Below are 447,858 nucleotides of genomic sequence, written 5' to 3'. Positions count from 1 at the left end.
CCGTGCATTTCGCCGAGCCCGGCAGCGTGCTCGGGAGCGGGCCGGAGCCCTGGTATCCGGAGCGGCTCCGGCGGGTCGAAGCCGACTTCCTCGATCGCGCCCCGGCCGACCTGAAGACCCACGAGCGGCTGTTCTTCGGGCGGCGCCATCTGCACAGCGGCAGCCTGATGGGGGAAGGCTACTTCGCCGCCCGTCTCGCCCGGCGCGGCTTCCACGCCATCCAGCCGGAGCGATACCCCCTCGCGGCGCAGATCCGGCTCCTGAAGGCGGCGCGCGAGATCGTCTTCACGGAGGGCAGCGCAGTCCATCTCGCCGAGGTCACGGCCGCCCTGTCGGCGGAGCGGGTCACGATCCTCCTGCGGCGGCCGGGGGGCGACATCCCCCTGCGGCCGCATCTCGACCCGCGCCTGCGCCGCCCGACCGATGTGATCGGGCGCCAGTCGGGCCTGTTCCGCATCCATCACGATCCCGAGCGGCGGGCCGGGCCCAACTCGCTGTCCTACATGGTCGATCCGTCGGCGGTGTACGACGACCTCGTGCGGCTCGGCTACGCCGAGCCGGGCGGCTTCGACCTGCACGACTTCGTCCGCGCCGAGCGCATCGAGCAGGCGGAATGCGTCGGCGCCGACCCCCGGCGTCTGGCCACCCACATCGCCCAGGTCGCGCAGGAGCGCCTGAAGCACGGCCTCGCGACGCCGGACCTCTCCGAGCGCCGCCCCGCCCTGGCGCGGCTCCGCTCGCTGCTGCCTCGCCGGAAAACGACGAAGGGGGCGTGACGGGACGCCCCCTTCGTGGATCGGATGAGGCTTCCGCGCCTCGGAACTCGAGCGCGTCCGCGCCTCAGAGGCGGTAGCGGATCTGGTCGGTCCGGAAGCGCGCACAAGTCCGGTGTTCCGGACTTGTGTCTCCTTGCCGAACTTGAGCGCTTCCGCGCCTCAGAGGCGGTAGCGGATCTGGTCGGTCCAGAAGCGCTCGAGGCGGGTCAGCGACTGGTTGAGGCGGCCGAAATCGTCGTCGGAGATGCCGCCGATCGGCTGGATCGTGCGGGAATGCTTGTCGTAGAGGCCCTGGATCACGTCGTGGATCTCGCGGCCCTTGGTGGTGAGGCTGATGCGCACCGAGCGGCGGTCGGTCTTGGAGCGGGCGTGGTGGAGGAAGCCCGCCTCGACCAGCTTCTTGACGTTGTAGGAGACGTTCGAGCCGAGATAGTAGCCCTTGGAGCGCAGCTCGCTCGCGGTCAGCTCCTTGTCGCCGATGTTGTAGAGCAGCAGCGCCTGGACGCTGTTGACGTCCTCGCGACCGCGGCGGTCGAACTCGTCCTTGATCACGTCGAGCAGGCGGCGATGCAGGCGCTCCACGAGGTGCAGGGCCTCGAGGTAGGAGCCGGCGGCGCCCGTCTCGGGGGCGGCGGTCTCGGCGGGCTTGCGGGCGGTGTTGGCGGCCTTCGTGCTCATCGGTCTTGCCTCTCTGTCGGGTCGTGCCGGCTGCTTCGTCCGGCATCGCTTATGGGCTTGAACCTACGGGCCTCGAATGAAAGCCGATTTAAGCGACAGGATGAACTTCCGATTTACTTCTGTCGGTAAATGCAAAATGAAGCGGTCGTTTTTACCGCTCGTTCAGCCAACATCGCGCGCGGCGAGCCAGGATAACACGAAGTAAATCGCCACGATGCTTGCCTGCACTGCGATGAGCGGCGCCGACATCGGCAGGAGCTGCGGCGTCAGCGCGGCGAGCGTCAGCGCCGAGGTGGCGGCGAGCAGCCAGACCACCCCGCCCCAGGCGCTGGTCAGCCACAGCCCGACCGCGGCCACGAAATCGATCACCGCGAAGTAGACGATCGCCGCCTGCCGCCCGGCGGAGAGTTCGGCGAAGGGCGTCGCGCCCGGCCACAGATCGAGGATCTGGCCCCAGGTGGCGAGCCCCTTGGCGACCCAGGCGAGCGCGGTGATGCGCATGAACCAGACCAGCACCACGTCCCAGCGGGTCTGCTGGCGCGGCGCCGCCTCCTCGATGCGATCGACCGGACCCGAGCCCGCGCTCGGGCGCCCGCGCCCGTCGCGCGTCGTGCCGACCTTGGCGAGCGCCCTCATGGCCGCGGTCCCTCGCTGCCGTCGAAGCGGGGGATGTCCGCCCCCTCGTCCGCGAAGGCCGCCTCGATCGCCGCGAGGTCCACCGCCTCCAGCGTCGGCGGGCGCCAATCGGGCCGGTTGTCCTTGTCGACGATGACGGCGCGCACGCCCTCGTAGAAGTCGGGGCCGCGCATCACCTGCCCGCACAGCCGGTACTCGGCGCGCATCGCTTCGGAGAAGCTCAAGGACGGCCCCCGCTGCATCTGCGCCAGCGCGATGGTGAGGCTGGTGGGCGAGCGGGTGCGGATCGTCGCCGCGGTTTTTTTGGCGAAGTCCGAGCCGTCCGCGTCGAGGCGTTCAAGGATGTCCGCCACCGTGTCGGCGGAAAAGCAGGCGTCGATGGTGGCGCGCTCAAGCGTCAGCGGGCCGGTCTCCGGCGCGGGCGCGGCGAACGCGGACAGCGTTTCGGCGATGTCGCCGCCCTCGGCGAGCGCATCGAGCAACCCCCCGAAATCCTCGGCCCGGACCGAGTGGGTCGCGAGCCCGACCTGAAGCGCGTCCCCCGCCCCGATGCGGTTGCCGGTGAGCGCGAGATAGGCGCCGGTGCGGCCGGGCAGGCGCGGCAGCGCGTAGGTCGCGCCGATATCGGGGAAGAAGCCGATGCCGGTCTCCGGCATGGCGAAGCTGTAAGTCTCGGCCGCGACCCGCACGTCGCCGTGCAGCGAGATGCCGACGCCGCCGCCCATGACGATGCCCTCGATCAGGGCGACGAAGGGCTTGGGGTAGGTCTTCACGGTGGCGTCGAGCAGGTATTCCGCCTGCCAGAAGGCCATCACCTCGGGGAGCCGCCCGGCCTGGCCGAGCGCGTGGATGCGGCGGATGTCGCCGCCCGCGCAGAAGGCGCGGCCCCCCGACCCCCGCACCGCGACGCGGGTGACGCTCGCGTCGTCGGCCCAGGCCCGGAGCTGCCGGTGCATCGCCTCGACCATCGGCAGGGTGAGGGCGTTGAGCGCCTTCGGCCGCGCCAGGGTGACGATCCCCGCCGCCCCGCGCCGCTCGAACGTGATCTCGGGCTCCGCCGCGTCCGCCATGCCGATCCTTTCTCAACCCCGCCCGATTGGCTTCGACCGTCCCACGCAACCCCTCATCCCAGCCAACCCCCTCATCCTGAGGTGCCGCGTGAGCAGCCTCGAAGGAGGGCTCCAGAAGTCTCAGCGATCCCTGGAACCCTCCTTCGAGGCCTCCGCTTCGCTGCGGCACCTCAGGATGAGGGGGAGGATGGGATCGGGCGGACTTGCCATGAGAGGCTCGGGTCCGTGTGACGCGTGTCTTAGACGAAGTCCGGGCGAGGGCGTCAATCGGCGGGCCCGACACGTCCCCCGCCCTGCGGCGATGACGGCTTTCGGGGGTGATTCGGGATGTGCTAGGCCCCTGCCCGCTCACCCGAATGTTTCGGAGCCGCCCATGTCGAACGAACCGCGTCCGCTCGCCGTCGAGACCGCGCGGGAGGCCGCGCCCGGCGCCGGGCCCCTGAGCCTGACCCAGCGCCCACGCCGCAACCGCAAGGCCGAGTGGTCGCGCCGCCTCGTGCGCGAGCATACGCTCACCGTGGACGATCTGATCTGGCCGCTCTTCGTCATTGAGGGCACGGGCCGGCGCGAGCCGATCGCCTCCATGCCGGGCGTCGAGCGCCTCAGCGTCGACGAGGCCGTGCGCGAGGCCGAGCGGGCGGCGCGCCTCGGCATCCCGGCGATCTCGTTCTTCCCCTACACCGAGCCGAGCTTGCGCGACCCCACCGGCTCCGAGGCGCTGAACCGCGAGAACCTCGTCTGCCGGGCGGTGCGGGCGGTGAAGAAGGCGGTCCCCGAGATCGGCGTGATGACCGATGTCGCCCTCGATCCCTACACCAGCCACGGCCATGACGGCTTGATCGAGGACGGCGCCATCCTCAACGACGAGACGGTGGCGGTGCTGGTCGAGCAGAGCCTGATCCAGGCCGAGGCCGGCACCGACATCATCGCGCCCTCCGACATGATGGACGGGCGCGTCGGCGCGATCCGCACCGGGCTCGACCGGGCGGGATTCCGCGACGTGCAGATCATGGCCTATGCGGCCAAGTACGCCTCCGCCTTCTACGGGCCGTTCCGCGACGCCATCGGCACCAAGGCGGCGCTGGTGGGCGACAAGCGCACCTATCAGATGGACCCCGGCAACGCGGCGGAAGCCCTGCGCGAGGTCGCCCTCGACGTGGCCGAGGGCGCCGATTCGGTGATGGTGAAGCCGGGCCTGCCCTATCTCGACATCATCACCCGGGTGAAGACGGAGTTCGGCGTGCCGACCTTCGCCTATCAGGTGTCGGGCGAGTACGCGATGATCGAGGCCGCCGCCCGCAACGGCTGGCTCGACGGGGACCGCGCCATGACCGAGAGCCTGCTCGCCTTCAAGCGCGCGGGCGCCGACGGGGTGCTGACCTACTACGCGCCCCGCGTCGCCGAGCGCCTGCGCGCGGGCCTCTGACGCGGCGCCTCCCCTTGAGCCCCGCGGCCCGGCGGGCGCTTCTGGCCCTCGGCCTCGCGCTGGGCTGGCTCGCCGCCGGATTCGGTTGCGACACCGCCACCGACGCGCGCCGCGCCGCCCTGTGCCGCCGCGCCCTGCCCGCGCTCGTGCCCGAGGGCACCACGGCGCGGCTGCTGCGGGTCGGCCCCGGCGCGGGACCCCGCAGCGTGCGCGTCGATTACCGGCTGGCCGACGCCGGCGGCGCGCTCCTCAAGGGCGAGGAGGCCCGCGTGCGCTTCCTCGGTTGCGCCTTCGGCCCCGGCACCGAGATGACCGGGCTGACCACCGAGCGCGGACCGGTCAACGGCGCCTCGCTCTACCTGCTGCGGCGCTACTTCCTGGAGACGCCGGACGCCGAGGCGGCCGATCCGGGCAAATCCTCCGACGGCGCGGCCAAACGCTGACGATTCTCAGTCGTTGTGTCGCATCGGCTTTTCCGAAAGCCGGTTCCCACCTTTCGGGCCGATGCTCGGACTCCCTTGCAGCGCCGGCCACGGCCCCCACCTCATGGGTATGTTTCTCCATCACTGCGGAGCCCCGGCATGACGAACCCGTATTTCGACCCCCGGCCGGGCTACACCGACCCCGCCGGCTATCCGCCCTATGGCGGCGTGCCGGTGCCGTATGTCCGGGCGAGCCTCGGCGGGCGGGCGGTCGCCTACCTGCTCGACCTCCTGTTCATCCTCGTCTTCACCGCGATCCTCGGCACGGCGATCTTCTTCGTCGGTATCGTCACCTTCGGCCTCGGCTGGACGCTGTTCCCGGTCCTCGGCATCAGCGGCATCCTCTACAGCGCCATCACCGTCGGCGGCTCGAAGCAGAGCACCATCGGCATGCGGATGGTGGGCCTGCGGGTGGTGGCCCCCGAGAGCGGGCGCCCCGTCGACATGCTGACCGCGGCGGTCCACGCGCTGCTGTTCTACGTGGCGATCTCGACCTTCCTCCTGTGGTGCCTCGACATCCTGTTCGGCCTCGTGCGCGCCGACCGGCGCCTCGGCCACGACGTGCTGCTCGGGCTCGCCGTCGTGCGGGTCTAACCCTCGCGGGGGCGCGCCCCGCCCCCGCCCATGCGGCGCAATCGCTCGAATCGCGCGATTGCCTCATCCTTTCCCATCATCCCAGTTGAGCGCCGCCGCGATCCCGCTACATTGGCTTCCGGCGGTGCGGTCGCTCGTGCCGCCGGCCCCGAGGGCGAGCCTTTCCAGCGTGACCAGCCATCCGCGCGACACCCCGCAGTTCTATCTGACGGCCCCCTCCCCCTGCCCCTATCTGCCGGGCCAGGAGGAGCGGAAGGTGTTCACCCACCTCGTCGGGCGCCGCGCCCGCGACCTCAACGAGATCCTGACCCAGGGCGGCTTCCGCCGCTCGCAGACCATCGCCTACCGCCCGGCCTGCGAGACCTGCCGCGCCTGCGTCTCGGTGCGGGTGGTGGTCGAGGACTTCTCCATCACCGGCAGCCAGCGCCGGGTGATGCAGCGCAATGCCGGCCTCATCGGCACGCCGGAGCCGAACCGCCCGGCCTCGGAGCAATACGCCCTGTTCCGCCGCTACCTCGACGCCCGCCACGGCGACGGCGGCATGGTCGACATGACCGTGCTTGACTACGCCATGATGATCGAGGACAGCCACGTCGACACCCATCTCGTGGTCTACCGCGAGCGGGGCCCCGACTCCGCGATCCACGGCCGCGGCGTCGGCGCCCCGGTCGCCGTCTGCCTCACCGACGTCCTCGCCGACGGCCTGTCGATGGTCTACTCGTTCTACGACCCCCGGATGGCCGACCGGTCGCTCGGGACGTACATGATCCTCGACCACATCCGCCGCGCCCGGGCGCTCGGCCTGCCGTATCTCTATCTCGGCTACTGGGTCGATGGCTCCCGCAAGATGGACTACAAGGCCAAGTTCCGGCCGCAGGAACGGCTGATGCCGCAGGGCTGGGTGCGGGTGGAGTAGGGCCGCCTGCGGGGCGGCGCCGCTCCCGATCAATCGACCCGCCGGATCAGGGCCGCGTCGAACGTCACGGTGCAGCCGGCATTCTGGGTGTTGCGCTCGAACCAGTTGCCGATCGTCGCCTTGATGACGACGAAGCGCGTCGTCGCCGTGACCGTGCTGACGCCCGCCGGCAAGGTGAGCGCCACCGCGGCCGTGTTCGCGGAAGTCGGGCCGACCGTGACGCTGCGCGCGAAGCCATCGACCCAGGTGGCGTTGTAGAGACCGGTCGCGCCGAACTTGCCGTTGCTGTTGGCCGTGGTCATCAGCATCGACGAGCGGGGCCCGAGGATGTGGAACGCATCCGCCGGGTCGGTCGTCGCGATCTTGGGCCGGTACTCGATGGTCCAGTAATCGCCGACCGCAGCGACCGTGGCGTTGGTGCAGGCCGCGTTGACCGCGCTGACGTAGAGCGTGCCCTGCCATGTCGGCGGGGCGGCGGCTGCCGCGCAGCCCGCGCTCAACACCAGTCCGGCCGCCGCCAGGATACCGCGCGTGATCAACATGGGCTTCCCTCCCGAGCCTCGGATGACGGCCTTCGTCGGCCCGTGAGGCCGAGGTTTCAGCTCAGCCAGTCCGGAGCGTGGCGGTAAAGCCCCATTTCACGAAAACTTGCTTGTATGGCGGGATTAGACGGCTTTCGCACACGTGGGGATAGATGCTTGTTGTCCTTCGTCCGATCGGAAGACCACGGGTTGTCGGGGAGACTGCATCATGGCCGGTTCGGCGCGTAGGATCGTCTCGGTTCCGGCGATGGCGTTGGCCGGCCTCGTCCCAGGTGATGACTCTCGTCGATCACCAAGCCGTGCCGACGATCTCGCGGTCACGCAGGGCCGCCCTCGACGGGCTACCGGCCGCCGATGCCATGCAACGGCACAACATGCTTATCGTCGAATGGCCGCTGTTCGATGATAGCATCATGGAAATACTCGATGTGCTGCCGATCGGATAGATTCGATGCGCAAAGTCCGCGCCTGTGTGGATAGGCGTGACTGGCAACAGTTGCTCTGTCGAGAACGACAGAAAACGAAGCGGAAACCTTAGCTTTCGCTCCGGAACCGGATGGTATGATTGCTCAGATTTGGCCCAGTGCACGTGTAGCAAGGTCGAAAGAAAAGCGGCGATGTCAAACGATGCCAAGGTTCGATCATCCAAGAGGGCAAGAGGGCATCTCGATAGTGCGTTCGGGCGCATTTTTGCCGTCATGGGTGGTGCATTTCTGCTCCTTTACATAGCAAGATATGCACAGCATCGGCGACCGGATATAGATTTTTTATTTATAGCTGAGATTGCTCTGCCTACAATCTTGATACCCCTTATCTATTGGCCCTTAACCTATCTTAGAAGTAATTTCCATTACATATATAGATACTTTGTGCTGAGATCAAGAGAATACAATAAATATTTATTTTGTTTTTTTATCTTCCCCGTCATGCTGATAGGGCAATTGATATGGATCTTCATTATGTTTCTAAGGTATCCTAGTATAATTGAAGATTTCTTTTATAGTGGCAATCCGCGGCCAATCTTTGGAGTTCTTGCTGGACCCCCTTTGGCATTTTTATCTATTGTGGCTGGCCGATGCATGGTTATTGCACGAAAAAGAGGCATAGTTCTTTAGCAAAAATTCACTCCGTGAAAGCAAGCTCACCGTCTTTAAGGGAGAGTAGTCATAGAAAATATCAGATCATCTCTTGGTTTCGGCCTCTTGTCGGACGGTTTCGAAATTGGAACCTCATATTACAATATAACAAGTAAGGTTTTAGAGGCGTGATCCGACCCTACGGGGTCGGGCACGGCTCTAGGATCGTGGCTTTCCATCGGCGATCGGCACCATGATCAAGGCTCTCTCCGTCCCACTCGCGATTCTCATGCTGGCGTCGAACGGGCCGGCCTCGGCCGAGACGTTCGACGAATGGCGGCGCAGCCTCGCCGAACACATCCGCTGCCATCTGGTCTATCCGCATGGGCCGGGCCGGCCGGATTCGCCGAGGACGGCGCGGGTCGTGTTCAATGTCGGCGCGAACGGCGCCCTGAGCGACGTCAACATCGAGCAGAGTTCGGGCGTGATGGTGTTCGACCGCGCCGCGCTCGCCGCCGTGGAGAGTTCGACGCCCGCCCCGCCCCCGCCCCCGGACATCAGGCTGCCGATCACCGCGATCCTGCCGCTGCGCTTCGATCCGCCGCCCAAGGCGCCCCTCTCGGCGCCGTCCCAGGTCGAGACGCCGCGACCGGACGAAGCGAAGAAGGAGCTCCCGGTCTGCCGGGATATCGGGATCATGTGAGAGTCTGTTGGCCGGTTCGTCCAACCCTACCCCCTCATCCTGAGGTGCCGCGAAGCGGCCTCGAAGGAGGGCTCCAGTAGACGCGCGATCCCTGGAGCCCTCCTTCGAGGCTACGCTTCGCTCCGCACCTCAGGATGAGGATGAGGGGTGGATCGATCGTCGTATCGAGCCCGCTCGGTCGAAGGGCCGAATCGAACGGGCTCTCAGTTCCGCGCCGCCCGGAACGTGTCGCACGACTTCGTCTGCCCGCTCTTGTAGCCGGTGAGGAACCAGCGCATCCGCTGCTCGGACGAGCCGTGGGTGAACGAGTCCGGCACGGCGTAGCCCTGCGCCTTCTCCTGCAGCTTGTCGTCGCCGATGGCGCTGGCGGCGTTCAGCGCCTCCTGGATGTCGCTCTGGTCGAGCGAGTTCCAGCGGTCGTTGGAGTTCTTGGCCCAGACGCCCGCGAGGCAATCGGCCATCAGCTCGACGCGCACGGAGAGCTGGTTGGCCTCGCGCTCGCTGCCCGCGGATTGCTTGCGGCTGTCGACCTTGCCGAGGATGCCGAGCACGTCCTGCACGTGGTGGCCGACCTCGTGGGCGATGACGTAGGCGTAGGCGAAATCGCCCTTCACGCCGAACTTCTGCTGCATCTCCTTGAAGAAGCTCGTGTCGAGATAGACCTTCTTGTCGAGCGGGCAGTAGAACGGGCCCATCGCGGCCTGCGCCTGGCCGCAGCCGGAGCGGGTGCCGCCCTGGTAGAGCACCATCGTGGTCGGCGTGTATTGCCGCCCGGTCTGGTTCGGCAGGATTTCCTTCCACACGTCCTCGGTGTTGCCGAGGATCTTGGCCGCGAACTGGCCGGTCTGGTCGGTCGGGGCCTGACGGCGCTTGGCCTGGGTGTCGGGATCGACACGCTCCTCGCGCGGGCGTCCGCCGCCGGTGATCTGCTCGGCGCCGCCCATCAGGATCGCCGGATTGATGCCGGTGACCCAGGAGATGATGAGCACGATGACGATGGCGCCGATGCCGAGGCCCCCCGCGCCGCCGCCGGGGAAGCCGAAGCCGCCGCCTCCGCCGCCCTCGCCGCGCCGGTCCTCGACGTTGTCGGAGGCGCGAAAGTCATCCCAGCGCATGGCGCTCCCTTACCCTCTTCGCCCGCGGGCGCGGCTGCCCTGTAGAATGAATCCGCGGACGGTACGGTTCCGCTTAAACGGCTCTAGCGGTTCCCGTCGAGGGCCGCTTTCAGCATGCGGAAGTCGCGCCAGGCGAGGCGCTTCTGCACCGGCTGGCGCAGCAGGTAGGCCGGATGGAGGGTGGCGAGCGCCTTGATCTCGCGCCCGTCGCTCAAGCGATACGGGTAGAAGCGCCCGCGCGCCTTGAGGATGCCGTCCTTGGTGCCCGTCAGCGTCTGGGTCGCCGGGGCGCCGAGGCAGACGAGGAGTTCGGGGTCGGCGAGTTCGATCTGCCGCTCGATGAACGGCCGGCAGATCGAGATCTCCTGCGGGGTCGGGTTGCGGTTGCCCGGCGGGCGCCAGGGCACGACGTTGGTGATGTAGGCCCCCGTCCGGTCGAGGCCGATCGCCGCCATCATCCGGTCGAGGAGCTGGCCCGAGCGGCCCATGAACGGCTTGCCGATGCGGTCCTCGTCGGCGCCCGGCGCCTCGCCGACGAACATCACCCGCGCCTGCGGATTGCCGTCGGCGAACACGAGGTTTTTCGCCGTGAAGCGCAGGCCGCAGCCCTCGAAGCCGCGCAGCAGCGCCTCCAGATCTTCGAGCGTCTGCATCTGCGCCGCCCGCGCGCGGGCGTCGTCGGCGGCCTCGTTCGGCTTGGCGGAGGCCGCGTTGCCGTAGGTGCGGGGCGGCTCCTTCGGGGGAGCCTCGCGGCTCGGCAGCTCGCGCCGGAAGCGGTCGTCACCCGGCGCTTCGTCCCGTGCCGGCGCGGGGGGCGGCGCGCGACGGGGTGCCGGCTCGCGCTGCGGGGCGGGGCCTTCGGCCTCGCCGAAGCGGTCGTGCGGCTGCTCGTCCAGGGCCGCGTCCACGCCCGCCTCGACGTGGAAGTCGAGGTAGGAGATCAGGTCGGCCCTGGCGTCTTGCTCGGGATGGCTCGGACTCATGATCCCCATGTGGCGTGTCGCCGCCCGGCGGGCAACGCCCACGGAACGCCGCAGGTGATCCGTTCCGTGTATATCGTATTCAGGAAGACGTGCGCGGCCCCTGGTCTTGCGGATGCGGGCGCGGTCAATCCGTCTTTACGGCGATGCTTCATCATCGCGCAGAGCTGCCGCTACCCGGACGCGCTTGCCTTCCTACCTTGGAATCGATTGAGAGAAATCCAGACCGTTGAAGCGGGCCGTCAAGAGCGCGTCGGCGCCCGGCATACCACAGGAGGAACCAGGATGGCGCTGCCCGAACGCGAAGGCATGGATTTCGACGTGGTGATCGTGGGCGCCGGCCCGGCCGGGCTCGCCGCCGCGATCCGCCTCAAGCAGCTCTCCGCGCAGAAGGGCGAGGAAGTCTCCGTCGTCGTGGTCGAGAAGGGCGGCGAGGTCGGCGCGCATATCCTGTCCGGCGCGGTGGTCGATCCGCTCGGCCTCGACACCCTGCTGCCCGAATGGCGCGACGACCCGGACCGCCCGCTCAAGACCGCGGTGGAGCGCGACGAGTTCCTGTTCCTGACGAAGAACAGCGGCGTGACGATGCCGAACCTGTTCTTCCCCAAGCTCCTGTCGAACCACGGCAACTTCGTCGGCTCGCTGTCCAACACCGTGAAGTGGCTGGGTGCCCAGGCCGAGGGGCTCGGCGTCGAGATCTATCCGGGCTTCCCGGCCTCGGAAGTGCTCTACGACGACCGCGGCACGGTGCAGGGCGTGGCGACGGGCGACCTCGGCATCTCCCGCTCGGGCGAGCCGCGCGACGACTTCACCCGCGGCATGGAGCTGCGCGCCAAGTACACGGTGTTCGGCGAGGGCGCGCGGGGCTCACTGACTAAGACGCTGATCGACAAGTTCGGGTTGAACAAGAACAGTGACCACCAAAAATATGGACTGGGCGTCAAGGAACTCTGGCAGCTCTCTCCAGAAAAATTCCAGCCGGGGCTGGTGCAGCACACGATGGGCTGGCCGCTGCCCAACAAGGCCGGCGGCGGCTCGTGGCTCTACCATTTCGACGACCACCTGCTCTCGGTCGGCTTCGTCACGCACCTGAACTACGAGAACCCGACCCTGTCGCCGTTCGAGGAGTTCCAGCGCTTCAAGACCCACCCGATGATCGCCGAGACCTTCGAGGGGGCCAAGCGCATCGGCTACGGGGCGCGGGCCATCATGGAGGGCGGCTGGCAGTCGGTGCCCAAGCTCGTCTTCCCCGGCGGCTGTCTCGTCGGCGACTCGGCGGGCTTCGTGAACGTGCCGCGCATCAAGGGCTCGCACAACGCGATCCTGTCGGGGATCCAGGCGGCGGACGCGATCTTCGACGCGCTGGCCCAGGGCCGCCAGGGCGACGAGCTGACCGCCTACGAGGAGGGCTGGCGCGACAGCCCGATCGGGCGCGACCTGAAGCCGGTGCGCAACGTCAAGCCGCTCTGGTCGAAGTACGGCACGCTGGTCGGCGTGGGGCTGGGTGGTCTCGACATGTGGACCAACACGATTGCGAACGCGTCGCTGTTCGGCACGCTCGGCCACGGCAAGCCGGACCATGCCTGCCTCAAGCCGCTCGCGGAGGTGACGCCGATCGTCTACCCGAAGCCCGACGGCAAGTTGACCTTCGACCGCCTGTCGTCGGTCTACCTGTCGAACACCAACCACGAGGAGGACCAGCCGGTCCATCTCAAGGTGAAGAACATGGAGCTGCAGAAGACCTCGGAGCACGACGTCTACGGCGGTCCCTCGGGCCGCTACTGCCCGGCGGGCGTCTACGAGTGGGTCGAGGACAAGGCGGCGAGCGACGGCGTGCGCTTTCAGATCAACGCGCAGAACTGCGTTCACTGCAAGACGTGCGATATCAAGGACCCGAACCAGAACATCAACTGGGTCACGCCCGAGGGCCCTGGCGGGCCCAACTATACGAACCTGTAAGCCTAAGGCTCACGCCCAAGTCGAGGTTTCGAAAGGACAAGTCCTTTCGCGGGTCCAGGGCGGAGCCCTGGTTGGAAGGGAAACCGGGGCTCTGCCCCGGTGCCCCGCCAAAGGGATGATCCCTTTGGAATCTCAGGACTTGAGTTCGTTCCAGGCCGGGAGGTCGAGGCAGGGTAGGCGCGTCGCCTCGTGGACGCCGATTGCGACGGCGCGGGCCAGGGTGTCGGCGGCGGCCACGGCGAGGCGGGCCATGTCGGCGACCGGCCGGCGTCCGGTCGAGACCGCGAACACCACGTCGCCGTCGAGCGGGGTGTGGACCGGGTGGATCGCCCGCGCGAGGCCGTCATGGGCGGCGATCGCGAGGCGCTTGGCCTGCGCCTTGGTGAGCGCCGCATCGGTGGCGACGACCGCGAGCGTCGTGCTCGCCCCCGGCGGAGCCTCCCGCGGCCACGACAGGAGGTCCGGCGGCGGCGACGCCGGCAGGCCGAGGCCGCCGAACTCGCCGTCGCGCTCGAACGGCGCGGCCCAGAAATGGGGCCCCTGCCCCATCGTCACCCGGCCGAAGGCGTTGACCGCCACCAGCGCGCCGACCTGCACGCCGTCGAGGCCGATCACTTCGGACGAGGCCGAGCCGAGGCCGCCCTTGAGGTTGGCGGTGCGCGCGCCGTAGCCCGCCCCGACCGAGCCGAGCGCGAAGGCGCCGTCGCGGGCGCTCTCCGCCGCCGCGTAGCCGAGTTCACGGTAGGGCGGGAAACGGCCCCAGTGCTTGTCGCCGCCGTTGAGGAGGTCGAACAGGATCGCGCCCGGCACGATCGGCACCCGCACGTCGCCGACCGGAAAGCCACGGCCCTGCTCGGCGAGCCACGCCACGGCACCGGCCGCCGCATCGAGCCCGAAGGCCGAGCCGCCCGACAGCACCAGCCCATCGACGGCCGGCACGGTCGCGGCCGGGTCGAGCAGGTCGGTCTCCCGCGTGCCGGGCCCGCCGCCGCGGACATCGACCGCGGTGACGAAGGGTTGGTCGAAGATCAGCGCGGTGACGCCGCTCGCGACCTGCTGATCCTCCGCGTGGCCGACGCGGATGCCGGCGATGTCGGTGATGCGGTTGAGCCGGGTCATCGCATTCGCCTCTGGCGGCTGTGGCGGAGCGCGTCGGTGGCGTAGAGCATCAGCGCGATCCAGATCAGCGCGAACAGCACGATCCGATCCTGGCTCAGGGTCTCGCCGTAGGCCAGCGTGCTGAGCAGCATCAGGCAGGTCGGGGCGAGGTACTGCATCAGCCCGAGCGTCGCGAGCGTCAGGCGGGTGGCAGCCGCCGCGAACCAGATCAGCGGCAGGGCGGTGGTGACGCCGGTCAGCGCCAGCAGCGACCATGTCGTGGCGTCGTTCTGCACCGGGGGCGCGGCGAGCAGCAGGTAGCCGAGGGCCGCGGGCAGCAGCAGAAAGGTCTCGGCGCAGAAGCCGACGGTGCCGTCGACGCCGACGATCTTCCGCGTCAGCCCGTAGAGCGCGAAGCTGACCGCGAGGCCGAGCGAGAGCAGCGGCAGGCGCCCGGCCATCACCACCGCGATGACGACGCCGAGCACCGCGATCCCGACCGCCACCGTCTGGAGCGGGCGCAGGCGCTCACCGAAGACGAGGGCGCCGAGCGCCACCGAGACCAGCGGGTTGATGTAGTAGCCGAGACTCGCATCGAGCAGGTGCCCGGTCTCGACCGCCCGCAGGTAGAGCAGCCAGTTGAACGCGATCAGCCCGGCCGAGACGGCGAGCAGGGCGTGGCGGGGCTTGAGCGGGAACGGGTTGGCGAGGCGGTGGCGCAGCAGCGCGATCAGCCCGGTGACGAACAGCGCCGACCACGCGATGCGCTGGGCCAGGATCGTCTCGGCGGGGATGCCGGCGAGCAGCCGGAAATGCACCGGGACGACGAGGCCCCAGCTCAGGTAGGCGGCGAGCGCGTAGAGGAGGCCCAACGGTCACGTCCCGGCGGTGGCGGGGCGCCGCTTGTAGCGTGAGAGAAGCCGCCGGTCAGCGTCATCGGATGTATCGTGCGGCAGCTCCGTATGGCCCGGCGCGAAGAGCGCCGCGCGCAGCGGCCTCGGCGCCAGCCGAGGCGTCTAGCGGAGCGAGCAGCCTAAGGCCGCGGACGCGGCCGCCGGCGCTTGAGGCCCAACCAAGAAAATCAGCGCTTCTTGGCGCTGACCAGGGTTTCGCCGCGCATGAGGGCGTTCAGCCGCTCGGTGTCGAAGCCGGTCATCGCCCGCGCCTTCGGCGGCTCGACCGCCGGTCCCTGCGTGACCGTGCCGGTGGTGGTGGGCTCGGGGAGGGCGGGCACGGCCCGCGCCATCACCGGCGGCGCGGTGGCGGCGATGGCCGGATGGGCGAGCCGGTCGGCGGCGACGAAAACGACGCTCAGGCTGCCGAGGCCGGTGATCGTCCCGAAGGCGATGACGCGCGACAGACTCACTGGAGACACTTCCCGAATACGCAACGCAGGGAACGGAAACACCATAGCGCCGACCCCGTTAACGAACCGAAGTCGAGGGGCGGCGCCATACCGGCCCCTTTCAGGACATTTCGGAGCACATCCATGAACGAGCAGGCGACGGCGAGCGACAGCCCCTTCATCCAGGGCCGCAACGCCCGGCTCTACGGCAAGAGCGCGGATTCCTGCCCCTATCCGGAAGGCTCGCAGGACCGGGACGCGTGGCTCCAGGCCTACGAGGAGGCGGCGGCCGACGATCCGGAGCAGAAGGGCTGAGGCGCCCAGCTTGACGCTCCCCGTCTCGGGAGGCTGAAAGGGCACCAACCCCGCTCTCTCGTCCCTCCCCGAGGCCCATGTCCAAAACCCCTCCCCGCGACCGTGCCCGCTTCGGGGCCGACACCCGCCTCGTGCTGGCCGGGCGCGATCCGTCCGAGCAGCACGGCTTCGTCAACACGCCGATCTATCGCGGCTCGACGGTGCTGTTTCCGACCTACGACGACATCAAGCACCGCCGCGGCCAGTATCAGTACGGCACGTCGGGCACGCCGACGATGGACGCCCTGTGCGAGGCGTGGAGCGAGGTCGCGGGCGCGGCCGGCACGGTGCTGGCGCCGTCGGGCCTCTCCGCGCTGACGCTGGCGCTGATGACCTGCGTCAGCGCGGGCGATCACCTGCTCGTCACCGATTCCGCCTACCGCCCGACCCGCATTTTTTGCGATGGGGTGCTCAAACGCTACGGCGTGGAGGTGGAGTACTACGATCCCCTGATCGGCGCCGGGATCGCGGCGCTGATGCGTGGCAACACTAAGGCCGTGCTGGTCGAGGCGCCGGGCTCGCAGACCTTCGAGATGCAGGACGTGCCGGCCATCGCCGAGGCCATGCACGCCCGCGGCGGCACGGTGGTGATGGACAACACCTGGGCGACGCCGCTGCTGTTTCCGCCGCACGCGCGCGGCGTCGATCTCGCGGTGGAGGCCGGCACCAAGTATCTCAGCGGCGGCTCCGACCTGCTGCTCGGCCTCGTCTCGGCGAATGCCAAGCATTACCCGGCGCTCAAGCGCACCTACGAGCACTTCGCCAACTGCCCCGGCCCCGAGGACATCTTTTTGGGACTCCGGGGCCTGCGCACCATGGGCCTGCGGCTGCGCGAGCACGGCGCGCGCGGGCTCGACATGGCGGCGTGGTTCCAGAGCCGGCCCGAGGTGCTGCGGGTGCTGCATCCCGGCCTGCCCGACGATCCCGGCCACGCCCTCTGGAAGCGCGACTTCTCCGGTGCCTCGGGCCTGTTCGGCGTCATCCTGAAGCCGGTCTCGGAGGAGGCGCTCGCCGCCTTCCTTGACGGGCTGGAGCTGTTCGGGATGGGCTTTTCCTGGGGCGGCTTCGAGAGCCTCGTGATCCCGTTCGACCCGACCCTCTACCGCACGGCGACGCAGTGGCAGCCCGGCGGGCCATGCCTGCGCTTCCATATCGGCCTGGAAGATATCGCCGACCTCAAGGCGGATCTGGAGGCCGGGTTCGCGCGGATGGCGGCGGAGCGGGGCTGAACCCGATCGATTGTCTCCTGGGTCAGAGGTTCGACAAGGTGCGCCCTCGGGCCGCCTCGATGACCTCGTGCGCGGGGACGTTGACCCATGTCGCGCCGTCAGGGGCGATGCCCGTCTCCAGCCAATCGCCGACGATCCGGTAGCCGAGGGTGTAGCCGAGCCAGCGGGGATACCGCCCGCCGAACCCGAAGAACCAAGCTCGATGGTCGTGGCCGTTGCCGACCAGCGTCGCGTCGTCCGGGAGGTTCGCCTTGAGCACGTCGTCGGTGACGGCGCACTCCCACGGCTCGGGCGGCGAACCGAACAGGCGGCTCACGAATTGGCCTGCCAAGCCCTCGCTCACGAGAGCTTCGCCGAGCGTCCAGCCGTAGCCGGGGCCGGCCATGCGCATGCAATGGTGCGCCTCGTGCGCTACGGTCCGGCGCAGGTCCCCATCGCGCAGCGAACGCTCGAAATTGGGATTGGCAGGATCGAGGGTGAGAGAGAACAGGCTCTCCCGCAGCGCTCGTCCGGTCGTTCCCCTCTCCGGGATCACCTCGCCGGGCAGGCGCTGCACGATGATGTCGAGCGGCGATGGCGGCAGCAGTTCCGACACGGCCTTTCGCGCGATCGCGACTTCCTCGGCGATGATCGCATGCCAGGGGCTCAGGTCGCCGGAGGCTTCGAGCCAGTGCAGTTGCCACGACATCGCAACGCCTCGTCGGGGCGCGTCAGCGGAATGAGCCCCGCAGACCCATCGACCGGGAGGGATCCTAGGGCGCTACCCACCGCTCGGTCCACCCCTCCCCCTCGCGCGAAAACACCGCCCGGCGGTGGCCGCGGCGGTCGAGGTAGAGCAGGTCGAGGCGCATGACCCGCACCACCACGGCGGAAAAGTTCTCACGGCCGATGCGGCTGTCCGGGCTCTCGTCCGGCATGGAGTAGGCGTCGCCTAGCGCCAGCGGCGTGCCGGGGGCGGGATCGACCCCGTAGCAGACCCGGCTCATCGCCCGCGAGCCGGTCCAGGCGGCCTCGGCCAGCGCGTCGTCGCGGTGGAGGCGGGCCGTGCCCTCGATCCGCAGTTGCAGCTTGGCGCCCGCATCGTAGACGTGAAGCGCGGCGCCAGAGCCGGCCTCGATCTCGCGGGCCTTGTCCGAGCGGGCGTCGCAGTGGAAGCGCAGGGTGCCGCCCGCCCCGTCGGCGGCGCGCAGCACGACGGTCCGCAGCCGCGGCTGCCCCCGCGCATCGACCGTGGCGAGTGCGGGCGTGTGGAACGGGCTGCGGCCGGTCTCTGCCCCCTCGGCCAGCCGCCGCCACGCCTCCGCGCGGAAGGCGGCGAGGTCGTCGTAGAACGGGGGCAGCGGGGGCAAGCGGGGCTCCGGGCGAAGGCCGGCGGATGCTGGGCGCTTCGGCGGCGGCGCGCAAGCCGGGCCTTGCCTTCTCCGGCGCGGCGTGATCCGGACAGGCGGCAAAACATGCGCCGGGCACAAGGCACGCGGGCCGCCCTCGTGCGTTGAAGAACCCGAGCGTCTTGCCGTCACGCTCGCGCCGCCCCTTCCGTCCGGTCCCCCGCGTCAGGCGAACACCGTCCCCTTGGCCCGCTTCCCCGCCGCTCCCCCGTGTCCCGCCCGCCGGACGCCGCCCCGTGGCTGAGGTCCCGTTCTTCCTGACGGGCGGCGGCGCGTGCGGGGCGCTGATGCGCGGGCTCGACTGGGCCGCGACCCCGCTGGGCGCTCCCGAGGGCTGGCCCGCCCCGCTCAAGACGCTGGTCGGCGTGATGCTGGCCTCGCACCAGCCGATGCTGATCGTCTGGGGCCCCGCCCACACCACCCTCTACAACGACGGCTACGCCGCCATGTGCGGCACCCGCCATCCGGAGGCGATGGGGCGGTCCTTCGACGACCTCTGGCACGACATCTGGGATCAGGTGGAGCCGATCCTGTCCGCGGCCTATGCGGGCGAGGCGACGCAGATGGACGACATCGCCTTCGTCATGCACCGCAACGGCTTCCCCGAGGAGACCCACTTCTCCTTCGGCTACACCCCCGTGCGGGGCGAGGACGGCACGGTCGCCGGCATGTTCTGCGCCTGCGCCGAGACCACCTCCGCCGTGAAGTCCGGCCGGCAGATGGCCGCCGAGCGCGAGCGGCTGCACCGCCTGTTCGAGCAGTCGCCGAGCTTCGTCGCGGTGCTGTCCGGCCCCGATCACGTCTTCGAGTTCGCCAACCCGGCCTACCGCCAGCTCGTCGCCCACCGCGATGTGGTGGGCAAGCCCGTGCGTGAGGCCCTGCCCGAGATCGAGGGCCAGGGTTTCTTCGAATTGCTTGACGAGGTGTTTCGCAGCGGGAAGGGCTACACCGCCCACACCGCCCCGCTCACCATCCTGCGCGAGCCCGGCGGGCGGCCCGAACAGCGCTATCTCGACTTCGTCTACCAGCCGATGCGGGACGCGGCCGGGGCCATCACCGGCGTGTTCGTGGAAGGCTCCGACGTCACCGAGCGGGTCCAGGGCAACGCGGCGCTGGCCGAGAGCGAGACCCGCTTCCGCACCATGGCCGACGACGCACCGGTGATGATGTGGATCACCGACGCGGCGGGCGCCTGCCTCTATCTCAACCGGCGCTGGTACGAGTTCACCGGCCAGGAGGAGGCGCAGGCTTTGGGCTTCGGCTGGCTCGACGCGGTCCATCCCGAGGACCGCGGCTGGTCCGGCGACCTCTTTCTCGCCGCCAACGCCCGGCGCGAGGGGTTTCGCCTCGAATACCGCCTGCGCCACGTCGACGGCGGCTACCGCTGGGCGATCGATTCCGCGAGCCCGCGATTTTCCGCCGACGGGACCTATCTCGGCTATGTCGGCTCGGTCGTCGACATCCACGAGCGCCGCGCCGCCGAGCAGGCGCTCGCCGAGAGCGAGGAGCGGGTGCGGCTCGCCGCCGAGAACGCCGAGATCGGCCTGTGGGATGTCGATCCGATCGCCGACACCCTGTTCTGGCCGGCCCGCGTCAAGGCGATGTTCGGTATCTCGCCCGACGTGCCGGTCTCGATGGCCGACTACTATGCCGGCCTCCATCCGGAGGACCGCGCGCGGGCCAGCGCCGCCTTCGCCGCCGCGGTCGATCCCGCCCGGCGCGCCCTCTACGATGTCGAGTACCGTACCGTCGGCCGGGAGGACGGCTTGATCCGCTGGGTCGCCGCCAAGGGCCGCGGCGTGTTCGAGGGCGAAAGATGCGTGCGCGTGCTCGGCACCGCGGTCGACATCACCGACCGCAAGAGCACGGAAGCCCGCCTCGTCGAGACCACGCGCCGGCTCGACGCCGTGCTCGACAACGCCACGCAAGCCGTCTTCATGATGGATGAGCACCAGCACTGCGCCTACATGAACCGCGCCGCCGAGCGGCTGACCGGCTATGCCCTGGAGGAGACGCAGGGGCGGCCGCTCCACGACGTGGTCCACCACACCCGGCCCGACGGCAGCCCCTACCCGCTGCACGAATGCCCGATCGATCAGGCCTTCCCCGAGAACAATCAGGAGCAGGGCCAGGAGATCTTCGTCCACCGCGACGGCTCGTTCTACCCCGTCGCCTTCACGGCGAGCCCGATCCGCGACGAGCGGGGCCTGCCCGTCGGCACGGTGATCGAGGCGCGCAACATCGAGGCGGAGCTGCGGGCCAAGGCGCAGTTGGAGGCCTTCAACGCCAGCCTCGAACAGCAGGTCGCCGAGCGCACCGCCGAGCTGATGCGTACCGAAGAGGCCCTGCGCCAGTCGCAGAAGATGGAGGCCGTCGGCCAGCTCACCGGCGGGCTGGCGCACGACTTCAACAACCTGCTCACCGGCATCACCGGCTCGCTCGAACTCCTGCAGACCCGCCTCGCGCAGGGGCGGCTGGGCGAGATCGACCGCTACGTCAACGCCGCGCAAGGGGCGGCCAAGCGCGCCGCCGCGCTGACCCACCGGCTGCTCGCCTTCTCCCGCCGCCAGACGCTGGACCCCAAGCCCACCGACGTGAACCGCCTCGTCTCCGGCATGGAGGAGCTGATCCGCCGCACCATCGGCCCGGCCATCACCCTGGAGGTGGTCACCGCGGGCGGCCTGTGGTCGGCGCTGGTCGATCCGGGCCAGCTCGAGAACGCGCTCCTGAACCTCTGCATCAACGCCCGCGACGCCATGCCGGAGGGCGGGCGCATCACCATCGAGACCGCCAACAAGTGGCTCGACGCCCACGCCGCCCGCGAGCGCGACCTCGACCCCGGCCAGTACCTCTCGCTCTGCGTCACCGACACCGGCACCGGCATGAGCCCGGACGTGATCGCCAAGGCGTTCGACCCGTTCTTCACGACGAAGCCGCTCGGCCAGGGCACGGGCCTGGGCCTCTCGATGATCTACGGTTTCGTGCGCCAGTCGGGCGGGCAGGTGCGGATCTATTCCGAACTCGGCCAGGGCACGACCATGTGCCTCTACCTGCCCCGCCATTACGGCGCGGCGGAGGAGGACGACCTGCTGGCGCCGAGCGCCGCGCCGCGCGCCGAGCAGGGCGAGACGGTGCTGATCGTCGACGACGAGCCGACCGTGCGCATGCTCGTCACCGAGGTTCTGGAAGACCTCGGCTACACCGCCATCGAAGCCGCCGACGGCCCCGCCGGCCTCAAGGTGCTGCAATCCGACGTGCGCATCGACCTGCTCGTGACCGACGTGGGGCTCCCCGGCGGCATGAACGGCCGCCAAGTGGCCGATGCCGGGCGCCTGCTGCGGCCGGGCCTGCGGGTGCTGTTCATCACCGGCTACGCCGAGAACGCCGTCGTCGGCAACGGCCACCTCGAGCCCGGCATGGCGGTCATCACCAAGCCGTTCGTGATGGAAACGCTGGCCAGCCGCATCAAGGAGATGATCGACGCCCGCTGATTTTTTGGGAGCCGCCGCGCCTCGACGCGCCGACGCCGCATCCCACCCTCCCCCTCATCCTGAGGTGCTCCGCGCAGCGGAGCCTCGAAGGAGGGCGTCCCGAGGATCGCGCGGCGGGCTGGAGCCCTCCTTCGAGGCTGAGCTGACGCTCAGCACCTCAGGATGAGGGGATTTGATGGGAAGATCGGCCTGACCGGCTTCGGTCCGCCCACACCAAACCCCCGGCGCCTGATCGGCGTCGGGTGGGGCCGCCCGTGGCCCGTCCGAAGGGGTGACGCGGGATGCCGGGAAACCCCGGCAGACCAAGCGCTTGTGTCTCAAAAGATCCGGTTTCCCGGCATCCCGCGGACCGGTGCGCTGTCCGCGTCCCGAGCCGATTTTTCGCCGCGGTGTCGTCGGCCGTGGCCCGGCGGGCGTATCGGCATCCGGGTCTCCCATGCGAGCCCCGGGTCACCGCAATCGCACCTGCCGCGAACGGGCGCCCCGTCGTGAGCGCCGCCGCCCCTCACGCGTCCGAACCCAGACCGGGGTCGCGCGCCGGGCATTTCCTCCCGAACTGCGCTGTCGCGCCTGAACACGCCCCGCTCCGAGTCCGGTGTGTCGCCGAACCCGCCGCCCGGAGCGAGGAGACCGAATCCCCACCGCAAGGCACCGCCCCCACCCCCCGACTTGAGCGCTTCGATCGGTCACCGGAGCGCTCCCCCGTGCGGGTGGTGGGTGATGGGAGGGTTAGCGTAGGATAGGAAATTTTTCAAAGTAAGTCGAGGTGAATCAATTTGGGTGCGCTCAATATTGTCATATTGTAAAATTCGGATTGTTTTTAGCAGAGCGATATTCGAACTGGACAAGATAGCTGCGATAATTTGTTTTCACAAAATTTGGTATAAAATTTCATTTGGTGGGCCTTGGTGCATCAGGTGCTCCAAAAATTTTACCTGTCTCCAAGGCTTCACACGGACCATGATTTGTGATCCATTTGCTGCAGTAGGAGCGCTGGCATCGGAGGACCTCAAAATGAGGCGATATTTGATATTGCTCTTTGCGCTTATGTCGATTCTAACTATATCTCCTGCGCTGGCCGGCCCAGGCGGCGGTGGAGGAGGAGCAGGTGCTCCGGAAGGTGGACAAGGTGCAGGTGGAAGTGGCGGTGGTGGTTCGTAGTTACGTCGAGCCTATCATATAAGTATCATATTCCGCCCTAGAGTTGAAAAGGATTTACTATTCTAAAAAAGGCTATCTTGATCGCATCGATCATGAATTTGGTAATGGCGCCTGCAGTTATTGCTCGGCCTGGGCAATCAGGCGGACAGCCACCTCAGGAAGGAGGTCAGGGCGGCGGTGGAAGTGGTGGCGGCGGCCAGCATCACGGCGGTAACGGCGGTAGATAAAGCTTGAGAGCATAATCGTCGTGGAGAGCAGGCATGCCCTCGTATGTAAGTGGAACTATAGAGATAGATAAGCTTTTAGCGTTTGTGTTTGGGTGCGTGTTTGTGCTGTTGATGTTAGTGCTTGCTCTTGTTGTGCCAAATCCTACCGAATTTACACTCTTTGTATTTCGGGTTGTGTTAGCGCTAGCTGCTGCTGGGATCGGGGCAGTGCTTCCTGGCTTGTTTGAGGTCAAGTTGCCTCTTGTTCGAGCTGGCGGAGCATTGGCGCTTGCTGCGGTTGTTTATTTTGTTAACCCACCCACCTTGCTTCGAGACAGCCTGGAGCAGAAAGCCAGGGCATCCCTCAATGATGCATACTCGTATATATCTCGGGGCAATATAGAGCTGGCTCGAGATTACATTGAAAAGAGCAAGATTCTGGACCCGGAGCCAGCTGATGTCCCTTTCTTACTGGCATCATACACAAAAGACTTCATGAGTATGATATAGCGAGTTTTTATTTTCAGAACGCGTTGGAGAAGCTAAAAAATGGCGCTGGCTTCTTAACAAATAGGAACGAAGTTTCTATCAAGTTCGAAATTGCGATGGCCCTAGATGGGGAGAAAAGGACAGAAGAAGCGTTGAAGCATTACAGCGATCTTCTCCCGGCAGTCGATATCGATTCGTATTACGAGCTTAATATAAGATATGAGATTGCGAGGTTAAATTTAAAGCTTTGGCTCCAAAACAAAATCAAGGACTATGCACCTAATTTGAGGCAGGCTGCTAGTGATTGGCGGTTTTGGCTAAACAGAGATTGGCACAAGGAAACTACCAAATTATGGGGGTACTACCATGCTGCTTGCGCAGAAAAAGAACTTGCAAGTTTAGGCGGGCCAGAAAAGAGTTTAAGAGAGCATAGATATGCCGAAAACATAGAAAGATTTTTGCAAATAGCTAGGCAAGCGAAAGGTATAAAGCGATATGAGGTGAGATTCACTTCATTTTTCCTTGAAATTTTTGACTACGAAGAATTCCCTGGTGAGCCCCTAAAATGTGGTCTGGCGGGAGTTCTCAAAGAATTCATGATAAGATAGTTAGGGCCTGTTAATTAATTCATTCATGAAATTGGACATTTGTGATTATTTAACTATAATTTTAAAACTCCGCGCTGATTGATGTTGCAATCAATAAAACGTAAGAGTCTAATTTTATTGGCGTCATTCGGTCTTCGCGTCAGTGGGTGCCAACCCCGCCGTCATCCTAACCCCCCGCCCAGCCAACAAAATCTCCACCAAAAACGCCAGAATCGCCCCGATCGTACACCCCAGCGCCAACCCAAAACAAACGAACAACACCGACGCCGCCGAGGCGTCGCGCAGCGCCCCCAAGAACAGCGTCAGCACCGCGATCCCGGTGAGCACGCCGCCGAGGCTCGCCAGGATCACGGCGAGGTCGAGGAGGAGCGAGCGGCGGCGGAGATAGGCGAGGCGGTGGGACAGTTCGGCGGCCTCGTCCGGGCCGGCGCCGATCAGGTCGGCGCGGAGCTTGTCGACCTTGTCGGCGACGCGGCCCAGCCGGGTCGAGAACACGTTGAGAAGAGTGGCCAGCCCCGAGAGCAGGAAGGCGGGGGCGAGCGCCACCTGGATGATGTGGGCGATGGTGTCGGGGTTGCTCGCCTCGGGTGGGAACACGGCGCTCAGGCTTTCGCGCCGCGCGCGCGGCGTCGTTCGCGAAAGATCAGGACGAGGTTGCGCACGTAGATCACCGTCGAGAGGCCCTGCCCGATGATGATGACGGGCTCGCGCCGCACGAAGCCGTAGACCAGCGTCATGATCCCGCCGACGATCGACAGGAACCAGAACGAGAGCGGCATCACGCTTTTGCCCGCCCGCTCGCTCGCCCACCATTGCAGGATGAAGCGCGAGCCGAACACGAGCTGCGCGCCCACGCCGAACACCAGCCAGAAATCGAAGCGGGTGACGAACACGTCGTAGAAATAGGCCGGGAGATCCTCGGCGAGCTGGATCAGCATGGCTCAGCCTCCGCGCTCTTCCGTCGCCAGCGGCGCCGGGCGCCGCCGCCGGATCAGCCACCACACGCCGGCCATGTCGAGCAGGCCGACCCAGAGCCGGTCGAACATCCCGTATTTCGAGCGGCCGGTGAAGCGCGGCCGGTCGATCACGTCGCGGTGGACGACCCCGAACCCCTCGCGGGTGACGAGCGCGGGCATGAAGCGGTGCAGCGCATCGAAGTAGGGCAGGCTGAGATAGACCTCGCGGTGGAACACCTTGAGGCCGCAGCCGGTGTCGCGGGTGGCGTCCTTCAAAATCTTGCCGCGCACGCCGTTGGCGACCTTGGATTGGAACCGCTTCCAGCGCCCCTTTCGGCCGACGCGCTGGCCCTGGGCGAGGCCGACGCGTGCGCCGCCCTCGTGCAGGGCGCCGTAGAGCGCCGGGATGAAGGCCGGATCGTTCTGGCCGTCGCCGTCGAGCGTCGCGATGACGGGGGCGCGGGCGCGCAGCACGCCGCTGCGCACCGCCGCGCTCTGGCCGCCGCTCCGGTCGTGCCGGACGATGCGCAGCCACGGATGGCTCTGCTGCGCCAGCACCAGGGCGGCCTGCGTCCCGTCGGTCGAGCCGTCATCGACGTAGATGACCTCGAACGGACCCAAGGGTTCGCAGGCGCGGCCGATCTCGGCCACCAGCCCCGCGATGTTGCCGGCCTCGTTCTTCACCGGCACGACGACCGAGAGATGGAGGGTCTGGGTGTCGCTCATGGTGTTGGGCCCGGCAGGACGGCCCAGGCGGAGATTCCGACCGGCTTGCCGCCGTTGATGTTGAAGCCGGTGACGCGCCCGACCGGCTGTTTTGGCGCCCCCGTCGCGGCGAAGGCGTCGGCGAAGCGGTCCTCGACGAGGACGAGGCGGCAGCCGCCGGCCGCGAGGAAGTCGCGCGCCTCCTCGCCGGTGCTCAGCATGGCGAGATCGGTGCCGAGCGTGAAGACGAGGCTCGGCTCGCGCAGGCCCAAGGTGCCGGTGCGGACGCCTTCGCAGGGCAGGCTGTTCCGCAAAGCGGCGAGCCGCGGGGCGAGCTTGAGGCTCTGGAGCACCGGCTGGGTCAGGCCGAACACCGCGGGCGAGACGATCAGCGAGGAAAGGATCGCCAGCACCAGCGCCCCATCCCCCGCGCCGCGGCGGAAGGCGGCGAGCGCCGTCGCGGCGAGCGCGCAAGCCGCGAGCAGGAACGGCAGGGCGAGAAGCGGCAGCACCCCGTCGAGGCGCCACGCGGCGGCACTCAGGCCCAAGGTGAGCCCCACCGGGATCAGCACGACGAGGCCGGCGACCCAGGTGGCGCCGGGCCGGCGCGGATCGAGGGCGCCGCGATACAGGGCCAGCACGGTCAGGATGGCGACCGCCGGCATCAGCGGCAGAACATAGTGCGGGAGCTTGGTCGGCAGGACCTCGAAGATCAGCCATGTCGGCACGATCCAGGCGAGGAGCAGCGCCACCGCCTCCTCGCCGCGTCTGGCCCAGGCGAACGGAATGGCCAAAGCCGCGAAGGCCGCACCGGGCCAGAAGGTGGCGAAGAAGGCGAGCGCGTAGGCGCCGGGCGGCCCCCAATGCTTCTCGGCCGCGCCGCCGACCTTGCCGAGCATGTCCTTACCCACCGCCTCGCCGAAGAAGGCGCCGCCGCTCTTCCAGGCAATGGCCGCAAACCACGGCGCCACCACCGCGAGGACGAGGAGAAGGCCGAGCCGCGGGCGCAGATCGAGCAGCCAGCGGGCCGAGCCCTCGCGGATCGACAGCATCAGCGCTGCGAGCCCGGCGAAGAGCGGCACCATCGGCCCCTTGATCAGGATGCCGAGCGCGACTCCCAGCCAGAAGATCACGGCCGTGAACAGGCTCGCCGGCCCGCGCCGCCGCTCCAGCCGGGCGCGGCCCAGCCACGCGCGGGCGAGCGCGCCGAAGCTCGCCACCGCGCAGGCGGTGAGCAGCGCGTCGGTCTTGGCGAGCCGGGCTTCGGCCGAGAGCATCACGCAGGCGCCGAACAGGGCGGCGGCGAGGAGCGCCCCGCGCCGGGGCAGGATCGCCAGCGCGGCCCAGTAGGTCAGCAGGATCGCCGCGAGTGCGCCGATCAGCGAGGGGATGCGGTAGAGGCCGATCGCGGTGCGGGCATCGGGCACGCCGAGCCGCTCGGCCGCGGCGACGGTCGCGGCCTGCGCCCAGTAGATGCCGACCGGCTTCTTGTGGCGGGCCTCCGCCTGGAAGCGGATATCGACGAGATCGCCCGTCTCCAGCATCTGCTTCGAGGCTTGGGCGAAGCGCGGCTCGTCCCGATCCATCGGCTGGAGCGACGCGAGGCCGGGCAGGAAGCAGACGAGGCCGAGCAGGAGCAGCAGCGCGCAGGCGCGCCCGTGGCTCACGGCACCGAAGGCGAGCAGGCCGTCCGCCGCCCGCAGCAGGCGCGCCGGCGGACCGAAGGGGGCGCGCGCCGTCATGGACGGGCGGGAGAGGACGGGCATCGGCGGCTCGGGGCGCGGACCTTGTCGAGGCCGACGGATGGCCCCGGCCCGGCCGGGCGCCGTGTCGGTGATCCCGCCGGGATTGTCAAATTCCCGGCCGACCCAGTGGCTCGGTCAGCCCAGCTTCGTGCGCTCCCGCACATGAGCGTCCAATCCAGGGCAAGGCAAACATGCACCGGGCGGGTAGCCGGAGCGGAAGGCCGGTCCTATATTCGCTGCATGGCAAACAACAGCGCAAATCCCTACACCCTCGAAATCGAAGCCTGCGAGCGCCCGGCCGGGCACTTCACCTGGGCGATCCGGCGGAACGGCAAGCTGTTCCAGCGCGCCGACCGGGTCCAAACCACGGAAGAGGCAGCCGAGCGCAGCGGGCTCGCCGCCCTGGAAAAGCTCCTGAGCGGCCGCGAGCGCTGATCCGGTCGGCCGCGTCGGCGGCCCACCGTCGCTCAAGAAACCCCTGACGAACCGCGAAAAGGCTCCCGGGTCCGACCCCCGCGGGGCCTTTTCCGTCGTTGATCGCGCGTGAGCCTCGTCTAAGCTCCCGGAAAACGGGAGGCGACGCCGTGGCGCGCGAGACGATTTACGACCGGGACCTCGACAAGAACCCGGCCAATTACCAGCCGCTGACGCCGCTGACCTATCTCGACCGCGCCGCCCGCACCTTTCCGGATCGGGTCGCGGTGATCCACGGCTCCCTGCGGCGCCCCTACGCCGAACTCTACGCGCGCACCCGCTGCCTCGCCTCGGCGCTGGCCGCCCGCGGCATCGGGCGCGGCGACACGGTCGCGGTTCTGCTCGCCAACACCCCCGCGATGATCGAGTGCCACTACGGCGTGCCGATGACGGGGGCGGTGCTCAACACCCTCAACACCCGCCTCGACGCCGAGGCCATCGGCTTCTGCCTCGACCACGGCGAGGCCAAGGTCTTCGTGGTTGACCGCGAGTTCTCGAAACTCGCCCGCGGCGCGCTCGAAAAGGCGGGCGTGACGCCGTTCGTCATCGATTATGACGACCCGGAATTCACCGGCGAGGGCTCCGCTCTCGGCGAGACGGACTACGAAAAATTCCTGGCGTCCGGCGATCCCGAGCACGATTGGGCCATGCCTGCCGACGAGTGGGACGCGATCTCGCTCAACTACACCTCGGGCACCACGGGCGATCCGAAGGGCGTGGTCTACCACCATCGCGGCGCGGCGCTGCTGGCGCTCGGCAACGTCATCACCGCGGGGATGGGCCAGCACGCCGTCTATCTCTGGACGCTGCCGATGTTTCACTGCAACGGCTGGTGTTTTCCGTGGTCGCTCTCGGTGGTGGCCGGCACCCATGTCTGCCTGCGGCAAGTGCGGGCGCCCGCGATGTACGCAGCCCTCGCCGAGCACAGCGTGACGCATCTCTCGGGCGCGCCGATCGTGATGTCGACGCTGCTCAACGCCCCCGACGACCAGAAGCGCCCGCTGCCGCAACGCGTCCACTTCCTCACGGCGGCCGCGCCCCCGCCCGAGGCGGTGCTCGCCGCCATGGGCGAGGCGGGCTTCGACGTGACCCATCTCTACGGCCTGACCGAGACCTACGGCCCGGCGGTGGTCAACGCGTGGCACGAGGAATGGAGCGAACTGCCCTCCGACGAACGCGCGCGGAAGAAGGCTCGCCAGGGCGTGCGCTATCCGGTGCTGGAAGGCCTCGACGTGCGCGACCCCGACAGCATGGCCTCCCTGCCCGCCGACGGCGAGACCATCGGCGAGGTGATGTTCCGCGGCAACGTGGTGATGCGCGGCTACCTGAAGAACCCGAAATCGACGAACGAGGCCTTCCAGGGCGGCTGGTTCCGCTCCGGCGACCTCGGGGTGAAGCACCCCGATGGCTACATCCAGCTGAAAGACCGCTCGAAGGACATCATCATTTCGGGCGGCGAGAACATCTCCTCCATCGAGGTCGAGGACGCCCTGTTCAAGCACCCGGCGGTTGCCGCGGCCGCCGTGGTCGCCAAGCCCGACGACAAATGGGGCGAGACCCCGTGCGCCTTCGTCGAGCTGAAGGAGGGGCAGGAGGTCTCGCCCGAAGACCTGATCGCGTGGTGCCGCGAGCGGCTGGCCCCCTACAAGCTGCCGCGTCACGTGGTGTTCGGCGAGCTGCCGAAGACGTCCACGGGGAAGGTGCAGAAGTTCGTGCTGCGGGAGAAGGCGCGGGAGGGGTAGGCCCGCTTCATCCCGCGCGTGGGCCGTGTATCATGATGCCATGACGGAGCTTCTGGACAAGGCGTTCACGACGGCGCGGGCTCTCCCCCCGGAGATGCAGGATGAGATCGCGCGCGTCGTGCTGGCCCTGGCCGGCGACGACAAACAGCCGGTCTACCAGTTCACGCCCGAAGAGGAGGCGGAACTGGACGAGTCCGAAGCCGCCGCGCAACGCGGGGACTTCGCCTCCGACGAAGAGGTGCGCGCCATCTGGGCGAAGCATGGCCTGTGAGGCTGCGTCTCACCACGCCTGCCGCGCGTCAGCTCGATCGTGTGCTGACTTACATCGCACAGCATAATCCACAGGGTGCGCGCAATGTGCAGGAGCGTCTGTCCGACGTGCTGAATGTGCTGCTGCACCATCCCTATGCCGGACACCGCACGGCTCGGCCCGGCATCCACCGCATGGTGGTGTCGCCCTATCCTTACGCCGTCACCTATCGCGTGATGGGCGATGAGATCGTCGTTCTCGGGGTTCGCCACACTGCGCGGCGGCCGCTGGCCTGATCCGCAGGGCACCGGCCTCGCCAGGGGCGCGGGAGAGGCGAGACCGCTTCGCCCGTTCTGCGGACCGTGTCTCATGGCGCCATGACGGAGCTTCTCGAACAGGCGTTCGCGACCGCGCGGACGTTCAGGCGCCGGGCGTGCTAGAATGTCATCGGAGGTAACCCCATGACCGACCTGCTCGAAAAGGCCGTCGCCGCCGTTCGGCAAATGCCCGCCGCCGAACAGGACAACATCGCGCAGGTCATGCTCAGCATGGCGAAGATTGCCGAACCGCTCGACATTGAACCCGAGCATCTGGCTGCCGTCATGGTGGGGCTGGCGCAGGCCGACCGGGGCGAGTTCGTGGAAGGCGAGGCCACCGAGATCGTGGCCCGTGCTTTTGCCCGCGGCCGTGCGCGCGCCCTCGGCACCAAATGAGACTGCGCCTCACGCCGCAGGCCGAGACCGATCTTGAGGACATTGCCGCCTATCTGGAGCCGCGCAACCCGCAAGGCGCACAGCGAGTCGAGGACGCGATCCTGGACGTGTTCGCGCTCCTCATTCAGTACCCGGAGGCGGGCCACCTGCGTGGGCAGCGGGTGCGCCGCTTCGCCCTGCCTCGCTATCCCTATCTGGTGTTCTACCGGGTGAATGAAGGGGCCGACGAGATCGAAGTGCTCACTGTGCGCCATGCCGCCCGGCGGGAAGAGAATTAGACTGTGGCCTGAGCCCGCGGGGATCTGACTACGTGGACGTGTCGCAGACGAGCGCCGCCCCCTCCCCCGCCGGGACGATCCGGGCGGAGAGGCCGAGGGTCGCCTCCATCGCGTCGGCCGCGAAGGCCTGCATCGTCCGGGCGACGTCCGGGCCGATCACCGCCTCGACCGCCCGGATCGGTGTCGCGAAGGCGAGCGTGGTGACGCCGACGCCGTTGCTGTGGCCGATGTCGAAGGTGATCGAGCGGGTGCGCAGCCCGTGATAGGTGCCGACCAGCGGGACGTGGATGCGGGTGTGGTAGGGGTGCCGCTCCGCCGAGGCGCGCCCGACGGCTCGGGCGATCACGGGTGGAATGCGGACCGTGGCGGTCAACCGCTTGTGGCCGTCCTCGAAGGAGTAGCGGGCGTTCAGGTCGGCGCGGAAGGCCGCCAGCGGGCCGGAGGGACGGCATCCCCTCGCGAGGCCGCCGATGAACGCGTCCAGCTTCGGCCCTTCCGCGCCGAGGGCCGATCCGGCGGTCAGGACCAATCCCGTGACGGCGACCCATTTTCTGAGCAGATCGTGCATGCGGCACGACTCATAAAGCGAGTTCGGTCCGTGGGCCGAATCAAAAAAGAGGCGGCGTATGATCCGCCGCCTCCCTCATCGCGAAACTCGGGCCGTTCAGTAAGCCGGACCGCCCGAGGTGTTGCCGAGGTTCGGCACGGCGAGTTCCGGCCGGGCGGCGTTGCCGGCCTTGGCCGACCAGTCGGGGTGGCGGGGGGCGATCGAGCCGGTGGCGACCACGTCGTCGTCCGATTCGAGGGCGTAGACGGACTGGGCCGTGGCGGCGGGGATGCCGGCGGGCGCGGTGTAGCTCTGGGCGAGGGCGGAACCGGCGGGGGCGGCGAGCGCGAGGGCCAGGGCGGCGGTGGCGGCGAGACGGGTGTTCATTGGATCTTTAGTCCTTACGCTGTGCGCGGTCTCCGTAAGGATGTCGGGGGCCGTGACTTGGTGACCCTCAGATCGGATCGCCCCGGCCGGATCGCCGTGCCATCGCGCACCTGCGAAGCGCCTGCTCCGGGAGGGTCACGCCACCCCGAGCCGGCGGGCTACGTCGATGATTGCGGCCATGCGGTAGGGCTTCATCACCAACACGCTCTCGGCCACCTGCCGCGGCTCCTCGGCGCTGTAGCCGGTCACGTAGATCACCGGCAGGGCGGGCTGGAGCGCGCGGGCGCGCTCGGCGAGGTCCCAGCCGTCGAGCTGGCCCGGCAGGCGGATGTCGGTGAACAGGAGATCGACTTCGGGCCGCTCCCGCAGCAGGTCGTAGGCCTCCTCCGCCGTGCCGGCGCAGAGCACGTCGAAGCCGGCATCCTCGAACTCCATCGAGACGGCGCTGAGCAGCATCTCCTCGTCCTCGACGACGAGCACGGTCCGCTTGTCGGACATTGTTTTCGGTCTCCCCCGTCTCTCGTCTTCGTGCGTCCCGCCCGAGCGGGACGAGTTTATCCCGCCGTCGCGAGCCCCGGCGCGAAGCCGAAGCCCGGCGCCTCCGTCCGGTCGGGGACGGGCGCGGGCCGGGGCGGCGCGGCGGGGAAGCACAGGCGCACCGTGGTGCCCCGCTCGCGCCCCGACACGATGGCCGCCGACCCGCCCGACTGCTCGGTGATGCCGAACACCTGGGACAGGCCGAGCCCCGTGCCCTGGCCGAGCGGCTTCGTGGTGAAGAACGGCTCAAAGGCCCGCGCCTCCACCTCCGGCGCCATGCCGGTGCCGGTATCCGTCACCTCGACGCTGACGCCTTCACCCGCCCTTGCGCCGTCCGGCGCCGGGCCGGTGCGGATCGTCAGCGTGCCGCCGTCCGGCATCGCGTCGCGGGCGTTGACCGCGAGGTTGAGAATCGCGTTCTCGAGCTGGTTCGGATCGATGCTGAGCGGCGGCAGGCCCGGCGCCAGATCGGTCTCCAGCCGGATCTTGGCGCCGATGGTCCCGCGCAAGAGTTCGGCGAAGGCGCCGATCAGCGCGTTGACGTCGGTGCTGACCGGCGAGAGCGGGTGCTTGCGGGCGAACGCCAGCAGCTTGTGGGTGACGGAGGCCCCCCGCGCCGCGCCGCGCATGGCGTCGCGCAGGGGCTTCAGCAGCGGGCTGTCGGCGGGCAGGCCGCGCTCGACCCGGTCGAGGTTGAGCAGCACCACGTTGAGCAGGTTGTTGAAGTCGTGCGCCACGCCCCCGGTGAGTTGGCCGACCGCCTCCATCTTCTGCGACTGGCGCATCAGCGCCTCGGTGCGCTGGCGCTCCTCGGTGGCCTGCTTCAGGGCGGCGAGCGCCTCGTCGCGCTCTCGGACGCGGGCGCGCAGCGCCTCGTTGGCCCGGCGCAGCTGCGTCGGCGAGGGCAGGCTGAGTGCGCGGGGCATCAGGTGCCACAGGGCCAGCGCCGTGCCGATCGAGGCCGCGGCGGTGACGATCTTGACCATCGCCTCCAGCCCGTAATCCGGCACGTAGAGCGTCCAGATCGCCATCAGGTGGGTGGCGCCGCAGGCGGTGATGAACACCGCGAACGACCAGAACACCCAGCCGAACACCACGTCGCGGCGGCGGGAGACGAAGGTCGCGAGCGCCACCGGAATCGAGAAATAGGCCAGCGCGATCAGCGTGTCGGAGATGATGTGGGTCCAGATCAGCTCCGGGCGCCACAGCAGGCAGATGCCGTGGGGCGACAGGTTCTCGACCTCCCAGAGTCGCCGCAGACCGTCGAGCATCGGACCCTTCTTCCCTGGTAGGAACCGCGCCGGCTCATTGGTGCCGCGCATGGGCACAGTTGGCAATCCCGGCGCGATTCCCCGCCGTGGCACCGCTTGAGGCGATCGGCCGGGCTTTTTTGCGGCGCCTTCCGTGCGCGGGAAGCTTCCGCAGGCAACCGATTAAGGGTCGCTTAACCATAACGGCCCCAAACCAAGCGGGAATCGAGGGGCAGCGCGTGTCGGCGCATCGGGCGATCACGCAGGAACTGTTATCCGGAGAGGCCGTCCCGTCGGCCCCTCCGAGCGCGCCGCTTCGCCGGATCGGCCTCGGCAGCCTGCTGGCGGCGACCGCCCGGCACCATCCCGACCGCATCGCGGTAATCGACCCCGCCGACAAGCCGGCCTGGAGCGGGCGGCCCGCCATCACCTGGACCTACGCGGCGGCCGCCGAGATCGTCGAGCGCCTCGCCCGCGGTTTGCGCGGCTGGCGGCTGCCGCCGGGCAGCCGCATCGGCCTGTGCCTGCCGGGCTCGGCCGAGAGCGTGCTCGCCATCCTCGCTGTCGAGGCCGCGGGCCACGTCGCCGTGATGCTGCCGGTCTCGTGGGACGAGGAGCGCCTGCTCGCCGCCGCCCAGGGCGTGGGCCTTGCCGCGGTGCTGACCCAGGCGCGGCTCGGCGGCGCGGCGACCGCCGAGCGGCTTTGCAGCGTGGCGATGCGCTATTTCGGCCTGCGCTACCTCGCGGCCTTCGGCCCCGACGTGCCCGACGGGGTGATCAACCTCGACCGCTTCGTCCTCGACGGCCCGGCCGGGCCCGCGCCCGAGCGCCCGCCCGCGCCCGCCGGATACGTCACCTTCGCCGGCGGCGATCCCGACCGCCCGGTGTTCCGCAGCAGCGAGGCACTGGTGGCCGCCGCCGCCGCCCATCTGGTGGCGGCCCGCGTCGCGCCGGGCGAGCGCATCCTCAGCCTGATCGGCCCGCACGACCTGCGCGGGCTCGCGACCGGGCTGGCCGCCGCGATCGTGGCCGGGGCGACGCTGGAAGTGCTGCCGCTGTTCGACGGCACCGCCTTCGCCACGGCGCTCCGCCGCCCCGGCCCGACCCATCTCGTCGCCCCGGCCTTTCTCGAGAACAACCTCGCGGGCCGCGACCTGCCGCCGGAGCTGCGCTCGGGCGTCTTCGTCCACCGGGCGCCCGCGCGCCTGCCGAGCCGCAGCCGGGCGCCGGGCGGGGCCCAGGCGCTGCGGCTCGACACGGTGATCGACACGGTGGCCTTCGACGAGACCGCCCTGCTCTCGGGCCGGCGCGGGGGGCCGAGCGACGTCTCGCAGGTGCTGGGCCGGCCCGAGCGGCTGGCGCTGCCGGCCGGCCTGATGGAGATGCGCCACGGCGACGACGCGCGCCTCGCCTTCCGCGGACAGGCCTGCGCCGCCGCGGCGCTGCAGCGGGGGACGCCCCGCAGTGCAAACCCGGCGGCGTGGCACGAGACCCCCTACGCCGCTATCCTGTTCGCCGGGCTCGCCACCGGGGTGGACGTGGCGGCGCTGCGCATCGAGGCCGACCCGGTGGAAACGACTTTTTTTGCGCGCGCGTAAGAATCGCCTGTGGAGCGTCCCGGCCACGGGCGTCGGGCCGACGTGGCACAGTTAAAAATGATTTAATTGCAACGGCTTGTTGGAGTCCTGCGGTGACTTCCTTGCCCTGATCCCGGATGCTGCGGCGCCGTTCAGAGCCGCTTCTTTGCGCCCGCTCTAGCGTTTCCGCGTCTCGATGGTCGGCGAACCAATCGCGGCGGTGCGGGTTATGGTCTGTGCCCCTTCACACGGGGTGCGACATGGGATAACGCTGAAGCCTATGGGTGCGCTGCAACAAGTGCTTGTCGTCGACGATGGCCGCCGGGCCGTCGACCGCTCCCTCGCTGCCGACCTCGCGGGGCTCGGGTTTGCGAGCGTCACCGCTTCGATCGAAGCCGCCGACGACGTGCTGGCGGTGATCGCCCGCCCCGCCGCCATCCTGTTCCAGCTCTCCGGCCGCGCTAGCCCGGAGATCGCTGCGCTCGCTGCCCGCCTGCGCGAGCAGATGCGCGCGGGCGGCATCCCGGTGATCGACATCGACGACGCAGGGTTTCGCCCCGGCGCGCCGGTCGATCTCAAGAGCCGGATCGGCCCTTACGTGCTCAACGAGCCGGAGCTGTAGCGGCGTTCCATGGCGGGACGGTGACGGGCGGGCCGAACGGTCCGCCTTTTTTCATAGCTGCAGTGCCGCATCGGCTTTTTCCGAAAGCCGGTTCCCACCTTTCGGGCCGATGCTCTCGTCAGGGGGCGAGGCTGATCTCGCTCTCGCGCACCGCCCGCTCGGCCGCGCCGGAGCGCATGCGGTAGGACGGCTCGCCGGTCGGGTCGTCGGGCATCAGCCGGACGATCTCGCCGACCTCGCCGAAGCCGAGGCGCTCGTCGGTCTGGTGCGTCCGGTTGCGGCGGACACGCTGGCCGAGCTTGAACTTGTGGGACATCGAAGGACTCCGGTCTCAGACGCGGAAGGGGCCGCGGGTCGGCGAGCGACCCGCGCAGCGGACGCGTCAGCGCCGCAGCTTGATCTTGGCCTTGCGCGCGGCGTAGCGGGCGTCGCGCTCTTCCTTCTGCTTGGCCTGGGCGAGTCGGGCGCGCTCGGCGGCGGCCTCGATCTCGGCGGCCTTGCGGGCTTCCTCCGCCGCGCGCTCGGCGGCGGCGAGGGCCTCCAGCCGCTCGGCCTCCAGGCGCCGTTGCAGCTCGCGCTCCTGGGCGCGCTCCTCGCGGGCGGCGGCGATGGCGCGGCGCTCGGCCTGGCGGGCCAGCACGGCCGGATCGTCGCCGGCGGGGCGGGCGCGGAAGCGGTTCAGCATCGCCTCACGGGCGGAGGCCGAATTCTGGCGACGGTCGTCGAACGAGTTCTGCTTGGCGAAGCTCACGTACATTCCTTGAACGGGCCGGGCTCGGGGTGAGACCCGGCGAAAACGCGTGAAGCCGCCCCGGGCGGAGCGGCTTCGACATCAGCGGGAAAAGCGGATCAGGCGACCTGAAGCTGGCCGGCCGACTGCTTGCCGGAGCGGCGATCGGTCTCCATCACGAAGGAGACCTTCTGGCCCTCGGCGAGCCCGCGCAGGCCGGCGCGCTCGACCGCCGAGATGTGCACGAACACGTCCTTCGAGCCGTCCTCCGGCTGGATGAAGCCGAAGCCCTTCTGATCGTTGAACCACTTGACGGTGCCGGTCTGCATGTAATGTCCTTGTCTCCGCAGGATGTAGGCAGAGAGCCCCTGCGCCTCATGGCGCCGAGCCCATACAGATCACCGATGACGAAGGAAAAAGAGAACCGCCCTGCGGAGGCGTCACGGCCCAGAGAATCCGGCCTCGTATCGATGCCGTGGACCATGCGCCTCGAAAGATGATTTAGCAAGGCGCGATTTTTATTGAGTGATTTTTGAGCGGAATCAGAATCGGCGGCACGGATAGGCCGTGAGGAAGCGGGCTGTATCGTCTGGCGTGACTTCCCATACGGTGCGGACCCGCGGCGTGCGGCCATCGGGTGTCGTAAGCGGCCCTTCGAACGTGAGCCGGGGCAGACCGACCGGCGGCGTCACGAGCCGTCCTTGCGGGTTGAGCCAAGGATGTGCCGCGAGGGCGGAGGCGAACGCCGCCGGTTCCGCAGGAGAGAAGCCGAAGCCGAGGAAGAACTTCGCCTTGGAGCCACCTACGGGGTGGTCGATATCCAGCAGGTATTTGACGAGCTTGTCCTCGGCGACCTGCCAGAGGCTCGGCCAAGGGATCGCGCTCAAGCGGCGCGCGCGACGAGGTGAAGGGCGTCACCCTGGACGGTCGCCAGCGCGCCGACCGGCTCGGCGAATTCGACCACATAGGCCACGCCGTCCCGGTAGACGCTGAGCACGACGCCTTCGCTGCCCGCGGGCATGGTTATGCCGTCATCGGTCGCGACGTCGGCCGTCAATCTCACTCGGTCGAGATCGCGAAACGTGTCGAGCGGCGCGGCCTGACGGAAATGGTAGAACGCTTCGCGTGTCATGCGCGTCCCCTCCCCGCGGCACAGGCCCTCAACGTACATCGCGGGTGGAGACTGACAAGACGCCGCGATACCGGACGCGCCGCCTCACGCCGCCTTCTTCTTCCCCCGCCCCGCGATCGTCACCAATCCTCGCATAATCTGCGTCGTCACCTTCAGGCGCTCGGGGATGGTGTCGAGTTCGCGGATGAAGACCACGCTCATGTCGGGGCGGACTTTGGCGAAGGAACCCTGCTCCACCACCATGGCGGCGAGACCCTGCGGGTTGGCGAAGGACTTGTCGCGGAAGTGGACGACGACGCCCTTCGGGCCGGCCTCGACCTTCTCGACGTTGGCGTCGCGGCACAGGATCTTGATCGTCACGATCTTGAGGAGCTGTTCCACCTCCGGCGGCAGCGGGCCGAAGCGGTCGATCAGCTCGGCGCCGAAACTCTCCATCTCGGCGTCGTTCTCGATGGTCGAGAGGCGGCGGTAGAGGCCCAGCCGCACCGTCAGGTCCTCGACGTAATCCTCGGGGATGGTGACGGGGGCGCCGAGCGCGATGGTGGGCGACCACGCCTCCGCCTGCGGCTCCTCGATGCCGGCCTTGAGCGCGGTGACGGCGTCCTCCAGCATCTGCTGGTAGAGTTCGTAGCCCACCTCCTTGATGTGGCCGGACTGGGCGTCGCCCAAGAGGTTGCCCGCGCCGCGGATGTCGAGGTCGTGGGAGGCGAGCTGGAAGCCGGCGCCCAGCGTGTCGAGGCTCTGGAGCACCTTCAGGCGCTGCTCGGCCTGAGCGGTGAGCTGGCGGTTGGCCGGGGTCGTGAACAGGGCGTAGGCGCGCGCCTTGGAGCGGCCGACGCGGCCGCGGAGCTGGTAGAGCGCGGCGAGACCGAACATATCGGCGCGGTGGACGATCAGGGTGTTGGCGGTCGGGATGTCGAGGCCGGATTCGACGATCGTGGTCGAGAGCAGCACGTCGTACTTGCCCTCGTAGAACGCCGTCATGACGTCCTCCAGCTGCCCCGCCGCCATCTGGCCGTGGGCGACCGCGACCGTGGTCTCGGGCATCTCGGTGTCGAGGAAGCGTTTGACTTCCGCCAGATCCTCGATGCGGGGCACGACATAGAACGACTGGCCGCCGCGGTAGCGCTCGCGCAGCAGCGCCTCGCGGACCAGCAGCGGATCGAACGGGGTCACGAAGGTGCGCACCGCCAAGCGGTCCATCGGCGGCGTGGCGATGATCGAGAGTTCGCGCACGCCGGTCATGGCGAGCTGCAGCGTGCGGGGAATCGGGGTCGCCGAGAGCGTCAGCACATGGACGTCGGCCTGGAGCGCCTTCAGCCGCTCCTTGTGGGCCACGCCGAAATGCTGCTCCTCGTCGACGATGATGAGGCCGAGATCCTTGAACGCGACGTTTTTCGCCAGCAGCGCGTGGGTGCCGACGACGATGTCGACCTTGCCCTCGGTGAGCCCCGCCCGGTTCTGGCGCTGATCGCCCGCGGAGACGAAGCGCGAGAGCTGGGCGATGTTGATCGGCAGGCCTTTGAAGCGCTCCACGAACGTCCGGTAGTGCTGGCGGGCGAGAAGCGTGGTCGGCACCACCACGGCGACCTGCTTGCCGGAGATGGCGGCGGCGAAGGCCGCGCGGAGCGCCACCTCGGTCTTGCCGAAGCCGACATCGCCGCAGACGAGGCGGTCCATCGGGCGCCCGGCGTTGAGGTCGTCCAGCACCGCGTCGATGGCGTTGGCTTGGTCCTCGGTCTCCTGGAAGGCGAAGCGGGCGGCGAATTCCTCGTAGAGGCCCTCCGGCGCCTTGAGCGAGGGGGCGGGCTTCACGAAGCGGGCGGCGGCGACCTTGATGAGCTCGCCCGCCATCTCGAGGATGCGGCGCTTCATCTTGGCCTTGCGGGCCTGCCACGCCCCGCCGCCGAGGCGGTCGAGCGCGACCTCGGAATCCTCCGAGCCGTAGCGGGTCAGGAGTTCGATGTTCTCGACCGGCAGCAGCAGCAGGCCGCCGGTGTATTGCAGTTCCAGGCAATCGTGGGGCGCGCCCGCCGCCGTCACGGTCTTGAGGCCGACGAAGCGGCCGATGCCGTGATCGGAATGGACCACGAGGTCGCCGGGCTGGAGCGCCTGGACTTCGAGGATGATGTCCTGGGGCCGCTTGGACTTGCGCTTCTGGCGCACCAGCCGGTCGCCCAGGATGTCGCCCTCGGCGATGACGGCGAGCCGGTCGATGACGAAGCCGGATTCCAGCCCCCAGACCGCCACCGCCACGTCGGTGCCGCGCTTGAGCGCATTCACCGCCGTCAGCGTGTTGATCTCCATCGGCTTCTTGAGACCGTGGTCGGAGAGCACGCCGCAGAGCCGGTCGCGCGAGCCGTCGGACCACGATCCCAGAATCACGTGATGCCCGGATCCTTGGAGGTCGCGGATATGGGCCACCGCGGCGTCGAACACGCTGGCCGCCTCGTCCGCCCGCTCGGGGGCGAAGTTTCGGCCGGGCTTGGCGCCGCAATCGATGATCGCGCGCTCATCCGAGTCGGGCTGCGCGAACGGCGTGAGCCGCGCGACCGCGGCGGCCTCGACCTTGGCCTTCCACTCGTTCGGCGTGAGGTAGAGCGCGCGCGGCGGCAGCGGCTTGTAGGGCGCGACCCCGGATTGCGGGTTCTTCAGCGCGCTCTCGCGGGCGAGGAAATAGTCCTGGATGAGCGACAGGCGTTCGGTCGCCGCCTCCTCCACCTGCGCGTCGAACACCAGCGGCACGTCGCCGAGGTAATCGAACACGGTGTCCAACTGCTCGTAGAACAGCGGCATCCAGTGCTCGAGGCCGGCATAGCGGCGGCCCTCGCTGACGGTCTCGTAGAGCCGGTCGTCGCGGGTCGCGGCGCCGAAGCTCGTCAGATAGCCCTGGCGGAAGCGCCGGATCGTCTCGGTGGTGAGCTGCACCTCGCTCATCGGCACGAGGTCGAGGGAGCGCAGGGACCCCACTGTGCGCTGCGTCTCGGGATCGAAGGCGCGGATCGTCTCGAGCGTGTCGCCGAAGAAGTCGAGGCGGATCGGGTTCGGCAGGCCGGGCGGCGAGAGGTCCAGAATGCCGCCGCGCACGGCGTATTCGCCGGTGTCGCGCACGGTGCCGGTGCGCAGAAACCCGTTGGCCTCGACCCAGGCCACGACCTTGTCCATCGGCACCACGTTGCCGATCGCGGCCGAGAAGGTCTCGACCGCCACCCGGGCGCGGGGCGGCACGCGCTGCACCAGGGCGTTGACGGTGGTGCAGAGGATGCGGGGCTTCTCCTCCGACGAGCGCGAGCGGGTGAGGCGCGACAGCGCCGTCATGCGCTGCGCGGCGATGGCGCCGTTGGGCGAGACGCGGTCGTAGGGCTGGCAGTCCCAGGCCGGAAAACTCATCGCCTCGATCTCGGGGGCGACGAATTTCAGCGCGGTCTGGAACGCGTTGGAGCGCCCCGAATCGCGGGCGACGTGCACCAGCACCGCCGGGCCCTCGAAGCTGCCGGACAGCGCGCGGGCGAGGTCGGCGACGACGAGCGCGTCGAACCCGTCGGGCACGGAAGCGAGCGTCGGACTGTCGCCGCGCTTGAGCGCCTCGAGCGCCTTGGTCAGGGGCGCGGATTTCGGCAGCGCGAACCGGGCGGTCTGCGGCTTGGGCGCGGGGGCCGAGGATTTGGGCTGGGGCTTGGCCATCGGATCGTTGGTTTCTTGAAACTCGACGTCACGTCCCTCCCCCCTCTGCGGGGGAGGGTGGCCCCCGAAGGGGGGCGGGAGAGGGGAGCGACGGTTCCTGAGAGTTCGCGTCGATGGCGGCCAAGCGGGACCGTCGCGCTGCCCCTCTCCCGCCCGCTCCGCGGGCACCCTCCCCCGCAGAGGGGGGAGGGTTATTCCCGCGCGTAACAGGAAGCCGCGTGTAACGGCAATGTTCAGTTATGGATCGGCGCGTCGTGCCGATGGAACGCCTTGAGCCGGCGGTAGACCGGGGTGTCGTAGTTCACCGGGGTTTCGTCCTCGCCGGTGAGCCAGCGGAACAGGTCGCGGTCGGGGACCTCGATCAGCGCCTCGAACTGCGTCAGCTCCTCCTCCGTCAGCTCGCCGATCTCGGCGTCGGCGAAGCGGCCCATGATCAGGTCCATCTCGCGGATGCCCCGGTGCCACGCCCGGAACAGGGTGCGGCGGCGGCGCGGGTCGAGGTCGGCGCTGGAGCGGGTGGTGCCGGACATGGGAAAGAAGCCCTCCGAGATGGCTCTCGTGGTGACTACAGGCATGTAGAGGCGTGTTCGCCCAGGGGCAAACGGCTTCGGGCAAACCGTGCCGCGCGTGATGCCATCTGCGCGGATGCGAGGAAACGCGGTATCGTGGCGCCCGCGGCCCGGTCCAAAAGCCTCGCTCCCATCCACGTCCTCATCCTGAGGTGCCGCAGCGTAGCGGAGGCTTTGAGGGAGGGCTCCAGTGTATCGCGCGATCCCTGGAGCCCTCCTTCGAGGCCGCTGACGCGGCACCTCAGGATGAGGGGGTTGGATGGGAAAGGCCGTCGCCGTCGTTCTCTCGCGCCACAAAGGCTCATGATCCCCGACTCCGAACCGGCCCTCGCGACCGATCCCGCCCCGCCCCCGCGGGACGAGGCTCCGTCGCTGCGGCCCAGCATCCTCGACGCGCTGTTCGCCCCCGCCCGCGGCCTGCCCGGCGTCGGCCCGAAGATCGCGCCGCTCATCGAAAAGCTGCTCGGCACCGAGGAGCGCCCGGCCCGCGTCGCCGACCTGCTGTTCCACCTGCCGCAGAGCGGGGTCGCCCGGCCGCTCTGCGGCTCGATCCGCGACGCGCCGACCGGCGAGCCGGTGACGCTCGGCGTCACCGTGGTGGCGCATCGCCCACCGGGGCTCGGCAAGCGCGCGTTCCGGGTGCTGGTCGAGGACGGGACCGGCGACATCAGCCTCGTGTTCTTCGGCATGCCGCGGGGCCGCATCGAGAAGATGCTGCCATTGGGGAGCCACCGCTACGTCTCCGGCCGGATCGACCTGTGGGACGGCTACCGGCAGATGGTGCACCCCACCCGCATCCTCGACGAGGCGGGGCTCGCGAGCCTGCCCGCGGTCGAGCCGATCTACGGCGCGACCGAGGGCCTGACCTCGCGGGTGATCGGCAAGATCGTCCACGCGGCGCTGGAGCGGCTGCCCGTCCTGCCCGAGTGGCAGGACCCGGCCTATCTCGCCCGCAACCGTTTTCCGGCGTTTGCCGAGGCGCTGCGGATCGAGCACCGCCCGGAGGAGGCGCCCCCGCCGCCGCGCGAGGGCGAGACCCCGCCGCCGAGCCCGTCGCGGCGGCGGCTGGCCTACGACGAACTGCTGGCCTCGCAGCTGGCACTGGCCCTGCTGCGCGCCCGCCAGCGGCGCAAGCCCGGCCGGGTGAATGCCGGCGACGGGCAACTGAAGGCGCGGATCGAGGCCGCCCTGCCCTTCGGGCTCACCGGCGCGCAGAGCCGCGCGGTCGTGGAAATCCGCGCCGACATGGGCTCCGACCGGCGCATGCTGCGCCTGCTCCAGGGCGATGTCGGCTCGGGCAAGACGGCGGTCGCGCTGCTCGCCATGGCCTCCGCGGTCGAGGCCGGGCGGCAGGCCGCGCTGATGGCGCCGACCGAGATCCTGGCGCGCCAGCACTACGAACGCCTCGTTCCCCTCACCGAAGGTTTGCGCCTTCGCCTGCTGACCGGGCGCGACCGGGCCTCCGAGCGCCGGGCGACGCTGGCCGATCTGGCGGCCGGCACCATCGACATCGTGGTCGGCACCCACGCGCTGTTCCAGGAGGCGGTGGCGTTCCGCGATCTCGGCCTCGCGGTGGTGGACGAGCAGCACCGCTTCGGCGTCCACCAGCGCCTCGCGCTCGGCGCCAAGGGCGAGGCGGTCGACATTCTGGTGATGACCGCGACGCCGATCCCGCGGACGCTCGCGCTCACCTTCTTCGGCGACATGGACGTCTCGGTGCTCGACGAGAAGCCCGCCGGGCGCCAGCCGATCAAGACCATCACGATCCCCAACGAGCGCATCGGCGACGTGGTGGACGGGCTGCATCGGGCGCTCGCCGCGGGTGATCGGGTCTACTGGATCTGCCCGCTTGTGGCCGAATCCGAGTTCGTGGACCTCGCCGCGGCGGAAGAGCGGTTCGAGGACCTGAAGCAGCATTTCGGCGACGAGGTCGGCCTGATCCACGGCAAGATGCCGGGGCCGGACAAGGATGCCGCGATGGAGGCGTTCGCCGCGGGCCGCACCCGCGTGCTCGTGTCCACCACCGTGGTCGAGGTCGGCGTGGACGTACCCGAGGCCACCATCATGGTGATCGAGCATGCCGAGCGCTTCGGGCTCGCCCAGCTCCACCAGCTCCGCGGCCGGGTGGGCCGCGGCTCGAAGGCCTCGTCCTGCCTGCTGCTCTACCGCGGGCCGCTCGGTCAGGTCGCCAAGGCGCGGCTGGAGATGATGCGGGCGAGCGAGGACGGGTTCCGCATCGCCGAGGAAGACCTGCGCCTGCGCGGCGAGGGCGAGGTGCTCGGCACGCGCCAGTCCGGCATGGCGGCGTTTCGCCTCGCCCGGCTGGAGAGCGACGGCGACCTCTTGGAGGCCGCGCGCGACGACGCCCGCCTCATCGTCGAGCGCGACCCGCGGCTCCAGAGCGAGCGCGGCCGGGCGCTGCGGGTGCTGCTCTACCTGTTCGAGCGCGAGGCGGCGATTCGGCTGATCGGGGCGGGGTGATGCCGTGTCCGGTCGCTCGCGTGGAAGGCCGCCCCAACCCCGTCATCGCGAGGCGAAGCCGAAGCGATCCAGGGCGCGCGTTCTCCAGAAGGGGCGAGACCGTACCGACGAAACGGCCACGTACGCGCTCCTTCCAGCCCCTGCGGAGCGCTGGATTGCTTCGGCTTCGCCTCGCAATGACGGGGAGAGGTGGCCGCCGAATCGATCGGCCGGGGGCCGTGGGAACCGGCCTGAGAACGCCCGGGTGGAACGCGAATCCGTTCAGGTTCGTTCAGGACACCCGCGAAACTGAACGGCCCGTTCAGGAAAACGGGGGCGGCGGAAAGGGACAGCAGAATGTCGCAGCACCGACGCATTCTATCGGCGTTTTGCTAACGAAAACAGTCATTTATCGGGGAAAGCAGAGGGCCCGGATGAGCTGGGCAATAGGCGGAAAATCGGGAATTACCTTGTATCTGCCCCAATTGCCGCTTAACTGGAGATGAACAACGGCCTCGTAGACCGGGGTGCCACTGGAAAAAAGGAGGGTCGCCATGTCGATCGCACCGTTCCAACGCCTGCCGGGTTCCTCCGAGAGTTGGGGAGCCGACGCGCTGTCAGCCGAGCCCTGGCTGATGCCGATCAGCGACCGCGTGAGCCGCGACGAGACCACCGCCGAGGCGCTCATGAGCGCGGTGAAGCAGTCCTCGCGCCGGTTCTGGATCGCGGCCAACGCGCTCTGCGCCGTGCTGGCGCTGCTGCTGACCGCCCAGGTCGCGACCGACTGGAACAGTCCGGTCGCCCGCCCGGCGGCCACGGGACAGGTCGCCGACGCCTCGCCGCCGACCATCGCGGCCGAGAAGGCCTCGCTGCAGCACTGATCTTTATTTCGAGTTCAGCTATTCTGGCGCGCCGGCTCCCGGCGCGCCTTTTCCATGTCCGGCGTCTGCGTCTGGCGTAAGCTGGCCGCCATGGCGTTGAGGCGGGCCTGCGGGTCCTCGGGCTGGATCACGCCCGCCGACATCACCAGCTTGGCCGCGTCGTCCACGCTGATGCCGACCTCCACGATCTCGGAGCGCGGCAGGTAGAAGAAGAACCCCGTGGTCGGGTTCGGCGCGCAGGGCAGGAACACGCCGACATAATCGTGCGCCCCGCCCTCCTTCGCCTGGAGCGCGTCCCGCACCTCGGTCGCGGCGGGCGCGGACAGGAACACCACCGACCACGTGCCCTTCACCGGGAACTCCACGAGCCCCACGGTGCGGAACGAGGTGCCGTTGGCCGAGAACAGCGTCTCGAAGATCTGGCGCAGGCCCCGGTACAGCCCGGAGATGACCGGGGTGCGCGCGAGCAGCACCTCGCCGAACTCGATGACCGAGCGCCCGACGAGGTTGGCGGTGAGGAAGCCCAGCATCGTCAGGGCGACGAAGGCGATGACGAGGCCGATGCCGGGCAGCGAGAACGGCAGGTAATGGTCCGGCAGGTAATTGGCCGGCACCAGCGGCTTCACCCAGCCGTCGATCAGCGCGATGAACCACCACGTGATGTAGATCGTGATCGCGAGCGGCCCCGCGACGATGATGCCGGTGAGGAAGTAGGTCCGCAGCCGCCCTCTCGCGCTGACGCGCTTCTTCGAGGACGCGGCGTCCGGGGCCTCGGGGATCGGCGACAGGGTGGGCGCCACGCATGCACCTCGGGCGACGGAGCCGGGACGATGGACGTGTCTTCCGCTTGTCCCCGGGCAGAGACGTAGCGGCTGGGGCCGGGCGGCTCAAGGCTCGAACGGCCGCGCTGCGCCGTGGAAGATCGCGAAAAAATCGATGGCGCGCGAGGCGACTTGATCGAGCGTGGCCGGCCCATACCTCGGCCTTTGGGCCCGCGAGGCCCTGCGTTTACGGAGGACACGCCATGCACGTCACCATCGAGCAGGCCGAGAAGGCGATTGAGGCCGCCCGCGTCAAGGCGGTGGAACTCGGCACCCAGATGTGCATCGCGGTGGTCGATTCCGGCGGCAACCTCAAGGCGTTCCACCGCATGGACGGCGCTTGGGTCGGCTCCATCGACATCGCCCAGAAGAAGGCCAAGACGGCGGTGTTCTTCGGCATGAAGACCGGCGCCATCGGCGGGCTGTCGCAGCCCGGCGGCTCGCTCTACGGCATCGAGCACTCGAACGACGGCCTCATCACCTTCCCCGGCGGCATCCCGATCGTCGATTCCGACGGCGAGATGTCCGGTGCCATCGGGGTCAGCGGCTCCTCGGTGGAGAACGACGACGCGGTGGCGCTGGCCGGCGCCCAGGCCGTCGGCGATACGGAGCTGCCGGACCACCCCTGGCGGACCTGATTCTTTTCTTTTGTAAGTTCGAGGGTCGCCTCGGACCCGCCTCGCAATGACGGTGTGAGCGTCGGGGCCGGGCGTTCAGCCCGTCCCCTCACCCCTTCCGCGCCCGCCGCGGCCACGGCGCCTCGGGCATCGGCGACGGGGCGATCCCGTTGGTCGGGCCGCCGCGACACCTGCCCGATCGGCGGCCGGAGCGGTTCGATCTTGGCCCGGAGATCGTCGGGAAGCAGAAGTCGGTCACGCTCTGCCCACTGCTTCGTATCGTTCTGCTGAACACTCCAAGCAGAAGTTGTGCAGGTGGAGCTTGCGGTGGCTGTCGGGCGTCTCCGGCCGAGCCACAGCGTCGACCGGCACCTACGATGGTGCTTCGACTTTATTGGCGGGCAAAAGCTCCCTCTTGATGAGATCTTGCGGTGCCGTTTTCGTCACGAAAATTCTAAAATTGAATTGATTCTTGTAAGGACCGCATGAGCCGACTGAGTGCGGTCGGGCAAATTGTCATTTCCGCCTCCGAAAAGCAGAATAATACAGTGTGTAAAAATACGTAGGCGGTCGTTCCGGCTTGGCAGCAGGGCTGCGCTTGCTATGTCTCGACCAATGTGGGTTTGCAGGAGGATTGAACATGGCGAAATATCTGACGGCCGCGTGTGCCACCCTGGTCGCCACACTGAGCTTTTACGGCAGTTCGACGGAGGCGAGTGCCGGCTGCCGGGGATGCGGTCCGGTGCCTCCGGTCTATAATTATCGTACCGTCAACAAGGTCGTGAACAGGACCCAGTTTCGCGACGTGCAGCGCACGCATTACGTGCACAGAACCCGCCACATCTTCAATATCACGCGTGTGCAGCCTATCGTGCGCGTCCACACGGTCACGCGCGTTCACCATCACAGCGTCCCGGTGACCCACAACGTCAACGTCTCCCGGGTCCAGCATCTGCCGGCGCATTACGTGCATACAAGCAGCGTTCGCAACATTCAGCACGGCTGCGGCTGCAACTGAGATCCCGCATCGGCGGGCGGCGCCACGCCGCCCGTTGACGGGTCACTCGCGACTCGCCGTTTTCGGCCCGACCACCAGACAGGCCCTGGGGCAGACCGGCGCTCGACCGAGAAGCCGGCCGAGCGCCGCCTGCGGGCCGGCGCCGCAGAGCTTGCCGAGAAAGCTCCGGTCCTCGCTGCCGATCTCCGGAATGCCGCAGGAGGCCAGCATCGTGCGCTCCGCCTGATCCCACAGGGACACGAAGGCCGTCCTGATCGGCCGATCCCTGAGGGCGGTCCACGTCGCCGTGTTCTGTCCGGCCGCCTCCACGTAGAGCGCGACGAAGCTCATCAGCGCCGCCAAGCCGTCGCGATGGGACAGCTGCACATCGGGGTTGCGCCGGTCGGCCAAGGCGATGGCCGTGTCGAGATCGTGCGTGTAGGCGTTCAACTCGTCGAGCAGGTAGCGGAAATCGGACGCCGCGGTGGCGTTGCCCGGTTGCAGGTACGTGGAGACGAAGACGCTCGGGCGGAACTGGTGGGCGATCCTCGACGGTGCCGGCAGCGTCCTGTTCTCGGGCGGACGCTTCAGCATCCCACCCCCGATCAGCGGGTAGGCGTCCGCCTCGCCCGTGATGTGGTGCAGCGACTCGTGCACGGCCGTCGGCAGGCCGTACTGGGCGTCGTCGCAGTCGAGCCAAGCGTGGAAGAAGGCCTTGTCGCCGACCTGCTGGAAGACCGCGTAACCGTTCGGCGAGGCGGCTTTCAGAACCTTGATCGCTTGCGCCTTGCAGTCGCCGGCAGCCGCGGGCTCGGCGCTGAAAACGGCAGCCGCCTGCAAGGCGAGGCCGCACAGGACGGCCCGGACGACTCGGCGCATCTGTCGGTATCCCATGAGATGACGACGATGCGCGCGGGATGGTTAACGCATCGTTTCGGGCCGATGCTCTAAGACCTCGTTTTTGCCGCGCATTCTTTCGCCGAACCGGTATCCACTTCGTCGGAAAGCGCTCCGAGGCGGGTCTCCTGGCTCGCGGGTCGGGGGCCCGGCCTCGCCTTCCCGGTGCGCGGCACCAGTGATCCGGACGGCAGGGGTTCGCCGCTCACAGTTGCGGGGGCAGCTTCGGCCTCGCTCCGCAGAGCCCACCGAATTCCCTCTTTGCCCACGGACCGAAACCCGTGGGAACCTTGGCCCTGTCAACCGCGCCGATAGGGCCGGCCCGGTCGATACACTGTGGCGCATAATGCAACAGTATTACATCTTTTGTGGCCATCGGGACACAGGCGACTCGGCCCGCCGGTCGACCGGCGTCGCGCGATGGCTCGCCTCTCCTGTCACATCGATGCAACAGCGCTGCGAATTGAGTCCATCATTTTAATTATTCCAAATCATACCTTTCCGCCCCACAAAGTTTTCATTCGAAATGCCAACGTCTTGGCCGGCCGAAAAGACCAATTTGGAAGCTATTTAAACTATCCGACCATCTGCACAAGTCTTGCTTCATAGCTCACGCGACCGCAGGAGAACGACGGCGACGCGAGGGGCCGTGGGCGACAGGACTTGGGGAATGGACGGCATATCGGTCGATGCGCTTCATCGCCGCGAGGGATCGAAGCTGCAGCGCTTCCTCCTGCGCCGGCTCGGCAACCCGACCGACGCCGCCGACGCGACGCAGGAGACCTATCTGCGCATGCTCGCGGCCCTGTCGCGCACGCGGGTGGAGCACCCGACCGCGTTGCTGTTCCGGATCGCCCACAACGTCGCGCTTCGCACCCGCAACCGCCGCCGGCTCGAGCAAAGGCTGTTCGCCGACGAGGGCGAGGTGGACTTGGCGGAGGCCGTCGACGGCTTCGCGCTGCCCGAGCGGCAATCGATCGCGCGGCAGGAACTGAAGCGCCTCGCCGCAGCGGTCGATGAACTGCCGCCGCGCTGCCGCGAGGTGTTTCTGCTGAGCCGGTTCGACGGTCTCGCGAACGGCGAGATCGCGACGCGCCTCGGCATCTCGCGCAACATGGTCGAGAAGCACATCATCAAGGCGCTGCTGCAGTGCCGCCGCCGGCTCGACGATTTTTGAGACCACGACCTCAGGATGTCGGCGCCTCGTTGATCTAAAGGTCGGAGAACATCGCCGGGCACACGGCGGGATCCGGGGGGAGACGGCGTGGCCGGCAACGAAGATACCGACACGGGCGACGACCCGATCCTCGAGGCCGCCGCGGGCTGGGTCGCCCGCCTGTCCTCCGCCGATGCCACCGAGGCCGACCGGGCCGCGTTCGAGGCTTGGCGGGCCGCCGACCCGGCCCATGCCGGAGCCCATGCCGAGATGGAGAGCCTGTGGCGCCGGCTCGGGCAGTTGCCCGACCGCCGCCCGGCGCCGTCCGGGGCGCGGCGCGGGCGGGCCTCCAAGATCGTGCCGGCCCTCGCCGCCGCGGCCCTACTCGCGGGCGCCCTGTCCTACCAGTACGGCCTCATGGATCGCCTGCGGGCGGACCTGTGGAGCGGCGTCGGCGACATCACCCACGCGACGCTGCCCGACGGCAGCCGCGTCGATCTCAACACCGACACCGCCCTGGTGCTGCGCTTCACCGCGGGGGAGCGCCGGATTACGCTGCTGCGCGGCGAGGCGAGCTTCGACGTAGTGTCGGACCCGAGCCGGCCGTTCACCGTCGAGGCCGGGGGCTTGAGCGCGCGGGCGGTCGGAACCCGCTTCTTCGTGCGCGCCGACGGGAGCGACAGCCCGGTCGGCGTCGCCGAGGGCCGCGTCGAGGTCGCGGAGGCGGGCCGCCGGGCCCTGGTCTCGGCGGGCCAAGCCGTCCAGCGCGGCGAGGATTCCTCGCTGACCGCGACGGCGGCGAACGTGGAGCGCGGCCTAGCGTGGCGCGAGGGCCGGCTGCTCTTCGCCGGCCAGACGCTGGCGACGGTGCTGACCGAACTCGGCCGCTACCGCCACGGCCGCATCCTCCTGCTCGACCGCCGCCTCGGCGAGCGGCGCGTGACCGGCGCGTTCGATGCCCGCGATACCGACGAGGCCCTCGACGCCGTCGCCGCCACGATGGGCGCGCGGGTCCGGCGCGTCTCGCCCCTGCTGGTCCTCGTCGGATCGCCCTTCTGAAAAAAAGTCGGCGCCCGACGTCAGGAGATCGCGCCCCCGTTGATCTTGATCGGTGAGGAGCGAGAGAACGCGAAGCGCGCCGCCCCTCGACGGATCGATGGGGCACGGACATGGCGTTACGAGTCGGCAGGGTTTCACGGGGCCGGATGGCGGCGATGGCGCTGGCCGGCGTCTCGTGCGCGGCGATGGTGCAGGCCGCCGCCGCGCAGACGCCCGCGCCGGCCCTGCGCTCCACGAAGGCGGGGACCAGCGTCCGGCTCGCCATCCCGAAGGGCCCGCTGGAGAGCGGCCTCGTCGCCTTCACCGAGCAGGCCGGGGTCAAGCTGGTCTATCCGACCGCGCTGACCGCGACGCTGGAGACCGGCGGCGTCGAGGGCGAGTTCTCCCCGCTCGACGCCCTGACCCGGCTCCTGGACGGCACCGGCCTGATCCACCGGCCGGCGGGCGCCTCGACGATCACGCTGATCAACCCGCGCTACGTCCAGCTCGGCCCGGAGCCGACGACGGCCGTGCGCCTCGAAGAGTTGAGCGTCGCGGGCGAAGGCGGGGGAACCGTGATCGCCGCCGGCCTGCCGCCCCGCTCCGGCACCGTCGGCCAGCCCCCGGTGCCCTATGTCGGCGGGCAGGTCGCGACCGGAACCCGGATCGGCCTTCTCGGCAACCGCTCCGTCATGAAGACGCCGTTCAGCACCACCGGCTTCACCGAAAAGCTCATCCGCAACCAGGAGGGGCGCTCGGCGGCCGACATCGTCACCAACGACCCCTCCGTGCGTTCGGACGCACCCGTCTTCAGCGACCGCGACTCGTTCTTCATCCGCGGCTTCTCGGTCACCAGCGTCGACACCGCTTTCGACGGCCTGTTCTACCTCGCGAACCCACGCCGGATGCAGCTCGACGGCATCGAGCGCGTCGAACTGCTGAAGGGGCCGACGGCGCTGCTCACCGGCGGCGTCGGCCGCGTCGGCGGCACGATCAACCTCATCCCCAAGCGCGCCTACGACGAGCCGCTGACGCGGATCACCAACTCCTACTTCAGCAACGCCAATTTCGGAACGCATCTCGACATCGGCCGCCGCTACGGCGACGCCAAGGAATGGGGCGTTCGCTTCAACGGCGCCTATCGCGCGGGCGACACGGCGCTGGACAACCACGCCCTCGAAGTGGGCAACGCGACGCTCGGGCTCGATTATCGCGGCGAGCGCTTCCGCGCCTCGCTCGACATGAGCCATCAGCGGCAGAACGTCACCGCGCCAGCGTCGCTGTTCAGCGCGGTCGCGCCCGGCATCGCCATCCCCCGCGCCCCGAACGGCCGGATCAACACGGCGAGCCGGTTCGAGTACAACGACAGCGTCTACGACATGGTCGCCGGCCGGGTGGAGTACGACATCCTGCCGGAGACGACGGTCTACGTCGCGGGCGGCGTCAGCCGCTTCCGCGAGAACTCGCTGTCCTCGTTCTTCACGATCACCGACCCGAACGGCAGCGCCCTCAACTCCTACGCGATCGCGCCGACCGGGATCGAGGGCTATACCGGCGATGTCGGGTTCCGCAGCCGCTTCGAGACCGGCTTCATCGGGCATTACCTCACGGTCTCAGCCGTCGAAGCCAACAACAAGATCTTCCGGAACGGCTTCATCCCGGGAGCCTTGGGCTTGCCGCAGAATGTGCCGACCAACATCTACGACCCGACCTACCTCCCGTTCGGCAGCATTCCGAACGTCTTCCCGCGCGCTGGCGCGCAGCCGCTCCAGGCCGACGGCCTGTACCGCAGCGTGGGCATTTCCGACACCCTGTCCGTCATGGACGACCGCATCCTGCTGACGCTCGGCGGTCGCTTCCAGGAAGTCGTCTCGAAGGCATTCCAGACCCGGCCGGGCGGTGTGTTCCCCGTGGGGACGCAGACGTATGGCTACGCCGAGGGCCGCTTCAGCCCCGCCGTCGCATTGGCGGTGCAGCCGTTCGACAATCTCACGCTCTACGGCAACTACATCGAGGCGCTTCTCGAGGGGCCGACCGCGCCCGGTGTCGGCGTGGACAACCCCGGCGCGGTCTTCGCTCCGATCGTGAGCAAGCAGAAGGAGGTCGGCGTCAAGATCGATTTCGGTACGGCCATGCTCACGACCGGTCTGTTCGAGATCGAGCTGCCCAATGCCTTCGCTGTCCCCTCCGCCGCTCCCGGGCGGCTGCCGATCTTCGGGGTGAACGGCCTGCAGCGCAACCGTGGCGTCGAGGTCAACCTCTACGGCGAACCCCTGGAAGGCGTGCGCCTGCTCGGCGGCGTCTCTTTCATCGATGCGAAGCAAGCCAAGACGGCGGGAGGCACCTTGGACGGCAACGACGTGCCCGGAGTGCCGGACACCTCGATCAGCCTCTATGGGGAGGTCGATCTGCCGCCGTGGATGCTTCCGGGACTGACCCTGACCGGCCGCGTCCTCTATTCCAGCAGCGTGTTCTACGATCCGGAGAACACGCAGGCCGTGCCGGGCTGGACCCGGTTCGACGCGGGTTTGCGCTATGCCTTCGAGGGCTATGCCGGCAGGCCCGTCTTGCTCAGGGCTACCGTCCAGAACCTGTTCGACGAGGCGTATTATACCTCGGCCGCGCGGGGTTTCCTCGGTATCGGCGCGCCGCGCACCTTCATCCTGTCCGCATCGGTCGATTTCTGAGGCCCGATGGCCACACGCGACAGACCGATCACCCTGCGCGAGCGGGCCTCCGTCGCCGGCCGGGTCGTGCTGGCGGCGGGGGGCGGCTACGGGATCGCGGCGCTCAGTGCCGCGCTCCTGTCGCTCGCGCTGCCGCTGGCGCGGCCCGAGGCGGTGGCCGCCGCGACGCTGGCGAGCTTCGTCTTGATGCCCGCCATCGTCGTCGCCGTCTTCGCGATGCGCTCGCTCCGGCGGGCGGCGCTCATGCTGGCGGGCACGGCCCTCGTGCTCGGCAGCGCGCTCGCGCTCGCGATGCGGGGCGCGCCGTGAAGGGCCGCTTCCGCCCGTCGATGGCGTGGTTGCACACGTGGTCCGGCCTCGTGGTCGGCTGGGTGCTGTTTGTGATCTTCGTCACCGGCACCGCGAGCTACTACCGCGCCGACATCACCCGCTGGATGCGGCCCGAACTGGTGCAGGCCGCGCCCGTCGCGGCGGCCGAGCTGCCGAAGGCCGCCGAGCGGGCCGTCGCCTATCTGGAGACGCATGCGTTGAAGGCGAGGACATGGTTCATCGGGATGCCGCAGCCCGACCGGCCGCTCCTCGACCTGTTCTGGCGCACCCGCCCCGGCGCGCCGCCCGGCCACGTGCTGCTCGATCCGCACACCGGCAGAGAGGCGATGGTGCGCGACACCGAAGGCGGCGACTTCCTCTACCGCTTCCACTACGAGCTGCACCTGCCGCCGCTCTGGGGGCGCTGGATCGTCGGCTTCTGCGCGATGATCATGCTGGTAGCGCTGGTCTCCGGCATCGTCACCCACAAGCGGATTTTTGCCGATTTCTTCACCTTCCGCCGGGGCAAGGCCCCGCGGCGCAGCTTCCTCGACGCGCACAACGTCACCGGCGTGCTGGCGCTGCCGTTCCACCTGATGATCACCTATACGGGCGTCGTCGCGCTCACGACGTTCTACATGCCCTGGGGCGTCACGACCGCCTACAAGGGCGACACCCGCGCCTTCTTCGCGGAGGCCGGCTGGATCACGACGCCGCGCCCGCCCGTCGGGCGACCCGCCGCGCTGGCCCCGGTCGGGCCGATGATCGCGCAGGCGCTCGCCACCGTGCCGGAGCGGCTCGAACGGCTGACCGTCACGAATTTCGGCGACGCCGGGGCCACCATCGTCGCGCTGTTCGAGGAGCCGCACGGCCTCGCCCACACCCCGACCCACATCGCCTTCGACGGGGCGAGCGGGGCGCTGCTGGAAATCCGCGGCGGCGACCTGAAGCCCGCGGCCAAGACGATTTCCACCCTGATCGGCCTGCACGTGGCGCATTTCGCCGATACCGGCTTGCGGCTGCTGTTCTTCCTCTGCGGCGTGATGGGCTCCGCCATGGTGGCGACCGGCCTCGTGCTGTGGTCGCTCGCCCGGCTGCCGAAGCCGGACGCGACACCGTCCTTCGGGCTGCGCCTCGTCCAGGCGCTCAACATCGGTAGCATCGCCGGCCTGCCCGCGGCGGTCGCCGTGTACTTCCTCGCCAACCGGCTGCTGCCCCTCGGGCTCGCCGACCGCGGGGAGTGGGAGATCCGTGCCTTCTTCGCCGCCTGGATCGTGGCGGCCCTGATCCCGCTCGCCCGGCCGCACCGCCGGGCCTGGAGCGAGATGTCGATGCTGGTCGCTGGCCTCTGCCTCGCTGTCGTGGCGGCCGACATCGCCACGGTCGAGGCGCATCCCCTACGCCGCCTCGGCGAGGGCGAGGCGCTGTTCCTGTGGTTCGACGGGGCGATGCTGGCGCTCGCCGCCCTGTTCGCCTTCGCCGCCCGGAAGGTCGCGCGCCACCGGGGCCCGTCCCGCTCCGAGCCTCGGCGCGAGCCCGTGCTCGCGGCCCCGGCGGAGCGAGCTTGCGCATGACGCCCGCGATCCTCGCGCTCGATCTCGGCCTGAGCTTCGCCGCGCTCGTCGCGCTCTGCCTTAGCCTGAACCGGCACCATGCGGAGATCTCTGGGACCAGGCCGAGCGGGCGGCGGGTCGCCCTGCTGCGCGTCCTCGGCTGGGCCGGCCTCGCGCTCGGCCTGCTCGTCGCCGGGGAGGCGGAGGGCTGGAGCTTCGGGCCGGTGCGGTGGGTCGGCGCGCTGTCGGGCGCCGGCGCCGGCCTCGTCCTGCTCCTCTCCTACCGCCCGCGCCTCGTCGCCCCGGCGGGTGCCGCCGCCCTCGGCCTCGCCCTGGCGGGGGGCGCGCTCCTGCACGTCGCTTGACCGCGGAGTTCGCGTCGGATCGACGGGCTCGACCCAGGATCATCGGGTCAGTCGGCGAAGGCCCCGCTCGCCCGTTGCTCCACCGCGATCTGGATCAGTCCGGCCCGCGTGGCGACGCCGAGTTTGTTGCGCATCACCGCGCTGGCGTTGACGATGGTGCGGTAGCTCACCGAGAGCGTGTCGGCGATGGTCTCGTAGGATTTGCCCCGGCTCATCAGCGAGAGGATCTGCAGCTCGCGCACCGACAGGGTCGCGAGCGGCGCGGGCCGGACCGTCCGGTTGAGCATCGCGACCTCGGTGGCGAGCGCGTGCGGCAGGCTGACCCGGCCGGCGCGGACCGCGGCGAGCGCGTCGAGGAAGGCGCCGCTGCCGGCATCCTTCAGCACGAAGCCGAGCGCGCCGCCCTCCAACGCGCGGGCGACCACGATCGGGTCGGCGTGCATGCTGAAGGCGAGGATGCGGACCTCCGGCTCCAGCGCCTTGAGGCGCCGGATCAGCGACAGGCCCGAGAGGCCGCTGTCGCGGAAGCTCAAATCGGTCACGACGAGGGGCGGCCGATGGCGGTGGAAGGTGCGGAAGCCCGAGACGATGTCGGTGGCCTCATGGATCGTGCGGAAGCCGGCCTGTCCGGCGAGCGAGCGGACGCCGCCCAGCACCACCGGATGGTCGTCGACCACGAGGAGGGCGTTCGCGCGGTCGCATGCCGGGACGGGGCCGGCGGGGGCGGAGACGGGTCTGTCGATCAGGGCTGTGGTCACGGTTGGGGCGTCACCCGGATGTCGTGAGTGGTGAGCTGCGCCAGCGCCGCCTCGTGGTCGGCGCCCTGGGCGCGGGCGTTGTAATAGTGCTGGACCATCTCGCCGTAGAGGCTCTTGTGGCGACCGCGCATCTGCGCGATGCCGCCGAGGCCGTCGATCAGCCGGCGATAGGGCTCGGGCCTGCCGATCTCGGCGAGCATCTGCCCGAGCTGCACCGTGCGGTTGGCCATCATCCGCGGGTCCTCGACGAAGCCCGTGCGGGCGGTCCTGAGCGAGGCCCGCATCGCCGCGACCTCGGGGGCGTCGTCCGCCAGCGGGCGGCCCGCCTCGCGGCCGGCGAGCCAGCGGGCCGGGTCGGTCCCGTCGGTCGGGGTGAGCCAGCCGGGCAACTCGCCCTCCGCGGTGCGGGCGACGACCGACTGGCCCTCGTCCTGGCTCTCTTGCCGCGGCTCCTCGCTGCCGCAGGCGGCGAGAAGCAGCGGCAGGAGCAGGAGGGACCGCTTCATCGGCCGCCCTCCCCCGCGACCGTGAGGCTGCGCGGCCCCTCGGCCACGGGCAGGCGCGCCACCACCTTCAGGCTCGTCAGATCGATCACGCTGACGTCGTCCGAGAACCAGTTGGCGACGTAGGCGCGGGCCGCCCCGCCCTCGCCCGCCACCACGATCCCTTCCGGGTAGCGGCCGACGCCGATGGTCGCCGCGATCTTCATCGTCTGCGCATTGAGCACCGTGACGGTCCCGGCGCCCTGGTTGGTCACCAGCACCCGCGCCCCGTCGGGGCCGACCGCGACGCCGTAGGGCATCGCCCCCGCCGGCACGGTGGCGACGGGTTTCAACGCGGCGGTGTCGATCACGGTGAGGCTGTTGCCGCGCACGTTGCCGACGTAGAGGCGCGCCTGCGCCGGGTCGAGCGCGAGCGCGAACGGCGCCTCGCCGACGGGGATCGTCGCGATCCGCTCCATCCGCGCGGCATCGATCACGCTGACCTGACGGCTCTCCCGGTCGGCGACGAACAGCCGCCCGGCCCGGTCGAGGACGAGATGCGCCGGATCGCGCCCCGTCGCCGCGGAACCCTCGACGCGCCCGTCCTCGGCGGAAATGCGATCGACGCGGTGGCCCGACCAGTCGGTGGCGAACACCGTCCTGCCGTCCGCCGAGGCCGCGAGGCCGAACACCTGGCCGGCGTAGGATAGGCGCCGCAGCACCCGGCCGGTGCCGGCCTCCGCCACCGTGATCGCGCGCCCGTCGGGATGGCTGAGGAACAGCAGCCGGCCGCCCGCCGCCACCGTCGCGGGGGCCGACGGCACGGCGGCGCCCTCAGTGACCGCGCCCGCCTCGATCCGCGACAGCCGCGCCCCCTGTTGGCTCGCGACCCAGACCGTGCCAGCGAGCGCGGGCGCGCCGGAGAGAGCGAGAAAGAGGGCGGATGCCATGAGGGGACGGCTCCGCTTCGGTCGTCTCGGCCTCTGCCCGTCATTGCGAGCGATAGCGAAGCAATCCAGCGGCGCGACCTTTCCGGATCGTGCGGAGCCCTGGATTGCTTCGGCTTCGCCTCGCAATGACGGCGAGAGGGAAGCACCGTAGCGATCGACCCGAGATCGCATCATTGCGTCGCCTTGCCCCCTTCCGCGGCGGCCTTGAGGCCCTTCAGCCCGTCCGAGAAGAAGCGGTTCATCGCCTCGCGGCCGGCATCGTCGCTGAGGTCGGCCGGCGGCTCGTTGCCGGTGTCGCCGCGATAGAACCGGCCCATCCACTCGACCTTCGAGCCGTCGCCTTCCGGCGAGACCGTGAAAGTCGCCGAGTAGGAGGAGACCGGCAGCGCCTTCAGGTCCGGCTCGCCCGACATGCGGTAGGAATAGGTGCGCGCCTCCGCCTTCCACTCGTCGAGGCCCTCGGTGAGGGTGCCGCCGCTCTTCAGCGTGAGGGTGCGGCTGCCCCCATCCTTGTTGCCCCCCTGGCCCTCGGCCTTGGCGATGTCCGGGTGCCATTTGCCGATGCCGGCGAAATCGCCCGCGAGCTTCCACACCGCGTCGGGGCTCGCCTTGATCGTGATCGACTGGCTGACCTTCTGCGGCGTCGGGCCGTGGGCGAGCGCCGCGGTGGCGGCGAGCGCGAGAGGCCAAGTCAACGAGGCGCTGAGGAACGAGAGACGCATGGTTACATCCTAGTGGGCTGAGGGGAGCGGGCCGGCCGCAGGCCCGCGAGGAAGGCGGCGAGCGCCAGCGCGAGCGCGAGGCCGCCCAGCAGCGGTCGCGGATCGATCCGTCCGGGCAGCGGGCGCGGCGTCGCGGCGGCCATGAGCGCGGCGGCGAGGCCGTCGGGCCCGTTGAGATGGGCGTAAGTCAGCCCGGTCTGCGAACCGAGCGCATTCAGATGCGGCTCGCGCACGGAGGACAGGTGCTCGGTGCCCCTCGCCGCGGACGCGCCGAAGGGGGCGTTGCGCGGGTTGTAGCCTTCGCGCGATTCCGCATCCTCCGGCGGCGGGCCGAAGCGGTTCTCCTGTTGCACGTCGGTCTCGCCGTAGAACCCGGCCTCCCGACCGCGGTCGTTGTATTTCGGGATCGGCGACAGGCCGTGCCCCCCCGCCCCGACGATCAGGCCGCGCACCGCGCCGGGCCGGCCGTCGAACGGCGGCAGTCCGGCGGAGGGGAGCGGCGGCGTCTCCTGCCCGTCGGTGACGAACAGGAGGTCGGTGTCGAGTTCACCCGCCATCTGCACGGCCCGGTGCAGCCCCGCCGCGACGCGGCTGTCGCCCTCCCAGGCCATGCGCCAGTCGAGCCCGGCGAGCGCGCCGTCCAGCGGCGCGAAGTCGGCGCAGACCTCGATCGGCGTGAACAGGAGGAACGGGCGGCGCTCGGTGAACAAAGCCAGCGCGAGCCGCGAGCCGCAGGGCAGCTCCGCCACCATCCGCCGAAGCGCCGCCTTGGCGATGTCGAGCCGGCTCGCGGGTTTGCCGTCCAGCGTGTAGTCGCGCACGTTCATGCTGCCGGTGATGTCCACCACCGCCAGCACCGCGACGCCGGAGCGGGTCAGCGGCAGCGGCCCGGCGACGACGGCGGCCAGCGCCAGCACGAGGGCGGCGGCGAGCGCCTGGAAGCGGCGGTCGCGCAGGTTCTTTCGCAGCGGCAGTTGCCGAAGCGCGCTCACGGCCCACCCCGCGGTTGGCCGGGGATGTCGGTCCAGATCTGCTTGGGCTCGGCCTTCAGCTCGTCGCCGAATTTGCGGTCGAACTCGGGAAAGTCGCGGATCAGACGCGAGGCGACGTCGAAGTTGAACTTCGCGTCCCAGAAATCCGGCCGCGCCTGGAGCGCCCGGCGGTAATCCTGGCGCGCCAGCGTCACCTGCGGCCCGGCCTTGTCGAGATCGCCCCGGCCGATCAGCTCGAAGGCCTTTCGCACGCGGGCGTTGGCGAGCACGTAGCGGGCGCGGGCCGCGCCGTCGGTCGCGCCGCTGCGGTCGAGGCTTTCCAAGAGCGGTTCGGCTTCCTCCGGCCGGTCGCGCGCCGCCAGGAATTTGACCCGCGCGACGAGCAGCGCGGCGGGGACGTCCGGGGCGACGGCGATCTCGTGCCCGGCCTCCAGCGCGGCGATGGCGGCGTTGGTCCGCGACGCGTTCCAGGCGGCGACACCTGCCGCGACGGCGCCGGCGAGCAGCAGGATCGGCAGCAGGACGAGCAGGTGCGGGCGCACGGTCCGCCATGCGGTGCCGAGGCCGGCGGTGAGGCGGGTGCGCCACGAAGCGGTGGGGTGCGCAACGGTGAGCGAGGTCATGCGGCCTCCCGGTGATCGATGGGGCTACAGAACCGGGCGCGGGTCCCCTCCCCCTTGCGGGGAGGGGTTCGGGGTGGGGGTGGTTCAGGATGGAACGGAGCGGTGCCTCCTGCACCACCCCCACCTCCTCCCTCCTCCCCGCAAGGGGGAGGAGAAGCGCCCCGTCCGGCAACACCGGAGCGGTCCGAACGCGTCGGCCGCGGGCGGAGATGTGGCATGCACGCATGCACGGGAAACCGGCTCATGCCGCCCTCCTCCGCTCGGCCCGCTCCGGCACGACCGGCGCGGCGCGCTCGCCCGAGGCGCGCGAGCGCTCTCTCAAAAAATCCGCCTCCGCCAGCTTGGCCAACACCAGCACCAGCAGCCCGAGCACGGCCGCCGCGTAGGCGTACCCGGTCAGATCCCGCCGCGGGCGGATCTCGGTGTAGGGGATGGGGTCGCGCTCCAGCGCCTCGATCTGGCGCACGGCGCCGGCGACCGCTTCGGCGCCCTCGGCCTCGAAGGCGCGGTAGGGCACGGCGAGGCTCTTGAAGAACAGGTCGAGATGGCGCTCCGGCGCCGCCTGGGGCGTGTCCTCGCCCGCGGGCTTGTCGTGGATCGAAGGGGAGCCCTTGGTGCGCAGAAAAAGCCAGTAGAGGTTGGGGCGCACCTTGGCGAACTCGGCCCGCAACTGCGCCTGGATGCGCGGATCGATCACCGCCGCCCCGTCGGAGACCAGCAGCAGCGCGCGTGACACGCCGGGCGCGGCGGGGCCGAACTGCGACAGCGCCATGCCTAGACCCCGGGCGACGTTGGTGTAGTCGAGGCCCGGCCGGTCGATGGCGGCGATCGCCGCGCGCACCGCGTCGCGCCGGTCGGTCATCGGCACCACCAGCATCGGCGCGGTGGAGAAGGCGGTGACGGCGAAGAGGTCGTGGGCGCGCTCGCCGACGAAGGCGCCGAGGATGCGCCGGGAGGCCGCCGCCTTCGATTCCTCCTCGCCCGAGGGCTGACGGCCGGCAAACGTCTCGTTCATGCTGCCCGAGCGGTCGATCAGCATCGACACCTGCGCGCCGATGCCGGTGCGGGTCACGCGCTCCCCCGCCCGGTAGGGGCCGGCCAGCGCCACGATCAGGCCGGCCAGCGCCAGGATGCCGGCCCCCGTCAGCACGGCGGCGAGGGCCGCCGAGAGCGGGTCGGCGGGTGCGGCCGAGACCGCGGAGATCGCGGTACGACGCGTCGCCGAGCGCAGCAGCGGCAGCAGCGCCAGCGGCAGCAGCCACAGCAGCCAGGGCGTCGCGACGCCGAGGGAGGCGAACGGCGCGCCCATCAGGCGCTCCGCTCGGCAGCGGCGAGGCGGGCGAGCAGGGACTCGACCTCGCTCATCGGAAAGGCGCGGGCGGCGGCCTCGGTCTCCCGGCCGAAGAACGCCCGCCGCGACGCCGCGAAGAATTTTTTGAGACTTTGCTCCTGCCCGCGGAAGGCCGGGTGGTCCGCGAGGAACAGGGAGAGGTCGTCGGCGAGCACCCGGCGGCCGGCGGTCGCGTCGAGGGCGCGGTGCAGGATCAGGAACACCTCGCGGGTGAGGTCGTCCCCGTGCGCCTTGCGCTTCACCCGGCGCAACGCCTTCAGCCCGAGGGCGAAGGGCCGCCCGCGGCGCGGCGCGAACGGGCCCCAGGCGCGGTCGCGGGCGAGCGGCACCAGGGCGAGGCATGCCAGCGCCAGCAGCCCGAGCGCCGTGACGGTGGCGGGCTGCGGATCGAGGCGCGGGGCGCGCCCGTCGGGCAGCAGGTACTCGGCCGGGTCGTCGCGGCGCTCGGGCTGCACCGCGCGCAACGGCGAGACGCCGATCTTCCAGGCCGGCACCTGCGCCGTCGCGGTGGTGAGCCCGCCCTGGCCGTCGCTCTCGACGGTGAGCGAAAAACCCGGCACGTCGAGGGTGCGGGAATCCAGCGCCGCGTAGAAGTCCTGATAGGTCAGGCGCAGGCGGATCAGCGTGGCATCGCCCTCGCGCCGCTCCTCCACCGCGACCGAGCGCAGGTCGAGCCAATAGGTGACCGGGCCGGGTTTGGGCAGCGACGGGCGCTGCACCGTGAAGCCCGGATCGACCCGGATGTCGGCCTGCACCTGCACGAGGTCGCCGAGGAAGTAGCCGAAGGCGCGCGGGACCCGCAGTTCGACGCCGCGGACCTGGGCGAGCGCGGGCACAGACAGGACGAGCGCCGCGAACAGCACGAGGCTGCCGAACGACCGCCGCACGATCCACGCGCGCTCTCCTCCCCCTTGCGGGGAGGAGGGAGGAGGTGGGGGGGGTGCAGGAGACACCGCACCCTCCGCATCCTGCCCGACCCCCACCCCTACCCCTCCCCGCAAGGGGGAGGGGAAGAGCGCGGGACGGCCGGCGCCAAACCATGCTCGGCTGAGGATCGGAGAGAGCCGCATCGTCACGTCGTCAGCAGGTGACGGGTCAGCGCTTCCGCGTCGAAGCGGTCGGCGAGACGGAAGGGGGGGCGGGCGAAGGGGGTGCAGAGGGCGCGCAGGGTCTCGATCCGGGCGGCCTCGCGCTGGCGCCAGCGGCGGCGCAAGCTCGGGCGCAGGAACACGAGGCGGCGGCCGGCGCCCTCCAGATCGTCGAGTTCGACGAGGCCGAAGGCCGGCAGGCCGTCGTCCTCCGCCGTGTCGGCGAGCAGCACCGGGGTCACGTCGTGCAGCGCCAGCGCCGAGAGGACGCGGGTGATCGTGGCCTCCGGCCAGCGGAAATCCGAGACGAGGAAGACGAGTTTCGGCCGGCCCGCGAGCCGGCGCGCGGCCTCCATCAGCCCCTCGGCGCTGGCGCCCGCGCAGGCGGCCTCGCCGATCCGGGCGGCGGCCAGCGTCGCAGCAGTTCGGTGACGGGTGGCCGGCAAGAAAAGGTCTTCGCGGAAGGTAGCGTCGGCGGCCATCAGGCCGAAGCCGTCGCCGATGCGCGTGGCCGAGCGGGCGAGCGACGCGCAGAGCGACGCCGCGAGCCCGAGCCGGTCGGCCCGGCCGCGGAAGCGCATGGAGGCCGAGAGGTCGATCAGCGCGTAGGTCTCGACGGGGCTGCGCGCCTCGAACCGGCGCACCGCCACGCCCTCAAACGGATCGCGCAAGGAGGCCCGGATATCGATGCGCCGGGCGTCCGGCAGGCGCAGGAAGCTCACCGTGTCGCGGAACGTGCCGAGCCCCCCGGCGTCGCGCCCGCGATGGGCGCCGACCCGGTGGCCGCCCGGCCGCCAGCGCGGCCAGTAGACGATGTCGGCCCCGTCGTCTCGGGCGCTCACGGGGCCGGCACCGTGTCGAACACGGCGCGGATCAACTCGGGCACGATCTCGGCGCGGCGCATCTCGTAGACGGGCTCGAGGAAGACGCGGTGCGCCATCACCTCGGGGAAGACCGCGCGGATGTCCTCCGGCACCAGCCAGTCGCGACCCTCCAACCACGCCCGGACGCGTGCGGCGCGGACCAGAAAGGCGACGCCGCGGGGCGAGGCGCCGCCCTGGACCAGTCGCTCGATGTCGATGCCGGACAACCGGATGCCCGCACTGGCCGGGCGCACCAGCGCCTCCCACAGGCCGACGACGTAGGCCTCGATCGCGGCTTCCGCGCGGACCGAATGCTGGATCGCGCTGGCGATGGCACCGATGCGGTCGTGGTCGAGCACGCTTGCTCCGACGGCGTCCATCAGGCGGTCGGTGTCGTGGAAGCGCGGGTCGAACACCAGCGCCCGGCGGGCCTCGGCGTCCCGCGGCGCCTCCATCCCGATCTCCATCAGGAAGCGGTCGCGGGCGGCGGCCGGCAGTTCGAAGGTCTCCTCGCGCTCGACGCGGTTGCGGTCGGCGAAGACTTGGAGGTTCGGAAAGCGGTACTCGCGGTTGAACGCCGCAACGCTGCGCTCGGCCATGATCCGCAGCAGCAGCGCGTGGACCTGAGGCCGGGCGCGGTTGATCTCATTGAAGAAGAAGACGGACAGATCCTGCGCCTGCCGCAGCACCGGGCCGGGCTCGACCCGCGGGCGCCCGTCCTCGCCGAGGTAGGTGTGATAGATCAGGTCGGTCGGCATCATGTCGACCGTGCCCTCGACGCGCTCGTAGGCACCGCCCAAGGCCTTTGCCACCGCGCGCAGCAGCGTGGTCTTGCCGACGCCGACATCGCCTTCGAGCATGACGTGGCCGCGGGCGAAGATCGCGATGGTGACGAGGCGGATCGCCCGCTCCTGGCCGACCACCGCCTTGGCGATCTCGCGCTCGAAGCGCGTGGCGGCCTCCCGCCAGTCGGTCAGCATCGCGTCGCCGGGGCGCAGGGTGTTCATTCGCCGGATGGGCCCTTTTTCGTTTTTACGGGCGCAACGCGCCCCTCCCTCTCTCCTCCGCGGGAGAGGGTGGCCCCCAAAGGGGGGCGGGTGAGGGGCTGGCTCCGCACTTTCCGGAAGCGTCGCTCCCCTCTCCCGCCCGCTCCGCGGGCACCCTCCCCCGCAGAGGGGGAGGGTTTTTCGCGCGCGTGCGTGTAAAAAATCAGTTCGCCGCGATCTTGCTCACGTCGTATTCCCACTTGCCGGTCTTCTTGAAGTTGTCGACGCGCTTCTTGTTGCGCTCTTCCATCTGCTTGATGGAATCGGCCTGCTTGTTCAGCTCCTTGGGGTCGTGCTTGGGGTCGTACTTCGAGCCGGCGATCTTGTCCGGGAAGCCGGGCTTGGGCTCCCAGCAATTGCCCGGCGCCTTGCACTTGGTGCCGTCATAGGCGGCGGCGGGCGCGGCGAAGCCCGCGGCGGCGATGACGGACACGGCGGCGATGAGCACGGTCTTCATGGTTTCCTCCGTTTTTTGGATGTGTCGGTCGCGAGCTTCCGCCCGCCCCCGCGGTCGCGCCGGTCGAGGACCGGCCCCGAACCCCGATAAGGATCACTCCTCCAGCGGCTTGCACTGGCCCTTGGCGTCCTTCGGGATGACTTCGCCCTGCTTGTAGGGCGTGTAGTTCGACTTCTGAGCATCGCTGAGCCAGAGCGCGTCCTGCTTCGGCCCCGTGTAGAGATGGCGAATCCAGGCGATGGTCTGCAGCATCTCGTCGGGCGTCAGGTTCTCGTTGTGCGGGCCCATCATGCCGTTGGCGCCGCCGAAGATCGTGGCGAACAGGCCGACATCGGTCGTGTTCGACGGGTAGGTCCAGTAATTGTCGTTGAGGCCCGGCCCGAGCTTGCCCTCCGCCAAGTGACCGTGGCAGCCCGAGCACGAGGTGGCGAACAGGCTCTCGCCGTTCCGCAGGCACGACTTGTCGTCGATGTAGAGGTTTTCGCCGGTCTCGAGGAACTTCTTCACGGCGGGTGTGTCGCGGCCGCCTTCCTTGCCCTGGCTGACGTCGAGGGTCTCGCCTGTCACGGTGTTGCGGAACACGACGCCCGATTGCGGGGCCGATTGCGGCTGGGCGAGCGCGGGAAGACTCGCCGCGCCGAGGACGAGGAGGCTGGCGAGGGCGGTTCCGATCGTTGTTGTTCGCGTCATCGGGATGAGTGTCGCTTCCTGAGATCTTTTGGGATTTTTCTTGGGTCGAGCCGATCAGTTCGAGACCGGGAGGACGGGCACGCCCTCCTCCTTCAGGATCGCCTCGATGCGGGGCTTGGCCCGGGCGATGGCCGCGTCGAGTTCGGTCTTCAGCGCGGTGTCGGCGCGGCGCACGCCCATGGCCTGGTCGAAGCTCTGGGGCATCTTCCGGCCGTCGCTGCGGGTGGTGTCGTCGGGCACGCGCGTCACGCGCAGCTTGGTCGAGGAATCGCGCACGTAGCGGGCGACGTCGGGCCCGAAGGCCACCGCCACGTCGGCCTTGCCGGTGGCGACCTCGGAGACCATCCGGCCCGGATCGATCTGCGTGTATTGATTGCGGGGCGCGCGAAAATTCACCAGCGAGTAGAGGTAGGCCATGTCCTCCTCGTAGCGGCCGATGTCCTTGAGCATCGCCTCGCCGGGGGTGCCGAAGCCGACCACCATGTGGTCGATCTCCTTCAGCCGCGGATCGCTCCAGGACTGGATGTCGAGGTCGCGGTCGGCGCGGGTGATGAAGACGTAGCCCGAGCGGTAATAGGGCTTCGTGGTCAGCACGCGCTCGTCGTCGGCGTCCAGGCCCACCACCACGTCGCAGGCGTTCTTCTCCAGCCCGTCGCGCACGAGGTAGATCGCAGGCTTGCCGATCCAGACGAACTGGGCCTTGCGGTCCATGGCCTCGGCCACCGCGGTGGCGATCCGGTTCTCCAGCCCCGAGCCGTCCTTCATCGAGAGCGGCGGCTGCTCGGCGGCGCAGATACGCAGGGTGCCGGCCTCGGGTTTGGCCGAAGGTGTCGCGGCCTTCTCCTGCGCCGGGGCAGGCCCGCCGAGACCGAGGAGGGCGGCCAGGACGGCAGCGGGGGCGGTCGCGCGGCGGCGTCCGTTCGCGAGCGGCATCGTTCGTTTCCTCTGAGATTCTTTTGGGTCGTCGTCTCGCAGAGACGGTTCCGGTGCCGGCTTATGCTGCCGTCATCCGGGGGCTTGCCTTTTCGCCGGAGGCGGAAGGCGGGAGCGGCGCGGCTTCGAGGGGGACGAGAGCCGCGCCGTCCTTGAGTCCTCCCTCTCTCCCGCAGGAGAGAGGGAGGTTTCCGTGCGCCTTACTTGGCGGCCGACTTCCACTCGCCGACGTTCGGATCGTCGTAGGGACCCTTGCCGTCGAGGGAGAACACGATCACGCCGCCGCCCATCTGGGTGTAGTTGGCGAGCTTCTTGAAAGCGCCCACCGCGCCGAGGCCGGCGGTCGGGTCGGCGAGGTCGAACACGAGGCCCACGCCCGGCCAGCCGCCGACGCCGTAGTAGATGGCGACGTACTGCGTGCCCTTATGGGAGTAGGTCATCGGGTAGCCGATGGCACCGGACGGGATCTTGAACTTCCAGAGAAGATCGCCGTTGTCGGAGTCGCGCGCCTTCAGGTAGCCGTCGAGCGTGCCGTAGAAGACGAGGTCGCCCGCGGTCGCCATGGTGCCGCCCCACACCGCGAAGCGCTCCATCTTCTCCCACTTGTACTCGCCGGTGATCGAGTTGTACGCCTTGATCTGGCCGAGTCCCTCGTAGTTCTGACGGTCGCCCTTCGGGCCCGGATACATGTTCAGCGTCGCGCCGACGAAGAACTGACCCGCACGGTAGGGGAGCATGAAGGGCTCCCAATCCATGCAGATGTGGTTGATGCCCATGAAGAACAGTTCACGCTTCGGATCGTAGGAATCGTGACCCTGGTTGTGGTAGCCCATCGCCGAGGGGCAGATGTCCTTGGCGAGGTGATCCATCCGGGTGCCGTATTCCGGATCGCGCACCGGCTGGCCGGTCTTCAGATCGACCGACTTGAACACGTTGACCGTGTCGTCGAGCTTGTCGGCCGAGACCAGCGAGCCGTCGGTGCGGTCGAGGGTGTAGACGATGCCGTTGCGGTCCGGGTGGGTCAGCAGCTTGCGGACCTTGCCCGACTTGTCCTTCTGCTCGGACAGCATCATGACGTTGACGCCGGCATAGTCCCATTCGTCGTGCGGGGTCTTCTGGTAGCCGAACTTGGCTTCACCCGTGTCGGCGTCGCGGCCGAAGATCGTCATGGTCCACTTGTTGTCGCCCGGACGCATGGTCTCGTTCCACGGCGCCGGGTTGCCGGTGCCGAAGTAGATCAGGTTGGTGCCCGGATCGTAGGCGTACCAGCCCCAGTTGGTGCCGCCGCCGATCTTCCAGGCGTCTCCTTCCCAGGTCGCGGTGCCGAGGCCCTTCTGGCCGTAATGGGCGTTCTTGACGTTGAAGTCGTCGGCGAGCAGCAGGTCCTTGTCCGGGCCCGTCGCGTAGGCGCGCCACACCTGGGCGCCGGTCTTGACGTCGTAGGCGGTGAGGTAGCCGCGCACGCCGAGTTCGGCGCCGGACGAGCCGATGATCACCTTGTCCTTCACCACGTAGGGGGCGATGGTGAGCGTCGAGCCGACCTTGATGTCGGAGTTCTCGACCTTCCACACCGTCTCGCCGGTCTCGGCGTTCAGCGCCGCGACGTGGCCGTCGAGCTGCGTCTTGAGGATCAGCGCCGGGGTCTTGCCGTCGCCCGGCCAGTAGGCGAGGCCGCGGTTGACGAGGTCGCAGCAGGCGACCGCGCGGGCGGCCGGGTTCTGCTTCGGCTTGTCCTGCCACAGGATCGTGCCCGGATCGTCCAGGCCCAGCGCGAACGTGTTGTTCGGGAACGAGGTGTGGATGTACATCTTGCCGTCGACGACGAGCGGCGCGCCCTCGTGGCCGTTCAGCAGGCCGGTGGAGAAGGTCCAGGCCGGCCGGAGCTGCTTCACGTTGCCTTTGTTGATCTGCTTCAGATCGCTGAAGTTGTTCGAATCGTAGTTCTTGCCGGGCATCACCCAGTTGTCGTCGTTCTTCGACAGCTCGACCAGCTTGTCGTTGGCGAACGCCCCGCTCGACAGGGCCACCGGCGCGAGCGCCAGCATCGCCAGTGCCGAGACCGATGTCACGTATCTGCTCATCCTGCGTCTCCTCGCTCAACCGCCACGCCTTTCGGCCTCGCGGCACCACTCAGATTTCTCAAGTCCGAGGTCCAGGCTCGCTTCCGAGTCGATCGGGGTCCGCGTCGTATCTCTAAGCATTACCTTAGAGCAAGGCGGCCTTATGAAAGACTTATTAGCGCCCCTTCGCCCATAATTTCTATGACTTTATTGGAGGATATGTCTTCAGGTGGTCGGACATTTGTTGGCAGGAGCATAAGGCAAACTTAAGTTTGCCGTCCGGTAGGTGCAGTGCACACTTGACCGACTTTGCTCTGCGCGCCACCACTTCGCTGCAACGGGCCTTCGCGAAGCGGCCCGACCGGGAGCCGGGGAGACGTCTGGTCCATGGGCGGAAGCGGTTCGGCTCTTCTGCGATCCCTCTGCCGACCCCGCGCGGCACGCGTCTGGCTGGCCGGGCTGGCGGCGGGGCTCGCCCTGTTCGCGGCGCGGGCGGCCGATCGCATCGATGTGGAGGAGACCGGCGCGCTCTATCCCCGCGACGGGCGCCGCGACCTCACCGCCGAGGACCGCCGACGCTTTCCCGGCGCGGGCGTGCTGTGGTGCCGCCGCCCCGACGGGGTGCCGCGCAAGGCCGCCGCCGCTTGGCTGATCGGCGCGCCGACGCTGGTGATGCTGAACGCCCACAACTTCCGCAACCGCCAACTGGAGACGACGCGGATCGTGGCGGATTGCTACTTCCAGATCGGCGGGCGCAACTACGACTTCGTCGCCGACAGCCTCGCGCTCGGCGTGGCCCGCGACGCCGAGCGGCTGCACATCACCGACGACTGGGCGCTCCTGCGCCTCGCCCAGGCCGCCGAGGCGCCGGCCCAGCCCCTCCCCGAGGCGCCCCCCGATCTGACGACGGGCGACATGACGCTTCACGTCACCATGGTCTCGCCGGGCGGCCACGGCAACTACTCAGGCGAGGCCAGCCTGGAGACCTGCACGATCCGCCGGGTCGATCCGCCGACCGAGGGCGGCACGCGGCGTGCGCGCCACGATTGCAACGACGGCTACGGCGGCTCAGGCTCGGGCCTGTTCGACGAGGCGGGCCGGATGGTGGCGATGCAGAGCGCCTCGCTCTCGATGAACTCACGCCACGCCTTCGATATCGAGTTCCATTACGGCTCGGCCCTGCTGATCGAGGGCGCCCTGCTCGACGCCCTGCGCGCGGCAGTGAAACGGCCCGATGCCGTGCCGTGATGCGGGCTGCGCCGAGGCTATCGCGTTCCGGCGGCCTGACGGGGCCGGTGCCGTTCCGAGGAACCGCCGATCCCTGCCGCAAGAATTGCCGGTTTATCCCGGGACCGGCGAGACCGTATACCTGTCCAATCGATTGATTTGATTTACGGATTGCCGAATCTACCCGGGTCTTGACGAGTCGCGATTCGTCCTGCTCAAGTCACGCCGGGTGAGAACGGGACAGCCGCATCGCCACCGGACACGTGCGTTTCGACCGACCCGCGGCCGATGAGCGTGTCCGGGATCCCGCGCGACGAGGAAAGTCACGGCGGAGACTTTGCCCCGCCGTGAAAGTGAGACTTCTCATGAGAGCGGCACCGCCGTTCGAAGTCTTCGTCGCACCCATGGCGTACCTGATCGGCGTTCGGAGGGTCAATCTGGGGTGGGGTCGAAATCGATAAATCGCTCCATAGAATGTTCTCAAATGATTCCGGCATGAATTGACGGGATAAATAGGCAAGTTCCGGTAGGTTTTTACGCAGTTTGCACTGCTTTGTCTGCAATGGCAGAGGAAATTCTGTCGCACTTAGGGTTTTCTTATTGCTCCGGCCTTAGAATGCTCTACGTTCCGACTCGGCCGCGCCAGTCGGTCCCGACGATCCGGGCGGGACAAACGGGCTCGGTGAGCGATCAGCCAGCGGTGACGGGGCGTCGGAGTGCGACCGGGCGCCGGCCGATCATCGTTCCCCAAAGTGACCGGGCATAACGGTCAGGAACACAGCAGAGATCGCGGGAGCGACCGGCGTCGGTCAGGCCCGTCGGCTCAATGCGGAGGAAATCCATGAGAGCAGCCCATTGTCTCGCCCTCGGTGCCGGCCTCGCCGCCGCCACCCCGGCGCTGGCCAACGACAGCGTCCTGAAGTCCATCGCCAACCCGGCGGAGCAGGCGCTCCAGACGGTCGATTACGCCAACACCCGCTATTCCAAGCTCGACCAGATCAACGCGTCCAACGTCAAGAACCTCCAGGTCGCCTGGACCTTCTCGACCGGCGTGCTGCGCGGCCACGAGGGTTCGCCGGTGGTCGTCGGCAACATGATGTACGTCCACACCCCCTTCCCGAACATCGTCTACGCGCTGAACCTCGACGAGGGCGCCAAGATCGTGTGGAAGTACGAGCCGAAGCAGGACCCGGCGGTCATCCCGGTGATGTGCTGTGACACCGTCAACCGCGGTCTGGCCTACGCCGACGGCGCGATCCTGCTGCATCAGGCCGACACCACCCTGGTCTCGCTCGATGCCAAGACCGGCAAGGTGAACTGGTCGGTCAAGAACGGCGACCCGTCGAAGGGCGAGACCAACACCGCCACCGTGCTGCCGGTGAAGGACAAGGTCATCGTCGGCATCTCCGGCGGCGAGTTCGGCGTGCAGTGCCACGTCACCGCCTACAACCTCAAGGACGGCAAGAAGGCGTGGCGCGGCTACTCGGTCGGCCCGGACGACCAGCTCCTCGTCGACCCCGAGAAGACCACCCATCTCGGCAAGCCGGTCGGCAAGGATTCGTCGCTGACCACCTGGGAGGGCGAGCAGTGGAAGACCGGCGGCGGCTGCACCTGGGGCTGGTTCTCCTACGATCCGAAGTTGAACCTGATGTATTACGGCTCGGGCAACCCCTCGACCTGGAACCCGAAGCAGCGCCCCGGTGACAACAAGTGGTCGATGACGATCTGGGGCCGCGACGTGGACACGGGCGTCGCCAAATGGGTCTACCAGATGACCCCGCACGACGAGTGGGACTTCGACGGCGTCAACGAGATGATCCTCACGGATCAGAAGGTCGGCGGCAAGGATCGCCCGCTGCTGACGCACTTCGACCGGAACGGCTTCGGCTACACCCTCGACCGCGCCACCGGCGAACTGCTGGTGGCGGAAAAGTTCGACCCGGTGGTGAACTGGGCCACCAAGGTCGACATGGACAAGGGCTCGAAGACTTACGGCCGCCCGCTGGTCGTGTCGAAGTACTCGACCGAGCAGAACGGCGAGGACGTGAACTCCAAGGGCATCTGCCCGGCGGCGCTCGGCACCAAGGACCAGCAGCCGGCGGCGTTCTCGCCCAAGACCAACCTGTTCTACGTGCCGACCAACCACGTCTGCATGGACTACGAGCCCTTCAAGGTGACCTACACCCCGGGCCAGCCCTATGTCGGCGCGACCCTGTCGATGTACCCGGCCCCCGGCTCGCACGGCGGCATGGGCAACTTCATCGCTTGGGACGGCGTGAAGGGTAAGATCGTCTGGTCGAACCCCGAGCAGTTCTCGGCCTGGGGCGGCGCGCTCGCCACCGCCGGCGACGTGGTGTTCTACGGCACGCTGGAAGGCTACCTGAAGGGGATCGACGCGAAGACGGGCAAGGAACTGTACAAGTTCAAGACCCCGTCGGGCATCATCGGCAACGTGATGACCTACGAGCACAAGGGCAAGCAGTACGTGGGCGTCCTGTCGGGCGTCGGCGGCTGGGCCGGCATCGGCTTGGCGGCCGGCCTGACCGACCCGAACGCCGGTCTCGGCGCGGTCGGCGGCTACGCCGCCCTGTCGAGCTACACCAATCTCGGCGGTCAGCTCACCGTGTTCGCTCTGCCGAACAACTAAGGCGCTTGACCCTTCCGGGGTGATCGGTGCCGGCGCGGGAAACCGCGCCGGCACGCCTGTTTCCACCAGCGCAGGCGTAGTGGAATGCTTCGAGCGACCCTCTGCCTCGCCGGCCTGATCTGGGCGATGCCGGTCACGGCCTCCGCGAGTCGGACCGAGCCGGACGCCTTCGGCTGCCAGTCGATGGTGAATGCCGCGCAGCTTCTCGCATTGCGGCAGGCCACCGACCCGTCAGACTACGAGACCCGCCTGCACAAGCTGATGCGCGCCGGCGAATGCCGCGTCTGGTCCGCTGCCGAAGCGGTGACCGTCGAGGACGAAGGCGACGGGCTCGTGTGCCTCGCGCCCACCGACGCCCGCGGTCGCTGCTACTGGTCGGCGCCGGGGTCCGGCCGCCCGTTGCAGCCGTAGGGGCCGACGTGCTCGTCGCCGTCACGCGGAGGGCCTGCGCAATGATGGAATTGCGTCGGCTCGCACGATCCCGGTCGCGCCGGGAACGGAGGCACGGCCGAAACCTCGCCCCCTACTCCACCGTCACCGACTTCGCCAGATTGCGCGGCTGATCCACGTCTTTCCCCATGAAGACGGCGGTGTGGTAGGCGATGAGCTGCACCGGCACCGCGTAGACGATCGGGGCCACCACCGGGTCCACGTCCGGCATGGTGAGTGTCGCGAGCGTGTCGAGACCGGCGGCGGCCGCCCCCCGGGCGTCGCCGACGAGGATGATCTTGCCGCCGCGCGCGGCGACCTCCTGCATGTTCGACACCGTCTTCTCGAAGATCGCGTCGTGCGGGGCGATGACGATGACCGGCACGCTCTCGTCGATCAGGGCGATGGGGCCGTGCTTGAGTTCGCCCGCCGCGTAGCCCTCGGCGTGGATGTAGCTGATTTCCTTGAGCTTCAGCGCGCCCTCCAGCGCCATCGGGTAGGAGGTGCCGCGGCCGAGGTAGAGCACGTCGCGGGCCTTGGCGATCTCGCGGGCGAGCGCCTCGACCTGCGGCTCCAGCGTGACCGATTCCGCCATCAGCCCCGGCACGGTGATGAGCGCATCGACCAGCGCCCGCTCGCGCGCGGCGTCGAGGGTGCCGCGCGCCCGGCCTGCCGCGATGGCGAGGCAGAGCAGCACCGTGAGCTGGCACGAGAAGGCTTTCGTCGAGGCCACGCCGATCTCGGGGCCGGCGAGCGTCGGCATCACCGCGGAGGATTCCCGCGCGATGGTCGAGGTCGGCACGTTGACGACGCTGAGCGTGTGCTGGCCTTGCGCCTTGGCATAGCGCAGCGAGGCCAGGGTGTCGGCGGTCTCGCCCGATTGCGAGATGACGAGCGTCAGCCCGTCCCGCTCCAGCGGCGGCTCGCGGTAGCGGGTCTCGGAGGCGACATCGATCTCGACGGGGAGCCGCGCGATCGTCTCGAACCAGTATTTGGCGACCAAGCCGGCATAGAAGGCGGTGCCGCAGGCGGTGATCGACAGGCGCGAGAGCTTTTCGAATTTGAACGGCAACTCGCCGGGGAGCGCGATGCGCCCGTTCGCCATGTCGACGTAGTGGGCGAGCGTGCGGCCCACCACCTCCGGCTGCTCGTGAATCTCCTTCGCCATGAAGTGGCGGTGGTTGCCCTTGTCGACGAGGTAGGCCTGCGTGGCGATGCGCTGGCGCGGGCGCTTGACGGTCGTGCCCTCGATGTCGCGGATCTCGGCGCCGTCGCGGGTCAGGATCGCCCAGTCGCCCTCTTCGAGATAGGTGATCTCGTCGGTGAAGGGGGCGAGCGCGAGCGCGTCGGAGCCGAGATAGGTCTCACCCCGGCCGAAGCCGATGGCGAGCGGCGCGCCGTGGCGGGCGCCGATCAGGAAGTCCTCTTGCCCCGCGAACAGGAAGCCCAGCGCGAAGGCGCCGCGCAGGCGCGGGAGGGCTGCGGCGACCGCCTCCACGGCCCCGAGCCCCTGCCCCATCAGATGGTGGACGAGCTGAGCCACGACCTCGGTGTCGGTGTCGGATTCGAACCGGGCGCCGGTGGCCTCAAGCTCTTCCTTCAGCTCGCGAAAGTTCTCGATGATGCCGTTATGGACCACGGCCAGCCGCTCGGTGGCGTGCGGGTGGGCGTTGGTCTCGTTGGGGCGCCCATGCGTCGCCCAGCGGGTATGGCCGATGCCGATGGCCCCCGACAGCGGCGCCTGCGACAGCTTGATCTGAAGGTTCGAGAGCTTGCCCTCGGCGCGCCGCCGCTCCAGCCGGCCGTGCTCCAGCGTGGCGACGCCGGCGGAATCGTAGCCGCGATATTCGAGCCGCCGCAGCGCCTCGACCAGCCCATCCGCCACCGACTCGCGCCCGACGATGCCCACGATTCCGCACATCAGCCCTGTCCTCGCGCCACCCGTGAGACCGTCCGTTGTCCCGCCATCGGTCGATGAGATCGCCCCATGTCCATCCTGGGCAAGAACCGGACCCAGGATCGAAGTCGCCGACCATCGCGGGCCTTGTATCGGAACGATACGATGCCGGGCTTGCGCTAGCACATCGGGATGTCGCGCGTCGCGGCTTCGCTTCTGCATGCGACGCCGTTCGGCCATGCGCCCTTCCGCGCCGGCCGGTCGTGAGAGGCGCGCTGCACCTACAGGCACTTGCCGGAATAGTCGCCTTGGACCGACGTGATGCGCCCTTGCGGATCTGCATGCCAACTGACGGCCCAGATCAAATTACAAAAGCCATACGGGCGTTGGAACGTGGCGTAATTGCCGTCGTCGCCAACGGCGTCGTGCCTGAATCCCTCCTGATCCAAGCGGGTGGCGAGGTCGGATGCCGACGATCCGATCGGAAAAGTCTTCTGGATTCTCTCGTTGAACGCGAAGTCGGCGGTGGCGAAGTCGGCGGGCAGATTCTGCCCGATGGGAGGCGCAGGTATGGGTTCCGGCGGCGACATCGCAGCCTTGACGAAAACGATGAGGATCGCGATTGTCAATATAAAGACAATCGATGCCAATATCTTTGCGATTTTTCGATTCGTCATGAGGCGTGATCGCCAGCTGAGTTTTTATATTCTGGTAAAATTGCTGCCAAAGGGAAGCGTGTCAGTTCCTTTTTAGTCGGTCTGTCCATCCCAATCCCCTCATCCTGAGGTGCCGCGCAGCGGCCTCGAAGGATGAGGGCGAGGACTGGACAAAGCGCAGCATCGAACCGGCCGTCTGCCGGCTCAGTCCTGTTTCGCAGCCTTCGCGGCTTTCGCCGCCTTCAGCGTCTGCCGCAGCGTCTTGGCCGCGCCCTCCCGCGTCATCTGCCGCCCGCGGGCGAGCGCCAGGGCGTCGGCGGGGACGTCGCGGGTGATGACCGAGCCGGCGCCGACGAGCGCGCCGTCGCCGATGCTCACGGGGGCGACCAGCGCCGAATTCGAGCCGATGAAGGCGCCCGCGCCGATCACCGTCCGATGCTTCGACACGCCGTCGTAATTGCAGGTGATGGTGCCCGCGCCGATATTGGCGCCCGCGCCGACCTCGGCGTCGCCGAGATAGGTCAGGTGCGAGGCCTTGGCGCCCGCGTGCAGGGTGGCGTTCTTCACCTCGACGAAGTTGCCGAGATGGACACCTTCCTCCAGCACCGCGCCGCCGCGCAGGCGCACATGCGGGCCGATATCGGCGCCCGCCATCAGCCGGGCGTCGTGCAGATGCGAGAAGGCGCGGATCGTGCAGCCGTCGCCGATGACGACGCCGGGGCCGAACACGCAATGCGGCTCCACCAGCACGTCGCGGCCGAGCACGGTGTCGGCGCTCAAGAAAACGGTCTCGGGGGCGATCAGCGTCGCGCCGCCGAGCTGGGCCGCGCGGCGCAGGCGCGCCTGGATCGCGGCCTCGGCCACCGAGAGCTGGACCCGGTCGTTGACGCCGAGCGCCTCGTCCTCGGCGACGTCCACCACCGTCACTGGGAGGCCGTCGGCGACGGCGAGGGCGACCGCGTCGGTGAGGTAGTATTCGCGGTTGGCGTTGTCGTTGCCGATCCGCGACAGCAGCGACAGGGCGTGCTGGCCCGACAAGGCCATCAGCCCGGCATTGGACAGCCGCACCGCCCGCTCGTCGGCGCTCGCGTCCTTCTCCTCGCGGATCGCCACGACGCGCCCGTTCTCGGTGAGCACCCTTCCGTAGCCGGTCGGGTCGCGCGCCTCGAAGGCCAGCACCGCGACCGCCGCGCCCTCGCGTAACGGCGCCCGCAGGCGGGCATAGGTCTCGGCGGTGATGAGCGGCGTGTCGCCGAAGGCCACCAGCACGTCGGCCGGACGGCCCTCGATCGCCGCGCGGGCGGCGAGCACGGCATGCGCCGTGCCGAGGCGCTCGGCCTGGGGATGGGTGCTGGCGCCCGGCGCCATGCGGGCGACCTCGTCGGCGACGTCCGCGCGGCCGGGCTCGACCACCACGGCGAGGTTTTGCGCGCCCGCCTCCTGCACGGCCGCGAGCACGTGGCCGAGCATCGTGCGGTGGGCCAGCGCGTGCAGCACCTTGGGCCGCTCCGAGCGCATCCGCGTGCCCTTGCCGGCGGCGAGCACAATCGCGGTGAACCCGCCCCCCGCCGTGCCGTGATCCGCGCTCATCCGTCCGGTCCCTGCCGCTGATCCTGTCGGCGGCGGTGTAGCCGATCCGCGAGCGGGCGCGAAGGCTCGGCGTCCCGCGACCCTGACATTTGCCTGACAGCGCCCGTCAGGCGCGCGCGGGGCGCGCGGCGCTATCGGGGCGGAGTCTTCTTCCAACGCTGGAGTTTTCGATGACCCGGATGTTCACCGCCAAGACCCTCGCCCTCGGCCTCGTCGCCGCCGGCCTCCTCACCGCCCCGGCGCTCGCCGACGACCGGCCCGGTCCCGACTGGATGCCGATCGAAGGCGCGGTGCGCGCCCTCGAAGGGGCCGGCTATTCCGGCGTGCGCGGCCTGGAGGCCGACGACGGCATGTGGGAGGGCAAGGCCGTGAAGGACGGCCGCAGCGTCAAGGTGAAGGTCGATCCCCACAGCGGCGCCGTCACCGAGAAGGCTGCCAAGAAGGCGGAGAAGCGCGACCGGGACGGCGATGACGACTGAGTCGGGCCGCGGCCGCGTTGCCCCTCTCCGACCGGCGCGGCCGATCGGGGAGGCGCACCCATTTGCCTTTCCCCCCACCCCTGGCGCTTCCCGCGGTTTCGTGTATGGTCCGCTCCGCCTCGACCCGGCTGACGGGCGGGGCTTGTGCCGCTTGCGGCTGACCGTGCTGGACGACATCCCGGCACCGGCCCGACCGCGAGCTTTCGAGCGCCAAAAGCCCCGTTGCGGGCGGCGCTCCCGACCAAACCCCATCTGAAAGGCAAGCCGATGTCGATCACGGCCGAGCGCAAGACCGCGCTCATCAAGGAATATGCGCAGGGCGGCAAGGATACCGGTTCGCCGGAGGTCCAGATCGCGCTGCTCACCGAGCGGATCACCAACCTGACCGCCCACTTCAAGACCCACGGCAAGGACAACCACTCCCGCCGCGGCCTCCTGAAGCTGGTCTCGCAGCGCCGCTCGCTGCTCGACTACCTCAAGCGCAAGGAAGAGAGCCGCTACCGCTCCCTGATCGAGCGCCTCGGCATCCGCCGCTAAAACTATCGCGCGGTCCTTCGGGGCCGCGTTTGACTATGGACCGTCCGGGCATGGGGCCCGGCCGGTCCGCACGGGCGGCTTCGAGGCGCGAGGCGCCGGGGCAGGATCGCAAGGCACTCGGGTCCGAGTGCCTCGCCGTCTTGCCTCTGGCGGCGCCGGGCCAAGCCCACGCATGCATGAAGGCAGAAGACAAATGTTCGACGTTCAACGCGAAGAGCTGATCTGGGGCGACCGCAAGCTCGTTCTGGAAACCGGCAAGACCGCCCGCCAGGCCGACGGCGCCGTGGTCGCCACCTACGGCGAGACCACCGTGCTGGCGACCGTCGTCGCCGCCAAGGAGCCCAAGGCCGGCATCGATTTCATGCCGCTCACGGTCAACTACCAAGAGCGCGCCTACGCCGCCGGCCGCATTCCGGGCGGCTACTTCAAGCGCGAGGGCCGTCCCTCCGAGAAGGAGACGCTGGTCTCCCGCCTGATCGACCGGCCGATCCGCCCGCTCTTCGTCGAGGGCTGGCGCAACGACACCCAGGTCGTCGTCACCGTCCTCAGCCACGACCTTGAGAACGATCCCGACATCGTCTCGATGGTCGCGGCGTCCGCCGCGCTCACGCTGTCGGGCGTCCCGTTCATGGGCCCGATCGGCGCCGCCCGCGTCGGCTACGTCAACGGCTCCTACAAGCTGAACCCGCTGGTCGGCGAGACCAAGGAGGAGTCGGTCCTCGACCTCGTCGTCGCCGGCACGCAGGACGCCGTGCTGATGGTCGAGTCCGAGGCCAAGGAACTCTCGGAGGAGATCATGCTCGGGGCCGTGATGTTCGGCCACAAGCACTTCCAGCCGGTCATCGAGGCGATCATCCGCCTTGCCGAGAAGGCCGCCAAGGAGCCGCGCAACTTCTCCCCGCCGGAGAACGCCGACGTCGAGAAGGCAGTGCTCGACATCGCCGAGACGGAGCTGCGCGAGGCCTACAAGATCACGGTCAAGCAGGAGCGCTACAAGGCCGTCGACGCCGTGAAGGCGAAGGTGGTCGAGGCGCTGTGCCCCACTGACGGCGAGCAGAAGTTCGCGCCCGAGAAGGTCAAGGCCGCCTTCAAGGAGGCCCAATCGAAGGTCGTCCGCTGGAACGTCCTCGACACCGGCTCGCGCATCGACGGTCGCGACGTGAAGACGGTCCGCTCGATCGTGTCGGAAGTCGGCGTGCTGCCGCGCGCCCACGGCTCGGCGATCTTCACCCGCGGCGAGACGCAGGCGCTGGTCGTCGCGACGCTCGGCACCGGCGAGGACGAGCAGTTCATCGACGCGCTGGAAGGCACCTACAAGGAGCGCTTCCTGCTCCACTACAACTTCCCTCCCTATTCCGTCGGCGAGACCGGCCGCATGGGCTCGCCCGGCCGCCGCGAGATCGGCCACGGCAAGCTGGCGTGGCGCGCGATCCGTCCGGTGCTGCCGCCGGCCCACGAGTTCCCGTACACGATCCGCGTCGTGTCCGAGATCACCGAGTCGAACGGCTCCTCCTCGATGGCTAGCGTCTGCGGCGGCTCGCTGTCGCTGATGGATGCGGGCGTGCCGCTGCGTCGTCCGGTCGCCGGCATCGCCATGGGCCTCATCCTCGAGGGTGAGCGCTTCGCGGTGCTGTCCGACATCCTCGGCGACGAGGATCACCTCGGCGACATGGACTTCAAGGTGGCCGGCACGGACGAGGGCATCACCTCGCTCCAGATGGACATCAAGATCGCCGGCATCACCGAGGAGATCATGAAGATCGCCCTCGCCCAGGCGAAGGACGGTCGCGCCCACATCCTCGGCGAGATGGCCAACGCGCTCACCGCGGCCCGTCCGGAGCTCGGCGAGTACGCGCCGCGCATCGAGACGATGCAGATCCCCACCGACAAGATCCGCGACGTGATCGGCACCGGCGGCAAGATCATCCGCGAGATCGTCGAGAAGACGGGCGCCAAGATCAACATCGAGGACACCGGCATCGTGAAGATCGCCTCGTCCGACGGCAAGGCGATCAAGGCGGCCTACAACTGGATCCGCTCCATCGTCGCCGAGCCCGAGGCCGGCACGATCTACGACGGCACGATCGTCAAGATCATGGAGTTCGGCGCCTTCGTGAACTTCTTCGGCGCCAAGGACGGCCTCGTCCACATCTCGGAGCTCGCCCCGCAGCGCGTCGCCAAGGTCGGCGACGTCGTCAAGGAAGGCCAGAAGGTCAAGGTGAAGTTCTTGGGCGCCGACGAGCGCGGCAAGATCCGCCTGTCGATGAAGGTCGTCGATCAGGAGACCGGCGAGGACATCACCGAGCGCCTGAAGGCCGAGCGCGCGGAGCGCGGCGAGCCGGAGCGCGAGGAGCGCTCCGACCGGGGTGACCGCGGCGACCGCGGCCCCCGCCGCGACCGCGGCGAGCGCCGCCGCGAGGCGGGCGAGTAAGACGGAAAAAGGAAGGGGCGGCCCGGTGGCCGCCCCTTCTTCATTTGGGGGGCATGCATCAACTCCCACTCTCTCCCCTCATCCTGAGGTGCCCGCGCAAGCGGGCCTCGAAGGAGGGCTCCAGGGATCGCAGTGATTTCTGGAGCCCTCCTTCGAGGCCGCTGGCGCGGCACCTCAGGATGAGGGGGATGGATCGGATGAATCCGTCAAGCCGGCCTCCAGGCACCCTGAATTCCCATCCAACTCACGGCCCGTTCCAGCCTCGGGGCGGACGATGCGGCCGATCCGCTGGCGGAAATCGGCCGTCAGGGCGGCGGCGTGCGTCTCGATTTCGGAACGGCGCTCCGGCGCGACCTCCCGCATCATCTCGTCCAGGGATACCGGCATGGATCAAATCCTCCGTATCGGTGCCGCATGCGGATGACCCTCTCGGAAACGCCGGCTCGGGCCGCCTCGGCCGGGAACAGCAGCCGCGCTGCGACGCCGCGGCGCCTCACGCCACCCGCCCCACCCGAGGGCCCCCCAGCGCCTCCACCGTCTCGACGATGGTGCGGGCGCGGTGGTCGAAGGTGTGGGCGGACAGCACGATGTCGCGGGCGCGGGCTGCGCGGGCGCGGGCGGCCTGCGGGTCGGACAGCATGGCCTGCGCCTCGGCGGCCAGTTCCTCGGCGCTCGCGACCGTGGGGATCGTGTCGCCGAACACGGCGCTGAGGCCCGCGACCGGATCGGTGAGGATGGGGGCGCCCGCCGCACTCCCGTCGAACAGCCGGTTCGACAGGAAGCCGTGGTCGCGCATCGCGTCCCAGTGGTCGTTGAGCAGCACGCCCGCGCCCGCATAGGCCGCGGCGAGGCGCTCGTTGGGGATGTGGGTGCCGCGGATCAGTTCGGGCGGCACGATGCCCTCCCACATTCCCCCCCAGATCGCCAGCGGCAGCCGTCGCTCGATGCACCAGCGCACCATCGTGCGGTACTCGCGCCGGGAATTGCCGACGAACAGCAGCGGCGTGTCGATTCCCGCCGCCGCGCCGGGGGCGAACACGGCTGGGTCGGTCGCCTGATGCAGGGCCGAGCACGGCACGCCGGTGCGGCGCAGGGTCGGCAGGTAGACGTCGGAGGCGACGAAGACGTGGTCGAACTGCGCCGGCTCGTCCGCCGCGACCCGGTTCGGATGGCTGATGAGCCACATCAGGTTGAGCCGCTCGGGATCGACCCGGTATCGCTCCAGGCCGCGCAGCACGAGATCGACATCGACGGCCTCGCCGCCGTACCACGCATCGACCGTGTCGATCCGCACGATCCAGCCGAGCCGCTCCAGCGCCGCCTTGAGCCCTTTCGCGAAGTGGGTGTCGCCCCATTGCGGCGCCTCGCGCAGGTCGGGCGCGGCGATCTTGATCGCCATCCGCAGGGCCCGCGCGGCGCGGCGACGGCGCGGCGCGGAGGCCGCCGTGGGCGTGCCGACGCGGACCGGGCCGCCGTCGAACGGGCCGGAGCCGCCGGCCAGCGCCAGATTCACGAAGGCGGGCCGCCCCTCGGTGACGGCGAGCGGCAGCAGCAGCACGAAGGACAGTTCCGGCGTCGCCCCGGCCCGGCGGGCGACGGCGTGGGCCACGACCGTGCCGTCGATGAAGGCCAGGACGGTCGCCTCGTCCGTCGTCGCTTCCCCTTGGCCCTCCACCGTGCCGAACACGAAGCGGCCGGCGACCCGCGCGATGCGACCGCGCCGGTCCGGCGGCTGCAGGGCGACGGGGCTGCCGTCGAGATCGGCACCCGTTGCGGGATCGACCGCCCGCAGCACGGCACCAGGGGTGAAGGCCGGGGCCGGCACGAAACGGCACCGCTCGCGTAAGGCCCCCGTCGGCGCGATCCGGGCGAAGACGGCGCCGTCGAGCCGGAGCTCGGCCCCGCGCCCGCCGGGCAGGCGCACGGTCAGCAGGCCGCCGCGCAGCACCGGCAGGAGCGAGCCCAGGGGTTCCGAACCGTTCGCGCCCGCGCCCATCAGCGATCCTCCTCGAAGCAGCGCCGGTACAGGTAGAAGCGCAGCCGCTCGGCGATCAGCTCGGCGTGGAAGGCGAGCCCGTGGGTGCGCGCGCCGCCTGCCGCCCGCGGGTGGGCGGAGGCCTCCGCGCCGAGGCCGGCGACGGCGCCCGCGGCGATCAGCGGGTCGGCGAAGGCGGAGGGCGCCAGCGTCACGGGCAGGCCGCGCCGCATCGCCTCGGTGACGAGGCAGAGGCCCAGCACGCCGATCTCCTCGACCGGGGTGAGGCTCGCCACCGCCTCCGCCTCGGCCAGGGCGCGGGCGAGCGCCGCGGGGCCGCGCTCGGACCAGGGCTCGACGCCCCCCGGCCCGGTCCGCCGCCAGGGCCCGGAGGCGAGGTCGGCGGGAGCGAGGATCGCGTCGCCCGTCGCGGGAAGGGAGTCGTCCGCCCCGCCGAGCCGGACCAGGGCCGGGCGGTCCGGCGGCGCGGGCGGCTCGGCCGGGAGCGGCAGCGTGCCGAGATGGAACGGCCGGGCGAGGTCGGGCCCGGTGAGGCCGAGCCCGTCCGCGTCGAGGACCAGCCCATCGACCGGCCGTCCGAGCCGGTGGGACAGGCCTTCGACCACGCCCGGCGGCAGGCCGAGGGCGAGCACGGCGCCCTCGCGGGGCAGGAACGGGGCGAGGGCCGCCGAAAGCCGCTCGGCCGAGGCGAAGGCGTCGGACCCCAGCGGCAGGTCGGCGACCGGGTCGGCGGGGTGGAGCGGGCGCGGTGCGGGCCCGCGGCCGGCATGGGCCAGGGTGACCTCGGCGCCGTCCGCGACCGGATGGATCAGCAGCTCGGCCAGCAGGGCGGCTTCCGGCCCGGGGCCGAGGATCACGGTGAGCCGCGGGTCGGCGGGCCAGTCGATGTCGAGGCGCAGATGGCCCTCGTCGAGCCGCGCGAGGTTCTTGCGGGCGACGAGGCTGTTGACGTCCTGCGGCAGGGCCGCCGTCGTCACCTGCCCCCAGGCGACGTTGCGCCGGTAGAACGCCAGCAGCTCGGGCACGTGGAGCGGGCGGAAGATCGATAAGTAGCGCAAGGCCAGATCCCAGTCCTGCACCCGCGGCAGCGTCTCGTCGAAGCCGCCGAGCCAGTCGTACAGGTGGCGGTGGTGGCAGATGGTGTTGAGGTCGATGAAGTTGGCCGCCGCCAACCGGACGGGATCGAACGGCGTGACCGCGAGCGCCTGCAATTCGATCCGCGTGCCGACGATCTCGGTGTCGATATAGGCCGCGTAGGCGCAAGGCCGGCTCGGCGCGGCGAGCAGCGCCCGCAGCATCGCGTCGAGGAACGACGGGTGCCAGAGGTTGTCGGAATCGAGGTAGGCGATGTACGCGCCGCGGGCCATGGCGAGGCCCCGGTTGCGGGCGACGGCGCCGTTCGCCTTCTCCAGGGCGAGGAAGCGGATGCGCGGATCGGCCATCTGGGCCACGACCTGGGCGGTGCGGTCGGTGCTGCCGTCGTCGCAGACCAGAAGCTCCCAGTTGGGATAGCTCTGCTCCAGCACGCTGCCGATCGCCTCGGCGATGGTGTGGGCCCGGTTGAAGGTCGGCATGATCACCGAGACCAGGGGCGTCGCCGGCAGCGGCGCCGCGAGGCGCGCCCGGATCGCGCGGTCGCTGGCCGTGATCGCCGCCGCGGTCCCCTCCTCCGCCTGCCGCAGCAGCCGGGCGATCCAGTCGCCGTAGAGGCTATGTGACGGGTCGCGCGGCTCGGAAGGTGCCGCCGGGGGCTCGGGCGCGACCGGTTCCGCTGCCGGCGGCTCGGTAGGGGCGCGGCTCGGACCGGCGGCGAGCGGCGCGCCCGCCGTTCCCGCGCGCACGGCCTCGACCAGGGCCGGATCGGCGGCCAGCGCGTCGAGGCCCGGCACGGGATCGAAGCCGGCTCCCGCCCCGAAGGCGAGGTAATGGGCGAAGCCGCAGGGGATTTTCCGGGCCGCGACCGCCCGGCCGACGCTCGGCCAGCGGCGGCGATACCAAGCCTCGTCGAACAGGGGCGAGGGCGAGCGGCCCTCGGCGTGGCCGCGGGCGCGGTAATGGGCGAAGGCGTCCCCGTCGCCCTCCGCGGCGCGGCCGATATCGGGATAGGTCAGGCGATACCAAGCGGCGTCGAAGCGCGCGCCGGGGGCGTCGAGGAAGGCCGCGAAGGCCGCGCGGATCGCCGCGACGAAGGCGGGGTCGGCAAAGCGCGCCGCGTCATGGAGCGCGGCGTCGTCGGCCTCCGCCGGCCGGGCCTCGCCCTCGCCGAGCGAGAAGCTGGCGAACGGCGTCTCCGGCGTGTGCGCCAGGGCGAAGTCGAGCCGGCGCGCGGCCCGCGGCAGGCCGAACGCGAAGTTTTTGGCCGGACGGCCGGGGGCGTCGGCGCGGACGCGGTCGGCCACGACCTCGCCGAGGGCCGCGCCGTCGGCGAAGACGGCGAGTCGCACCGGTTCGTCGGGGGCGAGGGCATCCGTAACCCAGCCCTCGACCAGCCGGCCGGACGAGCGGGTCAGTCCCAGCCGCACCGGCGGCGTGCGCAAGCGGAACTCGAACGGGCTGCCCGACAGCTCCTCCCCGCTGTCGGCGAAGCGCACGGAGGCCGCGTGCCACGCCCCGTCGAGGCCGGCGGGCGGGACCGGGCTGCGGAAGCCGCACGCAGCCATCGGCGTCGATTCGTTGCCGAAGCCGGGCACGATCCGGCGCGCGCTGACCCGGAGCGGCGGGCCGTCGTCGTAGCGGATCTCCACGTCCGCCCCTTGGGTCGCCCAGCCGGCGAGGCAGGCCGCGGCACGGTCGAGATAGGCCACGCCGGAGCGGGGCTGCTGCAGGACGTGCGGCCCGCCCCGGAGCCGGATGCCCGTGCCGGCCAGCGCCACTTCGACTTTGTGGGGCCGGTCGTCGTAGGCCCAGGCCGGAATCCGCCCGGCAAAGCCGTGGAAGCCGTCGCCGTAGCCCGCCGCGGCGACATCCAGGCGCGAGGTGTCGGCGACGAAGAGGCCGCACGGGGCGTCGTCGACGAAGAGTTCCAGTTCGACCCGCGCCAGCGGGGCGTCCGGATCGTAGGCCCAGCCGAAGGCGGCGCCGTTGGCCACGCCCTCGTGATAGCCGAGGATGCGCGTCTCCCCCTCGCCCAAAGCCTCGGGCGCCGGGCGGTCGGCGCGGTAGGCGAGCGGACCGCCCGGCAGCGCGGCCTCGCCGACGATCGCCTCGACCCGGTGCTCGGCCCCGTCGGCGAAGGCGTCGGGGATGCGTAAGGAGAAGCCGCCGAGCCCCTGCCCGAAGCCCGCCGCCTGCACGTCCGGCCGCGGCCGGTCGGCGGGGCCTTCCGCCACGATCCGCCCGTCGATCCGCAGGGACACGGTGACGACGCGCTCCGGCGCCTGCCGGTCGGTCGCCCAGCCGAACGCACGGCCGCCGCGGATCTCGTCGAGGCGCCCGGGGAAGCGCTCCGGCCCGGCGCTCGGACGCCGACGGGAGCCGAGGAGGCGCCGGAGGAGGGGCATGGAGCGAAGGTTTCCGTCTTCGGGACGGCGGGAGGCGCGGGCGCCCGGGTTTTCCCCCGCCCCCTCCCCCGCGTCAAGGCAGCGCCGAAACCTCGCGCCGCGCACGAACGTCCCCGCCTAAAACACTGAAAAATCGCAAAAGAATCAGGAGCGGTCGGCGCGTTCGATCACGGCGCAGAGGGTGAGCGGACCCTTGTCGTTCTTCATGGTCGAGCAGGTGACGAGCGCCCCGCCCGCCTCGACGTTGCTGTGGCGCATCCGCCCGGCGGCGTCGCGGGCACGCTTGGCGGCCTCGCGCAGGGTGTCGGCGCCGATGCCGGTGACAGCCTGACCCGCCTTGGCGAACAGCTCGTAATACGCCTCCGGCGGGCTGTCGCTCCGGTGCTGCGCGCCGACCGAGGACGGGTGCACGCCGCCGCAGGACAGGGTCAGGGAAGAATTCTCGCCCGCGTCGAACCGGGCGAAGTCGGCACTGCGCTCGGCCACCGTCGCCCCGGTCGCCGCGGTGACCCGGTCGATCAGGTCGGTGCAGGACGGCTCGGCGCGGGCGGCACTCGCGCAGAGCAGGAGGGCGGGGAGAAGCAGGAGCGGGCGCATGGCCTTCAAGGTAGCGCCTGCCTTGAGCCTTGGGGTGGGCCGGCGCTGAGGCCTAACGCCGCTCTTGGTTTACGGCTGCCAGGGCGCCGCCGGCTCCGCGGTCTCGGCTTCCTCCGCGGCGCCCGCGTCGAGCCGGGCCTGGATCGCGCGCAGCGCCTCCTGCACGCCCTCCCCCGAGGCCGCCGAGAGCACCATGGCGTTGCGGCCCGCCGCGCGCTTCAGCCGGGCGAGTTGCTGCTTGCGGGTCTCGGGGTCCAACGCGTCGGCCTTGGAGAGCGCGACGATCTCGGGCTTGTCCTCCAGGCCGCCGCCATAGGCCTCCAGTTCGCGCCGGACCAGCTTGTACGCCTTGCCGGCGTGTTCGCTGGTGCCCTCGACGAGATGGAGCAGCACCCGGCAGCGCTCGACATGCGCCAGGAAGCGATCACCGAGGCCTACGCCCTCGTGCGCGCCCTCGATCAGGCCGGGGATGTCGGCGAGCACGAACTCGCGCTCGTCCGAGCGCACCACGCCGAGGCCCGGATGCAGCGTGGTGAAGGGATAGTCGGCGATCTTGGGCTTGGCCGCCGTGACGGTGGCCAGGAACGTCGACTTGCCCGCGTTCGGCAGGCCGACGAGGCCGGCGTCGGCAATGAGCTTGAGCCGCAGGATCACCCACATCTCCTGGCCTTCGAGGCCGGGATTGGCGTGGCGCGGGGCGCGGTTGGTCGAGGTGGTGAAGTAGGCGTTGCCGAAGCCGCCGTTGCCGCCCTTGGCGAGCCGCACCCGCTGTCCGACTTCCGTCATGTCGGCGATCAGGGTCTCGCCGTCCTCGGACAGCACTTGCGTGCCCGCCGGCACCTGCAGCACCACGTCCTCGCCCTTGGCGCCGTGGCAGTTCGAGCCCATGCCGTGCTCGCCCTTGCGGGCCTTGAAGTGCTGGCGGTAGCGGTAGTCGATCAGGGTGTTGAGGCCCTGCACGCACTCGATCCAGACATCGCCGCCGCGTCCGCCGTCGCCGCCGTTCGGCCCGCCGAACTCGATGAACTTTTCCCGCCGGAACGAGACGCAGCCCGGGCCGCCGTCGCCCGAGCGCACGTAGACCTTGGCCTCATCCAGGAACTTCACGGTAACACGTCTTTCGGTTGGGTCAGGTCGCCGTGCGGCGGCACTGGCCTTCGAGGTTGAGGTAGCGGGTGCTGCGCAGGCCCGCCTCGAACCAGCCGCCGGAGGCAACTGAGGCCGGGCGGGTCGCGCCCTTCGCATCCCCGTACAGGTTGATCGTGATCGCCCCGTCGGGCGAATTCAGGGTCGGCGGATCGCCGTCCCGGACATGGGTCCAGGCCGGCCGCGGATCGAAGATGCTCTGCTCCCCGTCCGCCTCCTTCTGGAAGATCTGGGCGTACTCGCCGCCGCCGGTCGGCGCGGTGAAGTAGAACCCGACCTTCGGGGTGCGGCTCGCGAAGTTGTAGAACTCGCAGTAGAGCCGCGGCTCCGCGGACGCTGCCGGCCGCGACGCCTCGGGCGCGGGCCTCGGCGGCGGCACGTGTTCGCGGTCGATCGAGGCGAGGAACACCGCGAGCGCCGCCGCCGTGAGCCCGGCACCGATCCCGGCGACGGCCTTCGTCCTCACGATGCCCTCCCGCGCCGGTCGAGCCAGCCCGCCCGGTCGAGGTGGAAGGCATCGGCCGCCACCGTCTCGCCGCGGGCCACCGAGAAGAACGCCCCCCGCCCGGCCGGCACGAAGCCGCAGCGCTCCAGGGTGCGCCGCGAGGCCGGGTTGTCGAGCATCACCGAGGAGGCCAGCGCCCGCCCGTTCGCGTAGGCGAAATAGGCCTCGACCATCGCCTCAGTTGCCTCCGCCATCAGCCCCTCGCCCCAGGCGGGGCGCCCGAGCCAGTAGCCGAGATGTGGCGCCTCCGCCTCGGGCTTCGGCTCGATGCTGATGATCCCGATCGCCTGCGCCGGGCTCGACCGGCGGCAGAGCGCCATGATCAGCCCCTCCCCCGTGCTGTTCCCAGCCCGCGCCCGCAGGACGAAGTCTTGCGCCTCGTGCAGCGGCAGCGGCGAGGGGATCGGCGCCGTCATCCGGGCGACCGCGGGGTCGCCGGCCAGCCGCGAGACGGCCTCGGCGTCGCGGGCGGTGGGCCAGCGCAGCCACAGCCGCCGGGTCTCGATGCGGAAGACGTCGTCTCGGGTCAGGTCGGGGAACATCCGCGTCCGCTCTCGATATTGGCGCCGAGCGCCCGTGCGGGACGACGAAGGGGGAGGATGGCGGCCCATCCTCCCCCGTGTTCCGATCCGTCGGCTTCCTAACGAAGCTTACGAGACCGTCCGCCGGTTCGGTGTGGGACACCGGCGGGACGCTCGCTTCGTCGCGGGGAAGCGTCCGCCGTTACTCTGCGGCCTGGGCCACCGGTACGACCGTCACGAAGGCGCGGCCGCGACGGGTCTCGAACTGCACCTTGCCCTCGACGAGCGCGAACAGGGTGTGGTCCTTGCCCATGCCGACGTTGACGCCGGGGTGCCACTTCGTGCCGCGCTGGCGCACGATGATGTTGCCCGGGATGACGGCTTCCGAGCCGAACTTCTTCACGCCGAGGCGCTGGCCGGCGGAGTCGCGGCCGTTGCGGGACGAGCCGCCTGCTTTTTTATGTGCCATGGGATTGCTCCGGAATTCTTTTGGGTATCGGCGTTCGGACGATCAGTCGATCACTCGGCAGCAGCCGGGGCGGGCTCGGCCTCGGCCTTGCGGGCCTTGCGCGGCTCGGCCTTCGAGGACTTGCCGCCAGCGCTGATCTCGGTGATGCGCACGACCGTGAAGTCCTGGCGGTGACCGCGGCGGCGGCGCGAGTTCTGGCGGCGGCGCTTCTTGAAGGCGATGACCTTGCGGGTGCGGCCGTGCTGGACGATCTCGCCGGTCACGCCGACGCCCGACAGCAGCGGGGTGCCGACCTGGGTGGCCTCGCCGTCGCCGAACAGGAGCACGTCGCCGAAGGTGACGGAGGCGCCGGCCTCGCCCTCGAGGGTCGCGATGGTGATGACGTCGTTGGCGGCAACGCGATACTGCTTGCCGCCGGTCTTGATGACTGCGAACATCGTTGGTCTTTCGTGTTCTCTGCCGACCTCCGGCGCCGGCAAGCGCCTGGGTCGTCTTCTTGTTCAGGTCATCCGCGCGTCATCGGCTGGGCCGTGCGCGCGAACGCGAAACGCGCGGACTTCGTCGAGGAAGCCGCGCGTTGGGAGGGCGGATAGTGGCAAGAGGCCGATCTGTCAATCAGCCGGCGAAGATGCGGGTCTAGGACTCGACCGGCTCCAGGAACCAATCGTATCGCTCCTGGCTCATCGGCAGGCCGAGCATCGCCGACAGCCGCGCCACGGCGGAGCCGCTGAGCGGGAAGGCGCCCGGCGCCTGTTCGGGATCGTCAGGTGCGTCCGCAAGCCGACGCGCTTCCGCGACGAGATCGGCCGGGATGTCGGCCTCCCGCTCCAGCACTTCCGTGTGCTTGTCGTACCCGGCTACCCGATGAACCACGCTCATGGCTCAATAGGCCTCGTGCGGTCGGCCTCCCTGCCCGGTTACTTCTTCGTCAGCCCGCCCAGCACATTCCGCAGGATCGCGTTCCCCACCTCGGTCCCGACCTTGCGCGCCATGGACCGCGCGGCGTTCCCCAAAACCTGCTCGGCGAGGCTCGGCGGCGGGCGGCGGGCGCGGCCCTTGCCCTTCGGGGCTTCCTCGCCGCCGCCGAGCACGGAGCCGAGCCAGCCGCCGAGCATCCCGCTTAAGCCCCCCTCCGTCTGCGCGGCGGCTTCCGCCGGGGCGCTGTCGAGGTCCTTGCGCTTGGCCAGCATCTCGTAGGCGCTCTCGTTGTCGACCGCCTCGTCGTACTTTCCGCGGTAGGGGCTCGCCCCGATGATCGCGGCGCGCTCCTGCGGGGTCAGCGGGCCCACCCGCCCCTGCGGCGGGGCGATCAGCGCCCGCTCGACGATGGAGGGCGTGCCCTTGGCCTCCAGAAAGCTCACCAGCGCCTCGCCGACGGCGAGTTCGGTGATGGCCTTGGCCACGTCGAAGCCGGGGTTCTGGCGAAAGGTCTCGGCGGCGGCGCGCACGGCGCGCTGGTCGCGGGGGGTGAAGGCGCGCAGCGCGTGCTGCACCCGGTTGCCGAGCTGGCCCAGCACGGTCTCCGGCACGTCGAGGGGGTTCTGGGTGACGAAGTAGACGCCGACGCCCTTGGAGCGGATCAGGCGCACCACCTGCTCCACCGCATCGAGCAGGGCTTTGGGCGCATCGTTGAACAGCAGGTGCGCCTCGTCGAAGAAGAACACGAGCTTGGGCTTGTCGAGGTCGCCGACCTCGGGCAGCTGCTCGAACAGCTCGGAGAGCATCCACAGCAGGAACGAGGCGTAGAGGCGCGGCCGCTGCATCAGCTTGTCGGCGGCCAGGATGTTGACGAAGCCCCGGCCCTCCCGGTCGGTGCGCATGAAGTCCGACAGGTTCAGCGCCGGCTCGCCCAAAAACTTGTCGGCGCCCTGGTTCTCCAGCACCAGCAACGCCCGCTGGATCGCCCCGATCGAGGAACTCGCGACGTTGCCGTAGGTCGCCGACAACTCCTTGGCGTTCTCCGACAGGAAGGTGAGGAGCGCGCGCAGATCCTTCAGGTCGATCAGCGGCCACTGGTTCTCATCGGCGACCCGAAAGGCGATGTTGAGCACGCCTTCCTGGGTGTCGTTGAGCTCCAGCAGCCGCGCCAGCAGCAGCGGGCCCATCTCGGTGATGGTGCCGCGGATCGGATGGCCCTGCTCGCCGAACAGGTCCCAGAACACGGTGGGGAAGCGGTCGGGCTCGTAGGGAATCCCGAGTTCCTCGGCCCGCTTGACGAAATGCGGCTTGGCCTCGCCCGCCGCCGCGAGGCCGGACAGGTCGCCCTTGATGTCGGCGGCGAAGACCGGGACGCCCGCATTCGAAAACCCCTCGGCCAGCACCTGCAGGGTCACGGTCTTGCCGGTGCCGGTGGCGCCCGCGACGAGGCCGTGGCGGTTGGCGAGCCGCAGGGTCAGCACCTCGGGCTTCGGGTTCGGGCCCGTGCTCCGGCCGACCAGGATGGTGCCCGCTTCGCTCATCGTGTGCCCTGCCCCGACGTGATGGCCTGCCGCGGCGAAGGTTATGGCGGCGGGCGGTCATGATCCAGGGGGGCCCGCGAACACCAACCCTTGATTTCGCAGGCCCCGCATCGGACAGACGTTCCGCACCGAGGAGGACGAGGTTCATGGAAGAGCTGATTGCCCGCGTCACCAACCGCACGGGACTCGACGCGGCGACCGCCAGCACCGCGATCGGCCATATCCTGGCCTTCCTGCAGAAGGAGGGGCCGGCGACCGAGGTGAGCAAGATGCTCGCAGCCCTGCCCGGCTCCGAGGCCGCCATCGCCCAGGCGAACGCCCAGGACAGCGGCGGCGGGGGCCTGATGGGCATGCTCGGCGGCATGATGGGCGGGGGCGGCGTGATGGCGCTCGGCCAGAAGCTGATCTCGGCCGGCGTGCCGATGAACCAGATGCAGCCGCTCGGCCAGGAGCTGTTCGCCTATGGCCGCGAGACGGTGGGCGAGGACACGATGGGGCCGATCGTCGCCTCGATCCCGGGCCTGAACCAGTTCGTGTGAGGGGCGCTCTAAGTCCCTGATATCGTTAGCCGGTTTCGTTCGCCGGCTACCGCGTCAGGCTTGCGCGGGCTCACCCCGCGGTGCCGCGCAAGCCCCTGTCGATCCAGAAGAATTTCCGTCATAAAAGCGTGCGGCCCCTGTGGTGTTGTCGCCCCGCGTCGACAGGGGGCCGCGCAGGGGCGCGCCTCGACGCGACGGGTCGGACCAACATGCTGCCGAATTTTTCCCCGCGCGAGGCCGGTGCGGCGTGGAAGGCCGGCTGGGAGTCGAAGGTGCAGGCCCCCTTCGCCCGCTTCCGCCAGACGTTCGAGGGCAGCGACATCGCGCTGCCCGGCGGCGCCCCGATCCTCTTGAGCCCGCGTAAGCTGCGTCTCGCCGAGCCGGGGCTCGATCCCTGCCTCGGCCGCATCGGCCAACTGGAGGTGCGGCTCGCCACCACCAAGGCCGAGATCCGCCGGGCGCAGCGGCTGCGCTTCCGCGTGTTCTACGAGGAGATGTCGGCGGTGCCGACGGGCCTCGCCGCGCTCAAGCGCCGCGACGTCGATGCCTACGACGCGGTCTGCGACCATCTCCTCGTCATCGATCATGCCGCGACCGAGGCGCAGCCCTTCCGCAAGGCCCGGCCGAAGGTGGTCGGCACCTACCGCCTGCTGCGCCAGGACCGGGCGGAGGCGCATTTCGGCTTCTACTCCGCGGGCGAGTACGACCTCGGCCCGCTGATCGAGCGCCACCCGGAAAAACGCTTCCTCGAACTCGGCCGCTCCTGCGTGCTCAAGCCCTACCGCACCAAGCGGACGGTGGAGCTGCTGTGGCACGGCATCTGGGCCTACGTGCTGCATCACCGCATCGACGCGATGCTCGGCTGCGCGAGTCTCGAAGGCACCGACCCGGACCGCCTCGCCGTGCCCTTGAGCTTCCTCCACCACCACGCCCGCGCCCCCGAGGCGTGGCGGGCGCGCGCCCTCTCCGAGCGCTACGTCGCCATGGACCGGCTCGCCCGCGAGGCGGTCGATCCCAAGGCGGCGCTGGCGAGCCTGCCGCCGCTGATGAAGGGCTATCTGCGGGTCGGCGCCACCTTCGGCGACGGCGCGGTGATCGACCGCCAGTTCGGCACCACCGACGTCTTCGTGGTGCTCCCGGTCGCGGCCATCGCGGCGCGCTACATCGGCCATTTCGGCGCGGGTGCGGATCGGCACGCGGCCTAATTTCTTTGGGTTGCGGGCGGGGGTCCAACCCGCCCATACCGTCTTTCAATCATTCGATCCGGTTCAGCCGCATATCCCCTCTCCCCGCACGCGGGGAGAGGCCTGTCTGCACCTCGTTGTGCAGACAGGAAGCGGAGGCGAAGCCGGAGCGGCGGTGAGGGGGACTCGACGGAAGAGTCTCCTGCGGACAAGCCCCCTTACCTTCGGCTGCCGCCTCGCTTCATGCCCCGGCAAGGGGGCATGAAGCCCTCTCCCCGCGTGCGGGGAGAGGGGATGCGCGGGCGGCTACGAAGATCAATCTGAAACAGGATCGAAGCGCTCGCGCGCCCGTCCGCTGCGTACCAAAGAAATGCTCGCCCCCACTGTCTCTTCCGACCGCGACCGCCTCGGCGCGATGGCTGCGGCCATCGCCTGCGTCGCGGTGGTCGGGATCGGGCTCGGGCTGTCGATCCCGCTGCTGTCGCTGGAGATGGAGCGGATGGGCGCCTCCAGCGTCGTCATCGGCCTCAACACCGCCGTGGCGGGCTTGGCCGCCATCCTCACCGTGCCGTTCGTGCCGCGGCTCGCCGCGCGGCTCGGCGTGGTGCGGCTGCTGGCCTCGGCGATCGCGCTCGGGGGCCTGTGCCTCGTCGCCTTCAAGCTCCTGCCGCACCTCGCCCTGTGGTTCCCCTTGCGCTTCGTCTTCTCGACGACGCTCGGCGTGCTGTTCGTGCTCTCCGAGTTCTGGATCAACGACGCGGCGCCGCCGCAGCGCCGCGGCCTCGTCATGGGCGTCTACGCCACGGTGCTGGCACTGGGCTTTGCCATCGGCCCGGCGCTGCTGACGGGGCTCGGCACGGAAGGCTTCGCCCCCTACCTCGCGGGCGCCGGGCTGTTCTTCCTCGGGCTGCTGCCGCTCGGGCTTGCCCGCAACCTCTCGCCCGCGCTCGGCCACGGCGAGGGCGGCGGGCTCGCGCGCTACCTGCGCCTCGCCCCCGTGGCGGTGCTCGCCGCCGCGCTCTACGGCGCCGTCGAGGCCGGCGCCTTCGCGATCCTGCCGCTCTACGGCCTGAGGATCGGCCTGGACGCCACCAGCGCGGCGGCGCTGGTCAGCGCGGCGGCCCTCGGCAACGTGGTTTTTCAGATCCCCGTGGGGCTGCTCGCCGACCGGATCGACCGCCGCGCGGTGATGCTGGGGGCGAGCCTCCTCGGGGCGCTCGGCGCCGGGCTGATCCCGTGGGCCGCGGCGTCCTGGGTGGGGCTCGCCGCGCTGGTCTTCGTCTGGGGCGGCATCGCCGGCACGCTCTACACCGTCGGCCTCGCCCATCTCGGCGCCACCCTGCGGGGGCCGGACCTCGCGGGCGCCAACGCCGCCTTCGTGATGCTCTACAATGTCGGGCTGATGCTCGGGCCGCCCCTCGTCGGCGGCGGCATGGACCTCGCGCCCCCGCACGGCTTCGCCTTCGCGCTCGGCCTGATGTTCCTGGCCTTCGTCGGGCCGGTGGCGGCGAGCCTGTGGCGCCGCCCCGCCTGAGACGGAACGCCGCCGCGGGCCGGGCCGTTAACGGTCACAAGCTGCACCGTTCCCCTCACCCGCGGAGCCCGCCATGAGCCTGATCGGCCGCCTCGTCACCAAGATCCTCGGCACCGAGGACCGCCCCGTCGTCCGCGACGACCGCAACGCCGGATCGAGCTCCCCGATCGGCCGGCTGGTGACGAAAATTCTTCGGAAGTAGTTTTTTGCGACGGGCGGGGCGCCCTGCCCCGCCCAGGGCCTGCCGCGATCAGGAGGCGTCCGGCTTAGGCATCGTGGCGGGATCGCGCGCCGCATGTCGGATGCCGATGATGACGACTTCCTTCGCATCGACGCGATAGAAGATCAGATACGGATACGGCGCGACCACGATGCGGCGCAGGGTCTGAATGCTCGTGCGCTGGCCGCTATAGGGGTGGTCGCTCAGAAGGCCGACCGCCTTGCGGAAACGGGAGCGCACGCGCCGCGCTCCTGGCGGAGAGTGCTCCGCGATGTCGGCGAGCACCTGCGCCAACTCGGAGACGGCCTCTTTCGTGTAGCGCAGCCTCACAGGCCGTACTTGGCCCAGACCGCCCGCACCTCCTCGTCGCTGGCGAACTCGCCGCGCTCGGCCTGTTCGAGCGAGGTCGCGAGCGAGGCCTGCTCTTCCGGTGTGAGTTGATACACGTCGCCCTCGTCGTCGTCCGTGAGGCGGAGCAGGACGCGGGCATACTCGTCCTGCGTCTCGGCGGGGAGCGCGCGGACACGCTCAAGGGCGCGGTCGAGAAGTCGTGTCATGCCGGCATGATACACGGGATGCGGCTGCGTTGAAGCGTGCGGCCGTCCTGATGACTTCCTCACGCCGCGGGCCCGTCACCCCGCTCGAATCCTCACGCCCCCGCGCTCAGATTCCCGTCGCGGTCCGCTTCCCCGACCGCGTCAGCCCCTGCCCGATCATGTCCGTTTCGATTGTGTCCGCCGAGCCGCCTCCGGCCCGCGTCGCCCTGAACTACGTCGTCGGCCAGGATTGCCGCGGGCGCTGGGTCGCGCTGGAGAGCCACGGCCTCGGCGGCGGCTACTTTCGGGATCGCGAGGCGGCGATCCGCTACGCCGCCGCCGAGAGCGGGTGCCCGGCCGGCGCCGTGCGGCTCAGCCCGGAGCCGCTGGCGATCATCCTGTAGAGGTCTCAGCGCCTGGCCACTGCCGTCTGCACCACGTCCTTCACCAGGGGCGCCGCCGGTACCTCGCGGTGCCAGAAGTTGCCGGTGCGGCCGGTCTCGTAGCCGGACTGGTAGAGGCTGCGCATGTAGCCGGTGTCGAAGCCGCGCGCCGTGGTGGTCTGCGGCGCGCGCTCGTCGATGTAGGTGAGGTTGAAGCCGATGCCGTTGCGGCGGGCGAAGGCGTCGGTGGCCACCAGCGTGGCCCGCGAGCGCGCCCGGCTCGCGGTGGTGAACGACTTCTCGACGATCGACAGGGTGTTGTTCTTGGTCACGTCGAATTCGGGCTCCAGCCGTCCGTTGATGACGACGTAGATGTCGGCCTTGCCCGCGCTCTTGATGCGCCCGTCGCGCACGAGGAACGACTGCGGCAGGGTGAAGACCGGCGTCACCACCGAGCCGTCGACATGCATCTCTTGGAAGGCGCGGCCCTCGGCCTGCACGTCGAGGAGCTGGGGCGGAAACACCGCCGGGATGCTGGCGGACGCCGTCAGCACGTCGGTGAACAGCCCCACGGCGTTCGGCGCCCCGCTCGCCGCGATGGCGCCCATGTTCCAGATCACGGCGCGCTGGCTGTCGAGGTTCGTCGTCACCACGAGCAGGCGGCGGCCCTTGGCGTGCTCCTCGGCGACCGCCCGCAGCAGGTCGGGGGTGACGTAGCGGGCGATCAGGTCGCGCAGGCGCCCGTCGCCGAAGAGACCCGAGCCGAACAGCACGTTGGCCAGGCTCGCCCCCTGCACCAGCGAGCCCGCGACGCCGCTGGTGTAGATCTCGGTGAGATACGAATCGTAGGCCGGCCCCAGGAAGGCGAAGGGCGCGATCAGCGCGCCGGTCGAGACGCCCGACACGATGGTGAATTCCGGCCGGGTGCCGGATGCCGTCCAGCCGTTGAGCACGCCCGCGCCGTAGGCCCCGTCGCCGCCGCCGCCCGACAAGGCGAGGTAGCTGAAGGCCTGCCGCTTGCGCTCCGGCGCCGCCGTCATCGTGACGAACTCCGCCGCGGTGGCGTCGGCATAGGCGCGCACGCCCACCATCCCCGGCACGGTGGCGGCCTCGGCCTCGGCCTTGGTGTAGGCGGTGCGCGGCAGCGAGGCGCAGGACGCGGCCTGGGCCCCGACGAGGGCGACCGCGAGCAGGCGAGACCAGCGGGAGCGAGGAGACATCGGTTCGGTCCAATGAGCCCGTGCGAACGGCTCAGCTTATACCAGAGAACGAGCTTGGCCGTATCGCGTTCCCGCACGCCGCGCGCGGACGATGCCCGGCATGGTGCGGTGCGGCCACAGCCGCCCGGACCGGGAGCCCGGCGGGTTGCGCGCAAGCGGCCTGTGCACAGGCCGCTTTTCGGTAGTGGGTCAGTTTGAAATTTGTGCCGGTTGACCCGCCCTTGGTCCCGGCGGGTGCTCGTGGCATGCTGGGGTATGAGCGAGCGCATCATACGGCTTTGGTCCGTCGAAACGTTCCCGTGCCCTGAGCAGTGGGGCTATTTCCGCTATCGCCTCAAACCGTCTGACGGCGGGCCAGCGCAAAGCGGGTCGTCAAATTCGTATCCAAACGAAGAAGCTGCGCGACTTCAAGGCAAGGGTGCGGCCGACCTGCTCAATCATCAAGTGGCGCGCGCGATTGAGGGTGGACGGTAAAATGACCACCCCCAAGCGCCCCCGCGATCCCAACCAGCTCGCCAAGTTCATCGTGGACGTGGCGACGGGGGATGAACAATCGACTCGACAACCTGAGAATGCTGTTCCAATTTCTCCCGCAACCGAGTTCGCACGAAGAGGCGGCTTGAAGGGAGGAAGAGCGCGGGCCGAAAGTATGTCGGCCGAAGAGCGCTCGCGTATCGCTCGTCAGGCCGCCACCGCAAGGTGGCGCAAGGATGACGGCTGAAATTGCAATTCTAAACAAAACCGCTGTTTCTCTGGCCGCAGATAGTGCGGTTAGCATCGGCCAGTACCCAAATCTGAAGATTTACAACACAGTTAACAAAATATTCGAGCTTAGTTGCCGATATCCGGTTGGCATTATGATCTACGGTCGCCTGGATTATATGGGGCTGCCCCTAGAAACCGTAATAAAAGAGTATAGAAGACTTCGCAAAGGCAGGTCGTTTGATAGGATATCAGATTACAAAAATGATTTTCTCAATTATCTGAATTCTGAGGTCCCGCGCAGCATTAAGGATGAAGAAGATAACATACATTTATTGATTTACGACCTCTATTCGCGGGCCGCGAAAGATATCGAAGAACTGATTCTCAAAGACATACTAACTAGAGGATCGTTCCATAAAAGCAAAACCAACGGATTTGCACAAACATACATTAAAGGTGAAATTGACCGCCTTAAGAAACTTAGTTTCATTGGTACGCGTAAGAGCACGCGCTTGCCTTCATCTTACATTGCCATCATTGATGGTCTTGCTGATGCATTAATGGCGAAAATTGCTCCTAATGAAGAAACGAAACGGTTGCTTAGATCTTATGCTGGATTGTTTTTGAATAAGAATGAATTCTCTTCTTACCGAACCGGTATCGTCTTTGCTGGATTTGGAGACAGAGACATTTGCCCTTCACTGGAAGCTGTGCAGATTGATGGCATAGTCAACGGGGCCTTGAAAAACAGCACTACCAACAGTGTTGATATTGGACGGCAGCCGCCACAAGCAGACATACTTGGCTTTGCACAAGATGATATGATGAAAAGCTTCCTAGATGGTGTTGATCCTCGTTTCAGAAATTACATCAACGGCTTAGTGAGTGATATAATCACTGACACATGCCGGGAAATATTGAATGCAACGATTACTGATCCAGTTAAAGCGTCATCTGCGATGTCAAGATTGGATAGTGTTATTCAAAGTATGACTAAAAGTTATACGACGAAAATTGATAAATTCATCGATAAGAATTCATCGTTGCCTATCAAAGAGATGATCCGTTCAATGCCTCGGCAAGAAATGGCAACCTTGGCAGAATCGCTGATAGAAATCACATCGCTCAAAAGAAAAGTGACCCGTCAACAGGAAACTGTTGGCGGGGAAGTCGATGTTGCTATAATATCCAAATCTGAGGGATTCGTCTGGGTCAAGCGTAAGCATTATTTCCCGTCTGAGCTAAACCAAAGATTCTTCACAAGACGCGAAGAGGCGGAGCAGGAGGGACGTCATGCGACAGCACGAAAGTGAGGCGCCGTCGGTGTCAGTCGATGAGCGAAATCAGCGAGTTATGCCATCTACCTTCGTGATGGCCCCTTCTCTTCCGCCTGAAGAGGCGGCGCGGCGAGACTCCCAAGAGGTCGTTGCGTCCCACCGGGATGAACTTCGGAAGGCGCTAGCCAAAGTGACTCTTGATGCTTGACTGACAAGCATAAGGGTCATATTGAAGGAGAGCCATGAACAAGCTCTCCGCAGACGACCGCGCGCGCATCCTCCAGCTTCTCTGTGAGGGCATGTCGATCCGCGCGGTCACGCGGGTGACGGGCGTGAGCAAGAACACCGTCGCCAAGCTGCTCGCCGATGCGGGCGAGGCGTGCGCGATCTATCAGAACCAAGCCTTCCGCGAGTTGCCCTGCACCCGCATCCAGGTCGATGAGATTTGGAGCTTCGTCTACGCGAAGGAGAAGAACGTCATCACGGCCAAGGCCGCACCGGAAGGCGCGGGGGATGTGTGGACGTGGACGGCCCTGTGCGCCGATACGAAGCTGTTGTTCTCGTGGCTGGTCGGTGGTCGCGATGCTGAGTACGCCGCCGCGTTCATGCTCGACATCCGCGACCGGCTCCTAGAGCGCCCGCAGATCACCTCAGACGGCCATTACGCCTACCTGTCCGCCGTCGATAACGCGTTCGGCAAGCAGGTCGATTACGCGCAGATCATCAAGACGTATGGCGAGGCGGCTGACAGCCCCCGTCGCTATAGCCCGCCGGTCTGCACGGGCGTGAAGAAGCGCACCGTCACCGGCAACCCGGACATCGATCACGTCTCCACGTCGTTCGTAGAGCGTCAAAACCTCACGATGCGGATGCATATGCGCCGCTTCACCCGACTGACGAACGGCTTTTCAAAGAAGGTCGAGAACCACGCTCACGCCATCGCGCTCCACGCGATGTACTACAACTTCGTCAAGGAGCAGCGGGGCATCCGCATGACCCCGGCCATGAAGGCGGGCGTGACGGACACGCTCTGGACAATTGATCACATTGTCCGAGTCGTAGAGCTGTTCGACGCCAAACCGGGGAAGCGCGGTCCTTATAAAAAGCAATCGCGCGAAGAAGCTTAGGCCGCCTCTAAAGACGCGGCTTGGATGAGGCGTCCTTTAATCATGTCATTGATCTGCGATGTGGAGTTGATTATTTTTACTTTGCGCTTGATATCGTCAAGGGTGTAATGCGCTAACAGGTCCACAAAGCAAACATTTACAAACGACGAAGTTGCCGTGTTAATGCCTGCGAAGCTAACAGAAGCCGTTGATCCAGAACGCATCGCAGACGCGATCATATCGCGTATGATTGCACCCTGCGCTCCCGTGTCCGCAGCTGGGACAGAGTCGAGAACACGAATTACCATTCCAAATCCCTCCTCTCGTCCGGCAGCTGAACAATGGTGTCAGTGCGAAGGTTAATATCTATGGTTGTGCCAGGGCAGAACCCATCAACCGACGCACCAGCATGTACGATCCCAGATGAATGGGACGTGAACGTCACGAAGCTGGTGAGGGAGTAGATGGTCACGCTGCCTTCGTTGGTCCCTACGGCGGTCTGAAGCAAAAAGTCCAGCCCCGCACCGCGGTTCCCAGGCACGCTTTGAGAGGTAAATCCACGCTGCACCGCTCGGACAATGGCCTCCTCGTCGGTTATGCCGGGTGCCACTTTGCGCACCGTAGTCGGTATACCGTTGCCAAAATCTGCAATTGATATATTGACGGTTTTCTGCTGCGGAAAGTGCTGTACAAACACACTTCCAATATCAATCGAACTGTGATCTTTGATGTTATTGAATATCTCTGAAGCTGCAACTTGAAATGCAGCTAAGGATGGCTCGTTCATGTTTAGTCTTGCCGTTAGCCACGGCATCAATGTCATGCGCAGCCAAGCATGGCTATATTCATTGGCAATCTCAACAAGAGGCTGTGTCGTCGGCCTCGGACAAGCGTCTGGGTTAATCTTTTCACCAAGAAAACGCTCAAAGAATAATGAGTCGTCCAAAAATCTGATAGCCTGAACGTTGCGCCTATGGTTCACGAAGCAGGTGTCTATTTGTCTGCTATTAGCCCATCTAATAAAATTGCCAAGAAAAGTTACACCTGCCGGACGAACAAACGAAAGAACTGCAAAATCAAATATTAGAGTCGTCGGCAAGCGGTCGCCGCACCCATCAAGGAAAAGCTTCGTAAGCCCAAATAGGCCAGGACCGTCTAAGCGCGCCGGCAGTAACAGGGTGAGGCTGGACATGATACGCGTGCTGGAGGATGAAAACCTTCTTAGCGGATCGCACGCGTATCCGTCACCCCTTCAACCGAGGGGAGCGGCGCTCGGGCTCCCTAACCCGTCCGTCTACAGAAAAAGGCAACCCGCCCCGCCCCATCCGAAATTTCAAACTGACCCACTACCCGCTTTTCTCAATTCCCCTCATATGTTCGCCGTGCCTGAAGGCCCTAAGATCATCCTGAGAGCGTGACGCGGCGGGTCGCGCCGGTTCCGCGCCGAGTTCGAGCGCCCGGAACGTCTTTCGGGGGGAGGGCTCGAATGCTCAGCGGCTCGGCGATCCTGCGCGTCCTGCTCGTGCTGGTGGCGGCGGCGGGCATCGCCGGCATCGTCCAGTTCGTCTGGATGCGCGGCACCCCCACGCCCACGACGACCGAGCCCGCGACGCAGCCCGCGGCCCGGCCGGAGCCGAGCCGGCCCGCCCCGCCGCCGGAACCCGTTCCCCCTGAGCCCGCCCCGCCCCCGGTGGCCGCCGCGCCCCCCGCCGCGCCGTTGTCCCTGCCCCGGCGCGAGCCGACCCCGCTGCCCGCGCCGGCCCCCGCTCCGCCTCCGGTCGCGCCCGATCCGACCGAGGCGGCGGCGGAGAACGCGCCCCCGGCCGCGGTCGCGCTGGTCGATCTCAACACCGCCTCGCTGACTGAGCTGAACAACCTGAAGGGCGGCGGCGCGATCGGCCGGACGATCATCGCGCACCGGCCCTACACGTCGATCGACCAGCTCCTGTCGAAGCGCGTGCTCAACCGCGCCACCTACCAGCGGATCAAGGATCAGGTGACGGTCAGGTAGTTGCCTTGGCCTCAAGCGCCGGCGTCCGCGTCCGCGGCCTTAGGCTGTTCGCTCCGCTAGACGCCTCGGCTGGCGCCGAGGCCGCTGCGCGGGGCGCTCTTCGCGCCCGGAATGCGGCCAATCGCTTTTCGAGCGATGCCGCCATGGAGCGACGATGCCAGGGCCGGACGCCCGCCGTCACGGGAATGGGCGTCCCCGTCTGGTGCCCCGCCGCCGCAGGCCTTAAGACGGGAGGCGCGAGACACCCGACGCGAGGCGATCCATGCACACGACATCCGGCGCACCGATCCTCCGCCAGGATCTGGGCGTCGAGGAGACGACCGAATCCGACAACATCGTGCGCTGGGACGGCGAGCGCCTCTACGTCGAGCAGGACATCTACCACAACGGGCAGTTGGTCCACCGCAAGTACCGGCGCACCGTCACCGAGCCGGTGGCCCGCGCCCTGCAGGCGATCATCAACCGCTCGCACCAATGAGGCGGGCGCTCCGGGCGCTCGCTCTCCTGGCCGCGCTGGCCGCCCCGCTGCCGGCGCTGGCTGAAGTCCAAGGGCCGGTGCAAGGGCAGGTGAACGTCCGCTTCGTCGCGCCCGAGCGCTACACCGATGCCGAGAGCCGCTTCGGCTCCGGGCCTTCCCTGCGGGTGACGCTCGCCGAGATGCGCCGCCTGTTCGAGACCCTTGGCGCCCGCGTGCTGGCGCCGGGCCAGAGCCTCGACATCGACGTGCTCGACATCGATCTCGCCGGCTTCGACCAGCCGGGGGCGGGCGTCCCGTTCGGCCTGCGCGTCGTCAACGACGTCACCCCGCCGCGCTTCCGCCTGCGCTACGTCCTGCGGGAGGGGCGCCGCACCGTGCTGTCGGCGGAGGAGGCGGTCTCCGACCTCAATTTTCTGACGCGCTACGCCCGCTCCTCCTCCGGGCAGACCTTCTATTACGAGCGGGAATTGCTGCGGGACTGGTTCCAGGCGCGCATCGCCGAGCGGCGCCCGCCGCGGGGTTAGAACACCCTCCGCCGTCATTCCGGGGCCGCGCAGCGGAACCCGGACCCGGAGGGGCGCGCCGGAGGCGTGCGATCCACCCGTGATGCGCGGCTGTGACAAGCGTCGCGGCCAGTCGTGGATTCCGGGTTCGCTTCGCGCCCCGGAATGACGGCGCGGGTAGGCCGGGCTCCGCATCCGCCGGGCACCGCCCTGCATCGCAGCCCGTCATCGGGCCGACAGCCGCCTCTGCCATGTCCGGGCGTCGCCCCCGCCCGGACCCCCTCCCCCATGCGCATCGTCCTCGTCGCTAACGCCGCGTCGGGCTCCTTTCGGGACGGCCTCACGCCCGACGCGATCCGCGCGCGGCTCGCCGCCGCCGGGTTCGATCTCGCGCCTGAGCCCGATCCCGGCCTGCCGCTGCCCGAGCGCCTGGAGCGCGCCGCCCGCAGCGAGGGCGTCGCCGCGGTCGCGGTGGCCGGCGGCGACGGCACGCTCAACTGCGCCGCGGGGATCCTGGCCGGCACCGGCGTGGCGCTGGCGGTGCTGCCGTTGGGCACCATGAACCTGCTGGCCAAGGATCTCGGCCTCCCGCTCGATCTCGACGGCGCCATCGCGGCCCTGCGAACAGGACGACCCCGCGCCGTCGATCTCGGCGAGGTCAACGGACACGTCTTCCTCATCAATTCGGTGATCGGCATGCCGGCCCGCGTCGCGCGCCACCGCGAACGTTTTCGCGGGCGGCGCCTCAGCCCCCTCGGGCTCGCGCGGCTCATGCTCGCCACCCTGCGCCATCTCGGCCCCTACCCGCGGCTGCGCGCCACGGTGAGCGTCGGGGGCGGGCGCGAGCGGCTGGCCCTGCGTCTGCTGTGCGTCGTCAACAACGACTACGCCGAGGGGTTCGGCAAGATCCTGGAGCGCGAGCGGGTCGATGGCGGGGGGCTGGCGCTCTACATCGCTCGCCGGCTGCCGCCGTGGCGGCTCGCGCGGCTGGCGCTCGGCTTCGCCGCCGGGAACTGGCGCGGCGTGAGCGGCCTCGAACGACATGAGGGGACGGGGCTCGCGATCTCGGCGGGCCGCCGCGCGTTGAGGGTGATGAACGATGGGGAAATCCGCTTGATCGCTTCGCCCTTGCGCTACCGCCTCCGGCCCCGCGCGCTCACCGTGATCGTACCTGTGCAGGCCCCTCGGGAGGACCGGCCGTGAGACGGATCGCGCATATCTCCGACCTGCATTTCGGCCGCACCGATCCGGCCGTGGTCGAGGGGCTGTTGGACGAGATCAACCGCGCGCCGCCCGACCTCATCATCGCGTCGGGCGACTTCACCATGCGGGCGCGCCGCCGCGAATACGCCGAGGCGCGCGCCTTCCTGTCCCGGCTCGCGGCGCCCTGGGTCGCAGTGCCGGGCAACCACGACATCGCCCATTTCAAGCTGTTTTCGCGCTTCTTCCATCCGTTCCGCCGCTACCGGAACTACATCCACCCCGAGACCGAGCCGACCTTTTTGGACGACGAGATCGCGGTGATCTGCCTCAACACCGTGCGCACCTGGGCGCCGGAGACCGACTGGTCGCAAGGAAAGATCACCCGCTCGCAGATCGCCCGCACCGAGGCGCGGCTGGCATGCCTGCCGAAGGGGGTGTTCCGCATCGTGGTCGGCCACCACCCGTTCATGCCGCCGCCCTGGGACGAGGAGGCCCGCCTCGTCGGCCGGGCCGACGAGGCGCTCGACGCCTTCCGCCGCCACGGCGTCGGCCTGACCCTCGCCGGCCATCTCCACCGCCACTACGCCCGCTTCGTCGCGGCCCCGGAGACGGGCGCCGAGCCCCACACCGAGGCGGTCGATCACGGGATCGCCGAGGCGCCGGGCACGCGGCTGCTCGCGGTCCAGGCGGGCTCGGCCACCTCGACGCGGCTTCGCGGCAACGAGCCCAACGCCTACAACCGCATCCGCATCGAGGACGGCCGGGCGATCGTGACGGTGCGGGTGTGGACCGGGAGTGGGTGGGCCGATGCCGAGGGGGCGCCGGAAGCAGGCTGAGCGACGCCTTTTTCTCCCTCCCACCCCTCCCCCTCATCCTGAGGTGCTGGAGCGAAGCGGAAGCCTCGAAGGAGGGCTCCAGGGATCGCGCGCTCCACTGGAGCCCTCCTTCGAGGCCGCTGCGCGGCACCTCAGGATGAGGGTGTGGGTGGGATGGACGGGGTTGGCGCTTATTCCTCGTCGTCGTCCTCGAACGCGTCGCCCAATCCGAACGGATACGCCGCCTCGACCAGATACGGCCCGCCGCCCCGCGAGGTGCGGGCCGAATACAAAGCCGCGCGCTGCGCCGTGAAAGCGAGCGGCGGAAACACTCCGGCCTCGCTCAGATACCGCGCCACCGCGCCCGCATCCGCTTCGCGGTTGAGGCGGGCGAGCGTCACGTGCGGGGTGAAGCGGCGGCGCTCCGGTTCGGCGCCGGCCCGGCGGGCGATGCGCTCGTGCTCCTCCTGCAGGTCGGCCAGTTCCGGCGTCAGCGCGACGGAGGCGTAGACCGCCCGCGGCCGGTCGCCGCCGAAGCTCGCCAGCCCGTCGAGGGTCACGGTGAAGGGTGCGCGGGCGCGGGCCTCGGCCAGACCCGCGTCGAGATCGGCGGCGAGCGCGCCGTCCATCTCGCCGAGGAAGCGCAGCGTCACGTGGTAGTCGGACGGCTCGATCCAGCGCGCGCCGGGCAGGCCGCCGCGAAACAGCGTCAGCCGCTGCGCGATCTTGGAGGGGATTTCCAGGCCGGTGAACAGCCGCGCCATCGCCTCAGCGCCCCCGCTTCAGCGTGTCGAGAAACCTCTCGACGGTGGGCAGGATGCCGGCCACCACCGTCTCGACGCCCCGGGCGTTCGGGTGCAGCCCGTCCTCCATGGTGTGGGCGCGGTTGCCGGTCACGCCCTCCAGAAAGAACGGGTAGAGCACGAGGCCGTGCGCACGCGCGAGATCGGGATAGATCGCGTCGAACCGGGCGCGGTACTCGGCGCCGAGATTGGGCGCCGCCAGCATCCCGGCGAGCAGCACCGGGATGCCGCGTTCCTTCAACCGCACGACGATGGTCTCCAACGCCTTGCGGGCGACCGCCGGGTCGGTGCCGCGCAGCATGTCGTTGGCGCCGAGTTCGAGGATCACCCCGTCGGTCCCGTCCGGCACCGACCAGTCGAGCCGGTCGAGCCCGCCCGTGGTGGTGTCGCCCGACACGCCCGCATTGGCGATCTCGACCGAACGCCCCTTGGCCTTCAGCGCCCGTTCCAGCACGGCGGGGAAGGCGGCGTCGGACGGCAGGCGGTAGCCCGCGGTGAGGCTGTCGCCGAGCGCCACGAGCTTGACCGGACCCTCGGCGGCGCGGGCCATGCTGCCCCCGAGCGCGGCGGCGGCGAGCACGACCATCACGAAAACCCTTCGTAAGCCCCGCAGAGCACCCATATCCAGGCCGCGCCGCACGTCGCGCGCCCGGCCTGTCCGTGAGACAAGCCGCGTCCCAAAAGAATCCCGGCCGGGCCGGGACGGAGAGCCCCTGTCTGCTGCGTCCGCCGTGTCGTTCGCGCTGCGCAAGGCCGCCGTCCTCCGTTCGGTCCCGTCCATCCTGGCTGCAAGATCGGTCCCTCCGCGATGTCGAACAAGGCCGTCTCCCTGTCGCAGATCGAGCTGAGCCTCGGGCGCGGCCCCGCGCGGGTCCACGTGTTGCGCGGCATCTCGCTCGATGTCGAGCGGGGCGAGGCGGTGGGGCTCGTCGGCCCCTCGGGCTCGGGCAAGTCGACCCTGCTCACCGTCATGGCCGGGCTGGAACGGCCGGATACGGGCCGCGTCACCATCGCGGGCACCGATCTCTCCGGCCTCGACGAGGACGGCCTGGCGCGCTTTCGCGGTCGCAACATCGGCATCGTGTTCCAGGCCTTCCATCTCGTGCCGACCATGACGGCGCTGGAGAACGTCGCGCTCCCGCTCGAACTCGCCGGCGCCCCCGACCCGCACGGCCGGGCGGCGGCGGAACTGGAGGCGGTGGGCTTGGGCCATCGCCTCAAGCACTACCCGGCGCAGCTCTCGGGCGGCGAGCAGCAGCGCGTCGCCATCGCCCGCGCGCTCGCCCCCGATCCGGCGATTCTCGTCGCCGACGAGCCCACCGGCAACCTCGACGAGGCCACCGGCCGCCAGATCGTGGACCTGCTGTTCGGGCTCAAGCGCGACCGCGGCGCGACGCTCGTCCTCGTCACCCACGACCCCGGCCTCGCCCGGCTGTGCGACCGCACCGTGGCGCTGAGGGCCGGCCGCATCGAGACGCCGGCGGTGGTGTGAGGGTCGCTTGCGACTCCTCGCGGACGGTTGGATTCGCGGTAAAACCTCATGATGATATCGCCGCCCTCACTTGGTCCCGTTGTCCGCTCACGAGCCTTCCATGCAGCGAATGGCGAGTTGGGCGTGCTGCTGGCGGACGCGGCATCGTTCCTCGCCGCGTGCCGAGAGGATCGCATCGAGGTGCTTGGCTGGGAGCTTTGGGTGGTCGATCACACCTGGGACCGGCAGTTCAACCGACCGGTTCCAGCACTGGGGCTGTGGTGCGGCGCCATACCCGTGAAAGGGCACAAAATTCCGGTCGTATTTGGATTCGATGGCGAGGCGGATGAAGTGGAGCGCCAACTCGATAGCCTTGATCTATCGAGCCAAGTGCTTCCCGAGTGGCTGCCGCACGTCAGGGTCAACTTCACACTCGGGGTATGATCTGCGTTCGCTTCCTACCTGCGCGGCCCGGCGCATAATCGGCCCAAACGAGTTTCAATCCCAATAGTGTTAACCATTTCTGCGCGCTGATCCGCTCCATCGGTAGTCTCCGCCGTGCATCCCGCCCCGATCGATTAAGGTTGATGCAGCGTGAAGATTGACGGTTCGGTTACGATGATCGACGGATACGGGGCACAATAATTCCGAAAGCCGAGGGGCGGACGATGTCGAAGCGTGGGGGGACGCGCTCTGCCGGTCTCGGCCTCGCCTGCGCGTTCGCCCTGTTGCTGGCGGCGGGGCCGGCATCCGCGCAGATCCGCATCCCCGACGCGCCCGACCCGCTGATGGCGGGGCTCGCGATTCCGGCTTCCGCCCCGGAGCGGGGGATGTGGTCGGCGGTCCATCCCTGGCCGCTCATCGCCATGCATGCGGTGCTGACGCCCTCGGGCTCGGTGCTGACCTTCGGCGCCCCGCCCGGCGCGCAGCGCCAGGACGGGCGCGTGTTCGCCATCTGGGACCCGGACCGCGGCCTCGGCAGTGGCGCCCACACCCTCCTGCCGAACGCGGAAGCCGTGGACAGCTTCTGCGCCAGTGCCACCACCCTGCCGAGCGGGGCGATGCTGATCTCCGGCGGCGCCGGCTACGATTCGGGTCTTACCTCGAAGGAGAGCGCCGTCTTCGATCCGGCCCGGCGCACGGCGGCCGCGGTGGTCTCGCAGCTCCGCTTCCCCCGCTGGTACGGCACGCTGATCACGCTGACCGACGGGCGCGCCCTGATGGCGGGCGGCGGCAAGCCCTACGCGCCGGGCGTCTACGATGTCGGCGGCAGCCTGAAGCGCGGCGAGGTCTCGATGACCCCCGAGATCTACGAGCCGGGCTCCGGCTGGCGGCTCCTCCCCCGCGCCGGCAGCCGCGAGGCGTTCGGCCCCGATCTCAATCGGTGGTGGTATCCGCGGATGTGGGTCGGGCCCCGCGGGGCGGTGTTCGGCATCTCCTCGGACCGGACCTGGGTGCTCGACCCGACGGGGGCAGGCGCGATCGTCACCTTCCCGTTCAAGACGCCTGCCAACGCCGACACCCGCCCGAACATCGGCCCGACCTCGACGGCGGTGATGTACGACACCGGCCGCATCCTGCAGGTCGGCGGCAACGGCTACAGCAACGGCTACCCGATGCCGTCGAGCAACCGGGCGACGGTGTTCGACCTGAACGGCACGCGGCTGACCACCGCCGATGTCGCGCCGATGACCCATCCGCGGCAATGGGCCAACGCGACGGTGCTGTCCGACGGGCGCGTCCTCGTCACCGGCGGCTCGCGCTACGCCGACAACGACGGCGCCGATGCGGTCACCCAGGCCGAGATCTGGAACCCGGCCACCCGCGCCTGGACGCTCGGCGCCAGCGCACGCACCTATCGCGGCTACCATTCCTCCGCGATCCTCCTGCCCAACGGCACGGTGCTGACGGCGGGCGGCGGCGTGAAGGGGCCGGTCGCCAACCTCAACGCCGAGATCTACTATCCGCCCGCCCTGTTCACCCGCGTGAACGGCCGGGCCGTGCCGGCCCCGCGCCCGCGCCTCGCCACGATCAGCGCGAGCCAGTTCGATTACGGCGGGCGCGCCACGCTGACCCTCGCCGCCGACAGCCCGATCGCCCGCGTGGCCCTGATCGGCCTCGCCTCGGCGACGCACAGCTTCGATTCCGGCCAGCGCTACCAGCGCCTGAGCTTCACCCAGGACGGGCGCACCTTGCGCATCGCGATGCCGGCCCATGCCGCCCTCGCGCCGCCGGGCTACTACCAGCTCGTCGTGCTCGACCGGGCCGGCGTGCCGTCGCGCGGCGTCATCCTCGCCATGGCGGCGGCCCCGCCCCAGCCCCGCGGGAGCGTGCGTTTCTCCACCTTGCGCCCGGTGGCGATGCCCGATCTGCGCATGCGCCTGTCGGGCTCGCTCGCGGGCCTCGCGCCCGCGGATGCGGCGGCCGACCGGCTCGACGGCGCCTTCCTCGTGCGGGCGGGCCTCGCCGACCCGGCCTGCGTCTCGTTCGAATCGCGTCGCTTCGGCGGGCGCTTCCTGCGCCAGTCGAGCCGGCGGCTGCGGCTGAGCCCGTTCGAGCGCAGCACCGCCTATCGCGAGGACGCCACCTTCTGCCTGCAGCCGGGTTTGTCCGGGCGCGGCACCTCCTACGCGCTGAAGGCGCGGCCCGGTACGTATCTCCGCGCCCGCGGCACGCAGCTCTGGCTCGATCCCTCGTCGGCGGACGAGGCCTACGCCGCCGCGGCGAGCTTCGAGACGGTGGACGCGCCCCCGTAACCCGCACCCCTCGCAGGCGAGCCGGGCCGTTCCCACATCCGCACCGGGCCGCCCGCACGACGGTGCGGAGCGCGAAACGGGAGGGAACGATGGGTCTGCTCGACGGGCTTCTGGGACACGGCAGCGATCTCGCCGCGGGCGAGGTCGATCAGCAGCTCGCGGGCGTGCTGGTGCCGGGCGAGAGCGTGCGCGTCGCCTTCAAGGTGATCCGCGACCTGATCGTCTTCACCGACCGCCGCCTGATCTTGGTCGATCGCCAGGGCATGACCGGCCGCAAGGTCGAGTATCTCACCGTCCCCTACCGCGCGATCACCTCCTTCTCGGTCGAGACCGCAGGCAGCTTCGACATGGATTCCGAGCTGAAGATCTGGGTCTCGGGCCGGCCCGACCCGATCCAGCGCACGCTCAAGCGCGGCGCCGACATTTTGGGAATCCAGCAGGCCATCGCCGGCTCGCTGAAATAGGCCTCGATCCGGTCCGCGGGCTCCGTGCCCCCGCCCTGCATCAGGTGGGATCGTCGGCAGGTGCGGTTTTCTGCGGCGCGGGGTTTGTCGGCGCGGGCGCGGGTGTGGTCGGCGCAGGGGGCGTCGGCTGCGGCGCGGCCTGGGCTTCCTGCTCGGCCATCTGCTTCTCCATCAACGCGACGAAGGCGTCCGTGCTCATATCGAGGTAGTGGCCGAGACGCGTCCGGAACTTCGCCTCCTTCTCCGGCGTGTCCGGGCAGCTCGGCTTGTCCGCGGCGACGTGCGTCCGGATCTCCTCGGCTGCGGTGGCGGGCTGCGGGTCGAAGGCCGCGACCTTGGCATCCAGCGCCGACCGCTGCCGGGCGGTGGTCGCGAGATCGCATTCCTTGATCGTGCGCTGGAACATCAGCCCGGCGAAGTAGGCCTTGAGCTGCGTCGGCGACGACGGGGCGGGCGCCGGCACCGAGGTGAAGGGGAGCGAACCCGTCGCGGTCCGGCCGTCGAGCTTGTCGTGCAGCGTGTAGGCCAGGGTGTAGGCGCCGGGCTCCAGCCCGGTCAGGTTGAGGCCGGCATTGAGATACATCGTCGGGACCGGCGGTACCTGCGCATCCAGGGTGAAGTCCTGATCGAACGCCCCCTTCTGCCCGGCGAGCACGCGGTCGCCGGCCAGAACCTCGTAATCGAGGCGCAGCCCGAACTTGCGCTGCCCGGGCGCCGCGGGCCGGATCGTCTGGCCCGTGACTTCGAGATAGATCTGCATCTTCTCGCCCGCCGGAAACGCGTTGGAGCCGCGGGCCGCGATGTCGCCGAACTCGGCCGCCGGCCGCGTGACGAATTGCAGCTTGGCGATCGCCAGAGGCTGCGCGGCGGGGCCGGGCTTCGGGCCTTCCGCGACCTGAGGCGCGTTGCTCTGGGCTTGAGGAGCGGTGCTCGGGGGCGGCGCGGCGTTGCAGCGCCGCAGCGACTCGTAGGCCGGCGCGAAGTCGGGGATGTCGAACTCGGCCGCGGCATCCTTGATGCGGACCTCGATCGTCTTGGATGCCATCAGCTGCGGGACGATGGTGACCGGGAAGCTGCTGTGCATCATCTCGCCCTCGCCGACCCAGGTCGACTTGGCGTTGATCACCTTCTTGCCGATGGCGAACGGCGCCCGGATCTTCTGGTCCTTGTCCCAGGCCCAGTGCTCGTAGCCCAGCACGATGACCGCGTTGGCGCCGTCGAGCGTGAACACGACCGCGTTGGCGGCGTCGTCGTCGTCCTTGTCGACGTAGCTGTAGGTCATCAGGCACGAGTTGGCGCTGGTGTCGCCGACCGTGCGCTCGACCTTCCAGCCCTTGACCGTCTCGAACATCGTTCGCTCGTCCGAGCGGGCGGGGGCGACGGCCAGCGCCGGCAGCAGGGTGAGGGCCAGGACCCAGGAGCGTGAGGGCGACATCGGGACTCGCGGGGGCGGGAGGGTGTTCGTCGGGACGAAATCAGTCCCACGCCGGCGCGACGCGGCAAAGTGCAATCTCTTGCACCAGCGTCCCAAACGCGGCGCGGTTCGCGGGCCGCTCAGGGGGCGCGAGTTCGGTGACTTCCGTCCTGCTCTTGCCCTCCCCCGAAAAACCCTCTAAGCGCACCGCCTTCGTATCCGCTCCGGCCGGGGGCTGAACGGACGGTGCTGCTCGCGCGGCATAGGGTTCTTCCAAAAAAACCCGTCGTCCGGTGTCTCCGCCTTCGATCAACCGCTCGGGCCATCAACGGCTCGAAGGGCTTGGCGCCGAGAGGATGCGAGTTGAGCCGGCCCGACTCCGCCCTCCCGCGGTGCGGGCCTCCTTTGTCGTTGGATAAGGCCCGAAAATGCCTCTCTACGAGCACGTCTTCCTGGCGCGCCAGGACGTGACGTCCCAGCAGGTCGAGACCATGGTCGAGACCTACAAGGGTGTCATCGAGGCGGGTGGCGGCACGATCGAGAAGATCGAGTCCTGGGGCGTCAAGTCCCTCGCCTACCGCATCAAGAAGAACCGCAAGGCGCACTTCACGCTCCTCAACATCTCGGCTCCCCCGGCGGCTCTCGCCGAGATGGAGCGCCAGATGCAGATCTCCGAGGACGTGCTGCGCTTCATGACCGTCCGCGTCGAGCAGCTGGAGGCCGAGCCTTCCGCGATGATGCAGAAGCGCGACCGCGACGACCGCAAGGATCGTGACCGCGGCGACCGTCCGCGTCGTCGCGACGACGATTTCGGCGGCGGCTTCGGCGGTGACCGCGACCGCGGTGATCGTGGCGACCGTGGGGACCGCGGCGAGCGGTCCGAGCGCAGCTTCGGCGGGGAGAACTGATCATGGCTTTCGGTGCTGGTGGCGGCGGTGGTGGCCGTCGTCCGTTCTTCCGTCGGCGCAAGACCTGCCCCTTCTCGGGCGCGAACGCTCCGAAGATCGACTACAAGGACGTGAAGCTGCTCTCCCGCTACGTGTCGGAGCGCGGCAAGATCGTCCCGTCCCGCATCACCGCGGTCTCGGCCAAGAAGCAGCGCGAACTCGCCCAGGCGATCAAGCGCTCCCGCTTCCTCGGCCTGCTGCCCTACGTCATCAAGTAAGGCCCGGGCGGCGACGCGTTCCTTAGCGTCGCCGCGCGACGGCGGGGCGGCGGTCGTCCGCCGGGCGCCTCGATTTGACCGAAGGTCGGCATCGAGGCAACTCAGTAAAAGGAGGGCGACCCGATTGGCGGGCCGCCCGATCGTTGGGGCGTCACGCGACGCCTCTAACCCTGCGGACGCAGCGGGACAGCGGATTCTTTCGTGAGCATGAACCGGGACATCGGAATCGGCGTCGGCGCCGGCCTCGTGGCCGCGCTGCTGTTCGGCGTCGTGCTGAAGGCGAGTGCGCTCGCCATCCTCTACCTGCTCGCCCCCCTCCCGATCCTGATCGTCGGCCTGGGCTGGAGCCATCGCGGGGCGTTGGCCGCCGTGATCGCGGGTGCGCTCGCCCTGACCCTCGTGGTCTCGCCCTATATCGGGCTGGCCTTCGCGGCCTTCACCGCGATCCCGGCCTGGTGGCTGGTCTACCTCGCCCTGCTCGGTCGGACCGGGCCGGACGGGACGCTGGAATGGTATCCAACCGGGCGGCTGCTGGCCTGGATCGCGGGCACCGCCGCGCTCGCCCCGGTGGCCTTCGCCGTGATCGTCTCCCCCGACTACGCCACCTTCCGCAACGGCGCCTCGACCTTGAGCCGCGCGGTCGTGCAGCTTCAGGTGCAGCGGGGCCGCCTGCCCGCCCCGCCCGCGGCGGAGACGCCCGGCGACGCCAAACCCCGCGCGACCGAGGCCGAGCCGACCGGGCCCGAGGGGTCGGATGCCGGCAAGACCGATTCCACCAAGTCCGACACCACCAAGTCCGATCCGGCCAAATCCGACGACTTCGCGAACGAGGTCGCCGACGCCTTCGCCAAGGCCCTGCCGTTCCTCGCGGCCCAGATGATCACGATGCTGTTCACGCTCTATCTCTGGGCCGCCGCCCGCATCGTCCAGATCTCCGGGCGCCTGCCCCGGCCCTGGCCGGACATCCCGGCGACCGTGATGCCGCGCGTCGTGCTGCTCGTCCTCGTCGGCGCCTTCGCGCTGTCGCTGGCGCCGGGCTTTCCCGGCGTGCTCGGCATGGCGCTGATGGGCGCCCTCTCGGCCGCCTTCGCCCTCCAGGGGCTCGCCGCCTTCCACGACCGCAGCCGCGGCCGGCCCGGCCGGCTCGGCCTGCTGGTCGGCCTCTACGTCGTGCTGTTCCTGACGCAGGGCATCGCCATGCTGGCGCTGGTCCTGTTCGGCATCGCCGACACCGCCCTCGACCGGCGCCGCCCGCGACCCAGCGGCAGCGCCTGAGACCCCAAGCTTCCGCACACTCAAGGAGAAGTCAGATGGAAGTCATCCTGCTCGAACGCGTCGCCAAGCTCGGCCAGATGGGCGAGACCGTGAACGTGCGTCCCGGCTACGCCCGCAACTTCCTGCTCGCCCGCGGCAAGGCCCTGCGCGCCACCGAGAACAACAAGAAGCACTTCGAGACCCAGCGCGCCCAGCTCGAGGCGCGCAACCTCGAGCGCCGCAACGAGGCCCAGACGGTCGCCGAGAAGCTCGACGGCCAGAGCTTCGTGCTGATCCGCCAGTCGGGCGAGACCGGCGTGCTCTACGGCTCGGTCTCGACCCGTGACCTCGCCGACGTCGTCACCAAGGAGGGCTTCTCGGTCGAGCGCGGCCAGTTCGTGCTCAACCAGCCGATCAAGACGCTGGGCCTCCACACCGTGCCGGTCACGCTCCACCCCGAGGTCGAGGTGAACGTCACCGTCAACGTCGCCCGCTCGCCGGAAGAGGCCGAGCGTCAGGCCCGCGGCGAGTCGGTCACCGAGCGCGAGCAGTTCAACCTCGACGACCTCGGCCTCGAAGTCGGCCAGGCGCTGGCCGATGCCGGCGAGGGCGCCGACGACCGCGGCTGATGCCGCCGGGCCGCCCCGCAGCGGGGCGGCTCATGCCTCTCACGACCATGCCGGTCCCGGTCGCGCACCGGGGCCGGATTTGAGAAAATCCCTTGCGGCACGGGACTCTAGATCCCTGCCCGACCGGGCGGCGCGTGATCGGCCGCAGGCCGCCCCATCCGGATCGACGGACCGGGCGTGACCGTCGTCAAAAATAATCCCCCGAAAAAGCCTCCGGCTCGGATGATCGATGCTGCCTGATCCGTTCGCGGAACAGGAGATGTCGATCGACGACGAAGCGGGACGTTTGTCGAAAAATCCCGGATCGTGTCGTCGTTCTCGGCATCGTCCGTGCGGACGACAGTGCACGCTCCCGAGAGCGGTTCCGCATCTCGCCTTCAACATACGTTAATGTCATGATCGGCGTGGCCGCTGCATAGCTTGACCGCGCTTCTCCGACAAAGGCGCGGGCTACAAGTTGTGGCTAGGCAAGGATGCAGTAGAGAATGAGCGCCGTTGCGGATGGTATCCCTGTTGCAAGTCTGATCGACCGGACCAACGCGGCAACTCTGCAATCCGTCGAGATCGGGGCCGGACTGAACCATGTGCTGCTGGCGGCGGCACGCACGAATTGGGCGGCCGGGTCGGACAACCTGTCGGTTCGGTTCCGGTTCGACTGGTCGGAGGCCGCGTCCGGCACCCGGGCGCGGGTCGTGCTGACCTACAAGACGCAGCACATGGCGGCCTATCCCCTCAACAGCTACGGGCCGACCTTCTTCGCGTTCGACGTGCGCGAGCCCGAGCCGAGCTACGACCTGAAGATCCAGGTCGAAATCGAGGAGCTCGCGCCCTCGGTCGGGATCGGCGGGCACGAGCGGGTATTGCCTCTGGGGCGGTTGACCGTCGACGCCGCCGGGATCGGGCCGGCCTGCGGCGTCGGCTACGCGGAGATCGTCAAATACGCCGTCTCCTCGGCCCACGCCCTCGGGCTCTGCGATTACTACATGGAGGGCGACCGGCTGAAGCGCTTCGAGGCCTGCATCCTCGACAGCCTGAGCCGGGGCATCCCCTACAGCGTCGTCCGCCTCGGCGACGGCGAGGGGCGCGTGCTCGGCTATCCGGCCTATTTCGACCAGAACCGCGTCCTGTCCGAGGTGCTGTACTACCAGTTCGGCCCGCAATCGATCCGCAACGAGATCGACGGCAGCGGTCGCTGGCTGCACGAGCTGATCACCGAACTCGGCGACCTCCTGCGTCTCGGCATCGACACGGCCGACCGGGTCGGCCTGCCGGTCGCCGGGTTCTTCGAGGGGCACGAGCGGGGCGTGACGTCCGGCATGGCGGCCTACGGCTACGCGACGCATTTCGCGTTCGGGCGCTGTCCCAGGCTGGGGCCGGAGGAGGCCGTCGGCACCGACGTCTTCCAGCAACTGGCACGGATGCCCGCGTTCTTCCCCGGGATCGCCAAGGCGGCGCGATCGGTCACGACCATCGGGCCGTGGGACCTGTCGGGCGAATTGCGGGCGGCGCTCGGCATCGAGCGGGTCTCGCATATCGGCGTGCCCGGCCACTACACCTGGAGCCCGGACAAGGGGCTGGGGCAGTTCCCGGTGCTGTACAAGCAGATCGCCGCCGCCATCCAGGCGCGGGGCGACCTGCGCGGGCAGCTCTTTCTGGTCGGCGCGGGTCTCCTCGGGAAATACTACTGCGCCCTGATCAAGCGGCAGGGCGGCGTCGCCCTTGATATCGGCTCGGTGTTCGATTCGTGGGCGCGCAAGGGCCTGCCCTACGCCGTCAGGAATGCCGGGCGCATCAATCTGTCTTCCCTCGATGCGGCGGCGCTGCCGCCCGCGGGACGGAGCTAGAGCATCGGCCTGAAAGGTGGGAACCGGCTCTCAGAAAAAGCCGATGCGGCACAAGAACCTAGAGCATCGTCCTGGATACGATATCCAGGACGATGCTCTAGACATCCTCCCCGGCGGTGGACAACGGGGAGAGGGGGCGCCCCGGCGTTGACTTGTTCCCAATTCGTTCCAGCATGGTGCCCGTGATTCCCGGCCTGGGAGTCGCGGGCGTCTGCGTTTCGGGCGTCCGTCGTGCCGCCGTCCCGTGGCGGCGGCACAAGAAAAATTCACCATCCCGGCGCAAGGTCCGGCGGGCATGGAAACGGGCGGCCGGGATCGGCCGCGGCAACGGAGCGTGAGACGCCATGGCCCTGCCCAACGCCCTCGCGGCCAAGCTCGAAGCGGTCCAGGCCGAGTACCGGGTGCCGCCGCACAACATCGACGCGGAGCAGGCGCTGCTCGGCGCGATCATGGTCAACAACGACGCCTATTACCGCGTCTCGGACTTCCTTCTCCCTGAGCACTTCATGGAGGCGGTCCACCGCCAGATTTTCGAGGTGGCCGTATCCCTGATCAAGGCCGGCAAGCTCGCGACCCCGATCACGCTCAAGACCTATCTCGGTGACGCCGACCTCGGCGGCGTCACGCCGATGCAGTACCTCGCGCGGCTCGCGGCCGAGGCCACCACCGTCATCAACGCGGGCGAGTACGGCCGCACCATCTACGATCTCGCCATCCGCCGCCGCCTCATCACCATCGGCGAGGACATGGTCAACGGCGCCTACGAGGCGCCGGTCGAGTCGCGGCCCCGCGACCAGATCGAGGCGACCGAGCGCCGGCTCTACGAACTCGCCGAATCCGGCAAGTACGACGGCGGCTTCCAGAAATTCTCCGACGCGCTGACCGCGGCCATCGACATGGCGGCCAAGGCCTACCAGCGCGACGGCAAGCTCTCGGGCATCTCCACGGGGCTCACCGACCTCGACGCCAAGATGGGCGGTCTGCAGCCCTCCGACCTGATCATCCTCGCGGGGCGCCCGGCCATGGGCAAGACCTCGCTCGTGACCAACATCGCCTTCAACATCGCCAAAGCCTATCGCGGCGAGAAGCAGGCGGACGGAACGATGCAGACTGTCAACGGCGGCATCGTCGGCTTCTTCTCGCTCGAAATGTCGGCCGAGCAGCTCGCCACCCGCATCATCGCCGAGCAATCCGGCGTGCCCTCCTACAAGATCCGCCGCGGCGACATCCGCCCCGAGGACTTTTACAAGATCACCGACGCCGCCCGGGACATGCAGACGATCCCGTTCTACATCGACCAGACCGGCGGCATCTCCATCGCCCAGCTCGCCGCGCGGGCGCGCCGCCTCAAGCGCCAGAAGGGCCTCGACCTCCTCATCATCGACTACCTGCAACTGCTCTCCGGCTCCGGCAAGAAGAGCGACAACCGCGTGCAGGAGATGACCGAGATCACCACCGGCATGAAGGCGCTGGCCAAGGAGTTGGCGGTGCCGATCATCGGCCTGTCGCAGCTCTCCCGTCAGGTCGAGAACCGCGACGACAAGCGCCCGCAGCTCTCGGACCTGCGCGAATCCGGCTCGATCGAGCAGGACGCCGACGTGGTGATGTTCGTGTTCCGCGAGGAATACTATGTCGGCAACAAGAAGCCGCGCGAGGGCACGGAAGAGTTCTTCGCCTGGGAACAGGAGATGCAGCGCGTCCACGGCAAGGCCGAGGTGATCCTGGGCAAGCAGCGCCACGGCCCGACCGGCACGGTGGAGCTGCAGTTCGACGCCAACATCACCCGGTTCTCGAACCTCGCGCAGAGCGATCGGATGCCCGAGCAGATGTGATAAGGTCGGTCAGCACTGACTCACCGGAGCAGCCCTTTGGCTCTCGCAACGCAGGCGCGGCCCCCCGCGCCGCCGACGCTCAACGAGGTGTTCGAGGCCGAGCAGGGGCTCGTCGGCCTCATCCTGGCCGAGCCCGCCGCCTACGGCCGGATCGCCGCAATCCTGCGCGACGCGGATTGGACCCAGAACCTGCATCGCGGCGTGTTCGAAGTGGTCGGCCGCTTCCTCGCGGAGGGGCGGCCGGTCTCGCCCGCCTCCGTGCTGCCGAAGGTCAGCGACGTGGCGCCCGACGGCGGGCCGGCCGACCGCTACCTCGCGGCACTCGTCGCGAACGCCCCACCTCCGAGCCGCGCCGAGCCCCTGGCGCATCGGCTGGCCGTGGCTGCACAAGCCCGCACGGGGCCCGATCACCTCGACCGCGACCTCTATGCCTGGGCCTACGAGCAGGCCCAAGCCCTCCGGCGCGGCCGGCTCGACGCCCTCGATTTGCTCAATCTGGCCGAGGAGATCGAGGATTTAGGCGATGCGATCTACGACACGATGGAGAGCGCGTTCCGGACTATCCTGAAGCATCTCCTTGCTTGGGATCATCAACCGGACAAGCGCAGCCGGAGTTGGCACCTATCGATCCGCCGCGGTCGCCTTGAGGCCGAGGAAGTCTTGGAGCGTCATCCGAGTCTCAACCTCAGAGTGCCCGGAGCCATCGCAGGCGCCTACCGCTATGCCCGCATCGAAGCCGGCGGCGAGAACGACCTCGACGACGACGCGTTTCCGGCCGAGTGCCCCTACACCTACAAAGAAATCATGACCCGGCCGGTGCCCTGGCCGCCCGTGTGCGGGGAGTCCTGATCATCGCCGCCGATGCTCTTCCCGGCCACGGCGCCCGCCTGACGGTCGATCTCGCGGCGCTGGTGGCGAACTGGCGCGCGCTCGGCGCCCATGCGCCGGGGGCCGAGTGCGGCGCCGTGGTGAAGGCCGACGCCTATGGCTGCGGCCTCTCCAGGGTGGCCCCGGCGCTGGCGCGGGCCGGCTGCCGCACGTTCTTCGTCGCCCACCTGTCCGAGGGGATCGCGGCGCGAACGCTGCTGCCGGAGGCGGCGATCTACGTGCTCAACGGGCTGCCGCCCGGCGCGGGCGCGGCCTTCGCGGAGCATGCCTTGCGCCCCGTCCTCGGCGATCCCGACGAACTCGCCGAATGGGCCGCCCTCTCGGATGGGCGCCTGCCCGCGGCGCTCCACGTCGACACCGGCATGAACCGGCTCGGCCTGTCCGTGGCGCAGGCGCTGGCGCTCGCGGGCGATCCGGTGATGGGAAAAGCCGGCATCGACCTCGTGATGAGCCATCTGGTCAGTGCCGAATTGCCCGCCGACCCGTTCAACGCCCGCCAGGCTGCCGACTTTTCCCGCATTCGCGCGGCGTTCCCGCGGGCGCGCGCCTCGCTCGCCAACTCGTCGGGCACCTGTCTCGCCGACGACACGCGCCACGACCTGCTGCGGCCGGGCTACGCGCTGTTCGGCGGCAACCCCGAGCCCGGCCGTCCGAACCCGCTGCGGTCGGTGGTGCGGTTGGAGGCGACGATCCTCCAGCTCCGCGACGTCGAGGCCGGGGCGACCTGCGGCTACAACGCCCGCTGGACCGCCCCCTCCCCCCGCCGCCTCGCTACCCTCTCCCTCGGCTACGCCGACGGCTATCCCCGCGCGGCGAGCGGACGGGGCCACGCGCTCGTCGGCGGCGTGCCCTGCCCTATCCTCGGGCTGATCTCGATGGACCTCATCATCCTCGACGTCACCGACGCCCCCGCGGCCCGCCGCGGCGGCACCGCGACGCTGATCGGGGACGCCCTCGACATCGACACCGTGGGCCACGCCGCGGGCACGATCGGCTACGAGATCCTGACCGGGCTGGGTTCTCGTTATGTTCGAGATTATGTAGAGTGACGCCGCTCCCACCCTCCCCCTCATCCTGAGGTGCCGCAGCGCAGCGGAGGCCTCGAAGGAGGGCTCCAGTTCGCGCGCGACTTCTGGAGCCCTCCTTCGAGGCCGCTTCGCGGCACCTCAGGATGAGGGGATTGGGTGGGACGTTCGAATTGCCCCCCGAGCCCCCATGGCCAAGATTCAACAGACCTTCGTCTGCCAGTCCTGCGGGGCGGTCTACAATCGCTGGCGCGGGCGCTGCGAGGCCTGCAACGGCTGGAACACGATTTCTGAGGAGGTCGCCTCCGCCGGTCCGCAATCGGGCCCCGCCGCGACCCGTCCGTCGCGGGCGCGCGGGCGGGTGTTTCCCCTCGAAGGGCTGACCGGCGAGGCCAAGGAAGCGCCGCGCACGCCCTCGGGGATCAACGAGTTGGATCGCGTCACCGGCGGCGGCTTCGTGCGCGGCTCGGTGATCCTGCTCGGCGGCGATCCCGGCATCGGCAAGTCGACCCTCTTGATGCAGGCCTCCGCCGCGATGGCGAAGAGCGGCGAGCGCGTCGCCTACATCTCCGGCGAGGAGGCGGTGGGGCAGGTGCGGCTGCGGGCCGAGCGGCTGGGGCTCGCCAAGTACCCGGTGGAACTGGCGGCGCAGACCAATGTCGAGGACATCGTCGAGACGCTGTCGCAGGGCCATCCGCCCGCGCTGACCATCATCGACTCGATCCAGACCATGTGGACCGAGACGGTGGAATCGGCCCCCGGCACGGTCACGCAGGTGCGCTCGTCGGCGCAGGCCCTGATCCGCTTCGCCAAGACGACGGGCACGGCCGTCATCCTCGTCGGCCACGTCACCAAGGACGGGCAGATCGCGGGGCCGCGCGTGGTCGAGCACATGGTCGATGCGGTGGCCTCGTTCGAGGGCGACCAGGGCCATCATTTTCGCATCCTGCGGGCGGTGAAGAACCGCTTCGGACCGACCGACGAGATCGGCGTGTTCGAGATGACCGATGCGGGGCTCGCCGAGGTCCCCAACCCCTCCGCCCTGTTCCTGGCGGGCCGCGACCACGCCGCGCCGGGCACCGCGGTCTTCGCCGGGATGGAGGGCACGCGGCCCCTGCTCGTGGAAATCCAGGCGCTGGTCGCCCCCTCCTCGCTCGGCATGCCGCGCCGCGCCGTGGTGGGCTGGGACCCCAACCGCCTGTCGATGGTGCTGGCGGTGCTGGAGGCCCATGGCGGCATCCGGCTCGGCGGGCACGACGTCTATCTCAACGTCGCGGGTGGCCTGCGCATCTCCGAGCCCGCGGCGGATCTCGCGGTGGCCGCGGCGCTGGTCTCCTCGCTGTCGGGATCGGCGTTGCCGTCCGACTCGGTGTTCTTCGGCGAACTCGGCCTGTCGGGGGCGGTGCGCCCGGTCTCGCAGGCGCCGGCCCGGCTCAAGGAGGCGCTGAAGCTCGGGTTTGCCAAGGCGGTGACGCCGCAGGGCCGCGGCGAGGCCGGCGACCGGGCGCTGCCGACGGATGCGCTGCGCCACATCGCCGACCTCGTCGCCGGCATCGCCTCGGGCGCACCCCGCCGCGGCGGCGGGCGGCCGAAGGCCGTGCGCTACGAGGAGGAGATGTAGCGGACCCGTTAGCGGAACAGCGACAGCAGGCTCTGGCTCGCGCCGTTGGCGATCGAGAGCGCCTGGACGGCGAGCTGCTGCTGCGTCTGGAGCGCCTTCAGCTTCACCGATTCCTCCTCGATGTCGGCGTCCACGAGGATGCCGATGGTGCGCTCGTTGACCTTGATCAGCGAGTCCACGAAGGTCTTCTGGCCGTCGATCTGGGTCTTGCCGGCGCCGAGGGTGGTGCCGGCATCCGTTACCCGGGCGATGGCCTTCTCGACCTGCGTGACGAGGAGCCTCACCGTGGCGTCGGCAGCGGTGCCGCTGCCCACTTGCTTCAGATCGATCGACTGGATCGACATGCCGGTGGTGCCTTCGATGGTGTCGAGGACGCCCTTCACCGTCGTCGTGCTGGCATTCGAGCCGAAGGCGAAGAGCACGGGGCGGACCGCATCGTCGTCGCCGGTGAGGGCGATGTTGTCGGGGCCGTAGCCGCTGTTCGTGCCGAAGCCGATATCGGTCCGGACCTGCGTGTTCGCGGTGACGACCTCGTTGGTGATGCGCAGGCGCCGCGTCGTGCCGCCCGCGGGAAACACGGGCGATGCGACCGTCTCGACGACCAAACGGTTGTCGGCATCGAGACTCGCGCGGGCGAGCGGGTCTTCGCCGCTCGCCCCGCTCACCGCCGCGAGCTGGTTGTTGATCGCATCGACCAACTCGCCGCGGGTCACCTTCGTCAGGTCGGCGGCGGCGGAGGTCAGCGTCGCCCTGTTCAGGACGATGTCGGTCGTCCGGGTGCCCCAGCCGTCGGCCCAGGACTTGATGGCGAAGCTGACCTCTTGGTTGGTGCTGAAATCGTAGCTGCCGGCCAGCGCTTGCGCGCCCGTCAGGCGCGCGGTCGTGGCGGGCGTCGCCGCCGTGGCGGAGGTGTTGGCGTCGTAGAGGGCGATGCGCGAGACCGGGATGTCGACCGTCGAGACGCGCACGGTGCCGGCCGTGTCGCGGGAGAAGCCGGCCACGAGGCTCCGGCTCGGCTGGTAGCTCGCGGTGCCGGAATTGATCGAGAGCCAGTTCTGGCCCGAGGCGGTCGAGGAATCGGCAGTGGCCCGCATCTTGTCTTGGATCGCGTCGATCTCGACCTGCACCTTGGCGCGGTCCACGCCCGGCTGCAGCGCCGTCTGCAGCTTGGCGCGCAGGTTCTGCAGATCGGACAGCACCGAATTGAGGCCGTTATAGGCGGTGTCGATCGCCGAGGAGCCGAGGCCGAGCGAGTCCTTCACCGCGGAGAGCGAGGCGTTGTCGGTGCGCACCGTGGTGGCGATCGACCAATAGGCGGCGTTGTCGGCCGCCGACGACACGCGCTGGCCGGTCGAGACCCGGTTGGAGGTCGCGTCGAGCTGATTGTTGATGCCCTTCAGCGTCGTCAGCGCTGTCATGGCGGCGATGTTGGTCAGAAGACTCGTCATGACACCATCGACCGCCGCTGACGCAGAACCAGCTCCGCGTAGGGTTGTCAGTCCTAATCCTTGTGCATTTAGGTAAGGTTAAAGACAGGTCGCCGTTGGACCGTGACAGCAAGGCGTGCGGCATGGTTAATGTTAATCATGCCGCACGCCTTGCCCCATCACGAGAAATGCTGCGACGGCCAGTTCACAAGGCGTCCGCTCGATCCCATCGTCTCAGATCGACCTCCTCGTCATTGCGAAGCGGAACTGACGCAATCCAGGGCGCGATCTTTTCGGAGAGGGCGAGACCGCGCCGACGACACGGCTACGTATGCGCCTTCCCTTGTCAGTGCGGAGCGCTGGATTGCTTCGGCTTCGCCTCGCGATGACGGCGTGAAGCGGATTCCGGAGAGATCAGGCGTCCAATCGGAACGGGTTGAAATCCGTCCCCCGATCATCGGCATCCACGCCCTCCGCGCGCTTGAGCCACGCGATCAGCGGCAGGCTCAGCGGCAGCGCCAGCACCTCCCAGGCGACCTTGAGGAGCCAGACCGAGAGGCCGAGGCGCACCAGTTCGGACGCGGGCAGCGTGCCGGCGAAGGCCAGCGTCAGGAACAGAGCGGAATCGACCGCCTGCCCCGCCACCGTCGAGGCGATGAGGCGCACACCCACGAACCGTCCGCCGAACGCCAGCTTGAGGCGGGCCAGCACGTAGGCGTTGAGGAATTCGCCGACGAGGTAGGCGCTCATGCCGGCGAGCGCGAGGCGCGGGGTCGAGCCCAGCACCGTCTCGAAGGCCTGCTGGTGCGGCCAGAACGGGGCCGGCGGGAGGGCGGCGGCGATCCAGTAGCTGACGATCCAGATCACCTGCACGGCAAAGCCCGCCCAGACGACCTTGCGGGCGCTGGCATAGCCGTAGACCTCGGTCAGCACGTCGCCGAACAGGTAGGAGAGCGGGAACACGATCACGGCGGCCGGGAAGGTGACGCCGCCGACCTCGGCGATCTTGCCCGCCAGGATCAGCGAGACGATCAGCACCCCGCTGAACAGCCCGGCGATCGACACGAGGTAGCGGGGCGCGGCCACGCCTCAGAGGCTCCCGCAGCCCGAAGGTGACGGCCGAGTTCGACCGGGGTATATCGGTACAAACGACTGAGGGCGCGCGGTCCGGGGGAGCCGCCGCGGCCGCATTTGCGTCTCCCGCCCCGGACCAGCGTAACCAGCGATGCCGTTCTCCGTCCTCGACCTCGTGGTGCTCGGCATCGTGCTCGTGTCCGCGTTGCTGGCCGCCGTGCGTGGCGTGACCCGCGAGGTGCTCGCCATCATCGCCTGGGTGGCGGCGGCCGCGCTCGCGTGGTCATTGCATCCGATGCTGCTGCCCACCGTCAAGCAGCACGTCTCCAGCGACACCGTGGCGCTGGTCGCCTCGATCGGCGCGATCTTCCTCGCCACGCTCATCGTCGTCTCGATCATCACCGTGAAGGTGTCCGACCTCGTGCTCGATTCGCGCATCGGCGCGGTCGACCGTTCCCTCGGCTTCGTGTTCGGCGCCGGGCGCGGCTTCCTGATCTGCGTGATCGGCTGGGTGTTCCTCGCGTGGCTCGTGCAGGGCAAGGTGCCGGATTGGGCCGCCCAGGCGAAGAGCAAGCCGCTGCTGGAGAGTTCCGGCGAGGCGCTGGTGGCGCAACTGCCCGACAACCCCGAAGGCTTCCTGAAGCAGCTGCGCAAGCCCAAGGACGGCCCGGCCGAGGAGCCGCCGCCCGAGACCGACCTGCCGGCCCAGCGCCGCAGCGACGCGGCCCCGACGGCGCCTGCGCCGAAACGCTGATATGCTGGAATCGCTCTTGGTTGCGGCGTTGGTCCCGCATAGGTAACGGTTTCACGACGGTCCCGGACCCATCGGTCCGGTCCCGGCCGTTTCCGTTGTGCCGGACGCGAAGCCGCGGACTCGTCCGCGCCGCCAGGATTTCGAGAACGCCATGTCAGCTGTCAGCGCGAGCGTCGATTCCCACGATTGGGACATCGACGGCGATACGCTTCGCGAGGAATGCGGCGTCTTCGGCATCTACGGGCACGACGACGCCTCGGCCATCACGGCGCTGGGCTTGCACGCCCTGCAGCACCGCGGCCAGGAGGCCGCCGGCATCGTCTCTTACGACGACGGCGTCTTTCATTCCGAGCGCCGCCAGGGTTTGGTGGGCGACAACTTTTCCGACCGCGGCACCATCGAGCGGCTCGCCGGCCGCTCGGCCATCGGCCACGTGCGCTACTCGACCACCGGCGGCACCATCCTGCGCAACGTCCAGCCGCTGTTCGCTGAACTCGCCGGCGGCGGTCTGGCGGTGGCGCATAACGGCAACCTGACCAACGCGCTGTCGATCCGCCGCGAACTGGTGCAGGACGGCGCCATCACGCAATCGACCTCGGACACCGAGGTGATCCTTCACTTGGCCGCCCGCTCGCGAAAGCCCCGCATCGTCGAGCGCTTCATCGACGCGCTCCAGCGGATCGAGGGCGCCTATGCCATCGTCGCGCTGACCAACAAGAAGCTCATCGGCGCCCGCGACCCGATGGGCATCCGCCCGCTGGTGCTCGGCGAACTCGACGGGCGCTACATCCTCACCTCGGAGACCTGCGCGCTCGACATCATCGGCGCCCGCTTCATCCGCGACGTGGAGAACGGCGAGATCATCGTGATCTCGGAAGAGGGCGTGGAATCGATCCGCTTCGCCGAGAAGCGGCCGATGCGCCCGTGCATCTTCGAGTACATCTATTTCGCCCGGCCCGATTCGGTGGTGAACGGCAAGAGCGTCTACGCGGTGCGCAAGAGCATCGGCCGCGAACTCGCCCGCGAGGCGGCGGCGGACGCCGACATCGTCGTGCCGGTGCCGGATTCCGGCGTGCCGGCCGCACTGGGCTTCGCCCAGGAGGCGGGCCTGCCGTTCGAGATGGGCATCATCCGCAACCACTATGTCGGGCGCACCTTCATCCAGCCGACCCAGACCGTGCGCGAACTCGGCGTGCGGATGAAGCACTCGGCCAACCGCGCGGCGATCGAGGGCCGGCGCATCGTGCTCGTGGACGACAGCCTCGTGCGCGGCACGACGTCCGTGAAGATCGTCCGGATGATGCGCGATGCCGGCGCCCGCGAGGTGCATTTCCGCATCGCCTCGCCGCCGATCACCTATCCGGACTTCTACGGGATCGACACGCCGGAGCGCGAGAAGCTGCTCGCTGCGACCCACGATCTCGAGGGCATGCGGAAATACATCGGCGCGGATTCGCTCGCCTTCCTGTCGATCCCCGGCCTGTACCGGGCGATGGGCGAGGAGGCCCGCGACGAGGCCTGCCCGCAATACACCGACCATTGCTTCACCGGGCAGTACCCGACCGAACTGACGGATCTGGCCATCGCCGGGCCGAAGCGGCTGGCGATGCTGGCCGAGGCGGATTGATCCATGGCCGACAAGACCCTCGACGGCCGCATCGCCGTCGTCACCGGCGCCTCGCGCGGCATCGGCCGGGCGGCGGCCCTGGCCCTGGCGGAGGCCGGCGCCCATGTCGTGGCGGTGGCCCGCACGCAGGGGGCGCTGGAGGAACTCGACGACGCGATCCGCGCGGTCGGCGCCTCGGCGACGCTGGTGCCGCTGAACCTCACCGACTGGGACGCGATCGATCGGCTCGGCGCGGCGCTGAACGAGCGGTTCGGTCGGCTCGACATCCTGATCGGCAATGCGGGCGTGCTCGGTGCGCTGATGCCGCTCGCCCACATCACCCCGAAGGTGTGGCAGCAGACGCTCGACGTGAACGTGACGGCCAACTGGCGCCTGCTCCGTTCGCTCGATCCGCTGCTGCGGCAATCGGATGCCGGCCGGGCCGTGTTCGTGACCTCGGGCGCGGCGCACAAGGCGCGGGCCTATTGGGGGCCCTACGCGGTGACCAAGGCGGCGCTGGAGGCGATGGTGCGCACCTACGCCTCCGAGACCGAGACGAGCCCGATCCGGGCGATGCTGCTCAATCCCGGCCCCCTACGCACGGCGATGCGCCGCTCGGCCATGCCGGGCGAGGACCCGGAGACCCTGCGCACGCCGGAGGAACTGGCGCCGCACTTCGTGCGCCTCGCCTCGCCCTCATGGAACGAGACCGGCCGCCTCTACGATTTCCCCAGCGACCGGACCTTAAGTTTCCGCGCCCCCGAGTAACGGGGGGCCGGGGCCTCAGGCCCCGGCGGGATTCGGGCAGAGCCCGACTCTTCTCTGTTGCGTCGGTCCCGGTCTTCGACCGAAACCGCCGCGTCCGGCGGACGACCGCCGCCGCGCCGTCGCGCGGGCAGAGGACGATGATGCGGGATCATCGTCCTCTGGTTTCACTTCGAGGTTTCGAATGATCGACGTCCGCTGCATCTGCGCCATCGGCCAGCGGGGCCAGCTCGGCCTCAACGGGCAATTGCCGTGGGAGGGCAACACCGATCCGCTGTTCGTGGAGGACGTGACGCGGTTCTTCGCGCTGACCATGGGCCACGTGCTGATCGCCGGCCCCAAGACCGTGGCCTCGGTGCCGGACTTCGCGTTCAAGGACCGCACCATCGACGTGATCCGCTCGCACGAGGACCCGGAGGCGGTGCTGAAGCGCTATCCGGGCCGGCGCATCTTCGTCGGCGGCGGGATCGCGGTGTGGAACGTGTACGCGAAGTACATCCAGCACTGGGACGTGACGCGGCTGCCCTATGACGGCGAGGCGGACCGCTGGTTCGATCCAGCTTGGCTGGTGGGTGGGCCGTTGCGGCAGGGGTGAGCATCGGCCCGAAAGGTGGCCGCCGAGGGCCTTGCTCGTCCCACCCGATCCCCTCCCCTTCGAGGCTGCCGGCGGCACCTCGGGACGCAGGGGAAGGTCGAGATAAAACAGAAGACGACAGAGAGCCTTACGGCGCCGTCCTCTCCAACCGCTCGAAGGCCGCGATGCCCTTCTCGCAGGCCGTGGCCGAGGGGGCGGGCAGGCTGGTTTCCAGCCGCATCGCGTCGTCGAGGGAGAGCAGGTAGCGCTCGTCGGTGAGCGCGCGGCCGACCACCGCCTGCATCCGGGTCCGGCCGGCGGCGATGGCCGCATCGACCCTCTCGCGCGGCACGCCGCAGGCGAGCGCGCGGCCGAAAATCTTGCCCTGCTTCTCGCCCTCGGCCTGGGGGATGACGAGGGGCCTGCCTTGCGGCAACTCCTGGGGCTTGTCCTCGGGCCTGACCTGCGCCGCCGCCGCCGACCACAGCAGCGGGGCCAGACACAACGCCGCGCGCATCCTCATCACTCACGATCCTCCCTGTCGTCTACGTCGTAACCGTTCCGAAGCGCGCCCGTCACGTCCCGGATCACGTCCCTCTCGGCTTCGCCCGCCGGGTCGGCGCCTCGGCGAGCGGGTCTTCCGGCCAGGGATGGCGGGGATAGCGTCCGCGCATCTCCGAGCGCACTGCGGCCCAGGAGCCGCGCCAGAAGCCGGGCAGGTCGCGGGTGATCTGGATCGGGCGCTGGGCCGGCGAGAGCAGGTGCAGCACCAGCGGCACCCGCCCGCCGCCGAGCGTCGGGTGCCGGTCGAGGCCGAACAGCTCCTGCACCCGCACCGCCAGCACCGGCTCGGGGCCGGATTCGTAGTCGACCGGGATGCGCGAGCCGGTCGGCACCTCGACATGGCTCGGCGCCTCCGCCTCCAGCCGGGCGCGGAGTTGCCAGGGTAGCAGCGATTGCAGCGCCTGCCCCAGGTCGTCGGCGGTGATCGCGGCGAGGGAATTGCGCCCGACGAGGCCCGGCGCGAGCCAGTCCTCGATCGATCCCGCCAGCGCCTCGTCGGACAGGTCGGGCCACTCGCCGCTCTCGGCCCCATGAAGGAAGCGCACGCGGGCGCGCCACTGCGTCAGCGCCGGGGTCCAGGGCAGGCGCTCGATGCCGAGCCCCGCGACGCCGCGGGCCAGCGCGCGGGCGGCCTCCGCGTCGGCCGGGACGGGGAGCGTGCGCTCGTCGAGGCTCACCGCGCCGAGGCGGCGGGTCTCGCGCGCCCGCAGGGCCCGCGCCTGCCCGTCGAAGCTCACGCTCCGCACCGTCTCGATCCGGTCGGAGAACAGCGCGTCGAGGGTCTGCGAGGAAATGGCCGCCGCGGCGAGGATGCGGGCGGCGGCCGCCGTGCCGGTGAGGTCGGCCACCACGACGAAGGGCTCGCGGGCGAGCGCGCTCGCGGGGTCGAGGAGCCCCGCCCGGCCGTTCGCCATCAGCACCGCACCCTCGCGGCCCCGCGCGCGGGCGACCCGGTCGGGATAGGCCAGCGCCAGCAAGGCGCCGGGCTCGGCGAGGGCCGGATCGGGCTCGTCCGGGCGGGAGCCGGTGGCGCGCTCGGCTTGGCGGGCCCAGCCCTCGGCGAGGCGGCGCATATCGGCGGCGCGCCCGCCGCGGTCGCGGGAAAAGCGGTCGAGCCGGTCGGCGAGATCGACGGAATCGCCGCCCAGCCCCCGCTCCACCAGCAGGGCGGCCAGTTCCGCGGCCCGGCGGGCGTGGCCGCTCTCGGCGGCGCGGGCGACCATCCGGGCGAGCCGCGGCGGCAGCGGCAGGGCGCGCAGTGTCCGGCCGGTGGCGGTGAGGCGCCCGTCGGCATCGAGCGCGCCGAGATCGGCGAGCATCGCGCGGGCCTCCGTCAGCGCCGGGGCCGGGGGCGGATCGAGGAAGGGCAGCGCGGTCGGATCGGCCAGCCCCCAGGCGGCGCAATCGAGCACGAGCCCGGCGAGATCGGCGGAGAGGATCTCGGGGCGGGCGAAGGGTTCGAGGGCGGCGGTCGCGGCCTCGGGCCAGAGTCGCCAGCACACACCGGGCTCGGTGCGCCCGGCGCGGCCCCGGCGCTGATCGACCGAGGCGCGGGAGGCGCGCGCCGTGACGAGGCGGGTCATGCCGTTGCCGGGCTCGTAGAGCGGCACGCGGGCGAGCCCGGAATCGACGACGATGCGCACGCCTTGAATCGTCAGCGAGGTCTCGGCGATGGCGGTCGCCAGCACCACCTTGCGCCGGCCGGGCGGGGCCGGGGCGACCGCCCGGTCCTGTTCCCCTGGCGTCAGCGCGCCGTAGAGGGGCGCGAGGTCGGTGTCTTCGGGCAGGCGACCCTCCAGCCGCTCGGCGGTGCGGCGGATCTCGGCCTGCCCCGGCAGGAAGGCCAACAGCGAGCCCGGATCGGCCCGCAACGCCCGCAGGATGGCGGCGGCCATCGCGTCCTCGATGCGCTCGCCCGCAGCGCGGTCGAGATGGCGCGTCTCTACGGGAAAGGCCCGGCCCTCGGATTCGACGACGGGCGCATCGCCGAGGAGGCCGGCCACGCGGGCGCCGTCGAGGGTCGCGGACATGGCGAGGATGCGCAGGTCCTCGCGCAAGGCCCCCTGCGCATCGAGGGCGAAGCCGAGGCCGAGGTCGGCATCGAGCGAGCGCTCGTGGAACTCGTCGAACAGCACCGCGCCGATGCCGGTCAGCTCCGGGTCGTCGAGGATCATGCGGGTGAACACGCCCTCGGTGACGACCTCGATGCGGGTGCGGGCCGAGACCTTGGAGCCGAGCCGCACCCTTAGGCCCACCGTGTCGCCGACGCGCTCATTGAGCGTCCCGGCCATCCGCTCGGCCGCGCCGCGGGCGGCCAGCCGGCGCGGCTCCAGCAGGATGATTTTTTTGCCGTCGAGCCAGGGTTGGTCGAGCAGGGCCAGCGGCACCCGCGTGGTCTTGCCCGCGCCCGGTGGGGCGACGAGCACCGCGGCGTTCCTCTGCCCGAGCGCGGCGCGGAGCGCGGGAAGGGCGGCCTCGATCGGGAGCGGGGCGGGGTCGTTCGGCATCGCCGGGGAGGTGACCCGGATCGGGATTCCGCGCAACCCATTGAGGCGACACGCTCAAGGTCGTCGGGCAATCCGATTCCGCGCGTCAAGCCCGATCAAACATTTGTTACTGAATTCCGGCGCGGGAACCGGAACGGCCGCGCTCACGCCGACTTGAGGGCACGACGTGCCGAGAGCGCACGGACCAACGACGGACGGACGAGAGACCCATGCGGATTGCCCTCACCCTCGCAGCCGGCGCGCTGCTCTGCGGCCTCGGCGCCGGCTCGGCCTCGGCCGCCCCGGCGATGCCCGCCCCCGGCGTGATCGCCGGCGACGCGGTCGAGACCGTGGTACATGGCGGTCGCCATCATCACCACCGCGGCTGGCACCGTTACCACGGCACCTCCAAGATGGAGCGCCGCGCCCGCCGCTACAACACGATGCGCCACGGCAACCCGAACGCCCGCAACCCGGAGCGTCCCGGCTACCAGCAGCAGCTCGGCAACACCACCAACGGCCCGCGCTACTGATCGGGTTTCAGGGATCGTCGCCTCAACCGGCGATGATCCCGACGGTCGAGAACGAGACGGCCCGCCCGGCCCCGTGCCCGGCGGGCTTTTTCGTGCCTGGAGTTATGTTGATTTCACTTAAAATCCGACCTGCCGATTTCACTCTTTGCTCGCACAGTCGGACATGCGACAGTGTGGAATGAGCAGTGATTCTATACCTTCGCAACGGGATATGATGCGAAGCCTCTACAAACTACATAGAGGCGACAGGGAGACCGTCGTTGCCGCCTATGCCAAAGCCGAACGAGATGGGCTGGTTCTACGCCTGAAAAATAAAATTGGGTATGATTCAGATCGTTATGCCGCAGAGATGTGGCGAGATGGGCTTAAAAAGGGATGGCTCGCTTAACTACGCCACCGATACTACAACCCCGAAAAGCATCGCCAGAGCTTGAGGAGTTCGTGAAGGAACTGATTCGGCTCGGCTCCGAGCGGGGGTACAGGCCGACAATTTTCATTGGCATGCTGGAGCGCTATCAAACGCTGGGCGCCATGAAACGACTGGTCCGCAATGGCGAGGTGCAAAGCGGCTTCCGGCGCCTGACCGAGCTGGGGCTACAGGATCACACCGTTGAAGCGGGCATCCTTAGATTCCGGAACGAGTTCGATAAAACAGACATCGATTGTGCCGAGTGGCGGATCAAACAGGCCCGCGACGAGGCTTCCACATAGTCCTCAGCGGCATCACGCTCTCGGCTCGACCCTCTGCACACAGGCAGCCCGCTTGCGCCGCCTGGGGAGAGCGCACACTTGTCCACGATGTTCGCGCTCCGTCTCCGGTGCCGCCTGGGGGCGGGGCTGCTAGCCTCTTCCCCATGCGTTCCAGTTCCCCTCGTCCTAAAGCCCTCGAACGTCGCGCGAGCCCGGCGGATTCGGTGACCTCCTCGCCCGTCACGTCCCCCCTCGACATCCCCGGCGCCACGCCGATGATGGCGCAGTACATCGAGATCAAGGCCGCCAATCCGGACTGCCTGCTGTTCTACCGGATGGGCGACTTCTACGAGCTGTTCTTCGAGGACGCCGAGATCGCCTCGCGCGCGCTCGGCATCGTGCTGACGAAGCGCGGCAAGCATGGCGGCGCCGACATCCCCATGTGCGGCGTGCCGGTGGAGCGCTCCGACGACTACCTCCACCGCCTGATCGCGCTCGGCCACCGCGTCGCCGTCTGCCAGCAGACCGAGGACCCGTCCGAAGCCAAGAAGCGCGGGCCCAAATCCGTGGTGCGGCGCGAGGTGACGCGCCTCGTCACGCCCGGCACGCTCACCGAGGATCGCCTGCTCGATCCGGCCCGCGCCAACCTGCTGCTCGCCATCGGCCGCCGCAAGGTCTCGGATTCGCGCGAGGCCTATGGGCTCGCCGCCATCGACATCTCGACCGGGCGGTTCTCGCTCAGCGAAGTCGACGGCACGGAACTGGCGGCGGCCATCGCCCGGCACGAGCCGCGGGAGATCGTGCTGTCGGAGGCCATCCACGCCGACCCGGTGCTGGCCCGGCTGTGGCGCGACACGAAGGCCGCGGTGGTGCCGCTGGCCGCCGCCGAGCTGGAGCCGGCCTCGGCCGAGCGGCGCATCCGGGAGCAGTTCGGCGTCAAGACCCTCGACGGCTTCGGCAGTTTCTCCCGCGCCGAGATCGCGGCGGCGGGCGCCGCGCTCCTCTATATCGAGCGCACGCAGTTCGGGGCGAAGGTGCCGCTCTCGGCCCCCTCCCGCGAGGCCTCCGGCGCCACGCTCGCCATCGACGCGGCCACGCGCGCCAACCTCGAACTCACCCGCACGCTGTCGGGCGAGCGCAAGGGCAGCCTGTTGGAGGCCATCGACCGCACGGTCTCAGCGGGCGGCGCGCGGCTGCTCGCCGAACATCTGGCCGGCCCGCTGACCGACCTGAAGAAGGTTGCGCGGCGGCACGATGCCGTGGCCTTCCTCGTCGCGGACGGGTCGCTGCGCTCGCATCTGCGCGACGCGCTCAAGGCCGCCCCCGATCTCGCCCGCGCCCTGTCGCGCCTCGGCCTCGGCCGCGCCGGCCCGCGCGACCTCGCCGCGCTCCGCGGCGGGCTCGACGCCGCGCTCGCCATCGCCGGAGGCCTCGGCGGGGCCGACTTGCCCGAGGGCATCGCCCGCCTCGTCCGGCGCCTCGACGTCGCCGACCGCGATCTCGCCGCGGAACTCGGCGCGGCGCTCGCCGACGACCTGCCGCTCAACCGCCGCGACGGCGGCTTCGTGCGCGCCGGCTATCACGCCGAGATCGACGAGGCCCGCCTGCTCGGCCAGGACTCGCGAAAAGTCATCGCGGCTTTGCAGGCGCGCTATGCCGAGGCCACCGGCTGCCGGACGTTGCGGATCAAGCACAACAACGTGCTCGGCTACTACATCGAGGTGCCGCAGGCGGTGGGCGAGGCCTGCCTCAAGGGCCTGATGCGGGAATTCGTGCATCGCCAGACCATGGTCGATGCCATGCGCTTCACCAGCGTCGAACTCGGCGAGCTGGAATCGAAGATCGCGGGCGCCTCCGACCGGGTGCTGGCGCTGGAATCGGAGGTGTTCGACACGCTCGCCACCCGCGTGATGGCGCAGGCGGACGCCGTCGCGGACATCGCCGACGCGCTCTCGGCCCTCGACGTGGCGGCAAGCCACGCCGAACTCGCGGTCGAACTCGACTGGACCAGGCCCCGGCTCGACGACAGCCTCGCCTTCGCGATCGAGGGCGGGCGCCATCCGGTGGTGGAGGCGGCTTTGCGCAAGGCGGGCGAAGCCTTCATCGCCAACGCCTGCGACCTGTCCGGCGAGGAGGCCGGGCGCATCCGCCTCGTCACCGGCCCGAACATGGGCGGCAAGTCGACCTTCCTGCGCCAGAACGCGCTCGTCGCCGTGCTCGCGCAGATGGGCGCCTTCGTGCCGGCGCGCGCCGCCCATCTCGGCGTGGTGGACCGCCTGTTTTCCCGCGTCGGCGCGGCCGACGACCTCGCGCGGGGCCACTCGACCTTCATGGTCGAGATGGTCGAGACCGCCGCGATCCTGAACCAGGCGACGCGCCGTTCCCTCGTCGTCCTCGACGAGATCGGCCGCGGCACCGCGACCTTCGACGGGCTCTCCATCGCCTGGGCCTGCCTGGAGCACCTGCACGAGAAGAACGGCTGCCGGGCGCTGTTCGCCACGCATTTCCACGAGCTGACCGCGCTCAGCAAACGCCTGCCGCGCCTCGACAACGCCACCCTCAAGGTCGCCGAGCACCGCGGCGACGTGGTGTTCCTGCACGAGGTCGTGCCCGGCGTGGCCGAGCGCTCCTACGGGCTTCAGGTCGCCCGCCTCGCCGGATTGCCCGCGAGCGTGGTGGCGCGGGCCGGCACGATTCTGAAAGGCCTCGAATCGTCCGAGCGCGAGCGCCCCTCGCGCGCCCGCATCGACGACCTGCCGCTGTTTGCGAGCCTCACCGAGATCGCCCCGCCCCCGCCGGAGCCCGCGGCGCCTGCGCCCGACGATACGCTGGGGCAATTGCTCGACACCATCGACCCCGACAGCCTGACGCCGCGGGAGGCGCTCGACGCGCTGTACCGGCTGAAGGCGGAGCGGGCGCGGTAGGCGCCGCCTGCCGTTCTCCGATTTCGCTCACCGTCATTGCGAGGCGGAGCCGAAGCAATTCAGGGCGGAGCAGTGGATTGCTTCGGCTCCGCCTCGCAATGACGGCGGTGCGCTGGAACGTGAAGCGATCACTCGGAAACGGATTTGTCCGTAATTCCAGTATAGCTGCACAAAAAGTCCCAAAAAACCCAACCCTCACCCTCATCCTGAGGTGCTTCGCGCAGCGAAGTCTCGAAGTAGGGCTCCAGGGATCACGCGGGTACTGGAGGCCTCCTTCGAGGCCGCTTCGCGGCACCTCAGGATGAGGGGGTTGGATTGGATAGGCCGGCGACATGGGCGCCGAAATCCAATTCCGAATAGATTCCCCGTCCCAATTTTAACGCCCTGTGAAAGAATCATCGGTCAAAACCGAATCAAGCAAGCACAGGATGCACGGGGCCATGGCACTCGAATTGCGGTCGTCGCGTCGGAATTTCCTCGTCGGCCTCGGCGGGTTCGCAGCCGCCGCCCGGCTCATGCCGGGTTCGGCGCTGGCCTTCGACAAGGGCGCGTGTCCGCCGCCCTCCGCCTGGACCGATCTGGCCCGCGCGGTGACGGGCGGCGTGCTGCGGCCGGGCGACCCGTTCTTCGCCGACATCTGCCGGCCGAACAACCTGCGCTACGGCGCGACGCTGCCCGCCGGCATCGCCCGCTGCACCAGCGCGGCGGACGTGCAGGCCTGCATCGCCTGGGTACAGCGGCAGGCCCTACCCTTCGCGGTCCGCTCCGGCGGGCACAACTATGCCGGCTTCTCGACCACGCCCGGCCTGTTGATCGACATGACCCTGATGGCGGGCGTGACGCCGGTGACGGCCGACGGCAGCATCGTCACGGTCAAAGGCGGCACGCTGAACCTGCTCGCCTACAAGCAGATGGAGCGGCTGCATCGCACCATCACCCACGGCCGCTGCGACACGGTGGGCGCCGCGGGCTTCCTGCTCGGCGGCGGCATCGGCTTCAACATGCGCAAGTTCGGGGTCGGCTCCGACCTCATGCGCGCGACCGAACTCGTCACCGCCGACGGCCAGCTCGTGCGGGCCGACGCCGACACCGACCGCGACCTGTTCTGGGCCTGCCGCGGCGGCGGCGGCGGGAATTTCGGCATCAGCACCGGCTTCACCCTGGAGACCCGCCCGGCGGGTTCGGTGACGGTGTTCAACCTCACCTGGAGCAAGGACCTGCCGAAGGTGCTCAAGCTCCTGCTGAGCGAACTCGCGAGCGCGCCCGACGATTTCGGTTCCAAGATCGCCGTCACCATCCCGAGCCGGCAGGAGGGCTGCGACCACGCGCCGGTCACGCTGTCGATCCTCGGCCAGCTCCACGAATCCAAGTTCAAGCTGGAAGAAATCTTCAAGTCGACCTGGGCGCTGCGCGACGGCAGCCGGTCGCAGGTCAAGGAGAACGTGCCGTACTGGCAGGGCCAGGACTTCCTGACCGAGACGACGTTCCCGTACTATTATCAGGAGAAATCGAGCTACATGCGCGCCGCCGCCATCGACGACGAGGCGATCGCGGCGATGTTCGACTGGGCGGGCAAGATGCCGGCCACCGCCATGCCGGTGAGCTTCAAGTTTTTCCAGGTCGGCGGCGCCATCGACCGCCTCGGTCGGACCGACACGGCCTACGTCCACCGCGGGTCCGACTGGCTGTTCACCGTCGAGGCCAATTGGTGGAGCCCGACCGATTCGGCGCAGCAGATCGCCCAGACCCTCGACTGGCAGCAGCGCTTCTACGACGACGTCAACCGCCGCACCGGCGCGGTCGGCGCCTTCCAGAACTTCTCCGACCCGTCGCTGGCCGACTGGCAGGACGCCTATTACGGCGAGAACTACGCCAAGCTCGCCGAGGTGAAGCGGGCGGTCGATCCGGGGATGCTGTTCACCTTCGCCCAGGCGATCCGCCCGGCGAAAAAGCCCGCCGAGCGCGGCCCGTCCGCGTCCCTACCCGGCGGCGCCCGGCGCGAGGCGGAAGCCGTCGAGCGTCTCCCCTGACGGCATCCCGCCCGCTTGCCCGGAGCGGCAGCGGGCAACGTAGTCGAGCGCGCTCGCCACGGTGCGCTCGGAATAGGGTTTTGCGATCACGCCGACGGCGCCAGCGAAGTCCGGCGGGATGCGCTTGGCGTTGGCCGTCATGAACACCACCGTTGTGCGCGGGTCGGCGCTCAAGGCGCGGGCGACCTCAATGCCGGTCGGGCCGTCGATCAGGTGGATGTCCACGAGCGCCACGTCGGGGGCGGTGCGCTGCCCGAGCGCGATGGCTTCCGCGGAGGCCGAAGCCACGCCGACGCTGACATGGCCGAGGTCTTCCAACAGGCATTCGAGTTCGAGGGCGATCAGCACCTCGTCCTCGACCACGAGGATGCGCAGGGCCTCGCCCGCTGGCGGGCTCTCGCCCGCGGCCGGGCCGTCGCCCGTTGCGGGGCTCACCTCGGGCATCCCGCGTCTCCTTCCCCGGGTCGCGGCGAGGAAATCCCGCCAGCGGGCGGCAATGGCACGAAGCGGCGGCGCTGGGAAAGGCCCGTCACCGCGGGCCGTCCGCGGGCAGCGGCACGCGGATCGCGACGCGGGTGCCGGGCGCGGCCTCCGACCACGCGAGGGTACCGCGCAACTGCCGCACCACCATCTCGACCAGCATCCGCCCGAACCCGGTCGGGTTGGGGGGGCCCGCCGCGAGGCCGATGCCGTCGTCCTCGACGACGAGTTCCAAAGTGTCATCCGAGCGCCGCGCGCTCAACCGCACCCGGCCCGCCCGCTCGCCGGGGAAGGCGTGGCGCAGCGCGTTGCCGGCGAGTTCGTGCAGCAGCAGGGCGAGCGGCGCCGCCATGGCGGCGGGCAGGGCCAGCGGCTCCACCTCGGTCTCGACGCGGGCGGTGTCCGTTCCGTGGGCGGCGGCGAGGTCGGCGATGAGGTCGTCGGCGAATTCGCGGAACTCGAAGCGGGCGGCGTCGCCCTCCTGATAGAGCATCCGGTGGGCGGTCGAGAGGGCGCCGATGCGCTCGGCCATCGCCTGGAGCGCGTTGCGGGCCTCGCCCGAGGGCGTGCGGCGCGCCTTGAGCAGCATCAGCGAGGAGATGACCTGAAGGTTGTTCTTGACCCGGTGATCGACCTCGTGGAGCAGGGCCGTCTTCTGCTCCAGGGCGAAGCGCAGGTCGGCGGTGCGCTCGCCCACCTCCCGCTCCAGCGCGCCGTTGGCGTCGCGCATGGCAGCCTCCAGCCGGTGCTTGTGGGTCATGTCGGCCTGGGCCGAGAAGAAGTAGAGGATCGCGCCGTCCGCGTCCCGCACCGGGTTGACCGTCATCCCGTTCCAGAACGGCGTGCCGTCCTTGCGGTAGTTCAGCAACTCGCACTCGAAGGCGCGGCCCTGCCCGATCGCCTCGCGAAGGCCGTTCAGCGTCGCGGCATCGGTCGCCGGGCCCTGGAGCCGGCGGCAATTGTGGCCGTAGAGTTCGTCGCGGGCATAGCCCGTCAGCCCGAGGAAGGCGCTGTTGGCCCAGACGATCGGGTTGTCGTCCCGGCGCGGATCGGTGACGACCATCGGGGTCGGGCTCGCCTCGAAGGCCGCCGCGAACACCTCGACGGTGAAACCCGGCGGGAACGCCGTCACCTCTTTGGGAAAACCCGTCATCCTTACGCCGACGCGAGGCGTGCCGCTGGGTAAGAAGCGCCACGCAAATCCATAAAACCGATGCCGCGAGCGGGTGATCGGTTCCCCCCAACGGGAGACGGTCGCTCCCGTTCCGAGGCCGACTTCACGCTTCCGTCAAGCTTGCCTTATCCCTACACCGGCAAGCGTTGGGAAAGCGTTGCGGGCGCCGGAATCCCAAAGTCGCACGCCCGCCGTAAGGGGGCGTAGCGCAAGAGGTTGTTGCTCGCAGCCCCGAGGCTGCCGCGATTTCTGCATAGGGCGTGACGGAGCGAAAGAGGGGATCGGCGATGGCGGCAGCGAAGGGCCGGAGGGGCTTGCGGCCCCGCGACGTGCTGGAGGACCCGCGCCTGCTGCTGATGCTGGCACTCGGCTTCGGCTGCGGCCTGCCGATCCTGCTGGTGTTCTCGACCCTGTCGGCGTGGCTCGCCACCGCGGGCATCCAGCGCACCAGCATCGGGCTCCTGTCCTACGTCTCGTTCGCCTACTCGCTGAAGTTCGTCTGGGCCCCGGTGATCGACCGGCTCGACCTGCCGCTGCTGTCGCGGTGGCTCGGGCGGCGGCGCTCGTGGATGCTGCTGTCGCAGGTCGCGGTGGCGGGCGGCCTCGTCGCCATGAGCTTCGGCGCGCCCTCGCAGGATCTGTTCTACATCGTCGTCTGCGCGCTGGTGACCGCCTTCGCCTCGGCGACGCAGGACATCGTCGTGGACGGCTGGCGCATCGACGCGGCGCCGACCGAGCGCCAGGGGCTGATGCTCGGCAGCTACCAGCTCGGCTACGCCATCGCCCGCGCCTTCGCCGGGGCCGGCGCCCTCTACATCGCGCAAGGCTACGGCTGGGAGATGGCCTACGAGGCCATGGCGCTCCTCATGCTCGTCGGCATCGCCGGGTGCCTGTTCGCCCCCCGCCAGGACCCGGCGGACGCGAACGCGGAGCCGCGCGGCGTCGCCGAGACCCTGCGGGTCGCCGTGGTCGAGCCGTTCGGCGACCTGATCCGCCGGAAGGGCGCGCGGCTGATCCTGATCCTGTCGCTGATCATGCTCTACCGCCTGCCCGACTTCATCTCCGGGGTGATGGCGCAACCGTTCTACAACGAGCAGGGGTTCTCGCTCGTCGAGATCGCCAACGTCACCAAAATCTACGGCGTGATCGTCGGCCTCGTCGGCGCGCTCGCCGGGGGCTGGGCGGTGATGCGCTTCGGCATCCAGGCCTCGCTCCTGTTCGGCGGCATCGTCGCGGCGGGCTCGAACCTGATGTTCGCGTGGCTCGCCGTCAGCGGCCACGACATGAACCTGTTCATCGCCAGCATCTCGATCGACAACTTTTCCGCTGCCTTCGCCGGCACGGCGCTGATCGCCTATATGTCGGGCCTGACCTCACCGGCCTTCGTGGCGACGCAGTACGCGCTGCTCTCCTCGCTCTACGCGCTGCCCGGAAAATTCATCGGCGGCTTGTCCGGCTACATGGTGGATTGGCTCGGCTACGCGCAATTCTTCGCCGCCTCGGCGCTGATCGGCATTCCGGTGGCGCTGCTCTGCATCGCCCTCGCGGCATTGGGCGAGGGGCGGGAAGAGGGTGAAATCGGCCCTGCGCCGGAGGAGGAAGCCGTAGCCGTCAAGGCGTGACGGAACCTTCGTCGGGGCGCTCGTTTTGCTCCTGCCTACGCGTTTCGGGAGATTCTTGACGTGAACGAGATCGCGCTGAGCGGCGAGACCCTGCCGGTTCCGGTCGCGCCCGCCGCCCTGCCGCCGCTCTCGGCGGCCGACCGCGCGGCGCTGCGCCGGGCGGTGGACGTGCTGGAACGGCCGGGGCTCGCCGCGCGGCTCTCGGCGGCGGCCGGGGCGCCGCTTGACCTGATCGGCCGGGCGCTGCCCGCGCCGGTCACCGAGGCGGTCGGTCGCTCGACCGAGGCCGCGATGCGCACGGCGCTCCGCATCGCGCTCGCCACCCTGCCGGACAAGGCGGTGAAGCCCGCGGGCTCGGCGGTGGAGCGGATCGAGGAGGGGGCGGGCGCCCGGCTCGGCTGGCTCGTCGGCTCCAGCGAGACCCGCCACAAGGCGCTCGCCGCCGTCTCCGGCGCCCTCGGCGGCGCCTTCGGGCTGGCCACCGTGGCGATCGAGCTGCCGCTCTCGACCACGCTGATGCTGCGCTCCATCGCCGAGATCGCCCGCGAGGAGGGCGAGGATCTGAGCGACCCGGAAGGCGCGCTCGCCTGCGTGCAGGTCTTCGCCCTCGGCGGTCGCAACGGCCCCGAGACGGCCTTGTCCGAGAGCGGCTACTTCGCCGTGCGCGCCGCGCTCGCCAAGACCATGGCCGAGGCGACCCGCTACGCCGCCCACCGCTCGCTCCTCGACGCGGGCGCCCCGCCGCTGGTGCGGCTGACCGCCCAGATCGCCTCGCGCTTCGGCCTCGTCGTCTCGCAGAAGGTCGCGGCGCAGGCCGTGCCGGTGATCGGCGCGCTCGGGGGGGCTGCGGTCAACACCGCCTTCATGGACCATTTCCAGGGCATGGCGCGGGCCCACTTCACCGTACGCCGGCTGGAGCGGGCCTACGGCAAGGAGAGCGTGCGGGCGGCGTATCTGGAGGAGAAGGCGGCGCTCGGGATCGCGTGACGGCGCCTCCCACCCACCGCCCTCATCCTGAGGTGCCGCGAAGCGGCCTCGAAGGAGGGCTCCAGGGATCGCGCGGCTGGCTGGAGCCCTCCTTCGAGGCTCCGCTTCGCTCCGCACCTCAGGATGAGGGGAGTGGGTGGGACGGCCCGAGGCCTTCTCAAGCGGAAAAATTCGTCTCCACCAACACCGTCGCGGTCTCGAACGAGGCCGCGTGCCACGTGCCCGCGGGGAAATGGAACAGGCTGCCCGCGGCGAAGGCCACGCGACCCTGCTCGGTCTCCAGAATGCCCGAGCCCTCGATCACCTGCACGAACTGCTCGTGGTCGTGGCTGTGGCGCGGCGCCTCCGTGCCCGCCGGGACTTCGACCCGCACGAGGCTCGCAGCCTTTCCTTCCAGGCTGCGCTTCCCCACGCCCGACGGCGCGCGGGTCTCCGGCAGATCGGTCCAGGGCAGGCAGTGGCGGGTCATCGTGGGCTCCGAAGCTCGCCCGCGAGGTAGGCGGGGCGCGCCTCAGGGCCAGACCTTGATGGCGACCGGGCGGCGCACGAGGTCGCGATCCGAGGTGATCGTGCAGCCCTCCACCCGCAGCGTCGCGTAGGTGAGCAGCGCCCGCTCGCCGACATCGTCGAAGTTGCGGCCCTTGGCCTCCGGATCGATGAGCGACGGGTAGGCGATGAGGCGCGGACCCGCCTTGCACGGATCGTCGTAGAGCGTGGCGCCGGCCATGAGGAGACGCGGCACGTCCCAGGTCATGAGATCGCGCGAGGTCGTCCAGTAGAAGCCGGACTCCGAAAAGGCGCCCCCCTTGGCCGCCATGAACACCGCGATCCACGCCCCCGTGCCGCGCTGGCGCACCAGCGCCCCGACCGGGCCGGGAAACGGCCCGACCGGGCGGCAGGTGTCGGGCAGCTTCACCGCCTTGCGGTACGGATCGGGAAAGGCCGCGGTGAAGCCGGTGCCGGTCCAGGCGCGCCAGCGGGTCGGGTCGGCGGGGTCGTCCGAGCGGAACAGGCAGACGCCCGCCGGCTGGTCGCTGCCGGGCCGATCCCAGCCGGTGGTCGAGGCCATAAAGGTGCGCCAGCGCCCGTCGCCGACGATGTTGGAGGGGTTGAAGAAGCCGCGGTGGCGGCCCTGCTCCTCCTCCTGCCGGAACGGCGCCCCGGCCACCACCGCGGGCGGCTTGGTCGGCGCGAAGCTCGCGCCGCCGTCGCGGGAGGCGGCGGCGAGAATCGTGTTGTACCAGCACTCCATGTAGACCTTGGAGCGGCAGCGGCCCTCGTGCTCGTTGGCTTGGAACTCGTGGTGGATCAGCGCCGCGACTTTGGCGCCGTCCTCGGTCCACGTCGCGGTGATCCACGAGCGGTCGTCGTAGAGCGCCGGATCGCTTTTTCCCCCTGAATCGAGCACCACCCGGCAATCGAGCTTGAGGCTGTCGAGATCGGGCCCCCGCAGCGCGCGGTTGCGATAGTGCAGACCGAACATCGCGATGGCGCCCGAGGCGTCGCGGAAGGCGCGGGAAGGGGCGTCGGGCACGTCGGCCCCGTCGCAGGCGTCGCGGGTCGCCGAAAAAATCAGGCGTTCGGGCCCCGTCACGGTCAGCGCCGAGAGCGGCGGCGCGGCGGCGCGGCTTTCGAGCGGCACGAGGCCGCACGCGACGGCCAGCAGCACGGAGAGGGGGCGGAGCAGCCTGGACATCCCATCAGGATTGCGTTTTGAACCGTTACAGGAAGCTTGTCCGGATCGTCCGGCGCAAGTGCCGTCCACAGGCCGCCCCATGCTCGTTCTGATCCTCGGCCTCGTGCTGTTCCTCGGCACCCACGCCTTCTCGATGGCGCGGGGGAAGCGCGCCGAGGTGATTGGGCGCGTCGGCGAGCAGCGGTACAAGCTCGGATATACCCTACTCTCGGCGCTCGGCCTCGCGCTCACCGCCTACGGCTACGGGCTGTACCGGCAGGAGGGGATGATCCCGGTCTGGTCGCCGCCGACCTTCACCCGCCATCTCGCGGTGCTGCTGACGCTGTTCGCCTTCATCAGTCTGGCGGCGACCTACCTGCCCGGCCATATCCGCACCCGGCTGAAGCACCCGATGCTGCTCGCGGTGAAGATCTGGGCGACCGCGCACCTCTTGGCCAACGGCGACCTCGGCTCGATGCTGCTGTTCGGCGCCTTCCTGGCCTGGGCGGTCGCCGCCCGCATCAGCGCCAAGCGCCGCGCGCTCACCGCGGGGCAGGTGGCCGCGCAGCACGGCGGACAGGCCGCGCCCGCCGGCTGGCGCAACGACGCCATCGCGGTCGTGGTCGGCCTCGTGGCGTGGTTCGTGTTCGCGAAGTACCTGCACCCGCTGCTGATCGGCGTCGCGGCCTGGCCGGGGCAGGCGTGAGGCGACACCGCAAAAACCCAAAAAATTTCGCCAAACCGGAGGCTCTGTGCTAGGCGCGGGCCCGACGACGACAGGCGAGGCGAGCGCGGCCCGCGAGGGACGCACGGATTGAAATGGCCGAGAACAACGAGTTCATCCGCGAGGTCGACGAGGATTATCGCCGCGACCGGTTCATTCAGATCTGGAAGCGCTACAACGCGCTGATCATCACGGCCGCGATCCTGCTGGTGGCGGGCGTCGGCGGCTGGAACTACTGGCGCCACGCCGAACTCGTGCGAGCCGAGGCGACCTCGGAGCGGTTCGATCAGGCGAGCCGCCTCGCCAAGGACGGCAACACGGCGCAGGCCGAGCGCGACTTCGCCGCGATCCAGGCGGACGGCCCGGCGGGCTACGCGCTGCTGGCCCGCTTCCGCAACGCCGCCGAGACCGGAAAGCGCGACGCCGCCGCAGGGGCCGCCGCCTACGACGCTCTGGCCGCCGACAAGGGCGCGGGCGATGCCCTGCGGGACCTCGCCCGGCTGCGCGCCGCCCTGCTGCGCATCGACGGCACTGATCAGGCGGCTGCGCTGACCCAACTCCAGGGCCTCGCCACGCCCACAGGCACCTACCGCCACACCGCCCGCGAGATGCTGGGCCTGACCGCGCTCCGCAAGGGCGACATCGAGGGCGCCGGCCGCTGGTTCGACCAGATCGCCAGCGACAACGACACCCCGCAGGGCCTGCGCCAGCGCGTCGAGATCTACGCCGCGCTGGTGGCGGGCGGGCCGGTCACGGTCACCGAGGCCAAGCCCGAGAACGCCGCGCCCCCGCCGCCGATCACCCGCTGACGCTTCCGTCATTGCGAGGCGGAACTGACGCAATCCAGGGCGCGACCTTTCCGGATAAGGCGCGCCGTCGGATTGCTTCGCTCACGCTCGCAAGGACGGCATTCGTTCCAGGCGATGTTCCCACGCCCTGGAATGCCTTATCCTCACGAAGACCAGCGCGGGTCCTTAAGGCCCGCCGAGAGACGTAGAACCATGGACCTGCCGACCGTCGCGATCGTCGGACGCCCGAACGTCGGCAAGTCGACCCTGTTCAACCGGCTGGTCGGGCGCAAGCTCGCGCTCGTGGACGACCGCCCCGGCGTGACCCGCGACCGGCGCGAGGGCGACGGCTCGATCGGCGACGTCGCCTTCCGCATCATCGACACCGCCGGGCTCGAAGAGGCCGACGCCGACTCGCTGCTCGGCCGCATGCGCGCCCAGACCGAGGCCGCGATCCTCGAATCCGACGCGGTTTTGTTCGTCATCGACGCCCGCGCCGGGGTGCTCCCCGCCGACCGGCCCTTCGCCGAACTCGTGCGCCGGGCCGGCATCCCGGTCATCCTCATCGCCAACAAGGCCGAGGGCGGGGCCGGCATGGCGGGCGCCTACGAGGCGTTCTCGCTGGGGCTCGGCGATCCGATCCCGTTCTCCGCCGAGCACGGCGAGGGCCTCGGCTCACTGCAGGATGCGCTGCGCGACGTGCTGCCCGAGCCGGACGAGGACGAGGAGGACGACGGCGAGGGCGGCAAGGGCCTGCGGGTCGCCATCGTCGGCCGCCCCAACGCCGGCAAGTCGACGCTGATCAACCGGATGATCGGCGAGGACCGCCTGCTCGTCGGCCCCGAGGCCGGCATCACCCGCGATTCGATCTCGCTCGACTGGGAGTGGCGCGGGCGCAAGATCAAGCTGCACGACACCGCCGGCATGCGCCGCCGCGCCCGCATCGACGACAAGCTGGAAAAGCTCGCGGTCTCGGACGGGTTGCGCGCCGTGCGCTTCGCCGAAGTCGTGGTGGTGCTGCTCGACGCCACCATCCCGTTCGAGAAGCAGGATCTCACCATCGTCGATCTCGTCGAGAGCGAGGGGCGCGCCCTGGTGATCGGCCTCAACAAGTGGGACCTCGTGGCCGACCAGCCGGGCCTGCTCAAGACGCTCCGCGAGGACTGCACCCGCCTGCTGCCGCAGGTGCGCGGCGTCTCGGTGGTGTCGCTGTCGGGGCTGGGCGGCGAGGGCATCGACAAGTTGATGCAGGCGGTGGTGGACGCCTCCGAGGTGTGGAGCCGCCGCGTCTCGACCGCGCGGATCAACGCGTGGCTCACGGACGCGCTCCAGCGCAACCCGCCGCCCGCGGTCTCGGGCCGGCGCATCAAGATCCGCTACGGCACCCAGGTGAAGAGCCGCCCGCCGCACTTCGCCCTGTTCGGCAACCAGCTCGACGCCCTGCCGAAATCCTACACCCGCTACCTCGTCAACGGCATCCGCGAGTCCTTCGAGCTGCCCGGCACGCCGATCCGGCTGTCGCTGAGGACGACGAAGAACCCGTTCGAGAAGGGCTGACCCGCGACGCAAGATCCCTCTCCCCTCCCGATCTCGGGCCTGCCCGAGATCGGCAAGCGCTGCCCAAGTCGGGCAAGCCCAACTTGGGTGGGAGAGGGTGGCCCCCGAAGGGTGTCGGGTGAGGGGAGCGACGGTGCCGCTTGGCCGCGTTCGACGCGAACCCTCCGGAAGCGTCGTCCCCTCTCCCGCCTCGCATCCGCGAGGCACCCTCCCCCATCTCAAGTCGGGCCTGCCCGACTTGAGCACTTAGGATGCGGATATCGGGCAAGCCCGATATCCGTAGGGGGGAGGGTTTTTCGGGCACCTCACCCCGCCCGCGTCGTCTCCGCCAGCCAATCCACCACCGCGTCGAGCGCCTGACGGTTGCTGGTGTCGCCGCCGCGTGCGGCCTCGAAGGCGGCGATCTGGCGCTCGGCGCTGGTGCCCTCACGGACGATCCGGCGGGCGTCGGCGACCTCCGCCGTGCAGCCGAGCGCCTCGGCATCCTCGGCGATCAGCGAGAGCAGCGTGTCGAGGGCTTGCCCGAACGGAAACGCCTCCTCGGAGGCCTCGTCGATCAACTCGGCCTCGGTGCCGCTGCGCTGCGCCCGCCACAGGTTCTCGGCGGCGATCGCCCGCGAGACGCCGGTGAGGCCGGCATTGATGTCCGGGCGTCGCTCGACCAACCGCACGAGGCAGCGGAACAGCGCCGCCACCACGATGGCGTCGGTAAGCCGCGTGCAGGAATCGGCGATGCGCAGTTCCAGCGTCGGGAACTTGATCGAGGGCCGCAACGACCACCACAGGAAGCTCGCATCCTGGATCGAGCCGGCCTTGGTCATGATGCGCACGTAGCGCTCGTAAGACCCGGCATCGCCCATCAGCTCCGGCAGGCCGGTGCGGGGGAGTTCGCCGAAGGCGCTCAGGCGATAGGCCGAGAGCCCCGTCGGCTTGCCCTGCCAGAACGGCGAGGAGGCCGAGAGCGCGAACAGGAGCGGCTGGAACGGCAGCAGCCGGTCCATCAGCCCGACGCGGGCGTCCGGGTCCTTCACCTCGACATGGACGTGCATGCCGCAGATCAGGCTGCGCCGCCCGGCCAGCCCCACGTCGCGCAGGATGCCGCGATAGCGGTCGCCCTTGGTCGGCAGCTGGCGCGCCCAGTCGGCGATGGGATGGGTGCCGGCGGCGAAGACCAGAAGCCCGTGCGCGGCCCCGATCTCGGCGAGCTGCCGCCGCTGCCCCAGCAGCGCGGCATGGGCCGCGGGAAATTCGGTGGAGGGCGGGGTGCAGACCTCGACTTGGCACTGCAACAGCTCGCGCCCGATCTCCGGCAGCCGCTCCCCCGCCTCGACATGGAACGGCTTGACCGAGCGCCGCGGCGTGCCGCGCGTCTCCGCATCGGCGAGGAAATACTCCTCCTCGATCCCGAACCGGTACGCGTGCTGAACCATCCGCCGTCTCCGAACCATGGCCGCGGACCGCGCGGGTGCCCTTATATGGCTCGGAAGGCGCCAGCGTTCCCTTGAGGGAGAAATCGAGCGCGCGAGGGCTTCGCGGTCCGCCGCACGCGAAGGCGCCGGAAAGCGTTGACCTTACGACCCGATCGGTCGGACACGCGCCTGGATCGTGGGCGGGCGCCAGGGCAGGTTGCCAGACATCCGTCGGTGTCGACGGCAAACCCGAGAGGGCTTTGCGTGAAGCTGTCCTACGTGTTGTCGCTGATCACGGTCGCATTCCTCGCGATCCTGTCCGCGAGTGCCGGACTGATGCTGGGCGACGTCGATCGGATTCCCATGCACTGGAACCTCAACGGCGTGCCGAACTCCTACGCGCCGAAAAGGACCGGGCTGATCGTCATTCCCGCGTTCGGGCTCGTCACGATGATCGGACTCGCGGTCTCCGAGAAGGGCAATCCGAGGAATCGGCAGATCAGGGCGACGATCACGGTCGCGCTCATCCTGATCGCCGTACACGCCTTCTTCCTGTATTCGGTTCTGGGCCACGCGAACAAACTGTGACGCGCTGAGAACACATCGAGAGCGGACGATTGTCTCCCTCATCCCGGGGTGCGAGCGAAGCCTCGAACGAGGGCTCCGGGGATCGCCGGGCGAACCGGAGCCCGCGCCCGATCGGCCGGATTCGGGCTCGGGATGAGGGGGATGCTTCCGCTCAGGCGAAGCGGCCGCCCTTCTGGATCACCTCGATCTTGTAGCCGTCCGGGTCGGTGGCGAAGAAGAAGGTCGCGAGCGCGGTGTCGCCGTGCTTGAGCGTCTTGAGGTCGGTGGCCGGAAAGCCCTCGCTCTTGAACCGCGCGTGCTCGGCCTCGACGTCGTCCACCACGAAGGCGATGTGGCCGTAGCCGTCGCCGAGGTCGTAGGGCTCGGAGCGGTCCTTGTTGACCGTCAGTTCCAGCTCGAACGGCGAGGCCGGATCGCGCAGGTAGAGCAGGGTGAAGTCCGGGAAGTCGAACCGGTCGGCGGGCTGCAGGCCGAAGGCGCGGGCGTAGTAATCGCGCGAGCGCGCTTCGTCGCGGACGCGGATCATGCTGTGGACGGGCTTGGCCATCGGGGCTCTCTGTTGGAATCGGGATGAGCGGCCAGATGGCGCGGTCGGGCCGCGCGGAAAGGGGATTAACGCTTCGTCAACCATAGGCGGCGCTTGCTCCCCCCATGTCCCGGAGCGCCCGACAGCTCGACGCCGACCTCCCCCTCCCCGGTGACGCGGCCCTGCGCGCCGCCGCCGAGGGGTGGCGCCGGGCGCTGGCGCAGGAGCGGCGCATGGCCGCCAACACGGTCGAGGCCTACGAGCGGGATCTGCGCCAGTTCCTGGCCCATCTCGACGCCCGCTCCGGCCCGCCGACGATCCAAAAACTCATCGCCCTCAAGCCCCGCGACCTGCGTGCCTTCATGGCGGCGCGGCGTGCGGACGACATCTCCGGGCGCTCGCTGATGCGGGCGCTGGCGGGCCTGCGCTCCTTCGCCCGTCATCTCGAACGCGAGGGGCACGGCAGCGTCGCGGCGCTCGGCGCGGTGCGCCAGCCCAAGGTCGAGCGGCGGCTGCCGCGCCCCCTCCCCGTCCCGGCCGCCGTGGCGATGACGCTGCCGGAGACCCGCGCCGACGAATCGCGCGAGCCCTGGGTGCTCGCCCGCGACGCGGCGGTGATCGCGCTGCTCTACGGCTCGGGGCTTCGCATCTCCGAGGCGCTGGGCCTCTCCGCCCGCGACGCCCCTGTGCCGGGCCTCGACGCGGTGCGGGTGACCGGCAAGGGCGGCAAGGTCCGCGACGTGCCGGTGCTGCCCGCCGTGTCGCAGGCGGTCGCCGACTACCTCGCCCTGTGCCCGCACCCGCTCGATCCGGAAGGGCCGCTCTTCGTCGGGGTGAAGGGCGGGCCGCTCTCGCCGCGGATCGTGCAATACGCGGTGGCCTCGCTGCGGGGCGCGCTGGGTCTCCCCGACAGCGCCACGCCGCACGCCCTGCGACATTCCTTCGCGACCCATCTGCTTGCCCGCCAGGGCGAGCTGCGGGCGATCCAGGAGTTGCTGGGTCACGCCTCGCTCTCGACGACGCAGCTCTACACCAAGGTCGACGCCGCCCGGCTGATGAGCGCCTTCGAGGCCGCGCATCCGCGGGCGGGGCGACAAGAGCATCGGCCCGAAAGGTGGCCGCCGGCTGGTCAGAGAAAGCCGATGCGGCACAAGGACCTCGATCATCGTCCTGCATCCGGCATGCAGGACGATGATCGAGCCGGCACGACAAACCCGTGAGGCTGTCGCCGTCACGGCTCCGATTCACCATGGTCTTGCCGTGATTGAGTGGCGGACTGTGCCCCAGCCGGCGGTCGAGGCCGCCCGAGTCGCTCGAAGGAAACACCCGATGCGCGTCAGCGGACTCTGCGTGGCGATCCTGCCCGTCCTCGCCGTCCTCGCCGTCACCGCCCTGGTGAAGACGGTGCTCCTGCCCGTCACCGCGCTCAAGGGCGCCCTGGCCCGGACCCGCACCGCGCGGGCCTGAGCTTCCGCCGCGCCTGACTTTTTCGCGCGGCTTTCATTCAAGCCTTCCGGCTGATCGCCACGAAGGCCGACGGTTCCCCCCTCTCCCCGCACGCGGGGAGAGGCCTGTAGGAACCTTGTCGTTCCTACAGGAAGCGGAGGCGAAAGCCGGAGCGGCGGTGAGGGGGCGCGTCCGGATGAGGCTCGTCCTGAGCCGCCCCCTCACCCCCGGCTGCCGCCTCGCTTCGGCGACGACGAGGTCGCCGAAGCCCTCTCCCCGCGTGCGGGGCGAGGGGATGCAGCGGCGGCTGCTGCTGTGATCAGGCCGAGGCCGTGTTGGGCTTCGACCCCCGATTGCCAAAAGCACTCACCGCGAACGCCACCGCCAGATTCAACGCCAGCGCCACCACGCCCGCGTTCAGATCCTGGATCGGCCCCGGCAGGCCCGGAAACAGCTTGGCGAGGGTGTAGCCGCCTACCACCGTCACCGAGACCGCGGCGACGCCGGCCAGAATCCCGGCGATGGCCCCGGCCTTGGTCAGCGGGTTGCGCCGCCACAGGCTGAAGAAGAAGGCCGGAAAGAGCTGCGTCACCACGGCGTAGCCGATCAGCAGCAACTGCACGATGGTCTCGCCGCCGTAGAGGGTGAACCCGACGCAGGCGAGTGCCAGTACGGGCGCCATGATCTTGGCGAGCCGCCCGGTCGAGGCGTCGGTCGCGTTCGGGGCGAGCGGCCGGTAGAGGTTCTGCGCGATCAGCGTCGCGCCCGCGATCAGGATCATCGAGCCCGGCACCAAAGCGGTCAGCACGCCGGTGGCGCCGACGATGCCGACGAACCACGGCGGAAACGTCTCCAGCGCGATCTTGAACAGCGACAGGTCCACGTCTGGCCCGGTCAGCCCCGGCACCTGCAGCACCGCCGCGAAGCCCGCGAAGAACACGAACAGCAGCATGAGCTGGTAGAGCGGCAGGAACACCGCGTTGCGCCGGAAGGTGCGGGCGTCGCTGGCGGTGTAGATCGAGGCGAAGATGTGCGGGAACATCCAGCCGCCGAGCGCCGTGAGGATCGTGGTCGAGGCGAACCACGTCGCGCTCTGGCCCCGGTCCGGCAAGGCCAGGAAGCCGGGCTTGGCCTGATCGATGGCGGAAAACATCGGGCCGATGCCGCCGTAATAGTGATACGGCAGGTAAAGTCCCAAAAAAACCACCACGGCGAGGATGAGGATGTCCTTGACGACCGCGGTCCAGGCCGAGCCGCGAATCCCTGACACCATCACGTAGGCACTGACGCCCGCCGCGCCGATCCAGATCGCCAGCGTGGGCGGGATCGCGCCGTAGGAGGCGGTCGAGACGATGATGCCGAGCCCTTTGAGCTGGAGCACCATGTAGGGCACCAGCGCGACGAGCCCGACGAGGGCCACGAGGATGCCGAGCGGCCGGCTCTCGTAGCGGGCGGCGAAATAGTCGGGCTGCGAGAACAGGTTGTGCTGCTTGGCGAACTTCCACGCGGGCGGCAGCAGCCAGTAGGAGATCACGTAGATCAGCGTGAGGTAGCAGAGGATGTAGTAGGTCGGCCCGCCCTTGCCGTAGGCCCAGCCCGAGCCGCCGAGGAAGGTGAAGGTGGTGTAGATCTCGCCCGCCATCAGCAGGAAGACCAGCACGGTGCCGAAGCCGCGCTTGCCGACGCTCCACTGCTCCATGTCCATGTCGTGGCCGGCCCGCGCCCACAGGCCGAGGCCCAGCGCCCCGACGAAGGCCAGCGCGATGATGGGAAGCGCCGCGTTCATGGCTCTTCTCCCGCGTCGCGGTTGGCCGGATCGGTGAGGTAGACCAGCCCCATCACGGCCGCGGTCGCCACGGTGCAGCCGACGAGCCACGCCAGCAGCAGCGGCATGCCGAGCACCAGCGGCTCGACCCGGTTGAGGAAGTAGGGCCCGAGCAGCATGCCGGCGGGCGGCAGCACGGCGAGCCAGCGCAGATGCTTCACGCGCGCGCCCTCCCCGGCCGAGTGCGCGCGTGTCCCAAGGTCGCTCGTGTCATGCGGTCCTCAACCCTTCGCTGCCGCGAAGATGAGGCAGTTCTTACGCCAGGGCGAGAGGAAGATTTTCTGTTTCCTCAGGCCGCCTCCCGGCGTCCCTCCAGCAGCCCCGGCAGCGCCCGCAGGTTCAGGGGCTTGGCCAAAAACCCGTCGAAGCCCGCGGCGTGGGCCGCGTCCATGTCCTCGCGGCCGGTATTGGCGGTGAGCGCGACGAGGTGGAGCGGGCGCGCGTTCGTCTCGGCCTCGCGGGCGCGCAGGCGCCGGGCGGTCTCCAGGCCGTCGAGGCCGGGCATGCGGATGTCGATGAGGGCGAGGTCGAACGGCCCTTGCGTCTCGGCGATCGTCAGCGCTTCCAGCCCGTCGCGGGCGAGCGTCACCGCGGCGCCGAGCCGCTCCAGGGCCTTGGTGGCGAGCAGCGCGTTGATCGGGTTGTCCTCGGCGAGCAGCACCCGGCGGCCGGACGAAGGCTTGGGTGCCGCCGCGCGGGCCGGCGGCTTGGTCTCGACGGCCGGCGGCGGCTCCACGGGGGCGGCTCCCGGTTCCAGCAGGCGGTCGAACAGGGAGCGGGCGCGCACCGGCTTGATCAGGTAGCTGTCGAAGCCCGCGGCGTTGACCGCGCCGAACTCGCGCCGGTCGAACGGCGAGAGCAGGATCAGGCGGCAGCGCACGCCGCAGCGCCCGGCCTCCGCGGCGAGCGCGCGGACCGGGGCGTCGCCGAGGCCCCGGTCGGCGATGACGGCGTCGAAGGCCGCGCTCGCCAGGGCGTCGAGCCCGGCCTCGATGGTGCCGACCACGACCGCCGCCGCGCCGGAGCGGGTCAGGCGGCGGGCGAGATAGGGCGCCTGGAACGGCGAGTCGGCCACGATCAGCACCCGGCGGGCCCTGAGCGCCGGCGGGGCGACCGGCGGGCGCGCCTCTTCAAAGGCTTCTTCCGGCGCCGGCAGCGGCAGCACCACCCGGAAGGTCGAGCCGCGCCCGAGCGTCGAGCGCGCCTCGATCGTGCCGCCCATCCGCTCCACGAGGCGGCGGGTGATGGCGAGGCCGAGCCCCGTGCCCTCGTGGCGGCGGCTGGCGCTGCCGTCGCCCTGCTCGAATTCCTCGAACAGGATCGGGATGCGGTCCTCCGGCATGCCGGGGCCGGTGTCCTCGATGGTGAGCGCGATCCCCTCGCCCTCACGGGTCAGGCTCACGCCGACGCCGCCGGTTTGCGTGAACTTCACGGCGTTGCCCGCGAGGTTGAGCAGGATCTGGCGCACCCGGTCGGCGTCGCCGACGCGGCACGCCACGAGGTCGTCGGCGATGTCCAGCGCGATCTCCAGGCCCTTGTCCTGGGCGCGCGGCGCCAGCAGCTCCACCACGCCCTCGACGAGGAGCGCGGCGTCGAACGGCTCGGCGGCGAGATCGAGGCGCCCGGCCTCGATCCGCGAGAAGTCGAGGATGCCGTCCACCAGCGTCAGCAGCGCCTTGCCGCTGGTGCGCAAAGCCTCGACATAGGTGCGCTGCTCCGGGTCGAGGCGGGTGTCGAGCAGGAGGTCGGCCATGCCGAGGATGCCGTTCAGCGGCGTGCGGAACTCGTGGCTGACGGTGGCGAGGAAGCGGGATTTGGCGACGTTCGCCGCCTCCGCCCGGCTCCTGGCCTCGTCCAGGGATCGCACCGCCTCGACATGCTCGGTCACGTCGCTGCCCGCGCGCAGCCAGTTCGGCCCGCCCTCGGCACCGGCGGCGGGCAGTTCGACGAAGGAGAACCAGCGCGGCGTGCCGTCGACCGGCACCAGCCGCTCCTCGACTTGGCGCACGCCGTCGGGGCGCACCTGCACGGGGCCGCGCTCCAGCACCTGCGGGGTCAGCGTCGAGCCGATCAGGTCGAGGGGCTTGGCGCCGAGCAGCGCGGCGAAGCCCTCGCTGGCGAAGGTGATCCGCCCCTGCCCGTCGCGCTGGACCACGGCCTGCGTCGTCGCCTCGACGAGCACCCGGTAGCGCTCCTCGCTCTCGGCGACCTGCCAGAGCCGGTCCTGCAGCGATTCCGAGGGGAGGTCCGACGCGGCGTGCCGCCGGAGCCCGACCACGAGGGCGCTAAGCCCGGCGACGACGCCCAGTCCCAGGATGGTCAGCGCGAGGGTCATTACGCGGTACGCCACTCCCCGCTGCCCGAGGATGGCAGCGCGGAGCCGACCGTGACAGGCGCGCGTGAAGCCGCGCTTGAGAAAGGCGGTTAGGGAAGCGTATGCGGAATCACGAGAATTTTTCGGAAACGACGCCCGACCGGACCGCGCGCGACGGCCGCTCCTCCCGCCGCGCACCCAGCGCGGGGCCGAACGGGATGCGCGGGCGCAGGCCTGCGAGCAGCTGCGCCACGGTGAGGATCTGGATGCGCGGGATGCGGTGGGGGCCGCTCTCGTAGGAGCCGGCGCTGGCCGCCTCGCGCTCCATCGGTTTCGTCGGCGGCGTCAGGGTGAGGAACACGCCGAGCGGCTCGCGACGCCCCTCCATCGTCGCCCGCAGATCCTTGATCTGGCCGACGCCGACATTGAGCCCGCCCTTGACCGAGACGAGGGCCGCGCGCGTGCCCGCCTCCTCGGTCCTGAAGTAGATCAGCCCGTCGATGCCCCCGTCCGCCCCTTTCCGGCCGTCGCGGCTCGGCTGGGCATCGACCAGATCGACGCACCAGAGCTGGAACAGGTGCTTGTCGCGCAGCGCCAGTTCGCGCGCCCCGTCCATGTCCCGCGGGATGCCCTGGATGTTGAAGCGCAGGTCGGGGAAGGCCGCGTTCAGCCGCCGGGCGATCAGGTTGACGGAAAGCGGCGTCACGTCGATCCCGAGCCAGCGCCGCCGCAGCGTCTGCGCGGCGTGGACCGTGGTGCCGCAGCCGCAGAACGGATCGAGCACCACGTCGCCGGGATCGGACGAGGCGGCGATGATCCGCTCCAAAAGCGCCGCCGGCTTCTGGGTCGGGTAGCCGAGATGTTCGGCCGAGCCGGCATTGAGGCCGTCGATGTCGCTCCAGATGTCCTGCAGCGGCACGCCGCGCCGCGGATCGACCGGGCGCAGCACGCGCGGCATCCCGGTGCGGGTGTAGACGATGCGCCCTTCCGCGATCAGCCGGTCGCGCTCGCCTTGCGAGAAGCGCCAGTGCCCGCCGTGGCCGTTCCACTCGTAGCGCGCCCCGCGATCCCGCGGGGCGCGGCAATTGTCCTTGCGGTAGGTCTTGCCGTCGGTGTGGACGTAGAGGTCGTGCGTGCGCGGCGCCGACGTGCTGCGGGGGACGGACAGGTTGTTGAATGTCCGCCGGTCGGATTTCGAGTAGTAGAAGATCGTGTCGTGCACCGCGCCGAACCGGCCGCGCTTGCGGTCGTAATGGCCGTGGCTACGCTGCCAGACGATCTCGTTGCGGAACTGCCGGACCCCGAACACCGCGTCGAGAACCAACTTGAGGTAATGGCTCGCCGTCGGGTCGCAGTGGAGATAGAGCGCGCCGCTGTCGCGCAGGCCGCGGCGCATCTCGATCAGCCGCACCGCCATCATGGCGAGGTAGGCCATCACGTCGCCGGTGCCGAGGAATTGCTGGAGCGCGCGCAGCACGTCGGCGACCGCGCTGTGGCCCGAGCGCAGCACGTCGTCGAAGGCGCTCTGCGAGGCGTCGTTCCACGACCACGTGTCCTCGAAGGCCTGGACCTGCGACGGGCTCTTGGCGCCGTCGGGGGAGCGGAACAGCACCGAGTAGGACGGCTTCGCGTTGAACGGCGGGTCGAGGTAGATCAGGTCGATGCTCTCGTCGCGGATATGGTCGCGCATCACGTCGAGATTGTCGCCGAAATAGAGCGTGCCGGACATCGAGACTCCCGATCCATGCCGTTCGAGCTCGGCATCCGCGGGAGCAAATCTCATCCTAAGTTGGGCTTAAACCGGAACGAACCGTGAAATAGACCCCTTATCAAGAGGGTTTTACTGGTAAAATTTACTTGAAGTTGATTCTGTGTGGATCGTGAAGAGGCCGCCCCGGCCGACATCGCTCCCCTCGGGCACCGGGCCGCCCTCCCCCGGATCGCCGCCGATGCTTCACGTCGGCAAGCGGATGGTGTAGGCGCCCCCCCTGGCCGGGACAGGAAGGCCACGCGGCGCTCGCGTGACGAAAAAAGTCCCGGCTCGAGCCGCCCGGGAGTGCCACGGATGACCGCCCGCATCGACGCCGCCTTCGCCCGCTGCCGCGCGGAGAAGCGGGCCGCCCTCGTCACCTACGTGATGGCGGGCGACCCCGACCCCGAGACCTCGCTGAAGGTGCTGGAGGCGCTTCCCCGCTCGGGTGCCGACATCGTCGAGTTCGGCCTGCCCTTCACCGATCCGATGGCGGACGGTCCGGCGATCCAGGCCGCGGGCCTGCGCGCGCTCAAGGCCGGGCAGGACCTCGCGGGCACGCTGGCGCTGGTGCGCCGCTTCCGCGAGCGCGACGCCGACACCCCCGTGGTGCTGATGGGCTACTACAACCCGATCCACACCTACGGCGTGGACCGCTTCCTGCCCGACGCGAAGGAGGCCGGCATCGACGGCCTCATCGTCGTCGATCTGCCGCCCGAGGAGGACGACGAGCTGTGCCTGCCCGCGCGCGAGCACGGCCTCGCCTTCATCCGGCTCGCGACGCCCACCACCGACGACCGGCGCCTGCCCGCGGTGCTCGCGAACACGGCGGGCTTCGTCTACTACGTGTCGATCACCGGCGTGACCGGGACGGCGACGCCGGATTTCGGCAAGGTGGCGCAGGCGGTGACCCGCATCACCGCCAGGACCGACCTGCCGATCGTGGTCGGCTTCGGCGTCCGCACCGGCGCGCACGCGGCGGCGGTGGCCCAGGGCGCCGACGGCGTGGTGGTGGGCTCGGCGCTCGTCGATGCGCTGGCTCGCAGCCTCGATGGCGAGGGCCGCGCGGGCGAGGGCACGGTCGAGGCGGTGGCCGGGCTGGTGCGCGAACTCGCGGGCGGCGTGCGCGGCGTGACGAAGGGCTAAAGGCCGACTGCTTCGCTGTCCCCTCCCCTTCGCTTGCCCCTTGGCAGCGGGGCGGGGGCGGTCCGATATCAGCGTGTCACGGTTCGAGGAGCGAGAGACCCCATGGTCGAGGCGATGAACTGGATCTCGGAGGTCGTGCGCCCCAAGATCAAGACGCTGTTCAAGCGCGAGACGCCGGAGAACCTCTGGATCAAGTGCCCGGATACCGGGCAGATGGTCTTCCACAAGGAGGTCGAGCAGAACCACTGGGTCATCCCCGGCTCGGAGCACCATCTCAAGATGGGCGCCCAGGCGCGCCTCAAGATGATGTTCGACGAGGGCACGTGGATCGACGTGCCGCTGCCCGAGGTCGCCGCCGACCCGCTCAAGTTCCGCGACGAGAAGCGCTACGTCGACCGCCTCAAGGAGGCCCGCACCAAGACCGGCATGGCGGACGCCTTCAAGATCGGCTTCGGCCGCGTCGCGGGCCTGCCGATGACGATCGCGGTGCAGGAATTCGGCTTCATGGCCGGCTCGCTCGGCATGGCCGGCGGCGAGGCGTTCATCCGCGGCGCCGAGACCGCCCTGGAGAAGCGCACGCCCTACGTGCTGTTCGCGGCCTCCGGCGGCGCCCGCATGCAGGAGGGCATCCTCTCGCTCATGCAGATGCCGCGCACCACGGTGGCGGTGCGCCGCCTCAACGCGGCGAAGCTCCCCTACATCGTCGTGCTGACCAACCCGACGACGGGCGGCGTCACCGCCTCCTACGCCATGCTCGGCGACGTGCACTTCGCCGAGCCCGGCGCGCTGATCTGCTTCGCCGGCCCCCGCGTGATCGAGCAGACCATCCGCGAGAAGCTGCCCGACGGCTTCCAGCGGGCGGAGTACCTGCGCGAGCACGGCATGGTCGATCAGGTGGTGCACCGCCACCAGCTCAAGGACACCATCGGCCGGCTCTGCGGCCTGCTGATGGACGTGCGCCGCGACGCCCCGGCCTCCCTGCCGGACGCGGCCTGATCCTCCAACCGACGAAGGTTCGAGCGCGAGATGGACTCCTCCGACGCGCTGATGGCGCGCTTCCTCGCCCTGCATCCGCGCACGATCGACCTGTCGCTCGGGCGGATCGAGCGGCTGCTCGCCGCCCTCAACCATCCCGAGCGGCGCCTGCCGCCGGTGATCCACGTCGCCGGCACCAACGGCAAGGGCTCGACCATCGCCTTCATGCGGGCGATCCTCGAAGCCGGGGGACTGGCCGCCCACGTCTACACCTCGCCCCATCTCGTGCGCTTCCACGAGCGCATTCGCCTCGGCGGCATCGGCGGCGGCCAGTTCGTGGCCGAGGATCGGCTGGCCGACGCCTTCGCCCGTTGCGAGGCCGCCAACCGCGGCGAACCGATCACGGTGTTCGAGATCACCACCGCCGCCGCGCTGCTACTCTACTCGGAAGCCCCCGCCGACGTGCTGCTGCTCGAAGTGGGCTTAGGCGGCCGGGTCGATGCCACCAACGTGATCGACCGGCCGGCCTGCGCCGTCGTCACGCCGATCGGGCGTGATCACGCCGAGTATCTCGGCGACACCGTCGAGGCGGTGGCGACCGAGAAGGCCGGCATCTTCAAGCGCGGCTGCCCGGCGGTGATCGCGCCCCAGGACTACGCCCAGGCCGATTCCGTGCTCTGCCGCGCCGCCGAGCGGGTCGGCGCGACCCCCGTGCGCGTCGGCGGCCAGGACTTTTCGGTCCACGAGGAGAGCGGCCGGCTCGTCTATCAGGACGAGACCGAGCTGTTCGACCTGCCCCGCCCCCGGCTCGCCGGGCGCCATCAGCTCACCAATGCCGGCACCGCCATCACGGCTTTGCGCGCGGCGGGCTTCGGCGACATCGGCACGGCGGCGCTTGAGGCCGGCCTGCGCAACGTCGACTGGCCGGGCCGGCTCCAGCGGCTGAAGCACGGGGCGCTGGCCGAGCGCATGCCGCGGGACGCCGAGCTGTGGCTCGACGGCGGCCACAACGCCGATGGCGGGCGGATTCTCGCCGCCGCCATGGCCGATCTCGGCGAGCGCAGCGACGTGCCCCTCGTCCTGATCGTCGGCCTGCTCGGCACCAAGGACGCGGAAGGCTTCCTGAAGAACTTCGTCGGGCTCGCCCGCTCGCTGGTGGCGGTGCCGATCTCCGGCCAGATGGCCGCCCGCCCGGCGGAAGAGGTCGCCGGCATCGCCCGCTCGGTCGGGTTGCAGGCGAGCACCGCCCACAGCGTCGAGGCCGCGGTGGCGGGCTTGGCCGATACGGTGTTCGAGCGCCCGCCCCGCGTGCTGATCTGCGGTTCGCTCTACCTCGCGGGCGCCGTACTGGAAGCCAACGGGACGATTCCCGCCTGAGGCCCGGCTATGCCGTTGATCCGCGTCATTTCACGCGGAAAGTGGCATCTCGCCGTCGGGAGCGCCCTCTGGCGTCCGAAAACCCCGCTTCGCGCCGTCCGAGGACTTGAAACGCCAGCAACGGGTGTGGCCTTCCCGCTACATCCCGGCTGGGGGAAATGGTCTAGCTTCACGGCGATCGGGCAACTTGCTGGGGATCAAAAAAATGAAAAAGCTTCTGACATCGCTCGCCGCCTTCACGGCGCTCACCACCGTCGCTTCCGCTGCCGACCTGCCGCGCCGCGCCGCTCCGCCGGTCTTCACCCCGGTTCCGGTGTTCACCTGGACGGGCTTCTACGCCGGTTTCAACGCCGGCTACGGCTTCGGCGTGCAGGACTCGCTGGCCGCGACGCAGGTCAACACCATCGACCAGCGCATCATCAACGGCCCGGACGGCACCGTCGGCGCCATCATCTTCAACAACCGCGGCCGTAACGACGGCTTCGTCGGCGGCGCCCAGATCGGCTACAACTACCAGTTCACCCCGGGCGCCGGCATCGTCGTCGGTATCGAGGCGGACGCTCAGTACGCCGACCTCGGCGGTCGTGACGGCCGGAACTCCACCTGCGGCACCCGTGGCGTCACCTGCATCGTCCCGGGTGGCGTCGTGAACCCGGGCGTGACCCTGATCAACCCGACCGGTCTCCAGGGCCTCGACTTCTTCGGCACCGTCCGCGGCCGCATCGGTTACGCCTTCGACCGCGTCCTGTTCTACGGCACCGGCGGCTTCGCCTACGGCAGCTTCGGTGGCGGCCGCGCCGTCGACACCGACGACTTCAAGACCGGCTACGCCGTCGGTGGTGGTGTCGAGTACGCGCTCCCGACCGACTCGTTCCTGAACTTCTTCCGCTCCTCGGCGGTGACGCTCAAGATCGAAGGTCTGTACGTGAACTTCGACGGCAACCAGAGCCGTGGTGGCTTCGCCAACGTCAACGGCAACATCATCACCGCCACCCCGCTCCCGGCCGCCGTCGTCGGCAGCGGCGCCACCTCGATCCAGGTCAACAACTTCGCCCGCCGCGACAACGACTTCGCCGTCGTCCGCGCCGGCCTGAACTACAAGTTCGGCAGCTACTAAGCCGAACCCATAAGGGTCTCGAAACCGCGAGGGAGCCCGGCCGCAAGGCCGGGCTCCTTTGTTTTGGCCGGTCGGCTTCCCGTTCGCGCATGAAAAAAGCCCGGCCTCGCGGCCGGGCTTTTTTCATAGTCCGTCGGGCCGGATCAGGCGCTGGCCTGGATCCAGCTCGCGAGGGCACTCTTGGGGGCCGCGCCGACCTTCTGGCTGGCCAGCTGGCCGTTCTTGAAGATCAGCAGCGTCGGGATCGAGCGGATGCCGTAGGTCGAGGCGACCTGCGGGTTCTCATCGACGTTGATCTTGACGATCTTCACCTTGCCCTGGAGGTCGGCGGAGATCTCTTCCAGCGCCGGGCCGATCTGACGGCACGGGCCGCACCACTCCGCCCAGAAATCCACCACGACCGGCTCGGCGGACTTCAGCACGTCCTGCTCGAAGCTCGCGTCGGTCACTTTCACCGTCGCCATCGTCCACGTCCTTTCGACTCGTCTCGTTCGGGGCACCGGGGAGCGGGGTCGGCGCCTCCTGGCTCGAGCGGGAACTTGGCGACGCACCCGGCAGCGGTCAAGGCGCCGGGCCTCGCCCGCCCCGTCGGCACGGGGCTGAGCCGCGGGCCGGGCATGGGTGTGCACAGCCGTCCACACCGCCTGCGCAACCGCGCCGCTTGGCCGCTCCCCGGTCGCCTGCCCTCGCCATCTCGGCCGCGCGCCCCATGTGCGGGTCAGACTTCGGTCAGCCAGACTTCGGGACAGGCGGACAAGGAACACCGACGTGACGCGCACCCTTCCCTTCCTGCTCGCCACCGTCGCGGCCCTCGGCCTCGACGCGTCGGCCTTCGTTCGGTCATCCGCGGCGCAAGAGGCCAAACAAGAAGCCACGCAGGAGGCACGCCCCTCCCGCGTCGAGGGCGAGGCGTTCCAGGCGCCGGCCACGCCCGGCGCCGGCACCACCACCGCGGAGCAGGGCCCGCCCAACACCGAGTACAAGCCGCTCCTGCCCAACCAGACCCGCGCGCCGGAGCCGACCCAGAAGGCGCAGGTCGAGACCGCCGTCTTCGCCAAGGGCCTCGACAGCCCGTGGGCGATGGAGTTCCTGCCGGACGGGCGCGTGATCGTGACCGAGAAGGCCGGCAAGATCCGCATCGTGTCGAAGGACGGCACGCCGGGCCAGCCGGTGGCGAACGTGCCCAAGGTCGATCCCAAGGGGCAGGGCGGCCTGCTCGACATCGCGCTGAGCCCGGGCTTCGCCTCCGACCGCACGGTCTATTTCAGCTACAGTGAGCCGCGCGACAAGGGCAACGGCACGACGGTGGCGAAGGCCAAGTTCGTCGAGAGCGACGGCAAGGCCCGCCTCGACGACGTCAAGGTGATCTTCCGCCAGACGCCGACCTACGACGGCGACAAGCATTTCGGCTCGCGCCTCGTCTTCGCCCCCGACGGCAAGCTGTTCGTGACGGTCGGCGAGCGCTCCGACAAGCAGACCCGCGGCCAGGCGCAGGACCTATCGAGCGGGCTCGGCAAGGTGTTCCGCATCGACACCGACGGCAACGCGCCGAAGGACAACCCCTTCGTCGGCGGCGACAAGGCGAAACCCGAGATCTGGTCCTACGGCCACCGCAACGTCCAGGCCGCGGCGCTTGACGGCCAGGGCCGGCTCTGGACCGTGGAGCACGGCCCCCGCGGCGGCGACGAGCTGAACCGCCCGCGGCCGGGCCTCAATTACGGCTGGCCGGTGGTGACCTACGGCATTGAGTATTCGGGCGAGAAGATCGGCGACGGCGCCACCCAGGCCGGCGGCACGGTGCAGCCGGTCTATTACTGGGACCCGGTCATCGGCCCCTCCGGCATGGCCTATTACGACAAGGACCTGTTCCCGGACTGGAAGGGCGAGTTCCTGATCGGCGGCCTCGTCAGCACCGGCCTCGTCGCGCTCAAGCTCGACGGCGACAAGGTCGTCACCGAGGAGCGCGTGCCCCTCGATCACCGCGTCCGCGACGTGCGGGTCGGCCCCGACGGCGCCGTCTACGCGCTGACCGAGGACGACGGCCAGATCGTGAAGATCACGCCGAAGAAGAGCAGCTGAGGGCGCCCTCCCATTCGAAGGCTCGCCGGGTGCCGCCACTCCCCCCTCTCCCCGCGTGCGGGGAGAGGCCTTCATGGACCTTGTCGTCCATGAAGGAAGCGGAGGCGCAGCCGCAGCGGCGGTGAGGGGGACTCACTGGAGGAGGCTCGTCCTGAACCGCCCCCTCACCCCCGGCTTCCGCCTTGTCGCGCCGACGACGAGGTCGTCGCGACCCTCTCCCCGCACAGCGGGGCGAGGGGATGCGCGGCTCTCCGGGCTGATCAACCGAAGGCCGCCATCTCCCCTTCCCCCAGCCGCCGCACCACCGGCCCCGAGGTCCACACCAGCAGCGCGGTGATCCGCTTGCCCGGCCAGACCGCGGCGGCCAGCCGCGCGTAGAGCGCCACCTGGGCGGCCTCGCGCTGCGGGATCGGGGCGTCGTCGTCCGGCGGGCGGCCGGTCTTGAAGTCGCAGAGGGTCACGCTGTCGGCGCCGACGACGAGGCGGTCGATGCGGCCGGTCACGTCGCGCTCGATCCCGTCCACCGTCAGGCGCCCCGACAGCGCCACCTCGGCCCGCGCCTGAGCCGAGAACAGCGGCGCCAGCTCCGGCATCGCGATCAGCCGCAGCACCGTGCGGACCAGCTCGTTGCGCTTCGACGCTTCAAGCGTCGGCGCGCGGGCACCGGCGAAGCGGGCGGCGGCCTCTTCCCGGCGGGCCGGATCGATCCGGGGCAGGTGCTCCAAGAGCGAGTGGATCAGGGCACCGCGGCGGCGGGCCTCGGCGTCGCCCTGGCGGCGGCGCGGCGGGCGGTGGCCGTCCGCCGCGCCGAGCGCGCCCGACGGGCTCAAGGGGGGCGCGGCCTCGGCCTCGGGGGCGGCGGGAGAGAACAGCCAGTCCGGCACCGTCTCGGGCTCCGGCAGGGCGGCGGGCGCGGCGTGGCCGGGCGCGGCGTGGCCGCCCTCGCGCCACAGCGTCACGGGGCCGTGCGCGGTCTCGATTCCCTCGCCGGGGCCGAGATGCCGCTCCAGGCCGATGCGGACCATCTCGCACCACGAGGCCGGGGTCTCGCGGGTGGCGCCGCGATAGGGGGCGATCACGAGATGGTCGGCCGCCCGCGTCATCGCGACGTAGAGCAGGCGGTTGTGCTCCTCCCGCGCGCGGGCCTGGAGGGCTTGGCGCGCCACCGAGGTCGCCGCGCAATCCTGCGTGCGCCCGCCGGTCCAGACCGGTGGGAGCGGGCCGTCCGCGGGGGCGTCGAGCGCGAGCAGCGGCGGGTCGTTGCGGCCGAGCGGCTCGCAGCCGTCGATGACGACGACGACCGGGGCCTCCAGCCCCTTGGCGCCGTGGACCGTCATCACCCGCACCTCGTCGCGCCCGGCTTCCAGATCGCGCTTGACCGAGAGGCCGGTCTTGCCGCGGCCGGGGCGGGTCACGTAGTCGGACAGGAACGCGTCGAGGCAGGGCGCGGCGTCCGCCCCGGCTTCCGCGTCCGCGGCCTGGGCGAGGAACACGTCGATGGCGTCGCCCGCCTCGCCGCCGAGCCGCGCCACGAGGCGGCTGCGCCCGCCATGGGCGCCGAGCAGCGCGGCGTAGAAGCCGAACGGGCCGTTCTCGGCCGCCAACCGAATCCACAGTGCCAGCGCGTCGCGCCCGCGGATGGCGGCTTCGTCGCCGGCCTCCGCGTGGCGGGCGAGCGCGTCTTCCAGCGTCTCCGCGAGCGGGCGGCGGGCCGCGATGCGGGTGAGGTCGTCGTCGGTCAGGCCGACCAGCGGGGTCTTGAGGGCGGTGGCGAGCGTCAGGTCGTCGGCGGGCAGCAGGCCGGCGCGGCCCACCGCGACGAGATCGAGCACGGCGATGTGACCCGCGACCTCCAGCCGGTCCTGGCCGGCCACCGGCACGCCGAGGCCTTTCAGCGCCCGGATCACCTCCTCGAACGCCGCCGAGCGCTTGCGCACGAGGATCAGCACGTCGCCGGGCCGCCAGACCCGGCCGCAGGCATCGCCCGTGGTGGTCCAGGCATGAACCGCGCGGGCGATGCGGCGCGCGACCGTGATCGCGGGCGCGTTGGCCTCCGGGGCATCGACCGGGGCGGCCCAGGCGTCGGGTTCCTCCGTCTCCGCCGGCTCCTCGATGCCCCACAGCTCGACCGCGCCGGGCACCTCGCCGCGGGCGGAGGCGTGGACGGTGCCGGTCGCCCGGTCCTCGAAGGACAGGCCGGCGAAGTGCTCCGGCACCTTGAACACCGCGTCCACCGCCTTGAGCACGGAATTGGCGGTGCGGAACGATAGGGTGAGCCCGACATCGGCGAAGCCGATCGCGGCGTCCGCGGCAGCCTTCCCCCAGGCGCGGCGCGTCACCTCGAACTCGCGCGGGTCGGCGCCCTGGAAGCTGTAGATCGACTGCTTGGGATCACCGACCGCGAAGCGCGTGCGCAGCAATCCCCGCGCGCCCTCGCCCGCCGCGAACTCGGCGGTGAGCGTGCGCAGAATCTCCCATTGCTGCGGGTTGGTGTCCTGCGCCTCGTCGACCAGCACGTGATCGACGCCCCGGTCGAGCTTGTACAGCACCCAGGAGGCGCCGACGCGGGAGAGCAGATCGAGGGTCTTGTGGATCAGGTCGTCGAAATCGAGGGCGCCCTGGCGCGTCTTCTGCGCCTCGATCCGGCGGTGGATCTCGGCGGCGAGGCGATAGAGACCTTCGGTGCGGGCGAGCGCGCGGGCGGCGCGGAGCGCGTCGAACAGCGGGATCAGGCGGGCCTGCTCGTCGATCAGCGCCTGCTTCACCTCCTCCGGCACCGCCTTGGTGCCGAGCGATTTTTCCGCGCGTGGCTCGTCCCGGTCGGTGAAGAAGACCGAGCGGTAGGGGGCGAGCGCCTTGCCGGCATCCAGCAAGGTGTGGGCCTCGACCAGCGCGTCGGCGAGCCGCTCGTCGGTCGCCTTGCCGGTGCGCAGTTTCGTTGCAAGTTCGCGCCAGTCGCCGAGGTCGCCGTCCTCCAGGATGTTGCGCTCGATGCTCTCGACGCTGGCGCCGTCCTCGAGCGCCAGCGCCCGCGGCAGCCGGGCCAGCGCCGGCCCGAGTGCCCGGTGATCGGAAAACAGCGCGCGGGTGCGCATGGCGGCGCGGATCGCGTCGCGGAGCGTATCGCCCGAGGCCTCGGCGCCGACCACGGCGAGCGCCTCCGACAGGCCCTTGTCGCCGCCCAAAATGGCGTCGGCGAGCACGTTGTCGGTCTCGATCTCGAACATATCCCGTCCTTGCGTCTCGTCGAGCACGACGAAGCGGGCCGGGACGTTGGCCTCGAACGGGAACATATGCAGCAGCCGCTCGCAGAGCGCGTGCAGGGTCTCGATCTTGAGGCCGCCCGGCGTCTCGACCGCGCGGGCGAACAGGCGGCGGGCGAGCCGCAGCGTCGCGCGGGGCGGGCGCGCGCCGGTGAGTTCGGTGAGTTCCGTCGTGAGCGCGGCGTCGTCCAGCGTCACCCAGCGACCGAGGCGCTGGAACACGCGGATCGACATATTGGCGGCCGCCGCCTTGGTGAAGGTGAGGCAGAGGATGCGCCCCGGCGGTGCCCCGTCGAGCAGGAGCCGCAGCACCCGGTCGGTCAGCACCTTGGTCTTGCCCGCGCCCGCATTGGCCGAGACCCAGGCCGAGAGGCGCGGGTCGGCGGCCTTGAGCTGGGCCGACTTCGTCAGTTCGTCGACGATGAAGCCGCTCACGGCGCTTTCCTTTTGCTCACGCCTCTTGCCCCTCGCCCGCCAGCGACCATTCGAGGACGCGGGCCAAGTGGTCGTAGTCGCTGTAGGCGCGCACGTATTGCGGGAAGGGCCGCGAGACGTAGGCCGCCTCCCCGGTCATGTAGCGGGCGAGCAGCCCGCGCAGCCGCGTGACGTGCTCCTGTACGATGACCTCCACCGCCCGCGCCTCGCCCGGCGGCGGCTTGATCGGGATCGGCCGGAACGGCTCGCGCCCGCCGGACGCGTGGACGTAGAGGAGGTCCGGCACGCTGTGCGCGCTCAGGCCCTCGAAGGCGCCGTGCATCAGCATGGCGGCCTCCAGCGTCAGCTGGGGCGAGAAGCCGGCGAAGACGGTGCGGTTCGAGGGCGGCGAGCCGGTCTTGAAATCGACGATGCAGCAGCCGCCGTCGGCCCGCCGCTCGATGCGGTCGGCGCGGCCGGTGAGGGTGAAGGTCTCGGAGCCCAGCGGGATGTCCCACCGCCCCGACATCTCCGGATGGATGCCGGCGAGGTCGGGCCTGCGCGCGCGCTCCCACTCCAGAAACTCGATCGCCATGCGCTCGTAGCGGGGGAACCACTCGGCGTAGAGTTCGGGGTACTGGTCCTGCAGCCGGCCGAAAGCGTCGAACGCGATGGCGTAGAGGAACTCGTCGGCCTGCGGCGGCAGCGGCCCGGCATGGGCGAGCGCGAAGTCGCCGAGGATCTTGTGGATCAGCGTGCCACGCTCGGAGGCGCCCGGCACCACGGCGACCGGCTCCAGCGCCTCCAACCCCAGCACGTGACGCGCGAAGATCGAATACGGGTCGCGCACCAGCGTCTCGATCTCGGTGACGCTGAGGCGGCGCGGGAACAGCGCCGGGTCGGGCTTGGGCGCCGGGCGCGCGAGGCGCGGCGGGGCGGGCTCGCGGCCCCGGTCGAGCAATGCGGCGAGCCCCCGCAGGCGGCGTCCGCGCGCGATCACGGCCTCCCACGGGCCCTCGCCGCCGAAGGCGCGCAGGCGCTGGAGGAAGCGCGAGGGCACGGTCGGCGAGCCCTCGCGCTTGGCCGCGCGGGTCAGCACCGCGTCGTGGGTACCGAGCAGCTGCACGAAGTCGTGCGCCGCCTGCCCGATCCGGCGCTCCGGCGGCGACAGGCCGACCTGCCCCCGCATCGGCCGGTTGAGGAAGGCGTCGGTGGTCTGGCGCACCGGCCAGACCGCCTCGTCGAGGCCGCCGAGGACGATCCGGTCCACGGTGAGCAGCCGCGCTTCCAGCGGCCCGAGCAGGCGCAGGCGCGGATGCGCGCCGTCCCGCGCGCAAGCCACGGTGCGGTCGCGGGCGAGCGCGGTGAAGACGGCGGCGTAGTCGCCGAACCGGCCGGGCAGCTCTTCGTCGGCGGCGGCTTCGAGATCGTCGAACAGCTGGTCCAGCGTGTCGAGGGACGGATCGTCGATCTCGCCTTCCGGGCCGTCGAGCATCCGCTCGCAGGCCTCGCGGTGGAGGGCGGCGAGCGCCACGAGGTTGCCGACCGCCGGCTGCCGGTCGGTGCGGAAATCACCGAGCGCGATCTCCAGCCGGTCGAGGACTTGCGCCGCCAGCTCCCAGTCGATCGCCTTGAGCCGCCGCTTCGCCCGCGGCACCCGCCCGGTGCCCGTGCGGTTGAGTTCGAGCGCCGTGCGCATGCCGTCGAAACTGTTCTTCGGCACCGGGGCGGGGCCGCGTAGCCCGCCGATCTCCAGCGCCGCGCCGGCGCGCACCACCTCGCTGCGGGTGAGCCCCAGGCGGACGAAGGGGTGGGCCAGCAGCGAGATGACGCGGGACGGGGCGGGCTCGGCGGCAAGCTCCGCCACGAGCCGGGCGAAGCGTCCGCCCTGCGAGCGGGCGAGGCCGAGGCCGGCGGAATCCTCCGCCACGATGCCCCAGCGGGCGAGTTCGGCCGAGACGCGGAGCGCCAAGCCCCGGTCGGGCGTCACCAGGGCGGCGGTGGCGCCGGGCGTTTCCAGGGTTTCGCGTAGCGCCAGCGCCGCGACCAGCGCCTCTTCGCGCTCGTCCGCGGCCTCGACCACCGCGAGGCCGGCCAGCCCGTCGCGGGCGAGCGTCAGACGCTCGGCCGGGTCGAGCCCGGCCCAGGCGTCGGTGGTCTCGGCTGGGCGCAGGGCCTGCGACAGCAGCTTTTCGCGCGCCACCGCCTCGGGGGGCGGATCGCCGAGCGGCGCCACCGCCTCGCGCCCGATACTGAGCGCGCTGCGGCCCATGAGCTGGCGCAGGATCGCCTGCGGATGGCCGTGGGCGGCGTCCTCCGGGTTGCCGCCGCCGTCGATGGCGTCCCAGCCTTCCGGGTCGAGATGGAGGTCGAGGCCGGGCAGCACCACGGCGCCGCGGGGGAGCCGTGCCACCGCGGCGATCAACCGGGCGGTGGCCGGGACCGAGCCGGTCGAGCCTGCCACCACCACCGGATCGCCCGGCCGCTCGCGCGCCAGCCGGTCGGCCTCGGCGAGCACGAGGCGGCGCGCCCGCACCGCCGGGTCGGCCAGCGATCGGTCGGCAAGGATGCCGGGCCAGTTCTCGGCGGCGATGCGCAGGAAATCGAGGGTGAGGCCGAAATAGCGCGAATGCTCGGCCTCGACCGCGGCGCCGATCTCGTTCCAGGGCAGGCCCTCGACGGTGAGCGCGTCCATCAGCCCTTCGAGGTCGGCGGCGAGCGCCACCGCGTCGGCGGGCGAGGACGGCACGAGGAAGGGTACCTCGTCGTCGATGGGCAAGAGTTCGCGGTCGACGGTCTCGGCCCATTTCTGGACGAGGCGGGCCAGGATCAGCCGCCGCTCCAGGGCCGCGACGGCCGGATGCAGCAGCTCTTCGGGCGTTTCCAGCAGCGCGTTGGCCGAGAGGTCGAGTTCGGCCTCGTCGGCCTCGCCGAGCGGGATCATCCGCGGCAGCAGGGCCGCGCCGCCGAGGCGCTGCGCCAGCACGGTCGAGAGCGCCCGCACCGCGCGCTGCGTCGGCAGGTAGAGCGTGACCGAGGCCAGCGCGAACGGATCGTCGCCGAGCGCGCCGACGAGGCGGCCCGACACCAGCGCGTCGGCGAGCGTCGGCAGGAACGGGGCGCCGGGGGGGATGGTGAGGACGCGGGGGGCGGACATGGGCTTTGGCTGAAAAGGTCACCCGAGGCGGCGGGCGCGCTCGTGGGTGAAGTTGATCGCGTCGAATCCGGCGGTGACGCTGGAAACATAAAGATCGAGATCGTCGGTGACGAGGCCGACATCGTCGCGCTGCGCGGCGAGGATGCTGGCATCGGTCAGGCCGAGACGGGCGAATTCCGGCCGTGCGAGCGCTTCCGCGCAGGGGACGTGGATTTCCTCGGCCCCAACAGCGAAATCCCGGAAGGCTTCGACGATCCGGCCGCGGCCCGGCTCCTGAAACTGCCGGATCAGGTTCGAGGTCTCGCCCAGTACGTGCGGCGTCGTGACGATCCGGGTAGCCTTCGTCAGCAACTCTTCGAGCAGCGGCAGGTCCTCGCTCCGGTAGCTGCGGGTTCGCTTATGCGCCCCCACGAAGGCCGGCGAGGCGCGGCCGACAATGAGCAGGACCAACAGGTTGGTGTCGAGGAGGCACCGCTGCATCACCCCTCGGCCATCAGCGGCACCCGGTCGTCCACCGCGAGCAGCCGGCCGTCCGGGTCGGCGATCCGCACGGTCTTGTAGATGCGGTTGAGGTCGAGGTCGCGCCCGAGCCGGTTGGTGACGATCTTCGGTGCGTCCCAGGGGCGCGAGAAGCCGAGGGTGATCGACCACGCCTCCGCCGTGTCGTCGAAGCGGACTTCTTCGAGGCCGAGATTCGTCAGGCTTTCCCCGGCGAAGGCCTCCGCGACGTAGGTCTTCGCCTTGGCCACCGCTTCCTTCACGTCCATGGCAACCTCCGAGCGTGCCGCTCGAATGTAAGCGTTCGCGCCGGTCAGGGGGAGGCCCGATCCACCCCTACCCGAACCGCGCCAGCAACCCCGCCCCATCGACCCCCAAAGCCTCGGCGATCTCGGCCAAGGCCGCCTGCTCCTTCGCCCCGATGCCCTCGTGGTCGGCGACGTCCGCGGCCAGCAGGAAGACGGTGCGGCGCTGCTCCTCCGGGCGGTCGGCGATGAGCGCGACGCGCACGAGGTTCTCGGAGCGGCCGGCGCGGGTGCGGGCGCGGCCCAGGCCCTCGTAGAGGGCGTGTTCCAGCATCAAGCCGTCGTAGCCCTTTTCGAGGATCGGGTCGGCGCGAAGCCCGGCGAGCGCCGTGTCGAACTCTTCCGACATCACCTCGCCGTCGGCGACCGCGACGTTGGCGCAGGCCGACACCGCGGCCTGCATCAGGTTCTCGTCGCCGGCATAGGCCGTCAGCGTGCGGCGGAAGCGCTCCACCGTTTCCGAGATCAGACCCATCCTCACCCTGCCGTCATGCCCGAACCGGCTTCAACACGCCGCGCGGCCCGAGGTTCACGGTACTCTCACGGCACCTGTGCGCTCTGGCGCACGCGGGCTTCCGCCGCCTCGATGGCGTCGGGCGTGCCGACATGGAGCCACTGCCCGTCGAGGCGCAGGCCGTGAAGGCGGCCGCGCTTGGCCGCCCGGTCGAACAGCAGGGTGAGCGAGAACGCGCCCTCCGGCGTGTCGGCGAACAGCTCCGGCTTCAGGATGGCGACGCCCGCGTAGATGAAGGGCGCGACCTCGCGCTCGCCGCGCCACGTGAGGCGCCCTTCGGCATCCATGTCGAAATCGCCCGCGCCCTCGTAGCCGAGGCTGGTCGCCGTCGGGGCGACGAGCAGCAGGATGTCCATGCCGTCCGGGTTCCAGGCCTCGATCAGCCGGGGGAGGTTGGGGCGCGGACCCTCCAGCCAGAACGAATCGGAGTTGAACACCACGAACGGCTCGGACCCGAGATGGTGCAGCGCCTTGCGGATGCCGCCGCCGGTCTCCAGCAATTCCTCGCGCTCGTCGGAGATGACGATGGCCGGGCCGCCGGTGCGGTGGGAGAGATGGCCCTCCATCAGGTCGGCGAGCCAGTGGACGTTGACGATGGCCGTCTCGATCCCGCCTTCGGCCGCCCGGTCGAGGGCGTGATCGATCAGCGCCTTGCCGGCGACCTCGACCAGCGGCTTCGGGGTCGTAGCCGTGATCGGCCGCATCCGCTTGCCGAGGCCCGCGGCGAGCACGAAGGCGCGCGTGATTCTTTTTGGATTTTCGGGCGCGTCAGTCATGGCGGCCATGGCGGTTCTTGGAGGGTTGGGTCAGGCAGTCGGCGCGACGAGGCTCGGCAACTGCGTCTCGTGCCAGGCCCGCAGGGGGCCGAGCGCCGGGTGGGCGAGGTTGCGGGCGAGATACCCTTCGATCCGCGGCAGGTGGGCGAGGTAGCCCGGCTTGCCGTCGCGCTTGTCGAGCCGCGCGAAGATGCCGAGAATCTTCGTCGCGCGCTGGGCCGCCAGCACCGCGTAGGAGCGGGCGAAGGCCTGGAGATCGAAGCCCGGATCGCGGGCGCGGCGCTCGCGGATGTAGAGGCCGAGCAGCCGCAGCTCGAAATCGGCGCTGCAATCGACGCGGGCGTCCTGCAGCAGCGAGGCGACGTCGTAGGCCGGGTGGCCCATCACCGCGTCCTGGAAGTCGATCACGCCGACCCGCTCCAGCCCCTCGCGCTCGGGTAGCCAGATCAGGTTGGGGGAGTGGTAGTCGCGCAAGGTCCAGGTGGTGCGCTCGGTCAGCAGGTCCTTGAGCGCGTCGCCCCACAGCGCCTGGAACTCGCGCCGCGCGTCCGGCGGCAGATGGGTGTTGCGGATGGCGGGTGCGTACCACTCGGGCATCAGCTCGACCTCGAACAGCAGCGCCTCCGCGTCGTAGCGCGGCAGCACGTGCTCGTGGCCGTCGCCCACCGGCACCCGGTCGGGCAGGTCGGTGGCGTGGAGCTTGGCGAGCAGCCGCACGGCCTCCGAATAGCGCTCGGGGCGCGGCGCGCCGTTCTCGACCACCGGCTCGGAGCCGAGATCCTCCAGAATGAGCAGCCCGGCCGAGAGATTCTCGCCCAAAATCTTGGGCGCCGACACGCCGAGGCCGACCAGCGCCCGGTCCATGCCGACGAAGGCGTGGATGCTCTCGGCGAGCTTGACGATGGCGCTGTAGGGCTTGCCGTCCTTCACCGGCGGGCCGTCGGGGCGGGGGGGCGCGATCATCAGCACCGCGGTCTCGCCGCCGGGCTTCACCAGCCGCTCGTAGGCGCGCGAGGAGGCGTCGCCCTGCATCGGCACCCGGTCGGCCTCGTCCCAACCGGTGCGGGCGATCAGCGCGCGGACCGCGCGGGCGCGGTCGAGCCGCTCGCGCATGCCCGGCGTCCCCTCGATCCGCACGAGCCGGGCGCCCTCGCCGTATTCGGGCCGCAGCGAGAGATCGACCGACAGGGTCTCGGCCTCGCGCGCGCCCAGCCGCTCCGGCCACTCGACCAGGGTGATGGCGGTCTCGGCCAACTCGTCGAAGCCGAGTTCGACCAGCTCGTCGGGCCCGCGCAGGCGGTAGAGGTCGGCGTGGATCACCGGGCGGCCGGCGCGCGTCTCGTAGGGCTGCATCAGGGTGAAGGTCGGGCTCGGCACTTCGAGCCGCGGGTCGCCCGCGAGTTCGCGGATCATCGCGCGGGCGAGCGTGGTCTTGCCGGCCCCCAGGCCGCCTGAGAGCGCCACGAGGTCGCCGGGCAGGAGGAAGCCCGCCAGGAACGCGGCCATGTCCTCGGTGGCGCCCTCTTCCGGCAGCAGCACCTCCCATGCCGGGCGCCGCTTGGGCGTCTCGGCCGAGGAATCCCGGCCCGTGCCGTCCGTGTCCTCGCTCAACGCCTCACCCTCCGCACGCACCGCCGGACGCATCCGCCGGACATTGTGGCCCGACGGTTTCGCGCGATCCTAGCAGGGGATGCTTAACCGGTTTTCTTACCGCAGGCGAAACCTTGAAAGCCGCGGCCAAGCCCCGGCCGGGATGCTATTTTCCCTACTCCGCCGCTTCGAGGCTGGCGGCGGCGCGGCCGTTCGGCGTCGGGCCGTTGCGCGGCGTGCGGGCGGCCTCGGCGTCCGGCACGGCGTTGGGCAACCGCCCGTTGCCGGGCGAGGGCTCGGCGGGAAACAGGCAGGAGACGCGGGTGCCGAGCCCCGGCGCCGAGGCGATCTCGACCCGGCCGCCATGCAGCTCGACGAAGGAGCGCACGATCGACAGCCCGAGGCCCACGCCGCGATGCTTGGTGCCGAGCGTGTTGCTCTCGAACCGGTCGAACACCCGGTCGATCACCTCCCCGGGGATGCCACGGCCCTGGTCGATCACCGAGAGGGTCAGCGCGCCGCCCTGGCGCCGCGCCTCGACCCGCACGTGCTGGCCGGGCTCGGAGAAGCCGACGGCGTTCGACAGGAGGTTGAACAGGATCTGGCGCACGCGCTTGCCGTCTGCGAACACGCTGCCGACGCCCTCCGGCACGTCGAGATCGAGGCCGATATGCGACTCGGCCAGCCGATCCTCGATGCCGCGGGCGGCGGCCTCGACGGTGGCGCGCACGTCGATGGTCTCGCGCTGCAATTCGAGCGAGCCGGCATCGATCGAGGCGAGGTCGAGGATGTCGTTGATGATGACGAGGAGCGCGGCGGACGAGCGCATGATGTGCTCGGAATACTCGCGCTGGCGCTCGTTCAGGGCGCCGACCGTCTCGTCGCCGAGGAGCTGGGTGAAGCCGATGATGTTGGTGAGCGGCGAGCGCAGCTCGTAGGAGACGTGGTGGACGAAGGTGTCGCGCAGCTGCGAGGCGCGCTCCAGGGCGTCGTTCTTCTCGGTCAGCGCCCGCTCGACATTGGCGCTCGCGGTCACGTCGATGAAGGTCAGGAGCGTCGCGCCGAGCGGCAGCGGCTGGGCCGAGCAGTCGAGCACGGTGCCGTCGCTCATGTCGAGGCGGCAGGCATGCCCGCTGCGGGAGTCGGACAGGCCGGTGATCGCCTGCCGGATGCCGGCCCAGGCGCCCTGGTCGGGCGTCAGCGTGCGGCAGGCGGCGATGACCTTGTCGACGTAGGGCTTGTCGGCCAGCACCGCCGGATCGATCCGCCACGTCGTCGCGAAGGCGCGGTTGGCGACCGTCAAGCGCCCGTCGGCGGCGAACACCGCCACGGGCTCCTTCAGCGCCTCCAGCGTCTCGGCCTGCTCCTTCATCAGCGCGTCATAGCGCGAGGCGAGCTTCATGCTCTCCGAGACGTCCTGATAGAGGTAGGTCAGGCCCCCTTGCGGGTTGGGGTCGGCGAGCACCCGGAGGGTGCGCCCGTCGGGCAGATACCAGGGCGTGTCGGTGGCCTCGACCGCGCGGTAGGCGGCCAGCACCTCGGCCTTCCACGAGCGGAAATCGGCCTGCTCGGGCAGCTTCCGGGCGGCGCGCAGCCGGTCGAGGATTTCGCCGTCGAGGGGTTTCGAATCGAGGAATGCCGGGTCGAGGTCCCACAGGCGCTGGTAGGCGGCGTTGTGGAAGATCAGGCGCTGGCGCGCGTCGAACATCGCCACCGCGGTCGGCAGTTGGTCGAGGGTGCGGACGTTGGCGTCCATCTGCCGCTGGAGGTCGGCGCGCACGCTCTCCAATTCCGAGACGTCGACGGCGATGCCGACGCGGCCGGTCTCGGTCACGCTCTCGCAGACGTCGAGGGTGCGCCGCGCCCCCGCGACCACCGCGGAGAGGCGCAAGGGTTGGGGCCGGGCGGCGTTGCAGGCCGGGCGGCGGGCGATCTGCTCGCGGGCGGCGCGGTCGAGCAGTTCGAGGCCGCTCTCCAGCACCGCCTCGCGGCCCGGCGCCTCGACGGCGGCGGCGTAGGCCGCGTTGGCGAAGGCGAGGCGCCCGTCCGGGGCGCGATGCCAGACCGGCTGGGGAATCGCGTCGAGGAGGCCGGCGAGCGCCGCGTAACCGCGCTTGGTCTCATCGAGGGTGCCGCGCAGCTCGATCAGCTCGCGCCGCTCCTCCGTGGTCTCGCGCAGGCGCAGCAGCGCCCGCCCGCCGACGGCCCCGCCCTGCGCCTCGATGTAGCGCCCGGCGAGGCTGCGCAGGTTCATCCGGAAGCCGGTGCCGCGCTCGCGCAAGGCCGCCACGGCGGAATCGAGGAGCTGCGCGTCCTGTGCGGCGAGCCAGGAGCCGAAGGCGAGCAGGCGCTTGGCGCCGTTCTGGACGCCGCGGGGATCGGGCGCCCCGCCCCTCAGATCCTGGGCGAAGCCGGCATCGCCCTCGACCACGGGCTCGCCGCGGCCGGCCCAGGTGACGAGCACCTGCCGCTCGGAATGGAGCAGCATCTCGGCCCGGTCGTGGGCGCCGCTGAGCGCGGAGAGCGCATCCTGCAGGGCGCGCTCGCGGCGCATCCAGCGGCCGCGCTCGCGCATGTGCAGCAGCGACAGGATCGTCGCGAACACGGTCAGGCCGATCAGCACGGCCAAGCCGGCGGCGTTGTGCGTGTGCATCGGTCCCAGCATCGACCCCGCGCCGCCGGACGGAGCGCCCTCGGCCGCCGCCGCCAGCGGCGCCGCGACCCAGAGGACGCCGGCACGCGCGAGGCCGCGCACCGTCCGTTCCAGACCCATCCTCAAGCCCCCGACACCCGCGCCGGACGGCGACGGCCGAACGCCGCCGTCCGGGCAAAAGCATCCCGTCGCCCCCGACCATGGGCCGAGGCGCGGGCGCCCGCTCCGTTTGTTCGCCCCATCCTAACGCGGGGGGGATTCCGGCTGGAAGCGCCTTTCTGCCCCGAACCGGGACCGCGCTGCATTCGGACGCGCCGGGGCGCACAAAAGCCACAGTATCTTTAGTTGGCCTCAAGCGCCGGCGGCCGCGTCCGCGGCCTTAGGCTGCTCGCTCCGCTAGACGCCTCGGCGTGGCCGAGGCCGCTCAAGCGGGGCGCTCTTCGCGCCCGGTGATACGGTGCTGCCGCTCGATTTCGATTGATGGCCGTGTGGTTCGATTACGCGCCGAGGGGCTGAGAAGGCATGCGATTTCCGCCCGCTCGCTTCGGCCTCCGCCCCAACCCCGTCATTGCGAGGCGGAGCCGAAGCAATGACGAGAGGAATCGGCAGGGGCGAGCGGAAGCCTCGGCCGGCGCGTAAAAAAAAGAAGCCCGGCCTTGCAGCCGGGCTCCCTGGTTCGTCCGTCGGTGCGCCGGTCTTGCCGGCGTCCGCAGCTCAGTAGCGGTAGTGCTCGGGCTTGAACGGGCCGGTCTCGGCGACGCCGATATAGGCGGCCTGGTCGGGGCGGAGCTTGGAGAGCTTCACGCCGATCTTCTCGAGGTGGAGCGCCGCGACCTTCTCGTCGAGGGTCTTGGGGAGCGTGTAGACTTGGCGATCGTACTTGCCCGGGTTGGTCCACAGCTCGATCTGGGCCAGCGTCTGGTTGGTGAACGAGGCCGACATCACGAAGGACGGGTGGCCGGTGGCGTTGCCGAGGTTCACCAGGCGACCCTCCGACAGGAGGATGATGCGGTGGCCGTCGGCGAAGGTGATCTCATCCACCTGCGGCTTGATGTTCGACCACTTGAGGTTCTTCAGGCCGGCGACCTGAATCTCGTTGTCGAAGTGGCCGATGTTGCACACGATCGCGCGGTCCTTCATGGCGCGCATGTGCTCGATCGTGATGATGTCCTTGTTGCCGGTGGCGGTCACGAAGATGTCGGCGCGCGGCGCGGCATCTTCCATGGTGACGACCTCGTAGCCCTCCATCGCGGCCTGGAGCGCGCAGATCGGGTCGATCTCCGAGACCATGACGCGGCAGCCGGCGTTGCGGAGCGAGGCGGCCGAGCCCTTGCCGACGTCGCCGAAGCCCGCGACCATGGCGACCTTGCCGGCCATCATCACGTCGGTGCCGCGGCGGATGCCGTCGACCAGCGACTCCTTGCAGCCGTAGAGGTTGTCGAACTTCGACTTGGTGACCGAATCGTTCACGTTGATCGCCGGGAAGAGCAGCTTGCCCTCCTTGGCGAGGTTGTAGAGGCGGTGCACGCCCGTGGTGGTCTCCTCGGAGACGCCCTTGATCGAGTCGGCGAGACCCGCGAACCAGCCCTTCGGCTTCTCGGCGAGCTTCTTCTTGAGGAGCGCGAAGAAGATCTCCTCCTCCTCGGATTCCGGCTTGTCGAGGAAGGCGGTGTCGCCGTTCTCGGCGCGCAGACCCAGATGCACGAACATGGTGGCGTCGCCGCCGTCGTCGAGGATCATGTTCGGCATGCCGCCGTCATGCCAGTCGAACAGCTTCGAGGTGTAGTCCCAGTACTCCTCCAGGGTCTCCCCCTTCACGGCGAAGACCGGGATGCCCGCGGCGGCGATGGCGGCGGCGGCGTGGTCCTGGGTCGAGTAGATGTTGCAGGACACCCAGCGGATGTCGGCGCCGAGGCTCTTCAGCGTCTCGATCAGCACCGCGGTCTGGATCGTCATGTGCAGCGAGCCGGCGATCTTGGCGCCCTTGAGCGGCTGCGACGGACCGTACTCCTCGCGGGTCGCCATCAGGCCCGGCATCTCGGTCTCGGCGATCGAGATCTCCTTGCGGCCGTAATCGGCCAGACCGATGTCGCGGACGATGTAATCGTTGGCTGCAGCCATGTGATGTCCCTCTTCGAAGCGGGCCGTCGCGGCCCACGGGCGCCGGCGGACCGGCGCGTCGATCGTCCCTGTAGCAGGGCGGGGCTTAGGGAGCAATCAAGACATAAAGATGTCTTTATGCGTTTGGAGCGGTTCGCGACAACGCGGGCGCATGGGACGGGCTGCCACCCTCCCCGTCGCCGGTCGCCCTTCTCGTCATTGTGAGGCGGAGCCGAAGCAATCCAGAGCGCGACGTTTCTCGAGAGGGCGAGACTGCGCCGATCACGCGGCCAACCACGCGCATCATCCGTAGAGTGCGGAGCGCTGGATTGCTTCGGCTCCGCCTCGCAATGACGGGGTGAGGTGGAACGCGAATCGGCCGTCTCAGGCCGCGCTGCGGCGGTCGAGGGCCGGAGCGTCCGCCGTCTCGACCCGGTCGCGGCCGTTGTGCTTGGCGGCGTAGAGGGCCGCGTCGGCGCGCGCGAGCAGGCCGTCGACGCTCTCGCCCGCGATCCGCTCGGCGACGCCGAAGGAGCAGGTCCGGCGCCCGACCCCCGCGATCTCCGTCCCGGCCACGCGCAGGCGCATCGATTCGGCGAGCGCCTGCGCGCTCGCGAGGTCGGTCGCAGGGCACAGGATCACGAATTCCTCGCCGCCCCAGCGGCCGAGCCGGTCGCCCGGCCGCGCCGCGTCGCCGAGCGCCCCGGCGAGCGCCACCAGCACGGCGTCGCCCACCGCGTGGCCGTGGCGGTCGTTGATCGCCTTGAAGTGGTCGATGTCGGCCAGGATCAGGCTGAAGCCGGCGCCTTCCTCCCGCACCGCCTCGACCAGGGCCTCGTCGAGGGCACGGCGGTTGCTGAGGCCCGTCAGCGGATCGGTGACGGCGAGGCGCTCCAGGTCGCGGGTGCGTTCCTCGACGCGGGCCTGGAGCGTGGCGTTGGCCTCCTGCAGGTCGCGCAAGAGGGCGGCGTTGTCGTCGAAGGCGCGGCGCAGCTTGGCCGCCATGGCGTTGAACACGCCCGCCAGCAGATGGAGTTCGTGGTGGCCCCGCGCCCGCAGCCGCAGCGGCCGCGCCCCGAGGGTGCGGGCGTCGAGCCCGGTCACGAAGGCGCCGATCTCGGCGAGCGGCACGCCCACCATGCGGTGGACCACCACGGAAAAGATTGCCAGCAGCGCCAGGGTCTTCAAGAGCGAGTTGATCAGGATGACGATCAGCGTCTCCTTGACCTGATCGAGGGCGATGCCGTCGTTGGAGCGCACGATCCAGTGGCCGACCCGGTGCGGGCGGCGGTTCTCGTCGGTGTAGACGAGCTCGAACCGCCGCTCGAACGGCCGGTCGAACAGGGCGGGCCAGCGCTGCACACCCGCCGCGTCGCCGACGCGCTCGACCAGCCCGCCATGCTCGTCGCGCACCTCGGCGCCGGTCACCACCGGCATCTCGGCGACCCCGCGCAGGATGCCGCGCAAGACCCCCGCGTTGAAGTTCCACAGGGCGTCGGCGAGCCCCTCGCCGAAGGTGCGCTCCATCGCCCGGATGTCGGCCTCCAGGCGCTGGTGCGCGCTGCGGTACTCCGTAAAAACCTGCACGCCCGTCACCGCGACCGCGACCACGAGGTAGCAGCCGAGGATCACCCGCAGCAGGCGGGCGGCGAGCGACGAGCCGAACAGGCGCCGCGCGGGGCCGGACCAAGGGGTGGTCGAAGGCGTGGTCGGAGCCGGATCGGGGAGCGGGCCTGTCACGCGGTCTCCTCGGTCTCCCATGGGGCGGATCGGTCGCGGCGCAATCACCGTGGATAATTTATCCGAAGCGAGAGCTTAGCCTTTCGTTGACGCGGCGTCACGCTCCGGGGGACGTCCTTTCCGTTCCTGGGGAGCGCCTTACTCGACGGTCAGGAACGCGCCGTCATAGGCCGCGCGAATCGTGCCGAGATCGCCCGGCTCAGCCCAGGCCTCGACGATCTGCCGGTAGGCCGGGCTCGCCCGTTCGGCCCGCAGGATCGCGTCGATGCGGGCGACGCGCGCGCGGCCCCATTCGGTGTTGGGGCACATCACCCGGCTGAACACCGGCGCGGGCGCCTCGGCGAAGGGGAGCGCGGTCACGCCCTCCGGCTGGCCGAGGCTCCGGGCCTGATAGGCCGCGATGGCCGAGTATTCCACGAGATAGTCGAGCCGGTCGGCGAGCAGCATGCGGAACGCCTCGCGGAACTCCGAATGCACGGTCGGCGGGCCGCCCGCGCGAACGAGGGCGTCGATGTCCGGCCCCAACGTGCGGTCGCGCAAAAAACTGGTGCGCAGGCTCTTGTCCGCCAGCAGGGCCGGCAGCGACAGCGGCCCGCGCGCCTCGAAGCGGGCCCGCTCCGGCGCGTGGACGACGATCCGCAGCGGGTAAAACATGGCGATGGGCAGCGAGAACACCGCGAAGGCCTCCCGCTCCGGCGTCCGGATGCCGCCGACGAAGCAGATCTCGGCGCCGTCCTTGAGCGCGCTGACGACGCGGGGGAAGGGCGCGCGCAGGGTGCGGGCGGGCCCTCCGAACAGGCGCGTGTCGAGGAGCTGGCGGATGCGGTCGAAGATGCCGGTCTCCCGCTCCGGCCCGTCCATCATCGAGAAGGGTGGGGCGTCGTAGACCGCCCAGGCCGGCGCCTCCTCGGCGCGGGCTGCGCCTGCCGCGACGAGACAGGCGGCGAGGAATACCGCCCGGCCGCTTGTCCGCAAGAAGGAGAGGTGAGGTCGTACCGGCATGAAGGAGCGAATCGCACCGAATTCGTCAACGGGCCGTTGCCGAGCAAGCGCGGTGCCGTATCGGTCAGGCGGTCCCGTCGCGCAGGGCCCGGCGGATGATCTTGCCCGTCGTCGTCATCGGCAGGCTCTCGCGGAATTCGAGGGCGCGCGGCACCTCGTGCGCCGAGAGGTTCTTCTTGGCAAAGGCCAGAATGTCGGCGGCGAGATCGTCGGAGGGGGTAAACCCTTCGCGCGGGACGACGAAGGCCTTCACGATCTCGGTCCGCAGGGGATCCGGCACGCCGACCGCGGCGGCGAGCGCCACCGCCGGATGGCGCAGCAGGCAATCCTCGATCTCGGTCGGGCCGATGCGGTAGGCCGCAGACGTGATGAGGTCGTCCTCGCGGCCGACGAAGTGGATGTAGCCGTCGGCGTCCCGCCGCGCGGTGTCGCCGGTGAGCCACCACCCGTCCCTGAACTTTTTGGCGGTCGCCTCGGGCTGATTCCAGTAGCCGAGGAACAGCACCGGGTCGGGGGCCTTCACGGCGATCTCGCCGGGCTCGTCCACATCCGCCTCGCTCCCGTCGACCCGCAGCACCGCCACGCGATGGCCCGGCACCGGCCGGCCGGTCGAGCCCGGCCGCGCCACCCCGGCCCGGCGGCAGGCGGCGAGCACGAGGTTGCACTCGGTCTGGCCGTAGGCCTCCCCGATGGTGAGCCCGAGGGCGTCGCGGGCCCAGGCGAAGGTCTCGGGCCCGAGCGCCTCGCCCGCCGAGGCGATGTTCCTCAGCGCCGAGAGATCGAAGCGCTCGCGGGGCGCGGGGACCGCGCGCAGCATCCGCAGCGCCGTCGGCGGCAGGAAGGCGTGGCTGACCCGGAGCGCGGCCATCAGCCGGAACGCGTCCTCCGCCTCGAACCGGGCGGACAACCGGGCCACCACCGGCAGGCCGAGACGCAGGCTCGGCATCACCACGTTGAGCAGGCCCCCGGCCCAGGCCCAGTCGGACGGCGTCCAGACCGGCCCGTCACCGGGGCCGGGAAAGTCGTGCATCATGAGGAAGCCCGGCATGTGGCCGAGCAGGACGCGATGCCCGTGCAGCGCCCCCTTGGCGAGCCCGGTCGTGCCGGAGGTGTAGATCATCAGCGCCGGATCGTCCGGCCCGGTTTCTTGCTGTGCAAATTCCTCCGGGTTTCCCGCGGCCTCGATCGCGGCGAGCGCCTCGGCCCCGTCCCTGGGCCCGTCGACGCTGACGATGAGGGTGAGGTCGGGCAGCGCCTCACGGATCGGCGCGAGCTTGGCGAGCCCGGCCGCGTCGGTGACGACGGCGCGGGCCCCGGCATCGCCCAGGCGGTAGCGCAGGGCCTCCGCGCCGAACAGGCCGGCGAGCGGCAGGGCGACGGCGCCGAGGCGATAGGCGGCCAGATGCGTCACGACCACGTCGGCCGATTGCGGCAGCAGCACCGCGATCCGATCCCCCACGCCGACGCCGCGGGCCGACAGGCCGGCGGCGAGCGCCAGGGAGCGGGCCCGCAACGCGCCGTGGGGGATCGTCGCCACCGTGCCGTCGGGCGCGACCTCGAGGATCGCCGGGCGCTCCGGCTCGGACAGCGCCCAGCGGTCGCAGACATCGGCCGCGATGTTGTAGCGCTCCGGGATCTCCCAGCGGAAATTCGCGGTCAGCTCTTCGTAGGTTGCGGCCGGCTCCAGCACGGCATCGTTCCTCGACCCTCGCGGGGCTTCCGTGTCGCCGGACCCCGCGTCTCCTCGTTCACCGTGTGCCGGCTTCTCGCCGCGCGCGCCGGCCCGCCGCAACCCGGACCTTCGGCTCAGGCCTCGTTTTTCGGGAAGCCGCCGGCATGGACGAAGTCGGTGATCGGGCGGCGGGCATTGGGGCGCTCCTTCTCCCGCTGCTCCTCGGTGAGGTCGGCCCAGGGCTTGGCGCGCCCGACCGCGTAGGCGGCTTCGATCTTGTGGTGCTCCGGCACGTTCAGCACGGCCGGCGCGCGCTCGCGGTCGAAGCCGCCCATGCCGTGGACGTGCCAGCCCAGCCGGTTGGCCTGGAGCGCGAAGGCGAGCGAGGCGGCGCCCGCATCGAGCGAGTGGCTGGGGGCGGGCCTCAACTCGTCGCCGACCTTCATCCGGCTGTTCGAGACGAGGAACACCAGCGCGCCCGTATCGACGGCCCACTTGCGGTTGCCCGGCACCAGCAGGTCGAGGAAGACCGCCCAGTCGGGCGTGTCGCGTAAGCTGTAGACGAAGCGCCAGGGCTGCGAGTTGTACGAGGAGGGCGACCAGCGCGCCGCCTCGAACATCCGCATCAGCTCGGCCTCCGGCACGGCCTCCCCGGTGAAGGCGCGGGGCGACCAGCGCTCCGCGAAGAGCGGCTCGATCGCGTGGTCGGGCGTGCGGGTGGTCGGGCGGTCGGTCTCGGTCGTCACGTGCGCGCGGTCTCCTGTCTCGTCCGACAGAGGTAGGGCACCGCGCGGTGCGGTGCAAAAGGCCGGTCAGACCTCGTTCCTCAAAAGGCCCGAGGCGAGACAGCGGAACGCCTCGATCGCCTTCGGCAGGACGGCGCGGGGCTCGTCGGCGGCGGCGACCCAGAGGGCGGCGTCGAGGGCCGCGCCGTTGATCAGCCGGGCCGCGGCCTCGGCATCGACCGGATGCAGGGTGCCGGAGTCGATCAGGGCCTGGATCGTCTCGGTCGTGGCCCGCAGGCAAGCGGTCTGGCCCGGCCAGCGCGAGGGATCGCCGAGCACCGCCGGCCCGTCGAGCAGCATGATCCGCTGAATCTCGGGCTCCAGCGCGAGTTCGATGTAGGCGACGCATTCCTCCAGAAAGCCCGCCCACGGCGTCGCCGCCCGCTCGCCGACGGCTCGGGCCTTCGCCACCATCTCGGCGTCGAGCTGTTCGAGCACCGCGCGCAGCAGGCCTTTCTTGTCGCCGAAGTTGTGGTAGAGCGCCCCGCGCGTCAGCCCGGCGGCGGCGGTCAGCTCATCCATCGAGGCCGCCGCGAACCCCTTCTCGGCGAAGGCGTTTCGCGCCGCCAGCAAGAGCTTGGCCCGCGTCTCCTCCATCATCCGCGCGCGCTGCCCGGCCGCCATCGTGGTCTCCGCCTCTTCGCATGCATCACGTATACGGATTGACATACGCGCCGTATGCAAACACATCTCCCGCATACGGTGCGTATATGAAGCGCGCCGCGACGCCGGGGAAGGGCCCCGGCCATCGAGAGGATCGAATCATGGGCAAGCGCGACGCGATCATCCCGCCCGGCCGGCAGGCGCTCTACGAGCAGCACCGCTACTCCGCCGCGATCCGCTCCGGCGACCTGCTATTCGTCTCGGGTCAGGTCGGCAGCCGCGAGGATGGCTCGCCCGAGCCGGACTACGCGACCCAGGTGCGCCGCGCCTTCGATCGGCTCGACGCGGTGCTGCGAGAGGCGGGCTGCAGCTTCGACGACGTGGTGGATGTGACCACCTTCCATACCGACCCGGAGGCGCAGTTCGAGACCCTGATGGCTGTGCGCGACACGGTGATCGGCGCCCCGCCCTATCCGAACTGGACCGCGGTCGGGGTGACATGGCTCGCGGGATTCGATTTCGAGATCAAAGTCATCGCTCGCATCCCGCAGGCGGCGTGATCGGGCGCGCCGTCAGCGCCGCGCCACGGCGATCAGGGCGGTCGAGGGCACGGGCAGGACCGGGCGCCCCGCCGCCATCCGGCGCATCTCGTCGAGGATCGCCGCCCGCTCGGCCTCGCTCAGGCGCGCCCAGTCCTGCGACATCCCGAACAGGGTCTCGGGCACGTCGAGGGCGGCGACGTCGAGTTCGAAATCGTGGGTGACGAAGGTGATGTGCGGATCGCGATAGCCCGCGGCGACGAGTTCGCGCGCGAAATCCTCCGGATCGCTCAAGGCGAGCACGCCCTCGGGCATCGGCATCGGATCGATCTCCGGAAACAGCCGGCCCCGCACCTCGCTCAGCAGCAGGAACGTCGCCGCCCCGCCCCGCTGCCACGTGGCGACGACGCCGTACCCGCCGGCCTTCGTCACCCGCGCCATCTCGGCCAGACCCCGGCGCCAGTCAGGGAACAGGATCACGCCAAAAATCGAAAAGACTGCATCGAAGCTCCCGTCGGGAAGGGCCAGCGCCTGCCCGTCCATCACCCGCGCCTCGACGTTCGGCAGGCCGGCTTGCCCGATCCGGGCGACCATGCCGGGGGAGAAATCGGTCGCGAGCACCTGCGCGCCGGTCCGCGCCGCCGCCAGGGCGAGGGCTCCGGTGCCAGCGGCCACGTCGAGGACATGGGTCTCGGGCCCGAGCGGCACGCCCGCCAGCGCGGCCTCCGCGTAGCGCGCGGTGAAGGGATGGGCGGTCGTGGCGTAGTGCCGGGCGACCGCGTCCCATCGTTCCGGATCGTCGTAGCCGCTCATCGTGGATCATTCCCTGTCACGTAACTTCATGAGTATCGTGATTGGGCGCGCTTGCCAATCCGCTCCGGCATGCGAAGGATCGCGCGTGCGAAGCGACAGCCGCCTTTCCCGGATGCTCCATGTGCTGCTCCACATGGCCCGGCACGACCGCCCGATGACGTCCGAGGCGATCGCCGCGATGCTCGGCACCAATCCGGTGGTGGTCCGGCGCACGATGGCGGGCCTGCGCGAGGCGGGCTACGTGCGTTCCGACAAGGGCCATGGCGGCGGCTGGGCCATCGCCGCCGACCTCGCCACGGTGTCGCTCCTCGACATCCACCGGGCGGTCGGCGGCCCGCGCCTCTTCGCCATCGGCAACGACCGCCCGAACCCCGACTGCGCGGTCGAGCGGGTCGTCAACGCGGCGATCGAGGACGCGCTCGGCGAGGCCGAGGCGCTGCTCGTCGCCCGGCTCGGCCGGATCAGCCTCGCGGAACTCGCCCGCGGCTTCGACGCGCACTGCGCCGGTTCGGGCGGCTGCGGCGGCCCGTGATAAGGTCTGGCCGCACGCCCCGGAGACCGCCATGGCCGAACATGCCGAACCCGCCCTGCTGCTGCGCGAGGACCGCGACGGCGTCGCGACGCTCACCCTCAACCGGCCGTCGGCCCGCAACGCCCTGTCCTTCGCCCTGCTGGAAGCCATGCGCGACGCCTTCGCGGCGCTGGCGGAGGACGAATCGGTCCGCGCCGTGGTGCTGGCGGCGTCCGGGCCGGCCTTCTGTGCCGGGCACGACCTCAAGGAGATGACCGGCTACCGCGCCGAGCCCGACCGGGGCGCGGAAAAGTTCGAAACGCTGTTCGGACTGTGCTCGGCGGTGATGATGGCGATCCCCGCCCTGCCCCAGCCGGTGATCGCGGCGGTGGAGGGCGTGGCGACCGCCGCCGGCTGCCAGCTCGTGGCCTCCTGCGATCTCGCGGTGGCGGGGGCGCAGGCGCGGTTCGCGACGCCCGGCGTGCAGATCGGCCTGTTCTGCTCGACCCCGATGGTGGCGCTCTCGCGCAACCTGTCGCGCAAGGCGGCGATGCGGATGCTGCTCACCGCCGACATGGTCGGGGCGGAGGAGGCCCGCGCGCTCGGCCTCGTCAGCGACGTGACGGACGCCGGCGCGACACTGGCCCAGGCGCAGGACCTCGCGAAGGGCATTGCGGCGCGCAGCGCCTATACCGTGCGGGTGGGCAAGCGCGCCTTCTACGAGCAGATCGAGATGCCGCTGGCGCAAGCCTACGCCCATGCCGGCCGGGTGATGGCGGAGAACATGCTGGCGCGCTCGGCCGAAGACGGCATCGGCGCCTTCCTGAACCGGAAGGGGCGCTAAGCGGCGCCGAAGCGCGAACCCTTTGCCCGCCCGCGCATTGGCTTCGGCGGCGTTTTGGAGCCGACCAAGCCCGCGAACGGACCCCCATGCTGCAACCAGACCCTCCCCTCCCCGAGCCCGATCCGAACTCCAGGAAAATCGTGAGTTGGAACCTGCTGCGCCGCACCGGCGCGGCGGTGGACTGCCTCGTGGAGCTGATCGAGCGGGAGCGGCCCGACCTGCTGCTGATGCAGGAGGCGACCCGCGAGATCGGCGCCCTGCCCGAGCGCGTCGGCGGTGTCTATGCCTGGGCGCAGTTGCCGGGGCGCATCCACGGTCTGGCGATGTGGAGCCCGGTGCCGTGGGGCAAGCCCCCGGAGATCGTGCCGCTGCCGCCGGGCGTGCTGATCGACCGGGTGTGTCAGGTGCTCGACTGGGACGGGTTCGGGGTCGGCAACGTCCATCTCTCGCACGGGCAGGTGCTCAACCGGCGCCAGCTCCGGCGGATCGAGAGCCATCTGCCGGCCCGCGCGGCGGTGCTCGGCGACTACAACATCGTCGGCCCGGCCCTGCTGCCGGGTTTTCGCGACGTCGGCCCCCGGCGCCCGACCCATGCCATGGTCGATGTGCTGCCGCTGCGGCTCGACCGCTGCCTCGTGCGCGGCCTCGTCTGCCACGAGCGGGCGGTGCTGCCCCGCGGGTTGTCCGACCACCATCCGATCACGGTGCGGCTCGCGCCCGCGCCGGAGGGGCCGTGCGCGCCCGGCCGGCTCAGAGGTATGGCAGAAGCAGTCGCACGGCTGCGTCGCGCAGGCGCACGAGGTGCGGGCGCGCGTCGAGATCGGCCTGGGTCAGGCGGGTCTCGCACTTCCCCGAAATGAAGTCGTCGAGCCGGCCGGCGAGCGCGGCGTCGTAGACCTCGACGTTCAGCTCGAAGTTGAGGCGGAAGCTGCGCGAATCCCAGTTGGCGCTGCCGATGAAGCACCATTGCCGATCCACCGACAGCGCCTTCGAATGGTCGAACGGCGGTTCGTCGATCCAGATCCGCACGCCGCTCCTGAGCAGCGGATCGATATGCCCCCGCGTCGCCCAATCGACGATCGGATGGTCGCTCTTCCTCGGGATCACGACATCGACCTCGATCCCGCGGGTCGCCGCGAGGCAGAGCGCGCTGACGATCATGTCGTTGGGCAGGAAGTAGGGCGTCGTCAGGCGGATCGATCTGCGCGCGCAGCTGATCGCCTGAAGGACGACGGTGGCGATCTTCTCGATGTCGGCGTCCGGCCCCGAGGTGACGACGCGGGCGGTCAGGTCGCCCGCGGGCGAGAGCCGCGGCATCCACGCCTCGCCCTCCAGATCCTCGCCCGAGACGAAGGCCCAATCGACGATGAAGGCCTGGGCCAGCTGCTCGACCACCGGCCCCTCGATCCGGAAATGGGTGTCGCGGATCGGGAATTTGGGCTTCGTCGCGACGCGGTTGCCGTCGGAGATGTTGACGCCGCCGGTGAAGGCCACGCGCCCGTCGAGGATCAGGAGCTTCTTGTGGGTGCGCAGGTTCAGGAACGGCATCCGCCAGGGCAGCACCGAATGCATGAACAGGCCCGCCGGCACCCCGAGGCTCCTGAGACGCCGCCACGCCGCCGGGTAGAAGTAGCCGCTGCCGATGCCGTCTAGGATGACGCGCACCTCGCAGCCGCGGTCCTTGGCCGCCTTCAGTGCGGAGATGAAGGTCTGTCCGATCTCGTCGTCGAGGAAGATGTAGCTCGACAGCGCCACGCTGCGGCGCGCCCCCGCAATCGCCGCCAGCATCGCCGGATAGGCCTCGTCGCCGTTGCGGAAAACAGCGATGCCGGTGCCGGCCACCGTCGGCAGGCCGGTGATGGCGCGCACCGCGCGGTCCAGGGGCGCATAGGCCTCCGGCACGGCGGCCGGGGCCTGGGGCGTCTCGTCGTACTGGACGGAGGGGCGCCGCTTGAGCTTGCGCGCCCGGCGCTCGACCCGGTTGAGGCCGAAGGTGAGGTAGAGCGCGGTGCCGAAGACCGGCGAGAGCCAGACCAGCCCGGTCCAGCCGATCGCCGAGCCGACCACGCGCTTGCGTAGCAGGATGTGCAGGCTGACGCCGAACGAGATCAGGATGCCGACGGCCGCGAGGAGATCCGCGCGGATGGCGGCCGTCTGCCCGAGCCAGCGGGTGAGGATGTCTTCCACCGGTCCGCCCGCCGCTCCGCGCCCCGTCTCGCGAAGCCGCGCCTCGCGATGCGCACATAGGCCAAGCCGGCCTTCGCGAACAGCCGGGCCGTCGAAACGTGAAGGGGGCCCCGCCTCGCGGCGGAGCCCCCTCTCCTCTTTCGTTCACAGCACCGGCGACGATCAGTCGTCGGCGAAGATGTCCCGGTCCTTGGTCTCGGGCAGGAACAGCAGGCCGATGACGGCGGTCATCAGCGCGATGACGATCGGGTACCAGAGGCCGTAATAGATGTCGCCGGTCTGGGCCACCATGGCGAAGGCGGTGGCCGGCAGCAGGCCGCCGAACCAGCCGTTGCCGATGTGGTAGGGCAGCGACATCGAGGTGTAGCGGATGCGGGTGGGGAACAGCTCCACCAGCGCCGCCGCGATCGGGCCGTAGACCATCGTCACGTAGAGGACGAGGATCGTCAGGATGGCGATGATCGTCAGCTTCTGCGCGGAGAAGATGTCGACCACCTTGGCGAAGTTCGACAGGCCGTCCTTCGGGTCGATGGCGATCTTCACGATCTCCGGGTTCTTGGCGTCCGGATAGCCCGCCGCGGTGAGCGCCGCGCCGACATCCTTGGCGAAGGTCGGATCGGAGGCCGCGAACTCCTTGCCGGCGACGGTGACCGTGGCCTTGGTGCCAGCCGGCTGGTTCTCGGTGGTGTAGTTCACGGCGCCGCGGGCGAGCAGCGCCTTGGCGATGTCGCACGAGTTGGTGAACTTGGCCGTGCCGACCGGATTGAACTGGAACGAGCAATCCGCCGGGTCGGCCTTGACGATCACCTGCGTGTTCTGCTGCGCGGCGGCGAGCGCCGGGTTGGCGGCCGCCGTCAGCGCCTTGAACAGCGGGAAGAAGGTCAGCGCCGCGATCACGCAGCCGCCCAGGATGATCGGCTTGCGGCCGATCTTGTCCGAGAGCGAACCGAAGAACAGGAACCCGCCGGTGGCCAGGATCAGCGACCACGCGATGAGCACGTTGGCCGTGAACTGATCGACCTTCAGGATCGATTGCAGGAAGAACAGGGCGTAGAACTGGCCCGTGTACCAGACCACGGCCTGGCCGGCGGTGAGGCCGAGGAGCGCGAGCAGCGCCCAGCGGGCGTTCTTCCACTGGCCGAAGGCCTCGGACAGCGGCGCCTTCGAGCCGGTGCCCTCCTCCTTCATCTTCTTGAAGGCCGGGCTCTCCTGCATCTGCATGCGGATCCAGACCGAGATGCCGAGCAGCACGATCGAGACCAGGAACGGGATGCGCCAGCCCCAGGCGGCGAACGGCGTGATGGTGGAGGCGGTGCCGTCGGCGGCGGTGACCGGGACGGGGGCGTAGTTGGCGTTGACGTAGATCTGCGTGAACAGGATCACCATCAGCGACAGGAGCAGGCCCAGCGTCGCGGTGGTCTGGATGAAGGCGGTGTAGAAGCCGCGACGGCCCTTGGGCGCGTGCTCGGCCACGTAGACCGCCGCCCCGCCGTACTCGCCGCCGAGCGCGAGGCCCTGGAGCATGCGAAGCGCCAGCAGCGTCACGGGCGCGACCCAGCCGATGCCGTACTCGTTGAGGGTGGTGTAGGAGGGCAGCAGGCCGACGAAGAACGTCGAGATGCCCATGATCAGGATGGTGATCAGGAAGGTGTACTTGCGCCCGACCAAGTCGCCGAGCCGACCGAACACCAGAGCGCCGAACGGGCGCACGAGGAAGCCCGCCGCGAAGGCGAGCAGCGCGAACACGTTACGGGTCGCTTCCGGGTAGGCCGAGAAGAACTGCGCGCCGATGATCGCCGCCAGCGAGCCGTAGAGATAGAAATCGTACCATTCGAAGACGGTACCCAACGAGGAGGCCAGGATGACCTTCTTCTCGTTGCCGGTCATCGGTCGGACGTCCGCTTCCGTCCGCGGTATTGCGGCTCCTGTCGCCATCAGGCGCTCCTCCAGATCTTGAACTTGTTTTTTTGACACCGCTCGTGGTGCGCGGCGACGCTATGTCAAGATTCTCTGCGACAGAAGAGGGCGGGAGGCGCCGAAATCGGATTTTTCATCAAGAATTTATGCGGAAGCGCGGCCGCGTTTCAAAAACGGCTGAGGGTGTGCTGTCGAGGGCACGTGAGGGGCTGCTTTGCACGTTCAAGGGGCGTGCTTATTCCTGGGTTTGTCAGATTTTGTTTGAGGATCGACAGGAGGGCGGAAAGGCAGTCCGCCTGCCCCCTCCCTCCTACCCAACCCCCTTATCCTGAGGTGCCGCGCAGCGGCCTCGAAGGAGGGCTCCAGATGTCGCGCGATTCCTGGAGCCCTCCTTCGAGGCTGAGCTGACGCTCAGCACCTCAGGATGAGGGGATTGGGTAGGAGGGAAGAGCGGCCCGAAAGGCCGCTCACAGGCGGCCTTCCACCCAGTCGCGCACCAGCAGGTGGGCGATGGCCGTCTCCGGCGGGATGGTCAGATCCTCGGGATGCGTGCCGGCCAGCATCCGCGCCGCGTCCTCGCGCGAGAACCAGCGCGCGTCCTCCAGCTCGGCCGGGTCGATCGCGATCGCCTCCGACACGGCCTCGCCGACGCAGCCGAGCATCAGCGAGGAGGGGAACGGCCAGGGCTGCGAGGCGTGGTAGGCCACCGCCCCCACCCGCACGCCGGTCTCCTCGAACGTCTCGCGGCGCACCGCGTCCTCCAGCGTCTCGCCGGGCTCGATGAAGCCGGCCAGACACGAATACATCCCCGGCTTGAAGTGCGGGCTGCGCCCGAGCAGGCAGGATGAACTCCGCCGCACCAGCATGATCGCCACCGGATCGGTGCGCGGGAAGTGGTGGAGCCCGCATTGCGGGCATTCGCGCCGGAAGCCGCCGGCCCCGACCGTCGTCGGGCTGCCGCAGCGGCCACAGAAGCCGTGCCGGGCGTGCCACGCCAGCAGCGACTTGGCGGTCGCGGCGAGCCCCAGTTCGGCCCGCGCGACGCGGCCCTCGCTGGCGAGCGCCCGCAGATCGACCGCCCGGAAATCGGGCTCGGGAAACCGCTCGGCGGCCTCCGCGGTCGCAGCGGCGGCGAAGACCGGCCGCTCGCCGAACCGGCCGAGGAAGACTTCGTGGCTCAGGGCGCCGGCCCTTGCCCCCTCGCTCGGCGCGAGCAGCACGCTCGCCTCACCGGTCGCCATACCCAAAAGAACCCGCTCGCCCGCCATCAGGACGAGCCCGGCCCCCTCCCCCGCCTGGGCCAGAGCCGGGGCGGCGCCGGCCTCCGCCGAATGGCGCACGAGGCCGCTCTCGACATAGGCCAGGGCGTCCCGCCCGCCGCCCTCCCGCGCGCCCATCAGGCGGCCGCGAAGAGTTGGGCGGCGCGCTCCAGGATCTGGGCGCGGGCGTGCGGCGGGTAGGGTTTGCGCTCGCCGTGGCCCCAGACCGGGCTCGGCCAAGCGGGGTCCGAGCGGAACCGTGCGATCACGTGGACATGGAGCTGCGCCACCACGTTGCCGAGGGCCGCCACGTTCACCTTGTCGGGTTTGGCGAGCGCTTGTATCACCTTGACGGTCAAGCGAATCTCCCCGGTCAAGGCGGCGGCGTCGGCCTCGTCGAGGTCGGTCAGCTCGCTCAAAGACGGCCGGCGCGGCACGAGGATCAGCCACGGGAAGCGGGCGTCGTCCATCAGCAGGACCGAGCACAGGGCGAGGTCGCCGACGTGATGGGTGTCGGCGATGAGTTGCGGGTCGAGGGAGAAGTCGTCGCTCATGGCTGGGGCATCTAGAGCATCGGCCCGAAAGGTGGCCAGGGTCCGCGGCAAAACACCGATCCGTCCCGCCCGTCGCCGGGGCGCGCCCCGGTGATCCCGGCCCCGGTCCAGCGCGTCCTGTCCCGCCTGAGCGCGGCGCTCGAAGCCCGGCGGGCCGAGCCCGCGCCGCCCGCCCCGCTCCCGCCCCGCCCCGCCCCGGAGGCTGGGCCGGCCCGGCCGCCCGAACCGAGCGAGGGGACCTCCCGCGTCGCCGTCGTGGCGGCGCGCACCCCCGCCCCGCTGATCCTGGCGCTGCACGGCCTGCCCTGCGCGACCGGCATCGTCGCGCTCAGGGCCCGGGTGATCGAGGATCTCGTCGCGCAGGCGCCCGACGTGATCGTGGTCGAGGCCGAGCCCGAGCGCTTCGACGCCCCGGCCCTGATCCGGGCCCTGCGCGAACGCGACGAGTTCAACCGAACGCCCATCCTCCTCGTGGCCGAGGGCGAGGCCAGGGCCCTGCGCCGGCTCGCCCGCGAGGTCGGGGCCAGCGACGTGCTGACCAAACCCTTCGACGCGCTGGAGCTTCAGGACCGGGTCGGCGTGCTGATCGAACTGGCCTCGGCCCGCGCCGACAGCGCCCGGCGGGCGCTCGCCATGCGCCGCGACGCGGCCCAGGCGCTGGCCGACGCCGCCGCCCGCGAGCGCGAGATCATCCGCCGCCTGATGCTGGCCGCCGAGTTCCGCGACGATCAGGCCGGCGACCACCTCACCCGCGTGGCCGGCTGCGTCATCGCGGTCGCCGAGGGGCTCGGCCTCAGCGGGGCGGAGGCCGACGACGTGGCGCTGGCCTCCACCATGCACGACATCGGCAAGATCGGCGTGCCCGACCACATCCTGCGCAAGGCCGGCCCGCTCACGCCGGACGAGTGGGTCGAGATGCGCCAGCACGCCCTGCGCGGCTACCGCATGCTGCACGACAGCCCCTCGCGCCTGCTCCAGATCGCCGCCGAGGTGGCGCTGACCCATCACGAGCGCTGGGACGGCACCGGCTATCCCCGCGGCCTCAAGGGCGAGGAGATTCCCCGCGCCGGCCGGATCGTCGCGGTCGCCGACGTGTTCGACGCGCTGATCTCGGCCCGCAGCTACAAACCGGCCTGGCCGCTGGAGAAGGCGCGGGCGCATATCGAGGCGGAATCCGGCCGCCACTTCGACCCGGCCTGCGTCGCCGCCTTCCTCTCGCGCTGGGACGACATCGTCGCGCTGGTGCAGGAGCGGGCGGCCTGACACGGAACCAGCCGCCTCGGCTCGCGGTCTTCGATCGATAAGGAGGCCCCCATGATCCCGACCTATCGGCGCGCCCTGATCGTCGGCGCCGGCTCCGGCCTCAGCGCGTCCCTGGCCCGGCTCTTCGCCGCTGACGGTCTCAAGGTCGGGCTCGCCGCGCGCAACGTCGAAAAGCTGCAAGACCTCGCCGCCGAGACCGGGGCCGCGCTGCATGCCTGCGACGCCACCGATCCGGGCGCGGTCGAGGCCCTGTTCGCCCGGCTGGAGCCGGCGCTCGGCGGTTCGCCCGACGTGGTGGTCTACAACGCCAGCGCCCGGCTGCGCGGCGGCATTGCCGACCTCGATCCCGCGGCGGTCGCCCACGCGATTTCCGTGAGCGCCACCGGCGGCTTCTACGTCGCCCAGGCTGCGGCCCGGCGGATGCTGCCCCACCGCCACGGCGCGATCCTGTTCACCGGCGCCTCCGCCAGCGTGAAGGGTTTTTCGGGCTCGGCTCCCTTCGCCATGGGCAAGTTCGCGCTGCGCGGCCTCGCGCAAAGCCTGTCGCGCGAGTTGCAGCCGCAGGGCATCCACGTGGCGCATGTGATCGTGGACGGCGCGATCCGCTCCGCCGCCCGCCCGGATTCCGAGGATCACCCCGACGCCACCCTGGACCCGGAAGCCATCGCCAAGACCTACCTCGCCCTGCTGCGCCAGGACCGCAGCGCGTGGAGCGACGAGGTCGCCGTGCGGCCGTGGGTGGAGCGGTTTTGAGAGGGGCGACGGCCCCGTTCGAACCGCTCGGTCGGCTCGGGTTTTTAGGAACCCCCGAAAAACTTCGTCAGCGCCGCCCCCGTCGCATCCGGCGCCTCCTCGGCCATGAAGTGGCCGCTGTCGATCGAGACCCCCTCGGCCTGCGGCGCGAAGGTGCGGCGCCACGCGTCGAGTGCGGTCTCCGGCTTGTCCCGGTCGAGGTAGTGCCGGCTCGCCAGCACCAGCACCGGCATCTGCAGGGTGCGCCCCTCCGCGAGGTCGGCCCGGTCGGCGGCGCGGTCGGGGCCGTCGGCGCCGCCCGCGCGGTAATCCTCGCACATGGCGTGGATGCGCTCGGGTACGTTCCAGGCCTGCCGGTAGAGGGTGAGCGCCCGGCGGTCGAAGGCCGAGAGGTCGTCCCGGTTGCTCCACTTGCGCAGCAGCCCCTCGAAATAGCCGTCCGGGTCTCGGGCGATCTCGCGCTCCGGCTCCGGGGCGGGGCGCGCCTGCGACGGCCAATGCGCGTTCAGGCCGGGCTGCGCCTCGATCCGCTCCCACTGGACATGGGTCGGCACGATGTCGAGGAGCGCCAGCCGCTCGACCCGGCCGGGCGTATCGAGCGCCAGCCGGTAGGCGACCCGCGCGCCGCGGTCGTGCCCGGCGAGCCGAAAGCGGATATGGCCGATCCGCTCCATCGCCGCGACGATCTCCTCCGCGACCCGGCGCTTGGCGTAGGCCTCGCCGTTCTGCGAATCGGGGGCGGCCGACCAGCCGTAGCCCTTGAGGTCGAGCGCGATCACCCGGTGCGTTTGGGCCAAGGTCGGCGCCAGCCGGTGCCACATGGCGTGGCTCTGCGGGAAGCCGTGCAGCAGCAGCAGCGGGGGCGCCTCCTCGCGACCGCCGGCGCGGGCGAACCAGCGCCCGGCCGGGCCCTCGATCCAGAGCGGGTCGAAGCCCGGAAACAGGTCGTCGCCCTCCGCCATCGGCAGGAATCCTCATCAAAGCCCCGAACGGTCTTGGACAACGGCGACGGCCCGGGATGGCTCCCGCCGGGCCGGTCGGCGATCGCTCTCGAATTTCGCTGATCGATCAATGCGTAAGCAGAATGCCTAAGCGGCGGGCATGCCGAAAATTAAGACTTTCCGGCAAGACTCGGCGCCATGAGACCGCGGTGAGGCCGCGGGGCGACAACGGGCCTCCCGCCATGGACCATACGAACATCGAGGACTTCACCCAGATCGCCGCCGACTGGGTCTGGGAGACGGACGAGGCGGGGCGCTTCACCCGGCTCTCGCCGGAGACCGAACGGTTCCTCGGCCGCCCGGTCGCGGACCTGCTCGGCGTCGATCGCTCGGCCTTCGCCTGGGAGTTCGAGGCGGAGGGCCTGCATCTCTACCGCGCGGCGCTCGCCGCGCGGCGCCCGTTCCGCGAGCTGACCTACATCTACAGCCATCCCGACGGCGCCCCGCGCTGGTTCGAGATCAGCGGTCGCCCGTGCTTCTCCGCGGACGGCGCCTTCGCCGGCTATCGCGGCGTCGGCAGCGACGTGAGCGAGCAGCGCCGCACCCGCGACGCCCTGGTCGAGGCCCATGCCGAGCTGATCGAGCAGAACCGGCGCTTCGACGCCGCCCTGGAGAACATGAGCCAGGGCCTGTGCCTGTTCGACGCCCGGCACCGGTTGCAGGTGTGGAACCGGCGCTACCTCGATATGTTCGGGCTGGCGCCGGGCGCCCTGCAGGTCGGCATGAGCCAGCAGGCGATCATCGAGCAGCTGGTCGCGCTGGGCCGCTACCGCGCCGGAATGACGGTCGATTCCGTCAGCGAGGGCACCCGCACCTCGCTTGCCGCCGACGGCCCGAAGGCGCTGATGCGCGAACTCGCCGACGGGCGGGTGATCGCCGTGAGCCACCGGGCGATGCCGGGCGGGGGCTGGGTCTCGACCTTCGAGGACGTGACCGAGCGCCGCCGCAACGAGGCCCGCATCGTCCACATGGCCCGCCACGACGGGCTGACCGATCTGCCCAACCGCACGGCTCTGCGCGAGATCGGCATCGAGCGGCTCGCTGAGGCGCGCGAGGCCGGCGGGGGGCTTGCCGTGCTCTGCCTCGACCTCGACCGGTTCAAGCCGGTCAACGACAGCTTCGGCCACGCCGTCGGCGACGGCCTGCTCAAGGCGGTGTCGGCGCGGCTGCGCAACCAAGTGCGCGGGCGCGACGTGGTCGCTCGCCTCGGCGGCGACGAGTTCGCCGTGCTCCACGCGGTCGCCGACGCCGACGAGGCGGCGGCTTTGGCCGAGCGCCTGATCCGGGCCGTCAGCGCGCCCTACCGGCTCGACGGCGTCAGCGCCGAGATCGGCATGAGCGTCGGCATCGCGCTGAGCCTTCCCGAGGCCGGCGGGACGGGCGACATCGAGCGCCTGCTGAAGGAGGCCGACATGGCCCTCTACGAGGCCAAGGCCGCGGGCCGCGGCACCTTCCGCCTGTTCGAGCCGAAGATGGACGAGACCGTGCGCGAGCGCATCGCGCTGGAGCGCGAGCTGCGCGAGGCGCTCCAGGCCGGCCGGTTCGAGGTGCATTACCAGCCGCTGGTCGATCTCTCCGACGACCGCATCACCGGCATGGAGGCGCTGGTGCGCTGGCGCCATCCCGAGCGCGGCCTCGTCAGCCCGGCGGTGTTCATTCCGCTGGCCGAGGAAACCGGCCTGATCGTGCCGCTGGGCGAATGGGTGCTGCGCCAGGCCTGCCGCGACGCCGCCTCGTGGCCCGGCGACACCAGCGTCGCCGTCAACGTCTCGCCGCTGCAACTGCGCCACCGGGGGTTCGCCCAGACCGTGGTCGCCGCGCTCGCCGCCAGCGGCCTCGCCGCGGCCCGACTCGAACTGGAGATCACCGAGAGCGTGCTCCTGGACGACACCGAGGCCAACCTCGAGACCCTGCACGGCCTGCGGGCGCTCGGCGTGCGCATCTCCATGGACGATTTCGGCACGGGTTACTCCTCGATCAGCTACCTGCGCCGCTTCCCCTTCGACAAGATCAAGATCGACCGCTCCTTCGTGCGCGACTGCGCCGCGAGCCCGGACGCGGGCGCCATCATCCGCGCCATCGTGGGCCTGGGGGCGAGCCTCGGCATCACCACCCTGGTCGAGGGCATCGAGACCGAGCCGCAGCTCGCCGCCATCCGCGCCGAGGGCGCCCGCGAGGTCCAGGGCTTCCTGTTCAGCCCGCCCCGCCCGGCGGCCGAGGCCGCGGCCCTGCTGGCCGCGCAGGACGCGCAGGACGCGACGATCGCGGCGTGAGCGGGCCTGACGCGGCTTCGAGCCGAGCGCCCCGGCTGCCGCCCCATCCCGTCATCGCGAGGCGGAGCCGAAGCGATCCAGGGCGCCACGTCGCCAAAGGAGGCGAGACCGTACCGACGAGACGGCCGCCGCGTGACCTATCCGGATGCTGCGGAGCGCTGGATTGCGTCCGTTTCGCCTCGCAATGACGGTGGGGGCGTCGGCGCCAGCGCCGGCTCCCAGGTGATTCGCCCCGCGGACCCCAATGTTAATCGGCGGAACATCACGGCCGCGGCTTTCGTTGGACTTCCCGTCCGACCGAGCCCGACGCCACCGTCGGGACGGGCCCGGGCACGGGAGACGCGCCATGAGCAGCACCGTCGACAAGATCAAGGGCCTCGCCAACGAGGCCGCGGGCAACATCAAGCAGGGCCTCGGCAAGGCCACCGACAACGAGCGGCTCCAGGCCGAGGGCAAGGCCCAGGAGGTCAAGGGCGAGGGCCAGCAGCTCAAGGGCGACGCCAAGCAGGCCGCCCACGACACGGCCGACAAGATCAAGAGCAAGATCTGATTTGACGCCGGGCGAGGGCCGCAGGCCCGCCGCCCGGCGAACCCTTTCGCTCCGAGAACGTTTTACGCTCCATCGACGGAACGAACCGGGCAGCTTGGCAATTCTCCAAGCCAGATACGGACCCCTCTAGGAGGACACCATGATCGGTTGGGCAGTCACCTTCCTCGTCGTCGCTCTGGTCGCCGCTCTGCTCGGCTTCGGCGGCATCGCCGGCACCGCGATGGAAGCGGCCAAGATCGTCTTCTTCGTCGCCATCGCGCTGTTCCTGATCTCGGCGGTGATGGGCGCCGTGCGCGGTCGCTCGCCGCGGCTGTGACGACGAACGGATAGCACGGGCCTCATGGCCCGGTGAGGAGAGGCGGCCCTTGCGGCCGCCTTTTCCTTTTGCGCGGCCCCGCGCTCTGCTAAGGGGCCGGGATGACCGACAACAACGACACCACTCCGGCAGCCGGCGCGGAAGCCGCCGCCGCGCCCGAAGGCGAGCGCATCGCCAAGGCCATCGCGCGGGCCGGCATCGCCTCGCGCCGCGACGCCGAGGCCCTGATCGAGGCCGGCCGCGTCACCCTGAACGGGCAGGTGCTGACCTCGCCCGCGATCAACGTGACGGAGGCCGACCGCATCACCGTCGACGGCGAGCCGCTGCCGGCGCGCGAGCGCACCCGGCTCTGGATCCTGCACAAGCCCCGCGGCGTCGTCACCACCGCCCGCGATCCGGAGGGGCGCGCCACGGTGTTCGACGGCCTGCCCGACGACCTGCCCCGCGTCGTCGCCATCGGCCGGCTCGACATCAACACCGAAGGCCTGCTGCTGCTGACCAACGACGGCGGGCTGGCCAAGGTGATCGCGCACCCCGACACCGGCTGGCTGCGCCGCTACCGCGTGCGCGCCTTCGGCGACGTGAACCAGGCCGACCTCGACAAGCTGAAGAAGGGCGTCACCGTCGACGGGATGGAATACGGCCCCGTCGAGGCGACGCTGGACCGGGCGCAGGGCGACAACGTCTGGCTGACGCTGGGGCTGCGCGAGGGCAAGAACCGCGAGGTCAAGCGCATCCTCGAACATCTCGGCCTGTCGGTGAACCGGCTGATCCGGCTCTCGTTCGGGCCGTTCCAGCTCGGCGACCTCGAAGTCGGACTGGTCGAGGAAATCCGCACCAAGGTGCTCAAGGAGCAGCTCGGCAAGACACTCGCCGAGGAGGCCGGCGTCGACTTCGAGAGCCCGGTGCGCGAGGCCATCGCCCCGTTCGGCAGCCCCAAGAAGGCGGCGAAAGCCGCCGCCCGCGCGCAGGATTCCGAGCGCCCCGCCCCGCGGGCGCGCAGCGCCGGCGCCCGTCCGCCGCGCGATCCGGCCCGGCCCGCCGCCTCGGCGCGGGGGGTGGGCGCTCCGGCGCGGGGTGTGGGCGCCCCGGCCAAGCCCCAGCGCGCCGCCTCGCCGACCGTCTGGCGGGCGGACGACGAGGATCGGCCCCGCGCCGCGAAGGTGCCGCGCCGCGGCGGCGACCCCAAGGCCGCCCGCGCGGCGGCGGCCGAGCGCGGGCGCGAGCGCGTCGGCGCCATCACAGCGGTCGGCGAGCGTCGCGTCCTGGTCGAGCGGCTCCAGGCTTCGCCCGAAGCCCCGGCCCCCGAGCCGCATCGCCGCGTGCGCTTCCGCAACACCAACGAAGAGAGCGCCGAGCGGCAGGAGCGTCGGCCGCGCGAGGACCGTCCGGAGCGCGGCGACGCGCGTTCGGCCGCGCCGCGCCGGGCGCCGTCGGGCGAGGCCCGTCCCCGCCGCCGCGACGACGAGGGCGCCGCCGAGCGCCGCGGCCCGCCGCGTGAGCGCCAAGGCGAGGGCCGTCCGTTCCGTGAGCGCAGCGACGGTGCTCCCCGCCGCGAGCGGTCCTTCGATGGCGCCGCCCCCGAGCGCCGCGGTCCCCCGCGCGACCGGCCCCGGCCCGAGCGTTCGGGCGACGGCGAGCGCCCGGCCCGCGCCCCGCGCGGCGAGGGGCGTCCCGACAGCCGGTCCGAGGGGCGGCCCGAGCGCAGCGGCGGCGGCTTCAAGGGCGCCGGCCGTCCCGCGGGCGGCGGCGGCAAGCCCGGCTTCAAGGGCGGCGCGCGCCAGGGCGAGGCCCGCGACGGCGCCAAGGGCGGTTTCAAGGGCGGTGGCTTCAAGGCCGGCGGCGGCGGCCGTCCGGGCGGCGGCGGGTTCAAGGCGGGCGGCGCGCGGCCCGGCGGCTCGCGGCCCGGCGGCGCGGGCGGCGGCGGTCGTCCCGGCGGCAAGCCCGGCGGCTCGCGGGGCGGCGGGCGTCCGCCGCGCGGCGGCGCCTGATGCGCGGCTGAGGCGGCGTGCGGATCGTCGGCGGCGAGTGGCGCGGGCGCCGGCTCGCCGGGCCCAAGGACAATGGTATTCGCGGCGAGGGCATCCGCCCGACCTCCGACCGCCTGCGCGAGGCCCTGTTTAACGTCCTGGCCCACGCCTACGACGACGCGGTCGAGGGCGCGACGGTGCTCGACCTCTTCGCCGGCACCGGCGCGCTCGCCTTCGAGGCCCTGTCGCGCGGGGCGGCCTCGGCCCTCCTCGTCGATGACGGCCGCGAGGCCGGTGGCCTGATCCGCGACAACCTCGCGGCGCTCGATGCCCGCGCCCGCCTGATCCGCCGCGACGCGACCCGCCTCGGCCCCAGCGCCGACCCGCCCGCGACGCTCGTCTTCTGCGACCCGCCCTACGGCAAGGGTCTCGCCCCCGCGGCGCTCACCGCCGCCGCCAGGGGCGGCTGGCTCGCCATGGGCGCCCTCGTCCTCGTCGAGGAGGTGGCGAGCGCCGGCCCGGTCCTGCCGGAAGGGTTTTCGGAGCTGGAGCGCCGGGCCTACGGCGAGACCGCGGTGACCTTCGCGCGGTTCGAGGGATGAGATATCGACGTCGGCGATAGGGAATCGCCCGTCGTCTCCTCGGCGAGGTCCCGCAATTCATATGCGCAGGTTCTATTCATAAGAAATCCGCATTCGTGTTGCTTGCGAGCGCCGACGCTTCGCATGGCGTTTCATTCAAATATGATGTTGCGACCAAGATACATCGTTCGATCTTGTGCGCGACGATAGGCATTTCTGGTTGACCCGATCCGTCGCGGTTCGCTAACGGCGAGCGTCCCTGCCCGTGTGCAGAGAACGCCTCGACGGTCGAGAGGCTTCCTTCAGCGTCATTCCTCTCTGCTCAGAGGCAATTATGCAAGTCATATCCAAGAACAAGAATTACGTCATTTCGAGCAGCTTCGGGACGAGTATCGTCGAGGGTACCAATGCTGTTGGGGCGAGCGGAAAGACGATATCGTTCCAGCTCGATCAGATTAATCCGATCTACAAGTCGTTCTACTGGAAGATCGAGCCGATCACGGGTAGTTACGGTGATTTCTGGGACAATTTCTGGAGCAATCGAGTCGGGGGGGAGCCCGCGGACGAGTTCGCCCTTAGCGGTGGCGGCAGCAGCGTCGAGCTCATCATCAATCCCGATAACTACAGCGAGAGCAATGAGCAGTTCAAGATAAGCTTCTACCTCTCCGTTCTTGATCCTTATCACGGAACTCCCCCGGTCGCCTCCGCGACATTCACGATCATCGATGACGACGGGATCGTGCTGAAGGGTGGGAAGGGCGCCGATACGCTGATCGGCACCCGCAAGGTCGATACGTTGTACGGCAATGCCGGCAACGACACCCTCGACGGGAAGGGAGGTGCCGATTTTCTCTACGGCGGCGCCGGCAACGACACGTTCCTCGTCGACAACGCCCTCGACCAAGTCTTCGAAGCTGCGGGACAGGGATCCGACACGATCCTGTCCAGCGTCAGCTACCATTTGGCCGCCAAGCAGCAGGTCGAGACCCTCAAGCTGCTTCCCGCGACGGGCAAGGCCAAGCTCAACCTGTCCGGAAACGAGTTCGCCAACACGCTGGTCGGCAACGACGGTGCGAATGTCCTCGACGGGAAGGGTGGCGCCGACCGGATGTCGGGCGGCCTCGGCAACGACACCTACCTCGTCGACAACAGCCGTGACGCGATCGTCGAGTCCGCCAGGGGCGGCGTCGACAAGGTGCTGACGACCGTCAGCTACGCGCTCAAGGCCGGGCAGGAGATCGAAAGCCTCCAGCTTCTGTCCTCGACCGGTACAGCCCGGCTCAACCTCGCCGGCAACGAGTTCGGCCAGACGATCGTCGGCAATGCCGGCACCAACGGTCTGGAGGGCAAGGGCGGCCACGATGTCCTGACCGGTGGTCGTGGCGCCGATACCTTCGTGTTCGCGAGCGCGCTCGGCGCGAACAACGTCGATCGGATCACCGACTTCGCGGCCGAGGACACGATCCGGCTCGGCAAGAGCATCTTCTCGGCGCTGGCGCCGGGCCAGCTGGCCGAGAGCGCGTTCAAGAACATCAGCACAGACAAGGTCGATGCCGCGGACCGCATCCTGTACAAGCAGGCGACGGGGGAGCTGTTCTACGATGCCGACGGCTCGGGCAAGGCGGCGGCGGTGAAGTTCGCCGTGCTCGACAACAAGGTCGCGATCACCCACGCCGACTTCCTCATCGGTTGAAGGCGGCTCCAACCTGACGGCAGGGCGCCGACGCGCCCCGCTGCCCCTTTCCGGCCTCCCGCCCTATCTCCGTCCGGCACGCCCGCGAAGGAGGCCCCATGTCGATCTCCCGCCGAACGCTTCTGCACGGGGCGGCGCTCGCCGCCGCCGGTGCCACGCTCAAGGGGGCGCCGCCGGCCCGCGCCGCCGAGGAACCGCTGATCGTCCGGCCGATCCCGTCCAGCGGCGAGCGGCTGCCGGCGATGGGGATCGGCACCTCGCGCCGCTACGAGGTCGCGGTGACGCCGGAGGCCACCGCCCCCTTGCGCGAGGCGGTGGAGCGCTTCGTCGCGCTGGGCGGCAAGGTCATCGACACCGCGCCGAGCTACGGCACCGCCGAGGACGTGCTCGGTCTGATCCTCGACGGGATGCGCGAAAAGATCTTCCTGGCCACCAAGGTCGCGGCGACCGGGCGCGAGGCGGCGGAGGCCGAGACCGAGCGCTCGTTCAAGCGCCTGCGCACGGAAAAGATTGACCTGATCGCGGTCCACAATCTGATCGATACGCAGAGCAACCTCGCGATCCTGCGCGGGCTCAAGGAGAAGGGCCGCATCCGTTACGTCGGCGTCACGGTCTGGCGCGACGACCAGTTCCCGGAGCTGGAAACGGTGCTGAGCCGCGAAAAGCTCGACTTCCTTCAGGTCAACTACGCGCTGGACAGCCGCAAGGCCGCCGAGCGCATCCTGCCGCTGGCGGCTGAGCGGGGTGTGGCCGTGATGGTCAACGTGCCGTTCGGGCGCGACCGGCTGTTCAATGCGGTGAAGGGCAAGCCGGTGCCGGATTTCGCGCGTGAGTTCGGCTGCGCGAGCTGGGCGCAGTTCTTCCTCAAATACGTGCTCGCCAACGAGGCCGTGACCTGCCCGATCCCCGGCATGGCCAAGGCGCAATACGTCGAGGACAACATGGGGGCCGCGCGCGGGCGCCTGCCGGATGCGTCCGAGCGGCGCAAGATGGAGGCCTTCATCGATGCGGTTTGATTTTTTTGGGACTTTCGCGCGGCGCAGCGTCCTCGCGGCTCTGCTGTGCACGCTCGCGCTGCCTGCCGTGGCTCAGTCCGAAAATCCCAAAAAAATCGGGATCGTCGGGGCGGGCAATATCGGCGGCACGCTCGGGCGGCTGTGGCTCAAGGCGGGCTACGAGGTGTTCTTCTCCTCGCGCCATCCGGAGGAGCTGAAGCCGCTGATCGAGGAACTCGGCCCCAAGGCGCGGGCCGGCACCCCGGCGGAGGCCATTGCGTTCGGCAACGCCGTGCTGATCGCGGTGCCCTACAAGGCCTATCCCGAGCTGGGACGTGAGAACGCCGCCGCGCTCAAGGGCAAGGTGGTGATCGATGCCGGCAACGCCGTGAAGGCGCGCGACGGCGAAATCTACGACGAGGTGGAGAAGGACGGGATCGGCGCGGTCTCGGCCCGATACCTGCCCGGCGCGCGGATCGTGCGGGCCTTCAATGCGGCCAATTACAAGATCTTTCTCAAGAATGCGGGCCGTCCCGAGCCCCGCATGGCGGTGCCGATCGCGGGCGACGACCCCAAGGCGTTGGAGACGGCCCGCACGCTCGTGAGCGATGCCGGCTTCGATCCCGTGGTCGTCGGCGAGCTGGAATCGGCCAAAAAGTTCGCGATGGGCTCGCCCGGTTTCGGCCACGACCTGTCGGCGCCGGAGCTGAAGGCGAAGCTCGGGGTCGCGCCTTGAGCCTGTCCGCCCGGCTCGCGCGCCTCGTCGATGTGCGGCCGGGCGAGGGGCCGGCGCTCGCGTGGTCCTGGGCCTACATCTTCGCGCTCCTGGCGAGCTACTACGTGCTCCGCCCGATCCGCGACCAGATGGGCGTGGCGGGCGGGCTGGAAAACCTGCCCTGGCTGTTTCTGGCCACACTCGTCGGGATGCTGGCGCTCAATCTGCCCTTCGCGTGGCTGGTCAAGCGCCTGCCGCGCGCCCGCTTCGTGCCGCTGACCTACCGCTTCTTCATTCTCAACATCCTGATCTTCGCTGGCCTGATCGCGGTGACTGAGGGCGAGACGGCGGTCTGGGTGGGGCGGGCCTTCTTCGTCTGGCTGTCGATCTTCAACCTGTTCGTGGTGTCGATCTTCTGGGCCACGATCGTGGACGTGTTCACCACGGAGCAGGGCAAGCGCCTGTTCGGCTTCATCGCCGCGGGCGCCACGCTCGGCGCGATCTGCGGCTCGGCGGTGACGGCGACGCTTGCCCGCGACGTGCCGACCTGGGCGCTGCTGGTCGCCGCCGCCCTGCTCCTGGAGGCCGCGGTCTTCGCCATGCGGGGCTTGTCCGGCATCATCGGGCGGCTGCACGCGGTGCCGGAGGAGGCGCGCGCCGGCGAGACCATCGGCGGCGACGTGTGGGCCGGCGTGAGGCGGACGGTCGCCTCGCCCTACCTCCTCAACATCGCGCTGTTCCTGATGCTGTTCTCGGTGACGGCGACGTTCCTGTATTTCGAGCAGGCGGCGGTGGCCAAGCGCAGCTTCGCCGACAAGGGCGCGCAGACGGCGTTCTTCGCCACCGTCGATCTCGCGGTGAACGCCCTGACGCTCGGGGTGCAGCTGTTCTTCACCGGCCGCATCGTGAAGCGGCTCGGCGTCGGCGTGACGCTGGCGCTGCTGCCCTTCGCGAGCATCGTCGGGTTCGCCGCCCTCGCGCTGTCGCCGACGGTGGGCGTGGTCGTCGTGATCTACGTGCTGCGCCGGGCCGGCAACTTCGCCATCGCCCGGCCGATCCGCGAGGTGCTGTTCACGGTGGTCCCGCGGGAGGACCGCTACAAGGCGAAAAGCTTCATCGACACGGTGGTCTATCGGCTCGGCGATCAGGTCGGCGCGTGGTCCTATGCCGGGCTCTCGGCGCTCGGCTACGGCGGCCACGCGGCGGCGATCGTCGCCGTGCCGCTCTCGGCGGCGTGGCTCGCCAACGCGCTCTGGCTCGGCCGGGCGCAGGTCGCGCGACAGGCGCAGGCCGAACGCGAGGGTGCCCTCCCCCCGGCGGGCCGGGGAGAGGACACTCTTTGAGCGGAACGCTCAGTTCGTCGCGGTCTGGCCCTGGGTGCCCGAATCGTTCGGGCAGCGCGGATGGCCGCCGGTGGTCGGGGTGGCGCTCGACGACAGGGTGATGGTGTCGGTCAGCGACGGGGGCACGAGGCCCAGCGAGGTGCGGATGCGCCACGCCACCGAATGGTCGGCGCAGGCCGTGTCGCCGGAGACGCCGACGCCGCCGATGGCGGTGTTGCCGCGGTAGAGCGCGAGGCCGCCGCCGAAGGTGATCGTGCCGCCGACGCGCTTGCCGACCATCGGGTCGTTCACGGTGCCGAAGGTCGAGACGTCGCCGGCGAAGGCGGCGTTGGAATCGAGCACGTTGCCGCCTTCCAGGCCGAACAGCGGGTTGCCGCCGCTCGGGCTCGGCTGGACGAAGCCGTAGAGCTGCGCGGTGGAGAGCGGGCCCTTCGGCGCGTCGAGGCTGAGGCCGTTGGCCGTGAAGGCCTTGGCGGCGGCGATCTGGCGGCTCAGGAGCCACTGCGAGTAGACCGTCGCGCCGGAGAAGGCGACGGCGCAGACCGTGCCCGAACGATTCACGGCCACCGCCCAGAAGTGATTGTTGAGACCGGTCGAGTCCGCGGTCGCGGCCCGGTTCACCGCGGTCCGCAACTCGGACTGCGTCACCGGACACGAGACCGAAGCCTCTTCGGCCGCCCGGACGGGGCTCGACATCAGCATCGCGGAAAGAAGTGCGCCTCCCAGGACTGCGACGGTCCCGGTCCTCTTTTTCGAATACGACATTTCCCAACCCTCTGTTGGGCTCCGAAGAGCCGGCTCCGCGATTCGAATCACGCGGAGTGGGTATTGGCTACCATGCCAGGGAAAGATCGGAAATATTTATCGTTAATTCTGGATTGAAATTTCATGCCAGAACGCAATCAAGATTGATTTCGAAGGCGAATTTCGAGGACGGATTGTTTTACGGAGAAAAACAATAGGATCATCGGCCGAACTCCATGGGAGTCCGGCTCGGGTCGCCTTCACGTGTCGGCGCGCTCGTGCCTCCTATCCCGACCACTCCACCACGAAGTACGGCGCGAGCTTGGCCGGCGCGCGGGTGATCACCGCCTCGGCCCGGCGCAGGGCGCCCGCGCCGCGGCGCGCTTCCAGGCGGATGCGGTGGGCCGCCCCGCCCTTGGTCGCGACGACATCCCCCTGCGCCTTCAGGAGCGGCAGGATGCGCTCCGGCCCGTCGGGGCGGCGGCGCAGGGTCAGGATCTGCTGGGCGAGCGGCGCCTGCATGCCGGGCAGCGCCAGCAGTACGGGCAGCGGCGCGCTCGTCACATCGACCTTGCCGCCGGGATTGTTGACGGTGACGAGCCCGGACAGCGCCTGGGCCTCGGCGGCGGTGAGGCCGGGGAGCCAGCGCAACTCGCCAACGCTGCGGAACCCTTCGCGGCGATGCGGGCGGGCGTTGCCGTCGGGCTGGCGCGGGGGGGGCTGTCCGTCCTTCGGCTCGTAGCGGTCGCGCCACGCCACGACCCGCGCGGCGAACACCTCCGGGCGAAGGCTGCGCCCCCCGATGGCCCGATAGGCGGCGGCGAGCAGGGCCGGGGCGGCGCCGTTGAGGTCGATCCGCCCGGCCTCGTCGGTGACCGAGAGGACGACCGTGCCGGCGTCCAACCGGATTTCCTGGCCGTCGATCAGGGCCGGGGGCAGTTTCAGCCCGTAGAGTTCGTAGGCCGCGAGATCGAGCCCGGCCCGCACCAGCCCGTCGAGCGCGAGGTCGTCGGACTTCGCCTGCACCCCCTCGAAGGCGGCCCGCACCAGCACGGTGGTGCCGCCGAGCAGGCTCGCGAGCAGCGCCATGACCCCGAGCACCGCCACGAGGATGAAGCCGTCGCGCGGGCCTCTGTTGTTGCTCATGGCCCGTTGCGCCTCTGCGGAGCGGCGCGGTCCTGCGTCACCGCGTTGAGCAGGGCGCCGATCGCCGCGTCGTCGTCGGCCCCGCCCTCCTCGGTGCGGCTGCAGTAATGCGTCCGGGCGCGAATGCAGCCGGGCTCGCCCTCGGCCCGCACCGGCACCCGCAGGGCGGAGGCGACGTCGCCGGTGCCGGGATCGGCCAAGCCTACCCGCACCGCCACCGGCGGCGGGCCGAGCGGGGGCCACGCATCGACGATGAGTTCCGGCGTGGTGTTGGTACGCGGCGCCACGTAGGCGAAGCGGATGCGGGCCGGGCCCTCGTACAGCACCCGCTCCGGGCCGAAGGCCAGCGCGTCCGGGCCGTACAGGCCCGGCGGCAGCGGCGCCTCGGCACGGGTCACGCGGCCCGACGCGCCTTCGCCTTCGCTGCGCAGCAGCACCGCCACGGTCTCGGACAGCGCGCTGCCGTCGGCGGCGGGGCGGTCGAGGGCGAAGAGCAGGCGCCAGGGCTCGCCCGCGAAGACGAAGCGCTCCCGCTCCGGCCCGTCCCAGCGCGCCCGCGCCATCCGGCCGATGTCGCGCGACAGCGCCGACAGCCCCTGCTCGGCCCTCTCCAGCCGGGTGGTGCGCTCGGCCAAAGCATCGGCCTGCCGCAGCATCAGCCGGGTGAGCGAGCCGAGGGCGAGCAGGATCGCGGCGCTGATCGCCAGCACCGCCAGCGCCTCCACCATGAGGAAGCCGCCGCTCGCGTCGCGGCGAGGGGTGCGGGCGCGCGTCATGAGCGGCCCTCGTCGAGATCGACCGCGGCGGTCAGGCCGTCGATCCGCACGGCGAGCAAACCGCTCAGTCCCGGACGTGCCAAAAAAATCTCGCCGCCGGTGGCGGTGCCGTCGGGGAAGAAGCGCACGCCGCCGGCGAGCCCCTCCGACACGCGCACGGACATCCGCGGCGGCAGCGCCACGGCGCGTTCCGAGGCGCCGGAGCGAAGAATGCGTTCGACGAGATCGACGCGGGCGGTCACCGGCGCGCCGCCGGCGCGGGCCGCGTCCCGGTCGGCCCGCAGCAGCGCCATCACCTCGTAGGCCTTGATCCGCAGCGAGGTGCCGCTGTCGCGCGGCGATCCGCGGGGCAGCGCCAGCGTCGCCACAAGCCCGATCAGCGCCAGCGCCAGCACCGTCTCCAGCAGGGTGAAGCCGGCTCGACCGCAGCGATGGGAGGGGTCGCGCATCGCGGGGGCCCGCCTCAGGGCTCGGCCGCGGCGGAGCGCGGCGGCATGAAGCGGCGCAGATCGACCGGCCAGCCGCCCTCCCCGCTCTCCGCCACCGGGCGGTCGATCTCTTCCGGCGTGCCGAGGACGAGGGTGCGGCTGCGCCCGGCGCCCTTGGGCGCGCGGATCACCGCGTCGGCCTCCGGGCGCCCTGCCCCGCCGCCACGCAGGGGCCGGGCGGAAAAGTCCATGCCGACCTCGGAGCCGGACATCCCGGCCCGCGGCAGCGTCTGCGCCATGCAGGGCGACACGAGCGCGACGGAGCCCAGACCGAGCAGGACGAGCAGGACCGGCCGCGGATGGGTCATCGAGGCGAATCCGATGAACGAAGCTTGACCGCTATAGGCCGTCCCGGACGCACCGTCCATGCGCGACGAAGTTTCCGGCACGAAATCGGCCGACGTGGGATTTCGGCAACATCTTGGGGAATCAGTACAAATCCCCCGAATGGGGGATGCGGACGGTTACAGCCCGAGCAGTCTACAGTGTTAGGATGCGTCCCGGCGCTTGGCAGCCTACCCCGGAAGGCTTAACCCCGCTGCGGCATGGCGGCGCGCCGCTGTTCCGGCGCGTATCCGGACATAGAACGGAAACATGGCCGGGCTCTGTGTGCCGCCCGGCTCCGCCCCATACCAAGGATCGGCATGGGTCTCGTTCAGTACGCGCTCAAGTTCCGCATCACGACCTACGTGCTCGCCGTGCTGATGATGCTCGGCGGCGTGGGCGCGGTCGTCGTCACCCCCAAAGACGTGCTGCCCACCGTCGACATCCCCGTCGTCGTCGTGGTCTGGACCTATACGGGTCTGTCCGCGCCCGAGATGGAGAAGCGGATCACGACCTATTCCGAGTTCGGAATCTCCAACAACGTCAACAACATCGCCCGGATGGAATCGACCAGCCTGCAAGGCACGTCGATCATGAAGATCTACTTCGACCAGTCGGTCAGCATCGATCTGGCCATCGCCCAGATCGTCTCGTCCACGAACTCGATCCGCGCGCTGATGCCGCCCGGCGTGCAGCCGCCGGTGATCGTGCGCTTCTCCGCCTCCTCGGTGCCGGTGATCCAGCTCGCGCTGACCTCGACCAAGGACAGCCTCAACAAGGTCTACGACTACGCGCAATACCGCATTCGCCAGCGCCTGACGCAGGTGCCGGGCTCGACGCTGCCCTCCCCGTTCGGCGGCGCGCCGCGCCAGATCATGGTCGATCTCGACCTGCACGCGCTGCGCGCGCTCGGCCTGACGCCGCTCGACGTGACCAACGCCGTCACCCAGCAGAACCTGACGATCCCCTCGGGGCTCACCAAGATCGGCGAGCAGCAATACCCGGTGCAGATGAACGCGACACCGGACGCGATCACGAGCCTCAACGAGATGCCGATCCGGGTCGTCGGCGGCCAGCCGGTGCTGGTGCGCGATGTCGCCTACGTCCGCGACGGCGGCCCGCCGCAGGTCAACATCGTGCGGGCCGACGGGCAGGCCTCGGTGCTGATGCGCGTCCTGAAGAACGGCACCGCCTCGACGCTCGACGTCGTCAACAACCTCAAGGCGGCGCTCCCCGACATCCGCGCGGCGGCGCCCGAGGGGATGGAGATCAAGCCGCTGTTCGACCAGTCGGTCTTCGTCTCGGCGGCCATCGAGGGCGTGCTGCACGAAGCGGCCATCGCGGCGGCGCTGACGGGGCTCACGATCCTGCTGTTCCTCGGCTCGTGGCGCTCGACGCTGATCGTGCTGGTCTCGATCCCGCTCTGCATCATGACCTCGCTGGCGATCCTCGCCGCGCTCGGCCAGACCATCAACGTGATGACGCTCGGCGGCCTCGCGCTCGCGGTCGGCATCCTCGTGGACGACGCCACGGTCGCCATCGAGAACACCTACCGCCTGTTCGAGGAGGGGCGCCCGTTCCGCAACTCCGTGGTCGAGGGCGCGGCGGGCATCGCGAAGCCCGCGCTGATCTCGACGCTGTCGATCTGCGCCGCCTTCGTCTCGGTCTTCGCACTCACCGACACGCCGAAATACCTGTTCACGCCGCAGGCGCTCGCGGTCGTGTTCGCGATGCTGAACTCCTACCTGCTGTCGCGCACGCTCGTCCCGGTGATGATCGACGTGCTGGTGGAGCGCGAATACCTCCAGCATCACGGGCGCGACGACGAGGCGCCACGCCGGGGCCGGATCGCGCGCGCCGCGACGTGGCTGACGCGGCCCGTCTTCTGGCTCGCGGGCGGATTCCGCCGCCGGTTCGAGGCGTGGTTCACGGGCTTCCACCGCGGCTATGTCGGGCTGCTGCACGTGGTGCTGCGCCGCCGCTTCGCGACGCTGACGCTGGTCGGCCTGTTGTTCGCCGGCACCGGCGTGCTGTTCGTCCATACGGGCCAGGACTACTTCCCGCAGGTCGAATCGAGCCAGATGACGCTCCACCTGCGCACGCGGGCCGGCATGCGCATCGAGACCGCCGAGCAGGTCTTCGCCGAGGTACAGAAGGTCGTGCGCGAGGTGATTCCCGCGGAGGAAATCGGGCAGATCCTCGACAATATCGGCCTGCCGTCGAACAACTACAACTTCGCCTTCTCCGACGGTTCGTTCGTGTCCTACAACGACGGGCAGATGCTGATCGACCTGAAGGAAGGCCACGGCCCGGTCTCGGACTACATGCGCCGTCTGCGCGAAACCCTGCACGAGCGCTTCCCCGACCTGACGGTCTATTTCCAGCCCTCCGACATCATCACCCAGATCCTCAATTTCGGCGTCATCTCGCAGATCGACGTGCAGGTCTCCGGCCGCAACACCGAGAAGGATCTGGCCGCCGCCCGCCGGATCGAGGCGCGGCTGAAGGCCATGCCCGGCCTCGTCGACGTGCATCTCCACCAGATCGTGGACGTGCCGCAATTCTACATCGACGTGGACCGGCGCCTCGCCTCCGAGCTCGGCCTGACGCAGCAGCAGGTGGCCCAGAGCCTCAACGTGTCGCTGTCGGGCTCCTTCCAGGTGACGCCGAACTTCTGGACCGATCCGAAGACCGGCATCCCCTACCAACTCTGGGTGCAGACGCCGGAATACCGCAACGATTCGCTCACCGCGCTCCAGAACACCCCGCTCTTCGCCCGCGCCTCGACGACCGGCGGGTTCGGGCCGGGCGCGCTGACGCTCTTGTCGAGTGTCGCCACCATCACCCGCCAGCCGACCCAGACGGTGATCAACCACGTCAACACCCAGCCGACCTTCAACGTCTACGCCGCGGTGCAGGACCGCGACCTCGGCTCCGTCGCCCGCGAGATCGACAAGATCGTCCAGGAAGAACAGAAGGCGCTGCCGGCGCCGGACAAGATCACCGTGCGCGGCCAGATCGAGAACATGCGCTCGGCCTTCTTCCGCCTCGGCATCGGCCTCGGCATCGCGCTCGTCGCCGTCTATCTGCTGATGGCGGTGAACTATCAGAGTTGGGGCGACCCCTTCGTGGTGCTGGCAGCCCTCCCCATCGCCTTCTGCGGCATCGTCGCGGCCCTGTTCATCACCAACACGGCGTTCTCGATTCCCTCGCTGTTCGGCGCGATCATGTCGGTCGGCATCGCGTCGGCCAACTCGATCCTGCTCGTCACCTTCGCCAAGGAACACCGCGAGGCGACCGGCTGCTCGGCGCACGAGGCCGCCATCGCCGCGGGCGAGACGCGGCTGCGCCCGGTGCTGATGACCGCGGGGGCGATGTTCCTCGGGCTCATCCCGATGGCGCTCGGCACCGGCGAGGGCGGCGAGCAGAACGCCGCGCTCGCGCGCGCCGTCATGGGCGGCATCGCGCTCGGCACGCCCGCGACGCTGCTGTTCGTGCCGTTCCTCTACACCCTGCTGCGCCGCGGCGAGGTCAAGCCGCTTCAGGATTATGTCTGATGGGGGCCCCGGAGAATCGTGTCACGGTTCGGCTCGGACGTGCGTCTCGCCTGAGCGGCAGCGGGCGGACTATTGCGTTGTCGAACCACAACTCAAAATCTTAAAATGTATACATCGGGTTTTCATTGTTGCAGTAAACTGCCGAGCAGACGAATTTGCGTGCGTGCCCGGAGGTGTCGATGCTGCGAGTGCTGAAAGCGTGCGCTTCGGATAAGGCTACGGAATGCTTCAAAGAAATCATGGGACGGATGCTCGCCGTTTCAGGAGTGGCCCTGATTTCTTTGCACATTATAAAATATGAAAATGCGTACCATCCTTCATTTGATGGTATTCACGCAGCAAAATTGGCTTTGGCATTTTTCTTGGTATTTATGACTGTCTGGGCATTGCATTGTATTAAGCAAAACTATTATTCTATCTACCGCTGCGCCATCATAAGGGCAAGGATGCTTGGAAAGACGTATATTTATTTTGTGTTTTGTTCGGCGGTGCCTTGTGCCATTGCTGCCTGGTTTTGGATGTTTGCAACGCAATATTCCAATATCGTTGCTGAATTTTTCGCTCGCGGCGACGGACGACCCGTCATGGTCTTGATGGGGGTTCATGTTTTAACATTCATGGGGTTGATGTTTTTGTATTTTATGTGTGTCGCGGACCGAAGAGGCATAGATTTATCCAGAGCTTGCGACCGCACGGTCACAAGCAACAAGGCCCCTCCGAGTGAGGCTATGATGCCCTCGTCCAACCGAAGCTACGATGCTGGGACCCGCCCGTGAGCACGAGAGACGACAAGCCTACGGCCGAGATCCCGCCGCCCCCGCGCAAGCGCGGCTTCCTTCTGGCCGCCCTCGTCGCCGCGGGGCTGATCGCGTGGGGCGCGCACGGGCATGCCGAGCGCGCGGCCCGCGCCGAGGAGACGCAGCGGCGGCAGAACGCGTTCGTGCCGAAGCTCCGCACGGTGGAGGCCAAGCGTCTCGAAGGCCCCGTCTCTCTGACCCTGCCGGGCCAGACCGAGCCCTTCGCCACCGCCCGCATCTTCGCCCGCGCCACCGGCTACATCGCCGAGCGCCGGGTCGATCTCGGCGCGCGGGTGAAGCAGGGCGACGTGCTCCTGCGCATCGCCGCCCCCGATCTCGACCAGCAGCTCGCCCAAGCCGAGGCGCAGCTCGGCCAACTCCAGGCGCAGTTGCTGCGCGCCAAGGCGATGGTCGATCAGGCGAAAGCCAACGTGAACCTCGCGCAGGTGACGAACTCGCGCACCTCGACGCTCGCCGGCCAGGGCTGGGCCTCGAAGCAGAACGCCGACAACACCCAGGCCGGGGTGCTGTCGCAGGCCGCCAACCTCGCCTCGGCCGAGGCCGACGTGAAGGTGGCCGAGGCCAACATCAAGGCGCAGGAGGCGACCGTCGGCCGGCTCAAGGCGCTGACCGGCTTCGAGATCGTCACGGCGCCGTTCGACGGGGTGGTCACAGCCCGCAACGTCGATGTCGGCGACCTCGTCCAGGCCGATGCCGGTTCGGGCACGCCGCTCCTGTCGATGGACCGGGACGACGTGCTGCGCATCTCCGTCAACGTGCCGCAGAACGCCGCCATCGGCGTCGGGCCGGGCGTGGCCGCCGAGATCAAGGTGCCGCAGATGCCGGGCCGCACCTTCACCGGCAAGGTCGAGCGCTCCTCGGTGGCGCTGCTCGCCTCCTCCCGCACGCTCACGACCCAGGTCGACGTGCCGAACCCCGACCGGGTGCTGCGGCCGGGCCTCTACGTCTACGTGACGCTGGCGATCCCCCGCACCGGCGCCCCGACGGTGGCGGTGCCGGCGGAAGCGCTCGTGTTCAACCAGGGCGGCACCCGCGTCGCGCTCGCCCGCGAGGACGACACGGCGACCTGGGCCAACGTCCACATCGCCCGCGACAAGGGCACCACCGTCGAGATCGATCAGGGGCTCTCGGGTGGCGAGCGCCTGATCCTCAGCCCGCCGGCCGACCTCAAGGAAGGCGGCAAGATCGCGCCGCAGCCGGAGAAGCCGACGCATTCGGCGCAGCGCTGATCCACGGTGATCCCATCCACACCCTCATCCTGAGGTGCCCGCCTCGGCGGGCCTCGAAGGAGGGCTCCAGGGATCGCTGAGCGAACTGGAGCCCTCCTTCGAGGCCGCTTCGCGGCACCTCAGGATGAGGGATTCGGGAGGGATCGCGGCCGCTCGTCGACTTTCGGCCGGTTGCGCCCGCGCTCCGTCTCGGCTCACATCCCGGCCGGAAACGCCCAAAGGGAAAAATCCGCCATGACCGATCTCAAGACCCTGCGCAGCCTCTCCGGCCTGCCGCCGGAGCCCGCCGCGCTGAAGGGTTCGGCCCTGCTGATGATCGATCTGCAGAACACCTACCGCGAGGGCATCATGCGGTTGGAGGGCGTCGAGCCGGCGATCCGCGAGGCGGCGGCTCTGTTGGAGCGCGCCCGCGCCGCCGGCACTCCCGTGTTCCACGTGCGCCACGATGCCGGTCCCGGCTCGCCCTACGACGTCACCGCGCCGATCGGTCAGATCAGCGACGAGGTCGCCCCGCGGGACGGCGAGGCCGTCGTCACCAAGGCCTATCCGAGCGCCTTCGTCGGCACCGATCTCGAAGCGCAGTTGAAGGCCGCGGGCGTCGAGGACGTGATCGTGGCGGGCTTCATGACCCATATGTGCGTGAACTCGACCGCCCGCAGCGCCTTCAGCCTCGGCTTCCGCCCGACCGTCGTGGCGTCGGCCACCGCCACCCGCGCCCTGCCGGGCCCGGACGGCGGCACCGTCCCGGCCGCGGCATTGCAGGCGGCGAGCCTCGCGGCGCTCGCCGATCTGTTTGCCGTCGTGGCGCCGGATCAAGGGGCGATCCGCGGATAGCTTTTTAGGCGGCTCATCCCACCAGCTCCCCTCATCCTGAGGTGCGGAGCGAAGCGTAGCCTCGAAGGAGGGCTCCAGTTCGCTCAGCGATCCCTGGAGCCCTCCTTCGAGGCCGCTTCGCGGCACCTCAGGATGAGGGCGAGGGGTGGAGGAGCCGCCTCAGGTCCGCCTCTGCGCGTGGCCGTCCCGCTCGTCCCAGCCGTCGAGCACCTTGTCCAGCGTCAGCGGGTATTCGCGGATGCGCACGCCGGTGGCGTTGTAGACCGCGTTCGCCAGCGCCGCGCCCGCGCCGCAGATGCTGACCTCGCCGAGCCCCTTGCTCTTCAAGGGGTTCGCCTTGTCGTCGAGCTCGGGCAGGAACACCGCGTCGATCGCCGGCACGTCGGCATGCGCCGGCACGTGGTACTCGGCCAGATCGTGGTTCACGAAATGGCCGTACCGGGTGTCGACCTCCGCGGCCTCCATCAGCGCCGCGCCGATGCCGAAGATCATGCCGCCGAGCGCCTGCGAGCGCGCGGTCTTCTGGTTGAGGATGCGCCCGCCGGTGAACACTCCGAGCATCCGCCGCAGCTGGATCTCACCGGTGTCGGCATCGACCCCGACCTCGGCGAAATGTGCGCCGTAGGAATGTTGCGAGAACTTTTCCTTCATCGCGCCGGGCTTGATTTCGCCCTTGGCCTCGATGCCTTGCGCGCCGGCGAGATCGGTCAGCGCCTCCGAGCGGTTGCCGGACTGGACGCGCCCGTCGGCGAACATGGCGCCTTCCGGGTTCAGGCCGCTCTGCGTCAGCAGCGCCTGACGGAGGTTGTCGCAGGCGACGTAGAGGGCCGAGCCCGCCGAGCCGGCCCCGAACGAGCCGCCGGAGCCCGCGGCCTTCGGATAGGCGGTGTCGCCGATCTCGACGCGGATGCGCTCGACCGGCAGCCCCATCATCTCGCCCGCGATCTGGGCGAGGATGGTGTAGGTGCCGGTGCCGATATCGGTCATCGCCATCCGCACCGTCAGCGTGCCGTCGGGGTTGAGCCGCACCGACGCCTGCGACGGCATCAGCGGGTTGAGCCGAGCGGCAGCCGCCATGCCCATGCCGACGAGCCACTGCCCGTCCCGCGTCGCGCCGACCGCGCCGCGCTTGTCCCAGCCGAAGCGCTGGGCACCCTCGCGCATGCAGGCGACGAGCTGGCGGGTCGAGAACGGGACCTTCTTCTCCGGGTCCTGCTCCGGCTCGTTGCGGATGCGCAATTCGACCGGATCGAGCTTCAGCTGCTCGGCCAGCTCGTCCATGGCGCACTCGAAGGCGAGCTGCCCCACCGCCTCGCCGGGCGCCCGCATCGCCGAGGCGACGGGCTTGTTGAGATTGGCCAGCCGATGCTGGGTGATCCGGTTCTCCGCCGCGTAGAGCGCGCGGGTGACGTTAGCGGACGTCTCGTAGAACCCGTCGCCGGGCGTCGCCGCCGACCACGATTCGTGGGCGATGGCCGTCAGCCGCCCGTTCGCGTCGGCGCCGAGCCGGATGTGCTGGATCGTGTCCGAGCGGTGCGTCGCGACGTGGAATTCCTGCTGGCGCGTCAGCGCCACCTTCACCGGGCGCTTGAGGCTTTTCGACGCCAAAGCCGCCAGCGTCGCCTCGGGCTGCGGTTGCAGCTTCGAGCCGAAGCCGCCGCCGATGTAATGCGAGATCAGCCGCACGTTCTCGGGCTTGAGCTTCAGCACCTGCGCGAGCGAGGCCTGGCCGCGGTTGAGCATCTGGTTGGCGGTGTAGAGCGTCAGCCGCTCGCCGTCCGGGCCGGTCTCCCAGTTCGCGAGGGTGGCGTGCGGCTCCATCTGCGCGTGGATCTGCACGGGGGTGGTGTATTCCACGTCGAGCTTCACCGGCGCGGCGGCGAACGCCCCGTCGAAATCGCCGAGCTTCGAATCCGGCGGCGTCTGCATCGCCTTCGGCTCGACCGCATTGGGCTTGGCCTCCCGCAGCGAGGCCTGGGGCTTGTCGACCGCGTAATCCGCCTTCACCAGGGCGGCAGCCGCGCGGGCTTGCTCGAAGGTCTCGGCCACCACGAAGGCGATGGGCTGGCCGTGGAAGCGGATGTCGGTGCCCTGCAATTGCGGAAACACCTGCTCCTTCTTCTCGCCCTGCTCCGGCACGTTGTCGTGGGTCAGGACGAGGAGCACGCCCGGCGCGCGCTTGGCAGCGTCGATGTCGAGCCGGCGGATCGTGCCCTTGGCGATGGTCGATTCGACGACGAAGCCGTAGGCCGGGTTTTTGAGGTCGCGCACCTCGTAGGCGTAGGGCGCGCGGCCCGTCACCTTGAGGCGCCCATCGATGCGGTCGATCGGGCGCCCGACGAGGCCGCCGTCCCGGTCCAGCGGCGTCGTGCCGATCGGCTGGTTCATATCCATGATCGGGCCCTCAGACGCGCAAGGCTTCGGCGACGGTCGCGCGCAGCGTCCGGCGGGTGAGCGGGATCTTGAAGTCGTTCGAGCCGTAGCCGCGGGCACCCTCCAGCACCCTCTCGGAAGCGGCATCCGCCGAGCCGGTCTCGACCAGAGCGGCCTCCGCCGCCTCGACCCGCCAGGGCTTGTGGGCGAGCCCACCGAAGGCGAGCTTGGCGGACCTCGGCTTACCGCCCTCCCCCTTGGTGATGATTGCCGCGACCGACACGGTGGCGAAGGCGTAGGACGCGCGGTCGCGGACCTTGCGGTAGAGGTGAACGCCTTCGATCGGCTTCGGCAGCGTCACCGCGGTGATGAGTTCGCCGGGCTTCAGGCTCGTCTCGATCTGCGGCGTGTCGCCGGGCAGGCGATGGAACTCGGCCATCGGAATTTTTCGCGATTGGCCTTGCGCATCCATCGTCTCGACGGTGGCGTCGAGCACCCGCATGGCCACGTTCATGTCGGAGGGGTTCGTCGCGATGCAGGCGTCGCTCGCGCCGAGCACCGCCATGATGCGGTTGAACCCGCCGATGGCCGCGCAGCCCGAGCCGGGCTCACGCTTGTTGCAGGGTTTGGACGTGTCGTAGAAGTAGTAGCAGCGGGTGCGCTGCAATAGGTTGCCGGCCGTGGTGGCCTTGTTGCGGAGCTGTCCCGAGGCGCCCGCGAGCAGGGCCTTGCCAAGCACCGCGTAGTCCTGGCGCATGCGGGGATGCGCCGCGAGGTCGGAATTGCGCACCAGCGCGCCGATGCGGAGCCCCCCGTCGGAGGTATCGGAGACCTCGGCGAGCGGCAGGCGGTTCACGTCGATCAGGGTCGCCGGCGTCTCGATCTGTAGCTTCATCAGGTCGAGCAGGTTGGTGCCCCCCGCGATGAAGCGGGCGTTGGGGCGCTCGGACGCGAGGCGGGCGGCGTCCTGAACCGTGGCGGGGCGCTCGTAGGCGAAGGCTTTCATGGGCTCCGCCCTCAGATCTTGGTGGAGGCGTCGCGGATCGCCGCGACGATGTTGGGATAGGCCGAGCAGCGGCAGATGTTGCCGCTCATCCGCTCGCGGATTTCCGCGTCGGTGAGCGAGGCTTTTTGGGTCAGGTCGTCGGTGACATGGCTCGGCCAGCCCGCTTCCAGTTCCGACAGCATGCCAGCGGCGGAGCAGATCTGGCCCGGCGTGCAGTAGCCGCACTGGAAGCCGTCATGGTGCAGGAAGGCGGCCTGCAGCGGGTGCAGCGCCTCGCCCTGGGCCAGCCCCTCAATGGTCGTCACTTCGTCGCCCTCGTGCATGGCGGCGAGCGAGAGGCACGCATTGATGCGCCGCCCGTTCACCAGCACGGTGCAGGCGCCGCATTGGCCGTGGTCGCAGCCCTTCTTCGAGCCAGTGAGGTCGAGGTGCTCGCGCAGGGCGTCGAGCAGCGTCGTGCGGGTATCGAGCGTCAGGTCGTGCTGCTGGCCGTTGATGGTGAGCGAGACCGGCATGGTCTGCGGCTGCGGATCGCCCGCGGCCGGGGCGGCCACCGCCTTGCCGCGGAGCGTCGCCCCGAGGGTGGCCAGCGCGGCGCAGCCCTCCATGATGCCGCGGCGCGTCGGATCGAACCGCGTGTCCCGCGTCGAACGTGCTGTCATGCCTCGCCGTCCCGCTCATCCGCCGGGCGGCGAGCGCCCAGTCTGGAATGGATCGAAATCTGGAGGCGGAACGCCGCAAGCCGCCGGGTTGATCCCGGCGGCCCGCCGCGCCTCTATGGCGCAGCCGTTCGGATGTTCGGAAAAATCAGCTCCAGGCGTGGAACGGCGGGTTCACGCCGTTGAGCGCGTGGTTGCCGACGATGGCGACCTTCCAGCGCACGGGATCGTGGAGCGTATGGGTGCGGGCGTTGCGCCAGTGGCGGTCGAGGTTGTGCTCGGCCAGCGTCGAGCGGGTGCCGGACAGCTCGAACAGGGTGTTGGCGGCGGCGAGCGCGACTTCCGTGGTGAGCACCTTGGCCTCCGCGGTCGCGATCTGCGCCGCCGCGACGCTCTCGGCCGTGGGGGTGGCCACCGCCGCGTCGATGGCGAGGCCGGCGCGATCCAGCAGCGCTTCGGCCGCGTGCTGGCGGATGGTCAGGTCGCCCACAGTGCGGATGGTGTAGGGGTCGTCGGAGGCACGCTCCTGGCCGGAATCGATCCAGGGCCGGGCTTTTTCGCGCACGAACCGAATCGTCTCGTCCAGCGCTTCCCGACCGATGCCGGCATCGACCGCCGCCTGGATGATCTGGAAGATCGCCCCGTCCGCGCTCGGATGCTCGTAGCCGCGCCACGCCGGCACGAGGCGGTGTTTCTCCACGCGCACGTCGTCGATGATCACCGTGCCGCTGGCGGTGCCGCGCTGGCCGAAGCTCGACCAGTCGTCGATCACGGTGAGCCCCGGCGCGTCGCGATCCGCGATGGCGTACCACGCGCGACCCTGCTCATCGAGGGCGACGATCGGCACGAGATGAGCGAGCAGCGCGCCGGACGCGTAGAACTTCTGGCCCCGCACGATCACGTGGTCGCCGTGGTCGGTGAAGCGGGTCTCGAACTCGGCGGCGCGCTTCGTGCTCTTTTCGGAAAACGCGTTGCCGAAGCGGGTGCCGGCCAGTACCTCGGCGAACAGTTCGGTCTGCTGGCCTGCGTCGGACACCGTGCGGATCGCCGCGACGATGCCGAGATGGTTCTGGGCGATCTGGGCGATGGAGGGATCGGCCGCGGCCAGGATGGCGATCACCTGCGCCAGGGTCCGGTACGAGACTTCGGGCCCGCCATGGGCCTTGGGGACGTTGATCGACCACAGGCCGCTTTGGGAGAACGCGTCGAGTTCCGTCAGCGGGCGGGCGTGGGTGCGGTCGCGCTCCGATGCGCCCTCGCGGAATTGTCTGGCGAGGTCGTGGGCGATGCGGATCGCCTCGGAATCGTCGCGGATGACGTGGGCGGGGGATTGGGGCCGGGCGGGGCCGGGCACGCCCTGCGGCCGGCTGCCGGCTTCGGCGGTGGTGGGGCTGACGGCGATGGTCATGAGGGGCTCCGTCGTGGGGGAGAGAATGCGATGTCCCACCCGTCCCCTCATCCTGAGGTGCTGCGCAGCAGCCTCGAAGGAGGGCTCCAGGGATCGCGCGCAAGCTGGAGGGCTCCTTCGAGGCCTCCGCTATGCTCCGGCACCTCAGGATGAGGGGGATGGATGGGAGGATGGGGTTTGTCTCAGGCGGCTTGCGCGCGCTCCGCCCGCGCCGCCTCCAGCGCCCGCACCCGCGGGATCACCTCGTCGCCAAAGTACTTCACCTCCTCCTGAAAGTGCAGGAAGGCGAGGAGCGCGAGGTCCACACCGACCTCCTTCAGCGCGACGATGCGCTCGGCGATCTGGTCGGGCGTGCCGATCAGGTTGGTCTTGAAGCCGTCGTTGTACTGGACGAGATCCTCGAAGGTGGATTTCGCCCAGTTGCCCTCGCCCTCGGGGGAGGCCTTGCCGGCGTTCTTCACCTCGTGGCCGAAGGCCTTCACGGCGTCCGGGTCGGCGTGGTCGATGATTTCTTGGAGGACGGCGCGGGCCTCTTCCTCCGTCTCGCGGGCGATGACGAAGGCGTTGACGCCGACCTTGACCGAGTGGCCGTTCTCGCGCGCCTTGGCCTGGAGGTCGGCGACCTGGGCCCGGATGCCCTCGGGCGTGTTGCCGTTGGTGAAGTACCAGTCGGAGACGCGGGCCGCCATGTCGCGGGCGGCGCGCGAGGAGCCGCCCTGGAAGATCTCCGGCAGCCGCCCCGGCTTCGGCTTCAGGGTGTAGTCGCTGTAGCGGTAGAAGTCGCCGCGGAAGGTGAAGTTGTCCTGGGTCCAGATCCCGCGGAGCGAGCGGAGGAATTCCTCCGAGCGGCGGTAGCGCTCGTCGTGGTCAAGCCAGGGCTCGCCGATGGCGCGGAACTCGCCGGAGAACCAGCCCGAGACGAGATTGATGGCGATGCGCCCCTCGGTCAGCTCTGAGATCGTTGCGATCTGCTTGGCGGCGAGCGTCGGGTTCCACGGGCCGGGCAGGATCGCGGCGATGACGGTGAGCCGGGTGGTCGCGGCGGCGAGCGCGTGGCTGAAGGCGACCGATTCGTGCTGGTACTCGGCGCCGTAGCCCGCGGTGAAGCGGATCTGCGTCAGCGCGTAGTCGAAGCCGGCCTCCTCGGCGATCTGGGCCAGCTTGCGATTGTAGGCGGCGTCCCAACTGGTGCGCTGAGGAATCTTGCTGATGACGAGGCCGCCCGAGACGTTCGGGACCCAGTAGGCGAAGCGGATCGGCTCGGACGATGTACGGATGGACATGAGGGGCGTCGCTCGGGTTCGATGATCGTGTGAAGTCGCGGGAGGTGGGTTCGGAAGCTTCGTCCAGTCTCGCCGCGGCGTTGCGAAATCATCGCCGTGTGCTCGCGCTTCGTCAAAGGAATGATCGGGCGTTTTTCGGCGCCGGTGGGAAAGGTCGTTCTTCGAAAATTCGTACCGATGCGACGAACGTTTTCCTGAATACGATATGCCGCCTGAAGGATGGGGCGCCTCTCCTCCCCCTTGCGGGGAGGAGGTAGGAGGTGGGGGTGGTTCAGGAGGCACCGGAACGCTCGATCCTGCCCGACCCCCACCCCTACCCCTCCCCGCAAGGGGGAGGGGAACCTGCGTTCATCCCCGAAACGAAAAGAGCCGCCCCGGCGGGGGCGGCTCTTTCATCGCGAAAACATCGTTTCGTTCAGTACACCCCGCCGGCCTGGGCGGCGGCGCCGGCGTCCGGTGGGACGGTGGCGGGCGGGCCGGAGGGCGCGGCGACGTAGGCGTCGGGAGGGGCGGTGCCGGGCTTGAAGGCTTCGAGGATGGTGCCGCCGCCCTCGCCGGAGCCGGCGCGGGTGCCGGACGAGGCGTTGACGCGGATCAGCTTGATGCCCGGCGGCACGCGGAACGGCGTCGGCGGCTTGTCCTTGAGCGCGACCTTCAGGAAGTCGAGCACGATCGGGGCGGCGAGCCCGCCGCCGGTCGCCCGGTCACCGAGCGACTTCGGCTTGTCGAAGCCGAGATAGACGCCGACCGCGAGATCGGGGGAGAAGCCGACGAACCACGCGTCCTTGGCGTCGTTGGTGGTGCCGGTCTTGCCGGCGAGCGGCTTGCCGATCTGCTTGAGCAGGGTGGCGGTGCCGCGCTGGACCACGCCCTCCATGATCGAGACCATCTGGTAGGCGGTGAGCGGGTCGAGCACCTGCTCGGACTCGTCGACGAGCTTGGGCTCGTCCTGGCCCGACCACTTCTCGGCCTCGCAGCCGATGCACTTGCGGTTGTCGTGGCGGTAGATCGTCTCGCCGGTACGGTCCTGGATGCGGTCGATCAGCGTCGGGCGGATGCGCCGCCCGCCGTTGGCCAGCATCGAGTAGGCGGTGACCATGCGCATCACCGTGGTCTCGCCGGCACCCAGCGACATCGGCAGCACGGGGAGCAGGTCGTCGTAGACGCCGAAGCGGCGGGCGTACTCGGCGATCAGCGGCATGCCGATGTCCTTGGCGAGCCGCACCGTCATCAGGTTCTTCGAGTGCTCGATGCCGTAGCGCAGGGTGTGCGGGCCGCCGGACTTGCCGTCGTAGTTCGAGGGCGACCACGCCTCCTGGCCGGGGCCGGCTTCGATGGTGATCGGCGAATCCTGCACCACCGACGAGGGCGTGTAGCCGTTGTCGAGCGCCGCCGAGTAGACCAGCGGCTTGAACGAGGAGCCGGGCTGGCGCATCGCCTGGGTGGCGCGGTTGAACTCGGATTCGTCGTAGGAGAAGCCGCCGACCATGGCGTGGACGCGGCCCGTATAGGGGTCCATCGCCACGATGGCACCCGACACCTCGGGCTTCTGGCGCAGGCGGTAGAGGGCGCGGCCGGTGTCCATCGGCTCGACATAGACCACGTCGCCGGCCTTGAGCGCCGAGGCGACGGCGCGGCCGGTCCACTTCACGCCTTCCGCGGTGATCGAGCCGGTCTCGCGGTCCTTGGAGACGGCGCCGGAGGCCTCGCGGCGGGGCTGGAGGCCGATCTGCGCCACGCCGCCCGAGGTGCTCAGCACCACGGCGAGCCGCCAGGGGGCGATGTCGCCGAGCGCGGGCATCTCGGAGACGGCCAGACCCCAGTCGCGGCCGACGAGATCGACCTGCCGCTCGGCGCCGCGCCAGCCGCGGCCCTGGTCGTAGCGCACGAGGCCGTCCACCAGCGCCTTGCGGGCCCAGGACTGCATCTTCGGATCGAGCGTGGCGCGCACCGACAGGCCGCCCTCGTAGAGCTTGGTCTCGCCGTAGCGCTCGGAGATCTCGCGGCGCACTTCCTCGGTGAAGTAGTTGGCGTTGGCTGCGTTCGGGAAGGCGACGCGCGGGTTGATGCCGAGCGTCTGCTTCTTCGCCTCGGTGGCCTCGGCCTGGGTGATGTAGCCGTTCTGGGCCATCAGGCCGATGATCTCGTTGCGGCGCGAGAGCGCGGCCTGCGTCTTGCGGTAGGGATGGTAGTTGTTCGGGCCCTTCGGGAGGGCGGCGAGATAGGCCGCCTCGTTGATGGTCAGCTCGTGGACCGACTTGCCGAAATAATCCAGGGCCGCGGCGGCGACGCCGTGGAGGTTGCGGCCCGGAACGATCGTCCCCAAGAAAATCTCGTTGAGGTACAGCTCGAGGATCTTGTCCTTCGAGTAGGTCGATTCGATCCGTAGCGCGATCAGCGCTTCCTTGATCTTGCGGTCGTAGGTCTGCTCGCTGGAGAGCAGGAAGTTCTTGGCGACCTGCTGGGTGATGGTCGAGGCGCCCTGCTTCTTGCCCGACTGGGCGTTGGTCAGGATCGCGCGCACGATCCCCTCGGGGTCGATGCCGCCGTGCTTGTAGAAGTTCTTGTCCTCCGCCGAGAGGAAGGCGGCGACGATGATTTTGGGCATCGCCTGGATCGGCAGGTAGAGCCGGCGCTCGTGGGCGTATTCGGCCAAGAGCGAGCCGTCCGCGGCGTGGACGCGGGTCATCACCGGCGGCTCGTAATTGGCGAGCGCGGCGTGGTCGGGCAGGTCCTGGCTGTACTTCCAGTAGAAGAACGCGCCCGCGGCGGCGGCGATGCAGAACATCACCGCGCCCGCCGAGAACAGGAAAGCGAAGAATCGCAGGATGAAACGCATCCGGTGTCCGTCCGTCGCTCGTCCGCTGCGCGCTGGAAGCTCGGACCCGGCACGTGGACGGCCGACCGGCTCAGGGCTCGTGTCGAGGCCGAGCCCGATCCGCGCGGCGTGTGGCGGACGGAGGCCTCTCGTGAAGGCCCCGTATCGACACCGGTTCTATGGTGAAACTGGGGCGATGGAGGCCGCCTTGCGTGGGCTGGCCGGCGCGGGGCGGGACAGCGTCGCCCGGCCGGCGAAGAAAAGATCGACGGCTTTCGCCATCGAGCCCGTCACCTTGGTGCGCCACTCCTCGGAGAGCAGCTTTTCGAGGTCGCTCTTGCTCGACAGGTAGCCGAGTTCGACCAGCACGGACGGCACGTCGGGCGAGCGCAGCACGCGGAAGCCCGCCTCGCGGTGGGGTTTCGAACTCATCTCCATCACCGGCGAGAGCTGGCCCATGAGCTTGCCGGCGAACCCCGCCGAGAAGCCGCGGGTCTCGCGCAGCGTCAGCTCCTGCAGGATGTCGGCGACGTCGCTCGCCCCCTCCCCCGTGTCGGAGCCGCCCGCGGCGTCGGCCTTGTTCTCGCGCTCGGCGAGACGGGCCGATTCGCCGTCGGTCGCCTTCTCGGAGCCCGTGTAGATCGTGGCGCCCTTCACCTGCGGGGCCGAGGAGATCGAATCGGCGTGGATCGAGACGAACAGGTCGGCCTTGGCCTCGCGGGCGATGCGGACGCGCTCGGACAGCGCCACGAACACGTCGCGGTCGCGGGTCATGGCGATGCGGTAGCGGCCGGTCGCCTCCAGGCGCTGGACCAGCGCCTGGGCGAAGCCGAACACGATGTCCTTCTCGTAGACGCCGGTGGCTGCAATCGCCCCGGGATCGATGCCGCCATGGCCCGCATCGATCACGATGAGCGGCCGGGTGTCGGCGCTCTCCCGCGGGGCCGGCGCCTTGGCGGCGGACGGGTTCGGATCACCCGCGACCGACGCCTTGCGGAAGGCGTCGCGCTCGACCCGGCGGAAGGGAATGGTGACGAGGGTCGCCCCGCCGCGCGTCGTCGCCGTCTCGATGCCGTCGACCACGGCGGGCCCGGCGAGATCGACGACGATGCGCGAGCGGCCGGGCGCGAACAGTCCGTAGCGGAACGAGGCGACGACGCCCTCGCGCTTGCGCCCGGCTTCCGCACCGACCTGAAAGTTCACCTCGGGCAGATCGATCACGGCGCGGTCGGGCCGCTCCATCACGAAGGCGCGGGCCTCGACGGGCTTCGACAGGGTGAGGACGAGCTTGGTCGTTCCGCCCTGGCTCGCGAGATCGGCCGCGATGGCGACCGCCGCGTTGCGGGCGGGTCCGTCCTGCGCCGGCGCCGGGCCGGCGAGCAGCAGGCTCCCGGCGAGGGCCAGGGAACGGAAAAGTCCGGAGCGAAAGGTGCGGGTGCGCGGCTGCATCGGTCGGCCAAGGTTCCGAAAGCCTCCGATACGGGATACGGCCGGGATGGTTAACCGTTCCTTGCCGCTTGGGCGTCGGTTGCCGGGCCGCTGTTGTGCTGGAGTGACACCGGTTGATTCAACATCGTCGTGCTGCATCGAGAGCAATCCAAGATGCCGACGCTCATTCGAGGTGTCACGCTCGTCGATGTCTATAGAAATAATTTAAAAATATTACTTCTCGACGCCTGGATGATTAATGTTTCGTGTTAAATATCAGAATAATTGCTATTCTGATTTTGAACCTAGTTCCAATTTGCCTCTAAACATATTTTTCTTTAAATTCCGAGAAATCAGTGATATGAATCCGATCGTGCCGGGTTTTAAATATATGCCGGTATTGTCATTGAATGCTGAGCATAGGGGGCGCCGCGATGGCGATCGTAAAACAATTTGCGGGCAATCGAGAGGAATTCTCGTCGGTGTGGCTGGCCGAGGAGTACGGATTGAAAACCGACTCGATTTTTGAAGTTCTCGACGCAGATACGCTGGCTGCTCGACAAATATTCTACGGAAGCGACTTCGAATATTCCGGGTTTTTCTATGACGGCTTTATCAAAAAGATGCATTTCTTTGGGTATTCAGGAAAGCTGGCGTCTGAGTGGGACGGTGTGAATATCACGGTCTCGACCTATCGTGATGCCCTTACGGTCGGCAAGAATTCGGATGAGCTGTGGCAGATCATACTTCGCAAGAACGACAAGATGTATGGCTCGGCCGAGAACGATCGCCTTTGGGGTTCCGCGGGCTCCGATTTCATCGACGGCGGCGCCGGGTCCGATCTCCTGACCTTCCAGGCGTATGACGGCGCGGTGCGGGTCGATCTGGGCCGGGGCAGGGCCGTGACGGACACCGGCGTGTCCAAGGTCATCAACATCGAGGACGTGGTCGGGAGCCGGTACGGCGATACGCTGATCGGCAATGCCCGCGCCAACGAGCTGCAGGGCCGTGAGGGGGACGACGTCCTCGACGGCGGCGGCGGCACGGATACCGCGAGCTACCGCGGGGCGACGGACGCCGTCGTCGTGAACCTGACCCGGGGGACCGCCAGCGGCGGCGCCGGAGACGACACGCTGATCCGGATCGAGAACGTCCTCGGATCCCGTTTCGCCGATACCCTCATCGGCAACGGCGGCAGGAACCTGTTCGACGGCGGGTTGGGCGATGACAGGATCGACGGTCGCGACGGATTCGATACCGTCACCTACGCGATCGCGCCCCGCGCCGTGACGGCGGACCTCCAGGCGGGTCATGCCACGAGCGGGTTCGGCACGGACCGCCTCGGGTCGATCGAGGGGGTGATCGGCACGGCCTTCAACGACAAGCTGCTCGGTAACGGTGTCGCCAACGCCCTCTCGGGCGGCGCCGGCAACGACGTTCTCAACGGCCGATTGGGGAAGGACACCCTGTCGGGCGGCGGCGGCAGCGATACCTTCGTGTTCACGACGAAGCTTTCGGGCGGCAACATCGACCGCATCACCGATTTCAGCGTGCGCGAAGACGCCATCCAGGTCGATGATGCCATCTTCACCGCACTGGATGCCGGCCGGTTGAAGGCGGCCCAGTTCCATACCGGCAGCGGCGCCCACGATCGGGACGACCGCATCGTCTACAACGCCAAGACGGGGGCCCTGCTCTACGACGCGGATGGGAGCGGTGGGGCCGTCGCGCAACAATTCGCGACGCTCAAGGCCGGGCTGGCCCTGACTTACGCCGACATCGTCGTCATCTGATCCGCCCGGATCGCGGTCCGATGCAGGCTCGCTTCGCCGGAGCGCCGCCTCGGCGGAGGGAGCCTGCGGCCGCGGCCGTCCTATCCGGCCCGTCCACCGGGGGCCTCGGCCTCGGCGGCCTCGCCGTCGGGAGCTTCGAAGGCCCGCTTCCAGGCGGCGTGGTCGTCCGAGCCTTCCGGGTAGGGATTGGCCTCGGCCGGGTCGCCGCGATAGCGGGCGCGGCGTCCTTCCCGGGTTGCGGAGGCGAGCGAGCTTTCCGGGAACGACACCGCGCATCTCCCTGAATCGTGCAGCGACAGGAAATTCCGTGCGCGGCCGGTGGGTTCACCGGCGGCCGGGTATTTTCGGCCGTGGCGCCGAGGGCTGCGTCAACGCACGAGCCCCTTGGCATGAGCCCCTTGCATTCATCCCGCGACACTCTGTAATGGTATCGACCCCATTCCCGAGCCGGCGCTTCGGCGGCCCTCGGGGGCGCCTGGGTCCCGTGACGGCGCCCGCCTCGCTCGAATCGCTTCAGCGTTCAGTCGGCGCCTCCCGGCATCCGGGCGGGTGTCACGGCGTTCGCAGCCTCCTCGGGCTTATCCGGGGGGCGTCGCGCCCACGAAATCCCAAAGGGCCGCTCGACGGTCCGCTCAGTTCGCGAGGCCGGTTCGAGGATGGGAGGACGCACAGCATCGGTTGCCGCTGCTCGTGCTCGTGGCGCGCGGGTTCCGCGTCGCCCCGCGTCTCCCCTCGTGCCGGCCCTGTTCAACCCCCAGCGCGCCGATGCCCGGCGCCGTACGGCGGTTGACGGCAATCCCCTCCCCGCAGCTTCCGCGACCTCGGCGACGAGGCCGGCACGCGCCACTCCCCCTCCGGCCCTGAGGCCGGGGGCGGCGCCGCCGGGACCACGCGGCGCGCGCTCGAGGGAAACGACGTCGGCCGCCATGTCGAAAGCTCGTCATGGCCAACAACAAGATGCTCATCGATGCGACGCATCCGGAGGAGACCCGGGTCGTCACGGTCCACGGCTCTAGGGTCGAGGAATTCGACTTCGAGGCCGCCAACCGCCGGCCTCTGCGGGGCAACATCTACCTCGCCAAGGTGACCCGGGTGGAGCCCTCGCTCCAGGCGGCCTTCGTCGAGTACGGCGGCAACCGCCACGGTTTCCTCGCCTTCAACGAGATTCACCCGGACTACTACCAGATCCCGATGGCCGACCGCCTCGCCCTGCTGGAGGCCGAGGCGCGCGAGGAGGAGGAGCACCGCGAGCGCGAGGAGCGCCGCACGCGGGGCCGCCGCTCGCGCGGGCGCCGGGCCGAGGCCCGCGGCGCGCGCAGCGACGAGACCGTCTCCGCCGAGGATGCTTCGGAGTCGGCCGTGAGCGCCGTTCCCGGCGAGGGCCCGGCTACCGATTCCGACAGCCCTGAGGCGATCGAGGCCGTGCGCGCCGCGATCGTCGAGGAGGGCGGCGAGGCGGCGTCTTCGGAAAAGACCCCTTCGGAAGAGACTCCCGTGCCCGGCGGCGACGCCTCCGCGGCGCTCCCCGAATCGGCCCTGGAGCCCGGCGCCGAGGCGGCGCTGTCCGAGTCCGCCGAGCCGAAGGTCGAGCCCTCCGACATCGCCGCGATCTCCGAGGCGCCGAACCCGCCGGTCGAGGCGGCCGAGCCGGCGGCTGCCGTCGAGGCGGCGCCCGCCGAGGCTGCGCCGGAGCCGGTCGCCGCGTCCGCCCCCGTCACCGAGGAGGCCCGCGCGGTCGCGCCCGAGTCCGACGAGGAGTTGGACGAGGACGAGGACGACGAGGATTCGGACGACGACGAGGACGATTCCGACGAGGACGACGACGCGGACGAGGACGACGAGGAGCACGACGAGGACGGCGAGCCGAAGGTCGCCCAGGTCGGCGGCGCGGGCGACGCGCTGGCCGAGATCCCCGAGCGCCCCCGCGCCTATCGCCGCCAGTACAAGATCCAGGAGGTGATCAAGCGCCGCCAGATCATCCTCGTGCAGGTCGTCAAGGAGGAGCGCGGCACCAAGGGCGCGGCGCTCACCACCTACCTGTCGCTGGCCGGCCGCTACTCGGTGCTGATGCCCAACACCGGCCGCGGCGGCGGCATCTCCCGCAAGATCACCTCGGCCGCCGACCGCAAGCGCCTGAAGGAGGTCGTGTCCGACCTCGACGTGCCGGAGGGGATGGGGATCATCCTGCGCACGGCCGGCGCCTCGCGCACCAAGCCGGAGATCAAGCGCGACTTCGAGTACCTGATGCGCATGTGGGAGAGCGTGCGCGAGCTGACGCTGTCCTCGACCGCGCCGGCGCTCGTCTACGAGGAGGGCTCGCTGATCAAGCGGGCGATCCGCGACCTCTACAACAAGGATCTCGATGAGGTTCTGGTCTCGGGCGAGGACGCCTACCGCGAGGCCAAGGACTTCATGCGGATGCTGATGCCCGGCCAGTCCAAAGTGGTGAAGCCCTACCGCGAGACGGCGCCGCTGTTCGCCCGCTACGGCGTCGAGCAGCAGCTCGACGCGATGTTCTCGACCCACGTCTCCCTGCGCTCGGGCGGCTACCTCGTCATCAACCCGACCGAGGCGCTGGTCTCGATCGACGTGAACTCCGGCCGCGCCACGCGTGAGCACGACATCGAGGACACCGCGCTCAAGACCAACCTCGAAGCGGCCGAAGAGGTCGCCCGCCAGGTGCGCCTGCGCGATCTCGCCGGCCTCGTCGTGATCGACTTCATCGACATGGAGGAGAAGCGCAACAACCGCGCGGTCGAGAAGCGGCTCAACGAGGCGCTCAAGAACGACCGGGCCCGCATCCAGGTCGGGCGCATCTCGCCGTTCGGCCTGCTGGAGATGAGCCGCCAGCGCATCCGCACCGGCGTGCTCGAATCCTCCTCGATCCCCTGCGCCCATTGCGGCGGCTCGGGCTTCGTGCGGGCGACCTCCTCGGTGGCGCTGCACATCGTGCGCTCGCTGGAGGAGGCGCTGCTCAAGTCCGCCTCGCACAACCTGATCCTGCGCACCCACGCCGAGGTGGCGCTCTACATCCTCAACCAGAAGCGGGCGCATCTCTTCGATCTGGAGCAGCGCTTCTCCGTCACGATCACGGTCGTGGCCGACCCCCATCTCGCCGCGACCTCGCCGTTCGGGCTCGACCGCGGCGACCTCGCGGTGAAGAACGCCGCCCCGGTCACCGGCATTCGGGCGACCGCGATCTCGCCGGCCTACGACGCGGACGACTTCGAGGACGAGGTGGTCGAGGAGGAGGCCGTCGAGGCCGAGACCGAGGAGGCTCCTGCCGCCGAGAGCCGCCCGGCGCCGGAATCCAACGAGGAGGGCGGCGGGCGCCGCCGTCGCCGTCGCCGCCGTCGCGGCGGACGCAACGGCGAGGGCGAGTCCCGCGCCGACGGCGACGAGAACGGCCAGGACGGCGACGAGGGCCAGGACGGCGCCGACGAGTCCGACGAGGGCGAAGGCACCGAGGAGGCCGGCGAGGCCGCGACCGGTGAGGCCACGCAGGCCGCCGAGCCGGCCGAGGCCGCTTCCGACGAGGACGGCGAGGGCAACGGCCGCCGCCGCCGCCGCGGTCGCCGGGGCGGTCGCGGTCGCGCCCGCAGCCGCGACGAGGGCCAGGATGGCGTTCAGGACGAGGCGAGCGGCGATGCCGACGAGGGCCAGGACGCGGTCCGGGCCGAGACGCCCGTGGAGGAGACCGCCGCCGACACCCTGCCGGTCGGCCCGGAAGAGCCCGTCCCCGCCGCCGACGTGATCACGGTCTCGGTCGATGCCCGCGACGGCGCCGCCGCCGCGCCGCCGCCGGTCGTCCCCGCCCCCGAGGCCGAGCCGGTCGCCGCGGAAGCGCTGCCGCAGCCTGCCCCGGCGCCCGAGCCCGCCCCCGAGCCGGTGGCCGTGGTCCTCACCCCCGCCGACCCGAACCGCCCGAAGCGCGCCGGCTGGTGGTCGCGCACGAAGGCCGCGATCAGCGGGGAGTGAGTGGAAGGACAGGGGCCGGGATCGTTTCCGGCCCCTGCCGCCAAGTCTGCTTCTGCGCGGAACAGACCGGTTCTCATCTTCATTTCCCGCCGTCATTCCGGGGCTCGCCAAAGGCGAGAACCCGGAATCCACGACTGGCCGCGACGGTTCAACTTCGGCCGGGCTTCCCGCATCACGGGTGGATTCCGGGTTCCGCTCCGCGGCCCCGGAATGACGGTGGTGAGTAAAACGCGAGGTTGCGCCTCCGCCTACCGCCCCAACCACCCCCCGATCCGCACCACCGCCTCGCGGCACGCCTCTTCCGAGCCCGCGAAGGAGAAGCGGACGTGGTGGCCGCCCTCCCCCGGATCGAAGTCGAGGCCGGGCGTCGCCGCGACGCCGGTCTCGGCGAGCATGCGGCGGCAGAAGTCGGTGGCGTCGCCCGAAAGCTTCGCGATGTCGGCGTAGAGGTAGAAGGCGCCGTCCACCGGGTGGATGCCGGTGAAACCGAGACCCGGCAGCGCGTCGAGGAGCAGGGCGCGGTTGCGCGCGTATCCGTCGCGGACGGCACCGATCTCGTCGAGCGCGTCGAAGGCCGCGAGCGCCGCGACCTGCGACAGGTAGGGCGCCGAGATGTAGAGGTTTTGCGCCAGCCGCTCGATCGGCCGCACGAGCCGGTCGGGCACTACCATCCAGCCGATGCGCCAGCCGGTCATGCAGTAGAACTTCGAGAACGAGTTGATGACGAGCGCGTCCGGATCGAACTGGAGCGCGGTCGCGGTCGGCACGCCGTAGCCGAGGCCGTGATAGATCTCGTCGGAGATGAACGGCAGGCGCAAGGCCCGCGCGGTGGCGCACAGCTCGGCGAGGCGGGCCGGCTCGATCACCGTGCCGGACGGATTGGCCGGGCTCATCACCAGAACCCCCGACAGCGTCTCCGCCGCATGGACCTCCCGCAGCAGGGCGCTGGTCGGGGCGAAGCGGTCCTCCGCCCGCAGGATCATCGGCTGCGGGATCAAGTCGAGGGCGCGCAGGATGCCGTGATAGGCCGGATAGCCGGGGCACGGCACGCCGACCCGCGCGCCCGCATCGAACAGGGCGAGGAAGGCGAGCACGAAGCCCGCCGACGAGCCCGTCGTCACCACGACCCGCTCGGGCGCGATCCGCACGCCGTAGGTCTCGGCGTAGTGGCGCACGATGCGCTCGCGCAGAACCGGCATCCCGAGCGCTTCGGTGTAGGGGATGCGCCCGTCGGCGAGCGCGGCTTGCGCCGCCGCGATCACCGTCCGCGGCGCCGGGGCCGAGGGCTGGCCGACCTCCATGTGGATCACGCCTTCGCCGCGTCGCTCCCGCGCGCCGGCTTCCGCCATCACGTCCATGGCGAGGAAGGGCGCGACGGCCTCGGCCCGGCGCGAGAGCGAGAGGCTGGACTCGGTCGGCATCGGCGGGCTCCGGGTTTTTTGGGAGCGCCGCCCATAGCAGATGACAGCCGAGAACGCCCTACGGCGCGCTCTCGACCGCCCGGCCGAAGGCCTGGACGAGGCCGCCTTCCAGCTTGTTGTCCATGGCGGAGAGGATCGCGAGGGCGTCGCGGGTCGCCATCGGCTTCTTGTAGGGGCGGCGCTCGATCAGGGCGGCGTAGATGTCGCAGATCGTCAGCAGGCGCACCGGGTCGGCGATCTCAGCGGCGCTGAGGCCATCGGGATAGCCGGAGCCGTCGAGCATCTCGTGGTGGTGGCGCGTGACCGCGAGCGTGATCGGATCGCAGCCGCCGGATGCGCTGAGGATCTCGTGGCCGATGGGTGCATGGGTCTGCATCACCGCCCGCTCGTCGTCGTCGAGGCGGCCCGGCTTGTTCAGGATGGCGTGGGGGATGCGCGACTTGCCGACATCGTGGACGAGGGCGGCGCGGGTGAGGAGCTGGCGGTCGGTCTGCGACAGCCCGAGGCTCAGGGCGAAGGCCGCCACCGTGCCGGAGACGAGCAGGCAGTGCTGGAAGGTGACGTCGTCGTAGGCCCAGACCTCGTCGAGCCAGCGCGACAGGCCGCCGTCGTGGATCGCGTCGAGCACAGGGTCGATGCCACCGTCGACCGCCTTCATGTCGATCGGGCCGGTCTCGGCGCTCTTAAGCAGGGTCGTCATCGTTGCGCCCGCGCGCTTGATCTCGCGGGTGACCACGAGGTCGGCCACCGACTTCTCCGGCCAGACCTCGCGCACGAGCGAGCCCACCACCATCCGGGGCTCGACATGAGCCGACAGGCAGATCGTGGCGCCGAGGTTGCGCGCCTCGGTGAAGGCGGCGTGGCTCTCGCTGCGGGTCAGGTAGATCAGCGGAGCGCGGGGGCGCCCGGGCCGGCTCGCCAGCCGACGCAGGCAGCTCTTGGCCTCCGGACGGCTCAGGGTGATGTCGGCGACGACGCCGCCGAACGGGCCGATCCGGTCCCAGGTTTCGTCGGTGCCGACGACCCGGCACTCGGCCACCGCATTGATCGCATCGACCAGCGGCTTGCTCCGGTCGGGCCGGTCGCTGAGGACGACGATCACGCCGCGATTCATCCCATCCGCCCTATGGCCGATTCCGTCCCGAACTTGTGATCGGTGGAACTTATCAATCCACTAACCCGACCGCGTCGGCATGACGGAAATCCGCTTCCGTCGCTCGCAAGGCGCCGCGAAAACGCCGCACCGCGGCGGCAGGAATCGGGGGCGGCCCGAAAAGAGTCGCATCGGCGAAGCCGCGCCCGCGTGCCATAACCCCGCGTGCTGTCCCTAGGGCCGCCTCCCTCGCCGGAGACCGGCCCCCCAAGAATCAACCGAGGTATCGATGCAGCCCTTCCGCTCCGTTCCGGCCCTCGCGCTCGCCGGCACTCTTCTGCTCGGCGCGAGCCCGGCGGCCTTCGCGGAAGAGCCCGCCCCCTTCACCGACGCCCAGCGCAAGGCGATCGAGGGCATCGTCAAGGACTACCTCGTCAAGAACCCGGACGTGCTGCAGGAGGCCATCGCCGAGGGCGAGCGCCGTGCCCAGGAGACGCAGAAGCTCGCCCAGGCCGCCGCGTTGAAGGAATCGCGCGAGGCGCTGGTCAACTCGCCCCACGGCATCGTCGCCGGCAACCCGCAGGGCGACATCACGGTGGTCGAGTTCTTCGACTACAATTGCGGCTATTGCCGCAAGGCGTTCGGCGACGTGCAGGCGCTGATCAAGTCCGATCCGAAGCTGCGGGTGGTGCTCAAGGACTTCCCCGTGCTCGGCGCCGAATCGCTGGAGGCCAGCAAGGTGGCGCTCGCGGCGAAACTCCAGCTCAAGCCCGAGAAGATGTTCGACTTCCACGCCAAGCTCTTGGAGACCAAGGGCCGCATCAACGCCGAGCGGGCGCTGGCGGTGGGCCGCGAACTCGGCGCCGACGTCGAGCGGCTGAAGAAGGACGCGCAAGGGCCCGAGGTGAAGGCGGCGCTCGCCGAGAACGTGGGCTTAGGCGACAAGCTCAGCCTGTCGGGCACCCCGGCCTTCGTCATCGGCGACGAGATCCTCCCCGGCGCCGTCGGCGTGGACGCCATGCGCAAGACCATCCAGGACGTGCGCCAGTGCGGCCACGCGAGCTGCTGACACACTCCAGTTTGGCCGCCCGTCTCTCAACAGACAGGCGGCTGATCCTAACAAACGCGTAATATTCTGTTTATGCATAAATCGTCTTGTTATTGGCATATAAACGCACATTGCTGGCATAGGCATTCCACTTTACACAATTGGTTTCGAAGACCATTTTTCTGTAAAAACAATTGCCAATCCGATAACAATTCCTAAAACAAAACCAACTGGCGTTCCGTAGGCGATGCTTCCCGCAAGCATGGTTGGGAAATGGTGAAAGTTGTTTTCTAAAGATTCTGTCACCTTTTGGACGATGCCAAGTAAGTACAGAGGTCCAAAGACAACAATTGAAGCGATGGCACCACCGATCAGGGCTGCAACGGATGCCGCACCACTTTTGACGATGCGGCGGAGACTCAAGCTTTCATAATCAAAGTTAACAATAGAGAATATGATAATTGACGAGCCGAAGACAGCCCCCGGAAGGAGAAATTCTGGGGTTACGGGAGGCCTCGATAGCCTCCCGAAATAAGCCATTAGAAACGGAGCTGCGATGATGCCGGATATGGTCCCTCCAGCTGAGGATCCAAGCAGAGTCCTAAACCAAGTTCGAGTTGAAACTAAGGAAGTTTTTTTGTACTGGAAAGTTAATCGAGTAAACATTATGCATAAGGTTCCCAAGAGAGATGCAACGAATGTTGTCGCGATTGCAATCTCGGTTGTGATGAAGCCTAGAGAGGCTGGTTTCTCAACATTGGTAAAATATTGATATTCTTTTTGCCATTCATAGTAGTACGGCACGCTGATCCAAAACGATCCTAGAATTGCTCCAAGAAACCCGCCAATAATACCCTTTTGGGCGCTTAAGGTAATGTGGTCTTGGATTGTCCATCGCCTCTCGTCTTTATATTCAATATTTCCTCTCAACCTAGAGTAAACACTTTGCATTCCATAAAGTAAAACGCCCAGCGCCGAGATTGGAAGGAGCGAGGTCAAAGCGATTTGTATCGCTGATGAGTCGTGCGATCCGAGTACGAGGGAATAAATGCAGAAAGAAATAGCCAATCCGATAATGGCCATGATGTTTCCCGTATATAATATCAGTGATCCTGGATTGAAGTAGAATGGTGCTTCAAGTGAGGAGTGATCCCACGTTTTTTGCTTGTTTTGTGTGATTGCGAAAACTTCTTTTCGAACTCTGATCATGAGGTTTGATAGCGGCAAGTCTACCGATTCGATATTTCTTACCAACGCCTCTGTGAATGGGCTCAAGTTGCCAGATCCGTCGTAAGCAAAGTCGCCGGCCGCGGCAGCAAACGCAATAAAAGTATTTCGGTCAGATTTCATTTTTGCCAATCCGCTGATCTTAACTTCTTTTCCTCCAACATACATTGATCTGGTATTTGTAATATCTAATAATCCTTCGGCCTGCTCCACCTTTTGTGCGTCTGGATTATTGCGGCATGCATCCAACATAATTAGTCTTATGTCGCTGTGCTCCGACATTCTATCGACGATAGGTTGTACCTTAATCAGTCGGTTTGTAACCTTGTCTTCAATTTGGAAATCAATTGGAACAAGGAAGTTTTGGTCATAAACTTGAATTCCATGACCAGAAAAGTAAAAAAGACTGATCGTATTTTTTGACTTTTCTAGTCTACTTATATATAGATCTATTTCCGATATCATGTCGTCCCGGCTTAGGTCGTATAACACTGTGCAATCAAAGCCTAGTCTTGTAAGTGTCTTTCCAATTTCTTTTGCATCGTTGATTGGGTTGGCAAGATAGTCCGAGCCATTATATTTCGAATTTCCAATGATCAGGGCTATTTTATCTACCATTTGCTTGACCTTTGTGTAAATCTATTCAAATACATCGGTTTTATTTTTCCATGTTGCCCATGTCGTAGTCAACTCTGTTGGAAACACCTTCAAAACACGTTTTTCGCCTCTCTCGCGAGCGGTTTTGTTGTGTTTCCAAGAAGTGCCGCCCCATAGTCTTACCGAAATAAATATTATAAAAATTTTAATTTTGCTAATATTCAGTTCCTGCATTGTCGTCTTCAAGACTTCATCTGCCGATTTTCTCGTGTAGTTTTGTGGCTGGAACCAATATAAATAATCATGTATTATGGCTGGGTAAGTGTAAGCCGATGTCTTTGGTAGTATGCTCCAAAATACTCGTGGTATGCTAGCAAGATCTGTGACAAATCCAGACGGAATCGAGATCGTATGATTTGGGTCTGTGTCAGATTTCCAAGTTAGACTCTCGGTAATATAGTAATAATCCCATTCGAAGAAAGGCCTGATGGAGGCGACTGGGCTCAACGTTCTTCGCCCGTTGAGAACGACCTTCATAAAATCAACTTTCTCTTGCAAGGTCGCCTCCAGCAGCTTTTCAGCTATGTGTTGCTCTGTGTTATTTTGTTATTTAGACAACTATAAGAACCGCGAAATTTTGCCTCGAAATCTCTCGGTCAAAGTGTGTGGATCGGATTGTTTCCAAAGGTACAAAATAAATCAATCGTCGTTGATATGCAACCGATTTCGGGTGAGTTGTAGAGCGAATTTGTTGGCCTCGTCCGTATCAGTTTTCTAGAATATAAATTCACCTTTTGTTGGCCGGCGTAAAATATTGAACTCGGAATCTAAAGTGTCGCTATTATTTAATATTGATGCGGTTTACGTGCAATCCCAGAAACTGGCTACGGATGAGCATCAGCTGACATTGTCCTCCCGCAGCGCCCGCCGCAGCACCTTGCCGACATTGGTCTTGGGCAGCGCGTCGTGGACCACGACCTTGCGCGGCACCTTGTAGCCGGTGAGACTGGTGCGGGCATGCGCCCGCAGGGCGTCCGCGGTGCAGGCGGGGTCGCGCAGCACGACGTGGGCCACCACCATCTCGCCGCTGTCCTCGCAAGGGGAGCCGACGACGGCGCATTCTACCACCGCCGGGTGGGTGGCGAGCACGTCCTCGACCTCGTTCGGGTAGACGTTGAAGCCGGAGACGAGGATCATGTCCTTCATCCGGTCGACGATGCGGATCTGCCCGTCCGGGGTCATCACCGCCACGTCGCCGGTGCGGAAGAAGCCGTCCGGCGTGGTGGCGCCGTGGGTCTCCTCCGGGCGGTTCCAGTAGCCCGCCATCACCTGGGGGCCGCGCACGCAGAGTTCGCCCGGCACGCCGAAGGGCAGGATCGTGCCGTCGGCCCCGCGGATCGACACCTCGGTCGAGGGCAGCGGATAGCCGATCGTGCCGGTCCAGTCAGCGAGCCCGAACGGGTTGACGCTCACCACCGGCGAGGTCTCGGACAGGCCGTAGCCCTCCAGGATGGTCTGGCCGGTGATCGCCTTCCAGCGGGCGGCGACTGCGGACTGTACCGCCATGCCGCCGCCGACGACGTAGTTGAGGTTCGACCAGTCCACGCTGCCGATCTTCGGGTGGTTGTTCAGCGCGTTGAACAGCGTGTTGACGCCGGCGAAGTTGGTGAAGCGCGTCTTGCTCAGCGTCTTGACGAAGCCGTCGATGTCGCGCGGGTTCGGGATCAGCAGGCAGCAGCCGCCGAGCCGGAAGAAGAACAGGAAGCAGGCCGTCAACGCGAAGATGTGGTAGAGTGGCAGCGCGGTGACCGCCACGCTCAACGCAGAATCGTCCTCCGAGGCGCGGAACCAGATCCGGCTCTGCTCGACATTGGCGACGATGTTGGCGTGCGTCAGCATCGCGGCCTTGGCCACCCCCGTGGTGCCGCCGGTATATTGCAGGAAGGCGAGATCGTTCGGGCTGACGCTCACATTCGGCGGCTTCATGGCGCGCCCGGCCTTCACCACCGCCTCGAAGCGCCCGGTCTTCTCCGGCGGCAGGCGGAACGGCGGCACCGCCCGCTTCACCCGCCGCGACACCGCGTTGACGAGGTGGCCCTTCAGGCCGAGCAGCTCGCCCGGCGCCGCCACGACGATCCGCTCCAGGGCGGGGACGTGCGGCAGCGCCTTCTCGACGGTGTGGCCGAAATTCTCCAGCACGAACAGGACGCGGGCGCCGGAATCGTTGAGCTGCGCCGCCAACTCCCGCGGGGTGTAGAGCGGGTTGACGTTGACGACCGTGCAGCCCGCCGCCAGCACGCCGAGCAGGCTCACCGGGCAGGCCGGGACGTTGGGCATCATCACGGCGACGCGGTCGCCCTTGCCGTAGCCCTGCGCGGCGAGCCACGCGGCGACCGTGCGGGCCGCCGCGCCGACCTCGCGGAAGCGCAGGGTGGCGCCGAAGCAGGTGAGCGCCGGCCGCTCGGCGAAGCGCCGGACGCTGCGCTCGAACAGATCGACCACCGTGCCGAGCGAGCCCGTCTCGATCTCGTGGGGGATGCCCGGCGGGTAGGCGGACAGCCAGGGGCGTTCCGCGCTCCGGTTCTCGGCCATCCTCGTCCTCCCGGCCCGCGACTGTCGGGCGTTGCCCCCGGCGGCCGGACTCGTGCCGGCTCGGCCTGTTTATGATGAAGGCTTAAGCGTTTCGGACGGGTCCGATCAACCCGGGGCGCCTAACGCGTCACCCCGATCCGCCTCGGCCGCAGGCGCAGGGCCACCAGCAGCACGTGCGGCAGGGCTGCCGCCGTGATGAGGCCCGCGGCGAGCGCGAGGTCGCGCCCGTCGAGAGGGCGGCGCGGCCAGGGGCCGAGGCCGAGATCGCGCGCCGCACCGATCAGCGCCGCGCCGAGCCACAGGGCGAGGAAGGCCGCGAGCATGCCGACGAGGCCGCGCCCCAGCGCCCGCCAGCGGCTCCGCGGCGCCGGGCGCCCCGGCCTTCCGGCGAGGGTGACGCCGAGGCCCATCGCGAACCCGAACACCCCCGCCCCCGCGGCGGCGCCGAGCGCGTAGGCGAGCGCCATCGGCAGGCCGTTGAGGAAGGCGCCGCCGCCGGTGCCGAAGCCCGCCCGCAGCACGAAGCCTCCGAAGGTCGGATGCAGGCTCACCCCCGCCAGAAGCGCGAGGCCGAGGACCGCGCCGATCCCCCGCCGGACCACGCCCGCGCGCCCCGGCGCCAGGGCCGCGACGAGGATGCGGGCGAGCCCGTAGACCAGCACGAAGGCGAAGAGCGGGTAGCGGTCGAGGAAGAAGCCGTAGAAGCGGTTCGCCACGTCCGGCGGCATCACGGAGCGCTGGTCGAAGCCCGTTGCGTAGGTCGCGACGAGGGCCAGCAACGCCGCCGCCAGCGGCGCGGCGGCGACGGTCCAGGCGGCGGGCGCGGACAAGGCCGGCTCAGCGCTCGTAGTTGTCGCGCACCAGCCGGTCGAGCAGGCGCACGCCCCAGCCCGCGCCCCAGCTGCGGTTGATCTCGGACGGGGTCGAGGACATGGCCACGCCCGCGATGTCGAGATGGGCCCACGGCACGTCGTTGACGTAGCGCTTGAGGAACGCGGCGGCGGTGGCCGCGCCGCCGTGGCGCCCGCCGGTGTTCTTCATGTCGGCGAACTTCGAGTCGATCGCCTTGTCGTAGGCCGGGATCAGCGGCATCCGCCACACCTTCTCGTTCGCCGCCTCGCCCGCGGCCGTGATCTTGGCCGAGAGGTCGTCGTCGTTGGAGAACAGGCCGGCGATGTCCTGGCCGAGCGCGACGATGATCGCGCCGGTCAGCGTCGCCAGATCGATCATGGCCTTCGGCTTGTAGGTCGACTGGATGTGCCAGAGCACGTCGGCGAGCACGAGGCGGCCTTCCGCGTCGGTGTTGATGACCTCGATGGTCTGGCCGGAGAGCGAGGTGACGATGTCGGACGGGCGGTAGGAATTGCCGTCGGGCATGTTCTCGACGATGCCGATGGCGCCGATGACGTTGGCCTTGGCCTTGCGCGCGGCGAGCGCGTGGAGCGTGCCGACGACCGCGGCCGAGCCGCCCATGTCGCCCTTCATGTCCTCCATGCCGCCGGCCGACTTGATCGAGATGCCGCCGGAATCGAACACCACGCCCTTGCCGATCAGCGCCAGCGGCGCCTCGCCGGGTTCGCCGCCGTTCCAGCGCATGATGACGAGGCGCGGCTCGCGGGCCGACCCCTGCGCCACCGCGATCAGCGCGCCCATGCCGAGCTGCTTCATCTGCGCGAGATCGAGGATCTCGACCTCGACGCCGAGCTTCGTCAACTCGGAGACGCGCCGCGCGTATTCCTCCGGGTAGAGCACGTTCGGCGGCTCGTTGACGAGGTTGCGCGCCAGCACCACGCCCTCGGCGACCCCCGCGGCGTCCTTCGCCGCGGTCTCGGCAGCAGTCGGGTCGGCGGTCAGCAGGGTGAGGGCGGCGGTGGCCTCGTCCTCGTCCTCGTCCTTCTTCTTGGTCTTGTAGCGGTCGAAGCCGTAGCTGCGCAGGCGCGCGCCGAGGCTGAAATCGGCGACATCCCGGGCGCTGCCGGCGAACCCCGGCCAGTCGAGCACGACGCGGGCCTTGCGCGCCCCGACCTTGCCCGCGGTGAAGCCGCCGAGCGTCGTCCAGTCGAGCTTGGCCCTGTCCTTCTCGGAGCCGAGCCCGATCACCACGAGCCGGTCTGCCTCGACGTTGGCGGGTGCAGGGATCGACAGGGCCGACTGCGCCTTGCCCTTGAAGCGCTCGCTCATTGCTGCGCGGGCGACCAACTCGGCGCCCTGGCGCCCCAGAACCTCGCTCGCGGCCCCCGACAGGGCGAGGTCGTCGCCGACGAACACCACGAGGTCGCCCCCCGACCCGCGCGACGTCAGCGGCTCAAAGGCGATTTCGATCCCACCGGCCATGATGCTCTTCGCTTTCCACCCGTCGTTCCGGCGGCTTTTCGCGCGCCGCGCGTGAAGCCAGCGACCTGTGTAGCCGCTGAGGCGGAGAACGCAACGCGGGGCGGGGTGCGGCGATGAGGCTGCTCATTCGGCTCGCAGCACCTCGATCGTCTCAGGCCTGTCCGGCCTCGTCGCCGAGGCCGAGTTCCGCCCGGATGCGGGCAAAGGCTTCGCCAATCGGCGTGACGCGACCGGCTTCGGCGTCGGCGATTCCTTCGGCGAGCGCTGCGTCGAGGACGCACGGCTCCGGTTCTTGTGTCGGCGCGACGGCGAACGGCTCGGTCGGCTTCTGCATTCCGGTTTCCCCGCTTCCTGCGTCCGAGATGGCACCGACAATCACTTGCGCACAACCCGCTGGTGCCGTCTCTAACCCCGTGCATCCCACCCCTCCCCCTCATCCTGAGGTGCTGCGGAGCAGCCTCGAAGGAGGGCTCCAGGGATCGCGCGTTTCGCTGGAGCCCTCCTTCGAGGCTTCCGCTTCGCTCCAGCACCTCAGGATGAGGGGGAGGGTTGGAGGCGGCATCAGCGCGCCTCCGGTCCCCTGCCCCGAAACAGCCGCATTCCGGGCGCCCCGAACCGTCCGGGCGACACGGCTTGGCTTGGCCGCGCCGGGCGGCGAGAATAAAGGCGGGCGCGGCAAGGGCGCAGAATGAGCCAGATCGAGCGCTACATATTCAGGATCGCGCTCGGGGCCTTCCTCGCCTGCCTGATCGGGCTCACCGGCACGATCTGGGTGACGCAGGCCCTGCGCGAGCTCGACCTCGTGACCGCCAAGGGCCAGACGCTGCTGGTCTTCCTGTTCATCACCGGGTTGTCGCTGCCGACGCTGATCACGGTGATTGCCCCGGTCGCGCTGTTCATCGCCTGCGTCTACGCGCTGAACAAGCTCAACGGCGATTCCGAGCTGATCGTGATGTCGGCGGCCGGCATGGCGCCGCGGCGCATCCTCAAGCCGTTCCTGACGCTCGCGCTCGCCGTGAGCCTCGTGACCGCCTTCCTGACGATCCAAGTGATGCCCTCCTCGTTCCAGGAGCTGCGCGACGTGCTGACCCGCGTGCGCGGCGATTTTGTCGCCAACGTCGTCAAGGAGGGGCAGTTCACCCAGCTCGACAGCGGCATCACCTTCCATTTCCGCGAGCGCGGGGCCGACGGCTCGCTCCAGGGCCTGTTCATTCAGGACAAGCGCGATCCGGGCAAGGCGGTGGTCTACCTCGCCGAGCGCGGGCGCGTCGCCGAGGCCGACGGGCAGACCTACCTCGTGCTGGAGAAGGGCAGCATCCACCGCCAGCAGAAGGACAGCCGCGATTCCTCGATCGTGAGCTACGAGCGCTACGCCGTCGATCTCGCCGCCTTCACGCCGCCCGACGCCGAGGTGGTCTACAAGCCGCGCGAGCGCTCGACCTCGGCCCTGCTCTTCCCCGACCGTTCGGAAGTCTACTACCAGTTCCAGAAGGGCCGCTTCCGCGCCGAGCTGCACGACCGGCTCTCCGCGTGGCTCTATCCGCTGGCGCTGACCTTCATCGCCTTCGCCGCGCTCGGCGATCCGCGCACCACGCGCCAGGGCCGCGGGCTGGCGGTTGCCGGCGCGGTGGTCGGCGTCGTGCTCTTGCGCATCGCGGGCTTTGCCGCGAGCAGCGCCGCCGTGCGCAGCCCCGGCGCCGTGGTGGCGATCTACGCCGCGCCGCTGGGGGCCATCGCCCTCGCCTCCCTGCTGATCTTCGGCGGCGCGCAGGTCCGCGCCGTAAGCGAGCGCCTCGCCCGGGGCCGCCGTGCCCTCCTCGCCTCCCTGCGGCAGCGCCCGCAGGCCGGCTCGGCCTGAGGAGGGCGCCATGCTGATCGGGCCGACGCTCGGGCGCTACTTCGCGTGGCGCTTCGTGCGCACCATCCTCGGTGTGTTCGTCACGGTGTTCGCGCTCGTCTACACCCTCGACTTCGTCGAGCTGCTGCGTCGCGCGGGCGACACGCAAGGGGCGTCCGCCGGGCTGATGGCTCAGCTCGCGCTCTACCGCACGCCCGCGGTCGCCGAGAGCGTGCTGCCCTTCGCGATCCTGTTCGGCTCCATGGCCGCCCTGCTCCAGCTCTCGCGCAAGCTCGAACTGGTGGTGGCGCGCGCCGCGGGCATCTCGGCCTGGCAGTTCCTCCAGCCCGGCGCCCTCGTGGCGCTCGCCATCGGCGTCATTGCGATCGGCGCCTACAACCCGCTCTCGGCGGCGCTCAAGCAGCGCTCCAGCGAGATCGAGGCCAAGCTCTTCGCCAAATCGACCCGGGCCGGCACCGGCAAGGACCTGTGGATCCGCCAGCGCAGCATCGACGGGCAGGCGATCCTGCGGGCCGAGACCGCCATCGAGGGCACCACCACGCTGGCCGGCGTCTCCGCCTACCTGTTCGACGATGCGGGCGTGTTCACCGCCCAGGTCGAGGCGGCGCGTGCGATTCTGCACGACGGCTGGTGGGAGCTGCAGGACGTGCGCGTCCTCACCAAGGATTCGCCGCCTGAGAGCCACGACAGCTACCTGATCGCCTCGACGCTCGACCTTGGCCAGATCCGCCAGCGCTTCACCCCCCCGGAATCTGTGCCCTTCTGGCAACTCCCGGAGACCATCGCGCGCCACGAGCGGGCGGGGCTGGATGCCACGCGCTACCGGCTCCAGTACGATGTCTTGCTGGCGACCCCGCTCCTCTACCTCGCGATGGTTCTCGTGGCGGCAACGGTTTCCTTAAGGTTCTTCCGGTTTGGTGGGGTCGGCAAGCTGGTGCTCGGCGGAGTGGCGGCGGGCTTCGTTCTGTACGTCGCGCGGCAGGTCATGGAGGGCCTGGGCGCATCGGGGATGGTCGCGCCGACGGTGGCGGCGTGGTTCCCCGCCGTGGTAGGGAGTCTCCTCGGTACGCTCACGCTTCTTTACCAGGAGGACGGCTGATGCGCGGTTGTCCGGTGAGGGAGACGTCGGGTGGACGGGGGCGTCGTGCAGGGGGCTGCACAGGGGACGGGTGGCGCGTTGCGTAAGGTCGCCGACATCACTGTCACGGTCTCGATGCTCGCGCTCATGACGGCGGGCCTCGGGCTCGCCGCACCGCGCGCGCTCGCCCAGGCCGGGCTGGAGCGGCTCGCCGGGTCGCCGCAGGACCCAAAGGGCCAGCGGCTGCTCGTCGAGGCCGACGAGCTGATCTACGACAACGACCGCAACACGGTGACGGCGCGGGGCAACGCGCAGCTGAGCTACGGCTCGCGCACGCTCCAGGCCGACCGCGTCCGCTACGACCGGGGCACGTCGCGCGTCTTCGCCGAGGGCAACGTGCGGCTCACCGACGAGACCGGCGCGCTGGTGACCGGCGACCGGATGGAGCTGACCGACGACTTCAAGAACGGCTTCGTCGATGCCCTGCGCATCCAGCAGACGGTCGAGCTGAAGGGCGAGGTGGTGCGCACCCGCATCTCCGCCCCGCGCGCCGAGCGGATCGCGGGCGAGGTGTCGAGCTTCGACTACGCCACCTACACGGCCTGCGAGCCGTGCAAGGACAAACCGGGGAAGCCCCCGCTGTGGCAGATCAAGGCCGCCAAGATCATCCACGACAACGAGACCCACACGATCAGCTACGAGGATGCGAGCCTCGAACTCGCCGGCATCCCGGTCGCCTACCTGCCGTACTTCGAATCGGCCGACCCGACGGTGAAGCGCAAGACCGGCTTCCTGACGCCGCGCTTCATCACCACGACGGCGCTCGGCTCGGGGCTGTCCACACCGTTCTTCATCAACCTCGATCCGAGCTACGACCTGACGCTCTCGCCCGCCTTCCTGACCCGCCAGGGCGTGCTCGGGCAGGCCGAGTTCCGCCAGCGGCTCGACAACGGCGCCTACAACGTACGCCTGTCGGGCATCTTCCAATCGACCCCCTCGGCCTTCCTGCCGGGGCCGCTGGGCGCGGCCGACCGCGAGTTCCGCGGCTCGATCGAATCGCGCGGGCGCTTCCACATCAACGAGCGCTGGCGCACCGGCTGGGACCTCGTCGGCGTCACCGACAAGTGGTTCCTCGACAACTACCGCATCCGCAACCAGAACATCACCACCGACTATTTCCGCGAGGCGGTCTCGACCGGCTACCTCATCGGCCAGGGCGACCGCTCGTGGTTCGAGGCGCGGGGCTACTACTTCAAGGCGCTGTCGAGCTTCGACTGGCAGAAGGAGCAGCCGATCGTCGCCCCGGTGATCGACTACGACAAGCGCATCGACGGGCCGGGCAAGCTCGGCGGCGAGGTGCGGTTCGAGGCCAACGTCACCAGCCTGACCCGCGACGCGACCGACTTCCAGGGCATCCCGCGCACCGGCAGCTACCTGTTCACCCCGACCGTCAATGGGGTGACCTACCCGCTCTACGACACCTGCACGCGCTTCGTGCGGGGCGAATGCATCGTGCGGGGCTTAGGGGGCACCACCACCCGGCTCTCGGCGCAGGCCTCGTGGCGGCGCAGCTTCATCGACGACGCCGGCCAAGTCATCACGCCGTTCGCGTATCTGCGCACCGACCTGTTCGCGCTCAACCCGAGCCGCACCGGCTTCCAGAACGAGAACGTCGGCAACATCGCCAACGTCGACGACGGCCTGACCGGCCGCGTCATGCCGGCCATCGGCATCGACTACCGCTACCCGTTCGTGGCCGATTTCGGCGGGCTCGGCGTCCACACCCTGGAGCCGATCGCCCAGGTGATCGCCCGGCCCTCCGAGAGCCGGATCGGGCGGCTGCCCAACGAGGACGCGCAGAGCCTCGTCTTCGACGACACCTCCCTGTTCGCCTGGGACAAGTTCTCCGGCTACGACCGGGTCGAGGGCGGCGTGCGGGCCAATTTCGGCGGCCAGTATTCCGTCGTCACCCCGTCCGGCTGGTACGCGAACGTGATGTTCGGCGAGTCGATCCAGATCGCGGGCGTCAACTCGTTCCGCCGGGGCGATCTCGCCAATGTCGGCCTCGATTCCGGCCTGGAGGACCGCCGTTCCGACTTCGTCGGCCGCGCGCAGCTCTCGCCCAACCAGAACATCAGCTTCATCAGCCGCTTCCGGCTCGGCCAGGGCGATCTCGGCGTCAACCGCTTCGAGACCGGCGTGACCGCGCGCTTCGCGCCGTTCCTGCCGCTCGAGACCTCGCTGTTCTACTCCTACTATCAGGCCCAGCCGGCGCTCGGCTTCGCCCGCCGCCGCGAGGGCCTGACCGCGTCCGCCACCTACCGGATCACGCCGAACTGGTTCGTCACCGGCTCGGCGCTCCTCGACCTGACCCACTATCTCGACGTCCGCGACACCTACAACAACCTCTTCCTCGCCAACCCGGCCACCGCGCCGGCCTACAGGAACCCCGGCGCGGTCTACCTCTCCGGGATGAGCCTGGGCGGCGGCTATCAGGACGAGTGCACCACGATCTCGGTCAACTACATCGTCTCGCCCATCGCCACCGCGATCGGCGTGCGCGAGCGCAACCAGACCTTCCTGCTGCGCCTCGAACTGAAGACGCTGGGTGAAGCGGACCTGCGCCAGAACGTCGGCACCGTGACCACGGCGGACGGTATTTCGGCGGTGCGGTAGCGCCATCGGCGACGCGGCGAACGAGTTTCGATCAGGCTTCGGCGTCGAGAAGCGCCAAGTCGGCCTCGATCGGTCCGATAAGAGCCGCGAGGGTCCATTCGGGAAGATCGCTCGCCCGGCGCACGATCGCGGCGCGCGTTCCGTCGCTGTGCACCTCCGCGACCGGCCTCAACGGTCTGCCGGGGCCTCCCGTCGCGCTTTCGCCCGTGTTGTCGAACACCACGCTTCTGTCGGCGGCCCTGACGGCGCCGTAGAGGTGGGACAGGGTGCGCTTGTAGCGCTCGCGGATCGCGCGCTCCTCGACATCGTGGCCGCCTGCCGCCACCCGCTCCCGGACACGTCGGACATTGATGTCGGGGCTGGCGGTCGCGACGAAGAACACGACCGCCTCGAAGCCGAGGGCGCGAGCCGTGCGCAGCAACTCGACCTTACTCGGGTGGGACATCACCGTTTCGAAACTGAAATCGCGCCGCTCGGCCATGCACCGGGTTCGCCGATCCGTCGCGACGGCCTGAGCCCGCAACGACCGGGTCCTCCGGTCTCGGCCGGTCTGACTCTTCTCGATCGCGTCGGCGTTGATGTACTCGCCGAAACCGACGCCGTCGGCCATCAGCCAATCGGTCAAGGTCGATTTCCCCGAGCCGTTCGGCCCGGCGATCATCACGAGCGTGGGGCGGACGTCCACGGGATCGACCGGCCGATCAGGCCTTGCCGGATCGGTCCATCGATGGCGGGGCGTCCGGCTGGGAGCCCGAGACTTTGCGCTTCGTCAACGGATTGCGCCGCTTTCCGACAGGGTGAGACGCGTCCGTTCCGGGCCGGGCCGGATTGGACGCCGCGCGCATCGCCTCGGCATCGGGCGTACGGGCGAGACGTCGCGAAGGCGTTCGGGCTTCGTCGGCGTGGACCGCTTCCGCCTGCCTGTCACGCCGTTCGATCGCGGCGATCCCGGCCCGCAGGCCCGCATCGTCGAGTTCGTCCCACGAGAGGTGAGCAGCGGATTTGGTCATGACTTCTCGTATAGTCGATGACCGGGGGGCCGTCACCGTGATGGGGCCGCGCTGAAAGGTGGGATCTCGGTTTCGGAGTCCGAGAACGCGACCACGGCTCGCCTTGAGATGACCTGCACCGGCCTCGGTCGCCTAAGCATCGGACATCGCGGCAAAAGCGATGTAAACCCCGCCCTCATGCCCTCCACCGAACGCCCCCTCGCCCTCACCCTCGGCGACCCTTCCGGGATCGGCCCCGAACTGGCGCTCAGTGCGTGGCGGCTGCGGGGGGAGCGGGGCGTGCCGCCGTTCCAGCTGATCGGCGATCCCGACTTCCTGGAGCGCACCGCCCACCGGCTCGGCCTGTTCGTGCCGGTGGCCGAGGTCGAGCCCGAGGATGCCGTCGAGGTGTTTCCCCGCGCGCTGCCCGTGCTGCCGCTGCCGAGCGGCGCGAGCGTGGAGGCGACGCCCGGCGCGCCGGATTCGGCCAATGCCGGCGCCATCGTCGAATCGATCACCGCGGCCGTCGATCTGGTGCGCAGCGGCCTCGCCTCCGCGGTGGTGACGAACCCGATCGCCAAGTTCGTGCTGACCAAGGTGGGCTTCGCCCATCCCGGCCATACCGAATTCCTGGCGGCGCTGGCCGCGAGCCCCGGCCGCGAGCCGCCGCTGCCGGTGATGCTCTTGTGGAGCGAGACGCTGAGCGTCGTGCCCGTGACGATCCACGTGGCTTTGCGCCGGGTGCCCGAACTGCTGACCCAAGCGCTGGTCGAGCGTACCGCCCGCATCGTCGAGGCGGATCTGCGCGCCCGCTTCGGCTACGAGAAGCCGCGCCTCGTCCTGTCGGGCCTCAACCCGCATGCCGGCGAGGCCGGCACCATGGGCACCGAGGACCGCGACGTGCTGGCCCCCGCCGTCGCGGCGCTGCGCGCCGAGGGCATCGACATCCGCGGACCCCTGCCCGCCGACACCCTGTTCCACGAGCGGGCGCGGGCGACCTACGACGTGGCGCTCTGCCCGACCCACGATCAGGCCCTGATCCCGATCAAGACGCTCGCCTTCGACGACGGCGTGAACGTCACGCTGGGGCTGCCGTTCGTGCGCACCTCGCCCGACCACGGCACCGCCTTCGACATCGCCGGAAAGGGTGTGGCCCGGCCCGACAGCCTGATCGCCGCGCTGAAACTCGCGCGGCGGCTGGCGTCGAGCAACGTCACACCCTTCCCCGTCCGTTCATAGAAGCCCCGGCCATGACGACCGAACCCGTCAGCTCCGACGGCCTGCCGCCGCTGCGCGAGGTGGTGCGCCGCCACGGCCTGGAGCCGAAGAAGGCGCTCGGCCAGAATTTCCTGTTCGATCTCAACCTCACGGGACGCATCGCCCGCGGCGCCGGTTCGCTCGACGGCGTCACCGTGGTCGAAGTCGGCCCCGGCCCCGGTGGGCTGACCCGCGCCCTGCTGGCGGCGGGCGCGAAGCGCGTCATCGCCGTCGAGCGCGACCCCCGCGCCCTGCCCGCCCTCGCCGAGATCGCCGCGCATTATCCCGGCCGCCTCGACGTGGTCGATGCCGACGCGCTGAGCTTCGATCCGCGCCCGATGATCGGTGACGGGCCGGCGCGCATCGTCGCCAACCTCCCCTACAACGTCGCGACGCCCCTGCTGACCGGCTGGCTCGGGGCCGACGACCACGATGCCGCGTGGCCGCCGTGGTGGGACTGCGCGGTGCTGATGTTCCAGCGCGAGGTGGCCGAGCGCATCGTCGCCGACGAAGCGGACCGCGCCAATTACGGGCGCCTCGGCGTGCTGTGCGGCTGGCGCACCGAGGCCACCATCCTGTTCGACGTGGCGCCGACCGCCTTCGTGCCCCCGCCGAAGGTCACCTCCAGCGTCGTCCACCTGCGCCCGCGCAAGGACCCCCTGCCCTGCCGGATCGCCGACCTGGAGCGGGTGACCCGCGCGGCCTTCGGCCAGCGCCGCAAGATGCTGCGCCAGAGCCTCAAGGCGGCGACGCCCGATCCGGCGGCGCTCCTCGCCGCCGCCGGCCTGCCCGAGACCGCGCGGGCGGAAGAAATCCCGGTCGAAGGTTTCGTCGCGCTCGCCCGCGTGCTCGCCGAGCCACGGTAGGTTCGCGCCCGTCTCTCAAGAAGAGGCGGACGCGGCGGTGCTGCTGTCACAAGACTCGGCACATTGCCACGTCTTTCCCCTTGAACGCCCGCGCGTTTTCGGACGATGGTCGCGCGAGGACGCGTCAGACGTCCAGCGATTCTGTGGGGCCGGCATCATGATCAGCAAAGATTTCGCGTCCGATCCATTTGCGGGCAATTCGGTTGCCGGATTGCCCGTGTCTTAATCATCCCGCGTTCGCCCGGTGACCGGGCGCACCCCCGCGCAGCCGCTTTCGCTCTAGTACGCGCGATGTGCTGACGAGAGGCGCCTGTCCGAACGGGACGTGATCGGCCGTGACAAGTTTCGACGATATTCTGGCGCCGGCGCCCGGCCCGTCCTATGGTGGGCTGTTCTCCACGCGCGTCTACGAGGCCGAATCGGGCGGCACGATCCGCCTGGAGGACGCCGCCCTGCTGTTTCGCGGCGAGTTCGCCCGCGTCGGCGCCGACCTCGTCATCGGTGACGCGTTCCACCGCGTCGTCATCCACGATTACTTCCGGGTCGAGACGCGCCCGCGGCTGGAGGCGCCCAACGGCGCCGCGCTGAGCGAGACCGCGATCGAGGCGCTGAGCCTGCATCCGCACGGCGAACAGGTGGCGCAGGCCGGCGCCCCCCAGGGCAATGATCCGGTCGGCCGGGTCCAGACGCTCACCGGCACGGCCACCGTCATCCGCAACGGCACCAGCGTGACGCTGCAGGTCGGCGACCTCGTCTACAAGAACGACGCGCTCCAGACCGGCCGCGATTCCTCGCTCGCGGTCTCGTTCCTCGACGGCACCCTGTTCAGCCTCGCCTCCGACGCCCGGATGGTGGTGAACGGCATGGTCTATGCCGAGGGCGGGTCGGGCAACTCGGCCCTGTTCGACCTCGTCCAGGGCACGATCTCGTTCGTGGCCGGCAAGGTCGCCAAGACCGGCGACATGAAGGTCGGCACGCCGGTCGCCACCATGGGCATCCGCGGCACCGCGGTCCACATCCAGATCGAGGCCGACGGCGGCAACACCCGCTTCTCGGTGATGACCGAGCCCGACGGCACGGTGGGCCGCTTCGACGTCTACGACCGCAACGATCCGACCAAACTCCTGTTCACGGTCTCGGACCCGAACGTCGCCACCGTCGTCATCCCGGAGGACGGGCGCGAGCCGCGGGTCGAGACGGCGCAGAAGACGCCCGCTGAACTCGCCGAGGAGAACGGCCTCGTCCAGTCGCTGTTCAAGACGATCAGTGAGGCGCCGCGCCTGCCGGTGGTGCCGGGGCCGGGCGGCGGGCCGGGCTCGGGCGTGCCGCCGAACGTCTTTCCGGGTGGCCCCGACGGTGGCGGCCCGGATACGACCGGCCCGCGCACGCCCCCCGACACGCTCCAGCCGCCGGGCCCGCAGACGCCGAATCCCGGCGGCAACGACACGCCCCGCGACGACGGCCCCGGCGTGCCGCCGAGCGAGCCCGACCGCGACGCGCCGCCGCTCGCGGTCGCGCCCCAGACCGTGCCGGTGGTGCAGGACGCCGCCCTGGTCACCACCGATCCGGCCCGCGGCCTGCTCGGCTCCGGTTCCGTGACCGGTTCGGCCGCGCTCAGCGTGCTCGCCGCCCGCGCCGGCACGGTGCTGGGCGGGGCCGACACGGCGCTCTCCGACGGCAGCGTGACCCTGCGCGGCACCTACGGCGACCTCGTGCTGCACGCCGACGGCACCTATTCCTACACCGCCGACCGCGCCGCCTTCCTGGCCGAGGGTCGGGTCGGCAGCGACGCGTTCAGCGTCAGCATCGGCGGCCCGAACGGCGCGGTCCTGCACACGGTCTTCACCATCGACGTGACCGGCCTCAACGACGCCCCCACGGTGGCGCGGGCCGTGACGCTCGCCGAGGGCCGGGCGGGCGAGGCCCGCACCCTGAGCGCCGCAGACCTCTGCGCGGGCGCCTCCGACATTGACGGCGATACGCTTTCCGTCAGCGACCTCGTCGTGGTCAGCGGCGGCGGCCGCATCGTCGATCTCGGCGAGGGCCGCTTCCGCTACGAGCCCGGCGCGCAGTCGCACGGAACGGTGACGCTCGGCTACCACGTCCGCGACGGCCATGGCGGCGTCTGCCTCCAGACCGCGACCTTCGAGCTGGTCGGCGACGCCGCCCCGGTCCTGACCCTGCCGGGTGAGGATGCGAGTTTTCGCGAGGACGGCGCGCCGATCCGGATCGCCGAGGGGCTGACGATCCGCGACGCCGACAGCGCGAGTTTGAGCCGCGCCACCGTGCGGATCGCCGAGCATTTCCAGAAGGGCGCGGACACGCTCGCCGTCGATCTGCCCGAGGGCAGCCCGATCCGCGCCCATTACGACGCCGGCACCGGCGTGCTGACGCTGTTGGGCGAGGCGAGCCTGTCGGACTACCGGACGGTGCTGGCCTCGCTCACCTACGCCAACGGCAGCGATGCACCGTCCGAGTTGCCGCGCACGGTCGCGATCGTGGTGGTGGACACCGACGGCGTGGCGAGCGCGCCGGTCCTGCGCGACGTCGCGGTGGTTGCGACGCCCGACGCGCCGGAGGCCCGCGACGACAACGCCTTCGTCGAGGCCGGGCGTTCGGTCACGGTGAAGGTGCTGGCCAACGACGCCGACCCCGACGGCGGCGCCGTCACCGTCGATGCCCTCGGTGAGCCCGGCCACGGCACGGTCGTGCTCAACCGCGACGGCACGATCACCTACACCCCGAAGCCCGGCTTCACCGGCCCCGATAGCTTCACCTACACCATCCGCGACGCCGACGGATCGACGGCCGAGGCCACCGTCGACGTGATCGTGGGGCGGGCCGGCCACCAGACGGTCGGCGGCGACGTGTTTCTCCAGGGCGCCTACATGGAGATCGGCGTCGCCAAGCACGGCTCGCTCGGCACGGAATCCGACGCGCCCGAGGGCTTCCACCCGCAGGCGGGCGGCTCGGACCAACTCTCCTTCGTTATCGACGACGACGGCTGGGATACGGGCGAGGAGACCACCTCCAACGACGTCACGATCCCCGGCACGCCGGAGGACGCGATCGTCATCGCGCATAACGGGAAGAGCTTCGCCAACTCGGAGCGCACGAACACGATCGGGTTCGAGGCGACGACCACCGACACGTCGAGCGGCGGCCGGCTCCAGGCGACGACGATCGGGACCACGTCGGATGGCCTCAAACTAACACAGGTGATCGACCTCGATCCGAACGCCACCTACTTCCGCACCACGGTCACGCTGACGAACACCACCGACGCGACGATGACGGACGCCCGCTTCCTGCGCAGCTTCGACCCCGATCAGGACGCGATCCGCTACGGCGACTTCGCCACCGACAACGACGTGCTGGCCAACCCCACGGCCAAGGGCGGCGTCGCGGTGGTGCAGGCCTACGGCCGGGAATCGGGCGTGTCGGTCAACCTCATCGCCTTCGATGGGGCGGCGCGGGCCTCCAGCGACGGCTTCTACAACCACGACGCCTATCTGCCCAACGTCTACGACACGCCGAAGGACCCGGACGGCGACCACATCGACACCGGCATCTCGCTCAACATCAAGTTCGGCGACCTACGCCCGGGGCAGAGCGCCACCCACACCTTCTACACCTCGCTCAATGGCAGCCAGGGCGCCAACGACCTCGTGGTCGGGTCGTCGCGGCCCGAGACGCTGGACGGGCGCGGCGGCGACGACATCCTCCTCGGGCTCGGCGGCGGCGACACGCTGACCGGCGGCACCGGCCGCGACACCTTCGTGTTCGACACGGCGGCCTTCGGCAGGACCACGATCACCGACTTCACCGCGGGCGCGGACACGCTGGAATTCGACCGCGCGGTGTTTGCCAACGCCGAGGCGGTGCTGGGCCGGGCGACGCAATCGGGCGACGACGTCACCATCGCCTACGACCGGACGCACGTGCTGACGCTGAAGAACGTGTTGCTGGACCATCTCCAGGCCAGCGATATTCATATTCTTTGATGGGCTGCCGAACGCGATGACCGGCCTTCCGCGCATCCCCTCTCCCCGCACGCGGGGAGGGGGCCGCGACGACCTCGTCGTCGGCGCGGCGAGGCGGCAGCCGGGGGTGAGGGGGCTTCGACGGAAGAGACTCCTTCGGATGCGCCCCCTCACCGCCGCTGCGGCTTCGCCTCCGCTTCCTGTCTGCACGACAAGGTCCCTACAGGCCTCTCCCCGCGTGCGGGGAGAGGGGGGAGCCCGACCCTGCGCGCGTGCGGCCTGAGCACCGCCCTTGCCCCTCCCCCGCCCCTTCCGTCGCCCCGCCGCCGCCTCGGCTCCGCGCCCCCAAGCCCCCAAAAGAATCGGCCTCGACCGCGCGCTCGCCCTCCTCGTGCTCCTCGCCCTGGTGGCCGTGCGGGTCTGGGACCCCGCCCCCGTCGAGACCCTGCGGCTGCGCACCTTCGACGCGCTGCAGGCGCTGCATCCCCGGCCCGTGACGCTGCGGCCGGTCACCATCGTGGACATCGACGAGGACAGCATCCGGGCCTACGGGCAATGGCCCTGGGCCCGCACCCGCGTCGCCGAGATGGTGCGGCGGCTGACCGAGGCCGGGGCCGCGGTGATCGCCTTCGACATGGTGTTTCCGGAGCCCGACCGGCTCTCGCCGGCCCGCGTCGCCGAGAGCCTCGACGGGCTCGACGCCGGCGCCCGCGCCGCGCTGGCGCGGCTGCCCGACACCGACGCGGTGCTGGCCGAGGCGATCCGGGCCGGCCGGGTGATTTTGGGACAATCGGCCTTGGAGCAGGCGTCCACCGAGGCGCCCGACCTGCCGCGCACGGGTTTCGCCACGCTCGGACCCGACCCGTCCGCCCATCTCGCCCGCTTTCCCGGCCTGCTGCACAACATCCCCGAACTGGAGCGGGCCGCCGCGGGGCGGGGCCTCTTCACCATCGTGCCGGAACGCGACGGCATCGTCCGGCGCGTGCCGCTCGCGGTCGAGGCCGGCGGGCGGCTGGTGCCGGGGCTGGGGCTCGAAGTCCTGCGGGTGCTCACCGGCGCCGGCACCGTGCTGCTTCGGGCGGACGCCGCCGGGGCGCAGGCGCTGGCGCTGCCGGGCTTCGAGATCCCCACCGACGCCACGGCCTCGGTCTGGCTCCACTTCTCGGGCCGCGATCCCGCCCGCTACGTCCCGGCCCGCACCGTCCTCGACGGCAGCCTCGATCCCGAGCGGGTGGCCTCGAGGATCGTGCTGGTCGGCACCTCGGCGCTGGGGCTTCTCGACAACAAGACCACGCCGGTCGAGCGGGTGATGCCCGGCGTCGAGGTGCAGGCGCAACTCCTCGAAAGCGTGCTGTCGCGCACCACCCTCTCCTACCCCGGCGACGCCATCGTCGTGGAGATCGCGCTCGCGCTCGGCGTCGGCCTGATCGTCATCGTGTTCGCGCCGCTGCTCGGGGCCGTGCGGCTGCTCGGGCTCGGGGCCGTCATCGCCCTGTTCCTCGCCGCCACCGCGTGGTTCCGGTTTAAGGAACTCGGCATCCTGCTCGACGCCACCTTCCCGCTGGGGGCGAGCCTCACGGTCTACGCCGTGCTGGTCTTCACCAACTACACCCGCGAGCAGACCGGGCGACAGCGCATCCGCGCGGCCTTCGGGCAGTACCTCTCGCCGGCTCTGGTCGAGCAGCTCGCCGCCCATCCCGAGACCCTGCGGCTCGGCGGCGAGGAGCGGCCGCTCACCATCATGTTCTCGGACGTGCGCGGCTTCACCGGCATCGCCGAGTTCTACCGCAACGATCCGGCGGGCCTCACCGCGCTGATGAACCGGTTCCTGTCGCCCTTGACCGATGCGATCATCGAGCGCCGCGGCACCATCGACAAGTACATGGGCGACGCCATCATGGCGTTCTGGAACGCGCCGCTCGACGACGCTGACCAGGAGGCCAACGCCTGCCATGCGGCGCTCGCGATGATCGCCCGGATGGACGCGCTCAACGCGCTCCGCCGCGCGGAGGCCGAGGCCGGCGGGCATCCGGTGCTGCCGATCGACATCGGCATCGGCCTCAACACCGGCCGCTGCGTCGTCGGCAACATGGGCTCGAACTTGCGGTTCGACTACTCGGTGCTCGGCGACCCCGTGAACGTCGCCTCGCGGCTGGAGGGGCAGTCCAAGGCCTACCGGGTCAAGACGATCCTGGGTGCCGCGACCGCCGCCGCGGTCGCCGACCGCTTCGCCGTGCTGGAGATCGACCTCGTCCGGGTGAAGGGGAAGAGCGAGGCGGAGGCCATCTCGACGCTGGTCGGCGACGCGGCCGTGCGCGACTCCCTCGCCTTCCGGCGGCTCGCGGCGCGGCATGCCGAGATGCTCGTCGCCTATCGCCGCCGCGACTGGGCCAGCGCCCGCGGCCGGATCGGCGCCTGCCGCTCCGAGGGCGCGGCCTTCGGCCTGTCCGGCCTTTACGACCTGTACCTCGAGCGCGTCGCCGCCTTCGAGTGCGTCCCACCCCCGGCCGACTGGTCGGGGGTGCATGTGGCGCTCACCAAGTAGTCGCGTCCCGCTCAGTGCACGGGAAGCGAGGCGCCCGGCTTGTCGTGCCGACCGAAGCGCTCGACCAGGGTGGCGCTGGCCTCGTTGAGGCCGACCACCTCGACCGTGCGGCCCTGGCGGCGGGCCTTCTCGACCACGCGGTCGAGGGCACCCACCGCCGAGATGTCCCAGAAATGCGCCGCGTGCACGTCGATGACGAGGCGTTCCGCCGGTTCGCGGGAATCGAGCGCTTCCGCGAAAGCGCCGGCCGAGGCGAAGAACACCTGACCGCTCACCCGGACGGTGCGGGTGCGCCCGTCGGGCGACATCTCGGAGGCCACGCGGACCATCCGCGAGACTTTCCCGGCGAAGAACACCCCCGACAGCAGCACGCCGACGAGGACGCCGATGGCGAGATCCTTCGTGGCGACGACGACGGCAACGGTGGCGAGCATCACCACCGAGGACGGCAGCGGGTTGGTGCGTAACTCCAGCAGCGAGCGCCACGAGAAGGTGTTGAGCGAGACCATGATCATCACCGCGGTCAGCGCCGCGACCGGCACGACGGCCAGCAGGTCCTGCAACGCCACCAGCAGCACCAGCAGGGCGCTGCCCGCCACCAGCGTCGAGAGCCGGCCCCGCGCCCCGGACGAGACGTTGATGACCGATTGGCCGATCATGGCGCAGCCGCCCATGCCGCCGAACACCGCCGAGCCCATGTTGGCGAGCCCCTGGCCGACGCATTCGCGGTTCTTCGAACTGCCGGTATCCGTCATGTCGTCGACGATCTGCGCGGTGAGCAGGCTCTCCAACAGGCCGACCGCCGCGAGCGTCGCGGCGTAGGGCAGGATGATCCGCAGCGTCTCGAAGGTGAGCGGCACGTCGGGCAGGGCGAAGGACGGGAGCGTCGTCGGCAGCGCGCCGAGATGGGCCACCGTGCGCACGTCGAGCCCGAGCCAGGCGGTGAGCGCGGTCAGCACCGCGATGGCGATGAGCGGCGAGGGCACCGCGCGGGTGATCCGGGGGAAGCCGTAGATGATGGCGAGCCCCAGCGCGATCAGCCCGTAGGTGGCGGGCGTGACGCCGGTCAGCTCCGGCAATTGCGCCAGAAAGATCAGGATCGCCAGCGCGTTGACGAAGCCGGTCATCACCGAGCGCGAGACGAAGCGCATGAGGCGCCCGAGCCGCATCAGCCCGGCGGCGATCTGGATCACGCCCATCAGGATGGTGGCGGCGAACAGGTACTGGACGCCGTGATCGCGCACGAGATCGACCATCACCACGGCGGTGGCGGCGGTGGCCGCCGAGATCATGGCGGGCCGCCCGCCCGCGAAGGCGATGACGATCGCGATGACGACGGAGGCGTAGAGCCCGACCTTGGGATCGACCCCGGCGATGACCGAGAAGCCGATGGCCTCGGGGATCAGCGCCAGCGCGACGACGAGGCCCGACAGCGTGTCGGCCCAGGGCGAGCCGAGCCACGCGCGGGCGGCGTTCTTGACACGAGACATCTTTTGAAATTTCCGCAAGGACGCAGGCCCGCGCCGGAGGCGGGTGTGAGATGCGTCTCGAATGCGTGATCCGGCGGATCGGCGGCCGGAAGAGCCACCCGGGCTTGCACCGGGTCCAGGCGAATTCTTTTGCTCTTAAAGCGTCAGGTGCTGCGGTGCAACACGGCCGGCGTTGCGGCTCAAGCCGAGGCGGCCGACCGGCCGGCCGCGACCTGCGGTCGCTTCGGCCGTGCCGCGGCGTCCGGCTTCCGGTCGGCGACGACGCCCGTGCGGTGGCCCGACGACACGGCCGGGACCGGAGCCCGTGCCTGCGCCAGCGCATGGACCGCCATGGTCTCGCTGCGGCCGCGCAGGCGGTAGGCTCCGAGCGCCTCGGCCGCGATTCCCTCGGGGAGCGCGGGCAGCCGGGTAAGGACCGCGTCCGAGACCAGCACGTCCCGCCCGGTCTCCCGGCACAGACCTTCCAGCCGGGCGGTCGCGTTCATCACGTCGCCGAAATAGGCGATCTTGTGCCGATCGACGCCGACTTCCGCGGTCACGACGCTGCCGCCGTGGAGCGCCGCGCGCAGTTCGGGCACGAGGCCGAAGCGCGCGCGCCAGCGCTCCCGGTCGCGATCAAGGGTGTCGAGGATCGCGAAGACGCAGGCGACGCAGCGCGCCCCCTCGATGCCCCGCGCCAGCGGCCAGGAGACGATGACCCCATCGCCGACATAGTCGTCCACCTGCCCGCGATGGCGCCGCACCGGTTCGGCGATCGCGGCGAAGACGGCCTTCAGCAGTTCCTGGGCGGCGAGGTCGCCGTGCCGCTCCGCGTAGGTTGTGGAGCCGACGAGGTCGAGGAACAGGAAGACGCGCTCCTCGCTGACCGGACGATGGTAGCGTCCGAGGATCAGGCTCGTGAAGGTCTCGCTGCCGATCAGGTCGCGCACGCGCAGCACGGCGACGAGCAGCGCCGAGACCACGAGCGCGAACGGGATCGTCGTGAGCTTCGGCGTGACCGCCTCGACAAAGGTCTTGTCGGCGATGCCGAGCGCCCAGATCGCCGCGCCGGTCGCCGACATCGCCGCGACGATCAGGACCACCATGCTGATCTCGGCGGCGACGAAGTAGGCGAGCGTCGGCAATTGCCGCAGGCGCCGGTTGTAGCCCCCGAGGAAAAGTCCGCGCTCGTAGGCGATCATCACGACGCCGACGCAGGTGCCGTAGATCGTCCCCATGAGGGTCGGCCCGTCGAGGAACAGCACGCCGTGCAGCGCGCCGAACCCGGCGCTGACCGCAGCCATGATGATCCAGAAGACCGGAGTGCCGTAGGACATCGTCTTCACCGGCTCGGAGGGCGTCGTCGAAAGTTTGCGACAGGCAATCGCGGCGGCAGCGTGACCTTCGCGCTCTTTTCCGTGTGGCAGGCTCGATTGTCGTGCGCCACCGCACGGAGTGCGAATACGCTGGATGTCACCGAACGCGCGTCACGGATTGTTTTTCCGGCTCCGGCGCGTGCCGCAACGGTGCCCGGCGCGATCATCTGGACCGCGGGTCGCCTCAGACGGCAGAACGGCCCCGCCATGGACGGGGCCGTTGCCGGTTCTCGATCAGCGCCGGCGGCGCCGGCGGCGCGGGAGGCTCAGGCGCTCAGGCGAAGCGGGGCGGCCTCGATCCGCTCGGACGGGCCGACCCAGCGCGGTAGGGCCGGGCCGGACAGCCGGACTTCGAGTGCCACGGTGCCGCGGGACGCCGCCCAGAGCGAGGCCGGCATCACGGCGGCGCCGTCGGTCCAGCGCCAGGACGCCCCGTTGCCGTCGCCGTCCACCGCGTGGAAGCCAGCCTCCAGCTGCGGGTCATCGACCGCGACCGTGCGGGCGCCGTCGATCGTGAGCCCGGCCAGCGGCACGCCGAGCCGCCGGTCGTCGCTCGTGCCCGCGAACACGTGGGCCGGCACCGAGACGGCCGAGACGAGGCGGACATCGCGCGCGCTCGCCGGCAGGACGAAGCGGGCGGTGAGGTCGTCGGTCTCGGGGTGGATCGTCTGGCCGTCGGCGACGAGGTGGAGGTCGCCGAAGGTTTCCTCGACGAGGTGCCAGCCGAGCGCCCGCGCCCGCGCATCGAGGCGCGACCGCACGAACTCGACCACCGCGCCCTCCTCGTGGAACGGACGGCAGAACGGCAGTTCGCCCATCGGGCGAGCGTCCGGCAGGAGGCCGAGGTCGGTCACGTCGGCGTTGGCGAAGAAGCGGCGGTTGCCGCAATCGAGGTAGCTCTCTGCGGGCAGGCCTTCGGCGATGAGGATGTCGTGGCTGTCCAGCTCGACGTGCCAGTAGCTCACCGCCTCGGCCTCGACCTGCGTGATCGTGGTGCCGTTGACGAGGCGCACCGCCGGGATCAGCATCTCGCCCATCAAATCGATGCAGATCGCGTGGGCCGGCGACACGAGGAGGTCGCGGGACGGGCGGCCCGCGCCGAAGGCGTCCTTGGCGATGCGCACCGGCATCACGTCCTTGCGGCCCTGGCAGGCCATGGTGCGGTGGCCGATCCAGCGGATCGGGCGGGCCTCGCCGGAGACGGTGACGGCGCGCTCGCCGATCTTCAGCGCCTCGACCGGCACGTCGCCGTGCTCGGTGCGGATGCGCGTGCCGGCGGCGAAGCAGACCACGACCACCGTGCCGCCGTTGCCGTCGTCGCGCGCCTCGTAGGCCGTCGAGGTCGGGTTCTCCAGGGTGAAGCTCTGGCTGAAGTTGCTGCCGCCGCGCAGGCCCGTCACCGTCAGCAGGCTGTTGCTGCTGTTGAAGCTGACGCTGGCGTTGGTCAGCCCGGCGAGGTCGAGTTCGCTGCTGCCGTTGAAGTTCGCGATGGTGTTGCCGAAGGTGACGCCGTTGGCCTGCGCCGCCGTATCGATGGTGAGGCGGGCCGTGGCGTTGCCCGTCAGCGTCGAGAAGGTGATGTCGCCGGTGCCGGCCGCGCTCGCGTTGGCGAGCACGAGGTTGCCGCCGGACAAAGTGGTGCCGCCGGCATAGGTGTTGGCGCCGGTGAGCGTCCAGGTGCCGCCGCCGGTCTTGATCAGGGCACCGCTGTTCGTGTCGGTGTTCTGGTCGATGATGGTGCCGCTGACCACGCCGTTGCCGGCGCCGCCGAGGGTGAGCTCGAAGGAATCGGCCGCACCGGTGTTCTGGCTGGCCCGGATCGCGACGCCGCCCGGATTGCCCGCGCCGCCGGTGAGCGTGACGGTCGTGCCCGCGACGTCGTTGATGATCGCGTTGCCTTCGTCCTCGACGCTGACCGTGCCGGTATAGGTGGTGTCGACCGAACGGTTGAACTCGATGACGCCGCCGTCATCGACGCGGATGTTGCCCGCGATCCCGCCGGCGGTGCCGCCGTTGCCGATCTGCAGCGTCAGCGGCCCGATGGTGAAGCTCGGCTGGGCGGTCGCGGGCGAGGTGTCGCTGATGTTGAGCGTATCGACGACGGTCAGCCGGTAGTTGATCGGGACGGCCGCATCGCCCGTGTTCGGGTAGTTGGCCGGCGTGCCGCCGCGGAAGCGCAGGGTTCCGGCCGTCGAGGGCGAATTGAGGTTGGGGAACTGGCCGCTGGTGAGCGTGATGTCGTTCTGCAGGTAAATGCTGTCGTTGGCCGACGTGCCGTTGGCGGTATTGGTCTCGTTGACGATATCGGCGCCGGTCGTCGCGAAGTAGTTGGCCATTTTCGACCCTCTTTTGCTTGTAAATCTCCCGCTCGGTCTGTCTTCGGCGTGGCGGCCGACACGATGGGGCGCTGTTTTCAGGACAGGGCGCCGTTCGGGGGTGAGACTGACTTCGCCCCCGATCTCTGGGGCCGGGTGCCTGCACGAGTCGAGAGAGGTGCACGTCTGGCGACGGTTATGAATCCGTCATTTCACCGTTTTACACATTATTAACTAATAATAGTGCTTTATATGCAACATGCTTTGCCAGTTTGTTGAATAACGCGATGACGAATAGGAATATTACTGCGGGATAATTCGGCAATCATCCTTAGGCTTCTTGCCCGTCCTCTGGATGCGCCGCTCAGTGCACGAACCTTCGGCCCGAGCCGGTTCGAATCGGCCGTCGCCGCGTCAGCGCAAAAAGCTCACCGCCACCGGCACCAGCACGGCCGTCAAAAACGCGTTCAACCCCATGGCGATGCCGGCGAAGGTGCCGGCGACTTCGCTCACCTGAAAGGCGCGGGCCGTGCCCAGCCCGTGGGCGGCCAGCCCCGCCGCGAAGCCGCGGGCGCGCATGTCTTCGATGCGCAAGAGCCGCATCAGCGGCGTGACGATGACGGCGCCGGCCATGCCGGTCAGCATCACCAGCACCGCCGCGAGGGTCGGGTCGCCGCCGAGCGCCTCGACGATGCCCATGGCCACGCCCGTGGTCACGGATTTCGGGGCCATGGCGAGCATCACGTCGAAGGGGATGCCGGCGAACTTGGCGAAGACCAGCGCCGAGCCCATGGCGGTGACGCAGCCGACGACGAGGGCCGCGCCCATCGGCAGGAGCGCGCGCATCACCGTCTCGCGGCGCTCGTAGAGCGGCACGGCGAGCGCCACGGTGGCGGGGCCGAGCAGGAAGTGGACGAACTGCGCGCCCTGGAAGTAGGTCGGGTAGGGCGTGCCGGTGGCGAGCAGCACCAGCGCGATCATCCAGACCGAATGGATCACCGGGTTGGCGAGCGGATGGCGTCCGGCGGCCCGGAAGAACCGATCGGCGACCGCGTAGGCCAGGAGCGTCACGGTCAGCCACAGCAGCGGCGTGCGGCTGAGATAGACCCAGAGGGCGAAGTCGCCGGTCATGGCCGCTCTTGGCCCCGCCGCGCCATCAGCCGCGAGACCGCGACGAAGGTCAGCACGGTCGCGGCCAGCGTCAGCGTCACCGAGAGGCAGAGCACGATGGCGAGCGCGATCCCGTGGCTCGCCAGCACGTCGAGCCGGCCGACGATGCCGACCGCGGCCGGCACGAACATGATCGAGAGATGCGCCAGCAGCCCCTTGGCCGTGTTCTCCACCCCGCCATCGACCAGCGGCGGCGGCAGGAGGCGGGTCGAGGCCGGACGCCAGCGGTCGCGCAGCGCCAGGAAGGCGAGGAACAGGGCCATGCCGATCACCGGCCCCGGCACCGGCAGGCTGACGGCGCGGGCCAGGGCCTCGCCGATGAGCTGCGCCAGCAGGATCGTGGCGAGGCTGACGATCATCGGCGGGCGCTCAGGCGGCTGCGCCCTGGGCCCGGCGGCGCGCGGCGTGGATGCCGGCCTCGTCGAACCCGAGCAGCGTGCCGAGGCGCCAGACCAGCGCCTCCTCGAACTCGTGGACCGCCCCGTCGGCGCCCGCGACCGACCACGCCATGGCGAGGAGCCGTTCGCGCTGCTCCGGCGCGCCGTCCTCGCCGATCAGCTCGACGAGGCTCGCGAGGTCGCGGGTCTGGGTGTCGAAGGCGGCGGCGCGCTCGATCAGGGCCGCGGCCTCCGCATCGGTCCCGGCATAGCGCCCGCGCACCAGCCGGACCAGCCGCTCGGTCTCGGCCGCGTCGAGCGTCCCGTCGGCCCGGGCGATGTGGACGAGGAGCGCGGTCGCGGCGAGATGCTCCTCGCTGCCGTCGGGCAACGGCTCCGCCTCCGGCGGCAGGCCGAAGGCGGCGGAGGCGTAGGCGAAGAGGCGGGACAGCATGGCCATGACGGAAACGCTCGTAGCCCATCCGGGCCCGGGGTGGGAGAGTCGCGGCGCGCTTGTGTGGCCCGGTCGATGGCAACAGCATCCCCTCTTCCCGCGCGCGGGGAGAGGGCCGCGACGACCCTGTCGTCGTCGCGGCGAGGCGGCAGCCGAAGGTGAGGGGGCGGTTCAGGCAGAGCCTCGTCCGTCGACTCCCCCTCACCGCCGCTGCGGCTTCGCCTGCGCTTCCTGCATGGACGACGGGGTCCGTGCAGGCCTCTTCCCGCGTGCGGGGAGAGGGGGAATGCAGCTGCGCCCGATGCGATCAAGTGAGGCCGGCATCAGATCTCGATCCGCCCGCCGGGCGCCAGCCCCGCATCGAGCGCGACGCTCTTGACGATGGCGTGGACGGGGGCGCCTTCCGCAAGCCCGAGGTCGCGGGCCGAGGCGCGGGTGAGGCGGGCGAGCAGGATCGCCGCGCCGCAGGCGACCTCGACGAGGCAGGCCGCGCCCTCCTCCCGGAGCGCCACGACCCGGCCGGGCAGGACGTTGCGGGCCGAGAGCCCCCGCGGCGCCTCGGTCGCCAGCAGCACGTCGCGGGCGGGCAGCCGCAGGTTCAGCCGCCGACCGACCGGCAGCGCCAGCAGCGGCACGGCGAGCGGGCCCGCGGGGCCGGTCAGCCGGGTCAGGCCCAAAGCTTCGTCGTGGCCCTCGACCGTCATGGCGAGCACGCTGCCGGCCTCCGCCCCGTCCGGGATCAGGTCGGGCCGGCGCAGCACCGCATCGACCGGGCCCCGGCCCGCGACGCGACCGCCTTCCAGCACCACCACCGTCGAGGCGAGGCGGGCGACCTCGGCGACCGAGTGGCTGACATAGACGATCGGCAGCCCGGCCTCGTCGCGCAGCCGCTCGATGTAGGGCAGTATCTCGCGCTTGCGGGCCTCGTCCAGCGCCGAGAGCGGCTCGTCCATCAAGAGGAGCCGCGGGCGGGCGAGCAGGGCGCGCCCGATGGCGACGCGCTGGCGCTCGCCCCCTGACAGGCCCGCCGGGCGCCGCTCCATGAGCGGGCCGATGCCGAGCAGTTCGGCCACCGCTTCCAGGCTCGGCCCCCCGCTCCCGCGGGAGAACAGGCGGCCGAAGCGCAGGTTCTGCCGCACCGAGAGATGCGGCAGGAGCCGCGCTTCCTGGAACACGCAGCCGATCCGGCGCCGATGCACCGGCACCCGCACGCCCCGCTCGGTGTCGAGCAGCACGGTGCCGTCCACGACGATGCGCCCGCGCTCGGGTTGGGCCAGCCCCGCGATCAGGTCGATCACCGTGGTCTTGCCCGAGCCGGAGCGCCCGAACAGGGCGGTGAGCCCGGCGCCCGCGGTGAAGGCGACCTCCAGCGCGAAGGTTTCGCGGCGCAGCGCCACGTCGATCTCGATCGTCACGGGGGCGGGCTCCGAAACACGCCTGCCGCGTTGTCCGCGACAAGCCGGGAGCGCCGATGATCACCGTCCACCATCTGGAGAACAGCCGCTCGCAGCGGGTGCTGTGGTTGCTCGAAGAACTCGGGCTCGCCTACACGGTGAAGCGCTACGCGCGCGATCCTGCCACGATGCTGGCGCCGAAGGAATTGCGCGCGGTGCATCCGCTCGGCAAGTCGCCGGTGATCGAGGCGGACGGCCGGGTGGTGGCCGAGACCGGCGCCATCGTCGAGTTCCTGACGGCGCGCGCGGGCGGCGCCCTGGTGCCGCCGGCCGGCAGCACGGAGCAGGCACGCTACACCTACTTCCTGCACTACGCCGAGGGCTCGGCGATGCCGCCGCTGCTGCTCAAGCTCGTCTTTTCGCGGTTGGCCCCCGGCAGCCCCGCCCTGCTGCGGCCGCTCGTGCGGGCGATCGCGGGAAAAGTCACCGGCGGGTTCGTCGATCCGGAATTGCGACGCCACGCCGCCTACTGGGAGGCGGAACTGGCCGAGCGCCCGTTCTTCTGCGGCGAGGCCTTCACCGCCGCCGACATCATGATGAGCTTCCCCCTCGAAGCGTTCGCCGCCCGCGGGACCGGTGCGGGGCCGAAGGTGACGGACTGGCTCGCCCGCATCCACGCCCGGCCGGCCTATCAGCGCGCGCTGGAGCGGGGCGGCGCCTACGCCTACGCGTGAGGCCGCGCACTCCCCTCCCCCTTGCGGGGAGGGGTAGGGGTAGGGGTGGGGGTGGTTCAGGAGGAACCGGCGCGGTGCCTTCTGCTCGACCCCCACCTCCGGCTCCTCCCCGCAAGGGGGAGGAGAGGCCCGGTGGCGCCCGGCCGCCCGATCGAACGAAGCGCTCCGCATCACCCCGCCCCCAGCCGCCGCCGCATGCGCCGGGCCAGCACCTCGGAGGCGACGAGCGCCAGCATCGAGACCGCCACCGACACCAGCGTCAGCCGGAGCGCCGCCCCCTCCCCGCCCGGCACCTGGGTGAGCGTGTAGATCGCCGAGGGCAGGGTCTGGGTCTCGCCGGGGATGTTGGAGACGAAGGTGATGGTCGCGCCGAACTCGCCCATCGCCTTGGCGAACGCCAGCACGGCGCCCGCGAGGCAACCGGGCAGGCTCAGCGGCAGCGTCACGAGCAGGAACACCAGCGGCGGGGCCGCACCCAGCGTCTCGGCTGCCTGTTCCAGCTTGCGATCGACCGCCTCGATCGACAGCCGCATCGCCCGTACCATCAGCGGAAACCCCATCACCGCGCAGGCGAGCGCCGCCCCGGTCCAGCGGAACGAGAACACGATCCCGATCTCGGCGAGCCAGCCGCCGAACACGCCGCGGCGGCCGAAGCCGAGGAGCAGCAGATAGCCCGTCACTACCGGCGGCAGGATGAGCGGCAGATGCACCAGCCCGTCGAGCAGCGCGTGGCCGGGGAAGCGCTTTCGCGCGAGCAGCCAAGCGACGGTGAGGCCGGGGGCCAAGCTGCACAGGGTCGCGACGCTCGCGACCTTCACCGACAGCAGCAGCGCCGTCACCTCGTCCGGGGTGAGGCCGAGCCCGCTCAGCACGGAAGCGGGCTCAGGAGCGCTTCTCCGCCCCGATCACCACGAAGCCCTGGCGCTCGAAGAACGGCCGGGCGGCGGGGCTGCGCAGATAGGCCAGGAAGGCGGCGGCCTCGGCGTTGCGCGAATCCTTGACCAGCGCCGCCGGGTAGACGATCGGCGGGTGGCTGCCCTCGGGGAAGGTCGCCACCACTTCGACGCCGGGCTCGCTCGCCGCATCCGTAGCGTAGACGATGCCGAGGGGCGCCTCGCCGCGGGTGACGAGGAGCAGGGCGGCGCGCACGTTCTCGGCCTGCGCCACCTGCCCCTTCACACCGTCCCAGGCGCCGAGCTTTTCCAGCGCCGCCTTGCCGTACTTGCCGGCCGGCACCGCCTCGACGTTGCCCATGGCGAGCCGCCCGCCGGCCAGCGCCTTGGCGAGATCGACGCCCGGCTCCAGCGCGATTTTTGGCGATGCGCCCTTCGGGGCCACCAGCACGATGGCGTTGCGCAGGAGGTTGACGCGGGTGTCCGGGCGGATCGTGCCGTTCTTCTCCGCGTAATCCATCCAGGCGAGGTCGGCGGAGACGAACAGGTCGGCGGGGGCACCCGCCTCGATCTGCTTAGCCAGCGCGTTCGAGCCCGCATAGGAGATGCGTGTGGTCCTGGCGGTCGCCTTGGTCCAGGCCGCGCTCGCCTCGTCGAGCGCGTTCTTCAGGCTCGCGGCGGCGAAGACCGTGACCGGCGCCTCGGCGCGGGCCGGCCCGAGGCTCCCCGCGGTCAGGGCGAGGAGCAGTCCGGCGATCCAGACGCGGCGGGATGCGGGCATGAAAAAAGCCTCCGGTGCCGCCGTCGCGGCGGCCCGGAGGCGTTATAGCCGAGCGGGAACGACGCTGCCAGGGGCGGCGCCGTTCCTCTTAAGCCTCAGCTGTTGCTGGGCCCCGTCGCCGACGGCTCCGGCTCGCCCGCGGTGAAACCTTCGAGCCAGTCCAGGCTCTGCTGCGAGCCGGCCTCGTAGGGGTTGGCGGAATCGGGCTGGCCCTGTGCCTTGGCGGCCCGGCCCTCGTCGTAGATCTCACGCGACACAACGGCCATCGACTCGTCCTCTCGAAACATTCGTCCCGCCGACAAGACGGCCGGCGCTCACGGGTTCCTCAGCCCTGCGGCGTCGTCTCCTTGCCCGGCCGCGCCTCGGCGCGGTGGAGGCGGCTCAGCAGCACGAGCAGCGGCCCCGGCAGCGGCGCCTCCAGGGCGCCCGCATCGAGCAGCGGCGCCCGCTGGGCGCGGCGGCGGGCGGAGCGCGGCTCCTGCTTGACGACGACGGGCGGACGGCGGTGGACGGGCTTGGGTGTCATGACGACCGGAACTCGAGGGCGCCTGGGATCGGGAACAAGGTGCGGGAGTGAACGCTGACTTTTCCGAAGCGGTTCCGCGATTTTCGTCTACGAATTAAACACATTGCCTGCGGATTAGGCGTGTTAGGGCTTGCGTGTTGCGCCCTCGCGACATCCCTCCCGGAAGATCGATCGCGCGCCGCTCCGAAAAGCCCGTGGCCGGACGGGTCGGCGGATGGTAGAGGGCGCTCCATGCTCGAAGGCCTGCCGCCGCACCGTCCCACGCACGTCCTGCGCCTGATCACGGACGAACCGTCCGCGCGCGCTATGACGGAACTGCTGGGCGAGATGTTCGATCCCATGGAGACGGCGGTGGCTGCCTTCGAGGTCGAGGAGACCGGGGCGTGGCGCCTCGAAGCCTATTTCTCCGAGGAACCCGACGCGGAGATGATCCGCGACCTGATCCGCCCGCTCGTGGGCGATCAGGCGGACGCGGCCTCGTTCGAGACCATCGACCAGCAGGACTGGGTGCGGGCCTCCCTCGAAGGCCTCAAGCCCGTGCGGGCCGGGCGCTTCCTCGTCCACGGCTCGCACGACCGGGAGCACGTGCGCGCCAACGACCTCGCCATTGAGATCGAGGCGGCGCTGGCCTTCGGCACGGGGCATCACGGCACCACGCTCGGCTGCCTGCGGGCGCTGGTGGCCGAACTGAAGCGCCGCCGCCCGGCCCGCGTGCTCGATGTCGGCACCGGCACCGGCATCCTGGGGTTCGCCGCCGCCCGCGCGCTTCACACCCCCGTGGTCGCGGGCGACCTCGACCCGGAAGCCGTCCTGACCGCCCGCCAGAACGCCCGCCTCAACGGCCTCGGCCCCCTGATGCGGCTCTATCAGGGGCCGGGCGTGCGCCACGCTTCGGCCAACCGCCCCCGCGGCTTCGACGTGGTGTTCGCCAACATCCTGGCCCGCCCGCTCAAGCGCCTCGCCCCCACCCTCACCGCGGTGGTGGCCGACGACGGCGTGCTGATCCTGTCGGGCCTGATCGAGCGCGACGTGCCCGGCGTTCTCTCGACCTACCGCCACCGCGGCTTCCACCTCGCCCGCTCCGGCCTGATCGAGGGCTGGGCCACCCTGGTGCTCCGCCGGGGCGGGGCGGCGGCGCGACCGCGATAGACATCTGCTGCGCTGGAGGCGTCAGGCGACCGCCCGTGCGGCCTCCCGCACCTGCCGCGTCGCGTCGTCGACCCGCGTGCTCGCCTGCGCGATCGTATCGACGCCAGCCGCGATGCTGGCCGCCCCGCGCGAGGCCGCCTGCATGCTGCCGGACATCTCGCGCGTGACCACCGACTGCTCCTCCACCGCCGCCGCGATGGCGGCCGATACCGCGTCGAGAGAGCGGATCGTTGCCTGGATCGAGCCGATCGCGGTCACGGCCTCGTGCGTGGCGGTCTGGGTCGTGGCGATCTGATCCCGGATTTGCGTCGTGGCCCGCGCGGTCTGCTCGGCGAGCGCTTTGACCTCCGCGGCGACCACCGCGAACCCCTTGCCGGCCAGCCCCGCCCGCGCCGCCTCGATCGTCGCGTTGAGAGCGAGGAGATTGGTCTGCGCCGCGATGGTCTGGATCATCGAGACGACATCGCCGATCTGCGCCGCGCGGCTGCTCAGGCTCGCGATGATGTCGCCGGCGTGCCGGGATTGCTCGACCGCCTCGCGCGCCATCCGGGCGGCGGCATCGACTTGCTGACCGATCTCACCGACCGAGGCCGACAATTCCTCCGAGCCGGCCGCCACGGTCTGGATGTCGCCGGCCACGCGGGCGACTGTGCCGGCGGCCTGCGCCGCCTGCTGGGCGACGTCCTCGACGGCCTGCCCGATCGCGTCGAGATCGGTGCCGATCCGCCGCTGCGCCTCGGCTCGCCGCTGCCGCTCGCTCACCTGCGCCGTGACGTCCGTGGCGAACTTGACCACCTTGGTCACCCGGCCATCGGCGTCGAGGACGGGGTTGTAGGTTCCGTGGATGTAGACGGCCCGTCCACCGCTGGCGATGCGGCGGTATTCGGCCGATTGATGTGTGCCGCCGGCCAGCGCCGTCCAGAAGGCACGGTAGTCGGGGCTCTCGTGCTCGGAGTGATCGACGAACAGGCTGTGATGGCGGCCCCTTATGTCCTCCAGGCTGTAGCCCATCAGGGTGAGGAAATTGGGGTTGGCCTCGACGATCGTGCCGTCGGGCGTGAAGACGATCACCGCGTGCGAGCGGTGCAAGGCGGCGATCTCGCCGTCGAAGTCGCCTTTCGGCGCTCTCTGCGCGGTCACGTCGGTGGCCAGCATGACGATTCTGCCGACGCGACCCGGGCGTCCCCCGAGGCCGAGATAGCTCGCCTGAAGCCAGACCTCGCGCCCGTCCTTGGCGATCCGCTTGAACGCGCCGGTCCGGCCGACGCCGCGGCCGAGGGCGTCCCAGAAGGCGCGCTCGAACTCGGACTCGCGCCGGGACGGTTCGACGAGCAGGCGGTGATGTCGCCCCCGAAGCTCGGCCGCTTCGTATCCGAGGAGACTCGAGAAGTTGGCGTTGGCCGACAGGAAGGTCCCGTCCGGGCTGAACTCGGCCATCGCGTGCGACTGGTCCAAGGCCGCAGACATCCCGATCGCATTGAGAAAGTGAAAGCCGAACACCGCGAAACCTCCGACCGAACCCGGCGCGCAAGACATTCGACGGGCTGCGCGCCGGCAAGAACGGGACTTAACTTATGTATATCTGCTTAAAGCATGGTTAATCGCCAGTCTTGCGCGATAATTATATAATATGCGCGATCATGATATTGCGATGAAAATAATGCGCAAACGGGCTTCCGCGGTTGCGGGAAACTATCCGGCCGGACTACAGGGGACTGAAGAGATTCGAAATCCTGCCGAGCGACCCATGCTTCGCTATGCCGCTCGCCCCGCACGATGACGAGCCCGATTCGGACCCGGCCGGACGTTTGGTGGCCTCAGGCGCATCTCTCGACCGCGATCCATTCGATCGAGCAGTTGCGGCGGTTCAACGAGCGCGGTGGGATCGCGGTCGATATCGATGTCATGCGCTCGGTCGATCCATGGGTGGAGATATCCGGCAGCCAAAGCGAGCACTTCAGTTTCTGGAGGACATCGTCCCGCAGCGGCTTCGTGACGAAGCCGAAGTTCTCCGCCGACCTCGTGACGATCCGCTTCGTGGTGAGCGGCCACTTCACCTATTCCGGCCGGCGCGCGGACATCCTCGGATCGCCGGCCCACGCCACGCTCGTCGATTTCGAGAGCATCGCCGAGGTGCGCGCCTCGGATGGGGTCGATGCCGTGAGCGCGACGATCGCGGTCGAGACCCTTACGGCGGCCAATCACGCCCTGACGGGCCGGGACGATCCGGGGCTTCCGACCTTCGCGCCGGTCGCCGACACGACGCTGCCGGGCATGAGTGCCCTGTTCCACACGGTCCAGCGGGTCCGGAGCTGGACCCGGGACCAGGATCGCCCGGTCGATCTGCTCTATCCGCTGATCCGGGAAGTCATGAGCTATCAACTCCTGTCGTCCTGGCCGAAGGCGGTCCCTGCGAGGCAGCCGGCCGGCGCCGACGTGCCGTCCCGGCGGCTCGGAATCGCGATCGACTACATCGAGGAGAACCTGTCGAAGACCATCGCCCTGTCCGACATCGCCGCTGCCGCCTCGATCAGCGTCCGGTCGCTGCAGGACAAGTTCAAGAAAGAGATCGGGCGCACCCCGGTCCAGTTCATCGTCGATCGGCGCCTGGAATGCGTCCACCGGGACCTGATCGCCGGTCCCAAGGCCGCGTGGCCGATCGCCCGGATCGCCCGCCACTGGGGCTTCGTCCACATGAGCGATTTCGGGCAGCGCTATCGCCGGGCCTATGGCTGCACGCCGTCCGAGACGCGCCGGAAATCCGCACCGGTCCGCTGAGGGGCTTGCGGCGGCACCCGCCATTGTCCCCGCCCCGCCCGCGGCGTAACCCTTCGCCCATGACCCGCGCCCGCTTCCAGACCTTCGACGATCCGAGCCACGCCAAGGGCCCCGAGCGGATCGAGGCCCTGCGGGCGGCGCTGCGCGAGGTCGGGGCCGAGGGGTTCGTGGTGCCGCGGGCCGACGAGCATCAGTCGGAATACGTGCCGGCCAATGCCGAGCGGCTGGCCTGGCTCACCGGCTTCACCGGCTCGGCCGGCACGGCCATCGTGCTGCAGGACGCTGCCGCGCTGTTCGTCGATGGGCGCTACACCGTGCAGGCGCCGGCCCAGGTCGACACCGCCGCCATGACCGTGGTGCCGGTCGCCGAGACCACCCCGGAGGCGTGGCTCGGTGCGCATCTGAAGGCCGGCCAGACGCTCGCCTACGATCCGTGGCTGCACACGCCGGACGGGGTGGCGCGGTTGGAGCGGGCCGCCGCCAAGGCCGGGGCGAGCCTACGCGCGGTCGAACGGAATCTCGTCGATGTGGTGTGGGCCGGGCGCCCGCGCCCGCCCGCGGGCCGGGTCGCGGCCCATCCCGAGGCTCTGGCCGGCGAGTCGGCCTCGGACAAACTCGCCCGCATCCGCGCGGCGCTCGGTGAGGGCGGGCTCGACGGGCTCGTGGTCTCCGATCCGCACAACCTCGCTTGGGGCTTCAACCTGCGCGGGGCCGATCTCGGCCACACGCCGCTGGCGCTCGGCTACGCCCTCGTCCCGCGCGAGGGCCGGGCCGCGCTCTATCTCGGCTCGCCCGACATCGATCCGACTTTGCGCGAAGCGCTGAGCCCGCTCGCCGACCTGCATCCGCGCGCCGCCTTCCCCGAGGCGCTGGCGGCCCTGTGTGCCGGGGCCGCGCGGCTGCGGCTCGACGCGGCGACCGGCGCTGCGGCCCTGCGCACCCTGGTCGAGGCGGGCGGCGGCGTGGCCGATGTCGGGCCCGATCCGGTCACCGCCATGAAGGCGGTCAAGAACGCCGCCGAGATCGCGGGCACCCGCGCCGCCCACCACCGCGACGGACTCGCCGTGACGCGCTTCCTCGCCTGGCTCGAACGGACCGGGCCGGTGAGCGAGATCGCGGCGGTGGAGGCGCTGGAGGATTTTCGCGCCGCGACCGGCGAGTTGCGCGACGTGTCGTTCCCGACGATCTCGGGTTCGGGGCCGAACGGGGCCATCGTGCATTACCGCGTCACCCGTGCCACCGACCGCGCCTCGCGAGCGGGCGAGCTGTTCCTGATCGATTCCGGCGCGCAATACGCCGACGGCACCACCGACATCACCCGCACCGTCGCGGTGGGCGCGCCCACGGGCGAGATGCGGGAACGCTTCACCCGCGTGCTCAAGGGCCACATCGCCATCGCCCGCGCGGTCTTCCCCGAGGGGACGACGGGGGCGCAGATCGACGCGCTGGCGCGCCTCAGCCTGTGGGAGGCCGGGCTCGACTACGATCACGGCACCGGCCACGGCGTCGGCGCCTTCCTCTCGGTCCACGAGGGGCCGCAGCGCATCGCCAAGACCGGCACGGTGGCCTTGAAGCCCGGCATGATCCTCTCGAACGAGCCGGGCTATTACAAGCCGGGCGCCTACGGCATCCGCATCGAGAACCTCGTCCTCGTGGAGGAGCGGGCGGTTCAAGGCGGCGAGCGAACCATGCTCGGCTTCGAGACGCTGACGCTCGCCCCCCTCGACCGGCACCTGATCGATGCGGGCCTGCTCGGCGCGGCGGACACGGCCTGGGTCGATGCCTACCACGCGCGGGTGCGCGACAGCCTGTCGCCGGACCTCGACGGGGAGGCGCGGGACTGGCTGGCGGCGGCGACGCGACCGCTGGCCGCCGGATAGACGATCGGCGCGACGCCGATGAAGATCGTCTACGGCCCGCACGCCCTCGATACGCTGGTGGATCGCGCCATCGAGCCGGACTGGGTCGAGCGCACGCTCGCGGCACCGGACAGCATCGAGCCCGACCCGAACATCCGGACCGCCTGCGGGCCTACCGCGCCGTGCCCGAGCGCGACGGGCGGGTGCTGCGCGTGGTATACGTGCCGTCGTCTGACGGCGCCCGCGTCGTGATGATGTTCCTTGACCGAGGCCGCAGGAGGCAGGGGTGAAGAGCCGCTACGACGCCCAGACGGATGCGCTCTATATCCGCTTCGCTGACGTACCGGCGGTCGAGAGCGAGGAGGTGCGGCCCGGTATCGTCCTCGACTTCGACGCGGACGGCCGCATCGTCGCCGTCGAGATCCTCGACGCCAGCGAGCATCTGGCGAGCGATGCGGACCTCGCGCACCTTACCGCCGCCTGACAGACCCCGCCGCCCATGACCGCCGTTCTCTTCGTCTGCCTCGGCAACATCTGTCGCTCGCCGCTGGCCGAGGCCGCGTTCCGGCGGGAGGCCGAGCGGGCCGGGCTCGACGTGACGGTGGATTCCGCCGGGACCGGGGACTGGCATGTCGGCGAGCCGCCGGACCCGCGCGCCGTCGCGGTGGCCCGCGCCCACGGCCTCGACATTGCGGGCTATCGCGGGCGGCAGGTGGCGCGTGAGGATTTCGCGGCGTTCGACCATGTCGTGGCGCTCGACCACGCCAACCTGTCGCGCCTGCGGGTGCTGCGGCCGGAGGGGGCGCGGGCAGAATTGAGCCTGCTCCTCGACCACGTGCCGGGCCGGGCAGGCGAGCCGGTGGCCGACCCGTATTACGGCGGGCCGGAGGGATTCGAGACCACCTGGGCCGATGTCACGAGCGGCGCCCGCGCACTCGTGCGCCGGATCGCGGAAGGATCGTGAGCGCCGTCGCCAGCCGCGCCGCTGCCCTGCTCGGCGGAGCGTTGGCGCAGAGCCGGACGCTGCCCGGCGGCGATCTCTCGGAATGCGTCCTGATCCGCCTCGCCGACGGGCGCGAGGCCGTGGCGAAGTCGGGCCCGGCCCCGCGGGTCGAGGCCGCGATGCTGGCGGCGATCCGGGCGAGCGGCGCCCCGGCCCCGGCGGTGCTCGCCGTGGACGACACGGTCCTCGTGCTGGAGCGCCTGCCCGACGCGGGTGCGCCCGCGCCGGCCGAACTCGGGCGCGCGGTGGCCCGCCTGCATGCGGTGTCGGGCGAGCGCTACGGCTGGGACGCCGACTACGCCTTCGGGCCGGTGACCATCGCCAACGCCTGGAGCGACGACTGGCCGGCCTTCTGGGGCGAGCGGCGTCTGCTCTGCCATGCGGACCACCTGCCGGGCCCGCTGATGCGCCGCCTCGAAACGCTGGCCGCCGACCTCGGCAACCGTCTGCCGGCCCGGCCGCGTCCGGCCCTGCTCCACGGCGACCTGTGGGGCGGCAACGTGCTGTCCGACGGCCGCTGCGTCACGGGGCTGATCGATCCGGCCTGCTATCACGGCCATGGCGAGGTCGATTGCGCCATGCTGGCCCTGTTCGGCCGCCCCGGCCCCGGCTTTCGCGAGGCCTACGGGGCGCCGGAGCCGGGCGCGGCGGAGCGGATCGCGCTCTACCAGCTCTGGCCGGCTTTGGTGCATCTCCGGCTGTTCGGGGCCGGGTATCGCGGGATGGTCGAGGGGCTTTTGCAGGCGGCGGGCGTCTGACGACGCGTCCCCCACCCACGCCCTCATCCTGAGGTGCCGGAGCGAAGCAGAGGCCTCGAAGGAGGGCTCCAGAAGTCTCAGCGATTCCTGGAGCCCTCCTTCGAGGCCGCTGACGCGGCACCTCAGGATGAGGGGGATGGGTGGGAGGAGGCTGGGTCGCCCTCTCCCAAAAATCCTACTCCGCCGGGGCCGCCAGCGGCGCGCCGGCCCGCGGCTCGAACCGGCCCTCGCCCGTCGGCACCATCTCGATGCGGCGGTCGTGGTGCCCGTGCAGGGTCGAGCGGTGGCCGATGGAGACGATCGTCGTGCCGGGCAGCTTTTCGCGCAACGTTCTGTAGATCCCGGCCTCGCTCGCCTCGTCGAGGGCGGCGGTGGATTCGTCGAGGAACAGCCAGTCGGGCTTGGCCAGGATCGCGCGGGCGATGGCGAGCCGCTGCTGCTCGCCGCCCGACAGGCGCCGGTCCCAGGTGTCGATCTCGTCGAGGCGGTCGGCGAGCGCGGGCAACTGCGCCGCGATCAGCGCGTCGCGGATCGCCGCGTCGGAATGCTGGTCGGTGGTGTCGGGATAGACCACCGCGCCGCGCAAGGTGCCGAGCGGGATGTAGGGCCGCTGCGGCAGCACCATCGCGGACTGGCCCTCGGGCACGTCGACCCGGCCCTTGCCGAACGGCCAGATGCCGGCGATCGCCCGGAACAGCGTGGACTTGCCCGAGCCCGAGGGGCCGGTGAGCAGCGTCGCGCCGCCCTTGGGTAGCGTGAGCGCGGGCGCCCGCACGATCTCGCGGCCATCGGGCAGCGCCAGCGTCAGGTCGCGGCCGGTGACGTCGCCCGAGCGGTCGTGGCCCTGCGCGAGGCCGTAGCCCGCGCCCGCCAGCGCCTCTGCCTTGGTCATCGCCCGCTTGAAGGCGCCGAGACGAATGGTGTTGGCCTTGTAGGCCGCGAGCGTGGTGTAGGCGGTGATGAAGAACGACAGCGAATTCTGGACGTTGCTGAACGCGTTCGAGGTCTGCTGCAGCGTCCCCAGCGTGATCTTTTTAGCAAAAAACGACGGGGCCGCGATGACGAGCGGGAAGATCGTGCTCGCCTGCCGGTAGCTGAAGGTGAAGGCGATCAGCTTGATGCGCCGGTAGATGATGCCGACGTAGTTGTCGATGATGGCGTGGAACAGCCCCGTCAGCCGCGAGGCCTCGGCCCGCTCGCCGCGCAGGAGCGCGATCTGCTCCGAGTAGATGCGGTTGCGCGCGAGCGCGAAGCGGAAGTCCGCCTCCACCTGCTCCTGGCGGAAATCGAGGCCGATCAGCGGCTTGCCGATGATGTGGGTGAGCCACGTGCCGACCACCGCGTAGGCGATCACCAACCAGACGAGGAAGCCCGGCACCACCGTGTCGGTGAAGGGCAGCACGAAGTCGCGCGACAGCGTCCACAGGATGACGATGAACGAGACGAGCTGCGCGGCTTGGCTGAGCAGCCGGATCGACAGGCCCGCGGTCTGCTGGATGAAGGCGTTGACGTCCGACTGGATGCGCTGGTCGGGGTTGTCCGCCTCCTCGTCGGTGAAGGGGATGCGGTAATGCGTGCCCTGGCCGAGCCAGCGCTCGTACAGGCTGTGCGTCAGCCACGTGCGCCAGCGGACCTGCAGCGCCGAATCGACGTAGAGGTCGAACATGCCGATGACGATGTTCAGCGCCGCCAGCGGCACGAAGATCCAGACGATCTGATACCAGAATGCCGCGGCATCGAGCGCCTGCAGCGAGTTGTACATATCGCGGTAGAAGAAGTTGAAGCCGAGCGTCAGCGCCACGTCGGCGAAGTTCACGAAGATCGACAGGCCCACCAGATTGCGGCCGATCTGCCCTTCCGTGCGGCCGAACCAGCGGAACAGGCCGATCTCCTTGGTCGGCGCATCGCGGTTGGCGAAGTAGGGGTCGGCGATGAGCGTGATGTCGCGGATCGGCCGCCAGTGGGAGATCGCCAGCACGATGCCGGCGAAGACGACGGCGCCGGTGGCGGCGAAGTCCGGCGGCAGCAGCGCCGCGACGACGCCGGGCAGGGCCCCCATCGCGGCGAGCGTCTTCGAGAGCGCCAGCAGCAGGTAGCCGAGGCCGTAGACCGAGACGAAGATCTTCAGGTAGGCCGAGATGTCGCGCGAGGCGTAGAGCAGCCCCGCCATGGCGAAGCCCGCGAGCGAGACGTAGAGCGGCGGCGAGGGCAGGCCCGGCATCGCGAGCAGCAGGAGCGCGACGAGCGCCGTGAGCGCGGCCTGTAGGCCGAGCCCGCTCTTCAATGCGGCCACGCGTGTGTCTCCCTCTCGCTCTGGCGGCCCGGCCCTCGGGAGGCACGGGACTGTCCCGCCGGGGGACATCGCCGAATTCGACGGCCCTGGCTATCCGTCTTGGCGAGATCGTGGCGCGGGGGCGCCCGTGTCACGTGAATTTTCGGTCATGTCGGGGGAGCGCAGGGCGCGGCGGCGCCGGGATGCGACACCGTGGACCGGCCGGGCCGGGGGGGCGAACTGCCCTGCCCGCGGGGAAACGGAGTCCGCGTTGAAGGGGGCTATCGTCGCGAGAAGAGAATGCCGAGCGGCATGTGGCCGGGCTCCAGCGCGCTCCAGTGGTCCACTGGGCCGATGCTCCACACCATCATTGCGAGGCGGAGCCGAAGCAATCCAGAGCGCGACTTGTTCGGAATGGGCGCGACCGCGCGGACGAAATGGCGCCGTGCGCGGTCTCTCCGGACAGTGCGGAGCGCTGGATTGCTTCGGCTCCGCCTCGCAATGACGGAGCGGGTCCGGGGCCATTCCTTGGCCGACGCCGCGGGCCGGGGAGGCGTCGGCGCAGGGCGCCGCTCTACTCAGGCCGCCTGGGCCGGCTCGCGCGCGTCCGCCAGCACGGCGGCGGCGATCGTGACCTCGTGGAGATCGGGCAGCGGCTGCGCCGGCACGCCGTCGAGGAAGGCCTTCAGCTCGGCCTCGGAGACGTGACCGAAGGCTTCCACCAGATAGGCCAGAGCGTCGTCGGACATCGCCGGTCCTCCCGTTGCCGCGTCGGCGCCCCGGACGACTCGCCTGCGAGCCGCGCGCCTTGCTGATTGGTATTTGGTATACCAGATGGCGCGGAAGTGCAAGGTTCGATGGGCGGCGTGGCGGCGGTATCGTGGGAAGATCGCTTCGACGAGGCCCGCGCCTCGAGGCGGTTTCAAACGGTCTTTCCCACCCGACCCCCTCATCCTGAGGTGCCCGCGCAAGCGGGCCTCGAAGGAGGGCTCCAGGGATCGCGCGCGAACTGGAGCCCTCCTTCGAGGGCGACGCTTCGCGTCGCCGCTTCAGGATCAGGGTGTGGGTGGGAGAAGGGCCGCTTAGTCTGCCGTGTTCGGCGCGCCCGTGCGGAAGCGGCGCGGGGCCGCCTTCGCCTTCGGCTGGGGATCGTGCTTGTCGACCAGGGCGCGCTTGACGCGCTCGTTGAAATCCTGGGTCGAGACCGAGCGCGCCGCGCCGTTGTTGTTGATCTGGGCCATGTTTTCGGCCTCCGCTGTTCCTGCCTGAGTTCTGGCCCAAGGCACCGGATTGCGCGGAGGGTCGCTAGAGATATGGGGCGCGGGGCCCCGAATACGACCCCGAGGCCCCCTACTCCGCGGCGATGCGGTGGACGGCGCCGACCGCGCCCGACCCGAAGATCTCGCCGATCTCGGCGTCCGAGCAGCCCAGAACCTCGCGTAAAATCTCGTCGGTGTGCTCGCCCAGCAGCGGTGCGCGGGTCACCTCGGTCGGGCTCGCGGAGAGCTTGATCGGGTTGCCGACGGTGAGGTGGCGTCCGCGGGTCGGGTGCTCGACCTCGACCACGGTGCCGTTGGCCCGCAGCGCCTCGTCCTCGGCGATCTCGCGCATCGACAGGATCGGCCCGCACGGGATGTCGTAGGCGTTGAGAATCTCCATCGCCTCGAACTTGTCGTGCTTCATCGTCCAGGCTTCGATGCGGGTGAAGATTTCGTTGAGATGCGGCAGCCGCGCCTTCGGGGTCGCGTAGGCCGGATCGGTCTTCCAGTCCGGCTCGCCGATGATGTCGCAGATCGGGCCCCAGACCGCGCCCTGGGTGATGAAGTAGATGTAGGCGTTGGGGTCCTGCTCCCAGCCCTTGCACTTGAGGATGCGCCCGGGCTGGCCGCCGCCGGAATCGTTGCCGGCACGCGGCACGGCGTCACCGAAGGGCACGCCCTCGCCGTACTGGCTGTATTCCATCAGCGGCCCCTCGCCGAGGCGCTGCTGGTCGCGCAGCTTGACCCGGCAGAGGTTGAGCACCCCGTCCTGCATGGCGCAATCGACCCGCTGGCCGAGGCCGGTCATCGTGCGCTGGTAGAGGGCGGTGACGATGCCGAGCGCCAGATGCAGGCCGGTGCCGGAATCGCCGATCTGCGCGCCCGAGACCATCGGCAGCCCGTCGCGCCAGCCAGTGGTCGAGGCGGCACCCCCGGCGCATTGGGCGACGTTCTCGTAGACCTTGCAATCCTGGTAGCGGCCGGGCCCGAAGCCCTTGACCGAGGCGAGGATCAGGCCGGGATTGGCCGCCTGCAGCTTGTCCCAGGTCAGGCCCATGCGATCGAGGGCGCCGGGGGCAAAGTTCTCCACCAGCACGTCGCATTCGCGGATCAGCCGCCACAGGATCTCGTTGCCCTTGGCCGTCTTGGCGTCGAGCGTGATCGAGCGCTTGTTGTGGTTCAGCATCGTGAAGTAGAGGCTGTCCACGCCGGGGAGGTCCTGCAACTGCTGGCGCGTCGCGTCGCCCGCGCCCGGCCGCTCGACCTTGATCACGTCGGCGCCGAACCACGCGAGCAGTTGCGTGCAGGTCGGACCGGACTGGACATGCGTGAAGTCGAGGATGCGCACGCCGTCGAGAGCCTTGCCCATCGCGAGGTCCCCTCCCAAATTCTTTTCGATGTCGGCGCGGGAGGCGATGGCGTCGTCTCGCGGGCCGCTGACGCGAAGTCCGGTCCCGGGCCCCACCGGTTGAGCAGGGTCCGCCCTGCCTCCGATGGGTGCGACGGCTGTCGACTTCGTCTCTGGTTTCTGGCATACCAGATGCCAGACGTCAACAAACCGGGGATGGGGGCTGCGTGGCGTGCAACGCTGTAGACAAGCCTGGACCCTCCCCAACTCGTGACAATCGCCGCCTTGTGTTCCACACATGGCGGCGCCACGCTTGGCCTGCGCGGACTGAAACCCCGGACAGGCATCCCCTCGGACGCGAAGGTCGAATCGGACGCGATGGAAAATCTCTCGATCAAGCCGATCGTGCCCGCCACCAGCCTGCGGACGCTGGCCTACGAGGCGCTGAAGTCGGCCATCACCAACATGGACATCTACGGCGCGGCCGGCGACGTCCGCCTCGACGAGCGCGGCCTGTCGCAGACGCTCGGCGTCTCGCGCACGCCGATCCGCGAGGCGCTGACCGTGCTGGAGCAGGAAGGCTTCGTGCGCAACGAGCCGCGCCGCGGCGTGTTCGTCGTCAAGAAGACGAAGCGCGAGATCGTCGGCATGATCCAGGCCTGGGCGGCGCTGGAGAGCATGGCGGCCCGCCTCGCCTGCGCCAACGCTCCCGAGGAGGATCTCGCCTGCCTGCGCCGCTCCTTCCCCGAATTCTTCGAAGGCCGCCCCTCGGACCACCTCGACGAGTATTCGGAAGCCAACATCCGCTTCCACCAGAAGATCATTCGGCTGGGCGGCTGCGCCGTGATCCAGGATCTGTGCGGGAACCTGCTGGTCCATGTCCGCGGCATCCGCAACACGGCTTTGCGCCAGGGCGACCGCGCCTCGGAATCGATCCGCGAGCACGTGCGCATCATCGAGGCGCTGGAGGCCCGCAACGCCGACCTCGCCGAACGCCTCGTGCGCGAGCACGGCCTCGGCCTCGCCGCCCATGTCGAGCGCTACGGCAACCACTTGGATTGATGAGACGGGAGGCGCTCGCTTGACCGGCGGCGCCTCCCGTGGCTTCTGAGCCCCGGCACCCCGACTCCGTAGCTCAGCTGGATAGAGCAGCCGCCTTCTAAGCGGCAGGTCGTAGGTTCGAGCCCTACCGGGGTCGCCACCCTTTGAAACTGCCGTTGATTTTACTGCGGTTTCTCCGCTGAGAGTCCCACCGGCTCTGACGGCTGAAAAAAGTGGGACATTCCCCTCCCCCTTCCGGTCGAAGTCGATCAGGTGCATGGCCCCCCAAGCGAGGCGCTTCTGCTCGACCTTGCGGGTGTAGTGCTCGGCCATCTTCGCCGTCCGCCAGCCGAACATCGCCATCAACTGCCGCTCGGTCGCGCCGTTCTCGGCGGCGAGCGTCGCCCCGGCCTTGCGCAGGCCGTGGGCCGAGCAATGCGGCAACTCGGCCTCGCGGCAGCGATCCTTGAACCAGTTTCCGAATCCGTTCGACGTGAACGGCTTGCCGCGCTCGGTGATGAGGAAGGTGAGGTTCTGGTTCGGGCAGGCGTCGATCGCGGCGCGCAGGGCCGGCAGCACCGGCACCTCCAGCGTCATCGGCTTCGTGTTGCGGCCCTTGTGCTGGGTGTAGCGCAGCCACGCGCCCTGAAGGTGCTGGCGCCCGAACACCACGGCGTCGGAGCGGCGCCCGCCGGCGAAGAGCAGCAGGCACAGGGCGAGACCACCACCAACATGGTACGTCGTTACGGCTGGGCGCCGCGCGGCGAGCGCTGCCGTGTCGCTGTCCCGCACGGTCATTGGAAGACGACGACCGTCACTGCGGCCCTGCGCACCAGCGGGGTGGCGGCCACGGCCCTGTTCGACGGAGCCACCAACGGCCAGCGCTTCCGGGCCTACGTCACCGACACCCTGGTGCCCGTGCTGAAGCAGGGCGACACGGTGATCATGGACAACCTCGGCGCTCACAAGGTGGCCGGCGTACGCGAAGCCATCCAGGCGGTGGGCGCCAAGTTGCTCTACCTTCCGCCCTACTCGCCCGACTTCAACCTGATCGATCCTTCGACAGGCTCAGGATGAGGAGGTCTTCGCCAAGCTGAAGGCAGACCTGCGCAAAACCGCCGCCCGCACGCTTCCCGACTTGCAGGCGGCCATCCGCTCAGCCTTCGACAGCCTCACACCAAAGGCCTGCCGAAACTGCCTTATCGCCGCTGGATACGACGCCTACGATCCAACCTGATCGACAACAGCTCTAGTGCCGACAACTCGAAACAGTAGGTGACGCTCCGGCTGGTAGGTGTGGGCAAACGAGGCTCTGCGGGACCAGTTTAAGCAGTGATCGGAACCATGAACGCCGTCCTTGATCGGACGTTGCCGGCTCGGCCATGGCGACAGGGCCGAGTACATCCGAGATGGGTGATCGATGAAGCGGAATGACAGAGACGACCGGCGCCGGACCGTCGTGGTGACGGGCGCCAGTGCCGGAGTGGGGCGGGCCATCGTGCACGAATTCGCCCGGCACCGCTGGAACGTCGCGGTGCTGGCCCGCGGCGAGGCCGGCTTGCAGGGCACGGTGCGGGACATCGAACGGGCCGGGGGCCGCGCCCTGGCGCACCGGGTCGATGTGGCGGATGCCGACGCCGTCATGCGGGCGGCCGACGAGACCGTGCGGGCGTTCGGCGCCATCGACGTCTGGATCAACGTCGCGATGGTGACGATCTACGCGCCCGCGCAGCAGACGCCGCCGGAGGAGTACCGGCGCGCGACCGAGGTGACCTATCTCGGGCAGGTCTACGGGACGCTGGCCGCCCTCAAGCACATGCAGCGCCGCGATGCGGGCTCCATCATCTGCATCGGCTCGGCCCTGGCCTACCGTTCGATCCCGCTGCAATCGAGCTATTGCGCGGCCAAGGCCGCCGTGCGCGGCTTCCTCGACAGCCTGCGCAGCGAGTTGCTGCACGACGGCTCCCGCGTGCGGCTGACGATGGTGCAGCTGCCGGCGGTTAACACCCCGCAATTCGACTGGGCGCGCTCGCGCATGCCGCGGCGGCTGGAGCCGGTGCCGCCGATCTACCAGCCGGAAGCCATCGCCCGCCACGTCTACCGCGCGGCCCACACCGCGCCGCGCGAACTCTGGATCGGTTTCCCGACCTGGAAGGCGATCATCGGCAACATGATCGCGCCCGGCTGGATCGACCGTTATCTCGCCCGGCACGGCTATCGCGGCGAGATGACGAGCCAGGCCGTCCGCGCGAACAGACAGGACAACCTCTACGAACCGGTCGATACCGATCCGGGGGCGCACGGGCGCTTCGACGACCGGGCACTCCCATCGGTGTCTGCCGCCGACCCGCGCTGGCTCCGGCTCGGCCTCGCCGCCGCGCTCGGGACGGTGGCCGTCGGGGCGTTCGCGGTTGCGCGGGCGTCCAGGCCGTCGCGCCGCCTTCGGTAGAACAGTGGGGCGGCCCCTCGGACCCGGCTACATCATCCGCATGCGCAGGTTGAACAGCACGACGAGGGTGCCGCCCACCATCAGGGCGATGATGAGGGTGGAGAACAGGATCAACTGCAGGTCGTCACGGGCCGAGCGCTTCAGGTCGATGTGCAGGAAGCAGCGGAAGTGCACCACGGCCTGGACCAGCGCGAGGCCGAAGACGAGGCCCAGCGCGGTGGCCCCGGCCGCCCACCGCCACGTCACGACGGCGAATGCGGCGCAGGTCAGGAGCAGCGCCAGGACGTAGCCGATGCCGTAGGTGAGGAGATCGCGCCGCCGGGCATGGTGCGGGTCGGCCTCGGGCGCCGCCGGCTTCGGCCGCGGCGGAGGGCCGGCGGACACCGCCCGCGCGAGCCCGATCAGGCCGGCGGCGCCGAGGGCCCGGAGCAGCACCGCGCCCCGCGACGGTCCCTGTGTCGTCATGCGGACGCTCCCTGCAGGTAGACCACGGAGAAGATCGCAATCCAGACGATGTCGAGGAGGTGCCAGAACAGCCCGAGCTTCAGCAGGTTCAGCTTGACCCGCGCATCGGTGCCGAACACCGCGATCTGGACCAGCATCACCCCGATCCAGAGGCAACCCGCCGCGACGTGCAGGCCGTGGGTCGGCACCAGGGCGAAGAAGGCCGAGAGGAACCCGCTGCGGTCGGGCGTCGCCCCGTCGGAGACCATCGTGCGCAGGTCGCTCAGCTCGAAGCCGAGGAAGGCGATCCCAAGCGCCAGCGTCAGGCAGAGCCAGAGGACGAGGCCGCGGCGGCCCTCGTCGTATTTCAGGGCGATGGCGGCGAGCCCGAAGGTCAGGCTGCTCGTCAGCAGGATCAGCGTCTCGACGAAGGTCGGCCCGAGCTTGAGCACGTCCCGAGGGCCCGGCGCGCCGGCCGTGGCGGCAACCTGCGTGCCGTAGATCGCGAAGAGCAGCGCGAACAGGATCGCGTCGCTCATGAGGAAGAGCCAGAAGCCGTAGAGCCCGGTCGCGGCCTCGCCCGGCTCCATCTCGTCGGATTCGAGCAGGTTCAGGCCGACATGCCAGAGTTGCGGCCCCTGCGCCGAGGCGCTCATGCCGTCACCTGCGCCGGGAACGGGCGGGCGAGCCCGAGATTGTCCGGCTCGGTCTCGCGTTCGCGCGGCACGGGCCGCGCCGCGTGGGCGCGCTCCAGCCAGAGCCGTTCGGTCGCCTCGACCTCGGCGGCGGGGATCGTGCGGTGGACGTCGCGCACGAAGCTGCGGGCGACGACCGGAATCCAGATGCCGAGGAACCCGAGGAGGCTCAGCCAGCCGATATGCCAGACGAGGCCGAAGGCGCAGGCCGCCGCCGCGAACCCGACCAGCAGGCCGACCCAGCTGTTCTTCGGCATCACGATGTCGGCGTAGCGCGCGGGCCGCCGGTAGGCCTCCCCGCGCTCCTTGCGCCAGTAGAACGGATCGAGCCGATCGACCCGCGGGATCGTGGCGAAGTTGTATTCCGGCGGCGGCGCCGCGACCGACCATTCGAGGCCGCGGGCATCCCAGGGATCGCCCACCGGCACGCGGTTGGCGTCGCGATCCCGCACGCTGACGAAGAGCTGCATGAACAGGCTGACGAGACCGGACAGCAGCAGGACGGCGCCGCAGGCCGCCACGATCAGCCAGGGCCGGTAATCGGGCTCGAACAGGGCCTGGCTGCGGCGCGCCATGCCGCCGAGCCCGAGCACGTAGAGCGGCATGAAGGCGAGGTAGAAGCCGCTCACCCAGCAGGCGAAGGCGACCTTGCCCCAGCCTTCCGACAGGCGGAAGCCGAACGCCTTGGGAAACCAGTACATGTAGCCGGCGATCATGCCGTAGAGCAGCCCCGGGATGAGCATGTTGTGGAAGTGGGCCACGAGGAACACGGTGTTGTGGACCACGTAGTCGATCGGCGGGATCGCGAGCATGATGCCGGTGAGGCCGCCCAGCACGAAGGTGACGATGAAGGCCAGCGCGAACAGCATCGGCGCCGTGAAGCGGACCTCGCCGCGAAACATCGTCCAGATCCAGTTGTAGATCTTCACCCCCGTGGGGATCGAGATCGTCATCGTCGCGATCCCGAAGGCGGCGTTCACGCTCGCGCTCTGGCCCATGGTGAAGAAGTGGTGCAGCCAGACCGTGAACGACAAAACGCCGATCGCCATCGTGGCGGTGGCGAGCGACTTGTAGCCGTAGAGTTCCTTCGACGAGAAGGCCGAGATGACTTCCGAGAACACCCCGAAGGCGGGCAGGATGAGGATGTAGACCTCCGGATGGCCGAACAGCCAGAAGAGGTTCACGTAGTTCATCATGTTGCCGCCGAGATCGTTGGTGAAGAAGTGGAAGTCCAAGTAACGATCGAGGGCGAGCAGGGCGGTCGCGACGGTGAGCGGCGGGGTCGCGAAGATCATCAGGATCGCGGTGCAGAGCGCGGTCCAGCAGAACAGCGGCATGCGGGTGAGGTGCAGGCCGGGGCAGCGCTTCTTGTAGATCGTCGCGGCGATGTTGATCCCCGACAGGGTCGTGCCGAGCGAGGCCAGGGTGACGGCCCAGATCCAGTAATCCGGGCCGACGCCGGGCTGGAACGCCTTGCCGGTATAGGGCGGGTAGCCCGACCATCCGCCGGTCGAGAACTCGCCGACCGCGAGCGAGAGCATCACGAGCCCGGCCCCGCCCCCCGTCAGCATCAGGCTGATCGAGTTCAGGAGCGGGAAGGCGACGTCGCGTGCGCCGATCTGCAACGGCACGACGTAGTTGATCAGCCCCGTCAGGAACGGCATCGCCATGAAGAAGATCATGATCGTGCCGTGGGTGCTGAAGAGCTGCGCGAAATGCTCCGGCGCGACGATGCCGGGGGCGTCGACCGCGAGCGATTGCTGCGCGCGCATCAGCACCGCCTCGACCAGCGCGCGGCTGAGCATGACGCCGGCCAGCACGACGTACATGATGCCGATCTTCTTGTGATCGAGGCTCGTCAGCCAGTCGCGAAAGAGCGGGCGCCACCACCGCTTCCACGTCAGCAGCGCCACGAGGCCGACCGCGCCGACGACAACCAGCGCGCCGGCGAACGCGCCGATGAGTTCGCTGACGGTCGGGTCCTCCCAGGCGCGCACGAACGGGAACGCGTGCAGGTCGAGGCGGCCCAACAGGGTGAGCCAGTGACCGTCTTCATTCATGAGCGTGATGTCCGTGGGCGGCGTGCAGGCCCGGATCGTTCCGGGCGAGGATCGAGCGGAACAGGTTCGGCGCGACCGATCCGAACAGGACCGGCTCGGGCTGGACCGAGCGGGCGGCGAGCGTCGCGTAGGCGGCCGGATCGAGGGTCCTGCCGCCGGCGCGGGCGCGGGCGATCCAGGCCGCGTGGTCGTCGTTCGATTGCGCCAGCACGGCGAATTTCTGGTTCTGGAAGCCGACGCCGTTGAACTGGGTGTTCTCGCCGCGGAAGCGGCCGGGCGCGTCCGCCGCGAGGTTGAGCTGCGTCGTCATGCCGGCCATGGCGTAGATCTGCCCGGCGAGCCGCGGCACGAAGAACGACTGCATGACCGTGTCGCTCGTCAGGCTCAGACGGACCGGACGGTCGGCCGGAAAGGCGAGTTCGTTGACGCTGGCCACGCCCTCGTGCGGATAGATGAACAGCCACTTCCAATCGAGCGCCACGACCTGCACTTCAATCGGGGGATGGGACGAGGCGAGCGGCTTGTAGGGATCGAGCGCGTGGGTGTCGCGCCACAGGAACACAGCGAGCACGATCACGATGATCGTCGGCGGGATCCAGATCAGGCCTTCGAGCGGCCAGTTGAACCCCCATTGCGGGCGGTAGGCGCTCTTCGTGTTCGACAGCCGGTAGTGCCAGGCGAAGATCGGCGTCAGCAGCAGCACCGGGGCGGCGACGAAGATCAGGATCGCGCAGACGAGCAGGAACAGGCCGCGCGTCTGGTCGGCGACCGGGCCGGCGGCCCCGAGCATGCCGTGATCGAGGACGCCGCAGCCGCCGAGCGGCAGCAGCGCGACGAGGCCGAGGCCCGAGGCGAGGCGCCGGAGCGACCGGTTCCGGCGGGCCGCTCGGACGGGAAGCGCGTGCGCGGGAGTGGCCTCAAGCATCGCGGCCCCGTCCCTTCCGGTTCATGGGCAGAGTCTCGGTCAGGGGTACGCCTCCATGATCGGGCAATCTGAAGGGCTCAATGAGTCCTAAAGCCGCGTGGCGATGCCATCGGCCACCCGCAGGGCGTTGGCGATGATGGTCAGCGTCGGGTTCACGGCGCCGATGGAGGGGAAGAAGCTCGCATCGGTGACGTAGAGGTTGTCGATGCCGTGCGCCCGGCAATCGAGGTCGAGCACGGACGTGCCCGGATCGGGTCCGAAGCGGAGGGTGCCGGCCTGATGCGCCGTGCCGCCGATCGGCGTGTCCTTGCCGAGATAGAGCGTGCGGTCGAACAGGTGTGGGTGGATGTCGAGGCTGTCGCACAGCCTGCGCAGCTTTTCGCGCAGGCGCTTCTGTGCCTCAGCGTTCGTCTGCGTCAGGTCGAGATGCACCTTTCCGTCCCGGTAGTAGATGCGGTTTTGCGGAAGCGGCAGGTCCTCGGACGTCAGCCAGAAATCGATCGAGTGTTTCGCGATATAGTCGAACGGTCGCGTCGGCAGCCATTGCAGGAAGCCCGGCAGCCCCTCGGCCTCGATCTGCATCCCATCGGACTTGCCGACCATCTGGATGTGGCCCAGCGGGAACTCCCAGTCGTTCAGCGGACTGCGGTCGCGCCCGTGGTAGAAGTCGTTGAGGCCGAGCGTCTTCTGGAACTGCGTCGGGTTCGGCTCCTTCGAGATCGCCAGCACGGTGGTGTTGTTGTGGCGCATGTAGTTGCGCCCGACCTGTCCCGAGCGGTTGGCGAGCCCGTCGGGATGCCGGTCGTTGCCGGAGCGCAGGAACAGCAGCGCCGAGGACAGCGCGCCGCAGGCCACCACGAACAGGTCGGCCGTGAGCGTATGCCGGCGGCCCTCGATCGTCACCGCGACGCCGGTGATGCGACCGCCGCCCGCATCGGTCAGCAGACGCTCGGCGTACGCGTTGCGCAGGAGCGTGACGTTGGGGTGGGCGGCGAGCGTCGGATCGATGCAGATGATCTGCGCGTCCGCCTTGCCGTTGGTCAGACTCGGATAGCCGTCGAACGGGTCGCAGCGCAGCAGGGGCGAGTGCGGCAGGGTCCCGCCCCTACCGTCCTCCTCCATCAGCGCGCCCATCGGTAGGTGGAACGGATGGTGGCCGGTCCGGGCGAGGTCGTCGGCGAGCTTCTGGATGCGCGGCTCGTGGCTGATCGCGGGCTTCGGGTAGGGATGCCGGGAAGGCGGCTCGGTCGGGTCCTCGCCGCGGGCGCCGTGGACCTGAAACAGCTCCTCGGCCGCCTGATAGTAGGGCGCGAAAGCGTCGTATTTCAGCGGCCATTCCGGCGAGACGCCGTCCGGGTGGCGCTGGGCCTCAAAGTCGCTCTCGCGCAGCCGAAACAGCACGCCGCCATAGACCTTCGAGTTGCCGCCGACATAGTAGTGCAGGCCGGGCTTGAACGTGTCGCCGTTGGAAGACGTCCACGTCTCGTCCGCCTGATAGCGCGCCTTGCGGAAGACCGCGTCGGTGTCCCAGTTCTCGCGCTCGCGCGGCAGGTAATCGCCGCGCTCGATCACGAGGATGCGCTTGCCGGTGCGGGCGAGGCGCCACGCCACCGAGCCGCCGCCCGGCCCGGAGCCCACGACGATCACGTCGTAATGGTCGTCCTTCATCCGCCTCGCTCCGTCTTTCGACGCGAAACGGGCGGCGGGCGGCCTCGTTCCGGGCAACCGTGGCGGCGACCGTTCTGCGAGCCATGCGCGAACCGCATCGATCCGGCGACGTTGGCAGCGGAAAGGCGAAGCCAAAAGACGAACCGAGAGACCCGGATGACCCTCGAGGTGCTCGCCGCCTTCGCGGCCCGAGCCTGTCTGGTGCTGCTGTTCCTGCCCTTCAGCGCGCTCGACAAGGTTCTGAATTTCTCCGCGGCGGTGGGCCAAGCGGGCCAGGCCGCGCGTTCGCGCCCGCTCGCGACGGCGCTGATCCTGGCCGGGCTGTTCGTCGAGGTCGTGATGTCGCTGGGCGTGCTGACCGGCATCGCCGACCGCTTCGCGGCCTTCGTGCTGGCCGGTTACTGCATGGTCACGGCGCTCCTGTGGAAACCGTTCTGGCGTAAAGCCGATTTCCGCCTGAGGGGGCCGAGCGAGGGCCGCGAGACGTTCTGGGACTTCCTCAAGAATTTCGCGGTCGCGGGCGGCTTCCTCGCGCTCGCCTGGGGCGGGCCGAGCCAGCAGGGCGTCGCGGCCTTCCTCGCCGATCCGTTCGGATCGACGCACCCCTACGCGCACACCATTCCGGAGACTGGGCGATGAGCGAGCCGGGCGACAAGCCGAGCGTGCCCTACTGGCATCTCTACACCGACGCGGACGGCATCAGCCGTCAGGTCCGCTGCGCGATGACCGAGTTCCACCTCGCCTCGATGAAGCCGCCGGCTTCGCCGCAATGGCAGGGGGTGAAGCACCACGACGGCATGACCACGATGATCACCGTCCAGCCGGTCGGCTGGGAGGGCACGTGGCACGAGAACCCGGCGCCGCAATGGATCATCCCCTTGAGCGGGCGCTGGTACGTCGAGTCGATGGACGGCACCCGGATCGAGATGGGGCCGGGCGAGATCTCGTTCGGCGAGGACCAGGGCTGCCGCACCCTCGACGGCAAGACCGGCCACAAGTCCGGCACGGTCGGCGACGCGCCCGCCGTGCTGATGGTGGTGCAGTTCGACACCAAGCGCGCGCTGACCACGCCCTGCCGGTTCGGGTGAGCGGATGGACGGGTTCGAGATCCACGATCCCCGCTTCCGCCATTACGTGCTCGACAATGCCGGGCTGGAGGAGATCGCCGCGGGCTTCCGCTGGGTCGAGGGTCCGGTCTGGATGGGCGACTGGAACTGCCTGCTGTTCCAGGATCTGCCGCGCAACCGCACGATGCGCTGGAGCGAGGCGGAGGGGCTGTCGGTCTACCGCGCCCCGTCCGATTACGGCAACGGACAGGCCCGCGACCGCGAGGGCCGGCTGATCGCCTGCTCGCATCACGGCCGCTGCCTCACCCGCACCGAGCATGACGGGCGCGTCACGCGCCTCGTCGACCGCCACGCGGGCAAGCGGCTGAACGCGCCGAACGACGTCGTGGTGAAATCGGACGGCACGATCTGGTTCACCGATCCGCTCTACGGCATCGCGAACGACTACGAGGGCGGTCGCCAGGAGAGCGAGCAACCGCCCGCCCTCTACCGCTTCGACCCCGCGACCGGCGACATCCGCGTCGCGGCGGGCGATTTCGACGGGCCGAACGGCCTCGCCTTCTCGCCCGACGAGCGGCGCCTCTACGTCTCCGAGACCGGCGACCAGAGCCATCCCGACCCGCGCCAGTTCATCCGCGTGTTCGATGTCGGCGCCGACGGCACGCTCACCGGCGGCGACGCGTTCCACACGATCGCGCCCGGCTACTGCGACGGCATGAAGGTGGACGAGGACGGCAACGTCTGGTCGAGCGCCGCCGACGGCGTCCATTGCCTCTCGCCGGAGGGGCGCCTCCTCGGCAAGGTGCGGGTGCCCGCCCGCGTCTCCAACATAACCTGGGGCGGGGTGCACCGGAACCGCCTGTTCATCGCCGGCTCGCAGCGCGTGTTTTCGATCTTCCTCAACCGCCGCGGCGCCGCGCTGCCGGGAGCCGGGCGATGACGGATCTTCGCATCGCCGCGATCCGGCTCCTCTGCCCCGACCCGACCGCCACCGCCGCCTTCTACGCGGCGGCCTTCGGTGCAACCGTCGCGCCCGACGGCGCGCGTGTGAGGATCGGCGCACAGACGATCGAACTCGCGCCTGCCTCGGAGCGAAGTCCCGAGCCAGCGCCCTCGAACGCCACCGACTTCCAGCACTGCGCCCTCGCCGTCGCGGACATGGAGGCCGCCTTCGCACATCTCTCCGGGGTGCCGGGCTGGACGCCGATCTCGCGAGCCGGGCCGGAGCGGCTGCCGGCCTCGTCCGGCGGCGTGAGCGCGTTCAAGTTCCGCGATCCCGATGGGCATCCGCTCGAACTGCTGGCCTTCCCGACCGGCGCGGTGCCGCCGGTCTGGCGGGATCGGCCGGGCCTGTTCCTTGGGATCGATCACACCGCGATCACCGTCGCCGACACGGAGCGCGCGGTCGCCTTCTATGCCGGCTTCGGCTTCTCGGTCGCGAGCCGGGGGGTGAACCGCGGCCCTGAGCAGGCCCGCTTGGACGCGGTCGACGATCCAGTCGTCGAAGTGACTGGCCTGACGCCGCCGGGCGGGGCACCGCCGCATCTGGAGCTTCTCTGCTACCGTGCGCCGGGCACAGTCCCGAGACCCTGCGCCGACGGCTCGCCTCTGGCCACACGCATCGTCCTGGTCGGCGGAAGCAACCTCCGCGACCTCGATGGCCATAGGCTGATCGGCAACAACATCTCGCTGGATTGATCTCTTGCGATACAATAGATACTCTCACGCCATGCCGGTCCAATCATTAGCCGTACATATTATATTATCATAAAAATTGCTCATTCAATAATAGTATGACTGTATAAAATAATTTAATTAAATTAAGCAAGACAGTCTGAAAAGGGTGTGATTCTGACGCCCAGATTGTTTAATTAAAAGTGCGAATTTCGACCCATCTGGACCTGCGGCAAAAGCGTCATGAATGTCCGCGAGGGGTAGAAGGCGGGCCCCCATGATCAGAGTAATTCGGTTTCGATCATAGGGCTGTCGGCATGGCGAGACCGGCGGCCCCGTGTCCCTCATCTGCCAGGGCGAAAGGAGAGCGCCGGCCTCTTACCCCTGCCCCGCCTGCCAGGGCGAGCAGGGGAACGCGGATCAAGATGGCCCGCCGTAGCGGCTGAAGAGGGTCGAGCCGTCGGGGAGCGGGCGCTCGAACGTCTCGCGGATGGCCGCGACGCTCTCCGGATCGGGGCGGCCGATCAGCGCGTGCATCTCCCTCGAATAGTCGAGCCAGCGACAGCCGTTGCGGCACGCCTGCTCGTGCGAACACCTTCCTCAGGCGGCGACCGGCGCGGGCGGTCTCGGGATCGCCCGACAGTTCGGCCCGCTCGGCGTAATAGGCGACGAGGCCCGCCGCCTCGTCGGCCGTGGCAGGCGTCAGGGCGTGAAGAGCGCGGCGGGCACTGTAGCGCTCGGCCAGCACGCCGAAGCGGTAGGCACGCCAGTAGGCGGGGCGGGGCGCGTCGGGGCCGAAGGCGTTGAGAGCGTCGTGGCCTGCCTGCCGGTGAGCGGCATCGGCGAGACGGGCGCGCCGGATCGCGGCGGCGAGCGGATCGGGCCGGGCGGCGTTGGCCGCGGGCGGGGTCGCCATGGCGTGGCGGACAGAACGACGGCGAGGATAGTGCGGCGGGTGGGGCGAGGCGGCATCAGACGCGCGCCTCGGGCAGGGCCGAGAGGACGTGGCGCAGGTACATCGCGCCCGCGCAGTGCGGTTCATCCAACTCGGCTTGCTCTGCGTAGAAGCTGACCAGCGCGCGGAAGCCGGCGGCGGTGGTGGGCCGGACGAACCGAAGGGCGTTGAAGGCGTCGCTGGCAGCGTCGGCCGCCTCGTCGGCACGGCGCACCGCGGCCTCGTCGTCCTCGTTCAGGCCGGACAGCATCGCGGCGAGCGCGGCGTCTGTCGCCTTGGCGCGGTCGATGGCAGCAAAGATCGGATCGGCAGGAGCCGGGCGCGCGGGGCGCACCATGGCCGAAAGGGCGAACGCGGCGACTATGGCGCGGCGTGTGAGGGCGGGGAGCATTGGCCGGGCTCAGTGCGCAGCAGCGGAGCGGAGGGACTTGGCGAACTGCCACGCGGCCTTGAGCGAGACCGACATCGCGACGGCCCAGGTGGAGCCGTACTGAAGCTGATGCGCCTTCGCGGCAGCGGCAGCGGCGGCCATGATGCCGGCGCGATCGAAAGTACCGGTCGGGGTGATGAGCGAGGCGCGGCCGACGCGAACAGCAACCGGATGCGCTCGCGCGAGCCAAGGAAGCCCTGCGGAACCTGCACGCGGTCGTTCCGCAGATCGCGGAGGGCGGAGGACCAAGAGAGGGCGCGGCGAGACATTGAATACCTGCCTAACTAGGTGTAGTTCCTAGTTAGGTATGAGCTATACAGATCATGCCGTCAACAGCCTGCTATGAAAAAATCCTAGTTCGGCGGGTTCTGGAGCCGATATGCTCACCACGGGAAACCAGCTTCGGGCGGCACGCGCCCTCGTTGGCATGGATCAGGGCACCCTCGCGGAGAGGGCTGGCGTCAACATCAACACGATCGGCGCCATGGAGAAGCGGGGCGCTTCCGGCCTCGTGAGCGGCCTCGACAAGATACAAGCTGTCATGCGGGCACTTGAGGCCGAAGGCGTCGAGTTTCTGAACGACGGTCGCCCTGGTGTGAGGCTTCGCGCTGGTGGCACTCGCGATGAGCATTGAAGCGGCTGCGGTGAACGAACCGGCGGTGGATCGACAGCAGCCAGACGGGGATCCGCGCAGCACGCCCGCCCTGATCGCCGCCGCCGTCCGCGAGGCCAGCGCTCAGTTCGCCGACTTGCTCCGGCTGGCCAGGATCGAGGTTCGCGGCAACCTGCGGGCTGTTGCGACGCTCGCGGCACTGTTCGGCGGGGCGCTGCTGCTAGTCCTCGTCTCGCTGGTGCTGCTGCTGATCGCGCTGCGGGATGCTATCGCGGCGCTGATCGGCTCCGATGCGCTGGCCGGGGTGATCGTGGCTCTGCCGTTCCTCGTGGCCACGGCGATCCTTATGTGGGCTGGCTTTCGCAGGATGAGCATACGATCGGTCAGGACGTAAGCGCGGCCTGGTTCTGCGTCAGCGGCGCCTACCTCGGCTCCTATTCCGGGGAAAGGTGGCAGCCGGAGGACAATCGCCGCCTGGCGAACAGCGCGCAGTACGAGCGGATTGCTGGGCTGGCGATGAAGCGCGGGCCGTCGATGGACTCCTGCAGCTACTGGCAGCGGCATCTCGCCTCCGCCCCACGCCATATAGCCAAATCGAACCGTCACACGCTCAAAAGCGTTGCGCAGCGGCAACGTAGGCGTAGAACGTGCTTCGGAATGGATTGGAGCATTGCATGAATCCCCTGCGATGGATTGCGCTCTCCCGACCTAACGGTCAAGCTTATGTCCCGCATCGGGAGCATACGATCTTGAGCGCTGTCGGGGCAATCCAGCATGCGGGTCAGAGACAAAGCCATTGTTGGCTTGGTAGCAGTCATCGCGGCTATACTAGTCATATCAAATCAGAACAATATTCGCCTCAACGACAGCGCATTATACTGGGTACAGGTTTTTTCCGGGAATTGGTCGCCAGATTATGGCAGGCAAGAAGGCGCAGAGAAGCATTACCTGGAATTTTTTGCAGGATCGCTTATAGCGCTTATACTTAATTTGGGTACAATATCTGCGCTTTTGTTCGCTATCATGAGAATTACTATTGACCAAGTAGGTGCTGCGGTGATCATCAAAGATGCCTTCGACGCAAAAGATGATATTTTCATTCGCAGAATGGAAAGTTTTCTGCATTCGGCTGATGCTGACCATCTGATTCCTGAACTGCAGACTGTGTTATCTGAAACTAATAATGAATGGGAAACAGGGTTTCTGCGTAAATTTCTAAGGCCATCAGCCTATCGAATTTTCATGGCATTAATAAATAAGCCGGTCAGTCATGTCGCGGAAAGCGTGTCTGAATAAACAATAAATAACTATAGGGGGGTGAACGGTGGACCCACTACACGAGGGTACTCTTGACCGCTTGGTGCAAAGATGGCGTGCAAAATTACCTCCACGCTCGCCATCTTTGATAACTGATATGGTCCGGTACCAAGCGTCTAATATGAATCCGGCAATTGATCCTGCCGATTTGAATAACTTCTTGAGAGCACGTGGCCTCCCTCTTTGAAATCCATTATTTCAGCATTTATTCATCCTGGGCCCGCGCCCACCCCTTCAACTCCCCCTCAATCGCAACCTCCCGCACCAGATCGCGCTGCTTGAGCTTCCACATGCAGGCGATCCCGCACGGGTGGTTCATCCGGCCGGTGGCGCTGCTGCGGGAATGGTTCGATGCCGTGGGGATCACCGAAGGCCCGCTGTTCCGGCCGGTGTCGCGGTCGGGCCGGGTGCGCTCCGTCAGTTCGAATGCACCAGGGGGAACCGAACCGTCGGCACCTTGCCTCACGACCCAGGCGGTGGCGGCTATTCTGAAGAAGCACATCGAGGTGGCCGGACTCGATCCGACGGCGTTCGGGGCACACTCCCTGCGGGCCGGGTTCGTCACGTCCGGCGCGGAGCGGGGCGCCGATCTAGCGAAGATCATGGAAGTGTCGGGGCACAAAGACCTGCGCACGGTGCTGAGATACATCCGCTGGCCGAATGCCTTTAAGGATCATGCGAGCGGGGGGGTAGGCCGAGGCAGCCATCAAGCCGCCCCGGCGCACGCTGTGTCAGACGATGAAGAAGTCGGAGTGGGTGAGCGCCGCCTTGTTGTCGAGCACGGCAAACTTCACCGCTGCCGCCTTGCCCGAGCCGTCGGCATCGTAAGACAGACTGCCGCTGCGGCTGTCGTAGAGGATGTGGTCGTCGGCATCGACCTTACCCTTGGCGACGTCCTTGAATTCATTGGCCTTGAGTTCGCCCGGCGCCAGCGCACGGAAGATCGCATCGTCCAGCCGAATTGTATCAGCCCCCGTGAAATCGGTGATGTGATCGACGTTGCCGGACCCGAGCTTAGTGGCGAACACGAACGTGTCGGCGCCCTTGCCGCCCATCAGCACATCATTGCCGAAACCGCCGTTGAGGACGTTGGTGCCGGCATTGCCGACCAGCGACTGGCCGAACTCATTGCCCGTCAGATTGGCGGAGCCGGCCTTGCTGGTCAGGCGCAGGCTCTCGATCTCCTGACCGGCCTTGAGAGCGTAGCTGACGGACGAGAGCACCGTGTCCGTCCCGCCCCGAAGCGCCTCGATCACGACATCCTTGGCGTGGTTGATCACGTAGGTGTCGTTACCAGCTCCGCCCCGCATCTCGTCGATGCCGGCCCCTCCGTCGAGCGTGTTGGCGCCGGCATTGCCGACGAGCTTGTTGCCGAACTCGTTGCCGGTGAGCTTCAGGGCGGCACGGCCGTTGGCGTCGGCGGTCTGCAGAACCTCGATTTCCTGGCCGGCAGCGAGCCGGTAGCTCACCGTGGTGATCACCGTGTCCCGGCCCCCGCCGACCGCCTCGACGATCCGGTCGGAAGCGTGATCGACGCGGTAGACGTCATTGCCTGCGCTGCCCTCCATGAGGTCGGCGCCGCCCTTGCCGTCGAGGACGTTGTTGCCGCCGTTGCCAACGAGGCGGTTGGCGAGCGCGTTGCCGGTGGCGTTGATCGCCCCCCTCCCTGAGAGCGTCAGCATCTCTACGTTGGCGGCAAGCGTGTAGGAGACGGACGCGACGACCCGATCGTAGCCCTTGCCGGCATTCTCGAAGATTACGTCGCGGTTGTTGTCGACGCTGTAGGTATCGTTGCCGGCCCCGCCCTCCATCCGGTCTGCTCCCTGGCGGCCGTCGATGATGTCATTTCCGTCAAAACCATGGAGTTCATCATTTCCGACATAACCCCAAATTTTGTCGGGGCCTTCCCTCCCCGCGCGATAGATGCCAAAGAACGGGTTGCTCACAACAAACACATCCACCGAAGAATTTGTATCAGTCGAAGGCGTATCGCCCGCAACAAGATTATATGCATCGGAAATGAAGGTTATAGTTCTGCCGTCCGCGGATATAGCCGGCTTATCAACCAGCCTATTGGGCTGATCACCATGCGCTGATAAGCTGACTAGAGCTGTATTGCCTGTCCATAGATCACGGACAAAAATATCTGCATTATCGTTTGCATCCCCTTCGACTAAATTGCTAGCGTAGCTTCTAAATACAACATAATGCCCATTGGCGGAGATGTCGCCAAAGACTGAGAGTCCATTGCCGCTGGCGCCATCGATAGACACTGATACTAGTGTTTGAGTGGACCTCGCTATGTCGAATAAGTATATATTCTTTGATCCATTATTGCTTGAAATTGATGACGAAAATACTGCATAGCGGCCGTTATCTGTGATAGAAATATCGGGTATTTCATTCGCGTAGTGTGAATTGATCGAGGTTGACGCTTTAGTTTTATTATCAATTATCGACCAGCCAGCTACTGCGTATCTGCCATCCGTGGATATACGGTTAGGCCCCAGTCCCCCAGCTTGACTTGTTGATCTTGAATCGGGCTCTAAATTCGTCGTTTTATCGAGTTTCGTGTCATAAATATATGTAGTTGCATATCCCGACTTCCAGGATTGATATAATACAAACCTTCCATCGCTAGATATGCTTGGATCAGACGCTGAAAAGCCTGTGCCGTCCGATTGGGATATCAACTTAGTGGTTTTGGCATCAACATCCCGCAGATAGATCCCATCTGAGTCACAAAAAGCAACGAATTTACCGTTATCAGAGATCGAAGAAGACTCGGCCCAGCCTTCGAACTGATTGCCTTCGGTATTTATACTAATTAGTGAGGTCTTCCCTGTGGCAACATCACGTACAAAAATATCACCTTTTCCATTTATGTCGCCATTTACAAGATTTGTTCCCTCGCTATAAAACGTAATATAGCGGCCATCTCCCGAAATCGCAGCCCTATGCGAAGCGTACCCTTCTTTGTTTGATGCCGGCCCAAGACTTGACATATTCACGCGGGCGATCTTTATGGCTGACATCTTGCGCCGCTTTTTGTTGCTATGGATTCATTGTTTTCGCAGAGTAGGTTTGTTTCGGCGCCAATTACGATTTGGCGATCCGAGGACAATTTTACCCTGCTCCGGTGGCCGCTGGTTCCCCTAGGATTGTCTTCGATCCGTTCGTGGCCGATTTGTGGCCTCTGCGAGAGTGCGGGCGATATGCCGACGGGTGTGTTGATAAAACAACGATTCATTCGTCGTGAAAGCCTACTGTGGGCGCAACAGTTCAGGGGCAGACGATGGCTTAAGTTCCGAAAAGGCCGAAGGAGCAGGTCGCGATCGGGATCGCGCAAGACGCTGAGGCGTACCGGCTGGCCGCCGTTAGGGTCGAGCCGGGGGCAGACATCCTTGAAATCGATATTCAGATGGCGATCCCCGCGTGGCACCTGCTCAGTCACGCGGCCGAATTGGCTCTTAAGGCGTACCTGCTCAGTCATGGTGTGGCCGATGGATCGAAGGCCGGGGAGTTGAAGCATCCGGCCCTTCGGCACTGCCTGCTCCCGTTGCTTGAACTAACGATCAAGCATAATTTTCGGCCACCGAGTGACGCCTTCGGCGATATCATCGAACAACTCGACCCGTACCACCGCACACACTTTTTCCGATGCCGGCAAATCGGGCGGTTCAGTCTACCGATGCCCCATGCCATTTCTGAGGTGTTGCGGCCGGGCATTGCGAGTATCCTGGCCGAAGTGGAAAATCGTTGGCGCGCAATGCAGAGAGCGTGATCGCCAAGTGATCCGTCGTGTAGCGAACCACCGTCGGATTGCTTTCAGGCGCTAGATCCAAGGCTCTCCGCAAAAGGATGGGCGTGAATTCTGTGGGGTTCCCCATCGTAAAGCGAACCGAGGGCGGCGCAGATCTTGCTCCATTCGTCGCTCGGGGACACGCGTCGCAGATTGAGTAACCGCAGCACGGCATCGTCATAGCGTTCGGCCCAAAGGTCGGGCACCGAACTCCGCGCTTCCAAGGCAGCGCGCATGTCCCGCGGTCCCTGAAAGCCGAGCGCACGGGCCTGTGCTTCAGCGATGCTCTCGCCCTCGCCGAGTTGGCCAAGGTAATGCGCCATCAGCAGGATCAAGAGACGGTCAAACGGATCGAGCCCCGCGGGCTGGACGCCAACCGGCGACGCGGCTGCCTCCAAGGCGGAAAGCCTACGGTTCAATGAGGCTGCGTTCATGGCAGGGGCTCCTGCCGAAACTCGGGACGATCCCAAGACGCTGGTCCTCCACGCAGGTACTCGCCTGTGTCGGCCGCGAGCGGATGGAGATCGACGGATTGCCAGTAGGCCACCATTTCAGGCGGCGGAGGCGGTGGGTTCGCCAACAGGTCTTCGTATACGAGCCGTGCAGGCGGCTCAGCTCGGCGGCCTCCGATGGGGTGATCTCGCCTGCGGCGACGCCTTGAAGCAGGGCGCTCGTGGCCCTCGGCAGGTCGGCCGCTTCCTCGATCTGCGGAAGCTCGAAGGCGATCGGCCTGTCCTTCCTCACCGGCATCAAGCGGTCCAAGCACAGCCACATGGCTGTTGTGTCGCCGTCTCAAGCAAGCTCGATGGCTCGGCGGGTGAGGGCTTCCGCCTCCCCTTCCAGCAGGCTTTCAACGACGATCGTCGCCTTGTTGCGGGCCCCCTTCGGCCGTCCGTTCGGGTTGCCACTCCTGCCTGCCTCGAAACGCCCACTCGTCATATTGAACATGCGGCGGCGCGGTCGCCGCTGTGTGACGGGGAGAGGCATCGGTTCCTTACTGCATGACGGCGATACAGCCCGCCCCTTCGCATCGGACGTGGACGTGGCCGTTGCTGTCGTCTTTGATCCAAGCGAGCCGGCCAGAGCACTGCGGGCAGGTCGTAGTTCCTGAAGTTTCGAGAGATGAAGCGATGGCCTCCATGATGTCCAGCAAGCCGGAGGCGACGGGGACCTCCGGCCGGGCCTCGGCCTTCAAGCCCTCGGCGAGCCCGCGCAGCGCCTCGATGGCCGCGCGCTGGCGAATCTCGCCCGCGTCGTCTCGGAGTTCGATCCTCAGGGCGGTGATGAGGGCGTGTTCCGTGGCCTGCCGGAGACCGGCACGGAAGGCGTCGAGTTCACGGGGCGTCATGCGGTGCGGGCTTCGGGCTGGGGACGGTGGAGGGCGGCGTAGGAGCTGAGCACCTGGCGACGATCAAGAGGGGCCAGGCTGTCGAGAGCGGCCAGCGCGAAGGGGAGGCGGGAGGCATCGCGCTCGGCGCGGTGCAACTCGTCGGCGAGGGCTTCGCCACGCGGGCCGGTGGTAAGGCGTACGATGGCCCGGAGGGACCGGAGCCGGGCCAGTCGCTCGGCGGCGTCGATGTGGTCGGACCAGGGGCCGAAGCGGGCGTCGGCAGGGATCATCGGGCGACGCCCTTCGTCAGCGCGACCCGTAGCGCGGCCCCCTCCCCTGCCAGCTCTAAAGGCTGTGGGACACTACGCCGAAAAGCGTAATGATCCGGTGGGATGAAGTGGTGTCCCACTTTCGAGCAAGTCATTGATCTTGCTCATCTTGGACGCCCCTACCGGGGTCGCCAGTTTCTTCGTTTTCGCTCGAACGATCGAGCGCCGCCCTTTGGGGGGCGGGCGCTTTCGAGGTTTGCCCTTGGTGCCCAGGCCGCCGGGATGTGCCGGCAGCCTGGGCCTGTCGTTTTCTATCGGCCCACGTTTAGTTGAACAGGCCGAGCGCGATGAGTTTGGCGCGCAGTTCATTGGCCAGCGTCTGGGTCGCTTCCGGGGTGGTCGCGGCCGCCGGGAGCGTCTGCTTGGTCGTGCCGGTGGTGCCGTAGAAACTCAGCGCGTTGCCGGTCTGGCCGACCGACACCGTCCCCGATCCCTTGCCATAGAGGCGCAGCGGGATGTTGGTGTCGGTGCCGGCGGCGGTGAAGATGATGCCGTTGCCCGAAATCGAACCCGCCAGGACCGGAAAGTTGACGGCATTGGTCGGACTGTCGACCGCGAGCTGCGTGGTGCCGGCGTAGTTGAAGCCGGAGTTCCGCGCCGATGTGAAAAGACCTCGCTTCGTATAGGGTCCGACGTACTCGTCGGCCTGCTTGGTGTTGCCGACACGGCTCGTGCCGTCGAACGGCGCGGTCAGCACGGCGTCGTCGATCGAGCCGGCCTCGGCGAGGATCTCCCGGAACGAGCCGCTTGCGCGCCGCACCATGAACAGGCCGGCGATGCGTTCGACCTGTGCGGTGAGACGGACGAGGCTGTCGGCCGCCTCGGGATCCACATCCGTTTCCAGATAGAGATACGGCAGGTCGGCGATGATCCCGTTGATGCCGCTGCCCGTGGCGCCCGCCCCGCCGACCACCTGCTTCGTGGACGGCTTGTTGATGTAGGCCCGGATGCGCGGCTGACCGTTGACCGTCGTGGCGCCGCCCTCCTCGAAATAGATGCTGTTCTTGCGGATCGAGAAGCGGGTGTCGACGCTGATCCCCTTCGGCAGCCAGGTCGTGGCCCTGGGCCGGAGCCAGAACAGCAGCGTGAGGGTCTTGTTGGGGCGCCGGACGATGATGTGGTTGTTCTCCGCCACGAGATTGCGCGGCATCTCGATCGGGCGGCCGTAGTCGCGCGCTTCGTCGAAGAGCCGGAAATCGAGCAGGCGGTATTCCGACACGTCGCCATCGAAGACGACGCGGTTGTTCGAGAAGATCACGTCGTCGGCGCACTGGTAGTTGTCCGTCCTGACCCGGAATGCGGCCGTTGCCAATTGCGAGACGTAAACGTCGGCGTTGGTGCAGTAGAAGCCGCCGCCGGCCACCAGGACCGCGTGCGGGTTCTCGGCGAACTGTTTTTCGCCGCCGCGAATGCCGGTCGCGCTGACGATCCCGCCATCGGAACCGATCCACCAGCCCCAATGCGCACCCCAGCCGTTGTGCAGCTCGCAATCCTGCATGTGCACGTTCTTGCCGCGCTGCACGTCGACGCCGCGGCGGCAGTGATAGGTGCGGCACTTGGTGAAGGTGACGCTGGCGCTCCCCCCGACCTGGAAACCGTAATGGGTGGTTCCGCCGGTCGGTCCGCCGATGAGCCCGTCCACGAGGCAATTCTCGAAGTCGACGAAGCAGGATTTGTTAATATTGTACCCGACAAGCATCTGTCGGTTCGACTTGTTGAAGATCGAGCAGTCCTGCATCCGGGTCCGGCACCGTCGAATGGACACCCCTGCCTTGCAGGGCTCGGTGCTCCCATCATCATACATGATGAGTGTCAGGCCGTTGATCTCGATCGGCGCCCGCAGCGTCTTGGCGTAGTAGGTGTTCTTACGAACCTCGCCGAGACTGACGTCCTCGGCCGAGTTGATCCAGTCCGCACGCGAGTTCGGTTGCCGCACGTCAGCGTTGGCGTAGAGCGCGTGAAACAGCTCGCCGTCGTCGGTCGCGACGAGGAACGGATCGAGGAAGCCGTAGGCATCGTCGATGTCCGGTCCGCGTAAGGACAGATACTGGATGCTCTCGTCCACTTCAGGTGTGATAAACTGACCCTTACGGTTCTTCAGGTTGCCGAGTTTGCGCGAGTACCGCTCCCACCCGGTCCAGCTCTGTACTTCCGAAACGTCGATGTTTTCCATCGCGTCGGGCTCTGTTCTGATGATCAATCCGGGTGCATTGCTCGCATTGTTGTTCGGCATATAAATTCGGGCGCCTGCTGCGTAAATCGGCACGCCGATCATATCCAACTTATTCTTGACGACATAATCGCCCGGCGGGATGATCATCGGCTTGTTGTTGTAATAGCAGTACTTCGCATAGGTATTGAAGATCGTGGTGTGGCTGAGCACCGTTGACGGGAAAAGGCTGCCGTCGATGTAACTCGGCGTCGTGGCAGTCGCCGGCTTCGTCGCCGCCGCCAACTCGCTGGCCGTCATCGGCTTGGCGCCGAAATCCGCGAATGTGAGGTTTCGCCCGAGTACTGCGGCGAGGTCGCTCGTCACGGTCGCGCCGACCGGCCGGATGGTCATCGCACCGGCATCGGTCGCGATCTGATCGGTCGGGGGGATCTCGGCGGTCGCGCCGTTGATGTAACCCAATGCTTTGCGAACGGCCATTTTCAGCTCCGATTATCGAGTTTTGATCGTCAAAGGAATGATGTGAGCCTTCGTCCGATGGACGGCTCGCGCTTATCGTTTCGCCTTCGGTGCCACCGACGCAGGTTTGCCGGTGTCCGGGCTGGGAAAGCCCGGCATAGGGTTCGGCCTCTTCTTGCAATGAGAATCCACCTCTGCGGCGGATCGGTCTTGGCTAATCGTCGTGACGATCGAGACCGAATCCGTTCATTCGACGAACGCCGGCTGCGATGCAGGGCGCACTGGACATGAACGCGAACGCACGATCTCGATGACTTTGCTACGGAAAAACAGAAACTTCAGAACGGACTATCTTCTTACGCATCGACACCGGAAGGCTCGATCCAATTGTTCATCCGAGTGACAGGTAGATATATATTCCTAATATCCGGAGATGTCAATGGCCCTCGCCGAGATCGGACGCCGAGGCCGCGTACTCGGCCGCCGGCCGATCGATGGCGCGGCGGGCTTTCCTTGTCGGTCCGCGGGGTGTGTCGAGGCGGCCTGTATCCAGGCCGCGGGATCGGCTATCTTGGCCGTATGGACAGGCTGATCGCTCCCCGTTCCCTGCGTCGCCGGGTGGCTCTTCTCGTCCTCGGGGGCGGCCTCCTCGGGCCTGCGCCCGCGCTCGCGCAGAGCGCCCTCCCCTTCGCCGGCTTCGCGCCGCTGCCCTCGTTCGCGTGGTCGCAGCCGCGCGGGGACGAGGCCGGGCGGTGGTCCGGCTCCTACGCCGCCGTCTCGACCGGCTACGCGTTCTCGTCGTCAAAGGCCTTCGGCAGCTTCGGCGGGCCGACGCTCGGCTTCGAGGGCGGGCGGATGTGGCAGAACGGGCGGTTCGTCTACGGCATCGTCGGCGGGGTCGATTGGCTGATCCCTGGGGCCGGGAGCAACACGCTCGGGTTCAGCGGTCTCGGCTACTCGCGCGACCTGTCCGGCGCGGTGCAGGTGCAGGTCGGGACGCTGCTGACCGACAACGTGCTGCTCTACGGCAAGGCCGGGGCCTGGGCGGTGCACGAGCGGCTGCGCTTCGGTGGCACGCCCGTAGCCCCCGTCTACGATCGCGAGCAGATCGCCGTGCGGCCCGATGCCCGCGTCGGCGTCGAGTGGGCGATCACCGACCGGCTCTCCGTGGCGGTCGAGGCGGGCGTGGTCGGGAACCGGCTGCACTGACGCGCCGGCTCGGGCCCTCAATCCCCGTTCCAGTTCCAGTCGCCGTAATCGGGCTCGCGGCAGCGGTAGCCGATCGGGCATTGCGGGTTGTCGCGGGTCGGTACGAAGCGCAGTTCGGCGATCTCGGTGAGTTCGCACAGGCTGCGGTCGCGCACGAAGCGCTCGGGCGCGCGCCCGCCGATGCCCAGCGTCACCGTGCCTTCCGCCTTCACGATCGCCATCGCCTCGGCGCAGGTCAGCCGGACGGTCGGCGTGCGCGGCTGCGCGCCCGCCGGGAGCGACGCCAGGGTAGTGCCGAGGACGGCGAGGGCGACGGGCTTCATCACTCGGAGCATCGGCCCGAAAGGTGGGAACCGGCTTTCGGAAAAAGCCGATGCGGCACGACAACCGAGAGACTCGGCCTGGATCGCAGATCCTGGACGATCCTCTCGGGTAGGGGCGACGGCCGGAGGGCGGCCGCCAAGCTTGACCATGGCAGGTTCCGCGAGCGCCGGGAAGGGGTTGCCCCGCGCTTGCCGCAATCGCACCGTCTACCGTTGATGCCGGGCCCCGTTCGGTCCACTCTCACACATCGCGCCGGCCGTCTTCGTCGGGCCGCGCCTTCCTTGACGGGACAGACGAGCCATGTCGGGCCTCTCGATCCTCAACGTCGATGCCGTGCGCGCCGCGCCGGTCTCCCGCGACCCCTACACCTTCTTCCTCGGCAACGGCGTGCTCAACGAGGGCGCCATCGCCGAGATCCGCCAGGACTTCCCGGCCATCGCCAAGCCCGGCTACCTCACCGTGGACGAGGTGGCGTTGAAGGGCCGGTTCAAGGCGCTGATCGACGAATTGGAGAGCGACGAGTTCTCCCGCATCCTCGGCGACAAGTTCGGCATCGACCTCGTGTCGTGCCCGCGGCTCACCACCATCATGAAGAAGAGCCAGCCGAAATACGGCTCGATCCACACCGACGGCCCGTCCAAGGTGATGACGCTGCTCGTCTACATGAACGACGCCTGGGACGCGCCCGCCGCCGGGCGGCTGCGGGTGCTCTACGACGGCAAGAACTACGAGCCCTTCGCCGTCGAGGTGCCGCCGACCATGGGGACGATGTTCGCCTTCCTGCGCGCCGACAATTCCTGGCACGGCCACGAGCCGTTCGAGGGCGAGCGCCGCGTGGTGCAGGTCGCCTGGGTCAAGGACGCGGCCGAGCTGGAGCGCAAGAAGAAGCGCAACCGCACCGCCCAGTTCCTGAAAGGCATTTTTGGGCGCTGAGGCGGGAGCGCGCGATGGCGACGGATGCGAGCGAGCCCGGCGAGATGACGCGGGCGACGGCCACCGGGGACCGGGGCGTGTCGCGTCGGCTGCTGGCCATTCCCGTCGTCCTCGCCGCGGGCTGGGGCGCGCTGTTCTCCTACACCCTCCTGGCCCTCACCGACGACGGCCGCGAGGCCTCGGCCCGGCCTGCCCGCTACGCCAGCGCCGACCACGGCGGCATCGACGTGCCGGAGGTGCGCCTGCCCGAGCCCGAGCGGGTGGCGGCGCTCGTTCCCCCCGCTCCCCAGCAGCCCCGCCTCGTCCCGGTCGCCGCCGTGGCGACGGCGCCCGAGGCGCTCGCACCGCCCGAGCCGCCGCGGCCCGCCGCGCCGGTCCTGGAGCGCGCGGCCTATGTCGGCGTGTGGGGGCCCAACGCGGTCGCCTGCGGCCAGCGCCAGCGCCGCCGCGGCTTCCTGCCCGCCACCATCACCGAGGAGGGAGCGAAGGCCGGCCGCACGAGCTGCCGCTTCCGCAACAACCGCCGCGACGGCGCCGCCTGGACCATGGCGGCCGATTGCAGCGAGCGCGGTCGCCGCTGGACCTCACAGGTGCGCCTCCTCGTGGAGCAGGATCGCCTGACATGGTCGAGTCCGAAGGGGCTGGCGAGCTATATCCGCTGCAGCCGCAAGGCGGGCTGATCAGGCTGCGCCGAACCGCAGCGGCAGCGCGCGGGGGCGAAACACCACCCGCTCCGGCACGAGCCGCCATAGCCGCTCGGCGCCGTCGAAATCCGCGATCTCGGGCGAATCCAGCACCAACTCCGTCCGCCCGGTGATCTGAAGCAGGTCGCCGCTCGCGAAATCCGGCACGGCGATGCCGGCGCGTGGGTTCGAGAGCAGATTGCCGAGCGTGTTGAAGAAGCGGTTGCCCGCGTAGTCCGGCACCGTGAGGGTGCCGTCCTCGGCCACCCGCACGAAGCCCGCCGGCCCGCCGCGATGCGAGACGTCGACCTGTCGCTCCCCGCCCGTCTCGGTGGAACTCGCCACGAACAGCGTGTCGGTGGCGGCCAGCAGCGCCCGCGCCCGTCCGTCGAGCCGGTCCGACACGGACGGCGCCTGGGCCTTGCGGAGCGTGCCGGAGAACATCGCCGGGCGGGGCCGGATGTAGCGCGGGCAGTTCCCGAAACTCTGCTCCACGGCCACCGTGAAGCCGCTCATCCCCCTCCGCTCCACCGTGCCGTTGAGGCGGTTGCGGCGGCGCGTCTCGAGTTCGATGCCGAGCAGCCCGACGCCCGCGCCGTCGTGCAATCCCGCTTCCGCCGGATCGTCGGGCTCGGGTGCCGCCACGACCGTGAGGTGGTACGGGTCGGGCACCCCCAGAAAAGAGCCGGGCGGGCCGGCCCGCAGGGTCGCCCAGGGGGCGCCGCGGGCATCGACCGTGCCGAGCACCACGAAGGGCAGCAGCGGGTAGAACCCGGCATGCTGCTCGATGAGATGGTCGCGGATCACCCGCGGGCCGATCTCGGCCATGCGGGCGGCGGAGCCGACGCGCGTCTGGAGCGCGACTTCGCCGCCATGCCACGGCGTCGTGTCCATGGGGGGACTCCTTCAGACGTTGAGGCCGGCGGCGGTCCTGGGGAACGGCAGGAAGCCCGGCAGCGCCTCGATCCGGGCGAGCCACGCGCGGATCGCCGGATAGGGCGCGAGATCGACGTTTCCCTCGGGCGCCGCTGCGACGTAGCTGTAGAGCGCCACGTCGGCGATGGTCGGATGCGCGGCGGCGAGCCAATCGCGGTCCGAAAGTTCGGCCTCGACCAGGGTGAGGATGGCGTGCGCCCGCGCGATCACCTCCTCGGGTCGGAACGCGGCGCCGAACACGGTGACGAGGCGCGCGGCGGCCGGGCCGAAGGCGATGGGCCCGGCGGCGACCGAGAGCCAGCGCTGCACCCGGGCGGCGCCCTCCGGGTCCTCGGGCAGCCAGTCGGTGCGCCCCAGCTTCTTCGCCACGTAGACCAGGATGGCGTTGGAATCGGAAATAATGGTCCCGTCGTCGTCGAGCACCGGCACCTGCCCGAACGGGTTGAGCTTGAGGAAGGCCGGCGTCTTGTGCTCGCCGCCCCTGAGATCGACCGGCACGGTCTCGAACGGCACGCCGAGCAGCGACAGGAACAGACGCGCCCGGTGGGCATGGCCGGACAGGGGCAGATCGTAGAGCTTCACGGGTTTTCCTAGGGTTCGGGCCGTCGAACCGGCCGGTCCCCGCATCAAAACCGTTTCGCCGATCCTTGAGAACCGTCATTCTCCGCAAGCGATTGTTGCTCGAAGCGGAATGATCGGAGCCCGCGATGGACCGCTGGCAGGGGATGCGGGTGTTCGTGCGGGTGGCCGAGAGCGGCGGCTTCGCCGGTGCGGCCCGCGCGCTCAACATGAGCCCGCCCGCGGTGACCCGCGCGGTGGCGGCGCTCGAAGCGCGGATCGGCGCGCGGCTTCTCACCCGCACCACCCGCCGGGTCGCGCTGACCGAAGCTGGCGCGCGCTATCTCGACGATTGCCGCCGCATCCTCTCGGAGATCGAGGAGGCGGAAGCGACCGCTGCGGGCGCCATGGCGACGCCGACCGGCACGCTGACCGTGACGGCCCCGGTGCAGTTCGGCCGCCTCTACGTGCTGCCGGTGATCGGCGAATACCTCGACCGCCACCCCGCGGTGGCGGCCCGCGCCCTGTTCCTCGACCGGGTGATCGACCTCGTCGAGGAGGGGGCGGATGTGGCCCTCAGGATCGGGCCGTTGCCGAATTCGGGGCTCTCGGCGATCCGCGTCGGCAGCGTGCGCAGCGTCGTCTGCGCCGCGCCGGCCTATATGGAGCGGCACGGCACGCCGCGCGAGCCGGCGGATCTGACCGGCCACGCGATCATCGGCCGGAGCGACAAGGCCGGGGTGGCCGAATGGCGCTTCGGCCCGGAGCGGCGGATGGCGGTTCCGCTGCGGCCCCGGCTCGTCTGCAACACGATCGACGCGGCGCTCACTGCGGCCCTCGACGGTTGGGGGATCGTGCGGCTCCTGTCCTATCAGGTCGCGCCGGCTCTGGCCGAGGGCCGGCTGGTGCGTCTGTTCGAGGCCCACGAGGGCCCGCCGATGCCGGTCCACGTGGTGAGCCCGGAGGGCCGCCGGGCGCCGGCCAAGGTGCGGGCCTTCGTCGAGCTGGCCGTGGAGCGACTGCGGGCCGACCCGCGGGTGAACCCGCCCGTGGGATGAGCGGGGCTTGGGTGATCGCGACGGTATGACCCCCACTGCCGTCATTCCGAGGCCGCGGAGCGGAACCCGAAATCTACCCGTGATGTGCGGCCATACAATGCGTCGCGGCCGGTCATGGATTCCGGGTTCGCCTGCAGCGCCCCGGAATGACGGCAGAGGGAAAATTCGAAGTTCTACAAGACCCTCTCCCGTCGCGCGGTCGGGAGAGGGCTGCTCGCGACTAAGAGAAAACTAATCCTTCAGGTCGGCAGGGACCTTGCCGCCGTTCTCTTCCAGCTTCTTGATGACCTGCTTGTGCAGCCAGACATTCATCGAAGCGGAGTCGTTCTTGTCGCCCGAGTAGTGCAGTTCGTCGGCGAGCTGCTGGCGGGCGTGCAGGCTCGAATCGAGGTCGAGCAGCTTCATCAGATCGACGATGGAGGTGCGCCAGTTGAGCTTCTGCCCGTTCTTGGCGGCCATGTCGTTGAGCACGGCCTCGACATCGACCGGGCCGCCGGAGGCGCCGCCGCTGGTCGGGGTGGAGGCCGGCGCGTTGCCGCCGCCGGAGGTCGGCTGCGCCTCGGTCGAGGCCGGCTTGTCGGACGGCGCGGCCTGCGCCTCGGAGGTGCCGAACGGATGGAGGATCTTGCTGACGATGCTGCCGAGGAGGCTCATGGCGGTCGGGTCCTGTCGTCTCGCGCGGCCGAGGTGCCGCTACGGTCCCGTTAACATCGCTTAAGGAGCGCCCGTTCCGCCCTGCCCTCTCGCCAAGGCCATCGCTCGAAGCGATGGCCTTGGTTTTTTTGTTGCCTCAGTCGCTGGCGCCCGCCTCCGCGGGCTGAGGCTCTCGCTCCACTCTACGCCTCGGCTCACGCCGAGGCACGCTGCGCGCGGCGCTCTTCGCGCCGCGAAGCCGCCCATGCGGCTTCGGGCGATTGGAAGATCGCGCCCGCTGTGCCATGGGGCGGGATCAGTCCTGCCGGAACCCGTCCCCGATGCGCATCCTGATCAAGGCCTTCGCCCTTCTGGCGAGCCTCGCCGCCGCCCTCCCCGCCGCCGCCCAGCAGGTGCCGGTGCGCATCGGCGTGATCCCGGTGATCGGCGCCGCCCCGGTCTTCGTCGCCAACGGCGAGGGCTGGCTGAAGGAGGCGGGGCTGGCGCCGGCCTTCACCACCTTCGAGTCGGGCCCGAACATGATCCAGGCGCTCGCATCCGGCACCATCGACGTCTACGTCGCCGGCATCGCGCCGCTGGCGGTCGCCCGCACCAAGGGCATCGACGTGCGCGTCGTGGCCGCCACCGCCATCGAGGAGATGGTGTTCGTGGCCGCCCCCAAGCTCGCCCCCTACTTCGCGAGCGCCCCGAGCAAGGCGGACGCCTTCAAGCAGTTCAAGGCGAAGGAGGGCCGCGCGGCCCGGCTTGCCACCCAGCCGCCGGGCTCGGTGCCGAACACCACGCTCCAGCACTGGCTCTGGCAGGTCGCCAAGGCCGACAAGGCCGATGTCGAGATCGTCGCCATGGGCATCGACGCGACCCAGCAGGCGCTTCTCGCCGGGGCCGTCGACGGCGCCTCGATCCGCGAGCCGGCGCTCACCATCGTGCAAGGCCGCAACCCGAAGGTCGCGCTGATCGCCACCGGGGCTGAGATGTTCCCCGACCAGCCGGGCACGGTGGTCGCCGTCTACGGCAAGTTCGCCGAGGCCAACCCGAAGGCCGTCGAGGGCCTCGTCGCGGCCCTCGTCAAGGCGACGGCGCTGCTGAAGAACGACCCGGCCAAGGCCGCGGTGCCGGTCGAGGCGGCGCTCGGCAAGGGCATCACCGACGTGGCGACGATCCAGAAGGCGATCTCTTCGCCGGCGGCGAAGTTCGTCACCGACCCGCGCACCATCATCGAGGCGACGAAGGCGATGCAGGCCTATCAGGTCTCCATCGGCACCCTCGACAAGGAGGCGCCGACCGACGGCCTGTTCGACGTGAAGCCGTTCGACGCGGTGAAGAAGCCCTGATCGGACCCGCATGAGTGCCATCCGCTCGGCCGCGCTCGCGGCCGCCGGGCTCGCCGCCTTCCTCGGTGTCTGGGAGGCGGCGCCCCGGCTCGATCTCGTCAACCCGGCCTTCCTGCCGCCGCCCTCCTCCATCCCCGCCGCCTTCGGCCGGGAGATCGCGGGCGGCGCATGGCCGCGCGCGGTCGCCGAGAGCCTGAGCCACTACGTCGTCGGCCTCGGGGTCGGCGCGGGGGCGGGCATCGCGCTCGGGCTGCTGTCCGGCATGTTCCGCTGGTTCGAGAGCCTGACCGCCTGGATCGTGCGGCTGCTGCGCCCCATCCCCGGCCTCGCCTGGGTGCCGTTCGCCATCATCTGGTTCGGCGTGCAGCCCTCGGCCGCGGTGTTCATCATCGCGGTCGGCGTGTTCTGGATCGTCTTTTTTGCGACACAGGGGGCCGTCCGCGGGGTTGATCGCGACCTGATCGAGGTCGCCCAGGCCTTCGGCTTCCGCGGGCCCTTCGCCCGGCTGACGAAAATCCTGCTGCCCGCGGCGACGCCCGGCATTCTGGTCGGCGTGCGCACGGCGCTCGGTCAGGCCTGGATGGCGGTGGTCGCGGCCGAAATTTTTGGCGTGCCCGGCATCGGCGCGCGGATGATGCAAGCCTCCTCGCTCCTCTCCACCGACATCGTCGTGGTCTACATGCTGACCATGGCCGCCCTCTACGGCCTGTTCGACACCGGCTTCGTCGCCCTCCAGGGCTGGCTGCTGCGGTGGCGCGCATGAACAATCTTGAGAACCAGCGCCCGATCATCGACATCAAGGGCCTGTCGCTCGCCTACGAGCGCGACGGGCGGCGCACCGAAATCCTCGCCGCGCTCGACCTCGCGGTGCCGCGGGGCCAGTTCCTCGTCATCGTCGGCGAGTCCGGCGTCGGCAAGTCGACGCTGCTGCGGGTGCTGATCGATCTGGCCAAGCCCAGCACCGGCACCGTCACCCTCGACACGGCGCCGGAGACGCGCAGCCCGATGGCGCTGGTGTTCCAAGATGCCCGAATGCTGCCCTGGCGGCGCGTCATCGACAACGTCGCCTTCGGCCTGGAGCGCCACGGCCTTCCGAAGGCCGAGCGCCGGGCGCGGGCGGAAAAAATGCTCAAGCTCGTCGGTCTCGCCGACCTCGCGCAGCGCTGGCCGCACCAGCTCTCCGGCGGCCAGCGCCAGCGCGTCGCCATCGCCCGCGCGCTGGCGGTCGATCCCGAGGTGCTGCTGATGGACGAGCCGTTCTCCGCGCTCGACAGCTTCACCCGCGAGGGGCTGCAGGACGAGATTCAGCGCATCAAGGCGCAGACGGGCAAGACGGTGCTGTTCGTCACCCACGACATCGACGAGGCGGTCTACCTCGCCGACCGGGTGGTGGTGCTGGCCGGCAGCCCCGGCCGGATCGCGGCCGATGTGTCGATCACCCTGCCCCGCCCGCGCCTGCGCCGGGACACGGAACTGGTCGAGGCGGCGCGCCAGTTGCGCGGGGAGCTGTCGCGGCGGTCCTCGGACCTCTGAGGCGTGGAACGCGAGCGTCGCCGTTCGGGTTCGTTGCCTGTGTCGGGAAAACCTTGACGGTGGCGCCCGCGCTAGAAACCATCGCGCGGCCCTGCGGGGCGACGCCGGGAGTATCGGGATGGGATTTTTTCAAGACGCCCTCCTCCGCCTGAATCGCGTGGTGCAATCCTACGCGGGCGATGCCGAGTTCATGCAGGCGGCGGTCTCGGCGGCGGCCAACGTCATCGTCGCCGACGGCGACACCGACGAGGAGGAGATCGAGGCCGCCCTCGTCAGCATGCGGGCCAACCCCATCCTCGAGAAATCCTACGACACGCTGACCCTGGAGAAGGCCCTGTTCGAGGCGCTGGCCCGCGGCGAACTGCGCGCCGGGCGACTCGAAAACCTCCAGCACGTCGCGGCCATCGCCGACCGTCCGGTCGAGCACCGCCAGTACGTCTTCCTGATCGCCGCGGACGCCGCCGACAAGGGCGGCATCACCGAGAGCGAGCATAAAGTGCTCGATGAGCTGGCCGCGGCGCTTGCCGTCGACAAGGCGTCGCTGCTGGGTTGAAGCGGCACGGGGCCGCCCGTCGCGCCCTCGCGAACCGGCCGCGGAGGGCGTATGATGCCCTGCCGCTCGGGAGTGTTGTGAACGATGTACAAGGTGACGGGAACGGACCCGGCGGGACGCGAGATGACGTTCGCCTGCGGCACCGACGAGCAGGCCCTGGAAAAGACCTGGGAACTCGCCCGCCGCGGCTTCCGCGACGTGGCGGTCTCCGACCCGAGCGGCAAGCGCATGAGCGCCGGGGCGTTCGAGCGGTCGCTGGATTTCGATTACGATTGAGCCGCCCCGGCGGGCGAAGCGACCTTTGTTCGCCAAGGCTCGTCCTACCCGATCCCCTCATCCTGAGGTGCGGAGCGCAGCGAAGCCTCGAAGGAGGGCTCCAGCGAATCGCGCGATCCTTGGGACGCCCTCCTTCGAGGCCGCTGACGCGGCACCTCAGGATGAGGGTGAGGGTGGGACGAGGGGTCTACGGACGCCGCTCATGCCGCCCGCTTCTGATAATCCTTCACGTCCGTGAACCGGATCTTCTCCCACCGCTCCTCCTCGTAGCGCAGCGAGAAGGCGGTCGACGCCATGAAGACCGGGGCGCCGTCGAGGTCGCTCGCCATCGACGAGCCGTGGGCGTTCACGAACTTGTCGATCTCGGTCTCCGAGTCCGACTCGATCCAGCGGCAGACCGAGAACCGGCTCGTCTCGAAGTCGATCGGCAGGCCGTATTCCGCCTGGAGCCGCTCCTTCAGCACGTCGAGCTGCAGCGCGCCGACCACGCCGACGATGGCGGGCGAGCCGTCCTGCGGCACGAACACCTGCACGACGCCCTCCTCGCCCATCTGCTGGAGCGCCTCCTTCAGCTTCTTGGCCTTCATCGCGTCGGTGAGCTTGATCCGGCGCATGATCTCGGGGGCGAAGCTCGGCACGCCGCGAAACACCAGCTCCTCGCCCTCGGTGAGGGTGTCGCCGATGCGCAGCGTCCCGTGGTTGGGGATGCCGACCACGTCGCCGGCATAGGCCTCGTCGGCGATGGCGCGATCCTGCGCGAAGAAGAACTGCGGCGCCGAGAGCGACATCGGCTTGCCGGTGCGCACGAGCTTGGCCTTCATCCCGCGCCGGAGCTGGCCGGAGCAGACCCGCATGAAGGCGATGCGGTCGCGGTGGTTCGGGTCCATGTTCGCCTGGATCTTGAACACGAAGCCCGTCATCTTCGGTTCGGTCGGCTGCACGGCGCGCTTGTCGGCCTCCTGGCCCCGCGGCGGGGGGGCGAAGCGGGAGAGCCCGTCGATCAGGTCGCGCACGCCGAAGTTCCGCAGGGCCGAGCCGAAGAAGACCGGCGTCAGGTGCCCCTCGCGGAACGCGTCGAGATCGAAGGTTTTCAGGCCGCCCTCGGCGAGTTCAACCTCGTCGCGCCACGCCTGCGCGGCGCCGTCCTCGGTGAGCAGCTCGTCGAACAGCGGATCGTCGGCGCCGGAGACCGCGATGGTGCCGGCATCGTCTGCCGCATCCAGGCGGCGCACCCGGTTGCCACCGAGTTCGTAGGTGCCGGCGAAGTTGCGCCCGAGCCCGATCGGCCACGTCACCGGAGCGACATCGAGGGCGAGCGTCTTCTCGATCTCGTCGAGCAGCTCGAACGGGTCGCGGGCCTCGCGGTCGAGCTTGTTCACGAAGGTGACGATCGGGATGTCGCGCAGCCGGCACACCTCGAACAGCTTCCGCGTGCGCGCCTCGATGCCCTTGGCCGCATCGATCACCATCACGGCCGAATCGACCGCGGTCAGCGTGCGATACGTATCTTCCGAGAAGTCCTCGTGGCCCGGCGTGTCGAGCAGGTTGAAGACGCAGTCGCCGTACTCGAAGGTCATCACCGAGGTGACGACCGAGATGCCGCGTTCCTTCTCGATGCCCATCCAGTCGGAGCGGGTCGAGACGCGGTTGCGCTTGGCCTTCACCTCACCGGCGAGCTGGATCGCGCCGCCGAACAGCAGCAGCTTCTCGGTGAGCGTGGTCTTGCCCGCGTCCGGGTGCGAGATGATCGCGAAGGTGCGCCGCCGCGCGACCGGGTCGGCTTTGGGGTCGGCGGGCTTGGGGTCGGCAATTTTTGGGTCAGATTGCATCAGCATGGCGGGCACCGGCCGCGCCACTGGCGGCCACTCGTCTTATAGGAATCCGGGGTCGGGCCTCTGTACGCGCTCCGCGCGTCCCGCGCAAAGCCGGGCGAGCGTCTACCCCCGCCCGACATAGGGCATGCCGGTCGCCATCACGGTCATGAACAGCACGTTGGCCGAGAGCGGCAGCCCGGCCATGTAGACCACCGCCTCGGCGACGTGCCGCGCCTCCATGAACGGCTCCGGCCGGATCGTGCCGTCGGCCTGCCGCGCGCCCTTGCCGAAGCCCTGCGTCATCTCGGTCTCGGCGTTGCCGATATCGATCTGGCCGCAGGCGATGTCGAAGGGGCGCCCGTCCAGCGCGGTGGCGCGGGTGAGGCCGGTGATGGCGTGCTTGGTGGCCGCATAGGGCGCCGACATCGGCCGCGGCACGGTCGCCGAGATCGAGCCGTTGTTGACGATCCGCCCGCCTTGCGGATCCTGCGCCCGCATCATCGCGAACGCCGCCCGCGTGCACAGGAAGGCACCGGTGAGGTTGACGTTCACGCTGCGCATCCAGTCCTCGACCGCGACCTCATCGACGGTCGCGGCCGGGGTGAAGATGCCGGCATTGTTGAACAGCAGGTCGATCCGCCCGAAGTTTTTTGCGATCTCGGCGAACAGCGCCTCGACCGCGGCGGGGTCGGCGACATCGGTCGGCACGCAAAGCACTTCACCCGAAAGTTCACCGGCGACCGCCTCCAGCGCCTCCCGCCGCCGCCCGGCCAGCACCAGCCGCCACCCGGCCCCCGACAGCCCCCGCGCCACCGCCCGCCCGATCCCGGACCCGGCCCCCGTCACCAACGCCACGCCGCCCATCTCCGCCTCCCCGCGCCGCCCCTCCCTCTATCGCAGCTTCGCGTGACCGGTTGCCAGCCCCGCGCAGCCCGTCTAGAGAACCCACGACCTTCGCGTCGGTGGGGCGTCGCCAAGTGGTAAGGCAGCGGTTTTTGGTACCGCCATTCCCAGGTTCGAATCCTGGCGCCCCAGCCAAGCCTCAGCTAAGTCGTTGATCTGATTGCGATCCGCGCTCGGCCGCTCTGGCGGCTGCGCCGATTGTACGCAGAGCTGTTGCACGCGCTTGTCCACAGGGGCAGGCCGTTGACGATTTGTTCTAACGTGTACCGACGCGGTGCGGTATACTGGTGGCGTAGGCGATTCCGTTGCGATGAGCGGACGCGACCGCTTGGTGCCTCTGTTAAGGGGAATTCCACCACGGTCGCTCTGAGCCTGGGCACGACCGACCCATCCAGTGCGCGCACACTCGGCTGGGCGCTCAACGCGGAAAGCCTCCGCGTCCGGGACGATCCCGCCATGCGCACCACCAGCCAGATCCGAGACCACCTGCGCGCGTATGTCGACCGGGAGCGGGGCGCGCGGTTGACGCGTCTGCAGCGCGACCTCGATCCGCCGCGTGATCCGCTCGTCGGCGACTGGCCCGCACTGATGGAGAGACGCGCCCGGGAATACCGCATCTTCGGGCGCCTGCAGGCCCTGGCCGCCGAGGAAGGCTTCGAAGCCGGGTACGACAGCGAACTCGATGCTCGCCTAAAGCGGGAAGGCTTCAGCCTGACGGAACGCGGGGCGATCAGGCGACGCATCACGAATGGCTACCTGCGCGATCTCGGACGCCCGGACGAGACCGGGCGGCTCACGCCGCCCCGCGCCTATCTCGAGGCGATGCTGATGAGCATGGACGAGCCCGTCACCGAAGCGGGCCTGATCCGATGCCTACGCGGCCTCGCGGCTGTCTCCGGCCATGTCTCGCGCGAGTTCGCTGCAACTTATGCCGAGGCCCGTTGCGATCCGCGTGAGGCCTGGGCCAATCTCTCTGCCATGCGCGTCAGGGGCGAAATGCCACGCGACGAGCTAGGCTGGGCCTCGTCCGACTTCGATGGCGCCGACAGCTTCGAATGGGGCGACTTCGAGATCCACGCTCCGCCGATACTTCGGCAGACCGCGAGTGATGATGGTGGCGGTTCTCCCCCTCACCTATCCGAATCTGCCCGCTATCCCGTACCCGAGGAGGGTCCTGCACCGGCTAGGAAGCACCCGCCCGCTGCGCCAGCACCTGCGTCGTACCCTTCGGACACGGAGGCCGCCGCTCCAGAAGCGGTTCCAGATCAATCGCATATGCGGTCCGAGCTGGATGGCGAGGATGCCATTCAAGACACCGCCGACTGCGCTACTGAATACGAACAGCGAGTTCAGGACGATGCGAGCACGGGCGTGGAAGCCGTCTCCGAGCCCATCACGAACTCCCTGACGACAATGGTCGAAGAGCTCGTCATCCACAAAGGTGTCACCTGGGACGAGAAGACCCAGCGGCAGCATCGGGCCGTCGCCAGGATGCTGGGCGACATCGCCGGGACCGACGACCTGCGGCGGATCACGCACGCGCATCTCGCTGCCTACGTCCAGAACCTCTCGAACCTGCCCAAATCCTACGGCAAGAGTTCACGCGATGCGGATCTATCGATCGCAGATCTCATTGAGCGTGGACGAACGATGCGGGCCGCGGGTCAGGCTGAGAAGGTTGGGCTCAGCCCCGCGACGGTCAACCGGCATATCACGCAGCTCTCGACGATCGCGAAGTACTGCCGCGCCAAGCAGCGCCCGATCGGGCAGGTCGAACTTCTGAGCGACTTCCGGCTGATCGACCCGGAGCGGGATGGTGAGAAGCGACCGGCCTTCGAAGCTCACGAGGTAGAGAAGCTGTTCGCACATCCCGTTTGGACCTCGACGGCCTCGGAGCCGGAGATGCTGCGGATCGCGCGGAGGCAGCAGATCTTCGCAGCCGTCTACTGGCTGCCACTTCTCGGCTACTACTCCTGCGCGCGCTTGTCCGAGCTGGCCTATCTCGAACTCGGCGACATCGACGTGGAGCGGGGCACGCTCAAGATCCAACCGACACGCCGGCGGCGTCTCAAGAATGCGGTGTCTCGCCGGACGCTGCCGATCCATCCCGAGCTCATCCGCCTCGGCTTTCTGGATTTCGTGCGGACCAAAGCGGGCGGGCGACACGATCTGATTTTCTCGGAGATCGCACAGCTTGGCGAGAACACACCCCTGTCGAACCTGTTCGACAAGCGCTGGACAGTCGTTCTGGACGAAGCCGTGCCGTCGGCTCGGGAGGAGGGAAAGACGTTCCATTCCTTCCGGCATTTCGGCAATACGGAGATGATCAGGCGTTTGGTGCTCGATCCGATCCGCGAGTCGATGCTGGGCCATGAGGGCGCCACGGTGAACTCGCGCAACTACAAGAAGACGCTCAAACCCGAAGACTTGCTCACGGCCATTGCGGCCATACCCGAGGTCACGCGGGATCTACGGACGTATGATTGGGCGCTTCTTGGAACAGTGATCACGGACGGCTCGTCGAAGGAGTGCGTGATGGGGAGGCGACGGCGGTCAAGACGCCCGTCATCCTCTTCATCGACGCATCCATCCGCGCGTAAAGGCGACGCCGCGGGATCGGGACGGTCTCCGCCGACAACGGTATTCCGTTCACGGCCAGACCAGAAGTCGCTTCACGCGACTTGAAGCCTGATGCGGCAAGCCCCGATCCATACAGCCGACCCTCGCCGCTTCTCCGATGCGGGCGCTCAAGCAGCTCAGCTGGCGTTTCTCATTTGCGCCATGAGCGGACATCGGCGCACTGCCCGGAAGCGGACGACACCTGCAAGTATGCAACCTTCCGGCGTCGACCCTAATTGGGCCTTCAGACCATTACACGGGAACGTCAGAGCGAGCATTGGAGCGGGCAATCTATCGCTTCGCGAACCCCACGTCGGCAGCAATGCTATTCAACCGTTCTGGCGCGCGCTCCTTCCGCTCGCTGTAGCGGTTGACCAGGTAGTCGGCCCGCTCGCGGGTCAGGAGCGTGAACTTCATCAGCTCCTCGCACACGTCCACGACGCGCTCGTAGAGCGGCCCCGGCTTCATCCGACCGGCGTCGTCGAACTCCTTGTAAGCCATCGGCACCGACGACTGGTTTGGGATGGTGATCATCCGCATCCAGCGGCCGAGCAGGCGTAGGCTATTCACCGCGTTGAAGCTCTGCGAGCCGCCCGAGACCTGCATCACGGCAAGGGTTCGTCCCTGGGTCGGCCGGACGGAGCCCTCTGACAGGGGCAGCCAGTCGACCTGGCTCTTCATCACCCCGGTCATGTTGCCGTGCCGCTCGGGGCTGACCCAGACCTGCCCCTCGGACCAGATCGACAACTCCCGCAGTTCCTGCACTTTCGGGTGGTCGGCGGTGCTGTCGTCAGGCAGGGGCAGGCCGTGCGCGTCGTAGATCCACACCTCGCCGCCCATGGCTTCCAGCAGGCGCGCGGCCTCGTAGGCCAGGAAGCGGCTGAACGAGCGCTCTCGCAGCGAGCCGTACAGGATCAGGATCCGCGGCGCATGTGTAAACGGCGCGGTCGAATGCACGCGGTCGCGGGTCGGCACCTCGAAATGCGCCACGCTCAGGTTCGGCAGGCCGTCGGCGAAGGGCTGGGCGGGCTTGTCCAAGGATCAACTTTCTTGTACGTTCAAGCAATAATTTGAATATTGTATCGAAAATGGATGAACCGCAAGCCCTCGCTGCGTTCGCGGCCCTCGCTCAAGAACACCGCTTGCGCCTGGTGCGGGCGCTCGTGAGCGCCGGCCCGGACGGGCTGGCCTCCGGCGTGCTGGCTGAGGCGGTCGGAGTGTCCGCCGCCACCGTGTCCCATCACCTCAAGGAACTGAGCCACGCCGGGCTGGTCGCCTCACGGCGCGAGGGCCGCTCGATCATCTACAGCGCCGCCTACCCGGTGCTGTCCGACCTGATCGCCTTCCTCATGCGCGACTGCTGCCAGGGCCGCCCGGAGGTCTGCGCCCCGGCGATGGCTGCGCTGGCTACCTGCTGCCCCCCTTCCGGAGAGACCGCCCATGCCTGAGCCGTTCGATGTTGTGATCTACCACAACCCGGAATGCGGCACCTCGCGCAACACCCTGGCGATGATCCGCAACGCCGGCATCGAGCCGCACGTGGTCGAGTACGTCAAAACCCCGCCGACACGGGCGCTGCTGGTGCAACTCCTGCTTCGTGCCGGCCTGAGCGTCCGCGACGTGCTGCGGGATAAGGGCACCCCGTTCGCCGAACTGAACCTCGGCGATCCGGCACTGACCGACGCGCAACTGCTCGATGCGATCGAGGCGCACCCGATCCTCATCAACCGCCCGCTCGTCGTCACACCGAAGGGCGTGCGCCTGTGCCGGCCGTCCGAGGCCGTGCTGGATCTCCTGCCAGTGCAGCAGGGCGAGTTCGTCAGGGAGGACGGCGAGCGGGTAATGGACGAGCATGGCCGCCGCGTCGTTGCCGCCTGAGCCTCACGCCGATTAACGAGAAGAAAACGCTCGGATGCTCGCGCTCGCCATCTTTCTCGTCACCCTCGTGTTCGTCATTTGGCAGCCCAAGGGCCTGGGGATCGGGTGGAGCACCCTGGCCGGTGCGGGGATAGCCCTTGCCACGGGCGTGATCCACCCGGGCGACATCCCGGTGGTCTGGCAAATCGTCTGGGACGCCACCTTCACGTTCGTGGCGCTCATCATCATCTCGCTGCTGCTGGACGAGGCCGGGTTCTTCCACTGGGCCGCGCTTCACATCGCCCGCTGGGGCGGTGGCCGGGGCCGGCGGCTGTTCCCGCTCGTTGTCCTTCTCGGCGCGGCCATCGCGGCGGTGTTCGCCAACGACGGCGCCGCGCTGTTGCTGACCCCCATCGTGCTGGCGATCCTGCTCCGGCTGGACTTCGAGCCGGCGGCGTCCCTGGCCTTCATCGTCGCCTGCGGGTTCGTGGCGGACAGCACCTCCCTGCCGCTGGTGATCTCCAACCTCGTCAACATCGTCTCGGCGAACTTCTTCGACGTGACCTTCGGCCGGTACGCGGCCGTGATGGTGCCGGTGAACCTCGTCTCCCTGGCGGCGACCCTGCTGGTGCTGTGGGCCTACTTCCGGCGCGACGTGCCGGCGGCCTATCCCGTGGATGCGCTCGAACGCCCGAACGACGCGATCCGCGACCCGCTGGTGTTCCGGGCGGCGTTCCCGCTGCTCGGCGTGCTGCTGCTTGCCTACTTCGTCACCGCGCCGTTCGGCGTGCCGGTCTCGGTCGTGACCTTTGCCGGCGCTGCGGTGCTCCTGCTGCTCGCGAACCGAGGCGGGATCATCCCGATCCGCAAGGTGCTGACCGGCGCCCCCTGGCAGATCGTCCTGTTCAGCCTCGGCATGTATCTGGTGGTCTACGGCCTCCGGAGCGCCGGCCTGACCGACGAGCTGGCGAAGGGGCTGGTCTGGCTTGCCGGGCATGGACCGTGGGTCGCCACCGTCGGCACCGGTTTCGCCGCCGCGATCCTGTCGTCCGTCATGAACAACATGCCGAGCGTGCTGATCGGGGCGCTCTCGATCCAGCAGGCCCCGGACCTGTCGCCGCTGACCCGCGAGCTGATGGTCTACGCCAACGTGATCGGGTGCGACCTCGGTCCGAAGTTCACGCCCATCGGCAGCCTTGCCACCCTGCTCTGGCTGCACGTCCTGGATAGCAAGGGCCAAAGGATCACCTGGGGCCAGTACATGAAGGTCGGGCTGGTCATCACCCCGCCCGTGCTGCTGGTCACGCTGCTGGCGCTGGCGGCCTGGCTGCCGCTGCTCGGCGCTCGGTAGCCCGCCCGCGCCCGAGAACCGCCGGCTGGCCGGTGATCTCCGCCTTCGGCCGGCTCTACGGCGCGGAGGCTCGGCTGCCACACACTGTAAAACATGACCGGGCGACGTTTGAGAGCGTGGCAGAACGTTGCGCACCGCTTCGAGTGGCCCTGCGGCAATATCAGGCCTCCCACCATCCAAAATCATCGACACGGATGGCGCTGCTGTCTCCTCATGCGTCGTTATGATAAGGAGCACGGGGGGACGATACGTCAGGATGCGATCCATCGGCCAGCACCTCGTCGAAGCGTGGCCGCGCCTGTTCCGCTACGCCCTGACACTGACGCGGGAGCCTGACGCCGCGCGCGACCTGATGCAGCAGAGCGCCCTCAAGGCGCTCTCGACGGGGACGACGCCGAGCGAACCACGGGCGGCCCGCGCCTATCTGTTCCGGATCGTGCGCCACGCCTGGATCGACCGCATCCGCCGGAACCGATCCCGGCGCGAGGACGATCTCGTGGATTGGCCCGACGAAGGGTTCGACGACCGCCTGATCGAGGCCATCGCCGTGCGCCAGCCTTTCGCCGCCCTTGATGCGCCCTGCCGGACGGTCGTGACCTGCGTGGACGTCGAGGGCCTAAGCTACCGGGAAACCGCCGAACGGCTCGGCATTCCCGTCGGCACGGTCATGAGCCGTCTGCACCGGGCGAGGCGGATCATGCTGCACCGGATCGCCGGGCCGTCCGATGGGAGCGAGGGGCGGTGATGCGCTGGGAGACCCTAAATGCCTACGTCGATGGGGAACTCGACGCGCAGGACCGGCGCGCTGTCGCGGAGACGCTGGCCCGGGACCCGATCCTGGCCGCGCGGGTCGCGACCCTGACCCGGCTGAAGCAGGGGGTGAAGCAAGGGGTAACGGCGGCGGCCGTGCCGCCCCGGCGCGCGCCGATCGCCCGCGCCTACATCGGATGGGCGTGCGCCGCGGCCCTGGTCGTCCTCGTCGGCACCGGCTGGCTCGCCCTGTCGTCTCGCGCGCCGGCCGACTCCGCGCGCGCAGCCTTCACGGCCTGGAGCGCGGCGGGCTCACCCGCGAACGACGTACGGCTCGCGGGCGGCCCCCCTGGCTTCCCCCTCGATCTCGGGGCGGCCGGCTTCCGCTTGGTCTACCTGTCCCCGGACGATGGTTCGGTCGGTCGCCTCGCCGGTTACGAGGGGCGTCACGGCTGCCGGCTCGCCATCTGGAGCGGACCGTCGCGCGGACAGGCCGGTCTGGAGATCGCGCAAGGGAGCGGCGGCCTGCGTATGGCGCGCTGGGACAGCGAGGGGCGCCGCTACGTCCTCCTGTCCGAGATGGTGCCGACCGAGCGGTTCGCCCTGCTGGCCGAGGCAGCCGTGCTGCTCACCGAACCGAACAAGACGGACCGCCTGCGGCTCGCCCTGGACCGGGCCACCGGCCTCTCGGAGCGCCCCTGCACCGGCTGACCGGCGCGCGCCGCGGGATTTATTTCGACCCGCCGCGAATAGACCGGGGGCGACGTGCGTCTCCTCCTCCGCACGTCGCGGGCCCGGTCGCCGGAGCCTTGCGCGGATCGGGGAGGAATCGGATGCTCGACAGACGCGATCTCATCAGGCGGGCGGGCCTCACCGCCCTGGCGGGCCTGGGCGGCAGCAGCTTCGCGTCGTTGCGGGCGCTCGCGGGCGACACCGCCACGCTGCCCTTCGGCCACGGCGAGCGGCCCCTGGCGGCCTATCCGGGCAAGCGCCCGCTGCTTCAGATGACCGCGCGGCCGCCGCAGCTGGAGACCCCGTTCTCGGTGTTCGACGAGGGCGCCATCACGCCCAATGACGCGTTCTTCGTGCGCTATCATCTCGCCGACATCCCGACCGAGATCGATCCCGAGACCTACCGCGTCGCGATCAAGGGCCATGTCGAGCGGGAGGTCTCGCTCTCGCTCGCTGACCTGAAGGCGATGCCGACGACCGAGATCGTCGCGGTCAACCAGTGCTCGGGCAATTCCCGCGGCTTCTTTGAACCGCGCATGGCCGGGGGGCAGCTCGCCAACGGGGCGATGGGCTGCGCCCGCTGGACCGGCGTGCCGCTGAAGGCCGTGCTCGACAAGGCCGGGGTGAAGGCGGGCGCCGTGGAGGTCGCCTTTACCGGCCTCGACGGCCCGGTGATCCCGGAGACGCCGGACTTCGCCAAGTCGCTCAAGCTCGACCACGCCCGCGATGGGCAGGTGATGCTGGCCTGGGGCATGAACGGGCAGGACCTGCCCTGGCTCAACGGCTATCCCCTGCGCCTCGTCGTGCCGGGCTTCTACGGCACCTACTGGGTCAAGCATTTGGAGAGCATCAGCGTGCTCGACAAACCCTTCGACGGCTTCTGGATGCAAAAGGCCTACCGCATCCCCGACAACGACTGCGCCTGCACCGAACCCGGCAAGGCGGCGGACAAGACCGTGCCGATCAACCGCTTCACGGTGCGCTCCTTCCTGACCAACCTGACCGACGGGGCGGAGGTGAAGGCCGGGCGCACCCCCTTGCGCGGCATCGCCTTCGACGGCGGCTCCGGGATCAAGGCGGTGGCGGTCTCGACCGACGACGGCAAGACCTGGATGGAGGCGCGGCTCGGGCAGGATCTCGGCCCCTACGCCTTCCGGCCGTGGACCCTCGACGCGGAGCTATCGCCGGGGGCGCACGCGATCCGGGCGCGGGCAACCGCCAACGACGGGGCGAGCCAGCCGATGGAGCCACGCTGGAACCCGGCCGGGTACCTGCGCAACGTGGTCGAGACCACCCACGTGCGCGCGGCCTGAGGGAGTGACGACGATGACCCGTATCACCCTCGCCCTGGCGGCGGCCCTCGCCCTCGCCCTCGCGACCGGCGCGGCGCTCGCCGCGCCGAAATCCTACGAGGTGCCCGAACCGACCGCGACCCTGCGGGCGCCGAAGGCCGGCACGCACGCGGAAGGCTTCGAGGCGGCCCAGACGAACTGCCTCGTCTGCCATTCGGTGGACTACATCGCGATGCAGCCGCCCGGCAAAGGCGTGGCCTTCTGGGAGTCCGAGGTGACTAAGATGGTCAAGGTCTACCACGCGCCGATCGACGAGGCGCAGACCAAGGCCATCGCCGCCTATCTGGCGGAGACGTACTGAAGCGTTGCACGGGCAGTCCGCTCTCCGCGCGTGCGCACGCGCGGAGAGCGTGGCTTGACAGGCAACTCCGCGGCTGACACACCGCCAGCACGGCAATGGATTTCTGCCGGGCCATCGTGGCCGAACCGCCCTCGGGCTGATGATTCCTACCTTTTGCGATCTCGCAACAAGGGGGAATCGTGCGCGCCTCGTTCCAGAATCTTCTCTCTCAGCTCGACCTCATCGCCTTCCTGCGACTCAGGCGGGTCCACGCCCTGTCGGTCGTGCGCTGGCTGATCGCCCTCGTGCCGATGGCCGCGGCGGTCGGGACGCTCTGCGCCGCCTTTCTGTGGAGCCTCGACGCCGCGACTGCTGCGCGGTTCGCCCAGCCTTGGCTGCTGCTCGGACTGCCCCTCGGAGGCCTCGCCGTTGGCCTGCTCTACCACCGGCTCGGCCGGTCGGTAGAGGGCGGCAACAATCTCATTGTCGAGCAGATCCACGAGCCCGGCGGCGGCGTGCCGCTGCGCATGGCCCCGCTCATCTTCCTCGGTACCGTCGTCACGCACCTGTTCGGCGGCTCTGCCGGACGCGAGGGCACGGCCGTCCAGCTCGGTGGCTCCCTGGCGAGCGCCTGCGTCCGGCTGTTCCGCCTCGATGCCCAGAGCGCCCGGATCATGCTCATGGCCGGCATCGCGGCCGGGTTCGGTGCGGTGTTCGGCACCCCGCTGGCCGGTGCGGTCTTCGCTCTGGAGGTGCTGGCGATCGGTCGCGTCGAGTACGCAGCCCTCGTCCCCTGCCTGATCGCGGCGGTCGTGGGCGACTGGACGTGCCGTCTCTGGGGCATCCATCATGGCCTGTTCCGCATCGATGATCTCGCGGAGGGCGCGCACGGGGCCGGGCCGCTGCTTCTGGCCAAGGTGGCCCTCGCCGGCGTCGCCTTCGGGCTTGCCGGCCTGCTCTTCGCGGAGCTGAACCACTGGCTCGGCGGCTGGTGCAAGCGGCTCATCGCCTACGCCCCGCTGAGGCCCGTCGTCGGGGGCCTCGCCGTCATCGGCCTGGTCTCCGTGTGCGGCACCCGCGACTATCTCGGGTTGGGCGTGTGGTCGCCCGACCCGCACGCCCTGATCATCGCGAGCTTTTTCGGGCCGGACGTGCATCCCTGGAGCTGGGCGCTCAAGATCCTCTTCACCACTGTGACCCTCGCCACCGGCTTCAAGGGCGGCGAAGTCACACCGCTCTTCTTCATCGGGGCGGCCCTCGGCAACGCGCTCGCGGGGCTTCTGGGGGCACCCATCGACCTGATGGCGGGCCTCGGCTTCGTTGCGGTCTTCGCGGGGGCCGCCAACACGCCGCTCGCCTGCACTCTGATGGGCATCGAGCTGTTCGGTGCCACCCATGCCGTCCCAACCGCCATCGCCTGCTTCGTGGCCTATCTCTGCTCCGGGCATAGCGGCATCTACCTGTCGCAGCGCATCGCCGTTCCGAAGGTCGCCACCCAGGATGCGTCGATCCTCGGCGCCACCCTGCGGCAGGCCCGCACGGTCCGGACCGCTTCCCGTCGCACCGTCGCACCCGTGAAGGACTGAGGAGAGCCGATGCCGCAGGCACACACCGTGATTCCGGCCGAGGTCGGCATGCTGCGCGTTTATGTCAGACGGGCGGACAGGGCCGCATCGCGCGGGCGGCGCTCGTTCTGGCAGCTCGGAACGGGAGCAAAGCCCCTTTACCGGGAACTGATCCTGCGGGCCAAGACCGCAGGCCTGATGAACGCGGTCGCCCACCCGGCTCAGTACGGATTCAGCGACCACGGGCCGATCCGAGAAGACGGTTCGGAGCTTTCCGATCCTCAGCTCACCATCTGCGTCGAGTTGATCGGCCGGCGCGCCCAACTCGAACAATTCTGCCGTCAACAGGGCGATCTGTTGACCGACAAGATCGTCGTCTACAAGCCTCTGGAACACTGGTGCGTCGGGCCTACCGGGATCACGCAGGCCAATGCCCCTCAGGACGTGGCGGGGCTCGAGCCATGAAGGCCCTTCTGGCATCCTGGCAGATCTGGGCACTGCTCTCCGCCGCATTCGCGGCCTTGACGGCGATCTTCGCCAAGATCGGGATCGAGGCGGTCAATTCCGATTTCGCCACGCTGATCCGCACGGTCGTGATCGTCTGCGTCCTCAGCCTGATTCTGCTCGCCACCGGGCAATGGCAGCCGCTCGGGTCGATTTCGCGGAAGACCTACCTGTTCCTCGTCCTCTCGGGGCTCGCCACCGGCGGCTCGTGGCTCTGCTACTTCCGCGCCTTGAAGCTCGGCGATGCGGCCCGCGTTGCACCTCTGGACAAGCTCAGCGTCGTGCTGGTCGCGGTGTTCGGCGTCATGTTCCTGGGCGAGCGATTGGCTGCCCCAAACTGGTTGGGCATCGCCTTGATCGCCGCCGGCGCCGTGCTGGTCGCCTACAGGGCGTGAGGACAAGCCATCGGGATAGGACGCGAGGGGGCCGTCCGGCGACCGCCCCCCACGCGCGTCAGTGCGGTGCCTGGGTCTGGACCGTGGCGCCGGTCTCGCCAGGCTTGCCCTCGACGATGACGAGGCTGCGCCGCGCAGCCGCATCGGCGTTCTGCGTCACCTGCCTGATCGGGCCCACGGCGTTGACGATGGCCGCGCCCGCCGGGTTCGTCATGAAGGCGGCCAGCGGCTCCAGCGGCCCGGCGCCCTTCGGATCGGCCGAGAGGGCCAGCACGTAGGGCTTCTTCGGTGTGAGGTCCGTCACCGCCGCCTGCAGGGTCTGCAGCACCCCCTGGTCGAACAGCGTGACCTGCGTGGCCGCCTTGCCGTCCGGCCCGGCCAGCGTCAGCGTGCTCGACTGGCCCGCCGCGCCCAGCGGCTGGAGGTTCGGCGCGCCGGCCCCCTCCGGCACCGCGTCCGGGACGTAGGCCACCCCCTGCGGCCCTTGGCCGATCGGGATCGTGGCGATCACCGCGTTGCTGCCGGTGTCGATCACCGCGACCGCATCGGCGTTCTCCAGGCCGACATAGATCCGCGAACCGTCGCCTGAGGGCCAGAGGCCGTGCGGGAGCGCGCCGGTGGGAATCGTCGCGACCTGCGAGAAGTCGTCGGTGCGGAACACCTTCACCTGGTTCAGGCCGCCGACCGTCACGTAGGCGAACTGCCCGGCCTTCGTGCGCGCGATGTTGACGTGGTTGGTGATCGGTCCCGTCTCGATGGTCTTGAGCGCCTTGAACGGCGGCGTGGCCTCGAACACCTGGACGCGGCCGACGTCCTTGAGGGTGAACCAAACCTGCTTGCCGTCGGGCGTCGCCGCGATGTCGGGGCAGAACGGGCTCTCCTGCTTGATCCGCCCGACGATCTCGCGGCTCTTCACGTCGATGGCGACCGTCTCGGGGCTGAAGCTGGAGCAGACGTAGCCGTAACGCCCGTCGGGCGAGAAGATCGTCATGCCGGGCCCGTTCGGCACCGTGATCCGACCCGTCTCCTTGCCGGTCCCCGCGTCGAGGATCGCGACGTAGTCCTCGCCGCGCACGCTGACCCAGACCTCCCGCCCGTCCGGCGTGAAGAACGCCTCGTGCGGCGAGCGTCCGACATAGGTCGTGCGGCGCACCGTGTTGGTGGCGGTGTCGATGAAACTGACCGAGTTCGAGCCGATCGAGACGGCGAGCAGGGTCTTGCGGTCGGGCGAGAAGCCCATGCCGTGGACGAGGAGTTGGCCGCGATAGAGCGGGCTCAGGTTCGCGGGCGTCGTGTCGCCGAGGCGGATCACGCCGAGGAGCGTGTTGGCGGCGGGATCGATCACCGAGACCGTGTTGGAGAACTGGTCCGAGGTGTAGAAGCGGTCGCGGGGGCTGACGGGCACGTCTGGCGCCGAGGCGGGCCCCGGCGCCTGACCCGCAAGCGAGGTCCCGCCGAGGAGGGCGAGCAGCAGGGTCGCCGGAATGAGGTGTCGCATCGTGAAGGTCTCTTCGCGCTGATGGTCGGGACGGTGGGCGGCGATCCGCTCAGTGACGGTGATGGGCCGGCGGCTGCGTCGGCGGGGTCTGCGCAACCGGTCGCTCGGCGAGGGCGCGGCGCATGACCTCGATCTCCTGCGCCTGCTCGACGATGATGCCCTGCGCGAGCCGACGCAGGACCGGGTCGCGGCCGTAGGCGAGTTCGGCCTTCGCCATCTCGATCGCGCCCTGATGGTGCGGGATCATCATGGCGGCGAAGTCCCGGTCGGGGTCGCCGGACGGCGCCACCGCCATGTCGGCGTGCATTCGCGCCATCGATCGGGCCATCATCGCTTCGAAGCCGCCGGGGGCGGTCTCCGCATGCCCGGCGCGCATCATCATCCCGCCGCCCAGGACGCCTCCGGCCGTGAGTAGGGTGATGAGGATCGCCGTCGGTGCTCCGCGCATGGTCTCTCCCGCAGTGTCGAGGTCACGCGGGGAGAGATGCCGGCCGGGCCGGGGATATTCCCGGCCGCTCCCGACAAGCCGATCACCGATGCGTGATCGATTGGCCGGGGCGAGGCTTGGAATAGTTCGGCTGCTTCCGGCATCTCTGTTCCGAACGGCGGCGCGCGCGTGCCGTCGCCGTGATCCGGAGACCGCCCTTGGACGACCTCGCCGTCCTGATCGAACCGCAGATTCCGGCCTTGCGGCGCTACGCGACCGCGCTGCTGCGACAGCGCGAGGCGGCCGACGACCTCGTTCAGGACACGCTGGAACGGGCCATCCGCGCCTGGCCGCAACGCCGCGAGGGCGATCTGCGGGCGTGGCTGTTCGCCATCCTGCGCAACCGCTACCTCGAAGGCATCCGGCGCCGCCGGGGCATCGAGGTCGGCCCCGAGGCGCTGATGGAGATCGCGGAGGCCGGGGTCGATCCTGAGGCGGCCCTGGGGGCGCGGGACGTGCTCGACGGGATCGCCGCACTTCCCGAGGAACAGCGGTCCGTCCTGCTCCTCGTCGCGGTCGAGGACATGTCCTATGCCGAGGTCGCCGCCGTGCTCGCGGTCCCCATCGGCACCGTGATGTCGCGCCTCAGCCGGGCCCGCGGCCGGATGCGCGCTTTCCTCGATCAGGCCCCCACGATCGTCACCGGGCATCTGCGGAGGGTGAAATGACCGCGTCCGACCCGCGTCCCGTCGGCGAGGACGACCTGCACGCCTTTGTGGACGGACGGCTCGATCCGGGTCGCTGCGCCCGCGTCGAGGCGTGGCTGGCCGCGCACCCGGAGGCGGCCGCCCGGGTTGCTGCCGACCGGGCGATGCGGGACCGGCTGCGGGCGCGCCTCGCGCCCGTGGCGGACGAGCCGATCCCCGCCCGCCTGCGCATCGCGAACCTCGCGGGTCCGCGCAGGAGGCCCATCCTGCGCTGGTGGCCGAACGCCGCGGCAGCGGCGCTCCTGCTCACCCTCGGCGGCGCGGCCGGGTGGGTCGGGCGCGGCGCCGTGCCGAGCGCGGGCACTCCAGCCGAACCAATGACGCAGGCGGCCGTCTCCGCCTTCCGCACCTACGTGGTCGAGGCCGCCCATCCGGTCGAGGTCCGCGCCGACGGCTCGACCGACCTCGTGCGATGGCTCAGCGCGCGCCTGGGCCGGCCCGTCACCGTGCCGGACCTGCGGGCGCAGGGCTTCCGGTTGATGGGCGGTCGCCTGCTCCCCGCCGGAGACGAGCCGGCGGCGATGCTGATGTACGACGACGACCGGGGCACCCGCCTGACGCTCTACAGCCGGGCCGGGCCGACCGGCGGGCGCGGCGTGTTCCGCTACGCCCGCGCCGACGACGTCGCCGCCTTCTCGTGGATCGATGCTGGGATGTCCTACGTGGTGACCGCCCGCACGGACGAGGCGCGGCTGCTCCGGGTCGCCGAGGCGGTCGATGCGCAGGTCTCGGGCAAGCGCGCGGGCGCGCGGTGACGCTCGTGTCCGAACCCTGCCGTACCACGGCCCCCGCCGAGCCCGAGACGCTATGACACTCGACCAGTTGCGCATCTTCGTGGCGGTCGCCGAGCGCCAGCACGTCACCCGGGCGGCCGAGGCGCTGAACCTCGTCCAGTCGGCGGTCAGCACGGCGATCGCCAACATTGAGGGTCGGCACGCGACGAAACTCTTTCACCGGATCGGCCGCGGGATCGAGCTGACCGAGGCGGGGCGCGTGTTCCTCGTTGAGGCCCGCGCGGTGCTCGCCCGGGCGGAAGCCGCCGAACTGGTGCTCGCCGACCTCAGCGGCATGCGGCGCGGGACGCTGGCCCTCTACGCTAGCCAGACCATCGCCAGCGACTGGGTGCCACGCCACCTCGTCGCCTTCCGCCGGGCCTACCCTGAGATCGCTATAAGGTTGGCAGTGGGCAACACCACCGACGCCGCCGACGCGGTGCGCGCGGGGCAGGCCGAACTCGGGTTTGTCGAGGGGGCACTGGACGACCCGACGCTCGCAAGCACGACCATAGCGCATGACCAACTGGTCCTCGTGGTCGCCCCCGGCCATCCCTTCGCCGGGGCGACCGAACTCGAACCCGAAAACCTCGCCGGGGTCGATTGGGTGCTGCGCGAGGCGGGATCGGGAACCCGCTCGGCCTTTGAGGCGGCCCTGGGCACGGCTGGCCTCTCAGCCGCCCAGCTTCGGGTCACGCTTGAACTGCCCTCTAACGAGGCGGTCCGCGCTGCCGTCGAGGCCGGAGGCGGGGCCGCCGTACTGTCCGAGACCGTGGTAGCCGCCGCGCTTCGGGCCGGAACCCTGGTGCGGGCGGCGTTCGACTTACCGAGCCGGCCGTTCCGGGTGCTGCGCCACAAGGAGCGCTACCGCAGCCGGGCCGCCGACGCACTTCTCGACCTTATCGCGACGGCGAACATCAAATGAGCGAGCCCGCGAAACCCGTGCCCCCCGACGACCCGCGGGTGAGGCTCGCCGAGGACCGGACCGTGCTGGCGGCCGAGCGCACCTTCGTCGCGTGGCTTCGCACCGGGCTCGCCTTCCTCGGCGTCGGCCTTGCCGCGCAGCGCTTCCTGCGGGAAGTGCTGGCGGTCTGGCCGCTGAAGGTGCTGTCGCTGACGCTGATCGCCTGCGCGCTCGCCTCGTTCGCCGGCGCCGTGTGGCGGGACCGGGCGATCCGGGCGCGACTCGCCCATGCCGAGATCCCGATGATGCCGCGCCTCCTCACCATCGGAATCGCAGCCCTGCTGATCGCGATCTCGGGCCTCGCGGCCACCGCCCTGCTCTGGGCGTGAGGGTCAAGCTACAGTCACCCGCACCCGGTGCCAGGCGGCGCTGAGGTAGCCCTTGTAGTTCCAGGTATCGTCGGGGGCGGCCGGCTGGGTCTGGCCGGCGGAATCCCAAGCCCGCACTGCGAGTTCGTGCTCGCCCGTTGTCAACTCGCGCTCGATCTCCCAGAACGTCCAGGCGTAGGGCGCGTCGGCATCGCGCTCGATCCGGGCCTGCGCCCAGCTACGGCCGCCATCCGTCGAGACGTCGACGCGGGCGACCGCGCGGTCGCTGGCGATGGCGTAGCCGCGGATCGCGTGCCGGCCGACCGCCAGGCACGCGCCGCGGGCGGGCTCGCAGATCGCGCTGTTCAGCGGCATCGCCTCGATGGTGATGCCGTGGGCGGGGTCGGCGGTCTCGGCCGTCACGTCGGGCGGAAACAGCTTGTAGTCGTCGGCCTGCATCGGGTTGTCGGAGGGCCGGTCCTGCACCGTGATGCGGGCGAGCCATTTCGGGCTGCGGATGCCGGCAAATCCCGGCACCACCACGCGCAACGGATGGCCGTGCTCGGGGGCGAGCGGTTCGCCGTTCATCGCGAAGGCAAGCAGCGTCTCGGGGGCCAGCGCCTTAGCGCGCGGGATCGAGGCACCGAAGCGCGTGTCCGTGTCCGCGATCCGGTCGTGGCTCTCGAAGGCGACGTGGCGCTCATCCACCGCATCGATCCCGGCCGCGCGCAGGACATCGGCGAGGCGCACCCCGGTCCATTCCGCGTTGCCGATGGCGCCGGGCGCCCACGGGTCGCCGGAGACCGGGGCCACCGCCAGCATGTCGGCCCGGCGGTTGCCGGCGCATTGCATCACCGCCGTGACGGTCACGTGGGCGAAGCGCGTCTTGAGGTCGGCGAGGGAGAGATCGAGCGGCATGGCGACCATCCCGTCGACGGTCAAGCGGTAGCTGTCGGCGTCGAGGTCCGGGATGTCGCCGTGGCTGCGGACGTAGAAGTCGGCCTGATCGGTGAGGAAGGCCGCGCGCAGACGATCGAGCGGTGGCTCGGCGTTGTAGGGCGCCTCGCCGTGGACGATGAGGCGGTCCTTGCGCTGGAACAGGCCGAGCATGGGGTCTTTGTCCTGCGTTCGTGACGTGTCGTCGATGAGAACGCGCCGGGAGCCGGTAAGGCACCCGACGCGCGATCGGTCACGGCTTCATCGTCGAGACCACCGCGTTCTTGGCGCGATCCACCACGGCGACGCTGAGGTCGCGGTTGAGGACGTAGGCGTGGGCGTTGTCGGCGGAGAACGCGATCGCCTGGCGCGGCTCGTTCAGGCCGGTCACAGTGCCGACGACCTTGAGCGTGCCGGTGTCGATCACCGAAAGCGAATTGTCCTTGAGGTTGCCCGAATAGACGAAGCGCCCGTCCGGTGTCAGCGCGGCCCCGTAGGGATCCTTGCCCACCGCCACCTCGGAGGTGACCTTGCGGGCGGCGACGTCGACCACGCCGATGGTATTGCGGCCGCTGTTGGCAGCAAACAACGTCCTGCCGTCCTTGGTGATCGAGATGGCCCGCAGCTTGTCGAACCCGGCGATCTCGCCGGTGATCTTGTTGGTGACGGTGTCGACCAACGTGATCTTGTCGCCGAGGAAGTTCGTCACGAACACGGTCTTGCCGTCCGGAGACAGCTTCACGCCCTGGCGCGGCTGCGAAAAGCCGGGGATCACGGCGTCTGCCAGCAGGGTCTTGGTGTCGAACACGGTCAGCGTGCTCGCGGCTTCGTTGTTGACGTAGAGCTTGGTTCCGTCGGCCGAGAGCACCGTGCCGAAGGCCCCGGGGCCGGCGGCGAGAACGCCGGCCTCCTTGCCGGTGGCGGTCTCGTAGATCGTGATCCGGCCGGTGCCGCTGTCGGAGACGTAGAAGCGGGCGCCGTCCGGTGCGAACACGATGTTGCGCGGCGTCACGAAGCCGTCGAGGCGGCGCAGCACCGTGCCCTTGGCGACGTCGTAGACGATGACGGCGCTTTCCTCGCTGTTCGACACTGCGGCGACCGTGCCGGCGGCGTTCAGGGCCAGCGCGTTGTTCTTGATCGCGCCGTCGAAGCCGGCGGCGAACCCGGGCTGGCCCTGGACGAGGAGCAAGGCGGCTCCCGCAAGGAGGGCACGCAGGCTGGTGCGGATTTGGGTCATGAAGCGTGTCTTTCGGGCATGCGCGCTCGTTCGGCAGCCAGGGGCCGGCCGTGAGGGCGGGTTCGTAGTCGGTTTGCGTAGTGCGGGACCGGTCCGGCCGTACATCGCCTCAAGGAGATGCCAGCGAGGGTGGTCTATTCCCCGAGGCCGGCGAAAAAAGTGCGACGGCCTCGGGGTTCAGGGGGCTCAGGGTGTGGGCTTCAGCGCCGTGAGGTAATCGACGATGGTCTGCACGTCGGCCTGATCGACCGGCGCCTTGTAGACGTGGAGCATCTTGTTCACGGTCTCGGTCCACTGCGCCTTCGTGAGCTTGGGCTGGGTCAGCACCATCCCGGCCGAGTGGCAGGCGAGGCAGTTGTTGTTGACCGCCTCCGCCCCCGGCCCATCCGGAAAGATTCGGTCGGAAGTCGGCATCTCGATCGACTGCGAGGTGAATCGCATCGGCTCGGGAGCCGGGGCGGCGAGCGCCACCAGGGGCGACAGTATGAGCGCGGCGATCAAGGCCGCAGGGCGGATGTCAATCATGGCTGGTCTCCTCAAGCGGCCTGGAGAGATACGGTCTCGATGCCGTTCTGCATGAATCCGGCACCGTTCCAGACGCGGTCCATCGGTTGCGCGACGCCGTTGGCGTTGGTGCAGCGGACCCTCACCGTGTGGGTCCCGGCGGCCAGCGCCGGCAGGCTGCCGTCGAAGCGGCGGAAACTGTAGGGGCCCTCGTCCGCGCCGAGCTGCGCCGGAAACCACGTCGCTCCGCCGTCTCCGGAGAACTCGACCGTCTTCACCCCGCAATCGCCGCCGAAGGCGATGCCGCGGATGGCCACCGGCGTTCCGGCCGCCACTGTGGCGCCGTCCTGCAGGTTGGTGACAAACGAGCGCGGCACCATCCTGTTGATCGGCACCGTCTTGAAGCCGGTCTGGCCGGGCTTGATGTTGGCGCCCGGCACGTCCGGGATGCGGTAGGCGGTCTTCATCCAGTATTGCTCGTCGGGCTTGTCCAAGACCTCGATGTCGGACAGCATCTTGATCCAGTAGGTCGAGTACCAGCCCGGCACCACGAGGCGGAGCGGGAAGCCGTTGAGAAGCGGCAATTGCTCACCATTCATCGCGTAGGCGATCATCACCTCACCATTGTTGGCGTGGTCGAGATCGAGCGATTTCTTGAAGTCCGGCGCCTCGTCGACCACCGGTGCGTCGAGGCCGTTGAAGCGCACCTGCACGGCACCGGCCTTCACCCCGGCCTTTGCGAGCACATCTTTAAGGCGCACGCCGGTCCAGCGGGCATTGCCCATCGAGCCGTTGGCCCATTGCGCGCCGGGCACCCGCGGCTCGAACAGCCCACGCGAATTGCCCGAGCACTGGTTCACCGCGGCGATCTCGAAGCGCGGCAGACCGGCGATGGCGTCGAGGGAGAGGGAGAGCTCCTTCTCGACATGGCCGTGGACCTTTAGCCGAAAGGTACCAGCATCGACCTCGGTCGGGATCGAGGCCCAGTGCCAGCGCACGTAGAAGCGGTCGTTGGGGGTGAACACGCCCTCGTCGAACACCGAGAACGGCGTCTCCAACAGCGGCGGATGGGTGCGCTGGAGGATCATCTCGCCCTTGCCAGGAAAGGCCGTGGTCAGCGCCCGCTCGTCCGGGCCGCCGGGGAGCGGAAGCTTTACCGAGCCCGCGGCCCAAGCCGGCATCGCCGCGGCGAGGCTACCGAGGCCGAGGCCACCCAGGACGAGGCGGCGATTAAACGGTTCGTGCAGATGGCGCATGATGTCTTCCCAGACTCGTTTGTTGGGCCGCGTTGGCCAGTCGCCGGATCTCGGTGTCGACGGCCTTGGCGTCGGTCGGAACGGTCCGGTCTCGCCGCCGGAAACCCGTGTCGTCGATTCAGGGCTTCCCGGCGGAAAGGTGTTCCCCCGTGCAGGAGATGCTGCGGCGAGACGATTATTCCATCCAATGATCGTTCGAGATCTCAACGATCTCCCATTGCGATCATCCGAAGATTTCCGATCTCCGGTCAATGGCGGGCGGCCGGGTCAGATGAGCGTCAGCCAGGCGGTTCCGACGGCGACGACGGTCAGGGCGACTGTCCAGAACAGAACCCAGCGCATGTGACTGCTGGTTTCACCCTGCCGGGCCTCGTCGGTGGTCTCGATAGTGGGTCGGGTCATGATGGATCTCCCTGCCATTCGGATGGTCGAAGCCTTCACGCACCGCCGGACGGATGCCCGGCGGCCAAAGGGGGGCGCTCTCAGCGGCCGATCAGTTCCCGCGCCGGGCCGCCGGTCTCCTGGCCGCGGCCACGGGCGTAGGCCGGAAGCGCCGGGTTCTTGGCGTTGGCGCCATCGGTGTCGCCGTAGACCAGAGCAGATGGGTTGGTGAAGGAGCGGGTCTGCGGCGCGCGGAGGTCCTGGGCCTGCGAAAGGCCCGTCATGCCGACAAGGGCGGAGGCGGCAAGGACGACGGCGGCGATCGTACGGGTCATGGTCGATATCCTTCTGGTGGGGTCGTCACGTCCGTTCGTGATGACGAAAAGGTAGCGGCCTGAAACCATTCTTACTAATAGTTTGATCAGCTGATTCTAATCGGTGTTATCGATGCGATAGCGCCGCGTGCGAGCTGCTTTCTATCGCGGCGGCGCGTGATGCGGGGTCGTGCTAGAGCCTGTGCGTCGACCCTCCGAAGCCCAAGAGCGCCCCGTGTCCGAATCCAGTCTGCTGGCGATCAGCACAGGCCTGAAGCCGCTCTCGCGCCTCCAGCATCCCCGGGACGTGATCCGGCAATTCACGCCCAACTGGTTCACTGTGGTAATGGGCACAGGTGTGGTCGCCTTGGCCCTCGACCGACTGCCGGCGACGCATGACCTGCTGGTCCCGGTCCCGCTCGGTCTCTGGCTCGTCTCCGTCCTGCTCTTCGCCACCTTCTGCCTGGTCTACGGCGCGCGCTGGATCTTCTTCTTCGACGGGGCCCGGCGGATTTTCGGACACTCGACGGTGTCGATGTTTTTCGGAGCGATCCCGATGGCGCTGGCGACGCTGCTGAACGGGCTGCTGATCTTCGGTCCACCGTATCTCGGCGCCGAGACCGTCCGCATCGCCCTGCCGCTGTGGTGGATCGACGTGGTGCTCGCCATGATCTGCGCCGTGGCGATCCCCTATCTCATGTTCACACGCCAGGAGCACCGCATCGACCAGATGACGGCCGTCTGGCTGCTGCCGGTGGTTACCGCCGAGGTCGTCGCCGTCTCCGGCGGCCTGCTCGCCCCGGCTCTGGTCGGCGAGAGCCAGCAGCTTGCCGTCATCGTCACGAGCTTCGTACTCTGGGGCGTCTCGGTCCCGCTGGCGCTGAGTATCCTGGCAATCCTGGTGCTACGCATGGCGCTCCACAACCTGCCGCCGCGGGAGATGGCCGCATCGAGCTGGCTTTCCCTCGGACCGCTTGGAACCGGGGCGCTCGGCCTGCTCGTGCTGGGGCAGGCCGGTGGCCCGATCCTCGCGGCGGGCGGCTTTCCCGCCGCGCCCGAGATCCTCCGGATCACGGGCCTGATCGGCGCGCTGATCCTCTGGGGCTACGGTGCCTGGTGGTTCCTGCTCTCGCTCGCCGTCACAGTGCGCTATCTGCGCGCCGGCGTTCCGTTCAACCTCGGCTGGTGGGGCTACATCTTCCCCCTCGGCGTCTATGCTCTGGCGACCCTCCGAATTGGCGAGGTGACGGAGCTGAGCGGCTTTGCCTGGCTCGGAGCGGGCCTCGTCGGCTTGCTGACGCTGCTCTGGCTGGTCGTGTCCGTGCGCACCCTACGCGGGGCCTATCGCGGCGAGCTCTTCGTCTCGCCGTGCCTCGCCAGTGCCTAACTTGGCCTCAGCGTAGCCGACCGGTTCAGGCTAGGCCGAGCACGCGGATCAGGCCGAGGCTGACGGCGCCGAGCGCGAGGAGCGAGGCGACCACCGCCAGGGTCACCCGCGCGCCGGCCTTGGCGACGCTGCGCACGTCGACGCCGAGGCCGAGCGCCGCCATCGAGATCACGGTGAGCACGTTGGCGGTCTCTGACATCGGCGCGAGGGCGACCTGCGGGATCAACCTGGCCGAGCGAAGGCCCGCGAGCGCCAGGAAGGCCAAGATGAACCACGGCACCAGGCGATGGATTGCGAGGCTGCCGCGTGTCGGGCGAACGCCGGCGGTGACGGCCTCGTCGGACTCCTCGCGCAGCCGGCTGGCACCGAGCGAGAGCGCCAGAACGACCGGGCCGAGCATCAGCACCCGGACGAGCTTCACCAGTGTCCCGAGCTGGACGCTGAGCGCCGCGACCGGCGCGGTCGCCGCCAGCACCTGCGGCACGGCGTAGACGGTAAGGCCGGCGAGCACCCCGTATTGCATCGGCGACAGGCCGAGCAGCGGCACCAGCAGCGGCAAGCCGAGCACCACCAGCACGCCGAGCACCGCGGTGAAGGCGATGGAGGCCGCGACGTCCTCGCCGTCAGCACCGATCACCGGTGCCGTAGCGGCGATCGCCGAGTTGCCGCAGATCGAGTTGCCGCAGGCGACGAGGATCGCCATGCGCGGATGCAGGCCGAGCGCCCGGCCGATGCCGTAGCTCGACAGGATCGCGACCACGACGACGCCCGCGATGCCGAAAAGCAGGCCCGGACCGGCGGCCAGGATCGTCGCGAGGCTGAGCGAGGCACCGAGCAGGACGACAGCGATTTCTAGGACGGTCTTAGCGCCGAATGCGATCCCGCGAACGAAGCGTCGACCAGGGTTCCAGGCCGTGCGGACAGCCGTGCCCAGGACAATGGCGAGGACCAGAGCCTCCAGCCACGCACGGCCGAAGACGTGTTCCTCGACCCTCTCCAGCCCGAGTGCGACGCCCGTCACCGCGAGGCAAAGGCTCAGGCCGGGCAGGATGGACGACAGGGCAAGCGCGCGTGATCGGAGAAAGGTTGCTACGGGCATGGTGCGTGCATCTCGTGGACTGGATCTGCCACGACCATGACCGCGTCCATTCGTTCGTTCCAACAGAACGTATCGATTGTTTTGATCGCTCGATGAGATGATTTGGTCGGCAACGACGGACGTCGTGCTTTGGCTCAAGCCAGCCTTGTCAATCGAGCAACCCGAGTTTGCGAGTTCGCCGACATAAGGGAGCGTTGTAGATTCCCGCTGACTGTTTCTCCGGAGACAGAAGCCGTTGAGGTCGGAGGCTAGGCGTCAGGTTGGTGAATGGGCGGATGCCTGAATGACGGCATGATCGATGTTCACCCGCTCCGCCCAGTCCTTGGCCGATGAGAACGGGCTTTCGGCCTTCCCACCTGAAGCTCACATTCCGCGACCGACACAACACAGTCATTCATGCGCGTGCCGTGCGGATCCTGAAACCGGACGTATGTTCCGTCGCTTCACAGGCAAAACAGTGACCGCTTGGGCAGATCGTGCTGGTCGGCCTTGCCAATGGCTGAATCGGTTGGGAGGGCATCCGCAACGGTCATTACGATCGTTCGGTCGCCCCGGGTCGTGCAGGCCTCGGCCGAAGAGCATCATCTCGCCCCTTGACCTTACAACGGTTGGAAGCTCCATATCGTTGTGACGTCATCTGAAGGAGAGCGTCATGGTCCGCTTCAAGATCGACAGGATGGGTTGCGGCGGCTGCGCCAAGTCGGTGACCCGCGCCGTCCTCTCCGTCGAGCCGAAAGCCAGGGTCGAAGTCGATCTGGGTGCCAAGCTGGTGACCGTGTCGGGTGCGAGAGGTCAGGCGGACCAGCTCGTCCTCGCCATCGCCGCGGCCGGCTTCCCCGCCGAAACGCTGTCCGCGGCGGCCTGAAACCGCGCGTCGGCAACCAAACCTGCATTTCTGCATTCACGTCCCACCCGTGGACATAGTCCCGCAACCGGAACCAGTGTAAGCCTGAATCCATGAGCCTCGACCGGCAAATCGTGCGCCTGATGGCGGCGATGATCCTCGCGATCATCGCCTATGTCGCGCCGTCTGCCGTCCAGGCCCACGGGGGCCATGCGCACCACGCCCACCACGTGGCCGTGTCCCAGCCCACAGCTGTCCCTGCGACGGCCGAGGCGGCGGTGCCCCCCCACGCCAAGCCGGCGATCCGGTCGGAGGCACTGACCTGGTCGAAGGTCGCGCTCCTGGCGGTCGAGCCGGCGCGCATCGACCCCACTCGGGACGATTGCTGCCGGCCCGGTTGCCAGACCCGCTGCTGCGGAACGATGGCCTGCTGCGCCACCGGTGTCCTGTCCGGCCCCTCGGTTCTGTCCCTGTCCCTGTTCCGGACCGTCACGCTGATCCCGCGCGACGTTGGCGGCCGTTCGGGCCCCGGCCCCGAGGCCCTGCCCAAGCCCCCACGAACCCTCGCGTGAAGTAGGGCGCGCCTGAGGCGCGCGACGCCCGGAGTGCGCCCGCGAACGGCGCCGTCCGGACTTCCCGACGCGAGGATTCCCGTTCATGCCGATCCGTATTGCCGCCGCCTATGGCGCGGTGGCGCTGCTTGCCGCCGTTCTGGCGGGGCCCGTGCACGCCCACGAGGGCCACGACCACGGCGCCGCCCCGCCGCCCGTCTCGAAGACCATCGCCCCGCGTGGCGAGGCGCTCTCGGACACGTTCGAGCTCGTCGCCATCCCGCGCAACGGCACCCTGACGCTGTTCCTCGACCGTTTCCGGACGAACGAGCCGGTGCCCGGCGCGACCATCGAGGTCGAGACGCCGGACGGTCCCAAGGTCGCGGCCGCAACGCCCGACGGCGGCTACGCGCTGCCGGCCCCGTGGCTGTCGAAGCCCGGCCGGCACGAGCTCGTCGCGACAGTCACCGCGGGCGAGGACGTCGACGTGCTCGCCGTCGCGGTCACCGAGCCCGACCCGAAGGCCGTGGCGCCCGCCAAGCCGGCTCCGGCGCAGGCCGCCCTGGCGCGCGTCTCCGAGGTGGCCCGCGGCGTCCAGGAGCGCCTGACCGCCAAGGACCCGACCCTCGTGGCTGCGGTCGCCCTCGCCCTCCTGCTCGGCGTGCTGGTGACGGCGCTCGCCCGCGGCCGACGGGGCGCTCCGGCCGTGGCGCTCATCGCCATCGGCCTCACTCTCGTCCTCGGCACCGCAGCCTTCGCGCACGGCGACGAGAACCACGATACGCCGGTTCTGGGTGCGGCGCTGATTGAGCCGCGGCAAGTGGATCCCGCGACTTCCGACTTGGCGCAGCGCCTGCCCGATGGCTCCGTCTTCGTGCCCAAGCCGACCCAGCGCCTATTGGTCCTGCGCACCACCATGACCGAGCAGGGCAGCTTCCACCGCTCGGTCGAGCTGCCCGGCCGCATCTTCCCGGACCCGAACGCCAGCGGCGTCGTGCAGTCCTCGGTCGGCGGCCGCCTCTCGCCGCCGCCGTCCGGCCTGTTTCCCCGCCTGGGCACCAAGGTGCGCAAGGGCGACGTGCTCGCCATGGTGACCCCGCCGGTCCAGGCTGTCGATGTCTCCGATATGCGCCAGCGCCAGGGCGAGCTCGATCAGCAGATCGCCATCGTCGAGCGCCGGGTCGAGCGCTACCGCAAGCTCGCCACGAGCGGCGCCGTCGCCCAAACGCAACTCGACGACGCGGTCGCGGAGGTCAACGGCCTGCATGACCGCCGCGTTGCCCTCGACAAGATCCGGCAGCAGCCCGAGACTTTGGTCGCACCTGTCGACGGCGTCGTGGCGCAGGCGACTGCGGTCGCGGGCCAGATGGCGGCGCCCGGCGCCATGGTCTTCCAGATCGTCGACCCGAACCGCCTCTGGGTCGAGGCGCTGAGCTTCGACGCCCTGACCGCGGCCCAGGACGCCACGGCGCGGTTCGCCGACGGGCGCACCCTGAAGCTCGCCTACCAGGGCACGGGGCTCGCCGACCGCAACCAGGCCATCCCGGTTCAGTTCGCGGTGCAAGGCGACGCCTCCGGCCTCCGGGTCGGCCAGTTCGTCACCGTGCTGGCCGGGACCGACACCGAGCAGTCCGGCCTGGCGCTGCCGCGCTCGGCTGTCGTGCGCACTGGCAACGGACAGGACGTCGTCTACGAGCACACCACCGCTGAGCGCTTCGAGGCCCGACCGGTCCGCGTGGAGCCGCTCGACGGTGGCCGCGTGCTGGTGGCGGAGGGGATCGGGCCCGGCAAGCGGGTGGTGACCCAGGGCGCCGAACTCCTCGACCAGGTCCGCTGAGGAGGCCGGCCCGATGTTCACTTTCCTCGTCAGCCAGTCGGTCCGCAACCGTCTGCTCGTCCTCGCCATGGCCTCGGTGCTGGTGCTCTTCGGCGCCCTCACCGCGACCAAGCTGCCGGTCGACGTCTTCCCCGACCTCAACAAGCCGACCGTCACCATCATGACCGAAGCTGAGGGCTACGCGCCCCAGGAGGTCGAGCAACTCGTCACCTATCCGATCGAGACCCGGATGAACGGCCTGCCAGGGGTGACCCGGGTGCGCTCGGTCTCGGGCGTGGGGCTGTCGATCACCTACGTCGAGTTCGACTGGGGCACGGACATCTACCGCAACCGCCAGCAGGTCGCCGAGCGGTTGGCGCTGGTGCAGGACCAGCTTCCCCGGGGCGTGACCCCGGTTATGGGGCCGGTCTCCTCGATCATGGGCCAGATCCTGCTGGTGGCGGTCACGAGCGACACCGCCAGCCCGATGCAGGTGCGCGAGATCGCGGACTTCACCATTCGGCCGCGGCTCCTGACTATCCCGGGCGTGGCGCAGGTCATCCCCATTGGCGGCGAGGTGCGCCAGTTCCGGGTCAGCCCGAACCCGGCCGCTATGCGCTCGCTCGGGGTGACGAACGCCGGGCTTGAGGCGGCGCTCGCCCAGTTCGGCACCAATGCCGGCGGCGGCTTCACCGACCAGCATTCCCGCGAGTACCTGATCCGGAGCATCGGCCGGACCATGAGCCTCGACGACCTGCGCAACCTCGTGGTCGCGACGGTCGCCGACACGCCGGTCCACCTTCGTCAGGTCGCCGAGGTGTCCTTCGCCGCGAAGGTAAAGCGGGGCGACGCCGGCTACATGGCCAAGCCCGCGGTCATCGTCTCGGTCGAGAAGCAGCCCGATGTCGACACGGTGCGGCTGACGCGCAGCATCGAGACTGCCCTTAAGGAGATGTCGCCGACCCTGCCGGCCAGCATCCGGGCCGACCAAGTCCTGTTCCGTCAGGCCGACTTCATCGAGACCTCGATCCGCAACGTCGAGCGCGTCCTCGTCGAGGCCGTGCTGGTGGTGGCGGTGGTGCTGTTCGCCTTCCTGCTGAACGTGCGCACCACGGCCATCTCGCTGCTCGCCATCCCGGTCTCGGTTCTGACGACCGCGGTGGTGTTCCACCTGTTCGGGCTGTCCATCAACACGATGACCCTCGGCGGCCTGGCCATCGCCATCGGCGAACTTGTCGACGACGCCGTCGTGGACGTGGAGAACATCTACCGACGCCTCGGCGAGAACCGGCGGGCGGGTAACCCGAAGAGCGTGTTGCAGGTGGTGGTCGAGGCCTCGAACGAGGTCCGCTCCGGCATCGTCTACGCGACGCTCATCATCATCCTGGTGTTCGTGCCGCTGTTCGCGCTGTCGGGCATCGAGGGCCGGCTCTTCGCCCCACTGGGGCAGGCCTACATCATTTCGATCCTGGCGAGCCTGCTCACCTCCATCACCCTGACCCCGGTGCTGGCATCCCTGCTGCTGCCCGGCATGAAGAACCTGGAGGAGCACGACAGCCGCTTCCTGAAGCTGTTGAAGCTCGGCAACGCCGCCCTGCTGCGGGCCGCCTTCCGGCACAAGGGCCTGCTGGTCGGCAGCGTCGCCGTGGCCGTGCTCACCGCGGGCGTAGCGGCCTGGAGCCTGCCGCGGGCCTTCCTGCCGCCGTTCAACGAGGGATCGTTCACGGTCAACATGACCTTCAATCCGGGCATCTCGCTCGCCGAGAGCAACCGGGTCGGGTTGATCGCCGAGCGGCTCCTACTGGATATCCCGGGCGTGAAGGCGGTCGGCCGCCGCACCGGCCGGGCCGAACTCGACGAGCACGCAGAGGGCGTCCACTCCTCCGAGATCGAGGTCGCCCTCGACGACGGCGCCAAGCGTCCGAAGGAAGCGCTGGTCGCCGACATCCGCAGCCGCCTCGCCGCCCTGCCGGTGGCGGTGAACGTTGGCCAGCCCATCTCGCACCGGCTCGACCACATGCTCTCGGGCGTGCGGGCCGAGATCGCCCTCAAGGTGTTCGGCGAGGATCTCGACGCCCTGCGGCGGGTCGCCAACTCCCTGCGCGACCGGATGGCCGCGATCCCGGGCCTCGTCGACCTGCAGGTCGAGCGGCAGGTTCGCATCCCGCAGCTTGAGGTGCGCGTCGACTACACCCGGGCGGCCCTCTACGGCGTCCAGCCCGCGGCAGTCGTGGAGCAGATCAGCCGCCTCTCGAACGGGCGGGTGGTCTCGACCGTGGTCGACGGCGTACGCCGCTTCGACGTGGTCCTGCGCCTGTCGGAAAACCGCCGGACCACCGCGGGCCTCGGCGACCTGCTGCTGGAGACGCCCTCGGGCTGGGTGCCGGCGCGGCAGGTGGCCGACATCCGCGAGACCGACGGGCCGAACCAGATCCTGCGCGAGAACGCCCGCCGCCGCATCGTGGTGCAGGCCAACACCGACGGCGCGAGCGACATGGCGACCGTCGTGGCGGCCATCCGCGAGGCCGTGGCGAAGGAACCGCTGCCGCCCGGCTTCTTCACTAGCCTGGAGGGCACCTTCCAGGCGCAGGAAGAGGCCAGCCGGACCATCGCGGCGCTCTCGGCGCTGTCCTTGGCACTCGTCTTCGCCATCCTCTACAGCCGCTACCGTTCGGCCGCGCTCGCGCTCATCATCATGGGCAACGTGCCCCTGGCGCTGATCGGGTCGGTCGCTGCGCTGTGGCTCGTCGGGCAGCCGCTCTCGGTGGCGTCGATGATCGGCTTCATCACGCTGACCGGCATCGCGGCGCGCAACGGCATCCTCAAGATTAGCCACTACCTGAACCTCGCCATCTACGAGGGCGTGCCGTTTGGCCCCGACCTCGTGGTGCGCGGCAGCCTGGAGCGGCTGACCCCGGTGCTGATGACGGCTCTGTCGGCCGGGGTCGCGCTGGTGCCGCTGCTCTACGACGCCGCGAGCCCGGGCAAGGAGATCCTGCACCCGGTCGCGGTGACGATCTTCGGCGGCCTCGTCAGCGCGACGCTGCTCGACACCTTCCTGACCCCCGTCCTGTTCCTAAGCTTCGGACGCAAGCCGCTGGAGCGGCTGCGCGCCCTCCACGCCGAGGCGCCGGCCCTCCCATCCCCGGACGGAGCGCGCCCGCGCCCGGCCGAGGCCTACTGACCCACGAGAGGAGACGAGAGCGTGATCCTACCGAGACTGACCCTGGTCGCCGGCCTGCTCGCCGCGACGACCGTGTGCGCCCACGAGACCTCCGGCCAGCACGGCGGCCGGGTGGCGGACGCCGGTAAGTTCCACGTCGAGCTCGTCGCCAAGGGCGACACCGTCGACGTGTTCCTGTCCGACGAGGGCCAGAAGGCGGTCCCGGCCGCGGGCTTCAAGGGAACGGCCATCCTCGTCGTCGACGGCAAGCCGGCCCGCGTGCCGCTTGAGCCGGCCGATGGCAACCGCCTGACCGGCAAGGCCGCGATCGCCCTCGGCGCGAACCCGAAGGGCGCCGTGCAGCTCACCGGCCCCGACGGCGCGACCACCAGCGGCAAGTTCAACTGATCCCCACCGAGAGAGGAAGACCTTTGACACACCTTCGCACCCTCGCCGTCCTCGCCCTCCTGTCAGCCGGCCTCGCCGGCCCCGCCGCCGCCCAGGGCACGCACGACCACAGCTCCATGTCAGGCAAGGACATGGGCTCGATGAGCTCGATGAAGCCGGACCCGAAGGACAACGCCTCGACCAAGGAGTTCAAGGCCGCCGACATGGCGATGATGAAGGACATGGACGTCCCCTACACCGGCGACCCGGACATCGACTTTCGCACGCACATGATCCCGCACCACAAAGGCGCGGTCGCCATGGCCCACATCGCGCTGAAGCACGCCAAGGACCCGGCCACCAAGGCAATGGCCCAGAAGATCATCGACGATCAGGAGAAGGAGATCTCCGACATGGAGGCTTGGCTGAAGCGGCACGGGAAGTAGCCGCCGATCCCGGGGCCGCTCGTCAGTGTGGTCCCGGCCCGCCTCCCCGATGTACCCCCGCCAGGAGAGCGTTATGCAAGCCGCCCGCAAGGCCGTCCTCTATCGGATGGTCACCCCCGAACACACCTGCCCCTACGGCCTGAAGGCCAAGGACCTCCTCGAACGCCAGGGCTTCGAGGTCGAGGACCACCTCCTGACCGACCGGGCGGAGACCGACCGGTTCAAGGCCGAGCACCACGTCAAGTCGACGCCGCAGACCTTCATCAACGGCGAGCGCGTCGGCGGCTTCGACGACCTGCAGCGCCACTTCGGCAAGGCCGCCAACGACCCGAATGCCACGACCTACATGCCCGTCATCGCGGTGTTCTCGATGACCGCGCTGATGGCTCTGGCGGCAAGCCATGCCGTGTACGGCACGCCGTTGACGATGCGCGCGGCCGAGTGGTTCATCGCCTTCAGCATGTGCGTGCTCGCCTTGCTGAAGCTGCAGGACGTCGAGAGCTTCTCCTCGATGTACCTGGGCTACGACCTGCTGGGACAACGCTGGGTGCGCTACGCCTACGCCTATCCGTTCCTGGAGGGCATCGCCGGCGTCCTGATGGTGGCGGGCGCCCTGAACTGGATCTCGATCCCGGTGGCGCTGTTCATCGGCACGGTCGGCGCGGTGTCGGTGTTCAAAGCGGTCTACGTCGACAAACGCGACATCAAGTGCGCCTGCGTCGGCGGGTCGAGCAAGGTGCCGCTCGGCTTTGTCTCGCTGACCGAGAACGTGATGATGGTCGCCATGGCCGTCTGGATGCTGGCGGTGCACCAGTGAGCGCCGCCTTCGCCGCCCTGGGCTGGCTCCATGCCCTCTCCGTCGCGTGCCTTCTGCTCGGGGCCGCCTGCTCGATCCTGCTGTCGGTGCAGGTGATCCGGCACCCGCAGCACATGACGGTGATGAACGTCGTCTGGCCGGTCTGCGCCCTGTTCGGTATGCTCGCCGTGGTCTGGGCGTACTTCCGCTACGGGCGGCTCGCCACGATGGAGGCGCACCACCACGCGATGGAGCGGGACGAGAAGCCCCCGAACATGACGCAAACGCCGTTCTCGGTCATGGTGGGCAAGGGCGCGCTCCATTGTGGCAGCGGCTGCATGCTGGGCGACGTCGCCGCCGAGTGGCTGGCTTTCCTGGTGCCGGCTGTAGCGGTGTGGTTCGGCTGGCACTCTCTGTTCGAGGAGAAGATGTACGCGGTCTGGGGGCTGGACTTCGTCTTCGCCTACGCGCTCGGCATCGTGTTCCAGTACTACGCTATCGTGCCGATGCGGGGCCTTTCGCCGGGCAAGGGCCTGTTCGCGGCGGTGAAGGCGGACACCCTGTCGCTGATTTCATGGCAGGTCGGCATGTACGGGTTCATGGCGCTCGCCCAGTTCTACCTGTTCCCGCACCTCACGGGGGACCGGGCGCCAGTGAACTCGTCCGAGTTTTGGGCCGCCATGCAGGTAGCGATGGTAGCGGGCTTCCTGACCAGCTACCCAATCAACTGGTGGCTGGTGCGCTCTGGCATCAAGGAGCGGATGTAGGTTGGACGCTCACTTTGTGTGTTCGACGCTCGAAAGCCGACTGGCAGAAAACCACTGAGGCTGTGTGAGAACGTGGTTGGGTGTGTCGGCGCGGATTGGTGACGGGGTGCGAGGTGCCGCGTGCCCTCACGCCCGCAGGGCGGTGAGGAGAGGTCCGGTTCCGAGGATCGCCAAGACCCGCTTCAGATTGTAGGCCAGGACCTGCAGGCTCATCTCGGTGGCCACGTTTCTCAACCGTCGCATCCGGAAGTGCGTCGCCCCTATCCAGCCTTTGAGCGTCCCGAACACGTGCTCGACCGTCTGGCGCCGCGTGCGCATCGCATGAGGATCCGCGTCGAGCCGGCGCTGTACGGCTTCCAAGACAGCCTCGTGCTCCCACCGCGTCACCCGCCGCTCCTTGGCCGGCGTGCAGCGTGCCTTGATCGCGCAGTCGTGGCAGGCCGTCGTCCAGTAGCGGCGTAGCGTCAGTCCGCCCTCCACGTTCGTGTAACGGTAGGAGAGCCGCTCGCCGGCCGGACACCGGTAGGCGTCCGCCTCTGGCTCGTAGACGAAGTCTTGTTTGCCGAAGCGCCCCTCCGCCTTGGCGCCCGAGGTCAGCGGCTTGGGCAGCGTCACCGCGATGCCGGCCTGCTCGCAGGCCAGGATCTCCTTGCCCGAGAAGTAGCCCCGGTCGGCCAGCACGCTGAGCCCTTCATGCCCGGTCGCCACCTGGCCTTGGCGGCTCATGTGCGCCAGCTGGGTGCGGTCGTGACCGACGTTGGTCACCTCATGCGTGACGATCAGATGATGCTCGGTGTCGACGACCGCCTGCACGTTATAGCCGACCATCCCCGTGCCCTTACCGCTCGTGGCCATCGCCCGCGCGTCCGGGTCTGTCAGCGAGATCTGCCGGTCGGGGGCAGCCTCGACGAGCGTCTCCATCGCCTGCAACTCGCGCATTCGCGTCCGCAGGGCGTCCAGACGCTCGGCGATGCGCACCTTGCGCACGCGCGCGACCTCGTCTTCCTGGCGGTCGGCGGTGTCGAGGGCGGCGAGATAGCGTGCGATGCTCGCCTCGACCTGCTCGATGCGGCGCCGGACCGCGGCTGGGGTGAAGTTGCGATCACGGGCGTTCACCGCTTTGAAGCGGCTGCCGTCCAGCGCCACGACACCACCGGCCAGGAGGCCGAGTTGGCGACACAGCACCACGAACTGGCGGCAGGCGGCTTGGATCGCAGGACCAGTGTCGCGCCGGAAGTCGGCGATGGTCTTGAAGTCCGGGGCGAGGCGGCCGGTCAGCCACATCAGCTCGACGTTGCGGCCGGCCTCGCGCTCCAGGCGGCGGCTGGAGGCGACTTGGTGGAGATAGCCGTAGAGGTAGATCTTCAGCAGCGTCGCGGGATGGTAGCCGGGCCGGCCCGTCGTGGCCGGCACCACGCCGTCAAAACCCAGAGCCGCGAGATCGAGTGCGTCGACGAATGCATCGACGACGCGCACCGGATTGTCCTCGGATACGTAATCGTCTAGCCGGTTCGGCAGAAACGTGACTTGATGGCGATCAGCACCACAAACAAAACGCGCCATAGCCGCCTCCGCCGTCCCGCAGAGACTATCAGAACAGCAGCGTTTTCACACAGCCTCCACTCAACCCGGCCGCTGGCCTCTGTCCTTGGCAGCATAGAAGCGGACCTTCCAAGGGTCTGCAATGGGTCACGAGGAGCCCATCAACTGAGCTTTACTGAACGGCCGCCTGTTTCTTTGCCAAGCTTTGAGGACGGACCACGATTGGCCAGGAGGTGCAGAAATCGACAGCTAGCCTCGCGATTTTCCGCTTCGGATCATGTGTCTGTCGATGCCGATCTGATGATTCGTCCAGAGCGGTTAGCGCTTCCGGGGTTTTGGACCGTGCTCATGCCTATGTAGCAGGGCTCCCCGAGCTGACCTCTCAGTATGTCAAAGCACAACCGCCGCCGATGAATCCTCATCGGCGGTGGTTGTGCTGTATATTACGCGCTGCGGCGACGTAGCTCGTAGATCCGCTCGTTCAGTACGGCGCGTAGCTCTTGCACCTCGGTATAGGCAGCCTCAGCCTTCTCGAAGGCGGCCAGCCCATCGCGGCGGATCTCTTGGGTCAGCGCTTCGATGCGCTTGACCGCTGCCAGGAAGCTCAGTGTTTCGGGGGAATGGGGCATGGTATCGGTGTCCTTGTTGAGTGTTCAGTGAGTGGTTGAAGACAAGGGTTCGACCCGGACGGGTACGGCGCCGTCCGGGAATTGCAGCAGCAGCGGCAGGCCCGCTGAGAGATCCTGGACGCGGGTGACGATGAAGCCTGTGTCGGTCGCGATCACCAGCGCCAGGGCTTTGCTTAGGAGGACGTCGTCCTCGGTGTCATCGAGAGGCCCCACCTCGACGGGATCGGCATCCGGCTCTTTCCGCACGATCCCACCAACTGCCACGCTCAATCCCTGCAGCAGGCTCTGCTCGACAGCCCGATCGAGCTGTCGCAGGCGTGCTTCGGCCGCAGTGACGAGATCCTGCAGCGCCGCGTCGAAAGCGGTCGTGGCTCGTGCCAGGGCGATGCGGCCGGCCGCCCCAAGATCCTCCTCGATCGCAGCGTCAAAGGCGGCGAGTGCGCGCTCGGCCCAGAGCCCGGTGCGCTCGACGAGGTGGCGCACAAGCATCGCGGCCGCCGTCGGGGTCGGCTCGGAGCACGCTGCCACCGCATCGAGGGCAGTGCGTGGCGTGCCAGCATGTCCGAGGCCGACGATCAGGTTCGGCAGCCGATCAGCTGTCGCGGCACGAGAAACCGTGTACGCGTTGAGCGCACGGAATGCTTCGATCGGCCCACCGCCGCGGCAGACCAGGGTCGCCGACAGGCCGTACTCGGCGTGCAGGCTCGTAACGCGGGCCAATGCCTCGGCCAGGGAGCGTTCGGCCCCTGCCCCCTCGAAGCTGGCGGAGATCCGGTGGAGGCGGAGGAGGCCGGCCGCTTCGAGCGGCTGCAGCACATGCTCGACGTCGCGCCGCGCCTCGCCATGTTCTGAGACGACGAGCGCGATGTGATGGGGATCCTCCGGCTCGATCCAGCTGTCCGGCCCGAAACGGGCCCCCTCGAGCCTCAACCGCTGCAGCATGCGCTCGCGCTCGAGTTCCGCTTCGAGCGGGATTTGCCCGAGCGAGAGCAGGGCCATGAGCTTGGCCTGCACGCCGGCTCCGCGGCCGAATCGCTGACGCAGGCCGGTGCGCAACTGAACCTCGACGGTGCGGTTGACGAGGTCGGCCGGATCGAAGTCAACGCCATGCTCCGCTCGGATTAGGGCGAGCTCGGGGGCATCGAGACGGACCTTCAGGCGCGGTGGATCGTAGCTCAGGCTTGCCTGCGCTTCGCCGAGCAAGAGGAGATAGCTGTCGGGACCGGCGGCCTCGACCGTGAGGATGCAGGCCCGCACGCAGTGTTCGCCGCGCAGCCGCTGGCGCAGCCAGCCAATCAGGTCGCGCAGTTCGTGCACGTCGTCGGCGGCTCGGGCGGGTTCGAGCGCGCTGCCGCGTTCGTGACGGGCGCCCGGTGGCGCGTCGCCGCCGGGATGAGGCTGGTGTGGCGGCGTGTCCCGCCAGGCGGGGAATCGGTGATGTCGCATCGTGTCCGTTCGTGTGTCGTCGTGTGAATGGCGGGGGCGAGCGACCCGGCGGCCGTCATGCGGTCGCCGGGACTGTGGGCGGGAGCGCGTCAGTCGAAGAGCGCTGCCCCGTCGGCCGGCCGGTCCTCGGCCATCGGTGCCGGTTCGAGTTCGCGAGCGATCGCCTCGAGGCGGGGCCGGTCGGCCTCACGCAGTTCTCGATGCAGGATCTCGATCAGCAGCGCGGCGAGGTCGGGTGCGGTGTCGAAGCTGCGGAAAGCGAGCCCGTCGAGCAGCGTCTCGGGCCGGGTCCGACGCGCCAGGATCGGCACCGGGAATGTGCATAGCCGCTCTGCCAGGCCTGCGTCCGACAGGGCGCGGAAAGCGAAGCCGGTACCCGGTTCGACGATCACAGCGTCGAGCGTGCCCCACTCATATTGATCGTGGGCGGCATCGAGAGCGCGGTGGAGCGCCACCACCGAACCCGGCTCCTCGAACGCGAGCGGGTGGCGGATCAGGGCGATCATCCCGAGTTCGTGCCAGCGAGCGAGACCGTCCGCGATCGCGTGCGGCGCGCCGTCATCTGGCTCGATCAGGAACACCCGGCGTAGCCGGCGCGGCATCGGCAGCTCGCGCTGTCGCTCCCACAGGCCGTTGGCGTCGAGCGCCTCCCGCACGCTCGCGTCGCGCTCGGCCCAGACCCTTAGCATCAGCCCGCGATCCAAACCGATGATCCGCCCGGTCAAGCCGAGCAGCGGATCGACGGTGAGCGTCAGCAGAACGGTGTGATCGCCGACGAGATCTTCTTCGTGCAGCATGATGCCCGAAGCTTGTTCGACCTGCTGGGTGAAGTTAGCGGACATGAAGGCGGTAAGCCGACCGCTGCGCGTCGGATCGAGCGCTTGGAGGTCGAACAACCAGCCGTCGTGGTGACGCCGTGGCCGGCTCGCCGTGGCCCGCACCCAGAGGCCGGTGGGCTCGAGCGGGCAAGCGGCCGCGTCCGCACCGGCGGGCATGTCGTGATGTGTCATTTGGGGAGATCCATTGTCGGAGAAGAGATCGAAGGAGCCTCGCCGATGCGAAGCGGACGCTGTCCCAGCGCCGCCCTGCCTCACCCGTCCTTTCCGGGATTTTCAGCGAAGGTGCCTTCGCCCTTTCCCCTTCAATCCCTGCTCTCCCAGCACCCGAGCAACGGCTTGGGTGCGCGGGTTCTTCCCGTTTTTCGTGATATCCAACGCAGGCGCGCGCATACTGTCGGGGGCCTGTGTCCAAGGCATCGCGGCGCCGAGTGACGAACGCTGTTGCGCTCCGCCTCGATCCGGCCCTGCCTCGGGTGCAGCGCGTCCACAGTCTCCCTGAGCGCCGATCTCACCGCTCCCCCGGGCCGTCCGGATCACCACGGCCGTTCCTCGATCTCCTGCGTGTCGTACCCAACTTGGCTTCGTTCTTCGGCGGGAGAGGCACCGGTCCGGCGAACGGCGGCACAGGTAAGGGTGAAGGCTTGGGCTTATCCGGCCGCGCGCGTGCCTTCACGGCCTGTTCCAGCTCGGCCCACATCGCCGGTGTCGCTCGGTCGAACGCCCAGCAGCTGTCGGCCTCGTCGCGGAAGGCATGGGCCGCCGCGCGCCGGCCGTAGCCGGTCCAGACATGACGGCCGATGCGTGGCACCCCCGGCGCACAGGCGGTGACGAGGGCAGCAACCGCGGCTTCGCTGTGCCCGGTGCTGCGTAGGCGGCGGGCAATCAGCGCATCGACCCGCGAGGGATCGGGCCAGCGACCCTGCCAGCGCGCGAGCAGGTCGGCGCGGTGAGCCCAGTACAGCGCCGCGTCGGCGTGCGGCGTGCCATCGTCCGGGTCCGCGCCGCGGCCCAGGCGCGAGCCCGGACCGAGCCCGAAACGCCGGGCGAACACAGCGATGAAGTGCGAGATGAGACGGCCCAGCCGCTCGCAGGTCGCCCCCGTCGCGGTCACGATCTGCGCGTAGATCCGGGGGGCGGGACGCTCGTCACCGGGCAGAGCGGTGCCTGGGCGATCGGCCGCGTCGATGCGCAGGCCAAAGCGTGTGCGGCCGAGGCCGAGGCTGAGCCGGAGATGCTCACGCGCCTCGGCCAGCGCGGCCCCTTCGTAGGGCCGGTTCCGGTTCGGTGCGGTGAGCACGACCTCGTGGCGCCCGTCCCGCCGGTCCAGCACCAGGGTTGGGGCGAAGCCCGCCGCCTGCAATCGGCCGACATCCTCGATTTGCAGCCCTGAGAGCACGACGTGGTGCCGCTCGTCCGAGAAGGGCGTCAGATAAATGGCACTGTCCCGCCCGGCCGCCTGTTCGAGCGCCAACCGGCCGGCGGCGATCCCGACCATCGGTCGCGGCGTCAGTTGCACCAGCCGGTCGGGAGCCGGTCGATGCCGTCCGTCCTGATCGGAGGAGGCCGGTGGGCGGGTGCGCTCGGCCACGGCTCGGTAGCGCTCGGCTTGCAGTCCGGCGTGGTAGAGCGCGAGTAGGCCGGACAGGTTCGAGCCGCTTGCTTCCGGCTGTCGCAGCGGAGCGAGGCGCGGCAGCGGCTTGCCGATCCGCTGCGCCAGCGTGCGGGCGCTCGGGGTGGCGCGCGGGGCCGGGCCGACGACAGCGGCCTTCAGTAGAGGCGCGATGTTCAGTTCCGGATAGGTCGCGTCGTACGCCTCACGCGCCGCACTTGCCGCACTCTGCGCCTGTCGGGCGACGGCGAACAGCGCCGCATCGATGCCGGGGGCGGCCCGCGGCGACGGGACCGCCGGTGCTCGGCGATGGCCCTGCGGCAGTGGCGCACCGTCACCTGCCGGGCCCGGCTGGAACGGGCCGAGACGCGCCTCCAACTTGGCTCGACTGGCCGCGCGGCAGGTCGAGGCCTTCAGCACGATCCCGTCGACGAGGAACACCGCGCCCGAACCCTTTGCAGCGTACGCGATGCCGTGTTCGGCGAGGCTCGTGTGCAGGTCGGCCCACGATCGGGACCGCGTCACGATCGGACCGGCGATCTCGATCACCCGCCGCGCGGCACTTTCCTCGCCGCGGTACACTTCGGCTCTCGCCGCTCCCGCCGGCAGAGCATCGCTCGGCTCCACGCTGCGCGCGAGCAGCGGCGCGGACGCTGCTGCGCGGTGGGCTTGCCGGGCGCTGACCGCCGCGACGAGGCGGGCGCGGGCCGCTTCCGGTGTCGGTGCCGAGACCGCGCGCAGCCGTTCGATGACCCGCTCGGCCCTGACCACGTCCGGATCGGCACCGGGATCGAGCTGCCGTGCCGCGGCGGCCCGAACACGCGCGGCGTGGCTCAGGCGGGCTTCGGCGAGTCGGCGGACTGCGCGGGCCTTGTCGTTGCCCGCACCAGCCTGTCGTAGGTTTCGTCGCACCGCGTCTGCAGCCTCTGCACCTGCGTCCCCAGCGTCTGCATCTCCAGACGCAGGGCCTGCATCTCCAGGCCATGCCCGTCCTGTCCGGTCCGGATCTCGCCGACGACCGCGAGCACCGTCCGGAGCAGATCGAGCACCTTCGCCTGCCGCTCGATCGTCAGCAGTTGCCCCTCCGAGATCGCCGCGAGCGGGTCCGCTTCCTCGTCGCGTTCCCGCAGCATCTTCAGGATCTCGCCCGTGTCCTGATGCGCCCCCGCGGCCTCGCAATGCGCGCCGAGCGCCTCCCGCGCCGCTCGCTCGACCCAGGGCATCGTCGGTGCCCCGCCCGCCGTGTGTCCGGTACCGGATGACATGCTGCTCTCCTGTTCGTTCCTCGAGGACCTCGAAGTGCGCGTAGGGCTCCCGTTGCCAGCCCTGTACGTGCTCAATCCGAGCGACGGCGCGCCCGATCGCGTTGTGGAAGAAAGCGACCCGCGTCGGCCTGTCCGCATCCGGTGCGACGCGCGAGATCAGCGCGTGCAGGTGTTGGTTGCCGGATCCGCCGAGATGCAGGGTCCAAATCACTTGGTGTCCGCGCAGGCCGGTCTCCTCGAGTATGATCGCGAGTGCCTGTTCGATTTGGCGGACCGTCGGCTGCTCACCGGCCCGCCAGGACAGCACGAGGTGCTCGATCGCGCCCCGGGCGCGGGGGGCGCCCATCGCGGTGGCGATCATCTCAGCGACCTGTCCCGTGCGTGTGTCGGCGATGAGATGGAGCTGGCCCTGGGCCAGGATATCGCCGCGCTCCGCTCCGCCCGTGCCACCGTCGATGTATGCGGCCAGCTGAGCTACTTGCCGAGCGACCGGCGCGCCATCAAGGCGCTTGGGCATGCGCTTGCCGATCACGACGGCGGCTCGGCCAGATGCGCGATGGCCGAGCGGATGTCGGCGAGCGCGAGGCGTCCCGCTTCCGCCATTCCCGGCGTGCGAATGGCGAGCTTCGCGAGCCCTCCCAGCCGGCGCAGCTCCCGGATCAGTTCGCCATCGACCTGCGCGGTGATGTGCAAGCCGAGCAGCCGCTTTCGGGTGAGCGTGGCGAGCGTGAGGCCGGCGGCATGGGCCTCTCCGACGAGGTGCTCGAACTGCTCGGGCGTGAGCCGGATCCCGACCTGTTGAGTGAGCTTCCGCGTCTCTGATCCGCGTTGGCCGGGCATCGGCGTCCTCTCTGGGAGTACTTCAGGGAACGGGGTCCAGGGGCTCGCCCCGGCAGGCTGGAGGGGAAGGTGAGAAGCGTCAGCGCCGAACGGCCCCGTCTCGTTGCTGCCCGCGCCCGGCTTGGCCGGCGCGGATAGCAAAGAGCATCCTGCCCGCCTCTTTCTCCCTGGGACCGTCCTTCCGGGTAGACCCGGTGAGCGATAGCGATGACCGGCCCATCCGTGCACGGACAGCGACGGCCCGGCCCGCGCACCCGTGGTCCTGCTCCGGCACCATCGACCCACCTGGGGCGCGTACATCGGCATCTACGTAGATCGACACAGACTCAACTCCGCAGCTTCGACCGCCTCGCGCCCGCCCTTCAGGCACAGCGCAGGTTCAGGTGCAGGATAAGCGCAAGGAAAAGCTTGATGTCAAATATGCTCGATTCGCGAATAGCGATTCGCAAGTTCCGAGATGATGGTGAGACCAAAATTTATCGACCGAATCGTTGCGGACACGTTGCCAAAGCTTGCAACAAGCGTGACCATACGCGTGTCGGGTCAGCAGCCAAGCGGTCCGACCGGCCCCACCACCAACCCGTGAGACATGCGATGACCAAAGCCCGAACCCGACCGATGCCGATCCTGCTGAGCGAGATGGACGCCAACCGCGCGGCCCTCGCCGGGCTGAAGCGGGAGACACCGCTGCCGCCACCGGAGCGGATGACAACGGCCAAAGCGGTGGCCGAACTCGCGCCCGAGATCCGGGCGCTGCTCAAGGCGGGGCATTCGCTCGACGAGATCGCCAAGCGCCTGATCTTCGGCGGGCGCTCGCTGAGCGCGCGGCAACTGCAGCGCTACCTCACCGAAGCTCAATCGCACGCGGCGAAGAAGAAGGGTCACACGGCCAAGAACCCGACGCCGCCCGCGAACCGGGGTGCGACAGGCGCCGGGTCACAGGATAGGCCGATCGTCGTCCCATCGACACGGCCCACCGGCGCGCAGCCGGATCTGCCGCCACGCGGCGCGGCCACGCCCGTGACGGCAGCGCCGGTCAGCCCCAGCTTGGAGGCTCAGGCTCGGGGAATAGCAGGTCCACTGTCAGCCCCGCTGCTCAACACCCCGGGGAGCGTCGCGCCGACCGGTCCGGCCGCCCACATGGCGAACCCGGCGACGGCTGCCGGTCCGGCCCTGGCGAAGCCGCAAAGCACGGCCTCGCCGGCGATCGACGGCCTTTCCGTGTCGGAGGCACAGAGACGGTCGATCGACATGCTGACGCGAACCGCACCTGCTAACGCGAAGGTCGATCGTCCGCGCGAGACGAACATCACCTGGAGCGGGATCGGTACGACGACACCGTCGCGAGACGATGCTCAGGCCCATGTGCAGCCCGAGCCCGGCACGCTGCTCTGAACGATCATATTACCATCGCTCTGCCCGCGGCGCGATCCGCCCTGGGCAGAGCTGCCATCAATGCCTCCCGCTGCTGACGCCGATGAAGCAACGGCCCTGGCCTCACGGCAGCGGACATGAGGCAACGCGGCCAAGACGTTCCTAGCCGCGACATCCTGCGATCTCGAGTGGCGCTCCTTTCCAGGCGCGCCACCGAATGTCATCCCAAGCGGACGAGTCTACCGTTGTCGTTCGGCAGGCTCGTTCGCAATCACGATAGCTCTCCCGACACTGCGGCTCCCGTTAGGCGAACCATCCGTGTCTGATATCCCTACTCACCCGTGTCTTGCTATTCTCACGGGCGATCGCCCGACCGGACCGCTGCATCTCGGCCAGTTCTGCGGCAGCCTGCGTATTCCGACGAAGCCGGCCGGGGATTCCGATCTGAAGCCGGCCGTCATTCCGAGGCGAAGCCGGCCACCGGTCCGATCTGAAGCCGGTCAGTGACGGGGCGCTCCCGCGGGTCTGGGGTGAAGATCACGAGGTCGGTCCGACAGGTCAAGCGGTCGGCTCGGCCGCCTTGCGTTTGCGCAGGCTCTCGCCGGCGAGTTCGATGCGGTGCGCGCTGTGCAGCAGCCGGTCGAGGACGGCATCGGCGAGCGTGGGGATGCCGATGATCTCGTACCAGCGATCCACCGGCACCTGGCTGGTGATCAGGGTCGAGCCGGCGTCGTAGCGGTCCTCGACGATCTCCAGGAGATCGCGCGCCTGCTCGGGCAGGAGCGGCTCGGGGCCCCAATCGTCGAGGATCAGCAGGTTCACCTTGGCGATCTGGCGCAGCAGCCGGCCGTAGCGTCCATCGCCACGGGCGAGGCTCAAGGCCGCAAACAGGCGCGGGACCCGGTAGTACAGCACAGAGAGGTCGTCCCGGCAGGCCTTGTGCCCGAGCGCGCAGGCCAGCCAGCTCTTGCCCACGCCGCAGGGGCCGGTGATCACGAGGTTGCGCCGGGTCCGGATCCAGTCGCCGGTGGCGAGCTTGAGGAACAGCGCCCGGTCCAGGCCGCGATGGCTGCGGTAATCGACGTCCTCGACGCTGGCGGGATGGCGCAGCCGCGCGGCGCGGGCGCGGGCCTCGAAGCGCTTCTGCCGCCGGGCCGTGGCCTCGTGGTCGAGGAGCAAGCCGAGCCACTCGGCGTGGTCGAGGGCGCGGGCCTCCGGGTTGGCGTCGAGCGACTTGAAGCCCGAGGCCATGCCGCTCAGGCCGAGTTCGTGCAGGAGATCAAGCGTGGGGTGGGTGAGCATCGTCGTCTCCGTCAGTGGAAGTAGCGCGGGCCGCGCAGGTTGGGGTGGAGCATCACGGGAGCGGCCTCGGCCGGCGGGGCTGAGCGGTCGAGGCCCAGGCTGAGGATCGAGGCGATGCTCTTGTAGGTGAGCGCACCGACCGCCACGGCCCGGGCCGAGGCGGCCTCCGCCCGGCCGGGGTCGAGCCCGCGGTAGAGGCGCAGGATACCCAGGCAGGTGCGGAAGCCCTGCTCGGGATGGGGCCGGTCGTGCAGGATGGCGATAACCAGCCCTTCCGTCTCCGGCCCGATGCCGCGCGCCCAGCGCCGGAAGCGCTCGGGGCTCCACTCGGCGTAGCGGCGATGGGCGCTGGGCATGTGGTCGGGATCGGTGCCGTGCCGCCGGCCGGTGTAGCGGCGCTCGTGGGCGGCGACGCGCTGACCGCGATGGAACACCTCGACGGTGCGCGCCGTGAGGCGGACGTCGACCTGCTCGCGGATCAGGGCATGGGGCACCGAGTACAGGAAGCCGCCCGCCTCGACATGGTAGTCGAGGTTGACCCGGGCCAGCCGCCACTCGGCGAAGGTGTAGTCCTGTTCCGGCAGGGGCCGCAGCGCTGCGCGCTCGATCGCCTCGAACAGGGCGCGGCGGGTGGTGCCGAGCCGGCGCATGCGGTGGGCGTTGATGCGCTCCACCATCGCGGCGATGGCGGCGTTGCACTCGGCCAGGGAGAAGAACGTCTGCCGGCGCAGCCGTCCCAGGATGTAGCTCTGGGCGAAGCGCACGCCGGCCTCGACCTTGGCCTTGTCGCGCGGCTTGCGAGGTCGGGCCGGCAGGACGCCGATGCCGTAATGCTCGGCCAGCATCCCGTAGGAGCGGTTGATCTCGGGATCGTAGAACGACGCCTTGTGGACCCCGCTCTTGAGGTTGTCGGGCACGACGAGGCGGGGGACGCCGCCGAGGAAGCGGAACAGGCGGACATGCGCGCCGATCCAGTCGGGCAGCGTCTGGGTCCAGGTCGCCTCGGCGTAGGTCAGGCTCGACGCGCCCAGCACCGCCACGAAGATCTCGGCCTCGCGCACGATGCCGGTGGTGGGATCGACGATCCCGACCTTCTTGCCGGAGTAGTCGACGAAGACCTTGTCGCCGGCCCCATGGTGCTGGCGCATCACCGGGGTGAGCCGGCGTTCGAACTCCCTGTAGAGGTCGCAGAACCGGGAGTAACCGTAGCCGTCCGGATGGACCTCCCGGTACTCCTCCCAGAGCACCGTGAGGTTGACCCCGGGGCGGCGCATCTCCCGGATGACGGAGGGCCAGTCCGGCTCGGGCAGGCGGCGCATGCCCTGCTTCACCCCGGCCCGGGCGAACAGGCGCTGCTCCAGCACCGTATCGGTGACCTCGCGGTCGAGCGGCCAGGTCAGGCCGGCCGCGCTCGCCCGAACGAGGTTGTCCTGCACGGTCGAGCGGGCGATCCCCAGCGTTCGTCCGATCTCACGCGAACTCACCCCCTCATGGGCGAGCCGCAGCATCTGTTTGATCTGTCGCATGGTCAGCTGTCTCCTGGCCGGCATCCCGCTCTCCTCGTGGTCGAGGACAGGGATGCCGCGGTTGCTGACCCGCGGAGATGCGCCGTGCCCGATATCGGCTACCGGGTGGCCGGCTTCATCTCGGAATGGTGGCCGACATCAAATCGGAACGCTGGCCGGCTTCGCGTCGGAATGGGTGGCCGGCTTCCATCGGAATCCGCAGCAGCCAGCGCGATCGCGTCATCCTCCAGCACGCCACGATTATTTCGTGCTGATCGCCGACGCGCAGGCGCTCACCGAAAACGCCGACGATCCCAAGCGCGTCACCCGCCACGTCATCGACCTCGCCCGCGACGATCCCGCCGTGGCATCGATCCGAGCCTCACCACGATCTACGATCAGGCGGCCCTGCCAGCACTGTACACCGACCCCGACCATTTGCGCGTCGCTGATCCTGGGGGGCCAGGGGGTGATGTGGTGTTCCCGACCTCGACGCGTTCGGTCCTGATCGCGACCCGGTCACCGAGCCGGAGGTGCGCGATCACCGCGGCGGTCACGGCGACATCGCGGTGAGGCAGCGTTTGGAGGCCGTCCTGCTCGATCTGCTCGCGACGCCTGGGCCGAACGACCGGACGACGTCCACGACATCCTGCGGAATGAGACCCGTCGCGCCCGTGGCGTGACATCGGCAAGGCGCGACACCATCGAGGACGTCCTCGGCCTGTACCACGTCGCCGCGTAGCGAATGCCCATCCTTCGGCCTATGGCAGGTGCGAGCCGCGGGTGCGACGGGGCAACCGATCGCGCCCGTTTCGCGTGCCTCATCGACCCTACAGCCAGGCGAGGCTGCTTGTTGCCGACCCGCGACGGTCAGCGGGCAGGACGACAGCGATCATCCGGTCGGGTGCGAGCGCGTGACGATATCGTCACGAAACTTCGGTGTCGGCCGCAGCGCCGGAACCCGAGATCTGTCACGCATTGCATCACGAAAAGGGTCGGCGGCAGCCCTGGCGCCCCGTCATGGAATCGGTCACAAAAGATGGGCGACGCTCGCTTTTAGGGAGACAGGCCATCTTGTCTGGCACGATAAAGCCGTTCCGGTGCGATGCGGTGACGAAGAACGGGCTGGAGAGCCTTTGTGACGAAATGCGATCGGAGTACGCGCGCCACCTGAAGGAGCGGATCGACCCGATCTGCGAACGATACAGGCGAGCCGTGGCCAACCGGCTCAGGAAGAGAGCGTCGATCCTCCAGAGGGATGAAGACTCAGCTTCGGCCCCTCCCGGCATAGAGAGCGTCACGGTCACAGCCAACATCGCGACTTATCGCGAGCGACAGCGCTGGCCGTTCGTCGTCGTCTATCATCGGCGTGCCTACCGGGAGTACGGCCTCACCGGCGTGTTGTGGCTGATGCGGAGCCTGAGCCGTGATACGAAGGCTCCGAAGCTCTCGGCCGTGGTGCTGCTGATGATGACGCGGCCGGACGATTTGACGCCCGGCGTAATCATGCGTTGGATCAGACAACTGGAGGGCGAGGGCCTTCCCGTTGCGCCGACGATGAAAAGACCGGGGCGTCGGGCGCTCGGGGCGACCGCGATGACGCCCGCGGAGCGGCAACGCCGGCATCGAGTACGGAAGCGGGCGGCGTCCGACAAGTAGACTCGGATCGCTCAGAACCCGCGGCCGGACTGATCGAGCGGCCATGCCGACCGCGCGATGCTCGGCATGACTCAGCCCACGTTCCCGCCGCGCGGCCTCCGAAGGGTGCGACGGAGCGCGGTTCTTCGGCAAAAGCGCTACCACATCCGGGCGGCGATCTCGCGTTCCTCGGCTCCCAGCACGTCGGCGTAGATCGCGGTGGTCGATAGACTCGCATGTCCGAGCCAGCGCTGCAGCAGGGTGAGCGGCACACCGGAGCGCAGCGCGTGGACGCCAAACGCGTGGCGCAGGCCTTTCGGCGAGGCGGCCGAGGCGGCGACACCGGCCTCTCGCATCACCGCCTTGACCCGCTGCCAGGCGGTACTGCGGCTGATCGGCCAGAGCCGCTGCTCTATCGGTCCGATGTCGTGCACGAAGTCGAGGATAGCCATCACGCCATCGGGCACTGGCACGTCACGCATGACGCCCGTTCGACGCTTCTTCAAGCAGTGCAGGCTGACGATGCAGCCGGCTTGGTCGAGATCGGCGTGGGTGAGAGCCAGGGCCTCGGAGATGCGGCAGCCAGTCCATGCCAAAATCAGGCAGAGGGTGAGGGTCTCGGGCTGCTGACGGGATGCGGCTGCGAGGAAGCGGGCCCGCTCGTCGGGGGTGAGATACTTGCGCCGACCCTGCTCGGTGTGAAGCGACATGCGGGCGGGACCGGGGCAGCGGGTGGAGCGGTCCCTCTCCGCGATTCCAGTGGGATTGGCGACGCGGTGGGAAACAGTCCGGCTGGGTGGCCGATCATGGAGCCGTGACGGTCGGCCCGACAAGCCGGATGGAGCTGATGTGTGGGCCATGGCGGCGCGTCCTCGCACGCGGCAGTGCAGCCCGTGCTTGTGTGACCAGAATTGCCAATTTTGTTCGGCGCCGCCCTGGGAAGCGCCTGGCGCGCTCTGTGGTGGGATGCAACAGCCGCGCTTATACCGCAGTCTGCTCGGCCTTTGCAAGCTGAAAAGACGTTATGGATCAAAGTACGACAGAATTGGCAATTCTGTTCGGTGTTCTGATGCTTGTGTAGCGCCGATGCGAGGCTGCGTAAAGATCGATGTGTGCCATCGCACGCGATTCGATACATTCGGTGACTTTCTCCGATCCTTCGGCCAGCCAGGATCACCGAGTCGAGCATGATATCCAACGCAGGGCTAAGCTGTTGGCGAGAATGCGGTACTCACCGCGAGAAGATATCCAACGCACCTGCTGGTGCAGTCTCCCCTCAAGCGAAGCCGCTTCCCTGCGTTGGATATCACCGCGATGCGGACGGTGATGTCCAACGCGGGCCACCGACGCCGCTGGGCGCTGTCGCGGGACGTCCGCGCCAGGGCCGCAGCTGAGGTCGGTGTCGACGAGCCTCAGCTGGAGCGGCCGGCGCCGCGATGAGGCGAGAGCCGACCCCTGAAAGCTTCGCCGTCTGCTTTGCCCTCGTTTTGGTTGCCTACCTGTTCACCCTGGTGGTCGGTGGCTGGCTCGGCTGACTCCTGTCGTACCCTCAACCTGTAGATCCCAGCCCATGTCCGAGAGCCGCCGCTCCTCTTCGCACCCTCGCCGGTCCCGGCAGCGGCTACGTCGCGCTGCCGACCTGCTTCTGCCAGGCGAGCGCCTATCGGACCTCGCTGCCTGGGCCGTGTTGCTGCTGCTGGCTGCCTTACTGCTGCTGTTCGCCGTGCGTGAGATCCGCGACGGCGTTCTCACCGGCTGCCCAGGATACGATGGCGTCACGCACAAGCGGGAGGCTGAAGCGCTCTGTGCAGAACCCTGAAGGTAACCGGCACCATTCTGAGAGTTTGGGAATATGTCCCCTACTCGCTCAACGCGGTCGAACATGCTCCTGTGGCCCCAGCAACGGCTTCGAAGTTCACTGGAAGCAGGAGGGGGAGTGAGCTACTGACCATCAACCGACGTTCGGAAGGTCTGCTAGCTTGCAACCTGTAACCGGGTTGTCCCGATGAACCCCGCTTGGGCGCCGATTAACAGTCGCGGAGGCGGCCGGTGGTGACAGGCGAAGGTTTTCGTGACCCGAGGCTGGCCGCCCTCGTGGCGGGCGCGCGCCCCGGCGGGACCGGCTCTCGAACGGTAAACCGGGTGGCTGGAAAAGGGATGACCGCGAACTCAGGCCGCCACCCGCAAGGCGGTCTCCTCGCGATAGCTGCGCCGGTCGGCTGTACACAGGCTGTCCTGATGGACGCCGCGGGACAGTTCGAGCGCGAGCAGGCTATCCTCCGGATAGGCTGGGCTCAATTCCAGCCGGAGGTACTCGAACAGATGCCGGTCGTGGACGGCAATCATCACTTGGCGGCCATGCTCCTTAGCGAGGATGCGCAGCAACGCCGCGAAGTTCGCTATGTGCACATCGTCCATCGACTGAACGGGATCGTCTAGGATCATCCAAGGGCGCTGGGCTGGAACAGTGAGATGAAGGGCGATGAACAGCGTCAACGCGGCCGTGTTCAAGTTGCCTGCGCTAAGCATGGCCCCTGGGGTGCCGCCGGAACCGCCGCCCCTGTGCTCCGTAATCAATCGCGGTTGCAGGCGGTGGGTGGTGACCTCAGGGATCTTGAACGCCGGCACGAACGGCTCATTCGGCGCGAGCCGAATGAAGAGATCGCGCCAGAGCCTATTGAGACGGTCGTTGAACTCGCGCCGTATGATGTCCCCCCGGACGTTCTCGACGAGCCCACGGAGGGTTTGACCGCTCGCGCGCAGAGCGTTCGCGCGCCGCAACGCCTCGGTGTTCTGTCCGACGACCGTGGCGTCGCCAGTGAGAACCGCATCGAGTTCCGTCCGGCGCCGGATCTCGGCCTTTGCCTTTCGTATCGCCTCGACCCCCTTCCTGCGGGCCGACAGGCGTCGCTCGAACTCCGACGCCCTGGCCTGGAAGACCGACGACAGGCGCTCGACCGCGTCGTCGACGGTCTCGTTCTCGGTGGGTGGGGCTTGGTTCGCCAACATGGCGAACTCCCGAAGCGTCGCCGTCGCCGATGTCCGGGCCAGATCCCGCGCCTGGCGTTCCGAGAGCACCCGTCGGGCCGCCGTCTCGGAGCGGGTCAGGACCTCGCCCTCCGCCAAGATGTTGGCGAGGGCCTCGATCTCCGAGACCGCCGCATCCAACGCAGCTGAAACGCGGGATAGGTTCGAGGCCTGCCCCTCGTCGACCATGCGTGAGTACAGCGTCGCCAACTCGCGCTCTAAAGCCTCGATCCTGCCCTGCTGCTGGCCGCGCGTCCGGCTGAGGTCCAGCAGACGCCGGGCCGAGGTCGAGAGTGTGTGCACCTTGCGGTGGACGTGGTCGGCGAGCCTCCCCGCTTCCCGCTCGGTAAAATCACGGTCGCAGACCGGGCAGACGTCATCGATGATGAAGGAGGTGATCTGCGCCAGCGCCGCCGCGAGATCGCCAGCAGTGGGCACGACGCGCCCGATCTCGCCGTCGATGGCTTCGAGCTGCTTTCGGGCGACTTCAAGCTCCGCCTCGGCCGCCGACCGCCGCCGGATGGCCTGGGCGGCAAGATCCGACCGCCCCGCGGCCTGCTGGCGTTCCGCCCGAAGGAGCTTGAGGCTCGAATCCGCGAAGGCCTGAGGGGAGACCGGGAGGTCGGCCGAGGGCAAGAGCGTCTCGGTGTGCTTGCGGGCGGCCGTCACGCGCGCCTCGTGCTTCCGCTGCCACTCCTCAAGGGCTACCAGCGCTAGCGCGTGGGCGGCGGACAGCGACGGCTCGTCCCCGGGCGCCGCGACGTAGCGGTCGCGCGCGGCTTCCCGCCGGATGGCTTCGAGTTGCCGGCGCAGGTCGGCGAGGTGCGCCAGATCGCTCTCCTCCGGCGACGGGGACAGCTCGGCCAGCGATCGGTCGAGGGATCCCTCGTCGACGGCCGGGGGCAGGCCGATGGCGATGCGGGCAGCCGTCAATTCCGCCATGGCCTCGGTGAGCGCCGTACCGATGCCTTCGAGGTTGCGACGATGGTCCGCGACGAGGCGCTCCGACCGGGCCTTCTCGGACTCGGCGCTGCCGTACCCGTCGGCGATCTTCCGGAAGTTGCGGAGATCCTGCAGCGGCCTCAGCCCGGCGTCGAGGGCGTCGAGGCGATCTAGGCCGAGCAACTCGCCGACAAACCGGGCCAGTGGGGAGCCGAGCTCGTCGTTCGAGGACTGGTAGATGTGCAGGAGCTGTCCGAGCAGCGACTGCGGCAGGTAGCAGCGTTCGCTGAAGAAGGCCGCTGCGGCATCCGGCAGCCTGGTCCCCACCCTGGCACCCTCCGCCGACAGGGTCGTCTCGAACGCCGCGCCGTCGTCCGTGTCGAGTCTGATCGATCCAGCTTGCGTGGACCAGTGCAGGAGGTGGCGCTGGTAGGCGGGGTCGGCGCGTTCGAGGGGCAGCGCGCGCCCCGTCAGGGCAAGCTCGATGGCCGAGAGCAGGCTCGTCTTCCCGGCGCCGTTCTCCCCGTGGACTAGGACGATCCGCGCGTCCAACGGGGCGGCGATGCGTCCCTTGATGCTCCGGAAGTTGGAAATCTCGATGTTGCTCAGGAGCATGTCTAGGCCCTCGGGCGTAGGACGAGGGCGCGGGCGAGGATGTCCGACAGGGCGCCGGTCACCGCTCCTTCCCCGCGGGCGGAGGCGGCGATGACGGACGAGGAGAGTTCGGCGTCGAGATTCGCGGACAGAGATGCATGAAGCGATGCCATCGCGTCTAGGCGGCCTTCCGGCGCACCCTCGTCGGAGGGCAGCGTGAGCGGGAGCAGGAGCCGGATCTGATCGTCCAGCGCCTCGGCCGCGTCGGCGTCGACGGGCCGCCCCTCAACGTCGAGCCCGGCGGCCTCGACGTTGAGAACTCGTCCGACCTGGGTTAGGGCGTCGACGTCCCCGGCGAGCGCTGCGCCCGCGAGGACGATCGTCAGGACGTAGCGCGACTGGGTGACGTCCAGGGCGCGGCTCAGCGCCTCGACGCGCAGTCGGACGGAACGCGGGTCGCGGTCGCCGAAATCCCCGGTCGATGTATCCACGACGAGGACGAGATCGAGCGCGCGCGCCTTGCGGCCGCGCAGCGCCGCGGTGAACTGGAAGTCGACGCTCGCGACCCGGAACGGCGTCGGGACGTCGTCGTAGCCCGCTTCGTGCAGGCGTCGCAGGAGGGCGCGGACGAGGGTGGATTCGCTCACAGCGCGACCTCACGAACGAAATGGTCCTGCAGCGCGACGCCGTCGGGGGCGGTCTCGACGAGTCGGTCGATGCTGACGTGGAGGGTCTGCGCCGCGCCGCTGCGACCCGGCGGCCGGCTCGGGCTGCGCGCCCCGCCGGAAAGCGCGCCCGCGAGGTCCTGCCAAGCGCCGTCAGCGTGGATCACGACGGTGTTGTCGTTGGCGAACGCCCCCGCCTTCTCCAGCGCAATGGCTATGCCCGCCGACCGGACTAGGAACACCGGACGGCCCGTGGCCCCCGTCCAGGCCCCCGTCGCCGTGAGCGCGCCGGAGTCCAGGTCGAGCGAGACGGGGTCCGAGAGCGTCCAGCGTCCGTCGCGCCGCCCTCGCTCCAGCAATGCCATCGCGATGGCGAACTGGGCGAGACCCGTCGCCTTCGCGTTCTCGTCCGCGGCCAGCTGCTTAGGCCGTGATGCGCTCAGAACCTCGTAGGCGGCGGGGTCGCGCTGGAGCGAGCCGTTCCGGAATAGGCAGAGCGCCCGTGACCAGACCGCGATCGCGCGATTGGCGAAGGCAGTCCGGTCGCCCTCCGCCAGCCCGGCCACGAGGTCACGCAGGCTCGTAAGGGCGTCGGCGAGGACGCCCGATGACGCCGAGAGCGGCGTGGCCTCAAGCCTAACCTTGACCAGTACGGCCAGCTTGTCGCCAATCAACCTGAGGACCAGGGCGAGCAGGACCTGCTCCGCCCAGGCCCTGAGGTGGGCGCTCCGTTCGATATCGACGATGTGGTCGTTGTAGCTGCCGGCGTAGACCGTCTTGAGCATGGTCTTCTGGCCGGGCTGCAGCGCGTCCTCGCAGAAGACGTGCCCCGGGGCGTCCGGTACGCAAGGCCATGGCCACGGGTTCGTCCTCCGGGCCGCCGAGAAGAGACCCTTCAGGTTGCCGTCTTGAAGCGATAGTCCCAGCATCAGCGTCTTGAAGTTGGTCGCCATCGCAGTGACGGCGGCGCGGACCGAAGCGAACCTGTCGTTGTCCGGCCAACCGATGATCTGGGTCTCGCTCCCGGTCAGGAACTCGCGGTAGAGCCCGGGATCCTGCGTCGCGTACAGGATGCATCCGTGGAACTTCAGGAGGCGGGCCTTCGCCGCCGCGCCGCGGAGGTGGTTGGGGTCGACGACCACCTGCAACAGATCGGTGTCGCCGCCGGAGAGGCGCGAGACGGCGGCCTCAATGAAACCGTCCCAGTTCGCGGAGGCTATCTCGTGAACCGCGCCTTCGAGGATAAGGACGGCGATCGCCATATGGGTGGCGGCCGGTGGGTTCGGCGATGCGAACGCGGCCCGGACGTCGATCGCCTCCCAGAGCATGTAGTCCTCGTGTTCGCCAGGTATCCGGACGTCGAGCAGCCTGGAATAGTTGCCCCACAGCTCGTTCACGACAGCGTCACGCATCGGCCATGCCGCGAACGGCGTGCCGAAATGGGCGCGCGCGGCGGCGACGTCCGCGCGTCCGATCGTCAACGCCTCCACCAACGCGGGTTCGAAGACGGACTGGGTCGCGGGATCAACGGCCTTCTCGCGGATGAACTCGATGGCGCGGGCGATCAGGTCTCCCAGGTTCGGAGCCTGCCGGGATATCCCTGAACCGACCCAAAGGGCGAACTCGCCGTTAGCGACGGCGCTCGCCATGGGCGCGAATTCGGCGTCCAGCTTCGCCACTGTCTCCAATACGGTGATCTCGGTCGCGGTCGGCATCGTCCTCACGCACTAAGTCGTCGGGCAATCCTGCGGGGTCTATGCACCCGGGTGATATACCTGTTCAATCCATATCGTGCGCCGTCGGGCGCGACCGACCGGGGAGTCCCCGCCGTCGTCTGGGTCAGGAGGTTGAGGGGCCAACCGTGCGGGTCGCCGTGGCCCAGCTGGGAGTGATAGGCTGGTGCGGACGCCGACCTTGCCCCATCGCCGCCGGTCGACCCGTACGCGGTCCCGTTCGGCGCCGAGGTCGTGGGTAACGGAGACGACCGCTCATTTCCCCCTTCCGGCGAGATAACCCCGGGCACCACGAGCCGCCGCGGCGCCTCGCCCGCGACAACGCTGGTCGACCGGATGTTAGTGGCCCGGAGGCCTGCCGCCACCCGCCCTCCGCCGGCAAGCCAATGGTGGTTCGATCTACGCTCCATGTACAGGACCCAGTGAGGCACCGTCAGTTCGCGCGGCCAGGGCCGCAATCGGACCGCCGCAATGTTTGTTCTATATTTGTTCCTGTTTCAAGTCGAGTCCGTATCCCGGGATGTCGGGCACAGCGATGGCGTGGTCTGAGGCCTATCGTCGAACGCGGCGTTGGTCGGCGCGGTGTGCGCGCCATCCTCCTGGAAAGGACCGTACATGTAGAGTGCGTATCGCGTCGGGCCCACCCGCGGGATAGGACGGCGCCCATGCAGGCGACATCCGCTACCAGAGACAGTAAGATCGCCTCGAATTTGCCGTCGGAGCGGTCCGGGCGTCATGACGGCCATGGCGCAGGCAAGGCGGTTTGACGCCAGGATCGCATGTCTGAAAGCGTGGGGGGATGAGCTTGGACGAGGGACAAGGAAACCAGCCCCCGGTAGCTGTCTCGCACCCCTCGAAAGCTGGAACTACCTCGCGCGATCAAGTCGAGATGCCGGCCGACAAGGTGCTAGAGCACCTCTGGAGATACTTCGCCCTGCATGCCCAGCAGCGGATATCCGTATTCAACTTCTTCGTCGTCCTCTCGGGCGTGATCTCGGCCGCGATTGGCGGCGCGCTCCAGGTCGGCGGACCGCTGAATTTCGTGGTCGTTATCCTCGGTCTCCTCCTGCCGCTCCTGTCCTTCGTCTTCTGGAGGCTCGACCAACGTAACTCGGACTTGATCAAGATTGCCGAGAGGGCCTTGCGCCGGGGCGAAGAGGCCCACCTGCCCATTTACGCACGCATCTTCGTCCGAGAATCCCTGGCCGGTACCAGCGCGGCCGCGACCGAGGACCGGATCACCCAGACGAGGTGGACCTTCAGGATGTCCTTCAGGTTGATCTTCGTCGTTATGGGGATCGCCGGGACCTTGGCGAGCGCCTTTGCCGTCTATCGGTGGGTTTCCTATCCGGCGGCCAACGTTGGGGAGGCGCAAAGGGTCGGGACGCCGCCTGGGGCGGATCCGGGACCGGCCGTGCCTCCGGGATCGCGGGCCGGATCGTCGCAAGGGCCAGGCCCGGAACGGCCGCAGGTACCGGGCCAGCCGGGGAGGCCGGCAACCGTGCCTCGTTCGGCCCCTGGGACCGAGCCGACGCCTGGGGAGGTCGAGGCTCCGAAACATTGAGCTTCGGACTTTAGGTCGCGAACCCATAATGGCTGGCACGGTTGAGCCGCAGCATCGTTAGCCCCCTGAGCAGGAGAGGCCTGGATGGCGCGGTCTGACCTAACGGATGCGGAGTGGGCGGTGATCGAGCCGCTTCTGCCGACGGATGTGCGCGGCAAGGAGCGGGTAGACGACCGGCGGGTTCTGAACGGGATCTTCTGGCGGCTACGCACGGGTGCACCCTGGGCCAATATCCCGGCGCGCTATGGCCCGCATACGACCTGCGGCAACCGCTTCCGGCGCTGGCGCAAGCGTGGCATCTGGGATCGGCTTCTGGACGCGGCGTCAAAGGCTTACGACGGCGACCTGCAGATGATCGACGCCACGAGCGTGCGGGTGCATCAGCATGCCGCCTGCGCCCAAAAAAGAGGGCGGATCCGGTGGCATGGGTCGCTCGCGCGGCGGCCTGACAAGCAAGATCCACGCGCTGGTGGATGCTGAGGGGCGCCCCGTGGCCCTCAAGATCACAGTAGGCCAAGCGCATGATGGGCGCTCGGCCGCAGACATGCTGGGCGGTTTGGGCGCGGGCCAGATCCTGCTGGGGGATCGGGCCTACGACAGTGACGCGTTGCGGACCCGGATGGCTGAGCAAGGTGCGTGGGCGAACGTGAAGCCAATGCCCAACCGCAAGCGGGTGCTGGCCTTCAGCCCGTTCCTGTACAAGTACCGCAACTTGGTCGAGCGCTTCTCCAGCAAGATCAAGTACTTCCGAGCTGTTGCCACGCGCTACGACAGGGATCCCGACAATTTCCTGGCCAGCGTCAAGCTCGCAGCCCTGCGGGTCTGGCTGCGAGCTTTATGAGGCCGCGACCTAGTGCTTGGGCCGGACTCGACGTGCCGGTCGCGGGTCCGAGATCCTCGCTCCCGCTCGCGACGGCGGCCGAGCCTATTCAGCCGAGCCGCCGGCCGGACTGCGAGGCAACGGATCGACGCGCTCGCCTTCATCAAGGCGGCCGATGACGTCACGGTGTTTGTGGCAGCCCCTGCAGCTTCCGCACGCCCATTCGCCGGTATGGCAGGAAAAGGTCCAGCCGAGCACGGATCGCGGCACTGCGGCCTTCCTCACCAGTTCCAGGGTTGTCATTCCGAGCGCCGGGGCGACGACCCTGACACCGGACTGCTGGCTCACGACGCGGTCCATGGCGTCCAGGAACTCTGGGCGTCCGTCGGGATGAGCGTCGTCGCCGACCACCGTCCCTATCACGATCTCCGCCAGTGGCTCGGCCGCGTAGGTCATCGCGGCGAGGGTGATCAGCATCTGGTTCCGATAGGGCCAGAACTCCGGAGCGCTGCGTGCCGATGGGAGTGCGACTCCCGTCGCCGACATCGTGCCGTGACCGAACGCGGACAGATCGACACGCCGGATGTCCAAGGGGATGCTGAGGGCTTCGGCGACGGCCCGCGCGGCCCGCTCCTCCCCCTTCGCGGGCCGCTGCCCGTAGTCCACGAACAGCGCCCGCTCAATCTTGAGCATCCAGGCAAGCGCGGCCGAGTCCAACCCGCCAGTCAGGAGAAGCACCCTCAAAGCGGCACCCACTGCGTTTGGTAGAGGGCAGAGCAGAGGTCGGCACTTCCCGGGATGCCCAGCTTCCTGGCGGCCTCGAGAGCGGCCGGATCGTCCGCGAACACGACCACGGGCTTCCCGAGCGCGAGGGCCGCCCGCAATACGGCGGCGGCGGTGCGCCTGTCATCGGCATGCGCGAGGACGACGTCGAACGTCGCCCGATCGACGGCGGCAGGGACCGGTCCCCGGTCCCGGGGGAAGCAGCCGTCTCCAGGCACGACCGTTGCCCCGAGGTCCCGCAGCCCGCGGACCGCCTCCTCGCGGACCCAACGTCGCGACGCTGTCCCGCCGTCGACAGCGAGCAGCACCCGACGACCCCGGGCATCCGTCCGCCGTGGCACCCGGTTCGGGAGTTTGGACGGAAGCGGGAAGACCGGCGCCTCGACGTATTGGGCCGTTCGGCGCGAGGCCCGGTCCGCGGCCTCGGCGGCCTCGGCCCGGTGGGACATCCAGGCATGCGCGAAGGTGGCGGAGAAAACATCGCCGGACCCTATCTTGTAGACCGAGTCCGTCGGATATGCCGGTACGTATCGCGGCGAGCCGGGGCCCTCGAACACGTAGGCACCGGCCGGGCCGTCCTTAACGACAAGCACCGTCGATGCGGCATCGCGCATCACGTACGTGGCCGCGTGACCCAGGTCATCTGTGCCGGCCATTCCGCGCAGTTCGTTTGCGTTCAGGATCATCGCCAAGCTCCCGGCCGTCGAGCCGTTGGCGCCGAACGGCGCCGGGTCTGAGCCGGACTGTGGATCGTAAACGGCCCGCGCGGCCGCCACCCGGAAGTCACCCTCGATGCAGCCGAAGCGCAGTACCTGCTCCCCTTCGAGCGGAACGGTGATCGCGCGCCCAGCCGGAAATGGGGTGATTCGCGGCCGGGCCATCGGATGCAGATATTCGAAACACAGGCGATGCGGGCTCGGGTGCACGATGACCCGGATGCCGGCCGGGTTGAAGTTCGCTTCAATGTCGTCTCGCAGCGCCTCCGGGTGGAAGGTGTGCAGGACGACCACGCCGCCTAGATCGGCCGCAACCATCGCCGCGCGGCCGCCGGAGCCAAAGAGGGCGATTCGCGCCGGTGTGACGCAGGTCTCGGCGTAGACGCCGCCACCAATCAGCAAGCCGCTAGCCCCTGATGACGGTGACGTCGATCCGACCGCCGTCCACGTGGTCGACATAAGCCCTGTAGGGAATGTCCTGCTCCAGGCACCTGATCAAAGTCGCCAGGTCGGGGATGCCGGCGAGGGAGCCGACCGTCGCAAGCGTCACCTCGTCGACAAGAACGACGCGGGGGTGGCCACCCGTCCTGTCGACACGCACGTCCAGCCATTCCCCCTTGGCGATGCCCGCGGCCGGTCCCGCGATGGTTGTGGCGATCCGCGAGGGGCAGTTCCCGCCCGATCCGAGCCCCTGCGAAGGGCCGCGGTTCGGCGGATTCGGATCGGACCCGCCCATATGCTCTAGTCTCCCTGCCCGACGTGGCCGCCGGCATCAACGCGGCGCCGCCCTCGTCTCCGTCCACATCACAGCGTCGAGGAGCGAGGATCGCACGTTTATCGCCCTGGCGAAATTGAGAAACGCCTTCTCGAGGCTGAGGTAGTCCCGAGGAAGCGAGATGTCCTCTGGAAACAGGCCCATGCGCCGGCAAGCCCGGAGGACGTGGACGTCGATGATGGCGACCTCGTCGCTGTCGAGGTGGTTTCGTACGATCCAAGAGGCCGTCTTCGGCCCGATGCCGTCGAAGGTCATAAGGTCGTCGCGCAAGACCTGCGCCGAGGTGGGAGCCGGCGGCGCTTCGATCATGCGGCGGCGCATGGCGGAGATCCGCATCGCGCGCTGGTTCGGGAAGCGATAGCGACGCGGTCGGCCATCGACGACCAAGGGCGTGGATAGGAGCTTCACGATTTCGTCGGCGTCAATCTCGGCTTCGAGGTCGAACACATCGTTTTGTCTCAGCCAGGCGAATGCCGCCATGTTGGCCTCGAAGGTGACGCTGTAGCCTCCGAGCAGGCAGAAGCCGATTTCTTCCGCGAGCGTGCCAGCACCGCACGCGAAGCTGGGCACGTCGTCCCAGCCCCATTGGCACCGCACGGCCCAATAAGCCGGCGTTCCGGGGAAATCCGGGCTGCCCCAACGAACTCCGTGCACGACCTCCTCCGCGCCGTCCGGCAACGCGATCAGCCGCGCCGTCGCGCCATGTCCAGCCCATACCGCCTGCATCGCCGTGAACTCCTTGCGGTTTTATGCAGGAATATGCATAAAACCGCAATGGAAAAGTCCTTCGCTCAGATCCGCATGGCAGCAACGATCTCGCAGTGCGGGTTGTCCGACGCGCAGATTGCGGTGGTTCTCGGTGTCAGCCAGCCGACGGTCTCTCGGCTAAGGAACTGTCTCATTCAGAAGGTAGGGAAGTACCAGTCGGCCCTGGACCGCCATCTCGGTACATCGCCAGCCGACGGCGCCGGCGAGATTCGGGATCTATTCGCCATGGCAATGCTGTCGCCACCGCTGCGGAATGCGCTAATCGCGATTCGGCGTCTTATGCAGGAAAACGCATAGATGGCTGAGCGTGTCGCCAATTTTTGCAAGCGGGATCGGGTGTCTTCCCTCGATGACCGCCTTGCTGCAGTATCCAGTTCTCGCGTGCCCCAATAGGGCGCCTCCTCTCGCGGCGCATCGGGCGGGTGCGGCGTCATTTGGATGATCGATGCCGCAGTCGAGTTCGCGCGGGCCCCGCCCAATATTCGTCGGAGGCAAGGTCGTCGTCGAGGGACCGCTCGTGGTTCCGTCCTATTCCAGCAAGGCTCTCCCGAGGATCTCGGTGAGCACTGCATTGAAGATGACCGCAGACTTCATTGTCAGCCCCGTCCTCGTCAGCGCGTATGACATCCGCCACCACGCGGTCGATCCGAGGCGATTCCAAGTTCCCCTGATCATCGTCGACAGCGGCGGCTACGAGGGGCTGGTCGACGATGAGGGCCGGCGCAGGGGAGGAAACCCCGACCATGCCGCCTTTGAGTGGTCCGCGGAGATATACGCCGAGACGCTGGCGGAGATAGAGATCGATGTTCCCGTCATCGCGGTTAGCTACGACCGCACGTCACTGTCCATCGGTCGGCAAATCGAGGCCGCCCTCGACGAGCGGCGGTCGCGCTTCGGGAGCGCGTTCCTCCTCAAGCCGATGGACGGGGAACGCTTGACGATAGAGTCCGTGACCGAGCACGTCCCGCTACTTGATGGCTTCGATGTCATCGGCGTCACGGAGAAGGAGGCCGGATCCTCGCTCATCGAACGGCTGACGTTTGTCGCGCGCCTGCGTGCTCTCCTCGACGAGTGCGGCGTCGACAAGCCGATCCATGCCTTCGGCGCCCTAGATCCGTTCATGACGCCTCTCTACTTCCTCGCCGGCGCCGATATCGTCGACGGCCTGACGTGGCTCCGCTTCGAATTCTCGGAGGACGGCGCCCGCTATCTCCAGTCGCGGGCCGCCTTCGTCGACCCGATAGCGACGATCAAGGATACTGAATGGCTCATCCGGCGCGCTAACTACGCGCGCGCCGTGGACATGCAGATCGCTTTTCGACGGTACCTTCGCTCGGGCCGGTATGCCGACCTATCCAAGAGTGCTGACCTCGTCGAGACCATCATCAAGATCCACGGGACACTGCGATCCGCGTCGTACCCGGCACGCTGAACCCCGCGCCCAAGGACCCCTGGGCTTATTCGCAGCCCAGGCGTGGTACTCGGCCTTCGACACGCCGAGCATGCGCGCCATGACAGTGACCGGGAAGGTGGCCTAGTTCGCAATCATGAACCGAAAGACCCCAACGGCAGACCCTCGACCTGCCTCAGATCAAGCTGAGTGAGCAAAAACGCGCTGCTTTTTGGCTGCCTGTGGATTGCAAGAAGGGCCCCTTGGCAATGAGCGCAGGATCGTATCCACTGCGTGTGCGCAAGAAGCTAAAGTGCCTGCAATTGCAATAACTTAGTTGATGCGGTCTGCTGAGGTCATGCTGGGTGGGAATCCTGGCGCCCCAGCCAACTTCTAAGCCAAGTCCTTCAGATCGCTCAGCTTCTCGCCCAGCCGTCCTGCGGAGCGAGCCGGTTGCTACACTTCGCTGCTACACAAGCCGTCTCAAGGGCGGCGAAGGAGCTTGGTGGCAGCCCTCTTCAACGTCGTCCTACGCAAGACAACCTACCATTTCCGGCGGCGGGTACCGGACGACCTGCGGCCGTGGCTTGGACGCCGCGAGCTTGTGCGCAGCCTGGCTACGTCAGACCCGCGCACTGCCAAGCTGCGCGCATGTCGGTTATACGTCGCCTCTGAGAACCTCTTCTTGGTCCTGCGCACGACGCCGATGCTGACCCAAGCGCAACTCGCCCGGATGGTGCAGGACTTTTACAGCCAGCTCCTTGACACGGAGAACCTGTGCCGCCTGCGGGAGCAGCCGATCGACGAGGCCCGGCGCTCAGGCCGGGCTCGACACTACGGCGCGGTTGCACAACGGGCGCGCGAGGCCCTGGCCTGCAACCGTCTTGACGAGGCCCGTTTCCTCGCAGAGGGAATGCTGAAGAAGCAGGGGATCGTGCTTCGAGGCCTACCACCCGACGACCTCGCCCGCGCCGACTGACGGCGCGAGGCGCCCTCGGACACGGCCTTCACGACGCGCTCGCGCGGATCCGATGACGACGGTGACCCCATCGATCCGTCGAGAAAACCCCCAACCGGTTCAGGGCGGTCGGCAACAGCGCTAGGTGCCGGCCTCGGAGGGTGGTAGTTCGGCGCGGCGGCAGCGACCGTCCCGGTCGGGAATGCGGAGCTATGGAATGAACGAAGCCGAGATCGTGCGGCCTCGGGCCGGGCCCGGGCCGGCGGGGCTATCGACGGCGCTCGGCCGGTCCGCGGTGCCCCGGAACCGCCTCTGAGCCGAGGCCGGGAGCCGACAGGCGCGGTGCGGGGGCGCCGTGAAGCCGACGACGGAAGGCCGGGCCTCGCTGCTCCGGGATCGCGGCGCTTCGTTTCACTTACGGACAATCCGATGCTGACGACAATCAATATTAAAGACGCGGCCCATCAGGCCGACGAGATCGTCAAGAACGTGGCGCGCATCTTCAAGAGCGTCAACGGTTATACGCACGACCGGAAGCTGAGGAAGTATCAAAGCCGGCGCAACGAGGAAATCGGCTGGGCGATGCCGCACCCGCTGCTGAACATCGAGGCGCGCGCCAAGCGCTCGATCATCCATTTGCCGAAGTCGTTCTCCTACGAGTTCGTGTCGAAGATGGGCGGCACGATCTGGCTGATCTCGACGCCGATCGCGACCGGCTACGCCATCCAGGGGGCGTACGTCGTCGATTCCGAGACGCTGTACTACGATCCGAGCTTCATCGGCCTGTCCTATTTCGAAGGACGCGTCGCGGAAATCAAGGCCGACCGATCATCGGACGAGCCGCTTGCGCCGTTCGTCTACGTCTACGGCCACGAGAACTTCGCCCATGAGTTCTGGAACGAGTTCTCCGGGCTGCTGAAGCTCGACGAGAGAAAGTTCTGCAACACCGCGATCATGGCCCAGCCGGGAACGGTCGCCAAGCTGCCGGAGCTTCTGGAGCGAACGAAGCTCGCGGAGAAATTCGCGGGCGTGCAGAAGAACACGCTTCGATACGGGGTGAAATACAACGCCCTGCTCTACGCCGCCGGCTCGGAAGTGCTGTCCAACGAGGCGAAGGGAATCATCACCGCGGTCTGCCTCGACAAGCATCCGCTGGATTCGTTCTTCGCCGCCGACGACCGGTACCGCGTCGTCATCACCCTGCGCTCGCTCTACCGGCACGCGCTCAACGAGGACGAGGCGTTCCGCGCGATCATCGTCGAGCTGTGCGCGCTGTCGGACAAGATCGACATCTATCTCGACGGCTATTCCGTGCCGACGGACCCGGACGGCATCGCGCCGGCGGCTATGGATCGGCACCTCGCCATCAGTCGCCGGGTGTCGGAGCGGGCGGCGGCCCTGATCGCCGCGCTGCCCGAGGGGCTGGCCGGGCGGGTGTTCGACGGGACCGCCTGCACGCTGGCGCAGAGCATCGCCAACGGCTCCCGCTGCCACTTCTACATCTCGCATCACGGAACGCAGCAGCACAAGTTCGGCTGGCTGTTCGTCATGCCCGGCATCGTCCACGCCAACCGGTCCATCCTGCAGAGCTTGCCGGCCGGATGGGTCCAGAAGCAGTCGCAGGATTCGATCCTGCCCCACTACGTTGCGCTCGAAGACATCGCGGACACCGACGATCCGACCAACGACCGCAACCACGCGCCGTATTTCAGCAATTACCTCTTCGCTGACATCCCCCGTTTCGTGAAATTCTGCATCGACCTCGTCAAGGTCGATCTCGAGCGGGCGAAGAGCGTCGAGCCGGTGAAGAGCGTCGAGCCGACCGCGACGGCCCCCGTCGCGCCGTCCGCGCGCACGATCGAGCCGCGGCACGGCTTCAACCTTCAGAAGAACAATTCGAAGGTCGATGCCATGAACGAGCTGGGCCGGCATCTCGCGCCCGGAACGCCGCTCGGCAACTCGAACGAGATCAAGCAATTCTACGATCGCCTGATGAATCAGGAGGTCAAGACCTGCAACACGACCTATTTCACCGCCCGCGACATCATCGAGGTCGAGGAGGCCTCGGTCAGCCTGCTGTGCCCGCCGATCCTTTTCAACGGCGCGCCGATCAACTTCCCGAAGTGGGATTTCACGCGTCCGATGGTGACGGCGACGCAGCCGTTCACGGTGGCGAAGGTCGAGAATGGCTTCGTCGGCATGGTCTACGATGCGCCGACCCTGTTCGATGCCGACTTGAACATCGAGCCGAACTACAGCTCCTACTACAGTCTCCTGTACGGCTATGTCGATAACGGGCGGATGATCGATTTCGCCAACGCGAAGCAGATCGACGGCGACGTGTTCGTCATGCTGGACGATGTCGGCGGGTTGAATTTCAGCCACTGGCTCTGCGACTGGCTCCCGCGGCTCAAGGCGATCCGGGACAATCCCGACATCTTCGTGTTGACGCTGCCCCTGACGAGCCGCTGGCAGACCGAGCTGCTGGAGGCGTTCGGCATCGGACCCGAGCGCTGTCTCAGCCTGCCGAAATGGGGCGCGCTGCGCGCCCGGAACGTCTACATGCCGTCCGGGCTGTCGCACATCTTCCACCCGGCCTACAAGGGCGCGCCCTGGGCGGTCGAGTTCCTGCGCGAGAACATCCTGCCCCGCTCCGATGTCGACTTGGGCTCGAAGATCTATCTCTCGCGCAGCGATGCCCCCGATCGGAGGGTGGTGAACGAGGACGCGTTCGAGACTTATCTCAAATCGATCGGCTTCCGGTGCTTCGCCGCCTCCGAATATACGCCCGTGGAGCAGGCCTCGATCTTCCACCACGCGGACACGGTCGTGTCGCTGCACGGCGCCGGCATGACCAACGTCCTGTTCTGCAAGCCGGGCACGAAGGTGCTGGAGATCATCCCGTCCACCTACTCGACGCCGGCCTTCTGGGTTCTGGCGGCGGCCCGCCGGATGATCTACGGGACGTACATCTGCGAGAACATCGTCAAATCGGTCAAGCGCGACCACCCGCAGGCCGATAGCGTGAGGATCGACATCGATCACTTCCGCCGCTTGGTGGGCGACTACCTGCGTTACGACTGACGGCCGGCGGCCTCCGGTCGGGCCCGGCCGCCGATCCAGGTCCCGACGACGGAGAGGTCCGGCCCCAGGGCGACGAGGTCGGCGCAAAAACCCGGCGCGATCCGGCCGAGCCGGTGATCGAGGCCGAGGAAGCGGGCGGGGGTGAGCGCGGCCATCGCCAGCGCCTCGGCCAGGGTCGCGCCGCCGCGCCCGCTCATGTGGCGCACCGCCTCGGCCATGGTGATGGCCGCGCCCGCGAGCGTGCCGTCCGCGCCGGTGAGGCGGTCGCCGTCGCGGCGGATGCGGCGGCCGAACAGGGTGAAGCCGTCGGACGCGTCGCCGACCGGCGGCATCGCGTCGGAGACCAGCATCAGGCGGTCCCGGCCCTTGAGGCGCAGGGCGAGGCGAAGCTGGAGGTCGCCGACATGGTGGCCGTCGGCGATGATGCCGGCATAGGCGCCCTCCTCCGCCAGAGCGACGCCGACGGCGCCGGGCTCGCGCGGGCCGACCTGCGACATGGCGTTGAACAGGTGGGTGAAGCCGGAAAGCCCCTCTCCGAGCGCCCGCCGGATCGCCGCGCCGTCGTCGGCGGTGTGGCCGGCGCAGACGCGGGCGCCGCGGGCGACGAGATCGGCCACCGCGCCGGGCGGCACCTCTTCGGGAGCCAGCGTCACCAGGGTGATGCCGCGGGTGCCCAAGCCGGTGAGGAGCGCCGCGTCGCCCTCGCCGAAGCGGGCGAGCCGGGCCGGATCGTGGATGCCGATGCGCTTGGGACTTAAGAAAGGCCCTTCGAGATGGATGCCGAGCAGGCCGGGCACGCCGGCCCGGATCGCTTCCGCCACACCCTTGATGGCGCGTGCAATCGCGGGGCGCGTGTCGGTGATCAGCGTCGCCAGGAACCCGGTGGTGCCGCCGGCCCGGTGCGCTTCGGCGATGCGCCGGATGCCCTCGACGCTGCCATCGTCGTTGAGCAGCACCCCGCCGCCGCCGTTGACCTGAACATCGATGAAGCCCGGCGCCAGGATCGCGCCCGGCGGCAGGCGCGTCACCGGCACGCCCGGCGGCGGCGCGTCGGTCACGTCGATGATCGCGCCGCCTCGGAGCAGCACCACGTGGTTATGTCGAAAGAAATCGCCGTCGAAGACGCGCTCGGCGGCGATGGCGTGGTCCGGCGGCGCCGTCACAGGGTCTCCGTGACCTTGGTCAGCCCCGCGGGCGCGTCCGGATCGAGGCCGCGGCGGCGGGATTCGGCCTCAATGGCGCGGTAGGCCGGCACCAGCATGGCGATGGGATCGCAGGCCGGATGGCCGTCGCCGAGCCAGGGCAGCGTGCCGGCGGGCCCGCCGCAGGCCTGCACCCGCACGCCGTCGCGGCGGAGGTCGCGCACGAGGTCGTCGATGCCGTCGGCCACCGCATCGGCCTGCCGCAGGGCGAGCACGGGCGTGCCGGCCGAGACGGAGGCCCGCGGCCCGTGGCGCAATTCGGCCGCCGAGTAGCCGAGTGCCGGCAGCCGCAGGGTCTCGGCGAGCTTCAGGGCGATCTCGCGCACGGTGCCGAGGCCGTGTCCGCGCCCCGTCACGAAGGCGGCGGGGGCGCCGTCGAGGTCGGCGCCCCAGGGCGACCAGTCGAGGGCGAGCGCTGGGCCGAGGCGTCCGGGCAGGGCGTCGAGCCCCTCCGCAAGCGCCCGGTCGCCCGCCCAGGCGGCCACGAGGGCGGCGCCCGCGATCATCGAATTGGTCACCGTCTTGGTCGCCGCCACTGCCCGCTCGGGGCCGGCGAGGATCGGCAGGACGAGGTCGCTCGCCCGTGCCGCGGGGGAGTCGGCATCGTTGACGAGCGCCAGCGTCAGCGCGCCGCCGGCCCGCGCCGCTTCGGTCGCGGCGACGAGATCGGGCGAGCGGCCCGATTGCGAGACGACGACGAACAGCGCGCCCTCGACCCGCGGCGGCCGGGCATAGCCGGTGACGACCGAGGGCGCCGAGGCCGAGACCGGCAGGCCGAGCCGGGTCTCGATGAGGTAGCGCAGCGCCACGCCGGCATGGCCCGAGCTGCCCCGCCCGCACACCACCACGAACGGAATTTTTTTCGGGTTCAAGGCCTTGGCGATCCGCGTCGCCTCGCCCCCGGCGATCAGCCGCTCGGCGGCCTGCGGGATCTCGGCGATCTCCCGCGCCATGAAGGTCGCGCTCATCGGTCGTCCCCCTCGCTGAGCGCCCGGCGCAGGTTGCCGTCGTGGCGGGCGAGCAGGGCTTCGGCCCGCTCGCGGCTGGCCCCACCCGCGATCAGCACGCCGAGCTTCACGTCGCCGCCCGCTTCCGCCGCCGCGCGCTCGGCGACGCCCGCGTCGCAGCCGGCGAGTTCCGCCACCATGGCGACGCCGCGGGCGCGCAGCTTCCGGTTGGTCGGGCGCATCGCCACCATCCGCCCGCGATAGACCCGCCCGAGGCGAATCATCAGCAGCGTCGAGAACAGGTTGAGGATCACCTTCTGCGCGGTGCCGGCCTTCAGCCGGGTCGAGCCCGCCAGCACCTCCGCGCCGGTGGCGGCGAGGATGCCGTATTCGGCCGTCTCCAGGATCGGCGTGCCGGGGTTGTTGGCGATGCCGACCGTGACGGCGCCGCGGGCGCGGGAGTCGCGCAGCACGGCGAGCGTGTACGGCGTGCTGCCGCTCGCGGCCAAGCCCACCACCACGTCGCCGGGGCCGATTTCACTCCGCGCGACCCAGGCGGCGCCGTCCGCACCCGAATCCTCGGCATCCTCCACCGCCTGCATCAACGCGCCCTCGCCGCCCGCGATGGCGAAGGCCAGCCGCTCGCCCGGCCAGTCGAAGGTCGGCGGCAACTCGGCCCCGTCCTGCACGCCGATGCGGGCGGAGGTGCCCGCCCCGACATAGGCGAGCCGCCCGCCGGCCCGCAGACCCTTCTCCGCGGCCATCGCCGCCGCCTGGATCGCGGGCAGGGCCGGCCCCACCGCCGCCACGGCGGCGAGCTGCCCCTCCCACAACGCCTGCAGGATGTCGCCGCCGCCCCAGGCGTCGAGGTCGGCATAGCGGGCGCTGGCGTCCTCGGTCCTCATGCTCCCGTCATCCTCGGCCGTCCCGTCTGTCTTCCCAACAAGTCGCGGCGGCGCCGCGCGATCCCGCTCCGATATGGTGCGGTGCAGGAAACGCGCGAGGGTCGGCAGGGATCGGTTCGCGCCGCGCGGCGTTCGGTTCGCGGCAGGCGGCGGGGAGACGGCGTGGATCAGGGGGCAATCGCAGGGGGAGGCGGCGCCGTCGCCGGGGTGGACGGCCGGGTCCGCCTCCTCACCTACAACATCCGCCATTGCCGCGGCACCGACGGCCGGGTCGCGCCGGAGCGGATCGCCGAGGTGATCGCCGCGACGGGGGCCGACACCGTCGCCTTGCAGGAGGTCGATGTCGGGCGCGCCCGCACCAACGGCCTCGATCAGGCCGACGAGATCGCCCGGCGGCTCGGCATGACCCCGCATTTCCATCCCGCGCTGCACGTCGAGGAGGAGCGCTACGGCGACGCGATCCTCACCCGCCTCCCCTCGCGGCTGCAACGCGCCGGCCTCCTGCCCGGCCTGATCCGCAAGCCGAAGCTCGAACCCCGCGGCGCGCTCTGGGTCGAGGTCGAGGTCGGCGCCGCACGGCTTCAGGTGCTCAACACCCATCTCGGCCTGCTCGGCGCCGAGCGCATCGCCCAGGCCGAGGCGATGCTCGGCCCCGACTGGCTCGCCGACCCTGCCTGCCGGGCCCCGACCGTGCTCATGGGCGACTTCAACGCCACCGGCTGGACCCGCGCCTACCGCCGCCTCGCCCGCCATCTCACCGACGCGCGCGGCGTCGCCGCCCGGATCGAGGGCCGCGCGAGCTTCCCGAGCCGCCTCCCCCTCTTACGCCTCGACCGCGTCTTCGTCGGCGCGGGCGTCACGGTCGAACGCCTCGCGGTCGTGGACGGCCCCCTGCCCCGCCGCGCCTCCGACCATCTCCCGGTGCTCGCCGAAATCCGGCTGTCGATGAGCCCGTAAGGGGTTCCCAAAGGACGAGTCCTTTGGCGGGGCACCGGGGCAGAGCCCCGGTTTCCCTCCCAAACCAGGGCTCCGCCCTGGACCCGCGAAAGGACTTGTCCTTTCGAAACCCGGATTTTGGGCGATGCGCTATAACGGGTGGGACGGTCCGGACGGACCACCAGCGAAGACGGCGATCCGACGATGACGAAGACCATCGGCAACCTGACCGCGTTCGGCCTCATGGCTGCGGCGACCCTCGGCGGTGGGCCCGCCGCCGCCGAGCCGCCGAAGATCGCGGTCGTCGCCACCGGCGGCACCATCGCGATGAAGCTCGATCCGCAGACCCATGCGCCGGTGCCCGCGCTCTCGGGCGAGGATCTCGTCTCGGCGGTGCCGAAGCTGAAGGACATCGCCACGATCCAGGTGACCGAGTTCAGCAACGTGCCGAGCGACTACATGGGGCCCGACCGCTGGCCCGCGCTCGCCCGCCGGATCGACGCGATCCTGGCCGATCCCGAAATCCGCGGCGCCATCGTCCTGCACGGCACCGACACCCTCGACCAGACCGCCTACTTCCTCGACCTGACCCTGACGAGCCCGAAGCCCGTCGTGCTGGTCGGCGCCCAGCGCAACGCCTCGGACGCGGACGCCGACGGCCCGCGCAATCTCCTCAACGCCGCCCGCCAGATCCTCGCCGAGGGTGCGGCCGAGATGGGCGTGACGGTGACGCTCAACCACCGCATCAACGCGGCGCGCGAGGTGCGCAAGACCCACACGAGCAACGTCGAGACCTTCGATTCGGGCGATGCCGGCATCCTCGGCTACGTCGATGAGGACCGCGTCGTGTTCAGCCGCAAGTCCCTGCGGCGCCAGACCCTGCCGCTGCCGGAGCGGATGCCGCGGGTCGATCTCGTCTCGATGTATGCCGGCGCCGACGGCTCGCAGGTCCGCCACGCCGCCGAGAGCGGCGCCGAGGCCATCGTGGTCGAGGCCTATGGCTGGGGCAACGTCAACGCCGAGATGCATGACGCCATCGCGGACGCCATCGCCAAGGGCGTGCCGGTGATCGTCGCCACCAAGGTCTATGACGGTCGCGCGCTGCCGGTCTACGGCTTCAAGGGCGGCGGCAACACCCTGCGCAAGGCCGGCGCCGTGTTCGCGGGCGACCTGACGCCGGACAAGGCCCGCATCCTGACCCTGATCGCCCTGCCGGGCACCAAGGATCGCGCCGCCTTGCAGGCCCTTTTCGACCGGTAACCACCGCTCACACGGCTACGCATCGATCCGAGCCGTTCGCGCGTTAGCGGCCATGCTTGCGCCGAACGACATCAGGGATGCAACCGAACGGGCGACGGAATCCGTCGGCGCGATCGAGGCCGCGGATATCCGTGCCGGGGTCGCGCTCGCGGGGGCCAAGGACCATCCGGTGATGCCCGCGGTGATCGCCGCGGGCGAGGTCGGGAGCTGGGAGGCGCTGCTGGCGATGTCCGTCGGCACACTGGGTTGGGGCCTCGCCACCCGCGACCGGGCGCTGACCGAGACCGGCGGGCGGATGCTCGCTGCGGGCGTGCTGGCGAGCCTCGTCAAGACCAGCCTGAAGCGCACGCTCCACCGCACCCGGCCCAACGTCCTGATGGACACCGGCCGCTACGTGCGCGGGCCGATGGGGCCGAACGACGGCCCCTGGCAATCCTTCCCCTCGGGCCACGCCGCGCTCAGCACGGCGGTTGCCCGCGCCGTGGCCCGCTCCCGGCCGGAGCTGGCGGGCGCGGCCTACGCCACCGCCGCCGGGGTCATCGCGGTGCAGCTCGTGCGCGGCGCGCATTTCCCCGTCGATGTGGCGGTGGGTGCCGCGATCGGGGTCGCGGCCGAGGCGGTGACGGACCGGGTGATCTCGGCAAGGATGCCGGGGGCGTAGCCCGGCCCCGGTTGGACGTCTCGCCGTCCGCTCCACCCCGTCATTGCGAGGCGGAACTGACGCAATCCAGCGCTCCGCAGGCTCAGAATGAAGCGCGCCGAGAACCGCTGCGTCGGCTCGGTTTCGCTCTGTCTGGAAAGCGCGCGCCCTGGATTGCTTCGGCTTCGCCTCGCAATGACGGCGAGCCTATGCCTCAACCGTCTCCACCGGGGGCACCGCTTCCACCGGCTCCCCGTGTCGCACCCGGCGCAGCACCCTGCGCCGCCGCCACGGGCGCCACGCGTCCTCCGAACTGGCCGGATCGCCGAGGTGAAAAGCCTCGACCAAGCGGGCGATGGGGCCGCGGTGGGAGGGGACGAGGGTGCAGAGCCGCGGCGAGGGCATCAGCGCGGGATCGTCGATGACGGCGCGCAAGCTGCCCCGCTCGGCATAGGCCCGCGCGAAGGTGTCGGACGGGCAGCCGCCGTGATGGCCCAGCAGCGCGTGCAGTACCCGGTCGAGCGCCGCGCGGCCCGCTGCGTCGTCGGGGCGGAGTTCGATGGAAAGGTCGCACTCGGTGTCGTAGCCGAAGGAGCGGTTGTTGAGGTTGGTCGAGCCGATCCGTAGGAAGCGGTGGTCGATGAGCGCGACCTTGGAATGGATCAGGATCGGCTGGCCCTTGGGCGTGTGCGGGGCGACGATCCGCAGGCGGCCGTGCCGGTCGGCCCGGCGCAGGCCCTTGATCAGGCCGCGGCGGGCGCTGTCCATGGTCAGCTGGTCGAAGCCGTTGGGGCTGCGCTCGGACAGCACGATCACGATCTCGGGCCCGTCCGGCTCGGCGAGCCGCGCCCGCAGGGCGTCGGCCACCACCGGCGAGGCGAGGTACTGGTTCTCCAGATAGATGACCTCCTTCGCGGCCCGGATCGTCGCGAGGTAGAGCGCGGCGTTCTCCGCCACCGCCGCGCGGCCGGACACCGCCGGCTCGGTGCGTGAGAGCCCGACCTCGACCTCGGTGAGGAGCGGCGCCACGGTCTCGGGCCAGGGATCGACCGGCGTGTCGAGCGTGGGCAAGAGGGTTTCGCCGGTGGCGCGGCGCCAGCGCTCGCGGGCGAGGTCGGCCAGCGCGTTCGCGGCGGGGCCGTCCACCAGCATCATCACGTCGTGGCGCGGCGGGTAGTCCTCGCCCGACGGCAGGCGGCGGCGCGGGTCGCGGTCGCGGTGGGCCGGCGTGTCCCAGCGGTTCACCTCGAAGTCGCTGCCGCCGCAGAAGGCGATCCGATCATCGATCACAAGGATCTTCTGGTGCTGGCAGGCGCCGTAGGGCAGCGTGTCGTCGATGCGGAAATCGATGCCGGTGCCGAGGCTCGCCCGCACGCTGTCGGGGGTGTGGTCGTTGCCCGCCGAGATCGGCCAGGGCATGTCCCAGATCAGGATGCGGATGGTCAGCTCCGGCCGCGCCGCCTTGAGGGCGCGCAGCAGGTCGGCCATGGTCTGATCGGAATCCGGGTCACCGGCGGAGGGCAGGAGGCGCACCCGCGGGTCGAAGCTCCAGCCGATCAGGGTGATGGTGTCTTGCGCCTTCACCAAAGCGGCGCGGGCGGCGGCGAAGTAGGCGGCGCCGTCGTGCAGCACCGCGGCGCGGTGCGCCCGCTCCCGGCGCCAGCAGGTGAGCCCCGGCCGCAGCCAGCCCGTCGCGGGGGCGCCGTCTTCGATGTCCGCTCTCATGCGCCCGCGCCGGCCCCGTCCGTCTCGCCAATCGCCGCCTTGCCCATCTCGGCCTGCTCCAGTTTGGCCTTCACCCGCCGCCGGGTGATCTCGACCGCGACGACGGTCGCAACCAGCCCGAGGCCGAGGGTGATCCAGTGGGTCGGCTCGTCGCTGCCGGCCCGGCGGCCGATGGCGCCGAGATAGACGCAGACCACCGTGCCGGGCAGCATGCCGATCACCGTCGACACCAGATAGGCGCCGGTGCGCACATCCGTCACCCCGAGGACGTAGTTCTGCGCGTTGAACGGCACGAACGGGCTGAGCCGCATCAGGGTCAGCAGGCGCCAGCCGCCGTCGCCGACCGCCTCCATGGTGGCGCGCCATCGCGGCTTGCGGGCGATGAGCCGCCGCACCCGCTCGCGGAACAGGTGCCGGGCGGCGAAGAAGGCGAGCCAGGAGCCGAGCGTGGCCGAGACCAGCACCACCGGCATCACCGCCCAGCCGTAGGCGACCGCGCCCGCGATGGTGAGCGGCGTGCCGGGCACGACGAGCAGCGTCGCGAGGAAGAAGAGAAGCCCGAACACGGCGAGGCCGTAGGGGCCGAAGCCGTTGGCCCAGCGGGAGAAAACCCGCAGCCACTCCTCGATCGGCAGCAGCATCCATGCCGCCACGCACAGGGCCAAGGCGGCGCCGGTCAGGAGGCCGGTGCGGACCCAGCTTCGGGCATTGTCCATGGGGCGGTGGCTCGGGCGCGAATTGTTACGCTACCGCCTCTAGCAGCGTTCGGCCTTCACGTCTCACCAGTCCCGCTGCAAGCGGGTGGCGATGCGGCTCGGGCGGGCGCCCGCCAGCGTCCGCTCCAGGGAAGCGAGCGCCGCCTTGGCCTTCATCAGCCGGGGGGCGCGCCAGTCGCGACCGCCGGTCGCCAGCACCGCCTCGCCGAGGCGGTCGCCCGCGGTCACGAGCCGGTCCACCGCCCGCTGGATGCGCGGCGTCTCCTCGGTCAGCACGCAGACGTCGGAGAGATGGTTGCGCAGCGCGTGCAGATCGTCGCGACCGCCGCCCTCGTCGGCCAGCCGCGCCAGCGTCCGGTCCATGCCGGCGATCAGCCCTGCCAGCGGCTCCGGGACGGAGCGGTCGGTCGGACGCGCGGGGGCCTCCGCCGGATGCGGGGCGGAAATGTCTCGGGCAGGCGGCACGTGCATGTCGGCTCCGCTCGATGGGGTTGCTGGGCTCAACTCCCGATCCGGCCACGGTTTCCCGCCCCGGTGCCGTGAAGTGCGTAATTCGTGAGGGTTCCCTGGAATTCTCAGTGGAACGATGCGCCAGGGCCACAACCCGTCGGTAGGGTGAACGCAGTGTTAGGATTAACAGCCCGGTGCGGTACCGGAAGCCTTCCGTTCCGACCGTGCGTGGAAAACAGCCTTGCCGTCGATCAAGAAACCGAGATGCAATCCGGAAACGAAGCTCAGATCTCGGCTCGCGGCCGCTTCAGAGCGTAGATCAGGGCGCCTGCGCTCATCAGGGCGAGGGTGAACCACGTCAGGGCGTAGACGAGGTGGTCGTTGCGGAAGGCCACGACCGTGAGGCCACCGACCGGGAGCCCGCCGGGATTGGGCGTGGCATCGGCGTCGATGAAATAGGGGGCGACGTCGTGCAGGTTTCGCGCGGCGGCGAGGCCTGAGACGTCGCGGGAATACCAGCGGTCGGCGGCCGGATCGTTGTGGCGCAGGAATCCGCCGCCGGGCTCCGGCAGGCGTAAGAGGCCGGTGATCGTGACGTCACCGACGGGCTCAGTACGGTCCGAGCGGTCCTTGCGGTCGCCGGGGACGAAGCCGCGGTTGATCAGGACGGTGGTACCCTCAGACTGGACGAGGGGCGTCAGGACCCAGAATCCGCTGCCGCGTTCGGTCAGCGCCTGCACCAGGGCCGTCCGATCGTGCTTGAGAATACCCGAAACGCGGACCCGACGATACTCGATCGCTGGTCCGTCCAAATGCGCCCAATCGGCCTTTTCGGGCGGTGACACGGGCTCCGCGCGGATGCGCGCCTCGACCCGCGCGATCAGGTCGAGCTTCCACGCGCGACGCTGGATCTGCCACGTGCCGAGCGCGAGAAAAACGCCGACGAGGCCGAGCCCGGCGAGCGCCAGGACGGCCCGCCGGACATCGAGCCTTGACACGAATCCCACTTACGGCGCGTGGCGCGCGTCGTCGGCGGTCATCGGCATCATGTTGGTGTTCAGATGGTGCATCACCCAGATCGAGCCGCACAGGGTGATGGCGACGATGGTGACGGTGAAGATCAGCGCCAGGAAGGTCCAGCCGCCCTCCGACTTGGTGTTCATGTGGAGGAAGTAGACCATGTGGACGATGATCTGCACCACGGCGAAGGCGAGGACGACGATGCCGGTGATCAGCTTGTCGCCGATCACGTCGCCCATCACCAGCCCGAACGGGATCGCGGTCAGGATCACCGACAGGACGAAGCCCGTCACGTAGTCCTTGAACGAGCCGTGGCCGTGAACCTCGCCGTGGCCGTGGCCGTGATCGGCGTGTCCGCTCGCGCCGCTCATTGCAGCACTCCCATCAGGTAGACGAAGGTGAAGACGCCGATCCAGATCACGTCGAGGAAGTGCCAGAACATCGACAGGCACATCAGCCGGCGCTTGTTCTCGACGATCAGGCCGCGCTGCTGCACCTGCAGCATCAGCACCACGAGCCAGATCAGGCCGAAGGTGACGTGCAGGCCGTGGGTGCCGACCAGCGTGAAGAACGAGGACAGGAAGGCGCTGCGCTGGGGCGTGGCGCCCTCGTGGAACAGGTGGGCGAACTCGTAGAGTTCGATGCCGAGGAAGGCCGCGCCGAACAGGCCGGTGACGGCGAGCCACAGTTGGGTCTTGCTCTGGTCCTCCCGCTCCATCGCCAGCATGGCGAAGCCGTAGGTGATGGACGAGAACAGCAGCATCGCGGTGTTCAGCGCGACGAGGTTGAGGTCGAACAGGTCCTTCGGCGAGGGCCCGGCCGCGTAGTTGCGGCCGAGCACGGCGTAGGTCGCGAACAGCACCGTGAAGATGAGGCAGTCGCTCATCAGGTAGAGCCAGAAGCCGAGCATCGTGCTCCCTTCCGGGTGATGCTCGTGCCCCATGTCCTGGAACGACAGCTCGTCGGCCTCGGCCACGGGGTCCCGGTGCAGCGCGTCGGTTGCGTGCGTCGCCATTCTGATCAGGCCCGTCCCGCCACGGCCAGCGCGTCGGTCCGCTGCCCTTCGGTGCGGACGACCGTCTCGGCCGGGATGTAGTAGTCACGGTTGTAGTTGAAGGTGTGGGCGATCGAGATCACCAGCGTCGCCGCGAAGGAGAGGGCGGCGAGCCACCAGATGTACCACACCATCGCGAACGAGAAGGCGATGCTGATCACGCCGAGGATCACGCCGGTGGCGGTGTTCTTCGGCATGTGGATCGACTGGAAGCCGGTCACCGGCCGCTTGAAGTTGCGGGCCTTCATCTGCCACCACGCGTCGAGCTGGTGCACGACCGGAGTGTAGGCGAAGTTGTAGTCCGGCGGCGGCGACGAGGTCGACCATTCGAGCGTCCGGCCGCCCCACGGGTCGCCGGTCACGTCGCGAAGCGCCTCGCGGTTCCGGATCGAGACCGCGAACTGCATGATCATCGCGCCGATGCCGAGCGCGATCAGGCCGGCGCCCGCGGCGGCGACGAGGAACCACGGCTGGAGCGAGGTGTCGTCGAAGTGCTGCGAGCGGCGGGTGACGCCCATCAGGCCGAGCACGTAGAGCGGCATGAAGGCGACGTAGAAGCCGACCGTCCAGAACCAGAACGAGACCTTGCCCCAGAACGCGTCGAGCTTGAACCCGAAGGCCTTGGGCCACCAGTAGTTCACGCCCGCGAACATGCCGAACAGCACGCCGCCGATGATCACGTTGTGGAAGTGGGCGATCAGGAACAGCGAGTTGTGGAGCACGAAGTCGGCCGGGGGCACGGCGAGCAGCACGCCGGTCATGCCGCCGATGGTGAAGGTGACCATGAAGCTCACGGCCCACAGCATCGGCACCTCGAACCGGATCCGGCCGCGGTACATCGTGAACAGCCAGTTGAACAGCTTGGCACCCGTCGGGATCGAGATGATCATCGTCGTGATGCCGAAGAACGAGTTCACGCTGGCGCCCGAGCCCATCGTGAAGAAGTGGTGCAGCCACACGAGGTACGACAGGATCGTGATGACGACGAGCGCGTAGACCATCGAGGTGTAGCCGAACAGGCGCTTGCCGGAGAAGGTCGAGATGATCTCCGAGAACACGCCGAAGGCCGGCAGGATGAGGATGTAGACCTCCGGGTGGCCCCAGATCCAGATGAGGTTGAAGTACATCATCGGGTTGCCGCCGAGGTCGTTGGTGAAGAAGTGCGTGCCGACGTAGCGGTCGAGCGTCAGCAGCACGAGGACGGCGCCGAGGATGGGGAAGGCGGCGACGATGAGCACGTTGGTGCACAGCGACGACCACGTGAAGATCGGCATCTTCATCATCGACATGCCGGGCGCGCGCATCTTCACGATGGTCGCGATCAGGTTGATGCCCGACAAGGTCGTGCCGACGCCCGCGATCTGCAGGCCCCAGATCCAGTAATCGACGCCCACTCCGGGGCTCATGTCGGCCCCCGAGAGCGGCGGGTAGCCGAGCCAGGTGGCGCGGGAGAACTCGCCGACGAACAGCGAGATCATGATGGTCACGGCGCCCGAGACCGTCATCCAGAAGGAGAAGTTGTTGAGGAACGGGAAGGCGACGTCGCGCGCGCCGATCTGCAGCGGCACGACGTAGTTCATCAGCCCCGTGACGAACGGCATCGCCACGAAGAAGATCATGATCACGCCGTGGGCCGTGAAGATCTGGTCGTAGTGGTGCGGCGGCAGGAAGCCTTCGTTGGCCCCGAAGGCGACGGCCTGCTGCGAGCGCATCAGCAGCGCGTCGGCGAAGCCCCGCAGCAGCATGACGAGGGCCAGCACCACGTACATGATGCCGATCTTCTTGTGATCGACCGAGGTCAGCCAGTCCCGCCACAGTGGGCCCCAGAACCGGAAGTAGGTGATGGCGGCCAGCACCGCGATGCCGCCGACGGCGACGCCCGCGAAGGTCACCTGCAGGATCGGCTCGTGATACGGGATGTCCGCGAGCGTCAGGCGCCCGAAGAGAAGCCGCTGGAGGTCCGTGTCAGAGAACATGGGATGTCTCGTACCGTGAATTCTCGTAGGCTCGGATCAGTTGTTGAGCTGGTTGGGCGCGGGCGAGTTCCCGCCCTTGCCGTGCGGACCGTGGTCCTGGGAATTGGCCGGCTTGTCGCTGCGCGGCGCGTGGTTCGAGGCGGGCCCGGTGGCGCCCGGCGCCTCGTCGCCCCGCTCGGTGTGGCGGTTGTCGTATTGCAGCCGCTCGACGTTCTCGCGGCTGTCCTTGCCGGCGCCGCCCTTGGCGTCGATCGACATCATCTCGTGCATGCACATCTTGCCGGGGACGGCGCACATGCCGAGGATCGATTTGAACAGGCCGTCGCCGTAGGAGGCGTAGTAGGTCACGGGCTCGCGCTCGCTCGGGCGTTCCAGTTCGAGGTAGGCGTCGCGGGACAGTTCCTTGCCCTCGCTCTTCACCTTGGCGATCCACTTGTCGAAGCCGTCGCCGTCGAAGCTGTGGACCTTGAAGGTCATGCGCGAGAAGCCGCTGCCGCTGTAATGCGAGGCCAGCCCCTCGAACTCGCCGGGCTTGTTGGCGACGGCGTGCAGCTTCGTCTCCATGCCGGGCATGGCGTAGATCATGCCGGCGAGCGCCGGAATGTAGAACGCGTTCATGACGGAGGCCGAGGTGAGCCGGAACGTGACCGGCCGGTTGACCGGCGTCGCCATCTCGTTGACCGACGCCACGCCGTATTCTGGGTAGAAGAACAGCCATTTCCAATCGAGTGCGACGACCTGCACCTCGAGCGGCTTGGTCTGCGCGGGAATCGGCTTGCCGGGCTCCAGGCGCGAGAGCGGCCGGAACGGGTCGAGGGTGTGGGTGCTGATCCACGTCAGCGCGCCGAGCGCGATGATGATGAGCAGCGGCGCGGTCCAGATCACCACTTCGAGGCCGGTCGAGTGGTCCCAGTCGGGATCGTGGCGGGCTTCCGTGTTCGTCGCGCGGTAGCGCCACGCGAACAGCAGGGTGAGCGCGATCACCGGCACGATGATGAGCAGCATCAGGCCGGTGGAGGCCAGGACGAGGTTGCGCTGCTGCATCGCCACGTCGCCCGAGGGGAACATGACGGTGAGGTTGCAGCCGGCGAGCAGCGGCAGCAGCGGCAGCAGGAGCAGGCCGCGCAAGGCGCGGCGGGCGGCCGATGCCGGGGTGCGGGGCGTCTGCTTGGCCGAGGGTGTCACCGAGGGTCCTGCCGAGGGTACTGCCACGGGGCTTCGTTCCATCTCACGGGTCGCGCTCAAGGGCCGCCTCGGGGCGACCGCGTTCGGTCCGTCCCGGCGCCGGCCGGGACGGGTCAAGATCACATCTGCCGCATTTCGGAGCGGTCGAGATACAGCGCCAGCAGCGTCGCGAGCGCGCCCGACAGCAGGTACACGCCGACGACGCCGAGCCCGTACTCGTTGGAGAGGTACAGCACCACCAGGGGGGCGAAGCCCGCTCCGAACAGCCATGCGAGGTCGGAGGTGAGCGCGGCGCCGGTGTAGCGGTAGCGCGTGCCGAGCCGCGAGGTCACGGCGCCCGCGGTCTGGCCGTAGGACAGGCCGAGCAGCATGAAGCCGATATTGACGTAGATGGTCTGGCCGATGGCGCTTTCGCCGAAGACCAGCGGCGCCAGGATCGAGCCGAAGGCGAAGGCGCCGATGAGGCCGGCGGTGATGATGAGGACGTTGCGCCGCCCGATCTGGTCGGCGATCAGCCCCGAGGCCGCCACCGCGCCCGCGCAGATGATGGCGCCGGAGAACTGCACCATCAGGAAGTCGCCCGCCGAGCGGTCGCTGTGCAGGGTGTTCCAGGCGATCGGCCAGATCGTGACGAGATGGAACAGGGCGAAGCTCGCCAGCGGCACGAAGGCGCCGATCCACACGTCGAGGGCGTGATGGGAGGCGAGGTCGCGCACGCCCACCGGCTCCAGGCGGCCCTTCTTGAGGAGGCGGGTGAATTCCGGCGTCGCGATCAGGCGCAGCCGCGCGAACAGGGCGACGACGTTGATGGTGAAGGCGCAGAAGAACGGAAACCGCCAGCCCCAGTCCAGGAAGTCCTCCGGCGTCAGGTTGACGACGAAGAACGAGAACAGCGCGCTCGACACCATGAAGGCGAGCGGCGCGCCGAGCTGCGGGATCATGGCGTACCAGCCGCGGCGCTCGCGCGGCGCGTTGAGGGCGAGCAGCGAGGCGAGCCCGTCCCAGGCGCCGCCGAGCGCGAGGCCCTGGAGGATGCGCAGGAAGGCGAGCATCTCGATCGCCACGAGGCCGATGGAGTTGTAGCTCGGCAGGAAGCTGACCGCCGCGGTCGAGCCGCCGAGCAGGAACAGGGCGGCGGTGAGCTTGACGCCGCGGCCGTAGCGCTCGTGGACCTTCATGAACACGATCGTGCCGATCGGCCGCGTGATGAAGGCCAGCGCGAAGATGCCGAACGAGTAGAGCGTGCCCGTGAGCGCGTCGGCGAAGGGAAAGAACACCTTCGGAAACACCAGCACCGAGGCGATGCCGAACACGAAGAAGTCGAAATACTCCGAGGCGCGCCCGATCACCACGCCGAGCGCGATGTCGTTGGGGCTGACGCCGTGGTGGTCCATCGCCACCTGCGCGTCGCGCTCGAGAGTGCTCGAATTGGCCGATGCGGGGTTGGTGGTCATCGCGTGCAGCCGGCTCGCCTCTGGCACTGTCGCCGCGCCCGTCTTCGGTGTTCACGCAGCGTTCGGTTCGTGCCTAGCGGATGGCTCAACATCCGCCTAGTGGATTCGGCGTCGCGCCCGTTACAGCAGTCCGGCCATGCAGGGAAATCGCGACTCATGCAGTCTTTCGCGCAGGCATGCGGAATAATGCATGACTCGTTGACGTGGGTTAGGCCCGATTCGCAGCGTTCAGTAGCGCACAAATAGATTGAGTGAGAGGATGTGGTTGACCTCGACGCGGGCGGCCGGCGCGTTCACCGTCTGGTTCAGGTAGCCGACCTCGACGGTCGATTTGCCCTGCGACTTCTCCTGCAGCGGTATTTCGAGCCCGACGAAGGTGCGGATCTGGTCGAAGCCGGCGCGTGCGCCCCAATCGGTGTCGTTCAATGCCACGAACACCTCGCTCCAGCCCACCGCCTTGAGGCCCCACGCCTCATCGAAGATCGGGTGGGAGGCGCGCAACTGCTCGCGGAACCGGAAGCCCACGTCGCGCCCGTCGGATTCCCAGCGCTGCTCGAACCGGGTGCGCGAGGACAGCTTGAATTTTTGGAACTCGCCGATCTCCCAGCTGAGCTGCTGGAAGCTGCGGTCCTCGCTGAAGGACGGCATGCCCGCGGGGGTGTTCTCGACGCGGGCGTAGCCCTGGTAGATCGTCAGCGCGTCGTTGAGCTTCCAGCCCACGGCCGGGCGCAGGATGAGCTGATCGAGCCGGGCGATGTCGTTGCCGAAGCGCGGCTGGACCTCGGCGAAGTAGACGAAGTCGCCGTGGGTACCGAACAGGGTGGTGTTGAGCCAGAGCTGGGTGTCCTGGCTCGTCTGCGCCGCGGCGGGGCTCGCCGCCGCGAGGGCCAGGGCCGTCAGGAGGGAGCGCGTCCGGCTGGGCACGAGGGGGACCTCTGGCGGCGTTGACCCGCAACCCGTCTGCGGCACGGGTTCCGGTGTCGGGCCTCGCGGGGGCGCGGTCCAGCGTTTTGCGCGGCGGCGGGGCGGTGGCGGGGCCTATGTGGCGCTTCGGTCACAACAGGCGCGTTCCCCTCCCCCTTGCGGGGAGGGGTCAGGGGTGGGGGTCGTGCAGGAGGCACCACTCGCGCTTCAGCCTGAACCACCCCCACCTCCTCCCTCCTCCCCGCAAGGGGGAGGAGAGCGCCCCGTCCGGCTACCCCTGCGCGGCGGCACCCCGCGGCGGCGCTTTGATCCGGTACCAGCCGACATAGAGCGCCGGCAGGAACAGCAGCGTCAGGAAGGTCGCGGCGAGGATGCCGCCGATCATCGCGTAGGCCATCGGCCCCCAAAAGACCTCGCGGGCGATCGGGATCAGGCCGAGGCTGGCCGCCGCCGCCGTCAGCAGGATCGGGCGCATGCGGTGGCGCGTGGCCTCGACCACGGCGTCCCAGGGGCCAAGCCCGTCCGCCTCGCATTCCTCGATCTGGCTCACCAGGATCACGGCGTTGCGCACGATGATGCCGATGAGCGCCAGGATGCCGAGGATCGCGACGAACCCCATCGGCTTGTCGAAGAGCAGGAGGGCGGGAACCACGCCGATCAGCCCGAGGGGCGCGACGGAAAACACCAGAAAAAGCTTCTGGAAGCTCTGGAGCTGGATCATCAAAAAGAGCGCCATGGCGAGCAGCATCACCGGCACCACCGCCGCGATCGGCCCCTGGCCCTTGCCGGCCTCCTCGACCGCGCCGCCGGTCGCCAGCGTGTAGCCCTCGGGCAGCGCCTTGACGTATTCGTCGATGGCCGGCTGGAGCGCGCTCACGATGGTGGGCGGCTGGGTCGCGTCGTTGATGGTGGCCCGCACCGTCACCGTCGGCACCCGGTCGCGGCGCCAGACGATCGGCTGCTCCAAGTCGTAGTCGATCTTGGCGAACGCCAGGATCGGCACCACCGAGCCGTTCGAGAGCGTGACCTGCAAGCTCTGGAGCGTGTCGAGGGAGGAGCGCTCGATGGCGCGCGCCCGGCCCACCACGTTCACGAGGTAGATCGAATCGCGCACCTGCGTGATCGCCTGACCGCCGACGACGGCGTTGAGGATGCCGGCGATGTCCTGGCTGGTGACGCCGAGCTGGCGCGCCTTGTCCTGCAGGATCTCGACGCGCAGCACCTTGCCGGGCTCGTTCCAGTCGAAGGTCGGCACGGCCACGCGCTTGTCGGTCGCCACCACGTCGGCGAGCCGGAGCGAGAGGCGGCGCACCTCCTGGATGTCCGGGCCCGACAGCCGGTACTGGATCGGGCGCCCGACCGGGGGGCCGAGGTTCAGGGGCTGCACCAGCACGTCGGTGCCGACGAAGTCGCGCCGCCCGATCTTCTGCAGGCGCGCGATCACCCGGTCGCGGATTTCGAGCGACTTCGTCACGATGACGATCTGGCCGTAGAACGCGTTGGCGAGCTGCTGGTCGAGCGGCAGGTAGAAGCGCACCGCGCCCTGGCCGACGTAAGAACTCCAGCGCTCGATGTCGGGATCGCCCTTGAGGTTCTGCTCGAACCGGTCGAGCTGCGCCTTCGTCTCGCGGATGGTGGCGTTCTGCGGCAGGGTCAGATCGACGAGGATCTCGGAGCGGTCGGAGGACGGGAAGAACTGCTGCTGCACGTGGCCCATGCCGACGATGGCGAGCCCCATCAGCCCGACGCAGATGATCACCGTGATCCAGCGCAGCCGCATCGCGACCCGCAGCACCGCCATGAAGAGACGGGTGAACAGCCCCTGCTTCTCGGCATGGTGCTTCACCTTTTTCGGCAGGATGGTGACGCCGAGCAAGGGTGCGAACAGCACCGCCACCACCCAGGAGACCAAGAGCGAGGCCGCGATCACGACGAAGAGCGAGTAGGTGTATTCACCCGCCGACGAGCCGTTGAAGCCGATCGGCAGGAAGCCCGCCACCGTCACCAGCGTGCCGGTGAGCATCGGGAAGGCGGTGGAGGTGTAGGCGAAGGTCGCAGCCTTCTTGAGGTTGTCGCCGAGTTCGAGACGCGCCACCATCATCTCGACGGTGATCATCGCGTCGTCCACCAGCAGCCCGAGCGCGATGATGAGCGCGCCGAGCGAGATGCGCTGGAGCGTGACGCCCATCACCTGCATCACCACGAAGACGATGGCGAGCACGAGCGGGATCGAGATCGCCACCACGAGGCCGGCGCGAAGGCCCAGGCTGACGAAGCTGACGACGAGCACGATGACGACCGCCTCGACCAGCGCCTTGGTGAAGCCGCCGACCGCCTCTTCCACGATCTTGGGCTGGTCCGAGACGAGATGGATGCCCACCCCGATGGGCAGCTTGCCCTCGATGACGTGCATGCGCGCCTTCAGATCCTCGCCGAACTTCAGCAGGTTGGCGTTGGGGCGCATGGCGATGGCGAGCCCGATGGCGGGCTTGCCGTCGACGCGGAACATGGCCGCGGGCGGGTCCTCGTAGCCGCGGCTGATGTCGGCGACGTCGGCGAGGCGAAAGAAGCGGTCGTTGAAGCGCAGGTTGACGTTGCGCAGGGACTCTTCCGAGGTGAACTGGCCGCTGACGCGCAGGGACACGCGCTCGGGGCCCGCCTGGACCACGCCGGAGGCCGCGACCGCGTTCTGCGCCTGCAGCGCCTTGATCAGCGCCTGGATGTCGATGCCGTAGCCCGCGAGCTTGCGGGTGGAGAAATCGAGGTCGATCGTCTCGCCCTGGATGCCCATCAGCAGGGTCTTGCCGATGTTGGGGACCTTCAGGATCTCGGTGCGCACGCCCTCGACGTAGTCGCGCAACTGCCGGTGGGTCAGGCCGTCGGCGGTGAAGGCGTAGACGTTGCCGTAGACGTCGCCGAACTCGTCGTTGAAGCTCGGGCCCTGCACCCCTTGCGGGAAGGTGTACTGGATGTCGCCGAGGCGCTTCCTGACCTGATAGAAGGCCGGCTGGATCTCGTTCTTGCTCGTCGTGTCGCGGAACTGCACGAACACGGTCGATTGGCCCGGCGTGGTGTAGCTGCGGACGTAATCGAGCACGCTGATCTGCTGCAATTCCTTCTCGATCCGGTCGGTGACCTGATCCAGCGTGTCCTTGATGGTGGCGCCGGGCCAGGACGCCTGCACCACCATGGTCTTGATGGCAAACGGTGGGTCCTCCTCGCGGCCGAGCCGCGAATAGGCCATCGCGCCGGCGGCCAGGCAGACCAGCATCAGGAACCAGACGAGCGAGCGGTGCGAGAGCGCCCAGTCGGAGAGGTTGAAGTCCTTCACGGGAAAAGCCTTCTTCCCTCGATCACTTCGGTTCGTCGGGCAGGCGCACGGGCTGCCCGTCGGTCAGGGAATGGACGCCGGCCACCACGACCCGCTCGCCGGGCTGCACCCCGCCGCCGACGGCGATCTTCGGGCCGCCATCGGGCTCGGCGGTGAGCGTCACGTCGCGGCGCGTCACCTGCCACTTCCCGTCCGTCTCCGACGCAATCCAGACCGAGCGGCGCCCGTCCGCGGTGAGGAGCGCGGTGGCCGGCAGCAGGAAGCGGCGCGGGGTCGGGCGCACCAGCGAGACCGTGATGGTCGCCCCCAGCCGGAAGGCGGGCCCTGGATTCTCCAGGGTCATGCGGATGCGGCGGGTGCGGGTGCCGGTGTCGGCGAAGGGGGCCACCTCGCGCACCCGGCCCCGCGCGGTGATCTCCGGCGCGCTCTGGAGCGAGACCGTGAACACCCCGTCCTGCGGCATCGCCCCAACCAGCGTCTCGGGGATGTCCACCACCGCCTCGCGGGTCTCGGGGCGGGCGAGCGTGACGATGCCCTGGCCGGGGCTCACCACCTGCCCCACCTCGGCGAGGCGCTGGGTGACGACGCCGTCGAAATCGGCATGCAGCTCGGTGTAGCCGATCTGGTCGCGCGCCTTCTGCAGGCTGGCGCCGGCTTGCGCGAGGCGCGCCTGCGCGGTGTCGCGCCGGGCCACCGCCGCGTCGAGCTGGGCTTGCGTGACGTTGCCGCCCTCCATCAGCCGCCGGGTGCGGGCCTCGGTGGCGGCGGCGTTCTCGGATTGCGCCCTGGCATCCGCGAGTTCGGCCTCGGCGCGGGTCAGGTCGAAGCGCGAGACGATGGGGTCGAGCGCGGCGAGGCGCTGGTCCTTCTTCACCACGTCTCCGACGGTGACGTCGCGCGCCACCACGCGGCCGCCGATCTGGAAGCCGAGCTGCGACTGGTAGCGCGGCTCCACCGTGCCGGCGAAGGGGCCGAAGATCACGCTCTCGGTGGGCTCGGCGCGGGTGGTCAGGACCGGGCGGACCGGGGGCGGGCCGGGTTCGTCCTGGGAGGGTTGGCAGGCGGCCAGCGTAAGCGGCAGCATCGCCAGCAGGGCGAAGCGCTTCACCCCGCCTCCCACCCACACCCTCATCCTGAGGTGCCCGCCCGAGCGGGCCTCGAAGGAGGGCTCCAGCGGATCGCGCGATCCCTGGAGCCCTCCTTCGAGGCTCCGCTTCGCTCCACACCTCAGGATGAGGGGGATGGTTTGGAGTGACGATGGTGCGGAGACCGGCAAAAACGTCATCGTCCGCCCTCCCCCGCATCCGCCGAGCTCGGCGCCACCGCCACACGCTGGCCCGGACGCAGGAACTGGATGCCGGCGACCACCACCGATTCCCCCGGCTGCACGCCCCCCTTGAGCACGATGTCGGCGCCGCCGTAGCGGTCGATCTCGACGTTGCGCACCGAGACCGTGCCCGCGGCCGGATCGTAGACCCACACCGCCGGCCGGTTGTCGAAGCGGTAGAGGGCCGACCAGGGCAGGACCACGGCCTCGCGCCCGCCGAAGCGCCCCCGCCCGATCACCACGGCGCCGAGCGTCATCGCGGGCGGCGTCGAATCGAGGCCCATCTTGACCCGCACCGTGCCGCTCTGCGGATCGACGGTCGGCGAGATTTCCCGCACGCGGCCCACCGCCGTCACCGACGGATCGGATTGAAGCACGACCTGGATCGCCTTGGCCTCGGGCGGGTTGGCGGTGAGCGCCTCGTAGACGTTGAACACCGCGTCGCGCGGGCCGTCCTGGGCCAGCACCATCACGGATTGGCCCGCCTGCACCACCTGCCCCACCTCGAAGGTCCGGCTGAGCACGATGCCGGGCACGCCCGCGCGCAGCTCGGTGTAGCTGAGCTGCTCCTCCGCCGTGCCGAGCGCGGCTTTCGCCGAATCGACCGCGGCCTGACTGGTGCGCAGCTGCTGCTCGGCGTTGTCGTAGGTCGGGCGCGTGGTGTAGCCGCCGGCCAAGAGCTGCTTCTGGCGCTCGAAGGTGACCTTGGCCTGGGTCAGCTGCGCCTCCGCCGAGACGAGGGCGGCCCGCGCGTTGTCGAGGTTGGCCCGCTGCACCAGCGGCTCCAGCACGGCCAGCACCTGATCGGCGGCGACGTGGTCGCCGACCTCGACCCGGCGCTCGGCCACCTTGCCATTGGTGCGGAAGGCGACGTTGGTCTGGGCCTGGGCCTGGATGTCGCCGGTCAGCACGACGTCGCTCGCCACCGCGCTCTTCTCGGCCCGGACGACGCGCACCAGCACGACCGTCGGATCGTCCAGCACGTCGGCATCCCCGGCGGCGCGAACGGAAGCCGGCGTCAGCGCGAGGGCGAGGAGCGGGAGCGCGCGCAGGAGGCACGCCAGAGGAGACGCCATGCGGGACATCGCGGCCTGAGCTTTCCGGGCGCCGGTTCCGCCGCCGCGGAGGACGGTGAAACGATGCGCTATCGCGCGCCAGACGTATCGTCTATCTTACCGACCGTCCAGACGGTTTTTTGCAGATGCGAACGAGACAGCGATGACGGAGCGGACGCGCAGCCGGCGCGACGACCGGGCGCAGACGATCCTCGACGCCGCCGGCGCGGTGCTGCGCCGGGGTGGCGGGCGGGCGCTCACCATCGACGCGGTGGCGGCGCAGGCGGGGCTGAGCAAGGGCGGCGTGCTGCACCACTACGCCTCGAAGGACGCGCTGATCCTGGCGCTCGTCGCCCGCAAGCTCACCGAGCTGCGCGAGGGCATCGCGGCCTGCGAGGCGGGCTCCCGCCCGGGACCGGCGGGGCTCGCGCTCGCCATGGTGGCGCATCTGCGCGAGGCCTATTGCGAGGACGACGACTTTTCCCGCGCGCTGCTGATCGCGGCGGCCGAGAACCCGGAGGCGCTCGCCGGCTACCGCGCCTTCGTCGCCGAGCGGTTGGAGCGGCTGGAGAGCGCCGACCCGCCCGGCGCCGGGCCGATGCTGTTCTTCGCCATCCTCGGCTTGGTCATGGGCCGTACGCTCGGCTTCCACGACATCGGCGGGGCGCAGGCCGAGGCGCTGTTCGGCGCGCTGGAGCGGGCTGCGGGCGCCCTCGGGGGTGATCCGACCCCTTTGCCGGATCGTCCCGCCTGAGAACGATGCGAGACTGGAACCCTTCCAGTTCTCGGGCGTAGAGCCCGTCGAGCGAGGCCGTGAACGGACCTCGCGGATAAACGAGCACCGGTTTCAGGGAGAGACGGGACGGAACGGTCGTCGCGCCGCGGAGCCATCCGGGGGCAGGCCGTCGATCGCGCGGGATATGACGATGCCTTCAAAGGATGCCGAAGCCCTGGCCGAACTGGCCCGGCTCTGCGGCGAGGTCCGCGCTAGCCTCTCCGAACCGGACCACAAGCGTCTGCGCGTCCTGCTCGACATGATCCTCATCGATCTCGCCCGCGAGGGGTTCTGTGCCCGGGCCGATGTCCCGCACGAGCCGGCGGGCGAACCGGACGCGTTGCAACCGCATAAATCGCTTTAAGCGATCTTGTTTCAGCTGGTATCAATTATAGGTTGGTGATATCCAGGGGCTGCGGAGTTGCGCGTCAGCGGTCGTCGATCTGGCAGACGAGACGGATCGTCATGATGCCGTCGCCGGTCTCGTTGCGCACGGTGAGCACCAGCGTGGAGTCCTGGCTGTCCTCGGCCTCGGCCGCCATCAGGCTGGTCATGACGCGCAGGGCCTCGCGCCGCAACGCGAGCGGATTGCCGATCTCGCGGCCGACCTCGTCACGCAGGTCGACCCCGTCGTGAATGTCGAAGAAGTAGCGCGGCATCGGCAGGAATGACTTCTGGTAAAATTTAACCAGTCTCCGGCGACGCGCCGACGACCGCCGTCTACGGCAGGCAACACGAAAGACAACGCGCGGGTTTGTGTACGGTTTCGAACCTAGCGTTTGGAATGACGTATACAATTTCGCTCGCGCTTGGCGAGAGGCGCGGCGCGAAAATCGCGCATCAGTGGGCGAGAATCTTCGACAAAAACTGCTGAGCGCGCTCGCTGCGGGGCTGGCCGAAGAACGCGTCCTTCGTCGCATCCTCGACGATCTCGCCGCGATCCATGAAGATCACCCGGTCGGCGACCTTGCGGGCGAAGCCCATCTCGTGGGTGACCACCATCATGGTCATGCCGTCGCGGGCGAGTTCGACCATCACGTCGAGCACCTCGCCGACCATCTCGGGGTCCAGCGCCGAGGTCGGCTCGTCGAACAGCATCACCACCGGGTTCATCGCGAGCGCGCGGGCGATCGCCACTCGCTGCTGCTGCCCGCCCGAGAGCTGGCCCGGATATTTCTTCGCGTGCGCCGAGAGGCCGACCCGGTCGAGCAGATCGAGGCCGCGCTTCTTCGCCTCCTCGCCCGAGCGTCCCAGCACCTTGCGCTGCGCGATGGTGAGGTTGTCCGTGATGGAGAGGTGCGGGAACAGCTCGAAATGCTGGAACACCATGCCGACGCGGGCGCGGAGCTTGGGCAGGTTGGTGCCCCGGTCCTTCACGCGGGTGCCGTCCACGGTGATCTGGCCCTGCTGGAACGGCTCCAGCGCGTTGACGCACTTGATCAGGGTCGACTTGCCCGAGCCCGAGGGGCCGCACACCACCACCACCTCGCCGCGCGCGACGCTGGTGGTGCAGTCGGTCAGCACCTTGAACTCGCCGTACCACTTCGAGACCGCCTCGATGGCGATCATCGCGCCGCCGGTCGCGGTGGCGGGCGGGGGCGTCACGAGCGGACCGGCGCGCAGGCCATCATCCGCGGGGGCCTCGCTCGCGGTGGCGGTCGGGGTTCCGGTCGCGGGGGCCGGCATCGGGGTCGAGGTCATGTTCGAAAAAACCTCAGCGGATGATGGCGACGCGGGTCTGCAGCCGGCGCACCAGCCATGAGGCGGTGAAGCAGACCGCGAAGTAGACGAGCGCGGCGAACAGGTACATCTCGACGAGCCGCCCGTCGCGCTGCGCGACCTTCGAGGCCGCGCCCATGAAGTCGGTCAGCGACAGGACGTAGACGAGCGAGGTGTCCTGAAACAGCACGATGGTCTGGGTCAGGAGCAGCGGCAGCATGTTGCGCAGGGCCTGCGGCAGCACCACGAGCCGCATCGTCTGCGCGTAGCTCATGCCGAGCGCGGAGGCCGCCGCGGTCTGGCCCTTGGGGATCGACTGGATGCCCGCCCGCATGATCTCGGCGAAGTAGGCCGCCTCGAACAGGGTGAAGGTGATGAGCGCGGAGGCGAAGGCCCCGACCTGGATCGGGCTCGACGCGCCGGTGATCCAGGCGCCGATATAGGGCACGAGGAAGTAGAACCAGAAGATCACGAGCACCAGCGGCAGCGAGCGCATCAGTTCGACGTAGATCTTGGCCGCATGCGTCACGCCGGGAATGCCCGACAGCCGCATCATCGCCAGCGCCGTGCCGAACACGAGGCCGCCGCTGGCGGCCAGCGCCGTCAGCGTGACCGTGAACACCATGCCCTGCCCGAACAGGTAGGGCAGCGACGCGCCGATGACCGAGAAGTCGAAGTTGGAGAACATCTAGCGCGCCCCCGGCACGGCGACGTACCGCTCCAGGGCGGTCGCGGCCGCGATCACCACGAGGTTGATCAGGACGTAGAGGATCGTCGCCGCGGTGAAGGCCTCGAACACCTGGAACGAGAATTCCTGCATCGAGCGGGCGCGGGCCGTCAGCTCCAACAGGCCGATGGTGAGCGCCACCGAGGTGTTCTTGAGGTTGTTCAGGAACTCGGAGGTCAGCGGCGGCAGGATGATGCGGTAGGCGTTGGGCAGGAGCACGTGGCGGTAGGTCTGCGCCGTGGTGAAGCCGAGCGCCGTGCCGGCCATGCGCTGGCCCCGCGGCAGCGACTGGATGCCCGCCCGCACCTGCTCGGCCACCCGCGAGGCGGTGAAGAAGCCGAGGCACAGAACCGCCGTGTAGAACGGCGCGTCGGGCAGTTGCTTGACCGCGGTGCCGATCTCGGTCGGCAGCACTTCCGGCAGCACGAAGTACCACAGGAACATCTGCACGAGCAGCGGCACGTTGCGGAACAGCTCGACATAGGCGGTGCCGACGGCGTTGGCGGCCTTGGACGGCAGCGTGCGCAGGACCCCGATCACCGAGCCGAGGCTGAAGGCGATCACCCAGGAGCAGAGCGCCGTGGCAACCGTCCACGACAGGCCGGAGAGCAGCATGTCGGCGTAGGTACCGACGCCCTCCGGCGAGGGCTCGAGGAAGATGCCCCAGTTCCAGTTGTAGTTCATTGCCTCAAGCCCCCGCCCGGCGCCTCAATCAGTAGGCGGCCGGGTCGGCGCTGTCGCTGGGGTTGGCGAAGGCCTTCTGCATCGCCTCGCTCATCGGGAGCTTCAGGTTGATGCCCCGCGGCGGGATGGCCTGCGTGAACCACTTCTCGTAGAGCGCCTTGCCCTCCGGGCTCTTGTAGAGCGCGGCGGTCGCGGCATCGGCCACGGCCTTGAACGGCGCGTCGTCCCTGCGCAGCATGATGCCGTAGGGCTCGGGGCTGGACTGGGCCTCCGAGGAGATCGCGTAGGCGTCGGGCGTCTTCGAGCCGGCGACCAGGGAGGCCAGCAGCACGTCGTCCATCACGAAGGCGTCGGCGCGGCCGGTCTCGACCATCAGGAACGCTTCCGCGTGGTCCTTGGCCGGCAGGATCTTCATGCCGAGCGAGCGCGCGGTGTTGATCTCGTTGATCTGGCGGATGTTGGTGGTGCCCGAGGTCGAGACCACGGTACGACCTTTAAGGTCGTCGGTCTTGGTCAGGCCCTTGTCCTTCTTGGCCACGAACCGCGTCGCGGTGAGGAAGTGGGTGTTGGTGAAGGCGGCTTGGCGTTGGCGGTCGGCGTTGTTGGTGGTCGAGCCGCATTCGAGGTCGATCGTGCCGTTGGCGATCAGCGGGATGCGGGTGGCCGAGGTCACGGGGTTGAACTTCACATCGAGCTTGTCGAGCTTGAGATGCGTCTTCACCGCGTCGGCGATCTTGAGGCAGATGTCGAGGGCGTAGCCCACCGGCTTCTGGTCGCCGTCGAGATAGGAGAACGGCACCGAGGAATCGCGGGTGCCGATGGTGATGGCGCCGGTCTCCTTCACCTTCTTGAGCGTCCCGGTCAGATCCTGCGCCTGCACGGGCGCCCCGGCGGTCAGGGCGGCGACGGCGGCGAGGAGGAACGCGTCTCTCAGGCGCATGCGGCGGACCTTCTTTGTCTTGACGGGCGGCCGAGGGCCGGATGGGGGCATAGTGAAGCCGGGCGAGACACTTGTCATCCGCCGAGCGGGTTTCTTGTCGTGGCAAGGCCCGTGCCGTGTAAGTCCGTCACACACGTTCGTTTGATCGCGGAGTTCATTCCCTCTCCCCGCTGTGCGGGGAGAGGGCTTCATGCCCCCTCGTCGGGGCATGAAGCGAGGCGGCAGCCGATGGTGAGGGGGCTTCGACGGATGAGGCTCCTCCGGAAGCGCCCCCTCACCCCCGCTACCGCTCGTCGCGACGACGACGAGGTCGTCGCGACCCTCTCCCCGCACGGCGGGGAGAGGGGGAGCCCGCCGCACCCCAGGCGACCGTCCGTGAAAGAAAAAAATCAAAAGTCGCGCTGCACCCGCATGCGGATCTGCGTGGTGTCGTAGCGCTTCTCGGCGTAGGCCGGCAGGCCGCCGATGGTGACGGGGCGGGTCTGGTCGGTGATGCGGCCGCTGAGCGGGCCGGTGCCGATGTAGGTGCCCTCGATGCCGATATCGAGGTCCTTGACCGGGGACCAGATCAGGCTGGTGCCGGCGATGATCTGGTAGTTGTCGCGCAGGATCGGGCTGAAGCCGAAGGCGGCGCCGCGCGGCGGGGCGGAGGCGCCGATGATGCCGTTGACGAGGCTGAACGCCTCCCGCGTCCCGCGGGGAAAGCTGACCTCGCCGTAGCTGCCGAAGAAGGCCGAGCGCCATTCGGGCGCCCAGTAATGCAGGTAGGAGGCGGAGGCGGTGAAGCTCTGCGACAGGGCGATCCGGCCGGTCAGCGGGTTCACCACCGCGTCGGCGAGCGCGTGGACGAAGGGCGCGCCCTGCACGGGCCCGAGCTGGCTCGCATAGGTGCCGGTGAAGATCGAGAAGCCGGTATAGATCAGCGCGCCCTCGCCGTAGGCACCCTGGAGGTAGAGCCCGTCGCCCGGCGCGATCCAGGGCAGGTTGAGCTTGAGCCCGCCCTGCACCGCCCAGCCGTACTCGGTCTGCGCGCCGGAGTTGAGGCCGCGGGCGGCGAGTAGCGCCGCGGCGGTGCCGGGCGTCACCGGCCCGGTGGCGGCGCCCCCCGTCGGGGTCAGGGTCGAGACCGCGGAATTGGCGATGAAGCCGCCGATGTTCACGTCCTTGACCGCCGCCGAGAGCTGCATCGAGCCCCAGGGGGCGTCGTAGCGCAGCGCGCCGACGAAATCGGGCATGCGCGAGCGCTGCACGGTGTCGAGGAAGACGACGGTGTTGGCGGTGCCGTCGGCGTTGGTGCCGAGGATGACCGGGCTCGGCGCCGTGTTGAACACGTTGTTGACGCCGGCCTGACCCGGCCCCGCCGCCGGGGCGCTGAACGAGGCGGCGTAGAACGGGTTCTTGCGGTAGTTCGGGTCCTCCATCGACAGGGTCGCCGACCAGTTCTCGCCGAACTTCTGGGTGTAGGCGAGCAGGTTGGTGGAGGAGACGTTCGAGCCCGCCGTCGAGCCGATCAGCTCGTAGTCGTGGGCGTAGAAATCGAAGAACGACGAGGCGCGGCCCGCCGTCAGCCCGGCGAACTGCACGAACGCCTTCTCGGGGATGATGAAGTTCTGCACCCGCCCGAGCTGGTCCTGGCCCACCGCCGGGAAGGCGTTGCCGATGCGCTGCTGCGTGCCCGAGGCCATGAACACCCCGGTGCGGCTCGCCGCCTCGAGGCGCAGGAAGGCCCGCAGCGTGCCGTAGCCGGTCTGGGTGCGCGCATCGAAGTTCATCCGCATCAGCCCGCGATACTGCGACAGGTCGCCGGACGAGTTGTTGCGGTTGTTGACCGGGATGTAACCGGCCTCGAACCGGGCGCGGCCCGAGACCCGCAGGCAGGTGTCGGTGCCGGGGATGTAGAAGAAGCCCGCGCCGGATGCCGAGCAGACCCGGACGTACTCGATCGGCACCGCCTTCTGCACCGGCAGGTCGGCGGCGCGGGCCGCGGGGGCGACGACGACGAGGAGCGCCGCACCGGAGAGAAGTGTTTTCGCGAGTTGACCCATGCCTGTCCCCAGCCGGGTCCGGCGATCGCCGCCCCGAATGCGCCCGCGTCACATCACGGCGCCGTCCGCCGTCTCGCGCGGCGTTCCGGGGCTCGACTTGCACAGCGACGGTGCAAGTTGATCGATGCTGATGCAGGACTTGATGATCGTTCGATAAACGAAGCGTGGCCGGGCGGATCGGCGAAGACAAGCCTGATCTTGCGGTCCACAGGCGCGCGCTTCGCAGTGTGACCTTTTTGCCGGCGCTGTGCTTTCCCGGTCGTGCGCGGGGATGAGGTGAGCGACTGCGGCGTAGGCACGGACACCATCGGGAGAGGCGGCCGGTGCGAGGCCGATCCCACCCATCTCCCTCATCCTGAGGTGCCGCGCAGCGGCCTCGAAGGAGCGCTCCAGAAGTCTCAGCGATCCCTGGAGCCCGCCTTCGAGGCTGCGCTACGCTTCGCACCTCAGGATGAGGGAGATGGGTGGGATCGGCTGGTCGGTTGCGACGGCGCGACGCCCTCGCCTACCCCTCCCGCTCCCCCTGCTCCGCGATGAACCGCCCAAGCGCGCTCGACGCGTTGAGCATGTGCGCCCGCATCCGCCTTGCGGCGGCCTCTCCGTCGCCCTCGGCCATGGCGGCGAGGACCGCGCCGTGCTCGGCCCGCGAGGCGTCGATGCGGCTGGCTTGGCGCAGCTGCGTGCGGCGGAAGGCGGCGAGCCGTTCGCGGATGGCGAGCGCCTGCTCGGCCAGGAAACCGTTATGGGTCGCGGCGTAGAGCGTCTCGTGGAAGGCGCGGTTGAAGCCGTCGTAGGCGTCCACGTCGCCCGCCGCCACCATCGCGGCGGAGGCCTCGTGCAGATCCATCAGGCGGCTGCGCTCCAGCGGCGTGATGCGGTAGGTGGCCAGCCGCACGCACATCGCCTCGATCTCGGCGGTGGTCTCGAACATCTCGGCGATGCGCTCGGGCGTGGTGCGGGCCACCACGCCGCCGCGGCGCGGGCGCAGCTCCACGAGGCCGGCGAAGGCGAGCTGGCGCAGGGCCTCCCGCACGGGGGTGCGCGAGGCGCCGAAGCGGTCGGCGAGTTCCTGCTCGTCGAGCGCCGTGCCGGCCGGCATCCGGCCGCCGGCGATCGCCTCGGACAGGGCGTTGCGGATGCGGTCCGAGATCAGACCGCGCTCCTCCGGGGCCTCGTCCATCCCGTCTCCGTTCGTGACCGTGCTCTTGATCGTGTGCTCCGACGAAGCCGGCGACGGTTCGTCGATAGGAGCGATGATACAAAAAGCGAGAGCCGTATCCGACCCGATGCCATCGGGTCCGATACGGCTCTCATGAGGCGCCCTGGATCGGAAATCCAGGGCGATCCCAAGTCCGATTCGGGTCTAGGCCTTGGCGCCGCCGAGGTAGCCGCTGACGTACGGCCAGACTTCGAGGCCGCCGCGGTAGATCATGTCGAAGGCGACGTAGAGGATGATCGCGAGGCCGACATAGGCGATCCAGGGGTAGCGCTGGAGCAGGCGGGCGATGAAGCTCGCGGCGAGCCCCATCAGGGCGATCGACAGGACGAGGCCGATGATGAGGACCGTCGGATGCTCGCGGGCGGCGCCGGCCACCGCCAGCACGTTGTCGAGGGACATCGAGACGTCCGCGACCACGATCTGCCACGCGGCCTGAGCGAAGGTCTTGCGGGGCGCCGACGCCTCGGCGGAGGCGATCGCGGCGTCCGGATCCCCCCCGTGCCCGGCGCGGATCTCGTGCCACATCTTCCAGCAGACCCACAGCAGCAGCAGGCCGCCGACGAGGAGCAGGCCGACGATGGCGAGAAGCTGGGTGACGAGGCCGGCGAAGATGATGCGCAGGATGGTCGCGGCGATGATGCCGATCAGGATCGCCTTGTTGCGCTGCTCCTTCGGCAGGCCGGCCGCGGCCAGCCCGATCACCACCGCGTTGTCGCCGGCAAGCACGAGGTCGATCATGATGACTTGGAGGAGAGCCGACAACGCCTCCGTCGTCAGAAGTTCACTCATGCTGGAAAAGCCCCCGGTCGTTAAGGTGAAGACTCGGGCGGATGCTGCCGCGGTCCGCAGGTCGGACGCGCCGGGCCGCATGCGGGAAGCGTGGCGATTGCCCTTCCGCCCTCATGGCACTGCGCTCCGGAGGTTCGCAACCCCCGGAGCGCGAGACGCGGGCCGATCTGTCACAGGACGATGAACAGGAGCCAGACCACGACGGGGGCGACGACCGTGACCAGGGCGCCGTAGGCCATCAGTTTGCGGAAGAAGGCGTCCCGATCGACGTTCTTGGCAGTGGCGAGCACGATCGCGCCGTTGGTCGAGAACGGGCTCACGTCGACGATGGTGGAGGAGACCGCCATCGCGCCGATGAAGCCCACCGGGTTCACCCCCGTGCCGGCCTGCAGGAACGGCACGGCGAGCGGGATCAGCGAGCCCAGCACCGCCGTCGAGGAGGCGAAGGCCGAGACCACGGCGCCGATGAAGCACAGGAGCAGCGCCGCCATCATCGGCGAGGCGAGCCCGGCGACGCTGGTGCCGACGAAGGAGATGGTGCCCATCTTCTCCAGCACGACCACGTAGGTGCTCACGCCGGTGATCAGCATGATCTCGGGCCAGCTCACCTGGCCGATCGCCCGCTTCTGCAGGTTCGGCGCGACGAGCGACAGGATGAGGCCGATGGTGATCGAGACGAAGCCGATGTCTTGGTTGAAGGCCAGCACCAGCACGGCGAGCGCCACGAGGCCGACCAGCGTGAGGGCCTGATAGGCGCGGGACGACGCCATCGGCTCCGGGGCGGCCCGCTCATCGGCCAGCGGATCGTCGAGGCCGCGTTCCAGCTTGCGCTCCTCGCTGAACGATTCGGATTCCGAATCGCCGAAGGCCTGGGGCCCGCGCTGGGCCACCGTCACCCGCACCGGCGGCAGGGCCTCGCCGCCGCCGGACACGCCCGCCACCGCGGCCCGCGTCCCCATCAGCTTGCGCCCGCCCATGAGGAAGAACAGCAGCACCGCGACCGCGAGGTTGACGCCGAGGCTCGCGAAAAAGGTGAACAGCTCGTTGAGCGGCAGGCCCGCCTTGGCCACCACCGTGTTGGTGATGCCGCCGTAGATGCTGATCGGCGAGAAGCCGCCGCCCTGCGCCCCGTGGATCACCAGCAGGCCCATCAGCAGCGGGTTGATGTTGTAGCGGGCGGCAAAGCCCATCGCGATCGGGGCGATGATCGCCACCGCCGCCGGGCTCACCGCGCCGACCGCGGTCAGGGCCGCCGTGATGCCGAACATGATCCACGGGATCGCGGCGATGCGGCCCCGTACGGCGCGCACGGCGAGCTGGACCAGCCAGTCGATGGTGCCGTTGTTCTGCGCGATGGCGAACAGGTAGGTGATGCCGACGAGCGTCAGGAACAGGCTGCCGGGAAAGCCGGCGATGATGTCCTTGGCGGTCATCCCGGCGACCAGCGTGCCGACGAGGAAGGCGCCGACGAAGGCCAGCACCCCCATGTTGATCGGCCAGATCGTGGCGACCACGAACATCGCGCACAGCGCGTAGATCGATATCAATTGTGGCGTCATCGGCGTGTCTCCCGGGGCGCTGTTGCGCGCATGCTCGGCCGCCGCCGAACCGGGGCCGGTCGGCGGGGCGGCTTATGGTGCCGCCTCCGCTTGTTCGCCTCGTAGGCCGTTTCGTACTCTAAGGCAATATCCTTGTATACAAGAATTGCCTTGTGGAATTATAACCGCGGGCCTACGATCCGCATCGTTCCGGGGGGAATGAGGCATGCGCCGCGCCGAAGCGCTCAGGGATCAGCTGGAGCAGGACATCGTCACCGGCCATTTCCGGCCGGGGGAGCGCCTGGACGAGCAGAGCCTCGCCACGCGGTTCGGCGTGTCGCGCACGCCGATCCGGGAGGCGCTGATGCAGCTCGCCTCGACCGGCATGGTGGAGCTTCAGCCGCGGCGTGGCGCCTTCGTGGCCAGCCTGTCGCTGCGCGCGGTGGTCGAGCGCTTCGAGGCGATGGCGGCCCTGGAAGGCATGTGCGGCGCGCTCGCCGCCCGCCGGATCACCGACGCGCAGCGCACCGCGCTCGTATCCGCGCACGAAGCCTGCGAGGCGGCGACGCGGGCGGGCTGCGCCGACACCTACTATTACGCCAACGAGCGCTTCCACCGGGCGATCTACGAGGCGTGCCACAACCAGTACCTCGCCGAGCAGGCGGGGCAGCTCCACACCCTGTTGAAGCCCTATCGCCGGCTGCAGCTGCGGGCGCGCCACCGCGTCGGGCAATCGCTCGCCGAGCACGGGGCGATCGTGGCGGCGATCCTCGCGGGCGATTCGGGCCGCGCCGAGCAGGCGTTGCGCGAGCACATCCTGATCCAGGGCGAGCGCCTGAACGACTTCATCAGCAGCTTCGGGACGGCGGAGGTCGCGTGACCGGAGCGGCGCCCCTCGGACAACGCGTGCCGGGCGCGGATGCCCGGCACGAAGCGAGCGTCACCGCACCGGGACGCCGAACCGCCAGGACAGGGCATGCCCGAGGTCCGGGCGCGCCGCGTCGCGGGGGCCGGCGAACCGGGCGACCTCGGCGCGCAGCCGCGCCCGGTGGGCCGCGGCGAGCCCGGCGAGGACGCGCCGGACCGGGGTCCGCGGCTCGGTCGCTCCGCGCGGAGCGGTCTGGGATTTGAATCGAGTGGCCATGATGCGTCTCCGGAGCACGGGGCTCGGTCACGTCAGGCGTTTCCTCCGAACCCGATATGGGCGGCGGACTGCTGCGCTGCAACATGGGTCCGGTTCGATGCCAGCCTTGCGTATGCGTCATGCGGATCGGAACGGCGCTCCGCATACGAAATCGCCGTTATGTCATGGTTTCGTATGCGGAGACTTGACCCATGCACGGATCGCCATACAACGATCCGCGGCGGGCCGGTCTCGGGATACGGTCGAGCCGACATCGCCCGGATGCGCGGTGAGCCGGAGGGAGCGGGCCGGATGAACGAGTGGCGTCAGGAACGGGCGGCGCGCGACGCGCGGATCGCGGCGGGGTCCGCCTTCGCGACCGGCAAGGTCGTGCCGGCGGCGAGCGTCACCGACCTTCTGGAGGCGGTTTTGCGCCCCGGCGACCGGGTCTGCCTGGAGGGCGACAACCAGAAGCAGGCCGATTGCCTCGCCCGCGGGCTCGCCGCCTGCGACCCTTCAAGAATCCACGACCTGCACATGGTCCAGTCGGGCATCGTGCTGCCCGAGCATCTCGACGTGTTCGAGACCGGCGTCGCCAAGCGCCTCGACTATTCGTATTCGGGCCCGCAGGGCGCGCGCATCGCAAAAATGCTCTACGGCGGCACAATCGCGCTCGGCGCGGTGCACACGTATCTGGAGCTGTTCGCGCGCTACTTCGTCGATCTGACGCCCCACGTCGCGCTGATCGCGGGCGTCTCGGCCGACCGCGACGGCAACCTGTATACGGGGCCCAACACCGAGGACACGCCGACCGTCGTCGAGGCGACCCATTTCAAGAACGGGCTCGTCATCGCCCAGGTCAACGAGATCGTGGACCGGGTGCCCCGCGTCGATATCCCCGGCGACCGCATCGACTTCGTGGTGGAGGCCGATAAGCCGTTCTACGTCGAGCCGCTGTTCACCCGCGATCCGGCGGCGATGACCGAGACGCAGATCCTCATCGCCATGATGGCGATCAAGGGAATCTACGCCGAGTACAGCGTGAGGCGCCTCAACCACGGCATCGGCTTCGGCACGGCGGCGATCGAATTGCTGCTGCCGACCTACGGCGAGCGGCTGGGCCTGAAGGGCGAGATCGCCACCCATTGGGCGCTCAACCCGCACCCGACGCTGATCCCGGCGATCGAGTCGGGCTGGGTCAAACAGGTCCACTGCTTCGGCTCGGAAGTCGGCATGGACCGCTATATCCGCGAGCGGCCGGACGTGTTTTTTACGGGCTCCGACGGAAGCCTCCGCTCGAACCGCGCCTTCTGCCAGACGGCGGGCTTGTACGCCTGCGATATGTTCATCGGCGCGACGCTGCAGATCGACCTGATGGGGCACTCCTCCACCGTCACCCAGTCGCGGGTGGCGGGCTTCGGCGGCGCGCCGAACATGGGCTCGGACCCGCACGGCCGCCGCCACCCCTCCGACACGTGGATGAAGGCCGGGCGCGAGGCGCAAACGTCGGGTGAGCCTTCCCTGATGCGCGGGCGAAAACTCGTGGTGCAGCTGGTCGAGACGTTCGGGGACGGCTTGGTGCCGACCTTCGTCGAGCGTCTCGACGCGATGGAACTGGCGAAGAAGACCGGGCTCGAACTCGCCCCCGTGATGATCTACGCCGACGACGTGACCCACATCGTCACGGAAGAGGGCATCGCCAACCTGCTCTTGTGCCGCGACGCCGACGAGCGCGAGCAGGCGATCCGCGGCGTGGCCGGCTACACCCCCATCGGCCGGGGCCGCGACCGCGCCAAGGTCGAGGAACTGCGGGCCCGCGGGGTGATCCGCCGCCCGGAAGACCTCGGCATCTCGGCGCTGGACGCCGACCGCTCGCTGCTCGCCGCGCGTTCGATCAAGGATTTGGTGCACTGGTCGGGCGGTCTCTACGAGCCGCCCGCGAAGTTCCGGAACTGGTAAATCTCCCCTCCCCCTTGCGGGGAGGGGCCGGGGGTGGGGGTCGGGCAGAAGGCACCGCTTCGCTCCATCCTGCACCACCCCCAACCTCCAACTCCTCCCCGCAAGGGGGGAGGAGAGCGGCGCATGCGGAGACCCCGATGGAATCCCTGACCTTCCGCCACAAAACCCAAAAGCCCCTCCCCGGCACGAAGCCGGCGGCGATCACCGGGGTCGTGGCCTCGGGCAACCTCGAAGTGCTGCTGGAGCGGGTGCTGGCGCCCGATGCCTGCGAGGTCGCGGTCGAGACTGCGATCAACGGCTACGGCGATGTCTGGGAGGCGGTGGTGGCCGATTTCGTCGCCCGCGCCCAGCCGGGGGGGCTGCGCATCAGCATCAACGACGGCGGCGCCCGCCCCGACACCGTGTCCCTGCGCCTGCTCCAGGGCGTGCGCCTGATGGAGGCCTGAGATGGCAGCCCCCGATGCCGTGAGCTGGTACGAGGCGAGCGCCCGCCAGCGCGTGGCCGCCTTCCTCGACGCCGACAGTTTCGAGGAATTCGTCGGCCCGACCGAGCGGGCGATGAGCCCGCACCTGCCGCTGTTCGAGCTGCCCCGCGCCTTCGACGACGGCATCGTCGTCGGCCGCGGGGGCCTCGACGGCAAGCCGGTGCTGGTCGCCGCGCAGGAAGGCCGCTTCATGGGCGGGGCCTTCGGCGAGGTGCACGGCGCCAAGCTCGTCGGGCTGTTGCGCGCCGCGCTGGAGGTGCGGCCGGCCGCGGTGCTGATCCTGTTCGACACCGGCGGCGTGCGGTTGCAGGAGGCCAATGCGGGCGAGACCGCCATCGCCGAGGCGATGCGGGCCATCACGGAAGTCCGCGCCGCCGGCATCCCGGTGGTCGGCCTGATCGGCGGCCGGGCCGGGGCCTATGGCGGCGGCGGCCTCATCGCCGGCACCTGCGCCCGGCTCGCGGTGTCGGAGAGCGGGCGCATCTCGGTCTCGGGGCCGGAGGTGATCGAGACCAATCGGGGCGCGGAAGAATTCGATTCCCGCGACCGGGCGCTGGTCTGGCGCACCATGGGCGGCAAGCACCGCCGCCTCACCGGCGGCGCCGACGCCTACGTGGCCGACACCGTCGCGGCGTTTCGCGCCGCCGCCCTCGACCTGATCGCCCGCGCCCCGGCCTTCGACCTCGCCACGCTGGACGCCGAACAGGCTCGGCTGGAGGCGCGGCTCGCCCGCTTCGGCGAGTGCCGCGACGGCGCCGAGGTCTGGGCGCGGATGGGCGTCAACGACGCGCAGGCGGTGCCGGCCATGACCGACGCCGCGTTCCTCGAAACCGCGGCCGGCGTGCCGGAGGCCAGCCACGATGCCCGCTAAGATGGCTCTCGATGCGATCCTCGCCTCGCTCTTCCCCACCGGGCATTTGGTCACCGTGACGGACGGCCTGATCTCGGGCGAGGGCCCGTTCGACGGCGGTCGCCTCGTCGTCGTCGGCATCGACGGCGACACGCCGCTCGGCGTCGAGGGCGCGCTGTCGCTGTCGCGCACCGTGCTCGACGCGGTTCGTGCGGGCGACAAGGCGCCGATCCTCGTCGCGGTCGATTCCGACAGCCAGCGCATGAGCCGCCGCGACGAGCTGCTCGGCCTCTACGAATGCCTCGCGCATCTGGCCAAGACGCTGCTTCTGGCCGACCGCCTCGGCCATCCGACGGTGGGGCTGATCTACGGCCACTCGGCGGCGGGCGCCTTCATCGCCACCGCGCTCGCGACCCGCGTGCTCGCCGCGCTTCCGGGCGCCAATCCGAGCGTGATGGACCTGCCCTCTGTGGCCCGCGTCACCAAGCTGCCGCTCGACAAGTTGGAGGCCATGGCGGCCTCGACCCCGGTCTTCGCGCCGGGCCTCGACAACATGGTGGCGACCGGCGCCGTCCACGCGGTGCTCGACCCCGCGCAGCCCCTCGACGCGCAGCTCTCCGCGCTCATCGCCGACCTGCCCGCGGGCGACACCCGCGACCGCCTCGGCCGCGAACGCGGCGGGCGCCCGGTGGCGCAGACCATCGCCGAGCGGGTGGTGCAGCAGGCGCGCGGTGGCTGAGTTTTTTGCCCCAAGGCCCCCGGGTGAAGCGCGGGTCTCTCCTCCCCCTTGCGGGGAGGAGGTGGGAGGTGGGGGTGGTTCAGGAGGAACCGCTACAGCCTCATTCTGCACGACCCCCACCCCTACCCCTCCCCGCAAGGGGGAGGGGAATCCGCGCCTCCATCGCCATGACCTCGTCCGCGTCGATCCCGCCGCCTGGGGTCCCCTCCTCGCCGCCCGGCCGGACCTCGCGAGCGTGCCGCCGCTCGCCGGCTGGGCCGCGGCCGGCTGGCCGCTGATCCTGCGCCGCCGCGCGCCCGGCGAGGACCCGGCGCTGGTCCCCCTCGGCCTGCCGCTGCCGCCGACGCTCGGCAAGCGCCGCATCGGGTTCACCCTACCGGCCGACATCCTTGCGCCCTGCTCCGCACCCACGCTCGCCGCGACCCGCGCCGCCGCGCCGCCCGCGTGGCAGCCGACGCTCGACGCGCTCCTCGTCCTCGGCGCCCGCCACGGCCTCGTCCCGCGCCCGTTCGGCGGCCTGCTGTGGCAGGCGCTGACCGGCCTGCCCTACCTCACCGACACGTCCGACCTCGACCTGCTCTGGCCGCTGACCGGTTCTTTGCCCGAAACCTTCCTCGACGATCTCGCGACCATCGCCGCGACGGCCCCGATGCGCCTCGACGGCGAGCTGATCCTGCCCGACGGCGGCGGGGTGCAGTGGCGCGAGTGGCACGAGAGTGGGAATGGGGAGGTGCTGGTGAAGCACCGCGACCGGCTGGAGATGCGGGCCGTGGTGCTGCTGAACTCACGGATCGCGACCGAGCAAGCTCAGACGCGCGTCCCCTCCCCCTTGCGGGGAGGGGTTCGGGGTGGGGGTGGTTCAGAAGGCACCGCAGAGCCCCATCCGGCACCACCCCCACCTCCTCCCTCCTCCCCGCAAGGGGGAGGAGAAGCGCTTGGCTCGTCCTCCGCCGAGGCTCTTGAAGCCGCAAGCCCGTGCAGGGCGGCGTTACTATGAGCGCCCTCCCCGCCCGCCCCACACCCGCCGTCGGCGATCCGGCCGCCCTCGCCCGCCTCGCGGTCGAAGCTTTGCGCCTCGAACTCGACACCTACCCGAAACCCGGCCTCGTCAGCCGGATCGACAGCGGCAGCCACGACGACATGGATGCCGCGACCTTCGAGGCCAGCGCGGCGGCGCTCAAACCCCACTTCGCCGCCCTCGCCCGCGCCGGGGCCGAGGGCCTGCCCATGGCGCAACTGCGCCGCATCGGCCTCGACGCGGAAGCCGCGATGCGGGCGGCGACGGGGGGCGTGAACACCCATCGCGGCGCGATCTTCGGACTCGGCCTGCTGGTCTCGGCGGCCGGCTCGCTCGCGGCGCCGGGGCGCGCCCTCGCCCCCGGCGCGCTCGGCGCCCATGTGCGGGCGCGGCATGCCCGCGCCATCCTCGACGGGCCGGTGCTGCTGCACGCCCCCGGCGCGCGGGCGCGGCGGCGCTTTCGCGTCGGCGGGGCGCCGGCGGAGGCCGCCTCCGGCTTCCCGACGCTCTACCGGGTCGGCCTGCCGGCGCTCCGGCGCGGGCGCCGCGCGCGGCCGGGTGACGCGGAGGCTGCGCGGGTCGAGAGCTGCCTCGCCCTGATCGCGGCGCTCGACGACACCAACCTGCTCCATCGCGGCGGCGAGGCCGGCGCCCGCTTCGCCCGCGACGAGGCCGCGGCCTTCCTCGCGGACGGCGGTGTCGCGCAGGACGGATGGCGCGCGCGTGCAGAAGCGTTGCACCGCGCCTTCGTCGCCCGCCGCCTCAGCCCCGGCGGGGCCGCAGACCTGCTCGCCATGACGCTGTTCGTGGACCGGCTGGAGCGGGTACTTTGACGCTCGCGCTGCTCCTCTCCGGCCAGGGCGGCCAGCATCCGGGCATGTTCGCCCTCACGGCCGAGCGCCCGGAGGCCGAAGGCGTGTTCGCGGCGGCCCGGCCGATCCTGGGCGAAGACCCGCGCGATCTCGCCACTGCCGGCGGGCCGCGCCTGCACGAGAACCGCACCGGGCAGGTGCTGTGCTGCACCGCCGCGCTCGCCGCCTGGGCCGTGATCGCGGCGGACAAACCCGGCCGCGCGGTGGTGGCCGGCTACAGCATCGGCGATCTCGCCGCCTGGGGCGTCGCCGGGCGCCTCACGCCCGAGGCGGTGCTGCGGCTGGCGGCGCAGCGCGCCGAGGTGATGGATGCGGCCTCGGGCGAGGGCTTCGGGCTCGCCGGCCTGCGCGGCCTGCCGCTCGACACGATCCGCATCCTGGCCGAGCGCCACGCCTGCGATCTCGCCATCCGCAACGCCCCCGACAGCGGCGTCGTCGGCGGCTCCCGCGTCGCCCTCGACGCGCTCTGCACGGAAGCGCTCGCCGCGGGCGCCCGGCGCGCCGTGGTGCTCCCGGTCCACACGCCCTCGCACACCCCGCGCCTCGCGCCTGCCGCTGCGGCGTTCGCCGACGCGCTCGCCCGCGAGAGCCTGCACCGTCCGCCCCCCGGCGCCCCGCGCCTGCTGAGCGGCCTCGACGGCGCGCCGGTCTTCGATGCCGCCAAGGGCCTCGACAAGCTCGCCGGCCAGATCGCGCAAAGCATCGACTGGGCCGCCTGTCTCGACGCCGCCCGCGAGTTCGGCGCGACCCGCGTCCTCGAACTCGGCCCCGGCCACGCGCTCGCCACCATGGCCCGCGCGGCGATGCCCGATGCGCGCGTCCACGCGCTGGAGGATTTTCGGACCGTGGAGGGGTTGCTGGGCTGGATCGGCGGGGGAGACTGAACACATGCTCGTCCCACCCTCCCCCTCATCCTGAGGTGCGGAGCGTAGCGGAGCCTCGAAGGAGGGCTCCAGACATCGCGCGATCCGCTGGAGCCCTCCTTCGAGGCTGCTGCGCAGCACCTCAGGATGAGGGGGTGGGTGGGAGCAGCCCCGGCCGCCCCTCAGGCGAACGCCGCCCGCAACGCCTCCGCGTCGTAGGGCTTGCGGATCACGGGCACGGCACCGAGGTCGGGGGGAATGCGAAAGCTCTCGCCGTAGCCGGTGGCGAAGGCGAAGGGGATGCCGCGCTCCGTCAGGCGGCGGGCGACGCCGACGCTGGTCTCGGAGCCGAGGTTGACATCGAGGATGGCACGGTCGGGGGGCGCGGCCTCGATCAGGCGCAGGGCCTCGCGCACGGTGCCGGCGAGATCGACCGCGGTGGCGCCGAGCGCGGTCAGTACCTCCTCGGCCTCCAGGGCGATGATCATGTTGTCCTCGACGACGAGCACCGTGCCGTCGAGCCGCAGCGGCGGCGGCGCGGGCGCGCGGGCCGGCGCGCGCTCCGGCTTCGGCGGGGCGGCGCGCACGAGGTCGGGGGGGATGGTGAAGCGGGCTTCCACCCCGGAGACGGCGTAGCGGATCTCCGCCTCGCCCTTCAGCTCGTAGGGGATCGAGCGCTCGATCAGCGTCGTGCCGAAGCCGCGGCGGGTGGGCGCGCGCACCGGCGGGCCACCGCTCTCGCGCCAGTGGATCACGAGGTAGTCGAGGGCGTCGCGCGACCATTCCACGTCGATGCGCCCGTGCGCGCCGCTGAGCGCGCCGTACTTGGCCGAGTTCGTCATCAACTCGTGGACGACCAGCGCCAGCGTCGAGAAGGCCTGCGGATCGAGCAGCACGTCGGCGCCCGACAGCACCACCCGCTCGGCCCTGGCGCCGAGATAGGCCCCGGCTTCGAGCAGGATGAGGTCGCGGAGCGAGCCCGGCCCCCAGTTCGTGGTGGTGATCTGGTCGTGGGCGCGCGCCAAAGCCTGTATTCGCGCGCCGACGACTTCGGCGAATTCTTCCGCCGAGCCGCCCGCGGTGCGGCTCTGGGTGACGACGCCGCGGATCAGGTTGAGGATGTTGCGCACGCGATGGTTGAGTTCGGCGATCAGCAGCTCCTGGCGCTCCTGTGCGCCCTTCCGCTCCTTCTCGGCGGAATCGGTCAGCCGCAGGATGACCTCGAGCAGCGTGATCCGCAGGGCTTCCGCCGTGCGCAGCTCCACCTCCGAGAACGGGAGCGAGCGCCCGTGCACCACCTCGCGCCACGCCTCGAAGCTCTTGCGCGGGGTCAGGCGCACGCCGTTGGGACCGGGATTCGCGGGTTTTTCCGGGTTGCCGGCCCAGGTGACGGTGCGGGAGACCTCGCGGCGGAAGAACACGAGGAAATCGCGCGGCGTGCGCGAGACCGGGACGGCGAGCATGCCCGCGGCGCGCTCGGTGAAGTCGCGGCCCGGCTCGTGGACGCGGCCGATCTCGTCGGTGGCGTAGGCGCGGCTCGCCGCCGTGCGGTTCAGGAAGCGCACGAGGCCGGTGAACTCCTCCCGCGTCGGCGTCGCACCCTGCAGCGTGATCTCGCCGTTCACCCACAGGCCGATGCCGTCGCAGGGGATGATGGCGGCGAGTTCGTCGAGGAACTCGGACAGGCCCTCCAGGCTGGTGCCGCCGGAGGCGAGCGCGCTCATCAGCCGGTTGTGGATCTCGCGGGAGCGCGCTTCCTGCGCCGCCTCGATCTCGCGCTCGCGGCTCTCCAGAATCCACGAGAACATCTGCCCGAACAGCTCCGCCCCGGTGCGGCGCTCCAGCGAGATGTGGCGCGGCTCCATGTGGTGGCAGGCGAACAGGCCCCAGAGCCGCCCGTTGCGCAGGATCGAGACCGAGAGCGAGGCGGCGACCCCCATGTTGCGCAGGTATTCGAGATGGATCGGCGAGACGCTGCGCAGCGTCGAGAGCGACAGGTCGAGCAGCGCCCCCTCGGGATCGCGGGCCGGCAGCACGGGCACGCCCGGCGCCTCGATGTCGCTGATGATGCGCAGCCAGCTCCGCTCGTACAGGGCGCGGGCCTGTTTGGGGATGTCGGAGGCCGGGTAGTGCAGGCCGAGATAGCGGTCGAGCCCGGAGCGGACGGATTCGGCGACGACCTCGCCCGAGCCGTCGGGGGCGAAGCGGTAGAGCATCACCCGGTCGAAGCCGGTCAGCGCGCGCATCTGCCGGGTGGCCTCGCGGCAGAGCGGCTCGAAATCGACCGTCAGGCGCAGCCGCGAGACCATGTTGCGCACGAGGTTGCCCGCGCTCAGATGCTCGGGGGCGCTCGGCTCCGCCTCGATCACGATCGCCGCGCCCGACATATGCAGCGCCACGTCGAACAGCGGCCCGCCGGTCAGGAGCCGCACGCCGAAGACGCGGTCCACGGCGTCGGGCCCGCGGAGCGTCTGGAGATGGCCACGCAGGAGGTGGATCGCCTCCCCGTCGAGGATCGAAGGCGCGGGCGCGCCGAGCAGCGCCTCGATCGGTTGCCCGAGCCAGTCCGGCGCGTTGGCGCTGGCGCGCAGCACGATCCAGTCGGGCGAGACCGCCAGCAGGAAGCCGAAGGACTGGACCGCGCCGAGCACGTGGATCGGCTCGCGGTCGCAGGACGACAGGTCGACCGTCGGTTCGGGCTGTCCGGCGGAGATCAGGGTCATGCGCTCGTCGGGGATGTCGGGAAGGGGGCGCGCGGCTCGCCTTACCCGTTTCCTTCGCCCAAATCCCGCGGCGCCACAACCCGCTTGCGCGCAATCTTTAAGGTCAAGCTACGTCGGTGGCGCCTTCGGTCCGGCCGGTCGGCGACGGGCCGACGAAGCCGCCGGCCGCGTCCGATGGGGCGAGGCTCACGCGTCGTCGGACTGGGTCTCGTCCTCGTCCTCCGCGGCCTCCGCCGCGCCGGGGCGCGGGCCGGTGACGGCGGTGACGAAGTCGCCCTTGCGCTGGGCCTCGTTGTTCGAGACCATCACGCTGATGTAGGAGGCGAGCGTGTTCGGCGCGACGTCCGGCAGGCGCCGGGCGATCTCGGCCTGGGACAGGCCGGTCGGCCCCGCGTTCTCCAGGAGCGCCCGCAGCCGGCCCTTGGCCGAGTTCGCCCGCGGCCCGCGGCTGCCGCGCCCGCGGCCGGTGCGGGGGGCGCCGTCGCCCTCCATCCCGGACATCGCTTCGGGAAGCGGCGTGCCCTCGACGATGGCGGCGAGCGAGCGCTCGGCGAGCCGCAGCTTGGCCAGCTCTTCCGAGACCCGCTCGTACTCGCTCTCGAGGTCGGCCAGGCGACGACGGATGTCGGTCAGCGTGGACGCCAGCATGTCTCCATCGCTCATCGGCGGACTCAACTCCTGATATGGTCCGCCCCTCTCAGTCATAGCGGGGGGCGCGCGTCAATTCTTCCGGGGGCGGGAGCGCGGATCGGCGGGAGTGTTGCACAAACTTCCCACTCGTCCGCGTCCTCGGGGCGTCTCACCGCCAGGGGCCCGAACGCCAGGGGCCCGGCCCCCTCCCCCCGAAGGAGAAGGCGGCCGGGCCCCGGCGGATCGGTCGTGTGTGCTCAGGCGCGGCGGCGGCGCTCGGCGAGATCGACGATGCCGGCGGCGGCTTGCGGGCCGACCCAGCGCGGCAGGGACGCCGCCGCGAGGTTCACCCGCAGGAACATCGTGCCGCGGCAGCCCTCCCACAGGGAGGCCGGCAGCGGGGTCGCGCCGTCGGTCCAGCGCCACTGCGCCGCGCCGTCGCTGTCGAGCCCGTGCAGGCCGGTCTCCAGGCGGGCGTCGTCGAGGGCGACGGCGCGCGCGCCGGTCAAGCCGTCGTCGAAGCTCAGCCCGGCGAGGCAGACGCCGAGGCACCGGTCGTCGCTGGTGCCCGAGCGGACATGGGCCGGGACGCTGACCTCGCTGACGAGGCGCACGTCGCGGGCGTCCGCCGGCAGGATGAAGCGGGCGACGAGGCCGTCGGTGTCGGGGCGGACCGTCTCCCCGTCGACGACGAGGTGCAGGTCGGCCAGCGGCGCCTCGACGAGGCTCCAGCCGAGCGCCTCGGCGCGGGCCTGAAGGCGGGCGCGCACGGCCTCGACCAGCGCGCCGTCCTCGTGGAACGGGCGGCAGAAGTCGGCGGTGGTATGGCCGACCGGAGCGTCCGGGCCGTGGCCGAAGCCGGCGCCCTCGAAGAACTCGCGGTTGCCCATGTCGAGGTAGCTCTCGGCGGGCAGGCCCTCGGCCAGCAGGATGTCGTGGCTCTCCAGCTCGACGTGCCAGTAGGTGACCTTGGCGACCTCGACCTGGGTGATCGTGGTGCCGTTGACGAGGCGGATCGCCGGGATCAGCACCTCGCCGAGGACATCGACGCAGACGGCGTGGCCGGGCGAGACCATGAGGTCGCGGGCCGGGCGGCCCTCGCCGAAGGCGCCCGCGGCGATCCGCACGGGCAGGAGGTCGGCGCGGGCGCGGCAGCGCACGGTCTTGTGGCCGATCCAGCGGATCGGGCGCTGCTGCCCGGAGGCGGTCACGGCCAGATCGCCGACCGCCAGATCCTCGACCGCAACTTCACCGCGCGCCGTCAGGATGCGCGTGCCGGTGACGTAGCAGGGCGCGGGCGTCTCGTTGCCGTTGCCGTCGATCTGGGTGACCTGGAAGCTGGTGACGTTGGTGCCGCCGGAGCTCGTCGTCCTGTACTGGAACTGCTCGGTGCCGGACTGTTGATTGAAGATCTTATAGTCGACGCCGCCCGCCGTCACGCCAAGGCCGTTGGCATCGAGGCCGTAATTGCTGTACGCGCCGCCGCCCTCGCCGTCATTGAGGAAGTACACGTTGTTGTATTGGCCGATCGAATTCGATCCGCCGCCGGTGTTGGCGTTGTCGAACGTGTTGGGATTGTTCGTGCCGGTGACGCCATTGGCTGGGTTGGTGCCCTGGTTGGCACTGGGCTTCAGCGTGACCGCCTGACCGTTGATGGTGCCGCTGATGCCCGTGATGGCATAGCCGGTCTCGGTGTTGTTGGCGATGACGTAGTCGCGCGTGGTCGCTTCGGTGGTGATCGTGAAGTCGGCGGTGAAGCCGTTGGGGCCGGTAAAGCGATAGCGAATGGTGGGCATGACGTAAGGTCCCCCTGCGTTCGACGATTCTGATTATCGGTTTCGACGCGAAAATGCGGAGCGAGTACTCCGGCGAAAGCCCCCGCCGAGCTGTCCACTTGTCCCGACAGGATAGAGATTGTCAGGGATTTGGAAATCATGATTGCAGGGCGGTCCACAGGTTGCCCGCAGGTGTTGTATTTATGCGACAAGCATGGGTTGTCCCGAACGTCAAGAGCCAATGCTCAAAAGTTTTCGATGCAACCCGCGTGACAAGCGTATCCTGCGTGCTGTATCCAACAACGGCGCCAACGCCGGAGGCCGATTCGGGTAAAAGTATAGTCATGCGTCCAGCCGCCATGTATGCTGTTGTTGGTATTTATTCTTTCTTGGGCGCGCTCGGTAAGCAAAATAGAGTAATCACAGTTTTGTTTCGAGTATATTTGTGTAGTCTATCTCGTAATATTATCGATCTGTGATTCAGTTGAGCGACCGGCCGGACGATGTGGATCGTCCAAATATCGTATGGTTGTCAAAATACCGGCATCATAGCCTTGTTGCCGTCGCGCGTCTCGAAAGAGCGGAATCTCGGGAGGAAAAAATGGACGATTGCTACCTCGGTGAAATCAGGCTCGTCGGGTACGGCTGGCTGCCGCGGAATTTCATGTATTGTAACGGCGATTTGCTGTCGATCTCTCAAAATACCGCGCTCTACTCCCTGATCGGCACGATCTATGGCGGAAACGGGACGACGAATTTCGCGTTGCCGAACCTGCAGAGCCGCGTCGTCGTCAACCAGGGCACCGGGCCCGGCCTGTCCCAATACCCGATCGGCCAGGCCGGCGGCGCCGAAAACGTCACGTTGCTGCCGTCGCAGATGCCGCTTCACACCCACCCTTATGCGATGCAGGTCGATGGCTCCCCGGGCTCGACCGACGACCCGACCAACGCGCACATCGCGCAGGTGACCAACCCGGGGTCAGGTTCGCCCCTCCAGAGCTTCACGAACGTGGCCATGAACAACCCGGTCAACCTCGCCGGCCAGAACACGGGCCCCAACCAGGGTGGCGGTCAATCCCACACGAACATTCAGCCCTACCTCGTCATGAACTACATCATCTGCGTTCAAGGCCTCTTCCCGACGCGTGCCTGACGACGCGCCCGCACGGGCCGGCGGCGCAGAGACCCTCCGCCGCCGTCCCAAAGGCGAGGCGGACACCGCGTTCCGCGGCGCCCTCCGCACCGCCGACCACGGCGCGCCCTTCCGGGACCTCGCGCCGCCGCGGCGCGACCCCATGCGGCGGCCCATGTTCGACGGCTCGCGCCTGCTTCACCGGCTGCGCTTCCCCCACGCCCGCCGGGAGATCGCGGAGGCGGACGGGGCGCCGGTCGGCCGGATCGTCACCGACCGGGGGGCGCGAGGCCTCACCCTGATCGACCTCGCCGTCGTGCCCGGGCGCCGCGGCGGGGCCTCGGCGCCCGCCTGATCGAAGATCAGGTTTTCCTGGGTGCGCTCGATAAATCAAATAAAGCAATCATATATTTTCTACGATCCTATTTTCATGGTCTGTAGCGTGATATTTTCGGCCTGTAATTCAATCGACCGGCCGACCGGACGATGTGTCTCGTTGGAATGTCGTGTGGTTGTTGTAATTCCGGCATCATAGCGTCGTCGCGCGTCTCGAAAAAGCGGAATCTTGGGAGGAAAAAATGGAAGATTGCTACATCGGTGAAGTCAGGCTCGTCGCGTTCCCCTTCCAGCCTCGGAATTTCTTGTTTTGTAACGGCCAGTTGCTGCCGATCTCCAACTATACCCCGCTCTACGCCGTGCTCGGCACGACCTATGGCGGAAACGGGACGACGAATTTCGCGTTGCCGAACCTGCAGAGCCGCGTCGTCGTCAACCAGGGCACCGGGCCCGGCCTGTCCCAATACCCGATCGGCCAGGCCGGCGGCGCCGAAAGCGTCACGTTGCTGCCGTCGCAGATGCCGCTTCACACCCACCCTTATGCGATGCAGGTCGATGGCTCCCCGGGCTCGACCGACGACCCGACCAACGCGCACATCGCGCAGGTGACCAACCCGGGGTCAGGTTCGCCCCTCCAGAGCTTCACGAACGTGGCCATGAACAACCCGGTCAACCTCGCCGGCCAGAACACGGGCCCCAATCAGGGGGGCGGTCAACCTCACACGAACATTCAGCCCTACCTCGCCATGAACTACATTATCTGCTTCATGGGCATCTTCCCGTCGCGTGCCTGACGACGCGCCCGCACGGGCCGGCGTCGGAGAGACCCTCCGCCGCCGTCCCAAAGGCGAGGCGGACACCGCGTTCCGCCTCGCCCTCCCCACCGCCGACCACGGCGCGCCCTTCCGGGACCTCGCGCCGCTGCGGCGCGACCCGCTGCGGCGGCCCGCGCCTCCTTCGCGGCTGAACCGAGGCTCCGCCCCTCGGGACGAGGGGGCGGGTTACGGATCGAGGCGCATCGCCAGCCCGGCGGCGGCCATGTGGGCCTTGGCCTCGCCGACCGTGTGCTGTCCGAAGTGGAAGATCGAGGCGGCCAGCACCGCGCTCGCCCCGCCGTCGCGCACGCCCGCCACGAGGTCGTCGAGCCCGCCGACGCCGCCGGAGGCGATCACCGGCACTCGCACCGCGTCGGCGATGGCGCGGGTCAGCGCGAGGTCGTACCCTGAGCGGGTGCCGTCCTTGTCCATGGAGGTGACGAGCAGCTCGCCCGCCCCGCCCTCCGAGATCTTTTGCGCGAATTCGACCGCGTCGATCCCGGTCGGGTTGCGCCCGCCATGGGTGAAGATCTCCCAGCGGGCGGGCTCGTCGGCGGCGGAGACGCGCTTGGCGTCGATCGCCACGACGATGCACTGGTCGCCGAACTTTTCCGCGGCCTCCGCCACCAGTTCGGGGTTCTTCACGGCGGCCGTGTTGATCCCGACCTTGTCGGCGCCCGCCAGCAGCAGGGTGCGGACATCCGCCACCGTGCGCACGCCCCCGCCGACGGTCAGCGGCATGAAGCAGGCCTCCGCCGTGCGGCTCACCACGTCGAGCAGCGTGCCGCGGGCCTCGTGGCTCGCGGTGATGTCGAGGAAGCACAATTCGTCGGCCCCGGCCGCGTCGTAGGCCTTGGCCGATTCCACCGGATCGCCCGCGTCGCGCAGTTCGAGGAACTGCACGCCCTTGACGACACGCCCGTCCTTCACGTCGAGGCAGGGGATGATGCGGGTCTTGAGCACGGCTTTTCTCTCAGGCGGTCGTGTCGTCGGGATCGACGGGGAAGGGCCGCGACCGGATGTCGTCGAGGGTGTAGGGGCAAATTTTTGGGAACGTCTTGAGGGTGAGCCCGGTCTCGTCCGCGGCTTCAAGCCGGGCGATTCCGTAGGCGCGTCCGACGGCTTGCGCCATCCGCTTCGTGAGGCCCGGACTATCCGTCAGGACGTCTTCGGCTTCGTTTCGATGAATCCGGATCGCGAAACTCCCCTCGCGCGTCCATCGATCCGGCCGATGATCGGCCTTGAGCATGTGGCGCAGCACGACCCGCCACGCTCCGACGAGCTTGTTGAACTCGCCGCGTCCCAGGCACTCGATTTCCTCGGCTAGGTTCGCGAGGTCCAGTCGCAAAAAATCGCCCGCGCACAGGCGGGCGCCCTGCTCCTGGGTCCACGTGTAGAAGTCGTGCTCGTACGCTGTGCCGGGCTGAGCCGGCTTGGTGGCTTTGAGAGCGGTCATGCGAGCCTCCTGCCCGCATCCTATCACGGTGCGGCCGTGCCCCGGGAGCGCGCGATGGCGGCGAGCGCCTCGGCCGGGTCGATGCGGCCGTCGTAGAGGGCGCGGCCCGTGATGGCGCCGGCCAGCACGGCGCAGTCGGGCTCCAGCAGGCGATCCACGTCGGCCATGGAGGCGAGCCCGCCCGAGGCGATGACCGGGATGCGCACGGCGTTGGCGAGCGCCAGCGTCATCTCGATGTTGAGCCCCTTGAGGATGCCGTCGCGGGCGATGTCGGTGTAGATGATGGCCGCGACGCCCGCGTCCTCGAAGCGGCGACCGAGGTCTTCCGCCGTCATGGAGGAGGTCTGGGCCCAGCCCTCGACGGCGACGCGCCCGTCCTTGGCGTCGATGCCGACCGCGATCCGGCCCGGATGGCGCCGCGCGGCCTCGCGCACGAAGGCCGGATCGCGCACCGCGGCCGTGCCGATGATGACGCGGCTGATCCCCTTCTCGATCCAGCCCTCCAGGGTGCGCATCTCGCGCACGCCGCCGCCGAGCTGCACCGGCATGCTCACCCGGTCGAGGATCGCCTCGACGGCCTCGGCGTTGCGCGGCGCGCCCGCGAAGGCGCCGTCGAGATCGACCACGTGCAGCCAGGAAAAGCCCTGGCGCTCGAAGGTGGCGGCCTGGTCGGCGGGGTCGTCGTTGAAGACCTTGGCCTGGGCCATGTCCCCCTGCACGAGGCGGACGCAGCGCCCTTCCTTGAGGTCGATGGCCGGAAACAGGATCACGCGTCAGCTCGTCTCGTTGGAGGGGTCTAGATTCTTGTGCCGCATCGGCTTTTTTCGAAAGCCGGTTCCCGCCTTTCGGGCCGATGCTCTATCTCTTTGTGGTCGCACGATGATTTCGGAAAATCGGATTCCACTTTTCCGCATCGTGCTCTAAGGGCGCCAGCGCAGGAAGTTGGCGATGAGCGCGAGGCCGAGCCGCTGGCTCTTCTCGGGGTGGAACTGCGTGCCGACCATGTTGTCCCGCGCCACCATCGCGGTGACCGGGCCGCCGTACTCGGCGTGCGCCACCCTGTCCGCCGGTTCGGCGGGCTTCAGGGCGAAGCTGTGGACGAAGTAGGCGTGCAGGCCTTGCGCGCCGGTCTCGATGCCGTCGAGCAGCGGGTGGGCGCGGTCCACGGCGAGCGTGTTCCAGCCCATGTGGGGCACCTTCAGCGCCGGGTCGGCGGGCAGGATCGGGCCGACATCGCCCGGAATCCAGCCCAGCCCCGCCGTCTCCTCGTATTCGAGGCCGCGGCTCGCCATGAGCTGCATGCCGACGCAGATGCCGATGAACGGGCGGCCCTTGCGGCGCACGGCCTCCGTCATGGCCTCGACCATGCCGGGCACGGAATCGAGCCCGCGGCGGCAATCGGCGTAGGCGCCCACACCCGGCAGCACGATCCGGTCGGCCGCCGCCACCGTCTCGGGGGCGTCGGTGAGGACGATGCGGGTCTCGGCCTCGCCGGCCTCGCGGGCGGCGCGCTCGAAGGCCTTGACCGCCGAGTGGAGGTTGCCCGAGCCGTAATCGATGATCGCGACGGTTTGCCCGCTCACCGCACGCCCTCGCGTGCCGGGAAGAAGCCGAGGGCCGTGTCCTCGTCGTGGCGCGGGGTAGCGCGTGCGACCGGCGCGGGGCGCGGAGTGGCGTCGCGGTCGAGCCAGCGGGCGGCGAGCTTCATCTCGGCCTCCTCGTGCGAGGCCGCGATCACCGCGTCGCGCGCGGGGAGCCCCCGGCGGCCGTAGGTCCAGCGGCGCAGCGACGAGGCCTCCAGCCCGATCAGAAGGCTCGCGAGCCCCGTGACCAAAAGGCCCGCCCCCGGCGACAGGCCGAGCGCGTGGCCGGCGACGCTCAAGGCGACGAGCCCGGCAAGCACGAGGATCGCGGCGAGCCACAGCCGATGCCCGAGGAACCACAGCACCGTGAAGGCGAAGGCGCGCGGGGCGAAGCCGTCGCGGACGACCTGCGCCCGCTCGAGGGCGAGCGCATCGCCGCGGGCGGCGCCCTCGGGAACGTGCAGCGTGTAGGTGCGCATCCGGTCCGCCTCTCAGAGGGTGCCCTTGGTGGAGGGAACGCGCCCGTCCTCGCGTGGATCGACCGCCACGGCCTTGCGCAAGGCGCGGGCCAGACCCTTGAACAGGCTCTCGGCGATGTGGTGGGCGTTCTCGCCGTAGAGCGTCTCGACGTGCAGCGTAATCCCGGCGTTCATCGCGAAGGCCTGGAAGAACTCGCGCACCAGCTCGGTGTCGAACTGGCCGATCTTTTCCACGCGGAACGTGGTGCGGAACACGAGGAACGGGCGGCCGGAGATGTCGATGGCGACCCGGCTGAGCGTCTCGTCCATCGGCAGGTGGATGTCGGCGTAGCGGGCGATGCCGCGCTTGTCGCCGAGCGCACGCGCGAACGCCTGACCCAGCGCGATGCCGGCATCCTCGGTGGTGTGGTGCTGGTCGACGTGGAGGTCGCCCGTCACCCGGATCTCGGCGTCGAACAGGGCGTGGCGCGCAAAAAGCTCCAGCATGTGGTCGAGGAAGCCGACGCCGGTGGCGATCGCGGCCTTGCCGGTGCCGTCGAGGTCGAGCGAGACGGAGACGTCGGTCTCCGCCGTGCGGCGGCTGATGCTGGCGTTGCGCATCTGAGTGTCGAGACTGCCCTGAACTGTCGGCGGCCGGTTCGCCCCGTCCGCGCCCGCCTTGTAGTGTGGTTCCCCCCTCAGGGGAAAGGGCGTCGGCACATGCCGGGCCTCGCGTCATCGCCCGGTCATGCGGCGGCGCGAGGTTTTGCCGTCATCTTCCCGAGGAGGCCGCCATGCTGTCCCGCCGTACCGTTCTCGCCGGCAGCGCCGCGCTGCTCGCCCGGCCCGCCGGAGCGCAAGGTGCGTCGCTGCGCTTCGGCGTGATCGCCGACCCGCAATATGCCGACGTTCCGCCCAACACCGCGATGGGCCGCTACTACGCCAACAGCCTCGACAAGCTTTCCGCCGCGATCGAGACGCTCAATTCAGAAGACCTGCGCTTCGTCGTGACGCTCGGCGACACCATCGACCGGGATTTCGCGAGTTTCGAGCGCATCCTGCCGCTCTATCGAAAACTCCGGCACGAGACCCGGTTCGTGCTCGGCAACCACGATTTCGAGGTCGATGCCGCGCATCTCGGACAAGTGGTCGGGCGGCTCGGCATGCCGGGGCCGTATTACGACTTCGCAGTCCAAGGCGTGCGCTTCGTGGTGCTCGACGGCAACGACGTGTCGCTGTTCGCGCCCCCTCAGGGCGATCCACGCTGGCAACTCGCGCAGGAGCGGCTTGCCCGCGCCAGGGCCGCGGGCCTGCCGAACGCCAAGCCGTGGAACGGCTCGCTCGGCCCCGCGCAGACGGCGTGGCTGGAGCGGACGCTGGCGGCGGCGCAAGGGGCGGGCGAGCGCGTCGTCGTGCTGAACCATTACCCGGTCCTGCCGGACAACCCGCACAACCTGTGGGATTCGGCTGCGATCGTTGCGCTGCTCGCGCGGTTCCCCAACGTCGCAGCCTACTTCAACGGCCACAACCACGCAGGCAATTACGGGCAGGCCCACGGCATCCACTTCGTCAATTTCTGCGGGATGGTGGACACGCCGGACACCTCCGCCTTCGCCGTCGTGGAAATCTCGGGTGATCGATTGGACATCCGCGGCTACGGTCGCGAGCCGAGCCGCACGCTGCCGCTGCGCGCGGCCTGATCGTTTCCGTCTAAGCGGATCGGAGCCATCGACCCCCATGCGACGTCTCGCCCTGTCCGCCCTTCTGTCCGCTCTCTTGGCCTGCGCCGCGACCCCGGCCGCGGCGGCCTTCCCCTGCGACGAACTGTGGGGCGAGCGCAACGCGATCTACAAGGACGCGGGCTACTGCTTCCGCACCGACCGGGCGATCCGCGCGTTCGGCAATGCCGGCTGCAAGTACGACGACATCGCCGACGTGCCGCTCTCGGCCCGCCAGCGCGCCACCGTCGCCGACATCGTGCGCCAGGAGCGCGAGAACGGCTGCGCACGGTAATTTCCTGCGTGGTACCGCGTCGCGGAAGGAATCCGGGGTTCGAAGGGCGAGCCCTTCGCGGGGCCGGGGCGGAGCCCCGGAAAACGCGTCGGGCTCCGCCCGACACCCGCCGAAGGGCTCGCCCTTCGGGATCCCATGACCCGGGATTCCATCCACGTGGAGGTGTACCGATCGGCGATGATCCACGCATCGCCGCTCGCCGGTGCGACTGCACGGCGGCGGTCGTCCGCCGGACGCACGGAACAGGACCATCGATCATGGGCCGTGCAACTCGCTCAGAGCGTCCACATCAGTCGGGGCGTTCCGTCAGCCCTCCCGCGCCCCGGCCCTTGACCGGAGCGCCGCCCCTGGCCAGGGTCCGCTGAGCCGGCATCCGATCCTTCGATGCCGCAGCGGACGGGCCCAAGCGCCGGACTCGATGAAGACCTTCACCCTCGACGACCTCGCCGCCCTGGTGGACAGCCGGGCCGGCCAGCCCCCCGACACCTCCTACACGGCGAAGCTCCTCGCCGACGGGCCGGCCAAGGCGGCCAAGAAGCTCGGCGAGGAGGCGGTCGAGGCGGCCATCGCCGCGGTGCAGGGCGACCGCAAGGCCCTCACCGCGGAGGCCGCGGACGTGCTCTATCACCTGATCGTGACGCTGAAGGCCGTGGACGTGCCGCTCGCCGACGTGATGGCGGAACTCGGGCGCCGCACGGCGCAGAGCGGGCTGGCCGAGAAGGCGGCGCGGAGGCACACGTGATCGGCGCCCCGATCCCGCCGGCCGGGATCGAGCCCGCGGAGCGGCAGAACCCGGTGACCGGAGAGGGGCCGGGGCGGCTCTCCCCCTACCGGATCTTTTCCCGCGAGGAATGGGCGCACCTGCGCGCCGACGCGCCGCTGACGCTCACCGCCGAGGATATCGGCCGGCTGCAATCCTTGAACGATCCGATCTCCATCGAGGAGGTCGTGGCGATCTACCTGCCGCTGTCGCGCCTGCTCTCGCTCTACGTCGCGGCCACGCAAGGGCTGTTCAAGGCGACGCAACGCTTCCTGCTCGCCGAGCGCGAGGCCAAGGTGCCCTACATCATCGGGCTCGCAGGCTCGGTCGCCGTCGGCAAGTCGACCACGGCGCGGGTCCTGAAGGCGCTGCTGGCCCGCTGGCCCAACACCCCGAAGGTCGATCTCATCACCACCGACGGGTTCCTGCACCCGAACGCCGAGCTCCAGCGCATGGGCGCGATGGAGCGCAAGGGTTTTCCCGAGAGCTACGACAGCGCCGCCCTGCTGCGCTTCCTCGCCGACATCAAGGCGGGCCACAAGCGGGTCTCGGCGCCGGTCTATTCCCACCTCTTCTACGACGTGGTGCCGGGCGAGGAGCAGGTGATCGAATCCCCCGACATCCTCATCGTCGAGGGGCTGAACGTGCTCCAACCCGCCCGCCTGCCGCGGGACGGCACGGCGATCCCGTTCGTGTCCGACTTCTTCGACTTCTCGATCTATCTCGACGGGCACGAGGACGACCTGCACCGCTGGTACGTCAACCGCTTCCTGCGCCTGCGCCAGACAGCCTTCCGCGATCCCCTCTCCTACTTCCGCAAATACGCCGAGGTGGGCGAGGCGGAGGCGCTGGAGATCGCCGACCGGCTCTGGACCACGATCAACCTGCCGAACCTGCGCGACAACATCCTGCCGACCCGCCAGCGGGCGAGCCTGATCCTCGCCAAGGGCGCGAGCCACCGCATCGAGAGCGTCGCGCTGCGCCGCCTGTAAGGCCGGTGCCGCCGTGGCGGCCTTCGCGCCGCCGCTTTCCTGCCCGATGGGGCCCGATGGACGCGAATTTCTGGGCGGCCCTCGCAGGCATCGTGTGGATCGACCTGCTCCTATCGGGGGACAACGCCGTCGTGATCGCGATGGTGTGCGCGCGGCTGCCGCCGGCGCAGCGGCGGATGGGCATCGTGCTGGGCGCCACCGCGGCGGTGGGCCTGCGCATCGTCTTCGCGTTCGGCGTGGCGTGGCTGATGGCCGTGCCGGGCCTGAGCCTGGTCGGCGGCCTGTTCCTGCTCTGGGTGGCGACCAAGCTCGTGATCGATCACGGCGCGGACGACGAGGAGACCGAGCCCAGCAGCACGCTGCTGGGGGCCGTCACCACCATCGCCATCGCGGATGCCGGCATGAGCCTCGACAACGTGTTGGCCATCGCCGCCCTCGCCCACGGCAATTTCTGGCTGATGGCCCTCGGCGTGCTTCTGTCGATCCCGGTCGTCATCGCCGGCAGCACCCTGATTTCCGGGCTGCTCACGCGCTTCCCCGTGCTCGTCTGGGCCGGCGCCGCCCTGCTCGGCTGGGTCGCAGGCGGGATCATCGCCTCGGACAATTACGTGAAGGACTATCTGAAGCCTCACGTGCCGTTGAACGAGTCCGCATTCCACTACGGGCTCGCCGCCGCGGGCCTCGCCCTCACCCTGGCGGTCGGCCTGTTCGTCCGATTCCGGCATTCGCGCGCCGCCCGGGCCTGACGTCGCCCCGTGGCGGGCCCCGGCTCACGACCGATCGACCCGACGCCATCACACATCGTCAATCCCTATGCCGTACAAACCGGAGTGGAACGACGCCGACATCAATGATGGGCCCGAGATCATGTTCGCGTGGCTGCCGTCCATCTACAAGCGCTTCACCGTCCCGACCCGGCGCAAGGGGAAGAAGGCGTATTCGAAGACGCTGATCCCGGCGATCATCCGCGTCGGCAAGTCCCAGTACCCCTGCGACGTGGTGGACGGCCTGAGCGACAAGACCCTGGTCGAGCTGCGCCGCGCCGAGATCGGTCTCCTGCCGGAGCGGATCGAGCTGCGACTGGCCGACGAACTCACGTTCCGCTGGGCGCAGGTGCGCTGGCACCACAACAACCACGTCAGCATCAAGCCGATCACCCGCTGGGGCATCGCCGCCGGCCAATGAGGCGGCCGCCAACACAGAGCGGACTCGGACAATTCTGGCGATGTATCGAGAAAACCGACGCACCGTATCCCGGTCGTCGCAGGCACCCTCTCGTCAATCGCGTCGATTGAGAGAGTGGTGCGGCCAAGAGGACTCGAACCTCCACCCCTCGCGGGACTAGCACCTCAAGCTAGCGCGTCTACCAATTCCGCCATGGCCGCCCTTGCCGCCGGTCCGTCGGAGCGGGCCGGCATTTCGTCTGGGCGGCGCAGCGAATAACAGAAGCTTGGGGGGCGCACAAGCGCCGATCGCCTCTTTCTCGCGCCTCGCCCGCGGCGCCCTTACAGCGCCGGTCCGGCCTCCTCCAAGAGGGGGACCGCGCCCTCGCCGATCGTCACGCCCGCGGTGCGCACCACCTCGGCCTTGCGGATCAGCTCGGTCACCTCCACCGAGATGCGGTTGCCCGTCACCACGATCTGCCCGCGGGCGATCGGGTGGTCGTTGGCGAGGATTTCGACCATGTCGGTGTCGGTGGAGTCGAGTTCGATCACCGCGCCGCGGCCCATGCGCAGCAGCATGTGCAGCGGCATGTGGCTGCGCCCCAGCACGACCTTGAGATCGACCTTGAGTTCGTCCAGGACCGCCACGCGCGCATGCTCCGCCTACCGTGCGGGGAATCCTTCGCGAGGGATGGTGAAGCCTTGGTAAACGACGCCCCCCTTTCTTCCCGCCTCGCCGCGGCGCCCGCCGCCTTCCTGCCGCGCGACGGCAGCCCGCCGGTGGGCTGGCGCGTCTCGGACGCGCTGGTGCCCTACGAGGAGGCGCTGGCCTTCATGGAGGCGCGGGCCGCCGCCATCGCCCGCGGCGAAGCCGACGAACTGGTGTGGCTCCTAGAGCATCCGCCGCTCTACACCGCGGGCACCTCGGCCCGGGCCGCCGACCTCGTCGAGCCGGAGCGCTTTCCCGTTCATGCCACGGGGCGGGGCGGGCAATACACCTATCACGGGCCGGGCCAGCGCATCGCCTACGTGATGCTCGACCTCAACCGGCGCCGGCCGGATCTCAGGGCCTACGTGGCGAGCCTGGAGGCGTGGCTGATCGCGACGCTCGACGCCTTCAACGTCCGCGCCGAGCGGCGCGAGGACCGCGTCGGCGTCTGGGTGCGCCGGCCCGAGAAGGGCGCAACCGTCGAGGACAAGATCGCGGCGATCGGCATCCGGGTGCGGCGCTGGGTGAGCCTGCACGGCCTCAGCCTCAACGTCGAGCCGGATCTCTCCCACTTCTCCGGCATCGTGCCCTGCGGCGTGCGCGAGCACGGCGTCACCAGCCTCGCCGACCTCGGCCGCATCGTCAGCCTGCCCGAGGTCGACATCGCCCTGCGTGCCGCCTTCGAGCCGATCTTCGGCGAAACGCGGGACGAGGGGTAGGTCCGGGGTTTCCAAAGGACGAGTCCTTTGGCGGGGCACCGGGGCAGAGCCCCGGTTTCCCTCCAAGACCAGGGCTCTGCCCTGGACCCGCGAAAGGACTCGTCCCTTCGAAACCCGGATTCAGGCGTCGGCGGTGGCCGACGGTACGCTCGCGACCGGCGGTAGGGCGGGCTTGGCCCGGCGGAGGCGCAGGGCCAGGCGCAGCGCCGGCAGCACGGCGCGGGCGAGGCGGATCTGGCCCGGCAACTGCCGCGGCATCAGCGGGCGGTAGGTGAGGCGCGGGCTCGCGCGGTCCACCGCCGCGACGATCTCGCCGACCCGCGGCAGCGCCGCGATGCGGCGGGCCTCCGCCTCGGGGATGGCGAGGCGCCGCGCCCAGGCGAGGTCGTGCGCCATCCGCCCCTGCCCGTGCAGGCGGCGCAGGCGGGCGCGCCATGCATAACGGTGCAGCGCGCGGGGCACCGCCTCCATCCGGGCGTCGCACAGCGCGTCGGGCTCCTCGCAGCGCGAGCGGATCGTGTCGGCGACGCCCCCCGGCGCCCGGCCGGTGAGGCGGGCCGAAATCCACACCATCACGGCCCGGTCGTGCCGCACCCGGAACCCCCGCTCCAACAGCGCGGCGACGAAGGCGCCGTCCTCGCCGAGCGGAATCTCCGGCATGCCGCCGACCTGCTCGTAGGCCGAGCGGCGCACGGCGAGCGAGGCCCCGATGGTGGTGCGGTGGCACGGCCACGGATCGGACGGGTCGGGATCGATCCGCGCCTCCATCTCGGTGATGAGCGCGTCGTAGGTGTCCTCCAGCTTGCCGCGGGCCGGCAGCGAGGGCGGCAGCAGGGCCGCCTCCTCCGGGATCAGCTCGACCCGGCCCGCCACCGCGTCGGCGCCCGCATCGAGCGCAGCGAGGTTGGCCGCGACCCAATCCGGCGGCACGCGGCTGTCGGCGTCGGTGGTGAGCAGCGTGCCGGCCGAGCCCGCCTCGTCGAGCCACGCCGCCGCCGCATCCATCGCGGCCCGGCGCGCCCAGCCGGCATGGGCCCCGGCATAGTCGCGCTCGATCACCCGCACCGGGATCGACATCCGGGCCACGAGGTCGGCGACGATCCCCGGCGTGCCGTCGGTGCAGTTGTTGAGGAACAGCACGAGCCCGAGCCGGCCCGGCGCGAGCCCTTGCTGCGCATCGATCGCCCGCAGGCAGGCCGCGATCCGCTCGGCCTCGTTGCGGATGGGCACGGCGATGACGGTGTCGAGATGGGACGGCACGATCAGGCTCCGGGGAAACGGATGGGCCCCAATTCGAGGGCCGCGCCGTCCTTGTAGCCACGCTCGATGAACCGACGCTGAGGGACTTTGCCGCGGAAACACCGGCCTCGACCTCCGGTTTCACGGGCAGCGTCCCCAACCCTCGCGACGATCCCCTTCGATCTCCGTCCCTCCCCCTTGAGCCGCACCGCCTCCGGTGACGGCCCGCCAGGATGCGCCCCCATGATCCTCCTCTACGGTGTCGTCCTGATCGCGGGCATCGCCAACGCGATCCAGCCGGGCCAGACCACGCAGCTCGCCAAATCGCTCGGCGAACCCTTCACCGCGGGGCTGATCTCGATGTTCGTCGGCTCGGCCGGCATGCTCGCCATCGGCCTCGTCTCGGGGCACCTCACCTGGCCGAGCCTGCAGCAGGCCGGTCAGGCGCCGTGGTGGGCCTGGATCGGCGGCCTCGTCGGCGTCGGCCTCCTGATCGCGCAGCTTTTCGTGGCGCAGCGGGTCGGGGCGGCGCCGTTCCTCGGCCTGCTCGTGACCGCGGGCGTCGTCACCTCGATCGCCCTCGACCATTTCGGCCTCGTCGGCTTCGACGTGCACGCCGCCGGGCCGATGCGGCTGGTCGGCGGCGCCCTGATGATCGCGGGGGTGACCTTCGTCGCCCTCGGGTGAGCCGGGGTACGAGGGGCGGGCGGCCTCGGCTATGACGGGGCATGGCTCTGTTTCGCGGCTTGTCCGCCTTCCCGCTGACTCCGACCGATGCGGACGGCACCGTCCGGGCGCCGCTGCTCGGCCGCCTCATCGAGCGCATCGTCGCCGCGGGCGCCGACAGCATCGGTCTGCTCGGCAGCACCGGCGGCTACGCCTACCTGTCCCGCGCGCAGCGGCGCGCGGCCGTGCGGGTGGCGGTCGAGGCGGCCGGAGGGCGGGTGCCGGTCATCGTCGGCGTCGGGGCGCTGCGCACCGACGCGGCAATCGGGCTCGCCGAGGACGCCAGGGCGGCCGGCGCGGACGGCCTGCTGCTGGCGCCGATGTCCTACACGCCGCTGACGGACGAGGAGGTGTTCCACCACGTCGCCGCGGTGGCCGAGGCGGGCGGCCTGCCGCTCTGCCTCTACGACAACCCGGGCACGACGCATTTCACGTTCACGCACGATCTGATCGTCCGGCTGGCGACCCTGCCCCCCATCGCCGCGGTCAAGATGCCGCTTCCCGCCGACGGTGATTACGCGGGCGAGCTGGCCCGGCTGCGCGCGCGGGCGCCGAACGCGTTCGCGATCGGCTACAGCGGCGATTGGGGGGCGGCCGACGCGCTGCTGGCCGGCGCGGATGCCTGGTACAGCGTGGCCGCCGGGCTGATCCCGGCGCCCGCTCTCGCCCTCGCACGGGCCGCGCAGGCCGGGGACCGGGCCGAAGTTGCACGGATCGACGCGGCGTTCGGGCCGCTCTGGGCGCTGTTTCGCGCCTTCGGCAGCTTCCGCGTCATGCACGGGATGGCCGAGGCGCTGGGCCTCGGCCCGGTCGCGCCGCCCCGGCCGATCCTGCCCCTGGCCGAGGTGGAACGGAGCCGGATCGCGGCCGCCTTGCAGCGGCTCGACGGCATCGCGAAACGATGAATCATGCTTAATTGCCTGTTAACGCCCCCCCGCCATTCATCGGTCCCACGTCGCGTCCTCACGCGGGGTTGAACGGACCGATTCGATCACGGTGTCGCGATCGGACGCGTCCGGGCCCCCTGCCCTGCTCCATCCGCCGGAAGATCGACCCGTGACCAGCCTGCTGACCAACATCTCCGCCATGACGGCGCTGACGACGCTGAAGGGCATCAACAACCAGCTCGACGCGACCTCCAACCGGGTCTCGACCGGCCAGCGCGTCTCGGCGGCGGCGGACAACGCCGCCTATTGGTCGATCGCCACCACGGTGCGCACCGACAACGCCTCGCTCTCGGCGGTGAAGGATTCGCTGGGTCTCGGCTCCTCGGCGGTCGACACCGCCTATAACGGCCTGAACTCGGTGCTCGCCGACCTTCAGAACCTGCGCGCCAAGCTCCAGACCGCGCTCCAGCCCGGCATCGACCGCGCCAAGGTGCAGGTCGAGATCGACGCGATCCAGGACAAGATGAAGGCCACGGCCGATTCCTCGATCTCGTCGGGCCAGAACTGGCTCTCGGTCGATTCCTCGCCGAGCAACGGCATCTACCGGGCGACGCAGAGCGTGGTCGCAGGCTTCTCCCGCACCGCCTCCGGCACGGTGACGTTCTCGATGATCGGCGTCGATGTGAACGCGATCAAGCTCTACGACGTCAACGCCTCCAGCATCACCACGGCGGCGACCTCGGCCCAGATCTTCGGCACCACCTCGCTCACCGGCACCACCGCCTTCGCGGGCGGCACCGCCAACTTCAACACCACCAACGAGGTCGCCTTCTCGCTGACGCTCGGCGACGGCTCGACCGGCACGATCCGCCTCAACCGCACGGCGCTCGCCTCCGCCGCGGTCGATCTCACCAAGGTGACGACCCAGGAATTCCTCGACGCGATCAACAACCAGATCGCCTCCGACACCGACGCCACCCCGCTCGCCGGCAAGGTCACCGCCAGCCTCGATTCCTCCGGGCGGCTGAGCTTCGCCACCGCCGCCACCGGCGCTGCCGCGCTGGTGACGATCCAGAACGTCACGCCGAGCGCCGGCAACACCCTGGTCGATGTCGGCTACGGCACCGGCGTCGCCGGCACCGACGCGCGCACCGGCCGGGGCTCGGCCGCGGGCACCACGGCGGGCAAGGGCATCCTCGACACCGCCGACGGCGGCACCGGCGTGTCGGTCGCCACCATCGACATCTCGACGCTGTCGGGCACCACGGGCGACGCCACCCTGCGGGCGATCGTCACCCAGGTCGAGAAGGTCATCGCCAAGGTGACGGATGCCGGCACCAAGCTCGGCGCCAACAAGACCCAGATCGACGGCCAGAAGACCTTCGTGGACACGCTGATGAAGGCCAACGACCGCACCATCGGCATCCTGGTCGACGCCGACATCGAGGAGGAATCGACCAAGCTGAAGGCGCTCCAGACGCAGCAGCAGCTCGCGGTTCAGGCGCTGTCGATCGCCAATTCCAGCGGCCAGAACATCATGTCGCTGTTCCGCTCGTAAGTCTTTTGCCCCGCGTTGCCTCGTTCGGCGGCGCGGGCGCAGGCGCGCGTGGAGAAAAACCGCCGTTAGGCTGTCCCGCGCTCTCATGGAAGGCCAGGGCGGAAGGCAAAAAACTCGTTTCCATTTATGCGGGGCGTTTGTCCGGACCCTGCGGCATCCCGGTTGCACTTGCGGCCCGTGAATCCCTGTGACTATCGTGCGTTCGCGCACCGGCATCCGTGCCGGGCTGCCCGCCGATCGGTGGTTTCCCTGGATCTCGACCCGGCCTTTCGGCAGGCCGGCCTCATCGCTCGGACGCTGCCCGCGTGTCGCTCGCTACCCTCTTCGAACCCGGCCCCGGGACGGCCGGGGAGCAGGTCCAGGCCATCCTCCAGGCGGTGCGCCGCCATCTGGCGATGGATGTCGGCTTCGTCTCCGAATTCATCAGCGGGCGGCGGGTCTTCCGCTTCACCGACGGGCGGACCTCCAGCAACCCGATCACCGTCGGCGGGTCGGACCCCCTGGAGAAGAGCTTCTGCTACTACGTCGCCCGCGGCATGATGCCGGAACTGATGCACGACGCGCGCGAGGACCCGATCGCCGCCGACATGCCGGTGACCCACGACCTGCCGGTCGGCGCCCATCTCAGCGTGCCCCTGCGCCATCTCGACGGGACGACCTACGGCTCCGTCTGCTGCTTCAGCTTCACCCCCGACCGCTCCCTGACCAACCGCGACCTCGGCCTGCTACGGCTCTGCGCCGACCTCGTCGGCGCGATCCTGCACCGGGACCGCCGCGCCGCCGCCGAGCGCGACACGCGCCGCGCCCGCGTCGAGGCGGTGATCGCATCCAAGGCGATCGAGATCGCCTACCAGCCGATCTTCTCCCTCGGCGAGGGCCGGCTGAAGGCGTTCGAGGCCCTGTCCCGCTTCTCCGCCGAGCCCCGCCGCGGGCCGGACCTGTGGTTCGCGGAAGCCGCCGAGGTCGGGCTCGGCGAGGAGCTGGAGTTCCTCGCCGTCGAACGCGCCCTGGCGGGGCTCGACACCCTCGATCCCGCGCTCACCGTCACGGTCAACCTCTCGCCCGCGGCGATCGTGAGCCCGCGCCTGCCCGTCGCCTTCGCCGGGGTGCCGCTGGAGCGCGTCGTCGTCGAGCTGACCGAGCATGTCGGCGTCGAATCCTACGAGGCCCTGCGCCAGGCGCTGGCGCCGTTGCGGGCGCGGGGCCTGCGGCTCGCCATCGACGATGTCGGGGCGGGGCACGCGACCTTCCGGCACGTGCTCGACCTCGCCCCCGAATACATCAAGCTCGACATGAGCCTGATCCGCGGCATCGACCGCGACGCCGCCCGCCGGGCGCTGGCCGAATCGATCAGCACCTACGGCCGCCGCACCGGCTGCGACGTGGTGGCGGAGGGCATCGAGACCGAGGCCGAGTTCGGAGCGCTCCGCGACATCGGCGTCACCTGCGTCCAGGGCTACCTGCTCGGGCGCCCCATGTCGCTCGCCGAGGCGGTGCGGATGCCGCTCGCCGCGCGCTTTCCCGACGCGGGGCCTTGAGCGAAGCGTAGGCCGGCCCGGCGATCTGCGCCCCCGCCCTTCCGAAACCGACGTCGGAGGATTATTAAAGGGTTCCTCCTGACCGGATGCCCCCTGCCCCGTCGCCGCCCGGCGACCCGGCGGGCCGTTCCCCGGGCGGGGCCCGCAAACCCTCAGACACGTCTCGCCATGACCGCGCCGCGCACCCTCTACGACAAGATCTGGGACGACCATGTCGTCGATGTCCAGTCGGACGGCTCCGCCCTCCTCTACATCGACCGCCACCTCGTCCACGAGGTGACGAGCCCGCAGGCCTTCGAGGGGCTTCGCGTCGCCGGCCGCACCGTGCGCGCGCCGCACAAGACGCTCGCGGTGGTCGATCACAACGTCCAGACCTCGGACCGCTCCAAGGGCATCGAGGACCCGGAGAGCCGCACCCAGCTCGAGGCGCTCGCCGAGAACGTGCGCGATTTCGGCATCGAGTTCTACGACGCGCTCGACCGGCGCCAGGGCATCGTCCACATCATCGGGCCGGAGCAGGGCTTCACCCTGCCGGGCCAGACGATCGTCTGCGGCGATTCCCACACCTCGACCCACGGGGCCTTCGGGGCGCTCGCCCACGGCATCGGCACCTCCGAGGTCGAGCATGTTCTCGCCACCCAGACGCTGATCCAGCGCAAAGCCAGGAACATGCGCGTGACCGTCGACGGCACCCTGCCGCCGGGCGTCACCGCCAAGGACATCATCCTGGCGATCATCGGCGAGATCGGCACCGCGGGCGGCACCGGCCACGTCATCGAGTACGCGGGCGAGGCGATCCGCGCCCTCTCGATGGAGGGCCGCATGACGATCTGCAACATGTCGATCGAGGGCGGCGCGCGGGCCGGCATGGTGGCGCCGGACGCCACCACCTACGCCTACGTCAAGGAC

421 protein-coding genes, 3 tRNA genes, 5 pseudogenes, 2 riboswitches and 1 other annotated feature (2 of these 432 running past the window's edge) are annotated in these 447,858 nt (G+C 69.3%); of the genes and pseudogenes, 204 read left to right on the top strand and 225 right to left on the bottom strand.

The genetic code is table 11. From position 1 onward, the window contains the following. Positions 1-776 carry the 3' portion of a glycosyltransferase 61 family protein gene (locus AAHG03_RS02645; protein WP_342148543.1) on the top strand. It extends 421 nt beyond the left edge of the window, so only the last 776 of its 1,197 coding nucleotides appear in the window; its start codon lies beyond the left edge, outside the window; the stop codon is at positions 774-776. A 159-nt stretch (positions 777-935) separates the two neighbouring features. Here the strand turns inward: AAHG03_RS02645 and ldtR are convergent, their stop codons facing one another. From ldtR to AAHG03_RS02630, 3 genes are all read right to left on the bottom strand, one after another. Beyond that, complete coding sequence (gene ldtR / locus AAHG03_RS02640) at positions 936-1,454, bottom strand: transcriptional regulator LdtR (protein ID WP_091941332.1); 519 nt, start codon at positions 1,452-1,454, stop codon at positions 936-938. Positions 1,455-1,616: 162 nt separating this feature from the next. Further along, positions 1,617-2,090, bottom strand: a complete 474-nt coding sequence (locus AAHG03_RS02635) for a DUF6163 family protein (protein ID WP_342148542.1) — start codon at positions 2,088-2,090, stop codon at positions 1,617-1,619. Next, positions 2,087-3,160: an enoyl-CoA hydratase/isomerase family protein gene (locus AAHG03_RS02630; RefSeq protein ID WP_342148540.1), complete on the bottom strand. Its 1,074-nt coding sequence runs from the start codon at positions 3,158-3,160 to the stop codon at positions 2,087-2,089. Before AAHG03_RS02630 ends, AAHG03_RS02635 begins: the two co-directional genes overlap by 4 nt. 373 nt (positions 3,161-3,533) lie before the next feature. Between AAHG03_RS02630 and hemB the strand changes: the two genes are divergently transcribed. The 4 genes from hemB (at position 3,534) to AAHG03_RS02610 (ending at position 6,578) form a co-directional block, all read left to right on the top strand. Next, on the top strand, positions 3,534-4,586 hold the full coding sequence (gene hemB / locus AAHG03_RS02625; RefSeq protein ID WP_342148539.1) for a porphobilinogen synthase: 1,053 nt from the start codon (positions 3,534-3,536) through the stop codon (positions 4,584-4,586). A 14-nt stretch (positions 4,587-4,600) separates the two neighbouring features. Further along, positions 4,601-5,029, top strand: a complete 429-nt coding sequence (locus AAHG03_RS02620) for a hypothetical protein (protein WP_342148537.1) — start codon at positions 4,601-4,603, stop codon at positions 5,027-5,029. Positions 5,030-5,167: 138 nt separating this feature from the next. Further along, positions 5,168-5,662 (top strand): RDD family protein, encoded by a 495-nt coding sequence (locus tag AAHG03_RS02615; RefSeq protein ID WP_342148535.1) that lies wholly within the window; start codon positions 5,168-5,170, stop codon positions 5,660-5,662. Positions 5,663-5,831: 169 nt separating this feature from the next. Next, positions 5,832-6,578 carry an arginyltransferase gene (locus AAHG03_RS02610; RefSeq protein ID WP_342148533.1) on the top strand — a complete coding sequence of 249 codons (747 nt, stop codon included), beginning with the start codon at positions 5,832-5,834 and terminating at the stop codon, positions 6,576-6,578. A gap of 29 nt (positions 6,579-6,607) precedes the next feature. On the opposite strand, the gene AAHG03_RS02605 is transcribed toward AAHG03_RS02610, so the two are convergent. Continuing rightward, a complete protein-coding gene (locus AAHG03_RS02605; protein ID WP_342148531.1) occupies positions 6,608-7,120 on the bottom strand; it encodes a hypothetical protein in 513 nt (170 codons plus the stop codon). 275 nt (positions 7,121-7,395) lie between these two features. Between AAHG03_RS02605 and AAHG03_RS02600 the strand changes: the two genes are divergently transcribed. After that, positions 7,396-7,566 (top strand): hypothetical protein, encoded by a 171-nt coding sequence (locus tag AAHG03_RS02600; protein ID WP_342148529.1) that lies wholly within the window; start codon positions 7,396-7,398, stop codon positions 7,564-7,566. Between the two features lie 883 nt (positions 7,567-8,449). After that, positions 8,450-8,899, top strand: coding sequence for an energy transducer TonB (locus AAHG03_RS02595; RefSeq protein WP_342148528.1), 450 nt, complete (start codon positions 8,450-8,452; stop codon positions 8,897-8,899). 203 nt (positions 8,900-9,102) lie between these two features. On the opposite strand, the gene ypfJ is transcribed toward AAHG03_RS02595, so the two are convergent. Then, the gene (ypfJ, locus tag AAHG03_RS02590) at positions 9,103-10,014 is read right to left on the bottom strand and encodes a KPN_02809 family neutral zinc metallopeptidase (RefSeq protein ID WP_342148527.1); all 912 of its coding nucleotides are present in this window, start codon (positions 10,012-10,014) and stop codon (positions 9,103-9,105) included. 83 nt (positions 10,015-10,097) lie between these two features. Next, positions 10,098-11,006 carry a uracil-DNA glycosylase gene (locus AAHG03_RS02585; RefSeq protein ID WP_342148525.1) on the bottom strand — a complete coding sequence of 303 codons (909 nt, stop codon included), beginning with the start codon at positions 11,004-11,006 and terminating at the stop codon, positions 10,098-10,100. 273 nt (positions 11,007-11,279) lie between these two features. On the opposite strand from AAHG03_RS02585, the gene AAHG03_RS02580 reads away from it, so the two are divergent. Beyond that, complete coding sequence (locus AAHG03_RS02580; RefSeq protein WP_342148523.1) at positions 11,280-12,953, top strand: electron transfer flavoprotein-ubiquinone oxidoreductase; 1,674 nt, start codon at positions 11,280-11,282, stop codon at positions 12,951-12,953. 132 nt (positions 12,954-13,085) lie between these two features. On the opposite strand, the gene AAHG03_RS02575 is transcribed toward AAHG03_RS02580, so the two are convergent. The 3 genes from AAHG03_RS02575 to AAHG03_RS02565 form a co-directional block, all read right to left on the bottom strand. Next, positions 13,086-14,072, bottom strand: coding sequence for a P1 family peptidase (locus AAHG03_RS02575; protein ID WP_342148521.1), 987 nt, complete (start codon positions 14,070-14,072; stop codon positions 13,086-13,088). Beyond that, positions 14,069-14,923 carry an EamA family transporter RarD gene (gene rarD, locus AAHG03_RS02570; protein WP_342148519.1) on the bottom strand — a complete coding sequence of 285 codons (855 nt, stop codon included), beginning with the start codon at positions 14,921-14,923 and terminating at the stop codon, positions 14,069-14,071. The genes AAHG03_RS02575 and rarD overlap by 4 nt, the downstream gene beginning before the upstream one ends. Positions 14,924-15,132: 209 nt before the next feature. Next, the gene (locus AAHG03_RS02565) at positions 15,133-15,417 is read right to left on the bottom strand and encodes a hypothetical protein (RefSeq protein WP_342148517.1); all 285 of its coding nucleotides are present in this window, start codon (positions 15,415-15,417) and stop codon (positions 15,133-15,135) included. 123 nt (positions 15,418-15,540) lie between these two features. On the opposite strand from AAHG03_RS02565, the gene AAHG03_RS02560 reads away from it, so the two are divergent. Both AAHG03_RS02560 and metC read left to right on the top strand, forming a co-directional pair. Then, on the top strand, positions 15,541-15,711 hold the full coding sequence (locus AAHG03_RS02560; protein ID WP_342148515.1) for a ribosome modulation factor: 171 nt from the start codon (positions 15,541-15,543) through the stop codon (positions 15,709-15,711). Between the two features lie 77 nt (positions 15,712-15,788). Further along, positions 15,789-16,979, top strand: coding sequence for a cystathionine beta-lyase (gene metC, locus AAHG03_RS02555; protein WP_342148514.1), 1,191 nt, complete (start codon positions 15,789-15,791; stop codon positions 16,977-16,979). 22 nt (positions 16,980-17,001) lie between these two features. Here metC and AAHG03_RS02550 read toward each other — a convergent pair whose 3' ends face one another. Next, positions 17,002-17,667, bottom strand: a complete 666-nt coding sequence (locus AAHG03_RS02550; protein ID WP_342148512.1) for a DUF2268 domain-containing putative Zn-dependent protease — start codon at positions 17,665-17,667, stop codon at positions 17,002-17,004. A gap of 64 nt (positions 17,668-17,731) precedes the next feature. Continuing rightward, positions 17,732-18,328 (bottom strand): pyridoxamine 5'-phosphate oxidase family protein, encoded by a 597-nt coding sequence (locus AAHG03_RS02545; RefSeq protein WP_342148510.1) that lies wholly within the window; start codon positions 18,326-18,328, stop codon positions 17,732-17,734. 326 nt (positions 18,329-18,654) lie between these two features. On the opposite strand from AAHG03_RS02545, the gene AAHG03_RS02540 reads away from it, so the two are divergent. The 3 genes from AAHG03_RS02540 to AAHG03_RS02530 all read left to right on the top strand — a co-directional run bounded on the left by AAHG03_RS02540 (position 18,655) and on the right by AAHG03_RS02530 (position 24,322). After that, a complete protein-coding gene (locus tag AAHG03_RS02540) occupies positions 18,655-21,858 on the top strand; it encodes a PAS domain S-box protein (protein WP_412759711.1) in 3,204 nt (1,067 codons plus the stop codon). A 1,421-nt stretch (positions 21,859-23,279) separates the two neighbouring features. After that, entirely contained in the window at positions 23,280-23,735 is a 456-nt protein-coding gene (locus tag AAHG03_RS02535; protein WP_342148507.1) for a hypothetical protein, read from the top strand. Between the two features lie 23 nt (positions 23,736-23,758). After that, positions 23,759-24,322, top strand: coding sequence for a hypothetical protein (locus tag AAHG03_RS02530; RefSeq protein ID WP_342148505.1), 564 nt, complete (start codon positions 23,759-23,761; stop codon positions 24,320-24,322). 123 nt (positions 24,323-24,445) lie between these two features. Here the strand turns inward: AAHG03_RS02530 and AAHG03_RS02525 are convergent, their stop codons facing one another. From AAHG03_RS02525 to AAHG03_RS02510, 4 genes are read right to left on the bottom strand one after another with little or no spacing between them, the layout of a single operon-like run. Next, positions 24,446-24,919 (bottom strand): DUF2721 domain-containing protein, encoded by a 474-nt coding sequence (locus AAHG03_RS02525; protein ID WP_342148504.1) that lies wholly within the window; start codon positions 24,917-24,919, stop codon positions 24,446-24,448. Between the two features lie 5 nt (positions 24,920-24,924). Then, entirely contained in the window at positions 24,925-25,260 is a 336-nt protein-coding gene (locus tag AAHG03_RS02520) for a lipid-A-disaccharide synthase N-terminal domain-containing protein (RefSeq protein WP_342148502.1), read from the bottom strand. Between the two features lie 3 nt (positions 25,261-25,263). Further along, positions 25,264-26,004: a glycosyltransferase family 2 protein gene (locus AAHG03_RS02515; protein WP_342148500.1), complete on the bottom strand. Its 741-nt coding sequence runs from the start codon at positions 26,002-26,004 to the stop codon at positions 25,264-25,266. Further along, positions 26,001-27,749: an ArnT family glycosyltransferase gene (locus AAHG03_RS02510; protein WP_412759706.1), complete on the bottom strand. Its 1,749-nt coding sequence runs from the start codon at positions 27,747-27,749 to the stop codon at positions 26,001-26,003. Before AAHG03_RS02510 ends, AAHG03_RS02515 begins: the two co-directional genes overlap by 4 nt. A gap of 219 nt (positions 27,750-27,968) precedes the next feature. On the opposite strand from AAHG03_RS02510, the gene AAHG03_RS02505 reads away from it, so the two are divergent. The 6 genes from AAHG03_RS02505 (at position 27,969) to AAHG03_RS02480 (ending at position 31,185) form a co-directional block, all read left to right on the top strand. Beyond that, on the top strand, positions 27,969-28,163 hold the full coding sequence (locus tag AAHG03_RS02505; protein ID WP_003599068.1) for a hypothetical protein: 195 nt from the start codon (positions 27,969-27,971) through the stop codon (positions 28,161-28,163). Between the two features lie 149 nt (positions 28,164-28,312). Continuing rightward, the gene (locus AAHG03_RS02500; protein ID WP_342148499.1) at positions 28,313-29,944 is read left to right on the top strand and encodes an acyl-CoA synthetase; all 1,632 of its coding nucleotides are present in this window, start codon (positions 28,313-28,315) and stop codon (positions 29,942-29,944) included. 40 nt (positions 29,945-29,984) lie between these two features. After that, positions 29,985-30,215: a hypothetical protein gene (locus tag AAHG03_RS02495; protein ID WP_342148497.1), complete on the top strand. Its 231-nt coding sequence runs from the start codon at positions 29,985-29,987 to the stop codon at positions 30,213-30,215. After that, complete coding sequence (locus AAHG03_RS02490; RefSeq protein ID WP_342148495.1) at positions 30,212-30,490, top strand: type II toxin-antitoxin system RelE/ParE family toxin; 279 nt, start codon at positions 30,212-30,214, stop codon at positions 30,488-30,490. The genes AAHG03_RS02495 and AAHG03_RS02490 overlap by 4 nt, the downstream gene beginning before the upstream one ends. 165 nt (positions 30,491-30,655) lie before the next feature. Further along, the gene (locus AAHG03_RS02485) at positions 30,656-30,907 is read left to right on the top strand and encodes an acetyltransferase (protein WP_342148493.1); all 252 of its coding nucleotides are present in this window, start codon (positions 30,656-30,658) and stop codon (positions 30,905-30,907) included. After that, entirely contained in the window at positions 30,904-31,185 is a 282-nt protein-coding gene (locus AAHG03_RS02480; RefSeq protein WP_342148491.1) for a type II toxin-antitoxin system RelE/ParE family toxin, read from the top strand. Before AAHG03_RS02485 ends, AAHG03_RS02480 begins: the two co-directional genes overlap by 4 nt. Positions 31,186-31,213: 28 nt before the next feature. On the opposite strand, the gene AAHG03_RS02475 is transcribed toward AAHG03_RS02480, so the two are convergent. From AAHG03_RS02475 to AAHG03_RS02460, 4 genes are all read right to left on the bottom strand, one after another. Next, positions 31,214-31,753, bottom strand: coding sequence for a hypothetical protein (locus AAHG03_RS02475; RefSeq protein WP_342148489.1), 540 nt, complete (start codon positions 31,751-31,753; stop codon positions 31,214-31,216). 96 nt (positions 31,754-31,849) lie between these two features. Beyond that, a complete protein-coding gene (locus tag AAHG03_RS02470; RefSeq protein WP_342148488.1) occupies positions 31,850-32,119 on the bottom strand; it encodes a hypothetical protein in 270 nt (89 codons plus the stop codon). A 135-nt stretch (positions 32,120-32,254) separates the two neighbouring features. Then, positions 32,255-32,617, bottom strand: coding sequence for a response regulator (locus AAHG03_RS02465; RefSeq protein ID WP_342148485.1), 363 nt, complete (start codon positions 32,615-32,617; stop codon positions 32,255-32,257). 56 nt (positions 32,618-32,673) lie between these two features. Next, the gene (locus AAHG03_RS02460; RefSeq protein WP_342148484.1) at positions 32,674-33,927 is read right to left on the bottom strand and encodes a sensor histidine kinase; all 1,254 of its coding nucleotides are present in this window, start codon (positions 33,925-33,927) and stop codon (positions 32,674-32,676) included. 218 nt (positions 33,928-34,145) lie between these two features. Here AAHG03_RS02460 and AAHG03_RS02455 point away from each other — a divergent pair, with 218 nt between their 5' ends. Beyond that, positions 34,146-35,504 carry an AMP-binding protein gene (locus tag AAHG03_RS02455; protein ID WP_412759705.1) on the top strand — a complete coding sequence of 453 codons (1,359 nt, stop codon included), beginning with the start codon at positions 34,146-34,148 and terminating at the stop codon, positions 35,502-35,504. A 259-nt stretch (positions 35,505-35,763) separates the two neighbouring features. Then, on the top strand, positions 35,764-36,105 hold the full coding sequence (locus AAHG03_RS02450) for a hypothetical protein (protein WP_342148483.1): 342 nt from the start codon (positions 35,764-35,766) through the stop codon (positions 36,103-36,105). A 118-nt stretch (positions 36,106-36,223) separates the two neighbouring features. On the opposite strand, the gene AAHG03_RS02445 is transcribed toward AAHG03_RS02450, so the two are convergent. The 7 genes from AAHG03_RS02445 to AAHG03_RS02415 all read right to left on the bottom strand — a co-directional run bounded on the left by AAHG03_RS02445 (position 36,224) and on the right by AAHG03_RS02415 (position 42,181). Beyond that, entirely contained in the window at positions 36,224-36,421 is a 198-nt protein-coding gene (locus tag AAHG03_RS02445; RefSeq protein ID WP_342148481.1) for a hypothetical protein, read from the bottom strand. 66 nt (positions 36,422-36,487) lie between these two features. Continuing rightward, positions 36,488-36,856: a DUF6481 family protein gene (locus AAHG03_RS02440; RefSeq protein WP_091941399.1), complete on the bottom strand. Its 369-nt coding sequence runs from the start codon at positions 36,854-36,856 to the stop codon at positions 36,488-36,490. A gap of 98 nt (positions 36,857-36,954) precedes the next feature. Next, positions 36,955-37,164 (bottom strand): cold-shock protein, encoded by a 210-nt coding sequence (locus AAHG03_RS02435; protein WP_056237482.1) that lies wholly within the window; start codon positions 37,162-37,164, stop codon positions 36,955-36,957. A 213-nt stretch (positions 37,165-37,377) separates the two neighbouring features. Further along, complete coding sequence (locus AAHG03_RS02430; protein WP_342148480.1) at positions 37,378-37,722, bottom strand: DUF6883 domain-containing protein; 345 nt, start codon at positions 37,720-37,722, stop codon at positions 37,378-37,380. Further along, positions 37,719-37,967 carry a DUF4926 domain-containing protein gene (locus AAHG03_RS02425; RefSeq protein ID WP_342148479.1) on the bottom strand — a complete coding sequence of 83 codons (249 nt, stop codon included), beginning with the start codon at positions 37,965-37,967 and terminating at the stop codon, positions 37,719-37,721. The genes AAHG03_RS02430 and AAHG03_RS02425 overlap by 4 nt, the downstream gene beginning before the upstream one ends. 84 nt (positions 37,968-38,051) lie before the next feature. Beyond that, positions 38,052-41,651, bottom strand: coding sequence for a transcription-repair coupling factor (gene mfd, locus AAHG03_RS02420; protein WP_342148476.1), 3,600 nt, complete (start codon positions 41,649-41,651; stop codon positions 38,052-38,054). 233 nt (positions 41,652-41,884) lie between these two features. Then, the gene (locus AAHG03_RS02415; protein ID WP_342148474.1) at positions 41,885-42,181 is read right to left on the bottom strand and encodes an FAD assembly factor SdhE; all 297 of its coding nucleotides are present in this window, start codon (positions 42,179-42,181) and stop codon (positions 41,885-41,887) included. A gap of 342 nt (positions 42,182-42,523) precedes the next feature. Between AAHG03_RS02415 and recG the strand changes: the two genes are divergently transcribed. Then, on the top strand, positions 42,524-44,701 hold the full coding sequence (recG, locus tag AAHG03_RS02410) for an ATP-dependent DNA helicase RecG (RefSeq protein WP_342148472.1): 2,178 nt from the start codon (positions 42,524-42,526) through the stop codon (positions 44,699-44,701). A 533-nt stretch (positions 44,702-45,234) separates the two neighbouring features. Then, on the top strand, positions 45,235-45,561 hold the full coding sequence (locus tag AAHG03_RS02405; RefSeq protein WP_342148471.1) for a hypothetical protein: 327 nt from the start codon (positions 45,235-45,237) through the stop codon (positions 45,559-45,561). A 14-nt stretch (positions 45,562-45,575) separates the two neighbouring features. Here AAHG03_RS02405 and AAHG03_RS02400 read toward each other — a convergent pair whose 3' ends face one another. Then, positions 45,576-46,361, bottom strand: coding sequence for a DUF502 domain-containing protein (locus tag AAHG03_RS02400; RefSeq protein ID WP_342148469.1), 786 nt, complete (start codon positions 46,359-46,361; stop codon positions 45,576-45,578). Between the two features lie 224 nt (positions 46,362-46,585). Between AAHG03_RS02400 and AAHG03_RS02395 the strand changes: the two genes are divergently transcribed. Continuing rightward, positions 46,586-47,020, top strand: a complete 435-nt coding sequence (locus AAHG03_RS02395) for a GlcG/HbpS family heme-binding protein (protein ID WP_342148467.1) — start codon at positions 46,586-46,588, stop codon at positions 47,018-47,020. Between the two features lie 619 nt (positions 47,021-47,639). Continuing rightward, positions 47,640-48,017: a hypothetical protein gene (locus AAHG03_RS02390; protein ID WP_342148465.1), complete on the top strand. Its 378-nt coding sequence runs from the start codon at positions 47,640-47,642 to the stop codon at positions 48,015-48,017. 42 nt (positions 48,018-48,059) lie between these two features. Here AAHG03_RS02390 and AAHG03_RS02385 read toward each other — a convergent pair whose 3' ends face one another. Further along, positions 48,060-48,875 carry a hypothetical protein gene (locus tag AAHG03_RS02385; protein WP_342148463.1) on the bottom strand — a complete coding sequence of 272 codons (816 nt, stop codon included), beginning with the start codon at positions 48,873-48,875 and terminating at the stop codon, positions 48,060-48,062. Between the two features lie 119 nt (positions 48,876-48,994). Next, positions 48,995-49,201: riboswitch (cobalamin riboswitch) on the bottom strand. A 362-nt stretch (positions 49,202-49,563) separates the two neighbouring features. Here AAHG03_RS02385 and AAHG03_RS02380 point away from each other — a divergent pair. The 6 genes from AAHG03_RS02380 to AAHG03_RS02355 all read left to right on the top strand — a co-directional run bounded on the left by AAHG03_RS02380 (position 49,564) and on the right by AAHG03_RS02355 (position 56,001). Next, positions 49,564-50,070 carry an RNA polymerase sigma factor gene (locus tag AAHG03_RS02380; protein WP_342148462.1) on the top strand — a complete coding sequence of 169 codons (507 nt, stop codon included), beginning with the start codon at positions 49,564-49,566 and terminating at the stop codon, positions 50,068-50,070. 87 nt (positions 50,071-50,157) lie between these two features. Beyond that, entirely contained in the window at positions 50,158-51,108 is a 951-nt protein-coding gene (locus tag AAHG03_RS02375) for a FecR family protein (RefSeq protein ID WP_342148460.1), read from the top strand. Between the two features lie 155 nt (positions 51,109-51,263). After that, positions 51,264-53,774: a TonB-dependent siderophore receptor gene (locus AAHG03_RS02370; protein WP_412759704.1), complete on the top strand. Its 2,511-nt coding sequence runs from the start codon at positions 51,264-51,266 to the stop codon at positions 53,772-53,774. Positions 53,775-53,780: 6 nt separating this feature from the next. After that, positions 53,781-54,083 carry an iron transporter gene (locus tag AAHG03_RS02365; RefSeq protein ID WP_342148459.1) on the top strand — a complete coding sequence of 101 codons (303 nt, stop codon included), beginning with the start codon at positions 53,781-53,783 and terminating at the stop codon, positions 54,081-54,083. Further along, positions 54,080-55,657 (top strand): PepSY-associated TM helix domain-containing protein, encoded by a 1,578-nt coding sequence (locus AAHG03_RS02360; protein WP_342148458.1) that lies wholly within the window; start codon positions 54,080-54,082, stop codon positions 55,655-55,657. The genes AAHG03_RS02365 and AAHG03_RS02360 overlap by 4 nt, the downstream gene beginning before the upstream one ends. After that, entirely contained in the window at positions 55,654-56,001 is a 348-nt protein-coding gene (locus AAHG03_RS02355) for a DUF3325 domain-containing protein (protein ID WP_342148456.1), read from the top strand. Before AAHG03_RS02360 ends, AAHG03_RS02355 begins: the two co-directional genes overlap by 4 nt. A 47-nt stretch (positions 56,002-56,048) precedes the next feature. Here AAHG03_RS02355 and AAHG03_RS02350 read toward each other — a convergent pair whose 3' ends face one another. The 14 genes from AAHG03_RS02350 to AAHG03_RS02285 all read right to left on the bottom strand — a co-directional run bounded on the left by AAHG03_RS02350 (position 56,049) and on the right by AAHG03_RS02285 (position 69,037). Next, on the bottom strand, positions 56,049-56,744 hold the full coding sequence (locus AAHG03_RS02350; RefSeq protein ID WP_342148577.1) for a response regulator transcription factor: 696 nt from the start codon (positions 56,742-56,744) through the stop codon (positions 56,049-56,051). 11 nt (positions 56,745-56,755) lie between these two features. Then, complete coding sequence (locus AAHG03_RS02345) at positions 56,756-57,265, bottom strand: MxaH protein (protein ID WP_342148455.1); 510 nt, start codon at positions 57,263-57,265, stop codon at positions 56,756-56,758. Continuing rightward, the gene (locus AAHG03_RS02340) at positions 57,262-58,191 is read right to left on the bottom strand and encodes a YncE family protein (protein ID WP_342148454.1); all 930 of its coding nucleotides are present in this window, start codon (positions 58,189-58,191) and stop codon (positions 57,262-57,264) included. The genes AAHG03_RS02345 and AAHG03_RS02340 overlap by 4 nt, the downstream gene beginning before the upstream one ends. A 170-nt stretch (positions 58,192-58,361) precedes the next feature. After that, positions 58,362-58,913 carry an SRPBCC family protein gene (locus AAHG03_RS02335; RefSeq protein WP_342148453.1) on the bottom strand — a complete coding sequence of 184 codons (552 nt, stop codon included), beginning with the start codon at positions 58,911-58,913 and terminating at the stop codon, positions 58,362-58,364. 2 nt (positions 58,914-58,915) lie between these two features. Further along, the gene (locus tag AAHG03_RS02330) at positions 58,916-59,905 is read right to left on the bottom strand and encodes a vWA domain-containing protein (RefSeq protein WP_342148452.1); all 990 of its coding nucleotides are present in this window, start codon (positions 59,903-59,905) and stop codon (positions 58,916-58,918) included. Next, a complete protein-coding gene (locus AAHG03_RS02325) occupies positions 59,902-60,528 on the bottom strand; it encodes an MxaK protein (RefSeq protein WP_342148450.1) in 627 nt (208 codons plus the stop codon). Before AAHG03_RS02325 ends, AAHG03_RS02330 begins: the two co-directional genes overlap by 4 nt. Before the next feature lie 241 nt (positions 60,529-60,769). After that, the gene (locus AAHG03_RS02320; protein WP_342148449.1) at positions 60,770-61,837 is read right to left on the bottom strand and encodes a vWA domain-containing protein; all 1,068 of its coding nucleotides are present in this window, start codon (positions 61,835-61,837) and stop codon (positions 60,770-60,772) included. Beyond that, positions 61,837-62,769 (bottom strand): nonribosomal peptide synthetase MxaA, encoded by a 933-nt coding sequence (locus AAHG03_RS02315; protein ID WP_342148575.1) that lies wholly within the window; start codon positions 62,767-62,769, stop codon positions 61,837-61,839. The genes AAHG03_RS02320 and AAHG03_RS02315 overlap by 1 nt, the downstream gene beginning before the upstream one ends. A 182-nt stretch (positions 62,770-62,951) precedes the next feature. Further along, positions 62,952-63,809 (bottom strand): DUF58 domain-containing protein, encoded by an 858-nt coding sequence (locus AAHG03_RS02310; RefSeq protein WP_342148448.1) that lies wholly within the window; start codon positions 63,807-63,809, stop codon positions 62,952-62,954. After that, the gene (locus AAHG03_RS02305) at positions 63,806-64,837 is read right to left on the bottom strand and encodes an AAA family ATPase (protein ID WP_342148446.1); all 1,032 of its coding nucleotides are present in this window, start codon (positions 64,835-64,837) and stop codon (positions 63,806-63,808) included. Before AAHG03_RS02305 ends, AAHG03_RS02310 begins: the two co-directional genes overlap by 4 nt. A 202-nt stretch (positions 64,838-65,039) precedes the next feature. Continuing rightward, positions 65,040-65,333 (bottom strand): methanol dehydrogenase [cytochrome c] subunit, encoded by a 294-nt coding sequence (locus tag AAHG03_RS02300; RefSeq protein ID WP_342148444.1) that lies wholly within the window; start codon positions 65,331-65,333, stop codon positions 65,040-65,042. 93 nt (positions 65,334-65,426) lie between these two features. Then, entirely contained in the window at positions 65,427-66,023 is a 597-nt protein-coding gene (moxG, locus tag AAHG03_RS02295) for a cytochrome c(L), periplasmic (RefSeq protein WP_342148442.1), read from the bottom strand. Between the two features lie 54 nt (positions 66,024-66,077). After that, entirely contained in the window at positions 66,078-66,956 is an 879-nt protein-coding gene (gene moxJ / locus AAHG03_RS02290) for a methanol oxidation system protein MoxJ (protein WP_342148438.1), read from the bottom strand. Positions 66,957-67,156: 200 nt separating this feature from the next. Next, positions 67,157-69,037: a methanol/ethanol family PQQ-dependent dehydrogenase gene (locus tag AAHG03_RS02285; protein ID WP_342148436.1), complete on the bottom strand. Its 1,881-nt coding sequence runs from the start codon at positions 69,035-69,037 to the stop codon at positions 67,157-67,159. 366 nt (positions 69,038-69,403) lie between these two features. Here AAHG03_RS02285 and AAHG03_RS02280 point away from each other — a divergent pair, with 366 nt between their 5' ends. The 3 genes from AAHG03_RS02280 (at position 69,404) to AAHG03_RS02270 (ending at position 73,301) form a co-directional block, all read left to right on the top strand. Beyond that, positions 69,404-70,264: a S1 family peptidase gene (locus AAHG03_RS02280; protein WP_342148435.1), complete on the top strand. Its 861-nt coding sequence runs from the start codon at positions 69,404-69,406 to the stop codon at positions 70,262-70,264. 820 nt (positions 70,265-71,084) lie between these two features. After that, positions 71,085-72,890, top strand: a complete 1,806-nt coding sequence (xoxF1, locus tag AAHG03_RS02275) for a lanthanide-dependent methanol dehydrogenase XoxF1 (RefSeq protein WP_342148434.1) — start codon at positions 71,085-71,087, stop codon at positions 72,888-72,890. Between the two features lie 84 nt (positions 72,891-72,974). Further along, positions 72,975-73,301 carry a hypothetical protein gene (locus AAHG03_RS02270; RefSeq protein ID WP_342148433.1) on the top strand — a complete coding sequence of 109 codons (327 nt, stop codon included), beginning with the start codon at positions 72,975-72,977 and terminating at the stop codon, positions 73,299-73,301. Between the two features lie 112 nt (positions 73,302-73,413). On the opposite strand, the gene glmS is transcribed toward AAHG03_RS02270, so the two are convergent. From glmS to glmU, 3 genes are all read right to left on the bottom strand, one after another. After that, the gene (gene glmS / locus AAHG03_RS02265) at positions 73,414-75,240 is read right to left on the bottom strand and encodes a glutamine--fructose-6-phosphate transaminase (isomerizing) (RefSeq protein WP_342148432.1); all 1,827 of its coding nucleotides are present in this window, start codon (positions 75,238-75,240) and stop codon (positions 73,414-73,416) included. A 257-nt stretch (positions 75,241-75,497) separates the two neighbouring features. After that, positions 75,498-75,893, bottom strand: coding sequence for a hypothetical protein (locus tag AAHG03_RS02260; protein ID WP_342148431.1), 396 nt, complete (start codon positions 75,891-75,893; stop codon positions 75,498-75,500). Between the two features lie 183 nt (positions 75,894-76,076). After that, complete coding sequence (glmU, locus tag AAHG03_RS02255; RefSeq protein WP_342148430.1) at positions 76,077-77,462, bottom strand: bifunctional UDP-N-acetylglucosamine diphosphorylase/glucosamine-1-phosphate N-acetyltransferase GlmU; 1,386 nt, start codon at positions 77,460-77,462, stop codon at positions 76,077-76,079. A gap of 170 nt (positions 77,463-77,632) precedes the next feature. Between glmU and AAHG03_RS02250 the strand changes: the two genes are divergently transcribed. From AAHG03_RS02250 to pnp, 3 genes are all read left to right on the top strand, one after another. After that, the gene (locus AAHG03_RS02250; RefSeq protein ID WP_342148429.1) at positions 77,633-77,941 is read left to right on the top strand and encodes a PepSY domain-containing protein; all 309 of its coding nucleotides are present in this window, start codon (positions 77,633-77,635) and stop codon (positions 77,939-77,941) included. 267 nt (positions 77,942-78,208) lie between these two features. Further along, positions 78,209-78,478 (top strand): 30S ribosomal protein S15, encoded by a 270-nt coding sequence (gene rpsO / locus AAHG03_RS02245; RefSeq protein ID WP_091951075.1) that lies wholly within the window; start codon positions 78,209-78,211, stop codon positions 78,476-78,478. 193 nt (positions 78,479-78,671) lie between these two features. Next, positions 78,672-80,909: a polyribonucleotide nucleotidyltransferase gene (pnp, locus tag AAHG03_RS02240; RefSeq protein WP_342148428.1), complete on the top strand. Its 2,238-nt coding sequence runs from the start codon at positions 78,672-78,674 to the stop codon at positions 80,907-80,909. Positions 80,910-81,402: 493 nt separating this feature from the next. On the opposite strand, the gene AAHG03_RS02235 is transcribed toward pnp, so the two are convergent. The 10 genes and pseudogenes from AAHG03_RS02235 to AAHG03_RS02190 form a co-directional block, all read right to left on the bottom strand. Further along, entirely contained in the window at positions 81,403-82,905 is a 1,503-nt protein-coding gene (locus AAHG03_RS02235) for a glycosyltransferase family protein (RefSeq protein ID WP_342148427.1), read from the bottom strand. Beyond that, positions 82,905-86,405: a glycosyltransferase gene (locus tag AAHG03_RS02230; protein ID WP_342148425.1), complete on the bottom strand. Its 3,501-nt coding sequence runs from the start codon at positions 86,403-86,405 to the stop codon at positions 82,905-82,907. The genes AAHG03_RS02235 and AAHG03_RS02230 overlap by 1 nt, the downstream gene beginning before the upstream one ends. A gap of 144 nt (positions 86,406-86,549) precedes the next feature. Next, positions 86,550-87,002 carry a hypothetical protein gene (locus tag AAHG03_RS02225; protein WP_342148424.1) on the bottom strand — a complete coding sequence of 151 codons (453 nt, stop codon included), beginning with the start codon at positions 87,000-87,002 and terminating at the stop codon, positions 86,550-86,552. A gap of 69 nt (positions 87,003-87,071) precedes the next feature. Then, a complete protein-coding gene (gene obgE / locus AAHG03_RS02220; RefSeq protein WP_342148423.1) occupies positions 87,072-88,109 on the bottom strand; it encodes a GTPase ObgE in 1,038 nt (345 codons plus the stop codon). Between the two features lie 22 nt (positions 88,110-88,131). Further along, positions 88,132-88,614 carry a hypothetical protein gene (locus tag AAHG03_RS02215; protein ID WP_342148421.1) on the bottom strand — a complete coding sequence of 161 codons (483 nt, stop codon included), beginning with the start codon at positions 88,612-88,614 and terminating at the stop codon, positions 88,132-88,134. Next, positions 88,611-89,195 (bottom strand): GNAT family N-acetyltransferase, encoded by a 585-nt coding sequence (locus AAHG03_RS02210; protein WP_342148420.1) that lies wholly within the window; start codon positions 89,193-89,195, stop codon positions 88,611-88,613. Before AAHG03_RS02210 ends, AAHG03_RS02215 begins: the two co-directional genes overlap by 4 nt. A 181-nt stretch (positions 89,196-89,376) precedes the next feature. After that, positions 89,377-89,643 (bottom strand): 50S ribosomal protein L27, encoded by a 267-nt coding sequence (gene rpmA / locus AAHG03_RS02205; RefSeq protein WP_091949132.1) that lies wholly within the window; start codon positions 89,641-89,643, stop codon positions 89,377-89,379. A 128-nt stretch (positions 89,644-89,771) separates the two neighbouring features. Further along, a pseudogene (gene rplU, locus AAHG03_RS02200) lies at positions 89,772-90,080 on the bottom strand (50S ribosomal protein L21); the annotation flags it as partial. 199 nt (positions 90,081-90,279) lie between these two features. Then, a complete protein-coding gene (locus AAHG03_RS02195; protein ID WP_342148419.1) occupies positions 90,280-90,522 on the bottom strand; it encodes a DUF7683 domain-containing protein in 243 nt (80 codons plus the stop codon). Between the two features lie 38 nt (positions 90,523-90,560). Then, the gene (locus tag AAHG03_RS02190) at positions 90,561-92,102 is read right to left on the bottom strand and encodes a helicase HerA-like domain-containing protein (protein WP_342148417.1); all 1,542 of its coding nucleotides are present in this window, start codon (positions 92,100-92,102) and stop codon (positions 90,561-90,563) included. A gap of 146 nt (positions 92,103-92,248) precedes the next feature. On the opposite strand from AAHG03_RS02190, the gene AAHG03_RS02185 reads away from it, so the two are divergent. The 4 genes from AAHG03_RS02185 (at position 92,249) to AAHG03_RS02170 (ending at position 95,561) form a co-directional block, all read left to right on the top strand. Beyond that, positions 92,249-92,641, top strand: a complete 393-nt coding sequence (locus tag AAHG03_RS02185) for a DUF2267 domain-containing protein (protein WP_342148415.1) — start codon at positions 92,249-92,251, stop codon at positions 92,639-92,641. 209 nt (positions 92,642-92,850) lie between these two features. After that, positions 92,851-93,846 carry a l-ornithine N(alpha)-acyltransferase gene (olsB, locus tag AAHG03_RS02180; RefSeq protein ID WP_342148413.1) on the top strand — a complete coding sequence of 332 codons (996 nt, stop codon included), beginning with the start codon at positions 92,851-92,853 and terminating at the stop codon, positions 93,844-93,846. A 349-nt stretch (positions 93,847-94,195) separates the two neighbouring features. Next, complete coding sequence (locus tag AAHG03_RS02175; protein ID WP_342148411.1) at positions 94,196-95,359, top strand: MFS transporter; 1,164 nt, start codon at positions 94,196-94,198, stop codon at positions 95,357-95,359. Between the two features lie 73 nt (positions 95,360-95,432). Beyond that, complete coding sequence (locus AAHG03_RS02170) at positions 95,433-95,561, top strand: hypothetical protein (protein ID WP_056239602.1); 129 nt, start codon at positions 95,433-95,435, stop codon at positions 95,559-95,561. A gap of 48 nt (positions 95,562-95,609) precedes the next feature. Here the strand turns inward: AAHG03_RS02170 and AAHG03_RS02165 are convergent, their stop codons facing one another. Both AAHG03_RS02165 and AAHG03_RS02160 read right to left on the bottom strand, forming a co-directional pair. Continuing rightward, a complete protein-coding gene (locus AAHG03_RS02165; protein WP_342148408.1) occupies positions 95,610-95,909 on the bottom strand; it encodes a type II toxin-antitoxin system RelE/ParE family toxin in 300 nt (99 codons plus the stop codon). Further along, positions 95,906-96,136 (bottom strand): hypothetical protein, encoded by a 231-nt coding sequence (locus tag AAHG03_RS02160; protein WP_342148407.1) that lies wholly within the window; start codon positions 96,134-96,136, stop codon positions 95,906-95,908. The genes AAHG03_RS02165 and AAHG03_RS02160 overlap by 4 nt, the downstream gene beginning before the upstream one ends. 158 nt (positions 96,137-96,294) lie before the next feature. Here AAHG03_RS02160 and AAHG03_RS02155 point away from each other — a divergent pair, with 158 nt between their 5' ends. Then, positions 96,295-96,519, top strand: coding sequence for a hypothetical protein (locus AAHG03_RS02155; protein ID WP_342148406.1), 225 nt, complete (start codon positions 96,295-96,297; stop codon positions 96,517-96,519). 5 nt (positions 96,520-96,524) lie between these two features. Here the strand turns inward: AAHG03_RS02155 and AAHG03_RS02150 are convergent, their stop codons facing one another. Then, on the bottom strand, positions 96,525-97,718 hold the full coding sequence (locus tag AAHG03_RS02150) for a patatin-like phospholipase family protein (RefSeq protein ID WP_342148404.1): 1,194 nt from the start codon (positions 97,716-97,718) through the stop codon (positions 96,525-96,527). Between the two features lie 475 nt (positions 97,719-98,193). Between AAHG03_RS02150 and AAHG03_RS02145 the strand changes: the two genes are divergently transcribed. The 3 genes from AAHG03_RS02145 to AAHG03_RS02135 all read left to right on the top strand — a co-directional run bounded on the left by AAHG03_RS02145 (position 98,194) and on the right by AAHG03_RS02135 (position 100,827). Continuing rightward, on the top strand, positions 98,194-98,439 hold the full coding sequence (locus tag AAHG03_RS02145) for a histone H1 (protein ID WP_342148403.1): 246 nt from the start codon (positions 98,194-98,196) through the stop codon (positions 98,437-98,439). Further along, positions 98,429-99,736: a hypothetical protein gene (locus tag AAHG03_RS02140; protein ID WP_342148401.1), complete on the top strand. Its 1,308-nt coding sequence runs from the start codon at positions 98,429-98,431 to the stop codon at positions 99,734-99,736. Before AAHG03_RS02145 ends, AAHG03_RS02140 begins: the two co-directional genes overlap by 11 nt. A 206-nt stretch (positions 99,737-99,942) precedes the next feature. Beyond that, positions 99,943-100,827 carry a helix-turn-helix domain-containing protein gene (locus tag AAHG03_RS02135; protein WP_342148398.1) on the top strand — a complete coding sequence of 295 codons (885 nt, stop codon included), beginning with the start codon at positions 99,943-99,945 and terminating at the stop codon, positions 100,825-100,827. On the opposite strand, the gene AAHG03_RS27080 is transcribed toward AAHG03_RS02135, so the two are convergent. Beyond that, entirely contained in the window at positions 100,824-101,114 is a 291-nt protein-coding gene (locus tag AAHG03_RS27080) for an STAS-like domain-containing protein (RefSeq protein ID WP_412759703.1), read from the bottom strand. The genes AAHG03_RS02135 and AAHG03_RS27080 overlap by 4 nt on opposite strands. Further along, positions 101,108-101,998, bottom strand: coding sequence for a hypothetical protein (locus AAHG03_RS02130; protein WP_342148397.1), 891 nt, complete (start codon positions 101,996-101,998; stop codon positions 101,108-101,110). The genes AAHG03_RS27080 and AAHG03_RS02130 overlap by 7 nt, the downstream gene beginning before the upstream one ends. A gap of 294 nt (positions 101,999-102,292) precedes the next feature. Here AAHG03_RS02130 and AAHG03_RS02125 point away from each other — a divergent pair, with 294 nt between their 5' ends. From AAHG03_RS02125 to AAHG03_RS02105, 5 genes are all read left to right on the top strand, one after another. Further along, positions 102,293-102,817 carry a ComEA family DNA-binding protein gene (locus AAHG03_RS02125; protein ID WP_342148396.1) on the top strand — a complete coding sequence of 175 codons (525 nt, stop codon included), beginning with the start codon at positions 102,293-102,295 and terminating at the stop codon, positions 102,815-102,817. A gap of 262 nt (positions 102,818-103,079) precedes the next feature. Next, positions 103,080-103,295 carry a hypothetical protein gene (locus AAHG03_RS02120; protein ID WP_056239609.1) on the top strand — a complete coding sequence of 72 codons (216 nt, stop codon included), beginning with the start codon at positions 103,080-103,082 and terminating at the stop codon, positions 103,293-103,295. Next, positions 103,292-103,819 (top strand): DUF3016 domain-containing protein, encoded by a 528-nt coding sequence (locus AAHG03_RS02115; protein WP_342148392.1) that lies wholly within the window; start codon positions 103,292-103,294, stop codon positions 103,817-103,819. Before AAHG03_RS02120 ends, AAHG03_RS02115 begins: the two co-directional genes overlap by 4 nt. A gap of 267 nt (positions 103,820-104,086) precedes the next feature. Next, positions 104,087-105,001, top strand: a complete 915-nt coding sequence (locus tag AAHG03_RS02110) for a diacylglycerol/lipid kinase family protein (protein WP_342148391.1) — start codon at positions 104,087-104,089, stop codon at positions 104,999-105,001. Next, entirely contained in the window at positions 104,998-105,837 is an 840-nt protein-coding gene (locus tag AAHG03_RS02105) for a metallophosphoesterase family protein (RefSeq protein ID WP_342148389.1), read from the top strand. Before AAHG03_RS02110 ends, AAHG03_RS02105 begins: the two co-directional genes overlap by 4 nt. A gap of 170 nt (positions 105,838-106,007) precedes the next feature. On the opposite strand, the gene thpR is transcribed toward AAHG03_RS02105, so the two are convergent. Both thpR and AAHG03_RS02095 read right to left on the bottom strand, forming a co-directional pair. Next, positions 106,008-106,580 (bottom strand): RNA 2',3'-cyclic phosphodiesterase, encoded by a 573-nt coding sequence (thpR, locus tag AAHG03_RS02100; RefSeq protein WP_342148387.1) that lies wholly within the window; start codon positions 106,578-106,580, stop codon positions 106,008-106,010. Positions 106,581-106,584: 4 nt separating this feature from the next. Then, complete coding sequence (locus AAHG03_RS02095) at positions 106,585-107,205, bottom strand: arylesterase (protein ID WP_342148385.1); 621 nt, start codon at positions 107,203-107,205, stop codon at positions 106,585-106,587. Between the two features lie 222 nt (positions 107,206-107,427). On the opposite strand from AAHG03_RS02095, the gene AAHG03_RS02090 reads away from it, so the two are divergent. From AAHG03_RS02090 to AAHG03_RS02075, 4 genes are all read left to right on the top strand, one after another. Next, positions 107,428-108,111 carry an ABC transporter ATP-binding protein gene (locus tag AAHG03_RS02090; protein WP_342148384.1) on the top strand — a complete coding sequence of 228 codons (684 nt, stop codon included), beginning with the start codon at positions 107,428-107,430 and terminating at the stop codon, positions 108,109-108,111. A 123-nt stretch (positions 108,112-108,234) separates the two neighbouring features. Then, positions 108,235-108,534, top strand: coding sequence for a hypothetical protein (locus tag AAHG03_RS02085; protein ID WP_342148383.1), 300 nt, complete (start codon positions 108,235-108,237; stop codon positions 108,532-108,534). Positions 108,535-108,758: 224 nt separating this feature from the next. Beyond that, on the top strand, positions 108,759-110,846 hold the full coding sequence (locus tag AAHG03_RS02080; RefSeq protein ID WP_342148382.1) for an AbfB domain-containing protein: 2,088 nt from the start codon (positions 108,759-108,761) through the stop codon (positions 110,844-110,846). A gap of 89 nt (positions 110,847-110,935) precedes the next feature. Continuing rightward, entirely contained in the window at positions 110,936-111,310 is a 375-nt protein-coding gene (locus AAHG03_RS02075; protein WP_342148380.1) for a PH domain-containing protein, read from the top strand. A gap of 40 nt (positions 111,311-111,350) precedes the next feature. On the opposite strand, the gene AAHG03_RS02070 is transcribed toward AAHG03_RS02075, so the two are convergent. Continuing rightward, positions 111,351-112,745 carry a hypothetical protein gene (locus tag AAHG03_RS02070; RefSeq protein WP_342148379.1) on the bottom strand — a complete coding sequence of 465 codons (1,395 nt, stop codon included), beginning with the start codon at positions 112,743-112,745 and terminating at the stop codon, positions 111,351-111,353. Between the two features lie 407 nt (positions 112,746-113,152). Here AAHG03_RS02070 and rpsF point away from each other — a divergent pair, with 407 nt between their 5' ends. The 9 genes from rpsF (at position 113,153) to radA (ending at position 122,982) form a co-directional block, all read left to right on the top strand. Next, positions 113,153-113,632: a 30S ribosomal protein S6 gene (rpsF, locus tag AAHG03_RS02065; RefSeq protein WP_342148378.1), complete on the top strand. Its 480-nt coding sequence runs from the start codon at positions 113,153-113,155 to the stop codon at positions 113,630-113,632. Between the two features lie 2 nt (positions 113,633-113,634). After that, the gene (rpsR, locus tag AAHG03_RS02060) at positions 113,635-113,889 is read left to right on the top strand and encodes a 30S ribosomal protein S18 (RefSeq protein ID WP_091948993.1); all 255 of its coding nucleotides are present in this window, start codon (positions 113,635-113,637) and stop codon (positions 113,887-113,889) included. 207 nt (positions 113,890-114,096) lie between these two features. Further along, entirely contained in the window at positions 114,097-115,164 is a 1,068-nt protein-coding gene (locus AAHG03_RS02055) for a hypothetical protein (RefSeq protein ID WP_342148376.1), read from the top strand. A gap of 35 nt (positions 115,165-115,199) precedes the next feature. Continuing rightward, complete coding sequence (gene rplI / locus AAHG03_RS02050) at positions 115,200-115,772, top strand: 50S ribosomal protein L9 (protein WP_137830957.1); 573 nt, start codon at positions 115,200-115,202, stop codon at positions 115,770-115,772. Positions 115,773-116,257: 485 nt separating this feature from the next. Beyond that, positions 116,258-117,616 carry a hypothetical protein gene (locus AAHG03_RS02045; protein WP_342148372.1) on the top strand — a complete coding sequence of 453 codons (1,359 nt, stop codon included), beginning with the start codon at positions 116,258-116,260 and terminating at the stop codon, positions 117,614-117,616. 344 nt (positions 117,617-117,960) lie between these two features. Further along, positions 117,961-119,448 (top strand): replicative DNA helicase, encoded by a 1,488-nt coding sequence (locus tag AAHG03_RS02040; protein WP_342148371.1) that lies wholly within the window; start codon positions 117,961-117,963, stop codon positions 119,446-119,448. A 36-nt stretch (positions 119,449-119,484) separates the two neighbouring features. Beyond that, the gene (locus AAHG03_RS02035) at positions 119,485-120,297 is read left to right on the top strand and encodes a DUF29 family protein (protein ID WP_342148369.1); all 813 of its coding nucleotides are present in this window, start codon (positions 119,485-119,487) and stop codon (positions 120,295-120,297) included. Further along, entirely contained in the window at positions 120,282-121,385 is a 1,104-nt protein-coding gene (alr, locus tag AAHG03_RS02030) for an alanine racemase (RefSeq protein WP_342148367.1), read from the top strand. The genes AAHG03_RS02035 and alr overlap by 16 nt, the downstream gene beginning before the upstream one ends. Before the next feature lie 166 nt (positions 121,386-121,551). After that, complete coding sequence (gene radA, locus AAHG03_RS02025) at positions 121,552-122,982, top strand: DNA repair protein RadA (protein WP_342148364.1); 1,431 nt, start codon at positions 121,552-121,554, stop codon at positions 122,980-122,982. A gap of 8 nt (positions 122,983-122,990) precedes the next feature. Here radA and AAHG03_RS02020 read toward each other — a convergent pair whose 3' ends face one another. Both AAHG03_RS02020 and AAHG03_RS02015 read right to left on the bottom strand, forming a co-directional pair. Next, a complete protein-coding gene (locus AAHG03_RS02020) occupies positions 122,991-124,430 on the bottom strand; it encodes a flagellin N-terminal helical domain-containing protein (RefSeq protein WP_342148363.1) in 1,440 nt (479 codons plus the stop codon). Positions 124,431-124,823: 393 nt separating this feature from the next. Further along, positions 124,824-125,495: a queuosine precursor transporter gene (locus tag AAHG03_RS02015; protein WP_342148362.1), complete on the bottom strand. Its 672-nt coding sequence runs from the start codon at positions 125,493-125,495 to the stop codon at positions 124,824-124,826. A 139-nt stretch (positions 125,496-125,634) separates the two neighbouring features. Between AAHG03_RS02015 and AAHG03_RS02010 the strand changes: the two genes are divergently transcribed. The 4 genes from AAHG03_RS02010 (at position 125,635) to AAHG03_RS01995 (ending at position 129,203) form a co-directional block, all read left to right on the top strand. Continuing rightward, the gene (locus AAHG03_RS02010) at positions 125,635-126,237 is read left to right on the top strand and encodes a CvpA family protein (protein WP_342148361.1); all 603 of its coding nucleotides are present in this window, start codon (positions 125,635-125,637) and stop codon (positions 126,235-126,237) included. 151 nt (positions 126,238-126,388) lie between these two features. Continuing rightward, the gene (purF, locus tag AAHG03_RS02005; RefSeq protein ID WP_342148359.1) at positions 126,389-127,864 is read left to right on the top strand and encodes an amidophosphoribosyltransferase; all 1,476 of its coding nucleotides are present in this window, start codon (positions 126,389-126,391) and stop codon (positions 127,862-127,864) included. A 3-nt stretch (positions 127,865-127,867) separates the two neighbouring features. Next, complete coding sequence (locus tag AAHG03_RS02000; RefSeq protein WP_342148357.1) at positions 127,868-128,611, top strand: SDR family NAD(P)-dependent oxidoreductase; 744 nt, start codon at positions 127,868-127,870, stop codon at positions 128,609-128,611. 181 nt (positions 128,612-128,792) lie between these two features. Further along, positions 128,793-129,203 (top strand): dihydrofolate reductase, encoded by a 411-nt coding sequence (locus tag AAHG03_RS01995; protein ID WP_342148356.1) that lies wholly within the window; start codon positions 128,793-128,795, stop codon positions 129,201-129,203. A 127-nt stretch (positions 129,204-129,330) separates the two neighbouring features. Here AAHG03_RS01995 and AAHG03_RS01990 read toward each other — a convergent pair whose 3' ends face one another. Beyond that, positions 129,331-129,705 (bottom strand): hypothetical protein, encoded by a 375-nt coding sequence (locus AAHG03_RS01990; RefSeq protein WP_342148355.1) that lies wholly within the window; start codon positions 129,703-129,705, stop codon positions 129,331-129,333. Positions 129,706-129,769: 64 nt separating this feature from the next. Further along, positions 129,770-132,253: an ATP-dependent helicase HrpB gene (hrpB, locus tag AAHG03_RS01985; protein WP_342148353.1), complete on the bottom strand. Its 2,484-nt coding sequence runs from the start codon at positions 132,251-132,253 to the stop codon at positions 129,770-129,772. Positions 132,254-132,462: 209 nt separating this feature from the next. On the opposite strand from hrpB, the gene AAHG03_RS01980 reads away from it, so the two are divergent. The 4 genes from AAHG03_RS01980 (at position 132,463) to AAHG03_RS01965 (ending at position 138,409) form a co-directional block, all read left to right on the top strand. Beyond that, positions 132,463-132,765, top strand: coding sequence for a hypothetical protein (locus AAHG03_RS01980; RefSeq protein ID WP_342148351.1), 303 nt, complete (start codon positions 132,463-132,465; stop codon positions 132,763-132,765). Between the two features lie 441 nt (positions 132,766-133,206). Next, entirely contained in the window at positions 133,207-133,476 is a 270-nt protein-coding gene (locus AAHG03_RS01975; RefSeq protein ID WP_342148349.1) for a hypothetical protein, read from the top strand. A 143-nt stretch (positions 133,477-133,619) separates the two neighbouring features. Next, positions 133,620-136,379: a DNA mismatch repair protein MutS gene (gene mutS, locus AAHG03_RS01970; protein ID WP_412759702.1), complete on the top strand. Its 2,760-nt coding sequence runs from the start codon at positions 133,620-133,622 to the stop codon at positions 136,377-136,379. 440 nt (positions 136,380-136,819) lie between these two features. Further along, entirely contained in the window at positions 136,820-138,409 is a 1,590-nt protein-coding gene (locus AAHG03_RS01965) for an FAD-binding oxidoreductase (protein ID WP_342148348.1), read from the top strand. Here AAHG03_RS01965 and AAHG03_RS01960 read toward each other — a convergent pair. Together AAHG03_RS01960 and AAHG03_RS01955 are read right to left on the bottom strand one after the other, a co-directional pair. Continuing rightward, the gene (locus AAHG03_RS01960; protein ID WP_342148346.1) at positions 138,359-138,853 is read right to left on the bottom strand and encodes a response regulator; all 495 of its coding nucleotides are present in this window, start codon (positions 138,851-138,853) and stop codon (positions 138,359-138,361) included. The two genes, AAHG03_RS01965 and AAHG03_RS01960, sit on opposite strands and share 51 nt — an antisense overlap. A gap of 85 nt (positions 138,854-138,938) precedes the next feature. Next, positions 138,939-140,042 carry a histidine kinase dimerization/phosphoacceptor domain -containing protein gene (locus AAHG03_RS01955; protein WP_342148344.1) on the bottom strand — a complete coding sequence of 368 codons (1,104 nt, stop codon included), beginning with the start codon at positions 140,040-140,042 and terminating at the stop codon, positions 138,939-138,941. 308 nt (positions 140,043-140,350) lie between these two features. Between AAHG03_RS01955 and AAHG03_RS01950 the strand changes: the two genes are divergently transcribed. Beyond that, on the top strand, positions 140,351-141,685 hold the full coding sequence (locus AAHG03_RS01950) for an AmpG family muropeptide MFS transporter (protein ID WP_342148342.1): 1,335 nt from the start codon (positions 140,351-140,353) through the stop codon (positions 141,683-141,685). A 60-nt stretch (positions 141,686-141,745) separates the two neighbouring features. Next, the gene (locus AAHG03_RS01945) at positions 141,746-142,672 is read left to right on the top strand and encodes an EcsC family protein (protein WP_342148341.1); all 927 of its coding nucleotides are present in this window, start codon (positions 141,746-141,748) and stop codon (positions 142,670-142,672) included. Between the two features lie 157 nt (positions 142,673-142,829). Here the strand turns inward: AAHG03_RS01945 and AAHG03_RS01940 are convergent, their stop codons facing one another. Both AAHG03_RS01940 and AAHG03_RS01935 read right to left on the bottom strand, forming a co-directional pair. After that, positions 142,830-143,141 (bottom strand): cupin domain-containing protein, encoded by a 312-nt coding sequence (locus AAHG03_RS01940; protein ID WP_342148339.1) that lies wholly within the window; start codon positions 143,139-143,141, stop codon positions 142,830-142,832. Positions 143,142-143,183: 42 nt separating this feature from the next. Then, on the bottom strand, positions 143,184-144,368 hold the full coding sequence (locus AAHG03_RS01935) for a hypothetical protein (protein WP_342148337.1): 1,185 nt from the start codon (positions 144,366-144,368) through the stop codon (positions 143,184-143,186). Between the two features lie 79 nt (positions 144,369-144,447). On the opposite strand from AAHG03_RS01935, the gene AAHG03_RS01930 reads away from it, so the two are divergent. The 3 genes from AAHG03_RS01930 (at position 144,448) to der (ending at position 147,416) form a co-directional block, all read left to right on the top strand. Further along, on the top strand, positions 144,448-145,053 hold the full coding sequence (locus AAHG03_RS01930; RefSeq protein WP_342148335.1) for an NnrU family protein: 606 nt from the start codon (positions 144,448-144,450) through the stop codon (positions 145,051-145,053). 113 nt (positions 145,054-145,166) lie between these two features. Continuing rightward, a complete protein-coding gene (locus AAHG03_RS01925) occupies positions 145,167-145,880 on the top strand; it encodes a tetratricopeptide repeat protein (protein WP_342148333.1) in 714 nt (237 codons plus the stop codon). 192 nt (positions 145,881-146,072) lie between these two features. Next, complete coding sequence (gene der, locus AAHG03_RS01920; RefSeq protein ID WP_342148332.1) at positions 146,073-147,416, top strand: ribosome biogenesis GTPase Der; 1,344 nt, start codon at positions 146,073-146,075, stop codon at positions 147,414-147,416. A 305-nt stretch (positions 147,417-147,721) separates the two neighbouring features. Here der and AAHG03_RS01915 read toward each other — a convergent pair whose 3' ends face one another. Next, entirely contained in the window at positions 147,722-148,846 is a 1,125-nt protein-coding gene (locus AAHG03_RS01915; protein WP_342148331.1) for a carboxylate-amine ligase, read from the bottom strand. A gap of 243 nt (positions 148,847-149,089) precedes the next feature. Here AAHG03_RS01915 and AAHG03_RS01910 point away from each other — a divergent pair, with 243 nt between their 5' ends. Continuing rightward, on the top strand, positions 149,090-149,413 hold the full coding sequence (locus AAHG03_RS01910; RefSeq protein ID WP_342148330.1) for a DUF1648 domain-containing protein: 324 nt from the start codon (positions 149,090-149,092) through the stop codon (positions 149,411-149,413). 151 nt (positions 149,414-149,564) lie between these two features. Here AAHG03_RS01910 and AAHG03_RS01905 read toward each other — a convergent pair whose 3' ends face one another. Beyond that, positions 149,565-149,960, bottom strand: coding sequence for a VOC family protein (locus AAHG03_RS01905; RefSeq protein ID WP_342148328.1), 396 nt, complete (start codon positions 149,958-149,960; stop codon positions 149,565-149,567). Between the two features lie 104 nt (positions 149,961-150,064). On the opposite strand from AAHG03_RS01905, the gene AAHG03_RS01900 reads away from it, so the two are divergent. Together AAHG03_RS01900 and AAHG03_RS01895 are read left to right on the top strand one after the other, a co-directional pair. Next, positions 150,065-151,159, top strand: coding sequence for a tyrosine recombinase XerC (locus AAHG03_RS01900; protein ID WP_342148326.1), 1,095 nt, complete (start codon positions 150,065-150,067; stop codon positions 151,157-151,159). A gap of 109 nt (positions 151,160-151,268) precedes the next feature. Further along, positions 151,269-151,406 carry a hypothetical protein gene (locus AAHG03_RS01895; protein WP_342148323.1) on the top strand — a complete coding sequence of 46 codons (138 nt, stop codon included), beginning with the start codon at positions 151,269-151,271 and terminating at the stop codon, positions 151,404-151,406. Positions 151,407-151,704: 298 nt separating this feature from the next. On the opposite strand, the gene AAHG03_RS01890 is transcribed toward AAHG03_RS01895, so the two are convergent. The 4 genes from AAHG03_RS01890 to AAHG03_RS01875 form a co-directional block, all read right to left on the bottom strand. Beyond that, positions 151,705-153,171: a sodium:solute symporter family protein gene (locus AAHG03_RS01890; protein ID WP_342148322.1), complete on the bottom strand. Its 1,467-nt coding sequence runs from the start codon at positions 153,169-153,171 to the stop codon at positions 151,705-151,707. After that, entirely contained in the window at positions 153,168-153,371 is a 204-nt protein-coding gene (locus AAHG03_RS01885; protein WP_342148320.1) for a DUF3311 domain-containing protein, read from the bottom strand. Before AAHG03_RS01885 ends, AAHG03_RS01890 begins: the two co-directional genes overlap by 4 nt. 128 nt (positions 153,372-153,499) lie before the next feature. After that, the gene (locus tag AAHG03_RS01880) at positions 153,500-155,545 is read right to left on the bottom strand and encodes an ATP-binding protein (RefSeq protein ID WP_342148318.1); all 2,046 of its coding nucleotides are present in this window, start codon (positions 155,543-155,545) and stop codon (positions 153,500-153,502) included. A gap of 109 nt (positions 155,546-155,654) precedes the next feature. Next, the gene (locus AAHG03_RS01875) at positions 155,655-157,253 is read right to left on the bottom strand and encodes a DNA methyltransferase (RefSeq protein ID WP_342148317.1); all 1,599 of its coding nucleotides are present in this window, start codon (positions 157,251-157,253) and stop codon (positions 155,655-155,657) included. A gap of 336 nt (positions 157,254-157,589) precedes the next feature. Here AAHG03_RS01875 and trpA point away from each other — a divergent pair, with 336 nt between their 5' ends. From trpA to AAHG03_RS01855, 4 genes are all read left to right on the top strand, one after another. After that, positions 157,590-158,420 (top strand): tryptophan synthase subunit alpha, encoded by an 831-nt coding sequence (gene trpA, locus AAHG03_RS01870; RefSeq protein WP_342148315.1) that lies wholly within the window; start codon positions 157,590-157,592, stop codon positions 158,418-158,420. 102 nt (positions 158,421-158,522) lie between these two features. Further along, positions 158,523-159,416, top strand: coding sequence for an acetyl-CoA carboxylase, carboxyltransferase subunit beta (gene accD / locus AAHG03_RS01865; RefSeq protein WP_342148313.1), 894 nt, complete (start codon positions 158,523-158,525; stop codon positions 159,414-159,416). A gap of 30 nt (positions 159,417-159,446) precedes the next feature. Continuing rightward, the gene (locus tag AAHG03_RS01860; RefSeq protein WP_342148312.1) at positions 159,447-160,772 is read left to right on the top strand and encodes a bifunctional folylpolyglutamate synthase/dihydrofolate synthase; all 1,326 of its coding nucleotides are present in this window, start codon (positions 159,447-159,449) and stop codon (positions 160,770-160,772) included. Positions 160,773-160,977: 205 nt separating this feature from the next. Continuing rightward, positions 160,978-161,889: an outer membrane protein gene (locus AAHG03_RS01855; RefSeq protein WP_342148310.1), complete on the top strand. Its 912-nt coding sequence runs from the start codon at positions 160,978-160,980 to the stop codon at positions 161,887-161,889. 143 nt (positions 161,890-162,032) lie between these two features. Here the strand turns inward: AAHG03_RS01855 and trxA are convergent, their stop codons facing one another. Further along, positions 162,033-162,353 carry a thioredoxin gene (trxA, locus tag AAHG03_RS01850; protein WP_342148308.1) on the bottom strand — a complete coding sequence of 107 codons (321 nt, stop codon included), beginning with the start codon at positions 162,351-162,353 and terminating at the stop codon, positions 162,033-162,035. A gap of 304 nt (positions 162,354-162,657) precedes the next feature. Between trxA and AAHG03_RS01845 the strand changes: the two genes are divergently transcribed. Further along, the gene (locus AAHG03_RS01845; protein ID WP_342148307.1) at positions 162,658-163,968 is read left to right on the top strand and encodes a PQQ-dependent sugar dehydrogenase; all 1,311 of its coding nucleotides are present in this window, start codon (positions 162,658-162,660) and stop codon (positions 163,966-163,968) included. 260 nt (positions 163,969-164,228) lie between these two features. Here the strand turns inward: AAHG03_RS01845 and addA are convergent, their stop codons facing one another. The 14 genes from addA to AAHG03_RS01775 form a co-directional block, all read right to left on the bottom strand. Next, complete coding sequence (gene addA / locus AAHG03_RS01840; RefSeq protein ID WP_342148306.1) at positions 164,229-167,666, bottom strand: double-strand break repair helicase AddA; 3,438 nt, start codon at positions 167,664-167,666, stop codon at positions 164,229-164,231. 16 nt (positions 167,667-167,682) lie between these two features. Next, positions 167,683-170,802 (bottom strand): double-strand break repair protein AddB, encoded by a 3,120-nt coding sequence (addB, locus tag AAHG03_RS01835; RefSeq protein WP_342148304.1) that lies wholly within the window; start codon positions 170,800-170,802, stop codon positions 167,683-167,685. Between the two features lie 18 nt (positions 170,803-170,820). Continuing rightward, a complete protein-coding gene (locus tag AAHG03_RS01830; RefSeq protein ID WP_342148302.1) occupies positions 170,821-171,282 on the bottom strand; it encodes a PIN domain-containing protein in 462 nt (153 codons plus the stop codon). After that, positions 171,282-171,569, bottom strand: coding sequence for a hypothetical protein (locus AAHG03_RS01825; protein ID WP_342148300.1), 288 nt, complete (start codon positions 171,567-171,569; stop codon positions 171,282-171,284). The genes AAHG03_RS01830 and AAHG03_RS01825 overlap by 1 nt, the downstream gene beginning before the upstream one ends. Positions 171,570-171,636: 67 nt before the next feature. Further along, the gene (locus tag AAHG03_RS01820; RefSeq protein ID WP_342148299.1) at positions 171,637-172,080 is read right to left on the bottom strand and encodes a tellurite resistance TerB family protein; all 444 of its coding nucleotides are present in this window, start codon (positions 172,078-172,080) and stop codon (positions 171,637-171,639) included. 65 nt (positions 172,081-172,145) lie between these two features. Then, positions 172,146-172,895: a nucleotidyltransferase family protein gene (locus tag AAHG03_RS01815; RefSeq protein WP_342148572.1), complete on the bottom strand. Its 750-nt coding sequence runs from the start codon at positions 172,893-172,895 to the stop codon at positions 172,146-172,148. Between the two features lie 30 nt (positions 172,896-172,925). Further along, positions 172,926-174,506: a tRNA (adenosine(37)-N6)-threonylcarbamoyltransferase complex ATPase subunit type 1 TsaE gene (gene tsaE, locus AAHG03_RS01810; RefSeq protein WP_412759701.1), complete on the bottom strand. Its 1,581-nt coding sequence runs from the start codon at positions 174,504-174,506 to the stop codon at positions 172,926-172,928. Between the two features lie 154 nt (positions 174,507-174,660). Beyond that, complete coding sequence (locus AAHG03_RS01805; RefSeq protein ID WP_342148297.1) at positions 174,661-177,258, bottom strand: sensor histidine kinase; 2,598 nt, start codon at positions 177,256-177,258, stop codon at positions 174,661-174,663. A gap of 594 nt (positions 177,259-177,852) precedes the next feature. Then, positions 177,853-179,259 (bottom strand): adenosylhomocysteinase, encoded by a 1,407-nt coding sequence (ahcY, locus tag AAHG03_RS01800; protein ID WP_342148296.1) that lies wholly within the window; start codon positions 179,257-179,259, stop codon positions 177,853-177,855. A gap of 363 nt (positions 179,260-179,622) precedes the next feature. Beyond that, positions 179,623-180,978, bottom strand: coding sequence for a diguanylate cyclase domain-containing protein (locus AAHG03_RS01795; RefSeq protein ID WP_342148295.1), 1,356 nt, complete (start codon positions 180,976-180,978; stop codon positions 179,623-179,625). A 138-nt stretch (positions 180,979-181,116) separates the two neighbouring features. Next, on the bottom strand, positions 181,117-181,980 hold the full coding sequence (locus tag AAHG03_RS01790; protein ID WP_342148294.1) for a transporter substrate-binding domain-containing protein: 864 nt from the start codon (positions 181,978-181,980) through the stop codon (positions 181,117-181,119). A 64-nt stretch (positions 181,981-182,044) separates the two neighbouring features. Further along, on the bottom strand, positions 182,045-183,670 hold the full coding sequence (locus AAHG03_RS01785; protein ID WP_342148292.1) for an acyl-CoA synthetase: 1,626 nt from the start codon (positions 183,668-183,670) through the stop codon (positions 182,045-182,047). Positions 183,671-183,786: 116 nt separating this feature from the next. Beyond that, on the bottom strand, positions 183,787-184,398 hold the full coding sequence (locus AAHG03_RS01780) for a nitroreductase family protein (protein WP_342148289.1): 612 nt from the start codon (positions 184,396-184,398) through the stop codon (positions 183,787-183,789). Between the two features lie 66 nt (positions 184,399-184,464). Then, positions 184,465-185,061, bottom strand: a complete 597-nt coding sequence (locus tag AAHG03_RS01775) for a TetR/AcrR family transcriptional regulator (protein WP_342148287.1) — start codon at positions 185,059-185,061, stop codon at positions 184,465-184,467. A gap of 140 nt (positions 185,062-185,201) precedes the next feature. Here AAHG03_RS01775 and AAHG03_RS01770 point away from each other — a divergent pair, with 140 nt between their 5' ends. Beyond that, the gene (locus AAHG03_RS01770) at positions 185,202-185,600 is read left to right on the top strand and encodes a RidA family protein (RefSeq protein WP_342148286.1); all 399 of its coding nucleotides are present in this window, start codon (positions 185,202-185,204) and stop codon (positions 185,598-185,600) included. Positions 185,601-185,612: 12 nt separating this feature from the next. Here the strand turns inward: AAHG03_RS01770 and AAHG03_RS01765 are convergent, their stop codons facing one another. Beyond that, entirely contained in the window at positions 185,613-186,392 is a 780-nt protein-coding gene (locus AAHG03_RS01765; protein WP_342148285.1) for a class I SAM-dependent methyltransferase, read from the bottom strand. A gap of 85 nt (positions 186,393-186,477) precedes the next feature. On the opposite strand from AAHG03_RS01765, the gene AAHG03_RS01760 reads away from it, so the two are divergent. The 3 genes from AAHG03_RS01760 to AAHG03_RS01750 all read left to right on the top strand — a co-directional run bounded on the left by AAHG03_RS01760 (position 186,478) and on the right by AAHG03_RS01750 (position 188,607). Then, on the top strand, positions 186,478-186,924 hold the full coding sequence (locus AAHG03_RS01760) for an Rrf2 family transcriptional regulator (protein WP_342148284.1): 447 nt from the start codon (positions 186,478-186,480) through the stop codon (positions 186,922-186,924). A 31-nt stretch (positions 186,925-186,955) separates the two neighbouring features. Continuing rightward, positions 186,956-187,747 carry an enoyl-CoA hydratase gene (locus AAHG03_RS01755; RefSeq protein WP_342148282.1) on the top strand — a complete coding sequence of 264 codons (792 nt, stop codon included), beginning with the start codon at positions 186,956-186,958 and terminating at the stop codon, positions 187,745-187,747. An 86-nt stretch (positions 187,748-187,833) separates the two neighbouring features. Further along, on the top strand, positions 187,834-188,607 hold the full coding sequence (locus AAHG03_RS01750; RefSeq protein ID WP_342148280.1) for an endonuclease/exonuclease/phosphatase family protein: 774 nt from the start codon (positions 187,834-187,836) through the stop codon (positions 188,605-188,607). On the opposite strand, the gene cls is transcribed toward AAHG03_RS01750, so the two are convergent. The 4 genes from cls to AAHG03_RS01730 all read right to left on the bottom strand — a co-directional run bounded on the left by cls (position 188,498) and on the right by AAHG03_RS01730 (position 193,664). Then, positions 188,498-189,934 (bottom strand): cardiolipin synthase, encoded by a 1,437-nt coding sequence (gene cls / locus AAHG03_RS01745; RefSeq protein WP_342148278.1) that lies wholly within the window; start codon positions 189,932-189,934, stop codon positions 188,498-188,500. The genes AAHG03_RS01750 and cls overlap by 110 nt on opposite strands. Before the next feature lie 162 nt (positions 189,935-190,096). After that, on the bottom strand, positions 190,097-191,821 hold the full coding sequence (locus AAHG03_RS01740) for an MFS transporter (RefSeq protein ID WP_342148277.1): 1,725 nt from the start codon (positions 191,819-191,821) through the stop codon (positions 190,097-190,099). 497 nt (positions 191,822-192,318) lie between these two features. After that, positions 192,319-193,248, bottom strand: a complete 930-nt coding sequence (gene nudC, locus AAHG03_RS01735) for an NAD(+) diphosphatase (protein ID WP_342148276.1) — start codon at positions 193,246-193,248, stop codon at positions 192,319-192,321. Continuing rightward, positions 193,248-193,664 carry an HIT domain-containing protein gene (locus tag AAHG03_RS01730; RefSeq protein WP_342148275.1) on the bottom strand — a complete coding sequence of 139 codons (417 nt, stop codon included), beginning with the start codon at positions 193,662-193,664 and terminating at the stop codon, positions 193,248-193,250. Before AAHG03_RS01730 ends, nudC begins: the two co-directional genes overlap by 1 nt. A 255-nt stretch (positions 193,665-193,919) precedes the next feature. Here AAHG03_RS01730 and AAHG03_RS01725 point away from each other — a divergent pair, with 255 nt between their 5' ends. Continuing rightward, positions 193,920-194,927 carry an HD-GYP domain-containing protein gene (locus AAHG03_RS01725; protein ID WP_342148571.1) on the top strand — a complete coding sequence of 336 codons (1,008 nt, stop codon included), beginning with the start codon at positions 193,920-193,922 and terminating at the stop codon, positions 194,925-194,927. 51 nt (positions 194,928-194,978) lie between these two features. Then, positions 194,979-195,680, top strand: a complete 702-nt coding sequence (locus tag AAHG03_RS01720; protein WP_342148274.1) for an SDR family NAD(P)-dependent oxidoreductase — start codon at positions 194,979-194,981, stop codon at positions 195,678-195,680. Between the two features lie 44 nt (positions 195,681-195,724). Here the strand turns inward: AAHG03_RS01720 and AAHG03_RS01715 are convergent, their stop codons facing one another. After that, the gene (locus tag AAHG03_RS01715) at positions 195,725-196,642 is read right to left on the bottom strand and encodes an alpha/beta fold hydrolase (RefSeq protein WP_342148273.1); all 918 of its coding nucleotides are present in this window, start codon (positions 196,640-196,642) and stop codon (positions 195,725-195,727) included. Between the two features lie 221 nt (positions 196,643-196,863). Between AAHG03_RS01715 and AAHG03_RS01710 the strand changes: the two genes are divergently transcribed. From AAHG03_RS01710 to AAHG03_RS01670, 9 genes are all read left to right on the top strand, one after another. After that, positions 196,864-198,954: a putative bifunctional diguanylate cyclase/phosphodiesterase gene (locus tag AAHG03_RS01710; protein ID WP_342148272.1), complete on the top strand. Its 2,091-nt coding sequence runs from the start codon at positions 196,864-196,866 to the stop codon at positions 198,952-198,954. Positions 198,955-199,300: 346 nt separating this feature from the next. Beyond that, complete coding sequence (locus tag AAHG03_RS01705) at positions 199,301-199,504, top strand: CsbD family protein (RefSeq protein WP_342148271.1); 204 nt, start codon at positions 199,301-199,303, stop codon at positions 199,502-199,504. Between the two features lie 139 nt (positions 199,505-199,643). Further along, positions 199,644-199,820 carry a DUF1328 domain-containing protein gene (locus tag AAHG03_RS01700; protein WP_082552349.1) on the top strand — a complete coding sequence of 59 codons (177 nt, stop codon included), beginning with the start codon at positions 199,644-199,646 and terminating at the stop codon, positions 199,818-199,820. 101 nt (positions 199,821-199,921) lie between these two features. Next, entirely contained in the window at positions 199,922-201,811 is a 1,890-nt protein-coding gene (locus AAHG03_RS01695) for a pseudouridine synthase (RefSeq protein ID WP_342148269.1), read from the top strand. A gap of 17 nt (positions 201,812-201,828) precedes the next feature. Then, complete coding sequence (gene rsmD, locus AAHG03_RS01690) at positions 201,829-202,392, top strand: 16S rRNA (guanine(966)-N(2))-methyltransferase RsmD (RefSeq protein ID WP_342148267.1); 564 nt, start codon at positions 201,829-201,831, stop codon at positions 202,390-202,392. A gap of 244 nt (positions 202,393-202,636) precedes the next feature. Continuing rightward, positions 202,637-204,064, top strand: coding sequence for a calcium-binding protein (locus AAHG03_RS01685; RefSeq protein WP_342148266.1), 1,428 nt, complete (start codon positions 202,637-202,639; stop codon positions 204,062-204,064). Positions 204,065-204,162: 98 nt separating this feature from the next. Next, positions 204,163-205,080: an aldo/keto reductase gene (locus AAHG03_RS01680; RefSeq protein ID WP_342148265.1), complete on the top strand. Its 918-nt coding sequence runs from the start codon at positions 204,163-204,165 to the stop codon at positions 205,078-205,080. Further along, positions 205,070-205,795 (top strand): NADPH-dependent F420 reductase, encoded by a 726-nt coding sequence (locus tag AAHG03_RS01675; protein WP_342148264.1) that lies wholly within the window; start codon positions 205,070-205,072, stop codon positions 205,793-205,795. The genes AAHG03_RS01680 and AAHG03_RS01675 overlap by 11 nt, the downstream gene beginning before the upstream one ends. Next, positions 205,792-207,117 (top strand): NTP/NDP exchange transporter, encoded by a 1,326-nt coding sequence (locus AAHG03_RS01670; protein WP_342148262.1) that lies wholly within the window; start codon positions 205,792-205,794, stop codon positions 207,115-207,117. The genes AAHG03_RS01675 and AAHG03_RS01670 overlap by 4 nt, the downstream gene beginning before the upstream one ends. Positions 207,118-207,126: 9 nt before the next feature. On the opposite strand, the gene AAHG03_RS01665 is transcribed toward AAHG03_RS01670, so the two are convergent. The 5 genes from AAHG03_RS01665 to AAHG03_RS01645 all read right to left on the bottom strand — a co-directional run bounded on the left by AAHG03_RS01665 (position 207,127) and on the right by AAHG03_RS01645 (position 210,579). After that, positions 207,127-207,813, bottom strand: a complete 687-nt coding sequence (locus AAHG03_RS01665) for a heme-binding protein (RefSeq protein WP_342148260.1) — start codon at positions 207,811-207,813, stop codon at positions 207,127-207,129. Between the two features lie 333 nt (positions 207,814-208,146). Beyond that, on the bottom strand, positions 208,147-209,007 hold the full coding sequence (locus AAHG03_RS01660; RefSeq protein WP_342148259.1) for a type II secretion system minor pseudopilin: 861 nt from the start codon (positions 209,005-209,007) through the stop codon (positions 208,147-208,149). Then, a complete protein-coding gene (locus AAHG03_RS01655) occupies positions 209,004-209,783 on the bottom strand; it encodes a prepilin-type cleavage/methylation domain-containing protein (protein WP_342148257.1) in 780 nt (259 codons plus the stop codon). The genes AAHG03_RS01660 and AAHG03_RS01655 overlap by 4 nt, the downstream gene beginning before the upstream one ends. After that, positions 209,780-210,232, bottom strand: coding sequence for a prepilin-type N-terminal cleavage/methylation domain-containing protein (locus AAHG03_RS01650; protein ID WP_342148256.1), 453 nt, complete (start codon positions 210,230-210,232; stop codon positions 209,780-209,782). Before AAHG03_RS01650 ends, AAHG03_RS01655 begins: the two co-directional genes overlap by 4 nt. A 14-nt stretch (positions 210,233-210,246) precedes the next feature. Continuing rightward, entirely contained in the window at positions 210,247-210,579 is a 333-nt protein-coding gene (locus tag AAHG03_RS01645) for a hypothetical protein (RefSeq protein WP_342148254.1), read from the bottom strand. 336 nt (positions 210,580-210,915) lie between these two features. Here AAHG03_RS01645 and AAHG03_RS01640 point away from each other — a divergent pair, with 336 nt between their 5' ends. The 4 genes from AAHG03_RS01640 to AAHG03_RS01625 all read left to right on the top strand — a co-directional run bounded on the left by AAHG03_RS01640 (position 210,916) and on the right by AAHG03_RS01625 (position 217,033). Further along, on the top strand, positions 210,916-214,152 hold the full coding sequence (locus tag AAHG03_RS01640) for an efflux RND transporter permease subunit (protein WP_342148251.1): 3,237 nt from the start codon (positions 210,916-210,918) through the stop codon (positions 214,150-214,152). Between the two features lie 179 nt (positions 214,153-214,331). Beyond that, on the top strand, positions 214,332-214,928 hold the full coding sequence (locus AAHG03_RS01635) for a hypothetical protein (RefSeq protein ID WP_342148250.1): 597 nt from the start codon (positions 214,332-214,334) through the stop codon (positions 214,926-214,928). Next, complete coding sequence (locus tag AAHG03_RS01630; RefSeq protein WP_342148247.1) at positions 214,925-216,199, top strand: efflux RND transporter periplasmic adaptor subunit; 1,275 nt, start codon at positions 214,925-214,927, stop codon at positions 216,197-216,199. The genes AAHG03_RS01635 and AAHG03_RS01630 overlap by 4 nt, the downstream gene beginning before the upstream one ends. A 234-nt stretch (positions 216,200-216,433) precedes the next feature. Next, positions 216,434-217,033, top strand: coding sequence for a cysteine hydrolase family protein (locus tag AAHG03_RS01625; protein WP_342148246.1), 600 nt, complete (start codon positions 216,434-216,436; stop codon positions 217,031-217,033). A gap of 159 nt (positions 217,034-217,192) precedes the next feature. Here the strand turns inward: AAHG03_RS01625 and AAHG03_RS01620 are convergent, their stop codons facing one another. The 7 genes from AAHG03_RS01620 to AAHG03_RS01590 all read right to left on the bottom strand — a co-directional run bounded on the left by AAHG03_RS01620 (position 217,193) and on the right by AAHG03_RS01590 (position 228,029). Continuing rightward, positions 217,193-219,427 (bottom strand): xanthine dehydrogenase family protein molybdopterin-binding subunit, encoded by a 2,235-nt coding sequence (locus AAHG03_RS01620; protein WP_342148245.1) that lies wholly within the window; start codon positions 219,425-219,427, stop codon positions 217,193-217,195. 10 nt (positions 219,428-219,437) lie between these two features. Beyond that, positions 219,438-220,412 carry an FAD binding domain-containing protein gene (locus AAHG03_RS01615; protein WP_342148244.1) on the bottom strand — a complete coding sequence of 325 codons (975 nt, stop codon included), beginning with the start codon at positions 220,410-220,412 and terminating at the stop codon, positions 219,438-219,440. 11 nt (positions 220,413-220,423) lie between these two features. Beyond that, positions 220,424-221,074 (bottom strand): aldehyde dehydrogenase iron-sulfur subunit PaoA, encoded by a 651-nt coding sequence (paoA, locus tag AAHG03_RS01610; RefSeq protein WP_342148243.1) that lies wholly within the window; start codon positions 221,072-221,074, stop codon positions 220,424-220,426. Positions 221,075-221,219: 145 nt separating this feature from the next. Continuing rightward, positions 221,220-222,479, bottom strand: coding sequence for an SfnB family sulfur acquisition oxidoreductase (locus tag AAHG03_RS01605; RefSeq protein WP_342148242.1), 1,260 nt, complete (start codon positions 222,477-222,479; stop codon positions 221,220-221,222). A 182-nt stretch (positions 222,480-222,661) separates the two neighbouring features. Beyond that, positions 222,662-223,762, bottom strand: a complete 1,101-nt coding sequence (gene sfnG / locus AAHG03_RS01600; protein WP_342148241.1) for a dimethylsulfone monooxygenase SfnG — start codon at positions 223,760-223,762, stop codon at positions 222,662-222,664. 415 nt (positions 223,763-224,177) lie between these two features. Further along, positions 224,178-226,601, bottom strand: coding sequence for a penicillin-binding protein 1A (locus AAHG03_RS01595; protein ID WP_342148239.1), 2,424 nt, complete (start codon positions 226,599-226,601; stop codon positions 224,178-224,180). A 156-nt stretch (positions 226,602-226,757) separates the two neighbouring features. Beyond that, positions 226,758-228,029 (bottom strand): N-acetylmuramoyl-L-alanine amidase, encoded by a 1,272-nt coding sequence (locus AAHG03_RS01590; RefSeq protein ID WP_342148237.1) that lies wholly within the window; start codon positions 228,027-228,029, stop codon positions 226,758-226,760. A 413-nt stretch (positions 228,030-228,442) separates the two neighbouring features. On the opposite strand from AAHG03_RS01590, the gene AAHG03_RS01585 reads away from it, so the two are divergent. Next, positions 228,443-229,801 (top strand): calcium-binding protein, encoded by a 1,359-nt coding sequence (locus tag AAHG03_RS01585; protein WP_342148236.1) that lies wholly within the window; start codon positions 228,443-228,445, stop codon positions 229,799-229,801. 80 nt (positions 229,802-229,881) lie between these two features. Here AAHG03_RS01585 and AAHG03_RS01580 read toward each other — a convergent pair whose 3' ends face one another. Continuing rightward, entirely contained in the window at positions 229,882-230,070 is a 189-nt protein-coding gene (locus AAHG03_RS01580; RefSeq protein ID WP_342148235.1) for a hypothetical protein, read from the bottom strand. A 673-nt stretch (positions 230,071-230,743) separates the two neighbouring features. On the opposite strand from AAHG03_RS01580, the gene AAHG03_RS01575 reads away from it, so the two are divergent. Then, positions 230,744-233,779, top strand: coding sequence for an Rne/Rng family ribonuclease (locus AAHG03_RS01575; RefSeq protein WP_342148233.1), 3,036 nt, complete (start codon positions 230,744-230,746; stop codon positions 233,777-233,779). Positions 233,780-234,027: 248 nt separating this feature from the next. On the opposite strand, the gene AAHG03_RS01570 is transcribed toward AAHG03_RS01575, so the two are convergent. Together AAHG03_RS01570 and AAHG03_RS01565 are read right to left on the bottom strand one after the other, a co-directional pair. Beyond that, a complete protein-coding gene (locus tag AAHG03_RS01570; protein ID WP_342148231.1) occupies positions 234,028-235,200 on the bottom strand; it encodes a pyridoxal phosphate-dependent aminotransferase in 1,173 nt (390 codons plus the stop codon). Between the two features lie 58 nt (positions 235,201-235,258). Continuing rightward, positions 235,259-236,302, bottom strand: coding sequence for an HD-GYP domain-containing protein (locus AAHG03_RS01565; protein ID WP_342148230.1), 1,044 nt, complete (start codon positions 236,300-236,302; stop codon positions 235,259-235,261). A gap of 280 nt (positions 236,303-236,582) precedes the next feature. Between AAHG03_RS01565 and AAHG03_RS01560 the strand changes: the two genes are divergently transcribed. Then, a complete protein-coding gene (locus AAHG03_RS01560) occupies positions 236,583-237,362 on the top strand; it encodes a DsbA family protein (RefSeq protein ID WP_342148228.1) in 780 nt (259 codons plus the stop codon). A gap of 132 nt (positions 237,363-237,494) precedes the next feature. On the opposite strand, the gene AAHG03_RS01555 is transcribed toward AAHG03_RS01560, so the two are convergent. The 6 genes from AAHG03_RS01555 to AAHG03_RS01535 all read right to left on the bottom strand — a co-directional run bounded on the left by AAHG03_RS01555 (position 237,495) and on the right by AAHG03_RS01535 (position 244,425). After that, positions 237,495-239,186 (bottom strand): caspase family protein, encoded by a 1,692-nt coding sequence (locus tag AAHG03_RS01555; protein ID WP_342148226.1) that lies wholly within the window; start codon positions 239,184-239,186, stop codon positions 237,495-237,497. A 21-nt stretch (positions 239,187-239,207) separates the two neighbouring features. Continuing rightward, a complete protein-coding gene (locus AAHG03_RS27075; protein ID WP_412759710.1) occupies positions 239,208-239,702 on the bottom strand; it encodes a DUF1353 domain-containing protein in 495 nt (164 codons plus the stop codon). Between the two features lie 360 nt (positions 239,703-240,062). Beyond that, complete coding sequence (locus AAHG03_RS01550) at positions 240,063-241,757, bottom strand: AMP-binding protein (protein WP_342148224.1); 1,695 nt, start codon at positions 241,755-241,757, stop codon at positions 240,063-240,065. A 119-nt stretch (positions 241,758-241,876) separates the two neighbouring features. Continuing rightward, a complete protein-coding gene (locus AAHG03_RS01545) occupies positions 241,877-242,587 on the bottom strand; it encodes a hypothetical protein (protein WP_342148222.1) in 711 nt (236 codons plus the stop codon). Positions 242,588-242,594: 7 nt separating this feature from the next. Next, positions 242,595-244,091: a leucyl aminopeptidase gene (locus AAHG03_RS01540; protein WP_342148221.1), complete on the bottom strand. Its 1,497-nt coding sequence runs from the start codon at positions 244,089-244,091 to the stop codon at positions 242,595-242,597. Positions 244,092-244,242: 151 nt separating this feature from the next. Then, positions 244,243-244,425, bottom strand: a complete 183-nt coding sequence (locus AAHG03_RS01535) for a hypothetical protein (RefSeq protein WP_342148220.1) — start codon at positions 244,423-244,425, stop codon at positions 244,243-244,245. A gap of 354 nt (positions 244,426-244,779) precedes the next feature. On the opposite strand from AAHG03_RS01535, the gene lptF reads away from it, so the two are divergent. From lptF to AAHG03_RS01520, 3 genes are all read left to right on the top strand, one after another. Further along, a complete protein-coding gene (gene lptF, locus AAHG03_RS01530) occupies positions 244,780-245,949 on the top strand; it encodes an LPS export ABC transporter permease LptF (protein ID WP_342148219.1) in 1,170 nt (389 codons plus the stop codon). Positions 245,950-245,959: 10 nt separating this feature from the next. After that, positions 245,960-247,048 (top strand): LPS export ABC transporter permease LptG, encoded by a 1,089-nt coding sequence (gene lptG, locus AAHG03_RS01525; protein ID WP_342148217.1) that lies wholly within the window; start codon positions 245,960-245,962, stop codon positions 247,046-247,048. Positions 247,049-247,126: 78 nt separating this feature from the next. Then, entirely contained in the window at positions 247,127-249,703 is a 2,577-nt protein-coding gene (locus tag AAHG03_RS01520; protein WP_342148570.1) for an LPS-assembly protein LptD, read from the top strand. Positions 249,704-249,734: 31 nt separating this feature from the next. Here the strand turns inward: AAHG03_RS01520 and AAHG03_RS01515 are convergent, their stop codons facing one another. After that, positions 249,735-250,388 (bottom strand): AAA family ATPase, encoded by a 654-nt coding sequence (locus AAHG03_RS01515; protein WP_342148215.1) that lies wholly within the window; start codon positions 250,386-250,388, stop codon positions 249,735-249,737. Between the two features lie 16 nt (positions 250,389-250,404). Then, positions 250,405-250,713, bottom strand: a complete 309-nt coding sequence (locus AAHG03_RS01510; RefSeq protein WP_342148214.1) for a hypothetical protein — start codon at positions 250,711-250,713, stop codon at positions 250,405-250,407. A 177-nt stretch (positions 250,714-250,890) separates the two neighbouring features. Here AAHG03_RS01510 and pdxA point away from each other — a divergent pair, with 177 nt between their 5' ends. From pdxA to AAHG03_RS01490, 4 genes are all read left to right on the top strand, one after another. Beyond that, positions 250,891-251,931, top strand: coding sequence for a 4-hydroxythreonine-4-phosphate dehydrogenase PdxA (gene pdxA, locus AAHG03_RS01505; protein ID WP_342148213.1), 1,041 nt, complete (start codon positions 250,891-250,893; stop codon positions 251,929-251,931). 11 nt (positions 251,932-251,942) lie between these two features. After that, the gene (gene rsmA, locus AAHG03_RS01500) at positions 251,943-252,815 is read left to right on the top strand and encodes a 16S rRNA (adenine(1518)-N(6)/adenine(1519)-N(6))-dimethyltransferase RsmA (protein ID WP_342148211.1); all 873 of its coding nucleotides are present in this window, start codon (positions 251,943-251,945) and stop codon (positions 252,813-252,815) included. A gap of 335 nt (positions 252,816-253,150) precedes the next feature. Next, a complete protein-coding gene (locus AAHG03_RS01495) occupies positions 253,151-256,819 on the top strand; it encodes a cadherin-like domain-containing protein (protein WP_342148210.1) in 3,669 nt (1,222 codons plus the stop codon). A 370-nt stretch (positions 256,820-257,189) separates the two neighbouring features. After that, positions 257,190-259,343 carry a CHASE2 domain-containing protein gene (locus AAHG03_RS01490; protein WP_342148568.1) on the top strand — a complete coding sequence of 718 codons (2,154 nt, stop codon included), beginning with the start codon at positions 257,190-257,192 and terminating at the stop codon, positions 259,341-259,343. Between the two features lie 11 nt (positions 259,344-259,354). On the opposite strand, the gene AAHG03_RS01485 is transcribed toward AAHG03_RS01490, so the two are convergent. From AAHG03_RS01485 to modC, 7 genes are all read right to left on the bottom strand, one after another. After that, positions 259,355-260,833, bottom strand: a complete 1,479-nt coding sequence (locus tag AAHG03_RS01485; protein WP_342148208.1) for a SulP family inorganic anion transporter — start codon at positions 260,831-260,833, stop codon at positions 259,355-259,357. Positions 260,834-260,897: 64 nt separating this feature from the next. Then, positions 260,898-260,953, bottom strand: a sequence feature (sul1 is cis-regulatory element that is thought to sense ions involved in sulfur or methionine metabolism; They are found in Alphaproteobacteria). A 59-nt stretch (positions 260,954-261,012) separates the two neighbouring features. Continuing rightward, positions 261,013-262,149: an adenylate/guanylate cyclase domain-containing protein gene (locus AAHG03_RS01480; protein ID WP_342148207.1), complete on the bottom strand. Its 1,137-nt coding sequence runs from the start codon at positions 262,147-262,149 to the stop codon at positions 261,013-261,015. A gap of 305 nt (positions 262,150-262,454) precedes the next feature. Continuing rightward, complete coding sequence (locus AAHG03_RS01475; RefSeq protein WP_342148206.1) at positions 262,455-264,524, bottom strand: Hint domain-containing protein; 2,070 nt, start codon at positions 264,522-264,524, stop codon at positions 262,455-262,457. A 393-nt stretch (positions 264,525-264,917) separates the two neighbouring features. After that, complete coding sequence (locus AAHG03_RS01470) at positions 264,918-265,634, bottom strand: LrgB family protein (RefSeq protein ID WP_342148205.1); 717 nt, start codon at positions 265,632-265,634, stop codon at positions 264,918-264,920. Further along, entirely contained in the window at positions 265,631-266,032 is a 402-nt protein-coding gene (locus AAHG03_RS01465; RefSeq protein ID WP_342148204.1) for a CidA/LrgA family protein, read from the bottom strand. Before AAHG03_RS01465 ends, AAHG03_RS01470 begins: the two co-directional genes overlap by 4 nt. Before the next feature lie 10 nt (positions 266,033-266,042). After that, positions 266,043-266,510, bottom strand: coding sequence for a tellurite resistance TerB family protein (locus AAHG03_RS01460; RefSeq protein WP_342148203.1), 468 nt, complete (start codon positions 266,508-266,510; stop codon positions 266,043-266,045). 317 nt (positions 266,511-266,827) lie between these two features. Then, a complete protein-coding gene (modC, locus tag AAHG03_RS01455; protein WP_342148202.1) occupies positions 266,828-267,919 on the bottom strand; it encodes a molybdenum ABC transporter ATP-binding protein in 1,092 nt (363 codons plus the stop codon). Between the two features lie 56 nt (positions 267,920-267,975). On the opposite strand from modC, the gene AAHG03_RS01450 reads away from it, so the two are divergent. Continuing rightward, entirely contained in the window at positions 267,976-268,632 is a 657-nt protein-coding gene (locus AAHG03_RS01450; RefSeq protein ID WP_342148201.1) for a glutathione S-transferase family protein, read from the top strand. Between the two features lie 170 nt (positions 268,633-268,802). Here AAHG03_RS01450 and modB read toward each other — a convergent pair whose 3' ends face one another. The 4 genes from modB to AAHG03_RS01430 form a co-directional block, all read right to left on the bottom strand. Beyond that, positions 268,803-269,504, bottom strand: coding sequence for a molybdate ABC transporter permease subunit (gene modB / locus AAHG03_RS01445; protein WP_342148200.1), 702 nt, complete (start codon positions 269,502-269,504; stop codon positions 268,803-268,805). A gap of 10 nt (positions 269,505-269,514) precedes the next feature. Further along, positions 269,515-270,306: a molybdate ABC transporter substrate-binding protein gene (gene modA, locus AAHG03_RS01440; RefSeq protein ID WP_342148198.1), complete on the bottom strand. Its 792-nt coding sequence runs from the start codon at positions 270,304-270,306 to the stop codon at positions 269,515-269,517. A gap of 95 nt (positions 270,307-270,401) precedes the next feature. Beyond that, the gene (locus AAHG03_RS01435; protein WP_342148197.1) at positions 270,402-270,572 is read right to left on the bottom strand and encodes a hypothetical protein; all 171 of its coding nucleotides are present in this window, start codon (positions 270,570-270,572) and stop codon (positions 270,402-270,404) included. 59 nt (positions 270,573-270,631) lie between these two features. Further along, positions 270,632-270,832 (bottom strand): hypothetical protein, encoded by a 201-nt coding sequence (locus AAHG03_RS01430; RefSeq protein WP_342148195.1) that lies wholly within the window; start codon positions 270,830-270,832, stop codon positions 270,632-270,634. Positions 270,833-271,063: 231 nt separating this feature from the next. Here AAHG03_RS01430 and AAHG03_RS01425 point away from each other — a divergent pair, with 231 nt between their 5' ends. Beyond that, entirely contained in the window at positions 271,064-271,981 is a 918-nt protein-coding gene (locus tag AAHG03_RS01425) for a 50S ribosomal protein L11 methyltransferase (RefSeq protein WP_342148194.1), read from the top strand. 21 nt (positions 271,982-272,002) lie between these two features. Here AAHG03_RS01425 and AAHG03_RS01420 read toward each other — a convergent pair whose 3' ends face one another. Then, entirely contained in the window at positions 272,003-273,448 is a 1,446-nt protein-coding gene (locus AAHG03_RS01420; RefSeq protein WP_342148193.1) for a methyl-accepting chemotaxis protein, read from the bottom strand. Positions 273,449-273,757: 309 nt separating this feature from the next. On the opposite strand from AAHG03_RS01420, the gene AAHG03_RS01415 reads away from it, so the two are divergent. Genes AAHG03_RS01415 through AAHG03_RS01390 form a run of 6 tightly spaced genes read left to right on the top strand, consistent with a single transcriptional unit; the run spans position 273,758 to position 278,379 of the window. Beyond that, on the top strand, positions 273,758-274,759 hold the full coding sequence (locus AAHG03_RS01415; protein WP_342148192.1) for a helix-turn-helix transcriptional regulator: 1,002 nt from the start codon (positions 273,758-273,760) through the stop codon (positions 274,757-274,759). A 59-nt stretch (positions 274,760-274,818) separates the two neighbouring features. Beyond that, positions 274,819-276,639 (top strand): aminopeptidase P family protein, encoded by a 1,821-nt coding sequence (locus tag AAHG03_RS01410; RefSeq protein WP_342148191.1) that lies wholly within the window; start codon positions 274,819-274,821, stop codon positions 276,637-276,639. 18 nt (positions 276,640-276,657) lie between these two features. Further along, positions 276,658-276,870: a hypothetical protein gene (locus tag AAHG03_RS01405; RefSeq protein ID WP_342148190.1), complete on the top strand. Its 213-nt coding sequence runs from the start codon at positions 276,658-276,660 to the stop codon at positions 276,868-276,870. A gap of 34 nt (positions 276,871-276,904) precedes the next feature. Further along, the gene (locus tag AAHG03_RS01400) at positions 276,905-277,102 is read left to right on the top strand and encodes a DUF2283 domain-containing protein (RefSeq protein ID WP_342148188.1); all 198 of its coding nucleotides are present in this window, start codon (positions 276,905-276,907) and stop codon (positions 277,100-277,102) included. A gap of 15 nt (positions 277,103-277,117) precedes the next feature. Further along, positions 277,118-277,582 (top strand): low molecular weight protein-tyrosine-phosphatase, encoded by a 465-nt coding sequence (locus AAHG03_RS01395; protein ID WP_342148187.1) that lies wholly within the window; start codon positions 277,118-277,120, stop codon positions 277,580-277,582. Then, positions 277,579-278,379: a fructosamine kinase family protein gene (locus AAHG03_RS01390; protein WP_342148186.1), complete on the top strand. Its 801-nt coding sequence runs from the start codon at positions 277,579-277,581 to the stop codon at positions 278,377-278,379. Before AAHG03_RS01395 ends, AAHG03_RS01390 begins: the two co-directional genes overlap by 4 nt. 175 nt (positions 278,380-278,554) lie before the next feature. On the opposite strand, the gene AAHG03_RS01385 is transcribed toward AAHG03_RS01390, so the two are convergent. The 4 genes from AAHG03_RS01385 to frc all read right to left on the bottom strand — a co-directional run bounded on the left by AAHG03_RS01385 (position 278,555) and on the right by frc (position 283,279). Next, positions 278,555-280,672: an ABC transporter ATP-binding protein/permease gene (locus AAHG03_RS01385; protein WP_342148185.1), complete on the bottom strand. Its 2,118-nt coding sequence runs from the start codon at positions 280,670-280,672 to the stop codon at positions 278,555-278,557. Between the two features lie 557 nt (positions 280,673-281,229). Further along, positions 281,230-281,400 (bottom strand): hypothetical protein, encoded by a 171-nt coding sequence (locus AAHG03_RS01380; RefSeq protein ID WP_342148184.1) that lies wholly within the window; start codon positions 281,398-281,400, stop codon positions 281,230-281,232. Positions 281,401-281,733: 333 nt separating this feature from the next. Then, positions 281,734-281,892, bottom strand: coding sequence for a hypothetical protein (locus AAHG03_RS01375; RefSeq protein WP_342148183.1), 159 nt, complete (start codon positions 281,890-281,892; stop codon positions 281,734-281,736). Positions 281,893-282,001: 109 nt separating this feature from the next. After that, positions 282,002-283,279: a formyl-CoA transferase gene (frc, locus tag AAHG03_RS01370; RefSeq protein WP_342148182.1), complete on the bottom strand. Its 1,278-nt coding sequence runs from the start codon at positions 283,277-283,279 to the stop codon at positions 282,002-282,004. 357 nt (positions 283,280-283,636) lie between these two features. On the opposite strand from frc, the gene AAHG03_RS01365 reads away from it, so the two are divergent. Together AAHG03_RS01365 and AAHG03_RS01360 are read left to right on the top strand one after the other, a co-directional pair. Further along, positions 283,637-284,320, top strand: a complete 684-nt coding sequence (locus tag AAHG03_RS01365; protein WP_342148181.1) for a GntR family transcriptional regulator — start codon at positions 283,637-283,639, stop codon at positions 284,318-284,320. A 62-nt stretch (positions 284,321-284,382) separates the two neighbouring features. Continuing rightward, a tRNA-Arg gene (locus AAHG03_RS01360) sits at positions 284,383-284,459 on the top strand. Between the two features lie 203 nt (positions 284,460-284,662). On the opposite strand, the pseudogene AAHG03_RS27070 reads toward AAHG03_RS01360, so the two are convergent. Further along, positions 284,663-285,097: pseudogene (locus AAHG03_RS27070) on the bottom strand (tyrosine-type recombinase/integrase); the annotation flags it as partial. Here AAHG03_RS27070 and AAHG03_RS01355 point away from each other — a divergent pair. Both AAHG03_RS01355 and AAHG03_RS01350 read left to right on the top strand, forming a co-directional pair. After that, positions 285,026-285,536 (top strand): annotated as a pseudogene (locus AAHG03_RS01355) (IS630 family transposase); the annotation flags it as partial. The pseudogenes AAHG03_RS27070 and AAHG03_RS01355 overlap by 72 nt on opposite strands. Before the next feature lie 183 nt (positions 285,537-285,719). After that, complete coding sequence (locus tag AAHG03_RS01350; RefSeq protein WP_342148180.1) at positions 285,720-286,748, top strand: SDR family oxidoreductase; 1,029 nt, start codon at positions 285,720-285,722, stop codon at positions 286,746-286,748. Between the two features lie 27 nt (positions 286,749-286,775). On the opposite strand, the gene AAHG03_RS01345 is transcribed toward AAHG03_RS01350, so the two are convergent. From AAHG03_RS01345 to AAHG03_RS01325, 5 genes are all read right to left on the bottom strand, one after another. Next, positions 286,776-287,213: a cytochrome o ubiquinol oxidase subunit IV gene (locus AAHG03_RS01345; protein ID WP_342148179.1), complete on the bottom strand. Its 438-nt coding sequence runs from the start codon at positions 287,211-287,213 to the stop codon at positions 286,776-286,778. Further along, complete coding sequence (locus AAHG03_RS01340) at positions 287,210-287,848, bottom strand: cytochrome c oxidase subunit 3 (protein ID WP_342148178.1); 639 nt, start codon at positions 287,846-287,848, stop codon at positions 287,210-287,212. Before AAHG03_RS01340 ends, AAHG03_RS01345 begins: the two co-directional genes overlap by 4 nt. Further along, a complete protein-coding gene (locus tag AAHG03_RS01335) occupies positions 287,845-289,947 on the bottom strand; it encodes a cbb3-type cytochrome c oxidase subunit I (RefSeq protein ID WP_342148177.1) in 2,103 nt (700 codons plus the stop codon). The genes AAHG03_RS01340 and AAHG03_RS01335 overlap by 4 nt, the downstream gene beginning before the upstream one ends. After that, complete coding sequence (locus AAHG03_RS01330; protein ID WP_342148176.1) at positions 289,940-290,872, bottom strand: COX aromatic rich motif-containing protein; 933 nt, start codon at positions 290,870-290,872, stop codon at positions 289,940-289,942. Before AAHG03_RS01330 ends, AAHG03_RS01335 begins: the two co-directional genes overlap by 8 nt. An 87-nt stretch (positions 290,873-290,959) precedes the next feature. Beyond that, a complete protein-coding gene (locus AAHG03_RS01325) occupies positions 290,960-292,540 on the bottom strand; it encodes a GMC family oxidoreductase (RefSeq protein ID WP_342148175.1) in 1,581 nt (526 codons plus the stop codon). 156 nt (positions 292,541-292,696) lie between these two features. On the opposite strand from AAHG03_RS01325, the gene AAHG03_RS01320 reads away from it, so the two are divergent. From AAHG03_RS01320 to AAHG03_RS01305, 4 genes are read left to right on the top strand one after another with little or no spacing between them, the layout of a single operon-like run. Next, entirely contained in the window at positions 292,697-293,179 is a 483-nt protein-coding gene (locus AAHG03_RS01320) for a DoxX family protein (RefSeq protein ID WP_342148174.1), read from the top strand. Beyond that, positions 293,176-293,628 (top strand): cupin domain-containing protein, encoded by a 453-nt coding sequence (locus tag AAHG03_RS01315; RefSeq protein ID WP_342148173.1) that lies wholly within the window; start codon positions 293,176-293,178, stop codon positions 293,626-293,628. Before AAHG03_RS01320 ends, AAHG03_RS01315 begins: the two co-directional genes overlap by 4 nt. A 4-nt stretch (positions 293,629-293,632) precedes the next feature. Continuing rightward, positions 293,633-294,547, top strand: coding sequence for an SMP-30/gluconolactonase/LRE family protein (locus AAHG03_RS01310; RefSeq protein ID WP_342148172.1), 915 nt, complete (start codon positions 293,633-293,635; stop codon positions 294,545-294,547). Further along, a complete protein-coding gene (locus AAHG03_RS01305; RefSeq protein ID WP_342148171.1) occupies positions 294,544-295,305 on the top strand; it encodes a VOC family protein in 762 nt (253 codons plus the stop codon). Before AAHG03_RS01310 ends, AAHG03_RS01305 begins: the two co-directional genes overlap by 4 nt. 947 nt (positions 295,306-296,252) lie before the next feature. Here AAHG03_RS01305 and AAHG03_RS01300 read toward each other — a convergent pair. Together AAHG03_RS01300 and AAHG03_RS01295 are read right to left on the bottom strand one after the other, a co-directional pair. Next, positions 296,253-296,627 (bottom strand): hypothetical protein, encoded by a 375-nt coding sequence (locus AAHG03_RS01300; RefSeq protein ID WP_342148170.1) that lies wholly within the window; start codon positions 296,625-296,627, stop codon positions 296,253-296,255. A 9-nt stretch (positions 296,628-296,636) separates the two neighbouring features. Next, entirely contained in the window at positions 296,637-296,768 is a 132-nt protein-coding gene (locus tag AAHG03_RS01295) for a hypothetical protein (RefSeq protein ID WP_342148169.1), read from the bottom strand. 277 nt (positions 296,769-297,045) lie between these two features. On the opposite strand from AAHG03_RS01295, the gene AAHG03_RS01290 reads away from it, so the two are divergent. From AAHG03_RS01290 to AAHG03_RS01280, 3 genes are all read left to right on the top strand, one after another. Next, positions 297,046-297,300 carry a hypothetical protein gene (locus tag AAHG03_RS01290; protein WP_342148168.1) on the top strand — a complete coding sequence of 85 codons (255 nt, stop codon included), beginning with the start codon at positions 297,046-297,048 and terminating at the stop codon, positions 297,298-297,300. Next, positions 297,290-297,673, top strand: a complete 384-nt coding sequence (locus AAHG03_RS01285) for a phage holin family protein (RefSeq protein ID WP_342148167.1) — start codon at positions 297,290-297,292, stop codon at positions 297,671-297,673. Before AAHG03_RS01290 ends, AAHG03_RS01285 begins: the two co-directional genes overlap by 11 nt. A gap of 380 nt (positions 297,674-298,053) precedes the next feature. Then, positions 298,054-298,575 carry a hypothetical protein gene (locus tag AAHG03_RS01280; protein WP_342148166.1) on the top strand — a complete coding sequence of 174 codons (522 nt, stop codon included), beginning with the start codon at positions 298,054-298,056 and terminating at the stop codon, positions 298,573-298,575. Positions 298,576-298,801: 226 nt separating this feature from the next. On the opposite strand, the gene AAHG03_RS01275 is transcribed toward AAHG03_RS01280, so the two are convergent. Next, positions 298,802-299,098 (bottom strand): hypothetical protein, encoded by a 297-nt coding sequence (locus tag AAHG03_RS01275; protein WP_342148165.1) that lies wholly within the window; start codon positions 299,096-299,098, stop codon positions 298,802-298,804. On the opposite strand from AAHG03_RS01275, the pseudogene AAHG03_RS01270 reads away from it, so the two are divergent. Further along, positions 299,073-299,189 (top strand): annotated as a pseudogene (locus AAHG03_RS01270) (DNA recombinase); the annotation flags it as partial. The gene AAHG03_RS01275 and the pseudogene AAHG03_RS01270 overlap by 26 nt on opposite strands. A 138-nt stretch (positions 299,190-299,327) precedes the next feature. On the opposite strand, the gene AAHG03_RS01265 reads toward AAHG03_RS01270, so the two are convergent. After that, positions 299,328-301,601 (bottom strand): hypothetical protein, encoded by a 2,274-nt coding sequence (locus AAHG03_RS01265; protein ID WP_342148565.1) that lies wholly within the window; start codon positions 301,599-301,601, stop codon positions 299,328-299,330. Between the two features lie 416 nt (positions 301,602-302,017). On the opposite strand from AAHG03_RS01265, the gene AAHG03_RS01260 reads away from it, so the two are divergent. Continuing rightward, on the top strand, positions 302,018-302,380 hold the full coding sequence (locus tag AAHG03_RS01260; protein WP_342148164.1) for a hypothetical protein: 363 nt from the start codon (positions 302,018-302,020) through the stop codon (positions 302,378-302,380). Positions 302,381-302,424: 44 nt separating this feature from the next. Here the strand turns inward: AAHG03_RS01260 and AAHG03_RS01255 are convergent, their stop codons facing one another. The 5 genes from AAHG03_RS01255 to AAHG03_RS01235 form a co-directional block, all read right to left on the bottom strand. Next, positions 302,425-302,832, bottom strand: a complete 408-nt coding sequence (locus AAHG03_RS01255; RefSeq protein WP_342148163.1) for a hypothetical protein — start codon at positions 302,830-302,832, stop codon at positions 302,425-302,427. 358 nt (positions 302,833-303,190) lie between these two features. After that, the gene (locus AAHG03_RS01250; RefSeq protein WP_342148162.1) at positions 303,191-303,346 is read right to left on the bottom strand and encodes a DUF5681 domain-containing protein; all 156 of its coding nucleotides are present in this window, start codon (positions 303,344-303,346) and stop codon (positions 303,191-303,193) included. 46 nt (positions 303,347-303,392) lie between these two features. Beyond that, positions 303,393-303,746, bottom strand: coding sequence for a hypothetical protein (locus tag AAHG03_RS01245; RefSeq protein ID WP_342148161.1), 354 nt, complete (start codon positions 303,744-303,746; stop codon positions 303,393-303,395). Next, positions 303,743-304,018 (bottom strand): hypothetical protein, encoded by a 276-nt coding sequence (locus AAHG03_RS01240; protein ID WP_342148160.1) that lies wholly within the window; start codon positions 304,016-304,018, stop codon positions 303,743-303,745. Before AAHG03_RS01240 ends, AAHG03_RS01245 begins: the two co-directional genes overlap by 4 nt. Positions 304,019-304,322: 304 nt before the next feature. Then, positions 304,323-306,707, bottom strand: coding sequence for a hypothetical protein (locus AAHG03_RS01235; RefSeq protein WP_342148159.1), 2,385 nt, complete (start codon positions 306,705-306,707; stop codon positions 304,323-304,325). A gap of 597 nt (positions 306,708-307,304) precedes the next feature. Between AAHG03_RS01235 and AAHG03_RS01230 the strand changes: the two genes are divergently transcribed. Further along, positions 307,305-307,895, top strand: a complete 591-nt coding sequence (locus AAHG03_RS01230) for an outer membrane protein (RefSeq protein ID WP_342148158.1) — start codon at positions 307,305-307,307, stop codon at positions 307,893-307,895. 17 nt (positions 307,896-307,912) lie between these two features. On the opposite strand, the gene AAHG03_RS01225 is transcribed toward AAHG03_RS01230, so the two are convergent. Then, complete coding sequence (locus AAHG03_RS01225; protein WP_342148157.1) at positions 307,913-308,218, bottom strand: hypothetical protein; 306 nt, start codon at positions 308,216-308,218, stop codon at positions 307,913-307,915. A 301-nt stretch (positions 308,219-308,519) separates the two neighbouring features. On the opposite strand from AAHG03_RS01225, the gene AAHG03_RS01220 reads away from it, so the two are divergent. Both AAHG03_RS01220 and AAHG03_RS01215 read left to right on the top strand, forming a co-directional pair. Further along, positions 308,520-309,152 (top strand): 2OG-Fe(II) oxygenase, encoded by a 633-nt coding sequence (locus AAHG03_RS01220; protein WP_056243664.1) that lies wholly within the window; start codon positions 308,520-308,522, stop codon positions 309,150-309,152. Positions 309,153-309,166: 14 nt separating this feature from the next. After that, a complete protein-coding gene (locus tag AAHG03_RS01215; RefSeq protein ID WP_342148156.1) occupies positions 309,167-309,832 on the top strand; it encodes a hypothetical protein in 666 nt (221 codons plus the stop codon). Here AAHG03_RS01215 and AAHG03_RS01210 read toward each other — a convergent pair whose 3' ends face one another. Then, entirely contained in the window at positions 309,833-310,729 is an 897-nt protein-coding gene (locus AAHG03_RS01210; protein ID WP_342148154.1) for a pyridoxamine 5'-phosphate oxidase family protein, read from the bottom strand. It abuts the gene before it with no gap. Between the two features lie 12 nt (positions 310,730-310,741). Further along, complete coding sequence (locus AAHG03_RS01205; protein WP_342148153.1) at positions 310,742-311,353, bottom strand: glutathione S-transferase family protein; 612 nt, start codon at positions 311,351-311,353, stop codon at positions 310,742-310,744. A gap of 125 nt (positions 311,354-311,478) precedes the next feature. Between AAHG03_RS01205 and AAHG03_RS01200 the strand changes: the two genes are divergently transcribed. Next, positions 311,479-312,387 carry a LysR family transcriptional regulator gene (locus AAHG03_RS01200; protein WP_342148152.1) on the top strand — a complete coding sequence of 303 codons (909 nt, stop codon included), beginning with the start codon at positions 311,479-311,481 and terminating at the stop codon, positions 312,385-312,387. Between the two features lie 231 nt (positions 312,388-312,618). Here AAHG03_RS01200 and AAHG03_RS01195 read toward each other — a convergent pair whose 3' ends face one another. Then, a complete protein-coding gene (locus AAHG03_RS01195; protein ID WP_342148151.1) occupies positions 312,619-313,041 on the bottom strand; it encodes a DUF3597 domain-containing protein in 423 nt (140 codons plus the stop codon). Positions 313,042-313,361: 320 nt separating this feature from the next. On the opposite strand from AAHG03_RS01195, the gene AAHG03_RS01190 reads away from it, so the two are divergent. The 5 genes from AAHG03_RS01190 to AAHG03_RS01170 all read left to right on the top strand — a co-directional run bounded on the left by AAHG03_RS01190 (position 313,362) and on the right by AAHG03_RS01170 (position 316,734). Continuing rightward, positions 313,362-314,372: an ABC transporter substrate-binding protein gene (locus AAHG03_RS01190; RefSeq protein ID WP_342148150.1), complete on the top strand. Its 1,011-nt coding sequence runs from the start codon at positions 313,362-313,364 to the stop codon at positions 314,370-314,372. Between the two features lie 10 nt (positions 314,373-314,382). Further along, complete coding sequence (locus tag AAHG03_RS01185) at positions 314,383-315,135, top strand: ABC transporter permease (protein ID WP_342148149.1); 753 nt, start codon at positions 314,383-314,385, stop codon at positions 315,133-315,135. Continuing rightward, on the top strand, positions 315,132-315,905 hold the full coding sequence (locus AAHG03_RS01180) for an ABC transporter ATP-binding protein (protein WP_342148148.1): 774 nt from the start codon (positions 315,132-315,134) through the stop codon (positions 315,903-315,905). The genes AAHG03_RS01185 and AAHG03_RS01180 overlap by 4 nt, the downstream gene beginning before the upstream one ends. Before the next feature lie 118 nt (positions 315,906-316,023). Next, positions 316,024-316,458: a tellurite resistance TerB family protein gene (locus tag AAHG03_RS01175; protein ID WP_342148147.1), complete on the top strand. Its 435-nt coding sequence runs from the start codon at positions 316,024-316,026 to the stop codon at positions 316,456-316,458. A gap of 84 nt (positions 316,459-316,542) precedes the next feature. Continuing rightward, positions 316,543-316,734: a hypothetical protein gene (locus AAHG03_RS01170; protein WP_056243690.1), complete on the top strand. Its 192-nt coding sequence runs from the start codon at positions 316,543-316,545 to the stop codon at positions 316,732-316,734. A gap of 200 nt (positions 316,735-316,934) precedes the next feature. On the opposite strand, the gene AAHG03_RS01165 is transcribed toward AAHG03_RS01170, so the two are convergent. Together AAHG03_RS01165 and AAHG03_RS01160 are read right to left on the bottom strand one after the other, a co-directional pair. Further along, a complete protein-coding gene (locus tag AAHG03_RS01165; RefSeq protein WP_342148146.1) occupies positions 316,935-318,569 on the bottom strand; it encodes a peptide chain release factor 3 in 1,635 nt (544 codons plus the stop codon). A gap of 102 nt (positions 318,570-318,671) precedes the next feature. Next, on the bottom strand, positions 318,672-319,412 hold the full coding sequence (locus tag AAHG03_RS01160) for an SDR family oxidoreductase (RefSeq protein ID WP_342148145.1): 741 nt from the start codon (positions 319,410-319,412) through the stop codon (positions 318,672-318,674). Positions 319,413-319,511: 99 nt separating this feature from the next. Here AAHG03_RS01160 and AAHG03_RS01155 point away from each other — a divergent pair. Further along, positions 319,512-319,586 (top strand) — tRNA-Gln (locus AAHG03_RS01155). 321 nt (positions 319,587-319,907) lie between these two features. After that, complete coding sequence (locus tag AAHG03_RS01150) at positions 319,908-322,136, top strand: tyrosine-type recombinase/integrase (protein ID WP_342148144.1); 2,229 nt, start codon at positions 319,908-319,910, stop codon at positions 322,134-322,136. A 225-nt stretch (positions 322,137-322,361) separates the two neighbouring features. Here the strand turns inward: AAHG03_RS01150 and arsH are convergent, their stop codons facing one another. After that, positions 322,362-323,108 carry an arsenical resistance protein ArsH gene (gene arsH / locus AAHG03_RS01145; protein WP_342148143.1) on the bottom strand — a complete coding sequence of 249 codons (747 nt, stop codon included), beginning with the start codon at positions 323,106-323,108 and terminating at the stop codon, positions 322,362-322,364. 50 nt (positions 323,109-323,158) lie between these two features. Here arsH and AAHG03_RS01140 point away from each other — a divergent pair, with 50 nt between their 5' ends. The 10 genes from AAHG03_RS01140 to AAHG03_RS01095 all read left to right on the top strand — a co-directional run bounded on the left by AAHG03_RS01140 (position 323,159) and on the right by AAHG03_RS01095 (position 330,856). Continuing rightward, the gene (locus AAHG03_RS01140) at positions 323,159-323,518 is read left to right on the top strand and encodes an ArsR/SmtB family transcription factor (RefSeq protein WP_342148141.1); all 360 of its coding nucleotides are present in this window, start codon (positions 323,159-323,161) and stop codon (positions 323,516-323,518) included. Next, positions 323,511-323,948, top strand: a complete 438-nt coding sequence (arsC, locus tag AAHG03_RS01135) for an arsenate reductase (glutaredoxin) (protein WP_342148140.1) — start codon at positions 323,511-323,513, stop codon at positions 323,946-323,948. The genes AAHG03_RS01140 and arsC overlap by 8 nt, the downstream gene beginning before the upstream one ends. A gap of 34 nt (positions 323,949-323,982) precedes the next feature. After that, positions 323,983-325,278: an arsenic transporter gene (locus AAHG03_RS01130; RefSeq protein WP_342148139.1), complete on the top strand. Its 1,296-nt coding sequence runs from the start codon at positions 323,983-323,985 to the stop codon at positions 325,276-325,278. Positions 325,279-325,534: 256 nt separating this feature from the next. Then, entirely contained in the window at positions 325,535-326,023 is a 489-nt protein-coding gene (locus tag AAHG03_RS01125) for an RNA polymerase sigma factor (RefSeq protein WP_342148138.1), read from the top strand. Further along, positions 326,023-326,739: an anti-sigma factor family protein gene (locus AAHG03_RS01120; protein WP_342148137.1), complete on the top strand. Its 717-nt coding sequence runs from the start codon at positions 326,023-326,025 to the stop codon at positions 326,737-326,739. The genes AAHG03_RS01125 and AAHG03_RS01120 overlap by 1 nt, the downstream gene beginning before the upstream one ends. 122 nt (positions 326,740-326,861) lie before the next feature. Continuing rightward, positions 326,862-328,073, top strand: coding sequence for a SorA family sulfite dehydrogenase catalytic subunit (gene sorA / locus AAHG03_RS01115; protein ID WP_342148136.1), 1,212 nt, complete (start codon positions 326,862-326,864; stop codon positions 328,071-328,073). 13 nt (positions 328,074-328,086) lie between these two features. Beyond that, positions 328,087-328,413 (top strand): SorB family sulfite dehydrogenase c-type cytochrome subunit, encoded by a 327-nt coding sequence (gene sorB, locus AAHG03_RS01110; protein WP_342148135.1) that lies wholly within the window; start codon positions 328,087-328,089, stop codon positions 328,411-328,413. 82 nt (positions 328,414-328,495) lie between these two features. Beyond that, a riboswitch (Fluoride riboswitch) is annotated at positions 328,496-328,569 on the top strand. Positions 328,570-328,592: 23 nt separating this feature from the next. After that, positions 328,593-329,978, top strand: a complete 1,386-nt coding sequence (locus tag AAHG03_RS01105) for a voltage-gated chloride channel family protein (protein ID WP_342148134.1) — start codon at positions 328,593-328,595, stop codon at positions 329,976-329,978. 9 nt (positions 329,979-329,987) lie between these two features. After that, entirely contained in the window at positions 329,988-330,422 is a 435-nt protein-coding gene (locus AAHG03_RS01100) for a DUF190 domain-containing protein (protein ID WP_342148133.1), read from the top strand. Further along, complete coding sequence (locus AAHG03_RS01095; protein ID WP_342148132.1) at positions 330,419-330,856, top strand: EamA family transporter; 438 nt, start codon at positions 330,419-330,421, stop codon at positions 330,854-330,856. Before AAHG03_RS01100 ends, AAHG03_RS01095 begins: the two co-directional genes overlap by 4 nt. A gap of 58 nt (positions 330,857-330,914) precedes the next feature. Here AAHG03_RS01095 and AAHG03_RS01090 read toward each other — a convergent pair whose 3' ends face one another. Together AAHG03_RS01090 and copM (AAHG03_RS01085) are read right to left on the bottom strand one after the other, a co-directional pair. Continuing rightward, the gene (locus AAHG03_RS01090) at positions 330,915-332,354 is read right to left on the bottom strand and encodes a YncE family protein (RefSeq protein WP_342148131.1); all 1,440 of its coding nucleotides are present in this window, start codon (positions 332,352-332,354) and stop codon (positions 330,915-330,917) included. A 49-nt stretch (positions 332,355-332,403) separates the two neighbouring features. After that, on the bottom strand, positions 332,404-332,802 hold the full coding sequence (copM, locus tag AAHG03_RS01085) for a CopM family metallochaperone (RefSeq protein ID WP_342148130.1): 399 nt from the start codon (positions 332,800-332,802) through the stop codon (positions 332,404-332,406). Positions 332,803-332,999: 197 nt separating this feature from the next. On the opposite strand from copM (AAHG03_RS01085), the gene AAHG03_RS01080 reads away from it, so the two are divergent. Genes AAHG03_RS01080 through AAHG03_RS01065 form a run of 4 tightly spaced genes read left to right on the top strand, consistent with a single transcriptional unit; the run spans position 333,000 to position 335,614 of the window. Beyond that, the gene (locus AAHG03_RS01080; RefSeq protein ID WP_342148129.1) at positions 333,000-333,509 is read left to right on the top strand and encodes a sigma-70 family RNA polymerase sigma factor; all 510 of its coding nucleotides are present in this window, start codon (positions 333,000-333,002) and stop codon (positions 333,507-333,509) included. Beyond that, complete coding sequence (locus tag AAHG03_RS01075) at positions 333,506-334,303, top strand: anti-sigma factor family protein (RefSeq protein WP_342148128.1); 798 nt, start codon at positions 333,506-333,508, stop codon at positions 334,301-334,303. The genes AAHG03_RS01080 and AAHG03_RS01075 overlap by 4 nt, the downstream gene beginning before the upstream one ends. A gap of 52 nt (positions 334,304-334,355) precedes the next feature. Then, the gene (locus tag AAHG03_RS01070) at positions 334,356-335,246 is read left to right on the top strand and encodes a LysR family transcriptional regulator (RefSeq protein WP_342148127.1); all 891 of its coding nucleotides are present in this window, start codon (positions 334,356-334,358) and stop codon (positions 335,244-335,246) included. Next, positions 335,243-335,614: a YidH family protein gene (locus AAHG03_RS01065; protein ID WP_342148126.1), complete on the top strand. Its 372-nt coding sequence runs from the start codon at positions 335,243-335,245 to the stop codon at positions 335,612-335,614. Before AAHG03_RS01070 ends, AAHG03_RS01065 begins: the two co-directional genes overlap by 4 nt. A gap of 3 nt (positions 335,615-335,617) precedes the next feature. Here AAHG03_RS01065 and AAHG03_RS01060 read toward each other — a convergent pair whose 3' ends face one another. The 6 genes from AAHG03_RS01060 to AAHG03_RS01035 form a co-directional block, all read right to left on the bottom strand. After that, positions 335,618-336,703, bottom strand: coding sequence for a molybdopterin-dependent oxidoreductase (locus tag AAHG03_RS01060; protein WP_342148125.1), 1,086 nt, complete (start codon positions 336,701-336,703; stop codon positions 335,618-335,620). A 79-nt stretch (positions 336,704-336,782) separates the two neighbouring features. Then, positions 336,783-337,766 carry a beta-propeller fold lactonase family protein gene (locus tag AAHG03_RS01055; RefSeq protein ID WP_342148123.1) on the bottom strand — a complete coding sequence of 328 codons (984 nt, stop codon included), beginning with the start codon at positions 337,764-337,766 and terminating at the stop codon, positions 336,783-336,785. A gap of 186 nt (positions 337,767-337,952) precedes the next feature. Continuing rightward, positions 337,953-338,291 (bottom strand): c-type cytochrome, encoded by a 339-nt coding sequence (locus tag AAHG03_RS01050; protein ID WP_342148121.1) that lies wholly within the window; start codon positions 338,289-338,291, stop codon positions 337,953-337,955. 11 nt (positions 338,292-338,302) lie between these two features. Continuing rightward, the gene (locus AAHG03_RS01045; protein WP_342148120.1) at positions 338,303-339,526 is read right to left on the bottom strand and encodes a molybdopterin-dependent oxidoreductase; all 1,224 of its coding nucleotides are present in this window, start codon (positions 339,524-339,526) and stop codon (positions 338,303-338,305) included. A 267-nt stretch (positions 339,527-339,793) separates the two neighbouring features. Then, on the bottom strand, positions 339,794-339,928 hold the full coding sequence (locus AAHG03_RS01040) for a hypothetical protein (RefSeq protein ID WP_280142586.1): 135 nt from the start codon (positions 339,926-339,928) through the stop codon (positions 339,794-339,796). A gap of 80 nt (positions 339,929-340,008) precedes the next feature. Further along, the gene (locus tag AAHG03_RS01035) at positions 340,009-340,242 is read right to left on the bottom strand and encodes a hypothetical protein (RefSeq protein WP_342148119.1); all 234 of its coding nucleotides are present in this window, start codon (positions 340,240-340,242) and stop codon (positions 340,009-340,011) included. A gap of 214 nt (positions 340,243-340,456) precedes the next feature. Here AAHG03_RS01035 and AAHG03_RS01030 point away from each other — a divergent pair, with 214 nt between their 5' ends. Next, positions 340,457-341,608, top strand: a complete 1,152-nt coding sequence (locus tag AAHG03_RS01030) for a TDT family transporter (RefSeq protein WP_342148118.1) — start codon at positions 340,457-340,459, stop codon at positions 341,606-341,608. A gap of 25 nt (positions 341,609-341,633) precedes the next feature. Here the strand turns inward: AAHG03_RS01030 and AAHG03_RS01025 are convergent, their stop codons facing one another. Then, on the bottom strand, positions 341,634-342,707 hold the full coding sequence (locus AAHG03_RS01025) for a YeiH family protein (RefSeq protein WP_342148116.1): 1,074 nt from the start codon (positions 342,705-342,707) through the stop codon (positions 341,634-341,636). Between the two features lie 652 nt (positions 342,708-343,359). Here AAHG03_RS01025 and AAHG03_RS01020 point away from each other — a divergent pair. The 8 genes from AAHG03_RS01020 (at position 343,360) to AAHG03_RS00985 (ending at position 351,477) form a co-directional block, all read left to right on the top strand. Next, on the top strand, positions 343,360-343,572 hold the full coding sequence (locus tag AAHG03_RS01020) for a heavy-metal-associated domain-containing protein (RefSeq protein ID WP_141953071.1): 213 nt from the start codon (positions 343,360-343,362) through the stop codon (positions 343,570-343,572). A 92-nt stretch (positions 343,573-343,664) separates the two neighbouring features. Beyond that, the gene (locus AAHG03_RS01015; protein WP_342148115.1) at positions 343,665-344,123 is read left to right on the top strand and encodes a hypothetical protein; all 459 of its coding nucleotides are present in this window, start codon (positions 343,665-343,667) and stop codon (positions 344,121-344,123) included. Between the two features lie 85 nt (positions 344,124-344,208). After that, positions 344,209-345,939 carry an efflux RND transporter periplasmic adaptor subunit gene (locus AAHG03_RS01010; protein ID WP_342148114.1) on the top strand — a complete coding sequence of 577 codons (1,731 nt, stop codon included), beginning with the start codon at positions 344,209-344,211 and terminating at the stop codon, positions 345,937-345,939. Between the two features lie 13 nt (positions 345,940-345,952). After that, positions 345,953-349,102 (top strand): efflux RND transporter permease subunit, encoded by a 3,150-nt coding sequence (locus tag AAHG03_RS01005; RefSeq protein WP_342148113.1) that lies wholly within the window; start codon positions 345,953-345,955, stop codon positions 349,100-349,102. Between the two features lie 21 nt (positions 349,103-349,123). Next, positions 349,124-349,489 (top strand): hypothetical protein, encoded by a 366-nt coding sequence (locus tag AAHG03_RS01000; RefSeq protein ID WP_342148112.1) that lies wholly within the window; start codon positions 349,124-349,126, stop codon positions 349,487-349,489. Positions 349,490-349,512: 23 nt separating this feature from the next. Next, entirely contained in the window at positions 349,513-349,914 is a 402-nt protein-coding gene (gene copM, locus AAHG03_RS00995; protein WP_342148111.1) for a CopM family metallochaperone, read from the top strand. A gap of 73 nt (positions 349,915-349,987) precedes the next feature. Then, positions 349,988-350,731, top strand: a complete 744-nt coding sequence (locus AAHG03_RS00990) for a glutaredoxin (RefSeq protein ID WP_342148110.1) — start codon at positions 349,988-349,990, stop codon at positions 350,729-350,731. Continuing rightward, positions 350,728-351,477, top strand: a complete 750-nt coding sequence (locus tag AAHG03_RS00985; RefSeq protein ID WP_342148109.1) for a DUF4396 domain-containing protein — start codon at positions 350,728-350,730, stop codon at positions 351,475-351,477. Before AAHG03_RS00990 ends, AAHG03_RS00985 begins: the two co-directional genes overlap by 4 nt. Before the next feature lie 126 nt (positions 351,478-351,603). On the opposite strand, the gene AAHG03_RS00980 is transcribed toward AAHG03_RS00985, so the two are convergent. The 8 genes and pseudogenes from AAHG03_RS00980 to AAHG03_RS00950 all read right to left on the bottom strand — a co-directional run bounded on the left by AAHG03_RS00980 (position 351,604) and on the right by AAHG03_RS00950 (position 359,647). Next, positions 351,604-353,040 (bottom strand): IS1182 family transposase, encoded by a 1,437-nt coding sequence (locus AAHG03_RS00980; protein WP_342148108.1) that lies wholly within the window; start codon positions 353,038-353,040, stop codon positions 351,604-351,606. A 422-nt stretch (positions 353,041-353,462) separates the two neighbouring features. After that, on the bottom strand, positions 353,463-353,648 hold the full coding sequence (locus AAHG03_RS00975; protein ID WP_342148107.1) for a hypothetical protein: 186 nt from the start codon (positions 353,646-353,648) through the stop codon (positions 353,463-353,465). A 24-nt stretch (positions 353,649-353,672) separates the two neighbouring features. Beyond that, positions 353,673-354,965 carry an exodeoxyribonuclease VII large subunit gene (locus AAHG03_RS00970; RefSeq protein ID WP_342148106.1) on the bottom strand — a complete coding sequence of 431 codons (1,293 nt, stop codon included), beginning with the start codon at positions 354,963-354,965 and terminating at the stop codon, positions 353,673-353,675. 218 nt (positions 354,966-355,183) lie between these two features. Beyond that, the gene (locus AAHG03_RS00965; RefSeq protein WP_342148105.1) at positions 355,184-356,104 is read right to left on the bottom strand and encodes a hypothetical protein; all 921 of its coding nucleotides are present in this window, start codon (positions 356,102-356,104) and stop codon (positions 355,184-355,186) included. A 337-nt stretch (positions 356,105-356,441) separates the two neighbouring features. Next, positions 356,442-358,313 (bottom strand): hypothetical protein, encoded by a 1,872-nt coding sequence (locus AAHG03_RS00960; RefSeq protein ID WP_342148104.1) that lies wholly within the window; start codon positions 358,311-358,313, stop codon positions 356,442-356,444. A gap of 62 nt (positions 358,314-358,375) precedes the next feature. Beyond that, complete coding sequence (locus tag AAHG03_RS00955) at positions 358,376-358,807, bottom strand: hypothetical protein (protein ID WP_342148103.1); 432 nt, start codon at positions 358,805-358,807, stop codon at positions 358,376-358,378. A 67-nt stretch (positions 358,808-358,874) separates the two neighbouring features. Then, positions 358,875-359,324, bottom strand: a pseudogene (locus AAHG03_RS27065) (relaxase/mobilization nuclease domain-containing protein); the annotation flags it as partial. An 11-nt stretch (positions 359,325-359,335) separates the two neighbouring features. After that, positions 359,336-359,647: a plasmid mobilization protein gene (locus AAHG03_RS00950; RefSeq protein WP_060771608.1), complete on the bottom strand. Its 312-nt coding sequence runs from the start codon at positions 359,645-359,647 to the stop codon at positions 359,336-359,338. A 618-nt stretch (positions 359,648-360,265) separates the two neighbouring features. Between AAHG03_RS00950 and AAHG03_RS00945 the strand changes: the two genes are divergently transcribed. After that, on the top strand, positions 360,266-361,042 hold the full coding sequence (locus tag AAHG03_RS00945; RefSeq protein WP_342148102.1) for a serine integrase family protein: 777 nt from the start codon (positions 360,266-360,268) through the stop codon (positions 361,040-361,042). A gap of 537 nt (positions 361,043-361,579) precedes the next feature. On the opposite strand, the gene istB is transcribed toward AAHG03_RS00945, so the two are convergent. The 3 genes from istB to AAHG03_RS00930 form a co-directional block, all read right to left on the bottom strand. Next, the gene (gene istB, locus AAHG03_RS00940; RefSeq protein WP_342148101.1) at positions 361,580-362,323 is read right to left on the bottom strand and encodes an IS21-like element helper ATPase IstB; all 744 of its coding nucleotides are present in this window, start codon (positions 362,321-362,323) and stop codon (positions 361,580-361,582) included. Positions 362,324-362,334: 11 nt separating this feature from the next. Beyond that, positions 362,335-363,873 (bottom strand): IS21 family transposase, encoded by a 1,539-nt coding sequence (istA, locus tag AAHG03_RS00935; RefSeq protein WP_342148099.1) that lies wholly within the window; start codon positions 363,871-363,873, stop codon positions 362,335-362,337. Positions 363,874-363,964: 91 nt separating this feature from the next. After that, positions 363,965-364,162 carry a hypothetical protein gene (locus tag AAHG03_RS00930; protein ID WP_342148098.1) on the bottom strand — a complete coding sequence of 66 codons (198 nt, stop codon included), beginning with the start codon at positions 364,160-364,162 and terminating at the stop codon, positions 363,965-363,967. A 740-nt stretch (positions 364,163-364,902) separates the two neighbouring features. Between AAHG03_RS00930 and AAHG03_RS00925 the strand changes: the two genes are divergently transcribed. Beyond that, positions 364,903-365,487, top strand: a complete 585-nt coding sequence (locus tag AAHG03_RS00925; RefSeq protein ID WP_342148097.1) for a hypothetical protein — start codon at positions 364,903-364,905, stop codon at positions 365,485-365,487. A 137-nt stretch (positions 365,488-365,624) separates the two neighbouring features. Here AAHG03_RS00925 and AAHG03_RS00920 read toward each other — a convergent pair whose 3' ends face one another. Further along, positions 365,625-366,176, bottom strand: a complete 552-nt coding sequence (locus tag AAHG03_RS00920) for a tyrosine-type recombinase/integrase (RefSeq protein ID WP_342148095.1) — start codon at positions 366,174-366,176, stop codon at positions 365,625-365,627. Positions 366,177-367,150: 974 nt separating this feature from the next. Between AAHG03_RS00920 and AAHG03_RS00915 the strand changes: the two genes are divergently transcribed. Beyond that, entirely contained in the window at positions 367,151-367,285 is a 135-nt protein-coding gene (locus AAHG03_RS00915; protein WP_342148094.1) for a hypothetical protein, read from the top strand. 350 nt (positions 367,286-367,635) lie between these two features. Here AAHG03_RS00915 and AAHG03_RS00910 read toward each other — a convergent pair whose 3' ends face one another. Genes AAHG03_RS00910 through AAHG03_RS00900 form a run of 3 tightly spaced genes read right to left on the bottom strand, consistent with a single transcriptional unit; the run spans position 367,636 to position 372,409 of the window. Next, complete coding sequence (locus AAHG03_RS00910; RefSeq protein ID WP_342148093.1) at positions 367,636-370,050, bottom strand: AAA family ATPase; 2,415 nt, start codon at positions 370,048-370,050, stop codon at positions 367,636-367,638. A 2-nt stretch (positions 370,051-370,052) separates the two neighbouring features. After that, positions 370,053-370,676, bottom strand: a complete 624-nt coding sequence (locus tag AAHG03_RS00905; protein ID WP_342148092.1) for a hypothetical protein — start codon at positions 370,674-370,676, stop codon at positions 370,053-370,055. Next, a complete protein-coding gene (locus AAHG03_RS00900; RefSeq protein ID WP_342148091.1) occupies positions 370,673-372,409 on the bottom strand; it encodes an SIR2 family protein in 1,737 nt (578 codons plus the stop codon). Before AAHG03_RS00900 ends, AAHG03_RS00905 begins: the two co-directional genes overlap by 4 nt. 907 nt (positions 372,410-373,316) lie before the next feature. Here AAHG03_RS00900 and AAHG03_RS00895 point away from each other — a divergent pair. Further along, on the top strand, positions 373,317-373,991 hold the full coding sequence (locus AAHG03_RS00895) for a hypothetical protein (RefSeq protein WP_342148089.1): 675 nt from the start codon (positions 373,317-373,319) through the stop codon (positions 373,989-373,991). An 84-nt stretch (positions 373,992-374,075) separates the two neighbouring features. Then, a protein-coding gene (locus tag AAHG03_RS00890) for an IS5 family transposase (RefSeq protein WP_342148088.1) occupies positions 374,076-374,832 on the top strand; the annotation gives its coding sequence in 2 pieces (ribosomal slippage) (positions 374,076-374,392 and positions 374,391-374,832; 759 coding nt in all). An 84-nt stretch (positions 374,833-374,916) separates the two neighbouring features. Here AAHG03_RS00890 and AAHG03_RS00885 read toward each other — a convergent pair. The 4 genes from AAHG03_RS00885 to AAHG03_RS00870 are packed head-to-tail and all read right to left on the bottom strand — an operon-like array spanning position 374,917 to position 377,811. Beyond that, positions 374,917-375,549 carry a 7-cyano-7-deazaguanine synthase gene (locus AAHG03_RS00885; protein WP_342148087.1) on the bottom strand — a complete coding sequence of 211 codons (633 nt, stop codon included), beginning with the start codon at positions 375,547-375,549 and terminating at the stop codon, positions 374,917-374,919. A gap of 2 nt (positions 375,550-375,551) precedes the next feature. Beyond that, positions 375,552-376,712, bottom strand: a complete 1,161-nt coding sequence (locus tag AAHG03_RS00880) for a PfkB family carbohydrate kinase (RefSeq protein WP_342148086.1) — start codon at positions 376,710-376,712, stop codon at positions 375,552-375,554. Between the two features lie 4 nt (positions 376,713-376,716). Beyond that, positions 376,717-377,046, bottom strand: coding sequence for a hypothetical protein (locus tag AAHG03_RS00875; protein ID WP_342148085.1), 330 nt, complete (start codon positions 377,044-377,046; stop codon positions 376,717-376,719). A gap of 36 nt (positions 377,047-377,082) precedes the next feature. Then, entirely contained in the window at positions 377,083-377,811 is a 729-nt protein-coding gene (locus tag AAHG03_RS00870) for an 8-oxoguanine DNA glycosylase (RefSeq protein ID WP_342148084.1), read from the bottom strand. A gap of 487 nt (positions 377,812-378,298) precedes the next feature. Here AAHG03_RS00870 and AAHG03_RS00865 point away from each other — a divergent pair, with 487 nt between their 5' ends. The 3 genes from AAHG03_RS00865 to AAHG03_RS00855 all read left to right on the top strand — a co-directional run bounded on the left by AAHG03_RS00865 (position 378,299) and on the right by AAHG03_RS00855 (position 383,285). Continuing rightward, a complete protein-coding gene (locus tag AAHG03_RS00865; protein WP_342148083.1) occupies positions 378,299-379,285 on the top strand; it encodes a hypothetical protein in 987 nt (328 codons plus the stop codon). 463 nt (positions 379,286-379,748) lie between these two features. Next, on the top strand, positions 379,749-380,222 hold the full coding sequence (locus tag AAHG03_RS00860; RefSeq protein ID WP_342148081.1) for a DUF6538 domain-containing protein: 474 nt from the start codon (positions 379,749-379,751) through the stop codon (positions 380,220-380,222). 408 nt (positions 380,223-380,630) lie between these two features. Then, a complete protein-coding gene (locus AAHG03_RS00855) occupies positions 380,631-383,285 on the top strand; it encodes a glycosyltransferase family 61 protein (protein ID WP_342148080.1) in 2,655 nt (884 codons plus the stop codon). On the opposite strand, the gene nagA is transcribed toward AAHG03_RS00855, so the two are convergent. Genes nagA through AAHG03_RS00840 form a run of 3 tightly spaced genes read right to left on the bottom strand, consistent with a single transcriptional unit; the run spans position 383,276 to position 386,339 of the window. Further along, complete coding sequence (gene nagA / locus AAHG03_RS00850; RefSeq protein WP_342148079.1) at positions 383,276-384,448, bottom strand: N-acetylglucosamine-6-phosphate deacetylase; 1,173 nt, start codon at positions 384,446-384,448, stop codon at positions 383,276-383,278. The genes AAHG03_RS00855 and nagA overlap by 10 nt on opposite strands. Then, positions 384,445-385,455 (bottom strand): SIS domain-containing protein, encoded by a 1,011-nt coding sequence (locus AAHG03_RS00845; protein ID WP_342148078.1) that lies wholly within the window; start codon positions 385,453-385,455, stop codon positions 384,445-384,447. Before AAHG03_RS00845 ends, nagA begins: the two co-directional genes overlap by 4 nt. After that, positions 385,452-386,339 (bottom strand): N-acetylmuramic acid 6-phosphate etherase, encoded by an 888-nt coding sequence (locus tag AAHG03_RS00840; protein WP_342148076.1) that lies wholly within the window; start codon positions 386,337-386,339, stop codon positions 385,452-385,454. The genes AAHG03_RS00845 and AAHG03_RS00840 overlap by 4 nt, the downstream gene beginning before the upstream one ends. Positions 386,340-386,501: 162 nt before the next feature. Here AAHG03_RS00840 and AAHG03_RS00835 point away from each other — a divergent pair, with 162 nt between their 5' ends. From AAHG03_RS00835 to AAHG03_RS00825, 3 genes are all read left to right on the top strand, one after another. After that, complete coding sequence (locus AAHG03_RS00835) at positions 386,502-387,296, top strand: endonuclease/exonuclease/phosphatase family protein (protein ID WP_342148075.1); 795 nt, start codon at positions 386,502-386,504, stop codon at positions 387,294-387,296. Positions 387,297-387,479: 183 nt separating this feature from the next. Further along, positions 387,480-388,535, top strand: a complete 1,056-nt coding sequence (locus tag AAHG03_RS00830; protein ID WP_342148074.1) for an asparaginase — start codon at positions 387,480-387,482, stop codon at positions 388,533-388,535. A 52-nt stretch (positions 388,536-388,587) separates the two neighbouring features. Beyond that, positions 388,588-389,196, top strand: coding sequence for a phosphatase PAP2 family protein (locus tag AAHG03_RS00825; RefSeq protein WP_342148073.1), 609 nt, complete (start codon positions 388,588-388,590; stop codon positions 389,194-389,196). 186 nt (positions 389,197-389,382) lie between these two features. Here the strand turns inward: AAHG03_RS00825 and AAHG03_RS00820 are convergent, their stop codons facing one another. From AAHG03_RS00820 to AAHG03_RS00760, 13 genes are all read right to left on the bottom strand, one after another. Continuing rightward, positions 389,383-390,900 carry a phospholipase D-like domain-containing protein gene (locus AAHG03_RS00820; protein ID WP_342148071.1) on the bottom strand — a complete coding sequence of 506 codons (1,518 nt, stop codon included), beginning with the start codon at positions 390,898-390,900 and terminating at the stop codon, positions 389,383-389,385. Continuing rightward, on the bottom strand, positions 390,897-391,616 hold the full coding sequence (locus tag AAHG03_RS00815) for a TVP38/TMEM64 family protein (RefSeq protein ID WP_342148070.1): 720 nt from the start codon (positions 391,614-391,616) through the stop codon (positions 390,897-390,899). Before AAHG03_RS00815 ends, AAHG03_RS00820 begins: the two co-directional genes overlap by 4 nt. A gap of 63 nt (positions 391,617-391,679) precedes the next feature. Further along, positions 391,680-392,087: a hypothetical protein gene (locus tag AAHG03_RS00810; protein WP_342148069.1), complete on the bottom strand. Its 408-nt coding sequence runs from the start codon at positions 392,085-392,087 to the stop codon at positions 391,680-391,682. A gap of 263 nt (positions 392,088-392,350) precedes the next feature. Further along, positions 392,351-393,064: an SURF1 family protein gene (locus tag AAHG03_RS00805; RefSeq protein ID WP_342148068.1), complete on the bottom strand. Its 714-nt coding sequence runs from the start codon at positions 393,062-393,064 to the stop codon at positions 392,351-392,353. Positions 393,065-393,073: 9 nt separating this feature from the next. Next, entirely contained in the window at positions 393,074-393,457 is a 384-nt protein-coding gene (cyoD, locus tag AAHG03_RS00800) for a cytochrome o ubiquinol oxidase subunit IV (RefSeq protein WP_342148067.1), read from the bottom strand. After that, a complete protein-coding gene (gene cyoC / locus AAHG03_RS00795) occupies positions 393,454-394,029 on the bottom strand; it encodes a cytochrome o ubiquinol oxidase subunit III (protein ID WP_342148563.1) in 576 nt (191 codons plus the stop codon). The genes cyoD and cyoC overlap by 4 nt, the downstream gene beginning before the upstream one ends. 77 nt (positions 394,030-394,106) lie before the next feature. Continuing rightward, positions 394,107-396,116 carry a cytochrome o ubiquinol oxidase subunit I gene (gene cyoB / locus AAHG03_RS00790; protein WP_342148066.1) on the bottom strand — a complete coding sequence of 670 codons (2,010 nt, stop codon included), beginning with the start codon at positions 396,114-396,116 and terminating at the stop codon, positions 394,107-394,109. Between the two features lie 36 nt (positions 396,117-396,152). Further along, entirely contained in the window at positions 396,153-397,343 is a 1,191-nt protein-coding gene (cyoA, locus tag AAHG03_RS00785) for a ubiquinol oxidase subunit II (RefSeq protein WP_412759700.1), read from the bottom strand. Positions 397,344-397,420: 77 nt separating this feature from the next. Further along, positions 397,421-398,755: an MFS transporter gene (locus tag AAHG03_RS00780; RefSeq protein ID WP_342148064.1), complete on the bottom strand. Its 1,335-nt coding sequence runs from the start codon at positions 398,753-398,755 to the stop codon at positions 397,421-397,423. Positions 398,756-398,983: 228 nt separating this feature from the next. Continuing rightward, positions 398,984-399,679 (bottom strand): DUF2490 domain-containing protein, encoded by a 696-nt coding sequence (locus tag AAHG03_RS00775; RefSeq protein ID WP_342148063.1) that lies wholly within the window; start codon positions 399,677-399,679, stop codon positions 398,984-398,986. A 271-nt stretch (positions 399,680-399,950) separates the two neighbouring features. Continuing rightward, complete coding sequence (locus tag AAHG03_RS00770) at positions 399,951-403,010, bottom strand: efflux RND transporter permease subunit (protein WP_342148062.1); 3,060 nt, start codon at positions 403,008-403,010, stop codon at positions 399,951-399,953. Between the two features lie 22 nt (positions 403,011-403,032). Continuing rightward, the gene (locus tag AAHG03_RS00765) at positions 403,033-404,094 is read right to left on the bottom strand and encodes an efflux RND transporter periplasmic adaptor subunit (RefSeq protein WP_342148562.1); all 1,062 of its coding nucleotides are present in this window, start codon (positions 404,092-404,094) and stop codon (positions 403,033-403,035) included. Between the two features lie 197 nt (positions 404,095-404,291). Next, positions 404,292-405,413 (bottom strand): efflux RND transporter periplasmic adaptor subunit, encoded by a 1,122-nt coding sequence (locus tag AAHG03_RS00760; RefSeq protein WP_342148061.1) that lies wholly within the window; start codon positions 405,411-405,413, stop codon positions 404,292-404,294. Positions 405,414-405,555: 142 nt separating this feature from the next. On the opposite strand from AAHG03_RS00760, the gene AAHG03_RS00755 reads away from it, so the two are divergent. Then, positions 405,556-406,146: a TetR/AcrR family transcriptional regulator gene (locus AAHG03_RS00755; RefSeq protein WP_342148060.1), complete on the top strand. Its 591-nt coding sequence runs from the start codon at positions 405,556-405,558 to the stop codon at positions 406,144-406,146. A gap of 172 nt (positions 406,147-406,318) precedes the next feature. Next, positions 406,319-406,531: a hypothetical protein gene (locus AAHG03_RS00750; protein WP_342148059.1), complete on the top strand. Its 213-nt coding sequence runs from the start codon at positions 406,319-406,321 to the stop codon at positions 406,529-406,531. A 64-nt stretch (positions 406,532-406,595) separates the two neighbouring features. On the opposite strand, the gene AAHG03_RS00745 is transcribed toward AAHG03_RS00750, so the two are convergent. The 9 genes from AAHG03_RS00745 to AAHG03_RS00705 all read right to left on the bottom strand — a co-directional run bounded on the left by AAHG03_RS00745 (position 406,596) and on the right by AAHG03_RS00705 (position 415,849). Then, complete coding sequence (locus AAHG03_RS00745; protein ID WP_342148058.1) at positions 406,596-406,826, bottom strand: DUF6894 family protein; 231 nt, start codon at positions 406,824-406,826, stop codon at positions 406,596-406,598. Positions 406,827-407,007: 181 nt separating this feature from the next. Then, positions 407,008-407,736 carry an amino acid ABC transporter ATP-binding protein gene (locus AAHG03_RS00740; protein WP_342148559.1) on the bottom strand — a complete coding sequence of 243 codons (729 nt, stop codon included), beginning with the start codon at positions 407,734-407,736 and terminating at the stop codon, positions 407,008-407,010. A gap of 145 nt (positions 407,737-407,881) precedes the next feature. Continuing rightward, on the bottom strand, positions 407,882-408,574 hold the full coding sequence (locus AAHG03_RS00735) for an amino acid ABC transporter permease (RefSeq protein WP_342148057.1): 693 nt from the start codon (positions 408,572-408,574) through the stop codon (positions 407,882-407,884). Beyond that, positions 408,575-409,297, bottom strand: a complete 723-nt coding sequence (locus AAHG03_RS00730; protein ID WP_342148056.1) for an amino acid ABC transporter permease — start codon at positions 409,295-409,297, stop codon at positions 408,575-408,577. Positions 409,298-409,325: 28 nt separating this feature from the next. Further along, the gene (locus tag AAHG03_RS00725; RefSeq protein WP_342148055.1) at positions 409,326-410,237 is read right to left on the bottom strand and encodes an amino acid ABC transporter substrate-binding protein; all 912 of its coding nucleotides are present in this window, start codon (positions 410,235-410,237) and stop codon (positions 409,326-409,328) included. A gap of 389 nt (positions 410,238-410,626) precedes the next feature. Continuing rightward, a complete protein-coding gene (locus tag AAHG03_RS00720) occupies positions 410,627-412,282 on the bottom strand; it encodes a porin (RefSeq protein ID WP_342148054.1) in 1,656 nt (551 codons plus the stop codon). 505 nt (positions 412,283-412,787) lie between these two features. Next, complete coding sequence (locus tag AAHG03_RS00715; RefSeq protein WP_342148053.1) at positions 412,788-413,462, bottom strand: GntR family transcriptional regulator; 675 nt, start codon at positions 413,460-413,462, stop codon at positions 412,788-412,790. A 183-nt stretch (positions 413,463-413,645) separates the two neighbouring features. Next, on the bottom strand, positions 413,646-414,290 hold the full coding sequence (locus AAHG03_RS00710; protein WP_342148052.1) for a TerC family protein: 645 nt from the start codon (positions 414,288-414,290) through the stop codon (positions 413,646-413,648). Positions 414,291-414,460: 170 nt separating this feature from the next. After that, a complete protein-coding gene (locus AAHG03_RS00705; protein ID WP_342148051.1) occupies positions 414,461-415,849 on the bottom strand; it encodes an SLC13 family permease in 1,389 nt (462 codons plus the stop codon). 205 nt (positions 415,850-416,054) lie between these two features. Between AAHG03_RS00705 and AAHG03_RS00700 the strand changes: the two genes are divergently transcribed. Next, the gene (locus tag AAHG03_RS00700; protein ID WP_342148050.1) at positions 416,055-416,708 is read left to right on the top strand and encodes a GntR family transcriptional regulator; all 654 of its coding nucleotides are present in this window, start codon (positions 416,055-416,057) and stop codon (positions 416,706-416,708) included. 60 nt (positions 416,709-416,768) lie between these two features. On the opposite strand, the gene AAHG03_RS00695 is transcribed toward AAHG03_RS00700, so the two are convergent. Beyond that, positions 416,769-416,972: a hypothetical protein gene (locus AAHG03_RS00695; protein WP_342148049.1), complete on the bottom strand. Its 204-nt coding sequence runs from the start codon at positions 416,970-416,972 to the stop codon at positions 416,769-416,771. A 291-nt stretch (positions 416,973-417,263) separates the two neighbouring features. Here AAHG03_RS00695 and mdcA point away from each other — a divergent pair, with 291 nt between their 5' ends. The 7 genes from mdcA to AAHG03_RS00660 all read left to right on the top strand — a co-directional run bounded on the left by mdcA (position 417,264) and on the right by AAHG03_RS00660 (position 423,758). Further along, the gene (mdcA, locus tag AAHG03_RS00690; RefSeq protein ID WP_342148048.1) at positions 417,264-418,910 is read left to right on the top strand and encodes a malonate decarboxylase subunit alpha; all 1,647 of its coding nucleotides are present in this window, start codon (positions 417,264-417,266) and stop codon (positions 418,908-418,910) included. A 137-nt stretch (positions 418,911-419,047) separates the two neighbouring features. Next, entirely contained in the window at positions 419,048-419,356 is a 309-nt protein-coding gene (gene mdcC / locus AAHG03_RS00685) for a malonate decarboxylase acyl carrier protein (RefSeq protein WP_342148047.1), read from the top strand. Position 419,357: 1 nt separating this feature from the next. Beyond that, positions 419,358-420,266: a biotin-independent malonate decarboxylase subunit beta gene (locus AAHG03_RS00680; protein WP_342148046.1), complete on the top strand. Its 909-nt coding sequence runs from the start codon at positions 419,358-419,360 to the stop codon at positions 420,264-420,266. A 1-nt stretch (position 420,267) separates the two neighbouring features. After that, positions 420,268-420,984, top strand: coding sequence for a biotin-independent malonate decarboxylase subunit gamma (gene mdcE / locus AAHG03_RS00675; RefSeq protein WP_342148045.1), 717 nt, complete (start codon positions 420,268-420,270; stop codon positions 420,982-420,984). Continuing rightward, positions 420,977-421,981 (top strand): malonate decarboxylase holo-[acyl-carrier-protein] synthase, encoded by a 1,005-nt coding sequence (gene mdcG, locus AAHG03_RS00670; protein ID WP_342148044.1) that lies wholly within the window; start codon positions 420,977-420,979, stop codon positions 421,979-421,981. Before mdcE ends, mdcG begins: the two co-directional genes overlap by 8 nt. Further along, positions 421,978-422,835 (top strand): triphosphoribosyl-dephospho-CoA synthase MdcB, encoded by an 858-nt coding sequence (mdcB, locus tag AAHG03_RS00665; protein WP_342148043.1) that lies wholly within the window; start codon positions 421,978-421,980, stop codon positions 422,833-422,835. The genes mdcG and mdcB overlap by 4 nt, the downstream gene beginning before the upstream one ends. After that, positions 422,832-423,758, top strand: coding sequence for an acyltransferase domain-containing protein (locus AAHG03_RS00660; RefSeq protein WP_342148042.1), 927 nt, complete (start codon positions 422,832-422,834; stop codon positions 423,756-423,758). The genes mdcB and AAHG03_RS00660 overlap by 4 nt, the downstream gene beginning before the upstream one ends. A gap of 161 nt (positions 423,759-423,919) precedes the next feature. Here the strand turns inward: AAHG03_RS00660 and AAHG03_RS00655 are convergent, their stop codons facing one another. From AAHG03_RS00655 to AAHG03_RS00645, 3 genes are all read right to left on the bottom strand, one after another. After that, complete coding sequence (locus AAHG03_RS00655; protein ID WP_342148041.1) at positions 423,920-426,460, bottom strand: HWE histidine kinase domain-containing protein; 2,541 nt, start codon at positions 426,458-426,460, stop codon at positions 423,920-423,922. Between the two features lie 186 nt (positions 426,461-426,646). After that, complete coding sequence (locus AAHG03_RS00650; protein WP_342148040.1) at positions 426,647-427,123, bottom strand: hypothetical protein; 477 nt, start codon at positions 427,121-427,123, stop codon at positions 426,647-426,649. A gap of 224 nt (positions 427,124-427,347) precedes the next feature. Then, entirely contained in the window at positions 427,348-428,886 is a 1,539-nt protein-coding gene (locus AAHG03_RS00645; protein WP_342148039.1) for a Hint domain-containing protein, read from the bottom strand. Positions 428,887-429,466: 580 nt separating this feature from the next. Here AAHG03_RS00645 and AAHG03_RS00640 point away from each other — a divergent pair. The 3 genes from AAHG03_RS00640 to AAHG03_RS00630 all read left to right on the top strand — a co-directional run bounded on the left by AAHG03_RS00640 (position 429,467) and on the right by AAHG03_RS00630 (position 431,127). Further along, positions 429,467-430,018 (top strand): phage tail protein, encoded by a 552-nt coding sequence (locus AAHG03_RS00640; protein ID WP_342148038.1) that lies wholly within the window; start codon positions 429,467-429,469, stop codon positions 430,016-430,018. Continuing rightward, positions 430,011-430,352: a hypothetical protein gene (locus tag AAHG03_RS00635; protein WP_342148037.1), complete on the top strand. Its 342-nt coding sequence runs from the start codon at positions 430,011-430,013 to the stop codon at positions 430,350-430,352. The genes AAHG03_RS00640 and AAHG03_RS00635 overlap by 8 nt, the downstream gene beginning before the upstream one ends. 223 nt (positions 430,353-430,575) lie before the next feature. After that, a complete protein-coding gene (locus tag AAHG03_RS00630; protein ID WP_342148036.1) occupies positions 430,576-431,127 on the top strand; it encodes a phage tail protein in 552 nt (183 codons plus the stop codon). Between the two features lie 207 nt (positions 431,128-431,334). Here the strand turns inward: AAHG03_RS00630 and hisF are convergent, their stop codons facing one another. From hisF to hisB, 6 genes are all read right to left on the bottom strand, one after another. Then, on the bottom strand, positions 431,335-432,111 hold the full coding sequence (gene hisF, locus AAHG03_RS00625) for an imidazole glycerol phosphate synthase subunit HisF (RefSeq protein ID WP_342148035.1): 777 nt from the start codon (positions 432,109-432,111) through the stop codon (positions 431,335-431,337). A 10-nt stretch (positions 432,112-432,121) separates the two neighbouring features. Then, positions 432,122-432,604 (bottom strand): DUF29 domain-containing protein, encoded by a 483-nt coding sequence (locus tag AAHG03_RS00620; protein WP_342148034.1) that lies wholly within the window; start codon positions 432,602-432,604, stop codon positions 432,122-432,124. Between the two features lie 23 nt (positions 432,605-432,627). After that, positions 432,628-433,374, bottom strand: coding sequence for a 1-(5-phosphoribosyl)-5-[(5-phosphoribosylamino)methylideneamino]imidazole-4-carboxamide isomerase (gene hisA, locus AAHG03_RS00615; RefSeq protein WP_342148033.1), 747 nt, complete (start codon positions 433,372-433,374; stop codon positions 432,628-432,630). A gap of 150 nt (positions 433,375-433,524) precedes the next feature. Beyond that, positions 433,525-434,187 carry an imidazole glycerol phosphate synthase subunit HisH gene (gene hisH / locus AAHG03_RS00610; protein ID WP_342148031.1) on the bottom strand — a complete coding sequence of 221 codons (663 nt, stop codon included), beginning with the start codon at positions 434,185-434,187 and terminating at the stop codon, positions 433,525-433,527. Further along, a complete protein-coding gene (locus tag AAHG03_RS00605) occupies positions 434,184-434,666 on the bottom strand; it encodes a DUF2628 domain-containing protein (protein ID WP_342148030.1) in 483 nt (160 codons plus the stop codon). The genes hisH and AAHG03_RS00605 overlap by 4 nt, the downstream gene beginning before the upstream one ends. Before the next feature lie 12 nt (positions 434,667-434,678). Further along, positions 434,679-435,266: an imidazoleglycerol-phosphate dehydratase HisB gene (gene hisB, locus AAHG03_RS00600; RefSeq protein ID WP_342148029.1), complete on the bottom strand. Its 588-nt coding sequence runs from the start codon at positions 435,264-435,266 to the stop codon at positions 434,679-434,681. Positions 435,267-435,439: 173 nt separating this feature from the next. Here hisB and AAHG03_RS00595 point away from each other — a divergent pair, with 173 nt between their 5' ends. The 6 genes from AAHG03_RS00595 to AAHG03_RS00570 all read left to right on the top strand — a co-directional run bounded on the left by AAHG03_RS00595 (position 435,440) and on the right by AAHG03_RS00570 (position 439,595). Continuing rightward, a complete protein-coding gene (locus AAHG03_RS00595; protein WP_342148028.1) occupies positions 435,440-436,345 on the top strand; it encodes a metallophosphoesterase in 906 nt (301 codons plus the stop codon). 37 nt (positions 436,346-436,382) lie between these two features. After that, positions 436,383-436,658 carry a YARHG domain-containing protein gene (locus AAHG03_RS00590; protein ID WP_342148027.1) on the top strand — a complete coding sequence of 92 codons (276 nt, stop codon included), beginning with the start codon at positions 436,383-436,385 and terminating at the stop codon, positions 436,656-436,658. Positions 436,659-437,076: 418 nt separating this feature from the next. Next, positions 437,077-437,400: a phosphoribosyl-ATP diphosphatase gene (locus tag AAHG03_RS00585; protein ID WP_342148026.1), complete on the top strand. Its 324-nt coding sequence runs from the start codon at positions 437,077-437,079 to the stop codon at positions 437,398-437,400. Further along, the gene (coaA, locus tag AAHG03_RS00580; protein WP_342148025.1) at positions 437,397-438,410 is read left to right on the top strand and encodes a type I pantothenate kinase; all 1,014 of its coding nucleotides are present in this window, start codon (positions 437,397-437,399) and stop codon (positions 438,408-438,410) included. Before AAHG03_RS00585 ends, coaA begins: the two co-directional genes overlap by 4 nt. Before the next feature lie 56 nt (positions 438,411-438,466). Then, positions 438,467-439,156, top strand: a complete 690-nt coding sequence (locus AAHG03_RS00575) for a TerC family protein (protein WP_342148024.1) — start codon at positions 438,467-438,469, stop codon at positions 439,154-439,156. Positions 439,157-439,223: 67 nt separating this feature from the next. Beyond that, positions 439,224-439,595: a hypothetical protein gene (locus AAHG03_RS00570; protein WP_342148023.1), complete on the top strand. Its 372-nt coding sequence runs from the start codon at positions 439,224-439,226 to the stop codon at positions 439,593-439,595. A 115-nt stretch (positions 439,596-439,710) separates the two neighbouring features. Here the strand turns inward: AAHG03_RS00570 and AAHG03_RS00565 are convergent. After that, positions 439,711-439,795: transfer RNA gene (locus tag AAHG03_RS00565), tRNA-Leu, on the bottom strand. A gap of 120 nt (positions 439,796-439,915) precedes the next feature. Next, positions 439,916-440,221, bottom strand: coding sequence for a FliM/FliN family flagellar motor switch protein (locus tag AAHG03_RS00560; protein WP_342148022.1), 306 nt, complete (start codon positions 440,219-440,221; stop codon positions 439,916-439,918). A 108-nt stretch (positions 440,222-440,329) separates the two neighbouring features. On the opposite strand from AAHG03_RS00560, the gene lipB reads away from it, so the two are divergent. Next, on the top strand, positions 440,330-441,001 hold the full coding sequence (gene lipB, locus AAHG03_RS00555) for a lipoyl(octanoyl) transferase LipB (RefSeq protein ID WP_412759709.1): 672 nt from the start codon (positions 440,330-440,332) through the stop codon (positions 440,999-441,001). Positions 441,002-441,121: 120 nt separating this feature from the next. Here lipB and AAHG03_RS00550 read toward each other — a convergent pair whose 3' ends face one another. Next, positions 441,122-442,261, bottom strand: coding sequence for a glycosyltransferase family 2 protein (locus AAHG03_RS00550; RefSeq protein WP_412759699.1), 1,140 nt, complete (start codon positions 442,259-442,261; stop codon positions 441,122-441,124). A 222-nt stretch (positions 442,262-442,483) separates the two neighbouring features. On the opposite strand from AAHG03_RS00550, the gene AAHG03_RS00545 reads away from it, so the two are divergent. The 5 genes from AAHG03_RS00545 to leuC form a co-directional block, all read left to right on the top strand. Beyond that, complete coding sequence (locus AAHG03_RS00545; protein WP_342148020.1) at positions 442,484-442,927, top strand: DMT family transporter; 444 nt, start codon at positions 442,484-442,486, stop codon at positions 442,925-442,927. Between the two features lie 41 nt (positions 442,928-442,968). Continuing rightward, positions 442,969-443,871 (top strand): dihydrodipicolinate synthase family protein, encoded by a 903-nt coding sequence (locus AAHG03_RS00540; protein ID WP_342148018.1) that lies wholly within the window; start codon positions 442,969-442,971, stop codon positions 443,869-443,871. 151 nt (positions 443,872-444,022) lie between these two features. Beyond that, on the top strand, positions 444,023-445,411 hold the full coding sequence (locus AAHG03_RS00535; RefSeq protein ID WP_342148017.1) for a flagellin N-terminal helical domain-containing protein: 1,389 nt from the start codon (positions 444,023-444,025) through the stop codon (positions 445,409-445,411). A gap of 305 nt (positions 445,412-445,716) precedes the next feature. After that, positions 445,717-446,949 carry a sensor domain-containing phosphodiesterase gene (locus AAHG03_RS00530; protein WP_342148016.1) on the top strand — a complete coding sequence of 411 codons (1,233 nt, stop codon included), beginning with the start codon at positions 445,717-445,719 and terminating at the stop codon, positions 446,947-446,949. 168 nt (positions 446,950-447,117) lie between these two features. Further along, positions 447,118-447,858 carry the 5' portion of a 3-isopropylmalate dehydratase large subunit gene (gene leuC, locus AAHG03_RS00525; protein ID WP_342148015.1) on the top strand. The gene runs 669 nt beyond the window's last position, so the window shows 741 of its 1,410 coding nt (coding positions 1-741); the start codon lies at positions 447,118-447,120; its stop codon lies off the right edge, out of view.

Origin of the sequence: Methylorubrum subtropicum, assembly GCF_038442325.1 — a bacterium.
GTDB classification, from domain to species: domain Bacteria; phylum Pseudomonadota; class Alphaproteobacteria; order Rhizobiales; family Beijerinckiaceae; genus Methylobacterium; species Methylobacterium subtropicum.
The sequence above is the reverse complement of the archived record's forward strand: the minus strand, read 5'-3'. Positions and strand labels throughout refer to the sequence as shown.

What these genes read in the sequence shown, in the direction of transcription:
- AAHG03_RS01265 (WP_342148565.1), bottom strand. Translation starts at nt 301,601, where the DNA reads ATGTCAAGTCTTGGGCCGGCATCAAACAAAGAAGGGTACGCTTCGCAT.
- AAHG03_RS02635 (WP_342148542.1), bottom strand. Translation starts at nt 2,090, where the DNA reads ATGAGGGCGCTCGCCAAGGTCGGCACGACGCGCGACGGGCGCGGGCGC.
- olsB (WP_342148413.1), top strand. Translation starts at nt 92,851, where the DNA reads ATGCTGCCGAATTTTTCCCCGCGCGAGGCCGGTGCGGCGTGGAAGGCC.
- AAHG03_RS01960 (WP_342148346.1), bottom strand. Translation starts at nt 138,853, where the DNA reads ATGCCCGAGGTGAGCCCCGCAACGGGCGACGGCCCGGCCGCGGGCGAG.
- AAHG03_RS01250 (WP_342148162.1), bottom strand. Translation starts at nt 303,346, where the DNA reads ATGTTCAATATGACGAGTGGGCGTTTCGAGGCAGGCAGGAGTGGCAAC.
- AAHG03_RS01350 (WP_342148180.1), top strand. Translation starts at nt 285,720, where the DNA reads ATGAAGCGGAATGACAGAGACGACCGGCGCCGGACCGTCGTGGTGACG.
- AAHG03_RS02285 (WP_342148436.1), bottom strand. Translation starts at nt 69,037, where the DNA reads ATGAGCAGATACGTGACATCGGTCTCGGCACTGGCGATGCTGGCGCTC.
- AAHG03_RS01130 (WP_342148139.1), top strand. Translation starts at nt 323,983, where the DNA reads ATGCTCGCGCTCGCCATCTTTCTCGTCACCCTCGTGTTCGTCATTTGG.
- AAHG03_RS01100 (WP_342148133.1), top strand. Translation starts at nt 329,988, where the DNA reads ATGCCGCAGGCACACACCGTGATTCCGGCCGAGGTCGGCATGCTGCGC.
- AAHG03_RS01410 (WP_342148191.1), top strand. Translation starts at nt 274,819, where the DNA reads ATGACCCGCGCCCGCTTCCAGACCTTCGACGATCCGAGCCACGCCAAG.
- AAHG03_RS01595 (WP_342148239.1), bottom strand. Translation starts at nt 226,601, where the DNA reads ATGCGTTTCATCCTGCGATTCTTCGCTTTCCTGTTCTCGGCGGGCGCG.
- AAHG03_RS02435 (WP_056237482.1), bottom strand. Translation starts at nt 37,164, where the DNA reads ATGCAGACCGGCACCGTCAAGTGGTTCAACGATCAGAAGGGCTTCGGC.
- AAHG03_RS00815 (WP_342148070.1), bottom strand. Translation starts at nt 391,616, where the DNA reads ATGGACAATGCCCGAAGCTGGGTCCGCACCGGCCTCCTGACCGGCGCC.
- AAHG03_RS01060 (WP_342148125.1), bottom strand. Translation starts at nt 336,703, where the DNA reads ATGCTCGGCCTGTTCCAGCGCAAGGACCGCCTCATCGTCCACGGCGAG.
- AAHG03_RS01345 (WP_342148179.1), bottom strand. Translation starts at nt 287,213, where the DNA reads ATGACGACACAGGGACCGTCGCGGGGCGCGGTGCTGCTCCGGGCCCTC.
- AAHG03_RS01050 (WP_342148121.1), bottom strand. Translation starts at nt 338,291, where the DNA reads ATGATTGACATCCGCCCTGCGGCCTTGATCGCCGCGCTCATACTGTCG.
- AAHG03_RS01300 (WP_342148170.1), bottom strand. Translation starts at nt 296,627, where the DNA reads ATGCTCCCCGCCCTCACACGCCGCGCCATAGTCGCCGCGTTCGCCCTT.
- rpmA (WP_091949132.1), bottom strand. Translation starts at nt 89,643, where the DNA reads ATGGCACATAAAAAAGCAGGCGGCTCGTCCCGCAACGGCCGCGACTCC.
- AAHG03_RS01560 (WP_342148228.1), top strand. Translation starts at nt 236,583, where the DNA reads ATGCAGCCCTTCCGCTCCGTTCCGGCCCTCGCGCTCGCCGGCACTCTT.
- AAHG03_RS01675 (WP_342148264.1), top strand. Translation starts at nt 205,070, where the DNA reads ATGCGGTTTGATTTTTTTGGGACTTTCGCGCGGCGCAGCGTCCTCGCG.
- accD (WP_342148313.1), top strand. Translation starts at nt 158,523, where the DNA reads ATGGTCGAGGCGATGAACTGGATCTCGGAGGTCGTGCGCCCCAAGATC.
- AAHG03_RS01700 (WP_082552349.1), top strand. Translation starts at nt 199,644, where the DNA reads ATGATCGGTTGGGCAGTCACCTTCCTCGTCGTCGCTCTGGTCGCCGCT.
- AAHG03_RS00710 (WP_342148052.1), bottom strand. Translation starts at nt 414,290, where the DNA reads ATGAGTGAACTTCTGACGACGGAGGCGTTGTCGGCTCTCCTCCAAGTC.
- AAHG03_RS00950 (WP_060771608.1), bottom strand. Translation starts at nt 359,647, where the DNA reads ATGCCCGGCCAACGCGGATCAGAGACGCGGAAGCTCACTCAACAGGTC.
- AAHG03_RS00695 (WP_342148049.1), bottom strand. Translation starts at nt 416,972, where the DNA reads ATGGCCACTCGATTCAAATCCCAGACCGCTCCGCGCGGAGCGACCGAG.
- AAHG03_RS02000 (WP_342148357.1), top strand. Translation starts at nt 127,868, where the DNA reads ATGGCCGACAAGACCCTCGACGGCCGCATCGCCGTCGTCACCGGCGCC.
- thpR (WP_342148387.1), bottom strand. Translation starts at nt 106,580, where the DNA reads ATGGCGCGGCTGTTCACCGGCCTGGAAATCCCCTCCAAGATCGCGCAG.
- AAHG03_RS01090 (WP_342148131.1), bottom strand. Translation starts at nt 332,354, where the DNA reads ATGCGACACCTCATTCCGGCGACCCTGCTGCTCGCCCTCCTCGGCGGG.
- AAHG03_RS00910 (WP_342148093.1), bottom strand. Translation starts at nt 370,050, where the DNA reads ATGCTCCTGAGCAACATCGAGATTTCCAACTTCCGGAGCATCAAGGGA.
- AAHG03_RS01585 (WP_342148236.1), top strand. Translation starts at nt 228,443, where the DNA reads ATGGCGATCGTAAAACAATTTGCGGGCAATCGAGAGGAATTCTCGTCG.
- AAHG03_RS01775 (WP_342148287.1), bottom strand. Translation starts at nt 185,061, where the DNA reads ATGGCGGCCGGGCAGCGCGCGCGGATGATGGAGGAGACGCGGGCCAAG.
- AAHG03_RS02600 (WP_342148529.1), top strand. Translation starts at nt 7,396, where the DNA reads ATGACTCTCGTCGATCACCAAGCCGTGCCGACGATCTCGCGGTCACGC.
- paoA (WP_342148243.1), bottom strand. Translation starts at nt 221,074, where the DNA reads ATGACAGCACGTTCGACGCGGGACACGCGGTTCGATCCGACGCGCCGC.
- AAHG03_RS01180 (WP_342148148.1), top strand. Translation starts at nt 315,132, where the DNA reads ATGAACAATCTTGAGAACCAGCGCCCGATCATCGACATCAAGGGCCTG.
- AAHG03_RS01040 (WP_280142586.1), bottom strand. Translation starts at nt 339,928, where the DNA reads ATGACCCGACCCACTATCGAGACCACCGACGAGGCCCGGCAGGGTGAA.
- AAHG03_RS00820 (WP_342148071.1), bottom strand. Translation starts at nt 390,900, where the DNA reads ATGAGAGCGGACATCGAAGACGGCGCCCCCGCGACGGGCTGGCTGCGG.
- AAHG03_RS01880 (WP_342148318.1), bottom strand. Translation starts at nt 155,545, where the DNA reads ATGACCCTCGCGCTGACCATCCTGGGACTGGGCGTCGTCGCCGGGCTT.
- AAHG03_RS02510 (WP_412759706.1), bottom strand. Translation starts at nt 27,749, where the DNA reads ATGCCCGTCCTCTCCCGCCCGTCCATGACGGCGCGCGCCCCCTTCGGT.
- mdcB (WP_342148043.1), top strand. Translation starts at nt 421,978, where the DNA reads ATGAGCGCCCTCCCCGCCCGCCCCACACCCGCCGTCGGCGATCCGGCC.
- AAHG03_RS02045 (WP_342148372.1), top strand. Translation starts at nt 116,258, where the DNA reads ATGAGCGCCGTTGCGGATGGTATCCCTGTTGCAAGTCTGATCGACCGG.
- AAHG03_RS00955 (WP_342148103.1), bottom strand. Translation starts at nt 358,807, where the DNA reads ATGTCATCCGGTACCGGACACACGGCGGGCGGGGCACCGACGATGCCC.
- AAHG03_RS01255 (WP_342148163.1), bottom strand. Translation starts at nt 302,832, where the DNA reads ATGAACGCAGCCTCATTGAACCGTAGGCTTTCCGCCTTGGAGGCAGCC.
- AAHG03_RS02575 (WP_342148521.1), bottom strand. Translation starts at nt 14,072, where the DNA reads ATGACCCGGCTCAACCGCATCACCGACATCGCCGGCATCCGCGTCGGC.
- AAHG03_RS02540 (WP_412759711.1), top strand. Translation starts at nt 18,655, where the DNA reads ATGCGCGGGCTCGACTGGGCCGCGACCCCGCTGGGCGCTCCCGAGGGC.
- AAHG03_RS01280 (WP_342148166.1), top strand. Translation starts at nt 298,054, where the DNA reads ATGCGGGTCAGAGACAAAGCCATTGTTGGCTTGGTAGCAGTCATCGCG.
- AAHG03_RS00825 (WP_342148073.1), top strand. Translation starts at nt 388,588, where the DNA reads ATGCTTGCGCCGAACGACATCAGGGATGCAACCGAACGGGCGACGGAA.
- AAHG03_RS02475 (WP_342148489.1), bottom strand. Translation starts at nt 31,753, where the DNA reads ATGCACGATCTGCTCAGAAAATGGGTCGCCGTCACGGGATTGGTCCTG.
- AAHG03_RS02515 (WP_342148500.1), bottom strand. Translation starts at nt 26,004, where the DNA reads ATGAGCGACACCCAGACCCTCCATCTCTCGGTCGTCGTGCCGGTGAAG.
- AAHG03_RS01890 (WP_342148322.1), bottom strand. Translation starts at nt 153,171, where the DNA reads ATGAACGCGGCGCTTCCCATCATCGCGCTGGCCTTCGTCGGGGCGCTG.
- AAHG03_RS00810 (WP_342148069.1), bottom strand. Translation starts at nt 392,087, where the DNA reads ATGCACGTGCCGCCTGCCCGAGACATTTCCGCCCCGCATCCGGCGGAG.
- AAHG03_RS02450 (WP_342148483.1), top strand. Translation starts at nt 35,764, where the DNA reads ATGGGTGCGCTGCAACAAGTGCTTGTCGTCGACGATGGCCGCCGGGCC.
- AAHG03_RS01720 (WP_342148274.1), top strand. Translation starts at nt 194,979, where the DNA reads ATGATCCCGACCTATCGGCGCGCCCTGATCGTCGGCGCCGGCTCCGGC.
- AAHG03_RS01900 (WP_342148326.1), top strand. Translation starts at nt 150,065, where the DNA reads ATGTCCCGGAGCGCCCGACAGCTCGACGCCGACCTCCCCCTCCCCGGT.
- AAHG03_RS00760 (WP_342148061.1), bottom strand. Translation starts at nt 405,413, where the DNA reads ATGGCGTCTCCTCTGGCGTGCCTCCTGCGCGCGCTCCCGCTCCTCGCC.
- AAHG03_RS01140 (WP_342148141.1), top strand. Translation starts at nt 323,159, where the DNA reads ATGGATGAACCGCAAGCCCTCGCTGCGTTCGCGGCCCTCGCTCAAGAA.
- AAHG03_RS00945 (WP_342148102.1), top strand. Translation starts at nt 360,266, where the DNA reads ATGCCGATCCTGCTGAGCGAGATGGACGCCAACCGCGCGGCCCTCGCC.
- AAHG03_RS01075 (WP_342148128.1), top strand. Translation starts at nt 333,506, where the DNA reads ATGACCGCGTCCGACCCGCGTCCCGTCGGCGAGGACGACCTGCACGCC.
- AAHG03_RS02465 (WP_342148485.1), bottom strand. Translation starts at nt 32,617, where the DNA reads ATGTCCGACAAGCGGACCGTGCTCGTCGTCGAGGACGAGGAGATGCTG.
- cyoD (WP_342148067.1), bottom strand. Translation starts at nt 393,457, where the DNA reads ATGAGCGGCGCGAGCGGACACGCCGATCACGGCCACGGCCACGGCGAG.
- AAHG03_RS02225 (WP_342148424.1), bottom strand. Translation starts at nt 87,002, where the DNA reads ATGCGCCCGCTCCTGCTTCTCCCCGCCCTCCTGCTCTGCGCGAGTGCC.
- AAHG03_RS01240 (WP_342148160.1), bottom strand. Translation starts at nt 304,018, where the DNA reads ATGATCCCTGCCGACGCCCGCTTCGGCCCCTGGTCCGACCACATCGAC.
- AAHG03_RS00655 (WP_342148041.1), bottom strand. Translation starts at nt 426,460, where the DNA reads ATGACCCTGATCTCCGCCGGACAGCCCGAACCGACGGTCGACCTGTCG.
- AAHG03_RS02405 (WP_342148471.1), top strand. Translation starts at nt 45,235, where the DNA reads ATGTCGATCGCACCGTTCCAACGCCTGCCGGGTTCCTCCGAGAGTTGG.
- AAHG03_RS01510 (WP_342148214.1), bottom strand. Translation starts at nt 250,713, where the DNA reads ATGACCAAATCCGCTGCTCACCTCTCGTGGGACGAACTCGACGATGCG.
- AAHG03_RS02150 (WP_342148404.1), bottom strand. Translation starts at nt 97,718, where the DNA reads ATGTCTCCTCGCTCCCGCTGGTCTCGCCTGCTCGCGGTCGCCCTCGTC.
- AAHG03_RS00920 (WP_342148095.1), bottom strand. Translation starts at nt 366,176, where the DNA reads ATGTCGCTTCACACCGAGCAGGGTCGGCGCAAGTATCTCACCCCCGAC.
- AAHG03_RS00900 (WP_342148091.1), bottom strand. Translation starts at nt 372,409, where the DNA reads ATGCCGACCGCGACCGAGATCACCGTATTGGAGACAGTGGCGAAGCTG.
- AAHG03_RS00640 (WP_342148038.1), top strand. Translation starts at nt 429,467, where the DNA reads ATGGACGATTGCTACCTCGGTGAAATCAGGCTCGTCGGGTACGGCTGG.
- AAHG03_RS01305 (WP_342148171.1), top strand. Translation starts at nt 294,544, where the DNA reads ATGACGGATCTTCGCATCGCCGCGATCCGGCTCCTCTGCCCCGACCCG.
- AAHG03_RS01325 (WP_342148175.1), bottom strand. Translation starts at nt 292,540, where the DNA reads ATGAAGGACGACCATTACGACGTGATCGTCGTGGGCTCCGGGCCGGGC.
- sfnG (WP_342148241.1), bottom strand. Translation starts at nt 223,762, where the DNA reads ATGTCCATCCGTACATCGTCCGAGCCGATCCGCTTCGCCTACTGGGTC.
- AAHG03_RS02340 (WP_342148454.1), bottom strand. Translation starts at nt 58,191, where the DNA reads ATGGCATCCGCCCTCTTTCTCGCTCTCTCCGGCGCGCCCGCGCTCGCT.
- AAHG03_RS01540 (WP_342148221.1), bottom strand. Translation starts at nt 244,091, where the DNA reads ATGGCCGGTGGGATCGAAATCGCCTTTGAGCCGCTGACGTCGCGCGGG.
- AAHG03_RS01570 (WP_342148231.1), bottom strand. Translation starts at nt 235,200, where the DNA reads ATGCCGACCGAGTCCAGCCTCTCGCTCTCGCGCCGGGCCGAGGCCGTC.
- AAHG03_RS02080 (WP_342148382.1), top strand. Translation starts at nt 108,759, where the DNA reads ATGTCGAAGCGTGGGGGGACGCGCTCTGCCGGTCTCGGCCTCGCCTGC.
- hemB (WP_342148539.1), top strand. Translation starts at nt 3,534, where the DNA reads ATGTCGAACGAACCGCGTCCGCTCGCCGTCGAGACCGCGCGGGAGGCC.
- AAHG03_RS00680 (WP_342148046.1), top strand. Translation starts at nt 419,358, where the DNA reads ATGGCAGCCCCCGATGCCGTGAGCTGGTACGAGGCGAGCGCCCGCCAG.
- AAHG03_RS02445 (WP_342148481.1), bottom strand. Translation starts at nt 36,421, where the DNA reads ATGTCCCACAAGTTCAAGCTCGGCCAGCGTGTCCGCCGCAACCGGACG.
- mdcE (WP_342148045.1), top strand. Translation starts at nt 420,268, where the DNA reads ATGGCTCTCGATGCGATCCTCGCCTCGCTCTTCCCCACCGGGCATTTG.
- radA (WP_342148364.1), top strand. Translation starts at nt 121,552, where the DNA reads ATGGCCAAGATTCAACAGACCTTCGTCTGCCAGTCCTGCGGGGCGGTC.
- AAHG03_RS01365 (WP_342148181.1), top strand. Translation starts at nt 283,637, where the DNA reads ATGGAAAATCTCTCGATCAAGCCGATCGTGCCCGCCACCAGCCTGCGG.
- AAHG03_RS02070 (WP_342148379.1), bottom strand. Translation starts at nt 112,745, where the DNA reads ATGTCGCCCTCACGCTCCTGGGTCCTGGCCCTCACCCTGCTGCCGGCG.
- AAHG03_RS01790 (WP_342148294.1), bottom strand. Translation starts at nt 181,980, where the DNA reads ATGCCGGTACGACCTCACCTCTCCTTCTTGCGGACAAGCGGCCGGGCG.
- AAHG03_RS02130 (WP_342148397.1), bottom strand. Translation starts at nt 101,998, where the DNA reads ATGTCCAGCCTCACCCTGTTACTGCCGGCGCGCTTAGACGGTCCTGGC.
- AAHG03_RS00755 (WP_342148060.1), top strand. Translation starts at nt 405,556, where the DNA reads ATGACGGAGCGGACGCGCAGCCGGCGCGACGACCGGGCGCAGACGATC.
- AAHG03_RS01150 (WP_342148144.1), top strand. Translation starts at nt 319,908, where the DNA reads ATGCGCACCACCAGCCAGATCCGAGACCACCTGCGCGCGTATGTCGAC.
- AAHG03_RS02585 (WP_342148525.1), bottom strand. Translation starts at nt 11,006, where the DNA reads ATGGGGATCATGAGTCCGAGCCATCCCGAGCAAGACGCCAGGGCCGAC.
- AAHG03_RS02170 (WP_056239602.1), top strand. Translation starts at nt 95,433, where the DNA reads ATGAGCCTGATCGGCCGCCTCGTCACCAAGATCCTCGGCACCGAGGAC.
- AAHG03_RS00840 (WP_342148076.1), bottom strand. Translation starts at nt 386,339, where the DNA reads ATGAGGACCGAGGACGCCAGCGCCCGCTATGCCGACCTCGACGCCTGG.
- AAHG03_RS01415 (WP_342148192.1), top strand. Translation starts at nt 273,758, where the DNA reads ATGACGAGCCCGATTCGGACCCGGCCGGACGTTTGGTGGCCTCAGGCG.
- AAHG03_RS00980 (WP_342148108.1), bottom strand. Translation starts at nt 353,040, where the DNA reads ATGGCGCGTTTTGTTTGTGGTGCTGATCGCCATCAAGTCACGTTTCTG.
- AAHG03_RS01710 (WP_342148272.1), top strand. Translation starts at nt 196,864, where the DNA reads ATGGACCATACGAACATCGAGGACTTCACCCAGATCGCCGCCGACTGG.
- AAHG03_RS02260 (WP_342148431.1), bottom strand. Translation starts at nt 75,893, where the DNA reads ATGACGAATCGAAAAATCGCAAAGATATTGGCATCGATTGTCTTTATA.
- AAHG03_RS02235 (WP_342148427.1), bottom strand. Translation starts at nt 82,905, where the DNA reads ATGGGCGCGGGCGCGAACGGTTCGGAACCCCTGGGCTCGCTCCTGCCG.
- moxG (WP_342148442.1), bottom strand. Translation starts at nt 66,023, where the DNA reads ATGACGCGAACAACAACGATCGGAACCGCCCTCGCCAGCCTCCTCGTC.
- AAHG03_RS01950 (WP_342148342.1), top strand. Translation starts at nt 140,351, where the DNA reads ATGGCGGCAGCGAAGGGCCGGAGGGGCTTGCGGCCCCGCGACGTGCTG.
- AAHG03_RS02110 (WP_342148391.1), top strand. Translation starts at nt 104,087, where the DNA reads ATGCGCATCGTCCTCGTCGCTAACGCCGCGTCGGGCTCCTTTCGGGAC.
- AAHG03_RS01460 (WP_342148203.1), bottom strand. Translation starts at nt 266,510, where the DNA reads ATGGCCATGCTGTCCCGCCTCTTCGCCTACGCCTCCGCCGCCTTCGGC.
- AAHG03_RS00650 (WP_342148040.1), bottom strand. Translation starts at nt 427,123, where the DNA reads ATGAGCGATGGAGACATGCTGGCGTCCACGCTGACCGACATCCGTCGT.
- ldtR (WP_091941332.1), bottom strand. Translation starts at nt 1,454, where the DNA reads ATGAGCACGAAGGCCGCCAACACCGCCCGCAAGCCCGCCGAGACCGCC.
- AAHG03_RS01765 (WP_342148285.1), bottom strand. Translation starts at nt 186,392, where the DNA reads ATGAGCGGCTACGACGATCCGGAACGATGGGACGCGGTCGCCCGGCAC.
- mdcC (WP_342148047.1), top strand. Translation starts at nt 419,048, where the DNA reads ATGGAATCCCTGACCTTCCGCCACAAAACCCAAAAGCCCCTCCCCGGC.
- AAHG03_RS00590 (WP_342148027.1), top strand. Translation starts at nt 436,383, where the DNA reads ATGCGACGTCTCGCCCTGTCCGCCCTTCTGTCCGCTCTCTTGGCCTGC.
- cyoB (WP_342148066.1), bottom strand. Translation starts at nt 396,116, where the DNA reads ATGTTCTCTGACACGGACCTCCAGCGGCTTCTCTTCGGGCGCCTGACG.
- AAHG03_RS01225 (WP_342148157.1), bottom strand. Translation starts at nt 308,218, where the DNA reads ATGAAGCCCGTCGCCCTCGCCGTCCTCGGCACTACCCTGGCGTCGCTC.
- AAHG03_RS02495 (WP_342148497.1), top strand. Translation starts at nt 29,985, where the DNA reads ATGACGGAGCTTCTGGACAAGGCGTTCACGACGGCGCGGGCTCTCCCC.
- AAHG03_RS02505 (WP_003599068.1), top strand. Translation starts at nt 27,969, where the DNA reads ATGGCAAACAACAGCGCAAATCCCTACACCCTCGAAATCGAAGCCTGC.
- rpsR (WP_091948993.1), top strand. Translation starts at nt 113,635, where the DNA reads ATGGCTTTCGGTGCTGGTGGCGGCGGTGGTGGCCGTCGTCCGTTCTTC.
- AAHG03_RS01475 (WP_342148206.1), bottom strand. Translation starts at nt 264,524, where the DNA reads ATGGCCAACTACTTCGCGACGACCGGCGCCGATATCGTCAACGAGACC.
- AAHG03_RS01185 (WP_342148149.1), top strand. Translation starts at nt 314,383, where the DNA reads ATGAGTGCCATCCGCTCGGCCGCGCTCGCGGCCGCCGGGCTCGCCGCC.
- AAHG03_RS01925 (WP_342148333.1), top strand. Translation starts at nt 145,167, where the DNA reads ATGGCCGAGAACAACGAGTTCATCCGCGAGGTCGACGAGGATTATCGC.
- AAHG03_RS00700 (WP_342148050.1), top strand. Translation starts at nt 416,055, where the DNA reads ATGCGCCGCGCCGAAGCGCTCAGGGATCAGCTGGAGCAGGACATCGTC.
- AAHG03_RS01640 (WP_342148251.1), top strand. Translation starts at nt 210,916, where the DNA reads ATGGGTCTCGTTCAGTACGCGCTCAAGTTCCGCATCACGACCTACGTG.
- AAHG03_RS00620 (WP_342148034.1), bottom strand. Translation starts at nt 432,604, where the DNA reads ATGACCGCTCTCAAAGCCACCAAGCCGGCTCAGCCCGGCACAGCGTAC.
- AAHG03_RS02520 (WP_342148502.1), bottom strand. Translation starts at nt 25,260, where the DNA reads ATGCTGATCCAGCTCGCCGAGGATCTCCCGGCCTATTTCTACGACGTG.
- rsmA (WP_342148211.1), top strand. Translation starts at nt 251,943, where the DNA reads ATGACGACCGAACCCGTCAGCTCCGACGGCCTGCCGCCGCTGCGCGAG.
- frc (WP_342148182.1), bottom strand. Translation starts at nt 283,279, where the DNA reads ATGGGCAAGGCTCTCGACGGCGTGCGCATCCTCGACTTCACGCATGTC.
- AAHG03_RS02460 (WP_342148484.1), bottom strand. Translation starts at nt 33,927, where the DNA reads ATGCTCGACGGTCTGCGGCGACTCTGGGAGGTCGAGAACCTGTCGCCC.
- istA (WP_342148099.1), bottom strand. Translation starts at nt 363,873, where the DNA reads ATGCCGGCCAGGAGACAGCTGACCATGCGACAGATCAAACAGATGCTG.
- AAHG03_RS01620 (WP_342148245.1), bottom strand. Translation starts at nt 219,427, where the DNA reads ATGGATATGAACCAGCCGATCGGCACGACGCCGCTGGACCGGGACGGC.
- AAHG03_RS02210 (WP_342148420.1), bottom strand. Translation starts at nt 89,195, where the DNA reads ATGTTCCCCGACCTGACCCGAGACGACGTCTTCCGCATCGAGACCCGG.
- AAHG03_RS02230 (WP_342148425.1), bottom strand. Translation starts at nt 86,405, where the DNA reads ATGCCCCTCCTCCGGCGCCTCCTCGGCTCCCGTCGGCGTCCGAGCGCC.
- pdxA (WP_342148213.1), top strand. Translation starts at nt 250,891, where the DNA reads ATGCCCTCCACCGAACGCCCCCTCGCCCTCACCCTCGGCGACCCTTCC.
- AAHG03_RS02185 (WP_342148415.1), top strand. Translation starts at nt 92,249, where the DNA reads ATGGAAGAGCTGATTGCCCGCGTCACCAACCGCACGGGACTCGACGCG.
- AAHG03_RS01555 (WP_342148226.1), bottom strand. Translation starts at nt 239,186, where the DNA reads ATGGTAGATAAAATAGCCCTGATCATTGGAAATTCGAAATATAATGGC.
- AAHG03_RS02345 (WP_342148455.1), bottom strand. Translation starts at nt 57,265, where the DNA reads ATGAAGCGGTCCCTCCTGCTCCTGCCGCTGCTTCTCGCCGCCTGCGGC.
- AAHG03_RS01165 (WP_342148146.1), bottom strand. Translation starts at nt 318,569, where the DNA reads ATGCTGATGCAATCTGACCCAAAAATTGCCGACCCCAAGCCCGCCGAC.
- AAHG03_RS01855 (WP_342148310.1), top strand. Translation starts at nt 160,978, where the DNA reads ATGAAAAAGCTTCTGACATCGCTCGCCGCCTTCACGGCGCTCACCACC.
- AAHG03_RS00865 (WP_342148083.1), top strand. Translation starts at nt 378,299, where the DNA reads ATGCCGCAGTCGAGTTCGCGCGGGCCCCGCCCAATATTCGTCGGAGGC.
- AAHG03_RS01695 (WP_342148269.1), top strand. Translation starts at nt 199,922, where the DNA reads ATGACCGACAACAACGACACCACTCCGGCAGCCGGCGCGGAAGCCGCC.
- AAHG03_RS01635 (WP_342148250.1), top strand. Translation starts at nt 214,332, where the DNA reads ATGCTGCGAGTGCTGAAAGCGTGCGCTTCGGATAAGGCTACGGAATGC.
- rpsO (WP_091951075.1), top strand. Translation starts at nt 78,209, where the DNA reads ATGTCGATCACGGCCGAGCGCAAGACCGCGCTCATCAAGGAATATGCG.
- AAHG03_RS02615 (WP_342148535.1), top strand. Translation starts at nt 5,168, where the DNA reads ATGACGAACCCGTATTTCGACCCCCGGCCGGGCTACACCGACCCCGCC.
- AAHG03_RS01955 (WP_342148344.1), bottom strand. Translation starts at nt 140,042, where the DNA reads ATGACGGGTTTTCCCAAAGAGGTGACGGCGTTCCCGCCGGGTTTCACC.
- AAHG03_RS01375 (WP_342148183.1), bottom strand. Translation starts at nt 281,892, where the DNA reads ATGGCCCAGATCAACAACAACGGCGCGGCGCGCTCGGTCTCGACCCAG.
- AAHG03_RS00745 (WP_342148058.1), bottom strand. Translation starts at nt 406,826, where the DNA reads ATGCCGCGCTACTTCTTCGACATTCACGACGGGGTCGACCTGCGTGAC.
- AAHG03_RS01420 (WP_342148193.1), bottom strand. Translation starts at nt 273,448, where the DNA reads ATGTCTGCGGCCTTGGACCAGTCGCACGCGATGGCCGAGTTCAGCCCG.
- pnp (WP_342148428.1), top strand. Translation starts at nt 78,672, where the DNA reads ATGTTCGACGTTCAACGCGAAGAGCTGATCTGGGGCGACCGCAAGCTC.
- AAHG03_RS02385 (WP_342148463.1), bottom strand. Translation starts at nt 48,875, where the DNA reads ATGCGCCGAGTCGTCCGGGCCGTCCTGTGCGGCCTCGCCTTGCAGGCG.
- AAHG03_RS01650 (WP_342148256.1), bottom strand. Translation starts at nt 210,232, where the DNA reads ATGCGCGACCCCTCCCATCGCTGCGGTCGAGCCGGCTTCACCCTGCTG.
- sorA (WP_342148136.1), top strand. Translation starts at nt 326,862, where the DNA reads ATGCTCGACAGACGCGATCTCATCAGGCGGGCGGGCCTCACCGCCCTG.
- AAHG03_RS00990 (WP_342148110.1), top strand. Translation starts at nt 349,988, where the DNA reads ATGCAAGCCGCCCGCAAGGCCGTCCTCTATCGGATGGTCACCCCCGAA.
- cyoC (WP_342148563.1), bottom strand. Translation starts at nt 394,029, where the DNA reads ATGGGGCACGAGCATCACCCGGAAGGGAGCACGATGCTCGGCTTCTGG.
- AAHG03_RS02300 (WP_342148444.1), bottom strand. Translation starts at nt 65,333, where the DNA reads ATGAAGACCGTGCTCATCGCCGCCGTGTCCGTCATCGCCGCCGCGGGC.
- purF (WP_342148359.1), top strand. Translation starts at nt 126,389, where the DNA reads ATGTCAGCTGTCAGCGCGAGCGTCGATTCCCACGATTGGGACATCGAC.
- AAHG03_RS02305 (WP_342148446.1), bottom strand. Translation starts at nt 64,837, where the DNA reads ATGAACACCCTGCGCCCCGGCGACGCGATGCTGACCGACTGGCGGGAG.
- glmS (WP_342148432.1), bottom strand. Translation starts at nt 75,240, where the DNA reads ATGTGCGGAATCGTGGGCATCGTCGGGCGCGAGTCGGTGGCGGATGGG.
- AAHG03_RS00715 (WP_342148053.1), bottom strand. Translation starts at nt 413,462, where the DNA reads ATGGACGAGGCCCCGGAGGAGCGCGGTCTGATCTCGGACCGCATCCGC.
- AAHG03_RS01435 (WP_342148197.1), bottom strand. Translation starts at nt 270,572, where the DNA reads ATGGCCGTTGTGTCGCGTGAGATCTACGACGAGGGCCGGGCCGCCAAG.
- metC (WP_342148514.1), top strand. Translation starts at nt 15,789, where the DNA reads ATGTCCAAAACCCCTCCCCGCGACCGTGCCCGCTTCGGGGCCGACACC.
- AAHG03_RS01320 (WP_342148174.1), top strand. Translation starts at nt 292,697, where the DNA reads ATGACCCTCGAGGTGCTCGCCGCCTTCGCGGCCCGAGCCTGTCTGGTG.
- AAHG03_RS01340 (WP_342148178.1), bottom strand. Translation starts at nt 287,848, where the DNA reads ATGAGCGCCTCGGCGCAGGGGCCGCAACTCTGGCATGTCGGCCTGAAC.
- AAHG03_RS01295 (WP_342148169.1), bottom strand. Translation starts at nt 296,768, where the DNA reads ATGGCCGCCGCTGCCGCTGCCGCGAAGGCGCATCAGCTTCAGTACGGC.
- AAHG03_RS02195 (WP_342148419.1), bottom strand. Translation starts at nt 90,522, where the DNA reads ATGAGCGTGGTTCATCGGGTAGCCGGGTACGACAAGCACACGGAAGTG.
- AAHG03_RS01990 (WP_342148355.1), bottom strand. Translation starts at nt 129,705, where the DNA reads ATGAGGATGCGCGCGGCGTTGTGTCTGGCCCCGCTGCTGTGGTCGGCG.
- AAHG03_RS00830 (WP_342148074.1), top strand. Translation starts at nt 387,480, where the DNA reads ATGACGAAGACCATCGGCAACCTGACCGCGTTCGGCCTCATGGCTGCG.
- AAHG03_RS00740 (WP_342148559.1), bottom strand. Translation starts at nt 407,736, where the DNA reads ATGATCGCCATCGAGGCGGTCTCGAAGTGGTACGGCGAGTTCAAGGTG.
- AAHG03_RS27080 (WP_412759703.1), bottom strand. Translation starts at nt 101,114, where the DNA reads ATGGTAATTCGTGTTCTCGACTCTGTCCCAGCTGCGGACACGGGAGCG.
- AAHG03_RS01940 (WP_342148339.1), bottom strand. Translation starts at nt 143,141, where the DNA reads ATGACCCGCCACTGCCTGCCCTGGACCGATCTGCCGGAGACCCGCGCG.
- AAHG03_RS02075 (WP_342148380.1), top strand. Translation starts at nt 110,936, where the DNA reads ATGGGTCTGCTCGACGGGCTTCTGGGACACGGCAGCGATCTCGCCGCG.
- AAHG03_RS02415 (WP_342148474.1), bottom strand. Translation starts at nt 42,181, where the DNA reads ATGTCCGGCACCACCCGCTCCAGCGCCGACCTCGACCCGCGCCGCCGC.
- AAHG03_RS01615 (WP_342148244.1), bottom strand. Translation starts at nt 220,412, where the DNA reads ATGAAAGCCTTCGCCTACGAGCGCCCCGCCACGGTTCAGGACGCCGCC.
- AAHG03_RS00780 (WP_342148064.1), bottom strand. Translation starts at nt 398,755, where the DNA reads ATGACCACCAACCCCGCATCGGCCAATTCGAGCACTCTCGAGCGCGAC.
- AAHG03_RS00705 (WP_342148051.1), bottom strand. Translation starts at nt 415,849, where the DNA reads ATGACGCCACAATTGATATCGATCTACGCGCTGTGCGCGATGTTCGTG.
- AAHG03_RS01860 (WP_342148312.1), top strand. Translation starts at nt 159,447, where the DNA reads ATGGACTCCTCCGACGCGCTGATGGCGCGCTTCCTCGCCCTGCATCCG.
- AAHG03_RS02630 (WP_342148540.1), bottom strand. Translation starts at nt 3,160, where the DNA reads ATGGCGGACGCGGCGGAGCCCGAGATCACGTTCGAGCGGCGCGGGGCG.
- AAHG03_RS02190 (WP_342148417.1), bottom strand. Translation starts at nt 92,102, where the DNA reads ATGAGCGAAGCGGGCACCATCCTGGTCGGCCGGAGCACGGGCCCGAAC.
- AAHG03_RS01740 (WP_342148277.1), bottom strand. Translation starts at nt 191,821, where the DNA reads ATGACCGGCAACGAGAAGAAGGTCATCCTGGCCTCCTCGTTGGGTACC.
- AAHG03_RS01980 (WP_342148351.1), top strand. Translation starts at nt 132,463, where the DNA reads ATGCGGATTGCCCTCACCCTCGCAGCCGGCGCGCTGCTCTGCGGCCTC.
- arsC (WP_342148140.1), top strand. Translation starts at nt 323,511, where the DNA reads ATGCCTGAGCCGTTCGATGTTGTGATCTACCACAACCCGGAATGCGGC.
- AAHG03_RS01715 (WP_342148273.1), bottom strand. Translation starts at nt 196,642, where the DNA reads ATGGCGGAGGGCGACGACCTGTTTCCGGGCTTCGACCCGCTCTGGATC.
- AAHG03_RS02535 (WP_342148507.1), top strand. Translation starts at nt 23,280, where the DNA reads ATGCCCTCGTATGTAAGTGGAACTATAGAGATAGATAAGCTTTTAGCG.
- modA (WP_342148198.1), bottom strand. Translation starts at nt 270,306, where the DNA reads ATGCCCGCATCCCGCCGCGTCTGGATCGCCGGACTGCTCCTCGCCCTG.
- AAHG03_RS01190 (WP_342148150.1), top strand. Translation starts at nt 313,362, where the DNA reads ATGCGCATCCTGATCAAGGCCTTCGCCCTTCTGGCGAGCCTCGCCGCC.
- AAHG03_RS02325 (WP_342148450.1), bottom strand. Translation starts at nt 60,528, where the DNA reads ATGACCTCGCTCACCGTTGCGCACCCCACCGCTTCGTGGCGCACCCGC.
- AAHG03_RS01195 (WP_342148151.1), bottom strand. Translation starts at nt 313,041, where the DNA reads ATGAGCCTCCTCGGCAGCATCGTCAGCAAGATCCTCCATCCGTTCGGC.
- AAHG03_RS02020 (WP_342148363.1), bottom strand. Translation starts at nt 124,430, where the DNA reads ATGACGAGTCTTCTGACCAACATCGCCGCCATGACAGCGCTGACGACG.
- AAHG03_RS02115 (WP_342148392.1), top strand. Translation starts at nt 103,292, where the DNA reads ATGAGGCGGGCGCTCCGGGCGCTCGCTCTCCTGGCCGCGCTGGCCGCC.
- AAHG03_RS01680 (WP_342148265.1), top strand. Translation starts at nt 204,163, where the DNA reads ATGTCGATCTCCCGCCGAACGCTTCTGCACGGGGCGGCGCTCGCCGCC.
- AAHG03_RS01905 (WP_342148328.1), bottom strand. Translation starts at nt 149,960, where the DNA reads ATGGCCAAGCCCGTCCACAGCATGATCCGCGTCCGCGACGAAGCGCGC.
- AAHG03_RS01965 (WP_342148348.1), top strand. Translation starts at nt 136,820, where the DNA reads ATGGCACTCGAATTGCGGTCGTCGCGTCGGAATTTCCTCGTCGGCCTC.
- AAHG03_RS01430 (WP_342148195.1), bottom strand. Translation starts at nt 270,832, where the DNA reads ATGACACCCAAGCCCGTCCACCGCCGTCCGCCCGTCGTCGTCAAGCAG.
- copM (WP_342148130.1), bottom strand. Translation starts at nt 332,802, where the DNA reads ATGCGCGGAGCACCGACGGCGATCCTCATCACCCTACTCACGGCCGGA.
- AAHG03_RS01755 (WP_342148282.1), top strand. Translation starts at nt 186,956, where the DNA reads ATGGCCGAACATGCCGAACCCGCCCTGCTGCTGCGCGAGGACCGCGAC.
- AAHG03_RS02125 (WP_342148396.1), top strand. Translation starts at nt 102,293, where the DNA reads ATGCTCAGCGGCTCGGCGATCCTGCGCGTCCTGCTCGTGCTGGTGGCG.
- AAHG03_RS02155 (WP_342148406.1), top strand. Translation starts at nt 96,295, where the DNA reads ATGTCCGTTTCGATTGTGTCCGCCGAGCCGCCTCCGGCCCGCGTCGCC.
- AAHG03_RS02355 (WP_342148456.1), top strand. Translation starts at nt 55,654, where the DNA reads ATGACGCCCGCGATCCTCGCGCTCGATCTCGGCCTGAGCTTCGCCGCG.
- AAHG03_RS00965 (WP_342148105.1), bottom strand. Translation starts at nt 356,104, where the DNA reads ATGACACATCACGACATGCCCGCCGGTGCGGACGCGGCCGCTTGCCCG.
- ahcY (WP_342148296.1), bottom strand. Translation starts at nt 179,259, where the DNA reads ATGGCTGCAGCCAACGATTACATCGTCCGCGACATCGGTCTGGCCGAT.
- AAHG03_RS01405 (WP_342148190.1), top strand. Translation starts at nt 276,658, where the DNA reads ATGAAGATCGTCTACGGCCCGCACGCCCTCGATACGCTGGTGGATCGC.
- AAHG03_RS01015 (WP_342148115.1), top strand. Translation starts at nt 343,665, where the DNA reads ATGAGCCTCGACCGGCAAATCGTGCGCCTGATGGCGGCGATGATCCTC.
- AAHG03_RS01575 (WP_342148233.1), top strand. Translation starts at nt 230,744, where the DNA reads ATGGCCAACAACAAGATGCTCATCGATGCGACGCATCCGGAGGAGACC.
- AAHG03_RS00730 (WP_342148056.1), bottom strand. Translation starts at nt 409,297, where the DNA reads ATGAACTACAACTGGAACTGGGGCATCTTCCTCGAGCCCTCGCCGGAG.
- AAHG03_RS02595 (WP_342148528.1), top strand. Translation starts at nt 8,450, where the DNA reads ATGATCAAGGCTCTCTCCGTCCCACTCGCGATTCTCATGCTGGCGTCG.
- AAHG03_RS01470 (WP_342148205.1), bottom strand. Translation starts at nt 265,634, where the DNA reads ATGACCGGCGACTTCGCCCTCTGGGTCTATCTCAGCCGCACGCCGCTG.
- AAHG03_RS27075 (WP_412759710.1), bottom strand. Translation starts at nt 239,702, where the DNA reads ATGAAGGTCGTTCTCAACGGGCGAAGAACGTTGAGCCCAGTCGCCTCC.
- rplI (WP_137830957.1), top strand. Translation starts at nt 115,200, where the DNA reads ATGGAAGTCATCCTGCTCGAACGCGTCGCCAAGCTCGGCCAGATGGGC.
- nudC (WP_342148276.1), bottom strand. Translation starts at nt 193,248, where the DNA reads ATGGGCGCGCGGGAGGGCGGCGGGCGGGACGCCCTGGCCTATGTCGAG.
- AAHG03_RS01875 (WP_342148317.1), bottom strand. Translation starts at nt 157,253, where the DNA reads ATGTCCGGCACGCTCTATTTCGGCGACAATCTCGACGTGATGCGCGAC.
- AAHG03_RS01485 (WP_342148208.1), bottom strand. Translation starts at nt 260,833, where the DNA reads ATGTCTCGTGTCAAGAACGCCGCCCGCGCGTGGCTCGGCTCGCCCTGG.
- AAHG03_RS00855 (WP_342148080.1), top strand. Translation starts at nt 380,631, where the DNA reads ATGCTGACGACAATCAATATTAAAGACGCGGCCCATCAGGCCGACGAG.
- AAHG03_RS00630 (WP_342148036.1), top strand. Translation starts at nt 430,576, where the DNA reads ATGGAAGATTGCTACATCGGTGAAGTCAGGCTCGTCGCGTTCCCCTTC.
- AAHG03_RS00720 (WP_342148054.1), bottom strand. Translation starts at nt 412,282, where the DNA reads ATGGGTCAACTCGCGAAAACACTTCTCTCCGGTGCGGCGCTCCTCGTC.
- AAHG03_RS01465 (WP_342148204.1), bottom strand. Translation starts at nt 266,032, where the DNA reads ATGATCGTCAGCCTCGCCACGATCCTGCTGGCGCAGCTCATCGGCGAG.
- AAHG03_RS02040 (WP_342148371.1), top strand. Translation starts at nt 117,961, where the DNA reads ATGGCCCTGCCCAACGCCCTCGCGGCCAAGCTCGAAGCGGTCCAGGCC.
- AAHG03_RS01915 (WP_342148331.1), bottom strand. Translation starts at nt 148,846, where the DNA reads ATGGTTCAGCACGCGTACCGGTTCGGGATCGAGGAGGAGTATTTCCTC.
- AAHG03_RS02055 (WP_342148376.1), top strand. Translation starts at nt 114,097, where the DNA reads ATGAACCGGGACATCGGAATCGGCGTCGGCGCCGGCCTCGTGGCCGCG.
- cyoA (WP_412759700.1), bottom strand. Translation starts at nt 397,343, where the DNA reads ATGGAACGAAGCCCCGTGGCAGTACCCTCGGCAGGACCCTCGGTGACA.
- AAHG03_RS01125 (WP_342148138.1), top strand. Translation starts at nt 325,535, where the DNA reads ATGCGATCCATCGGCCAGCACCTCGTCGAAGCGTGGCCGCGCCTGTTC.
- AAHG03_RS01215 (WP_342148156.1), top strand. Translation starts at nt 309,167, where the DNA reads ATGGCGACGGATGCGAGCGAGCCCGGCGAGATGACGCGGGCGACGGCC.
- AAHG03_RS02605 (WP_342148531.1), bottom strand. Translation starts at nt 7,120, where the DNA reads ATGTTGATCACGCGCGGTATCCTGGCGGCGGCCGGACTGGTGTTGAGC.
- trxA (WP_342148308.1), bottom strand. Translation starts at nt 162,353, where the DNA reads ATGGCGACGGTGAAAGTGACCGACGCGAGCTTCGAGCAGGACGTGCTG.
- AAHG03_RS01995 (WP_342148356.1), top strand. Translation starts at nt 128,793, where the DNA reads ATGATCGACGTCCGCTGCATCTGCGCCATCGGCCAGCGGGGCCAGCTC.
- AAHG03_RS01815 (WP_342148572.1), bottom strand. Translation starts at nt 172,895, where the DNA reads ATGACTGACGCGCCCGAAAATCCAAAAAGAATCACGCGCGCCTTCGTG.
- AAHG03_RS01655 (WP_342148257.1), bottom strand. Translation starts at nt 209,783, where the DNA reads ATGACGCGCGCCCGCACCCCTCGCCGCGACGCGAGCGGCGGCTTCCTC.
- AAHG03_RS00975 (WP_342148107.1), bottom strand. Translation starts at nt 353,648, where the DNA reads ATGCCCCATTCCCCCGAAACACTGAGCTTCCTGGCAGCGGTCAAGCGC.
- AAHG03_RS01550 (WP_342148224.1), bottom strand. Translation starts at nt 241,757, where the DNA reads ATGGCCGAGAACCGGAGCGCGGAACGCCCCTGGCTGTCCGCCTACCCG.
- AAHG03_RS00595 (WP_342148028.1), top strand. Translation starts at nt 435,440, where the DNA reads ATGCTGTCCCGCCGTACCGTTCTCGCCGGCAGCGCCGCGCTGCTCGCC.
- der (WP_342148332.1), top strand. Translation starts at nt 146,073, where the DNA reads ATGGACCTGCCGACCGTCGCGATCGTCGGACGCCCGAACGTCGGCAAG.
- AAHG03_RS01425 (WP_342148194.1), top strand. Translation starts at nt 271,064, where the DNA reads ATGCTCGAAGGCCTGCCGCCGCACCGTCCCACGCACGTCCTGCGCCTG.
- AAHG03_RS02090 (WP_342148384.1), top strand. Translation starts at nt 107,428, where the DNA reads ATGTCGAACAAGGCCGTCTCCCTGTCGCAGATCGAGCTGAGCCTCGGG.
- AAHG03_RS02550 (WP_342148512.1), bottom strand. Translation starts at nt 17,667, where the DNA reads ATGTCGTGGCAACTGCACTGGCTCGAAGCCTCCGGCGACCTGAGCCCC.
- AAHG03_RS02485 (WP_342148493.1), top strand. Translation starts at nt 30,656, where the DNA reads ATGACCGACCTGCTCGAAAAGGCCGTCGCCGCCGTTCGGCAAATGCCC.
- istB (WP_342148101.1), bottom strand. Translation starts at nt 362,323, where the DNA reads ATGCTCACCCACCCCACGCTTGATCTCCTGCACGAACTCGGCCTGAGC.
- AAHG03_RS00575 (WP_342148024.1), top strand. Translation starts at nt 438,467, where the DNA reads ATGGACGCGAATTTCTGGGCGGCCCTCGCAGGCATCGTGTGGATCGAC.
- AAHG03_RS01245 (WP_342148161.1), bottom strand. Translation starts at nt 303,746, where the DNA reads ATGACGCCCCGTGAACTCGACGCCTTCCGTGCCGGTCTCCGGCAGGCC.
- AAHG03_RS00605 (WP_342148030.1), bottom strand. Translation starts at nt 434,666, where the DNA reads ATGCGCACCTACACGCTGCACGTTCCCGAGGGCGCCGCCCGCGGCGAT.
- AAHG03_RS01335 (WP_342148177.1), bottom strand. Translation starts at nt 289,947, where the DNA reads ATGAATGAAGACGGTCACTGGCTCACCCTGTTGGGCCGCCTCGACCTG.
- AAHG03_RS01005 (WP_342148113.1), top strand. Translation starts at nt 345,953, where the DNA reads ATGTTCACTTTCCTCGTCAGCCAGTCGGTCCGCAACCGTCTGCTCGTC.
- AAHG03_RS01380 (WP_342148184.1), bottom strand. Translation starts at nt 281,400, where the DNA reads ATGTCCGACGACGCTCTGGCCTATCTGGTGGAAGCCTTCGGTCACGTC.
- AAHG03_RS01805 (WP_342148297.1), bottom strand. Translation starts at nt 177,258, where the DNA reads ATGGGTCTGGAACGGACGGTGCGCGGCCTCGCGCGTGCCGGCGTCCTC.
- sorB (WP_342148135.1), top strand. Translation starts at nt 328,087, where the DNA reads ATGACCCGTATCACCCTCGCCCTGGCGGCGGCCCTCGCCCTCGCCCTC.
- AAHG03_RS01210 (WP_342148154.1), bottom strand. Translation starts at nt 310,729, where the DNA reads ATGGACACGACGCCGTGGCATGGCGGCGAAGTCGCGCTCCAGACGCGC.
- AAHG03_RS01770 (WP_342148286.1), top strand. Translation starts at nt 185,202, where the DNA reads ATGGGCAAGCGCGACGCGATCATCCCGCCCGGCCGGCAGGCGCTCTAC.
- rpsF (WP_342148378.1), top strand. Translation starts at nt 113,153, where the DNA reads ATGCCTCTCTACGAGCACGTCTTCCTGGCGCGCCAGGACGTGACGTCC.
- AAHG03_RS01605 (WP_342148242.1), bottom strand. Translation starts at nt 222,479, where the DNA reads ATGACCATCGCCGTCAGCCCCACCACCGCCGAAGCCGGCAGCCGGCCG.
- AAHG03_RS01820 (WP_342148299.1), bottom strand. Translation starts at nt 172,080, where the DNA reads ATGGGTCTGATCTCGGAAACGGTGGAGCGCTTCCGCCGCACGCTGACG.
- AAHG03_RS01930 (WP_342148335.1), top strand. Translation starts at nt 144,448, where the DNA reads ATGCTCGTTCTGATCCTCGGCCTCGTGCTGTTCCTCGGCACCCACGCC.
- AAHG03_RS01895 (WP_342148323.1), top strand. Translation starts at nt 151,269, where the DNA reads ATGCGCGTCAGCGGACTCTGCGTGGCGATCCTGCCCGTCCTCGCCGTC.
- AAHG03_RS00845 (WP_342148078.1), bottom strand. Translation starts at nt 385,455, where the DNA reads ATGAGCGCGACCTTCATGGCGCGGGAGATCGCCGAGATCCCGCAGGCC.
- AAHG03_RS02135 (WP_342148398.1), top strand. Translation starts at nt 99,943, where the DNA reads ATGAACAAGCTCTCCGCAGACGACCGCGCGCGCATCCTCCAGCTTCTC.
- AAHG03_RS00895 (WP_342148089.1), top strand. Translation starts at nt 373,317, where the DNA reads ATGCCGGCCGACAAGGTGCTAGAGCACCTCTGGAGATACTTCGCCCTG.
- hrpB (WP_342148353.1), bottom strand. Translation starts at nt 132,253, where the DNA reads ATGCCGAACGACCCCGCCCCGCTCCCGATCGAGGCCGCCCTTCCCGCG.
- AAHG03_RS01310 (WP_342148172.1), top strand. Translation starts at nt 293,633, where the DNA reads ATGGACGGGTTCGAGATCCACGATCCCCGCTTCCGCCATTACGTGCTC.
- AAHG03_RS01935 (WP_342148337.1), bottom strand. Translation starts at nt 144,368, where the DNA reads ATGTCCAGGCTGCTCCGCCCCCTCTCCGTGCTGCTGGCCGTCGCGTGC.
- AAHG03_RS02140 (WP_342148401.1), top strand. Translation starts at nt 98,429, where the DNA reads ATGACGGCTGAAATTGCAATTCTAAACAAAACCGCTGTTTCTCTGGCC.
- AAHG03_RS02580 (WP_342148523.1), top strand. Translation starts at nt 11,280, where the DNA reads ATGGCGCTGCCCGAACGCGAAGGCATGGATTTCGACGTGGTGATCGTG.
- AAHG03_RS00735 (WP_342148057.1), bottom strand. Translation starts at nt 408,574, where the DNA reads ATGTTCTCCAACTTCGACTTCTCGGTCATCGGCGCGTCGCTGCCCTAC.
- lptF (WP_342148219.1), top strand. Translation starts at nt 244,780, where the DNA reads ATGAGCCAGATCGAGCGCTACATATTCAGGATCGCGCTCGGGGCCTTC.
- AAHG03_RS02480 (WP_342148491.1), top strand. Translation starts at nt 30,904, where the DNA reads ATGAGACTGCGCCTCACGCCGCAGGCCGAGACCGATCTTGAGGACATT.
- AAHG03_RS01175 (WP_342148147.1), top strand. Translation starts at nt 316,024, where the DNA reads ATGGGATTTTTTCAAGACGCCCTCCTCCGCCTGAATCGCGTGGTGCAA.
- AAHG03_RS01275 (WP_342148165.1), bottom strand. Translation starts at nt 299,098, where the DNA reads ATGTGCTTCTTCAGAATAGCCGCCACCGCCTGGGTCGTGAGGCAAGGT.
- AAHG03_RS01065 (WP_342148126.1), top strand. Translation starts at nt 335,243, where the DNA reads ATGAGCGAGCCCGCGAAACCCGTGCCCCCCGACGACCCGCGGGTGAGG.
- hisB (WP_342148029.1), bottom strand. Translation starts at nt 435,266, where the DNA reads ATGCGCAACGCCAGCATCAGCCGCCGCACGGCGGAGACCGACGTCTCC.
- AAHG03_RS01825 (WP_342148300.1), bottom strand. Translation starts at nt 171,569, where the DNA reads ATGGACGTGAAGGAAGCGGTGGCCAAGGCGAAGACCTACGTCGCGGAG.
- lptG (WP_342148217.1), top strand. Translation starts at nt 245,960, where the DNA reads ATGCTGATCGGGCCGACGCTCGGGCGCTACTTCGCGTGGCGCTTCGTG.
- AAHG03_RS02320 (WP_342148449.1), bottom strand. Translation starts at nt 61,837, where the DNA reads ATGGGCGCGCCGTTCGCCTCCCTCGGCGTCGCGACGCCCTGGCTGCTG.
- AAHG03_RS00645 (WP_342148039.1), bottom strand. Translation starts at nt 428,886, where the DNA reads ATGCCCACCATTCGCTATCGCTTTACCGGCCCCAACGGCTTCACCGCC.
- AAHG03_RS01730 (WP_342148275.1), bottom strand. Translation starts at nt 193,664, where the DNA reads ATGAGCGACGACTTCTCCCTCGACCCGCAACTCATCGCCGACACCCAT.
- AAHG03_RS01235 (WP_342148159.1), bottom strand. Translation starts at nt 306,707, where the DNA reads ATGGCCGTTCGCAAAGCATTGGGTTACATCAACGGCGCGACCGCCGAG.
- AAHG03_RS01645 (WP_342148254.1), bottom strand. Translation starts at nt 210,579, where the DNA reads ATGACCCATCCGCGGCCGGTCCTGCTCGTCCTGCTCGGTCTGGGCTCC.
- AAHG03_RS01025 (WP_342148116.1), bottom strand. Translation starts at nt 342,707, where the DNA reads ATGCCCGTAGCAACCTTTCTCCGATCACGCGCGCTTGCCCTGTCGTCC.
- AAHG03_RS02160 (WP_342148407.1), bottom strand. Translation starts at nt 96,136, where the DNA reads ATGACACGACTTCTCGACCGCGCCCTTGAGCGTGTCCGCGCGCTCCCC.
- AAHG03_RS01020 (WP_141953071.1), top strand. Translation starts at nt 343,360, where the DNA reads ATGGTCCGCTTCAAGATCGACAGGATGGGTTGCGGCGGCTGCGCCAAG.
- AAHG03_RS02280 (WP_342148435.1), top strand. Translation starts at nt 69,404, where the DNA reads ATGGGCGGAAGCGGTTCGGCTCTTCTGCGATCCCTCTGCCGACCCCGC.
- AAHG03_RS02010 (WP_342148361.1), top strand. Translation starts at nt 125,635, where the DNA reads ATGCCGTTCTCCGTCCTCGACCTCGTGGTGCTCGGCATCGTGCTCGTG.
- AAHG03_RS01045 (WP_342148120.1), bottom strand. Translation starts at nt 339,526, where the DNA reads ATGCGCCATCTGCACGAACCGTTTAATCGCCGCCTCGTCCTGGGTGGC.
- AAHG03_RS01200 (WP_342148152.1), top strand. Translation starts at nt 311,479, where the DNA reads ATGGACCGCTGGCAGGGGATGCGGGTGTTCGTGCGGGTGGCCGAGAGC.
- AAHG03_RS01055 (WP_342148123.1), bottom strand. Translation starts at nt 337,766, where the DNA reads ATGACCCAAATCCGCACCAGCCTGCGTGCCCTCCTTGCGGGAGCCGCC.
- AAHG03_RS02145 (WP_342148403.1), top strand. Translation starts at nt 98,194, where the DNA reads ATGACCACCCCCAAGCGCCCCCGCGATCCCAACCAGCTCGCCAAGTTC.
- xoxF1 (WP_342148434.1), top strand. Translation starts at nt 71,085, where the DNA reads ATGAGAGCAGCCCATTGTCTCGCCCTCGGTGCCGGCCTCGCCGCCGCC.
- AAHG03_RS00765 (WP_342148562.1), bottom strand. Translation starts at nt 404,094, where the DNA reads ATGCTGCCGCTTACGCTGGCCGCCTGCCAACCCTCCCAGGACGAACCC.
- AAHG03_RS01120 (WP_342148137.1), top strand. Translation starts at nt 326,023, where the DNA reads ATGCGCTGGGAGACCCTAAATGCCTACGTCGATGGGGAACTCGACGCG.
- AAHG03_RS01035 (WP_342148119.1), bottom strand. Translation starts at nt 340,242, where the DNA reads ATGACCCGTACGATCGCCGCCGTCGTCCTTGCCGCCTCCGCCCTTGTC.
- AAHG03_RS02470 (WP_342148488.1), bottom strand. Translation starts at nt 32,119, where the DNA reads ATGAACACCCGTCTCGCCGCCACCGCCGCCCTGGCCCTCGCGCTCGCC.
- AAHG03_RS00545 (WP_342148020.1), top strand. Translation starts at nt 442,484, where the DNA reads ATGATCCTCCTCTACGGTGTCGTCCTGATCGCGGGCATCGCCAACGCG.
- AAHG03_RS01170 (WP_056243690.1), top strand. Translation starts at nt 316,543, where the DNA reads ATGTACAAGGTGACGGGAACGGACCCGGCGGGACGCGAGATGACGTTC.
- AAHG03_RS02380 (WP_342148462.1), top strand. Translation starts at nt 49,564, where the DNA reads ATGGACGGCATATCGGTCGATGCGCTTCATCGCCGCGAGGGATCGAAG.
- AAHG03_RS00725 (WP_342148055.1), bottom strand. Translation starts at nt 410,237, where the DNA reads ATGCGCCTGAGAGACGCGTTCCTCCTCGCCGCCGTCGCCGCCCTGACC.
- AAHG03_RS02335 (WP_342148453.1), bottom strand. Translation starts at nt 58,913, where the DNA reads ATGCGTCTCTCGTTCCTCAGCGCCTCGTTGACTTGGCCTCTCGCGCTC.
- mutS (WP_412759702.1), top strand. Translation starts at nt 133,620, where the DNA reads ATGCGTTCCAGTTCCCCTCGTCCTAAAGCCCTCGAACGTCGCGCGAGC.
- AAHG03_RS00570 (WP_342148023.1), top strand. Translation starts at nt 439,224, where the DNA reads ATGCCGTACAAACCGGAGTGGAACGACGCCGACATCAATGATGGGCCC.
- AAHG03_RS00870 (WP_342148084.1), bottom strand. Translation starts at nt 377,811, where the DNA reads ATGCAGGCGGTATGGGCTGGACATGGCGCGACGGCGCGGCTGATCGCG.
- AAHG03_RS02095 (WP_342148385.1), bottom strand. Translation starts at nt 107,205, where the DNA reads ATGGTCGTGCTCGCCGCCGCCGCGCTCGGGGGCAGCATGGCCCGCGCC.
- AAHG03_RS00540 (WP_342148018.1), top strand. Translation starts at nt 442,969, where the DNA reads ATGGCTCTGTTTCGCGGCTTGTCCGCCTTCCCGCTGACTCCGACCGAT.
- AAHG03_RS01260 (WP_342148164.1), top strand. Translation starts at nt 302,018, where the DNA reads ATGGCGATCCCCGCGTGGCACCTGCTCAGTCACGCGGCCGAATTGGCT.
- AAHG03_RS01095 (WP_342148132.1), top strand. Translation starts at nt 330,419, where the DNA reads ATGAAGGCCCTTCTGGCATCCTGGCAGATCTGGGCACTGCTCTCCGCC.
- AAHG03_RS01665 (WP_342148260.1), bottom strand. Translation starts at nt 207,813, where the DNA reads ATGTCGAGCCCCGTCCGGGCGGCCGAAGAGGCTTCGGTCTCGTGTCCG.
- AAHG03_RS01480 (WP_342148207.1), bottom strand. Translation starts at nt 262,149, where the DNA reads ATGTCCTACGGCACTCCGGTCTTCTGGATCATCATGGCTGCGGTCAGC.
- AAHG03_RS01010 (WP_342148114.1), top strand. Translation starts at nt 344,209, where the DNA reads ATGCCGATCCGTATTGCCGCCGCCTATGGCGCGGTGGCGCTGCTTGCC.
- addB (WP_342148304.1), bottom strand. Translation starts at nt 170,802, where the DNA reads ATGTCCGCCCCCCGCGTCCTCACCATCCCCCCCGGCGCCCCGTTCCTG.
- AAHG03_RS02560 (WP_342148515.1), top strand. Translation starts at nt 15,541, where the DNA reads ATGAACGAGCAGGCGACGGCGAGCGACAGCCCCTTCATCCAGGGCCGC.
- AAHG03_RS01330 (WP_342148176.1), bottom strand. Translation starts at nt 290,872, where the DNA reads ATGCTTGAGGCCACTCCCGCGCACGCGCTTCCCGTCCGAGCGGCCCGC.
- AAHG03_RS00750 (WP_342148059.1), top strand. Translation starts at nt 406,319, where the DNA reads ATGCCTTCAAAGGATGCCGAAGCCCTGGCCGAACTGGCCCGGCTCTGC.
- AAHG03_RS01285 (WP_342148167.1), top strand. Translation starts at nt 297,290, where the DNA reads ATGAGCATTGAAGCGGCTGCGGTGAACGAACCGGCGGTGGATCGACAG.
- AAHG03_RS02270 (WP_342148433.1), top strand. Translation starts at nt 72,975, where the DNA reads ATGCTTCGAGCGACCCTCTGCCTCGCCGGCCTGATCTGGGCGATGCCG.
- AAHG03_RS01705 (WP_342148271.1), top strand. Translation starts at nt 199,301, where the DNA reads ATGAGCAGCACCGTCGACAAGATCAAGGGCCTCGCCAACGAGGCCGCG.
- trpA (WP_342148315.1), top strand. Translation starts at nt 157,590, where the DNA reads ATGACCGCCCGCATCGACGCCGCCTTCGCCCGCTGCCGCGCGGAGAAG.
- AAHG03_RS01315 (WP_342148173.1), top strand. Translation starts at nt 293,176, where the DNA reads ATGAGCGAGCCGGGCGACAAGCCGAGCGTGCCCTACTGGCATCTCTAC.
- AAHG03_RS01660 (WP_342148259.1), bottom strand. Translation starts at nt 209,007, where the DNA reads ATGAGCAACAACAGAGGCCCGCGCGACGGCTTCATCCTCGTGGCGGTG.
- AAHG03_RS02175 (WP_342148411.1), top strand. Translation starts at nt 94,196, where the DNA reads ATGCTCGCCCCCACTGTCTCTTCCGACCGCGACCGCCTCGGCGCGATG.
- AAHG03_RS02390 (WP_342148465.1), top strand. Translation starts at nt 47,640, where the DNA reads ATGGCGAAATATCTGACGGCCGCGTGTGCCACCCTGGTCGCCACACTG.
- AAHG03_RS01830 (WP_342148302.1), bottom strand. Translation starts at nt 171,282, where the DNA reads ATGCAGCGGTGCCTCCTCGACACCAACCTGTTGGTCCTGCTCATTGTC.
- AAHG03_RS01395 (WP_342148187.1), top strand. Translation starts at nt 277,118, where the DNA reads ATGACCGCCGTTCTCTTCGTCTGCCTCGGCAACATCTGTCGCTCGCCG.
- glmU (WP_342148430.1), bottom strand. Translation starts at nt 77,462, where the DNA reads ATGAGCGCGGATCACGGCACGGCGGGGGGCGGGTTCACCGCGATTGTG.
- AAHG03_RS01750 (WP_342148280.1), top strand. Translation starts at nt 187,834, where the DNA reads ATGCTGCAACCAGACCCTCCCCTCCCCGAGCCCGATCCGAACTCCAGG.
- AAHG03_RS01590 (WP_342148237.1), bottom strand. Translation starts at nt 228,029, where the DNA reads ATGCAGCCGCGCACCCGCACCTTTCGCTCCGGACTTTTCCGTTCCCTG.
- AAHG03_RS01290 (WP_342148168.1), top strand. Translation starts at nt 297,046, where the DNA reads ATGCTCACCACGGGAAACCAGCTTCGGGCGGCACGCGCCCTCGTTGGC.
- AAHG03_RS02365 (WP_342148459.1), top strand. Translation starts at nt 53,781, where the DNA reads ATGGCCACACGCGACAGACCGATCACCCTGCGCGAGCGGGCCTCCGTC.
- AAHG03_RS02250 (WP_342148429.1), top strand. Translation starts at nt 77,633, where the DNA reads ATGACCCGGATGTTCACCGCCAAGACCCTCGCCCTCGGCCTCGTCGCC.
- AAHG03_RS01220 (WP_056243664.1), top strand. Translation starts at nt 308,520, where the DNA reads ATGTCGGGCCTCTCGATCCTCAACGTCGATGCCGTGCGCGCCGCGCCG.
- AAHG03_RS02370 (WP_412759704.1), top strand. Translation starts at nt 51,264, where the DNA reads ATGGCGCTGGCCGGCGTCTCGTGCGCGGCGATGGTGCAGGCCGCCGCC.
- mdcA (WP_342148048.1), top strand. Translation starts at nt 417,264, where the DNA reads ATGAACGAGTGGCGTCAGGAACGGGCGGCGCGCGACGCGCGGATCGCG.
- AAHG03_RS00875 (WP_342148085.1), bottom strand. Translation starts at nt 377,046, where the DNA reads ATGGGCGGGTCCGATCCGAATCCGCCGAACCGCGGCCCTTCGCAGGGG.
- mfd (WP_342148476.1), bottom strand. Translation starts at nt 41,651, where the DNA reads ATGGCCAAGCCCCAGCCCAAATCCTCGGCCCCCGCGCCCAAGCCGCAG.
- AAHG03_RS01160 (WP_342148145.1), bottom strand. Translation starts at nt 319,412, where the DNA reads ATGGGCGGCGTGGCGTTGGTGACGGGGGCCGGGTCCGGGATCGGGCGG.
- AAHG03_RS02120 (WP_056239609.1), top strand. Translation starts at nt 103,080, where the DNA reads ATGCACACGACATCCGGCGCACCGATCCTCCGCCAGGATCTGGGCGTC.
- AAHG03_RS00585 (WP_342148026.1), top strand. Translation starts at nt 437,077, where the DNA reads ATGAAGACCTTCACCCTCGACGACCTCGCCGCCCTGGTGGACAGCCGG.
- AAHG03_RS01535 (WP_342148220.1), bottom strand. Translation starts at nt 244,425, where the DNA reads ATGCAGAAGCCGACCGAGCCGTTCGCCGTCGCGCCGACACAAGAACCG.
- AAHG03_RS01450 (WP_342148201.1), top strand. Translation starts at nt 267,976, where the DNA reads ATGATCACCGTCCACCATCTGGAGAACAGCCGCTCGCAGCGGGTGCTG.
- AAHG03_RS01070 (WP_342148127.1), top strand. Translation starts at nt 334,356, where the DNA reads ATGACACTCGACCAGTTGCGCATCTTCGTGGCGGTCGCCGAGCGCCAG.
- recG (WP_342148472.1), top strand. Translation starts at nt 42,524, where the DNA reads ATGATCCCCGACTCCGAACCGGCCCTCGCGACCGATCCCGCCCCGCCC.
- AAHG03_RS02425 (WP_342148479.1), bottom strand. Translation starts at nt 37,967, where the DNA reads ATGACACGCGAAGCGTTCTACCATTTCCGTCAGGCCGCGCCGCTCGAC.
- AAHG03_RS01625 (WP_342148246.1), top strand. Translation starts at nt 216,434, where the DNA reads ATGACCGATCTCAAGACCCTGCGCAGCCTCTCCGGCCTGCCGCCGGAG.
- moxJ (WP_342148438.1), bottom strand. Translation starts at nt 66,956, where the DNA reads ATGCCGCTCGCGAACGGACGCCGCCGCGCGACCGCCCCCGCTGCCGTC.
- ypfJ (WP_342148527.1), bottom strand. Translation starts at nt 10,014, where the DNA reads ATGCGCTGGGATGACTTTCGCGCCTCCGACAACGTCGAGGACCGGCGC.
- AAHG03_RS02395 (WP_342148467.1), top strand. Translation starts at nt 46,586, where the DNA reads ATGCACGTCACCATCGAGCAGGCCGAGAAGGCGATTGAGGCCGCCCGC.